This window comes from Pedobacter ginsengisoli (assembly GCF_002736205.1).
GTDB classification, from domain to species: Bacteria; Bacteroidota; Bacteroidia; order Sphingobacteriales; family Sphingobacteriaceae; genus Pedobacter; species Pedobacter ginsengisoli_A.
This window is the reverse complement of sequence record NZ_CP024091.1, coordinates 3,287,273-3,748,645: the sequence shown is the minus strand read 5'-3', so window position 1 is coordinate 3,748,645 and position 461,373 is coordinate 3,287,273. Positions and strand designations below refer to the sequence as shown.

Below are 461,373 nucleotides of genomic sequence, written 5' to 3'. Positions count from 1 at the left end.
AACCTCATGAGCCTTGTGTGCTGCTGCAATATAGGGCAGGATAGCCTTTTCCCGGTTATCATAGTAATTGTGGGCATAAGCTTCAGTGTAAAGTTCAATCCTGTCAGTTCCGCTTTCTGCCGCTGCCTCAACCATTTCTACCACAGGATCAACAAAAATTGATACCCTGATTCCTGCCGATTTAAATATAGAAACCATTTCTTTCAAGTAATCCTTATGTTTTATCGTATCCCATCCATGGTTAGACGTAATTTGACCTTCGGCATCAGGTACCAACGTTACCTGAGCAGGTTTGTTAGCTAAAACCAGATCAACAAATTTTTGTTCCCGGCAGTTACCCTCAATGTTAAATTCTGTAGCTATTCTTGCTTTCAAATCAAAAACATCCTGATATCTGATGTGTCTTTCATCAGGTCTTGGATGTACTGTAATCCCTTCCGATCCGAAGCGTTCGCAATCCAAAGCTACTTTAATAAGATCCGGATTGTTTCCTCCACGACTATTACGAAGTGTTGCTATTTTATTGATGTTTACTGAAAGTTTTGTCATGTTAGCCCAAAATATAAATATGCAAGTAAAGGTAAAAAATTTCTGTATTTTGCTATCAGTTATAATACTCGATATATGTCATTAAAACTGTTGATCTCATTTATAGCGTTGTGTTTTATTCAGCATATTGCTTATGCCCAGAAAGATACTGTTGCATTTAAAGGCTACCCTGTAATTGCACATTCGGATACACTCTTTCATGTAAAAAATAAACTCGGTTCATTGTCTGCATCCGAAAGGGCGCAAAGAATCTCAACCAAGGTCGAAGCCTTATCTGAGGATCTTCTTTTCGTGCCCGATTCTTTAGTTACGGTTGATGATTCTACTCTTGTGGCTATTGCCTATAAAGGTGATATTTTATTAAGCTTGTCAAAAGCCGATGCTGATTCCGTGAATATGAGTCGCGAAGTTATGGCTAAAGCTTATCAGGAAATCATTATAAATAACATTAACAGTTACAGAAAGGAAACCAATTTATCAGAGCTTTTAAAGCGGGCTGGGTTGGGACTGCTAATTATTCTTGTATTGGGTGTATGTATATATTTTTTCAATAAGTACTCTAATAAATTTAACAGTTGGCTCAGTTTCAAATTGCATAAAAGAATTGGGCATATTAAGATTAAGGATTATGAACTGATCGACAGAAAAAGGGAGCTTACATTAATCAGTAAATTCCTGAACCTGATTAAAATCTTTGTAATCCTTTTACTGGTTTACCTTACGCTTCCGGTAATCTTCAGGCTCTTCCCATGGACAAAATCCTGGAGCGATAGCCTAATTAGTTTTGTATTAAATCCATTAAAAAACATATTTAGCGCTTTAATTGACTTTTTCCCTAACCTGATTACTATTGCAGTAATTGTTGGTGTATTCCATTACGTAAAAAGGGCCATTAAATTTTTAGCCGATGAGATTGAAAACGAAAGGTTAAAAATTAACGGTTTCTATCCGGATTGGGCAAAACCTACATTTAATATTGTTAAGATTTTACTGAATGCTTTTACATTGGTAATGATATGGCCTTACATTCCTGGATCTGATCTGGCAATCTTTAAGGGAGTGTCTGTATTCCTAGGGATTCTTATTTCTTTTGGGTCTTCATCGGCAATTAGTAATGGTGTGGCAGGTATGGTAATTACGTACATGCGACCTTTTAAGATAGGGGATGTAGTGAAAATTGGGGATACAACCGGGGCTGTTCTGGAAAAATCATTATTGGTTACTCGTGTCAAAACGATCAAAAACGAGATTATTACTATTCCTAACAGTGCTATTTTAAACGGAAATACGGTTAATTATAGCAGCATGGCCGCTAACGAAGGACTGATTATTCATAGTACCCTTACCCTGGGTTACGATATTCCATGGACAAAAATTCATGAGCTGCTAATTAATTCCGCATTGGCAACCGAAGGTGTTATTAAGGATAGAACTCCTTTTGTATTGCAAACAAGTCTCGATGACTGGTACGTGTCTTATCAGTTGAATGCTTATATAAGCGACCCACGTATTATGGCTGTAATCTATTCAGAACTGCATAAGAATATCCATGAAGCATTTGACGCGGCAGGAGTTGAAATTATGTCGCCTCATTACCAGGCCATAAGAGATGGAAATGCAAGTACTGTTCAGGCTAAAGCTTAGGTATGCGAAACGTAGTAAGACTTTTTTGCCTCTTAATGGTGTTGGCTATTCCTTGTTCAGCCCAGGTTAACATTGAGGGTTATAACAAATATTTCGCAATTGCTAAGTACCACAATAAAGAATTACTGATACTTCGAAAGTTCAAAACCTCGGGTACTAATTCATATTTAGCAGTAAACCCGCGTGAACTAACAACATCAATAGTTCCTGCAGCAAGGCTTACTGTTAAAGAAATGGGATTTGAGCAAGCACTTAGCTATTTGAGTAATACCCCGTATGCTCAGGCAATATCTTCTGCAAAGCAATTATCCGGGAACTTACAGGATGCAGGAATTATACATGGTTTTCAAAAGGAAAAGGGAATAACCTTAACAATTGATCTGTGCCCTTCACATAAAGCTTTGGATAGGATGATCTTTACTTCACTCATTTCAGAATTTCAGAAAACGGAGAAACCGGTTCCGATCGCAATTTCAATTACCGGTCGATGGATGCTTACACATTCTAATGATCTAAATTGGCTTAAGGAGCTAGAGAAATCAAATGATATTGAGGTTACATGGATAAATCATTCCTATAATCACCATGTGAGTTCGAAAGCGCCGCTTAAAACTAACTTCCTGCTGGAGCCTGGAACAGATATGGATTTTGAAATACTGGGAACAGAATTGGCCATGTTACAGCATGGGTTGTTGCCATCTGCTTTCTTTCGTTTTCCGGGGCTTGTGTCAGACACTGAAGTTGTACAGCGCGTACTTTCTTATGGAATTATTCCTGTTGGCAGTGATGCATGGCTTGCAAAAGGTCAGCCAGCCAATGCCGGAAGCATAGTTTTAATTCATGGAAATGGAAACGAACCGGTAGGAGTTCAGGATTTTATCAGGCTACTTAAGAATAAGCAGCAAGACATTAATGGTAGGCAATGGATGATGTACGATTTAAGGGAAAGTGTTGAAGATGAGTTTCAACAGAAATAATCCGTGTATCTGCATACAAAAAAGAGGGAAATTGCTTATGCGATTTCCCTCTTTTTTGTATAATCTGTTGATTAGTATCTGTAAGTATCAGGTTTAAATGGACCTTCAACCGGAACACCAATATATTCTGCCTGATGAGCATCTAAAACATCAAGTTCAACACCAATTTTAGCCAGGTGTAAACGAGCTACTTTTTCATCTAAATGCTTAGGAAGCACATAAACTTTGTTCTCATACTGATCAGTATTGGTCCACAATTCTAATTGAGCCAAAGTCTGGTTAGTAAATGAATTAGACATTACAAAACTTGGGTGGCCAGTTGCACAGCCTAAGTTTACCAAACGACCTTCTGCCAATAGGATGATGTCTTTTCCGTCGATAGTATATTTGTCAACCTGAGGTTTGATCTCCACTTTAGTATCGCCATAGTTTTTGTTTAACCATGCAACATCAATTTCATTGTCGAAGTGACCAATGTTACAAACGATAGCTTTGTCTTTCATCACTTTGAAATGTTCAGCACGAACAATATCACAGTTACCTGTTGTAGTAACAATAATATCAGCTTCTTTAACAGCGGTAGCGAATTTCTTAACTTCATAACCTTCCATTGCCGCTTGTAAAGCACAGATCGGGTCAATTTCAGAAACGATTACACGTACACCTTGCGAGCTTAAAGATTCAGCAGAACCTTTACCAACATCACCGTAACCAGCAACAACAGCTACTTTACCAGCTAACATGATATCAGTAGCACGACGGATCGCATCTACTAATGATTCACGACAACCATATTTGTTATCAAATTTAGATTTGGTAACTGAATCGTTTACGTTAATTGCAGGTAAGTGCAATGTTCCGTTTTTCATACGCTCATATAAGCGGTGAACTCCGGTAGTAGTTTCTTCAGATAAACCTTTGATGTTAGCAATAAGTTCAGGGAATTTATCGAAAACCATATTGGTTAAATCGCCACCATCATCTAAGATCATATTTAGTGGTTGGCGCTCAGGACCGAAATGTAAAGTTTGCTCGATGCACCAGTCAAAGCTAGCCTCGTCTAAACCTTTCCAGGCATACACCTGAATGCCAGCAGCAGCAATAGCAGCAGCAGCATGATCCTGAGTTGAAAATATATTACAAGATGACCAGGTAACTTCAGCACCTAATGCAACTAATGTTTCAATTAAAACTGCAGTTTGGATGGTCATGTGAAGGCAGCCTGCAATGCGTGCGCCTTTTAATGGTTGAGAAGGACCAAATTCTTCGCGTAATGACATTAAACCTGGCATTTCTGCTTCTGCCAGTTCAATTTCTTTGCGGCCCCATTCTGCCAGTGAAATGTCCTTAACTTTGTAAGGAACGTAAGTTGTCTCTACTGATGACATATTGTTTTATTTAAGTGTATGATTTACAGTAGTTTACTAAGCGTGTGTTTTTTGTTTGCACACTAATTGCACACCTTTGATGAAACTCGCTGTTTTTCTGCTACAAAATTACGCATTAGTTTAGCTAAATTCAAAAGTGCGATTCATGCTGCGGTAAATTTCCTGTAGGTGTATCTTTCCGTATTACAGATTTAGCATTGATTAAATTCTTACAAGTTTCATTAATGGTTCAAAAGAATATAATGCTGGGCGTCTCCCTGATGCCTCTTGTTTAGTGATAATTAGTCCCCTGTCTAGTAGTTTTCTCGTAAATTTGGCAGCCGTTGGAGCCGGTATTCCGCTGTTAGAAGTAAATTTACTATTCCTGAAAACTGGATTTGTAAATATGTAATCTAAAGCATTTACACTCCATTTTGATGAGAGTATTTCTGAGAAAATCCCTTTCATTTCTTCATAAAGGCCTTGAATACTTTCGGCCACTTCTAGGTTTTTAATCGATTGATTTTCAACTGCCTTTAAAAAGAAGGCACACCACTCACTCCAATCCCCACTTTCTGATACATTTCTCATAGTATCTATGTATTGGTCCTTATTTTCTTCAAAATATCCACTTATGTAGAAATGGGGTTCGGATATGACCCCTGTAGACCATAAATATAAAGTAATTAACATTCTCCCAATTCTTCCATTCCCATCCTGAAAGGGATGTAATGCTTCAAATTCTAAATGCATTAAAGCAGTTTTTACTAAGATTGGATGATTGCTATTTTTTAAATAACTAAATAAAGTATCCAATCCGTCAGATAGTTTTTCTGGACTTATTGGAATAAATAATATGTTTTTTTTTAGTCTATCTGCTAAGTAGTTTTGCTCCGATTTGAATGCCCCTGGAGATTTATTGGCCCCTCTTCCAAAATAGAGCAGTTGTTGATGTACTTGTTTTATAAAGCTTGTTGATAATTCATACCCATCTTTCATGCCCTTTTGTGCATTTTTTAACGCTCTTTGATATAATATAGTCTCAAATACATCTGAACGATAGTTGTTAAGATTAGGTTCTTCACCTTCCTCTTCTGCTTCAAATTGTAATATTTCATCCATAGTACTTACAGTACCTTCCATCCTAGATGAAATTACAGCTTCTTGATTTCTTAGAGGACTTAATAAGATCTCACTATTGTGTAAATTCTTTAACATTTGATCGTACCTGGCTATAGCATCAGTAGCTTTTACAAGCTCATTGATAAATTTCCCATAATCCAAGTTTTCAGGAGGAAATTGATCATAGTGATACTTTGTTGCGGTGTCAAAATTTAAATTCATAGTAAAGATTCATGTATTAGTTGATCAAATGTAAGTAAAAAATGTAATACAAAGTTCTTTGTTTGTCTGTTTGTGTTGTTTTTTGATAGACAAATGGTTTTGTTGTTTATTTTTGATAGACAACTTGGTTTGTCTATCTGTTATTTGGATTGATGATAAACAAACGCTTTTGTTAGTCATGTTTGATAAACAAATAAGTTTGTATACCATTTTTCGAAAATTGTGATATACAAGTTTTGAAAAACCGTGTGGGTTGCTAGATTTAGGCCTAATTCAGCTATTGTCATCGCTGGCTCCTGACTCTAGCCATTCAATCAAATCAGATCGTCTGAAGAATAATTTTCCTTGTTTTTTAATATAATTGATCTGCCCCTTATGAACCATCACTCTCAAGGCGTTCTGTGTGGTGCTTAAGAATTCCGCAGCCATTTCTATCCTCAAGTAAGTCTCATGCTTGGATTCTGAATGCGACTCATCTCCATGGATTCTTTGCAACAAGTCCTCTATAACTTTAAGTCGATGATCTATGATTGAAAAAGGATTGTCCATTTGGCTCTGATTTATTGCAAGGTATTGTACTGTTGAGTAAATAACAATAGGTTGGACTTTACCCATATCATTTTGTAATGTTGTTTTCTAACTGCAAGATGTGTTTTCGTGTATCCAATATCTCGAAAATATTACACAGCCAATTATTGGTGGAAACGAGCCAATATCATCACAAAGTAAAGTATTCCAGTATGATTGAACATACTGGAACACAATAAAACTAGGCTGTAATTTTCCCGACAAAAACAAAAAGCTCGGAATCCTGTATGTTAATTAGTGTTAAAAATAGCCTTTAAATCTGATACAAAATCGTTTGTGTTCTGAAAATTAATATATTTAAGGACCAAATTGAAACCCGTATGCTAAAATCCGCTCTCAGCAGTTTAATACTCTGCATTCTCTTCTATGTCCATGCTATGGCCCAGGACAGTAAGATTGACAGTTCTAAAATGGTTACCCTACGTATAGATCCTTCTAGCGCACGTGGTTCAACTGTATCCCAATTTTTCGACGAAGTCAATTTCATTCCACTGGAAACTACTAAAGAGAGCCTTTTTGGTTCTATAAGTCAGCTTAAAATGACCAACGATAACTATTTCGTTTTTGACTGGGAAACTAAAGCTGTTTTAATATTTACTAAAACCGGAAAATATGTGGCTAAGGTTAATGCCAGTAAAATAGAAAAGGATCCTGATGTAAAAGACCCCCAGGCTTTTTATGGTTTTGACCTGAAAACGGAAGATGGCAAAACACTGATCCAGATTGAATCTGGAAAGAAATTGCATTATTTTGATTTGACAGGTAAACTGGTAAAAAAGGTTGTTGTAGATAAGGATGATAAATATGCCAATTATAAAAAATTTGGTGATGGTACTGTAATAGACCAGAATTACCTGGATAAAAAGGATAAGGATAGTACTTATTATCACCTTAGCTTAGTTAAGGATAACAAGAAAGTAGAAGCCTATTTTCCATATCGTTCCGGCGATTATAAAAACGACGATGGCTGGCATGGCGGCAGTATCTATGATTATGGTAACCCTGATGAGTTTCTTTATATAAAGAACTATCAGTACAATATTTATAAGTTAAGTTCAAAAGGTCTTTCGTTAGCCTATCAGATATTTTTTCCGGCCGCAAATTCTCTTCCTATGGATTATGGGACGAATCCGATATATAAGGGGAAACGATACGAGTATTTTGAGCGGAACCGCGATTTATTTTTTGAAATGGCAAACAGCTATTTGCACGGCGACAACTTGTATTTTCAGGTAAGAAACTGGAATTGGAGCCGGGACGAAAAGAAAGCTTTTATTTATAATTTAAAATCGACTGAGCTGACTTCTTTAGCAGATATTGAACCTGATTCTAGTTCTCAATTTCTGCCGATTACGGATTTAACATCTCAGTATGATTTTACAAATCATGGCTTCCATGTGGTAACGCCCGACTATTTTTACACAAGCTATTCTTCTTTAACGATGTTTACTTTTAAAGAACAGAATGATGAAAAAAATAGAAAGTACAATGCTGCACTTACCGAATATTTTAAAACCCAAAACAGAAAAAGTAATCCCGTAATTATTCAATTAAAACCAAAGAAAAACTAGCTCTCCATGTATAAAATTTACGCTCTCGTTGTGGTCATGATATTGGCTGTAACTGTTTTTAATGCAAAGGCGCAAACTGCAAATCCTGTGCCCGCGGGTGTGGCAAAAGGGCTTGTTAGAGATACAGTGCAAAATTATGTGCTCAAATCGGCCACAGTGTCTGTGTACAAAGCTGCAGACAGCACTTTGATAAGTTACCAGGTTACCAATAATTACGGTGAATTTAATTTTAAAACCCTCCCAATTAATGTTCCGTTAAGGGTTGATGTTAGTCATGTAGGCTATGCAACATTCAAAAAAAACTTTACCATACCTGCGGGTAAAAACATTGTAGATTTAGGGACCATAGTGGTAAACAGAAGGGATGTAATGCTTAAAGATGTAGAGATTTCTGTACCACCAATAAGTATGAATGGCGATACACTTGAGTTTAATGCTGCGGCTTTTAAACTGGATAGCAATGCAGTGGTTGAAGATTTGCTTAGAAAAATACCAAATGTTACCCTTTGGGGAGATGGGAAAATTACTGTGAACGGACGTGAGGTTAAAAATTTACTGGTAAATGGTAAATCATTTTTTGGTGGCGATATGAAAATAGCTACGCAAAATCTGGCAAAGAACTCAATTCAAAAAATACAAGTGTATAATACAGCCAGGGATCAGCAAAGTACGCGTGCAGATTCGACCTTGGAAATGAACATTAAACTGAAAAAGGGAAAAGACATTGGCTTTTTTGGTAAAATTGGTTTTGGGTATGGTACAGACAAGCGTTATGAGGCAGATGCGAGTATCAACATGTATTCGCCAAAAATGCAGTTAGCTTTGGTAGGGGCAATGAACAATATTAACAAAACTGCCTATAATACTGAAAGTTTGATGGCTAACAGTACATTTAAGGGCGGGGGAACCAACGTTGAGTATCAGCCCGATTTTAGAGCTACCGGGTTAAACCGGCCTCGTTCTGCTGGGGCAAATTTCGCTTATGATTTTATAGAGAAGCCCACGTATCAGAAAAAGAGCACGCTTAAAGCCAATTACTTTATACAGGACAGACGCAGCGATAATTTGACGGAAACCCAAACTACTACTTCAATAAACAGCACTGCTAAGAATATAGAGAATGGAAACAGCATCAGTTCCTCATCAAATACCAATCAGCGTTTCGATTCAAACTATGAACTGGCAAAAAGGGGCCATAGGTTAAATCTTTCGCAGGCTGTGAATTTCTTTAACGGAGAGAATGTTGATCAAACTTTCAGGACGGCCGGAACGCTTGAAAATGCACTTACAAGTACAAATAACTCGCTCAATACGAGTCATAACCAGAATGCTAACTATAATGTGAACGGGAGCTATTATTATTCTCCTTCATTTTATACAAACAAAACACGATTTACCGGGCTCAATATGGATTTTAAATTACAGGGATACGAAAACGAGGGGCAACGCGTAAATATTACTGAATTTAAGTCCTTTGTCAATTCTACACAGAACCAGAAATTTAACCGTAAATACGATACCAAAAGTAATGGTTCTAGTCAGGAGTTAAATTTAACTATTCCAAATGCACAAAGGCTACTTTTTACATCCAAAAATTTTTCAACCTTAAACTTTAAAATAACCAATAAGCTAAGCTTAAGAACAGACGATAACGACAATCATGTTCAGGATTTAGATACGGTAACCAACATTTACAGGGGGAATGCTTATTTAGGTAACCGTGTGAAAACAACTTTGCTTGAAGAAACACCAGGCATAGGTATTGAAAAATCCTTTCAGAAAAGCTTATCCAACAGGTACTACAAAACACTTACGATAAGGTTTCATCCAAAAATGATCATGATGTCGCAAGACAACCGTTCTGATCGCTCTTTTCAAAACATCAAACGTAGTTACCAGAAGTTTGTTCCGGACGCGGGCATAGACTATTATAACTATCAATACGGAGAATACTCCAGAAATTACAGCCTTAATTATTATACAACGTTAAGAATTCCAACCATACAGCAATTGGCTCCGTTAACCGATAGTACTAATTTGTATTACCTGCAAAGGGGTAATATTAACCTGAGGAAGTCTGTACAGCAGGAATTGGCTTTTAATTTTAGTCATAACGATCAGCGTAATAAAAATACCCTTAATTATTATTTCAGAGCAAGTGCAGGTATAGTAGATGATAATATTGTAGATAGCCTTTTAATAGATGAGCAGAACAGGCGAACGGTGTTTCTGGTAAATGCGGATGGGCATAAGTACCTGAACTTGTATGGTTATGTTAGAAAAGCTTATAAATTTAAGTCTTCAGAACTGCAGCTATATTTAAGTACAGATTTGAATACGAACAGGAACCCCGGATACACCAATAACGTGTTTACTTATTCAACCAATTTAAATACCAACTCCAATGCCAATGTTAATTATACCTACAAAAGCTATCTGGCTGTAGCGCTAAATCAGTCTATGTCTACCTATAAATCCAGACAGGAAGCTTTTAATACAGGGTATAATGGTAAAAACCTGGGTACAACCTTGAGCACCAGTTACAATGTAACCAAGAAATTTACCTTAAACAGTAACATCACCTTTAACAACAGCTCATCTTCAAATGCTAAGGATATTAACTTTACCATTTGGAATGCAAGTGCCGTATATCGTTTTCTTAAAGGCAATAATGCCGAGTTTAAGTTTTCGGCCCTCGATTTATTGCACCAGAACAGCAGTGTAATTAACTATGGAAGTGCTAACAGTTTTACTGTGGGCAGGCAAAATGTTTTGCAGCAGTATTTTATGACCACTTTGTCTTATTATCCACGACAATTTGGGAAAAAGGGAGGTAAAAAATGATGATGAATTAAAGCAAACCTTGCTGGTTAGCAATGCTTATCAGTTCAGCTACATTTTTAGCCTTTAGCTTTTGTAATATATTTTTTCGATGATTTTCTACTGTAAACTTGCTTAAAAAAAGGAGCTCGGCAATATGGGGTGTTGTGGTTCCATTGGCAATTAGTTTTAGAATTTCGGTTTCTCTTTGTGTGAGCTTGGCTACTCTGTTTTCTTTTAGTTGTGCTTGTATAAGAATGTCGTTAATGGCCTTGCTAAATGTGATCCTGCCATTCATGGCCTCATCAATACAAAACATAAGTTCATCTATAGAAGCATCTTTTAGCACATATCCACTTGCCCCATTTTCAAGCATTTTCATGATACCGCTTCTTTCCTGGTGATTACTAAAGGCCAGGACAATTGTTGTGGGAGAGATGTTTTTTATTTCTTTACATAAATCCATGCCATCAATACCTGGTAAAACAATGTCTAAAAGCACAATGTTAATGGGAGTGGTTTTTAAAAAGGAAATGAAATCCTGGCCATTGGTAAAACTGCCAATAAGGTTAAATTTTTCTTTCTTCATTAAAAGTTTAGTCAACCCCTCAATAACAATTGGATGGTCGTCTATAATGGCAAGGGTGGGTTTAGGAATTAACATGTAGTTCTATATTTATGGATGTACCTTGTTCGTTCTCTTTTGATAAAATTTCTATTGTTCCGTTTAAATGCTCAACTCTGCTTTTCATGTTTTTTAGTCCCATGCCTTGGTTTTTGATCGGCTTGTCAGCATTGAAACCCTTACCATCGTCGTCAATAGTAATGAAAAAAATATGCTCACTTTGTGTGCATTGTAAAAGGATATTTTTGGCATTGGCATGTTTAACAGCATTAGCAAGGGCTTCTTGTACAATGCGGTAAATGGTAATTTGCTCCTGAACAGGTGGTTCAGTCTGTATGTTTAGCCATTGAAACACAACATCCAGATTTTGAGTGCTTAATGTATCGCATAAATCACGTAATGCTGCCTCTAGACCCAGTTTTAAAAGCATTCCTGGTATCATATTGTGGGCTATACGTCGAAGTTCTGTTATCGCATTTTCCAGTTGAATAACTATGTTATCCAGTTCAACATCGGTATTGTTGTTTTTTTCCTGTGTATAGTGGGTTAAATTGACCTTAGCAGCGGATAGCATTCCGCCCAAACCATCGTGCAAGTCACGGGCTACGCGGTTTTGTTCATCCTCCTTGGTCTCCAGCATTACCTGGACCACGTCTATTTGCCGTTGTCTTTCTATATCTCTCAGCTGCTGTTGATGGTAAAGTTCTTTTTGTGCTGCCAGTTTCTTACTATTTCTGTAAAAGAACCAGCCCAAAATGATAATTACTAATAAAAATACACTAATGAGACCTAATAGCCAGTTTAGCAAAAGGTTTTGCTTGATTTTATTATTGGCATTTTCGTTTGCGGCATTCAGGGAAACAATTTTTTTCTCCTTTTCTACAGTTTTGTATTTTATTTCAAGGTTACTTATATCGGTTTTTAGTTTGCTTTCACTTAAACTATCTCCTAGGCTTTTGCTCTTTTTTAACCAGGCGTAGGCTTTTGCCATATTGCCTGTTGTATGGTAAAGGCTGGCCAACGCATCAAATGTTTTTAAACGATTTTGAGTTAAAGAGGTTGTCTCTTTTAGATTTACCAGCTCAATCAGAATTTTTTCTGCTTCAGGATAACGTTTTTGTTCAATAAGAATAGTGTGTTTATCAAAAGCGATTTCCTGTAGGGAATAATTATCATTGAGCTCTTTGGCCAGTTTAATTGCCTCATCGGCATGTTGTAATGCTTTTTGATGTTGTTTGGTAGCCACAAAATATGTTGTGGCACATTTGTAATAGTCGAGTTGAAATACTTCTATCCGATAATGAGAAACTATGTTTTTTGATCTGTCTAACAGTGTTTTGGCTAAATCCAGATATTTTTTAGTTTGCTTATAGTTCTCTAAGCCTGAGTAATTGTCTGCTGCAGTTAAGTACGCATTTACCAGTAAAAAATATTGACTACGGGGCGCGTTCTGAAAGTGTTCAATACCTTGATTTAGATAGGGGATTGCTTTTTTGTACTGCTTTATATTCATAAAAATGGTAGCTATTGAAATATATTCAGTACCCAGCCATATTTTGTCTTCTGCTTTTTTTGATAATGGAAGCACATGATTAATCAAAGCATCTAAGGCTCCTTTATGGTCATCCTGATGTTGCTGCACCAAAGCATAGTTATGCCAGGCTCCAGCCCTTTCCTGGTAGGCTTCTTTGGTCTTGAAAACAGAAAGCTCTTTATCAGCTTTTAAATAATTGATTTCACTTTTGGTATTGTCTATCCCTAAATAATAATTAGCCAAATAGGAATAGTACATGGCTTTCATGTAAGGATATTTATCGGCAAAAGCCTTGCCTTTTTCCAGATAAGCTTTTGCTTTAACGGTATCTTGTTCTCTCCAATAGTCAGCTAACAGGAAGTAATTACGGGATCTTATACTGTCGGATTCGGTTTTACTGATGAGTTGATTAAGGCTGTCGAGATACTTGTCTGGAGTAGAAAATTGTGCGCTGCTCCTGGTGGCGGTCAGCAAAAGAAGTAAAATAAAGCAATACGTTTTCATTGGTTGGTAGGATGTAGGGTGATTTTTATCTCCTGATAAGGTTAAGCATAATCTGCAGCTTATGGAAATAAAATATAGAATATAGCTGAAAACAGCTATCTGTAAATGACTGCTTGCAGTTATTGCCCTACCTGCTTTGTGGAGGTAACTTTGGACAAATAAGAAATACAACCTATGAAAATCAAAAAAAATGTAATGATGCTTGCCTGCGGTATAGCTGCCTTAACCATTTTATTTTCGTGTAAAAAGAAAGATGGTGGAGATGGCCCTTCAAGCGGAAAGAAAGCAAAAATCACTTTAACTCTTTCGAGTGACTTTAAAAAGGCGGAAAGTGATAAATTTGATGTAACGCTTGTTGCGTCGAAAACAAATGGGTCAACTGTAGATTGGAATGTTGATGGAGTTTTGGTAAAAGGCGCCTCGCTAAATCTGGGTACCGATAATTTTAACGGGGGAAAGACAATAGTGATAGAATCAGCTGATAGTTTCTATACTGGGGCTTTAATTATTGGCGGTTTTGAATTTGGAGCAACGCCTTTTACGGTTACCTACAAAGTTGAGGTTAATGGAAAAGTAATTGATCAAGGATCTGAAAGAATAGTAAAAGACAGAGATCCGATTTTTACAAAAACTATTCAATTGTAAGCAGATATTGTACGCTCAAAAAAGCCCGTATCATTGTACATGGTATGGGCTTTTTTATTCTAATGTGTTTACCACAAAGTAATTTAAAGGTAAAACTATAGTGGTCTTATGGCCAATACTTTGATGCTAGTTGCAGGTGCTGTACCTTTGTATACTTAAAGAAAGAAAATTTATAAAAATATTAAGTATATGTATCCAGAATATTTAGTTGAACCAATGCGTGCTGAACTTACAAACGTAGGTTTTGAAGAATTAAAAACTGCTGCGGAAGTTGATAGTGCTATAACAAGCGAAGGAACAGTGTTTGTAGTAGTGAACTCGGTATGTGGTTGTGCGGCTGCAAATGCGCGTCCGGCTGCAAAATTAGCTGCTGCTAACGAAAAACACCCTACAAAATTGGTAACGGTTTTTGCTGGTATGGAAAAAGAAGCGGTTGACAGAGCTAGAGGTTATATGTTGCCTTTCCCACCGTCATCACCTTCAATGGCTTTGTTTAAGGATGGTAAACTGGTTCACATGATTGAGCGTCATCAAATTGAAGGTCGCCCTGCACAAATGATTGCAGATAGCCTTATTGGTGCTTTTGATCAGTACTGCTAAGAATAATAAAATATAAAAAGAGGGCATTAGAATAATTCTGATGCCCTCTTTTTGCGTTTTGAAAGTTTAGTTTAAGGAGCAGCGAATATAAAAGTGCTTATTGAACGTGGAGGTAAAGTAGTGTCTGCTATTGGATAAGGGCGTATATTGTCATTTTGCTTTTCAGATGTTATATAATGCTTTTTAAGCTTTCCTTTAAGGAAGTCTTTAAATTCAAAGTCAACTTTTTTAGCTTCTTTGGTGTAGTTAATTACGTTTACAACTACGTTTTTCCCTTTTGGATCTTTAAATGCAGAAATCATTACCTGCTGGGCAATCTCCATGTCGCTTAACCCATCGTTTCTTTGTGTTTCTATCCGAACCATACCTGGGCGGATAAATAGACTGTAATGCCCCAATACCCATAGGTTTTTAGTTATGGTGTATCTGGTTTCAGGTTTGCTTGCTCTTTGCGGGTTTAATGCAATAAGGAAATAACGTGGGTTTAATGGACTTCCTGGCTCGTATGCATTCCAGAAATGCCAGGCAGAAGCATTTCCGACAGTAAAATCATGGTTAATTACCTTTGCAAGGAATAACGCATGGTCCATCTCGTTAGGCTTGCCTGCTATTTTATCTTTATAGCCATTGCCAAGCATTGAGTATTCTGATTGCCAATATTCCAGACCTTTGTATTTTTTTAAGGTATCTCTTAAAGATTTTCTGGTGTTTATAAGGGTCTCATCTCCATTTTCTGTAAAGTAACCATGGCCTTCAACAAACTTTGTACTATTGCTAAAATTGCCTATGTAAAAAGGGCTTTTTGGATTCCAGAAACTGTCTATCTGTCGTGATGTTCTTCCTTTGTCGGCATATAAGTAATCGAGCTGACCTGCCTCAGTAGTTAGTATTTTTGTGTTGAGCTTTTGCTTTGCCAAACTGGTGTTTAAAGACTTAATGGTTTTAAACATTTCTTCATTTGTCCAGGGGCTACCTTCCTGGTTAGATGCTTTTAGCCAATCCCATTGGGGCTCATTTATTGGGCTTATGTAGTTAAAATGGAGGTTCATTTTATCATAATGTTTTATTACTTCGGTAAGGAAATTTGCATAAGCATCATATTTGTCGGGCCTTAAGTTTGTGGAACCATCTTTATGTGATTTGTAACCGCGACCGTTTTTGTTAAATTGTACAGGGGGGCTATTTACAAACGCAATTAAATCCTTTACCCCATAATTTTTTGCTTGCTGCAACATCCAGGTGTATCCTTGCTGCTTGTTCCAGTTGTAAGTTCCATCAGGAGATAGAAAACACTCCACACGACGTGCGGGATCTGCAATTCCACTGCTGTCGCCTTGCTCTGCAGTTCCTCCGCCAATGTTAAATCGCCATGCAGATAGGCCGATGCCTTTGGGTCTGCCGTCTTTTCCTAATTCTTTACTAAATAACAATTCGGCAATATGCTGCTTTTCGGCTAATGGCCATTGCTTGCCAATTTCTTCTGTATACCAGCAACCAGATGCGCCAATGTTATGTATTTGCTGTACTGTTTTATTAAAGAGGAGTGTGAATTTAATTGGTTTCTGTTCCTGACAGAATGAAATTAAGGCACTTGTTAAAAGGAATAAACTGCAGGTTATTTTTCTGATAAATGTGCCGGGAAGGAGGGACTTAATTTTCATTGAAACGGTTTAATAAAGAACAGCTTAATATACGTATAACTCTATATATCATATTCTATATAATAGTTTTTAATATATTTATGTGTGATGAATAGACTAAAATTTACATTAGGCGTAAAAAAGATCGTTTTATTGTGTTGCCTGGCCGGCTCGTTTACCGGTGCTTACGCCCAGGATTTGACAGAAATAAAATTTACGGTAACCGAAGATAAAGAGTGGACAAATTTATTTGCCAGAAATAATGGGTGGTTTGGTGGTGATGGTATTTATACAATCCCATTAAATGGGGTAGAGGCGGGTAAACCGGAAGCTAAGAAGACACTCTTTATTTTTAGTGATAGTATGATCGGGAACATTAAAAATAATAAAATGGAACCCGGAGCTAAGATGATTCATAATAGCGTAGCGATATTAAAGGGCGGAAAACCTATAGCGGAAAACCTGACTTTTTATTGGAAAAAAGATGAGAAGGGTGGCGCGGAAACGATATTTATTCCAAAAACTCCATTAACTGGTCCTACGGATTATTATTGGCTTGGAGATGGTTTTGTAAATCAGGAACAGAATAATGCCATCTACATTTTTGGATATAGGGTTAAACAGGTTAGTGATGGGGCTTTTGGCTTCTCGGAAGTTGGCAATACTCTAATAAAAATTACGGAAAATGAAAAGCCTCCTTACAGTAATTTCGAACAAAAGGATACTCCATTTTATTTAAGCAGCAGTGAAACTGGAAAGGAAATGGGATCGTTTGGTGCGGGCATATTTGTAAATACAGCTAAGGCTGGTGCGCCCAATCCTGATGGCTATATTTACGTTTATGGTGTAAAAGGAATGGCTAAAAAAATGCTGGCAGCAAGGGTAAAGCCTAAAGAATTTGATGACTATGCTAAGTGGCGGTTCTGGGATGGTGCAACATGGAACACGGATATTAAGAAGGCCGAGGCCATAACAGATCAGGTTTCTAATGAGCTTAGCGTGTCGGTATTGCCAGATGGGAGATATGCTTTAATTTTTCAGCAGAGTGGGATGGGAAGGATGGTTGGTATGCGCTTAGGGAAAAGTCCTATTGGGCCTTTTGGGCCAATAATAAAATTGTGGGACACCTCTGATGCATTAAATAAGAAGAGTTATTTTTCATATAATGCCAAGGCCCATCCAAGTTTATCTGAAAAAGGAGAACTTTTAATCAGTTATAATGTTAATTCTTTTGATTTCTTTAAAGATCTTGAAACAGAGCCTCATTTATACAGGCCCAGATTCATTAAAATAAAATTTAACTAAAACTGAAAAGGAAATGTAAAAATGAGTGAAGCACCAGAAAAAAAGCCAATATTCTACGACCGATGGGCATTTAGATATTTAGCAGTAGCCTGTTTGGCCTTAATAGCTTGTGCAGTTGGGGCAATTTTTTATAATCATCATCCAAAACCTTTAAAAGAAAACAGATTTGCTAAAAGAGATATTCATGCGGGTAGCAGCAGAGCAACATTAACCTTGGCGAGTGGTAAAAAAATTAGCCTGGATGCAGCGCCCGATGGAATTCTGGGAGAGGAATCGGGATCTAGCATTGTGAGAACGGGAAGCGGACAAATTACTTATGCTGTGCATGAAAATGCGCTTGGTTCTGATACACTGGTAAATGTTGGTTTTAACAGTCTAGAAACTCCTTTGGGAGGCCAATATCAGGTTCGTTTGCCTGATGGCACTAAGGTTTGGTTAAATGCAGCATCTAAATTAACGTATCCGGCATCTTTTGCCAGAAATAAGGAACGTAAAGTGGAGCTGAGTGGTGAGGCCTATTTTGAAGTTGCGAAGATTACGCCCGTAAATGCGCCTTTTATAGTGATTTCAGGAAAACAAAGGGTTGAGGTTGAGGCGGCACGCTTTAATATATCTGGTTATCCTGATGATCAGGCGATAAAAACCACACTGCTTGAAGGGGTTGGTAAAATCAATTATAATCATATTATAAATGCTGGTGAACAATCTGTAAATAAAAAGGATAGTTTGGACATCGTTCCTGCAAATATTAAAGAAGCGGTTGCCTGGAAAAATGGCTTGTTTTTATTTGAAGATGCAACTTTGGAAACTATAATGAAAAGTATTGCAAGATGGTACGATGTTGAAATAGTTTATTCAGGTAAAAATGTAAGTAAGGAATTGTTTAGTCTGTCGGTTTCAAGGTTTGATAATGTTTCTGCGACTTTAAAGTCATTAGAGAATACGGGTTTTGTGAGGTTTAGGATTAAAGGGAAAAAAATAACCGTTCTTCTCTAAGTCTGGCATCTGTTGCGAAAAGCAACAGCACCAAGGCCTTTTCGAATAAGGTGATTTTTAAGTAAAGTAAGAATGTTAGCTTTGTTGCATTAACCCTTCCCCCCAATGCGGTTTACTTTAAATTCAGTGTCTGAGATGGGGCCTAGGAACCATTTGCAACCTTCAGCACAATTTGTTCCAGCCCATGAACAGATCACTTAATTTAAAAATCTTTATTAAGAAGCTTCTCCAACTCCCCAAAAGATACATTCATTCTTACACGGCCTTGTTTTGCATAGGCAATCTCGCCGGTTTCTTCTGAGACTATTACCGCGACGGCATCTGTAGTTTCGGAAACACCAATGCCGGCCCGGTGACGAAGACCAAACTGAGGTGGTAATTTATCATTATCCGTTAAAGGAAGGATACAGCTGGCACTTTTGATCTTGTTTTCGGCAATAACAACGGCTCCATCATGGAGTGGGCTGTATTTTTGGAAGATACTTTCAAGAAGGCGCTTTGATATTTTTGAATCTATTACCTCACAGCTATTGGCAAAAAGCTGATCGTCGTAAAACTTAACAAATACAATTAAAGCTCCTGTTCTGGATTTTTTCATGCTTTTGCAAGCATCGATAATGGGTTTTATCCTTACTAAATTGTCGCGCTCAATGTTTTTACTTCCAAACAGATAACCCCACCAGGCTTTGTTTTGCTGTAGAAATGTATTTTTCCCGATGAGTAACAAAAAACGCCTGATCTCTGGCTGGAAAATAATGATGAGGGCTATTATACCCACACTCATAAACTGGTTAATAATGGTGGATAGTAAATTCATCTTTAATGCATCTACAACCCAGTGTATTACCAATATGATTACCATACCTAACAATAGGTTTACCGCCAGGGTATTCTTAATCAGGTTATAGATGTAATAGATGATTAAAGCGACAAGAATAATGTCGACCGCATCTGTTACTGTTACTTTTAAGAAATCAAATTCTAAGCCTTTCATTATTGCCAAGTTATGGATTTTTATTGTTGCTGCGTCTTTTGAACTAAAGCAATACACTCTAATGCAGCTTTCACATCGTGAACACGCAAAATGCCTGCCCCTTTTAACAGGGCTATAGTATTCAATACCGATGTTCCGTTAAGTGCTTCTTGCGGGGTTAAGCCCAGGAATTTATAGATCATTGATTTTCTTGAAAAGCCTACAAGCAGGGGGAGCTCAAAGATATTAAAGTCCTGAAGCTGATTTAATAGCTGATAATTCTGATCTAAAGTTTTTGCAAACCCAAATCCGGGATCCAGTATGATATCTTTTACCCCCAGTTTCTGTAATTCTGCGAGTTTATGAGAAAAATAATCTGTAATGTCTAAGGTGAGATCTTTGTATTCTGTTTGTTGCTGCATGGTTTGAGGCGTTCCCTTCATATGCATCATAATGTATGGCACCTGAAGTGAAGCAACAGTTTCAAACATGGCTTCATCCATATCGCCCGATGCGATATCATTTATAATATGAGCACCTGCTTCTATACTTTCTTTCGCCACTCTGGCCCTAAATGTGTCTATAGAAATGATTACTTCAGGTAACTTTTTTGTGATAGCCTCTACAACCGGAACTATTCTTTTTAACTCTTCATCCGGACTTACTTCTGCTGCACCAGGACGAGAGGAATACGCCCCTATATCAATAAACTTAGCCCCATCTTTCAGAAATGCTTCCGCTTTTTGCAATGCATCGTCTAAAGAACCGGCCCTGCTGTTATTGTAAAAAGAGTCTGGGGTTAGATTAAGGATGCCCATTACACATGGAGCACTTATATCCGTCAGCTTGCCTTTGACGTTTAGTGTAGTCTTTCGGTTTAAAAATGTATCTTTAGCCATTGTTTGAATACAAACTTAGATAAAATCTTTAAATGATTTTACTCAATTAGAATACTGTATTAAAACGGATGTAAACTTATTATTTTAATCGTTTTGGCAACAAACACTTCACAAGAATTTGACTCGGTAATAGCGGTTTGCAAATCGCTTTTTTTAAAGAAAACAAACGACTATGGAACAGCATGGCGGATACTAAGGCCGGCTTCTATAACAGACCAGATTTTTATTAAAGCACAGCGAATCCGTACGCTGGAAGAAAAGAAGGTATCTAAAGTAGGAGAAGATGTGGTTTCTGAATATATAGGGATTATTAATTATTGTGCAATTGCAATGATGCAACTTGAACTGGGAGAAGATGATCCATATGAACTGGGTGTAGAAATGGTAGAGAAGCTTTTTGATGAGAAGGTAAATGGCACTAAAGAACTTATGTTTGCCAAAAATCACGACTATGGTGAGGCCTGGAGAGACATGCGAATCAGCTCTTTAACAGATCTGATTTTAATGAAAATATTAAGGGTAAAACAAATAGAAGACAACCTGGGGCAGACCCTTGCCTCTGAAGGAGTAAATGCAAATTATCAGGATATGTTAAATTATGCTGTTTTTGCTTTAATTAAGTTGGGCGTAAAATAGCAGGTAGACAATGAATAAAGCGGTACTAAACTTTTGCAGGATATTTGTTGGTATCCTCTTTATATTTTCAGGGTTAATAAAAGCAAACGATCCGCTTGGGTTTGGCTATAAACTACAGGAGTATTTCGAGGTATTTCATATGCCATTTCTTAGCGGTATGGCTACCGGAATTGCAATACTGCTTTGTGTGTTCGAAATTGTGCTGGGCGCCTTATTGCTTTTTGGTTTTTGGCGCAAGCAGGTAACCACCGGTTTATTGGTAGTTATTATTTTCTTCACATTTCTAACCTTTGTTTCGGCAGCATTTAAAGTAGTAACCTCATGTGGTTGTTTTGGCGATGCCATTCCATTAACGCCATGGCAATCGTTTTCTAAAGACCTTGTTTTACTGGTGATGATTGTTTTTTTATTCAGAAACCGCGACAAGATAAATCCTGTTACTAACCATGCCGGATGGCAAAGTGCTTTATTTGCTATTGTACTTACTTTTTCACTGATGTTTAGTCAGTTTACCTATAGCAGATTGCCAATATTAGATTTTCTGCCGTATAAGGTTGGCGCCAGCTTGCCTGAGCTGATGAAGATACCGGCAGGGGCAAAGCCTGATGAATACTTAATCATGTATAACATGAAGAATAAAGAAACAGGTGAAACAAAGGTGATGAGTGATAAAGATTATCTGAAAACAGAAATCTGGAAGGATGATAACTGGGAAATTATTGGAGATCCGGAAAGTAAACTGATTAAAAAAGGTTATGAACCTAAAATAAAAGACCTGCAAATAACCGATGCTTCGGGCACTGATTATACCAAAGAGCTGATAGAAAATCCTTATTACAATCTTGTAATTGTAGCCTACAATTTAAAAGATTCTAATGAGGAAGGTATGGCCAAAATAAATGCCATCGCATTAAATGCAACAGAGCAATTCAATATCAGGTCGGTATTGTTAACTTCCAGCTCAGCGCAGGATGCAGATGCTTACAGCAAAAGAATGAAACTGTTTAGCGAGATTTTTTATGCTGATGCTGTTCCTTTAAAAAGTATGGTTAGGGCAAACCCTGGTGTACTTTTGTTAAAAAACGGTGTTGTGGTAAATAAATGGCATTATAATAATGTCCCTTCTTTTGACGAACTTACTAAAATGTATTTTGCTAAATAATCATGTTGCAATACGCTTTTAAAAAATTCATTTATGGATTTGCCGTTATGGCGGGCGTAATTGTAGTGGTTTTTGTATTGTTTAACGTATTGCCCGGAGATCCGGCAAGGATGACCATGGGGCAGCGATCTGATGTGCAGTCATTAGAAGCTGTACGTAAAGAGTTTGGCCTGGATAGGTCCAAACCAGAACAATTCTTTCTTTATTTAAACGATCTTTCGCCAATAGGCTTGCATGATAATAATAAGGAAACCAAAGATAAGTACCGCTATATAAAGCTGTTTCCCCTTGGTGATGATGTGGTTGCCTTTAAATGGCCTTATTTGCGGCGCTCTTATCAAACTAAGCGTGATGTTACAACCATTCTTACTGAAACTGTTCCTAATACGTTTATTTTAGCTCTTACGGCTATGATATTTGCTACAATAATAGGCGTTTTTCTAGGTGTGTTATCTGCTGTGCACAAAGATAGCTGGATTGACAAGCTTGCCAATGCGTTTGCTATTTTGGGGATATCGGCCCCATCTTTTTTTGCAGGGATTATTATAGCCTGGCTTTTTGGCTTTGTACTTAGCGATTATACCGGATTAAATATGTCTGGCAGCTTGTATAGCTATGACCCATTTGAGGGAGAGGTGACCACCTGGAAAAATCTGTGGCTGCCAATGTTAACGCTTGGGTTAAGGCCTCTGGCTATTATTGTACAACTTACGCGCAGTGCGATGCTGGATGTTTTAGCGCAGGACTACATTAGAACCGCGCGGGCTAAGGGTTTGGGTAGAAACGCAATCATCTACAAGCATGCACTTAGAAATGCTTTAAATCCCGTTATTACTGCCATTTCGGGGTGGTTTGCTTCGTTACTGGCAGGTTCATTTTTTGTTGAATATATTTTTGGTTATAATGGTTTAGGACGCACAACTGTGAGTGCACTGGAAATGTCGGACTTTCCGGTGGTGATGGGTTCCATACTTTTTATTGCCTTTGTTTTTGTAGTAATTAATATTTTTGTAGATATATTATATGCCTTTGTTGATCCGAGGGTAAAATTGGCTTAAGAATGAAGATATTTCTGATTGGATTTATGGGATGCGGTAAAAGTACTTTCGGTAAAAAACTAGCCGTAAAGTTAGGTTATGATTTTATAGATCTTGACCATGTGCTGGAAAACGAAGTAGGTTCTAATATTGGAGATTACTTTGCAAGCCATGGAGAGGCTGCTTTTAGAGCTCTGGAAAGCAAAGTTCTTAAAGAATATAATTATCCTGAAAACTGTGTTGTTGCAACAGGTGGGGGTGCTCCATGTTATTTTGATAACATGGATTGGATGAATAACAACGGAACTACACTTTATATAGAAATGACTCCGATTGCCTTAGCTAAGAGATTAGAAAAAGGTAAAGAGAAGCGCCCTCTATTAAAAGATATGAATGAGGAGCAACTGATTGGCTTTATCGAGTCGAAACTGGCAGAGAGAAATCCATTCTATAAGCGTGCTGCTTTAAGTATTGAGGGAATAAACTTAACCCCTGACAAGGCTGTAGCTCAGTTATTTTAAATCTTCCAGATATTGATTGGTTTGTTTTTCTACTTCTAATACCGCATACTTAATTGTCGAGCCTATTCTTGTAGTTTCGGTTTTTACAGGGATTGAAGAAATGGTGGCCAAAGCATCTGTATAATATTTACCCCAGGTTGATATAATGTGCCCCTCTTGCGAAACGTTAGATGTTCCATTATTGATGGCTTGCTTGCTTAAGTCAAATTCTGTTTTTAATCTGATTAAAGCGGCAGTTTTTACTTCATTAATGGTAAATAAAGCTGTGCTCTCATCTGCAGTTGTAAGTAAATAGGCTGTAGTTAAAGCACTAATGCCAACATTTTTCATGGTTACAGCAGATACTTTATCGATCCTGTCGTTATCAGTATGGTAAAAAACATCTGTAAAATGCCACAGGAGTAAGCCGGGGATTTTACTTTTCAGGAAGGGTGTATGATCGCTGCCACCTTCAAAAGGGTTGTAATTGACTTTCCAGTTTGCATGTTTACCTTGGTCGGTACAGATTTTCATTACCAGATCATTGTAGTAATGAGGAAAAAGGTCTTTTTCTTTTACATCACCTGCGCCCCACTCCGAATGTTTATCGTTGCCTCTTGTCCAAATTGCTGAAGGATCCGGCATTTTTTCTATAAGAAAAGATCCTCCTGTTTTCTCTGTGTTTTCGCCAACCATATCCAAACTCATTCCCCACATAATTCCTTTGGCTCTTTCATTATTCTCTTTGATATATCTTTGGGTTGATACAATTTCGTCACCCCATAAAAATGTTAAGGTTCTTTGAGGGATAAGTTTTCCTGATTTTACCAATGAGGCCGAGAGTCTTGCCATTTCGGCTAATGTTCCTACGCCCGATGCGTTGTCATTTGCCCCTGGCTCCTGAACATGAGCGCTATATACAAAACGTTCATTTGGGTTGGTTTTCCCTTTTATGTTAGCAACTATGGTTAACTCTTCAGAAGCATAACTGTTGGTTTGTATGGTAACGTTAAGTTTAACGGGGCCTTTTGCTAAGGCCTTCTTTAAGCGTTCCTTAGCCTTAAATGAAAGGTTAATAGCCCAGCCATTATTGTCGGGATTATTAATTCCGGAGAATTGAATGGAAGTTTGATGTTTTTCAGGTTGAGTGTACGCAGGCATAGCATACCCTAACACTCCCAAAGCCCCGGCATTGATGGCTACGTTGAATAATCTGCCCGAGCCAATTTCAGAAAATACAATTTTACCTTTAACATCCTTATCTTCAATTGAGCTGATCTCGGTGGGATTTATGTAAATTACCTCGGCCATAATGCCATCGGGAGGGGTTGAAGCGGAGTTTATTGTAATCATATTACGATTTGTTTTAAACTCTAAAAGCGGTTCATGTTCCCCCTCAATACTTATTGCAGCATTAACCGGCTCCCACGTATTTTGTTTCATGGGACGTTTTTCGATGCGGTAGGTTAATAAGCCTTCCGCCTCGTCATTTTGTTCCTTTACAAATCCGGCTTCTTTTAGTAGGTTTTCTACATAATAAATGCTCTCGTTAAACCCTTTGTTGCCGGGCAAACGCCAATACTGCTCCACAAAAGCTGCGGTTTTGAGTGCATTCTTTTCGTTGAACCCTTTTCGTGTAAGGTCAAAATAGGTAAATGTAGGATCCTGCGCAAAACTATGCGAAGTGTATAATAGTAATGCGATAAGCAAGAGTCTTTTCATGCATATAAAATATGCCGAAAGATACGTTTATCTATTAATATCTTGTCTCTTTTTCATAGAGTGGTCTACCGAATAGGGACCAGATCCAACAACCCAAAATAAAACTAATAATAGCAATACAATAATGGAAAGCCACAATTCAGAATTCAGAGCTGAAAAACCATGTGCCAGGTTTACAAAAAAAACTGCGCACAGTAGTATTGGGATTTGTATAACGGATGCAAATCGGGTAAGGAGCCCAATAGCTATTAAAAGACCCCCAACTAAATGTACAAACCCTACAATGTGAACGGCCAAACTCGCCATCATTCCAGAAAAACCAAATACGTTATTCTGTAGTAACAGGTCCTGAAGCGCAGCACTGTTACTAACAATTGCAATGCCTTTGCTAAAAATGAGAATACCTAAAGCAATACGGATAATGTCTAACCATTTGGCATGATGTACATCACCCCAGCGCTCGATTTTTTGAATAACAGTCATGATAATGCCTCCTATTTTTATATTGGTCTATTAAAGCTAACTAATTCTAACTTAATAATCAATAGCAAAATATTAACAATCAATACCTTATAATGTTTTCCAGGAAAGGTCGGCGTGATTCTGTAAAATGGCTGAAAAAGCGGTTCTGCGAGGCAAATTTAAGTATGGATAACTGACCTTTGATAAGTAAAGCCCTTGGGGATGAGCAGGGGTAATTAAAGCGGGAGTCTGTTTTGTAAAAAGGTAATTCTCAAATTCGTCTACACTTAAAACTCCTCTTCCTATTTTTAACAACTGACCCATAATGATGCGGATCATTTTGCTTAGGAAGCGATTTGAAGAGATATGGAAGCGTAACTTGTCGCCCGAGGGGTCTATTGCCAGATTTGCTTCCATTACATTGCAAATAGTGTGTTCGTATTTGTCGGGGCTGGTACAAAAAGCTCTGTAATCTTTATACTTTGGAAGTACATCAACCGCTTGTTTCATTTGATCAAAATGAAGATCTTTTAGTAAATAAAACGAGCTTAGGCCATTAAGAAACGGATCTTTATAGGTGTGGATAAAGTAGTCGTAAGATCTAAGTACGGCGTCGAACCGTGCATGTTGTAAGCCATCCATTGCAATGATATCAAATATGGCAATATTGGCAGGTAAGAGCTTATTTAGCCTGAACAAGAGGTCGAAATCCCATTCATCTTCAACATCCATATGAAAAAAGAACTGACTGGCATGTACATGTGCATCTGTACGCCCGCAGCCTATAATAAAAACAGGGGTTTTTAGCACCTGTGTTAGTGCTTTTTCGAGTACCCCTTGCACGTTTAATACCCCGGGTTGCTTTTGCCAGCCGTTATAATGCAGGCCATTATAGCCTATATGGACAAAGTATCTCAATATCTTATTTTCTAGATCTTCTGCTTAATTCATCAACCGGCATAGCAAGCATTCTGCCTACCGGTTGTTTTCCTTTGTAAGTAATCACTTTAAGTGTAGTGGCATCCTTAGGGGGCGATAACTTTTCTGTATACTTAGGATAAAAACGATCGGGAAATGAATTGTCGAAGCTGTAATAAATATCAAGCCCTGGCACTTCTGTGCTCAATTCAATCATAAGTTGCTTATCTGCCGATCTGCTTACGCTAAATATAGGATCATAAACACTGGGAGCATATTTTGTTTCAGCTACGTCGAGCCTTTTAAAATGCTGTTCAACGCGGTTAAAGAAATTATTCCAGTTTTTCTTTTCAATAGGAGACCATACAGATTCTGCTATTGCCATACCTCTTGGCCAGGTCATGTACTCTGCCTGACGGATATTATAAACTTGTTCAGTCCATAGGTTTGCCTGCCCTCCTTTAATGTATTTTTTGTCGACACCAGCAGGGATTGGGTCAAACTCATAAGATTTACTTAATCTTAATGAAGCATATACCTTAGGTTCTGTAATGACATCAGCCTGCATATAATCAAGGTAGGCATACGTAGTAGGGCTCATCACCACTTCATGTTTCCTTTTGGCAGCCTCAATTCCGTATTTCATACCCCTCCAGCTCATTACTGAGGTGTTTTGTGGCATATCTCCGTCGAGAATCTCATCCCAACCCATAAATTTCTTCCCTTTTGATTCTACTATCTTTTGCACACGCTTTTCAAAATAACCCTGAACCTGATGCATGTTTTTTAAGCCTTCTTTTTTCATTAAAGCTTTAATACTGTCGCTCTTTTCCCAAAAATTAAACGGTGCTTCATCTCCCCCCATATGGATGTATTCGAAAGGGAACAATTGTGCAACCTGAGTAATTACAGTATCTAAAAAGCTGTAAACTTTTTCATTAGCCGGACACAGTGTATTATCTACCAAAGCAATAGGAGGGGCGCCTCTTGACCAGTCCATAATTCTTTCGCCGGAACGTACACGATAGTTCTCTGCACCAGGTGTGCATGACAGTTCAGGATAAGATGCAATTGCCGCTAAACTGTGCCCCGGAACATCTATTTCGGGCATTATATCTACAAACCTGTCCTTCGCATATTGGACCAGTTCTCTTATGTCATCCTGCGTGTAAAAGCCACCATAATTACGAGGCTCATCAGCAGCTGGAGGGAAGAAATTCCCGAACTCACCTATTTTTTTTACATTCCAGGCACCTATTTCAGTTAGTTTGGGTAAGCCCTTTATTTCAATTCTCCAACCCTCATCATCAGTCAGGTGTAAATGCAAGATGTTGTATTTGTAGCGTACCATTGCATCTATATACTGTTTTACTTCTGCTTTGGTGAAAAAGTGACGGGCAACATCAAACATCAAGCCTCTCCATCCAACCCGCGGATAATCTGTTATTTCTACACAAGGGGCCTTCCATTCTATATTTTCAACAGCCTCTTTACTCTCAATTTCTTTAGGAAATAGCTGAATAAGACTCTGGGCGCCATAAAATAAACCAGCTGGCTTGTTTGCTTTAATGGTAATATGATTAGGTGTTACCGTTAATTGGTATCCCTCTTTACCTAATGCTGAATTTGTTTTTTCATTTAAAATGAGGTTAATGGTTGAGCCTGCAGCCGGAGTGCTTACCTCAGCAACATAACTTCCGGTAGGAATAGAAAGCCTTTCCTGTAAAAAGGCAACCACCTGTTTTAGTTCTGGTGTTGCCGGAGCTTGTATTACTACATTTGAGGGAAGTATAAAATATCCTTCACTTTTTATAACAGATACGGGCTCTGGTATAATTGCAATATCAGGGGCATTGTTTACTATAGCAACGGTTTCTGTGGTTGCTTCGGTATTTGAAATGGCATACTGACCGAAGACAGGAATGCTTAAAAGACTTAAAAAGAGCAGGTAAAGGGTGTTTTTCATAATTGCCGCAATTTATCACTTTACTTAAGGGCATCCAAAACCCTGAATAATTTTTTACTGATTCCGGAACCGGAATAGTTGTTTATGTTTATTACAATAATATATTTATTATCGTTCTTATCGGTATAATATCCGGCATATGCCGAAACATCGTTAATGCTGCCGCTCTTAAGTTTCATACCGTTGTTTTCAGGTAAAGATTCATAATAAGCAGGAAACCAGCTTTCTTTTTGACTTTGAAACAGAACGCTTGCCATTGCAGCAGTGGTAACTCTGGTGCCTGGCGATAAACCGCTTCCATCCAGAATATTTAAAGCCCGGCTATCTATTCCTTTTGCTGACCAGTAATTAATTTCAGTAGCGGCACCGTTTTGTGTAGTAGCTTCTTTGCCCGACTTCCAGGCAATAGTTTTTAATAAATGCTCTCCATACAAGTTCACACTTTTTTTATTGAACCAGTATACTATTTCACTAAGGTTAGGGGAGCTTATTTTTGATAGTTTTTTGGTAACTACCGGCATAGGTTTTTGTTCAGCAGTCAATTGTCTGGCTGTTGTAGGAGTTTCTGTTGCGCTTATGCCTATGCGTTGTAAAGTATCCTGTAGCCTAAAGGCCGCATCAAAAGCAGGATCGGGGAGTGCTGCAGATACACCAGATTTTGAAATGCCAATAGCCCAGCTGCCTCTTAAATAGGCTGTATTGCCAAGTGGTGGTAAATAAGCGTAAACCTTGTCTCCGGTGCCTTCAGCACCTGCCTTTAGTTCATTTACAAACCTAATGTAGGGCATTTCGGGTACGGCTTTTAAAACAGTTACTGTTCTATCGGCTCTATTAGCCCTTAAGTGAAGGTCAAATTGATTTTCTCTCCAGCTAAGTGCAGAGGCTCCTGCACCATAATAATTGCCTATGTCTTGCCAAATCCATCCATCGGGGGTTGTCTGACTTCCCCATAAACCATCATCGCCTATAACTTTTCCGTCAATTTTTTTAATTCCAGTAGCTTTAATGGCGCTTACCCATTGGTTTAAAACAACGCCCTCTTTACTGCTTTCATATCGCCATGAACCCAGTGTTGGGTCTCCGCCGCCCACGATAATCAGGTTTCCTTTTAATGTGCCATCTGGACTGATTGTACCGCTATATGCCAGGGTTGTCTGATATTGAAAATCTTTACCAAGTAAGCCAAATGCAGTAGCAGAAGTAATTGTTTTTAATGTAGATGCTGTAGCTACACCTATATTTTCATTTCTACTGAAAATGGTTTGCCCGGTTTTGGCATCAAGTACACACAAAGATGTTAATGCGTATTTTGCCTGAGGATCTGCAAGGAAATTATTAAAGGCTCGTTCCAGTTTTTGCGCAGGAGTTTGCGCATAAACAAAACTTTGAGACAATAAAAGCAGTAAAAGGAAAAATTTCTTTAGCATAGGCATTTAAAAAAAAAGTGATGTAAAAATAGCAATCCAGCTATTTCTACATCACTAACGTTTTTTACGGATATTTTATATCAGTTCTTTTCTTACCAGGAACTCTGCAATCTGAACTGCGTTGGTAGCAGCACCTTTACGTAAGTTGTCGGCAACAATCCACATGTTTAGTGTGTTTGGTAACGACTCATCACGTCTGATCCTTCCTACAAATACTTCATCTTTTTCATGAGCATCTTTAGGCATAGGGTATTTAAGGTTCGCTGTATCATCAACAACAATAATTCCTTCAGTTTTAGTTAATAAATCTTTTATATCAGCAAGGTCAAAATCGTTTTCGAATTCTATGTTAACTGATTCAGAGTGACCACCCATAACCGGGATACGTACTGTAGTTGCAGTAACTTTGATACTGTCATCGCCCATGATCTTACGTGTTTCAAGAATCATTTTCATTTCTTCTTTAGTGTATCCGTTGTCTGTAAACACATCAATTTGAGGGATTACATTTAAATCGATAGGGTAAGCATAAGCCATTGGTCCATCAGTAATACCTTTACGCTCATTCATCAATTGCTCAACAGCTTTTACACCAGTACCGGTAACAGACTGGTAAGTAGAAACTACAACACGTTTAATTCTATATTTATCATGAAGTGGTTTTAAGGCCACTACCATTTGTATAGTTGAACAGTTAGGGTTTGCAATGATTTTATCATCAATAGACAGTTCATTAGCATTAACTTCAGGAACGATCAGTTTTTTTGAAGGATCCATACGCCATGCCGACGAATTATCGATTACTGTTGTACCGGCTTCTGCAAAAAGAGGAGCATAAGTTAATGAAGTACCACCACCTGCAGAAAACAATGCGATATCTGGTCTCATTGCAATTGCAGTTTCCATATTTACAACAGCATATTTCTTACCCTTGAATGAGATTTCCTTACCAACACTCTTTTCAGATGCTACAGGGATCAATTCAGTTAAGGGGAAGTTACGCTCTTCTAATACTTTTAACATTACGGTGCCTACCAGACCGGTGGCGCCAACTACTGCAATTTTCATTTTTTTCTAATTGTTTTTTACTTGTTTTTAATTAATTATTAAGGTTTTATGTTTAATAAGTTCCCAAAGATGGGAAATATTTCAGCATTAACTAAATGTTTCTGCAAAGCTTGGGACTTATAAGCAAAAAAGGGAAGTGATTTTTGTAAACCACTTCCCTTTTGTTGTTAAGATATCTCTTCTTAAACCAGTTCGCGATTTACGTAATCAAAGCTTTGCTTGATGCTTACAAAAGGATCCTTTGAAAAATTCTCTTGCTCAACAATTAAGTGTTTAAGGCCTGATTCTTTAGCGTGCTTATAAATGCTCTTAAAGTCTATTTTGCCACTTCCTATTTCTGTGTTAAGGGTATTGTCAGTCTTATCCATATCCTTTACATGCCACATTACAAAACGGCCAGGATGCTTGGCAAATAATGCAAGAGGATCATTTCCAGATCTTACAACCCAGTATAAATCCATTTCAAACTGAACATTTTTCTTATCTGTTTCCTGAAGCAGGATTTCGTAACCTGTAGTGTCCCCTTGTTTTTCAAATTCAAAGTTATGGTTATGATAACCTAGTTGTAAACCAGACTTGGCACATAATTCTGCAGCTTCATTTAACCTTGCTGCTACTTTTTTATAGCCATCTGCATCAGGTCTTAACGATGCATCGAGATACGGACAGGTTAGGTATTCCATATTACAAGTTAAAGCACCTTCAATTAAAGGCTTAACCTCATCCAGGTTACCACTTTTAATAAAGCCATCTAAGCCAAAGTGACCACTAGGAGCGTTTAATCCATTGGCATCAAGTAAGCTTTTAAATGCTTTGGCATCCAGACCCCAGAATCCTGCATCAGCAGTATAGCCATAGGTCTCAACTTGTTTATAACCGGCCTTTGCTACCTTCTCTATTACGCCTTTAACATCTTTAGGTAATAGTTCCCTTAAAGTCCAAAGTTGTAACCCCACTGGACGAGCAACAGCTGCTGGAGTGCTGCTACATGCAAAAGATGGCAATAACGCAGCTCCTGCCACGGCAATACCCGCCTGCTTAATAAAATTTCTTCTAGAATTCATAGTTTTTGAATTATACATCACAAATATTTACTGCTTGCTGCAATGATTTTATAGCATCCTTGCTTTTAGGAATAAATTCCTGAGCAAGATAACCTTTGAAACCGGTTGCTACGATAGCTCTAATAACTGCAGGGTAAAATAGTTCCTGAGATTCATCAATCTCATTTCTTCCTGGTACACCAGCAGTATGGTAATGTGAGATGTATTGATGATTATTTTTTATAGTACTGATTACATTTCCTTCATCTATCTGCATGTGGTAAATGTCGTAAAGCAATTTAAAGTTTTCAGAACCTAGCCTTTTGCATAGCTCAACACCCCATGGAGTATTGTCGCACTGATAATCTCCATGGTCAACTTTGCTATTAAGCAACTCCATAACCACTACTACATTATGTTTTTCAGCAATTGGAAGTATTTGCTTTAAGCCTTCCACACAGTTTTTCAATCCTGTCTCGTCGTCTTTGCCCCTGCGGTTTCCACTAAAGCATATCAATTGCTTATAGCCGGCTTCGGCAACTTTCGGAATCATTTCTGAATAGTTTTTAATCAGTGTTGCATGAAATTTAGGGTCATTCCAACCATCAGGTATGTTGATTTCTGCACCATTACACATTGAAGAGTACAGGCCATGTTTTTTTAAAGTTGCCCAATCATTAGGGCCAACAAGGTCTATAGCTTTAATGCCGATTTTCTTTGCCTCGATACATAGAGTATCAAGGTCTATGCCTCCAAAGCACCACCTACAAACTGAATGATTTACATTTCCTTTTAACATAGTTGACTTATATTGCTCAAGTGCAAAAGCGGGTAGAGCTGCCGAAACACCTAAAGCGGCGGTTCCGGCAACAATAGTTTTCAGTGCAGTTCTCCTGCTTGATTCTGATTCCATTTTTTTAAATATCTAAATTTTGATTTGGTTCAAATAGATTAATGGCCAATTACTTCATCTTCAATTTTCTTATTATCATTGAAAGTTAGTGCAAATAATAGAAAAACAACTAAAGCAATACCAGATGGGATAAGCCATACCATTTTCCAGTCGGCAGCCCCGTTGGCACCTTTGTAGGTGTCTGTAATCCATCCTGCAACTTCAAAGCCTATAAGCATACCCACACCATATGTAGCTAAGGTAATTAATCCCTGAGCAGCACTCTTATATCTTTCGCCCGCTTTTGAGTTGGTGTAGATCTGTCCTGATACAAAGAAGAAATCATAGCAAATACCATGTAATGCAATACCAATAAGGATCATAAAGCTAAGCTCACCTGCATTTCCGTAGGCAAATAATAAATATCTGACAGACCAGGCTAACATACCCACAAGAATTGTTTTCTTGAATCCGTATTTTTTGAAAAAGAATGGAATTAATAGTAGGAATAATGCTTCTGAAATCTGACCTATTGCCATTTTACCTGTAGGCCCTTCAACACCAATATTCGATAAGAAAGGATGGGCATTTTGGTAATAGAAAGCCAGAGGGATACAAATTAGAATAGCCGAAATAAAGAATATAGCAAAGTTTTTATCCTTTAATAATTTCAGCGCATCAAGACCTAAGATGTCGCCAACCTTTACTTTTTCGCCTGCAGCTACCTTTGGCGGCGTTTTAGGAAGTGTGAAACTAAATAAACCTAAGGCTAATGAAGCGATACCGGCCATAAGGAAAGTATTTTTCAATAAACCTTCAGAAAGTGCCTCTGCTGAATCCCAAACAAATACGTAGCTAATAATTAATCCGGCTGCAATCCAACCAATAGTTCCCCAGATCCTGATAGGAGAGAACTCTTTTTCCGGATCTTTCATTTGGTTAAAGGATACTGAATTTACTAAGGCAAGCGTTGGCATATAAAGGATCATATAGCCTAATACATATGGATAAAAGACAGATATATCTGCTGCATTGTACATCTGATACATTAGTGCGGCTCCAAGAAGGTGTAAAACGCCGAGAATTTTTTCTGCATTAAAAAATCTGTCTGCTATCAAACCAATAATGAAAGGAGCCACGATAGCTCCCCAGGATTGGGTTGAAAAAACAGCGGCAGTTTCTGAACCTGAAGCAGAAAGATTCTTGTCCAGAAAAGTACCTAAGGTAACAAACCATGAGCCCCAGATAAAAAATTCCAGGAACATCATGATTGATAATTTAACGCGGTTAGTCGTATTCATATTGGGGTTTTCGTTATTCTTTAAAAGTTAAATTACAGTTCTTTAATCACTATGTTACGGTACCAAACAGCATCTCCATGATCCTGAAGGGCTATTTTGCCTGATTTGAATGTTCCAAAACCTTCCCATCCGGCAAATTTGCTTTTTGAGACCATGTTTTTCCAATTCTCATCCCAAAGTGTAGTAGTTACTACTTTTACACCATTGAGTCTTAATTCAAGCGCTCCATTATTGCTGATTATTTCAGCTGTATTCCATTCTCCAACAGGTTTTACCGGTTCAGAGTTACTTTTTACAAGATCGTATAAATCCCCTGCTCTGTGCTTTGTTATCTTTCCATCCGGATGACCGTCGTTATCCAGAACTTGCATTTCTAAGCCTGTACTGTATGTAGCACCATATTTTTTAGGATCTTCATGTACGTAGAAAATAATACCACTATTCGCTTTAGGAGCTACTTTCCATTCCAGTTTTAAGTGGAAATTGCTGTATTCCTTATCAGTCACTAAATCACCTCCGCCATCATTTTGCCCGTTTGGATCAAAGTGAAGTGTTCCATCTTCTACTTTCCATTTACTACCGGCGGTTGTTTTTCCGTAACTGTGCCAGCCGGTAGTGGTTTTACCATCAAATAATTTGGTAAAACCCTTTGCTCCTTTTTGATTCTTTGTACTACTGCAGCTCATTATTGTTGCTAAGATCAGCGCAGAGAAAATGTATTTTTTCATTATATGGTTTAAAATTGTTCTTTATGTTTTATGCGCCCAAAGTCCAGCCTTTGCGATATTCACGTTTCACGAATTGGTTCACATCATCAAGGTTAGTAACCTTCATCAGGTCATTATCCCAAAGTAATTTGATGTTACGGCCAGGATAAGAGATTTTTCCTTCGCTGTTTTTACGTTGAACATCAACACCGCGTATTGCAAGATTTGCCATTAATAAGGCTTCTGTCAGTGGGCCTGCAATTTCAAAAGGAGAACTTACTTCCTGCTTACCGTAACCGGCAATAGCGGCTTCTACCCATTGTTTGTAGTGACCACCTGCACCACCTTGAACGCGGGCAAATTTTTGTGCTACTTTGATATCTTTGTTTCTGCTTAATGGAAGTAATTTCGGATTTGCGCTATAGGTTTCGGCCATCATTTTACCTTTTGTACCAATAAACAAGGTTCCGTTACCACCGTCTCCAAAGGTTTCGTTGGCTTGTAATTCTTCAGGTCTTTCAGGTTGAATACCACCGTCCATCCAGTGTACTGTAACATCACCCTTAGTTTTATTTGTTTTAGGAAATTTCAATGTTACATGGCTTGATGGGGGACAGCTATCAGGGAAATATCCTCTTTTAAATTCATCAACATATACAGAACCAACACTAGCCTGTACTTCGCTTGCATATTTTAAATTTAAAACGCTAAACGGAGCTTCAAGCAGGTGGCAGCCCATATCACCAAGTGCACCAGTTCCGTAATCCCACCAGCCACGCCAGTTAAACGGGACCAATTTATCTACATAATCCTTATATGGGGCAGTACCTAACCAAAGATCCCAATCAAGATCTGATGGTACCTGTGCTTTATTAGCTGACCATGGAATACCCTGAGGCCATACCGGACGATCTGTCCATGCATAAACCGTGTGTACGTCTCCAATCAATCCTGCATCATACCATTCTTTCATTTGTCTCGGGCCGTCATTAGATGCACCCTGATTTCCCATTTGAGTAACCACTTTATATTTCTTCGCAGCAGCTGTTAAAGTTCTTGCTTCATAAATATCGTGGGTTAAAGGTTTTTGCACATACACATGTTTGCCTAATTGCATTGCTGCAAGGGCAATAATGGCATGGTTATGATCTGGAGTAGAAACAGAAACAGCATCAAAATTTTTAGCTTCTTTATCCATCAATTCACGCCAGTCTCTATAATATTTAGCTTTTGGAAAGGCTTTAACACTGTTCGCAGCTCTTGAATCATGCACGTCGCATAAAAAGCCTATATCAGCTTTTCCGCTTTTTGCAAATTCCGCAATATCAGACTGGCCTTTACCGCCTGCACCTATCCCTGCAACAATTAATCTGTCGCTTGGAGCTAAGAATCCTTTTCCGCCTAAAACATGACGGGGAACTATCATAAATGCAGATGCAGCAATAGCTGATGTTTTTAGAAAACTACGTCTGTTTGTAGCATTCTGATCTTTTTTTGTTTCTTCCATGGTTATATTTGGTTAGGTAGGTTGAATTATTTTTTAAGTGATAAAATATATTTTACCATTTCTTTTGCATCGTCTTTACTTAATGTTGGGTGAGGAGTCATTGGAATTGCACCCCAAACGCCTTGTCCACCTGCAATGATCTTATCCGCAAGATGCTCAATGTTCTCATCAGTTGCAGGATATTTTCCAGCTACGTTTACGTAAGCGGGTCCAACAAGTTTTTGGGTTTTGCTGTGACATGCAAGGCAGTCAGCTTTAGCAATTAATGCTTCACCTTTCGATTTTTCAGCTGCTGCTGCCGGAGCAGCCGGAGTGGTTGCAGCTGGTGCAGGGGTCGTAGCCTTTGCAGCTGTGTCTGTCGTGGCAGGAGTAGTAGCGGCCTCTGTTGCAGGAGCCGATGTGGATGCCTTAGCTGAATCTGCTGCTTTATTTGCCGCAGCCCTTTCTTCCGGACTTGCGCATGAGGCCATAAAGATTGCTAAACAGCCTAAAACAAATAGTGTTCTTTTCATTGTTGTATTATTTATCTAAACCTAAAATTCTGTTATTGAAGTCGTCATTACCTCCTGAAGCAGCAAAATCATCGAATGCTTTAGTGGTTACTTTAATGATATTCTTTTTGATGAATTCAGCACCTTCTCTGGCGCCAACTTCGGCATCCTTAATGCAGCATTCCCATTCCATTACAGCCCAACCTTTGTAATCATACTGAGCAAGCTTACTGAATATGGTTTTGAAATCTACCTGCCCATCACCTGGCGAACGATACCTTCCGGCACGGTTTGCCCAGCTCTGATAGCCTCCAAATGTTCCTTGTTTTCCTGTAGCATTGAATTCAGAATCTTTAACATGGAATGCTTTTATGCGTTCATGGTAAAAATCTATGTACTGGATGTAATCAAGCTGCTGTAATACAAAGTGAGATGGATCATAAAGCAGACATGCACGAGGGTGGTTGTTCACCTTTTCAAGGAACATTTCGTAAGTGATGCCGTCAAAAAGATCTTCACCAGGGTGTATTTCGTAACAAACATCTACACCACAGTTATCAAACTCGTTTAATATAGGTGTCCACCTTTTTGCAAGTTCAGTAAAAGCTGCATCAACAAGTCCTTCCGGGCGTTGAGGCCACGGATGGAACATATGCCAAAGCAACGAACCGCTAAAAGTAGCATGTGCATTTAAGCCAAGATTCTGAGAGGCTTTTGCAGCATATTTTAATTGCTGCACTGCCCATTCAGTTCTTGCTTTAGGATTGTTTTTATATTGATCAGGAGCGAAGGCATCAAAAGCAAGGTCATATGCCGGATGTACAGCAACCAGCTGACCTTGTAAATGTGTCGACAATTCCGTGATTTCCAGACCATACGATCTAACCTTGCCGGTTAACTCATCAGCATATGTTTTGCTTTCTGCTGCTTTTTGAAGATCGATAAACCTTGCGTCAAGGGTAGGCATTTGGATACCTTTAAAGCCTAAGCCCGCCGCCCATTCACAAATAGCATCTAAAGAATTAAAAGGAGCCTCATCACCAATAAATTGAGCAAGGAAAACTCCGGGACCTTTAAGTGTTGTCATGATATTTTTTATATTTTAAAATCTGTCCATTTTTGATCAGATTGGCTTGAATCCACTACTGTGTCAATAAATGCCATACCTCTTACACCATCTTCAACCCTTGGGAAATCCAGCATGGCTTCTGTAGGAGTTGTACCATGGATTTTAGCCGAAACCGTAAGTGCAAAATTTCTATAAATGTTTGCAAAAGCTTCTAGGTAGCCTTCCGGATGTCCGCCTGGAACACGTAAGTTGTGTTTTGCAATATCTGAAAGATAAGCTTGCCCTGCGCGGTAAATCTGAGCTGGTTCATTAAGCCATTTTAAAGTTAACGTATTTGGCTCTTGCTGGTTCCACTCTAATCCGCCTTTTTCTCCATATACTCTAATTTTTAGTGCATTTTCTTCACCTGCAGCAACCTGAGATGCTGATAATACACCGCTTGCGCCATTGTCAAATTTCAAAAGTACGTTGCCGTCGTCATCAAGTGCCCTTCCCTGAACTACAACGTTCAGATCGGCACATAGCTTAGTGATTTTTAAGCCTGAAATATACTCTGCTAATTGCGCAGCGTGTGTTCCTATATCTCCCATACAACCGCTTTTTCCACTTTTGGTTGGGTCGGTGCGCCATGCGGCCTGGGCATTTCCTTCTCTTTCGGTAAGCGTGCTTAGCCATCCCTGAGGATACTCAACCATAATTTTTCTAATGGCACCAAGTTTTCCTTCTTTTACCATTTGTCTGGCTTGTTTTACCATTGGATAACCAGAGTAGGTATGCGTTAAGCATAGAATTAAGCCAGTCTCCTGTACTTTTTGCTGTAATAACTTAGCTTCTTCAAGAGATAAAGCAATTGGTTTTTCAATTACTACGTTAAACCCATGATCCAAGGCCATCATTGCAGGAGCAAAGTGGGCAAAATTTGGGGTAACAATAGTTACAAAGTCGATACGTTTGTCAGCAGGTAATTTGCTTTCTTTCTCAATCATTTCCTCAAAGTTCATATAAACCCTGTCTTCCGGAAGGAATAACATTTCACCAGATTCTCTGGCAATTTCGGGGTGTATACTCAATGCTCCGCAGCAAAACTCTACCTGGCCGTCAATGTTAGCGGCAATACGATGAACTGCACCGATAAACGCGTCTTTACCGCCGCCTACCATGCCCATTCTAATTTTTCTTGTCTTCATTAAATGTTACCTTTTTTTAATTCACTAACTGCAAAATCACAAGCTCTTGCTGTTAAAGCCATATATGTTAATGATGGGTTCTGGCATGCAGCTGAAGTCATGCAAGATCCATCTGTTACAAAAACATTTTTTACTTCATGCATCTGATTCCATTTATTTAATACCGAAGTTTTAGGGTCATGTCCCATACGGGCAGTTCCCATTTCATGTATCGCCATACCTGGTGCAGATCCGTTATCGTAAGTTTTAACGTCTTTAATTCCTGATGCCTCAAGCATTTCTGCAGCATCATTCATCATATCAACGCGCATTTTCTGCTCGTTATCTTTAAACTCACAATCAATAGCCAATACCGGCTGACCCCACTTGTCTTTCTTGCTTTTGTCAATGTAAACGCGGTTTTCGAAATATGGAAGAGATTCACCAAAGCCTCCCAATCCCATACTCCATGCACCCGGAGTGGTCATTTGATCTTTAAACTCGGCTCCAAATGCCATTTCAGCAACATCAGCATGCCAGTTACCTCTGCTTGCACCTCCTTGATAGCCAAAACCTCTTACATAGTCGCGTTTATCATTGCCCATGTTTCTGTATCTAGGGATGTAGATTCCATTTGCGCGGCGGCCATAAGTATATTTATCATCAAAACCCTCTGCTCTTCCAGATGCACCACAACGGAAGTGGTGATCCATCAGGTTATGGCCTAACTGACCACTGCCATTACCTAATCCATCAGGGAATTCAGCAGATGTAGAATTAAGCAACAAGAAAGTAGAACCTAAAGTAGATCCGTTTACAAAAACGATCTTTGCAAAATATTCTATAGTTTCTTTTGTTTCAGAATCGATTACTACAACACCTTTTGCCTTTTGGGTTTCCTTGTCATAGATGATGGTGTTTACCAATGAAAAAGGACGTAAAGTAAGGTTGTTTGTCGCCATAGCAGCAGGCAGGGTAGATGATTGGGTACTAAAATAAGCACCGAACGGACAGCCCCTGCTACAAAGGTTGCGGTATTGACAAGAGCCCCTTCCGCCATGAGGTACAGTTAAATTGGCTGTACGGCCAATGGTCATGATCCTCGATTTTTTCCACTTATCTTCAATGCGCTTTTTTACATCCTTCTCAACACAGTTCATCTCCATTGGAGGTAAGAAATGTCCGTCAGGCAATGCTGGCCATCCTTCTACTTGTCCACTGATACCTGCAAATTTCTCTACATAATCATACCATGGTGCAAGGTCTTTATATCTGATTGGCCAGTCTACGCCATGCCCATCTTTAAGGTTGTCTTCAAAGTTAAGATCACTGAAACGGTAGCTCTGTCTGCCCCACATCAATGATTTTCCACCTACGTGGAATCCACGGTACCAATCAAAACGTTTAATTTCTGTATACGGACAATCATGGTCATTTACCCAATAGCTCTCGTTAAATTCTGAGTATGGATAATCTCTCTTTTGTACCGGGTGCGCTTCTTTTTGTGCTTCTGTTATTCTTCCGCGATGCTCAAATTCCCATGGCTTTTTTGTCGCGGTAGTATAATCTTTTACGTGCTCAATGTTTCTTCCTCTTTCAAGTAATAAAACTTTTAAGCCTTTTTCTGTTAATTCCTTTGCTGCCCAGCCACCACTAATTCCAGATCCTACAACAATTGCATCATATGTATTGTTAGCTGTCGCTTTCGTATTTAAATTGCTCATTTTAATGCTATATAAGGTTTATGCCCAAACTTTTTGGCCAGGTTTTAAATCCACGCAGCCATCATAGCGGCCAGGGATATCAACGTAAGCCATTGCTTTAGTTGCTCCAATTTCAGAAGTGAAATAACCCAGTAAGGTTAAGTCTCTGATGATAGAGAAGAAACGTGGTTCTGTTTTCGGCTTGTCCTTTGGTAGGATCGATGCGAAACCAGCATTTTCGGTTTGAGATTTTGCCTTATCAGGATCACTGTTTTGTTTATCAAGCGCTTCCTGTTCAGCTTTGGTAGCAGTAATGGTCTCTTCTCTTAATTTGCTAAGCAGCTGCGTACGCTGTTCAGGAGAAATTTCAAGGAAAGATTTTTTAAATTCGTCTTTAGATTGGCCTTCAAGAGCATCCAGTCCTTTTACAAATGCCTTTTGAGCATCTTCAGGATAGCAGTCTTTTACCATTAAGGCAATAAATGGACCTACTCCGGCCGCCTTTGCACCTGGCGAACTGGTTGTAGGGATAATGATGTCAGCAACTTCGGTGATCAGCTTAAGCTGGTTATCATCAAATAAGTTACCACTGGTTTTTGTAGATGGTGAGTTACAACTGTCAAGAAATACTCCTATCGTAGTTGCAGATAAAGCTCCTCCCATTAGGAAGGCCATATTCCTCACTGCTTCTCGTCTGTCCATATTTGGCGGTTTAGGTGTTTTGGTGTATTCTAAGTGTGTTTTGTTTTGTAATATTAAGAAAAAATAAACAGTTAGTGTTCTAAATACACAATTAAAGTAAATATATAATGTTTTTGTTACTTATTAAAGGGTACTAGGAAAATTAACGAAAATCCATCTCATTGAGTATCCGAGATATTGCTTTTTGCCACGTAAAATGTTCGTTGTAATAAACATTTTTGAATAGGTTCGTTCATTTATTTATTTTTGTCAAAATCCAAAGCAGTTATGGTTGAGAAAATAGTAGTATTAGGTTCTAATGGCCAGATAGGCACAGAACTGGTAACAGCTTTACGAAAAGTATATGGGGAGTTAAATGTCGTTGCATGCGACATCCGCCGACCTGATTATGACATTAAAAACTCCGGGCCTTTTGAATTTGTAAACGTATTGGAAAAGGATACTTTAAATAGTATTTTTCAGAAGTATAAACCAACACAGGTGTATTTACTGGCAGCACTTTTATCGGCAACAGGAGAGCAAAATCCTAAACTTGCCTGGGACCTTAACATGAATGGCTTGCTTAATATTTTAGATCTGGCAATAACCTATCAAACTGCAAAAGTTTACTGGCCAAGTTCTATTGCCGTGTTCGGGCCAAACTCTCCGAAGGATAATACTCCTCAATATTGTGTGATGGATCCGAATACTGTTTATGGAATTAGTAAACTCGCCGGAGAACGCTGGTGCGAATACTACCATCAAAAATATAATTTAGATGTACGAAGCATACGCTACCCGGGCCTGATAAGCTGGAAGGCTGCACCAGGGGGTGGAACTACTGATTATGCGATTCATATTTTTCACGATGCCTTAAAAAAGGGAACTTATGCCTCGTTTTTAAATGCAGCAACGGAATTGCCGATGATGTATATGGATGATGCTATACGGGGAACAATAGAGCTAATGGATGCTGACGCCTCAAAAATTACTATCCGCTCCAGCTATAATTTTGCCGGAGTAAGTTTTACCCCTGAGATTTTGGCAGCCGAGATCAGAAAGCATATTCCGGAATTTACATTAACTTACACCGAAAATGATCCGCGACAAAACATTGCGGATAGCTGGCCGAGGTCAATTGACGATAGCTTTGCCATAGATGAATGGGCATGGAAACCTGAATATGACCTATCAAAGCTTACAATTGATATGATTAAAAATTTAAAAAAATGAGTATTTAGATTTTAAATACTAACTACTAAAATAACCACCAAATAGAATAAAATGGGAAGAGCATTTGAGTTCAGAAAAGAAAGAAAATTTAAACGTTGGGCCAAAATGGCCGTACAATTTACCAGGATTGGTAAAGAGATTGTAATGGCCGTTAAAGATGGCGGAGCAAGTCCTGATACTAACTCTCGTTTACGTACAGCTATACAAAATGCTAAGGCAGTAAACATGCCTAAGGATAGAGTTGATGCGGCTATTAAACGTGCTTCAAATAAAGATGAAAATGGATACGAAGAGTATGTTTATGAAGGATATGCACAGCATGGAGTTGCCGTTCTAATAGAAACCGCTACAGACAATACAAACAGAACCGTAGCTAACGTACGTAGCTATTTCAATAAAACAGGTGGTACTTTAGGTAAAACGGGTTCTCTTGATTTTATATTTAACCGCAAGTCGATATTCAGGTTCTTACCGGGAGAGAAGGACCTTGAAGAACTGGAGTTTGAATTGATCGATTCAGGATTGGAAGAACTATATCTTGAGGCTGATGAAGAAGGAAATGACATTGCAGTAGTTCAAACTGCCTTCGAAGATTTCGGTAAAATGCAAAAAGCGCTCGAAGATCAGGGGCTTGAAATGAAAAGTGCCAAATTAGAACGTATTTCACTTTCTACTACTACAGTAACTGAAGAACAAGCTGCAGATGTATTTAAACTTATAGATAAACTGGAAGAGGACGATGATGTTCAGGCTGTTTATCATAATATGGCAGAATAAATTCTGCCATATTAGAATCCATTATTTCTGATTAGAAAATAGCCATGGCAACAGTTCCGGCTCTGCAAAGGCAGAGTCCCAACTGTTGTGATTGGCTTCGGGATAAAGTGTTATTTTTGGAGTTTTATCCAATATTTTTAGTTGATCAGCTATAGATGTAGAAAGTACCACAGGCACTACATCATCTTTCTCTCCATGAAAAATCCATAGCGGAACCTTTTTATATTTTTGAACATTAGCAATGTTATCGCCCCCACAGATAGCAAAAGCAGCAGCAAATGTTTTACGTTTACGTCTCAACAGTTCATAAGTGCCCATTCCTCCCATGGATAAACCACCTATGTAAACTTTTTTCTTATCCACGAAAGGTTTGTCTAAAAAGTTATCAATCATACCTATCAAAGCATGCATAGATTTTGTGGGTTTGCCGCCAGTTTGGAAATTAAATTCTCGCTGCCCTTCTTGATTTGTCTTGAACTCAACATTTGCCCAGAAGCTATCTTCACTGCATTGCGGGAACACTATTATTGCAGGGAATTTTTTACGAACACTGTCTTTCAAAAATAACTTGCCACCATGAGTAAGTTGCTTCTCATTGTCGCTTCCTCTTTCTCCACTTCCATGTAAGAAAAAAAGTATTGGATATTTTTGAGTTGGATCAAAGTTTTCAGGAAACAGAATTCTATAATAAATGCTGTCTTTTCCTTCAATAAAATTCCCTGAATCATATTTCTTAAAGTCCTGAGCATTGCTATTTAATCCAAACAGCAAGATCGTCAAAGCGGTTAATTTAATCCTGTTCATCTTACTAAAATAAACAAAATTGTAATCTTTTTAAAACCAGAAGGTCATCATGAATTTATTTCATGATGACCTTCTGGTTACTGGATGGTTGATTAACTTAATATCCTATAACAATGTAAACTGATTAGTCTTAACGTCTCTTGAATTTGTACCAATGAATACTTTAAAATCTCCAGGCTCTGCTACATATTTCAGGTTTGAATTATAGAATTTTAAATCATCAACAGTAATCTTGAAATTAACAGTTTTGCTTTCTCCTGGTTTTAAATTAATCTTTTCAAAGTGTTTTAACTCTTTAACCGGCCGGGTAGAGCTGCCTACTAAATCTCTTATGTAAAGCTGAACTACTTCTTTTCCTTCTCGTGTTCCGGTATTCTTAACAATAACACTTGCATTGATAACTTCACCGGCCTTAAATTTATTTTTGTCAAGTTTTACATCGCTATAATCAAATGTGGTATAGCTTAGTCCATATCCAAAGGGATACAAAGGCTCATTACTTACATCAATGTAATTAGAACGGAATTTAGAAAACCATTTACCATCTTCTAATGGACGACCTGTATTTTTATGACTGTAATACAGCGGAATCTGACCAACGTTTTGTGGGAAAGTGGCTGTCAATTTTCCGGAAGGGTTTACATCGCCAAACACAACATCAGTAATAGCCTTAGCAGCTTCAGTACCACCAAACCAAACATTAAGTATTGCCGGTACATTCTCATTTTCCCAGTTTAAAACCAGTGGGCGCCCACTAAACAAAACTAAAACCACCGGCTTACCAGTTTTAAGTAAGGCCTGTAATAAGCGTTTTTGAACTGCCGGAATTTTCAGATCCGTACGACTTGAACTCTCGCCACTCATTTCTGAACTTTCTCCTAAAGCAGCAATAACCACATCGGCTTGTTTTGCAACATCTACGGCTTCTTTGATCACCTGTTGTTCCGGACGGTTGTCTCTTGGAATATCGCGGCCGAACATTGTAGCTCTTTTTTGATACTCTTCATTGGCCAATAAATTGGAGCCCAAGCTATGTAGAATTTTAACATCCGATCCTAATGTAGCTTTCATTCCTTCTAAAAGGGAAGCGGTATTTCCTAAATCGCTGTTTACACTCCATGTTCCTGGCATATTAGGACCCGTGTTAGCTAACGGGCCAATTAATGCAACTGTACCTGTTTTTTTAAGAGGTAATGTCTGTTTATCATTTTTTAACAATACGAACGATTGCGTTGCCGCTTCACGTGCAAATTGTAAATGTTCAGGTTTAAGTATTTCAGATTTTGCACGTTCTTCATTGCAATAACGATACGGATCTTCAAACAATCCAAGTTTATATTTGGCCTCTAACACAAGGCGGCATGCGTTATCAATTTGCTGGGTTTTAACTTTACCTTGTTGTACTGATTTTTTTAGTGTAGTTAAAAACCCTTCACCAACCATATCCATGTCAACACCGGCATTTAACGATAAGGCCGATACTGCTTGTAAATCGCCTAAGCCATGATCTATCAATTCATTTATGGCTGTATAATCAGTAACTACGAAACCTTTAAAACCCCATTGTTTACGTAACAGATCAGTCATTAACCATTTATTGGCAGTAGCCGGCACACCATTTATATCATTAAATGAGGTCATTACACTTCCAGCACCAGCATCAACAGCAGCTTTATAAGGAGGCAGGTATTCATTGTACATCCTATCCAAACTCATGTCTGTAGTATTGTAGTCCCTTCCGGCCTCAGCAGCACCATATAAGGCAAAGTGCTTAACACAAGCCATCATAGTATTGTATTTAGAAAGATCATCGCCCTGATAGCCCTTAATCATTGCTTTGGCAATTTGGCTGCCCAGATAAGTATCCTCTCCAGATCCTTCAGAGATTCTTCCCCAGCGCGGATCTCTTGAAATATCAACCATAGGAGAGAAGGTCCAGTTAAGCCCATCGGCAGTAGCCTCAACCGCAGCAATGCGAGCAGTTTTTTGTATAAGAGACATATCCCAGGTGCAGGATAAAGCCAATGGAATGGGGAAGGTAGTTTTATATCCATGAATCACATCCTGACCAAAAATGATAGGTATTTTAAGTCTGCTTTCATTTACAGCAATCTCTTGTGCCTTACGGATTTTTTGAGGTGTGGTAAAACTGAACATACCACCTACCTGTCCATTTTTTATTTTACTTTCAACATCCGTACTTACTACTGATCCTGTGGTCGCTTCGCCACCGGTTAGTAAATTAAGTTGCCCAATCTTTTCATCTAAAGTCATCTTAGATAGCAGATTGCTGATAAAAGCATTCATTTTTTGATCAGCTGCGGGAACTTTTTTTTTCTGCTGTGCAAAAGTGGCACTGCTGCAGAAAAATGTAAACAATAATAGTAAGTGAGATATTTTCATTTTAATGTGTTATTTTTTTAAGTAGGGTGTTATTTCCTTTATCCAGATGTCATATCCGGCCGGTTTCATGTGCAGCATATCTTCTACAAATAAGTCGGGTCTTGGCTCACCATTAGCATCCAGCATTTTGGAATTTACATCAATGAACCTTGCATTCTTTTGCTTACTGATGTATTCTTTTATCATGGTGTTTGCTTTGTTCACATTGTCTGCAAACTTCATTCTTGATGGGCTTAGCTTCATTGAAATGTACAGGATATTTGCTTTTGGCAAACCTTTACGGATGTTGTTAAAAAAGGTGGTAAACCGGCTAAAAGTTTCATCGGCACTGGTGCCTTCGGCAATATCATTTTCGCCACTATAAATCACTACCTGCTTAGGCTTATAGGCAAACACAAGCTCATTAATGTAGTCATTTGCCTGTTGCAATGTTGACCCGCCAAAACCACGATTAATAGCATGATAATCTTTATAAACAGTTTCAAGATCATTCCATCTTGTAAATGATGAACTCCCTACAAATACTACCTTTTTTTTGGGAGGCATTGATAAGCTGTCTTTGTGTTTAAATTTTTGAATATCGTTCCAAAAGGGCTTGCCAGACTGAGCGTATGAATTAACAGATAAACTTACAAGTAGAATAAAAAGAAGACGGAAATAAAAATTTTGTTTCATAATTTGATTTTTCTAGTTAACAGTGGCAACCTTTGTTTTTTGAGAAACCCCGCTCTCGTTGATTGCTTCAATGCTAAAATAGTAAGTTTTATTTTTGTCCATTCCTTTATACCAGTATTCATTTGCATTATATATCATGATACAGTTGTAAAGCTTATCAGGTTCGGTACCTATATAAATGTTGTAAGCATAAGCATCTTCAACAGGTGCCCATTTTAACCATGCACTTCGTTTGTCTTTCTCGGTTCTTAGTACAACAAAATCTTTAACACTTTTCGGAACAGCCTGATTGCCATTTCCAAATACCCTTAACCCGCTAATAGCAAATTTACCTGTAGGCATATGTATGTTTTCGAGTTTTATAAACCGCGCTTTAACAGGTTGTTCTAACTCAATATAATCATGAGGTACATCGGTTTTATTGGCGCTTTTATCTTTTAGGATTTTCCATTTAACGCCATCTGTAGAATACCACAGTTTGTATTGATGATAAATGTCTTGTCGTTTACCCAGAAACTCAGCATCCTGATCGGCATAATTAATTTGTACCGCATTTACTGTAGACAGGCCACCAAGATCAGTTTGAATCCACTCGCCCTTGTCGCCTGTTTTTGCACTCCAGTAAGTTTTAATGCTTTCATCAACAGCACTGTTGGCATAGAATGATCCAAGCGTTGATGATACTGTTACAGGCTTATTGTAGTTTAATAACATCCATCCCGTAAAACCGCTTTTTAAATGATCCTGCGCTGCAGTAGGTAAGTAATGAGGATAATCGCCGAAGGCAGCATCCATATACATCACATCGTCTTTATCAAAGCCTGCTGGCCAGATACCCAGGCGGCGTTCAAAGTTGTTTTTAACAGAGATTGCTATAGTAGAAACATGCCAGTAATTATTCCATTTATCCTGATAAGTAGCACCATGACCTGCACCACGGGCAAAGCCACCAGGTTTCCATGAAAAAGGAGTAGATTGATGTTCAAATGGCCCCAACGGGGTAGACCCAACAGCTACTCCATCTGCATAGCCGCTAAATTCAGTGCCTGGCGCACCATATTGAAGGTAATACTTACTATTGTGCTTGGTTACCCATGCCCCCTCCATAAAAGGATCTAAAAAAGTGTTGTCTAAATATTCTCCAAATCGTTGCCATCCAAATCGATCCGGATTTAACAGCAGTAATTCTTTACGTGTGCCAATTGGTTCAAAAGTTTTTCTGTTTAACTCAATGCCATATAACGGATAGCTATTACTGCTACCATTATACATGTATAGTTTGCCATCATCATCAACAAAATGAGCAGGATCCCATCCGCCAATTTCAAATTCATGAACCGCTTCTTTCCATTCATTGTTTTTAGGATCAGTACTCATCCATATTGGGAAGTTTTTAGAGTAGGTAGAACCAAAAACAAGCATGGTATCTCCTTGTACCCAAACAGATGGGGCGCATAGGTCATCATACACCTTATGCTCTGGTCTTAAAAAGTTTTTAGAAACGAACTTCCAGTTATACATGTCACTGCTCCACCAATACCCCCATTGGTTGGTCGAGAAAAGATAGTAGTCACCTTTATACGTTACAATAACAGGATCGGCAGTAGCCCTGTGTTTTCCTTGTTCAGAGAAATTTGGAATAGGAGTGTAGCCATAATCCAGATTAATCGGATTACAGTAGGTAAGCTGCTTTTTTTGAGCAAATGCACCTGTGCTTAAAAGAAGCATCAGGAACATTGTAATGTATTTTTGCTTCATCATAATCTACAAATTAGGACTGGTGAAACCTAAGGTTTTAAGACCTCGCTTAACATCAGGACTGCTCATGAATAATTTCCACAGTAAGCCGCTGCGGTAATTTTCAATCATCACAATGATTGGACCCTGATCTATAGCAAGGTGAGATTTTGCATACCAGTCTTTTTCATCGCTAAAGGCATCAACAAAGCCATATTCACTCCACAATTTATCGCCTTTATCAAAATAAAAATGTTTTAGCGCTTCCATTGAATATTCAGGAGTATAAGGAAAAGCAGATAAGGCGGCAGTTGGTGTAATTACCCCTAAATCTTCTGTTGGTGAGTGAGCTGCATAACCGCCCCAGCTATCACTGGCAGTTAAGCCCCAGCTATTGGCACCATAACCCTTATATTTTTTAGGGTTTTCTATACAGTAAGCCCTGTTAATAAGCGTATGATTTTTATTTTGTTCCCAGTAATCGGCATTATTATCTTTTAAACCACGAGGGTCTAAGCCCAGAAAAGAGTAATGTGAAAAGAATAAAGGACCGCCATAGTCAAAGCCTAACGGCAATGTAATACCATTAAATTTACGGCCGTTAAAGAAAGTATTGTTGTTTGCGTAACCATCGTCATAAACGCGTTTGCTAATGGGGAATTTTGGAGATGCGGCAGCCATCACATATGTGATTAAGCATTCGTTCCACCCTTTAATCTGATGGTTCATACTCCATCCGTTATTTGGGCTCCAGTGCCAGTAAAGAACATTTTGGTTTTGAGTAAACCAATTCCATTCAATACCTTCCCACATCCAGAGTATTTTATTTCTAATGTCGTTTTCGACAGGATTGTCTGCAGTATAATATTGACGGGCAGTTAATAAACCTTGAAACAGCAATGAAGTTTCAACAATATCTGCACCATCATCTTTAGGGCTAAAGCGAATTACTTTTCCAGTTTCGCCATTTAGCCAATGAGGAAAAGCACCATGAAACATATCTGCTTTCCATAAAAAGTCTACTATTTTTTTTGTGCGTTCAGCAGCTTGTTCACGTGTAATGAATTTGCGTTCAGCAGCTACTATCATAGCCATAACACCAAAGCCTGTACCACCTGTTGTAACTACTTCATCACCATAGTCAAATGATTTGTTACTACGTTCGCGTGCCATACCACTAACAGGATGCCCAAAATCCCAGAAATATCTGAAAGTTTGTTTTTGTACCAGATCAAGCAGCTGGTCATCAGTAAGGTTTTTTTTAATTGAGAGATCAGGCTTAATTCCTGCATCCGTCTTCTTGCTTTGAGCTAAAATCTTTGAAGTCGACGACAGGATGAAAAAAGAAAGGAGAATTGCAATTAGGTGTGTAGTTTTCATAATAAAGGGTTTCATTTGAGTGTTATGTCTTATATATTATTTTAAAGATTAGGCCCGGTAAAGCCTAAATCCTTCATTCCTGTTTTTACTTCCGGACAGCTCATAAATAGATCCCATAATAGCTTGCTCCTATAGTTTTCAATCATGATTATAATCGGACCCTGGTCTATTGCCAAAGTAGATTCGGCAAACCAGGTGTCGTGTAAAGAAAAAGCATCAGTAAAGCCATATTCTTTAAATATTTTATCGCCAAGTTTATAATAAAAGAACTTAAGAGCCTGCATAGACTCAACCGGGGTATAAGGAAATGAAGAAAGCGCAGCCGTTGGCGAAATCACACCATTATCATTCGTTGGTTCGTGTGCCAAGTATCCATTAATATCATCACTGGCAGTAAGCCCCCAGCAATCTTCTCCGTACCCGTAAAAATTCTTGGGGTTAGCTTTTGCATAGTTATAATGGATTAAGGCATGAGCCTTATTTTGTGTTTCATAATTGGCATAAGCATCACTAAGCCCTGTCGGATTTATACCAAGAAAAGAATAATGAGAAAAAAATAATGGGCCACCACTGGCCGGACCAAGAGGAAGCTGAACGCCATAATAGCTATTCCCATTTTTTAAATTGCCATTATTTGCCCAGCCGTTATCATAAACAGATTTTGGTATAGCATGTGTAGTAGAGGAGGCAGCCAGAACATAAGTAATTAAGGCCTCATTCCAGCCTCGTATAGGCATATTCATGTCCCAGTTATAATTAGGGCTCCAATGCCAGTATAAAGTGTTGCTGTTATCCTTCCTGTACCAGTCCCACTCAACTCCATTATAAATGCTATTGATGTCTGATCTTAAAGAAGATTCAGCCTGATCCGATCCGTTAAAATATTGTCGTGCAGTAAGTAATCCCTGTATTAAAAAAGATGTTTCAACAAGGTCACCGCCATTATCTTTAGTGCTAAAAGCAATTGCTTTTCCCGTATTTCCATCAATCCAATGAGCATATGCCCCATGGAAACGATCAGCAGTTTTTAGAAAGGCAACAATTTTTTGAATTCTTGAAAGACCCTCGGCTTTTGTAATAAAACCTCTGTGAACTCCGGTAATAATAGCCATTATCCCGAAGCCTGAACCACCTGAAGTAACTGTATTCCCAGATGTATTCCTTTCCCGTGCCATGCCACTGGCAGGGTGAGCGAAATCCCAAAAGTATTTAAATGTTTGTCTTTGAATTTTTGTCAATAATTCCTGATCCGAAATCTCGGGAAACTTGTTCGCAGGGTCAATAGTGGTTACAAGATTTATGGTGATTGGACTTAATAACTTATTGCCACTGGTTGATTTAAGATTTGTTTGAGCATCCAGGAAATACATTGTAATTGCCTGTAGGCTAGACGCAGGAGAAAGTACTATTGTTTTATCGTCATTTTCAAAGGCGACGTTAAGTGCCACCGAATTGTTTCCCTTATCTTTCATTACAATTCCATTTACAACAGAACTCTTATCAATTGCTGCCGAAAAGGAAAGTTTTATAGTAGGTTTCAGATTCACCGAATAATAGCTAAAGCCACTAAACAAATCATTTACTTTTAATTCGTTAAAGGTAAATGATCCGGTTGGTGGTTCAACTGGAGGGTCAACTGGGTTGCCTTGATCACTTTTTTTACAAGAAGATCCTGCCAAAATCAAAAGAAGTAAAACCAGATAGTATTTAGCCGTCATAATAAAATCGCAAGGTGATGAAAAAGCTTACCGGTGTTAGTTAGACCGGTAAACTTTCTGTTCTAAACTTAAAGTAATGCTTATCTGCCTTTTGTTTCAAGTTTATAAATAGCACCTACCTCTTTTGAAGTTAGTGCTTTATTAAATATGCGCAATTCATCAAGCACACCTGTGTATGGCAGCATCCATCCATCTGGAGCTCCCCAAGGCGCACCTAATTGCTGTTGGAATGCACCAATCACAAATTTTGATACATCAGGCATATTTAAATTCCCAAGCGGATTGCTTCCGTTTTTTCTATCAGTTATACTTGCCGGAAGTGTTAAAGCAGCTCCGTTTACGTACATTGCAAACTTTGATGTTCCAGCATCGTATGAGAAGGCAAGATGTGCCCATTTACCATAAATGCCGTTAACCCTAAGGTCGCCAGTCAATTCAGCCCACTGACCTGCATAGCCAACTTTGATCAGCATTTTATCTTCTGTGGTATTGTTCCCTTCAATCATAACAAACATATTTCCCCAGAAATCGCTTGTCCTTGGCAACATAAATACACATTGAGCACCACCATCATGTTTTTCGGTTTTTATCCAAAGCGTTGTTGTAAAGCTTTTCAAGTCTTTAAGGTTAGTGCCCGGCGTGGTTTCGTAGGCCACAAAGCCAGTTGAACTTCCTTTGTAGGCTTGTCCTTTAATACCTGCCGCGAATGAAGTATTTGTTGCTGTTCCTTCCAATCCACTTTTGTCTTCTTTCAAATCTCCTTCAAACCCCCAGTGAGCAACTAAACTTTCAGGAGCAACATCTTTTGAAAAAACGTAACCATCAATTGCTGGTTGTTGCGGAGCATAATCATTCTCCTTTTCCTGGCATGAAGATATAGCTACCGTTAATGCTAATCCAGTCAGCATTAGTTTTATATTGTTTTTTAATACTTTCATGATCTTATAGTTTAATTGTATCCTGGATTTTGGGTTAACACTCCGCCACTAAGGTCAATTTCATCAGATGGAACAGGCATAAGTTCGCTTCTGCCGGCTTTAAAACCTTTTGTTCCAAAAACTTCTACTCCTCGTCCCTGACGAATTACATCAAAGAAACGATCAAACTCCATTGCAAGTTCAACCTGTCTTTCATGCCATATTGCTGTTCTCAAAGCGGTTTTATCTGTTGTAGTTACAGCAGGCAAAATAGTGGTGCTACCTTGTCTTGCACGTTTTCTTACTTGTTCTAATGAAGATAATGCCTGAGTGGTATTACCTAACTCATTTGCTGCTTCTGCGTTCATTAACAGGATGTCAGCATAGCGCAATACGCGGATATTCTGATCAGCTCCTTCTGAGAATCCAGACTGCCAATAGGTTGATGGAACATATGATTTCTGATTATACATTCTTGGATTACCAGTTATGTCTGGAACTACATCACCCTGAGGGGTAGTTTCTCCGGCAAAAAGAATAGTTGCATCTCTTCTTGGGTCTCCCGGTTCAAAAGCATTAGCTAAGGCCTGGGTAGGTACATTGAAGCCCCATCCACCCCAGGAAACACCTTTAACACCTTGTATCTGGGAGTACTGACTTGTAGTTGCTCCCGCTATAGAAGGTATTTTTTGACTTTGAATTTCAAATACCGATTCTGAATTGTTTTCATTTGGTACTCTGAACAGCGCTTCATAGTTAGGGAAAAGGGCATAACCCATGGTCATTACCTCGTTAGTTAACGATAAAACCTGATCCCATTTTTTCTGATACATTGCTACTTTTGCATGTAAGCCTTTTGCAGCACCTTTGGTGGCACGGCCAACATCAGCTGGACCATATGTTTGTGGCAATACGGCTGCTGCTTCATCAAGATCTTTTTCAATAGCCGCCCAAATCTGTGCAGCAGGTGTGCGTGGCAGGTTATATTCACTTGGATCTTTTGGTACATTTAATCTTAATGGAACATCACCAAATGCGCGTACCAATCTGAAATAAGAATAAGCTCTAATGAATTTTGCTTCAGCTAAATATCTGTTTCTTAACGTGGCATCCATATTAATATTAGGGATGTTGTCTAAAACCTGATTAGCTAAATTGATGTTCTGAAACTGGCCTTTCCAAAAATCTTTAACCTGACCTTCGGTAGATGAAAGTGTGAAATCATCAAAAGCATTAAAAAATGTTGCATCTCCGGCTGTACTACCTTTCTCGGCCTCATCTGACCCCAGGCTTTCTACTCCCATAGGCGCAAAAGCAGTATTTTGCCAGGAGCGAAGATTCGCGTACATAGAGTTTACCCCTTTGGTTGCATCCTCAGGCGTTTTCCAGAATTCTTTAGCTTCCTGCTGACCTTGAGGGGGTACATCTAAGAAACTTTTTTTACATCCTTGAGTGGTTATTAATGCAGCAATTAGCAGTAAACCAAAGGACTTATGTATGTTGATTTTATTGTTAGTTATCATCGCTTTAAGTATTAAAATGAAACATTTAAACCAATTCTGTAAGTGGCTGAAAGTGGATAAATGCCATTGTCAATTCCAGATTCAATAGGACTAGTATTGGTGATCTCAGGAGTAAATCCTTTGTATTTGAAGAAATTAAAGGCGTTTTGTGCATCAGCAAAGATTCTTATCCTTTGCGCACCCCATTTGCTAAGCAATGCTTTATTTATGGTGTAGCCTAATTGAATATTTCTAATACGCAGGTAGCTGCCATTCTCTACATACCATGAATTTGGTTTGTAGTTGTCTCCACCTCCTATATTGGCCGAAGGATAGGTATTTGAAGTGCCTGCTCCATGCCATCTGTTATCATAGAAATCTTTACTGTAGTTTTCGGAACCAAATCTTAAGCCTTTGTTGGCATTATAAACCTGTACCCCTGCAACCCCCTGAAGATCTACTGCAAGATCAAAGTTTTTGTAGTTGAAAGCTGTATTTAAACCAAAAGTATATTTAGGGTTTGGATTACCTAAAACTACACGGTCTTTAGCATCAATTGCACCATCATTATTGGTATCAACATATCTGAAATCACCAGGTTTAGCACTTTTTTGTAAGGATGCAGCTACTTCCTCTGGTGTTTGGAAAATTCCCGCTACCTGAAGGCCAAAGAACTGTCCGATAGGCTGGCCTACAATTGTTCTGGTACTTAGCTGACCACCAGTTGAGGATGCACCACCTGAATATATAGGATTGGCTCCTGTAACTGTTTTAGTCACCTTGTTGTTGTTTATACTAAAGTTTCCGCTAACATTATATCCAAAACCACTTTCGCTTTTATCTCCATAACCAAGGGATAGCTCAAAACCTCTGTTGCGATAGGTGGCCTGATTACCAATAATTACCGCATCATCCAATCCAATTGATGTTAAAACAGGAATGCGGAAAATACCTTGCTCTGTTCTTTTTTCATAAAAGTCCAACTCAAAATTTAATTTATTGTCCAATGCAGTACCCTCTAATCCTATATCAGTACCGACACCTCTTTCCCAATAAGTAAGGGGAGGTACAATAGAAGTAATGTTTGCACCTGGCTGTGGTTGTCCACCTATAATTGCTGTAAATTTAGGGTCCTGATTGATTAACAATGTTGAAAGGTTTGCCGGAACACCTGCATTACCAACTTTACCCCAGCTGGCTTTTAATTTTAACGTATTGAAAGCCTGTTGGTCTTTCATGAAATCTTCCTGACTGATTACCCAACCAGCTCCTATAGCAGGGAAATAACCCCAACGCTGATCACCCGAGAATTTTGAAGATCCATCTGCACGAATTGATGCATTTAATAAGTATTTACCTTTAAAGGCATAGTTAACCCTACTAAAATAAGAAGTATAGGTAGCCAGAGCACCTTTATCTGTTATAGTCCTTGGATTAGCCGCATCAATTGGACCTAATGAAAGATAAAGATCTCCATCACTATTAAATGGTACATTTCTGGCGCTGGCACTTAATTCATAAAATTTCTGACGTTGAGCAGTTTGACCAGCCAATACAGTTAATTTATGGTCGCCAAATAACTTGTCAAATGTTAATGTATTCTCAACAATCCAGTTTCTGGTATCGCCACGTGTTATGTTTAATTGGCTAATATCATTTCTTTGGGCTACAGTAGCAACATAAACCTGGTTGTAACCTAATACCTCAGCTTGTCCAAACTCACCACCAAAACTTGTTTTAAATGTTAATTCAGGTAAAATTTTCACCTCAGCAAAAACATTTCCAGTCACTCTGTAATTTTTAGAGTTCTGTTTAAAGAAGTCTAATTGTGCGCGAGGGTTATTCGTAGCGTTGCCAATAGGGAAATCATTAGGATCTCCATAAGTCCCGTCTTGATAGAACTGTGGTACAACAGGAGCAGCAGTAAAGGCCTTGTAAATTATTCCGCCTGGCATATCTGCAGTGCTGTTTTGTTGAACTGCTGCATTATATCCAAGTTTAAGAAAGTTTGTAGCCTGATAGCTTCCATTGAACCTTGCCGAAAGACGCTCAAAATCATTGCGTTTCACAACACCTTCCTGTTTAAGGTATCCTAATGAAAAATTATAAGTAGCCTTCTCGGTTGAACCGCCAACAGTTACATTGTGGCTGGTTTGTAAGGCATCTCTGAATATCACATTGAACCAGTTTGTGCCTTCGCCAAATTGTGAAGGATCAGGAAACTGTGTTGTACCCGCCTGCTCATTAACAAGAGTTGCGTACTCACTTGCATTTGCCATATCAACCTGATTGGTTACTTTTTGGTAACCAACATAGCCATCATAACTGATATTGATATTCCCTTTACCTTGTTTAGTTGTAATTAATACAACTCCATTAGCTGCTCTTACCCCATAAATAGATTGACTTGATGCATCCTTAAGGATAGACATACTCTCAATATCATTAGGATTTAAAAAGCTGATTTCATCATACCAAACACCATCTACCACATAAAGAGGGTTTACACTACCATAAACAGAACCTACACCCCTGATTCTTATGGTTGGAGAGGCACCCGGCGAACCCGAGTTTGTAATTTGAACACCCGCTACTTTACCTTGTAGTGCGCTTAAGGCATTGGTAGATGCTTGTTTCGAAATTTCTTCCCCTTTAACGGTTGCTACCGATCCGGTAACGTCAATTTTTTTCTGTGTACCATAACCCACAACCACAACCTGTTCTAGTAGTTGTGATGTAGAGGTTAGTTCCACATTGATCACTGTTCTGTTGTTCACTTGCATCTCTGTCGGATTATATCCAACGTAAGAGAAAACAAGAGTCGCATTGGCCGGAGCACTTATTGCGTATTTTCCCGTTGCATCTGTTTGTGTAGCAATTTGTGTTCCCTTAACTAAAACGCTTACACCCGGAAGGGTGGTTTTATCTGCGCCATCACTTACTACACCGCGTATAGTAATATCCTGCGCAAACGCTGAATTAATAAAAAGAAAACATAAAAAAGTTAAAACAGAAAGTTTTGTAAAGATTCTTTTCATGCTGTTTAAAATTTAGTTGTTAGTTGTATAAATCTCCGTGAGTATTTGAGTTAAAACAAATAAAACACCTCTACATTAATACATCACTACAGAAATCTATACTTTCTCAAACAATCAAAATAGGGTTCTTGTTTCGTTAAAAACGCCATTCTATGCGTACATAACAAAATTATGGGCTACAACATGGAGCCAAAAGAATTGTATAAAATCAATCTTAAGAAAAGGGGGATGAGAGGTAATGATGTAGTGCTATAGCTCCATCAGAAACTCTACGAGGTTCTTGTCGTGGGGGACTTCAAGCTTTTTACGAAGCCTGTAACGACGTATTTCAACACCTCTTAAAGAAATGTTAAGTAATGATGCAAGTTCCTTGCTACTCATATTCATGTGCAGATAGGCACATAGTTTTAAATCATTGGGAACAAGATCCGGGTGATTGGCCTTAAGCTTTTTAAAGAAACTTTCATGGGCCTCATTAAAGCTGCTTTCAAATAAGTTCCAGTCACGCTCATCGTTCATGCCATCATCAATTACTTTCTGAATTTTTCTAAGCTGTTCTTCGGCCAAAGGCTTTCCACTTGAGTCTTTAATCTTCAGCATCTCTTGACTAAGTTTCTGAAGTAATTCATTTTTATATACCAAACTCATCGCTGAATTTGCCAGTTCCCTGTTCTTACCGGCCAGTTCGCCCTGCAGTTTCTCAGTTTGCAATTTAATGATCTGTCTTTCCGTAGCCTCAGCCTCTTTTTTAAGGAATTCTTCTTTCTCGGCCTGTAATTTATCAGAAATGGCCTGCTGATCTTTCTTTAACTTTCTTTCATAAAAGCGCTTAGAGGCAATAAGTAAAAGCACAATGCCTATAAGGTACAAAGCAAACGCCCAGTTACTGGCGTAAAAAGGAGGGAGGATGGTAAATTCAAACTCAGTATCCTTACTTACATTTTCATCGTTAATTTTTGCCCTTACAAGGAAAGTATACGTGCCGGCACTAAGGTTAGTGAAATCTTTTTGCGAGGCTGCGCTCCAATCAGACCATTGCTTTGAATAGCCCTTTAAAAAGAATTGAAACTTAATACTGCTTTGCCTGTAATAAGGCAGGGCAAATGATATTCTGATGTTATTTCTGCTAAAAGGTATTTCAATTTCCGAGTCAGTATTTCCTACCTCACTAATTGTGGAATAAGTATCCGTAATATCTTCTACTTTCCTAATTAAAACAGATGGTAAGGTTATCTTTTTACGCTTTAGTAAATCTATTTCATTATAAATAACAAATCCATCATCAACACTAATCAGGTAAATATGGTCGCTTATCTTGCTAATGTTCTCATAGTACTGAACCATTCGGCCATCTAAAGAACTGAACCGGTTAGAGTCTATTTCAATTTTTCCTGGCTGAGAGAAATTGATCAACGCCATTTTACCATGGTTAATAAACCAATATTTCTTTTCGTCAGCTTTAATGATCTTATTTGATTTAGCAAAAGAGCCAAGCTCCTTATTCAGGGTGGTGTACTTACTAAAGGCATTACTAATCTCATCGTAGGTTAAAAAACCTTCATTTGATGAGTAGATCAATCTGTTTTCAAATGTAAAAAGATTAATGCCATAAGTGCTTGGGAGTCCATTATGCTCATCGTAATACTTAACATTGGTAACTGTTTTAAAATCTGGACTTAGCACCAGTTTATATAAGCCTCTGTAAGCATGGCTCACCCAGATATCACCTTTTGAATCCTGTTCAACATATCTTGATGGCTCATCGAAGCCTTTGATTCTAGAGTCAAATTTCCATTCACCGGCAGGGTCTTTTTTAAACAATACCAATCCGTTATAAGTGCCTTGAATAAGGTAATTGTCATTTAATTTTTTTATTACCCAGCCCCCGCTTATACCGGTAACTTTTTCAATTGTGTTGCCGGTAACACTAAAGGTGCCATCGTTATGGCCGCAAAGAAGTTGCCCATCAATCATTCGCAAGTCCCAAACCTGACCCTGTGATTTTGGGATCAGTTTAAAATCAAAAGAACTGAATGAGTTGTCTTTACCACCTACCCATGGACTATAAAAAAGGCCCTGATTGGTTCCTAAATAAATAATATTCTTATAAATAATGCTTGAATATACGGTTCCAAAAAGGCCGGTTTTGTCAAAATAAAAGTAAAGCGGAGAGTTTAATTCTATACGGTCTATACCATTATCCAGCCCAGTCCATAAATTCTGGTCATCATCTGCATAAATACTAAGCACGGTATTATTCTGTAAACCGCTTGATTTATTGATTCGTTGTACAATGTTTCCATTCTCATCAATAATAATCAAGCCATTTAAAATTGTACCATAAGCATAATATTTGCCTAATACCTTAACCCCGTTATTTAACTGATAGGTTTGCAGAAAAGTGTTTGCAGGCGTGGCAAAAGGGGTGTATTTCTCTCCATCGTACAAAAACAAACCATCCTTGCTGGTGCCAATTAATAAACTGCCATTTTTATAAGGAAGAATAGAAAGTACACTTCCTGGCAGAGGTGCCCCAATGTTTTTAAGCTGTATAAGTTTATCGCCATTTAACTCGTACAAGCCTTTGCCCAGGGCCTCAATAATAAAACGCTTATCAACCTTATGCAGAAACAGAAAGAAGGCAGGGATTTTTACAACACTTATTTTATTGTTGCTGTATATATATATACTCGAAAAAGACTGAAAGATAACACGTTTGCCATCAACATGGATCTTCCAAATCTCATCGGTCATTTTAAGCCCTTTTGGAATGAGGTTGATTAGCGAGGTGTATTTTAAGCGTTTGTTGTCTATTTTCCAATATCCAAATTCACCAAAACTTCCGGTATAAATTATCCCATTATCATCTGCCGCAACCGACCGAACAATCTGGCGGTTTGGCATTTCGTACTGTTGCCAATATTTGCCATCGTAAGTTAAAAGGCCTTGTGTATTTCCGAAATACATAATGCCATTCTTGCCTTTGGCAATAGACCAATTTTGGTTACCGGAAAGGTAAAGCGATTTGGGATAATTTTGAATGTAAGGAACCCCAATGCTTTTGATATCATCCGCTAAACTTGTAACGGAGAAAAAACAAAAGATTAAAAATATAAAGTATTTGAGGGGTCTGTTGTTCATCAACAGCTAAGATAGTTGTTTACTTGAAACGTTTATCGGCTGTGGCACTTTTACATAATATCCTGTTCCATCATAAGTACGTTTACGAGGGTTGGTAGTACATGCAACCGAGCAGCATCCTTGCAGGGTTTCTCCACATTCATCACATTGTGTGAAATGCTCATTGCACTCAGGATTAGCGCAATTGATCATTTTTGGAGTAGTTTTGCCGCAATTTAAACATTTAGACACTACCGTTGGATTTACTGTATTTACATCTACAGCAATACGGTTATCAAAAACATAACATTTACCTTCAAAATCTTCGCCACCAACTTCTTTGCCGTATTTAATGATTCCACCATGCAACTGATAAACATCATTAAAACCATGATGTAATAGCAAAGCTGATGCTTTTTCGCATTTTATACCACCGGTGCAATAAGTAAGTACTTTCTTATCTTTATATTTAGCAAGCTCATTTATTTTATCGGGAAAATCTCTGAAATTCTCAATATCTAAAGTTACGGCATTTTTAAATTTTCCTAAATTATGCTCATAGTTTGAACGTACATCAAGAATTACAACATCTTCCTGATCAAGCATCTTATGGAAATCTGCAGGTTCCAGGTGCTTGCCTGTTTGCTTGTTCGGATCTATAATATTTGGATCTCTTAATCCTGAGTGTACAATCTCGGCTTTGTAGCGGCAATGCATTTTGATGAATGAAGGCTCTTCAACATCATCAATTTTGAAATCGGTTTTAGCAAAACGCTCATCAGCCTTTAGGGCTTTCATATATGCTTCGCAGGATTCTTTAGTTCCTGAAACGGTACCGTTTAAACCTTCATCGGCTACGATAATACGGCCAACGAGATTTAATGATTTGCAAAATGTAAGGTGATCAGCAGCAAATTGTTCTGCCTCGGCTATGTGACTATAGCAATAGTAAAGTAGTGTCTGGAATTTTTTCATAATTCATTGATACCGATGCAAACGGCGTTTAATGCGGTGCAAAGTTAAGAAATTAAGTGATGTTGTACAATAGATGGCTATATGCTAATGTATTGGCGGGATCTTGTCAGTGCTTTTCTAGGGCAATTAGCCCTACCAAGGCCCCATAAAGGCTCTATGAAAGTCCCCTCAACGCCCCCGCATCTAGAGTTTTATGTAACATTCTTGTAAACCTACCACCTTAGTTAGATTATTGTTAAGTTTGTATGCGTTAATTAGAAACACAAATAGAACTAACTTATTATTTTTATAAAAATGACTAACACTACGATGAGATCATTGTGGCTGACTACAAGTCTTCTACTTGGATCAACTGTTGGATTTGCACAAGACAACCTTGTAAATTCATTAAAAAACAACCAAAGCGAAAACAGCGCAACCAGTTTTAAATTTACACCTGTTATAAATACTGAAGCTACTTCTGTTAAAAATCAAAAATCGTCTGGTACTTGCTGGAGTTATAGCACTAACTCATTTTTAGAGTCGGAAATGATTAGAATGGGCAAAAAACCTGTAGATCTTGCGGATCTGTTTACTGCACGTAATGCATATGTTGAAAAAGGAATTAACTATGTGCGTATGCACGGTGCCTTAACATTAGGCGATGGTGGTGCTTGCCACGACGTAATTAATATGTTTGCTAAATATGGTGCTTTGCCTCAAGAAGTTTATAATGGTAATGATTACGGAGCTCCGGGATCATCTGACAGAATGAATAACCTTACAAAAGCTATTTTGGAAAAAGCAGTAAATGCTCCGGGTGGCAAGTTTGACCCTAACTGGAAAACCAAATACATTGCAACAATTGATTCTTGCATGGGTGCAGTTCCAGAAAAATTTACTTACGAAGGAAAAGAATACACTCCAAAAACTTTTGCTAAAGAAGTTGTAGGTATCAATCCTGAAGATTATGTTGAGCTTTCATCTTTCAATACTGCTCCTTATTATAAAAAAGCAGTTTTAATGGTGCCTGATAACTGGTCGTACGATCAGGTGTATAATGTACAAATGGATGATATCACCAAAATTATTGACAATGCATTAAAAGGTGGTTATAGTGTTGCATGGGCAACAGATGTTAGTGAAAAAGGCTTTAGCTGGAAAAATGGTGTTGCATACGTTCCGGAAAAGAATTTTGATGACATGTCTGACGATGAGAAAAAAACAATGTTCAATGGTCCAAAGGCTGAGAAAGAAATCACTGTTGATTTGCGTCAGGCGGCATTTGATGATTATCAAACTACCGATGATCACGGCATGCAGATCACTGGCTTAGCTAAAGATCAGAACGGTAAAGAATATTACATCGTTAAAAACTCATGGGGTGCTACAAACGATTATAATGGTTACTTATATGTAACTAAAAACTTTGTGAAATATAAAACCACTGCGTTTTTACTACACAAAAAAGGTATCCCTTCTGATATTCGTAAAAAGTTAAGTATATAACAGCAAAAAAACTTTGTTTAAAGGGCCTGCATCACAAACTATGATGCAGGCCTTTTTTATTTTACTCAAACTGTGATATTTCGATTCCAAGAACGAATAATTGTGTGGATTAAAAAAGTATAACTTTATTCAAAGCATATGTATTAAAATGAATACTCAGAAGGAGCAGTTTGTAACTGTAATTGAGCAGAACAAGGGTATAATTTACAAAATAGCCAATTCGTTTAACACAGATGAGGAGGATAGAAAAGATTTGGTGCAGGAAATTATATTTCAGCTATGGCGCTCGTTTCCTGGCTACAACAATAAAAGCAAATTTACTACATGGATGTATCGCGTTGCTTTAAATGTTGCGATTACATGGTACAGAAAGGAAAGAAAGAAAACGGCATTGATGAGCCCGATCTCAGAAAATGTAATTGAGGTATTAGAAGATGATGTGTCAATTGATAACGAGGGCAATTTAAAACTTCTGCAGCAGTTTATTAATGAGCTAAAAGAATTGGACAGGGCATTGATGCTGCTTTACTTGGAAGAAAAGACCCAGAAAGAAATGGCCGAGATTCTTGGGCTATCTGAAACAAACATCGGTACCAAAGTAAACAGGATTAAAGAAAAGTTAAAACAAAGATTTTTAAAGATTATTAACAATTAATAACCGGGAAACATGGAAGAACTGGATATAAAACAACTGTGGAATAGCTATGACGCAAAGTTGGAAAGATCATTGGCGATTAATTTAAAAGTTATAAAAGAATTGCAGACCCAAAAGGTTGCAAATAAGCTTGGTTCTTTTCGTAGAAATCAGGTGACGGGGGTAATTTTAGGTGTAATATGGATTGCCTTTTTAGTGTTTTTGCTGATCAATACCTTACACAATATTTTCTTTGTGATATCTATAGGCTTTATTATATTGTTTAATGTGTTTGCCACGGCAGCCTATATCAGGCACCTTGTAATGCTTGCTGAAGTAAATATTGAGGACAGTGTTACGGAATCTCAGAGAAAAATAACCGAAATCCAATCGTCGTTTACTAATGTTGGCAGAATATTGGTTTTACAAGCTCCGTTTTACTGTACCTTTTGGTACAATAGCGACCTTGTTGCAAATGCCGGTATGGGCTTTTGGCTAATACAGCTCGTGATTGTTTCGTTTTTTGTCTTTATATCAATATACCTATTTAAAAAGTTGACCTATAAAAACAGGCACATTAAGTGGGTTAAAGCTGCCTTGGAGAGCTTTGGTGGTAAAACGCTAACCAAAGCAATGGACTTCCTTAATGAAATAGAGGAATATAAAACCGAACAATCATAAAGCGTTAGAATCCATAGAATAGCCTAAAGCCATGATTTACCCTTTTGTTGCCGTCGTAAGCAAAACCATAAGTGGCTTTGAAAATCAATCTTTGTAAGCCAAAGTAAAACTCGGTGTAATTTCTTTTTATTGGCTGGCTCAGATAGCTAACCCCAATAAGCTCCTCGAGCTTTAACTTGCGCAGCAATGGAACTTTGTTTGTAAAAAGACCAGAGAAATTGTGTTCAAAATGAGCCTCAAGATACTGGCGATCCGTACTGAAAAGATAAAAGTCTAGAAATAAGAATTTTCTTAAGTTAGGTTGCCCAAGTAATGAGTTATTGCCTCTAAAATGTTTAGCCTCGGGGTAGTACACCGTATTGTTGTTGATGAATTTACCTGCTCCAATTACAAAGGACGAATAACCCCATAAACCTGCGCTAATGCGATTCTGCGAAACTTCTAATGATAAGAGGTCGTAATCTACATCGCTATTAAATAGTCCGTTTATACCTTTTTTATAGGTAAGGTTAATTATCGGATATTTAGATCCCTGGTAAAACTTGCCATCCGGGCGGGTTATGTATTTCTGGTCGATGGTGTAATTTAATGACGCCGTTATTGTTAATGATTTATATGTTGGAAACAAAGGTGTCTCCGTATCGGGTGTAAAAGGATTGTTTGACGTAAAAGTTTCGCCTTTTAGATCTTTGATTTTGAATGTTGTAGTATTTACAAGATTGGTATGGCGTGCATAATCGGCAGTAAGGGCTGCCTGTAATCCATTTGTTAGTTCTCTTGTAGTGCCAATGTTTGCAAACTCTTTTTTATAGAATTTGGAAAAGTTGGTTTCGAAAAATAAGGAGTTAATAGAGTTACCCAACAGGCTCATTGTGCCCAGATCATTCAGATCATAGATGCCTGAACCTGCGCTTATGCTAATGTTTGCTCGTTTTATTGGGTTGTAGTAATAATTTGCCGACAGGGTTCCGGTTAAAGTTTTATTAGAAAACCCGTACCTCAGCTCTGGGCGAACGCTGTAATAACGGCTATCCTGAAGGCGTTTTACATAGGTTACCCCGTATTTAAGAGCAAAACCTTCAACCGTATTGTAAAATATGGAACGGTATAGCGGGTCAAAACTGTAATACTTTTGGGCGTACCTGTTATTTATGGTGTACCCTGTTACCACTGCTTTTACAATTCCGAATTTGTTGTTTTCCCGCTCAAGTGAATCAAGATAACGTTTTGAAACTTTAAGTGCGGCTATACTGTCTTTTCTGACATAGTCACGGCTCTCTTCTTTTGTAAGTGGGATAGGCCTGTTATTAAGCCAAAACAGGGAATCTTTTTTATTCACCGCTTTGGTAATTTTCAGAATTTCTCCTGTAAAATAGTTTTTAGGGAAGTTTGGGTGAAGGTTGTAATTGCTGTAAATGCCAACATAGTAACCCTCGAACTTAAAACCAAGTACATTTCCATTAAACTGGAAATTGATGTTTGATGGCATGTAAGTATTCTCGGTTTTAATAAACTGCTGCGAGATATTTAAAGTGTCGAGCAGGTTAACCCCTGAGTTGCTGGTTAGGTATACATCGGCATTAACCAGATGCCATGTGTCGTCTGTTATATAGATGGTACCCCTAAAAACAGGATCGTGTTCCCTACGTGGAATGATCTGGATTTTATTAACTGTTTCTCCGTTTTCTGTAGATACACCAAGCAATTTGTAACGGTAATAGAGAAAGGCATTGTCGGAAATTGGAGATACAAAGCCCCTGGCACTCAGTTTATCTTCTAATAAGATGTTGTCGTAAAAATTTATGATCAGGTCTGATGCCTTATTGAAGCTAAAGGCATTGTTGCGGCCGGCAATTTTAGAAGATACCATTTCTTCGTGAATCTTATTTGGCCGTTCGTACGAAAATGTGGAAGTCGACTCTGATAGATACAAAATTCCTCTTCTGTTGGTATCCAGGTCAAGTGTTTTTTGAATGTCTCTTCCAAAGAATCGTTTTGGGGCACCTACAAGTTTTTGTACCCCTTTAATATATACATCTGCTTTATATGCCTTTACTTCGTTTAGATGAGACTTTCTTTTTTTTATGGCTTGCCTGATAATTTCGTAAGCCGGATCTTCAGCATTGCCATCTATTGTAACTCCGGCAAGAGTATAAGTTTCGGGTGTGATAACTACATCTTCTGTAAGGTTATCATTCATGGTGATTTCTTTTTCTAACGCTTTATAGCCAATAGCTTTATAGATAATGGTAAAAGAGCCTTTTTCTATATTTAGCGAATAAACACCATCAACATTGGCAGATGTTCCAATGGTTGTATTTTTTATGTAAACTGAGGCAAAAGGAACAGTTTGTCCTTCTGTATCTTTTATTGAACCACTAAGTTTAAGCTGCTGTGCTGATAGGCCAACAGTGCTTATTGAAAGAAATAGCGTTAAAAAAATATTCTTCATTAATTGGGTTTAAAGCTTAAATATCGGATTAGTTGTTAATACTAAACAGATTTTTTATGTTAAAGTTTGCAATGGCCCTCTAATTGCCTTACCAACACAAGATGATATTTTTATAACTTTGGTTGCACTAATTATTTTTAAATATGTACAAAACTTTAAAACCCGTTCTGGAACAAGAACTGGAGCAAATAGAAAAAGACGGTTTATTTAAACGTGAACGTATCATTGTAACCCCTCAGGGAGCTGATATTAAGATCAGCACTGGGCAAGAGGTGATTAACTTTTGTGCAAATAATTATTTGGGACTATCGTCTCATCCGGCTGTTATTGAAGCGGCAAAAAAAGCCATAGATAAACACGGTTACGGAATGTCGTCAGTACGCTTTATATGTGGTACCCAGGATATTCATAAAGAACTGGAGGCAAAGCTTTCTAAATTTTTAGGTACAGAGGATACAATTTTATATGCTGCTGCATTTGATGCTAACGGTGGTGTTTTTGAACCTCTGTTTAATGATCAGGATGCAATCATTTCTGATGAACTGAATCATGCTTCAATTATTGATGGTGTACGTTTGTGTAAGGCAAAGCGTTTCAGATATAAAAATGCTGATATGGCTGATCTTGAACAGCAATTAATTGCTGCTAAAGATGCCAGGCATCGTATTATTGTTACTGATGGTGCTTTTTCTATGGACGGAGTTGTTGCGCCATTAGATAAGATATGTGACCTGGCAGATAAATATGAGGCATTGGTAATGATAGATGAGTCGCATTGTACAGGCTTTATGGGGAAAACTGGACGTGGTACTCATGAGCATTTCAACGTGATGGATAGAATTGATATTATTACAGGTACTTTGGGTAAGGCACTTGGTGGTGCATCCGGAGGATTTACTTCCGGTAAGAAAGAAATTATTGATATGCTACGTCAAAGATCTCGTCCATATTTATTCTCCAATACACTTGCTCCTGCAATTACGGGCGCTTCTGTTGCGGTTTTAGATCTTTTAAGTGAAACAACTGATTTAAGAGATAAACTGGAAAGCAATACATCTTACTTCCGTACAAAAATGACTGAAGCTGGTTTTGATATTAAAGATGGCGTACACCCGATTGTTCCGGTTATGCTTTATGATGCTAAACTTGCCCAGGAATTTGCTGCAAAAATGCTTGAAGAAGGTATTTATGTAATTGGTTTCTATTATCCGGTGGTAGGACAAGGCAAGGCCAGAATTCGTGTGCAGTTGTCTGCAGCTCATGAGCAGCACCATTTAGATAAGGCTATTGCGGCATTTACTAAAGTTGGCAAGGCTTTAGGTGTAATATAAAAATAAGTGGCTGAGTCTATTTTCTTTATGGATTGATACTTCATGACGATTTTTGGACTCAGCCATTATAAATATATTGTATAAATAGCTGTATATTTGCGCCATGTTACAAGACAAGATAACACAGTATACCGCAGAAATAAATGCTTTCTCCACCGATAAAGCAGATGAATTAGAGCAATTCCGTATAAAATTCCTTGGTACTAAGGGAATTATCAAAGATATTTTTGATGAGTTTAAAGCCGTTTCACCAGAGGAAAAAAGAACTCTGGGGAAGGTTTTGAATGAATTTAAACAACTGGCAGAAACAAAATATCAGACACTTAAAGATCAGGGTGGGGTAGCAGAAGTTTCAACAGATGCCGGTATAGATTTAACCTTGCCCGGCGAAGGCTTTGAAGTTGGAGCCCGCCATCCTTTGGCATTGGTTAGAAGAGAAATTATAGAGATTTTTAATAAACTGGGTTTTATTGTAGCAGAAGGCCCGGAGATTGAGGATGACTGGCACAATTTCTCTGCCTTGAACTTTCCTGAAGAGCACCCGGCAAGAGATATGCAGGATACTTTCTTTATTAAAAAAGGAGGAGAAAAAGGGGACATCGCTTTGCGTACCCATACTTCATCTGTTCAGGTAAGGATGATGGAGGCTGGTAAGCCGCCATTCAGAGCAATTATGCCGGGTCGTGTGTATCGTAATGAGGCCATTTCGGCCAGGGCACATTGCTTTTTCCATCAGGTAGAAGGCTTGTATGTTGATGAGAATGTTTCATTTGCTGATTTAAAGCAAACCTTGTTCTATTTTGTTCAGGAACTTTATGGTGAAGGTACAAAAGTTCGTTTCCGCCCATCTTATTTCCCTTTTACAGAGCCATCAGCAGAAATGGATATTTCTTGTACAATCTGCAAAGGTGCAGGCTGTCAGATGTGTAAGTATAGTGGTTGGGTTGAGATTTTAGGTTGCGGTATGGTAGACCCTAATGTTTTGGAGAATTGCAGTATTGACAGTAAGAAATATAGTGGATTTGCATTTGGAATGGGTATTGAGCGCATTGCCAACCTAAAATTCGAAATTAAGGATCTGCGCTTGTTTTCTGAAAATGATGCCCGCTTTTTAAAGCAGTATAAAACATCATTAATATAATGATTAAAAAAATACTCGGAATATTTCTCTTGGTGATCACTTTTTGGGGATGTGGCAAAGAAAGTGAAATGATTCCGAATGTTTTTGTTGAATATAATATTACCGTTCAGGAATTTAAGATTAAGCAAAAGAACAATGTACTGCTGGTAGATAATCAGGGAGTTAAAGGCCTGATGATTGTAGCTATTGCTGGTGGGTATAGGGCTTTCGATAGGGCTAGTTCTGTAAATCCTCAGAATGGTGGATGTGCAGTTGTTCCGGATTCAACCGGAATTACAGCTACAGATCCTTGTACAGGAGCTAAATTTTTATTGTTAGATGGAACCCCTCAAAAGGCTCCGGCTGTACGCAATTTAAAATCTTATACTACGTCACTTCGTGGTGGCCTGACTATAAACGTAAGTAATTAATGGAACCAGAGAAAATAAAGGAAAGTATAATCAGGTCTGCAAAAGAACTATTCAGAAAGTACGGCTATCATAAAACAAGTGTTAATGAAATTGCCAGAAAAGCGAGAATAGCTAAAGCAACTATATACAAGTATTTTGAAAGTAAAGAGCAAATTCTGGATGCTATCCTGATGAATTATCTGGACCTGAACCTTCATGAAATTTTAAAAAATAAAGCTCAGTTTGCTGATGAGGAAGAACACCTTAAGGCGCTGGTAATGAAAACATGCAGGCTTACTTATACTGTTTGTAATGAATTTATAGGCTGGGATTTTGTTAGAGAAAATGCAAACTCTCAGGACTTTTTAAAACATCTATCTGATCAGTTAGAGTCCTTATTGCTTTCGGCTTATCTGGAACTTGATCATTTTAAGAATAACCCATCACGCAAAGAAGGCCTGGCATTTCTGTTAAAAGCAAGTAAAAGCATTGTTTTCTCTTTCGCATTTACATCCGTAAGCGACTCAGATGTACGTAAGAACTTTGTAAGTTTTCAGAAAGAACTTCTTCCATTCTTAGTTAAAGCGGCATTATAGTTTTCTTTACAAAACCTTAACGTATACCGTTTTGGTATCCGGTATAAAAACCTGTATATTTGATTTAATTGTCAATATATTATGAGTAAAGAGGTTTTGGAGATTTCTGTAATGGTTGATGAGAAGTTTGATATGAGCTTTAATCTGGTTGATGGCTTTTTTGGTTTAATCCTTAAAGTTTTTGGTAAGTAGAGTTTGATATTGAATTTTCTTTTCTCTGAAAGGTGTTTGATTACCTGATGGAGACGGGTATGTCTGAAATTTTATCTAATTTTGCGGCATAATGAGTAGAAATAGAAAAGCCGGAACAGTAACCATCATTCCTAATCTTAGTATTATTGATATTGCCGAAGAGGGCAAGGGGGTTGGTAAAGCAGATGAGTTAGTTGTTTTTGTTGATAAAGCCGTACCGGGCGATGTGGTTGATGTTCGCGTAGTAAAGAAAAAGAAAAATTTTGCTGAAGCAGTAATTGAAAACTTAAGCAAGGCTTCTGATTTAAGAGTTGATCCTTTTTGTGAGCACTTTGGTACTTGTGGTGGTTGTAAATGGCAGCACATGGGCTATGATGCTCAGTTGAAATTTAAACATAAAAATGTTGAGGCTGCTTTACAGCGCCTGGCAAAAATTGATACTTCTGCAATGGAGCCGATTTTAGGTTCTGCAAAAAATAAGTATTATCGCAATAAGCTTGAGTACACGTTTTCTAATAAGCGATGGTTGAACAAGCAGGATATGGCAGATAGACCGGAGGATTTAACAGGCCCAAATGAGGATTTGGAAATGAATGCCCTGGGTTTTCATGTGCCATTAAGGTTTGATAAGATTTTAGATATACAACATTGTTATTTACAGGCAGAGCCTTCTAATACTTTAAGAAATAGTGTTAGGGCATATGCTTTGGAAAATGGTCTGTCTTTTTATGATCTGCGTAATCATGAAGGTAATCTAAGGAACCTGATTATCCGTACTTCTTCGACAGGAGAGGTAATGGTGGTGGTTGTTTTTGCTTATGCAGAACAAGAGCAGGTAGATGGGTTGATGGAACATTTGAAATTAAACTTCCCTGAAATTACTTCATTACTTTATATCCTTAACCAGAAAAAGAATGATACTATTTTTGATCAGGATGTAATTACATACAATGGCCGAGATCATATTTTTGAGGAAATGGATGGCCTGAAGTTTAAAATTGGGGCAAAGTCTTTTTATCAGACCAATTCTGATCAGGCCCATGAATTATATAAAATAACTAAAGAGTTTGCAGGTTTTACCGGTAATGAGCTCGTTTATGATTTATATACTGGTGCAGGTACCATTGCTAATTTTGTTGCCAGAAGTGTAAAAGAGGTAGTGGGGATTGAGTATGTGCCAACGGCAATTGAAGATGCTAAGTTTAACTCTGACCTGAATAAAATAGAAAATACGATTTTCTATGCAGGTGATATGAAGGATATATTAACCAGAGAGTTTATTGCAAGTCATGGTAAACCTGATGTGGTGATTACAGATCCGCCAAGAGCTGGAATGCATGCAGATGTTGTGGAAAGGCTGCTTGAAATGGAAGCCGAAAAAATTGTTTATGTGAGTTGTAATGCAGCTACACAGGCAAGGGATTTGGCCCTGTTAAAAGAAAAATATGAGGTTGTTCGCATTAAACCTGTTGATATGTTTCCGCATACACAACATGTTGAAAATGTAGTGCTGCTTAAATTTGTAGGTAGTTCATTGAATGATACTTTAGAGAATAATTAAGATGGATATAGAAGAATTATTGCCGCAGGAACCAGAAGGAGGAAAGGCTGAAGAGAAAAAGCAAAGCCCTTTAGTAAGCCTTGAAAAGGATTTAGATTTATATGCCGACTCTATTAAAGAGGTTGCGGTAGAAATAATGGTTGAAGGAATTTCTGCTAATCCTATTTTTATAGCTCATCAGTATGTGGTGAATATTGGAGAGGTAATTTTAGATAGAAAAGAACTGAATACCGAATGGACTATACAGGCTTCTACTTTCGAAGAGTTTGTAGAGAAAGGCATAATTCAGCAGGATAAAAAAGCATTGTTCCTAAAGAGCTACAAAAAGCCGGAAGACTTTATGTGTGTTTTTGTTATTGTACCTGAAGGGGCTAATTTTATTTATTACCCTTATAAAAATAAAGGGTAATTATTCTTTTAAAAAAAGCAGATTTGCTACTCTGGTATGATTTAAAATAAGGCCATCAATTTGATGGCTTTTGTTTCTTCTGAAGTTGAATTCCATGCCTGTATCCGGAAGATAATAATAGTCCTTGTTGCCGGAAGCGCTTATTTGCTGTGTGCTGCCCATTATCTTCAGATTGAGTTCCCCTTTATTTGTTAATAATATTGTATAGTGAGCATCAATTTCACGGTTGTAAAAATTTCCGCAGTATTGGCTTAATGTATTAATGTCTTCTTTTTCAGGGTCAATTCTTTTTGCCAACGTAAGTTTTCCTTCCTGAGTGATTAACATTTTTTGGGAACGATTATCTTGGATGTGACTAAATTCAAAGGTGATGTCTTTTTGCCCTTTTATATAAAATAAAGAATCGTTAAGTGGTAAAATAGGATACCCCTGCTGGTTCCATTTTTGAAGAACAGTTAAGCTGTCTTTACTGCTGATATCAAAAACCATGTTTTGGCTTCCTTCTACCAGATAACTCCCTGCATAAGGTAAAGTACTTATATTGAGCTTAAATTCGCTAACCGCTTGTTCTTCAATGGGTTTTTCTGATTCTTGCTTTGCTAATGTTGATTTGGTATCGGGATAGAGATCATTGTAGATGCTCGTAAATATATTGTAGCCTGAGAAAGTACCATTGTTGCTCATGATAATAATACCGAGATCCTTTTTGGGGAAATAAGCCATGTAACTATGGTAACCTGGTAAATCGCCGCCATGAGAGATCAATTTTTGATTTTGATAGGTGGTGATTCTCACTCCGCCAGCATAGTTTATTGGTTTACCATCGTTGTTTACGGCCGGTGTTAGTATTTTTTCCCATACTTTATTACCCAAAACCTTGTGGTTTTTCATTTCGTTGAACCATTTGTCCCAATCTGTGATCTGGCTATAAACATTCGAATGACCTATTATTGAAGTCTGAGGATTGTATTTTACGTATTGATTATTATCAAAAATATATCCGTTGGCTTTATTTTGTACCTGGTGAGTACGTGAAAAACCTGTGTTGGTCATTTTTAGGGGTTTAAAAAGATGCGTATTAGCAAATTGGCTAAGATCCTGGCCGGTTACAATGGTTACAATTTTAGAAAGTAAAAAATAGCCTGAATTAGTATAGCTTTCCTGGTCGCCAGCCGGAAAGTTTAATGATGGCTGGCGCGAAAGTGCCGCGTAAGCCTGCTGATCGGTAGTTTTACCATTCTCCTCCATATCCTTAAGCCAGAGTAATGTAGTAAAATCTTTAATGCCACTTTGATGGTGAATAAGTTGAGCAATGGTAATGGTATCTGCGTAAGCAGGAAGATCTTTGAAATACGTGGAAAGATGGTCACTTGTTTTCAGTTTTCCTTGTTCTTCGAGCAAATAAATGCAGGCTGCAGTGAATTGTTTGGATACTGAGCACATATTAAAACGCGTTTCTGATGTGTTTTTACGTTTTGTAGTCAGATCTGCCAATCCTGCCCCATTAGCGTAAACGAGCTTTTCTTTTTGCACAATACCAACCGCCAGTCCTGGCATATTGCTCTTAGAAATATTAGCTAAAATGCTGTCAATCTTTTTTTTATGGATAAATTGACCATTAACAATATTTGCGAAAAAAAGTAAGGTAATGATTAAGGGCGCAGAGGAGTTCTTCATAAATGTGGCGTCTATATGATTATAGACGATAGAGCTGAAATAATGGTTGCAGGCAAAAATAAAAAATCCTGCCAAACATCCATTTGGCAGGATCAACTAAAAACTAAACTAAAATTTTATTATAATCGGTTGACATCTCCGCTTTTGCCAGAGTTGTTTTTTACAGATGCACTTCCTTTGTAGTTTATATCACTACCTCCACTGGCACTTGCTTCTAATGCCTTATTTACATGGATGTTTGCATCAGATCCACCGCTTGAACTTACTTTTGCATAATCAACTACAAAATTCAGGGCGTTAACATCGCTTCCGCCACTGGTAGATGCCTGCATATTTGTAGCACTTCCTTTTAAATCAATATCAGAGCCGCCACTTGCATGTATTTCAATATCTTTTGTAATTACTTCCATTTTTAGATCTGAGCCTCCGGAAGCACTTAGCGACAATCTATCTGTTTTGAGTGTATTTTCAGTATATACGTCACTACCTCCACTTGCTGATAAACCTTTAAGTGTTTTGTAATTGATGTAAACCTTTATACTTTGGTTTTTAAATAATCGGCCCCAGTTAACTCCGTCTTTATACCTGATTCTTAAAGTACTGTTTCCTTCTTTTTCGATAATAACATCTTTAATAAGGTCGGCATGAGCATTGATTCTAATGTTCTCTGAATTACTTTGGGTTAGGTATAGATCTATGCCACTTGAAACCGAAATTTCAGTAAAATTGGTAATAGAAATGTCTTTATTTTGCTGGGCTTTTAATGATATTGCAGATACAGAAAATACAAGGAGCGTTAACGCTAATTTGAGTATAGATGATGTTTTCATATCGGTTTTAGGTTGAGGGTTTATTGATTAGACGCAACAAAGGTGTAAACGTTGCAAGATTTGTAAACTTTTTTTAAACCCATATAAAAATATTTTTATCTAAGTTTGAATATGAGCCTTAAAATGGTTCTTTTTGTAGCATAAACAATGTGATACCAGATGGCAGAATCTCAATTACTTATTCTAGATAAAAAACAGATACAGCAAAAGATCAACAGAATTGCATACCAGATTCTGGAAGACAATTTAGACGAGAAGGAAATTGTGTTGGCCGGAATATGGGATAGGGGCTATAAATTAGCCTTGCGCCTGAAGAAGGTTTTGACAAAGATTTCTGGTCTGAAAATTACAATGCTTAGAATTGACCTTGACAGGCTGAATACTAAATTGGTTGCCAATACTGATTTAGATGAGTCGCACTGGAAAAATAAGGTGATTATAATTGTTGATGATGTGTTAAATAGTGGTAAAACACTTGCTTACGGACTTGGGGTTTTCCTGAATACGCCTCATAAAAAAATCCGCACTGTTGTACTGGTAGACAGGAGCCATAAAATTTTCCCTATTGCTACAGACTTTGTTGGACTTCAACTGGCTACTGTTTTAAAAGAACATGTTGATGTGGTTATGGATGTTGAGGGTGAGGAAGACAGGGTTTATTTAAGCTAACGGTTTGCATTTGAGGCTAATTTTTCTCATTTTAGGGGATGTACCAGTCCCAAAAAAGCCCTGTAATTTTTAAGTTCTTTTCCTGGTATGTTACATATATCATAAGGAAGGACTTTTCTTCGTACAATTTTAATACACTTCAAATTAAAGAAAATGAAGCTGTACTGTTATTGGCCAATCATTTTAGTTGGTGGGATGGCTTTTTGATGTTTTATTTAAATAAAAAGTTGTTTAAAAAGCAGTTTCATGTATTGGTTACAAAAGAAGATTATGAGAAATTATGGTTTTTAAAATATTTAGGGGCATTTGCTGCTGAAACAAAAGGGAAGGATGTGGTGCAAACATTAACATATGCCGGTGAATTACTGGATAACCCGGATAATTTGTTACTGATGTTTCCTCAGGGAAAGCTTTATACAAGTTATATTGGTAGTGTTACTTTTGAGAAAGGAGTGATGCAGGTTGTAAATGCCTCGAAGAAAAAATTTCAGACTATATTTTCGGCTAATCTTACAGATTATTTTGGACAACGAAAACCAGAGGCCAGAAGTTACCTGGCAGCCTGGGAAGCGGAAGAATATGTGAGCCTTCAGTTACTGAAAAGCGAGTATAATAAACATTATGGGTACGCAGTTAAAAGTCAGGTTAAGGCAGTATGATCACTTTTGTTTATGCTGTTCTTGTGTTTCTTGTGCTGCGGTTTTCTGTTACCCTGTTTAATTTCCTGTCCAATCCAAAACTGGGCTATTATGGAAAGCATTTTACAGATAAGGTTTCAATTATCATTTCCTTATCAGATGTAAATGATGACCCTACTTTATTAATTACTTCTATCAATGCTCAGGACTATGCTGATGTAGAAATTATTGTTAAAAGATATGAGGAAACGTTAGAGGTTGCTACAGCTAAGGCAATAGGGAGTTTTATTCTGTTTCTGGATGTAAATGCTCTGATTAGTAAGGGTTTGATAAATAATCTTATATGTAGAGCTAAGGTGTTTAATCTTGATCAGCTAAGCATAATTCCTACTCGCAGTTTTAACAGTTTTATTAGTCGTTTGGTTTATCCTTTAAGTGATTTCGTGCTGTTAAATCTTTTGCCATTAAGGTTGGTAAGGCTAACCAGGAAGCAAATATTTGCAGCTACCAATACCGGGTGCATGTTATTTAAAGCAAGCAGCTACATAAAGAACGAAGATGAGGGTAGTATTGGCCAACTTAAAGCCGAAGTTTTGTTGGCAAATAAGTTCATTTGTATTGATGAAAAGGTGAGTTTTGATAAGATCTCATCGCAGTTGCTGGTAAGTCTTGGTAACAACATTTTGGCTGTATTTATTTACCTGTTGCTGGTTATTGCAGGCCCTGTTGTTGTGTTGGCTAATTTTGAACCGGTATTTTTAGTTTTACCGGTTGGCCTGATTTTTTTAAGCAGGATAATGATATCATTCCTTACTGCACAAAACCCTTTTGTTAATGTTTTACTACACCCATTTCAAATGATAATGCTTTTGTTATTGTTATTAAAAGGGCTTTGGATTAAGGTATTGACATCAGTTAGACATAAGTTGTAAGGATATAAAACTCTTTTTGTGTAATTTTGTATATTATTAGTGTCAGAAAAGGATGAAATACGATTTAACCGTTACTATAGATAAAGCTTCGGGCTTTTGCTTTGGGGTAGTTTATGCTATTGATATGGCTGAAGATATTTTAGATCATGAGGACTACCTGTATTGTTTGGGCGACATTGTGCACAACGATGAGGAAGTTAAGCGATTAACTGATAAAGGTTTGAGGATAATAGACCATGAACAGTTACAGGAGTTAAGAAATGAGAAAGTTCTGATCAGAGCACATGGTGAAGCTCCATCAACCTATGAGCTTGCTTTGAAAAATCAACTAACACTTATTGATGCTTCTTGTCCGGTTGTTTTAAAATTGCAGAACAGGATTAAAAACTCACATGATGATGAGGAACAAATCTTGATTTTTGGTAAACACGGACATGCAGAGGTAGTGGGCCTACAGGGACAGACTGATGGAAAGGCAATCGTTTTTCAGGATCTGGCTGAATTGGATCAGGTAGATCTGCCTTCTAAATTCACTTTGTATAGTCAAACTACTAAGAGTACAGATAAATTTTATCAGATAAAAGATGAGCTTTTAAGCAGGGGATATGATGTGAAAGCAAATGATACGATTTGCAGACAGGTGTCGAATCGCTATACTGATCTGGAAAAATTTGTAGTAAACTATGACAAGATCATATTTGTTTCGGGTAAAAAATCATCGAATGGGAAGGTTTTGTATGATGTTTGCAAAAAGTACAATAACAACTCCTATTTCATTTCAAATATTGAGGAAATAGATTTCAGCTGGTTTTCTCCTAAAGATAAAGTTGGAATTTGCGGTGCTACCTCTACGCCTATGTGGCTTATGGAAGAGGTTAAAAGCTTTCTTCAGAATCATTAAAAAGTAATTATTGTTTTTACCGAAGATTATAAAAGTATAATAAGTTAATTTTGGGCCATATTATGGGAAAAAAGGGCGTTTTATTGGTGAATTTGGGAACTCCGGACAGTCCGGAAGTTAAAGATGTACGAAAGTATCTTGATCAGTTTTTGATGGATGAGCGTGTAATTGATATTAATGCTTTTAAGCGCACATTGTTGGTTAAAAGTATAATTGTCCCATTCCGTAGCCCTAAAACCTCAAAATTATATAAAGAAATCTGGGATGAAAACGGGTCGCCATTACTGTATTACAGTAAAATACAAGCAGCCTTAGTTCAGGAGAAATTGGGTGATGAATATCATGTGGAACTGGCAATGAGGTATCAGAATCCTTCCATCCAATCTGCTTTAGATAAAATGAAGGCTGGCCTGGTTGAAAGTATAAAAGTAATTCCTTTATTCCCTCAATACGCTTCTGCCAGTACAGGTTCCGTTATACAAAGTGTGATGGAAATTGTGAGCAAATGGACCACTATACCATCCGTCTCGTTTGTGAATTCTTTTCATGATAATGAATTGATGCTCGAGGTTTTTGCAGAAAATGCAAGAAAGTATCAGCCTGAGACTTATGATCATGTATTGTTTAGTTTTCATGGACTTCCTGAGCGTCAGCTTTTAAAGTGTGATCATACCGGTAATTATTGCCTGAAAAAAGACAATTGCTGTGATACTTTAAATGATACTAATAAATTCTGCTACTCTGCCCAAGGACATGATACAGCAAGATTGCTTGCAGAGAAGTTGAACGTTTCTAAAGAAAATTATACGGTTTGTTTCCAATCTCGTTTAGGTAAAGAGCCATGGGTGCAGCCATACACAACTGATGTGTTAAAGAAACTTGCAGCTGAAGGTAAAAAACGCCTGCTGGTATTTAGTCCTGCTTTTGTTGCAGATTGTTTAGAAACACTTTATGAAATTACAGTTGAATATCATGAAGAATTTAAAGCGTTAGGTGGTGAACACGTTCAGTTGGTTGAGAGCCTAAATGATCATCCGAAGTTTATTGATGCACTTGTAGAATTAGCGGTTAGCTAGAAGTTTTGTGCTATGTATTTAATGATCTGATCTGTGGATCCGGTTTTAGAATTTACATAGTTTTTTGCTTCAATTCCTGCTGTTTTATGCGTAGCAAATTTGTTAAATGCACTGGTTAATTCCTGCGCGCTATTAATGCTGATTGCGGCATTTATAGAGATCAGGTCTTTTGCTTCCTGAAATTTATCGTATTTAGGGCCAAAAATTACTGGTATCCCATATGCTGCGGCCTCAAGGGTATTGTGGATGCCTACACCAAAACCACCTCCTATATAAGCCATTTTACCATATTGATAAATAGACGATAGTAGACCAATGTTATCTATTATTAACGTTTGGGTATCTGATGGCTGATCTGTGAGTGCCGAATATTTAACAGCATTTGGAATAAGTTTTACAATCTCGTCAATATGACTTTTGTCTATTTCATGTGGCGCAATGATGAATTTCCAATCCGGATTGCTGTTAATAAGTTCCGCCAACAAACGCTCATCAGCTGGCCATGTACTTCCTGCTATAAGAGTATTCGTGTTGCCACAGAATTTTCTGATCGTTTCAAATTCCTTTGGTGATTCTGCATTCTCTGCAACGCGATCAAACCTGGTGTCGCCACTAATACTTACGTTCTGTAAGTTTATTTGACTCAGTAGCTGCTTACTTTCTTCGTTCTGGACAAAGAAGTGAGTGACAAAACTTAAAATTTTGCGGTTAAATGAGCCATACCATTTAAAAAAGATCTGGTTTGGCCTGAAAATGCCGGATATAATATAAAGTGGAATGCCGGATTTGTGAAGAGCCTCGAAATAATGATACCAATATTCGTATTTAGTAAATACCGCTATTTCAGGATTTATTGCAGCAATAAGTTGTTTGGCATTGCTGGGAGTGTCAAGTGGTAAATAAAATACCCCGTTGGCCAGGGCATAATTTTTCCGGATTTCATATCCCGATGGAGAGAAGAAAGTAATTACAATTTGCTTGTGCGGATAGGTGCTTTTAATCTTTTCTAATAAAGGCCTCCCTTGCTCAAATTCACCGAGCGAAGCAAAGTGAAACCAGATGCTAGACCGTACAGGGTCAACCTTTTCTTGTATTTTTTTGAAAATATTCTTCCTTCCTTGAACAAAAAGTTTAGCTTTATTATTGAACAGGGAGAATATTTTAATAATTAAACCATAAAGTTGAATCGCGCTATTATAAAGCAAAAGCATTTTGTGTTTATTTCTTATCTTAGCCGAAGATACTTCAATAAAATTAAAACCGAATTAATATATGAAAATAGCCGTAATAGGAACAGGGTACGTAGGTTTAGTTACCGGTACCTGCTTGGCAGAAACAGGTAACGATGTAATATGCGTAGATGTTAATGAAGCCAAAGTACTCAAAATGCAAAAAGGTGAAGTTCCTATTTATGAACCCGGACTAGACGTTCTATTTCACAGAAATATTGCTCAGGGAAGATTGGTTTTTACTACTGATCTTGCAGCCGGGATTAAGGATGCCCAAATTATTTTTATGGCTTTGCCAACGCCTCCAGGTGGCGATGGTGCAGCAGATTTGTCGTATATTTTAGGAGCAGCAAAAGATATTTCTAAGCTGGTTACTGAATATAAGGTGATTATTAATAAATCAACAGTTCCCGTTGGAACTGCTGATAAGGTTCAGGCAGTATTTAAAGCAAATACTTCAGTTGAAATTGATGTGGTTTCTAATCCTGAATTTTTACGCGAAGGTGTTGCGGTTGAAGATTTTATGAAACCTGATAGGGTGGTTATTGGTACAAGCAGCGAAAGAGCAAAGAAATTGCTTATGGAATTGTATGGTCCATATGTTAGACAGGGAAATCCGATATTATTTATGGATGAGCGCTCGTCTGAATTAACAAAATATGCTGCCAACTCATTTCTTGCTACCAAAATCACATTTATGAACGAAGTGGCTAACCTATGCGAAATTGTAGGAGCTGATGTTGATGCAGTTCGTAAAGGTATTGGTTCTGATGCCAGAATTGGTAAAAGATTCTTGTTCCCTGGTATTGGTTATGGCGGAAGTTGTTTCCCTAAAGATGTACAGGCATTAGCTAAAGCTGCAGATGAGCATAACTACGATTTTCAGATTCTGACAGCAGTAATGAAAGTGAATGAAAAACAGAAAATTGTTCTGGTTGATAAGCTTTTAAAATACTATAAAAATGATTTGAAAGGTAAGCATTTCGCGTTATGGGGCTTAGCTTTTAAACCTGAGACGGATGATATACGTGAGGCACCGGCATTATATATTATTGATGAGTTGGTAAAACATGGAGCAACAGTTACTGTATTTGATCCCGAAGGTATGGCCAACGTGAAAGCATTGGTTGGAGATAAAATCCAGTATGCAAGCAATCAGTATGAAGCCTTAGAAGGTGCTGATGCTTTATTGATCGCGACAGAATGGTCTGTTTTCAGAAATCCTGATTTTGAAAGAATGGAACAATCTTTAACTAATAAGGTTATTTTTGACGGGCGTAACTTATACGATCTGGAAAAGATGATTGAATTAGGTTATTACTATAACAGTGTAGGCCGTAAGCTTGTAGACTAATGGGACGGAAAAAAGTTTTAATTACCGGGGCAGCCGGTTTTTTAGGATCGCATTTGTGCGATAGATTTATAAAAGAAGGTTATTATGTTATAGGTATGGATAACCTGATAACAGGGGACCTTAAAAATATAGAGCATCTATTTGGGCTGGAAAGTTTCGAGTTTGCACACCATGATGTTTCGAAATTTGTTCATGTACCCGGTAAATTAGATTATATCTTGCATTTTGCTTCGCCTGCAAGCCCTATAGATTATTTGAAAATTCCTATTCAGACTTTAAAGGTTGGATCATTAGGGACACACAATTTATTGGGTTTAGCAAAAAATAAAAAAGCAAGAATGCTGATTGCTTCTACTTCTGAAGTATACGGCGATCCAAATGTAAACCCACAGCCTGAAGAATATTGGGGTAATGTAAACCCCGTTGGGCCAAGAGGTGTTTATGATGAAGCCAAACGTTTTCAGGAAGCAATGACAATGGCTTACCATACCTTTCATGGTGTTGAAACTCGCATTGTAAGAATTTTTAATACATACGGCCCTAGAATGCGATTAAATGACGGACGTGTTTTACCTGCTTTTATCGGTCAGGCATTGCGAGGCGAAGACCTAACTGTGTTTGGAGATGGTTCTCAAACCAGGTCGTTCTGTTATGTTGATGATTTGATAGAAGGTATTTACAGGTTATTGTTAAGTGATTACGCGATGCCGGTCAATATTGGAAACCCGGATGAGATTACCATTAAACAATTTGGTGAGGAGATTATTAAGCTAACAGGAACAAGTCAGAAACTTGTTTTAAGAGATTTACCTGTGGATGATCCAAAACAACGCCGCCCGGATATCACAAAAGCAAGAGAGATTTTAGGCTGGGAGCCAAAAGTTAGCCGTGAAGAAGGACTAAAAATTACTTACGAATATTTTAAATCGCTGCCTACCGAAGCTTTAATAAATAAAGAACATAAAGATTTTACAACATATAACCGTTAACAAGAATGTCTAAAATATTAGTAACTGGAGGAACCGGATTTATTGGTTCGCATACAGTAGTTGAATTACATAATGCAGGATATGAGGTGGTCATTATTGATGACCTCTCTAATTCCAACCCTAAAATACTTCAGCAAATTGAAGCAATAATAGGAATTAAGCCGGAATTTGTTGAGCTTGATTTATGTGATGAAGCAAAGGTGAATGAGTTTGTAGCGAAAAATACAGATATTGATGGGGTGATTCACTTTGCAGCTTTTAAAGCAGTTGGAGAATCTGTACAGAAGCCATTAAAGTATTATAGAAATAATTTTTATTCATTAATTAACCTGATTAATGCTTTTAATAGTTCAGTTAACCTGGTATTCTCGTCGTCGTGTACTGTTTACGGACAGCCAGACATATTGCCGGTAACAGAAGAAGCGCCTACAAAAAAAGCCGAGTCACCTTATGGTAATACTAAACAAATTGCTGAAGAAATTTTACAGGAAACCTGTGCAGTTACACCTTCTTTAAAGGTTACTTCGCTTCGTTATTTTAATCCGGTAGGTGCACACCATACTGCTTTAATTGGCGAGTTACCAATTGGTGTTCCTCAAAACCTTGTTCCTTTCATTACACAATCGGCCATCGGCAAACGTGGTCCTATTACAGTTTATGGTAATGATTATGATACCCCGGATGGAAGTGCAATAAGAGATTACATCCACGTGGTAGATTTAGCAAAAGCACACGTTGCTGCTATTAAGCGTTTGGAAAGTGGTAAAGCTGATTCAAATTACGAAGTGTTTAACTTAGGTACCGGAAAGGGATCATCTGTGTTACAAATTATTGATGCTTTTGAGCAATCAACCGGGCAAAAACTAGATTACACTATTGGTGCCAGAAGAGAAGGCGATATTGAAAAGGTTTGGGGTGATGTAACAAAATCTGCAAGAGATTTGAACTGGAAGGCAGAATTGGATATTGATGTAATGATGTCGTCGGCCTGGAACTGGGAAAAATACCTGAAAGACAACCCTTTTTAAAATGCTGTTAAGTGAGCATAAGGATCTTAAAGAGGAGATAAAGTCTCTTCCTGAAAAGGAAAAGGATAAATTATTGCTCAGACTAATTGCAAAGGATAAGGTTTTAACAGAGCATCTGCACTTTAAATTGCTTGAAGATGAGCATGATCTGGTGGAACGCCATGAAAAACTGATGGCGGCAATAGATGAAACAACGAAAGGACTTTTATCTGATAAAAAGCTTACTTCAAAAGATACGCTGTTGAAAATGCGCAAATTAAATGGAAGCATCAGCCACCATTTTAAGGTAACAAAAGATATTACCACAGAAATGGAGTTAAGAATTCATTTGTTAAACCAGATTCCAATAGATTTTAAAGAAAGCGTTTTTTCACCGCTGCATAAGTTTAACGAAAAGCTGTCTGTATATTTTGTTAAGTCGACAGTTTCAGTATTAAATAAGTACAATAAGCTTCATGAGGATCTGCAATTTGATTTAAAGGATTCGCTAAATGCCGTACTTAATAAAATATACCAAAATAAAACATCTGCGGTAGCACAAGAGCTTGCACTACCTAAAGAATTATAAGCTATGAAAAAAATATTAATTACCGGAGGAGCAGGATTTATTGGCTCTCATGTTGTAAGAAGATTTGTAAATAACTATCCTGATTACATGATTGTAAACCTTGATAAGTTAACCTACGCAGGTAATCTTGCAAACTTAACCGATATTGAAGACAAGCCTAATTACCGTTTTGTTAAAGCTGATATTACGGAAGCTTCTGTAATAAATGAGCTGTTTAACAAAGAAAACTTTGATGCTGTTATTCATTTAGCCGCAGAATCTCATGTTGACAGGTCAATAGCTGATCCAACAGCTTTTGTTATGACCAATGTTATTGGAACTGTTAATCTTTTAAATGCTGCCCGTGAATATTGGAAGGGAAGTTATGATAAGAAAAGATTTTATCATGTTTCAACAGATGAGGTGTATGGAGCGCTTGGTGAAACCGGTATGTTTACAGAGTCAACATCTTATGACCCTCATAGTCCTTATTCAGCTTCAAAAGCTGCTTCTGATCACTTTGTAAGGGCATATCATGATACTTATGGGTTAGATATAGTGGTGTCTAACTGCTCAAATAATTATGGCTCTCATCATTTTCCTGAGAAACTGATACCATTGGCAATCAATAACATTAAAAACGCACAGCCGGTACCTGTATATGGTAAAGGAGAAAATGTTCGTGACTGGTTATGGGTAGAGGACCATGCACGTGCAATTGATGTAATTTTTCATCAGGCTAAAACAGGTCAGACCTATAATATTGGTGGTCACAACGAGTGGAAGAACATAGATTTGATCCATTTACTATGTAAGATAATGGACAACAAACTTGGCAGGACAGAGGGAGAGTCGGCAAAGCTGATTACTTTTGTAACCGATAGGGCAGGTCACGACTTACGCTATGCTATTGACTCTACCAAGCTTCAAAATGAATTGAACTGGGTGCCTAGCTTGCAGTTTGAAGAAGGATTGGAAAAAACAGTAGAATGGTATTTAGAAAATGAGGGGTGGCTTTCGGATGTCACTTCTGGGAATTACCAGGCTTACTACGAAAATCAGTATGAGGGAAGATAGCTATCTTCCCTTTTTTTATTCATATCTTAATGCTTCTACCGGATCAAGTTTAGAAGCTTTTTTGGCTGGATAATAACCAGAAAGAATACCTACGCCAACACACAATACAAAACCTCCGATAATCCATTCCCATGGTATTATGAACGAGCCCCCATTGCAAATGAGATTAAGTTGCCTATGGCTATTCCCAGGAATATGCCAAATGCACCTCCTATAAGGCAAATAATAACCGCTTCGATTAAGAACTGTTTGCGAATTACAGCAGGGTTGGCCCCTATGGCCTTTCTAATTCCTATTTCTCTAGTCCTTTCTGTTACAGAAACAAGCATAATATTCATTAGACCAATAGACGCGCCAATTAAAGTAATGCCTCCAATGGCAATTCCTCCTAATACAACATATCTTAATTGTTCGAATAAAGTTTGGGCAAGTGAATCACTTTTTGTGATTTCAAAATTATTAGGTTCTGATACTTTTACCTTTCTTATTTTTCTCAGTTCCGAGGTAGCCTCACCAATGATGTTATCCATCTGGTCGTTACTCGGTACCATTACCGTTATGGTGTAAGATGGGTTTGAGTTGGTGTTAATTAATTTGGCTTTTAACAGAGGTACATAAACGGACCTGTCTCCACTAAAGCCCATACTTTGCCCTTTAGATTCAAGTACTCCAATAACCTTTAACCTGTTATTGCCAACGTTAATGATTTTATCTATCGGGCTCTGATTTTTGAAAAGCTTAGTTCTGATCTCATTACCTATGATGCAAACATTATTTCCTGATACTACTTCAGCCGGACTAAAATTACGCCCAAGGGAGAGGTTAAGACCTTGCGAATTCAATCCATTTTCATCTATACCCTGAATATTGATGTTGGGATTAGTTTTTTCTGCGTCGAACTTAGCTGTTGAACCACCTGTGGCAAATACACTGATGGCCACTGTCGCAGGCGTATTTAGTCGTTCTTTAAAGCTTACAGCATCTTCATATTTGATAGACCTGAACGGTTTAGGCCTTTGGCCTGAACCACCCACCCTTATACCGGATCCTCTGTTTCTTATAGTAAAGGCATTGGCTCCCATGCTGGAGAAAGCCTCAGTCATACTTTTTTTAACAGCATCAAGCGTTGTTAATATACCTACTAATGCAGATAAACCAATTGCGATGATCAATGCGGTAAGCATGGTACGCAACCTGTTGCTTTTAATTGATTGAAGGGCTAGTTTTACGTTTTCGGTATAGGTCATTTCAGATGAAATATATTCTTTTATGGGATAAAAATAAAAAGTCCCGCTGTTAAGACAACGAGACCATGTATAATGTTACAAAAGAATAGGAACTTAAACTGAGAAACTTGTTCCGCAACCGCAAGTGCTGCTTGCATTCGGGTTGCTGAAAGTAAAGCCTCTTGAGTTTAATCCATCCTGCCAGTCAACCTGCATCCCCATCAAATACATTTGATGAGCTTTATGCATGTAAACCTTAATGCCATCAATAATAAATTCCTGATCACCTTCTTTTTTCTGATCAAAACCCAGCACATAATTCATTCCAGAGCAGCCTCCACCTTCAACTCCTACGCGTAAGCCGAAGTCCTCAGAAATTTCTTGCTGATCTTTTAATTTAAAAAGCTCCTTTACAGCGCCCTCTGTAAAAGTTACCGGTGCAAATGCTGTATCAACTGTATTACTCATATTATTAAAAAATTAGGAAGTACAAATTTAGTTATTATTGTTTATAAAAGTAGTATAGTTTGCTCTGCTAGAGCCCTCTATCCCTTTATCTAAAAAATCAAATAGTGGGGGTAAATATAAATAAAATGTACATTTTTGCTGAGACTCTATACTAATTATTACTGTATTCAAACAAAGCTGAATGAACATACAAAACTTTTTAACGGAAGTTGCCATATTGGCCACAGGTGGTATTATAACTGTTGTGGCAGGATATTATCTTTTTATAAATGATCTTAGAAAGTATCTGGTATCAAAGTCTGTTGAAACAAAACCATCAGACCCTAAAAGAAACGAACAGTTACAAATTCTTCCGCTGCGGTTGCAGGCATATGAGCGACTAGTTGTTTTTGTGGACAGGATAAGCCCGTCAAACTTGTTGATCAGGGTGCATCAGCCTGGTATTTCTGTTGTCGACCTTCAATCGGTTTTACTTAATGAAATAAAATCAGAATATCAGCACAATATTGCCCAGCAGTTATATGTGAGTGCTTCGACCTGGGAAGTTGTTAGGAAACTTAAGGATGATACTTTAGCCATGATCAGTAATGCCGCCAGAGGATTGCCAACCGAAGCAGAAGGCGTAGATTTAAGCAGAAAGATACTGCAACATATGGCAGGTATTGCCGACAACCCTTATGATTTAACGCTAGATCTTATTAAAAAAGATATTCATTTGTTATTTTAACTATGAAAGAGAAAAGTTTTACCACCACTTCAGGTATCGAGATTAAAGAGTTATATACTACTGCGAAGCCGTTAAATGAGGCGCCAGGAGAATTTCCTTTTACCAGGGGGATCCAAAAAGATATGTATAGAGGTAGGTTATGGACCATGCGACAGTATGCAGGGTTCTCTACAGCCGAGGAGTCTAACCAGCGTTATCATTATTTACTTAAGCAGGGCACAATGGGCTTGTCGGTTGCATTTGACCTTCCTACCCAGATTGGATACGACTCAGATCATGATATGGCCGAAGGGGAGGTTGGTAAAGTTGGCGTTGCAATTGATTCATTAAAAGATATGGAAATACTGTTTGATGGAATAGAACTGCAAAAAATTACCACCTCTATGACGATTAATGCTACGGCTTCTATTTTATTGGCTATGTATATTGCACTGGCTAAAAAACAGGGAGCTGATATTAAGCAAATATCGGGTACCATACAGAACGATATTTTAAAGGAATATGCTGCCAGAGGAACTTATATCTATCCGCCAAAGCCTTCAATGAGGATTATCACTGATATTTTTGAGTATTGCAGTAAGGAAGTGCCTAAGTGGAATACAATTTCTATTTCGGGATATCACATCAGAGAGGCTGGATCAACAGCAGTTCAGGAGCTGGCCTTTACATTGGCAAATGGAAAAGCATACCTTAACGCTGCATTAGAGAAGGGATTGGATATTAATATTTTTGCCAAACGACTTTCGTTCTTTTTCAATTGTCACAATAATTTCTTTGAGGAGATAGCCAAGTTCAGGGCAGCAAGAAGAATGTGGGCAAAAATAACGAAGGAACTTGGGGCAACAGATGAGAAAGCCCAAATGCTTCGCTTTCATACACAAACAGGAGGATCTACATTAACAGCACAGCAGCCGCTTAATAATGTAATACGGGTTACAAATCAGGCCCTGGCTGCGGTGTTGGGAGGCACACAGTCTTTACACACAAACGGTTATGATGAGGCACTTTCTTTGCCTACAGAGGCAGCAGCAAAAATCGCGTTGCGCACACAACAAGTAATTGCTTTTGAAAGTGGGGTTACAGATACGGTTGACCCATTGGCAGGTTCATTTTTTGTGGAAACATTAACTGATGAAATTGAAGCAGCAGCGCAATCCTATATAGATAAAATAGATGCGATGGGCGGCTCAGTAAATGCAATAGAAAATGAGTATATTCAAAATGAAATTGCAGATGCAGCTTATCGCTATCAGGTAGAGGTTGAAGAGGCCAGCAGGATTATTGTTGGGGTAAATAAATTTGTACAGGAACAAGAAGGGATAACGGAAGTGTTTACTATAGATGAATCAATCCGTGCCATACAAACTGACAAGATAAATAAGCTAAAAGCCGAAAGAGATAACATTGCTGTTGAAAAAGCGTTGAATAACCTATTGGATGCTGCGAAAGGAACTGAGAATTTGATGCCGTACATTTTAACAGCGGTAGAGGCATATTCAACCCTTGGTGAAATAGCCAACACACTGCGTAATGTTTTTGGAGAATATTAAAAAGGATGTTAATAAATAGTTATTAACATAAAAAATTCAGGTTAAGAAGGGTAGGTTATTGCTACCTAAGCAGTTACCAAATAAATGAAAATTAAGTTTTTTTTGTTGATAATTTTTTGAATATTCGATCTCTCGAAACAGCAGTTTTTTATTGCTCGTATCGTTACTGTAAACCAACAAATTATAGAATAACAATGGAAAAAACTTGTACAGAAGTGTGGAAAAACTGTCTCCAAATCATAAAAGATAACATACCGACCCAAAGTTTCAAGACTTGGTTCGAACCGATATCAGCTTTGAAATTGGAAGGCAAAGTTTTAACCATACAAGTGCCTAGTTTGTTCTTCTATGAATGGTTGGAAGAACACTATGTAGGGCTGCTTCGTAAAACAGTTAAAAAGCAATTAGGAGATGAGGGAAGGTTAGAGTATAACATCGTTGTGGATAAATCTTCTAATACAGGATCGCCATATACCACTAACATGCCAAGTAATGGAAATGGGGCAGAGGCAAAGGTTCAATCAATGCCAATTCCTGTTTCTATAAACAAAGACATTAAGAATCCTTTTATTATTCCGGGTTTAAAGAAACTTAATGTTGATCCTCAATTGAATTCTAATTATACGTTTGAGAATTACATAGAAGGAGATTGCAACCGCTTAGCAAGATCAGCAGGTTATGCAGTAGCCGCAAAACCGGGAGGTACGTCCTTTAATCCATTAATGATTTATGGAGGAGTAGGATTAGGAAAAACACACCTTGCCCAGGCTATTGGTAATGAAATTAAACGTAACATGCCAGACAAACTGGTAATTTATGTTTCGTGTGAGAAATTCTGCCAGCAATTTGTAGATTCATTAAAGAACAATACGATCAATGATTTTGTGAATTTTTATCAGGCAATGGATGTTATCATTATGGATGACGTACATAATTTTGCAGGTAAGGAAAAAACACAGGATATATTCTTCCATATCTTTAATCATCTTCACCAATCAGGTAAACAGGTTATCTTGTCTTCAGATAAAGCGCCTAAAGACCTAGCAGGACTAGAAGAAAGATTGTTAAGCCGTTTTAAATGGGGGCTTTCTGCAGACTTGCAGATTCCTGATTTTGAAACAAGAATAGCAATTCTTAAAAAGAAAATGTATGCAGATGGGATTGAACTGCCATCTGAAGTAGTGGAATACGTAGCCCACAATATTGATAACAACGTAAGGGAACTAGAAGGTGCAATGGTTTCCCTGTTAGCACAATCAACATTGAATAAAAAAGACATCGATTTGGCATTAGCTAAGCAGATGTTGAAGAACTTTATTAAAAATACTTCCAAAGAGATCTCTATGGAATACATTCAGAAATTGGTATGTGAATATTTTGAAGTTCCTGTGGATATGGTTAAATCACAAACACGGAAACGTGAAATTGTTCAGGCCAGACAGATTTCTATGTACCTTTCCAAGAGTCATACCAAGTCATCATTAAAAACTATTGGAGCTTTCTTTGGAGGAAGAGACCATTCAACAGTAATTTATGCATGCCAGACTGTTGAAGATTTAATTGATACAGATAAGAAATTTAAGGGGTACGTACACGACATACAGAAGAAACTAAAAATGAGCTAAAACATTAAAGCTCAGTTATTAAGGCATAAAAAAAGGTTGCATCATATGTGCAACCTTTTTTATATTGCAGAATTTACTTTATAGCATCAAGCTTCATTAAGCCATAAAATAAAGCTGCCGAATGTAGGGCCTGTTCAATCTTATTGTCTTTCAGGATTTGTTTAGCCTCTTCTATAGTATATTCTTCTACACTAAGAATTTCATGTTCATCTAAATGCTGATCATGAGTTTTAACGCCTCCTTTTAATAAATAGGTGTAAGTAACATTTGTAGATGTTGCCGGATTAGGGTATAACGTAGCTATCAGCTCTGAACTTTTAAAAGAATAACCTGTTTCCTCTAGTAGTTCTCTTTTAATGGCCGTTTCAGGTAATTCATCACCATCAATAACACCGCCAGGAATCTCTAAAGAGATAATATCAGCCCCATGGCGATATTGGCGAACCAGAATTATTTTATTGTCTTCAGTTACTGCAATAGCATTAACCCAATTTGGATATTCAAGTACATAATAGTCGTCTTTTATAACTCCATTCTGTAAATCACAAGTATCCACACGTAACGTAGCCCACTTTTCCCTCACCAGATATCTGGATGAAAGTTTTTGCCATTTTTTTATTTCCATATTAGCTGTTAAGATATCGATTGACCATTTTTTGTCGGTCCAGATTAGTGATGTTTATGATGCGATGTTTTGTTTCCAGTAAGTGGTATATTAAATATAGCTTCTCGGCAAATGAATCATTCCTCGGATTAATAGCCGAAGGATCAAACTGAGAGTAAAGAAACTGGCTTAGCATTTCCAGTTTTTCAGCAGGGAATTCCTTTTCAGTTAACAGCACTTGAAATTCGGATGAATTAACGGAAAATAACTCTTGAGGGGTAATTCCAAAATTATTAACCAACGATTCTATAAGTAAATCATCTGCCTCAGCAAGCTTTCCTTCTAATTTTAAGCCCATAATTCGGGCTAAAACCTGGGCAAGTTTTTGAATTTCTGCTGTAATTAAGTCTCTTCTTAACATATTATTTACCAGCTACCACTACTACCACCGCCTCCAAAACTACCACCTCCAAAACCTCCGAAGCCACCGCCTCCGCCGCTGCCTCCACCCCAGCCGCCACCGCCAGAGCTTCTGCCACCGCCTAACAACATACTCCAGAAAAGAGCGTCAGCAGCCCCACGGCCACTTATAACCTGGCCACCGCCACCACTACCACCACCTCTTCGAAGAATAACGATAATGACAACAATGATAATGATGATTGCAAGCATACTGCCACCTCCACCGGCATCGCCTTTCTTTTTCGGATTTTCGTTCTTGTATTCGCCTTTCGTGTATTTTATAATCGCATCGGTTCCTGCCTCAAGTCCCTGATAATAATTACCGGCTTTAAAATTTGGTTTAATTTCATTTTCAATAATACGCTTGGCATAAATGTCAGGTAAAACACCCTCCAAACCATATCCTGTCTGGATAGAGATCTTCCTGTCGCCAAGAGCTACCACAATCATTATCCCGTTGTTTTTGCCAGAACTACCCACACCCCATTTTCGGCCAAGTTCAAGCGCATACTCGTTAATATCATAGTCGCCTACCGATTTCAATACTGCAATTGCAATTTGCGTAGAGCTTGAATCGTCAAAAGCTACCAGTTTTTGTTCCAGTTGCTGTAATTGTGCCGATGAAAGAGTTCCGGTATAATCATTTACCAGCTTGTTTGGTTTTGCCGGAAAATCCTGCGCAAACCCAATCATGGATGTTGTAAGTAAGAATAATGCTACGATTAATTTTTTCATAGCCTATATTGTTTTATTCTGATCCATAAAAATAATGTCATTTGGCAGTTCATTTATGTCGTCATTTTGCGAAGGGAAAAACGTTGCGAGTTTTTCTCCAGCTAAAATTACACCTGCTATTACGCCTTGGGCTAAATTGCCAGAGGCAAAATGAGCTCTCATTGCAACTTTAGTTGTTTCCCAGAAATCTGCCGGTACAACCTTATTAATTCCACTGTCGCCTACTATTGCAAACTTATGATCTACATAAGCAAGGTAAATCAACACACCGTTATGTCTTGAGGTTTTATCCATCCCAAGTTTTGAAAAGTAGGATGTTGCTTTTTCAAATGCATCGCCACTGCAATGTTTATCAATTGCAATTCTGATCTCGCCTGAAGTGGCTTTTTCAGCATCTGATATGGTTTGGGAAATTAGTTCTTGTTCTTGTTCTGTGAATGGCCCCATAATTGGATCGCTTTTATAGAGATAAGGGTAATGTATGTTTATTTCATTTAAACATACATTACCCTTAAATGTTGTTATGGTATATTAGAATTCTACTTTTGGTGCATTTTGTGCACCAGCATCAGCTTTAAAAGCTGCCTTTTGGCTAAATCCGAATATGCCTGCAGTAAGGTTGTTAGGGAATGATCTTACTTTTGTGTTATAAGTTTGTACCGACTCGTTAAAATCTTTACGTGCTACTGTGATGCGGTTTTCAGTACCTTCAAGCTGAGCCGATAATTCACTAAACTGTTGAGTAGCTTTAAGCTCAGGATAGTTCTCAGTTAAAACCATTAATTTACCTAATGCCTGAGATAACTGGCCTTGTGCAGCCTGATATTTTTGCATATTCTCTTCAGTTAATTTATCAGGATCGATGGTGATCTGGCTTGCTTTAGAACGTGCTTCAATAACCTGAGTTAATGTACCCTGTTCAAACTTCGCTGCACCTTTAACTGTGCTTACAAGGTTAGGGATCAAATCAGAACGGCGTTGATATTGTGTTTCAACCTGTGCCCATTTGGTTTTTACATCCTCATCTAGCTTAACAAGACCGTTGTAACCACAACCGCTTACTGCCACTAATAAGACTAAGATTCCTACAATTACTAAAACTACTTTTTTCATATTTTTCTGTTTTGTTTTTCAGTGTTAATTTACGCATTAGAACTCAATTTCTGTACCTTTGTTACAGTTCAGAAGAAAAACCTGACAACAATAACGCAAAAAGACATATAAATTACAAGAAACGTTATTTTCTAACAGTAGAAGAGGTAATCCTGCCTTCATAAATTACTGACATAATTACAATTCTTATACTGCCAAAAGGAGACTGTAATGAAAAAAGGTGGTTTGATTTTTTTACTTTTGTAGCAATTCGGGATAAAAACCCGACGATAATTATGCAAAAAGACATCGAAATAACACTGGCTCCAGAAGATATTGACAGTGTAACAGCCATTAAGAAAAATCTTTCAACAGCATTAAAAATAGACCTATCGCGAATTGGGGGCTATAAAATCCTTAAAAGATCTATTGACGCACGCTCCAGAAAAGTAATATATAGGTTGCAGGTAAGGGCGTTTATTGATGAAGCTCCATTGCCAGAGTCACTTGTTGTTAATTATAAAAATGTTAGCAAGGCACAGCATGTAATTATAGTTGGTGCCGGCCCAGCCGGATTATTTGCCGCACTTCAATGCATCGAAAATGGATTAAAGCCAATAGTACTTGAACGTGGCAAGGATGTGAAACAACGAAGAAGAGATTTAGCAGCAATAAATAAAGAAGGAATTGTAAATACCGAATCTAATTATTGTTATGGCGAAGGCGGTGCCGGAACGTATTCTGATGGAAAATTGTACACCCGATCTAATAAGCGGGGTGATATTAACAAAGTACTTCAAATCTTTGTTCAGCACGGCGCATCAGAAGATATTCTTGTTGATGCCCGTCCGCATATAGGTACAAATAAACTGCCTCATATAATTACTGCAATAAGAGAAACAATTTTAAATGCAGGAGGGGAGGTTCGTTTCGATCAAAAAGTAACCGATATTTTAATCGATTTTGGGAAAATAAAAGGGGTAGTGGTCAATGGAGAAGAGAAATTATTCTCAAATTCAGTTATTCTGGCCACCGGACATTCAGCGCGGGATATTTATGAATTGCTTAACGAAAGGAATATTCTTGTTGAAGCCAAGCCCTTTGCACTGGGGGTAAGAATAGAACACCCTCAATCCATTATAGATGCTGCGCAATACCATTGCGATATCAGGAGCGAATTTTTGCCGCCTGCTTATTACAGCCTGGTTGAACAAGTTGGAGCCAGAGGAGTATTCTCATTTTGCATGTGCCCCGGTGGAATTATTGCCCCCTGTGCCACTTATGCTAATGAAATAGTTGTTAATGGCTGGTCTCCATCGAAAAGAAATAATCCATTTGCAAATTCAGGAACAGTAGTTCAAATAACGCTTGATGATGTTAAAGGTGCTGATCCTTTAAGGATGATGCATTTTCAGGCCGAAATTGAGAAAACTGCTTTTAGGCTTGGAGGAGGAGATCTTGTTGCGCCTGCGCAAAGAATGGTTGATTTTGTAGAAGGCCGTGTTTCAGTTGATCTGCCAAAAAATTCTTATTTGCCCGGAACCCGAAGCGTAATGCTTAAAGATACGCTGCCTGATTTTGTAACATCAAGCTTGAAAAATGCTTTGCCAATGTTTGGAAAAAAAATGAGGGGATATTATACCAATGAGGCTATTTTAGTAGGCGTGGAAAGCAGAAGCTCATCGCCTGTGCGAATTCCACGGGATAAGGAGACCTTTCAGCACCCTCAGGTTGCAGGGCTATTTCCATGTGCCGAAGGTGCTGGTTATGCCGGGGGAATCGTGTCGGCTGCAATTGATGGTGTAAATTGCGCTAATGCAGCTTTAAAGTTTAGCTAAACACATTTACCTTTTATTTGTTGTTGTCGTATGATTGATTTCGCAAATGAGTTAAGAAAAGGATATAACGGTGATGCCTGGCATGGGAACAGCTTGTCGGCTATTATTTCATCGGTAAGTAAAGATCAAATATTTAAACGGCCCATCCCCAATGCACATACCATTGCTGAACTGGTATTGCACTTAACTTCGTGGACAGAAGAAGTGTTTTCGAGGCTGGAAGGTAATTTGGCTAAGGAACCTGAAAAGGGCGACTGGCCTATGGCTAAAGAAGAAACCATGCAGGAATGGGATGCCATTTTAAGTGATTTTCGTTTAGCTAATGAAAAACTGCTTAATCTTGCCATGGAAATGTCCGAAGATCAATGGAAGAAGCCCGTTAACCAGGTGTTGGGATCGAGAGTGAATTATTTTGAATTATTTAATGGTTTGGTGCAGCATCATGCTTATCATGCCGGACAAATCTCTTTATTATTAAAATTTTAGCTTGTGAAAAAAACATTAATTATAGGCGCCAGCCCTAATCCAGAAAGATATTCTTATAAAGCTGCACATATGCTTAAGTCAAAAGGCCACAGTATTATCAATGTTGGTATAAAAAAAGGAGCGGTGGCTGGCGAGGAGATTGAACAACCGGGACATGTGCATAATGACATTGATACAATTACACTATATATAGGACCCCATTTACAAAGTAGTTACTATAATTATATATTAGAAACAAAACCTAAACGAGTTATTTTTAATCCCGGTGCTGAAAATCAGGAACTGTGGGAACTGCTGTTGGCGAATAATATTGAACCAATAGAAGCCTGCACTTTAGTGTTATTAGCTACTGGCCAGTTTTAGTGTATAAAAAGACGACTTTGATCGACCCCTGATCATTTTTCAGGCCATTAAAGGTGTGATGTTGGTTGATGGGAAGCCGTTCGTGTGATAGGGCGAAACCTTAGCTATAGGATATAATATATACGCCGATGTTACCCGTGTTTTAAGCTGCTGTTATTTTTTCTTGTTGTTTTTAAGGGTGTTATGGATTGTTGGGGTAAAAAAGGGTTGTTTAAGTTTGGATAGTGGCTGGATTTTTCTACTTTTGCATCCCGCTTCGGAGGAAGGGCGGCATTGAGAGAGGGAAGGTATAGGAGAGAGAAAAAAGCTGCAGGAAATTTGAAAAAAGATTTGCGAAGAAGAAAAAGATTTCTACCTTTGCAGTCCCAAACAAAACGGGAGTTATCAAACGGAGTTTGTTAACGATAAAAAGAAGCTTGAAAAGCGTTAGTGGTTAAACAGCAAGCGGGGAACAATACGACCTTGCAGCCAACATAAGCCATTAGCGATTAGATATAAGAAAGGGGATCCGTGAGGTGACCCGCGAAGTTCATTAAAGAGATGTCATTTATCAACGTAGCGAGGTAAGAAAGTACGATTTCAAAGTACATGAAACCGTTGCTATTATTTTAGAGTCAGGTTCTGACAGACAATACAAAAACAAGAATACAGACTATTATTAACAAGTTAAGAATGGTCAGTGATTCAAACTATAACATTTTACAATGGAGAGTTTGATCCTGGCTCAGGATGAACGCTAGCGGCAGGCCTAATACATGCAAGTCGAACGATACCATCTGGCTTGCCAGATGGGAAAGTGGCGCACGGGTGCGTAACGCGTATGCAACCTACCTTAATCAGGGGGATAGCCCGAAGAAATTCGGATTAACACCGCATAAAAACACAGGATAGCATTATCTAATGTTCAAATATTTATAGGATTAAGATGGGCATGCGTGTCATTAGCTAGTTGGCGGGGTAACGGCCCACCAAGGCGACGATGACTAGGGGATCTGAGAGGATGACCCCCCACACTGGTACTGAGACACGGACCAGACTCCTACGGGAGGCAGCAGTAAGGAATATTGGTCAATGGAGGGAACTCTGAACCAGCCATGCCGCGTGCAGGAAGACGGCCCTCTGGGTTGTAAACTGCTTTTATTCGGGAATAAACCACATTACGTGTAATGTGCTGAATGTACCGAAGGAATAAGGATCGGCTAACTCCGTGCCAGCAGCCGCGGTAATACGGAGGATCCAAGCGTTATCCGGATTTATTGGGTTTAAAGGGTGCGTAGGCGGCTTATTAAGTCAGGGGTGAAAGACGGTGGCTCAACCATCGCAGTGCCCTTGATACTGATGAGCTTGAATGGACTAGAGGTAGGCGGAATGTGACAAGTAGCGGTGAAATGCATAGATATGTCACAGAACACCGATTGCGAAGGCAGCTTACTATGGTTTTATTGACGCTGAGGCACGAAAGCGTGGGGATCAAACAGGATTAGATACCCTGGTAGTCCACGCCCTAAACGATGAATACTCGCTGTTAGCGATATACAGTTAGCGGCTAAGCGAAAGCGTTAAGTATTCCACCTGGGGAGTACGCCCGCAAGGGTGAAACTCAAAGGAATTGACGGGGGCCCGCACAAGCGGAGGAGCATGTGGTTTAATTCGATGATACGCGAGGAACCTTACCCGGGCTTGAAAGTTAGTGAATGATCTAGAGATAGGTCAGTGAGCAATCACACGAAACTAGGTGCTGCATGGCTGTCGTCAGCTCGTGCCGTGAGGTGTTGGGTTAAGTCCCGCAACGAGCGCAACCCCTATGTTTAGTTGCCAGCACGTTAAGGTGGGGACTCTAAACAGACTGCCTGTGCAAACAGAGAGGAAGGAGGGGACGACGTCAAGTCATCATGGCCCTTACGTCCGGGGCTACACACGTGCTACAATGGATGGTACAGAGGGCAGCGAGCTGGCAACAGCAAGCGAATCTCAAAAAGCCATTCACAGTTCGGATAGAGGTCTGCAACTCGACCTCTTGAAGTTGGATTCGCTAGTAATCGCGTATCAGCAATGACGCGGTGAATACGTTCCCGGGCCTTGTACACACCGCCCGTCAAGCCATGGAAGTTGGGGGTACCTAAAGTATGTAACCGCAAGGAGCGTCCTAGGGTAAAACCGATAACTGGGGCTAAGTCGTAACAAGGTAGCCGTACCGGAAGGTGCGGCTGGAATACCTCCTTTCTGGAGTAGGCCAGACTACTCGCTACGTAAATGATATAATGACAGAAGATCTCAAAAAGAAAACCCATAGGATGAAGCATCGTTTAGTGCTCCATACTGCAGTATAGACATCAAGTCCCGTAGCTCAGTTTGGTTAGAGCACTACACTGATAATGTAGGGGTCAGCAGTTCAAATCTGCTCGGGACTACAAGATTAATCTTAAGGGGGATTAGCTCAGCTGGCTAGAGCGCCTGCCTTGCACGCAGGAGGTCAACGGTTCGACTCCGTTATTCTCCACCATCACCGTTACCTGTTATAAAAGGTAAGGAAATAGGATATCCTAAGGGGTATCCCGGGCTAGAAAAGTTCTTTGACATATTGGAAGAAGTTAAAAAAGAAGAGCAAACAACAATAGAGACGTTGTTTGACCTGAGGAATACCAAAAGCAAGCAATTGCATGAGGTATACTAAAGAGATAACGACAATCAAAAAAGCATTTCCATAGGCGCAAAAGGCTATGGAGAGAAGAAAGTAAATAAGAGCACACAGGGGATGCCTTGGCTCTCAGAGGCGATGAAGGACGTGATAAGCTGCGATAAGCACTGGGGATTAGCAAATATGACTTGATCCGGTGATTTCCGAATGGGGTAACCTGGCTGGTTGAAGACCAGTCGTAATATACGCAAACCTGCCGAACTGAAACATCTAAGTAAGCAGAGGAAGAGAAAATAATAATGATTTCCTGAGTAGTGGCGAGCGAAAGGGAAAGAGCCCAAACCAGCTATGTTACGGCATAACTGGGGTTGTAGGACTACGATGTGATTATAATGCGATGAAGTGGAACAGGATGGGAAGCCTGGCAATATAGAGTGAGAGCCTCGTACACGTAAGTACCATTAGTCTAGTAGTATCCTGAGTACCGCGAGGTCGGAGACGCCTTGTGGGAATCAGCCGGCACCATCCGGTAAGGCTAAATACTCCTGAGAGACCGATAGTGAACCAGTACCGTGAGGGAAAGGTGAAAAGAACCCCGAACAGGGGAGTGAAATAGAACCTGAAACTGTGTGCTTACAAGCGGTCGGAGCGTCCAGGTGGCGTGACGGCGTGCCTTTTGCATAATGAGCCTACGAGTTACTCTTCTCTGGCAAGGTTAAGTGTTTCAGACACGGATCCGAAGCGAAAGCGAGTCTGAATAGGGCGTATAGTCAGGGGAGGTAGACGCGAAACCTTGTGATCTACCCATGGACAGGTTGAAGGTGCGGTAACACGTACTGGAGGACCGAACCGATAAACGTTGAAAAGTTTCCGGATGATCTGTGGGTAGGGGTGAAAGGCTAATCAAACTGGGAAATAGCTCGTACTCCCCGAAATGTTTTTAGGAACAGCGTCGTGGTAGAGTTAAATAGAGGTAGAGCTACTGATTGGGTGCGGGGGAGTCAAATCCTACCAAATCCAGACAAACTCCGAATGCTATTTAATATACACGGCAGTGAGGCGCGGGGTGCTAAGGTCACGCGCCGAGAGGGAAAGAACCCAGACCATCAGCTAAGGTCCCCAAGTTACAGTTAAGTTGAACTAACGAGGTCCGATTGCATAGACAGCTAGGATGTTGGCTTGGAAGCAGCCATTCATTTAAAGAGTGCGTAACAGCTCACTAGTCGAGCGATCGGGCATGGATAATAAACGGGCATAAAATTGTACACCGAAGCTATGGGTAATATTAATATTACGGTAGGGGAGCATTCCAGCGGCAGCGAAGCTATGACGTAAGTTGTGGTGGAGCTTCTGGAAAAGCAAATGTAGGCATAAGTAACGATAAGGCGGGCGAGAAACCCGCCCACCGAAAGGATAAGGTTTCCTGATCAACGCTAATCGGATCAGGGTTAGTCGGGGCCTAAGGAGAACCCGAAAGGGAAATTCGATGGACAACGGGTTAATATTCCCGTACTTTTTATAACTGCGATGTGGGGACGGAGTAGTGACACTGCCGCGATCTGACGGAATAGATCGTTGAAGGCTGTAGGTATTGTACCGGTAGGCAAATCCGCCGGTGTAGCTGAAGGCTGATAGTACCGCAAACCTTCGGGGGCGTGGATAGTGCAGGTAATCAGACTTCCAAGAAAAACCGCTAAGCTTCAGGTTATAAAAACCCGTACCGCAAACCGACACAGGTATCCGGGAAGAGAATTCTAAGGTGCTCGAGTGAATCATGGCTAAGGAACTCGGCAAAATGGCCCTGTAACTTCGGGAGAAGGGGCGCTGGTAGCAATATCAGCCGCAGTGAAAAGGCCCAGGCGACTGTTTAACAAAAACACATGGCTTTGCAAAATCGAAAGATGAAGTATAAGGCCTGACACCTGCCCGGTGCTGGAAGGTTAAGAGGGGATGTCAGTCGTAAGGCGAAGCATTGAATCGAAGCCCCAGTAAACGGCGGCCGTAACTATAACGGTCCTAAGGTAGCGAAATTCCTTGTCGGGTAAGTTCCGACCTGCACGAATGGTGTAACGATCTGGGCGCTGTCTCAGCCATGAGCTCGGTGAAATTGTGGTCCCGGTGAAGACGCCGGGTACCCGCAACGGGACGGAAAGACCCCATGCACCTTCACTACAATTTAACATTGACATTGGATACAGGATGTGTAGGATAGGTGGGAGACTATGAAGCGGCGTCGCCAGGCGTCGTGGAGTCAACGTTGAAATACCACCCTTTCTGTATTCGGTGTCTAACTCCGCTGGTCGGAGGACATTGTTTGATGGGTAGTTTGACTGGGGTGGTCGCCTCCAAAAAGGTAACGGAGGCTTTCAAAGGTAAGCTCAATACGCTTGGTAACCGTATGAGGAGTGCAATAGCATAAGCTTGCTTGACTGTGAGACAAACAAGTCGATCAGGGTCGAAAGACGGATATAGTGATCCGGTGGTTCTGCATGGAAGGGCCATCGCTCAAAGGATAAAAGGTACGCTGGGGATAACAGGCTGATCTCCCCCAAGAGCTCATATCGACGGGGAGGTTTGGCACCTCGATGTCGGCTCGTCACATCCTGGGGCTGGAGAAGGTCCCAAGGGTTCGGCTGTTCGCCGATTAAAGTGGCACGCGAGCTGGGTTCAGAACGTCGCGAGACAGTTCGGTCCCTATCTGTTGTGGGCGTTGGAATTTTGAGTGGGGCTGACCTTAGTACGAGAGGACCGGGTTGGACTAGCCTCTAGTGAATCTGTTGTTCCGCCAGGGGCATTGCAGAGTAGCTACGCTGGGAATAGATAAGCGCTGAAAGCATCTAAGTGCGAAACTAGCCACGAGATGAGAATTCCATATAGGACCGTAGCAGACTACTACGTTGATAGGTTACAGATGTAAAGATGGTGACATCAAAGTCGAGTAATACTAATAATCCGAAGCTTTCAAGAGCAGTAAACTGTTGTTTGTTCTTCAAAACTTAACTTCTTTCAATAATATGTCATTTGTTAGATCAGAGCTGGTAGTTACCACTTATGATGTGAACAATTAAAAATATTTAGGTGCCTATATCGGTGGTGTCCACCTCTTCCCATTCCGAACAGAGAAGTTAAGCCCACCAGAGCCGATGGTACTGCGGTAACACGTGGGAGAGTAGGTCGGTGCCAAATCTTAAATCTAAAACCCTGTAATTTAACATTACAGGGTTTTATTTTAAATATAGAAAAGAACTTTATTAAAAGATATTAAAAATATTTAGGTGCCTATATCGGTGGTGTCTACCTCTTCCCATTCCGAACAGAGAAGTCAAGCCCACCAGAGCCGATGGTACTGCGGTAACACGTGGGAGAGTAGGTCGGTGCCAAATCTTAAAGCTAAAGCCTGTAGTTAATCACTATAGGCTTTTCTTGTTTGGAAGCATAGGAGTCTCAGTAAAAGTTTTTATTTCGGTCAGACCTCTTAAACTCATAAGCACAATCGAACAGGTAGGAAATTAAGTTAACTAAAATTATAAAAGTTAACACTGAATAAATTATGTTTTTCATTTTAGTCGGATCTTTCAAATCGTTTTAATTGGGATAAAGTAAAATTACAGAACAATGTTATTAGACCCTATTTCACAGCTTTTTGTATTGATACTCTATTGGTGTAAAAGAAAGAACTTATTTATTTCCTTCCAAAGAGCTGCTTGACCCTTGAATTTCAGTGAAATTTTAAAGGAGATGCACTATGAGATAGCTAAGATAATTACCGAAAATTAGCTTTTGAAAAAACACTAGTATTATTTATTTTATTTTTTCTTGTTGTTTTTAAGGGTGTTATGGATTATTGGGGTAAAAATGGGTGATTTAAGTTTGGATAGTGGCTGGATTTTTCTACTTTTGCATCCCGCTTCGGAGGAAGGGCAGCATTGAGAGAGGGAAGGTATAGGAGAGAGAAAAAAGCTGCAGGAAATTTGAAAAAAGATTTGCGAAGAAGAAAAAGATTTCTACCTTTGCAGTCCCAAACAAAACGGGAGTTATCAAACGGAGTTTGTTAACGATAAAAAGAAGCTTGAAAAGCGTTAGTGGTTAAACAGCAAGCGGGGAACAATACGACCTTGCAGCCAACATAAGCCATTAGCGATTAGATATAAGAAAGGGGATCCGTGAGGTGACCCGCGAAGTTCATTAAAGAGATGTCATTTATCAACGTAGCGAGGTAAGAAAGTACGATTTCAAAGTACATGAAACCGTTGCTATTATTTTAGAGTCAGGTTCTGACAGACAATACAAAAACAAGAATACAGACTATTATTAACAAGTTAAGAATGGTCAGTGATTCAAACTATAACATTTTACAATGGAGAGTTTGATCCTGGCTCAGGATGAACGCTAGCGGCAGGCCTAATACATGCAAGTCGAACGATACCATCTGGCTTGCCAGATGGGAAAGTGGCGCACGGGTGCGTAACGCGTATGCAACCTACCTTAATCAGGGGATAGCCCGAAGAAATTCGGATTAACACCGCATAAAAACACAGGATAGCATTATCTAATGTTCAAATATTTATAGGATTAAGATGGGCATGCGTGTCATTAGCTAGTTGGCGGGGTAACGGCCCACCAAGGCGACGATGACTAGGGGATCTGAGAGGATGACCCCCCACACTGGTACTGAGACACGGACCAGACTCCTACGGGAGGCAGCAGTAAGGAATATTGGTCAATGGAGGGAACTCTGAACCAGCCATGCCGCGTGCAGGAAGACGGCCCTCTGGGTTGTAAACTGCTTTTATTCGGGAATAAACCACATTACGTGTAATGTGCTGAATGTACCGAAGGAATAAGGATCGGCTAACTCCGTGCCAGCAGCCGCGGTAATACGGAGGATCCAAGCGTTATCCGGATTTATTGGGTTTAAAGGGTGCGTAGGCGGCTTATTAAGTCAGGGGTGAAAGACGGTGGCTCAACCATCGCAGTGCCCTTGATACTGATGAGCTTGAATGGACTAGAGGTAGGCGGAATGTGACAAGTAGCGGTGAAATGCATAGATATGTCACAGAACACCGATTGCGAAGGCAGCTTACTATGGTTTTATTGACGCTGAGGCACGAAAGCGTGGGGATCAAACAGGATTAGATACCCTGGTAGTCCACGCCCTAAACGATGAATACTCGCTGTTAGCGATATACAGTTAGCGGCTAAGCGAAAGCGTTAAGTATTCCACCTGGGGAGTACGCCCGCAAGGGTGAAACTCAAAGGAATTGACGGGGGCCCGCACAAGCGGAGGAGCATGTGGTTTAATTCGATGATACGCGAGGAACCTTACCCGGGCTTGAAAGTTAGTGAATGATCTAGAGATAGGTCAGTGAGCAATCACACGAAACTAGGTGCTGCATGGCTGTCGTCAGCTCGTGCCGTGAGGTGTTGGGTTAAGTCCCGCAACGAGCGCAACCCCTATGTTTAGTTGCCAGCACGTTAAGGTGGGGACTCTAAACAGACTGCCTGTGCAAACAGAGAGGAAGGAGGGGACGACGTCAAGTCATCATGGCCCTTACGTCCGGGGCTACACACGTGCTACAATGGATGGTACAGAGGGCAGCGAGCTGGCAACAGCAAGCGAATCTCAAAAAGCCATTCACAGTTCGGATAGAGGTCTGCAACTCGACCTCTTGAAGTTGGATTCGCTAGTAATCGCGTATCAGCAATGACGCGGTGAATACGTTCCCGGGCCTTGTACACACCGCCCGTCAAGCCATGGAAGTTGGGGGTACCTAAAGTATGTAACCGCAAGGAGCGTCCTAGGGTAAAACCGATAACTGGGGCTAAGTCGTAACAAGGTAGCCGTACCGGAAGGTGCGGCTGGAATACCTCCTTTCTGGAGTAGGCCAGACTACTCGCTACGTAAATGATATAATGACAGAAGATCTCAAAAAGAAAACCCATAGGATGAAGCATCGTTTAGTGCTCCATACTGCAGTATAGACATCAAGTCCCGTAGCTCAGTTTGGTTAGAGCACTACACTGATAATGTAGGGGTCAGCAGTTCAAATCTGCTCGGGACTACAAGATTAATCTTAAGGGGGATTAGCTCAGCTGGCTAGAGCGCCTGCCTTGCACGCAGGAGGTCAACGGTTCGACTCCGTTATTCTCCACCATCACCGTTACCTGTTATAAAAGGTAAGGAAATAGGATATCCTAAGGGGTATCCCGGGCTAGAAAAGTTCTTTGACATATTGGAAGAAGTTAAAAAAGAAGAGCAAACAACAATAGAGACGTTGTTTGACCTGAGGAATACCAAAAGCAAGCAATTGCATGAGGTATACTAAAGAGATAACGACAATCAAAAAAGCATTTCCATAGGCGCAAAAGGCTATGGAGAGAAGAAAGTAAATAAGAGCACACAGGGGATGCCTTGGCTCTCAGAGGCGATGAAGGACGTGATAAGCTGCGATAAGCACTGGGGATTAGCAAATATGACTTGATCCGGTGATTTCCGAATGGGGTAACCTGGCTGGTTGAAGACCAGTCGTAATATACGCAAACCTGCCGAACTGAAACATCTAAGTAAGCAGAGGAAGAGAAAATAATAATGATTTCCTGAGTAGTGGCGAGCGAAAGGGAAAGAGCCCAAACCAGCTATGTTACGGCATAACTGGGGTTGTAGGACTACGATGTGATTATAATGCGATGAAGTGGAACAGGATGGGAAGCCTGGCAATATAGAGTGAGAGCCTCGTACACGTAAGTACCATTAGTCTAGTAGTATCCTGAGTACCGCGAGGTCGGAGACGCCTTGTGGGAATCAGCCGGCACCATCCGGTAAGGCTAAATACTCCTGAGAGACCGATAGTGAACCAGTACCGTGAGGGAAAGGTGAAAAGAACCCCGAACAGGGGAGTGAAATAGAACCTGAAACTGTGTGCTTACAAGCGGTCGGAGCGTCCAGGTGGCGTGACGGCGTGCCTTTTGCATAATGAGCCTACGAGTTACTCTTCTCTGGCAAGGTTAAGTGTTTCAGACACGGATCCGAAGCGAAAGCGAGTCTGAATAGGGCGTATAGTCAGGGGAGGTAGACGCGAAACCTTGTGATCTACCCATGGACAGGTTGAAGGTGCGGTAACACGTACTGGAGGACCGAACCGATAAACGTTGAAAAGTTTCCGGATGATCTGTGGGTAGGGGTGAAAGGCTAATCAAACTGGGAAATAGCTCGTACTCCCCGAAATGTTTTTAGGAACAGCGTCGTGGTAGAGTTAAATAGAGGTAGAGCTACTGATTGGGTGCGGGGGAGTCAAATCCTACCAAATCCAGACAAACTCCGAATGCTATTTAATATACACGGCAGTGAGGCGCGGGGTGCTAAGGTCACGCGCCGAGAGGGAAAGAACCCAGACCATCAGCTAAGGTCCCCAAGTTACAGTTAAGTTGAACTAACGAGGTCCGATTGCATAGACAGCTAGGATGTTGGCTTGGAAGCAGCCATTCATTTAAAGAGTGCGTAACAGCTCACTAGTCGAGCGATCGGGCATGGATAATAAACGGGCATAAAATTGTACACCGAAGCTATGGGTAATATTAATATTACGGTAGGGGAGCATTCCAGCGGCAGCGAAGCTATGACGTAAGTTGTGGTGGAGCTTCTGGAAAAGCAAATGTAGGCATAAGTAACGATAAGGCGGGCGAGAAACCCGCCCACCGAAAGGATAAGGTTTCCTGATCAACGCTAATCGGATCAGGGTTAGTCGGGGCCTAAGGAGAACCCGAAAGGGAAATTCGATGGACAACGGGTTAATATTCCCGTACTTTTTATAACTGCGATGTGGGGACGGAGTAGTGACACTGCCGCGATCTGACGGAATAGATCGTTGAAGGCTGTAGGTATTGTACCGGTAGGCAAATCCGCCGGTGTAGCTGAAGGCTGATAGTACCGCAAACCTTCGGGGGCGTGGATAGTGCAGGTAATCAGACTTCCAAGAAAAACCGCTAAGCTTCAGGTTATAAAAACCCGTACCGCAAACCGACACAGGTATCCGGGAAGAGAATTCTAAGGTGCTCGAGTGAATCATGGCTAAGGAACTCGGCAAAATGGCCCTGTAACTTCGGGAGAAGGGGCGCTGGTAGCAATATCAGCCGCAGTGAAAAGGCCCAGGCGACTGTTTAACAAAAACACATGGCTTTGCAAAATCGAAAGATGAAGTATAAGGCCTGACACCTGCCCGGTGCTGGAAGGTTAAGAGGGGATGTCAGTCGTAAGGCGAAGCATTGAATCGAAGCCCCAGTAAACGGCGGCCGTAACTATAACGGTCCTAAGGTAGCGAAATTCCTTGTCGGGTAAGTTCCGACCTGCACGAATGGTGTAACGATCTGGGCGCTGTCTCAGCCATGAGCTCGGTGAAATTGTGGTCCCGGTGAAGACGCCGGGTACCCGCAACGGGACGGAAAGACCCCATGCACCTTCACTACAATTTAACATTGACATTGGATACAGGATGTGTAGGATAGGTGGGAGACTATGAAGCGGCGTCGCCAGGCGTCGTGGAGTCAACGTTGAAATACCACCCTTTCTGTATTCGGTGTCTAACTCCGCTGGTCGGAGGACATTGTTTGATGGGTAGTTTGACTGGGGTGGTCGCCTCCAAAAAGGTAACGGAGGCTTTCAAAGGTAAGCTCAATACGCTTGGTAACCGTATGAGGAGTGCAATAGCATAAGCTTGCTTGACTGTGAGACAAACAAGTCGATCAGGGTCGAAAGACGGATATAGTGATCCGGTGGTTCTGCATGGAAGGGCCATCGCTCAAAGGATAAAAGGTACGCTGGGGATAACAGGCTGATCTCCCCCAAGAGCTCATATCGACGGGGAGGTTTGGCACCTCGATGTCGGCTCGTCACATCCTGGGGCTGGAGAAGGTCCCAAGGGTTCGGCTGTTCGCCGATTAAAGTGGCACGCGAGCTGGGTTCAGAACGTCGCGAGACAGTTCGGTCCCTATCTGTTGTGGGCGTTGGAATTTTGAGTGGGGCTGACCTTAGTACGAGAGGACCGGGTTGGACTAGCCTCTAGTGAATCTGTTGTTCCGCCAGGGGCATTGCAGAGTAGCTACGCTGGGAATAGATAAGCGCTGAAAGCATCTAAGTGCGAAACTAGCCACGAGATGAGAATTCCATATAGGACCGTAGCAGACTACTACGTTGATAGGTTACAGATGTAAAGATGGTGACATCAAAGTCGAGTAATACTAATAATCCGAAGCTTTCAAGAGCAGTAAACTGTTGTTTGTTCTTCAAAACTTAACTTCTTTCAATAATATGTCATTTGTTAGATCAGAGCTGGTAGTTACCACTTATGATGTGAACAATTAAAAATATTTAGGTGCCTATATCGGTGGTGTCCACCTCTTCCCATTCCGAACAGAGAAGTTAAGCCCACCAGAGCCGATGGTACTGCGGTAACACGTGGGAGAGTAGGTCGGTGCCAAATCTTAAATCTAAAACCCTGTAATGATAAATTACAGGGTTTTTGGCGTTATAACCTTCCTGGTTAATTAAACTTGAGCTTTAACTGTGCATGATGTTTATAGTGATTTCTGAAATATCTTTCTAAAGCACACTATGTTAAAAAATGCTAAATCTTGTTCAGAGATACAATAAAACCGTATAATTGTATTTTACGTTAATTCTATAAAAGGCACTTTTGATGAAATTGAGATATATATTGCTTTTTGCATTTAGCTTTATCTTAAGCAACTCTGCGTTTTCGCAAAGTAAAGATGTGAAACTTCCTGCCAATTGGTATAATTTAGATTTAGTTGCAGATGGCTATTTTGGGATAAGTACGGAGAAAGTGTATAAGGAATTACTTAGTAATAAAAAGCCAAAACAAAATGTGATTGTTGCAGTAATTGACGGAGGAGTGGATATAAACCATGAGGATTTAAAAGATGTTCTGTGGACTAATAAAAAGGAGATTCCAGGTAACGGAATAGATGATGATGGTAATGGATATGTTGACGATATACATGGCTGGAATTTTATAGGATCTAAAAAAGGCGACCTGGCCTATGATAATCTGGAATTGGTACGGATACTTCGAGTATATGGCCCTAAGTATGTGTCAACCATTCGATCTACAGTATTAGATAGCACTCAAAAGGAAGAATACGCTTTATACCTTAAAGCTAATGCAGAATTTGGAAAAAAATATAACGAGGCTCACTATACATTCGGGATTGTGAGTATGATTAATAAGGTTCTTGATTCTGTAGCGTTTATTAATAATAAGAAGATACCATCATTAGAAGATATAGATAAGTATGTGGCAGACAATGAAGATGAGGAACAAGTAAAGAAAATTATAAGAGGTGGTTCTAAGGATAGTGGAGGTATCGACAAGTTCTATAAGGAAATGAAGGATGCTTATAAGCAATATGATGTAATGCTTAAATATAATCTGAATGTGAAATATGATCAGCGACAGGAGTTGGTTGGGGACGATTATTCAAATCCAAAAGAACGTTTATACGGAAATAATGATGTTGCAGGGCCTAATGCTGAGCATGGTTCGCATGTTTCAGGCATAATAGGCGCTAACAGGGCTAATTCAATAGGGATTAATGGAATAGCCAATAATGTTAGTATAATGGCAATCAGGGTGGTACCAGAAGGAGATGAGAGAGACAAGGATGTTGCCAATGGCATCAGATATGCTGTGGATAATGGTGCTAAAGTTATTAATATGAGCTTTGGTAAAGGATATAAATGGAATAAGGAAGTTGTAGATGAGGCGGTGAAATATGCAGAGGAAAAGGGCGTACTACTTGTTCATGCAGCTGGAAATGACAATGAAGATGTTGATGTTAAAGAGAATTATCCCAACAAGTATTTTGATGGGCCGGAAGCTGCCGCTTACAAAAAGTTGATTAAAAAGAAGGCATTGGCAGCAATTCCTTTTAAGATTGAACAAAATCAGAATCAAATGCAAAGTCAGGGCATGAGAAGAGGCCCGAATTCTCTTGTTATTAAAAAGCCAGAAATAGACACAGCTAAATTTAAATTGCCACATGCAAGTAACTGGATAGAAGTTGGAGCAAGTGCATATGCAAATGATGCAAATCTAAAAGCGTCTTTTTCAAATTATGGTAAATACAATGTGGACGTATTTGCTCCTGGTTTTATGATTAATTCAACGGTCCCGGGCTCTAAGTATGAAGAGTTTGATGGAACCAGTATGGCTGCTCCAGTTGTATCTGGGCTGTCAGCATTGATTTTGAGTTATTATCCAGATCTTAAACCTCATCAGGTTAGGGAAATAATAATGAAGTCTGTGTCTAAGGTTCAACAGAAAGTTAAGTATAAAAATGAAAGGGGTGAGACTGTTCGTGTGCCTTTTTCAGATCTATGTGTTAGTGGAGGTATAGTTAATGCTTATGAGGCCCTTAAACTTGCAGAGAGCTATCAATCAAAATAAATAACCATCTTCAATTTCGGAGTTATTTCTTTCAAATTGCAATAGCCATTTTTTCTTATCGATTCCGGCAGCATAGCCGGTCATTTTTCCATCACTGCCAATTACACGATGACAGGGTACTATAATTGCTAAACGGTTTCGGCCGTTTGTAGATGCAATTGCGCGAATTGCTTTTGGATTGTTCATCATTTCAGCTTGTTCTTTGTATGAGCATGTTTTTCCATAGGGAATTTGCTGAAGTGTTTTCCATACAGATTGTGAAAAATCATTACCAGGGGTATGTAATGGAACTGAGAAGGTTTTCAAGTTTCCAATGAAATATTCGGTTAACTCATTTTCCAATTGATCTAGATGTTCATTTCTTCCCACAACCATATCTGCATCAAGTAGTCTTTGTAATTCAATGAATTCTTCTTCTAACCTGATCCTGTTGGTGAATTCAAGCAAGCATACGCCCTCGGAGGTTGCTCCTGCTAACATAAGGCCTAAAGGAGTAGATAACTCTGTCATCTTTATTGTGGCCTTTTTATTGGAGCTAGAAGATGATTTTTCAAATATCCAAGGATATCTTTCGGCAAAGCCAGTATTGTCGGAGGAAAGCTTGTTATTCATAATTTATTGCCGAATTTAATTCTTTAATCAGGAGGATTCTACCCGATTCTTGCGCATATCTATAGTTCTTTAACGCTATGTAAATCTAATCATTATTTAATATTAGTAAATCTTGATGTTAACAATGTTAATATCAAAAAGATAGAGCATTTAGGGAGGAAAGAAGAAAGAATAAAAAAGAGGCCGTATCATTAATCAAACGATGATACGGCTTCCTTTTTTGTTTATTGTGAGATCCGTTCTGAGTATTTCCTTACTATACCTTTTTTCTTTGAATATTTCTTGATGCGTACAAAAACCAGCTCTCTTAAGCTGCTTTTTTCCTTATGTTTTGTGCAATTGCCAATAATCCCCATTCTATTTCTACTTTTTGCTTACCTCTGAGCATGAATCGGCGGAACCCGTGGTTCTGTTTGATATTGGCAAAAACAGGTTCTACATCATGACATCGTTTCTTTCTGTGACTGATGCCTCGCTCTGTATTGAGTAGCTGATGTGCTTTTTGCTTATGTCTTTGCAGATTTTCATTGATTTCTATCAAGCGGTCGTCTTTGGATTTGTGGCAAGCACCGTTTAGTGGGCAATTGTTGCAATTTTTGGCTTGATATCGCCTGACTTGCTGCTGGAATCCGCTTGTGGTACGTTTTTTAACTATTCCCACAAATTCCATGCTTTGTCCCATTGGACAGATGTAAGCATCTTTTTGTTCATGATAAAAAAGCTGATTTGCAGCAAAAGGATATTTTTGATTATAGTGTACATTTTGTTGTTTATCAAACATGTTAAACTTAACGAAAGACTCCACCTGTTTTTGCTCCAACAGGGCATAATTCTCTTCTGATCCATAACCGGCGTCAGCAGTAAGGGTCTTTGGGGGACGATTGAAACTATTTTCATGTTGCTCCAGGTGTGATTTTAAAGTTAAGGTGTCTGTAGGATTGGAGTGAATGGTGTAGTTGACAATAAACTGGTTTGAAGTGGATATCTGCACATTATAAGCGGGTTTGAGCTGTCCGTTACGCATATGATCTTCTTTCATTCTCATAAAAGTAGCATCCGGATCGCTCTTGCTGTAGCTATTGCGCTGGGCGAGTATTTCTTCCTGATGCTTATACTTGGCGATAGCTTCGGGATAGTTTTTAGTGAGGTAATGGAGCTTTGCTTTGGTCTTTTTATCAACCTGATCATTGTTAGCCAGTACTTCATTGAGTTTATCAACCGCTGCCTGGATGCTTTCCGGACTTACTATTTTGGCTGTAGGCGGTTCAGGTAATAAATCTTCTACCGTAGCCACACTCTGGGCGTAGTTCCAGATTTCATCCAACTGCTTTTGCATCTTCGCTTTATTGGTCTGAATGGATTTTTTCCAGACAAAAGTGTACTTGTTGGCATTGGCCTCAATTTTGGTTCCATCGGTATAAACTTCATCAATACTTAGTAGTCCTTCTTCGGCCAGATATTTAACCACTTCCTCAAATACACTGCGCAGGGCATGTTTTAAGCGGACACCCCGAAATCGGTTGATCGTATTGTGATCCGGTTTACTCATGCCGCTCAACCACATGAAAGGAACATTTTCCCGGCAAGCTATGGCCAGCTTTCTACTGGAATACGTATTGGTCACATAGCCGTAGACCAAAACTTTTAAAAGTAATATCGGATGATAATTGGACGCACCTCTGATGTGGTAAGCATTCAACAAAGGTTCTACATTGATCACATTAATAATCTTGTCGACAAGTCTTACAGTATGATCTGCTGGAATCAACTCATCGAAAGTAGGCGGAAACGCCATGAGCTGATGTTGATAATAGGGCTTAAAAACGGGTTTCTTATTGGCCATATTCACTACTGATTTATATCATAAATATATGAAAATCAATAAGTTAAACCAAATTTAATACTAAAAAAAACAACTTAAATTGTTAATAATCAAGACTATAGAAATACTGGTAAACGTAAAAGAGCCCGTATCACGATTTATGATACGGGCTCTTTTTTCCAGTAGCGGGGAGCAGGATCGAACTGCCGACCTCAGGGTTATGAATCCTGCGCTCTAACCATCTGAGCTACCCCGCCGGACTTTTATTCACTAAAAAATCGTTGTGATTTTCTAAAGAGTTGCAAATATAGAATAAATTACTTTTCTTTAGAAACAAATATTAAAAAAATAGTCTAATAATTCAGAATATAAGGGTTTAACGATGTCGGAAAAGAAAAAATTTACGTTAGAATATGAATTGAGGTCGTCTCCACGTATTTTATTTAGTTTTATTAGTGAGCCGAATGGACTGTCTCAGTGGTTTGCGGATGATGTGATTTTCAGAGATCAGGTATATACTTTCACATGGGACGATGAAATACAGAAAGCGAAGTTGCTTAGCGTAAAAGAAAATAAATCAGTAAAATTTAAATGGGTTGAGGATGAGCCTCACTGTTATTTTGAAATGGAAATTGTACAGGATGAATTGACAAATGATGTTGCTCTTTCAATAACTGATTTCGCTACTGATGAGACATTAGCTGAGCGAACTCTAATTTGGGATAATCAGATTAACTACCTGCACAGTGTAATTGGTGCCTAGTTTTTCAATAGCTTTGTATACATTTGTATATTGAAAAAGATTCATTTACTTCTACTCAAAGCATTCATAAGGCCCTTCTTCGTCACATTTTTTATTGTGATGTTTATTTTGCTAATGCTTTTTCTATTTAAATATGTTGATGATTTAATAGGAAAGGGATTTGAATGGTACATTATACTTGAGTTAATGTACTATGCTTCTGCGGCAAATGTGTCCATGGCTCTTCCATTGTCTATATTGTTATCATCAATAATGACTTTTGGAACACTGGGAGAGAATTATGAGCTGGTTGCTATTAAATCGGCCGGATTATCTTTGCAAAAGGCAATGAGGCCTCTTTTTGTGCTCATTATATTTATTGCCATAAGCTCGTTCATATTTTCAGATTATATGCTTCCTAAAGCCAACTTGAAATATGGCTCATTGCTGTGGGATATAACTAATAAAAAATTATCCTTCTTGATTAAAGAAGGTGTTTTTAATAATAGCATACCGGGCTATTCCATTAGGGTTGATAAAAAAGGAGATGATGGTGTTTCGTTGTACGATGTAATGATTTATGATCATACTAATAACAATGGAATGGCCAAGATTATCATTGCTAAAGAAGGTAAAATGTATAGCAGTGATAAGTTCCTTTATTTAAAGCTAAAAAATGGAGTTAGGTATGAAGAATCAAGTGGCCGTAATACTTATAACAATCCGAGGCAGGAGTTAACAAGAATGCGGTTTACTGAAACAGATCAGAAATTCGATATCTCCAGCTTTAAAATGGCCAGGACTGATGAACAGGATTTCAGAAACAATACCCAAATGTTGAATCTGAAAGGTCTGACAAAGAAAAGAGATTCCTTAACCAAAGAGTTGGATAGTGTAAATAAGTTTGCCTCAACCAGTGTAAATAGTTATTACAGACAAAATAATTATTCTAAAGGATACACGCATGTTAAAGTAGCCCCTAAAGTAATTAAAGGAGATATTCTAAAGATGGTTCCTGAAAAGGAAAGGTTGACTGTTATTACCAGTGCTCTGGATCTGGCAACATCAGTAAAACAAACGGCAGCTTCGCGAGTTACTGATTTTGAGGAGAGAACCAGAAGTATAATAAAGGTACAGTTGGAGTATCAGAGAAAGTTTACACTTGCAGTATCCTGCCTTTTGTTGTTCTTTATTGGTGCACCTTTAGGGGCTATTATAAGAAAAGGTGGATTGGGATTACCTGTTGTGATGGCTATTGTGTTTTTTCTTTTGTATCATATTATAGCTACAGTTTCTGAAAAATCCGCAACTACAGGATCGCTAAGACCTTTCTTTGGGATGTGGCTTGCGATATTTATTTTGTCTCCTTTGGGTGCTTTCCTTACTTATAAAGCAACGGTAGATTCAGCTTTATTTGATGTGGGATATTTTAAACAGTTATTTTTAAATCTGTTTAAAAAGAGAAAATCAAACGGCAACAATCAGTAATAGTTATATTGTTTAGAGGGGCAAGTAACTAATATTCATTACTTATTTATGATAGTTTATAGCATGGAATTGGTTTTGAAGATTGTAACTTTGCACAGTAAATTTTGATTATTGATATATTCAGAAAAATGGAAATCAAATTAGATACAATAGAAGATGCTATTGCGGAAATAAAGGCGGGTAAAGCTATTATTGTTGTAGACGACGAGGATAGAGAGAATGAAGGTGATTTCATTACTGCTGCAGCCAATGCTACTCCAGAAATGATAAATTTTATGGCTACCTATGGTAGAGGCTTAATTTGTGCTCCTTTAACAGAAGAAAGATGTGATGAATTAGGTTTGGACCTAATGGTGGGGAAAAATACGGCTGTTTACGAAACTAATTTTACTGTTTCTGTTGATTTAAGAGGGCATGGATGTACAACTGGTATTTCTGCATCCGATAGGTCAAAAACTATTAAAGCTTTGATTGATCCGAATATTGATCCGGATGAATTGGGAAGGCCAGGTCATATATTTCCACTACGATCTAAAGATGGGGGCGTGCTGAGACGTTCAGGACATACTGAAGCATCTGTAGATCTTGCAAGGCTTGCAGGTCTGGAGCCCGCAGGTGTATTGGTTGAGATTATGAAGGATGATGGAGAAATGGCAAGACTACCAGATCTTATTAAGATTGCAGCGCAACATCAGCTTAAAATAATCAGTATAAAAGATCTTATCTCATACAGGTTAAGCAAAGAAAGCCTGATAGAGCAGGAAGTAACTGTAAACCTACCTACTCAATGGGGTGATTTTAAAATGACGGCTTATACTCAGACCGATACTGGTGCCACACACCTTGCAATTAGTAAAGGAGAATGGACAATAGATGAACCTGTATTAACAAGGGTACATAGCTCTTGTGTTACTGGCGATATCTTTGGGTCATGCAGATGTGATTGTGGTCCTCAATTGCACAAAGCGATGGAAATGATTGATAAGGAAGGCAAAGGAGTAATCGTTTATATGAATCAGGAGGGAAGAGGTATAGGACTTGTTAATAAACTACGTTCATATAACCTGCAAGATGCTGGTTTAGATACTGTGGAAGCGAATATCAAATTGGGCTTTAAAGGAGATGAAAGAGATTATGGGGTTGGAGCTCAAATACTAAGGGCACAAGGAATTACCAAAATGAGATTGATGTCTAATAACCCTACTAAACGTGCGGGTTTAATTGGTTACGGTTTAGAGATTGTAGAAAATATTCCAATTGAAATAGAGAGTAATATTCATAATGAGCAATATCTTAAAACAAAACGTGATAAGATGGGGCATCAAATAATGAAAGGTTAAAAAAAAGTAGGTTATTTAATAACCTACTTTTTTTTGTTCTTTTTTTCTGATGGAACAGCCTCTTTGTTTACAGGCTGTTTATTCACCGGAGGTTGCTTTTTCTCTTCTTCAGCTTTCTTCTTTAACTTTTGATTGTAGGTACCTGATATTCTTTGAACAAACTCCCTAAAACTGTCAAACTGTTGGGTATAGATTAGACCAAAAGAAGTTACGTTGTTATTTTGGCTAACACCAGTGTTAAAAAATGTATTTTGTTGAGTAGGGGGTTTATTAGCAAGTTTACCTACTAAAGTTCCATCTTTTTTTATCAAGGCCAAAACCTCAACTTCTCCTCCAACGTTATTTCTTGTAAAGCCGATTGGCGATAAATCATTTGTACTCCGTTTATCAACGATTCCGGCATTTAAAACTACGCGATCATTAAAGAATCTGAAAGAAGCATTTGCTTCACTAAGTGAACGAATATTGATGTCCACAAAATCAAGATTAAGGGATGATAAAACATTGTTAAACTGATTAAATAGTAGTTCGGTAGCAGTACTTGCCACTCCCGATGTTAACTGCTTACCAAGAGCCTCTTTTCCGGTTCCTGGAGCAAAACTACGCCTTATAATCAAACTAAGTGCCTGGAGGTTTCTATTATTGTCATCATTAAAATAAGATTGCATTTCTTCTTTAATGGCCGGATTTGAAGGAAAGAATATATCAAGCTTAATATCTGGTTTTAATAATGAACCACTTAAGCCCATCTCTACTTCGGTAAGTACACGCTCAGAGGAATTACCTCCACCATCTCTATTCGCAGCAGTATAGAGATCGCTCAATCCTGCACGAAGAGAGTAAATTGCCTTTAAATTTATTTGAGCAGTTGTTGGATTTCCAGTCCACCTGATAGTGCCCCCTTGTCTGATATTAAATTTTTTATTTATAATTTCCTGGGCTGTGAAATCAAAGCTTCCTGATTCAATTATATAGTCACCCGACATCTCAAAATCTCCAAGGCTATTGATATTAAGAGCTAAGTTTTTAGAGTAGCCTTTACCGCTCAGGTTTCCTAAAGTAGTATAAATATTTGCAGTGCTATTTGCATCAACTTCAAGCTTCAGTCTCATTGTAAGCCCGTCAAAACTGGTTGCTTTCTTTACAACCTTGGTGGTGTCTTTGCTAACAAATGTTATAAAATCTTTATTTGATACGGTTTCGGAGCTATTAAGAGGAAGGTTAAAAACTGTCCCTTTTTCCGTTTTGGCATTGATATCTATAAATAGATTATTTGTTGGTCCTTTAAATTTAAAAGTGCCGGTTCCATAAGCCTTTCCAAAATATATAGGATTGTCTTTTTCCGTAGTATTTAAAGCCATGAAATCTTTGGCATCTATATCAATGTCTAAAGTCGGTGTATTGATGTTGTTAAGGTCAACAGTTCCATTCGCTATGGCTTCGTTATCGTCAACATCAAGTAGCTTCAAATCGTTAATTCTGATTACGCTATTTTCAACGTCCACCTGATCGTTTAGCTTATATCTTGTTTTTAGATAATTGACAGTTACCTCTGCATTATCAAACGAGACCTCCCCATTAATTGCAGGTTTTTCAAATGGACCGGTAACGGTTAAGTTCGATGATATATGACCTTTAAGGTTTGATACAAGATCGTTAACAAATGGTTCTAATACTGCTACTTCACTTTTATCTAGCTTTATTTTTACGTCTATTTCTTTCGTTTCAAGGTCAAGAGAGCCTACTGCTCTAAGCGTTTCTCTGTCTGCGGTAACTATATTCGTGAAGATGTTAGCTACATTATTTGCACGATCGTACGAAGAAGTATCTGTCAAATCACCAATATGGGTATTGTTAAAAGTTAGAGAATCAATTTTCAGATTATCTGAGATCTTAGGAGATTTAAGGATGTTATAGAGCTTAGTTTCGCCATTAACATTGCCAGCTAGTTGTACGCCAAATGCCTTTACAAATGGATTTATTGTTTTTAAGCTAAATTCTTTAAATCCAACAAGAAGTAAATCTTTTGGGTCATCAGAAAGCGTTCCATCTATGGTTAGCAGCTGGTTGCCATTACTTAAATCGAAATTGGTAATCTCTGTTTTTCCTTCATGAAAATTGATCCTTACTTTCTCCTGAATCTTCCAGTCCTCATTATTTACTTTCAGTTCAGAAGGGAGTATGCTTACTCTGGCGGTAGTGTCGTTTGCAAACTCAACCAATCCATTTAAATCCAGTTGATTTGCATCATCAGAATTGGCAAGTTTTAAGTTAAGAGCAAGACTGTCGTTTCTCAATATATTAGAGATGTTGACATTCTTAATGTACAAGCTATCATTTAAATCAACCCTGTCTGATGTTATAATGGCTTGTAATTGATTTACTGAAGTGTTTTCATCAACGATAATATTGTTTGCCGTAATGCCCTTGTATTTCAATTTTTTTACGAAACCATTTAATGTTGCAATGTTGTTCGAAGAATCAAAATTTCCAATAAAAACAGCATCATCATCAATTTGCAGACCGGGGGCCAGGAGTTCCGCAATGGGTTCAAATCTTTTAATTTTTAAATTAAACTGAAATATCTGGTCTCCGTAAGGGAGGATGGTGGTTTTAAGCGAGGGGATGTATTTCTTAGCTAGTGCTTTGTAGTATGAGGGGATTGTGTTTAGATTATACTGGCCTTTTAAACTGGCATCTAAAATATCCGAATGAATTGTAAGATCTCTATCTCTACCTATGCCAGAAGCTTTTAGTTCAACCGAATCAATGTTATAAATACCTTTAACATTATCCAATTTAATCTGTTGAATTAAAAGTTTACCCTGTATGTTATTGAGGTTAGTACCAGAAAAATTGGTGCTGAATGTAGCATCAATTTTTAAAGAATCTTTATATAGGTTTAATGTTTTTAGCTTGGCATTGCTTATTTGTGCCTTAAAATTAAATACCGGCAACTTAGGGTTTAGGTTTACACCGCCATCAAAAACGAGCTGAACATTTTTGTCATTAATTTTCAAACGCCCGTCGAAATATTTTTTATCGAAGGTTCCATCAATCTTAACATTTCTATACCTGTATTGATTAAAATCAATGTAATCTATATCTCCATTAAGTTTCTCAGAAAGGCTTTTTATTTCTGTACCTCTTCCCTCTACGTTCAGGGAAGCGGAAACTCTGCCCAGGTCATCCTCATTTAAAAGATTACCTAAATTAAAGTCGAAGGCTTTAACATTACCTTTATAAGAAGGTATTCCTTTCTTATCTATCTTCATGTTAACATCCGAAACCAACCTGCCTAGTTTAGTTTTGAACTCCCCATAGGCAATAAAGTCATTTTGAAATCCTGTAAATGAGCCATTAAAATTAATGTTGCCAAATTTGCCAACAACTTCCGGAATCACTTTAGTTTTTTTGCCTGTGGTACTTGTTAAAATCTCCTCAAGATCAGCTTTATTTGTTCCCGCCATCTCTATTTTAAGGTCCATGAATGTCTCTTTAAGGTTTGGCAATCCTTTTACAATAAAGTCTCCTTTAATGTATGTTGCTTTTCCGGCTTTAACAGATAGTTTTTTAGCCTTAAGATTATTTACCAGTCCGGTAACCCTTCCATCAACTTCAATCTCGAGATTCATTTGATCCAGTTCAGGTGCAAAATAGGCCACATCGCGCGAAGAAAGATAGCTGTTCTTGAAATCGGCTTTCATTCTCACCTTATTCACATAGTCCCTAAAGTCGCGGTACTTATTAAACCGCATCTGGAAGTAATCAGATAGCCTACTTTTGTTAGTAACCAGCATTAGATTTTTTAGCTCAATGCCATTGGTATCCACAGTAGTAAATGCAGTAAGGTTCTTTAAATAGAAACCACTTTTTTCTTTAAAGGTCAGGTTTTTAATATCTGCCTGAAGGATATGGTCTGTAGTATTTAATTTTTCAAAAATTCCATTAAAACTAGTCAGATAAACATCATCAAAGTTTACCCCTTTTATTACTGTATCGATCCTTAAGTTTTTATATTTAAAACTAATGTTGTTCAGAATTACCCTATCGAAAGATATTTTGTAAGGTTTCTTTTTAGTTTTAACCTTTGGGGGACCGGAATCAAAGTAGTCAATAATAAAATCAAGATTGGTAGATCTGTCTTTATAAGATTTTAAAAAGAAAGAACCATTATTAATTTGTACTGTATTGATGTCAACTATACGTTTTTTAAGCGAAAGCTGATTAATATCAACCAAAAATTTAGGCGTGTTAAGTATGGTATCTTTCTGCTGATCTAATACAATCAGGTTCTCTATAACAACATACTTAAATGGTTTTATATAGATACCCGTTAAGGAGATTGTCGTATTAAGCTCTTTAGATAAGTATGCTGCCGCTTTTTTAGCTACAAAAGTTTGAATGGGCTTAAATTGGATTGCAAAAAGAATGACACCGGCAAGTAATAATACCGATGCAACGACCCAAAGAAGTATTTTTAATAGTTTTTTAATAATTTTGTAGCTTAATAATAATAAACGTGTCTGTAATACTTGCTATAGAATCTTCCTGCGATGAAACCTCTGTTGCTATATGTAACAACGGCAAAATTACTGCCAATGTTATTGCAAACCAAACAATTCATCAAAATTATGGTGGTGTAATTCCTGAATTAGCTTCAAGGGTTCATCAGCAAAATATCGTCCCGGTAATACAACAAGCATTAAGTGATGCTAAAGTTAGTAAAAAGGAGTTAAACGCCGTTGCTTTTACTCAAGGCCCCGGATTATTAGGCTCACTTCTGGTAGGGGTTTCCTTTGCAAAGTCATTTGCGTTAGCGTTAGATCTGCCTCTGATATCAGTAAATCATATGCACGCTCATATATTGGCGCACTTTATTGATGATCCAAAACCTAGCTTTCCATTTATATGCTTAACGGTATCTGGTGGACATACTCAAATTGTTGTGGTGCGAAGCCATTTTGATATGGAGATAGTTGGTGAGACACTAGATGATGCCGCAGGTGAGGCATTTGATAAAACAGCTAAGATTTTAAATTTACCTTATCCCGGTGGGCCACTAATAGATAAGTATGCTGCCCTGGGAAATCCTTTGGCTTACAAGTTTGGCGAACCCCAAATTAAAGACCTCAATTATAGCTTCAGCGGGTTTAAAACCTCTATTTTGTATTTTATCAGGAATCAGGAGAAAGAGAATCCAAACTTTATTTCCGAGAACCTAAATGATATTTGCGCTTCCGTTCAACATAGTATAGTTTATATACTGTTAAATAAATTAAAGAAGGCTGCAAAGCAGTACGGAATTAAGGATATAGCTATTGCGGGGGGAGTATCTGCTAATAGTGGATTAAGGGCAGGATTAACTGCCATGGCAGAGGAACTAAACTGGAAGGTATTTATACCGGCATTTCAGTATTGCACAGATAATGCGGGTATGATTGCTATTGCTGGTTATTACAAGTATTTAAATAAGGATTTTGTGCAGCAAGATGTTGCACCTTTGTCCAGAATGGAATTTTAATATATAAAAGGTATAATTATGGGTGTAATGAGTTTTGTTTTCTTTGGTTTAATGCTTTTGCCATTAATCATCTTTTTAATATGGTTAATTAAGAAAGATAAAAATAGGAACTATATTGGTCTTGTTGTTTTGGTGATGATGACTATCATAGCAATTATTGCTATTGTTAAGATAGACACCCACTTTATGGAGAAGAATACTCCCGGAATGGCACCAGATAGTCAAGCTCCAAGCTATAAGTAAAAAAGCTTAAATAAAAAGAAGGGGGATTTTGTTCAAAATCCCCCTTCTTTTTATTTAATGAGTATAATTTAAGCGTTCTCTTCCAACTTTTCACCGGTAACTTCAGCTCTGATTTTTGCTTCAATTTCTTCAGATAATTCAGGGTTATCCAGTAATAACTGCTTAACCGCATCCCTACCCTGACCAAGTTTGGTTTCTCCATAAGAGAACCACGAGCCTGCTTTTTTGATGATGTTAAAGTCAACACCTAAATCAATAATTTCACCTGTTTTAGATATACCTTCACCAAACATAATGTCAAATTCAGCGATACGGAAAGGAGGGGCAACCTTGTTTTTAACAATTTTCACTTTAACCCTGTTACCTGCAACCTCGTCAGAATCTTTAATCTGAGAAGTTCTGCGAATATCTAAGCGTACAGATGCATAGAACTTTAAAGCATTACCGCCAGTGGTAGTTTCAGGATTACCAAACATTACACCAATCTTTTCGCGTAACTGGTTGATAAAAATGCAGCAGCATCCGGTTTTAGAGATGGTTCCTGTTAATTTACGCAAAGCCTGCGACATTAAACGAGCTTGAAGCCCCATTCTTGAATCTCCCATTTCACCTTCAATCTCAGCTTTAGGAACTAAAGCGGCAACGGAGTCGATCACAATTACATCAATAGCTCCTGATCTGATTAAATTATCAGCAATTTCTAAAGCCTGTTCACCATTATCTGGTTGTGAAATTAATAGGTTATCTACATCTACACCCAGTTTTTTTGCATAGCCTTTATCAAATGCGTGTTCGGCATCAACAATAGCTGCTAAACCACCTTTTTTTTGTGCTTCAGCAATAATATGAGTTGCTAAAGTTGTCTTACCTGAAGATTCAGGGCCATATATTTCAATAATTCTTCCTTTTGGTACTCCGCCAATGCCTAAGGCAATATCTAAACTAATAGAACCGGTTGAAATAGATTCTGTTGGTTCTACAGCATTGTCACCCAATTTCATAACGGTGCCTTTACCATATGATTTTTCTAACTTATCTAAAGTAAGTTGTAATGCTTTTAATTTGTCTGCGTTTGTGCTCATATTATTTAATTCTGCAAGAAAGTAATGACTTACATTTCTTAACGTAAAATGATTTTCTTTTTACTAATTATGTTAGCAAACATAACTATTATTTAATTTAAAATAGCAAATAAAATTATTATTTTTTTATTGAGGGTTCTGAATCACTAAATATTTTAGTTATTTTATTCGTGTTTTGATAATATTTGCAAAAACTTGTGATTTCGCAGATACTACACTTTGGAGATCTTGCCACACATATATACCTGCCATGCAATATCAGCCAATGGTGTGCAACATGTATTGTTTCTTCAGGCAAATTCTTAACTAAGTCTTTTTCTACAGTTAGTGGAGTTTTTCCGGTAGTTAATCCAATCCTGTTTGCAACCCTGAAAACGTGTGTATCAACCGCCATAGCGGGTGCATTATAGATAACAGAAGCTATAACATTTGCTGTTTTTCTTCCAACACCAGGCATTTTCTGTAAATCATTCACATCAGATGGGACTTCGTTATTAAAGTCGTTAAGCAGCATTTTAGCCATACCAACCAAATGTTTAGCCTTGTTATTCGGGTAGCTAACACTTCTGATATAATCGAAAACAATATCGGGTGTAACATCAGCCAAAGATCTGGCATCCGGAAAGCGCTTAAACAATGCAGGTGTTACCTGATTTATTCTTTTATCAGTACACTGAGCAGATAAGATTACTGCTATCAGTAATTGAAATGGATTGTTGTAGTGCAATTCTGTTTCGGCATCTGGTTGCTTTGCAGAAAAATGGGCCACAAAAAGCTTATATCTTTCTTTTTTGAGCATCTACAAACTTAGATATTTTTGCCTTTAATTTTCAATTTAATATATCTCAGAAATAGTAACTGGCTTAATTTCATTTTAACGACATTCATAGTTTTCAAAACGACAAAATGGATTGTTATTTCCTTTTTGGATATAATGAATTTCATTAAAGGAATAAAAAAAAAGCTGCTAAATTTTTAGCAGCTTTTTTTCGTTTCTTAAATTACTTGGCTCTGGAATAGGCTAAAATCTTCGAAATTGTTGTTTCAGAAGGGTTTTTAGCTAAGCTATCCAGTTGCGATTTAATGTTCTCATAGAACTGTAAATCCTGTGGTTCAACATCATTTGCAGGAATCATCTCCTGTTTTTTCTGTTCGTAATTTAGTTTGTTAACTGAAGTAGAGGTTTCCATCATAAGCAATAAACGTATATTAGTTTTACTAATTAACGCTATTGTTATTAATTTATTTTAACCCAAACAACAATTTTTTATATTTTCTTTTTTCTACTGATATCAGGATATTTCTTTCACCTTCATCATTTTCCGAAGATTGCTCAAAGCATACCTCATACGGCCTAATGCAGTGTTTATGCTTACATCGGTTAGGTCAGCTATTTCCTTAAAGCTAAGGTCAGCATAATGACGCATTATCAATACTTCTTTCTGATCGTCAGGTAATAAGTGAATCATGGCCCTTAAATCAAAATGGGTTTGTTCTCTTAAAATTCTATCTTCTGCACTTTCTTCATGAAACTGAAGCATATTAAATACATCGGTGCCATCGGCACTTGTAATAACTGGTCCTCGTTTTTCACGTCTAAAGTAATCTATCACAAGGTTATGTGCAATACGCATTACCCATGGTAAAAATTTACCTTCTTCGTTATAACGTCCAGATCTTAATGTGTTAATTACCTTAATAAAGGCATCTTGAAATATATCTTCTGCTAAATACTGGTCTTTAACCAATAAATAGATTGATGTATAAATTTTTGATTTGTGTCTTCTTAAAAGTTCTTCCAAAACGGCCTCATTGCCGGTAAGGTATAACTTAACCAAATCCTGATCACTATATTGTTGTAATTTCATAGGAGTATCCTAACTAAATTCCCTTGCTGTTAAATGCCAAAAAAATACTTAGTAGATGTTTGTTTCGATATTATTTCTCCTATTGGTTTTTATGATGGTGGTGTATGTTGTTCAGTTAATTAGTTTCAAAAGAAGCATTTTTTTATTAGAATTCAATAGAAAAAGTGTTAAAAAAAAATAAAAGTGGTCTCAGAGCCTTATTTTTGCATCCTCCCAAAAAAACAAATATTCGTTTTTTGAGGTATATTAGCAGTATTCTATCACGAAATCAATGAATAACGAAATCGACAAAGATCCACACAAAAATATTATCATAAAAGGTGCCAGAGTTCACAATCTTAAAAATATTGATGTAGCTATTCCAAAAAACAAACTGGTAGTTATTACCGGAATGTCAGGGTCAGGCAAGTCATCTTTGGCATTTGACACACTATATGCCGAAGGCCAGAGAAGATATGTAGAGAGCTTGTCTTCCTATGCCCGCCAATTTATGGGGAGGATGAACAAACCTGATGTTGATTACATAAAAGGAATAGCTCCGGCTATAGCAATTGAACAAAAGGTTATTACCTCAAACCCTCGCTCTACTGTTGGCACTTCAACTGAAATATATGATTATCTTAAACTTCTGTTCTCCAGAATAGGGAAAACATATTCTCCAATTTCCGGTAAAGTAGTAAAAAAAGATACCGTTACTACAGTTGTTGATTTTATATCTAACATGGATGATGAAAGTACCGTTACTATATTTTGTCCATTATTCCCGCACAATAACAGGTCTGTAAAGGAAGAGCTGGCTGTACTTTTACAAAAAGGTTTTCTAAGGGTTTCCTATCAGGATAAAATTCAGAAGATTGAAGCAATTCTGGAAGATGAAACATTCAAGGATTTCGAATTAAAAGATGAAAATACAATCAGGATTCTGATTGACCGTATTGTTGTTAATTCAGCTGATGAAACATTAAGCCGTATTGCTGATTCAGTTCAAACTGCTTTCTTTGAAGGAAAGGGCGACTGTTTTGTAGAGCATGAAGGGAAATTAACAAACTTCTGTGACCGTTTTGAACTTGATGGAATTCGTTTTGATGAGCCTACACCAAATTTCTTTAGTTTCAATAATCCATATGGCGCATGCAAAAGATGCGAGGGGTATGGAAACGTAATAGGTATTGATGAAGACCTTGTTATTCCTGATAAGAGTAAAAGTGTTTTTGATAATGCAATTGCGCCATGGAGGGGGGAAAAAATGAAGGAGTGGTTAAATAAACTGGTTAAAAGTGCCGCTAAATTCGACTTCCCAATTCACAGGCCATTCAATGAGCTAACTGAAAAAGAACAGAGGCTATTATGGACTGGTAATAAATACTTTGAAGGATTAGACGCTTTTTTTAAAGAACTTGAGGAGCAAACCTTTAAAATACAATATCGCGTAATGCTATCCAGATATCGGGGCAAGACGTCATGTCCTGATTGTAAGGGATCACGATTACGTAAGGATGCTTCGTATGTAAAGATCAATGATAAGTCGATTATTGACATCGTTCTGATGCCTTTATCAACCATACTTGATTTCTTTAATAATTTAAACCTGTCGGCTAACGACGAGAAAATAGCAAAACGTTTATTGGCCGAGGTTAGTAGCCGTGTACTCTATCTTAATAATGTTGGTTTGGGTTATTTAACACTTAACAGGTTGTCAAATACACTTTCCGGAGGCGAATCTCAGCGTATTAATCTGGCAACATCATTGGGTAGCAGCCTTGTGGGTTCAGTGTATGTGCTTGATGAGCCAAGTATCGGATTACATCCAAGAGATACAAATAAGCTAATAGAAGTATTGGAATCTCTTAGAAATGTAGGAAATACGGTACTGGTAGTGGAGCATGAAGAAGAAATGATGAAAGCTGCCGACTATATTATAGACATAGGCCCAGAGGCAGGCACTCACGGTGGTAATCTGGTATTTAGCGGTACCTATAAACAGATCATAAAAGATAAGAAAAGCTTAACAGGAAAATACCTTTCAGGTGAAGAGCAAATTGCTATTCCAGCAAAAAGAAGAGGATGGAAGGACCATATTTTAATTAAAGGAGCAAGAGAAAATAACCTTAAAAACATAGACGTAAAATTCCCTTTGGGTGTTTTTACGGTAGTGAGTGGCGTTTCCGGATCAGGAAAAACAAGTCTCATTAAAAAAATACTTTATCCTGCGCTTCAAAAGGCAATCGGAAATTACTCAGGTGAGCAGACAGGAGCATACGATGGCATCTATGGCAATTATGAATTGGTAAGTCAGGTTGAAATGGTCGATCAGAATCCTATTGGCCGCTCATCAAGATCAAATCCTGTAACCTATGTAAAGGCATGGGATGATGTAAGAGCCCTGTTTTCGGCGCTGCCTGCATCTAAAGCCTCAGGCTTAAAGCCCGCTGCATTCTCATTTAATGTTGAAGGTGGCCGTTGCGATGTTTGCCAGGGAGAGGGAGAGGTAAAAATAGAAATGCAGTTTATGGCCGATATTTATCTGCCATGCGAAACTTGCGGAGGTCGTAGATTTAAGCAACAGGTGCTTGATGTAACCTACCAGGATAAAAACGTTGCAGATATTTTGGATTTAACAATCGAAGAAGCAGTAGATTTCTTTAAAAACGAGCCCAAAATTTTGCATAAACTGCAACCCCTGGTAGATGTAGGTTTAGGATATGTACATTTGGGACAGTCATCCAATACCCTATCTGGCGGAGAGGCGCAGCGCATTAAACTTGCCTCATTCTTAATCAAAGGAAATAACGCCAATAAAACACTATTTATATTTGATGAGCCTACCACTGGATTGCATTTTCATGATATTAAAAAGCTTCTTATTGCCTTGAATACTTTAATAGAACAAGGAAATACAATTCTGGTAATAGAACACAATATGGACATGATAAAATCAGCAGATTGGGTTATAGATATTGGTCCGGAAGGGGGAGATAAAGGTGGTAATATTGTTTTTGAAGGCACGCCTGAACAGCTTTTGCCGGTAAAAGAGAGTTATACCGCTAAGTATTTAAAAGCACATTTGAAATAATTGTATCTTCGCGCATGCTTTTTTTAACACTCTTTCTCGGGATAGTTTTAAATATGGTTGGATACATCCCACCAGGTAATATTAATCTTACCGTAGTTCAAATAACAATAACAAGAGGGATTCGTCAGGCTTTATATTTTATTGGCGCATTTTCTCTTGTCGAAATGCTTTTCACTTTTGGTGTGATGCGTTTTGTGCAATGGTTGTCGAGCGAAATTCAGCTCGATAACATTATTGATGTTATCATGGTTTTTATGTTCGGAATATTAGGCGTAATTACCTGGAGGTCACGTAAAGAGATGCCAAAAGCCGATTATTCGAAAAAGGACAGTATAAAATATGGTTTGCTTTTAGGTGTTGTTAACCCAATGCAAATACCATATTGGCTATTCGTTGGAACATATTTAATATCGCACGAGTGGATAGATATTGGTTATCTTTCTTTGTCTGTTTTTAGTATAGGATCAGGAATTGGTGCCGGCCTGGCATTATATGGCTTTGCCCGCTTTGCCCAATATATACAGGAAAAGTTTGCACTGAGCAGTTATATAGTAAACAAAGGAATTGCCTTACTTTTCTTTGCTTTATCAGCCTATCATGTATGCAAAATAGTGTATATACACTTTATAAAATAGGTGCCCTACTTTTTTAAAAACTCAAGGTTCCAGATTTTTTCAGCCCTGCGGCCAATAAACCAAAATGAAGCCGCCAGTACACAAAAGAAAAGTGCTTTGTGCCAGCTATCCCAAAAGTATTCAAAATACCTTGTATACAAGTTGATAAACAGAAAGGTAATTCCAAACTCTCTTGCAATATCGTCTCTGTATTTCAACCCTATATAGATGCTTACGAGGCAAAATGCGGCAGATAATAAAGCCCAATAGAACAAGCTAATTTGCCTTACAGAATACCATTCTTCCAATGATCCAAAGTTTCCAAATACCGAAAGCAGCCAAAGGGAAACAAATAGATATACCATGCCGCAAACATAGTTTACCTGAAAAAACATTCCCATCTTTTTATTGTTTTTAATTATAAAAGAAAAGGCGGTAAGGCATAGCCCAAAAAGCACAAAGCGAAGCGGATAGTTCATTCCTACAAAATACCAGTTCCAGCGCGACAGATAACCCGTTTCAGTGCCAAACCAGGCACCTAGTGATATCAGAACAAATGCCCATATCAATCTTGATTTAAAAATATAAGCCAGTATGCCGTAAATAAAAACAGAGGCTAAAATAAGTAAAGAGAAGTGCGAATTACCATTATCTATGGCTTTACCCAGATAAGCAATGGCATTGGCAGTTAACATTACTGCAGTAAAAACCAAAGCTTCATTACTAAATACCAGGTGCGATTTGAGCTTTTTTCTTTTAAAACTGAAATAGTATAGCACAGCTGCACCGATGGCTGATAAGATACTAATCATCACATCCGAGGCGGTAAAAATCTGCTCCAGATAGTTTAAAATTTTATTGTCAATCAGCAGGGCACCTAACGAAATAACTCCGCAAGCCATCGCTATCCAAAAAGAATACTGAGCTAAACGTCGCCAGTCAAAACTTTTGGTTTCATAACTTCCACGTAATCTGTTAACATCATCCGGCGACAAAAGATTCTCCTCTTGCCAGTGATTTAGCATCTCATCTAAAAAGTCACTCTTTTCCTGATCAATTTTCATTAATGTACAAGGTACACTCTGTTATAGTAAAATCAAAATCAAGGCCTTACTTTAGCAAATCCGGAACCTTCTTGTTATTTCCTACAATCCAAACAATATCGCCGTTTTCGAATATAAGTGTCGAATCGGGATTTAGTATCCGGTTTCCATTTCTTTCAATTCCAACCACCAGACCCTGAGTCATTTCCCGAATCCCCGAATTGCGGATGGTTTGGCCGTACACTGGTGAGCTGCTATTAATCACTATTTTTTGAAGTGACATATCCTCTTTAGGGAAACTAGATTGCATGTTCTCGTCTATGCTTCCTTCAAAAAGTTCCTTTATAGCGGCCAGTTGATCATCAGTTCCAATAACCAGAACTTTATCATTAGGATATAAACGTTCATTTCTGCCAGGTGTTGGTATCATTATTTTTCCGCGTTGAATAAGCGCAATATTAACACCGTACTTTTCCCTCACTGATAAATCCACAAGGGTTTTTCCAACAAGTGTTGATTCTGGGGCAACCGAAAGCTCAACCAGGTGAGTATCCCATGGTAAAATTTCAGGCGGTGCATTTTGAGCCTCTCTGGCATTAAGGTTAAGTAAAAATCTACTTTCAAGTTTGTTGTAAAAGCCCTGTAGTCTTCTCGAAAAAATGAACATACAAGATACAATTAGTGCTATTGCAATAACAATTGAAATCCATGTACTATAGAACTGATAAATTAAAATACCAACAAAGAAAATGGCTAATCCAATACGTAGAACCTCAAGAGCAACAAGTGGTCCGCGAGTGTATTTTTTATTAAGCCATAAATGCGAATAGGCCTTTTTTTCAATTCTCCTTATAGCCAGTGCCCATAAAAAAGGCGTCATGATAAACAAGGTCATGATTAGGCTAATAACAATACCATTGTTGCCGTTAATCAGATTCTTTGTTATAAATGGCTGAAGATACCTAGATCCCAAAAATACGATGGCAATAAGAATAACCGAATGTATGATTAAGTTAAATGTGTACGATTTAAGTAATGTTTTCCAATCGCTTAATGTGGTTATACCTGCTGTACTTGAACTGTATCTGTTAATGCCTTCAACCCATTTTTTAGGAAGCCTGCGTTCAAGGAACATATAAAAAGGTTCCGAAAATTTAATAAGATAAGGGGTAGTAAAGGTGGTAATTGCTGATACTGCAACAGCTATAGGGTATAAAAAATCGCTGGTTACTTTAAGTGTTACCCCCAAAGTTGCAATGATAAACGAAAACTCGCCAATCTGTGCTAAGCTTAAACCTGTTTGTACCGATGTTTTTAAAGGTTGTCCTGAAACCAATGCGCCCAATCCGGAGCTTAAAAACTTGCCGAAAACGGTTGCCAAAGTAATTATTAAAATAGGCACAGCATAATCAATCAAAATGCTTGGATTAATTAACATACCGACCGATACAAAGAAGATAGCTGCAAATAGATCTTTAACAGATTTTGTTAAATGCTCTATTCTTTCTGCCTGCGTAGTTTCAGCCAGTATAGATCCCATAATAAATGCACCAAGGGCAGGAGAGAAGCCTACTTTAACGGCAAGTAATACCATAAGTAAACACAAAGCGATAGAAACCACAAGCATCGTTTCGTCATTCATTAATTTTTTAGTGGCCTTTAAAAAAGTAGGTACAAGAAATATGCCTCCAATAAACCACAAGACTAGGAAGAAACATAGTTTTAGGATAGACACCAACATCTCCGCACCGGCAAATTGCTGGCTAACTGCAAGCGTTGATAATAATACCAACAATAAAATGGCAACAAGATCTTCAACAATAAGCACTCCAAAAACCAGTCCGGCAAACTTTTTATGTTTTACGCCAAGTTCTTCAAAAGCCCTGATAATAATAGTAGTTGATGATACTGATAATATACCACCCAGAAATATACTATCCATTGTAGACCACCCCATTGCCAATCCGGCTACAAAGCCAATCAGCAACATAAATACTACTTCAACAATGGCCGTTATTGATGCAGACCCTCCAACTTTTACCAGCTTTTTAAAACTAAACTCGAGTCCTAAACTAAATAATAAGAAGATTACCCCGATCTCTGCCCAGATATGGATGCTTTCATTATCAGTAACAGTAGGAATAAATTTAATGTGTGGCCCAACAAGTAATCCTGCCAAAATGTAGCCAAGCACCAGAGGTTGTTTAATTCTTTTAAAAAGCAGTGTAGTTATACCTGCGGCAGCAAGTATTAAACCCAGATCAGTAATTAATACTGGTAAATGTATCATAGAAACGCATATTTTTTAATGTATAATTTATTGTTAAATAGGGTAGTATAAATTATAATTACCAAAAAACATGTTTTGGGTACAAAAAATTAAAAATATAAGAGTAACTGGAAAATGAAAAAGAATTATAATAGTTTGCAATTAATGGGCATAAAGCTATCTGGTTATCCTGTCGCTTAAAAAGAAGGAAAATTCCAAAATTAGTTTTCTTTAAAACTTGTTGTAAAGCAGGCAGGTCATCAAAAGAGGTTTTTTGGAGTGATGATTTGCTTTTTTTGCTAAAAACCAATGTTTTTTTAACATTAATACTCAATATCGTGTGTTTAGTTTTTTCCGCATCAATACCTTCCCCATTTACTATATGGAAAGAAAAAAGATGGATAAAAACTATTAGTATAAGAGTAAATAATGGCCTCATTGTCGTAAATATACGCAAAAAAAGGCTTTATTTAGAATAAAATGGGCTTTAAATGACGTTATGACGATTTCTTGAAATAAGCCAAGGTAGCTTCTTTGTCCTTTTGCAGTTGTTCTTTTAAAGCCTCAAGGCCGGTAAATTTAACATCGTGTCTTAGGAATTCCAGGAAGGTCATGGTAATTTCCTGACCATAAATTTCCTTGTTAAAATCAAAAATATTCACCTCAATATTTCTGGTCATTCCATTAATGGTAGGGCGCTGACCTATATAAGCCATCCCTTTAAATACCTCATTGTTCATTTCAACGGTTACAGCATAAATCCCATCCGAAGGGATAAGCTTGTAAGTTTCCTCAACAAAGATGTTTGCTGTAGGGAAACCAATTGTACGGCCTATTTTATCTCCTTTTATTACCCTGCCGTGTATCGAGAAATTGTAGCCAAGGTAATTGGCAGCAAGGGCAACATCACCATCCAATAATGCTGTACGGATTTTTGTTGAGCTTACAGCAACAGCATTGATATCCTGCTCAGGTATTTGTTCAATCTTATAATTAAAGTTTTTAGAAAAAGCTTCCAGATCCTGTAGGCCACCCTTTCTATCCTTACCAAAACGATGGTCATACCCAACAATCAGGTTTTTAATGCCAATTGTATCTACCAAAATATTCTGAATATATTCCGCAGGGGTAAGATTCGAGAAGTCGCGGGTAAAAGGAGTGATGATTAAATGATCTACACCGAGGCCTGCAAGTATTTTAGCCTTTTCATTAATTGTGTTTATCATTTTCAAATCCTGATTCTCAGGATCAATAATTAACCTTGGATGTGGGAAAAATGTCAATATTACACTCTCACCACCAGTTGATTTAGCAAGCTCGCAAAGGCGCTTAATAATTTTCTGATGGCCATAATGTACACCATCAAAGGTGCCTATGGTAGCAACTGCATTATTTAGCTTCTTAAATTCCGAAAAGTGATTATATATTTTCAAGGTAGTTTAAATTAATGTAAAGCCTGGCGTTTTACTACGCCGCCTTTTATGTCGGCTATTTGCTGCTGAATCACAAACGCATCCGGATCAATCTGTCTTATTGCCGTTTGGAGCTTGCTCATTTCAAGTTTGGTAACAACAGTATAAAGTATATCTATATCTTTTTTTTCTCCGTATCCGCCCTCGCCTTTATAAATTGTTACCCCCCGTTTCATTTGGTTGATAATGAATTTTTTAATCCGGTCATTTTTTTCAGAGATCACGGTAACACCGGTATATTGTTCAATACCATTAACAATATAGTCTACTGTGTTAGATGCGGATAAATAAGTTAATATGGCATACAATGCCTTATCAATTCCTAAAAATATTGCCGCAAAGGCAAAGATGATAATATTTAAAATCAGGATAATATTACCTACCGTTAGCGTACTTTTTTTACTGATGTATAGTGCAAGCACCTCTGTACCATCAATTACACAGCCACCACGCATGGCTAACCCAATTCCACCACCCAAAAATAATCCTCCAAAAAAGGCAATCAGTAAAGGGTCATGAGTAATTGGTTTAAAAGGAGCTATGATAAGTAAAATGGCAAGTAATGATATTGCAACTGATGTTTTGATGGCAAATACCTTCCCGATTTGTCTGTATCCGAGCGTAACAAAGGGGATATTGATAAGGATAATCAAATAAGAAAGATTAAGCTTTGTTATATTGCTTACTAACAGGGAAATACCCGTTACTCCGCCGTCAATAAAACCGCTTGGCAATAAGAAACTTTTTAAGCCAAAACAAGCCGAAACAATGCCGCATATTATAAGAAATATGTTTTTGGCAATATTAAGTTTCTTCGGTTTTGTATGGCCACGCATGACTACTGTTTCTTAAGCCTAATATAGTTAACTAAATCTGCTACCTCAAAAGCATTTTCAAGTAAAAAGTTTCCACTGCGTGTGCGGGTAAGTTTAGATAAGTATGCTCCGTTATTAAGCTGTTTACCAAAATCAGAAATCAGAGATCTGATATACGTTCCTTTACTGCAAATAATCCTGAAATCGATCTCAGGAAGTGCTATTCTGGTAATTTCAAATGCCGAAACAGTAACATTACGCAAACGCAGTTCTGTTTCTTCGCCTCTTCTCGCTTTCACGTAAAGGCGTTCTCCATTTACTTTAACAGCAGAATGTGCAGGCGGATATTGTTGTATATCGCCAACAAAAGGAGCTGTAGCACCATAAATGGCTTCTTCAGTTATTCCTTCTAATGAAAATTCCTGATCAACAACTGTTTCCAGATCAAAAGATGGGGTAGTGGCACCTAAAACCATAGTGCCTGTATACTCTTTTTCTTCGGCCTGGAAGGTGTCTATCTGTTTGGTGAGTTTGCCTGTGCAAATTATTAATAAACCTGTGGCAAGCGGATCTAAAGTTCCTGCATGACCAACTTTTAATTTCAAGGGCTTTAATGAGTTGCGGATTTTGCCTACAACATCAAAACTTGTCCATTTGTATGGCTTGTTGATGAGCAATAGCTCACCCTCAGCAAAATTAAAATCAGGAAATGTTTTTGTTACTGTTGCTTCTTCTTTACCCTCACTCATTACAATACATTCATTTCAACTCCTGAAAAGTATAACACAAGGAGTAACACACCTATAATAATCCTGTACCAGCCAAAAATTCTGAACCCATGCTTTGATAAGAACCCAATAAATGATTTGATTGCAATTATTGCTACTATAAATGCAATTACATTTCCAAAAAGCAATAATTTGATATTCTCTGCATTAAGCAATTCATATCCTTTCAGCAATTTATAGCCAGTAGCAGCACACATAGTAGGTACGGCAAGAAAAAAAGAAAACTCTGCTGCGGCATGTCTGGTTAACTTTTGCTGCATGCCACCAATTATTGTTGCCGCACTTCTACTTAATCCCGGAAATACAACAGCAAGTACCTGAAAGCATCCAATTTTAAAAGCGCTTAAATTACTGATCTCACTTTCGTTATGGATGGTGGGATTTTTAAAGAACTTGTCGATAAATAATAATACAATACCTCCAAGCAGCAATACCACTGCAATAAATATAGGGTTGCCTAAAGTATTGTCTATAAAGTCATTTAATAAAAAGCCAAAAAATAAAGCCGGTATAACGGCAATAATCAACTTAACGTAGAACTGCCATTTACTGAAGTCAAAAAACTTTTTCCAGTAAAGTACCACTACGGCTAAAATTGCACCAAGTTGAATGGCCACTTCAAAAAGCTTTACAAAATCATCTTTTCCAATTCCCATAAAAGAACTGGCAATAACCATATGGCCGGTTGATGAAACGGGTAAAAACTCTGTTAGCCCTTCTATTATAGCCAGAATAAGGGCCTGTAAATAATTCATGTATTGGTCTATTTTTTTAATACGGCATAAACTCCAAAACCAAAACCTGCTAATACCACCATTGGGGCAAGCAATGTTTTTCTGAAGTCGTATATATCTGTTGTGCCTATCATTAAAATAAAGCCAAATACAACAATAGCAATACTAATAAGCAATAATTGGTAGTTCTTTTTGGTAAAAACTAGTTCGCTTTTTGAATCCTGATGTACAGGAGTTGATTTTTTTTCTATCATTATCTGTAAAGATCGTAAATTTTTAAACGTAAATATCTGCTCACTGCAAACGAGGTGCTTATGGCGGTAATAAAAATACCTACCCCAACCAGACCAAGTAAAACAATACCAAATTCAGTATAATTTCTAAGGATTACAATTTCAGGAATTTCTCTTTGTGCATAGTACAATATGCCTAATAAAATCAGGATAGCTATAAATGCAGCAATTAATCCATGCAAAGCAGCCACCAAAATGAAAGGTCTGCGGATAAAACCTCTTGTAGCTCCCACTAGTTGCATACTTTTAATTAAAAACCGCTGAGAATAAATAGCAAGGCGTATGGTATTGTTAATCAACGCAACTGATATAATTAGTAAAATAGCAGCAAAGCCTAAAATGATCAATCCAATGGTGTTGATATTTTTATTTACCATATCAATTAACGAACTCTGGTATATAACCTCTTTAACCACAGGGTTTTTGGCAATGCTGGCTTTTAAAGTATCTATACTTTTATTGTTTGCATAATTAGCTTTTAAGTATACATCAACAGTTGATAGTAAGGGGTTGTACCCAAGAAAATTCACAAAATCTTCGCCAAGGTCATTGGTTAAGTTTCTGGCGGCCATCTCTTTATTTACATATTGGGTAGTTTTAACGGCCGGATTTACATTAAGCTCTTTTTGAAACTGTAAAACATCAGTTTCTTTGGCGCCCTCATCTACAATTATGTTTAACACGATATTTTCCTTTACGTAATTAGAAAGGTTTTTTGCATGTACCAATATTAAGCCCAACATACCCAGCATTAATAAAACCAATGCAATACTGAAGATTGTAGAAATATAAATGGTTTTTGTCTTCTTAGAAGCATCGCTCACTTCAAATTCTTCCATGTATTTATCTTTATGTTTTGCGAAAATAAAAAATATAAGCAACTAATTTAAATAATCTGGCTTTATACTTTAAATCATAAAGAAATTATAACGGGATTTATGTTTAAATAGTGTTAGCACCTGGCACAGAAACTGATTTAAGTAAGTTCACATTGAGGTAAGAACCGGTCCACGTTAAGCCCACATTTTTCTAAATAAAACGTGGACTCACTGTGGATCGATACAAAAGAGGCGTAAAATGTATTATATTTGGCTTGCGTTATGATTGATAAAAAATTCATTTATAAACTGGGTAAATGGTTGCTGATAATCATTTTACTTAGTTTCGTAGCAGGCACAATGTCGGCCTTATTTTTAACATCATTAGATCTGGCAACAAACTTTAGAACCGGGCACCCTTATATCCTGTATTTTTTGCCATTGGGCGGCTTAGCTATTGGTTTGGTTTACCATTATTTAGGTAAAAGTGTCGAACGAGGCAATAACCTGGTTTTTGATACCATTCATAATCCTAAAGATATTATTCCATTCAGGATGGCTCCATTAGTACTTATAGGTACTGTAGCTACGCATTTCTTTGGTGGTTCGGCAGGTAGGGAAGGTACTGCATTGCAGATGTCGGCCGCCGCTGCTGATCAGTTTCATAAAATTTTTCATTTAAGTAAGCAAGAGCGGATAGTTCTTCTTATTGCAGGTTTAAGCGCTGGTTTTGCTTCTGTTTTTGGGACACCAATTGCAGGTGCCATTTTTGGTATCGAGGTACTCTTATTGGGCAAAATCCCATACAAATCCATTTTGCCGGCAATAGCATCGGCTTTTTTGGCTGCTTATATTACTGAGCTATGGGGAGTTGGCCATACCCATTATAGCATAATCTCTGTGCCTCAGGTTTCTTTTAGGGGGATTGTTTACAGTGCAATTGCTGGTCTGTTTTTCAGTATTGCTGCTATAGTGTTTGTGAAATTGACCCACCAGCTGTCCATAATATTTAAAAAAATTAAATACGCTCCAATGCGCCCTTTTGTAGGTGGTATAGTGGTCGTAGCCATTGTTTTGCTGTTGGGTACCTATAAATATATAGGTTTAGGAATACCAACAATAGTCGAGTCATTTTTACAAAGTTCAAAACCTCAGGATTTTGCATTGAAAATACTCTTGACAGCAATTACCCTTGGTGCGGGCTTTAAAGGTGGAGAGGTTACACCTCTTTTTTTTATTGGGGCAACACTTGGTAGTGCACTTTCATTTTGGCTGCCTTTGCCTGTCGGGTTATTGGCCGGGATGGGTTTTGTAGCCGTTTTTGCCGGTGCGGCAAAAACTCCGGTTGCTTGTTGCGCAATGGCAATGGAACTGTTTGGGGTTTCGTGCGGAGTTTATGTTATTGTAGCCTGTGTATCTGCTTATCTTATTTCGGGTGCGCACAGCATCTATAATGCCTCCGAAAACAAATCTCCAAAGCACTTTTTATTTGGTAAATTTTCTCTTACTGATGTGCATCGTAAAAGACAATTAAAAACTTCTTAGCCAAACTTTTCTGTAAGCTCCTTAATTTCTTTATTTTCGCGGGATATAAAGGAATTAGCAGTAATGGATTACCAATTTAAAGAAATAGAACAGAAGTGGCAAAAGTTCTGGGCTCAAAATCAAACGTTTAAAGCAGAAAAAGATACAACAAAACCTAAGTTTTATGTTCTGGATATGTTCCCGTACCCATCTGGGGCTGGTTTACATGTGGGACATCCCCTTGGTTATATTGCGTCCGATATATTTTCAAGATATAAAAGATTAAAAGGATTTAACGTATTGCACCCGATGGGATACGATTCGTTTGGTTTGCCTGCTGAGCAGTATGCTATACAAACCGGCCAGCACCCGGCTTTAACAACCGAAACTAACATCAATACCTACAGAGAGCAATTGGATAAAATTGGTTTCTCGTTTGATTGGAGTAAAGAGGTACGTACCAGCGATCCGGAATATTATAAATGGACACAATGGATCTTTATGCAATTGTTTAATTCCTGGTATAACTTGGAAACTGACAGGGCTGAAGATATTACAACTTTAATTGAGAAATTTAATGCCTCGGGCAGTGCTGATGTAAAAGCGGTTTGTGATGAAGAGGTTAAATCTTTTTTGCCTAGCGATTGGGCTACCATGACCAGCGAAGAGAAGCAGGAAGAATTATTAAAATATCGCCTCACTTACTTAAGAGAAAGTACCGTAAACTGGTGCCCTGGATTGGGAACTGTGCTTGCTAATGATGAGGTGAAGGACGGGTATTCGGAACGTGGCGGATTTCCGGTTGAACAAAAGAAAATGATGCAATGGAGTATGCGTATATCTGCATATGCAGAGCGCTTATTGCAAGGCTTAAATACTATTGACTGGCCAGAGCCGGTTAAAGAAATGCAACGTAACTGGATTGGTAAAAGCGTTGGGGCAAGTGTTAAATTTGCTATAGAAAATGCACCGGAAGGTATTGCCAATTATATTGAAGTTTTTACTACAAGGGTAGACACTATTTTTGGTGTTTCTTATTTGGTTTTGGCGCCTGAGCATGAACTTGTTACGGCGTTAACTACATCAGAGCAACTAGATGATATTAATGCTTATATAGCTAAAACTAAAAAGAAATCGGAGCTGGACCGTATGGCCGATACAAAAACCGTATCAGGCGCGTTTACGGGGAGTTATGTTATTAATCCGGTAAGCGGAGAGCGTATTCAGCTATGGATTGCTGATTATGTACTTGCAGGTTATGGAACCGGTGCAGTAATGGGTGTGCCTAGTGGCGATCAGCGCGACTGGCTTTTTGCTACTCATTTTAATTTGCCTATTGTACAGATTCTTGATGCACAAAAAGATATTGAACATCAAGCTGATGCCACTAAAGAGGGTAAATACATTAATTCGGGCTTTATAAATGGTATGAATTATACCGAGGCTACTGGAACTTTAAATGCCTGGTTAGAAGAGAAAGAGGTTGGTAAAGCAAAGGTGAATTACCGTATGCGTGATGCAATTTTTGGCAGACAGCGCTATTGGGGTGAGCCTATTCCCGTTTACTTTAAAGATGGATTGCCATATTTAATTAAGGAAGAAGAATTGCCATTAATGCTTCCTGAGATTGATAAGTACCTGCCGACTGAAACTGGTGAGCCGCCTTTGGGGCGTGCTGAAGATTGGAGTTACGATGATCAGTACGAATATGAGTTGAGTACTATGCCGGGTTGGGCTGGCTCTAGCTGGTATTGGTATCGTTATATGGATGCCAGAAATGATTCGGACTTTGCATCTAAAGAAGCTATTGCTTACTGGAAGGATGTTGATTTATACATTGGTGGCGCTGAGCACGCAACAGGACATCTGTTGTATAGCCGTTTCTGGAATAAGTTCTTAAAAGATTTAGGGTATGTACAGGAAGAGGAACCTTTTAAGAAACTGATTAACCAGGGGATGATACAGGGTAGAAGTAACTTTGTATATCGCGTGGTTGATGAGGAAGGCCGTGGTACAAATACTTTGGTTTCGTACGGTTTGAGAAAGGATTACAAAACCTCTGCCTTGCATGTGGATGTAAACATTGTAGAAAACGAAATTCTGAATATTGAGAAGTTTAAAAAGTTCAGACCGGAGTTTGCCGAAGCAGAGTTTATTCTGGAAAATGGAAAGTACATCTGCGGAGTAGAGGTAGAGAAAATGTCTAAGTCTAAATTCAATGTGGTAAATCCTGATGATCTGATTGAGAATTACGGAGCTGACACGTTGAGGATGTACGAAATGTTCCTTGGTCCGCTTGAGCAAAGTAAGCCATGGAATACTAACGGTATAGAGGGCGTGTTTAAGTTTTTACGCAAATTCTGGCGTTTATTCCATAATGAAGCATGGCAGTTTAATGTTAGCGATTCTGTACCTACAAAGGCTGAATTGAAAGCTTTGCATAAGATTATTAAAAAGGTTCAGGACGATATTGACCGTTTCTCGTTCAATACTTCTGTATCGAGTTTTATGATTGCGGTTAATGAACTTACTGATTTAAAATGTAAAAACCGCCAGGTGCTTGAAGATCTGGTTGTTGTACTTGCTTCTTACGCACCACATATTTGCGAGGAGTTGTGGGCTTTATTAGGTCATGAGGAAGGAAGTTTATCTTATGCCAAATATCCTGAATTTAACCCTGCTTATATGGTTGAGGATGAGTTTAGCTATCCGATCTCGGTTAATGGTAAAACGCGGTTAAATATGAACCTTAGCCTTGCTTTAGAGCCTAAAGAGATTGAAGAAACTGTTTTGGCCGATGAACATGTTCAGAAATACCTTGAAGGTAAAGCACCTAAAAAGGTAATTGTTGTAAAAGGACGAATTGTAAATATTGTAATCTAAATTGAAATAAAGATACATGCAGGTTCGGCTATTAAGCCGGACCTTTTTTATGTTCTGTCTTTTAGTGGGTAGGCCAATTCTCTTTTGGCCTCATTAACTACAAAGCAGCTCTGTAATGATCCTACATTTTTAAGTTTTGCCAACTTCTCTACAATTAGCCTATTGTAGCCTGCCATATCACTCACCACAATTTTTAAAAGGAAATCAAAAGCTCCTGTAGTATGGTAGCATTCCAATACTTCTGAGAAACGAATTACTTCGTTTTGAAATGCGATAAGTGCTTCGCCACTGTGGTCGTTTAGTTGAACCTGAGTAAAGGATATCCAAAGTTCATCAAATTTATTGCGGTCAATAAGTGTTACACTCCCTGTAATGTAGCCCAAGTCTTTAAGACGACTTACGCGTTCAAACATAGTACTGCTGCCCTTATGCAATTTAAGGGCTAATTCTTTATTGGTAAGCCTTGCATCTTTTTGCAATAAGCGAAGAATTTCGAGATCCGTTTGATCTAATATGCTTGTATTCATATAACCACGAGCACTTTTATACGTTTTGGTGTGATGCAAATAAAGGACATTAGATGCAGATTAACAAATGGAAGGCAACAAAATTTGGGGAGTACTGGCAGTTTTTTTTAAGTGCAAAATTTAATTCTGACCATAAGGGCGGGTTATGAATAATTTCCGGATATAGCCGATGTCCGAGGTATTAACAAATCAACTTATGAACTTTAGGCCTTGCAACCGCAGGTTACAATGTGCTAAGCATGAGAGAAATCAAGATAGAAAAATCCTTTACTAAACGCGACCATGATTCCCTTAGGAGATATCTGAATGATATTGCCGGGTATCCGTTGTTAAGTGCGGAAGAGGAGGTTAAGCTGGCCCGTAAAATTCAGACGGGAGACCTTGCTGCCTTGCAAAGGCTTGTAACTTCAAACCTTCGATTTGTAGTTTCAGTTGCAAAAAAGTACGAAGGACAGGGTTTGCCTCTTGCAGATCTGATTTCGGAAGGAAATGCAGGATTGGTTAAGGCAGCGGAGCGCTTTGATGAAAGCCGGGGATTTAAGTTTATCTCATTTGCGGTATGGTGGATCAGACAGTCCATGATGATGGCAATTGGCACATATAAACGTATGATCAGGCTTCCGATGAATCAGGTTAATGATATACAGGATTTGTGGCGATCGGAAATGGAGATGGAGCAGAAATTGGAACGCTTACCTACAGACGAGGAGCTATCTGAGTATACCGGAATTGCACTTGATAAGCTAAAGGCCTATCAGTACAGTCCGGGGCATGCAGTTTCTTTGGATACAGGGGGTGATGATGAAGAGAAGCCTGGTCTGATGGTGTTTCTTGAAGATACTTCGATAGATGCGCCTGATACGGTACTCCAATCTCAGGATTTAAAGTACAGCCTTAGGGAATTGTTAAATCAGCTTCCAGACAGACAGCGCCGAATCATTCAACTCAGCTTCGGATTACAAGGTAATGAGGCAATGCACCTGGAAGACATTGCAGATCTTTTTGACTTGAGCAAAGAAAGTGTGCGGAAGATTAAATATCAGGCACTGCATAGCCTTGGTAAAGAGAAGGGGGCGAAACGCCTCAGACAATATTTGTAAATGAATATGAAACAGAAAGAATATATACTAATCATTGGAGCACTTGGACAAATTGGAAGAGAGCTAACTGATGAACTAAGGGAAAGATACGGAAAAGAAAATGTATTAGCGGCTGACATCAGACCTAAAGAAGATGTTTCTTTTGAGAAACATCCTTATATACAATTAAATGTAATGGATAAGGTGGGACTTGAAAATCTTATTGCTGAAAATAAATTTACTCAGATCTATCACCTGGCAGCTATGCTTTCGGCAAGTGGTGAGCGTAACCCTCAGGCAGCATGGGCATTAAACATGGAAAGCTTATTAAGTATTCTTGACTTATCTGTTAAGTATAAAGTTGAGAAAGTTTTTTGGCCTAGCAGTATAGCAATATTTGGTCCTGATTCAGTAAAACAGAACTGCCCTCAGCAAGGTGTTACGGAGCCGACTACAATTTACGGAATCAGTAAAGCAGCAGGAGAGTATTGGTGTAAATATTATTTTGAAAAACATGGCCTTGATGTACGCAGTGTGCGCTACCCAGGTCTTATTAGTTATACGGGAGCTCCCGGAGGTGGAACAACTGATTATGCTGTAGATATTTTTCATAGTGCGGTAAAAGGAGAAAAGTATACCTGCTTTTTAAAAAAAGATACGGCTTTGCCTATGATGTATATGCATGATGCAATACGTGCAACATTGGAGCTTATGGAAGCTCCTGCAGAATTTTTGTCTGTACGTACGGCTTATAACCTGAGTGCTTTGAGCTTTACTCCGAAAGAGATTTATGAAGAAATAGCTAAGGAAGTACCAGGATTTGAGATAGAATATGTTCCTGATTTCCGTCAGCAGATTGCAGATAGCTGGCCTCAAAGTATTGACGATAGTGTAGCAAGTAAGGATTGGGGATGGAAACCAGCATTTGATTTAGAAAAAATGGTGAAAGATATGCTTCAAAATATTGAAGTATATCCATAAGAAAAACAATTACTCGTAATTGGTAAATTTAGGTTCAAAAGCAGGCTGTATCCGGATGGAGCGTCTGCTTTTTTTATGATGTTTAAAATGTTAATTTGTTTATAACATTTTAACCCAATGTGAGAGAAGATTAGTTAAATTAGATAAAGAATAATTTATAACTGTTTTGATAAAAAAGTCCTGTGAGTGGGAGATCCGCGAAGGGCAGGCACAGCATAAGCAAAAGGTACAAAAGCCGGTCTTTTAAAGCCGGCTTTTGTGTTTATAAAAACTTTGGCGGGCAAATTGCAATAAGGTTTCTAAAAAAATGTTATTCGCTGACTGCTAACAATGCAAGAATCACTAGAAGAGAAAAGTTATCTTTTTCAAATGCTGCTTGACAACGTACCTGTTGTCATTTTTAAGACAAATAAGGATGGAGTATTTACCCGATCTGTTGGACTGGGATTAAAGGTGTTTGGAGTGAAAGATAATGAGTCTGTTGGGAAGAGTATTTTTGAATTATACCCTATTGCAGGCGAAATAATGCGAAGAGCATTGGCTGGTGAATCACTTAAGTTTGTTGCAGACGTTGAAATTCAAGGGAAAATGATTTTTCTTGATGTTACTTTATGCCCTGATCCTTCTGATGTAGGAGGGGTTATTGGTCTTCTTTTGGATATTACCAGACAAAATAATGTTGAGGAAAAACCGAGAAAGGCAAGTCCGGTTCTTGGCTCAAAAACCAATAAGCTAATGGGGATTAATGAGGAAACAACTTCCCTAAATGATGCTGTTGAAAAAGCCAAGCAACAGTTCTTATCTAACATGAGCCATGAGATAAGAACACCTATGAATGCAGTGATTGGAATTACCAATTTACTTTTACAGGAAAACCCAAAACCTGAACAGATAGAGAGTTTAAAGATTCTTAAGCTATCGGGCGAGAACTTACTTGAATTAATAAATGACGTTTTAGATTATAGTAAGCTTGAATCGGGAAAGATGTTGGTAGAGCCGATTGATTTTAGCTTAATAGATTTGGTAAACAATGTTAAGGAAACTCATCATCTCACAGCAAAGGAAAAGGGACTTGAATTCAAAATAAAAATAGATTCCGATTTGCCGGTTATGGTGGTGGGCGACCCTACAAGGTTAGCCCAGATATTGAATAACCTGGTAAGTAATGCCATAAAATTTACGAACAAAGGTTCGGTTATAATGGATTTGTCATTAAATAGAATGGTGGGTAATCTGGTTGATATAGATTTTGTGGTAACTGATACCGGAATAGGCATTGAAACTGATAAAAGGGATTATATTTTTGAGAGTTTTACCCAGGGAAGTGCAAATACAACCAAGGCTTTTGGTGGAACGGGCTTAGGCCTTGCTATAACAAAAAAAATAGTAGCACTACTTGGTGGTAACATTTCGGTTAAAAGTGTGGTTGGTATAGGCTCAACTTTTTTGTTTAACCTGCAATTTAAAAAGAGTAAGAAAAAGGCCGGCCATACTGTAGTGCCTGAAATTGTTGCGGATTTTTCGAGCCTTGCAGGATTTAGGATATTGCTGGTTGAGGACAATGAGATAAATGTAATTGTTGCCCGGAAATTTATGCAAAAATGGGGGCTGCATATTGATTGTGCCGCAAATGGTACAGAAGCTGTTGAAAAGGTAATTGAAAACCATTACGACCTTGTGTTGATGGATTTAGAGATGCCAAAAATGGATGGATATGAGGCAACCAAAGTAATAAGATCTATTGCTGATGATAAATTTAAGCAGCTGCCAATAATTGCTTTAACGGCTTCGTTATTAACGGAAATTAATAAGCAAATTTTAGAGGCGGGTATTGATGATTATGTTGCAAAGCCTTTTAGTCCGATAGAATTGCATTCAAAAATCAGGCAATACCTGCATATTAATTAAACTTTTTTCTGGTCTTTTATCAAATAAACAGATGGAATAGGTAGCTCATCCATTTCAGTTTTTGGACTGAATTATAATACCTTTGGCTTCAAAATAGGTTAACAGAGGGCTATTCCCAAATTCATTAAGCCAGATCACCTCGTCAATCACTGTTGTTCTGTTAAAATTACTGCTTATGATCTCATATAAACTCAATCCTACTCAATTTTTGTAATTTGCAGTATAAATTGGTTTCTAAAATGAAGGGTATAATATTAAAGGATTTTGGCGGTGTAGCTAACTTGGTTTATTCAGAACTGCCATTACCTGCCATAAGTGATGAAGAGGTGCTTATAAACGTAAAAGCAATTAGCATTAATCCGGTTGATGTTAAAACGCGGGCTGGCAAAGGGCGCGCTGCAAAGCTAAAGGACGAGCACCCTATTGTTCTTGGCTGGGATGTGGCCGGAGTTGTTAGCTCGTCTAAATCTGCCATGTTTAAAGAGGGGGATGAAGTATTTGGAATGATAAATTTCCCCGGGCATGGAAAAGCATATGCTGAATATGCTGCGGCCCCTGCAGGTCATGTTGCCTTAAAGCCAGCTAATATAACTTTTGAAGACGCTGCTGCTGCTACTTTAGCAGCCCTAACTGCTTGGCAGGCAATTATAGATCATGCAAAAGTGAAAAAGGGAGATAGGGTTTTAATTCATGCAGCTGCTGGTGGTGTTGGAAACTATGCTGTACAAATTGCAAAACATTTAGGCGCTTATGTAATAGGAACCTCATCGACCGGCAAAAAGGACTTTGTTTTAAGTTTAGGCGCCAATGAACATATAGACTATACAAGCCAATCTCTTGAAGAAGTTACCAGCAATATTGATTTTGTGCTTGACACAATTGGAGGTGAGACCATTAACAATTCTTTAATGGTAATGAAAAAGGGAGGCACAATTATTAGTATTCCATCAGGACAAAATGAAGCAGTTGCGGAAAAGGCTGAAGCTATGGGTATGATTGGTTATCCTATTCTGGTAAAATCTGATGGCACTGAGATGAAAGAAATTGCTGCTTTAATGGAAAGTGGAGCTATCAAATCTCATGTATCACAAGTGTTTGAGTTTGATGAGATGAAGGCTGCACACTTATCTCTTGAAACCGGAAAAACCCAGGGAAAGATTGTAGTAAGGGTTTAATAATCCGTTTTTTACTTTCGTATGAAATAATTTTACACTCATCAGGAGTGATTCAGCTACCTTTGTATAGGATATGAGCACGAAAAATATGGTGAAATATACGTTTTTGGCTGTTTTGACAGCTTTTTCTTTAATCTGCAATGCGCAGATTAATTTGCAACAAGGAAAATGGAAAGCAGCTTTGCATAGAACAGATGGAAAGGAAATTCCGTTTGAGCTGAAAATCCAAACGCAAGGCAAGACCACAATTTTTTACGTAGTAAATGATACGGAACAACTTAAAACAGAAATTTCAAAGATCTCTAAAGATTCTGTTTTAATTAAAATGCCCGTATTTGAATCTTCTTTTAGGGTTAAAATAATTAATAAGGATAGTATAAGTGGTGTATGGGTTAAGGGCGGATCTGTTAAAGATTTGGTTATGCCGTTTTCTGCAACATCAAAAGATAGCCGTTTCCCGAAAGGGTCTGCGGGCAATGCCTCTGTTAAGGGAAAATGGAAAATTGAGTTTACAAGAGCAGATCAGTCTGTACGGTTAGCAATTGGTGAGTTTACGCAAAATGGACAGAAAGTAGGTGGTTCTGTCCTAACTCCTTCTGGCGATTACCGTTACCTTGATGGCAGGATAATTGGCGATTCTTTAATGATCTCGACTTTTGACGGGATACATGCGCTTGTTTTCTCTGCAAAAATTAAAGGGGACACTATTAAAGGAACATTGTATAGCGGAGCAACATCATTAGAGAAATGGACTGCTGTAAAAGACCTGAATGTAAAACTGGAAGCCCCGGTTACTGCGCTTAAAGAAGGAGAAAGCGGTCGCCTTGATTTTAGTTTTAAAGATCTTGAAGGTAATGTGGTATCTATAAATGATCAAAGATTTAAAGATAAAGTTGTGGTTTTACAGTTAATGGGATCATGGTGCCCAAACTGTATGGATGAAATGGCTTTTTTAAGTGATTACTACCGTAAGAATAAAAACAGGGGAGTTGAGGTTATTGCTTTAGCTTATGAATTGAGTACTGATGAGGCAAGATCAAGAAAAAGCCTGCAAAAGTTTCAGCAACAATTTAAGGTTGAATACCCGATGCTAATTACTGGTGTTACAGCCGGAGATCCGGAAAAGACTCAGAAGACCTTACCTCAGTTAAATGCAATTAAGGTGTTCCCTACAAGTATTATTTTGGATAAAAAAGGGTTGGTAAATCATATTAATACTTCATTTTATGGCCCTGGAACCGGTGAATATTATGTGCAGTATAAAAAAGAATTTGAAGAGGTTATGAATTCTTTGCTGAGTAAATAGTATACATTGTTTTTTGACAAAATCACTTAACATTTTGACAAAAAATAATACTATTGATAATGTAAATCGCGCTTTCTTTGAAACTGATCATTATTCAATTTAATCAGATTATGGAGAAGAGACATTATTTTAACAAGATAAACCGAACTTTATCAATAGGGTTTGGATTGGTGATTTGTGTGTGCCTGTCAAATAGTAGTTATGCACAAATCTTTACTAATAAAAACTATGTTAAAATTAATCCGGGTGATACAGAACGGGATATTGTAAAAAAAGCTGCAAATGTTGTGCCTGCGGCCAGACAATTAAGATGGCAGCAATTGGAGTTAACTGCTTTTATCCACTTCGGTATAAATACATTTACCAATAAAGAATGGGGAGACGGATCAGAAGATCCAAAAATATTTAATCCCAAAGATCTGGATGCCAGACAATGGGTAAAGGTTTGCAAGGAAGCCGGTTTTAAGCAGATCATTTTAACTGCAAAACATCATGATGGCTTTTGTTTATGGCCAAGTAAATACACTGAGCATTCTGTGAAAAATAGCCCATGGAAAGAAGGCAAGGGCGATATTGTAAAGGAGACTGCCGAAGCATGTAAGGAGTTTGGTATTGGATTTGGCATTTATCTTTCGCCATGGGATCGCAATTCCAAGTACTTTGGTAGTATGGAATACAATAATTATTTCATTAACCAGCTTACCGAATTACTTACTAATTATGGACAGATTGATGAAGTATGGTTTGATGGGGCAAACGGGGAAGGACCTTCAGGTAAAAAGCAGGTTTATGAATATAACAGGTGGTATGAATTGATTCGTAAGTTACAACCTAAGGCTACTATTGCTGTTTCAGGGCCAGATGTAAGGTGGGTAGGTACGGAAAGTGGTTATGGCAGAGAGACTGAATGGAGTGTTGTGCCAGGCGATGAGCTTAAAAACGAAAAAATAGCTGAAAACTCGCAACAGAAAGTTGAATTTGCGCCAAGAGATATGATGGCAAATGATTTGGGTAGCAGGGCAAAAATTGCAAAAGCTCAAAGTTTGGTGTGGTATCCGGCAGAGATCGATGTTTCTATTCGTCCGGGGTGGTTTTATCATACCAGCGAAGACAAGGATGTTAAGTCTCCGGAAAAGCTAATGGATATCTATTATAGTTCTGTTGGAAGAAATGGCGTATTGCTATTGAACATCCCTCCGGATACCCGAGGCCTGATTAGTGATAGTGATATAAAATCTTTGCATGGCTTTAAGAAACAAAAAGATAAAGTGTTTGCTGAAAATTTATTGGTAGGTGCAGTAGTTAAAGGCAGCAGTGCAAAAAAAGCAGGTGTATTGTTTGATGGTAAAGATAATACAGCCTGGGCAACAAAGCCAGCCGATAGCACACTTGTTATTGATCTTAAACTGTCAAAACCGAAGCAATTTGATCTGTTGCTACTACAAGAGAACCTGAGAGTAGGACAGCGGGTAGAACAGTTTGTTTTAGAGTATAAGGATGGAAGTGAATGGAAAGAAGCCGTAAAAGGCACTACAATTGGCTACAAACGATTACTACGTTTTGCCCCTGTTACGGCTTCGGAAGTAAGATTAAGGGTTATTTCATCAAGGTTAAATCCGGCTATTGCCGAAATAGGCCTTTACAAGCAATAGGCCCTAAGGTTTATACAAGAGCTAATCTTAAAAAATGGTTTTCCAGATGATTGCGCATTGCATTTCTGAATAATTCTGGGGAACCATTTTCTAAAATATCAACCAACCCTTTATGAGATACGAATTTTCCGTAAGTGGTTGGTTTTTTTAGCATTCCACTGTTGTTTACGTAATCGAATATTGGAAGCAACATTTTCTGAAACTTTTTCATGGTTTGGTTTCCGGTGATTTCGTAAAGTTTTGAATGAAAGATAATCTCATGATCAATATCAAAAAGATAATCTTTAGCTACTTCAGGTTCATTGGCAACAATAGCTTTTAATTCTTTAATGTTTTCGGGTGTAATATTGCGGAATATAAAGTCGGCCATTCCAATTTCAAGGGTAAGTCTTATTTCAAAAATTTCTCGTAAAGTTTCCTCATCCAGAATATACGGATTCATACTTTTGCCAAGTATTGCAAAGATATCCGGGCTTGTAATTACGGTTCCCTTTTTCTTTTTAGTATCGATTAGGCCCATTAGCCTTAATCGCAATAACGCCTCCCTTACTACAGTTCTGCTTACCCCAAGAGATGTACAAAGCTCTAACTCTGTTGGGATACTGTCTCCAATTTTAAGTTGTTTTGCCTGAAGGAGCTCAACAAGTTTGGTTTCTACGCGGTCTACCAGAGAGCTTGTATCAATTTTTCTGATAGAATTGAGTACGTCCATTGTTTTGAGTTTAATTGTGGGTTGTGATAAGAGAGCAGATCAAATATAAATTTATTTGTTAAAATAATTAAGCTCAAATGATGAAAATTGTGCCTCTTCTGTAGAGTTTCCTTTGAAATTTAGGCCGCCTCGTGGACTTCTGTCCCATTGAGGAAGGAAATCTATTGAATATGCATTATCTCCTGCTGATAGTTCTTTCCAGGCTGTTGATTTTTGCCTCCAGTAAACATGACAAGTAAGGTCGGATTTTACAATCATCTTAAGTTGAAGCGGGGAATAGGAATTGTTGATGGTAGCTGTGTTAAGGATAGTTAATTTATTGTCCTTTATGGTCCAGAAGTGGACTTGATTGGCTTTTACTCCGATACCAGTAGCGGCGTTTGCATCACCATAAAGTACAAGGCCTTTTAATGCATTGTTGTTATTAACAACTGTTGTAAGCATTTCATAGTTTAAAAACTTTGGACGGAGGGTTAATGCAATGCCTGCGTTGTTTTCTTTTTTGATAGTGCCTGATAAATGCAGGAATCCTGTTTTTTGTATAACCTTAGGCGTTGAGTTTCTGAAGTCCCACTGCCAATCTACAGCTGGTGTTTTTGGAGTGAAGTTAGCTTTGAAATTATTGGCCGAGGGTTGGTTTGGTGCAGGTGAAAGTTCTTTAAATTCGGGCCATTCATTTTTTTTGGTCCAAATAAGTTCCGCAAGCATACCCTGGCGGCCAGAAAAAACATTGCTGGCTTTATTATAAGCATGGTAAATGTAATAAGGTTTGCCATCTGGGCTGTTTACAAAAGTGCCATGCCCGGAGCATTTCCACCATTCGTTTTCAAATAACAGTGGGTTTTTTGTATGGTTTTCATAAGGTCCCTGAAAGGTTTTGGCTCTGGCAACCCTAACATTATAGTCACATTTGCTGCCACAGCAATTTCCAACGGAATAGAACATGTAATAATAATCATCTTTTTTAAGAATGCTTTGTCCTTCAAGGCCAATTCCCTTGTCATCTTTCATCATTGTAAAAGAATCACCAATTAAAGATAAGCCGTTGTTCGATAGCTTACTGCCAAGTATTTCAATTGGTCGGCCGTCTAACCCATAAGCTTTCCATGTGATGTATAGCTGACCTTTGTCGTTAAATACAAATGCATCTATTGCTTCTTTGCCATGCTCAATAATAATTCCATGGTCTTTAAAATCTTTATCAGGATATTTTGAAGTAGCTACTCCAATGCAGGAAACACCATCTTTTTTGCGCCTGGCGGTGTAATATATAAAATAGGTTTTGTTGTGATAATAATATTCAGGTGCCCAGAAAGATGCATTTGCCCATTCCGGAGCTTGTTTAAATACGTACCCTGTTTGTTTCCATGTTTTTAAATTTGTGGATTTAAATATCGGAAAGTGTGGCGCCCATTCTGAAGAAGTACCTACAGAATAATATTCATTACCTTTTCTGATAATAGAGGGGTCTGCAAAATCTCCTGGAACAACGGCCTTTATTTCTTGTGCAAGTAAGGTTTGTGTAGTTGCTGTAAATTGGATAGCAACAATAAAAAGCAGGCATTTAAATAATAGTCTCATACCTGCAAGATAGAATTTTACTTCTGCTTTTTAGAGTTCGGTGGATTTAAAGTCATATAGTGATCGGAAAATGAAGTTTGGCTGAAATAGGCTTTAGCTTTGCAACCTACTTTTAAGTGATATGAAGAAATTATTGAATACCATACCATATTCTGTATTAGACCTTGCTACAGTAATTGAGGGTAAAACCCCTGCCGACACCTTTAAAAAAAGTTTAGATCTTGCCCGCCATGTTGAAGAATGGGGGTATAACCGTTATTGGCTGGCAGAGCATCATAATATGATTAGTGTTGCGAGTTCTGCTACGTCGGTTGTGATAGGGCACATAGCCGGAGGAACAAAAAAAATAAGAGTTGGTGCCGGAGGTATCATGTTACCAAATCATTCGCCATTAGTTATTGCGGAGCAGTTTGGAACCCTTGCATCTTTATTTCCTGATAGGATAGACCTGGGTTTAGGAAGGGCTCCTGGTACGGATCAGTTAACGGCTGCGGCCATTAGAGGTGAAAGGATTAATGCAGCCCAGGATTTTCCAGGAGATGTATTGAGATTGCAAGCTTATTTGTCGCCTGATAACCATAGGAGCAGTGTAAGAGCTATTCCTGGTGAGGGGCTTGATATTCCGATATGGATATTGGGTTCCAGTACTGATAGTGCCCGGTTGGCTGCTGCTTTGGGTTTACCTTATGCTTTTGCCAGCCATTTTGCCCCTGCTCAGTTCCTTACTGCAATAAATATATACCGACAAAACTTTAAGCCGTCTGAGTATTTGGAAGCTCCGTATGTTTTGGCGTGTGTAAATGTTGTGGCGGCCGACACTGATGAGGAAGCTAACAAACTTGCTACTTCTTTGTATCAACTATTTAGAGGGATTGTAACGGGTAAGCGCAGACTATTACAGCCTCCGGTGGATAGTATGGAGGGGATATGGACAGATTATGAGGAAGAGCAGGCAGGACAAATGCTGGCTTGTACTTTTACAGGAAGCAAGGAAACGATAAAAGAGGATTTGCAGCAATTTTTGGATCAAACACAGGTTGATGAGATTATGGCTACCTCCCATATTTTTGATCACGGAGCAAGGTTACGTTCTTATGAATTACTGGCTGAAGCCTTTGGCCGATAAAAAGGAGCAGTTCACCGTTTACTGTTTGCAAATAATCTGATTTCTGTTGATAGAAAGTGTAACAAAACCGATTTTGTGCAGACTAATTGAAGAAATAAAATTTTTATGAGAAGAATTATACTATTATTTGTGGGATTGGGAATGATGCTGAATGCTAATGCTCAGTTTTCTTTAGGTGGAGCACCACAAAAACCTAAAGTAACTGGACGTATTACAGCAGTAATTTTAGACTCGCTAACAAAAAAACCTATCGACTACGCAAGTGTATCATTAATAAAAGCTGCAGACAATAAATCTATAAACGGAGGGGTTACAGACGAGAAGGGTAAAGTTGTTTTGCAAAATATAGCACCAGATCAATACAAACTTTCGGTTGGATTTATGGGATATAAAACTAAATCAATATCCGTTAAGACTACTCCTGAAAAACCGGATTTAAACGCAGGAACAATCTATGTAAGCCCAACAGAAAGCAACCTTAAGGAAGTATCTATTGTAGGTGAAAAGGCATTAATTGAGAATAAGGTTGATAAATTGGTTTATAATGCTGAAGCTGACATTACCAATGCCGGAGGTGACGCTACTGATGTAATGCGTAAAGTGCCAATGCTTTCTGTTGATATAAATGGAAATGTGCAGTTGCGTGGAAGCTCAGTTCGTGTTTTGATAAACGGAAAACCATCAGGAACAATGGCCAATAGTGTTGCGGATGCTTTAAAAATGATTCCTGCTGAGCAGATTAAAAGTGTTGAAGTAATTACAAGCCCATCTGCAAAGTATGATGCTGAAGGTTCAGGTGGTATTATTAATATCATTACAAAGAAGAAAACTGCAGAAGGTGTTAGTGGAAGTTTAAATACATCGGCCGGAACACGTTCAAATAATGGTGCATTTAATTTAAATGCTAAAACAGGTCGTTTATCTTTAACAGGTAACCTGGGTGTTAATCATGCTTATCCGCAGAATTCGAAGGTGGTTGTGTTTAATAGTTCTGTTGTAGACGGAGTTACAAATACAGTTTCGCAGAATGGTTTTTCTAAATGGTCTAGAGTTGGCTACAACGGAAGTGGCGGAATGGACTATGACTTTAACAGTTATCATAACATTAGCTCAACAGTTAAGTTTAACAGATTCTCTAACGGAGGGCCTGGAAGCTCTGATATATTAACTAATAATGTCTTTTCTCAGAATATAAGAGATATGGATATGGGCTTCAATAACATGGACTGGAACGTTGATTATAGGAAAACGAGCAAAAAGGAAGGTGAAGAATTGAGTGTTTCAGCACAGCTTTCAAGAGGAAGAAATACCAGCGATTTTACAAACAGATTTGTAAGTGAGGGAGTGCCTGATTTTACCTTAATTGGCGGTAATACGGGTAAAAATAATGAGTACACTGTTCAGACAGATTACACTTATCCTTTTAGTAAAACAACTACTCTTGAGACCGGTTTAAAAGGTATTTTTAGAAATATTATAAGTGACTATGACCAGAATGCCCAGGATTTTGACTATGATCAGAATGTTGGCTCTGCTTATGGTGTACTTGGTTTTAAATTAACTAAAAAAATTACGGCAAAGGCTGGTTTAAGAGCTGAGTATACTAAGATTGATGGATTAGCAGGCAATATCCTCCCGTTTAAAAACGACTATTTTAACTTATTCCCGAGCTTAGTTTTATCACAGACTTTAAAAGGCATGACTACAGTAAAGGTGAGTTATAACCGAAGGATACAGAGACCAAGTTTATTCTATCTGAATCCTTTTAGAAATGAAAGTGACATTTATAACCCAATGCAGGGAAATCCGGAATTGTCACCTGAGTTAAGTGACAATATTGAACTTGGATACTCAACTTTTATTAAAGGATCAGTGATTAATGCTTCTGTGTTTTATCGCAATACAAAGAATGTTATTGAAAGCTTTATCAGGCCAATAGTAGAAGATGGTGTAAATAAAAACTTAACATCGTATACAAACGTTGGTACAAGTCAATCGTATGGTTTTAATGTGTTTGGATCATATAACCCTAAACCAAAATGGACTTTAATGGCCAATTTTGGAATGAATACCTACGATGTAAGTAACGCAAATAATAATATAAATACAGGAACTTTTGTTAATTATACTGCATTTGCAAGGTCAGCTTATGCTTTATCAGGTGGCTGGAGTACTGAACTTTGGGGAGTAGTTAATTCGCCAAGAAGAACGTTTCAGGGAAAAACTGATGCGATGTATTTTTACGGTGGTGCAGTGAAAAAAGAGATTCTTAATAAAAAGGCAACTATTGGTTTAAATGTACTGAATCCGTTTAGCAGGGATTTGAATATCAAAACCGTAAATAATACCGCAACATCAAGTCAGAATACTGATATTCATTATCCGTTGCGCTCATTCGGTTTAAACTTTAGCTACAACTTTGGTAAGCTTAAGTTTACCCAAAAGAAATCGATTAAAAACGATGACTTGAAAAAAGAAGAGCAAGGTGGAATGGGGGGCGGTGGAGTACAATAAATAGTATCCTTAACCACAAAGATTATATATTAAGAGGCCGTATCATTAATCAAAATCACAGTTCTTAAACAGAATTTAATTTTGAACACCCTCTAACAAGAATAAAAAGACAATAAAAAACGGCAAGTTTCTATTTGAAAATTGCCGTTTTTTATTGAAATGAAGACTGCTATGAAATATTATTTGGCAGCTTCGAAGCTAAATTGAATTATGATACAGGCTCTTAATTTTTTTTGACTGTTTTAAGGATCATCAGGTTTTGTGGATTCATGTTGTATCCGCTAATGTTATTTTGAGTCATAATTACTGATTGATCATAATAGATAGGTACAATATTAGCATAATCAATTACCATTTGATCCATTTTTTGGTACAGCAGATAGCGCCGTGCATTGTCGCTAACATAATAGCTTTCCTCAAATAATTTATCAAATTCGTTATTGTAGTAAGCGGTATAGTTTGGCCCATTCGGGACCTTGTTTTTGGAGTAAAACATGGCAAGATAATTTTCGCCATCAGGATAATCAGCTATCCAGGAACCCCTAAAAAAGTTCACTTCGTTTTTAGACATTAAGTCTCGTAAGCTTGCATTGGGGCTAACATCTACTTTTACTTTGATGCCAATGGCTGCAAGTTCACCCTGTATAAATTCAATAAGATCTTTATAAGTGGTGGAGGTGCTAAGGGTAACCTGAGGCATTCCTTTACCGTTTGGAAAACCGGCTTGAGCAAGCAGGTCTATTGCTTTTTCCGGATCGTAATGATAGCCTTTTACTGCAGTACTGTCAAACCCGGGCATTCCTTTAGGAATAAAGCCTGCCGTTGCCGGGATGCCGATACTGTTGCGTAAATACTTAATTAGTTTAGGTTTATCGATAGCGTAATTTATAGCCTGCCTCACCTTTTTGTATTTTAAAGGAGAATGTTTGGCTATTGCTATATTGGTATCTACCAGTATTCCTACATATTCTGTGCAAAGATAAGGGCCTTTTTGAAGCTTGAATTTACCCTTGTATTTTGCAGTCATTTTTCCGCTTTTTGTTAGGATGTCATCACGATAACTCCCGTCAACCTTGTCAAAAAAGTCGAGCTCCTTTTTAAGGAAATTCATGAATGCACTTTGCTTATCTGTAATAAATGTAACCTTTACCGCATCAAGATAAGGGAGTTTAGTATTGCCGACTTTTTCCCAGTAATTTTCATTTTTTAGTAATACCAAGATCTCATCTTCTTTCCAATACTTAAATTTAAAAGGGCCTGTTCCGATAGGGTGGCTCCGAAAATCTTTGCCATAGTGGTTTACAATTTCTTTTGGTACTACCGAACAATATTGAGTAGTAAGCAATTTCATAAATGCTGGGAACGGCTTTAAAAGCTTCACCTGAAAAGTACTATCGTTTATTGCTACAAAGTTGTTGATGTCTTTTACCTTATCGCTAAATATCCAGCCTCCAGATGAGGCAACTTTAGGGTCGATAAGCCGGTAAAAACTGTAAACAAAATCGGAAGCTACCGCTTTTCTGCCTATTCCATTAGGGAAAATGGGATCATTATGGAAATATACATCGTTGCGAAGATTAAAAGTATAGGTTAATTTATCAGAAGATATTTGCCAGTTTTTTGCAATGCAGGGTATTACATTAAGATCACTATCGATCTGTACTAATCCGTTAAATACCTGATTTATCATCCAAAGGGCATTTTGATTACGGGCAAAGGCCGGATCGAGAGAAGTTAAATTCTGATCAAGATTGATATTGAATACCTTTTTATCCTTATTGGAGGAAGATGTATTGCAAGAGAAGGCAATAAGTAGAAGCAGTGCGCAAAAAATATTTATTATAATACGATGCATCAGTTTAGGAATACTAATTTTGCACAAAGTAATAAATAAATCAATATGTCTTTTTTAAATGCGGTTATAAATAGGATTGAGGATGAACAAATGCGCGAAGATCTTCAGGAACGGATAGATATAATTCAGCATAAAATAAAGTTTATGGATAAGGTTGCAGTTGCTTTTGTGGATACCAGTAATAGGCTGAATGAGGATTTGAAGGAGCTGATTGCCGAAGCTGGTGGAGTTTTGCAGGATGATGTTAACACAGCCAGAGTTGTTATTTATTACGAGAAAAGTATCGGTATGTTGCAATTAATGGGCATTGTTCCTTCGCTGTTGAACAAAGATTGGCCATCGGTTGAGTATGATAGGGTATATCTTTGGGATGATGAGGCTGCAATTGCACATGAGGCTGGCACTGCTGTAGCTGCTTTGGAAGATTTAGCAGAGATGTTATACCCCGGATACTTTGTTTTTGGAAATGAAGGTAAAACTTGGATGAGCTTTAAAACGCAATAAATTTATTCATCTGCTGGTCAGTAAATTTGAGTGTGTCTTCTTTAAAGAAATCACCTTGTTCGTTTAATTCTGCTTTGATTGTGGCAATATGCAGTCTTAAAGGTAATACGTGTAAGTGCAGATAGCTACATACACCTCCAAAATGATCAACACCACGAATGTTTCCGTATTTGCCGGATGATACACCTACAAGGGCTGCTTTTTTATCGTAAAAGCTTTCCGGGAAGTTACAGGCATCAATAAAAACCTTTAGTACACCGGGAAAGCTGCCGTTATATTCAGGAATAATGAAAAGAAATTTAGTGGTTTTGGTTACCATTTCCTGAATAGGAGCAAATTCAGGACTCCGTTTTCCGTATAAGTCTGAGCTGATAAGCTGAGCTGGTAGATCTTCGAGGTTAAAGACGGTTGATTCTAAGCCTTTTGATGCCAATGTTTTCTGATAATATTTGGCGACTTTTAGTGTGTTACTATCGGGTCTGTTGGTTCCGGATATGATGGTTACCATGTATAAATTGTTAATAAGATGTTTAAAACACTTATGGCTTTAATACTAACTTTGCCATTTAGTTTGTATCTTAGCTATTCGTTAAAATATGCCTATATAAACACAAAAATAGCATTTTTTATAGATTTACGTCGAGTAAATACAAGCCGTTATAGAATAATTGTAATTATTAATAAGATAGATGAGTAAAATTATTGCATTGGCAAATCAGAAAGGTGGTGTAGGTAAAACTACTTCATCAATTAACTTAGCTGCAAGTTTAGCCGTACTAGAATACAGAACATTATTAGTAGATGCTGATCCACAAGCCAATTCTACCTCTGGTATTGGTTTTGATCCAAGAAGCATCAAGAATAGCATATACGAGTGTATCATTAATGATATTGATGCAGTAGATGCTATTCAGAAAACTGAAACACCTAATCTTGACTTGCTACCGGCACATATCGATTTGGTTGGGGCAGAAATTGAGATGATAAACCTGAATAACAGGGAATATAAAATGAAGGCTGTTCTTGAAAAAGTTAAGGATCAGTATGATTTTATTATTGTTGACTGCTCTCCATCTTTAGGTTTAATTACCATTAACGCGCTTACAGCTGCTGATTCAGTAATTATTCCGGTTCAGTGTGAGTATTTCGCTCTTGAAGGCTTGGGGAAACTTTTGAACACAATTAAAATTGTTCAAAACCGTTTAAATCCTGAATTGGAGATTGAAGGGATTTTGCTTACGATGTATGATGTACGTTTAAGGTTATCTAATCAGGTTGTGGAAGAGGTTAAAACCCATTTCCAGGATTTGGTTTTTGATACAATTATACAGCGTAATACTCGTTTAAGTGAGGCTCCAAGTTATGGTATATCTGTAATTATGCACGATGCAACTTGTAAGGGAGCAATTAACTACCTGAATCTTGCCCGTGAAATTGTTCATAAAAACGGAATGGTTAAAGAAGTACAGAATACAACTACAGCAATTATTTAAAAATATTTTTAATGACGTCTTTTCAGCGAAAAACAGGTTTAGGTAAAGGATTAAGTGCGCTTTTGGATGACTCAGATGCTGTAAATCCGCCAAAGAGTGGAGTTAACCATGTAAGTGAAACAAAGCAAGATGGTGGCGGTAGTAATAATAATATCGGGCATATCAATATTAATGATGTTGAAACTAATCCCTATCAGCCTCGTACTGAATTTGATCAGGTCGCTTTAAATGAACTTTCTGAGTCCATCAGGGTTCAAGGTTTAATACAGCCAATAACAGTAAGGAAACAAACAGGAGGTAAGTATCAGTTAATTTCAGGAGAAAGAAGACTAAGGGCGTCTAAACTAGCTGGCCTAACCGAAATCCCTGCATATATACGCACTGCCAATGATCAGCAAATGCTGGAAATGGCCCTTATTGAAAACATTCAGCGTGAAAACCTAAATGCAATTGAGATTGCGTTGAGTTTTCAGCAAATGATAGATGAGTGTAATCTGAAACAAGAACAATTGGGCGAAAGAATAGGTAAAAATCGTACTACGGTAACTAACTATCTTCGCTTATTAAAACTGCCGCCAGCAATACAAATCTCTATAAGAGATCAAAAAATTTCTATGGGGCATGCACGCGCACTTATAAATGTTGAACAAACAGAAAAGCAACTCTTTATTCATCAGGAAATTATTGATAAAGGATTGTCTGTGCGTAAGGTTGAAGAGCTTGTAAGAAGTATAAATAGCGTTCAGGTAAAGCCTAAATCAAATAAACAGCCAGTTGGTGTTTCCTTTGAGTATCAAAAACTACAGAGAGATTTAGCATCAAAGTTTGCCACAAAAGTGAAGTTAAAAGTTGGCGAAAATGGAAAAGGAGCTATAGAGATTCCGTTCATGTCTGAGGATGACCTGAGTCGTATTCTGGAATTATTAGATTGGTAATGTACAAAAGTCTGCTGCTATCGGTTTTATTTCTTTTTATTACGGTGGTAACTTATGCTCAGGAAACCCCTGTAGTGAAAAAGGATACGCTGATTATTAAACCAAAGCCGCTGGTGGAGCCTGTTAAAGCTCAAAAAGTAGATACACTCAAGAAACCTGCCTACGTAAATCTTGGTAAAATAGCAGGCAGAAGAGCAGCTCTTAGTTCACTGATGCTTCCCGGACTTGGGCAAATCAGAAATGGGGTTACTGTTTACAGGCTTGCAAAAGTTGCTGGTCTTTACACAGGTATAACACTATTAACTATTTCATTTATAGATAATAGTAAGAATTACAGACTCTTTTATAATGAAATTATTTATAGGCGAGCAAATGATGGAGAGAAAAGCCCTGCTTTTCCGTATAACAATATGGATGAGGCTGGGTTAATTACTGCAAAAGACCTTTTTAGAAGGAATAAAGAAGTAATTATTTTCTCGTACGTAGGTTTATATCTTCTAAATGTTGTTGAGGCATATATAGATGCCCGTCTAAAATATTTTAATGTAGACGATATAGGGATGAAGCTCTCTCCCGGCTTAATCAATACCAATAATATGTACGGTTTTAACAATGTAACTCCAGGTGTGAAGCTTACTATTAGACTATAGTATATTTTTTGCAAGTTTAAGCGGGTATTTGTGTGCTTTTAATACCTTTAGCAAAAAATTAAAAATATTAAGTGAAAAGGGACTTTTTAAGATGTTCCCTATAACCAGTAAAAGAATATAACCAATGAAAATAGCATTATTAGGCTACGGTAAAATGGGTCAGATTATTGAGCATTTTGCTTTAGAAAGAGGACATGAAGTAGTCTTGAAAATAAGTATTGATAATCTTGAAGATCTGACAACGGCTAACTTGCGAAAAGCTGATGTAGCTATTGATTTTAGTGCCCCTGATGCTGCAATAAATAATATTTATGCTTGCTTTGATGCCAATGTTCCTGTTGTTGTAGGTACTACGGGTTGGTATGGCCAGCTACAGGAAGTGAAAAACGAGTGCCTTACACGTAACAATGCACTCCTTTATGGATCAAACTTTAGTATTGGGGTTAATATTTTCTTTCATATGAATAAGGTGCTGGCTAGGTTAATGAACGACTTTCCGGCATACGAGGTTCAGGTAGAGGAAATTCATCATACCCAGAAACTGGATTCGCCTAGTGGTACAGCTATGACTATTGCTGAAGGTATCATCGAAAATGTTGAAAGAAAACACGAATGGGTAAATGAGTTGGTTGGAACCCAGTTCGATGATGTATTAAAGAAAGATCAATTACTAATTGAATCCCATAGAATTGAAAATATTCCTGGTACACATACAGTTGTGTATAGTTCTGAGGTTGATGAGATTGAATTTAAACATACTGCTCATAACCGTTCAGGATTTGCACTAGGGGCAGTTGTGGCTGCAGAATGGCTTGAAAAGAAACAAGGCTTTTATAATATAGCCGATATATTTAATTTTAAATAATAAGATATGAATTGGAAATTCTGGCAAAAGGAAAATAAAGACACTAAGCCAAAAAAGAAAAAATCCAAAAGCCGTGAATGGGTTGATGCCATTTTATTCGCAGTAATTGCAGCCACCATAATCAGAGTGTTTTTTATAGAAGCATATACAATACCTACAGGCTCTATGGAAAGATCGCTGCTGGTAGGTGATTTCTTGTTTGTTAGCAAAGTTAACTACGGCCCTCGTGTGCCAATGACTCCTGTTGCATTCCCTTTTGCTCATCATACTATGCCTGTAACTGGCACTAAGGCATATTGGGATGGTATACAATGGAAATATCGCAGGTTGCCTGGTTTGTCTGATATCAAAAGAAATGATGTAGTAGTATTTAACTACCCTCAAGGTGATACTGTTGCTTTAGAGGCTCAGGATGCTGATTATTATAAAATGGTGAGATCTGAAGGTTGGGAAGCAGTGAATAAACATTATACTATTGTTAGCAGACCGGTTGATAAAAGAGAAAATTATATTAAGAGATGTATTGGCATTGCGGGGGATACCGTTAGTATGAAAAATGGCCTTGTCTCTGTAAATGGTAAACCTGAAAAATTGAAAAATACAGGTAATTTTACTTATGAGGTAACCTTTAAGACTCCCAACGTAAACTTTGGTATTTTTCAGGAGATGGGATTTAGTATGAGAGAGGGAGATCCGGAAATTTCGCAATTAAGTGCTACCTCTTATTCATTTACTGGTTCCGAAATTATGATGGAAGATGTGAAGAAGCTTGACTTTGTGCAGTCTGTTAAAGAATTAACGCAGCCAGAGGGATATCAGGAAAGGGATATATTTCCCTTTGATCCAAAAAAGAACTGGAACGTAGATAATTTCGGACCAATTGTTATCCCTAAAAAGGGAATGACGGTACAACTTGATAGCGCATCAATGCCTTTTTATGAAAGGAGTATCAGAATTTACGAGGGTAACAAGTTGGAGAAATCTGGTAATGGTTGGCTTATCAATGGTAAGCCTGCAACCAGTTATACTTTTAAGATGGACTATTACTGGATGATGGGAGACAACAGGCATAATTCATTAGATTCCCGTTACTGGGGATTTGTTCCTGAAGATCACATTGTTGGAAAGGCATTATTTATATGGATGAGTTATGATACAAATGGGTCATTCTTTAGCAAAATAAGATGGAATAGGTTGTTGAAAGGAATCAATTAAATCCAAAAGAATTAATAAGTAAAACGATAAAAGACTGTATATTTAACCCATACAGTCTTTTATCGTTTTTTAGCCAGAAGAATCTTCTGTAATCATTAAAACCCCATTTATGAAGAAATTATTTGCCGTATTATTGCTCATTCCTTTGTTTATAGGGAGGTTGAATGCCCAGGATAACGGCGTACACCACCAATCAACCATATATGAATGGCCTAAAGATCCTTTGGTTAGTCAGAAATTAGATAAATGGCAGGATCAAAAATTTGGGATGATTATTCATTGGGGTTTGTATGCTGTGCCCGGTATTATTGAATCGTGGTCCATCTGCTCAGAAGATTGGATATCCAGGGATAGTACAAGTAACTACGAAGATTATAAAAAATGGTACTGGGGTTTAAGTAAAGATTTTAACCCGGTTAAATTTAATCCTGATCAATGGGCTAAAGCAGGTAAAGATGCAGGTATGCGTTACCTGGTATTTACCACTAAGCATCATGATGGGTTCAATATGTTTGATACTAAGGAGTCAGATTTTAAGATCTCTGCAGGGCCATTTAAAGACAATCCTAAAGCCGATGTGGCAAAATATGTGTTTGATGCCTTTCGCAAACAGGGCTTTATGATTGGAGCTTATTTTTCAAAACCAGATTGGCATTCTGAATATTATTGGTGGCCAAAATATGCAACTGCAGATAGAAACAATAATTATGATATCAGAAAAAATCCATGGAGATGGAGCATGTTTAAAAAACAAACATTTAATCAAATTAGTGAGTTGATGCATAACTATGGCTCAGTAGATATCCTTTGGTTAGATGGGGGATGGGTTAGACCGTTAGAAACAGTTAACGAAGAAGTACTTTCATGGGGAATGAGAATTCCTGAATGGAGTCAGGATATTGATATGCCTGCTATTGCCGATATGGCACGTAAAGCGCAGCCAGGTCTGTTAATGGTAGACAGAACTGTTCACGGACCTTACGAAAACTATCAAACACCAGAACAAAGCGTACCAAAACAACAACTGGCAAATCCATGGGAAAGCTGCATGACCTTAGGCGGTGCATGGGGCTTTGTTCCTAATGATCAATATAAGTCTGCCACTAAGGTAATTCACACCCTAATTGAGATTGTGGCAAAGGGGGGTAGTTTATTACTTGGAGTGGGGCCAAAAGCAGATGGAACTATTCCTCAGGATGCTATTGCAAGGTTGGAAGATATAGGTAAATGGCTAAACGTAAATGGGAAAGCTATTTATAATACCAGAATTACCAAAGATTATCATGATGGCGATACCTGGTTTACACAAAGTAAAGACGGAAAGACCAAGTATGCGTTAACCTGTCTTAAAGATAATACTCCTGAATATGTAGTGTGGAATGGAAACGTACCAGCTAAAGGAACAGCAATTCAACTAATTCAAACCGGTCAGAAACTTAAATGGGAGAATAAGGGAACAACTGTAAAAGTGTGGTTGCCCAAAAATATCCAGAAGGATCTTCCAGCATTGGCATTTTCTTTTAGGGGGGCTTTATAGCCCCTCTATTTCAAGTTTTTTAGCAAGTTCGTTCAGATCATTAACAACAACGTCAATCAACGGAATTCCGCTAATTCTGCGTTCTTGCTCATAAGCAAATTCCGGCTCTCCGGGAATAATTACCTTTTTGTCCGCGTCAACAGTTTTCGCACTTTTAAAACGTTCAATCCAATTGTCCAGATGGTCTTTAAAATCCTGGGCAGGCCTAAAACCATCAACTCTCATTGCACCAAGAAAATGCCCAATACCTTCTCCAACCGGATCAGTAGGGGGCTCTAAAAAAGCAACAAATGGAGGTACCCATGGCCCGTAATTTGCGCCAGACAATACAGCAGAAAAAATATCTACAGTAGCACTTAAACCATAACCCTTATGGCTGCCATGATCTTTGTCGCTACCTAGCGGTAGCAATGAACCACCTTCCTTTAATTGATGAGGATTTGTTGACGTATTACCGGTCGAATCCTGTACCCATCCTTCAGGGATAGGCTGATTAGCCCTCTGCGCAATTTCCAGTTTCCCATTAGCAGCTGCGGCTGTTGCCATATCAACTATAACGGGTGGGTATTTACCTGCCGGAAAAGCATAACACATTGGATTTGTCCCCAGTAAACGTTCACTGGAATAAGTTGGAGCAACAAGTGGGCTCGCATTTGTCATACTAATACCAATCATTTCCTGTTCAGCAGCCATTAACGAATGATAGCCGGCAATACCAAAGTGATTTGAATTTTTAACCGCAACCCATCCGCTACCATAAATACGTGCTTTTTCTATCGCTATTTTCATGGCAAAGGGTGCTACCACCAGTCCTAAACCACTATCGCCATCAACAGTGGCAGTTGTAGCTGTTTCGTGAACAATTTTTATTACAGGATTTGCATTTATCCGTTGCTTTTCCCATAGGCGAACGTAGCCGCTTAATCGTGCTACGCCATGCGAATCAATACCTCTCAAATCAGATTTTAATAGCACATCAGCCGCCAACTGCGCATCTGCCAACGGACATCCCATTTTTAAAAACACACGTTCTGTAAACTGGCGTAATTTGTTCTCTGTAAAAGTGTAAAAGGTCATTTGAATTAGGCAAAAAGAACTGTAAACTGATAATCTAAAGGTTTAAAATGGGTAATCAGCGAATCTATAAAATCATCACCATAAAGTACAATCATTGGTGCAATATTAAGTACCCTTTCCTGTAGCACGCCAGAAGGGAATAATTTTTCTTTAAGATTATCTATTTGAGAGAACGAAGTAACATGCTTTCGCTTTTCAGCCCTTAGCATTTTTTTCTCCAGGGTGAAGATAAGCTTTAGTGCTTTTGTCTTGGCAGCATCTGCCGATTGTGAAAGACTTTTGTCTATTTTATAAGCATTAAGCTTTATTTGATCAAAAATTGCGCTTATTGACCTCTCCTCATTATCAAGAGAGAATTGAAGATTAACATGCGATTTAACCCATTCATTTTTTAGTGTCTCAGTGTCACTAAATAAGTTTCTATGACTAATGCCCAATACTTCCATTCTGGCTTCACTTCTTTTGTCGATAAGCAAAGCAGAATTACGCAACATTAATACCGGGAAATCAATTTTATAATGGTCAAAATTTGCTTTTAATTGCAGCCAGTATGTCACCTCAGCCCCTCCACCAATATAAGCTATATTAGGTAGTATAACTTCTTGATAAACAGGACGCATTACCACATTGGGGCTAAACCTTTCTGGATAAGCATTTATCTCTTTTTGCAGCTCAGTTTTAGTAAAACCTATAGAAGAGTTCATCACCATGTAACTTCCGTTTTCTTCTATAATCCGTTCCCTTAGGCCATCAATCATATAAAAGAAATTGATTTCTCTGGGGTTAACCTGGGCTTTGTAACCCATAGTTTCCAGCTCGGAACTGGCTTTGCTGATTAATTTAAAGCTGTTCTCTTCAGTAATATCTTTATATATGATTTCGGCAAACTGGCTTTTAAGCGCATGGTCATCTGCATCCACACAAACCAAACCGTATTTGCCAAAAAGGGCATCAACCAATTCTCGGGTAGCATCACTTAACTTCCTATTACTGGTGTAAGCCTTGTCTACAGTTTTCGAAAATCCTATGCCATTTTCACTAATACCCAGGTATCCTTTATATGCAGCAAGCGCTTCTGCAATATCAGCAGTGTCAAGCCTTCCAGTGGCTCCGGCAGCATTTTTATTCCAGGTAATCATTTTATCCTCAACCTTAACATGGTTGATTTCTTCAAAATCATGATCTTCTGTTGCCATCCAGTATACAGGCACAAAATTATAGTCAGGAAATTGTTGTTTTAGATCACGCGCCAGGTTTATTGCAGTAACTATTTTGTAGATAAAATATAGGGGGCCTGTAAATATATTTAGCTGATGACCTGTGGTAATTGTAAAAGTCTTTTTATCCGCTAAGAGCTCAATGTTGGCCTTTACTAATGGCGAAACCTGAATCGATGAATATTGTTTTTGTAAGGTGCTAACCAGAATAGCTCTGTCGGCTTTAAAAGTACGATCAGCAATAGCTTTTTCAAAGCCGGAAAAATCCGGTTCATATTTATAAAATTGGCTTAACTTCCCATTTTTGGAAATGTAATCCAGCACAATGGAAGAGAAAGCATTAGTTTCCTGATAAGAGATGTATTTAGCTTGCATCGCTACGAATTTAAGCTAATAAACTATAAATCTAAATATGAAGCCTTTATTTTACAATTTGTCCATATAGATCAAAATCTTCGGCACGATCAATCTTAACATTTACAAAAGTTCCATTTGCCGCATAGCCGGTAGCTGCGTCAATTAAAACTTCATTGTCAACCTCTGGCGAGTCAAATTCAGTACGGCCAACAAAGAAGTCGCCTTCTTTTCTGTCAACCAAAACTTTATAGGTTTTGCCTATTTTATCTTGGTTTATATCAAAAGAAATTCCTTGTTGTAATTCCATAATTGCATCAACACGTGCTTGTTTTACCTCTTCAGGTACATCATCAATCAGACTATGTGCATGAGTTTTTTCTTCATGAGAGTAAGTAAAGCATCCTAATCTGTCGAAACGGGTTTCCTCAACCCAGCTAAGCATTTCTTCAAAATCCTGCTCAGTTTCTCCTGGGTATCCGCAAATCAAAGTAGTACGCATTGCGATACCCGGTACCTTATCTCTAATTTGATTAACAATATCTATAGTCTTTTGCTTGGTAATACCACGACGCATTGACTTCAGCATATTGTCTGTAATATGCTGCAATGGCATATCCAAATACTTGCAAATATTCTCACGCTCATTCATTGCATCCAGAATTTCCATCGGAAAGCCAGAAGGGTAGGCGTATTGCAGTCTGATCCATTCAATACCCCTTACATCAGATAGTCGGCGTAATAACTCATCAAGATTACGTTTTCCATAAATATCAAGACCATAATAAGTAAGGTCCTGAGCAATTAGTATAAGTTCTTTGGTACCGTTAGCGGCCAATATTTTAGCTTCATTTACCAGCTCTTCCATATCTCTGGATACGTGTTTGCCACGCATCAGCGGAATAGCGCAAAAAGAGCAAGGTCTGTTACAACCCTCTGCAATTTTAAAATAAGCGAAGTGTGACGGGGTGGTTAGCAAACGCTCGCCAATTAATTCATGCTTATAATTTGCACCTAAAGAGTGGAGCAGGTTATTTAAATCATTGGTGCCAAAATAAGCATCAACATTGGTAATTTCGGCTTCTAACTCAGGCTTATAGCGTTCCGAAAGGCATCCGGTTACAATTACTTTTGCCACTTTCCCTTCGTCCTTTAACTGGCTGTATTGCAATATGGTATCAATAGATTCTTGTTTTGCATTATCTATAAAACCACAGGTATTAATTACAACAATATCGTCTTTGCCAACCTGGTTAGATTCATGAATAACATCTAAACTATTTCCGCGCAATTGGCCCATTAAAACCTCAGAATCGTAAGTGTTTTTGGAACAGCCCAATGTGATTACGTTAATCTTTGGTTTTTTAACAGGGATTATTTTTGTGGAAGTTTTTGTATTCATGTTTTGTAAGTCAGTATTATCTTTTTATTTATTGTATGCTTGTTACTATTTAAACAAACTATCAACAAATGCTTTTTTATCAAATAATTGCAGGTCGTTCATGCTTTCGCCAACGCCTATATATTTTACCGGTATTTTAAACTGATCGGAAATTCCGATAACAACACCGCCTTTAGCAGTACCATCAAGTTTAGTTATGGCAAGAGCATTTACGTCAGTTGCTTCGGTAAACTGTTTGCACTGTTCAAAAGCATTTTGACCGGTAGATCCGTCAAGTACCAATAATATTTCATGAGGTGCGCCAGGGATTACCTTTTGCATCACATTTTTAATTTTGCCCAACTCATTCATTAAGCCAATTTTGTTGTGTAAACGACCAGCAGTATCTATAATCACAACATCTTCGCCATTGGCAACTGCCGATTGCAAAGTGTCAAAAGCTACAGATGCAGGATCAGAACCCATTGCCTGTGCAACAACACGTACACCAACACGCTCACCCCAAAGTTTAATTTGTTCAACCGCTGCGGCCCTGAAGGTATCGGCAGCACCTAAAACAACTTTAAGGTTTTCTGCTTTAAGTTTATGTGCCAGTTTGCCAATGGTTGTAGTTTTGCCCACACCATTTACTCCGACCACCATAATTACATATGGTTTATGGTTACCGTATTCAAAACTTCTGAAATCGTTGCTGTTATTTTCTGCAAGTAACAACTGAATTTCATCGCGCAGCAGATTATTTAGTTCAGAGGTAGAAAGGTATTTGTCTTTTGCTACACGTTTCTGTACTCGGTCTATAATTTTTAATGTTGTAGTTACACCAACATCAGAGGTTACCAAAACTTCTTCGAGGTTGTCCAGTACGTCATCATCAATAGTAGACTTACCGGCTACAGCTTTTGTGATTTTACTTAAAAAGCCCTCCTTAGTTTTCTCCAATCCCTTGTCAAGAGCTTCCTGCGCTTCAGGCGCAGTCTCTTTTTTCTTAAAAAAATCAAATAAACCCATAAGAATGTATAGAAAAACAAAAAAAGCCCTCCCAGAATAAAGGGACGGCTTTAATATTATAAAATATTAAAATTATTTTTTAGATGCAGAAATAGCATCTTGAACGTGATCGTTGTGAACAATAACTTCTTTGAAAGAATAAGCACCAGATTTTGGAGACTTAGTCATTGTAATAACTTTCGAATATTCTTTTCCTTTACCCGTTTTCAGGGTTGCAACTACCTTTTTTGCCATGATCTAAATAGATTGTATTTAGTTAAATACTAAATGTATTACTTAATTTCTTTGTGTACAGTTACTTTTCTCAACACTGGATTGAATTTTTTCAACTCTAATCTCTCAGTAGTGTTTTTACGGTTTTTAGTAGTGATATATCTAGAAGCACCAGGCATGCCGCTTGCTCTATGTTCTGTACACTCTAGAATAACTTGTACTCTGTTACCTTTTTTTGCCATTTTATTAATATTAAGGTTGATTTCGCATCAACCAATGTTTCTACAAATATCCTTTTTTCATGAAGCGGTTAATCGCTTCTGTAATACCAATTTTATTGATGGTTTTGATAGCTGAAGTAGATACTTTCAGTGTTATCCAACGATCCTCATCAGGAATATAAAATTTCTGAAGTTGTAAGTTGGGATAAAACTTACGCTTGGTTTTAACGTTTGAGTGAGAAACATTAAAACCTGTCATTGCCATTTTTCCGGTTAAATCACAAACTCTAGACATGCCTTTAAATATATTGTTAATTGTTCTTCGCTTATTTTTTTAAGAGTGTGCAAATATCAGTAAAATATTTGTAATCATCAAGTAAGAGCCAAAAATAATTTCAATTATTATTTAGCACCAGTAATTACTGTTAACATGAACACCTAACAAGTAGCCAGGAGTGGCCAAGTCCTCACATGGTTCACACCAAATACACAAACAGTTACGTGGCTGTTGCAGAACAATAAAACATTTCTAATTATTTCCAATTATTTTTTAGATTGGGTATATTAAAGCCATGCAAGGCAAAAAGGGTTATAATGAAAAGTTGTTTACTAATTTCCAATTATCAAACCATGTTCCCCAGGAGAACTTTTATCGTAGGCTTCTAGAAACAATTGATCTTAGTTTTCTATATAAAGACACTAAATTTCTATACGGAAATACATGAAACCCGTCTATTGATCCTGTATTTTTCTTTAAACTGATGCTAACAGGTTATCTAGAGAATATCACATCAGACCGGAAGCTGGTTGAGCATTGCGCTATGCGAATGGATATACTTTATTTTTTAGGATATGACATAGATCAGGAGCTACCTTGGCACTCCACCATTAGTCTCAGTAGACAATTATACCCCATCTCTTTATTTGAGACCCTGTTCAATAAGGTGTTTAGTCTATGTGTAGTGGCAGGGTTGGTGTCTGGGCATACTCAGGCAATAGACTCAGCACCAGTTAAAGCTAATGCATCAATGGAATCCCTGGCCTTAAAAGTTCCTATTGAATCAGTTGGAAGTTATCTTAAGAAAGCAGATTCAGAGAATAGTGAAGATAAAAGAAACAATAAACCGATTAAAGAGCAACATATCACTGCTCCAGAACATCAGTTAAAACCAGTGGAAAGGCAGCAGCAGAAAATACGCAATAGCGAAGTGAAACCTATGGGCGCTTCCAATAAACAGGCTCAACTAGTTAGTAATAAAACACACTATAACCCTCATGATCCCCACGCCCGTATTTCAGTTAAACCAGGTAAAGCAAGAAAGCTAAATTATCACTGCAGCATGGCTGTAGATACAGCACAGGGAATCATTAGCCATGTACAAGCTGATTTTGCGGATGGTCGTGATAGCCAATATTTACCTGGATTAACCAATAAGATACAGCACCGTCTGCAGAAAAATGAACTGATGTTAGAGAACCTGTTAGCAGACACGGGGTATTCTAATGGGTTTAACTATCATTTTTTAGCGCAAAGAAATATTACCGCATGGATACCTGTTTTTGGCAGGTACAAACCAGAAATAGAAGGATTCCCTTATGACAAAGAAAAGGATCAGTATACTTGTACAATGGGCAAATCAATACCTTTTAAGAGGTTTAATAAATCTCAAGACGGTAGTTTATTGAAGAATTACTGGTCAGCTCACAAGGACTGTAAAAACTGTCCTTTAAAGACTGACTGCATCCCAAATAGCAACTCGAAAAAAATCAACAGATCAGCCTATAGAGAAGAGTATCAAAGAGCATATAGTCAGCAGCATAGCAAAAGAGGTAAGCAAATGAAACGATTACCTCAAAGCACCGTGGAGCCAGTATTTGGAAGTCTTGTTCATTACTACGGCTTGAATAAAATTGGTGTAATAGGAAAACCCGGTGCACATAAAGTCATGTTGATGTCTGCAATAGCTTTCAATCTTAAGAAATACATGAAATTCAGAGTAAGGAAAGCCTCAGATAACCTCTTTAAGTATGTACAAAAAGCAAAGAGTCATCAATATAAACTAGATAATGCTCCAGATCAAGCATTTGTCATAAGCCTGAATTAATTAGCCTATAAACTACAATTCATCATATAAAACGAATATGCTCAAAATTATAAGACTTCTGAAACAGCCACGTACCTGTTTGTGTATTTGGCGTGAAGAAATACTAATCTTTTGAAGAACTGTTGCTAAAACCGTCTCATCCCAATAATATAGATCAATAAAATTGTTTTTATAAAGCGCAATTTTATCTAAGTTTGGGCTTTAGTTGTTGAAATAAACCAAATATGCAAATTAATTCATTTGAAGAATATCAAAGGAACTATCAGTTAAGTGTAGACCAGCCTGAAGAATTCTGGGCACGAATAGCGGATAATTTTCTTTGGAAAAAAAAGTGGGATAAAGTACTTTCCTGGAATTTCTCTGAACCTAATATTAAGTGGTTCGAAGGTGCCAAACTGAACATTACCGAAAACTGTCTTGATCGCCACCTGGCTGAAAACGGAGACAAACCAGCTATTATCTGGGAACCCAATGATCCGCAAAAAGATAGCATTACTTTAAGTTATAAAATACTGCACGAGCAGGTTTGCCGATTTGCCAATGTTTTGAAAAAGAACGGGGTAAAAAAAGGCGACAGGGTTTGTATTTATATGCCAATGGTACCGGAATTGGCGGTGGCAGTACTTGCATGTGCACGTATTGGAGCTGTACATTCGGTTGTATTTGGCGGTTTCTCTGCAAAATCTATTGCAGATCGTATTAATGATGCCCAATGCAGATTAGTAATTACGGCCGATGGTGCATTTAGAGGGAATAAACAAATTCAACTAAAAGAAGTAATTGACGATGCGCTTATAGGCTGCCCATCGGTTGAAAAAGTGATTGTTTTAACCCATACCAGAACTCCTGTTTCTATGTTAAAAGGACGTGATATCTGGTGGGAAGATGAAATAAAATTAGTAGACACCAATTGTCCGGCCGAAGAAATGGATGCCGAAGATTTGCTGTTTATATTATATACATCAGGCTCTACAGGTAAGCCAAAAGGTGTAGTGCATACCGTTGGTGGATACATGGTTTATGCTGGGTATACATTTTCCAATGTGTTTAATTATCAGCCTGATGAAGTGTTTTTCTGTACCGCAGATATTGGCTGGATAACAGGGCATTCTTACATTGTTTATGGCCCTCTTTCGCAAGGTGCAACAACTGTGATATTCGAGGGTATCCCAACATATCCTGATGCTTCAAGAATGTGGCAGGTAGTTGAAAAACATAAAGTAAATATTTTATATACTGCACCAACGGCAATCCGCTCTTTAATGAGTTTTGGATTACAGCCCATTGAAGGGGTTGACTTAACTTCGTTAAGGGTTTTAGGATCAGTGGGTGAACCTATAAATGAAGAAGCCTGGCATTGGTTTGATGAAAATATAGGCAAAAGTAAATGCCCTATTGTTGATACCTGGTGGCAAACTGAAACCGGTGGTATTATGATTTCGCCAATTGCTTTTGTAACGCCAACAAAGCCTAGTTTTGCCACGCTTCCATTGCCTGGTATACAGCCAGTTTTGGTTGATGAGCAGGGTAATGTGATTGAAGGTAATGATGTTAGCGGTAATTTATGTATTAAGTTCCCTTGGCCTGGCATGTTGCGCACAACTTACGGAGATCATGAACGTTGTAAGCAGACTTATTTTTCTACTTACGATAACATGTACTTTACAGGCGATGGCTGTTTAAGGGATGTAGATGGTTATTACAGAATTACCGGCAGGGTAGATGATGTAATTAATGTTTCTGGCCATAGAATCGGAACCGCAGAGGTTGAAAATGCAATTAATATGCATGCCGGGGTGGTAGAAAGTGCGGTAGTAGGATTTCCTCACGATGTAAAAGGACAAGGTATTTATGCTTTTGTAATTTTCCCTAATGCACATGGTGATGAGGATCTTACACGTAAAGATATTCTTCAGACCGTTACCCGTGTTATCGGAGCTATTGCTAAACCTGATAAAATACTTTTTGTTTCAGGGTTACCTAAAACAAGATCAGGCAAAATTATGCGTCGTATTTTAAGGAAAATTGCTGAGGGTGATACCACTAATTTGGGAGACATTACTACGCTTCTGGATCCTGCAGTGGTTGATGAAATTATAGAAAAAGCAAAAAAATAACAAACAATTGTTCCTTGAGCTTGTTCATGTAGTATCTATTTATTGTTAAACAAAATAAAGAGCTATTATGGATAAGTTAGAATTAAAAGGAAAATGGAATGAAATTAAGGGTAAAGTGAAACAGGCTTATGCTGACTTAACCGAGGATGATTTGAAGCATGAAGAAGGGAAAGATGACGAGTTGTTGGGTAAACTGCAGCAAAAAACAGGTAAAACCAGAGATGAACTGGTAACCTGGATTAAATCATTGTAAAAAACATGAATAAGAAAGAGCCTGTATCATAATTCAATTTAGCTTCGAAGCTGCCAAATAATATTTCATAGCAGTCTTCATTTCAATAAAAAACGGCAATTTTCAAATAGAAACTTGCTGTTTTTTATTGTCTTTTTATTCTTGTTAGAGGGTGTTCAGAATTAAATTCTGTTTAAGAACTGTGATTTTGATTAATGATACGGCCTCTTTTTTATTCATAAGGAATTTTAAGTTTTAGTACCCAAATATCTGTTCTAAAGTTAGTTTGGTTACTGTTCCAAACTTCTGCATATCCTCTAGTTTTACTTTTTTCTCTGAGGCTACAATGCAATAATTGTAAGGTTTATTGGCAACATTGTTTGTGTGAAAATCTTTGATATCTCCAAATGTTAAAGGTTTTAGACCATTATATTCATCAATTCTAGAATCATGATCAATTCCAAGTTTCTGATCAGCAAAGTAACTCTGTATTATATCATCCTTGGTAACACGGCTTGTTTCTAATGCATTTAATGCATTATATTTCGACGCTTCGAACGATTTATTGGCTTCAGGTAAAACATTAAGCAATTCATTCATTCCGGCCACGGCGTCATTCATTTTGTCGGCCTGGCTACCTACATAGGCTATCATAGCATAATTCTTATCCTTCTTGTCTGGCGAGGAGTAAACAGCAAACGTTGAATAAGCCAAAGCCTTAGATTCCCGGATAGTCTGGAAAACTATAGATCCCATACCCCCGCCAAAATAACTGTTAAATAGATTTATTTTGGCTGTTAGGTCCGGATTAAAGACTCCACCATTTCTTACCCAGCGGATCTCAGACTGAACCATATCGTAATCGGCAAAATAGACCTGATTGGTGGTGTTGTTGGTATAAGTGAATTTTTTAGCTGGCGGTTCAGGCGTAAACTCAGCAGGTAGTTTATGCAACTTACCTATGCTTTCTGTAAATGCCTCCAGCGTTTGCGGCCCATAATAAGTAATGGTGTGTTTAAAGTTGTTAATATTATGTAAGGTGCTGATTAACTGGTCAGATGTAATATTCTTTACCTCATCATTACTTAGGGTAGAATTAAACGGATTGGTAGACCCGTATTGTGCATAATTCATTAAACCGCCTAAAATTGCACTCTTATTAAGCTTGTTGTTCTCTCTTGATTTAAGGATACGGCTTTTAAGTTCAGCCAATGCCTGTTCATTAGGTTTGCAGTTGGCTAATATATGTTCAACAAGACTTACTGCTTTATCAAAGTTTTCTTCCAGGCCACTAATATTTATGGTAGTAACCTCATTGCCAACATTGATACTGTAGTTGCATGCTATATTGTAAAATTCCTTGCTTATCTGCTCTGCCGAGTATTTGTCGGTAGCTAAAAAAGCCAGGTATTGAGCAGCATATGGCTGTAACATGTTGTTTAATGCGCCCATTTCAAAACGATAAGATAAGCGGAAAATGCTGTTTTCTTTATTTTGAACTGTTATTACATCAGCAATGCCGACTTTTCCAAAATTTAAGTCCTTTTTATAATCCAAGAACTTAGGTGATATGGAGCTTGTTGGTGCGGCAAGGAGTTCTTTGGTGAATTCGGATGTTTCGGCAGCATTAGTGTTTACCGGTGTAATGGATGGTTTTTCTACTTTCGCAATGTTTTTGTCTTCACCTTTGTGTTTAAAGGCAATAACATAGTTGTTTATAAAAAATTGCTTTGCAAATGCAATGACCTGGCTTTTGGTAATTTTAGCCATCTCATCGGGATTACTTAAAGACTTATCCCATTTGGTTCCGCGATTTAAAATGAATTCGTTGGTTGCAGCATCAACGCGATAAGCATTATTATCAAATGCCTGCAGCAATCCTAGTTTACTATTTGCAACAGTCGCCTTGATCAGGCTTTCATCAAAATTACCTTTTTTTAAAATCTCAATTTGATCAAGTAAAAGTTTTTGCACTTCTGTTAAGGTTTGACCTTGTTTAGGCTGGGCCGACATATTGAAGACTCCGTAATCTTTCATCTGCTGATAGCTGGCACTTGAACGTAGTACTTTTTGCTGTTTATTTAAATTGATATCGAATAAACCCGCTTTTCCATTCGATAAAATACTTGATATTAAATCCAATAGCATGCTCTGTTTAGAGTTCTCGGCATATCCTCTGTAAGATATTTCTATGCTCTCGGCACTCGGGCCGTATATGTCAACTGTTTGAATTTTAGTTAATGGCTTTTCAGGAGCTGGATTGTAAAGTGTAACTGGCTTTGATTGCATAAAGGCAAAAGACTTGTCAACTTTTTTAATCATTTCATCGGGATTAAAATCGCCGGCCAATACTACTGCCATGTTATTTGGTACATAGTACTTGTTGTAGTACTTTCTGATCTCAACAAGAGATGGGTTTTTAAGGTGCTCTATTGTACCAATTGTTGTTTGCTGGCCATAGTTGTGTGTAGGGAATAACAGGGCCGACATTTTCTCATCCATTTTCCATGCATCATTATCGAGGCCACGGTTTTTCTCTTCATAAACGGCTTCGAGCTCTGTGTGGAAGATGCGGAAAACAGGATTGCGGAATCTTTCGGCCTGCAGGGCTAAAAACTTATCAGTCGCATTAGACGGAAAATCTTCATTGTATACTGTTTCTTCATACCAGGTATGAGCATTGCTAGACTGACCGCCTATTGCTTTGATCATTTTGTCGTATTCATTGGCAATAGAATAATTAGATGCCAGGCCGGATGTTTTGTCTATCTGTGCGTAAATCTCTTTTCGTTTGGTAGGATCTGTGGTTTTGTTGTACTGCTCGTATAATCCATCTATTTTATCAAGCAAAGGCTTTTCTTTTGCATAGTCCATAGTGCCGAATTTGTCGGTTCCTTTAAACAGCAAATGTTCCAGGTAATGCGCCAGGCCCGTGGCGGTGCGCGGATCGGTATTACTTCCGGCCCTTACGGCCATTCTAAATTCAATGGTAGGTTCTTTTACGTTTTGCGATAAAATAACGGTTAGCCCATTTTTTAAGGTGTAAAAACGTGACTTGGTTGGGTCGTTTGTTACGTATTTGTAAGTATATCCATCGCTGGTGGCTGTTTTCCATTGATAGCCAGATTGAGCCATAATCCCAGAACCTATTAAAAGGAAAAGGGATAGCGCTAACAGTTTCTTCTTCATATAATTAAATTTGCTTTTTTTATGAGTTATAAGGCCTAACATGTAAATTCCGTTGAGCTTTATAAAATTTAAGTTGTACATCAAATATATGCGGATTGTATATTAAGTCCTGAACTTTAGACCGAATTCTTGTACTTTTACTGCAACAAGTGCCATAAGCATATTATTTTTGCTCAAAAAGGTGATTTTGGCATGCCGGCAGGCTTTTGTTATCATCATAAAACAGATATATCTTAAATGAAAAAGCAACAATCCAGACCCAATATTTTAGTGGTAAATGACGACGGTATAACCGCCCCGGGAATTAAAAATTTGATTGAAGTTGTTCAGGAAATCGGAAATGTGGTTGTGGTAGCGCCAGACGGCCCCCAGTCGGGTATGGGCCATGCTATTACTATTGGCAAGCCATTACGTTTTGACCGGGTTGATTTGTACCCTGGTGTAGAGATGTACAAATGTTCGGGCACACCTGTTGATTGTGTAAAGCTTGCAGTAAATAAGATATTTAAAGGCAAAAAGCCTGATTTGTGTGTTTCTGGTGTTAACCATGGTTTAAATAATTCCATTAACGTAATCTATTCAGGAACCATGTCGGCCGCAGTTGAGGGAGCCATAGAGGGTATTCCTTCAATTGGTTTCTCTCTTGATGATTTTTCGCAAGAGGCAGATTTTGGCCATTGTAAAAAGTTTATTAAAGCCATTTCTTTACAGGTACTGGAACATGGTTTGCCTCCGGCAACATTGCTTAATGTTAATTTTCCGAAAGGCGATAATTTAAAAGGTATTAAAATTTGCAGACAGGCAAACGCTAAATGGGCTGAAGAATTTGATGAAAGAAAAGACCCGTATGAGCGTCCGTATTACTGGTTAACCGGAGTTTTTCAAAATAATGATAAAGGCGAAGATACCGATGTTTGGGCACTAGAGAATGATTTTGTTTCTGTGGTTCCAGTACAGTTTGATTTAACTGCTCATCATGCTATTCCTGTTTTAAATACCTGGACGTTTGATGTTTAATAACCTAAAGAATTCTGTGTTTATAGGTTTAGGTATTGGCGCATTTGTGCCGGGCGTATTGTTAACCGGTGTTTGGTACCTGATGCATAGGTTTACTTTTTTAGCTAAAGCAGATCTTTTGCTTATCGGTTGTATTGCTGTGAATGCAATATTGATGCACCATTTTTTTAAGCAGGATAAAGATAATGTAGGCAGAGGCATCATCAGCGCAACTTTTTTATGGGCGTTTGTCTTCTTTTTTTATAAAGTTACCAAATCATGAGATACTATTTAGTAGCCGGCGAAGCATCCGGAGATTTACACGGAGCCAATTTAATGAAGGCCTTAAAAATTCAGGATCCTGATGCTGAATTCAGATTCTATGGTGGCGATAAAATGAAGGCTGAGGGTGGTGTGCTTAAAAAACATTATGCTGAAATGGCATTTATGGGCTTTACCGAAGTTTTACTAAATCTAAGGACTATTCTGAAAAACATGAAGGCCTGCAAGGCTGATGTGTTAGCATATAATCCAGATGCACTGATCCTGATAGATTTCCCGGGCTTCAATTTAAAAATTGCCGAATTTGCAAAAGAGAACGGAATTTGTGTTTGCTATTATATTTCTCCGAAGGTTTGGGCATGGAATCAAAAAAGGGTTCTAAAAATTAAAAGAATAGTTGATAAGCTGTTTTGTATTTTACCATTTGAGGTAGATTTTTATAAAGGGTGGGGTATGGAGGTTGATTACGTGGGTAACCCTCTGCTGGATGCAATTGCCCAATTTGCTCCCGATGTTTCTTTTAAAAGGACTTATGGTTTAGATGATAAAATTATAGCCTTGCTTCCGGGTAGCAGAAAGCAAGAAATAGAGCGTTTGCTGCCCGACATGCTTAGTATAACAGCGCGTTTTCCTGATTATCAATTTGTGGTTGCTGCTGCTCCTAATTTTGACGAGGGTTACTACAAACAATTTATTTCAACTGAAAATGTAATTCTGGTTTTTGAGCGGACTTACGACTTACTGAATGTTGCTACAGCAGCAATTGTTGCATCTGGTACAGCAACGCTTGAAACGGCTTTATTTCATATCCCGCAAGTTGTGGTTTATCGTGGAGGTGCAATCTCTGTAGCTATTGCCAGAATGCTTGTCAAAATCAGATTTATCTCGTTGGTGAACCTAATTATGGATAGAAAGGTAGTAACGGAATTGATTCAGGAAGATTGCAATACCCGAAAAATTTCTGATGAACTTAATTTAATTTTAAGTGGAGATGGCAGACAAAAAATGCTTAGTGATTATCAGGAACTGTCTTCAAAAATGGGTAGTGCAGGTGCGTCAGACCGTACCGCTAAGCTCATAATTTCTTATCTGAAGGAGGGGTAGGAACTTCCTCTTTTTCAGTTTATTAAGCTTAATTTATTTTTTAAAAAATATTCTTTTGTAAATTATTTTCCTTATTATTGGTATAGATAAAACGTTTTTATAAAATATAGCTCCCATATATTATGATAAACAGAACCAATCATCCCGCATTAAATCTAAACCAATTATTTCTTCTTTTTATTGTAAGAAGAATAGGATTTTTCTTACACCCCATCATGTATGATCCGGTTCTTGTAAAAGCAGGCTAGTCATACTTTCCCTAAACTTCTTTTTTAAGCATTCCTTTTAAGGTCATGTGTGCTATTGTGCGCCTATGATTTTGCCTGGAACCGGGTTTTTTGTGCGCTTACTCTAACTAAATATAAACTAAAATTAAGCTAATGAAAATCAAACAAATTATCCTCGCAGGGATACCAATGCTCTGTTTAACAGGGTTCCAATCCTTAGCGCATTCCATTGATTACAAAAAGATCAGTTCCGGAATGGGCAGTGTCGCCTTCTTTCAGACACAAAAAATTATAGTAACAGGAACGGTTGTTGACGAAAACTCGCGGCCCATACCTGGTGTAGGGATCAAGTCTCTCAAAACAAACAAATCTGCTGTTACCAGTGCCAACGGTAAATTCAGTATTGAAGTTGAAAATGCAAATGAACAGCTTACATTCTCATATATCGGCTACGCTTCCCAAACCCGGGCCGCAGGATCTGGAACTTCGCCACTTACAATTAAGATGGTTCCGGCAGAAGGAGTAGAGCTGGAAGATGTTGTGGTAATTGGCTATGGTACCTCCAAAAAGTCTGATTTAACGGGTGCCGTAGGTACAGTGAAAGCTGAGCAACTACAGGAGCGTCCGGCATCGTCTTTAAACCAGGCATTAACCGGAAGAATATCCGGGGTCCAGGTTAATACGAACTCAGGGCGACCTGGAGGAAGGGCGAATGTTAGAATACGTGGTTTTAGCTCTATCAATTCGTCTAATAATCCGTTGTATGTTGTAGATGGTGTTCAGTTACCGATGGGAAATCAGGCCCAGGCAAGTCAGGCTATTGATTACATCAACCCTAATGACATCATATCGGTAGAGGTGCTGAAAGATGCTTCCTCTACAGCCATTTATGGTTCAAGAGGAGCAAATGGCGTTATTTTGGTTACAACCAAACGCGGAAAAACAGGTGAGAGTAAAATAGAGTATAATGTGGATTTTAGTGTGCCAACAGTAGGGCCTAACTTTCCGAAAGTATTGAATGCAAAGGAATTTCTTGCGGTTGAGGATCTGGCGTATAAAAATATGGAGAAATACGATCCGGCCGGATGGGCAGCAGGAAAATATGTCACCAGAAATCCTGCTCTGGCCAGAAAAGACCCAAGATTATTTGATAGTAGTGGCAATCCTTTTTTTGATACAAACTGGCTAGAAGAAGCTACTCAGCATAAATTGTCGCAAAACCATGAATTAGGTTTTAGCGGCGGTAATGAGCGTACTACCTACTCTTTCTCTGTAGGGCATAGGAATGATCAGGGACTTATCAAAACGTCGTTTCTGAAGCGATATTCGGGTAGGTTCAGTATAGATGATCAGGTAAAAACTTGGTTAAAGGTAGGCGGTACTTTAAGCTATACCAATCAGAACGAAAACCTTGTGGATCAAAGTGATCAGGTAGCACGTAGTATTGTTGAAGATTTCCCGTTCCTACCAGTACAATATAGCGACGGTAAATATGCCGACAACAGAGACTACCCAAATGCTGAGGGACGGTTTAATGTGGTACATAGGCTAAATGATACCAAGTTTTTACTAGGTACTCAAACAACGCTTGGAAGTTTGTATTCGAATATCAAATTTGTTGAAGGACTGGAAATGAAGACTATAATAGGCGCCAATATCATTTCACAGGAAAATAATGAATACAGCGGTCGTACATTAAATATTTCAGATCAGGGCTATGCGGCAGGGCGTACCAGAAAAGAGGCTTTCTGGTCTATAGAGAACTTTCTGACCTACAATAAGCGATTCAACGAAAACCATTCAATTACTGGTTTATTAGGTATTTCATGGCAGAAAAGTAATTTTAATAACATCAGCTCAGAAGTAAGGGGCTTTGCAACAGATTATTTTGAATTTAATAACCTGGGGGCAGGTAGTCTAAATCCACAGGTTGGCTCTAATAAATCAAGTCAGGCACTTAATTCGTATTTCGGAAGGATTAATTATAGCCTGAAGGATAAATACTTATTTACCGCTACGGGAAGGGCAGATGGTTCATCGAAATTTGGGAAAAATAATAAGTATGCCTTTTTCCCTTCTGCAGCAATAGCATGGAGAGTTTCTGAAGAAGACTTTTTAAAAGATAGTAAAGTAATATCTAATTTAAAACTCCGCACCAGTTTTGGTGTTACAGGTAACTCTGAAATACCTCCGTATTCTTCGCTATCACTGCTTAGTTCAAACTTTGGAGCGGTTATTAACGATGTAAGGGTAGTTGGAACAGGGATAAATAGACTTGCTAATTTAGATCTGCGTTGGGAAAAAACAACACAAAGTGATGTTGGTGTTGAACTGGGTATGTTTGGTGGCAAAATATCATTGGAGCTGGATCTTTATTACAGAAAAACTACTGATATGTTGCTGGATGCTCCTGTTCCGCGTACAAGTGGTTACGTTACCATTAGAAAAAATATTGGGTCAATGGAAAATAAGGGTATAGAGGCAGCCTTGAATACCACAAATTTTGATTCAGAGAACTTTACATGGAAAACCTCATTTAACATATCACTGAATAGAAATAAGATCCTTTCTCTGGCTACACCGGCAGATATATTCGGGATAGGTGGCCCTAATTTTACTAATCCAACTAACATTATCCGTGTTGGAGAGGCTGCTGGTTCTTTCTGGGGGCTTACCCGCTTGGGTGTTTGGTCTGAGGCAGAAAGGGCAGAGGCTGCCAAATTTGTGAGCTATAGAAATGGAAATACAATACTTCCGGGCGACATTAAGTATCTGGATGTAAATGGAGACCATGCTATAAATGATGCCGATAGGTCAATAATTGGTAATGGTAGTCCTGATGCATGGGGTGCATTATCTAATAATTTCCGCTATAAGAACCTGGACCTTACAGTTGAACTTCAGTATTCTGTTGGTGCCGATGTAATGGATATGACCACGCACTCTAGTGAAGACCGACAATCGCTAGCCAACAGTTACGCGACAGTACTAAATGCATGGACTCCTCAAAATCAAAATACGCAGATTGCTGAAATTCGTGATACGCGTGCAGGTTATGTAACTAATGTTGATACCCACTGGATCAAAGATGGTTCATTTATTCGTGGCAGGAATGTATTGCTTGGCTATACCTTCGCCAATTCAGTAGTGCAAAAAATGAGGTTAAACAGATTAAGGGTCTATGTATCTGCACAGAATCTTTTCCTTATCACCAGCAAAGAGTTGCAGGGTGATCCTGAAACTACACCTACAGGTGGATATGCAAATGATGGAAACAACGTGTTCTCGCAGGGAATGAACTGGCATAGTTATCCTCGACCAACAATTTTTATGCTGGGTTTAAATATTGGGCTATAATCTGTTTCATGAAAATAAAATTTATACTGATGAAAATTAACATAACAAAATATATTAGCAGAATATTCCTTGTTGGAGTATTGCTGTTTGGATCAGGCTGTTCAAAGTTTTTAGATGAACAGGATCCCTCAAATCTAACACCCGATAACTTTTATAAAATACCTGAACACGCAGAAGCTGCTATAGCTGCGGTCTATTCAAGTTCCAGATTTATGGGTGATGGCGCAGGAATTTTCTCCTCGAACTGGCAATTGCTAGAGGCGGTAACCGGAACGTCAACCACTGAAACAGCGCAAAATTCGGATCTTAATAACCTGTATGGATTGGTTTATGATTCAAACACAGGTCATGTAATTAATTACTGGAATGGAATATACAGGGTCATTGCCCAAGCCAATTTGGTTCTAGATAATGTGCCAGGTATTACCCCTATGGATGAAGCGCAAAAGAAACGCATTTTAGGTGAAGCAAGATTTTTGCGTGCCTGGGCATATTTTTATGCTGTAAGGTTGTGGGGTGATGTACCATTAATTACAAAATCACAAACATTAGAATCTGAAGATTTTTTCCCTAAAAGAGCTTCTGTAGAAAGTGTTTATGCTTTAATTGTAGAAGATTTGATAGCAGCTGAAAATGCAGGCTTACCATGGATGAATAAAAATGGAAGAGTTACGCTGGCGGCGGCAAAATCTGAACTTGCCATTGTGTATCTTACCATGGCCGGTCAGCCTTTGAATAAAGGAGCATCTCATTATAAATTGGCAGCAGATAAAGCTAATGAAGTGATCACTTATGCTAAAGCTAACCCTGCTTCTATAGACCTTTTTTCTACCTATGCTGACGTACATAAAGAAACATTAAAAAATGAAAAAGAACACATCTTTATGCTTCAGTACAACTCTGTAGTTGCTGGCAATCCGATGGACAATATGTACCCTAATTTTAAACCAGTTACTTTTAATGGAGCTTCTGGTACCGGAAGTACTGTACCAACGCTGGAGTTTTATAATTCATATGAAACCGGAGACCTTAGAGCTAAAGATAGAGAGGGATATTTTTATAGCAGCTATTTTACCAATGGAAACGGTGCTTTGTTTCAGTTGGGAGCTCCATATATTTTCAAGCATTTCAACACCATTGCCAACGGATCTTCTGGTGTAGCTGGTACCCGTAATAATAACCTCAATGTGCCGGTAATTAGGTATGCAGAGGTTTTACTAGTATATGCAGAAGCCCAAAATGAAGTAGGTGGCCCGACCTCTGATGCATATGACGCTTTCAAAAGAATAAGGGATCGCGCGCAATTGGTAACACCTGCTATGGGTACCTACAATCAATCTACATTCCGCGAAGCGATATGGAGAGAGCGGTGGCATGAGCTGTGTTATGAGCAAATTACCTGGTTTGACATGGTGCGGCTTAGAAAAGTGTTTAATGAAACTACTAAAGGTTTTGATAATTTTGTTGGGCATGTAAACCAAAGTTCAGATCAGCCTTTACAGAGTAAACATCTGCTTTTTCCTATTCCTAGGCCCGAAATGCAAAATAATCCTAATCTTACCCCTCAAAATCCTGGATATTAATAAGCGTTAATTCTTGTTGGTTAAGAAGGTAGAGCCTGCAGTCATATTTTATGTTTGCAGGCTCTTTTGTTTTTGTGATTTTTTTGCTACAAAGGGCGGATTTTTACCTGTTATGCAGCCGTTTTTTTTGCTTTAAATTTTTGTTGTAATTGCTTTGTTTTAAGTAGACTTAGCCTAAGTTTTACCCCCTTTTCTATTGCAATTTGTAACAATAATGTTTGCAAAAAAAACAAAAAAAAGATTTGGGTTTGAACAATTTTCTTTAATATTGGCGTTGATAAAACGTTTTACTTAAAATTACGTATACCAAATATTCATGAAAGACCAACGATTATTCTTAGCCGATACACTCTCAAAAAATACTGAGGTTATTCCTTTAGAAAAATATTTTCTTTTTATCAATAACCGATTCAGGGTATAATCTTAAGCCCTCTCTCAATTTAATCTAGTTTTCTCTCTTTTTAGGCTACTCCCAAAGTGTGGCCATCGACTCGTTTTGTCGTATGGTTCTGACGCTGGGAATGGTAATGGACATTTTATGCCCTTTTGCAATAGTATGAACTTGAAACATTTATTAACACTAACTACAATTTAAACTAAAAACACCCATGAACATTAAACTACTAATAGGTACGGGGTATGTCTACTCTGTTCTATGAGTTTTCGAAGCTACTCTGCTACAGAGGGCTATCTGGAAACAATTAATTTAAGCAGGGTCAGTTTATCTCAGCCAGATAGACAGGCCATTGCACGTAAAGTAATCATCACAGGGGTTGTCCTTGATGAAAAATCTCAGCCTATTCCAGGTGTTGGAATTAAAACCGCGTCAAATAAATCTACAGTAACAGATGCTAATGGTAAATTCAGCATCGAAGCTGAAAGTGAAGCTGAATTAATCACTTTCTCTTATTTAGGTTATGCAACACAAAGTAAAGCTGCTGGAAATGGCAGCACCCCGTTAACTATTAAAATGGCACTTGATGAAGGTGTGAACCTTGATGATGTTGTCGTTGTAGGAGTTGGTTACGGAACATTAAAGCAGAAAGAGGTTACTTCATCAGTAGCTCACGTTGGTAGAGAAGAGTTCAGACAAAGCGGTTCTAGAAATCCTTTAGACCTTATTCAGGGTAAAGTAGCTGGTTTGCAACTATCAAGACCAGGAGGATCTAATCCGAATAGTGGTGTTGCTGTCCAGTTAAGGGGAGCAGTAACTACGCAAGGGAATGCAAGTCCATTGTACGTAATCGATGGAATTCCGGGTGCAAATCCAGACTTATTACAGCAAGATGATATTGCTTCTGTTGACGTTCTAAAGGACGGATCTGGTGCAGCTATTTATGGAACAAGTGCAAATGCCGGTGTAATTATTATTACAACAAAAAAAGGAAAATCGGGAGCACCAACATTCGATTATTCAAGCTATTTTAGAAAAGAGTATCTTCAAAACAAACCTGATTTTCTTACTGCAGAAGAATTTAGACAAAAAATTGCTTCCGGAGAAATTAAACAAAAAGATTTTGGTAACAATACTGACTTTTTTGATGGGTTAATTAATCACAATAACTTTTCGCAAAATCATAATTTAGCCTTAACAGGAGGTACAGATAAAACATCGTATCGTGCTAGTGTAAATTACAGAAACCTTGAAGGTATTAGTCGCGAAAATGGTCGTGAAGAATATGGTCTTCGTTTAAATATCAATCAAAAAGGGCTTAATGATCGCTTAAGTGCACAAATTAACTTAGCAACAAACTTTAATAAAGCCAACTTACTTGGTGGGGGCGGCTGGGAAAGTGAATCTACTAAGAATCCAACACTTTCTAATTTTAATGCTGACGGAAGCTATAGGTTTGATTTGACAAGTACTAATGAGTATGCACGTTTAGCTCAGGAAACTTCTTACAGAAAACAGCAAACAAGTTCTGCTGATGGTAAAGTTGATTTGGAAATTATCAACGGCTTAAAAGCTTCAATTTTTGGATCAGTTCAAAGGAATAGCTATACAGACGGGCAATACAGGCTAAAAGCAAGTGAAGACTCGATGGAGAACACCAACTTTCCGGGTGGCGGATATGCTGCAAAAGGCAATGTCCTGGAACAAAAGTTCGCTGTTGAGCCAACTTTGCAATATGAAAATACCTTTGCTGAAAAACATAAAGTAACCGCTATTGCTGGTTATAGCTACAGGTATGACATTTTTGAAGGATCTAGTGCAAGTAACAGAGGATTTATTAACGACCTTTTTAGAGAAGATAATTTATCTGAAGGAAGTGCCCTTGGTGTTGGTAAAGCTAGCATGGATAGCTACAAAAATGACAACACACTTATCGCTTTTTTTGGAAGAGTAAACTATGTATTTAATAACAAATACATGGCACAGTTTATTTTGCGTCATGAAGGTTCTTCAAAATTTGGTAAAAATAACAGATGGGCTAATTTCCCCGCAGTATCTCTTGGATGGAATATGTCTCAGGAAAACTTCATGAAAGATGTTAAGTTTATCAATTATCTGAAATTGAGAGCTGGTTTTGGTGTAACGGGTAATGCTCCTCTTTCTAATAATATATCAAGAGTAACTCTTGGTGGTGGAGGTAAATATTTATTCCCTGATGGTAATTATTATGAAACCTACGGACCAAATAGCAATGCAAATCCAGATCTAAAATGGGAAACTAAAAGAGAATATAACATAGGTGTTGATTTTACTATGTTTGACAATAAATTAAGTGGATCCATCGATGCATTTAAGCGTGATACAAAAGATTTGTTAGATTCTTATACTTCTCCTCAACCACCATATGTTAGAGACAACATCTGGACTAACGTAGGAACCATATCGTCTAAAGGAATTGAGTTGGCATTGACTTATAAGGCGATTACCAACGAGGATTTCTCATGGAGTACAAGTGTAACTGCAAGTACTACAAGAAACATATTGGAGAGCTATTCAAATACAATTTACAAAAGAGAATTTTTTACAACAGGCCCAATTAATGGAGCAGGAGCCCTTGGTGATGCTTTTACCATTATGGCCGGTAAACAAATTGGTATTTTCTACGGTAAAAGATTTGCAGGATTTACACCTGAAGGAAAATGGTTGTTTTACAACAGAAATGGAGAAAAGGTTTTAAATGACCAGATCAATAACTCAAGAGATGATTTAAATGCAACTGATTTAGCTCCTCTGGGAAATGCCGTTCCTAAATACTATGCTTCATGGACTAATAACTTTAAGTATAAAAACTTTGACCTAACAGTATTTTTAAGAGGAAAGTTTGACTTTGATATTCTGAATACCACTGCGCTTAGCTATGCTAATAAAACCTGGAGCGGAAACCTTTTAAAAGAGACATTTACCAAGTATAATCAAATCAATGATACTTATATGTATTCTGATTATTATTTGGAAAGCGGAAGTTTTGTAAAGATTGATGAGATCACCCTTGGTTATAACTTCAAGCTTAATGTAAAAGGACTGAGAAACCTTAGAGTTTATGCAACTGGTCAGAACTTAGCAACCTTTACTAAATACTCTGGTAATGATCCTGATTTTGTTCTGGATAACGGTATAGGCCGTGAATTTGACGGAAAAGCATTAGGTATTGATACAAGAGGGCCATACCCAAGTACCCGTTCGTTCTTGTTCGGAATAAATGTTGGATTTTAATATATCAAAAAATGAAAAGTAAATCACTTATATATACTGTATTAGCAGGTGTGTTGTGCTTAACAAATGCATGTACAAAGCTTGATGAGAATGCTTATGATGTCATCATAGCCGATGATTTCTATAACAATAAAACAGAAGTTTTATCGGCCGTACTAAGGCCATATACACATGCAAATGCATGGGTTAGTCCTTCAGGACAAGATGGATGGTGGCGACTTGCTGAACTTTCAGGAGATCAGTTAGCATGGCCAACCAAGGGTCGTCATGGTGAAGATGGTGGTAAATGGAAAAGGTTACACTATCATACCTGGACAGTAGATGAAGATGGAATCAACAGAGCCTGGGTTTTAATGTACTGGGGTATGGGATTATGCAACAGCCCTATTGAAAATCTGGAAAGCCAAAGTATTACCAAAATGGGAATTACTGAAACAGAAAAACAATCTTATATAGCTGAGTTGAAATTGCTTAGGGCATTTCATTATTTGAAATTAATGGATCTGTTTGGTAACATACCTGTAGTTACAAAAATTGGTGAGCCTGCAAAACCAGAAACATTATCTAGAAAAGAAGTATTTGAATTTATCGAGCGTGAGATAAAAGAAAATATTGAGAAAGCGCCTAAGCTATCCAGAGCAATGATGGGAAGAATGTCGCAGGCTGGTGGATACGCAATGTTAACGGAGCTTTACTTAAATGCTGAAGCGTGGACAGGTACTCCGCGTTGGGATGATTGCATTGCAGCAGCTAATAAATTGATTAGTGGCGAGGCGGGAAGTCAGAATGGAACTATGGCTTTAGATCCTAATATTACGGATCAGTTTATGCCAACCAACGATCTTTCTAAAGAAGTAATTTTCTCTGTAGCTTACAATTATACTATAGCTAATTTTGAGCCTTCATGGCCTTCAGAATTTTATCACTTCAAACAGCAGGAAATTTACGGTGGTGGTCGTAATGGTAATGATGGTATTGTTGTTATTCCTGGAGTTTATACCACATTTAAAGATGCAGATTTGCGTAAAAAAGAATGGCTGCTTCAAGGTAAAATGGTGAAATTTTCAGACGGAAAGACACCTGTTTTGGCGTCGGAAGAATATAAAGATGAGCAATTGGAATTTGTTGACTATATCCGTAAAGCAAAATCAGGATCAACTGTTTCAACTATGAGTGAGGGCGAGGAAAATAGTGGTGTTCGTTTTAACAAATACAAACTAGGTAATCAGGTGGCAGGCCCGGGTGGCGTGCCAGCTATTAATGTGAATTACAACAATACCGACTGGAATATTTACCGTTTAACATGGATCTATTTTGCAAAAGCAGAAGCGATTATGCGTAAAAACGGTGGTGTTGCAAATGCTGAAGCTGTACAGTTAGTTAACGATAGTAAAAAACGTGCATTTACTGATGCAGAATGGGCTGCTAACGCATACACTACATCAACACTTACAATGGATGAGTTACTTGCTGAACGCGGACGTGAGTTTATCTTTGAAGGTTTTAGAAGAGATGACCTAATTCGTTTTGGTAAATTTGCTACAGGTTCTTGGTGGGATCATACACCTACCAATGCAAACAAGGCATTATATCCAATTCCTCAACAGCAACGTAATTTAAACGTAAATTTGAGTCAGAACCCAGGTTATAATTAAATAATAATTCCTTAGGATTTCCTAAGTATTAAGAACGGGCGATTGTTAAAAACAATTGCCCGTTCTGTTTTAAAAGTTATTTTATTTTCCTATTATTGGGATACTAAATCGTTTTAAACCAAATATAAACCCCTTATATAGGTAATAAGGGATAACCACACACAAATGAAACTAAAAACTATTTTAATCGCATTTGTATTGCTCCTAAATGTTGCTTATGCGCAACAAACCGATCTGGTGCAATATGTAAATACCCTACAGGGTACCAATTCCAAGCATGAACTTACCAGAGGGAACACGTATCCTACAACAGCATTACCTTTTGGCATGCATACATGGACCCCACAAACAGGAAACAATGGAGATGGCTGGAAATACCAATATTTTAAGAAAACCATCCGTGGTTTTCAGCAAGCTCATCAGTGCAGTTCATGGACAAATGACTATTGTGTGTTTTCTTTAATGCCGGTTACAGGTAAACTAGCGGTAAATGAAAATGATCGCCAAACAGCTTTTGATCATAAGAATGAAATAGCAAAACCTAATTACTACAAGGTAAAACTTGATAATAACATTGTAACAGAAATAGCCCCTACAGAAAGAGGGGCACATCTGCGCTTTACCTTTCCAAAAAATGGTAAAAGCTATCTGGTATTGGATGGCTACACAGGCTTAAGTGAGGTAAAGATCTATCCTAAAGAAAAGAAGATCACAGGGTATGTTCATAACGGCCGGATAAGAGAGGACCTTAACAGTTATTTCGAAATCATTTTTGATAAGCCATTTGTAAACTATGGTACCTGGGATAATACCAATAACACAATATCAGAGGGTGCTTTAACAGCTCAAGGTAAGGGGAAAGGTGCTTATATCGAGTTTAAACAAGGTGAAATAGTGCAGGCGAAAACAGCATCATCCTACATCAGTGCAGACCAGGCAAGCCTAACTTTAAAAAATGAATTGGGTAAGTTTAAAACCCTTGATCAAACAAAAGCAGCTGCTGCAAAAATATGGAATGATCATCTTGGTAAAATTCTGGTAGAAGGTGGGGCTGAAGAAGATAAAGCTACATTCTATTCATGCTATTTCAGAGCAAGCTTGTTCTCAAGACAATTCTTTGAATATGACAAAGATGGTAAACCGTATTATTTTAGTCCATATGATGGTAAAATACACCAGGGATACATGTTTACCGATACAGGTTTCTGGGATACTTTCCGTGCACAGTTTCCATTAAATACCATTATGCAACCCACAATGCATGGCCGCTATATGCAGGCAATGCTGGATGCCCAGGAGCAATGTGGGTGGCTTCCGTCTTGGTCATTCCCCGGAGAGGGTGGAAGTATGATTGGTAATCATGCCATTTCTTTATTCGCCGATGCCTGGGCAAAAGGAATCAGAACATTTAATCCGGAGCAGGCATTAAAAGCATATCTTCATGAGGCAACAAATAAAGGCCCGTGGGGGCCAGCTAATGGCCGTCATGGTTGGAAAGAATACTATGAGCTAGGTTATGTTCCTTATCCGGAATATAGAGAGGCAACTGCAAAAACATTAGAATATGCGTATGATGATTTTTGTGGATATAACCTGGCAAAAATGACCAGTAACGATTTCTATGCTGATGTATTTAGCAGGCAAATGTATAATTATAAAAATGTTTATGATCCGGCAACCCGTTTTATGCGCGGTAAACAAAAGGATGGTAAATGGGTCCCTGATTTTGACCCTATTGAATGGGGAGGGCCTTTTACAGAAGGTAATGCATGGCATTATCAGTGGTCGGTATTTCAAGACGTTCAAGGGTTAATTAACCTTATGAAAGGGGAGAAGAACTTTACTGCCAAATTGGATTCGGTATTTACCGAACCAAACAAAGTTAAGGTGGGAACTTATGGTGGCTTGATTCACGAAATGACTGAGATGGTGATGGCCAACCTTGGTCAGTATGCACATGGCAATCAGCCAATACAGCATATGATTTATCTATACAATTATGCTGGAGAACCATGGAAAGCTCAATTCCATGCACGTGATGTAATGTATAAACTTTATAACGCTACCGAAGACGGATATCCTGGTGATGAAGATCAGGGGCAAACCTCTTCCTGGTATGTACTAAGTGCTATGGGTTTTTATAGCGTTTGTCCGGGTACAGATCAATATGTTATTGGCAGTCCTATGTTTAAAAAGATTACGATCACTCTTGAAAATGGTAAGAAATTTATAATAGAAGGAAACAACAATAACAAAGAAAACTTTTACATTAGTGTAGCAACACTGAATGGGAAAGCGTACACCAAAAACTATATCACACATAGTGACATTACCAATGGAGGTGTATTGAAATTTGAAATGACTAATAAACCTAATTTGCAAAGAGGCCTTTCTGCTGATGATAAGCCTTTTTCTTTATCAAAATAAAACAATGAAACGAAGAATCTTTTTACAAAACACAGGGCTACTGGCAGCCGGCCTTATGGTAGACAAAGTATCATTTGCTGCGGCACCTGATTTTCCTGTTGTCAGAGTACCTGAATCAAAAAGACACTTTCAAAGTAAAGCTGTAGAAAGTGCAATAGCCGAATTCAAAAAGAATGTTAAAAACAAGGAATTAGGATGGCTGTTTGAAAACTGTTTCCCTAATACCCTAGATACTACTGTAACTTATACAGAACAAAATGGCAAGCCAGATACTTATGTGATCACAGGTGATATTGATGCGATGTGGCTGCGAGACAGTACTGCACAGGTAACACCATATTTATCTCTTGTAAAGGATGATAGAAAACTGCACGACATGATTGCAGGTGTAATTAATCATCAGATAAAGTGTATCCATAAGGATCCGTATGCCAACGCATTTTATGGTGATGAAACTAAAGAGGGAGAGTGGAAAACCGATATTACAGACATGAAGCCTGGTATTCATGAGCGTAAGTGGGAAATCGATTCCTTATGTTATCCAATCCGGTTAAGTTATCAGTATTGGACCTTAACAAAAGATACTGCTCCATTTGATACTACCTGGAGAGATGCAATTGCCTTAATTGTTAAAACTTTTAAGGAGCAGCAAAGAAAGAATGGTCAGGGACCATATCATTTTCAGCGTAAAACATCATGGGCTACTGATGGTGTGCCGCTAAGTGGATACGGATACCCTGTAAAACCGGTTGGGTTAATCTGTTCTTCTTTCCGCCCAAGTGACGATGCAACGATTTATAATTTTCTGATACCATCAAACTTCTTTGCGGTGATCAGTTTAAAACAAGCGGCGCAAATTTTAAAGGCTGTAAACAAGGATACTGCTCTGGCAAATGAATGCTTGGCTTTGGCAACCGAAGTTGAAAATGCCTTACAGAAATATGCTGTTGTAACACATCCTCAGTTTGGTAAAGTCTATGCATTTGAGGTAAACGGCTACGGCAGTTTTAATATTATGGACGATGCTAACGTACCAAGTTTACTGGCCCTTCCTTATTTAGGGGCAGTAAAGCATAATGATCCGGTATATATTAATACACGTAAACTAATTCTATCATTGGAAAATCCTTTCTATTTTGAAGGCAAGGCCGGAAAAGGGATTGGCAGTCCACATACAGGATTAGATAAGATCTGGCCAATTAGTGTGGTAATGCGAGGATTAACAAGTAATAATGATGCAGAGATTAAACAATGTTTGCAAACATTACAAAATTGTCATGGGGGTACAGGATTTATGCACGAATCCTTTAATAAAAATGATGCTAAGGACTTTACCAGATCCTGGTTTGCGTGGTCAAACACAATTTTTGGGGAATTACTTTGGAAAATTTACAAAGAAAAACCACACCTTTTGGTATAGGAACTAAAATAGTTAAATATAAAAGGCACCCTATTGATTTAATAGGGTGCCTTTTATATTTAAAGCAATGCAATATTCAGATTAAGCAAAATCGCAATTTTCAACAACCAATGTTGCCGCACCTAAAAGTTCTGATTCAGAGGCAAGGCCCGAGACTTTAATTTCTGTATGTTCCGCCAATCTGGGGATACAAAATTCGTTGATTGCCTGTTGTATTGGTGCCATTAAAAATTTACCTGCTGCAGCTCCTCTTCCGCCTAAAACTATAAGCTCCGGATTCATAATATGTATTAATGTGGCAATTCCTTTTCCTATTAAAAATGCGGCATCAGACAAGATTGAGATGGCTAAAGGATCTCCAGCCCTTGCCGCGTCCAGAAAATGATCTCCGTGTAATCTCGATTCATCTTTAAATAAATTCTCCATGCTTGAGCTTACCCCTTCTGCCATTTCAGATTTGGCCCTTTCAACCAGAACTAATAATGAGGTATCTACTTCCAAACATCCTCTTTTACCGCATGAGCATAATTTGTTACTTTGAGCTAAAGGGATATGACTAAATTCACCAGCATACCCATTATGCCCTTTAAATAAGCTGCCGTTAATGATCATTCCAAGGCCAATTCCCCAGCCAATATTTATAACCATAATATCATTAAAACCTCTTCCAATCCCAAATTTCAGTTCTGCGAAAGCAATTAAGCTGGAGTCATTTTCAATAAATACAGGTAAACCAATAGATTTCTTTAAATAGTCTCTTAAGCCTTTTTCTTCCGGAGATTTAAGAAAGGTATAATTAACCCCTTGTTCTGCATTCACAAAACCCGGCATCCCTATACCAATACCCAGGAACTGATCAGATGAAATTCCTGAAAGTTTTATATTGGATCTGATGAATTGAATTAATTTGGTCAAAGCATCAGCATCCTCCGCTAAACTAAGGGAGAGGGTATAAGTTATATTTTGAGGTCTGTTTAACAAATCATAAATAACCATTCGGGTTACTAACTGATCCATAGCCACAGCAATGATATACATTTGTTTTTGGGGGTTCAATGAAAAAGTGAGGGGTCTTCGGCCGCCACTTGAAGGGGCAAGGCCGTGTTCAAGAACATAACCATCTTTTACCAAATCATTAACAGCATTGGTAATTAATGGTAAGCTTTTATTACTTAGAGAACTCAATTCAGTTAAAGTGAGCATTTTGCCATAGTAGAGCTGTTTGATCACTTCTTTTCTTAAGATGTGGTACTTTCTAATTGTTGCGGTCATGATGTATGTTTTCCATAGGCTGGTATAGCCAAGAATATGCCAGTTAAAATATTAATGTGCATAAGACTAAGGATAGCCGTTTAATTTACTATTGGGTTATTATTGTTCACAAGTGAACAAGCATTGTGCAATTTTGAACAGCTCAATCGTTCCGGCACTTTGCGTTGTCTAAAATAATGAAAATTATTATATTTACCCACCTCTTTAAATTTGCACATTAACAGGGTCAATTTATTATACAAATCCCCTTTGCAAGACAAATTTTTTGTATATCATTAAAACTGGTATCTTTGGAGTCTTATTAGCGCCTAATAGTGAACGATTTATCTGCATTTAATTGGTCTCTCAAACGAACCCTAGCTAACGTCTCTGATCCTATTGAAAGAGCCAAGGTAACTGTGTTTTTCATCGTTTTCCTGTTAAATTTTCCAAAAATTGGACTGTCAGTTACCGATCATTTAATCAGCCATAGCTATAATAAGCTTATCGACGATTCAGTTTCACTCCTAATTACACTGTTAGTACTTAAACTGTTGCTCTACAGGCCAGAAACTGTAAAAGCATTAATACATATTGCCTTAATAGCAATCACCATTTTTATTATAAGAGACTTACTTTTTCATACTGTAAGCATCCCCATCATGCAAGATATTTTTATGGCCATGACCTTTAGTTTCTACGGGCTGGGCAGACGATGGGGTATTGCTTATTGTTCAATTTTTACAATAGGAATGTGCTTTGCACTTACTCATCGTGGAAATGATATTATGGTTCTTAGTAGCCAATATGACAATCATACAATTTCAATATTCGTAATTGGGATCAACTTTGTTGCTATAGCAGCATCTCATTATTATTTTTATAGTGTTTTGTATGGAACTCTTAATGAGAAAAGGGTACTTAATGAGGAACTTCAGCTTACTGTTAAATCTAAAACAGATTTTCTCTCTACAATGTCTCACGAATTAAGGACTCCCTTGAATTCGGTGATAGGAATGTCAAATGTTTTATTAAGCGATAATCCCAATAAAGAGCAAAAGGAAAATCTTGATGTGCTTAAATTCTCAGCCGAGAGTTTGCTGTCGTTGATAAATAATATTTTAGATTTCAATAAAATAGATTCAGGAAAAATAGAACTGGAGTCTATTCCTTTTGATATCTCTACTTTGATAAAAAATGCTTGTGCAGGCTTTGGTGCCAAGGCGGGAGAAAAGAGGCTAAATTATCATGTTCAAATAGATAAGCAGATTGGAAAACAGCAAGTAATTGGCGACCCAACACGACTTGTCCAGATTATTTTTAACCTGGTTAGCAATGCCATTAAATTTACCCAAAAAGGAATGGTGGAAGTGCGCGCAATTATCAGGAGAAAAAACCAGGATGGTATTGTAATAAGGTTTTCAGTTAAAGATACAGGAATAGGTATCAGTCCGGAAAAGCAAAAAATTATATTTGAACCTTTTTTGCAGGCTTCAAAAAGTATTACGAGGAATTTTGGTGGTACAGGATTAGGCCTTTCCATTGTAAAACACTTGTTAGAGCAGATGGGAAGTAAAATAGTTATAGATAGTGAGGTAGGTAAGGGAACAAGATTTTATTTTGATATTAAATATGCAACCGCTGAACTTGAGGTTCATTTAGCAGATACAACAGAGGAGAAAGAAGTGGATATTGATCAGCTAAAAATCCTTCTGGCCGAAGACAATGCAATGAATATATTGTTCATGAAAAAACTCTTATCGACCTGGAATACCCAGGTTGAAATTGCCGAAAATGGAGAAGAGGCTGTAAGATTGGCTACTGAAAATGATTTTAATGTAATATTAATGGATTTGAACATGCCAGTAATGGATGGATATGCTGCAACTAAGATGATCAGAAAAATTGCCGATCCAAACAAGTCAAATGTTCATATTATCGCGCTTACGGCTTCGGCATCTGATGAGGTAAGGGAAAAAATAGAGGAGTGTAAAATGGACGATTATCTGAGTAAGCCCTTTCAACCAGATGAATTAAGAGGGAAATTACAGATTGTTCAGGAGCGCATTACAAAGTTCGATACTTTTTAATTTATTACATTTTACTTTCCACAGTTTTTATCATCTTTTCGAGAAGCTTAAATATTCCTGTAAGGGTGCTCTCTGTAGCAGAATTGGCCATAATAATATAAGCAACATTTTTATCCTTGTTAATTAAGGTATAACAGTAAAAAGTACCTGCAGAACCAGCATGTTCAGATGAATGCTTATCTGGCATATTTACATTAAGCCATCCTATTGAATAATCTTTTAATCCATAATGCAGGTAATTATAAGTTTCAGCTTTTAAGAAATTGCTTTTACCTCTTAACCCCGATAGGTTTAGCTGAACAAATTTAATGTAATCTTTTAATGGCATACTTATGTCGCCGGCAGGTTCAATCAAATTTAAATTGTAATCTGTATGAGAAGATAGAGGCGTTAATTTGTTATTTTCAATCCAATGTCCCCAGGGCTGATTTATGTCCGTTCTGTTTGGCCAACCTAGCTTATATCGTAAATGAAGTTTTTTTGAAAGTACCTCATCAAGTAGTCTTTCCCATGTTTTTCCACTGGCTTTTTCAAGCATAGCTGCGGCAACACTGTATCCGGCATTCGAGTAATTATAGGTTTCATTGTTTTTTTCAAGTGCATCATTGCTGATCAGATATTTTACAAACAACTTGCGTTGCTCGTCCTTAGTGCCGGCAAATTTAGGTAAGGATTGAAACTCAGCACCACTGGTATAGGGCTTAACATGTGCTCTGTGCGACAAAAGATCGAGAAGTGTAATTTCATAAAAAGCAGGGTTGGCGTCTTTTTTCCATTCCGGAAATAAGGCGAAAAACTTTGTGTTCCAGGTAATCTTTTTGCTCTCAACCAGGTAACCTGCGATAAAACCGGTTATTGCCTTTGTGTTAGAGCCCAGATGAAAGTAATCATCAGCCTTGGCTTTTGTTTGATCATTTTGAACGTTGGATTGCCTAAAGCCAATTACATTTTTTATCAATACGCTATCGGCAGTAAGGGCAGCATAACTTAATTCAGGTATTTCATTTTTAACCCTTATACTATCTGCAAAATGAGTCAACTCCTGACCCTTTACAGAAGAGAACAGAAACGCGAGAATAAAGATCCCTAATATTTGCTTCATTATAATTCACTTACACCACCTGAGCCTATCACGGTTTTTTCGATAGTAGGATTTCCAGTGTAATAAACTTTACCAGATCCACTTATAAATGCTTTAATCGTACCGTCAGTTTTGATACTTACAGTGCCAGATCCACTAATTCTTGTTGATAATCTGTTGGTTGTTAGCGCTTTTCCATTTAAATTTCCTGATCCGCTAATCGTAACCTGAACAACGTCTGTCTTACCACTTATGTTTAGATCACCAGAACCACTGATAACTCCGGTTAATTTGTCTGCAGTAATATTTGCTTTTATACTTCCAGAACCACTAAGAGTAGTTGTAAATTCGCCACTGGTTAATGCACCAGATACTATTATGCTCCCATTGCCACTCATTGTTAGGCTGGTAATGTCTTTTGCCGTTACGTATGCAGTAATGGTTTTACCTTCATACTTTTTTGCCCAGCTTGTCCAGCTTGTTTTTGGGCGAATTACTAGTATGTTGCCCTTAACTTCACTTACTAAAGTAGAAATAGCCTCTGCATCACCCTCAAACTTTAAGCTTTCAGTATTACCCATTTTAATAACAACATTAATTGGGCCTCCCGCAGCAACACCGGTGAAGTTTTTTACATTTCTGTCATCAGAAGATGGGGTATAGATTTTAGCAAATGAGGCTGTGGCACCAACAGCATTTTTAGAAATTGCATTAAAGCCTACCATACATAACATGGAGGCAAACAAAAATGTCTTTTTCATTTTTTAAATTTTATATGCTTAAATAAACGAATTAATATTTAAAAGCGTGTGTATAAAGCAAGCTGAATTGCATGGTTCATAGTAGAGTTATTTAAACCTTTAGAAGTTTGGTTTAGATAACCAGCCTCAATATCTAGTTTTTTACTTAATCTATATCCCACAGCGCCATAAGCCCTATTTTGGTCAAATACATGGCCATTTAGATCGTCTTTATTCTGCAGGTTTAAAAATACCTCATTTTGTAATGCCACAAACGGGCCTTTATCAAAGTTCTCTTGCCCTTTTTTTAACGGAAGAATAAATCTTAAGAAATATCTGAAACGTTGAGAGAACAGATCATTTTTTCCATATCTTTCAATAAATCGTTGTTCTGTTCTAAATCTGTGGCTGGTAAGTATTGTGCTGATTTTGTGTTTGTAGATGTATTGCTGCCATATCCTGTGTTCAGTTAATCTATTGTCACTAACACCCGTTAACTGGGTAAAGGTTTCATTTAATAAGTAGCCTAATGTTACTTCATTTTTGTTGTTAATGTAGTAGGTAACTCCAGGCCTGAACATGAAATTCCTTAGCTGTTCCCAGTTGTTGGCACTTCTCAGCTGAACATCCAGATGTGCACCCCACTTATCATTGAACTTGGTTGTATTCATTAAAAATAACCAGCCACTGTTTTGTTGTATGGTCTGGGCTATGCCTGTAGAGCAAAAGAAACATAACGTAGTTAGCAAGAATAAGGATAGACGCATAAAATTAGTGTTCAAATTGTGTGTGTCGCTAAAATATGAACAATATTTTAAAGATCAGTGCTTTTGCCCTGGTAATAATAGAATCCCTAAAGAATATCAACCTGGCTGCGGACAATTGAATTTATCTTTATTTCAATATTTAATTTGTAGGGTTTCTAAATTTAATTACTTTTGCCCCACTCGGGTGATTTTGTAATTACCGTTAGCCAAGGGGGGATTAGCTCAGCTGGCTAGAGCGCTTGCCTGGCAGGCAAGAGGTCAGCGGTTCGACTCCGCTATTCTCCACCCATTAAAAGCCTTTCAGTTAATTCTGAGAGGCATTTTTGTTGTTCTCGGCTTCTAGTTAGATGACTTTTCTGAAGGCCTCACTCAAGGTTCCATCATAAACCAGGAAACTGCCGCTGTAGAAACGGGCCCACCTATTCCGTTTGCAACCTTCGATGAATTAAAGCAAGAGCTAAATACAACGTATCGAACAAGATATGCAGAGTTTGAAAACACATTGAATCACTACTTCCGACAGTTGTATCATATATTCAAATATGTACACCTATCACCTTTGATAACTGATGACAGAAGAAGCTTTTATACAAGTTTGATAAGAGCTCAACTCTCGCAGAATGAACTATATGCAATAGTTTATAACTCATTGATTCCGGGTTATGGTAGTCCAAAGTTTCTGTTCCTGATCAAGCAATATGATGTCGTTAAGAACTTCAATCCAGGCAACATCCCTGATCCAATAATATGGAGGTTCTTCAATGCTGAAAAGGAAAGCGTTTCCGATCCCTTCTTGGCTGGCCATTAGGTAGCGCCTGTTATCTCCTTTCCAATCCATCCCCCTTCACAAAAAGGGGTGCTTAAGCCGTGAATGGGTAGGATTGGTCATCTATTTATAAGGTATACATTCTGTAGTGACTATCTACTAACTGCACTGCGAGCATTCGTGCTATCAGTAAGTCTGTGGGTTTTGAACAAAGCAAGACACAGGAAGAGCGGTATTCGCAGCAGACTAAGCTTGGCCATAAAATAACGCCAGATGACGTTCGCTTGATAAGCTTTTACAAGCACATCTTCACTTCACTTGCCCCAACACACACAGCTAGGATGCTTCGCAATCCTGGCTTAATCTGCCCATATGCAATCTGTCATCATTTTTGGCTATCAGCAAGCGACGCAGCTCATGAACCACTCCTTATATCTTTGATAGCAACTCCTAAAGTTTCGTCACTAACAAATCTATTCGCGGTTCTCAGTGAGGCTCACCTGCGGGTCGTTCAGTCTGCGCAACTGTCACACCATTTGATCATCCTAAGCACATCCCTACTTTCAAATGCTTTGCCAGTTCCTAGTGTCAAGACATAGTCAACTGCCACGCTTAGCGCTCTTCCAGTTGACACCTTCACTCCATTCGCAGTTACGGTGAGCATATATTGAGTTTTTCAACTATATTAGTTATAATATATGAATGGATTAATTAATGCACTAAAGGCGATAGTCGCTTTAATTCTTATTGGGACAGGATGGTATTCCTTAGGTTATGGCTTTACTTCAACCAATGGAGATGGCAATTTCTTTTTTATCGGTGGGTTTATACTTGGAGGGTTAGGGGTTACTATTCTCATTCATCTAATAGCTTATGCGAAGTACTGAAGTTGTATATTAGCTACTCCACAAAGGTAAGCTTATCGTCTCAACATTGAGGACGGTGATACTTGCTCGTTTTTATATTAAATCTTATAACGGTATCTTTATTAGCAGTCAACAGAAAATGACTACAGAACCTTATAATGAACCGATGAAGTTACTATTGTTCACAGTATACATTGTTCTTGGCTGCAATCAATCATTCTGCCAAAGTATTTTAACTAACAAATACGCCGAAGTTGATATTGATTCGCTCTTGAAGACTTCGGTGGTTCTTCCGAATGCAGGATATTCTATAACAAATATTGAGTTCACAGCGAGATATGGCATGGAGGCCCGAGAGATTTTAGGCCCGTATAGGGATCGATTTTTACAGTTTCAAGACCAACATCCTGAGTTGGGGTGGGAGTATACTGATGCATGTGCTGCATTTAAATTTAGAGATACCGCTATCTTTATGCCTCTCGCGGGTGGCCATGATGGCAGGTTGCTTAGATTAGTGGATTCATGGGGGGATAAATATGGACCGAAAGTAAAAGTCCGAGCCCAGATGTTAATAGGTAAATATCTAAGGTACGGTGTGAAGCGCGATTTTCTGATTAAAGATGTAATAGTAATTGAAGATAAAAAATAACTGATAGATGCATTATAAGGTGGGTAAGCTGTTGTTCCTGTCTGTTTAAAAGGTAAATCTTTCGAGTAGCAAGGTGTGTTTTAACCTTGTAAGACATAAAGGTTGGACTAGCAACAACAAACTCCCCGAACCACATCCACCCAATTGCAACCCCCTCAGCAAATAGCTATATCAACATTTTCCCGCCTTACTTTCATCCATATCAATAAGTACTGGTCAAGAACCGAAGCAAAACGCATTTTGGTTTAATTCATCTGCTCAAAGTGTAAAACCTACAGTTTATAAATAGGGGGTATAAACCCAGATTATAGAAAAAGTGTAGGTAGCTCAATATCCAAAATCTAGCCTTATCGCTTAATAAGAGAAACAGTAACAAAATGTGGATATGAAAGAATGAAACGTTACTTTAGGGTGTCAATTGTAAATTAAATGAAGAAGATAAACGCTGTATTACCTGAATGGATAGCCACACATGCATCGTTAGGTGATCACGTTGCCTTAGATAATGAGATTGAGTATGCACCAAATGAAATACTTTGGTACTATCTAACTTTGTTATGCCCTTTGATATTTGAGAGGTATGCTATAGTCTTTCACCCATTCTGGATTAAGACTGAAAAGTGTCTATCTCAGGATAGTCTTCAACAGAATGAGAAGCAGTTCGATTACAAAGCAATCACTTGGCCTAACTTTTTTAAGTTGTATGGAGAACATTTTGATTTACAGAGTGCAATCGAAGCGCAGGAACGTATCAGGTTACTGCTGTTGAAGGATCAACAGTGGCCATCGAATATTTCTTTTCCAGCTGATGGTGATTTGGAAAATACACAAGTACAGAGAATTAGAGATGTAATTCTTAATCTGTATGGCGATATAGAGGTAAACTATTATTATTGTCTTTTAAAGACCTCCGACTGGTTTGGTAATGAGATTATCTATCGCGGGAGATTGTCAGAACTTGAAGTGCTTTGGAATCGAGATGATATCCTAGATAATCCTACTGCGATTTACCCAGACACAAAAGAATGGTGCATTGTTACTAATTACGATGCAGAATTCACTTACATTGGTGGATCACAAGAGCTACTTGGGAAGTTAGCTTCCTTAGAAGGGTGTGATGTTTATCAGATTGAACCAAAATCAAGTAACTAGTAAAAGCACTGGCAGCATTTAATATCCATAATCTAAACCTTCGCGATATAAGTACAATTAGGTAAAAACTGTGGATATAGAGTTAGCAGGTGTATTAATCATTACACAAAGTTAAGGCTTGTCACCACAATACGCTTAAAGGAACTACGGCATAAACGCTCACATAGCACCACACAGTCCATTTATTCCGTTCCTCCTTTGCTTAATTGCGTTGAAAGCTTGGTTGAGTACCATAATTAATACTAAACATTTAAGCGGTCGATTTACTATATTGTAACAATTAACAGATTTATAAACCCCGTTAGGTACCGTGCACTTATTCGTGCACATTGAAATAAAGGCAGGAAAAGAGGCTTTGGAAGCTCAGCTGGGCGTTTAGCTCGCTTTGCTGGCAGGCAAGAGGTCAGCGGTTCGACTCCGCTATTCTCCACCGAATTAAAATAGCCTTCAAATCAACGTTTGAGGGCTATTTTTTTGGGTAAAAAGATAATATTTATCTTTTTTTAGGACGATTTTAGGACTGAGATTTTAGTGTTAAGCCATCTGATTGTTTAGATCAAGCCAAAAGTTATGGGTTTAGCTATTAATTATAAAATTGGGATAACCTATTAAGGAAAATGTGGAGTTCTTGTTGTGAAAATTATACTTCTCCTATTTCAACGCGGTAATAAGGTCCCATTTTAGAATGCGTGTCATTCTCAATCGTGAAGATGCCAGTCTCTCGATCAAAGCTGAACTTAATATAGCCAGTTTGGAACTCCACATAACATTCTTCTGCGTTAAGCCATTCTTCTTCTATAAGTGTCAACTTTGCAAATGGATGATTATGGAAAGTATTGATTTATGAAAGTAGATTTCAAATATCTGCTTGTATGATTATCCATCTCTGGAACTGAGGCATTACACTTTACATCATATTTTCAAATTCGTACAGTATTATAAAATAAATAGGGAGTAGTGATTGATGAATAATGTTACGAATGCACCTATTTCAAAATACCTATTTCATCAAGAATGCTGTTTGTAATTTCAGTACGGGCATTATTAAAATCTGGATTTTTCTCTGTCGATTGGATGCAATTTGAAAAATAAAAAATATTGTCTTTAGTAGTAACATAACCTACATACCACCCAATGTATTTACCATCTTGCTTGCCGGAACCAGTTTTTGCACGTACTACGTAATTTGATTTATTCTCAACGATCATAATATCTTTTAAAATATCCATCGATGATTTAGAAAATGGGAGTTTGCTACCCTGCAACTTTCTTAGAAACTCGATTTGTTGATTTGGTGATATCCTAAGGCCTCCAGATAACCAGAATGCATCAATACCTCCACTTATATCACAGTTTCCATAACGAGCCTTTTTTATCAAATTTCTCATTCGTGTTTCTCCGACTCTTCTCGCCAATTCCTGATAGAACCAAACAGTTGAATTTTTAAAAGCATCTCTCATATTCGTATCATGGTTCCAAACGGAATTTTGACGTTCTTTACCATCCCATTTGATCACTACATTTTCATCATTAATAACTTTGCTATCTAGTGAAATTAATGTATTGCAAATCTTGAATGTGGATGCAGGAGTAAACGCCTGAGAAGTTTGTTCCTTATTATAATAAGTGTACTCAGCCTCTTTCTGATTATAAATTACAAATGAACCCTGTACGTTAAATTTATCATAGTACTTTTTGAAATCGTTCCTTATTACATCCTTTGGCAGGATATTAAAGGAACTACTAGATATGAGAATTAATAAGAGTATTAAGATTGATAGCCGCTTTTTTTGCATAAGTGGGATAGGATGGGAAAATAGATGATTAATAGAATCTAAGGTAAAACAATTATTAATTATTACTTTTTGCAGCTCCTATTTCGGAATTGCTCTCATTGATACCAGTTCGTAAGTACTACTGTCGACGTCGAATTTATATTGGTAATTGGTTGGATTTGCACTTGATAAGTGTATGTCAAATTCAAATAGGTCGCCATCCTTTTTTAAAAACTCGGCATCACCAATCTTAAAATCGCTTTTATAGATAGGGTATTTTTTGCCTATTACAGCAGTCGTGCTCACAGTTATTTCGTTTTTATAATTCATAATTGTAAAGATAATGATTTCTTCATTAGACTTCAGATGACTTAAATTGAATGATTTTCAAACACTCAGCTAATTTTTAAACCGCTCTCCACAACAATTGGTCTATGATTAAGGAGATGATAAGTGATGGTGTTATTATCAAAGGTGAAAATACATTAAAGTTAAATTTAGCCATGAAAGATACTCTAGATAAGTTTGAAGCTTTTTTGGAAGAGAGTGGCGAATTTAAGCGGCTTGAGCTTAAACAACAATTTGAAAGCCATGGCGATTTTGAAGAAGACGCCTTACCAGGAGACTAAGATTTCAGAGGAAAATGTTTTACCTCTCTATTATGGTCTTCCTAATCAATATTCCCTTCTTCTTCGTTCCATTTCCTATACATTTAATTCCCTGTAGCGAAGGGATATTGTTCCACCAGAAATCATCAATATGAGGGTTTAATTGTACTGTAATCTTTGCAAAATTGGTCGTTCATTATTTTTGATTGTTCATGATTCATGAACAATAGTATTTTTTGAACAAGATATTACAGGCTTTGATAAGCCGCCATTTTTTAAGAACAAGTCCCGTTCTGTTCCCAGCATGGGAATACCTCAAAATTTCAACCTCAATCTTTGATGGAAATAATAATTGCCATGAGAGAAGGATCAAAACCTGGGAGAGAAGCCGCTGTATATAAGCTGACTTATATACAGCAGGTACCAAAGAAAAAAATGATTTCCCAGCGTAAGAAAATCCGGCAACTGCTCAGATCTATGCTGCCGATGGGGAAGGAAGAGCGTCAATATCAAGAAGAGCGGAGGCTATTTCATAAACAGTCAAAGGCTCAGTAAACAGAACATTATGAAGAAGACGATGAACAGGCTTTTTGAATGGAAGAAAGAGGTTATTTCGGTCTCGCCTGAGCCCAGCAAAGAAACAAAATGGTCGTGACAGTATTTAATTATAGGTTATTCCAACTCCTTTATCATTATCTTAAATATTAATCTATTGCAGATGAACTGATGAGTGGGAGCTTCAATAAAATTTATTCATGCCGACACAAAAGAAGAAGACAGCCCATTTTAATAGACTTTCTGAAAGTGGACAGGTAAAAAAGCCAATGAATATGACATTGTGGCGTTCTTATTATGCTGTTTGATAACTAATCCCAAATCCGTAAACTTTTTCGGGCCAAAATTGTCGCCGGTCTGTAGCAGGATCGGACCGGGATGCTGGCCAAATAATGTAACGGTGTTTATGAATTGCTCGGTTTCTTTTTCCGCATGCTTAGCCTGGGGATTATTCCATATGGCCAGGTTCCGCAAAAGAGGTGGCCAGGTCCAGTTCTTAACTCCAGCTGTCAGACATGCTAACCCCGGATCTCCCTGCGCATAAACAGATAGTAGGAAAGCGCAAAGCAAGCTGCGGTTGCTCCTATGAGACCACTTACCTGAGGCCACACGATCATTAAGCTTTCTCTGAATGGCAAAGGCGCAGGTATTGCCCCGGCCATTTGCTCCATGGTCATCGGACCAAGACTTCGAACGGATGGCATCAGCATGGTTGTGCTTGCCTCTGTATAAAGCTGGTTGGGTGCGATTCGCAACAGATCGAGGATAAACTCGTTGTAACGCAGGATTTGGTCCTGACTCAAAAAACTGGGATCAGGCAGAATGGACCTGATTGCAAGATTGACAATAATCTGGTAAAATACTGTAAAAAATAGCCATATACCTATAGCGGTAAGTGCTGAAGTAGCCGCTTGCCTGAACTTAATGGATAGTACGATAGACAAACTCAGCCAAAAGCCTACATAGATAACGCTGATCACCACGAAGCCTAGTATCCTTAACAGTTCCTGTGGCTCCATCCTTACCCCTGTCAGGATCAGACCTCCTCCTGTCATCAACAAAGTTAATACGAAGAATAAGGTGCCTACCATGATCATGGCACTTACAAACTTGGCCAGCAAGAGGTTGTCCCTATAAATGGGCTGTGCCATAATTCTTGTAAGCGTTCCGTTGTTCTGCTCTACATTGATGGCATCGAACCCCAGACTGATACCTAATAAGGGGCCAAGAAAACTCAGGAACACATGGAAGGGCGGCGTGGAATTATCAGTGGTAGTTAATAACTTAAGGTATAGAAAAGTGTGATCCGGATCATTGGTATTGCTTATGGCTGAGCGGATATTACCTAAGGACACGTACATTGAACTAATAAACGTTAGTATGATCAACCCGATCAGCACAATAAAGCGCCAGCTTCGGATATGATCTGCCATTTCCTTGTGAAGGACTACACCAAAGGGATTGGATTTCCGGATTCCTTTTGCGGTCTTATATATATTAATTTGACTGTTCATGGTTTTCAATTAATGTCTTCAAAATATTTTTGATAGATGTCATCCAGGCCATAGTCTTTTTGATGTACCCCAAGGATGTCGTATCCGTTTTCAACAAAAAAGCGGACCAGTGCCGGTGTAATGTTCTGTTTACATTCAAACACTATCGTTTCTTTATCTATTGTAATCTGTTTAATGGCTTCCCATTGCTCCAGTTCCTGTTGCAGCGACCAGGGCTGAGGAATAGCATGTGCTGACTTTATAGATACAACATGTCCCATGTGGCCAAACAAATCGGCCGATAAGGTTTCTATATTGCTCTGGGCCAATAATTTGCCTTTTACAAAGATCCCTACCCGATCGCATACTTGCTGAACGTGATGTAAATGATGTGAAGAAAGCAGAACGGTCAATTCCTGCTCTTTGCTTAAACGCTTTATAAGTGTCAGAAACTCTTGTACGCCGCCTGGATCAATTCCCAGGGTTGGTTCATCAAGAATGATCACATCTGGTTGCTTAATTAATACTTCGGCCAGGCCGAGGCGTTGTTTCATACCTCGGGAGAAAGTTGATGTTTTCTTGGTCATCACCGAAGAAAGCCCAACAATCTCCATCAGCTCTGATGTTCGTATTCTGATTTCATTTTCGGAGAGGCCATTTAACCTTGCGATGTACTTTAGGTTTTCCAGCGCTGTCATGTTATCATAAAAGCCTAAACTATCGGGCATGTAACCTACTTTTCTTTTTACAGCAATGGGGTTACTTGTTGCGTTATAGCCACAAACAAATGCAGTACCATTGGTTGGATCAGTAAGCCCCAGCATCATGAGTATAGTTGTGGTTTTACCTGCTCCGTTAGGCCCCAGTAGTCCAAAGATCTCTCCTTTACTGATATTGAGGCTCAGATCATCTACGGCTCTTTGAGGGCCATAACATTTGGTTAGGCCCTTCAGTTGTATTATAGGATCCTTCATTTCTTCTATCTTCTGCCATACTTGCGGATCAGATAATATACCAGTGAAATGGCTAAAAGGATAACCAAAATACCGATCCATCCAGAGAGTAATGAAGTTGTAACAACCATCCTGAAGGCTGCCTGGGCGTTGCTATTACTATTTGTTGCGGTAAAGGTAGCAGCATAGTCTCCTGCGATGGTCTTGTCCGGAACTTTAAGCTTTGCAGTTACATTTACACTTTTTCCCGGCTCCACTTGTTTAAGTTTGGCAGGTTCAAAGGAGGCTTCCCAATTGGTTGGCAATTGTGAGGTGAGTTCAACATCATTCAATGGCAGTGTACCCGAGTTCTTTACCTCCAGAAGGATTTCCTTATGACTGCCGGAGGTAAGCTCTTCGCTCAGCTTCCCGGTTGGTGTAGTTAAGGTTATTCCATAGGACCCTTTTACAACTGCCTCCAGATTTAGGGACAGGGTATCCTCATTTGCAACTGCCTTTACAGGTATTTTGTACTTGCCAGGTGTGGTGCTTGCTGTGGCATTGATCTCTATAGATACATCCCGGGATGTACCAGGGTCAATATTTAAAGAGGCCACCTGGTTACCATCTACCTTGTAACTGATCATCCAGCCGATCGGCAAACTCGTTTTGAACTCGTAAAGGGCCTGCTTTGCAGATCCATTACGTAAGGTCGTATTGTAACGAAATGTCTCGTTCGTTGCGGCTTCGATATTGATCAGCCTTGCCGTAAAAGCGGATTTGCCGTCGATAGTTGCAACCTGACCCTGGGCATGCAATCCCGGGTGTAATCCAAAAAGGAATAGAAAAAACAATAAAGATTTGCACCTTCCATGAAGGTGGGTAAGTGAGAAATTTACTAACATGATCTAAACACTAGAATTTATAATAATAGCCTAAAAAAATGTCGGTTCAATAGTTTGTCTGTGGGAGCAAATCAAAAAAACAAAATAAAATTTTCAAACTGATTTAACATTTTTTAACAAAAGATGATACCAGCTATATATAATAATGGCTATTTCCAGATGCGGGCCAGGTGTTTATGAACTTTCGAATGAAGAACTTCCAATCATCTTAAAGTGTATTTCACTTTTTAAATTTAAGTAAGTGTTTCCCTCTTGATTTAGCAATAAATCTTAGTTTTTGATTAATTATTTAGATATAAACGATCATGTAATTAAAATTTTTAAAAAGTTTGCATTTCTTTTATTTTATTTATACTTTTATGTAAACTAAACTAAAGATGTCGGCAATAATTAAAAAAGGGCAGCAATTAAGAGCTGACATTATCAAGCAGCTTTATTACAAAAAGAAGTCATCACTCATTGATTTAAGTAAACGCACTAAAAAAAGCTTGCCTTTAATAACATCTGCTGTAAATGCTTTAGTGGGAGAGGGATTAATTATCGAACAGGGATTGGCGCCATCAACAGGAGGTCGCCGACCCTTAATTTTTTTATTAAACCCCAATTATAAACGGTACATAATAGCTGTAGCTATGGATCAATTAACTACTCAGTTAACAATATATGATTTGTCGAATCATCAGGTTTTGCCGACCCAGGTGATTGACTTGGATATGACTATGAGTAAAAGTGCCGATACTTTGATCGCATTTATTGATGATTGTATAAAGAAGTCGGCAATTGATAAGGAATATTTTTTGGGTATTGGTATTGGGATGCCCGGTTTTATCAATGCAGAAAAAGGTATGAACTATTCCTTTATGCAGGTCGATAAAGATATAAGTCTACAAGCTTATCTCTCTAAAAAGATAGGTTTACCTGTTTATATAGATAACGATTCAAGTTTAATAGCCCTGGCTGAATTAAATTTTGGAGAAGCAAGAAATTTAAAAGATGTACTCGTGGTCAATATTGGCTGGGGTACAGGCTTAGGGATGATTATTAATGGTAAATTATACCGAGGCAGCAGCGGCTATGCTGGCGAATTTAGTCATATACCGCTTTCTAATTCAAATACATTGTGCTCTTGTGGTAAACGGGGGTGTCTTGAAGTTGAAACATCTCTTCTGATAATGGTACAAAAAGCAGAAGCAGCGGTAAAAAATGGGGAGGAAACTAGCTTAAGAACTCTTTTTAAAGATAAAAGTAAAAGCCATGCAGATCATTTCCTAAATGCAGTAATAAAACAAGATCCTCTGGCTATATCTATTTTAGCTGATGCCGCATTTCAGATTGGTAAAGGTTTGGCCACTTTAATCCATATTTTAAATCCTGAGCGAATTGTATTAAGTGGGCGAGGTGCCAAAGCAGGTAAAATGCTTCTTCCTGCAATTCAGCAAGCGCTTAATGAATTTTGTATACCCCGAATAGCTGAGCAAACAGAAATAATGTTCTCTACTTTAAGTAATGAGGCAGAGTTGTTAGCTGCGGCTAGTTTAATGATAGAAAATAGTCTGTTCGATTAAGAAAATAACCAACTAATGAAAATGTTTAACCAAAATCCATTGTATATGTAGAAATAAAAGACGATTAATTAACTGTCCCTAATTATCCTAAACTAATGTTATACTAAACAAATTAAAATTATGAAAAAAATGTACTTAAAGTGTTTTAGTCTGCTGTTGTTATGTTTTTTAACAATTACAGCTTTTGCACAAAAGAATATTACTGGTACGGTAAAAGACGCGTCTGGTAATCCCATTCCTGGGGTAAGTGTTCTCGAAAAGGGAACTCAAAATGGAACATCAACCAATGCCGAAGGTAAGTTTACGCTTACGGTAAAAGAGGGCGCTAGATTGGTTATTAAATCTATCGGTTTAGTTACTCAGGAAGTTGCGGCTTCATCTGGTCAATCGATTGTAATGGTTGATGATACTGAATCACTTTCTGAGGTTATTGTTACCGGCTTTGGTGTTAAAAAAGAGGTGAAAAGATTAAGCTACTCAGCAACTGCTGTAAGTGGTAATGAATTATCACAAGCAAATAACGCTAACGTGGTAAATTCATTACAAGGTAAAGTAGCGGGTGTGATGATTAATCAAGGCGCCAGTGGTCCTACCTCTTCTTCTAGAATCAGAATAAGGGGAAATTCATCTCTAAGTTCAAATACACAGCCTTTAATTGTTTATGATGGAATATTGATGGAGCCAGGTACTTCCGGAGCAGATTCATGGGGTGATGCTGCGGATTTTGGTAACATCATGAAAAACATTAACTCTGATGATATAGAGAGTATCAGTGTTTTAAAAGGAGCTGCTGCATCGGCTTTGTATGGTTCTAAAGCTGCCGGTGGAGTATTGTTAATTACTTCTAAAAAGGGTAAAACTACCAAAGGTCTGGGTGTAACTGTATCTCAAACTAGCTCTTTTGATAAAGCATATAGATTTGTAGATCTTCAGAATCAATATGGAGGTGGAATTTCACCTGTATTTGCTAAAGATGCAAATGGGGTTGATGTTGTTGATCAATCAGCAGGTTACTATGTAGGTGGTTATTCTTTCGGACCTAAGTTAGATGGTAGAATGGTAAAAGATTTAGATGGAGTAATGAGACCTTGGGTAGCCAATAATCCATTAGACTATTTTAATACCGGTAAGTTTATCAATACAAACGTATCGGTTGAAGGTGCTAACGAAAACACAACTTATCGTTTAGCTTATACTAACTTAGATAACTCAAGTGTTCAACCTGGAAATAGTTTAAAAAGAGATGCGTTTGCACTTAGGGTAACCAAGGAGATTTCAAAATCAATTTCCATTGATGCGAGTGTAAACTACACAATGTCTAATTCATTGAATCCGGCAAGACAAGGAAGTGCTAATAATCCTTTGTTCGCATTTACATACTATAAACCTAGAAACGTTGATTTAAACACTTATATAAATAACAATATCAATCCGGTAAGCGGTGGTGCATTGGGTTCTACTGATAGAAATCGTTATGACCCATATGGAATCGGATCATTTGCTTATGGACTTCAAAATGATAACAGAACCGAAAAGGAAAATAATCTATTAGCAAATATTGATGTAAATATTAAAATCCTTCCTTGGCTTTCGGCTTTGGTAAGAACAAATACCAACTTTTACAACATTGCCTACGAAAGAAAAAATAGAGGAGCTGGTATTGCCTTTGCCGGAGGTGATTACGAAATATCTCAAAATACCAATAAATCATATCGTGTTCAAGGATTGTTAAATGCAACCAAAGAACTTTCAGGTGATTTTGAATTAAATGCTTCATTAGGAGCTGAAACTTATCAGAAAAACCTTGGTAGCTCTGCATTTTATAACAGATCAAATACCAATGGCGGGCTTAAAATCCCTGATGTTTATTCCATCTCAAATTCCATTAACCCAGCATCAACAACTGCTTATCCAAATTTAGGTGAGCGTACAGATGCCGTTTATTTATATGGAGACATTACCTGGAAAAACATGTTAACCTTAAATTTCACTGGAAGAAATGACTGGTCATCAGCACTTACTTACAGAGACGGCCACGGTAACTATTCATACTTTTATCCAAGTGTAGGTTTGTCATGGATATTTACTGAATTACCAGTATTCCAAAATAACTCAATATTATCTTTTGGTAAGTTAAGAGGATCATATTCTTATACAGGATTGTCAGCAAGACCACAACTAACTAATACTGACGGTTACTACAGATTACAAGATGGTACTTTTAGTAATGCTAACGGTGGTAACCAATCGGTTTATGGCTTTAGTGATAATATTCTTAGAAATAACAACTTAAAAAATGAGTTAACTAAGGAGTTCGAAATTGGTACCAATTTAGGATTCTTCAAAAACCGTTTAAATTTTGATGTTGCTTACTATAAGAAAAATTCTTACAATCAAATTTTGAGTTTCTCTTTACCACAGGAATCAGGAGTTAGTTCGCAATCTCTAAATGCGGGTAACATCCAAAATCAAGGTATTGAGGTATTGGTAACCGGTAAGCCAATCGAATCAAGAGATTTTAATTGGAATGCATCAGTTACTTTTACACGTAACAGAAACAAAATATTAGAATTAGCACCTGGTGTTCAAAATTATGACTTGGATCTAGCTTTTGGTAACGATATTACTTCTGTTGCCAGAGTAGGTGAGCAATATGGATCGTTAATTACAGGTTATGGCTATTCATATTATCAAAAGAAAGATGCTAGCGGTAATCCAATTGCCAGCCCAAGTAACGGTAAAAAAGTACTGGGTAACACAGGTTATGGAACCACTGGTGGGTATTATACTTTTGTTAGATCGCAGGATTATGATGGTACCAGAAAAAATTTAGGAACCATGATGGAAAACTATCTTGCCAGTACAAGACAAGATCTTACTTATAAAAACTTTTCTTTAGGTTTTCAAATTGATGCAAAAATCGGAGGTTTAATGGCTTCTGGAACTCATCAATATGGATCAGCTAATGGTTCATTCTCAAATTCACTATTTGGTAGAGATGAAGCTTCAGGGGGGTAAGTTATACTGATGCAAATGGTGTAGTACAACATGATGGTATCATTCCTGACGGAGTTTTAAACGATGGACTAAAAGCGAATGGAGTAGATTTAGGTGGAATGACCTATGCAGATGCAGTTAAACAAGGTTTATTAAAACCAATACCTGCGTATGCGTATTACGAAAACTTAAGTCAATGGTCTAGTGGTATCAGAGAATATTCTGTATTTGAAAATTCTTGGGTAGCACTTCGCGAAGTAACTGTAGGCTACTCAGTACCAAGTAAATATTTAAGTAAATTAAAAATAAATACTTTGAGTCTAAATTTAACAGGTAGAAATATAGCCTATCTATATAAAACAGCTAAGGATGGTGTAAATCCTGAAAGCATTTTTAGCAATAGAGCAGGTGCTTTTGCTGAGTATGGCGGTTTTCCTTTGGTTAGAAGCTTAGGTTTCAACATCAGAGCGTCGTTTTAATTATTTAAATAATACAGATATGAAAATTATAAATAAAGCAAAATATTTTTTCCTGATGGGTTCAACCTTGCTTGCAATGAGCGGTTGTAAAAAGGAAAGCTTTGTAAAGGCAAATTTAAACCCTAATACACTATACGAAGTTAAGCCCGAAGATCAGTTTCTTAGAGCTGCAGTAGGGTCTCAGGATGATTTTGAGTACTTTGCAGATGTGTATCGTGCAGCAAACCTTTGGATGCAATACAGCACGCTAGCCACAGGAAACGGACTGAATTTTAATAATGTCGGTTCACAATTTAATACGCGTTATGGTAAAATATTTTATGGCAGATTAGGCCCGGCTTTAGCCGATGGTATAAAAAACATAGAATCAATGCCTGATGCTGATAAAAATGCAAGGGTACATATGAAAGCAATTTCACAAATACTCTTATCATATTATGCATTTTACGTGAGTGATATCAACGGAAGTATCCCATATACTCAAGCTTTTCAAGCAAGGTATGGTGGCACTACAACCCCAGTTTATGATACTCAGCAACAAGTATTTGCAAAAGTAGATGAAGAACTAAAAGCAGCTGTAACTACTTTGAAAACAGCAACTGCAGGCCAGATCAGTCTTGGTGGAAACGATCCATATTTCAATGGTGATGCTACAAGTTGGGCCAAAGCTGCAAACGCATTACGTTTGAAAATAGCTATTCGTTTAATGAAAGTTGATCCAGCCAAAATGAAATCAATTGCAACAGATGTACTAGCAGATCCAGTACAAATGGCAAACGCAAATGATTCATGGATGCTTAAGGTAGGACCATCATATGCTGACGCAGGCGGAAACTTTAACCCTGGAAATTTTGCAGCAGGTAAACCTGTGTTAGATTTTTTGGTTGCAAAAGGAGATCCTAGATTAGCTATATATTATCGTCCAAATGCAGCAGGAAATTATGTGGGAAGTTTTACCAGTCCAGACGAAGCAAAATTACCAGCAAATGCACCATTATATGCTACTTTAGATAATTTATCTCAGTTGCAACACAGGTTGTTTACACCTAACTATAATGAAAATGATGGCCAGGGTGCCGGTAAAGGTAAAGGATTTTACCCAGTACTTACTTACGCTGAGTATTGCTTTATACGTGCTGATCTTGCAGCCCGCGGTGTGACTACCGATGTTGCCGAAACATGGTATAAAAATGGTGTTTATGGATCTATTCAATTTTACAGCGATAGAGCGGTGGATGCGAATGTAACAGGTTTTACAGCTGTAACTACTGCTGCAATCGATACCTACTATAACAAAGCTGGAGTTAAATTTGATGCGGCAAAAGCTACTGATCAAATCGCTTGTCAGGCTTATTTAGATTTCTTCAGACAACCATTAGAAGCTTGGGCTTGGTGGAAAAGAACTGGTTTCCCTAATACTACAACAGTTTTAGCATGGTCTGAATTAAAGGCTAATGGAACACCACTAACTTTAGCACGTAGAGCAGGTATAGACTTGTTAAATACCACTAACTTAAACTACGCAAATCAGCAAACTGCAATTGCAGAAATGGCTAAAAATCCAGATTTTGGAAGCGGTCCAAATGATGCTTTTGGTCGTGTTTGGTGGGATAAAAAATAATTGTTATATTAAAAAGCCCTTAATAAAACTATTAAGGGCTTTTTTTAATCAAAAGCCATGAAGTTATTTATTGTTCGATTAAGTTTTTTGCTCTCCATAGCCATTTTTCCGGTTTTTATAAAAGCTCAGGAAAAGATGATATCTCCTGCAAAAATAAAGTCGATTAAATTAATTGATTTGAATGGTAAAGCAGGCCAGATTAATTTAAGTACACCAGTAGTCTTTGTGTTTTTAAGTCCAGAATGTCCTTTATGCAAAAATTATCTACCTGGTTTGGTAAAACTTCAAAATGCTAATAAAGGCATCAGTTTTTATGGCATAATTCCCGGCGCCAGTTATTCATTAAAGGAAATAAACGAGCTTAAAAATGAATATGGCATCAACTTCAATCTATTAACAGACAGAGGTAAACAATTATCAAAATATTTAGGGGCAACTACTACGCCTGAAGTTTTTTTAATCAATAAAATGGGGGCAATAACCTATAACGGCCTAATTGATAACTGGGCTTCATCGCTCGGACAAAAGCGGTTGGTGATTACCGAAAAATATCTGGAGCAAGCCATAAAGGACTTGTCAGATGGTAAACAAACATTTAAAAAAACTATTCCTGTTGGATGCCTAATTAACGATATATAATGTGTTCAAGATCTTTAATGCTATCAAAAATTTTCACCATTGCAATTGGCGTATTCATTTGTACAAATAATGTAAATGCCCAAAAAATAACTTATTATAAAGATGTTGCACCCATTATTCAAAATAAGTGTCAGTCCTGCCATAGGCCCGGAGAGTCAGCTCCATTTTCTTTATTAACCTACGAAGATGTTGCAAAAAGAGCCTCTTTTATTAAAAAGGTAACACAATCGGGTTATATGCCACCTTGGAAACCGGATAACCATTACAGATTATTTAAGAATGACAGATCATTAACGAATGAAGAAAAACTTACTATAGCCAAATGGGTTGACGACAAAATGCCTATGGGCAATATGAGTAAAGCACCAAAAGAAGGTGTTAAAACTTATATTGAAGGCACTCAGTATTCCAGGAAACCTGATCTTGTTTTGCAAACAATTAAACCATTTAAAGTTATTGGCGATAATAAAGAACGGTTTATTGTTTTTAAAATCCCTTTTGATATTGGCACTGAAAATAATGTAGAAGCAATGGAGTTCTTTTCATCCAATAAAAAAGTAATACATCACGCCAACTTTGCAATTCACCCTGTAGCAGATGATATTGATATTAAACAGGGTGCCGATTATTTAAATTTAACGGAAGATGACAGGACCAAATACTCACAGTATTTTCCGTTTAAAAAAACAATGACCTATTACGGAGGATGGATACCGGGAACATCTTATGAATCTTATCCCAATAATTTTGGATGGGTTATGCCTAAACGGGGCGTTATATTATTAACCGTACATTTTGCCCCGGTTTCCAAAGATGAAGACATTGTTTCTGGAGTAAATTTCTTTTTCAAAAAAACACCAATTGAACGAAAAGTAGAAGTAATTAGCTTAGGCTCTGCAGGCGTAGGCGAAAGCTCTATCGAACCATATTTTTTCATTCCTGCTGATTCAGTAAGAAAGTTTGAATTAAAAATTACCACGCCTCAAGATCAATCCTTATTATACATCTGGCCACATATGCATTACCTGGGTAAGATATTTAAATCATATGCAGTAACACCAGAAAAAGATACTATACAGCTCGTTTCAATCCCATCCTGGGATTTTAGATGGCAAGAAATTTATCAGTTTAAGAGTTTAGTGAAAATCCCCAAAGGCTCTGTGTTAACAATAGAGGGTACTTACGATAATACAAAGAGTAACCCCAACAATCCCAGTAATCCACCCCGAAATGTTTATTCGGCCAATGATATGAAATCTACCGATGAGATGATGACTATGTTGCTTGTGTTTTTGCCCTATAAAGAAAACGACGAAAAGATAGAATTGAAGTAAAGGCTTATCGCTTCCAACAAATTAGATATTAGCTTGATTTAATTAAAAGTACCATGAAAATAAGGATATGGCTATCAGCACTTTTTTTCTCAGCGCTAGCTGCGGTTGGCAACAAAGCTAATGGGCAACAGTCTTTATTTACTTTATTGCCTGCAAAAGAAACAAATATCAGTTTTGTAAATAAAGTAATTGAAACGGATTCGTTACATGTTATGAACTATGAGTATTTGTATAACGGATCCGGGGTTGGAGTAGCTGATTTTAATGGTGATGGTTTACCCGACATATTTTTTTCAGCAAATTCTGGAGATTATAAATTATACCTTAATAAGGGTAATTTGAAGTTTGAAGATATTACCAATAAAGCAGGTGTAAGAGGGAATGGTACATGGGCAACAGGGGTAAGTATTGCCGATGTAAACGGAGATGGTTTGCCGGATATATATGTTTGTCATTCCGGGAAATTTCGTGATGATAAACTCAAAAATGAACTGTTTATAAATCAGGGAATAAAAGGCGGCATACCTGTTTTTAAAAACATGGCCGAAGCTTATGGTCTTGATGCAGTAGGAACTCAATCTACGCAGGCAGTTTTTTTTGATTACGACAATGATGGCGATTTAGACATGTTCTTACTAAATCATTCTAATCAAACTTATAAACCGTTCTTAAATACCAAAAAGGTACGATCTACCCCAAATATGAAATATGGGAACCGTTTATTTAGAAATGATTCAAAAAATAATCAACCACATTTTGTTGATGTAACCTTAACCTCGGGCATTGTAAACAATGCTTTAAATTTTGGACTAAGCGTAGCTGTAAGCGATTTGAATAATGACGGCTGGCCTGATATTTATACTTCAAGTGATTACACCGAACAAGATTGCCTTTACATTAATAACAAAAACGGGACTTTTTCTGAAAGTATCAGGAAATCAATAAAGCACATCTCAAAATATTCAATGGGTTCAGACATTGCCGACTATAACAATGACGGTAGACCTGATATCATTACCCTGGATATGCTGCCAGAGAATAACCGCAGACAAAAACTGCTTAAAGGCCCTGATGAATATGATCAATATCATCTATTACTTGACAGTGGCTATTATAACCAGCAAATGAGAAATATGTTACATTTAAATGAAGGTGTAGCAGCCGATGGTAGCCTTCGTTTTAGTGAAATAGGTCAGTTGGCAGGTGTCTCTAATACTGATTGGAGTTGGGCTTCTCTATTTGCTGATTTTGATAATGATGGCTGGAAAGATTTATTTATATCTAATGGCTATTTAAGAGATTTTACTGATATGGATTTCTTAAAGTATACCGTTGCCAATGCACAAAAAGAATCACTTAAACAGGGAAATTTAAACTTTCAAACATTTGATCTGGTAAAAAAAATGCCCTCAAATAAAATCTCTAATTATATTTTTTCCAACAATCATGATTTAACTTTTACCAACAAAACAGCAGAGTGGGGCGTTTCTGAGCCTTCCGTTTCAAATGGTGCCGCCTATGCCGATTTAGATAACGACGGTGATCTGGACTTAATTGTTTGCAACATAAATTCACCTGTAATGGTGTATAGGAATAATTCAGAATTGCTAAAATCGAACTATTTAAAAGTTAATCTTATCGGCACCGGGTTAAACACCGCAGCTATAGGTGCTAAAATTTATGTTAAAACAAACGATAATCTGCAGTTTCAGGAAAAGTATGTAGTACGTGGTTATCAATCCAGTGTAAGTCAAACAAATTGTTTTGGTTTGGGTAAAAACACTAAAATAGATTATGTTAAAGTAATTTGGCCAGATGGTAAAGAGAGTCTTGTTGAAAATGTACAATCGAACCAGACATTAACAATTAATCAGAAAGAGGCAGGAACCAAAAAAGAAAATACCATTAAAACAAAACCTCTATTTGTAGATAATACGTTAGAATCGGGGTTAAAGTTTAAACATAACGAAAATGATTTTATAGACTTTAAAGTCGAAACGCTTTTACCTTATCAGCTATCAAAATTCGGCCCGGCGTCAGCTACTGCCGATATTAACAAAGATGGAATAGACGACATTTTTATAGGAGGGGCAATTGGGCAGGCGGGTCAATTATTCTTAGGTAATAAAGAAGGAACCTATAGTCTCTCATCAAGTCAGCCTTGGGATGAGGACAAAGCCAGTGAAGATGTGAATGCAGTTTTCTTTGATGCAAATGGCGATGGGGCCCCAGATTTATGGGTAGTAAGCGGTGGGAACGAATACGATGAGAATTCACCTGAATATCAGGATCGATTATATCTAAATGATGGGAAAGGCATTTTTCATAAAGCCAAAGATGCATTGCCAAAAATGTGGGGTAGCAAACAGGCCATTAGTGTTGCCGACTTTGATAAAGATGGCGATTTAGATGTTTTTGTTGGCGGAATGAGTAAGCCCGGCTCTTTCCCGTTATGCAGTAAAAGTTATTTGTTGCGTAATGAATCTAAGGGAGGAGAAGTAAAGTTTATCGATGTTACCAACCAACTTTCTCCTGATTTAGAGAACGCTGGTATGGTTGTTTCAGCTTGTTGGCAGGATTTAAATAAAGATGGCTATCCGGAATTGTTAATAGGGGGAGATTGGATGCCTCTAAAAAAATTCAGTAATGACAAAGGAGTTTTAAGATATGACAAAGACTCTGGTTTAGAAAATTCAGACGGCATGTGGAGTAAAATTGTGCCTATGGATGTGAATAATGATGGGGCAATTGATTTTGTAGCAGGTAACTGTGGTTTAAATAATCAATTTAAAGTGAGTGGTAAGCAACCAATGACCATTTTTGCTTCAGATTTTAATAATGATGGCGTGTTAGATCCAATTATGTGTTATTACATTCAGGGAGAAAACTATCCAATGGCATCCAGAGATGAACTGCTTGATCAGATGGTTCAATTAAAAAAGCGATTTTTAAATTACAGCTCCTACTCTGATATAACAATAGATAAGCTGTATACGCCAGAGCAGTTGAGCAAAAGTCAGCAATTTTACTGTAAAGAGCTCGAAACATCAATTTTATTAAATGATGGAACCGGAAAATTTACCATTAAAAAACTTCCAATCGAAGCGCAATTTTCAAGAGCATGGGGCATCGTTATAGATGATTTCAATAAGGACGGAAAAGAGGATATCCTTTTATCCGGAAATTTTTATCCCTATCGGGTTCAGCTTGGTCAGGTAGATGCCAGTTTAGGTTTACTTTTAATTGGAGATGGCAAAGGCAATTTTAAACCAGTTGCTCCATACGATTCGGGATTATATATTGATGGCGACGTTAGAAATATGATTGAGATTAAAGGAGATACCAAAAAAATTATTGTTGTTAAAAATAATGATAACGTTCAGCTTTTAAAGGCTGCCAATTAAAACGAACATCATGAAACTATATTTGTTTTTATTTATTTTCTGCATTTCCACCTGCGCCAATGCACAATGGCGCAAGAACGAAAATGATGCATTTCCTTTGCATAGATCGCAGAAAGCACTTTCAGATATTATTGTAAGCGATATATTTTCTCCGCCAGTTGCGAGCAGAATATTTGTTTATGCAAATATTGCCGCATACGAAATTCAGGTAAAGAATAATAACCAGTTTCAATCCTTAAAAGGACAATTGAATGGCTTTAATGGAATTCCAAATGCCGACAAAAAACAAATTAGCTATTCAGTAGCAGCTACCTACGCATATTGGCAGGTTGCAAAACGGCTTGTATTTGCCGATCAGGTAGCTTTAGATAGTTTAAACAGTATCCTCTCGTGGTATAAAATAAAAGGATATCCTGATACCTTAATTCAAAACTCAATTTTATATGGTAAAAAGGTGTCAGATTCTGTTTTAAAATGGGTAGATCAGGATCAGTATAAAGAAACACGTAAATTACGACGTTATACCATTGTCAAAGCAGAGGGTAATTGGGCACCAACTCCCCCCGGTTATATGGCAGCTGTTGAGCCCTATTGGAATAAAATAAGGCCATTGTGTATGAAAACTGCAGATCAATTTAAACCCTCACCGCCTCCCACTTATAATAAGGATAAGAAGAGTGAGTTTTACATGGATGCAAATGAGGTTTATCTGATCGGTAAAAACCTAAGTAAGGAACAATTGGATGTTGCTAAATTTTGGGATTGTAATCCTTTCTTTTTGAATGTAAATGGGCATATGAATTATGCTACAAAAAAAATATCACCCGGTGCACATTGGATTTCTATTGCTGGTATTGCCTGCAAAATGAAAAACTTTAATTATGCTCAAAGTTGCTTTGCATATACATCCACCTGCATTGCGCTATTTGATGCATTTATTAGTTGCTGGGACGAAAAATACAGGAGCAATTATATCCGGCCAGAAACATTCATAAACTCTAATATGGATGAAAATTGGCAACCAATTTTGCAAACACCTCCATTCCCGGAATACCCTAGCGGACATAGTGTTGCATCAACATCTGCTGCCTATGTTTTAACTAAAATATTTGGAGACAATTTTAAGTTTCAAGACGATACAGAGGTCGATTTTGGACTGCCAATAAGAGGTTTCACTTCCTTTGATCAGGCCGCTAAAGAAGCAGCCATTAGTAGGCTTTATGGAGGTATCCATTATAGACCGGCTATTGAAAATGGCCAAATTCAAGGAAGAAGTATTGGTGAATATCAAATGGAAAATGTTAAAATGAAAAAATCCATGTAGCCGAGTTCTTCTTCCTTCATCGTTGATAGTATCATATGATACTATCAACGATAATCAGATTTTATAATTTTCATATTGAGTTGGTGTTGTTTCTAATTATCAAGGTAGCAACATATGGGAGTGTTGATCCAGGTTATTAACCTGCTGTTAACAACCTGGACTTTTGAAAAGTAAAAATGAGTCAAGTAGAATATCCCTTAAGATCTTTTTACTTGGTGTAGGGAAAATTCCTGGATACTTTCCTCATCATTCGATCAATAAGTTCGTCACTGGAACTAAACACGCCATCATTCATGCTTTTAAAAAATCTCCAAATAAGATCGCCATTGCTGCCCTCGTTAATAGTCATTGTTAGTGCGCCAGAGCCGGTTTTGCTGCCCAGTCCGCCAAACAACACGGTAGTAACAATTGCGCCAGCCTCAGATCTCGACTGCTCGTTTTCATATTTTCCAGAGATTACGGCATCAACCCCAAGCGCTTTTGCAATTTCATCTTTTGTCAATAGGTCCAGGGAATCTGTTAAGCCCTTTTTCTTAAGCAGGATGTTCGTTTTTTCAACATCCTGAAATTCTACTGTGTAGTTTTGGGCTTTGCGAAGCAGAAAAGTATACATGCTCGATTGGATGGAGGCTGCCATCGTTTTTTCTTTCTGCTTGTTTGCGTCTAAGTCGAAATTTTTCGGCTGTTTTTTGTAGGATAGGGTAACTTGAAAAGGCAAAATCGCCACTAACTTGTGGCTTTTTACTACATCTTTTAGTTTTGGGCTCTCAAATACTTGTTTGGCATTTTCATACTGTGCCATAACAAACAGATTAGAACAAAGGAGAGTTAATAAGATAAGCGTTTTTTTCATTTTTTGATATCGTTAAATTTACTGCAATGATAGTTAATTTAGGAGTTAGTATATGAAATATTTTTTACTAAATATTTTAAAAATTGGGGGTCAGGTTTCAGTAGTTATTTATGAGATTAAAGTGTATATTGTTGATGGTTAAATTCTTACGTAATGTTGTTGCTGAATTTCTACCTGAGGATATTTTTGATAACACTGTTTACCTCTTTTAACTGCTCCATGGTGTTCTCCCAGCAATCTACCATGGAAATAACAGGAAAGGTAATTGATGCTCAGAGTAATCAGCCGCTTTCTGGGGCGACGGTATATCTTGACCATACCACTAAAGCTACGATTAGTTCTGATAGTGGAAGCTTTGTGCTAAAAAATATTCCATCAGGAAATTATAAGTTAATTGTATCCTATATTGGCTATAATTCAGCGTTTGCTGACTTGAGCGAAAATAATATACCCAATTTAATTGTTGAGCTTACTCCTGGAGTGAAATTACTTGATGAAGTGGCGATAACAGCAAATCCAAATTGGCAGGAATATTTTCTGCTTTTTAAAATGTTTTTCTTGGGAAAAGGGGGGCAGTACTGCACAATCAAAAATCCTAAAACACTGTCTTTTGATCATAATGACACTTCCTATGTTTTAACTGCACAAGCGGGAAAGCCCCTAATTATTGAAAATCAGGCGTTGGGGTATAGGATATATTATGAGTTAAATTCTTTTGTTCACTATGCCGGCCGAACCTCGTATTCTGGTTATACCCGTTTTGAGGAAATGACCGCTGCAAATAGCAAGGAACAAAAGAAATGGAAATCCAACAGAGAGAAAGCATATTTAGGTTCTTCAGTACATTTTATGCGCTCGCTGGTAAATAAAACCTCAAAAGAAGAAGGGTTTGTGATGAAAAAACTAGTCAAAGCTAATTTACGAAAATCAGAGGAAAACGAGTTCAAATCAACTGATACCATAGTCACTATGCAATGGAATGGAAGAAATTATTTTGCCAAAGATACAACGGTTCTCTCAGGAGCAGGCAGTTTAATAAGTAGAAGTAAAGTGGGATATGATTTGCTTTATCCTGAAGAGTTGCCGTATGATAGTGTTGTGACCGCTAATCTCAATGGCAACTACAAACTTTCTTTCAACAATTCCCTATTTGTTATTTACAAGAAGAAAAAAAATGTAACATCTATTTTAACAATGTTAACTCCTGAAACTTTTGTGGATACTCATGGAAACTTGGCAAACCCGCAAGCCGTACTACATGAGGGTTACTGGGCTACTTTACGTATTGCTGATCAATTACCCTTTGATTATTTGCCAGATAAGGATTGATTAGATAAATGACTTTATGTTTTAGATTACCAGTTAGGAACTGTAGGATTGAAAATCACAGAATGTGATATCCAATAAAGTGAAAATGAATTTATGCAAGGCAAATAACAATAGAAATGAATTTTAAGAAGAATAAAGTAAATTGCTGATAGTTATAACGGAGTAAATTTAAAATGTATAACTCTTTATGAAATCAGATCTTGAAGAATTAATTGAGGCTTATGAATTGGAGAAGGCTGAACTTGAAAAACAGATTTCCAGTTATATTGAAGATGAAGACTACATTTATGCTCATTACCACGGTAAGGCATTAAGAAAAATTAATGGCACACTCGATATTCTTAAAAGCATACAAAATCCATTTTACAGGAGTATCTCGGATGAGCAACGCAAAGCCAAGAACATGAAAAGGATGATGGTTAGTGAAGAGTACAAAAAGTATTTTGATCGATTAGGAACGGATTTTTTTGCAGATCAGCTTCGTGAAGGAGAAAATAAAATCAATGAATGGCAGCGAGCTGTTGTAAGTCAAAAATACGATAGTCAGGAGATTGATAATGCAATGTTTGACTTGGTTAAAGGGGTACTGAGTGGTTTCAAACTGTATTTTAAATCCAAGCCAGATACCTTTGCTAAATTTATATTGAAAGGCAGCACCATTGAAATTACCTTACTGTTCGATGCTGATCCCGAATACTATTGCAATTACCAAAGCATTTTTTGGAATGTTAAAGGGATTAGCGCTCTGGGGTTCATTCTTGAAAATGAGCAATGGGTATACCACTATCATTTTGATCAGTTCAAAGATGCATTGGAGATCAAAACCCTGCTTGCCCGTTTAATTTATGATGTGTTCAATTACGACCACAGATTTGATTCAGCAAGAATAATATACGATTAGTCTATTAATTTTATCCTGAACATCTATAAAATTAGTTCCATTTCGCCAATTTTCCTTTATCGTTAATAGTGCTCAGAAGATTATGGAATGGTTTGGGGGTTGATTATTTGATTTTATCCAGTTAATTTTTTAAAGCCTCTTGTGCTTTAATCCTTACTTCGGCTTCATTGAAACTGATCAAGTTAACATTAATAAAATCGTTGCGGTCATATAAATAATCCAGTGAGTAATCCCTAACGTCAAGAAAAAGCGCATCTAAGACTTGTGCAATTTTCTCATCAAATATTCTTGAATTCCAATACTCATCGCCTGCTTTAATTTGCATAAATTGGGTTTCAAACTCAGAGACTTCAATTTTTGCAGTACACAATAGAGAGAGCAGATATATATACTTCTGCAAGTGTATTTTTGTCTAATAACTTTATATCGGTTACCATAAAATATGTGCTAGCTATTTATGTCTTTTATAATCAAGTAGTTCTTGTTGCCTCTTTGTTCTACTGCTAATGCACAATAAGGAAATTCCATATGGAGGTTTTGCTGCATAATGGTATAAAAAGCATCTATTTGCTGTTGGGGTACAAATAGTTTATAGCACCTCATCTCCTGTAGTTTTTTAGGTTCCGCTACATCAATAATAACCTGCATAGAACCAATTGTGTTCCTGCGCCATATGCTATGGAAAAAAGCTGCTGAACGGTATAATTACGAACTACAATTGTCTTGCCTCTATTGGCTATTTCCTTTTTAATCCTGAAACCAGGTTTGCAGCTAGTTTTAAAACCGGTGAAACCATATTGATATAACTGTAATTGATTTTGTGCTGATGATTTTTCTTTGAGTTGCGCATAACTAAAGTTTAAACAAATGGTAGCCATTACAAATTTTAGTTTAGTTGTTTTCATGCGGGTAATATTTTTTAGTCTTTTAGTATTGAGTAATTAGTACTTAGATTTTTATTAGTCTACAAGGCAATTTTTACATGCCATTTATACAATTCGCAATTGTATAAGCAATGCATAATAATTGGGTAACGATTGGTTAAACATTGTATAAACCCCCAGGTTTCTTACAAAAATTTCTAAATTATGCTCAACCTGGTGGGCAAAGAATTAGCGCGCAAAGAATTGTTATAAGTACTTCCATAGTTAATGATCAGGGCAGATATTATATGGAATCTGGTAAGGGGGATAGTAAAATATAAAACCTCTTTAGCACAAAAAGCGTGGAACCCCACTTACCGATTCAGAGGTCCTAGGAGACCACACAACGAATAAGCTGCGTGAGCACTTTTCACTTATTCTCTCGTTGCGATTGAAATTTCCTAGGTTTCTGAATCGAGATTCTAAAGTGTTAAATGCCTCAAATATTTTGAAGATTTGGCAAAAACATAATATTTAGCTTTTACATATCTTTTTTGTTTCATCAAATATACTAAGGCGCTGTTCAAGGAACAATAGTTTCTATAAAATTAATTTTAATAATTAATTTTAAAATTTTGAGCAAAAAATCAAGATTTTGGAGGTAAAATTATTTGAAACGTACTCAAGCCAAGGAAATATGCTAAACCACAAAAAAAAACTATCTTGAGTTAGTTTTAAAACGATTAACCAAATAACCGCATAACGCTCTCATGAAGAATATCTTATTGCTGTTCCTTTTGTTTTTTTGTACAACTTTAGTATCCAATGCCCAAAACAATGCTTCTATTAAAGGCACAATCATTGACTCGGCCACTAGCTCTCCGCTAGGTTATTCAACAGTAGCAGTGGTTAATGCGCGCGACACATCACTTGTGTCATATACGGTAACAAAAGATGATGGAACATTTCAACTGTTGCGCCTGCCAACAACAAGGTCATTAAAACTAATTGTTTCCTATGTAGGATACGAATCATACAGGCAAGTGATAGCCTTAAAGACTGGGATGCTTGATCTTGGAACCCTTAAATTGACAGGTAAAAGCCTTGGGGAAATTGTGATAACAGGAGAACAGTCGCCGGTAGTAATGAAGAAGGATACCATAGAGTTCAATGCTGAGGCATTTAAAACACGCCCAAATGCTTTAGTAGAAGAATTGTTAAGACTGCTTCCTGGAGTTCAGATAAATGAGAATGGTGAGGTATTGGTTAACGGAAAGGGCACCAGCAGAATACTAATTGATGGTAAGGAATTTTTTGGTACCAACCAGCTCATTGCTTTAAGAAATTTAGACGCCGAGATGATCGATAAGATTCAGGTTTATCTGGACCGGGAAAACGATCCTGACCGTAAAATAAATGAGACCAATTTGCAAAACGTGATCAACCTGAAACTAAAAAGTGCCGTTAAAAAAAGTACCCTTGGCAAGTTTATGGGTGGAATTGGTTCCAGAGAGCGATATGAAGCAAGCGGTATTGTAAGCAGTTTTCGGGATACATTACAGTTTAGCTTGATGGGAGCGGCAAATAACCTTAATAGCACAGGGTTTAGTTATAATGACCTTCAGAGTATGGGTGGGTTCAACCGATCTGGCAGTGATCAGGTAGATTATGGCAACTTTGGGGGCGCCAATCTGGTGGGCTAGTTAACGTGAAATCCGGCGGAATCAACATCAATAATGATTATGGTAAAAAGTTGAAACTTAACCTTGCCTATTTTTACGGGAATACGATCACCAACAATGAAACTAAGAACTTAAATGAGCAGTCTATTACCAATACCATTATTACCTCCTTTAGAACAGATCAGGCCAGGCGCAATGCCACTACGCATTCATTGGGTGGTCTGGTAGAGTGGAAGCCCGATACTACTGAAAGTATACGGTACCGTCCGGCATTAACCTTTTCTCCTGAACGCTATAGGTATTCCAGTTTTTTGAAACAATCGAATACCCAGCTTCCGGAGTTGAGTGAAACTGATGGGCGCAACCGAAGCAGAACGGGCAACAATGCCTTTTCGCACAATTTGACCTATTACAAGAGATTTAAGAAGGGAAGGTCACTTACCATTAATAACCAGTTAAATTTAAATAACGGTAATACCGAGACTTATAATTACAACCAGCTTACCTCTTTTTCTTCGGAGCTCGAATCGTCACTGTTCGACCGCTACATTAAAAATGGCAGCAAAACTACAGGAGGTGGGTTATCTATCCTGTATAACCTTCCACTAAGCAAAAGACTGACTGCTGAGTTATTTTCTAACAGCCGATATTATTATTGGGCCGAGCCGCTTTCTACCTTTGATGTAAATAGTACTTCAGGAAATTATGATCAATTCCGGGCAGAGCAAAGCAATGATTTTGAACGCACTGGTTTCTTTCAAAATCTTAAGCCGCTGCTCAATTACCAGATCAGTGCTAATCTAAGGGTAAGGGTTGCAATCGACCTTGAAATTCAGAATGTCAATAACAAATTCAATACTTCAGCTAACGACATCAGGCAACGTTTTACTGTTTGGTTTCCATCATTGGCAATAGATTACAGTGGGTTTTCAATGAGCTATTTCGAGTCGATTGATGTCCCAACTATTTACAATATGCAACCCCTTTCTCGCGAATTATCCGCACAATACACGTTTATAGGTAATCCGAAATTAATAGCAAGCAGACAGCGGTTTTTAAGGGCAAATTATTACCAATACATAACCTCACGGTTGCTCAGCATCAGTGGTTATGCCAATTCGACATTCTCTGATAATAATTTTGTTCAAAAGGCAGTTATTGACGATAAAGGTTTTACAGCTGCAACTGTAGTAAATAAGGATGGCGGACAATGGATAAATGGGGGTGGTTCAATAGGTAAACAATTCAAAAAATCTAAGGCGTGGCAGATAGGTCTGCGAACAGGTTTTTTTGGTAGTTACAATAGCCGAATCGTTTTTTTAAATAATGATGAAGCCAGGCAACGCATTCGTGCGTTTGGAGTAACCCAGGATTTTACACTTAATTACAAATCCGTTGCGATGGTTAATTTCAATTACATGTATCAAAGGTCATTGGTCGATTACCTAAACCAGGATTTCAATTCAGTTATAAACTATTCCCACCGTCTAGGCGGTTCCAGTTCCCTTAGGCTTCCTAATCGGATTGTAATTGATGCAAAATATTCTTTCATATATAACCCTCAAATTGCGCAAGGCTTCCCCAGAAGCTCTCATATTGTCGATTTGGCCGTGTCTTTACTTACACATAAAAAGGATCGGGGGCAATTGAAACTATCGGTTTACGATCTGTTGAACCAAAATATTTCTGTAACCAGATATGGGTATTTAAACGCCTTGATCACAAACGAACAGCTCATTCTTAAAAGGTATGTCATGCTAAATTATCAGTACCGGTTTAATATCCTTAAGAGAAAGAATTAAGCCTAAATTTTTTCTCTCTGTAATAATTTACATAACACCTAAAGAGATTAGCAAAGAGCCTTGTAAGTAATATATTTTATTCAATAGATTAAAGAATATAGGTTTAGAAAGTTACTTTTGGATATACCATCCAAATAACAGCTTTTGGAGAACAAATATGTCTAAATCAAATCCTATTTCAATTGTACTAAAATCTATAAAAAATAAAACGCTTTGGGCAGATTTAACAGGCAGCCCCAAATTGTTTTCATTAGAAAGCAGGGTTTTTCACTCCATTTGTATAGGGCTATTTGTTCTTGATCTTGTATACATTCCTTACAATTTGTATGCTCGCTTATATGTTGGCTCCTTTTCTGCTCTTATATTAGGAGTACTATTTTTTTATCAATATTACTTATCACGCTATAAAGCCAAACCCCACAGCGCAACCATATTTGCTTTAACAGGATTAATTATTTTTGGCGTTAATTATTTTACCAACTCAGGCATTCTTGGTTCTACAGATTTAATATGGCCTGCGTATTTACTGCTTGTACTGGCAATTTCTCCATATCATCAGCATCTTAAATGGTTAATTATTTATGTGGTGGCATTCTTACTCATTCATTTAATCGAGTTTTACTACCCCTCATTAGTGCAGTATCCTTTTAAAATGGGGAAAGGACAGTTTATAGATCGAACTACCGCATTTCCAATCCCAGTTTTTGTTGTTTATATCATCATCAGGTTCATTAGAAAAAGTTACGATACCGAACGGCAAGCAGCTCTTGACAAAACAATTGCGGTTGAAGCAAGTAAGGAGCAGATTTTAATCCAAAAGGACCAGCTGGAAAAGACCAATAGCGAAAAGAATAAACTGATGTCGATTATTTCTCACGACTTGCGTTCGCCATTAATCAGTATTCAAAGCTATTTAGAACTACTTAACCAAAATCAAGTTGATGATACCGACCGTCCGATGTTAGAAAAATCGTTGATGCAATCTACCAACAGTGCTGTACAAATGTTATCCAATTTTTTGCATTGGTCAAAATCTCAAATGAACGGTGTTAGTGCAAATCTGGTGTTGGTAAATTTGAATTCCGTGTTGCAAAGCACCCTTGAAATGGAAAGCATAAATGCAGCTAAAAAGCATATTGTTTTAAATGTGAACATTCCCAGTCAGTTAATGGTTTTTGTAGATGTAGATATGCTACAACTGGTTGTGCGCAATTTAGTTAGCAACGCAATAAAGTTTACCCCAGCAAGAGGGAAAATTGAAGTAAGTGCAGCGCAATTAACCAATGAATGTAAGATTACGATCAGCGATAATGGAAAGGGTATTTCACCAGAAAAACAGCAAGAAATATTCTCAGTTAAGGCCGAACCTACTTATGGCACCAATAACGAAAAAGGTGTTGGCTTAGGGCTCGTGTTGTGTAAAGAATTTATTGAATACCAGGGTGGAAGAATAGATTTCGAGAGCAATTTAAATACCGGTTCAAGCTTTTTTGTATTCGTGCAGCTCATTCCAAAATCTGCAATAATTGAGAGTAAGTAAATAGTTATAGATGAAGAACAAATTTTATATGTCAATGGTCATAATAATGATGATGCTAGTTAATTCATCATGCGGACAGAGCATTAATTCGAACAATGTAGCCAAAGCTCAGACTCTGGTCAATCAAGCGGGAGCCCTAATGATGAGTGCTTCAGCCGGAGAAGAGGAAAAGGTTACATTGAATAAAGCAGTAGATTTATTAAAGAAATCAATTGAGCTAAATGATACTGTAAATGTAGCAGCGCAATCATTAATTATCTGCTACATTAGGTTAAAGGAACCTCAAAAAGCCATCGATATTTGTACTCAATGGCTTAAAAAGTTTCCAAAAGACGAAAATGCAAGACTCCAAAGAGGGATGTTGTATTATAGCTCAAAGGAATTTACCCTAGCTGATAGTGATTTTGATATCATTAAAGCCTATCTCGCCAAACAAAACCCAACTTTCAGCAGTAACTTAGCTCCTGCTGAAATAAATAAAATTATAAATTTATCCTTTCTTAATGTGGTTGTAGGTAATCAGGAACATGCCATTTACTTAATTGATCATTTAAAAACTGCTTTGCCAAAAAATACTATAGTTGACCGTGCATATTTAGATATGCAGAAAACAACTCGTGATGATGTGATAAGGAAATTTACAGGTTTTTAAGTTCCCAATACCCTTTAAAACTATTTCATACTTTATAATTCAAGCGATTAAAAAAATCCTTATATTGGGTTTACTTGTTAATAATTTGATTATCAATTAATTAAATTACACTACGCTCGATATGATAAAAAACGCTCATTTATTATCTCTGCTCACTATTGTTACGCTTTTTGCATCATTTACATCTGGGGCTATAGCTCAGATCGATCAGCAGGAAAAAGTATATATTCATACGAATAAGCCCAATTATAACCTTGGTGATACACTTTGGTTTAAAGCATATGTAACAAAGGGATCAAGAAATATTTTATCTACCCTAAGCGGTTCAGTATATGTGGATCTGATTACTGAAAAGGATTCAATATATAGATCAGTCAGGCTTCCGGTGGTAGAAGGGACGGCTAGTGGTGATTTGATATTAGGCGACGACTGCCAGGCAGGCATTTACAGAATTAGAGCCTACACACAATGGATGAGGAACAAAGCGGCCGATTATTTTTTTGATAAAAGCTTTACTGTTAGTAATACATACCTGGGCGAAGCTAAGGTATCCTCCTCTACCAGATATGAAAAAATCAATGGTAAAACTCATATCACAACTAAAATTAACTACCTGGATTCCGATGGTGCACCTATTTCGGGCAAAGTTGTAAGATATAAGTTGATTTCAGAATACAACACTATAACCAATAAATCCATTAAAACAGATGAACAAGGTGATGCAGAAATTTTACTGGTAAGCGATGAACATATTTTAGCAAAAAAAGCATATATCGAAACCAATTTAAGGCTTGGTACAAATAATCAAATCACTAAAATCATATCCTTAAATGTGGAACATGCAGATACAGATGTTCAGTTTTTTCCTGAAGGAGGAAACTTAATTAATGGCATCACTTCAAGAATTGGATTTAAGGCAATAGGTATTAATGGAGCTGGTGTCAAAATAAGTGGGAAAATAATAGATGATGCAGGAAAAGTGGTAGCTAGTTTTTCAAGTACCTATGCCGGAATGGGTAGTTTTGAATTGCAACCACAGTCAGGTAAAGTTTATAAGGCTGTGGTAGTATTTTCCGACAAATCCGAACGAGCAATTAATTTTCCCGTTGCTGCAAACAATAGCTTTGTACTCTCTGTAGCTCAACCTAAAGATGATTTTGTTGCAGTTACTGTAAAAGCTCCTCCTTCCGGTAATCCCCCGCCATCAGAATTAAAGTTATTAGTTCAATCAGGCGGAGAGCTGATTCTTTCCTCTCCCATAACTGCTGATCAGTTAAATTCAGAGATAAAAATAAAGCGAGATCTATTCCCGGCAGGGATTGCTACCGTTACACTTTACGAAAAAACAGACTCGCCGCTAAGTGAAAGGGTCTTTTTTATTAAAAAAACAGATTCCATAAAGCTTCAAATTACCTCCGATAAACCTATTTATAAGAACAGATCGCTGGTGCAAATGGATGTAACCCCACTAAATGCTGCCGGTAAATTGGTAAAAGGTAGTTTTTCTGTCTCAGTAGTAAGTGAATCCGTTGTGCCCGACCAGGGCGATAAAGAAAGTACTATCCTTTCCAATCTATTACTTTCTTCCGATTTGAAGGGCTACATTGAAAATCCTAATTACTATTTCAGCACTAATGGAAGCGAAATTGACAGGCAATTGGATAACTTAATGCTAACTCAGGGCTACAGGAAGTTTGTATTAAATGATTTCTATCAGCCATTACCTCCAAAATATGCTGCGGAGAGGGTTGGTATAGATGTAACGGGTACAGTAAAAACACTCGGAAATAAGCCTGTTGCAGGCTCCAGGGTTACCCTGATTGCATTAAACTCCGGTATTATGGAAGATACCCGTACCGACCAAAATGGAAAATTTAAGGTAAAAGGAATGATGATTAACGAAGGGGTTAAGTTTAATGTTCGGGCCCGAAGCCTAAAAGGTGGCAACAGGGTAGAAGTTTCTATTGATCAACCGGTTCTCCCCGAAATTGGAATCAGCAGAAACGGACCTGATTTAAATGACCATCAAAACCAAATCAGCCAGATTCAAATTGACCCTTTAGCTTTTAAAGCAGACCGCTCTACGCGATTGAAGGAAATTATTATCCGGGCAAAAAAACTAGAGAGCATAAAATATACGTCTCAAGGGCCAAACCAAATTCCTGAAGGACATGCAGATCAGACCTTCATATTAACCAATCCTGAAAGTTGTCCTAACCTTGGAATTTGTTTGCAGGGGAAACTTCATGGTGTGGTATTTATGCAACTGGAAAATAAAAACGTTATGAATTTTCCTCATTGCAAACAGCTCGACCTTACTAATAATATACAAGGACTAGTAGCAATGGATGTTTATCTAGACGGCCGCAAAATAATAGATACCGTACAAATGGCAGCGATTTTCGATGGCAACGAAATTGATCCCTCAAACATTGGTAAAATTGAGGTTGTCAGAACAAATCTTGCTTTAATCAATAGCTTAGTCAAAGACCCTAAAAAAGGTAACAAATCGGCTTTGTTAATTATTACTAAACGGCATGATAAAAGAGAACAGGTATATACGCCTAATATCGCCAAATTTATCCCACAGGGATTTAGCAGATCACGCGAGTTTTATTCACCTAAATATGAGGTGGTAACCAACAAACAGAAATCCGATTTCAGATCTGCCATATATTGGAACCCGGAGCTTAGTGCCAATAAAGATGAGTCCCTAAAATTCAATTTTTATACTTCAGATGCGAAAGGTAATTACCGCATGACTGTAGAAGGTATAGATGAAGATGGAAATCTTGGCAGGCAGGTATTTAAATTTAAAGTTGAATAATTCAGCATATGAAAGTAGGATTTGTTTTAAGTCTGTTGTTCATCATTCCATCTTTCTTATATGGCCAGTATCCTGTTTTTGGTGATGAAAAAAGACCAAAAGGAAATATCAGCTCATTTATAGAAAGTTGTTACGATACCTCTCAGGGAATGAGCGTATTGGTAAGTAAAAATAAATTCAATTACAACCAAAATGGAGTATTAATAGAAAGAATAGTTTACGATACTATTGACAGTACTAAGGTATACCAAAAGGTGTCTTACATTTATGAAGATGCTGAACTTTTTGAGGAGGTAGGAGAGACTTACAAAATAAGGTATGCCTACGACGATAATGGAAAGAAGCTAGCCGAGAAATATACTTCGGCAAATATAAATTATCTTAAACGGTACGATTATAATACCAATGGACAGGTGGTAAAATTGGTTAGTTATAGTCCTAAAGGCAAATTGCTGTATTCGGAATCATTTAAATACGATGATCAGAAAGCATTGTTAAAATTTGCCCATACTGTACCAGATTCTTCTGATAAAAGCTTTCTGGCAATTTATACCCCGGATGCTAAAGGGAAGCGTATAAGTGAGCGGGTGTACGCAGCCACCGATTACATACTTTATACAAGTAAATTCAAATACGACTCCCAAGATCAGTTAATTGAGGAGATGCGTTACAACTATAGCGGTACTTATATCTTTAAAAAGACATTTAAATATGTTTATGATAAAGTAGGCAACTGGACCTCCCTGATCCACAAAAATAAAACGAGTTCTTACCTTACCATCAGGCAAATTCAGTATAATTAGTTTGCTCAACTGCAAAAAGAGTATATCATAAATCTAAATCATGCTGTTTTTCTGACCTTTATATGGCTTTTCTCTATTGAAAGCATCCCGATAATCCCAAATAAAAAAGCCCCAGATTTCTCTGAGGCTTATTAAAAAAATAGCTGATAATTATTTCCAGCCACCACCAAGCTCCTGATAGATATTGGTAACTGCATTGAGCTGGTTCTTTTTTGTTTCTATAAGTTCCAGTTTAGATTCTAAAGCATCTCTCTGAGTCATTAACACTTCCAGATAATCTGCTCTTGCCGATTTAAATAAATCGTTAGAGATATCAATAGATTTGTTTAATGCATCTACCTGATCAGATTTTAAGTGATAACTTTTTTCCAGGTTATCTATGTTCGATAATTGAGTGGAAACTTCTAAGTATCCATTTAAAATGGTTCGCTCATAGTTATACATAGCCTGAAGCTGACGCAGGTTTGCATTTTTAAATTCTGCCTTAATTCCGTTTCTATTAATTAGCGGACCAGCAAGATCTCCTGCAAGGGAGTATAGCATAGATTCAGGTGATTTTACCAGGTATGATGGGTTAAATGCCTGAAAACCGAATGCCGCAGAAATATCCAGCGAAGGATAGAATTCTGCTTTGGCCACTTTTACATCCAATTTTGCAGCAGCAAGTTCCAGTTCAGCCTGTTTAATATCAGGCCTGTTTGCCAACAGCTGCGATGGGATACCTGTGCGGACTGTTGCAGGTAGCAGATTTAAAAAGTTGCCCTTGTCTCTTGGAATTTCCTGAGGGAAACGGCCTAATAAGAAATTGATTTTATTCTCGCTTTCTTTGATCTTTTGGGCAATATCAAACTCCATACTTTGCGAATTCAGCACTTCAGCTTTAAATTTCTGAACAGCTAGCTCGGTTACTCTTGTTGCTTGTTTTTGGATTTTTACAATTTCGAGGGCATCTTTTTGAAGCTGGATATTTTGTTTAACAATTTCCAGCTGATTATCTAACGCCAATAGTTCGTAGTAAGAGTTGGCTACCTCGGCAATTAAATTGGTAAGCACAAAATTTTTACCTTCTACGGTTGATAAATATCTGCTGATGGCGGCTTTCTTTGAGTTACGCAGTTTCTTCCAGATGTCTACTTCCCAGTTTGCATATACTGCTGCGGTATAATCCATCAGCGGATCCGGGGTTTCTTTTCCGGGAGCAATTTCTGTTGAAGCATCACCGGCACCCTGACTGGTGTATCTTCCTACCTTTTCAACTCCCAGGCCAAGCTTTGCACCTACGGTAGGTAAAAGGGCTCCTTGCTTGAACTTGATGTCGTTCTTGGCTATTTCAACTTCCTGTAACGTTATCATCAACTCCTGATTGCGCTTAAGGGCAGTATCAATCAGGTTTACCAGGTTTGGGTCTTTAAAAAAACCTTTCCACTCCAAAGCGGCCATATTGGTAGTGTCGGTGCCGTTGCTGTACGATTCAGGGACTGATTTGTTTTCAGCAGGCTGAACGAATGTAGGGACTTTACAGCTTGCAATGGCCAGACCAATACCCAGCAGGCCAATGGATTTATATATCTTGTGCTTATACATTATGATCAATTTCTTCTGTTAACGGATTTTCGTTTTCATTTTTAACAAGAATGTGCTTTTCTGATATTTTGCCGAATATGTAGTATAATCCAGGGATAATAAGTACCCCGAAAATAGTTCCAAATAACATACCTCCGGCAGCAGCTGTACCTATGGTTCTGTTGCCAATTTTACCCGGTCCATTGGCCATAACCAATGGGATTAATCCGGCAATAAATGCAAAGGAGGTCATTAAAATAGGGCGGAACCTTACTTTAGATCCTTCAAGAGCTGCTTTTAGGACAGTGGCACCTTCGCGGTGTTTCTGAGCGGCAAACTCTACAATAAGCACGGCATTTTTACCAAGTAGTCCTATTAGCATTACCATAGCTACCTGGGCATAAATGTTGTTTTCCAGACCTAGTAGTTTTAATAACAGGAATGCGCCAAAAATACCGGCAGGTAATGAAAGGATTACCGTTAGCGGGAGTATAAAGCTTTCGTACTGGGCGGCAAGGATCAGATATACGAATCCAAGACAGATCAGGAAGATATAAATGGCTTCGTTTCCGCGCGATACCTCGTCTTTAGAAATACCGGCCCAGTCTATCCCAAAGCCTCTTGGCAGGGTTTTTTGAGCCACCTCATTAATGGCATTAATTGCCGCACCGCTACTGTAACCAGGTGCAGAGGAACCGCTGATCTCTGACGCATTGTACATGTTGTGCCGTGTGATTTCGGATAAGCCATATACTTTTTCCATCTTCATAAAGGCCGAGAATGGAACCATCTCATCATGGTCGTTTTTTACATACAGTTTCAGGATGTCTTCTGGCAATGCCCTGTATTCGGGTAAAGCCTGTACCATAACCTTATACTGGCGGTCGTACTTAATGAAATTGGTTTCGTAATTACTTCCTACCAAGGTAGAAAGTGTGTTCATTGCGTTTTCAATAGTGATGCCTTTTTGCTGGGCAATGTCATTGTCAACACGTAGCATGTATTGCGGGAAACTGGCACTGTAAAATGTAAATACCGACGACAGTTCCGGACGTTTGCTTAGTTCTTTTACAAAGTCCTTGCTCACGGTTTCCATTTTTTTGAAATCGCCTGAACCGGCTTTATCCAGCAAACGTAACTCGAAACCACCGGCTGCTCCATATCCCGGAACTGCGGGAGGCTGGAAGAATTCGATAGTGGCACCCTGGATGTCCTTAGATTTTTCTTCCAGATCTGTCATGATCTCCTGAACAGAATGTTTCCGCTCTTCCCAGCTTTTTAGGTTAATCAAACATGTTCCGGAGTTAGAACCGGTTCCTTCGGTAAGGATCTCGTAACCAGCTAAAGAAGAAACCGACTGTACTCCGTCAATTTTCTCGGCAATTTTCTGGAGTCTTTCTGCTACCTCGTTGGTTCTTTCTAAAGATGAGCCAGGAGGGGTTTGGATAATTGCATAAAACATTCCCTGATCTTCGTTCGGAATAAATCCTGAAGGCAGGGTGTTATTAATAAAATAAGTGCCTGCGCAAAAAGCGATCAGCATCATAAAGGTAACCATCCTACGGTTCACTATAGCACCAAGTATTTTTTGGTACTTGTCTGATAGCTTGTTGAACCCATTATTAAATCCACCCAAAAACTTGTCGACTACGGTTTGCTTTTTAGGCTTTCCATGGTTGTTTTTTAAAATCATGGCACAAAGGGCAGGGGTAAGGGTTAATGCCACTATACCCGATAATATGATTGCGGTAGCCATGGTGATGGAAAACTGCCGGTAAAATATACCGACGGGTCCGGACATAAATGCTACTGGAATAAATACAGCTGCCATTAAAAAGGTGATGGCTATAATTGCCCCGCTGATTTCGTGGATGGCTTTTTTTGTGGCTTTAAGTGGCGAGAGGTGTTCCTCTTCCATCTTGGTATGCACGGCCTCAATTACCACAATGGCATCATCTACAACTACCCCAATGGCCAGTACAAGGGCAAACAGGGTAATTAAGTTCAGGGTGATTCCAAAGAACTGCATAAACACAAATGTTCCGATCAGTGATACGGGTACTGCGATAGCAGGGATGAGGGTTGAGCGCCAATCGCCAAGGAACAGGAATACAACCAGCCCCACTAGTATAAAGGCTTCTACCAAGGTGTGTATTACCTTGTCGATAGAGGCATCAAGGAATTTTGAAACGTCGTAACTGATCTCATAGTCCATTCCTTTAGGAAAGGAGCTCTTTTTGATCTCATCCATTTTGGCCTTAATATCTTTAATAACCTGGCTTGCATTACTTCCGTACGACTGTTTTACTGTAATTGCTGCCGATGGTTTGCCATTCAGGTTTGAATAGATATCGTACATTGAACTTCCGAACTCTATGTTTGCGATATCTTTGAGTCGGAGGATTTCACCATTTTGACTGGATTTTATAATGATATTCTCATATCCCTCTTTAGTGGTAAATCGGCCCGGATATTTCAATACATACTCAAATGTTTGTGATCTTTTACCGGAGCTTTCTCCTGTTTTTCCGGGCGAGGCTTCGAGACTTTGTTGATTCAATGCTTCCAGTACTTCATCAGCAGAGATTTTGTGGGCTAGCATACGGTCTGGTTTCAGCCAGATCCGCATTGCATATTCACGGTTTCCGAGGATGTCTGCAACACCAACACCATCAACCCTTTTTAATTCCGACAGTACGTTAATGTCTGCGAAATTGAACAGGAACTTTTGATCCATTTTAGGATCGCTACTGAAGAGGTTGATGTACATGAGCATGTTAGATTCCTCACGGGTAATCTTTACACCTTCGCGCACAACTAGTGGCGGAAGCTTATTTACAACTGAAGCTACCCTGTTCTGGATATTTACAGAAGCCTGATTGGGGTCTGTACCCAGGTTAAACACCACTTGTATACTGGCCTCGCCATCGTTACCTGCATCAGATGCCATGTATTTCATTCCCGGTACACCATTAATGGCTCTTTCTAGCGGAATGATTACCGATTTTATCATTAGCTCACCGTTTGCTCCCGGATATTCTGCGGTGATATTCACCTTTGGGGGAGAAATGGAAGGGAATTGTGTTACCGGTAAATGGGTCATGGCCAAAACACCAAGGAACACAATGATGAGCGATATTACTATCGAGAGGACCGGCCTCTGTATAAATTTATTAAACATCAATTTTCTTGTTTAAGGAGTGAACCACTATTCTGCTTTTAATCTTAAATGAGAAATGACTTCTGCAGGTGAGGTGTACTCAGCTTTGATTTTGTCATCATCTTTTACCTTCTGAACACCTTCAAGCAGGATTTTATCATTTTCTGAAAGATTATTACCCACTACGTACAGGTCTGGCATTTCGCCGGTTATGGTAATGTTTCTTGATTTTACCACGCCGTTCTTATCCACAACAAAAACATAGGTTTTGTCCTGGATTTCGTAAGTTGCCTTTTGTGGGATAACGAGTGCATTTTTAAGTGGAACAAGCATTCGTATTTTACCGGTTTCGCCATTTTTAAGTAGGCGGTCGGGGTTAGGGAATTTTGCACGGAAAGCTATACTGCCGGTTTCATTGTTAAATTCACTTTCAATGGTCTCTACTGTGCCTTTGTATTTTAACAGTTCGTTGTTTGCTAAAAGCAAACTCACTTTATTGTCTGCACGGCCTTTTATGTTTGTTTGATAATCGAGGTACTCAGGTTCTGAAACGTTAAAGTAGGCAAACATCTGGCTATTGTCTGACAGGCTGGTTAGCAGTTGTCCTTCGTCGATAAGACTACCTTGTTTAGATGGGATACGGTCTATCGTGCCATCAAATGGTGCCCTTATCTCTGTTGCTGCAAGGTGGAACTTTGCCATTGAGGTTTCGGCTTTTGCCTGGTCTAGCTTTGCCTGGGCCATTGCCAGTTCATTTTTTGAAACTACATTTTTATCAGACAGGGTTTTGGTATTTTGTACTTCAAGCTCTGCGGCCTTGGCTTCGGCCTGTGCCTTTAGCAATTCTGCCTCATATACTTTGGGCATGATTTTGAATAAAAGTTGGCCCGCTTTTACAGATTGGCCCTCATCTACATAAATGGTTTGTAGATAGCCTTTTTCGAGCGCACGGATTTCTATATTTCTTATTGATTTTACCTGCGAAACATATTCTTTGGTAAACGAGGTGTCGATTTTTAAAGGGGTTGTTACCGCATATTTACTGGTTTCTTCCTTTTCTTCTTTTTTTTCAGATGTACAGCTGGTATGGCACAATATGGCACATAAGCCCATGAACATTGCAATTCTCTTCATTTGGTGTTAATTGTTTGTTAAATGATTTGGGAGTCAGGAAATCAGATATTTCCTGGAATGAGAAAAAGCATCAGTTACCCGGTTAAAAACCAGCATGATTATGTACAAAGAAATACACAGATGATTATTTATATGCCTGATAACTGAAGCATATATTTTATCATATTTTTAAAACTCTTTGCAGAATGTACTTGTAAGAGGAAATATAGGATAAATGCTTGCAAAAGGGCAAGCGGTTTTTTGGGCGATAGTTTGAATAGATTAAAATTGATGCATAGGTAAGTGCCATTACATATTTGGCAGGCACTACTGATTTTCTTACAGATACCTGGTCATCATCTTCATCTTCAACGCTGATAAATTCTTCTTTTTTTTCGCCTGGAATGCTGTTCCTAAGATTTACCTGCTTCGATTTTTCAAATTTCTGAATGGTTGAAGAACTGATTTTGCTGTGATGAGTTTCTGAATAAACAGAATGTGATCCTCCCAAAAGAAGGAAGAACAGGGATAGGAAGAACACAACAACCGCTTTCATATTCGGCCACAAAAATAATACTAGCCACGAAAGTTAATGTAGCCTGAATCTCTTTTGTCTGTCAGATTTTTGTCAATAATTCTTGCCCTTTTCAAGTCAGCTATGATTTTTAGCACTTCAAAAATCAAAACCCACCATTCAATAATTGCAATATGTAACCAATATTTTTTCGAGTTAAATTGGTATGATAAATAGCGCAGTTATGATTAACACGAATTTGTACTACACCCAAACCGAGGCATGCAGTATTTTGAGAATCTCTCTTAAAAAATTTAAAAGTATTGTTAAAAATAATAGACTTCCTGTTTACAGAAGTGATGAAACCTCAAATACTTATGTGAAAAAAACAGATTTTCTTAATGCTATACTGAGTGGCAAGTAGGCTTCCTCAAAGTACCTGAAATACATTTTTTTTATTTTTGTCGCGCAAACGTTTGTTCTGATCTGTTCGATTCCGAACTATTTACAGTAAAAAAGTGCCTTTTTTACCCATTTAAACTAATTTTTTAGTTGTAAATTAAACAATTGGTTAATTTTTAATTCTATTTTGAGAATTTGAGCCTCTCCTGGTCAATTAAACTTTCTGGGGTCAATATCGTATTGAAATAGGATAGGATTTGGGCAATTTATTAAGATTTTCTGTATACAGCTTACTCTTGCCTCAATGCAAACTCAACCGATTGCGTAAAGTTGGTTACTATATGTGCGCACCCTACTTTCTACATTAGAGCCGTAAAAAAACTAACATCTAAGTCTTCCCTCATTGATTGCAATTGCAATAACTAACTAAATACTAAACTAAAAACAAATTATGATTGATCATTACTTAAAACGGCAGCTAAGGCCGTTCGCTAAAACACTGGTATTAGTAAAACTTTGTTTTTTAATATTGGTTGCAGCATCTATCAGTGCTTCTGCAGCAAGCACATCTGTAAATTACAAGCGTGCTGATATTAATGTTAAAGGTACAGTTAAGGACAGCCACGGTCAGCCCATTCCTGGTGTTTCTGTACAAGTGAAAAATTTAACTAACCGCGGAACTTCTACAAATGCAGATGGAGCTTATGCTTTATCAGTACCAGAAAACAGCGTGTTGGTTTTTAGAGCAATTGGTTTTAAAACTAAAGAAGTTACCGTAACTAAAGCAGGTACAATTGACGTTGCCCTTGATGATGATTCAAGTGAGTTGAACGAGGTTGTTGTTGTGGCTTACGGTACTCAGAAAAGAACAAGCTTAACGGGCGCTATTGCTACTGTAACTCCTAAGCAATTAAAAGACAGGCCGGTAACTTCTATTCAGAATGCATTACAAGGTGTTTCACCTGGTTTAACTATTTTACAACGCCCTGGCGATTTAAGCAGAGATGCATCAGCTTCTACTGCGGTAAGCATCAGGGGAAGGGGTAGTTTGGTTTCTTCAGGAAGCAATCCGATGTATGTTATTGATGGTATCCCTGCTTCGGCACAGGAATTTGCTACTTTAAATCCAAACGACATTTCAAGTATGTCAGTTTTAAAGGATGCATCTTCGGCAGCGCTATATGGATCAAGGGCTGCAAATGGTGTTATCATGGTAACTACCAAACGTGGTAACGGTGATAGAACTACTGTAGAGCTTAATGCAAATTACGGATGGCAATCGCCAACCAAAATTGCCAAATATGTTGGTTCAGTTGATTATGCTACATTATATAACGAGGCTTTAACAAATGCTGGTGGCGCCCCGCTTTTTACTGCTGAACAGATTGGATGGTATAAAGATGGTTCAAAACCAGATCTTTATCCAAATACTGATTGGTATGATAAAGTTCTTCGCAAAACTGCGCCATTGAGCGACATCAATTTGAATATCAATGCGCCAGGTAAAATTACGAACAGTTATTTGGGTGTATCTTACTTAAGTCAGGAATCTCTTATTCCTAACAAAGATCAGGATCGTTTTGTTGCTAAGTTAAATACTGAAAGTACTATTGTACCTGAAATTTTAAAGGTTGGAACTAACTTCTCTTTCATTAACCAAAACTTTGACCGTAAAGGTAACATGAGCTGGACGGAGCTTAACAGATCTCTTCCAACTTCAGTATTCCGTCAGAGCAATGGCGATTGGGGTTCTATCGATAATGGTAAAGTTAACGCACAAACTGCCGGACGTAACCAGTCTCGTATAATTGAAGAAGGTGGCCAGGCATGGGATCGTGATAATTATTTCCAAACTTCAGCTAATGCTACTTTAACTCCATTAAAAGGGTTATCAATAAATGGATTGGTTTCCTTAAAATATACAAATGGTAACTCATGGTCATTTAACAATACCCTTGATCCTATTAACGACTTTTTAACCGGAAAGCCAATCACTTCAACACAGAAAGTGCTGAATGACATGCTTGAATACTGGCGTAAAAGAAGGGAGCTTTTAACACAGGTAACAACTGATTATGAGCGTACTTTTGGTAAACATTATGGTAAAATAACGGTAGGTGCATCGCAAGAAAGCAATGCTTACAGAACAGCTTTTGTTGGTCGTAAAAATTTCCCTAACAATGATATGACTACTGTAGTATCTGGCTCTTCAAATCCGGAAGATATCAATTCAGATACTGATGGTCAGGCAAACAGAAGTAATCAGCAAGATTGGTCTATGCGTTCTGTATTCGGACGTTTTAACTATGCTTTTAACGACAAGTATCTTGTTGAAATTAATACACGTATAGATTATTCATCTCGTTTCCGTAAAGATGTTCGTCAGGCTGTATTCCCATCTTTTTCTGCAGGATGGAATGTTAGTAAAGAAGACTTTATGAAAGATGTGAGATGGATCAATAATTTAAAACTACGTGGTTCATGGGGTTCATTGGGTAACCAGGATGTGGTATCAATCGGAAACTATTTTGATCTTTTAAATACCGGTTATCAATATAGCTTTGAAGAGGCTCCTCAAGGTGGTGTATGGTCGCAAAAAATTGCTAACCCATTGGCAACCTGGGAAAAAGTATACATGACTGATTTAGGTATTGACTTAAGTATGTTCAATGGTAAATTAGACATTACTACCGATTACTATATTAAAAATACCAAGGATCTTTTGATGAGAGTTCCGGCGCTTGCAACTATTGGCGTAAACACTAGTACTACTGATGCTGTAAATAGCGGACTTCCTTTATCGAATGGAGCGGCTACTCAAAACAAAGGATTTGAGCTTGCTATTACTCACAATAATAAAATTGGTGACGATTTTACATTCAGTATTGGCGGTAACTTATCAATTATTAAGAGTACCATTACTAAACTAGGAGATGGCAGAGAGACATTTGATGGCCGATTTATACAAAAAGTTGGTGAATCAATTGGTTCTTTCTATGGTTATGAATCAGAAGGCCTTTTTGTTGATGCCGCTGATGTAACAAATCATGCTTTCCAGACGGCTACTACTAAGCCGGGAGATATTAAGTACAGAGACTTAAATGGCGATAAGAAAATCGATGCTTCTGACCGTAAGATAATTGGTAACAATGTTCCATGGTTAAACTATGGTTTTAATTTAAATGCTTCATACAAAGGTTTCGACTTTAGTGTGCTTACTTATGGCGTTGCAAAGGTTAAAACTTATTTATCTGAAGAGGCTTCGTATCCATTCTTTAACGGTGCTAATGCAAAAGAGCAATGGTTAAACAGATGGACAACTGCTAACCCAGATCCAAATGCTGATTTCCCACGCATTTTAACTACTGCTGCGGGTGCACATAATTATAACCCTACTTCATCATTCTGGTTGTTCAGCGGAGCTTATTTTAGAGTAAGAGGTATCACTTTGGGTTATACTATTCCGCAAGATGTGACTAAGAGAATTGGTTTGGCAAAACTAAGAGTTTTTGGAACTGCTAATAACCCATTCACTTTTATGGCTGATAAACGCCTTGCAGATTACGATCCTGAGTCTGATTCAGGACGTGGTGGTTACCCGGGTATTAAAACCTGGTCAATTGGTTTAAGTGCAGGTTTCTAATAAATAATTCTAATATCATGAAAAAAATAACATCAATATATATACTTTCAGGTTTCTTAGCGCTAGGCTCTGTTACCTCTTGTAAAAAAGACTTCTTGGAAAGGCCACCTTTGGATCAGCTATCGGAAGCAACTTTCTGGAAAAACCCTAATGATGTCTATCAGGCGGTTATGGCTGTTTATAACCAGTTACCCGGAGATGGAATAATCTACGAAGATGGTGCAACAGATAATGCTCATGCACAGTATCCATGGGAAAGTTCGGCTACCGATGTTTCGGCCGGAACGCTTACCAGTACTACTGATGCTGGCTGGAGTTTTATCGATATCCGCCGTGCGAATTACTTTCTTGCAAATGCAGATAAAGTAACCTCATTGGATAATGCTTTGTTGGAAAGGTATAAAGCTGAGGTAAGGTTTTTGAGGGCGATGTTTTATTACAGATTGACCAATAAATTTGGAGATGTTCCTTTGTTTACTAAAGTTTTGGCTTTAGGCGAAGAGAATATTCCAAGAACTCCAAAAGCTGAGGTACTAAAGTTTGTTACTGATGAGCTTGAGGCAGTTTCTAAAATTTTACCTCAAACTTATGCCGGAGGTAAACCCAATGAAAAAGGAAGAATCACTAAAGGTGCGGCTCTTGCACTAAAAGCAAGGGTTCATTTAAATGAAAGCCAGTGGCAGCAGGCTGTAGATGCTTCAAGTCAGGTAATGACTTTGGGCTACAGTTTATTTAAAGTTGATGCTGAATCTGCGCTTGATGCTAAAGATGATTACAGCAAATGGGTAACTTTTGCTAATGCTAATGATGAGAAAAAATTCCGTCTTGGACTTCGCAGCTACGAAGCACTTTTCCATAAAGTAAATGAAGGGAATGCTGAGGTAATTTTAGATCGTCAGCAAATTGATCAGAAAGATGCGAACTACCTTAATACTTACTTACTGCCAGGTACTATTGGTGGTTGGAGTTCGGTAACACCAACTCAGGAATTGGTAAATAGCTATGGCAGTTATAAAACAGGTGATGCTGTTACACCAACAGATCCTGCACAGCGTGCTGCATGGTATAACGCTAAAGATCCGGCATTTGCTAATGAATATAAAAACCGCGATCCACGTTTTTATGCAACGATCTTGTTTGAAAACTCACCATGGAATGCAGTTGAAGATGATTATAAATTCAACTGGGTTCAGGGAGCTTCTAACATGTCATTAACCGGATATAATTTCCGTAAAATGGTTGATCCTTCAATCTATCGCCTACAGGTAGACAACCATGCCAACATCATTCTTATCCGTTATGCAGAGGTTTTATTAACTTATGCAGAGGCTAAAAATGAAGTTAGTGGTCCGGATGCTACAATTTATGATGCTCTTGATGCGGTAAGAACGCGTTCAGGAATGCCTGTTGTTGACAGAGCCAAATATGCTGATCAGGCTTCTCTTAGAACATTAATTCGTAATGAACGTAGAGTAGAACTTGCTTTAGAAGGTCAACGTTATATGGATATCCGTCGTTGGAAAATTGCCCCTCAGATAATGAAAACTATAAATAACATTAAAAATACTCAAGCTCAGGAAAGAATCTGGAATGACAGATTTTACCTGATGCCAGTTCCACAGAAAGAGATTGATCTTTCGAAAGGAGTATTAAGTCAAAATACAGGATATAACTAACAATTAGTATTTTCTGAAACTGTTAAAAACGAGTGCCCATATTGTGGGCACTCGTTTTTTTTTGACCACTTAAGGGGAGCAGTATAGTACAGGTTGCTGATTATTAAAATAATGAATAGTATTGGTACATTAACTGGTAGTTTTTTATAAAGACTATTAACACAACCAAATGAAACCGTTTATGAATTCTAATGTCAGATCTTTTAAGGGTACTGTATGGCGGCATTTTGTCTGCTTTATTTTACCGGTATTAATTGCCATAATTTCGGCCTGTTCCAGTACAAATAAAAACCTTGCTTTTACTAAAGTAGAGAGTGGGTTTATAGTACCTCCAGATTCCATTCAGACCAGTGTGTATTGGTATTGGATTTCGGACAATATCTCGAAACAAGGGGTTATAAATGATCTAAAAGCGATGAAAGCAGTAGGTATAAACCGTGCTTTTATTGGGAATATCGGTTTAACCGGAGAAGTGCCTTATGGTAAGGTAAAGTTGTTTTCTGATGAGTGGTGGGATATTACCCATACAGCCCTAAAAACAGCTACAGAACTGGGTATAGAAATAGGAATGTTTAATAGCCCGGGATGGAGCCAGTCTGGTGGCCCCTGGGTTAAACCTGAACAGGCAATGCGTTACCTGGCATCGTCGGAAACTGTGTTTAAGGGGCCGGCAAAGATTTCGCAAAAACTTAACAAACCGGAGGGGAGTTTTCAGGATGTTAAGCTATTGGCATTTAAAGCTCCTAAAGGGTATGGAAATAGTATAGCTGATTTAAAACCGGTTGTTACCTCTGCTCCATCTGTAAGCAGCATTGCAAATATTCTTGATAAGAATCTGCAGACTGAGGCAGTATTACCTGCGGGGAACTCTGTAATTACTATTACTGCTAAAGAAAATTATACTGCGCGAAGTTTAACTATCTATCCATCAAAAAAGAACATGAGTATGGATGTGAAAATGGAGGCGCTGGAAAATGGTAATTATCGTGAGATAAAACAGTTTAGAGTAGACCGCAGTAATAATGCGTTGAATGTGGGGTTTGCACAGTTTGCTCCGGTTATTGTTTCGTTTGATGTGGTAACCTCTAATACTTTCAGGTTAACAATTACCAACTCATCGCCCGATGCGGGTATTGCGGAGTTAGAAATTTCTTCGGTGCCTAAGGTTGAACGTTTTATTGAAAAAACATTAGCCAAGATGCACCCAACACCCCTTCCTTATTGGAATGAATACCAATGGGCTCAGCAAAAGGAAGTAGGGGATAAAGCTTTGCTTATAGACGAAAGTTCTATTAAAGACATCAGCTCGCATTTATCGGCTGATGGTACACTTACCTGGGATGTGCCTGAGGGGGATTGGGTTGTAATGCGTACAGGGATGGTGCCAACCGGTGTGCAAAACAGTCCTGCATCGCCAGAAGGAACCGGACTGGAAATTGATAAAATGAACCATGAGCATGTATTAAAACACTTTGATGCATTTATGGGCGAAATTCAAAGACGTATTCCTGCTGAGGACCGCAAAACATGGAAGGTTGCAGTTCAGGATAGTTATGAGATGGGTGGTCAGAATTGGACAGATGATTTTATTGCCAAATTTAAAAAGCGTTATGGATATGACCCTATGCCACTTATGCCTGTTATGTATGGGCATGTGGTAGGAAGCCAGGATAAATCAGATCGTTTCTTATGGGATTTGAGAAGATTTGTGGCAGACAATGTAGCTTATGAATATGTTGGTGGATTGCGGGATGTGAGTCATAAACATGGGTTAAACATATGGCTCGAAAATTATGGCCATTGGGGTTTCCCGGGAGAATTTCTTCAATATGGAGGTCAATCTGATGAGGTTGCAGGCGAATTCTGGAGTGAAGGTGAACTGGGCAATATAGAGAACAGGGCAGCTTCTTCAGCAGCACATATTTATGGTAAAACAAAAGTTTCAGCAGAGTCTTTTACTGCAGCAGGAAATACTTTTGGACGTTACCCGGCAATGATGAAGCAACGAGGTGACAGATTCTTTACTGAAGGGATTAATAATACACTACTGCATGTTTATATTCAGCAGCCATATGAAGATAGAAAGCCAGGCGTTAATGCCTGGTTTGGTAATGAGTTTAACCGGTTTAATACCTGGTTTTACGATATGGATATGTTTATCCACTACCTTAAACGCTGTAATTTTATGTTGCAACAGGGTAAATATGTTGCAGATGTAGCCTATTTTATTGGAGAGGATGCTCCCAAAATGACCGGTGTGCAAGATCCCAAACTCCCGTCTGGTTATTCGTTTGATTACATTAATGCTGAAGTGATCATTAACCGTTTGACTGTTAAAGATGGCAAATTTGTACTTCCTGATGGAATGTCGTATCGTGTATTGGTACTGCCTGCTCTTGAAACCATGAGACCGGAATTGCTGGAAAAAATAGCGGGTTTGGTAAAAGAAGGTGGGGTTATTTTGGGGCCAAAACCAAAACGCTCGCCTAGTTTGGAAAACTACGCAACTGCCGATGGCAATGTGAAAAAAACTGCCAATGAGCTTTGGGGAAAAATTGATGGCGAAACCATTAAAACAAATGAATACGGTAAAGGGTTGGTAATGACTGGTTTTGATTTGCAGGAAGCCTTGGATAAAATTGGGGTAATACCTGATTTTAAAACCGTAGGTAATGATTTGGCATTATATATTCATAGAAAGACCAATGATGGTGAGATTTACTTTGTGTCTAATCAGAGTGATAAGCCGATAAGCATTAATCCGGCTTTTAGGGTGAGCGGAAAAGCACCGGAATTATGGAATGCGATAACCGGGAAAATGCGCGATCTTCCGGAGTATAGTTCAACGTCAAATACAACATCTGTTCCTTTAAAACTAGATGCATTTGAAAGTGCTTTTGTAATTTTCAGTAAGGATAAACAGGGTAACGCCCCAGCTGAGAAAATGGTTAATTTTCCGACGCCGGTTGATGTTATTAAATTAAATGATCCGTGGACTGTGAAATTTGATAAAGAAGCGAGAGGACCAGAGGAACCTGTGGTATTTAAAACTTTAACAGATTGGTCGAAACATCCTGATACCAGAATAGCCCATTATTCGGGATCTGCCGTATACAATACTTCTGTTGAGCTTAAAAAACCCCTTGCAGGGCAGCGCATCTACCTAAATCTGGGTGCAGTTACGGCATTGGCAAAAGTAAAGGTTAATGGTAAAGATGTGGGTGGTGTATGGACCCCGCCTTACAAAGTAGACATTACTGATGCAGTAATGGCGGGCGAAAATAAGCTCGAAATTAAAGTGGTTAACACCTGGGTAAACCGACTGATAGGTGATTTAAAATTGCCAGAGGATCAACGTAAAACCTGGACTTATATTAACCCTTACAAAGCTGATAGCCCACTTCATCCTTCTGGATTAACGGGGCCGGTGTCTATTGAAATAAACCCTTACTAATCCTACGTTATGAATTTATTCTCTTACCATAAACTGTTTTCTTTGGCAATAGTAATTTCTGTTGCCTCTGTATTCCAGGCATGCAGTATTAAAAAGAAAATTACTCAGGATTATGATGTAGCTGCATTTTATTGGCCTGCTTATCATTATGAGCCTAGGGCTGAGTTTTTGTTTCCTGAGAAAAAGGGGGAATGGGAGATTATTTATAAAGCGCAACCTAAAGAAAAGGGACATGCCCAGCCAAAGGTTCCATTGTGGGGGTATCTGGACGAGGCAAATCCGAAGGATATGGACAAAAAGATTACGGCTGCAGTTGATCATGGTGTGAACACATTTATTTTTGATTGGTACTGGTATGAAGGAAAGCCTTTTCTGGAAGATTGTATAAACGAAGGGTTTTTAAAAGCCAATAAAGGCCGAATGAAGTTTTACCTGATGTGGGCAAATCATGATGCTACCACTTATTGGGAACGTAAGAATCCAAAAAAAGATTCGGTGATATGGAAAGGGAGTGTAGACCGGACGCAATTTAATATTGTGGTAGACCGTGTTATAGATAAGTATTTTAAAGATCCTGCATATTATAAGATTGACGGTGCTCCGGTATTTTGCATCTATGAACTTCATACGCTGATTGCAGGTTTGGGTGGGGCTGCACAAACTAAAGAGGCCCTGGATTATTTCAGGAAAAAAACAATTGATGCCGGATTTCCTGGGTTGCATTTACAGGGAATTCTTTGGCAGGCTTTGCCATCGAGTATTGCGGGTGTACCGGGAGAAAAAATTGAGACTCAGAATAAAGTTATGGAGTATTTTGGTTTTAACAGTTTAACTAATTATTGCTGGGCACATTTACAAAATCCTGATGGTGATTATGAGAAATGGGCGGATTTATCGACCAATATGTGGCAAGGATTCAGTAATGATTTTACCATCCCTTATTTTCCTAATCTGACGATAAGCTGGGATGCGAACCCGAGATTTCCATATAAAACTGGTTATATTAATAATCCCGCTCCGGAGAAATTTGCAAAGTATGTTGAAAAAGCAAAAGCATTTGTCGATGAGCATCCAAAACAACGTAAATTGATTACGGTTAATGCCTGGAATGAGTGGTCGGAAGGAAGTTATCTTGAACCTGATACACTGCATAAAATGGGTTATCTGGATGTGTTAAAAAAAGCATTTGTAAAGAAATGAACTATCAATAAGTAATGTTTTTAAAAGGGTTCTTTTTTATGGTGTTGGGTTGCATTAGCTTTTGTGAGGCTAAGGCACAGGTAAATGGTGCCGATACCTGGGTAGCAAAGGATGGACTTGGCCGCATTATAGATCCTGCTAATTATAAAACTACGCGTAAAGACAGGTATGTAGGTATTTTCTATTTTGTATGGCAGGGAGCTCATGGTTATGATGAGCATAGAGGTGCTGCTGCTGATGGTGGAGTGATGCCTAAAACATTGGCTGATACTGTTAGTCCGTATGACATTACCAAGCTGTTAAAAGCTAATCCAACTGATCCAAAATATGGACCTATTCATGCTTTTCACCATTGGGGTGAGCCTTATTTTGGCTATTATCTTGCTGATGATGAGTGGGTGATTCGCAAACATGCGCAAATGTTGTCTGATGCCGGTATTGATGTAATTATTCTGGATGTTACCAATGCTGCAATTTACCTGCCTCAGGTTACAAAGATTGCAAATACCTATCTTAAAATGCGTGCCGAAGGATTAACCACACCTTCTATTTCTTTTATTGTAAATAGTGTTCCAAAGCAAACGGTTAATAATCTTTATGAACAGATTTATAAAAAAGGGTTGTTTAGTAAACTTTGGTTTTTGTGGAAGGGAAAGCCTTTACTGTTATGCCCGCCTGAGGCAATTACATCAGAAATTGATGATTTCTTTACTACCCGGCAATCCTGGGCCTGGAGCAAAGATCAGGAGTGGTTTGCAGATGGGAAAGACAAATGGCCCTGGCTTGATCATTACCCTCAATCTTATGGCTGGCACGATTCAAAAGATAAAGCTGAACAGGTAACTGTTTCAATTGCACAGCACCCGATGACTAATATTGGCAGAAGCTTTCATAATGGAAAAGAACCGGAAATATTTTCGACTGAAAAAGGACTTTATTTTGAGGAACAATGGAAAAGAGCACTTGAGATAGATCCCGAATTTGTGTTTGTAACGGGTTGGAATGAATGGGTGGCTATGCGTTTTAATGATGGAGCATCAAAAACCTTTTTGGGAAAGGCCATCAATAAAGGAGAAACCTATTTTGTAGATCTTTATAATGCTGAGTTTAGCAGAGATGCCGAACCTGAAAACGGAGTGACTAAAGACAATTATTACTATCAACTGGCGGATTATGTAAGAAAGTTTAAAGGCACTGCTAAACTACCCGTTTACAAAACCAACAAATCTGTAAGTATTGATGGAAAATTTGACGATTGGAAATCAATTGGGGCGGTTTATAAAGATGATAGCGGAGATACTTTTCACCGCAAACATCCGGGCTGGGGCAGAATAAATGAATATGTAAACAACACTGGTCGTAATGATATTTTAGAATCGAGAATTACTTCGGACGAGCGAAATGTATACTTCTATGTAAAAACAAAAGCGCCACTAACAGCATGGAATTCTGTAGATTGGATGCATTTGTTTATTGGTGTAAAGGGCTCTGTTAATGAAGGCTGGCAAGGCTTTCAGTATGTAGTAAATCAGAAGGTTTTAAGTAGGAGTACCACTACTTTACGTAACCTTAAGACAGATGGTGGCCTGGGTAAATCGACCATCGTAAAATACAGAACAAACAAAAATGAACTGGAACTGATTGTTGCTAAAACCCAATTGGGTATAAATGGAAATAAATTTACGCTGGACTTTAAATGGTCAGATAATTCACCTGTTGATGGAAATGCCATGCATTGGCTTGATATGGGTGATGCTGCTCCAAATGCACGATTTGTCTACAGGTTTATTAAGGAATAACCTGTACTGGACAGTACAGGTTGCCATTGTACTGTATTTGTGGTATTTTAAAAAACCAAATGTTAACCAATGAGACGAACTAAAAATATACTTATTTTATTGTTGTTCCTGTATTTACCTTGGGCTGTTTTTGCCTCCAGAATAGTTGATGTAAGCAGTTCTGTTGTCCCCGGAAATGCAAGGTGTGAATACCTTATTAACCCAAAGGGCCTGGATGAATTACAACCTCGCTTAAGTTGGACGCTTAGGGCTGCGGATAGTTCGGCATTTGGGCAAAAACAAACAGGATACAGGATTTTAGTTGCATCAACCGAAAGTGGATTGAAACTTAATAGAGGTGATGTTTGGGATTCTGGTTGGGTAAATTCATCAGAAATGCAGCAGATTAGCTATAAAGGCAAGCCATTGGTGTCTGATAAAATTTACTTCTGGAAAGTTTCTGTTAAAGACCAAAAGGGTAAAGTTTCTGGATGGAGTAAAACAGCTCACTGGACAACAGGTTTGCTTAAACCAACTGACTGGAAGGCGAAATGGATTGGCACGGATCAGATTTTTGATCCCGCACAGCAAGATTGTAACATCTCTGATCCTTGGTTGCGAAAAACCTTTACACTGAAAGCAAAACCCGCAAAGGCAAATATATTTGTAGCCTCTGTAGGTTTCCACGAAGTATATGTAAACGGCAAAAAAATAGGTAATGATGTTATGGCACCCAGTGTAACTGACCATACTAAAAGGGCACGTTACGTGGCTTATGATATTGCATCTGAACTTAAAGCTGGTAAAAATGTAATAGCCATATGGCTGGGGACTTCGTGGTCTATTTTTGGACCTTACATTGTAAAAGACCGGCCCAATACCCCAATTGTAATTGCACAGGCTTCGATTTATGCGAATAAAAACAGCATAACATTATCAAAACCTGAACTGGTTATTGTTACTGATGAAACCTGGAAAACACATGAAAGTCCTAATAAATTATTGGGCGTATGGGACTCAAACAGAATGGGTGGAGAGATTTGGGATGCAAATAAAGAGGTTTTAAACTGGAACACTACAGCTTGTGATGAAACGACATGGGATAAGGCGGTATCTTATCAGCCTAAGCTAATCCTCTCTGCTCAAAAGATAGAGCCTAACCGGGCTTTTGATGAAATAAAACCAATTGGAATTGTTGAAAGAAATGATGGTTCATACAGGGTTGATATGGGGGTTAATTTTGCCGGGTGGACTGAAATTAAGGTGAAGGGCAACCAGGGTGATACCATCAAATTTCTATTTTCGGAAAGAGAGCAGAATGATATAACTTTTAGTAATCATAGTGCTTTCATTATTGGAAAAACAGGACAGGGTACGTTTCATAACAGGTTTAACTATAGCTCTGGCAGGTGGATTACTATTAAGGGTTTAAAAAGTAAGCCTTCATTGGCTGATATTCGTGGTTGGCTGATACGTACCAATTATAAGGAGGCTACTACTTTTGAATGTTCAGATCCGTTGCAAAACTGGATGTACGACCGGATAAAATGGACTTTTCAAAATCTTTCAATAGGTGGGTATATTGTAGACTGCCCTCAGCGTGAAAGGTTAGGGTATGGTGGCGATGCACATGCAACCTGCGAAACAGGGATGTTCAATTATCATATGGCCGCATTTTATACCAAATGGATGGAAGATTGGAGAGATGTGCAGGGAACAGAATCTATTGTGGGAAATATGTACGACCAAAACTTTGCCCGCAAAAGCATAATGAGTGGCCGTATTATGAATAATGGCGTTTTGCCACATACAGCACCTACTTATATGGGTGGTGGTGGCCCTGCATGGGGAGGCATAGCTGTTTCTTTACCATGGTTTATTTATCAGCATGAAGGCGATACCAGAATACTGGATAAGAATTTTGAACTGATTAAAGGATGGCTTTCTTTTCTAGATCTTAATACTAAAGATGATATGCTGGTTCGCTTTGGTGGTTCGTGGGATTTTTTGGGTGACTGGTTATGGCCGGGAGCTACGGCTGAAGGGATGAACAACGATAAACCACAAACGGTTTTTTTAAATAATTGCTATAGGATATTTAACCTGCGCACGGCTGCTAAAATTGCCCGTGTGCTACATAAAAATAAAGAAGCAAAACAATGGGAAAAACAGGCTGAAGTATCTAGCGCGGCAATTCATGCCAAGTTTTACAATACGGATGATCATAGTTATTCTGATAAATCGATGTCTAATCTGGCAGCTGCCCTATTAGGTGAGGTAATGCCTGAGAACCTGAAACCAGTAATAATGAAACGACTGGAAAATGAAATTCTGGTTGTTCATAAAGGACATATCAATGTTGGAATTACAGGAGGGGCAATGCTTTTTAAAGTATTAAGAGATGCTGGTCGAGATGACCTTATTTATGCAATGACTTCGAAAACCGATTATCCAAGCTGGGGCTACATGAAAGCTAATGGTGCTACCACTATATGGGAAATGTGGGAAAAGGATCTGCCAGGGCATTCACTGTTGCATAGTTCATACCTGTATCCCGGTGCATGGTATATTGATGGAGTGGCAGGTATAAAACGTGATTCGCAGGCACCCGGATTTCAGCGTTTCATTGTTCGCCCTCCGCTATTAACTGCTACTCAAATGGAATGGGCCAAAGCAAATATGGAATCGCCCGCAGGCTTAATTAAAACGGCGTGGAAGCGAACAGCTGATGGACTTGCCATGAACATAAGTGTGCCACCAAACTGCAGCGCTATACTTCAGTTAAGGGAAGATGAGGCTGATATAACTGACAAATCAAAATACATTAAGGATTTAGGGGTTAAAGATGGATTCAGATCTTTTGAGCTTGCATCAGGAAACCATGTAATTAAAACAAAGAAAATCTAAGCAAATCATTATAAATTAAAGCATGCTACAAAAATTTTTATATCCATTTTTTGCCATTTGTTTAATAGTTGTTACCATACAGGCACAGCCAGGTAAAAAATTAAGCAGTTCTGCTAAGGCGGATAATATTAGCCCTTTAACCAGGCAATACATTTCTCCTGTAAAGATTTTATGGAAAGAGGGACAAGTTCGCAACATAGAACAATTGTTGAAGCCGGGAATTAGTCAGGCCGATCTGGCTAACCGTAACATGGCGATTCTGAAAAACGATGGTTCTGGAAAAAAAGCGTCTATATTGCTGGATTTTGGTAAAGAACTGCAAGGTGGGCTGGAGATTGTAACCGGCATGTGGGGACCAAAAAATATTCCTCTTAAAATAAGGGTACGCTATGGTGAATCAGCTAGTGAAGCAATGTCAGACGTTGGTGGTCCGAAGGGGGCAACAAATGATCATGCAATCAGAGATTTTACCACATTGGCTCCATGGTTGGGAAGAATCCAATTGGCTGAAAGCGGATTTCGCTTTGTGCGCATAGATCTTGAAGAGGAAAATGCTGAATTGCAACTGAAAGAGGTGCGTGCAATTTTTACCTATCGTGATATTCCTTATATAGGCTCTTTTAACAGCAGTGATGAACGTTTAAATAAAATATGGGAGACAGGTGCTTATACTGTGCATCTGAATATGCAGGAATACCTCTGGGATGGAATTAAGCGTGATAGACTGGTGTGGGTTGGAGATCTTCACCCTGAAATTTCAACTGTTAATTCTGTGTTTGGATATAATGAAGTGGTCCCTAAAAGTTTAGATTTATCAAGAGAAACGACTCCTTTACCAGGCTGGATGAATGGGATAAGCACTTATTCTATGTGGTGGATTATTCTTCACTATGATTGGTATATGCACAACGGGGATTTAAACTACCTGAAGCAACAGAAGGAATATTTGGGTGGATTGGTTAAGCAAATAGTAGCAAAGGTTGGCGATGACAATAAAGAAAAACTGGATGGAACACGCTTTCTGGATTGGCCATCAAGTGAAAATCCTAAAGGAATTCATGCTGGTTTGCAAGCAATGACAGTTTGGTCATTATCTACCGCATCTAAAATAAGTAAGCTTGTGGGCGATAGGGAAACGGCTGATTTATGCGACAAAACGGTGGCCAGAATGCGTAAATATATACCTGACCCTAATGGTTCAAAGCAGGCGGCCGCTTTGCTTGCCATTACTGGTTTAATGCCGGCAGGGGAAGCCAATAAGAATGTACTTTCTGTAGGTGGCGCAGCAAATTTCTCTACTTTTTATGGTTACTATATGCTTGAAGCGAAAGCCAAAGCGGGTGATCATCAGGGTGCTATTGATGTAATCCGCCAGTACTGGGGGGCAATGCTTGATTTAGGGGCTACAACTTTCTGGGAAGATTTTAATATGGAATGGATAACAAATGCATCGCGTATTGATGAGCTAGTGCCAGAAGGTAAAAAGGATGTACACGGTGATTACGGTGCATATTGTTATGTAGGTTTTAGACATAGCTTATGCCATGGCTGGGCTTCGGGACCTACAGCATGGTTAACTGAACATGTTTTAGGGGTGAAAGTTGTAGAAGCGGGTTGTAAAACAATTAAAATAGAACCTCATTTGGGCGATTTAAAGTTTGTAGAGGGAACATACCCAACACCGTTTGGTGTTTTAAAAATTAAGCACACTAAACTGCCAAATGGTAAGATTAAAACAGATATAAATGCGCCAAAGGGGGTAAAGATAATTTAGTTAAATTGATCCTCACCCTGAGTTAATCTCAGGGTGAGGAAATGTTACTGCTTACAGGATATAAAACAATTGTGTTTTTATCAATAAATCGCTATTCTGTTTTTCATCTTGCCGGTGACTTTCTTTAAGCATTTGTTTTACATCACGCTCAATGTTGTTACAAATTGTTGTTGTTGGCGTATCTGTAGGTTTATTCTCGAAAGGATCCTGAAGATGAATGGCCATTTTTTCTATCAGAAAAAATGAACAAGAGATCGCAATTACTAAAGGTACTTCTACAATACCAAAAAATTCTATCAGGCCAAATGGCAACAGCATAATAAAAAGGAGCAATGAGAAATGGATATAAACACTATATGTAGCAGGGAAAATGGTGTTCTTAATTCTTTCGCAACCTCCCATATGATTAGAAAAACGCGTTAAGGTTTTATCTATTTCTACTTGCTGATAGGTGTTTATCCATTCCAGTTTGTGTGCATTTCTGAGGTCAAATCCTTGCAGTTCCAGCAGTGCCAGAGGAATATTGTTGCAGGTTTTAATGTAGCGGTAGTCTTCTTCCGAAAGTAGTTTTTCTAAGCCCGGTAAAATATCCTGACGCCTTAAATGCCTGCCAAGGGCATAGCACCAGGCCACTTGTCTTTTTGCCATATTTTCGCAAAATGCTTTTCCTTCGGCTGGTCCGTAAGGGGTGTCTACAAAGGTTAATAACTGACGAGTTAAGCTCCTGGTGTCATTTACAATTGCACCCCAGATTGTTCTTGCTTCCCACCAGCGATCGTATGCCTGGTTAGATTTAAAGGCAAGCAAGAGAGAAATTACCGTTCCCAATATAGTGGGAACGGCAATAGGTATAGAAATCCTGGTAAAATGAAAGGTGTTGTAAACTACTGCTATTAAAATAGCATAGGCACTTACAAGTATGATCTCTTTACGGATCTTACCGGCTATATAGCTAAGAGGAATATTTTCTTTTAATAGCATATGATTGATCTTTAGGTGAAATAATACTGTTAAGCTTCGGCTAACAATGTTTCAGGTTCAAGGATGATCTTTCTTTTGGGAAGTTCTTTAACCGGTTGGTTTTCATTGATATGCATTACTGGGGTTCCTGAGCGCTGAATCAGTAGTGCAGGATCAATACTGCTATTGTTTAGTTTATCAGTTGAGCAATGGGCTGGGGCAAGGATTTGAGTGACTCCGGCGTTTTCAAGATAATTGCGAAACATGCCTACTGTACTTCCGTAAAAAAACTCTATTTTAATGGCTTTGATTTGAGGGTAAGTTTGTTTCATGAGCTCGCACTGATCATAAAACTGCTGACTAACATATTTGTATTCCTTGTTCCTTCTGGAAAGCATTAAAAGATCGCCCATTCTGTCGGAAAGCTTAAACATATGGATAAAGATGAAGTTCAGTTCCTGTTCAGGTAGTTGTTTGCATAGCGATGGGATGCAGTTTACTGAGTTGCAATTAAAATCGGTTGAGATAAGTATTGTTTGCATAACTAAATAATTAAAGGTTAATGTTATACTGCAATACTAGGCCTCAATCATTAAAATGGGATAAGAGGTAAATTAGAATTTGATTAGAAAAATGTATTTATCTAATTAATTAAGTTGTTGATTTATAGTTGTTTGTTTTTGGTTTTGATAGTGGCTGTTTATACTTATTAGAATAGGATTAGAAGTTAGGGTTTAATTTCTCGGCTCTTTCGCAAACGGGCAGTAAAATTTTGATCTAGGCACCTACTTTTTCCTGAGAACGAATGGCTATAAAATCTTTGTATAGCCTAATAATATTTTATGAGGGATCTTCTTTCAAGATATAGCCCATTCCAAATACGGTGTGGATTAATTTTTGCCCCGTGCCACTATCTATCTTTTTTCTGAGGTAGTTTACATATACATCGACTACGTTGGTGCCCATATTAAAGTCGATATCCCATACATTTTCGAGGATTTGTATGCGTGAAAGTATTTTATTGGCATTCTTTACAAAGTACTCGAGCAGGCGATATTCTGTTGCTGTGAGGTTAATGGGTTTGTTATTCCTTTTTGCAGTTTTGGAACTGAAATCCAGTTCAAGGTCGCCAATATGGATGCTGTTTTCTTCTTGCCCCTGTGTGCCCCTTCTTCTAACGAGCGAACGTATGCGGGCCTCGAGTTCAGCAAATTTGAATGGCTTAACCAGGTAATCATCAGCTCCGCTATCTAATCCAGTTACTATATTTTCTGTACTTCCCAGCGCAGTAAGCATCAGGATGCTCACTGTTTTATTTACTTTACGTACTTCACGGCAAATTTGTATTCCGTTTATGCCAGGCAGCATGATATCAAGAATAATCAGGTCAAACTGGTGCTTTAATGCCATTTCTAATCCTGTAGTCCCATCTGCTGCAACACTTACCTGCATATTAGCTTCCGTTAATCCTCTGACCATTACAGAAATTAAACCAGGTTCATCTTCAATCAATAATATCTTCATGTACTTTGTGCTGTGAAAAGGTCGAAAAATATAACATTAAGATCAATAAACAGTTTATTGGTACAAAATGTTACATTAAAACTATTTTTTATTAAATAATGTTAGCTTTGATTTGAAGTCTGAAAACGAAAGACCTGAAAAATCAATTATTATTTAAATGAAGAAAGTAATTCTATTAATTTTTGCATTGTTTGTTACAACAACTGCGTTCTCACAAGGTGTGCTGAATTTGTTAGGTCGCTCACAAGACTTTTTCAAGCTCTTGGAAGAACAAAAATATACCGAAGCTTATGGATTTATGGATAGTACCTTTAAGGCTAAAGTTCCTGAGGAGGATCTAAAAAAAATATGGACACAAATTTCAGAGAAATTAGGTAAGATTGAAACACTTGATGTGGTAAGCAGTAAAACTCAGGGACAATATTTTGTGGTTACCTTGGAGGGGAAATTTACAAATGATGAACAGAATTTTCTTTTGGCCTTTAATAAGGCGGAAAAGATAGTTGGATTTTTTCTTCAGCCAAAGTCTACAGCACCTACTTATACACTCCCGGCATATGCTGATACAACTTTGTATAAGGAAACTGAAATAAATGTTAAAACTCCCGGGCATAGTTTGGTTGGCATGTTAACTGTGCCGAAAAAACTTAGCAGCTACCCGGTTGTTGTTTTGGTTCATGGATCAGGCCCGGCTGATATGGATGAGACTGTTGGCCCAAATAAACCACTTAAGGATATTGCTGTAGGTTTGGCATCAAAAGGAATAGCTACAATACGCTATGTAAAAAGAACGATGATTTATGCAGGCGAATTTGGAAAGGCTTTTACTGTTAAAGAAGAGGTGATGGATGATGCACTTGCAGCAATTGCGCTTGCAAGAACGTTACCTGAGGTGAATAAGAAACAGATTTATGTGCTAGGACACAGCCTTGGAGGTATGATTGCCCCCAGAATTGCTACTTTGGCTCCGGATTTGAATGGGATTATTATGCTTGCTGCCCCTGCAAGGAAGTTTACAGATCTTTTGGTTGAACAAAATAAATATATGTTTAGCTTATCAAAAGATACTAGTGAAGCTGGGAAGAAAACGCTTGATACCGTTATCAAAGAGCTGGATGTAACCAGGATAACTAAGCTTGGTAACATGAAGCCTGATTCGGTGTTGTTAGGTTTACCAGCTTCTTACTGGATTGATATCAATGTAAACGATCAGGTTGTTGGGGCAAAGAAATTGGCAAAGCAACGTATTTTTGTTGGCCAGGGAGGGAATGATTTCCAGGTTTCGACTACCGATTATAATTTATGGAATACTGCAATAGGTAAGAAAAAAGGATCTATGGCTAAGCTGTATCCTGAACTTAATCATCTTTTAAGTCCGCAAACAGAAAAAGGAACGATGGCACAATACAATATACCTGTAAGTGTATCTGATGTGTTGATTACAGATATTTCTACATGGATAAAGGCTAAACCGTAGTTATTTTTTTACTAATAAGTAACAATTATATAGTGGTTTGTCATATATGGCAAAATTGTTGCTAGGATATGCCAAAACCCATATAAATATAAGATCCGTTATGACAAAGAGAATACACGTATTAGAAGATGATGAAGATATAAGGTACATTATTGAAGTTCTGCTTAAAGATGAAGGGTACGAACTACAACTTTCGTCTACTTTTAAAGAGCTAAAAAGTAAATTGAATGACAGCGTTCCGGATCTTTTTATTTTAGATGTAATGATACCTGATGGTAATGGAACAGATATTTGTGATGATTTAAAAAATGATCCATTTACCAAACACATTCCAATCATAGTGATGTCTGCAGATGACCAGAACAAACAAAAAAGCTTAGACGCGGGCGCAAATGATTACATAAGTAAGCCATTTGACATAGATTATATTGTAAAGCGCATTAATTTGCAGCTGACAAAATAGTATATAAGTCTTGATAAATAGGAGAAGAGGGCACTCGCCCTCTTTTTTATTTTGTAATATCCCGAGATGTAATTAACTTCAACGAATAGCATTTAAAAGTTAGAGTTTTGGAAGACAGCATTAAAGGGCTTGTACCTCATGTACTAAGTTTTATTATAAATGAGCTTTGCAAGAATGGCTTTATGATCGCTTTTGAAAAAGATCTCTCGGATTTAAAAGGCCTGATTGAGCCTGATTCAATTTCGCCGGATGATTTTGAATTGCTGGATTCAGTTGATGATGATGTGGTAAGAATTCTGCTAAGTTCTGTTGATAAGGTAATAAAATGTTCTAAAACTTATCTGCTGATAAATAACCTTGATGAGTTAGAGGTGATGGAAAATGAAGAGTATAATTTGCTCGCTTCTGATAATTACTATGCTTATATTATTGATTGGGAGAGTAAAAGCTATAAGGACCTGCTCTATAATTTAAATGCTGTTTATTTTTCTATTTCGCAATTGCTGTACCATACCAGCTGTCAGATTAAACTTAATGAAGTTGAAATACCAGAGGAGATGTATGATGAGTTCCTGGATAAGTATTCTGATTTGCTTAGGGGAAGGCTTAATCCTGCTGATAAAAATATTTCTCTGCTGTATGATCTGATAATTGACTTAAATGTTGATCTGTCTGATATTGATAGCTTCATTGAATAGTCCTTGCAAGCCGTTTTTTGATTTTTTTTGCCTCTGTTAATGAAAGCTAAGGCAGTTTTAAGTAAGTTTGGGGTTTAAAATATACCACTTATAAAATGTCAGATCAGAAAAAAGAAATATTTGAAGGCGTTGCACAACGTTTAAAGATTGAAGGTTTTAATGTTGTTAACCGTGATGAGACCCGCCCTTGGGGAGGTTTTTTTGTAATTGATGAAGAACAGGCACAGCAATTTGCAAACGTTTATTTTGAAGGTTTAAATGTTGATGACCTTAAAATCTCGGGTAAATTGAGCCCAAAAATATTAATTGTTGCTCCAAACACACGTTTATCATGGCAATATCATCACCGTCGTGCCGAAATATGGAGAGTAGTTAACGGCACTGTAGGTGTAATTACAAGTGATACTGATGACCAAGGTGAGGTAAAACAACTAACTCCCGGACAAAGCATTAAATTAAAACAAGGTGAAAGACATCGTTTAATTGGATTAGACGATTGGGGAATAGTTTCAGAAATCTGGCAGCATACAGACCCGGCAAGTCCATCAGATGAGAGCGATATTGTTAGGGTTCAGGATGACTTTGGAAGATAGTATGATAATTTTAATATTTTTTCTTGCACATTGGTTTTTGTCTCTTTTTTCTCAAACTTTCTTTTTACATCGTTACGCCTCGCATAAGATGTTTAAAATGAATGGTTTTTGGGAGAAGTTCTTTTATGTAATTACCTTTTTGTCTCAGGGTTCTTCGTTTTTAAATCCAAGGGCATATGCGATTTTACATCGTATGCATCATGCTTTTAGTGATACGGAAAAGGACCCTCATTCTCCACATTTTGTAAAAGATGTATGGGGTATGATGATTCAGACAAAAAATATTTATCTGAATTATTCAAAATATAACCATGAGCCTGAGGAGCAGTTTCGTGATAACTATCCTGCATGGCCACTTATTGATAAGATAGGGGACTCATGGATTACACGCATGGTGTTTATTAGCTTTTACGTTTGGTTCTACGTAACTTTTGCTACTGCATGGTGGATGTTTTTATTGTTGCCTATTCACTTTTTGATGGGGCCACTTCATGGCGCTATTGTAAACTGGTGCGGACATAAATATGGTTATTCTAATCATGACAATAATGATCATAGCAAAAACTCTTTGCCATTCGATTTTCTGATGCTAGGAGAGTTATTCCAGAATAATCATCATAAAAGGCCTAATAGCCCAAATTTTGCAACGAAGTGGTTTGAGTTTGATCCAACTTATCCGATTATGAAGGTGATGCACTGGATGAGGATTATTAAGTTAAGAAAGTCAAATTAAGAGGGGGCAAATTCAGTCACTGAATTTGTAGTAAAGGTACGAAAAGCAGTAGTGTTTTATAGACTGCAGGGAGATGGGGGTTGAGTTTACTGATTGAGATTGTAAGTTAAAAGAAGTATGAGACATTAGATAATGCCAATAGATAATCCAAATCAATCCATATAGCTACTGAAATATTTGCTTTAGCTAACAATACAAGAAATATAAATTGCAAAAAAGGGTAGGATTTTCATTCGAAGATCCTACCCTTTTTTATTTTTCCTACAAATTCAGTGTCTGGAATAGGGCTTGTCGTTCTTTTGTGCTTCTTCAGCGCAAATTAATGCAGCCCGAAAACAGATACTTAATTTGACTTCTTTTTGTTGTTATTTCCCCAGCGCCTGTTCCCGCCACCCGGTTTTCTTTTAGCACCGCTTAGGTTTGGCTGACGCTCTGTTTTTTCAGCACGTTGCCCTCTTGATGGTTTAGCTTTTCCTTTTGATTTAGCTGCGGCTGCACCTGACATTAGGCTTTGCCAGCTCATCGCATAAGGATGATCTTCTGTTACAGGTATTTTTAAGCCAATTAATTTCTCGATATCATCCAGGAATTCTTTTTCCTCTGAATCACAGAATGAAAGTGCAGTACCGCTTAAGCCTGCACGACCAGTACGGCCAATTCTATGAACATAAGTTTCGGGGATATTTGGCAGTTCGTAATTAATAACATGCATTAGTTCATCAACATCAATGCCACGTGCTGCAATATCAGTAGCAACCAATATACGTGTGGTTTTTGCTTTGAAATTGGTTAAGGCACGTTGTCTGGCATTTTGCGATTTATTGCCATGAATGGCTTCTGCTTTAACACCAACCTTGATGAGATCTTTTACAATACGATCGGCACCATGTTTTGTTCGGGCAAATACCAATGCTGTTTGAATGGTTTTATCTTTTAATATGTGATGCAATAAGTTCTTCTTATCGGATTTCTCTACATAAAAGATCTCTTGCTGTATTTTTTCTGCTGTTGAAGAAACAGGGGTAACTTCAACTTTAACAGGATTTGTAAGGATAGTGTCGGCTAAAGTCTGTATCTCTTTTGGCATTGTAGCCGAAAAAAACAGCGTTTGCCTTTTGGCCGGCAGTTTAGCAATCACTTTTTTTACATCATGGATGAAACCCATATCGAGCATCCTGTCTGCCTCATCAAGAACAAATATCTCAATGTCACGCAGGCTGATGAAGCCCTGGTTCATGAGATCAAGTAATCTTCCTGGAGTAGCAACAAGAATATCGATGCCTCTGTGTAGTGCATCTGTTTGTGCTTTTTGTCCTACACCACCAAATATTACCAGCTGTTTTAAAGGGAGGTTTTTTCCGTAGGCTTTAAAGCTCTCTTCAATTTGTATAGCAAGTTCACGAGTTGGTGTTAATACCAATGCTTTTATAGCTTTGTGTATTTTGGTATTGGTGTGAGGTTTGCTAAGTAGCTGTAACATTGGGATGGCAAATGCGGCAGTTTTTCCTGTACCTGTTTGTGCACACCCTAACAGATCTTTGTTTTGAAGTATGGATGGAATGGATTGTTCTTGTATTGGGGTTGGTTGCGTATAACCTTCTGTTTGGAGCGCTTTTAAAATTGGCTCAATCAGGTTTAATTCTTCGAATAACAATATATTTGTATTTTAATTTATAATAGGAGATGAAAGAATATCAGCTCAGGGCAAAGGTACATATAAACTTTGGGCTTTTATTCATATCGTTGTTTAAGGTATTTAGCTATAAACCAGAAGTTTTGTTTTCTTTAAAGCGACTAAAGAATAGGAAGGCGAGCAAACAAAGTACAAAGCCTACAGCCCCATTTAAGCGTAATCCGTAGTCATTTCCGGGGTCTTTACCATATACGGTTAACATGGCGAATATGGCTATTCCCATAGTTTGCCCTAGTTTTACAAAAAGATATTTAACGGCAAAAAACATTCCTTCATGGTTTTCTCCTGTTTCCTGTGTATCGTTTTGGGCAATATCGGCAAGAATAGCATTTGGTAAAATGCCTAATGATGCCAAAGGGAAAGAAGCGAAAATTACCAATATATACATTTGCATGGCTGAAGAAAAGGGGAGCTTACCTAAAAAATAGATGGTAACAAATATTAAGCTGAGTATGGCAAATGCAACAAGAACCAATGGCTTTTTACCAAATTTTTTAGCCCCATAATTAATAAAAGGGTAAAAAAGGAGAGATAGAATTACCATTGTTCCCATAAACTTACCTCCATCGGAATCTGGCAGGCCCAACAATACTGTAACGAAGAAAAGGAGACCACTAGATATAATGCTTAATGCAATGTAATAAGTGAAATCGGATATGAGATAATATTTGAAGTTGGTATTTCTGAATGCGTTTTTAAGCGCCGGTATAAGTTCAATATGGGTTGGTTTGGCATCTGTATATTCCCTTTCGTCTATAAACATTACAGGTAAGGTCATTACCAGACCCGAGAATATGCTAAGGCAAAAGATGGTGTATTGCAGCGCCTCAGCTCTGTCTGTAATTTTAAAAACATCCTGTATCAGATCGGCGTAATTGTTGCACATGGCTCCAATGATCATTCCTAAAACGAAACCTACCTGTTGGAAGGTGGAAAGTTTAACTTTCTGATCGGCATTGTGTGTTAGTTCAGCAAGCAAGGCATTGTAAGGAATAATATATGTGGTAACAGAGATGAAAAAACAGGCAAGTACTATGGTAAGCCACCAGGCATTGGTAATGCTTTCGCCCTTAACCATAGGGTAGAAGACAAGCGAACAAGATATTACTGCAGGAATTATTGCGTATTTCATAATGGGGATTCGCCTGCCCTTTGGATTGTTACTGGCATCACTTAAAGAGGCAATAAATGGATCGTATATTGCATCAAAGAGTCTGCCTGATGCAGCAATAAGAGATAAGATATTAAATGCCCCAAATACCAGTAACTGAGGGACCAGTGGGCTGAGTCCGGAATTATTAGGAGGCAGGTAAAAATATGGCAGCATAACAATAATAATGTTAGTCATGATGCTCCAGCCCATCATTCCTGCTGCATAGGCAATTTCTTTTTTAAAGGGTAATTCTTTTATCGGCATCTTATGTAGTGGGTGATTGAGCTTGTTAATTCTGGTTGTTATTTACTGTTTATATTAGTTTTTTGGTGGTAAAATCGGTTTATGAAATATATAATGATAAAGCATGCAAATATTAGTAAACCATTTATCGCGGCTTGTGGGTCATCAGCATAAATGCTGACAGCCACAAATAAGTAAGCAGCAATAAAAATTATTGGCATTAAAGGGTAGAGGCTCATGCTGTAAATGTTTTTTTTATCGAGATGAGCCGTTCGCTTTCTTAAAAAAAAGATAGTAGCTGCAGAGGTAGCCATGCCAATACAATCTAGAAATATGGTATAGTTAAGAATCTTATCGAAAGTTTGAGCGTAAAACAAAGTAATTATGGAGATAGTGGTAAATACAGTTAAGCTCACAAACATGACATCCGATTTTTTACTTTTTTTGGTAAAGACGGCAGGTAATGCTTTTTCTTCGCCCATGGCGAACATAGCCCTGGGGTTGCTTAATAAGTTTACATTTACATAGCCTAAAACAGAAAGGTAAATTAAGCAGGATAAAACTGTAAAGCCTATTGGCCCAAAGATTTTTCCTGCAAGTATTGCTGCAATACTTTCGGCTGTTTTTAATTGCTCAAAGCCTATAACGCTTACATAAACGTAATTTATAGCTATGTAAAGAATAAAAATGATAGCTAAACCAGTAATAATTGAGCGTGGAATGACTTTTCCCGGAGATTTTGTTTCGCCTCCGAAGTTGATGGTTTGCTGGTATCCGCCAAAGGTAAAAGAGATGCCTATTAAGCAAATACCAAGAGCCTTGCCATAATCAAAAAGGGTTGGGGCAGCTCCGCTTGATGTGGTAAAGACAGAAGTGGTATCGGTTGTTTCAGATCCCACAAATACAGCACCGATTAAGGTAAGCACCATTCCAATTTTTATTAACGACAGTATGTTTTGTGTTTTAGAACTAACCTTTAAACCAAGTAAATTGATAAAATAGAAGAGACTTATGGAAATGGCCGCAATAGCTATTCTTGAAAATTCTGTTTGCATTTCGAGAGGTAAAATGACCTTGCCAAAGTACTCTGCTCCAATAATTGAAACGCCAGCAACGGAAGCTGCATTTGAAACTACTATAATACAGTTGATGGCAAAGGCAATGGAAGGATGGTAAAATGCTGAGAATATTTTATAGTAGCCTCCGGTTACCGGAAAACGAGACCCGATTTCGGCATAAGTTAGAGCTCCACAAAGGGCAATTAGTCCGCCAATAATCCAGGCCAAAAAAAATAATTCTGGTATTTGTGCTCCTGCCGCCACATTAACAGGGGTACGGAAGATGCCCATCCCTATTACCAGACTTACAACGATCATTGATAAGTCGAGCATAGAGAGCTGTTTTACAGGGCGCATATAAATCTGGATTTAATTTGTTTGAATATACATGAAAATGTGCATTTGTTGAAACTTTGTGGTTGATTACCCAGCTTATTCGAGTAAATTTACTGCATTATAGTATTTTTGCATTATTACTCATTATACCATGGCTGAACCAAATTATAACGAAGATAGTATACGCTCCCTTGACTGGAAAGAACACATTAGGTTACGCCCTGGTATGTATATTGGTAAGTTAGGTGATGGATCTGCACAAGATGATGGCATTTATGTTTTACTTAAAGAGATTGTAGATAACTCAATTGATGAGTTTGTAATGGGATCTGGTAGAACTATTGAAATTACTGTATCTGAACATAAGGTTAATGTGAGAGATTATGGAAGGGGGATTCCGCTAGGTAAAGTAATAGATTGCGTATCTAAAATAAATACCGGTGGTAAATATGACAGTAATGCCTTTCAGAAATCCGTTGGACTAAATGGTGTAGGTACCAAGGCGGTAAATGCTCTTTCTACAAATTTTGTGGTTCAATCGTACCGTGATGGGAAAACGAAAAAAGTAGAGTTCTCTAAAGGCGAGATTGTTATAGAAAATGACGTTATTGAAACTACTCAGCGAAATGGTACTGCAATTACCTTTTATCCGGATGATACAATTTTTAGAAATTATCACTACATCCCGGACTTTGTTGAGAGTATGATTTGGAACTATGTGTTCCTGAATACTGGCCTTACTGTTAATTTTAATAATCAAAAATATTTCTCAGAAAGAGGTTTGTATGACTTGCTTTCTAAGTTTAATAAGGCAGAGGAGTTGCGTTATCCTATCATTCACTTAAAAGGAAATGATATTGAAATTGCTATGACCCACGGACAACAATATGGTGAGGATTATCACTCTTTTGTTAATGGTCAGCATACTACTCAGGGTGGTACACACCAGGCAGCATTTCGCGAAGCTGTGGTAAAAACAATCAGAGAGTTCTATAAAAAAGAATACGATGCCTCGGATATCAGGGCATCTATTATAGCTGCTATTTCTGTTAGGGTACAGGAACCTGTTTTTGAGTCGCAGACTAAAACTAAGCTAGGATCGCAGAATATGGGCCCTGAAGGTCCTTCGGTAAGAACGTTTATTAACGATTTTGTTAAAAAAGAGCTTGATGATTATTTGCATAAGCACCCGGATGTTTCTGATGCCTTACTGAAAAGAATATTGCAATCTGAAAGAGAGCGTAAAGATATTGCAGGTATTAAAAAGTTAGCAAATGACAGGGCTAAAAAAGCGTCTCTACACAATAAAAAACTAAGAGATTGTAAAATTCACTTTAATAGTAATCATGATAAAAGATATGAAACCACGTTGTTTATTACTGAGGGTGACTCGGCTTCAGGTTCTATCACTAAATCAAGAGATGTAGATTGCCAGGCAGTTTTTAGTCTTAAAGGCAAGCCTTTAAATTGTTATGAGCTTACTAAAAAAGTGGTGTATGAAAACGAAGAGTTCAACCTGTTGCAACATGCGCTGAATATTGAAGATGGATTAGAAGGATTGCATTATAACAATATTGTAATTGCTACTGATGCCGATGTTGATGGTATGCACATCAGGCTGTTAATGATGACATTTTTCCTCCAATTTTTCCCTGATCTTGTTCGTGCAGGTCATGTTTATATCTTGCAAACACCGTTGTTTAGGGTTCGTAATAAGAAAGAAACCATTTATTGCTATAGTGATGATGAAAGAAAACGTGCAATAGAAAAACTTGGTAATAAACCAGAAATTACCCGATTTAAGGGTTTAGGTGAAATCTCGCCCGATGAATTCGGATTATTTATAGGTAAGGATATCAGGTTAGATCCTGTGATTCTAAAAGATCAGACGATTAAAAATCTTTTGGAATATTATATGGGTAAAAATACTCCAGACAGGCAACAACACATTATTAGAAACCTTAGGGTAGAAAAAGATGCAGTAGAAGAATCAGAAACTGAAGAAGTAATTATTACAGATAATACTGAAGATAATACTGAAGATAATACTTTAGATGTAGCTTAAGATTTATGAAAGTATCGGTTATGTGAAAATTTTGATTTATTATTGTATTCCAATCAGATCCCTCTTGATGTAATTGTTTGATAATTCTGCGGTTTTTAATTGCAGTATAAAAAGATGATATGTCGTTTAACGCTAAGAGAAGAGATCCGTTTCGTTACTTTGTAGTAGCTTTTTTGATACTTGCACTATTTGTTTATGCTTTTCAGTTATACCTAAGGAACAGCAAAATTAGTGAACTAAAGAGCGATATTACGAAATTGACCATGGTTCAAAAAAGCTATTCAGAGGTAGATAGCTGCATTTATATTCTTTATCAGGCAGAAAATAACTCGCGAATGTACGCGGTAACTGCAGATAAGTATTACCTCAATCAATTCTCAGATGGCATCCGCCGGATCTCATTGCTTTTGAACGACCTGCATGGTTTTGTAGAGGACAATCCTGAAAGTGAGGATATAAAAGGACTTGTGAATCAGAAAAAACTAAAGACTGAGAGCTATTTAAGACTCAGGCAGTTAACAGATAGTTTATTTGCGGGTTTTTCTAAACTTGGCTTGGAAGAAAGACGCGCTAAAGCAAAAATTGATCTGGGTTCAATAAAGAAAAAGTTTAAAACAGTAACAACTGTTGATACCATTAAACAAGCCGTTAAGCCACGTAAAAAGTTCTTTGGCAGACTTGCTGATGCAATTTCTAATAAAGGAAATAAGGACAGTGCAGTTACAATTGTTAAAACCAAGAGGAACGAAGGCGTTGCAGAGGAAGTTACAAATTTCAATAATAAATTGTTAGATGAAGTAGAATCCTATTACAGGAAGCTTTATGCCAATAATAATCAAATTAAAAGTAACGAAAAGGCAATTTTATTATTGAACAATAAGCTGATCAATGATATCATTACCGTATTAAAGGAGTTTAAGCAAAATGATATTGAATATGTTGCTAAACGAAGAGTTTCGCTGGGAGGAGAACTTGAAGGAGAGCTTAAGAAATTAAGTGGTATGGAAGTGATTGATGCAATATTGTTGGTGTGTTTAGTAGCCATTATTTTGTATAACCTATACAAGCTTTACAAGAATGAGAGTCAGTTGATTATTATGAGCGGTATGGCATCGCAGGATTCGCACTCTAAAAGTCGTTTTCTTGCTAATATGAGCCATGAAATAAGAACCCCGTTAAATTCGGTAGTTGGCTTTTCTGAACAGCTTGGTAAAAGTAATTTGAATGAGGAACAGCGGGAGCAAGTAAATGCTATCAGAAACTCATCGGAAATGCTGCTCGAACTGGTTAATGAGATTCTCGATTTTTCTAAGTACGATGTAGGCAAAATAAATATTGAAGCAGAACCTTTTTCTCCGGAACTGGAGATTGATGAAGTGTTTCATAGCATGAATGTTCTGGCAGAAAATAAAGGGTTAAGATTAGAGAAGAAAATAACCATCGATAAAAAAATCTATTTAATTGGCGACCGGTTGCGCTTGAAGCAGGTTATTATGAACCTTTTAACCAACGCTATTAAGTTTACAAAAAAAGGGAAGGTCATGCTTAGGATTCAGCTTGTTGTTGAAGGGAAAAAGCAGGCCGTATTAAAAGTACAGGTAGAGGATACGGGTATTGGTATGGCAAAAGAAGACCTTGACTTAATATTTCTTGAATTCTCACAGATCTATTCTTCAGCTGCAACGCAGCTTCAGGGTACAGGTCTGGGACTGGCAATTTGTAAAAAGATAGTAGAGCTGCAGGGTGGTAAAATAAATGTTAGTAGTGTGCTAGGTAAGGGCTCTGTATTTAGCTTTGAAATACCTTATCTTATTTCGGAGTTTGCAGAGGAACAAGTTGTTGTAAGTGCTTCATCGGCAGTAGAAAAGCTTAAAGGAAAAAGGGTTCTCCTGGTAGATGATAATAAAATGAATATTTTATTGGTTCAGACCATATTGAAAAGGTGGAATATGGAATATGATTCTGCTTATGATGGGAAGCAGGCTCTTGAACTATACAGAAAAATGGATTATGATATTGTGCTTACCGATATACAAATGCCGGTAATGGGTGGGGTAGAGCTTACGCATGAGATCAGGTATAATGGGGATTTTGCAAAGTCCGGAATCCCAATTTTAGGAATAACAGCTCACGTGATGCAGGAAAACAGGGAAGCTTATTTGAAGGCAGGAATGAATGATCTGGTATTAAAACCGTTTCTAGAGCAGGAGTTAATGGACCAGATGCTTAAGTATATTTAAAACTTATCATTCTATCTTTGTGTCTTCTGGGTGTTGAGGGGCAGGACGCTTACCTTTTTTTCTACTACAACAATTTTAGTATGTACCGCGTATTTACTTGGGGCTATACCTTTATCGTATCTTTCTGCATAGGCCTGTGTAAATTCTGCTCCAAAATAAAGTATAATAGAGGTGTAATAGATCCACAACAGAATCACAATTATAGAGCTTGCAGCGCCAAATGCAGATGCCGGATTACCTTTTTCTATGTAGATCCCGATTACGTATTTACCTAAACTAAAAAGCAGTGCCGTAAATAAGGCGCCTACAATAGCCGGCTTCCATTTTAAATCAACATCAGGCAATACTTTAAAAATGATGGCAAAAATGCAGGTTACAACAGCTAGCGTTAGGGCATTGGTAACAATGAGCATAAAAAGCTCTGATACCTTTTCGACTCCAATTTTAGATGTAAGCCCAACCAGCTTGTCACCTATGCCAACTACAATACTATTTATAACAAGGGATACAAGTAAAAGAAATCCGAGAGAAGCGATGAGTGAAAAGGAGAGTAGCCTGTTCGTTATTAGCTTTTTCCATCCCTTTTTTGGAACGGCTTTAACCTTCCAGATTAAATTAATACTATCCTGAATTTCTATAAACATTGCTGTAGCACCAATAATAAGTGTAGCAATACCTATAATTAGCCCTAAAGTACTTTTGCCTGAAACGTTTGATTTTTTTACAAATAATTTGAGTTGGGTAGTGGCTTCGGGGCCAACCAAATCCTGTATTTCAGAGAAGAGTTCTTCTCTTGGATCCATTTTATATTCTTTAACCGTTCCATCATCATATGTTTCAATTGTATGTTTGATATCTCCACCTAAAAATAAACTGGCTGCGGCAATGATAATAATGATAAGAGGGGTAAGAGAAAAGATAGTATAATAGGCAAGGGCAGCGCTTAGCTTCATAACCCTGTCTTCCATAAAGCCCTTTCCGGCGGCTATAAATAAATGTGCTGTTGCTTTAACAAAATGAATAGCTTTTTTTAAAAATGTCATAATCAATATTAAAAAGGATACCCGATTCCTATGTTATAGATTAAATTTTCTTTACGCCAGGCGCTGCTTCCAAAATTAACCTGATCAATTACCCAACGATTGCCAGGTTCTAGATAAGGTTTTCTGATAGGGAAGGCAACGTCTAAGCGGATTACAAAGATCGATGCATCTACCCGCAGACCTGCACCAGTGCCGACGGCAATTTCATCCAGGGCATCTTTAAAATTGAATCCTGATCCTGGTCTCAATGGATCTTCTTTTCTTAACCAAACGTTACCTGCATCTGCAAATAATGCTCCATACAGAATACTGAACAATTTAAAGCGAAATTCTGTGTTAATCATTGCTTTTATATCTCCACTTTGGTCGGTATAGCTTATTGTTTGGTTAAGCTGTCTATAAGATCCAGGGCCTAGTGACCTGGCAGCAAATGCTCTGATATCGTTACTACCTCCTGCAAAGAATTGGCGTACAAAAGGAATGGATGTATTGTTCCCATAACCATATCCATACCCAAGATTTAAACGACTTGCCCAAGTGAGGTTCTTTGTAATTTTATAATAATCTCTAAAATCTGTTTCAACGCGTATAAATTGATTAATGGGGATGCCCAATACCGTTTTTTTACCTTCATTGTTTTTGCCGGCAAATAAGCCCCATACATTTCCACCGGTTTCGAGGGTTCCATTGAAATAGATATTGTTTCTTCTGAAATCTTCCATCTGATTGGTAAATGTGAAGCTATAATTGCTTCCTATAATAAACTGACGTTCCAGATTCTTTTCTAAGCCTGGATTTGCACTGAACAAGCTGTCCCTCCTTACTGTGTCGTTTGTTACATTAGAGGTTACGTAGTTTATTGATATGGGATTAAAGTTATGCTCTTTGTATAAATTCTCTTTCCAGTTATATCCAAACTCTCCTTTAAAAGAGTTCAGAGCATATAAAGATCCTCTGTTTAGTGATTGATATGACAGTGATGCAATTGTTTTAGGGATAAATGCATTGGTACTATTGAAATCAAAGAAAGGAAGTATAAATCTTGGAAAAGTGAGTTTCGCTTCAGTGGTAAACGAATAAGAATTTAGCCCTTTAGCCTGTCCGCTAACCTGAGTTTCAAAACCTCCGCTCACACTTACATCCAATTGCTCTCCGCCTCTAAAAAGGTTGCGGGTAGTTTGTGTTAGCTTAGCTTCTGATCCAACAAAGTTGTTGGATTTGCTTGTGCCGGTAAGCGAGAATGAAAGAGAGTTTTTCTTTAACGGAGTAAGGAAAATGTTAAGGTTTAGCTTATTGTTCCTAAAACTGTCTACAGGTAGAAACTCTGCTTTAACATTCTGAAAAACTCCTATGTTAACCATTCTATTTAATGATTGGTTATGGTCTCTTCTATTGTACAGTTCGTCTTTTTTAAAGAAAACCAAACGATCAAATAACCCCGATTTGTAAGTATGTCTTGGATCATAAATATTGAAATCTTTGTATACTTCGGGAGTTGAATTTTTAATTGCACTATCTCTTCTTAAAGAATAATTGGGGTAGATATTGATTTTATCAATGGTAAAGGGTTTAAGGCCTGCATCAGGAGCTATATCTTTTACTTTTATCCTGATGTCTACCAAATGTTTCCCTACCGTACTGTCTACCTGGACTAACAAATAATCAGGACTAAAATAAAAATATCCTTGTTCCTTTAAATCGTTATCTATCCTTATTCGCTCATTTTTATAAGTTTCAAGGTCATAGTTGTTACCTACTTTTAATAACGTTTTGTCTTTATTCTGATTAATGATATTTGCAATACTTGTACTGTCTTTCGGGAATTCAACGCTATTAATTTTGTATCTCGCACCAGTTACTACAGTGTAAAGTGCTTTGCCTTTTTTGCCATTAACTACAGTATCTCCATTTACATCAGATTGAAGATATCCCTGGCTAATCAAATAGCTTTTAAGCACCGCGTTGTTATAAGGGATTTTGACTTCGCTTAATAACACAGGAGGTTCACCCACCTTTGTACGCAACCAGTGTTTTAACCCCTTTGGTTTTTTTGGCTCTCCGGCCAGGTTATACATAGCAAGTTTAAATTTTATTCCTAAAATTGATTTATTAGGATTAGGTCGTGTTTTAGCAAGCAAAATGCCCTTAACCTCTTTCTGATTATCAATTTTTTCTGTGGAATCAGGGTTGATGTTTATCTCGGCACCAGTGTATAACACCTCGCCTGGTTTAAGGTTTTTGGTACTGCTACAGGCGCCAAAAAACAAACACAGAAGGATAAATAAGCCGGATCTAATTTGTAGTTTCATTTCTGCGCCTCTCTTCATTTCTAAATCTTTTCTTTTTAGAGAAATTCTGGAAAACCTCTCTGAATTTATTGTAGTCAACCACCAGAGCAAAACCCAGCCCTGTTTCAATGATCTGTCCTTCAATTACGCCTTCATTCTGATTGCGCCTGTAAGCCCTTAATCTGTATCTTCCATCGGCTGAAAGCAGGTATTCGACATTAACATTTCCTGCGATATTGGTTGAGCTTTGACCTTGCTGCTGAGGTCCTTCCAATCCAAAAGAACTACCCACGGTAACAATTAAGCGATCGTTTAACAGTTTTTTAGATAAACCAATTTCCAGGTCTGTTTTTTGAGACTTGCTGCCTGAGGCTGAATAATCTTCGGATGAATTTAAACCAAAGTTTATGTCTACACCCTTTATCAAATCAGATGCAAGGTTATTTAGTTGCTCTGTTAGTAGTTTACTCACGCTTGAGCGAGCAATGGAGGAAACACTAGTTCCGCCAGCCAGACTTTGGAATGGATTGTCTGCAATAAACCTGTTGAGTGCTAATAGTGCAAATACCTGCTTGTTCAGCTCACTTTCGTTTGTATTCACGTTTTGCAATTTAGCATACACCGTTCCATTAATTGCACCCCGTTCATTCTCTGGTAAATCCAATTTGAATTTAATGTTCGGTTTTAACAATTCACCTGTCATCATCAAGTACACCTGGAAAGGGAGTTTGGTTTTTGCTTCGTATATTGTTGGGTCGCCCAACAAATCGATTGGAGCAGTATTTACTTCATATAATGCCGTTAAATTTACATTTGCTGATGTAGGATCACCGGTCCAAACAATACTGCTGCCTTGTTGCAACTTAAAATCTTTCTTTACAGGTCCTACAGTAAGGTTGTAACTACCATCAGACACCTGATACCTTCCTGTTAAACTGGTTTTTCCACTCGGATCCATAGTTGCTGTTAAAGAAGCTTCTCCTCTAACTTTTAATGCATCACCATTAGAAGGATCTACTACTACATTCAATTCAGCATCCGGATCAATATTAATAGTGGCACTCAAATTAAGTCCTTTTATAGGAGATTTGCTTACGGAGTCGCTTACGTTTAATGCCTTTTTGCCATTAAAAGGAGGTGCGCTGAAATCTGTAAATTGCACTATGCCTTCCTGATCAATTACCGAAGGATCATCTGGAGGCATAGCAAAGAAGAACTTGGTTTTATCTTCAACTTTAACATTCATGTCCACGTCAGGTTGATTAAGATCGCCACGAACCTTAATAGTACTTGTTACATAAACAGTGCCGTATATCATATCATTGTCAGCAGCGGTAGAGTTTATTAGCCTAAAATTGTTTGTCCTCATATCCATGTTAAACCGGAAATCTTTATAGTCGGTTGTAAGGATACTGCCAGTAATTACCGCTTTTTGATTTAGAGAGTCAATAATGGTAAATCTGTTAAAATTTATCCCTTTATCAGTAAAACTGATAGATTCATTAGGCATTCTAAAATAGGAATTCACGTAAGTTGCCGTAAATGCGGCCTGATTAAATTTGATGTCGCCTAAAACTTTAGGTGCATCAAGTGGACCTTTAATTGATAATTCTCCAGATATGGTGCCAGATCCATTCTTTATCTGACCCATTGAAGCACTCTGTATCGCTTTTAGATCAATCTTATCAATATTTAAGGTAAGGTCAAGTGCGCTTTGTGGCGAAGTATAGTAAAATCCGTTAGCTCGTAACTCGTGCACACCTGACAGAGCTATATTAGTTTCATATGCATTTTCAGTATTGTTATTTACAGAAACACGCAAAGTTCCAAACTCATCTTTTAAATATCTTAGCCTATCTATGGTTAGGTTTGCCTCAAATTTTGGTGTGTCTAAGAGTTCTTTTGCATCAACGGTGCCGTTTATAGTACCCCCCAGCAATGAGCTGTCTGTTTCTGCAAACTTAGTAAGCGTTTCTATTCTGAAATCCTTAAACTCAACTTTTAAAGGAGAGTTGGCCACTGTATCGGTACTATTAATTCCTAAAAGCTGATTGCCCTTGCTCAGGTTAAACTGATTGGCTATAATACCTGACTGACCAAACTGAATGTAATTTTGAGGTGCTATAGCCCACTTTTCATAGTTAAGCAAAAGTTTTTGAGGGTCTAAGCTGAATTGATAGTCTTTATTGATTGATTTAAAAATACCACCCAAAATGTACTTGTCTTTCCGCTTACTATCTCGTAAATAGATATTCAGGCCAAGGTTGTTATTCATTGCCTCACCGCTAATTTCACTGTTGAACAAATTGGCTGCAGAGCTCTGGAAACTTTTTATTTGCAGTTTGTAATTGAGTTTCTGATCCGTGTTATTTACATTGAGCCTGGTGCTGTCAATTCTATAACCTTCATAAACTACCTGAGGGAAAGAAGCGTTCATAAGTAAACTATCTTTTTGAGTATCAATTAGTCCATTCATTCTGGAGGGAGCAAAAGTGGTTAGCTCAGGTACGAAATTCTGAAGTATTTTAGGATTGTAGAAGTTTACGTAAAATCTAAACCGTTGATCAGGTATTTTAGTAACCTCGCCAAATTGATAGTATTTGTTGATCTGATTAATTACAGCACCTCCGATATTGGTAAGTTGATACTTGCCATCTATTTTGGCTCGCATAAACTCAGATCGAAGTGTAAGCATATTGTGTGTTTCACTTGCTTCAGAATGTACAATAATGGTATCTACATTAAAACGTTGTCCGTCTTTGACCACCTGCAAGCTATTTATAAAGATATCGCCGTTTAAATAATCAGGATCGGCAGTTTTTATATCGGCATTAATTGCACCGGCTAACTTAAATTCGCCTGGACTAAAGTTTAGTTTCTGCAAATCAACTTGCTTTAAATCCAAGTCTGCTTTAACAGCAGGATATTTACCTGCAATATTTACCAGTGTTGTTAGATTAAAATTTAAATTGGTATCGGCCATATTGCCTTTCAAATTCAATTTTTGTTGCTTAAAATTGCCGGTTAAAAATAGATCCTTATAGGTGTATTTATTGTAGTATGCACTGATTAGCTGTGCTTTAAATTGTGCCGAAGCAGTTTTGGGATCAAGCCCGGTTCCTTTCACACTTGCTTTGGCGGTAATTTTGCCTAACTGAGCCTGCTGTTTGAGTAATCTGCCTACATTAAAGTTATTCAGGTTTACATTTGCAATGTAACTCTCTTTTCCTTTAGGACCTTTCATACTAGCTAATAACTTAGCTGAACCCATGTCGGTATTGATGTTAAAACCGGTGTTGAAATTGGTCATTGAGCCTGTAAATTTTCCATTTGCAACAATCGCATTAGGTAGTTCAATATTGGTTGGCAAGGTTTTTTTGGGGATAACTACCAAAAGATCTTTTTTAGTCATCGAAAACCTTTTGATATTCATATCAAAATAGGCCTTGTTCATGTCAGGCAACCCTTTTATTCTACCGCTAACATCGATGCTGGTACTTTTTAGCCCTGTGATTTGTAGCCTTGGAATGATAAGATTATTCATGTAGCCACTTACATTGGCATTAATTTTTATCTTTTCATTTCTGTAGTTCTCTGGAACTGCATCGCTAAAGTAAACTGCATCCTTTAAGCCAATAGTAGTGTTTTTAACTACAATTGAGAGTTTTACTTTTTCCGGATGTTTTGTCAGGTCATCCAGTGAGGAGTAGTTTAATTCAGTCACATTTTCTATTGATGTGTTTGGTGTTTTCAATAAGAAATTATTCACCTTAATTGCTTTATCGGAATACACAACATCGCCTCTTAGTTTAGATAATTGAAAACCGCTTTTTTCCTTAAAAAAACCTTCCCTTACGTTTATTTTTATACCTGTGCTACTATAAGAAAGGGCATCGGCAAGTAAGGTAAGATCCGTAAATTTTAAATGGTTGAAATCCATTCCCTTGCTTGGTTTAGCCGCAAGGTTATCAAACTGAACACTGTTTTCAGTTAAACTTATATTGTTAACGAGTAAAGACAAGGGTGAAGATTTCTCTGCAGTATCCACTTTCGTATCTTTAACTGGTTTAGCTGGCTTTAATGCGAACAGGATATTTGATTTATTCAGTTTTGCATCATTTATCTTATAGTTTCCATTTTTAACATCAGCCAAAAGCTTGCTTAATGATAGGTCATTAACATTTACATTGGCCTTATTTGTTGCCGAACTAAAGTTTATCCTGGTATCATTTAATTTAGCATCTTCAATTTTATAATTGCTGCTTGTAAGGTCAATAAACAACTGGGTTAATGCCAGTTTATTTAAATCGACATCTGCTTTCATACCAGAAATCCGATCGTCGAAACCGATTTTTATATTGTTAAAAGCAAAATCCTGAATCTCTACAAGTGGCAGTTTTCCTGATTCCGCTTTTGCTGTATCTAAGCTGTTCTCTAAATGAGCCTGTAATTGTGTAAGCGGTTTTTGCTGCAGGTATTTTAAGCCAGTGTTTTTTAAGGCCAGAGATTTAATCACATAATGTTGATTATCCAAGTCGAAATCTTTAATATCTGCCGCAAATTCACCGAGGTTTAATTTTACATCATTACCGGCAACATCATCCCGATAAGCGATACCTATGTCTTTAAATGACACCTTATCGATAGAGAATTTGAGGGTAGATGTAGTGTCATTTGCAACTTCTTCTTCCGGTTTTTTCTGTTCAGACATAAATGCATCAACAAGAAAAGAGAAATTGAATGCTGTATCAGGGTTTACACGAGAGACATTAGCTCTTATTTTTTGAAGTGAAATGTTATTAATCTCTACTTTGTTGCTTAGGAGTTTAAATAAGCTAATGTCGACAGCAAGCTTTTGCGCATAGAGAAGGGTATCCCCCTTTCTATCTTCAATATAGAATTTATTAAGTACTACATCCTTTGGAAGTGCAATTTTTATGCTTTCCAGACTGACCTCCGTTTTGGTTTTGTCTTTTAGGTAGTTTATCGCTTTGTCCTTTACAAAATTCTGTACTGCCGGAATATTTAGAGAAAGTGCAATAAGGACAACTAACAGAATGATACTGGCGATTACCCAAAGGATGATTTTAAGACTTTTACGAATATATATATTCAATTGAAATGCGTTTAATAGGGTTTTAAAACTATGGTTTCCGTACTAAAACCATGCCACCAGCGTCAAAATTAGGCTTCTTACTTATATCTACAATCTAAATAATTAAATTGTTTAAATCAAGGGATAAAATTGTTGTTAATCTATTGTTATAAAATTACGTATGTTTAAATATGGATCAGAAAAAATTTGTTGTTAGTTATCAAACTTTCAAGTCCTTAAATGAGCTTAGTGCGTCAGATCAGGAGTTATGTTTACAGGCCGAGGAGGCATTAAAATCTTCATATTCACCATATTCAAATTTTAAGGTAGGTGCTGCATTAAAGTTAAGCAATGAGCAAATTGTTACCGGCAGCAACCAGGAAAATGTGGCTTACCCTTCGGGACTTTGTGCCGAGCGTGTTGCTCTGTTTACTGTTGGGGCTACCTATCCGGAAGCTGCTGTTCAAGCCATGGCAATTACTGCAAAAAGCAGTAACTTTGTAATTCAAAAACCTGTTACTTCTTGTGGTGCATGTTTACAGGTAATGGCTGAATTTGAGCAGAAACAAAAGCAGGAGATTGAAGTGCTTTTTTACTGTATGGGAGGTGAAATAATAAAAGTAAAGGGGATTAAAAACTTATTGCCTTTTGTGTTTGTTGAAGAACGATTGGAGAGATAAAACAGCAATTCATTAAATAATGCTGAAAAATTATGAAAACCTAGCCCATTAAGCTGAAAAGATAGGTTATTAACTAAGAACTGTTAAAAACTTCTGTTCTTAATATTTCATTCCAACCCTTATATTTACAAAATCCAATCCTTTTTTGATGAGCGACGAAATAGAAAACAACATAAACGAAGAAAGTAAACATACTGTAATCCCTATCAATGGGCTTTATGAAAACTGGTTCCTCGATTATGCATCTTACGTAATTCTTGATCGCGCGGTTCCACACATCAATGATGGTTTAAAGCCGGTTCAGCGACGCATTATGCACTCTTTAAAAGAGATGGATGACGGGCGCTTTAATAAAGCCGCTAACGTTATTGGGAATACCATGAAATATCACCCACACGGTGATGCTTCTATTGGTGATGCGATGGTACAAATAGGGCAAAAGGAATTGCTGATAGATTGCCAGGGAAACTGGGGTGATCCGGTAACCGGGGATAGTGCTGCAGCAGCCCGTTACATTGAAGCACGTTTGTCTAAATTCGCAAACGAAGTAGTGTTTAATCCTGATACTACAGCCTGGCAATTGAGTTATGATGGTCGTAATAATGAACCGATTACATTGCCGGTTAAATTTCCGTTGCTTTTAGCTCAGGGAGCAGAGGGTATTGCAGTAGGTTTGGCTACGAAGGTTATGCCGCATAATTTTCTGGAACTTATTGATGCATCTATTGAATCATTAAAAGGAAACAGACCAAATATTCTTCCTGATTTCTTTACCGGCGGTATGGCCGATTTCTCTGCATATAACGAAGGTATGCGTGGAGGTAAAATCAGGGTGAGAGCAAAAATCACAGAAAAGGATAAGAAAACACTTGTAATAACTGAAATACCATACAGTACAACAACGGGTTCTGTAATAGATAGTGTATTGTCTGCTAATGATAAGGGCAAGATCAAGATTAAAAAAATTGAAGACAATACGGCACAAAATGTGGAGATTGTCATCCATCTTGCGCCTGGTATCTCACCTGATGTAACCATTGATGCTTTATATGCTTTTACTTCATGCGAAGTTTCAATTTCTCCAAATACTTGTGTTATTAAGGATGATAAACCTCAGTTTTTGAGTGTCAACGACATTCTTATTGAGAATAGCCAAAATACCAAGAATCTATTAAAGCAAGAGCTGGAAATTAAGTTGCATGAATTGCAGGAAAGAATATTCTTTAGCTCATTACTAAAGATATTTATTCAGGAGGGCATGTATAAGAATGCTGACTATGAGAATTCTGGTAATTTTGAAACAGTTGTTGAGGTATTGAATCTTTTGTTTGAGCCATTTAAACCCAGTCTGTACAGAGAGATACTTCCAGAAGACTTCAAAAAGCTTATTGATAAACCGATGAGTAGTATTACCCGCTTTGATGTTAAAAAGGCGGATGATCTGATGAAAGCTTTGACAGATGAGATCAAAGTTGTAAAAAATCACCTTAGGCATTTAACTGATTACACTATTGCCTGGTTCCAGAAACTTAGAGATAAGTATGGTAAGGGTAAAGAACGTAAAACGGAAATCCGCCTATTTGATAGGGTAGAGGCATCTAAAGTTGCTTTGGCAAACGTGAAACTATATCTGAACCGTGAAGATGGTTTTGTTGGTACTGGTTTACGTAAGGATGAATTTGTAGCTGATTGTTCTGATATTGATGAAATCATCGTATTCAGAGAAGATGGTAAATGCATTATCACTAAAGTAGCTGATAAAACCTTTGTTGGTAAAGGAATTCTTCATGCTCAGGTCTTTAAAAAAGGAGATGAGCGGACCATTTACAATATGATTTATAAAGATGGGGCAAGCGGGGTTTCATACATTAAGCGATTTGCAGTAGTAGGAGTGACCCGTGATAAGGAGTATGATCTAACCAAGGGAAGTAAGGGCTCTAAAGTATTATATTTTACGGCAAACCTTAATGGCGAAGCAGAAATAGTTACTGTACAATTAAAGCCACATACCAAGCTTAAAAAGCTTCAGTTTGATCTGGATTTTGCTGAAATAGCCATTAAAGGGCGGGGATCACAAGGGAATATTGTATCTAAATATCCCGTCAAAAAGATTCTTTTAAAAACAAAAGGAGTATCAACACTTTCTGGTCTTAAAATCTGGTATGATGATTTACTTAGAAGGCTTAATGTTGATGGGCGAGGTAAATACCTTGGCGAATTTGATGGCGACGATAAAATATTGCAGGTCCATAAAGAAGGATGGTACGAACTGAGTACTTTTGAATTGAGCAATCACTTTGATGCTGATCTGATCCTAATTCAGAAGTTTGATCCTGAAAAACCATTTACTGTTGTACAATACGAAGGGAAAGCTAAAAATTACTTCATCAAGAGATTTGTATTTGAATCAATTGCAGTGGGGAAAAAGGGTAGCCTGATTAGTGAAGAGAACGGTTCAAAATTCCTTTACCTGACCAGTAATCCTGAAGCGGTATTAACGGTTGATGTACTTAAAGGCAAAACACAAATTCCTGAAACTTTGGAAATTCTGTTGGCAGAGTTTATTGATGTAAAGGGAATAAAAGCCAATGGAAACAGGCTTACCCAGCATGAGGTAAAGAACCTGAGCATTTCTAATAATGAAGAACCCGAATTAGTTTTAGAAAGCAAGAATACTGCATCAGACACGTCTTCGAATGAAGTACTATCCGATGAAGATACTATTGTTGAGACAACGGAAGAAGCAATAATTGACGGGCGAGAAGAAGACCTCATAGAAACGGAAGAAAGCAGAATTGAAGAACAGGAGGTAGCCCCTTTTACAAAGGAGGAAGTAATAAAGGAAGTTGAAGAAACCCCTGTTCAGGAAGTAATTGAAGAAAAGCCCAAAAAGACCTGGGGAAAACCTAAAGCACCAGAAAAAGAGCTAAAGGAAAAAGGCCCAGCTAAAGATGAGGCTAAACCAAAGCCAGAGGTTAATGAAGGCCAGGAGGTGAAAAAAGAGGCCCCGGCAAAAGAAATTAAGTTTGAGATCACTAATCCTAATGATATAGAAATTGACGATAAGGGACAGTTAGGCCTATTTTAAGTCTAACATCCTGATCTTCGTGGTTTTTATCATTAAATTTTTGTCATATTCTGTTTAATTATTCTTGGATTTTGAATCAGATAAATATATTTGTCGCATTGCATATCGAGATTAAAGGATAGATACTATTTAGTTTATGTTTAGAAGATTAACGGGCATTCTTATTTTACTTTCATTTTTGCTGGTAAAGCACGTCTCGTTATTTATGGTAATCGATCATAAGCAAACTGTATCAATCCACCATACCGATCAGGACTCTGAAAATTCAGAGGAAGAAAAAGAGCTGAAAAACCTTGAACTTACAGACGATGTTTTTATTCATCAGCCAACAGTTGATCTGGTACATGTATTAACCTCAAAAAGGATTAATAATATCTTTGCATCGCGTACGGTTACATCAGTTATTGCACTACCATACCCCCCTCCAGAAATCTGATTGTAAAATACATTACAATCAAAATTCAAATTTCACACAATAATTTTATTTTATGAGATATCCTTTAGTATCAAAAGGTGCTGTATTAGGCATTTTATTTAGCGCAGCTGCATTGTCAGTAAATGCACAAAAAATTGAAGAACAAGAATTAAAAGTTAACGTAGATAAAATTTCTAATTCTACTGAACACTTAAAAAACCTGCAACCTGTTACATTTAAATACGATGTACAAAAGTATAAGCATCTTAAATTGCCAGCTGGTGAACAATACGGCTTCCTGGCAAGCAGTGTCCAATCAGAATATCCGGCTATGGTTTATGAGGCTACAAAAATGTATGATCAGGGCAAGAACAACTCAAAAGTTGCCAGATATAGTGAGGTACAATCAGAGAATCTGATTCCTGTACTTGTAGCCGCAATTAAAGAGCAGCAAGCAGAAATTGAGCTGCTTAAAAAGGAAATAGACCTCTTGAAAAAGAAGTCTAAATAGATAGTTTTTTGTTTTAGTATCTTTGAAAAAGCCATCGCGAGATGGCTTTTTAATTAATTCTGTTTTTTAGATTGCTGCATCGGGTTTGTTGCAGGCATCTGCTGTTCCTTAAACAATTCAAACCTGGTAGGCTGGCTTTTTCTTGGCCAGGAATTATTACTTTCATCTATATCAGCAGTTTCTCTGTTAGGATCTAATTGTACTGAAATGACCTCTTTATCCTTAACAAAAACTTTGGTTACCTTATTTTCATTCTTTCTCCATACATAGGCAGGAATTCTATCAGTTTGTTTACTGCCGTCTTTAAATGTCCATTCTATAATCAGGGGCATTACTAAACCGCCCAGATTAGAAAACTCAAGCTCATAAAAGTTCTTTTTACTTTCATAGATTTTCTTTTCTTCATCACCTAAGGAATTATAGTAGTTTTGAAATTGCTCATCCGCAGTTTTACTTACCTCAAAGCGATCAAATTTATTATAAAAATCCAGCAGGCTTGTGTCTTGCTCTATCGCAAATTTTACGCCCTCATCTTTATTGCGTTCCCTGCTCAGATACTTATTGTCTTTGTCATATGCTTTCTTGCTTTCAGTATTTTCAACTGCTTGTTTCATGCTATTCATGCGATAATAGCGTACATCGTTCAATGAAATATCAACAGGATCAGTACCAAAGAACCAACCTCTCCAGAACCAGTCGAGATCTACTGCCGAAGCATCTTCCATTGTTCTGAACAAATCGGCAGGGGTAGGATGTTTAAATGCCCATCGTTTTGCATACGCTTTAAAAGCATAATCAAAAAGCTGCCTGCCCATTATAGTTTCTCTTAGAATATTCAGTGCTGTAGCCGGTTTTGCGTAGGCATTAGGCCCAAAATTTACAATATTCTCTGAATTAGTCATTATAGGCTCTAGCTGATCCTTCGGCATTTTCATGTAATCTACAATCTTGTGAGCCGGACCTCTTTGCGAAGGATAATTATTGTCCCATTCCTGCTCTGCCATAAACTGGCAAAAAGTATTTAAACCCTCATCCATCCAGGTCCATTGCCTTTCATCAGAGTTTACAATCATTGGAAAGAAATTATGGCCAACCTCATGCATAATCACACTGATTACGCCATATTTAAGCGATTCGGTATAGGACCCATCTTTTTCTGCACGGCCATGATTAAAGCAAATCATAGGATATTCCATTGCATTTGAGGCCTCAACGGATATTGCCACCGGATAGGGATAAGGAATGGTATGTTTAGAATACGATTTTAAAGTATGAGCCACAACTTTGGTCGAATACCTACTGTATATTGGATAAGCCTCCGGGCCATAGTACGACATGGCCATAGTTTTTTTACCATCAATGTAGGTAGCCATAGCATCCCAAACCAGCCTTCTTGAAGATACCCAGGCAAAATCCCTTACATTTTGCGCTACATAAGTCCAGGTCTTTTTTGCAGTGCTCTTTTTTGCCGAGGCCGATTTAGCTTCATTAAGATTTATAATTTCCAACGGGGCTTTTGCTGTTTGTGCTTCATTCCATCTCTTTAGATTTGTTGCACTTAAAACTTGCGGATAATTCTGGCATTCACCTGTTGCGCCAACCACATGGTCAGCAGGAACAGTCATATTTACCTTGTAATTCCCAAAAACCAGAGCAAACTCTCCTCTGCCTTCAAATTGTTTATTCTGCCATCCCTGGAAATCAGAGTACACAGCCATGCGTGGAAACCATTGTGTAATGGTAAACAGATAATTGTCGTCCTGAGGGAAATATTCATAACCACCTCTTCCGTGAACAATCTTACGGTCAGAGATGTTGTAATTCCAACTTATTTTTAACTTATACTTTTCCTTAGGTTTAAGTACTACCGGCAGATCAATCCGTAGCATAGTATTATTAATTACATAAGGAAGAGGGCTGCCTTTCTCATCAGTAATTTTAATGATCTTAACACCCAAATCATCATTCCGCCCAATAATATCGGAGAAGTCATCTAATGTCATTTTCTCTTTTATTTTGCTGGTTTGGGTAAGCTTATTATCGCTTGTGGCTTTGTTTTGATTCTCATCAAGCTGTACCCATAAATAACTTAAAGGATCAGGCGAATTGTTATAATAAGTAATCGTTTCAGCTCCATTCAATCTAAGGTTTTTCTCATCCAGTTCAGCATTGATCTCGTAATCTGCCCTTTGTTGCCAATAGGCAGGTCCAGGTGCGCCGGATGCAGAACGATAATAATTTGGATCGGTAATCATAGTTCCAAGCTGTTCGAATTTATTACCATGGTTGGAACCCGGATTGTTTAATGATTGTGCGTATATACCAACATTAAAAATCAATGAGGCGGCTAACAGTAACAGTTTTTTCATTTTGTTAATTAAGGATTGCAGGGAGCCGTTCGGCAGCCATTACAAATGATATCCCAAATATAGCCGATGAGAGGAAGAAAGTCCAGTCCCATTTCTTAATTTTTACAATCATTATAAGGATAAAGGAAAGTATAAGCACACCAAAAACGATCAGTAGTTGCCCAAATTCCAGGCCCAGGTTAAATGCAAGTAATTCTATTACAATACTGGTGCTTTTACCAAGCAGACTTTTTAAGTAATTAGAGAAGCCCATACCATGTATTAATCCAAAAGCAAGTGCCAATGTGTATTTTAGTTGTATTGCTTTTGGCTTGGGCTTTTTATTAAAGATATTAGACAATGAGGTTACCATAATTGTAACCGGAATTAAAAATTCTATTAGTGCTGTATTTACGTGCACCACATTTAATACACTTAGGGCTAAAGTAATGCTATGGCCAACGGTAAATGCGGTAACCAGAATTAAAACTCTTTTCCAGTCGGAGATGGTATATATACCACAAAGAGCAAGTAAGAAAAGTATATGATCGTAGCCTTTCCAATCTAAAATGTGGTGCCAGCCAAGATCAAAATAAAGATTGAAATCTTGCATTATAGTTTAAAGTTGTAATTTTGAATACAGAATAGCAAGAAATATTCTATTTAATACTTATCTATACAAAATGTTACAACTTATTTTATTTTTTTGGTTAAATATATTTCATCCGTTTTACGTTAGCGTAACTGAGATAAATCATAGCCAAAAAACAAAGACTGTTCAGGTAAGTGTTCGTATATTTTTTGATGATTTTGAAAATGCCCTTGATAAACAGTATAAAACTACCATAAACATTTTGAAACCTAAGGATCGTAAGCAAGTGGATATGCTGATTTCCGATTACATTAAAAGTCATCTGGAAATTAAGGCCAATACCAAATTACTTACTTTAGAATATCTTGGTTATCAGATTGAAGAAGATGCAGCATGGTGTTACTTTGAAAGTGAAAAAGTAGAAAGCATAGAGAAACTGGATATTCAAAACAACATACTCTTTGAGCAACGCGATTCACAAATCAATATGATTCATGCAACCGTAAAAGGAAAACGTAAAAGTACGAAACTTGAAAATCCGGAAAGTAAAGTGTCGTTTTCTTACTAGTCTAAAACAAAAAAAGAGGACATTAAATGTCCTCTTTTAGTTAAATCTTTATGCTGTTTTACTGATATTGAATGTAAACAGGAACAGGTTTTAATTTCATTAATTCCTCTGGAGTCATTAAGCGCTTAGGCTCTTTTTTCAAATCATTTTTATAGAACAATTTGAAGCCGGTAAACTGAACAGGCTCAGAGAATATGAAGTGGCGGTATGTACCTTTTTTAAGTTCTGGCTCGCCCCAACCATCCATGTGCATTACAATTTGAACTTCTGGGTGAAGTTTTATGTTTTGGGAGTTGGTAACCATCTTTTTGGTAAAGCGGTGAACTACAAATACTTTTGGAGGCAGATTGTATTTTTTTACCATGTTAGTTAGATACTGAGAAACATAGTTGATATCGGCAGCATCATAAGTTCCGATTTTCTTGCCTGGAAGTGAACCATCTTTCATAGAAAATTCAGGGTCTATACCTAAATGTACAAAAGGTAACTGAAGGTATTTTTCTATATGAGGCAATTCAGCTTTAATGTTACTAAGAGCAACCTGTAAATCTAAAAAAACTATAGTATTAGGGCGCATTTTAGCAATGCTTAATACAGAGTCAATCTGTGAGTTGGCCATACGGTTAATGTATTTACCATCTTTGCCAGGTGTACCACTTGCTACTGCAGCAATGTAATGTAATCCTTGCTGTACCGGAGTGCTAGGGTCAACTTTCTCCCAATGTTTCACTTCGGCATCTAACCTTTTCCACATTTCTTTTGGAGCATATTCGCCAAGAGCTCCCATTTTTTTAGAATGTAAGTTTCCATAATAAACAACAATACGTTTAAATGGTAATATAGCGCCTGCAAGTGGGTAGGGTTGTTTTTTTACCGGCCATTTACCAGTTGTATCACCATTGGCTAATTTTGCCATAATTGCATCATACTTTGCAGTGTCAATCGGTCCCCGCAAATCTTCTTTCGTTTCGGTTGCTGTCGAATCGCCAGGAGCGTTTTTTGTTTGGCCATTGGCCTTTTTAACGTCCGAGGTGCAGCTTGTAAATACACCAACTGAAGCCATTCCGACTAAAAGCATCCCTGCTAGATGAGGTAATTTCATTTTTTATACTTGTTTTTTATGGTAATGTAAAACTTTACAAGTATACCACTCTCCTGATTAATAAAAAAGCTGGTTATCAGGGTTAATTAAAATATTTCTATTTATTATTTGTAATTAATCTAAATAAGTTCTTATACTTGCGATGTTATTTAAAATTATTCTAAATAGATCGTTTAATGAGAATTGGTTTACTATTAATGGTGATGATTTTAGTTGGCTCGACAATACAGGCACAGGATAAAAGTGCAGGTAAAGAGTTGAAAGCTGACACAGCCGTTAATGGGTTAAAGGAAGTTGTGGTTACGGGTGAATATCAACCTCAGTCGTTAAGGAATTCTGTGTACAGAACGCGTATTATAAATTCAGAACGTATCCGCCTGCGTGCAGCTACCAATATTCAACAAGTATTAAATACTGAGTTAGGTTTCAGGTTTTCTAACGATATGACCCTTGGAACCAGTGATGTAATGTTAATGGGAATGTCGGGCAGAAATGTTAAAATCTTATTAGATGGTGTACCAATGATAGACCGGACAGACACCAGAGAAAGCTTAAACCAAATAGACATCAATTCTATTGATAGGATAGAAATAGTAGAAGGCCCACTTTCAGTTTCTTATGGAACTGATGCGCTGGCCGGTGTAATCAATATCATTACAAAAAGAGCTATTAAAGAAACAATAAGCCTCAATGCGAGGGTGCAGGAGGAAACTGTGGGAGATGAATATTCGCCATTCAGCAAAAAAGGTGCTCACTTACAAAATGTTGGGGCCAGCTGGCAAAGCAAAGGCTGGAGCATTCTTGCCGGGGTAACACATAATGATTTTAATGGTTTTAAAAGTGCCCCTCCTTTAGCGACTTCGGCAGAGATTGCCGCTGATATAAACAGGTGGAAACCAAAAGAACAATGGTTGGGGAATGGCCGTCTGGGCTACAATGGTGATAAATTTAATGTATGGTACCGAATAGATTATGCTGATGAAACTATTTTGAGCAAAGGTGGCTATAACCCAAACATTTTTAAATCGGTTAATCAGAAATATATCACGAATAGATATACCCAGCAATTACAGGGTGATTATAAATTAACAGATAAATTACAGCTTAGTGGAATACTGGCCTATTCAAATCTAAAGCGTGCTACCCAAAGCGTTTTGCATGATTATTCTACGGGGAAAGAAGAGCTTTCTGGCGGTGTGGGTGAACAGGATATATCTAAATTCCAATCAACATCTATTCGTGCAACTGCGCAATATAGGTTATCAGATCAGTTGTCTTTTCAACCAGGTGTAGAGATTAATCTAGATGGTTCAAGTGGAGCAAGAATTAAAGGAAATCCTTCCATTAATGATTACGCTTTTTTTATATCATCTGAATGGAAAGTTACAAATGCCATAACTATAAGGCCAGGTGCCCGCTTTATTAAGAACTCGGTTTATGATGCGCCCCCTATAATTCCTTCTCTTAATACAAAATTCAGGTTAAACAAAGATTTTGATTTGCGTTTTGGCTATGCTAATGGTTTCCGCTCGCCTGCGTTACGCGAATTATATTATGATTTTTTTGATGCCAGCCACTCTATTTTAGGAAATAAAAATCTTAAAGCAGAACAATCTCATAGTTTCACCGGATCGCTTACTTTTACAAAATCCGATAATGAAAATACAGACTTCCGTTCAGCTATAAGTGGTTTTTATAACACTTTTAGAAACAGAATAGATTTTGGACTGTCTGCCAGTGACCCTACAATTACTACCCTTATAAACATTTCCCGATATAAAACGACCGGCGGAACTTTTGAAAATACCCTGATAATTAATGGTTTGCAGATTTCGCTAGGGCTTTCTTATATCGGCATTAACAATCGGTTTGTGGCCGATGCTCCAAAACCTGGTGAGTCTGATGAATTTGCATGGACACCCGAAGTTAACAGCAATATTACTTATGCCTTTTCTAAAATAGGGACAACTATAAATCTGGCCTATAAGTTTTCAGGAAGACGACCTTTTTATCAGTTAAATAATAACAATGGAACGGAGCAGGTTTCACTTGAAAGAACCGGTTCTTATAGTAATGCAGATCTGATGATCAATAAAAAGATACTTAAATCGCTTAATCTGAATGCCGGGGTTAAAAATTTGTTTGGCGTAACTACCATTAGCAGTACATCAGTTGCAACTGGTGCGGCACATTCAACAGGTGGACCTGTACCCTTAAATTATGGGCGCTCATATGTATTAGGGTTAAGTTTTAATTGGGATAGGAATTAGATTATTAATTATAACAAGTATAAAATCATGAATAAAATTACAAAACTCATTGCCCTATTATGTTTTACTATAAGTTTTGCTTCTTGCAGTAAAGATGATGACCCTATAGTCGAGGTTCCAGTGTCTGAGGGAACAACGCTTACCCTAAATGGAATAGCCGGAGCTGAAGCAGGCAGTAGTGCTGCGAATAGCGTTTATGTAGATTTAAGTGGAGCTCAGCAAGTAGCAGTGCTTCGTAATAGCTGGACATTAGGGTTCTATTCTGGTAATGATTTTAAAGTAATTTTGAATGGGACATCCGGTGCATCGGCGAAAAAAATAAATAAGACAGACTTAAATGCAGTAACTGAAGCAGACTTTAATCTTTCAGACTTAACAATAGCTTTAGGTGAAACAGGAGCTAAGGGAGAAATGGAATTTAAGAAGTTTGATGATCCAAGAGAGGTTAGTATTTTGAATAAGACAGCAATTGAAACCATTTCGGCAACCGATTCAGAAAACAAAGTATATCTGGTTAGTCCGGTTGGTGGTAGCCACACCGCGGTAATAAGTGCAGAGACTGTTTATAAAGTAAGGGTTTTGCGTAAGGCAAACGGATATACTTTACAATATGCTAAGCTTAAGGAGACTACTTTTAAATCTGTTGATATTGTTAAAGATGCAAATTCTAATTATAGCTTTTTCTCTCTTAGTGATGGGAAAACAGTAAATGTTGAGCCTGTAAAAACCAACTGGGATTTAGTTTGGACCTGGACCATGTATTATGGAACAAATGAGGATGGTATTTTTCCTTATGGTTTTTCTGATATAGTGTTCACGAATAGTCTTAATGGTGTTCAGGTAGCTCAAATTAAAACTTCGGTAGTAAGTTATGCGAATTTTTCTGAGTCAAACCTTAGCGCTTCAACATTTAGTTCAAACAGAGATGTAATTGGGGATAAGTGGAGAAATACTACCGGTACTGCTATAGGTGTAAAAACCGATTCATTTTATCTTATTAAAGATGGTGCCGGTAACATATACAAATTGAAATTTAATAGTTTTCATGCGAGTGATGGCGGGGTTCGTGGTAAGCCAGTGGTTGAATATAAGCTAGTTAAAAAAGGATAAAAGTTTGGTTTAGTTTGGTTAGATAAGGATGCTTTCGGCCCCCCGAAAGCTCCTCTTTTTAAACATTGATTATGAAAAAAATAATAATGCTTGCAGTAGCTGTAGCCATGTTTAGTGCATGTAGAAACACTACCGAAAATAACACAGGCAACCAATTGCCGGATAGTGTGAAAATCGTTTCTTTGAATGGGACTATAAGTGAAATAGTTGCCGGATTGGGCCTGGAGAAAAATATAGTAGGAACGGATATAACAAGCAGTTATCCAGAAAGCCTGAAAAGCAGACCTAAGGTTGGTCATAATAGTAAGATTAATGTTGAAGGTGTCTTGTCGCTTCAACCTAATATAGTTGTTGCAATGGATAAAGAAGTATCTCCACAACTTGCGGCGCAGTTTAAAACTGCTGGTATTAAACTGCTTTTGTTTAAACAAGAGTTTTCTGTAGATGGAACTATAAATTTAATTCGTTCAGTTGGTGATAGTTTATTGAAGCAAGCCACAGCAGATTCCTTAATTAAAGTATTCGATGCCGAAGTAGCATCCGCTCAAAAACAAATAACCCATAAAAAAGCTAAAGTTTTATTTATTTATGCCCGTGGCACCGGAACAATGATGGTTGGTGGTTTAGGTACACAGGTTGATAAAGTAATTGAACTAGCCGGAGCACAAAATGCAGTTACAGGATTTTCTGAGTACAAACCCTTAACCTCCGAAGCACTTGTTAAAGCCAATCCGGATGTGATTTTGTTGTTTGATGATGGTTTGCAAAGTTTGGGCGGTACACAAGGTTTGCAAACTGTTCAAGGAATCTCGCAAACAAATGCGGGCAAAAACAAGAAGTTTATCACAATGGACGGAACCTTGTTAACAGGTTTCGGCTTGCGCTTGGGTAAGGCAATATCTGAGTTGTCTGGTAAAATTAACGAAGCGGTAAAATAGAACACAAGGGTGATCAAAAAAACAGGATATATTGTTGTGTTGCTTTCGGTAATTCTGATTGTAATAATGGTTTTTTCTTCTTGCATTGGTGCTGTAGATATCAGTTTCTCGGAACTGTTATCTATCATAAGTTACCATACAAGGCTGTCCGACCATCAGGGTTTTACTTCGCAACAGGCTTCTGTTTTTTTTAACCTTCGTTTGCCAAGAGTATTATTAGGTAGTCTTATTGGAGCTGCATTGGGTGTTTCGGGTGCTGTTATTCAGGGCCTGTTTCGTAATCCGCTTGCCGAGCCTGGTTTAATAGGAATATCGTCTGGTGCTACATTATTTGCTGTAATTATGATTGTGCTCGAAATCAATATTTTTAAGAATCTTACAGGTACGTTAAATTTTTACGCTTTATCGATTGCAGCATTTATTGGTGCCGGTGTTACAACAATGATGGTTTATCGCATTGCGATGAAGAACGGTAAAACCGTTATTACAACTTTATTACTTGCAGGATTAGCAATAAATGCATTGGCAAATTCATTTATTGGATTAATGACTTACCTTGCAACCGATGCACAATTGAGAAACATTACTTTTTGGAACCTTGGAAGTTTAGGGGGTGCCAGCTGGCAAACAGTAAGTGCATTGCTACCATTTGTTTTAATCCCTATTATCATACTTCCGTTCTTTGCCAAATCTTTAAATGCATTGGTACTTGGAGAATCTCAGGCATTGCATATGGGTATAAATGTTAAAGTAGTTAAACGGATGATCATTATCCTTGCCACTATGGCCGTAGGTGCTTCTGTAGCCATGGCAGGAATTATCGGATTTATAGGGCTAATTATTCCGCATATAATAAGGATGACATTTACTGCAGATCATAGAATTGTAATTCCAGGCTCTGCATTATTGGGTGGCGCTTTATTAACTGGGGCGGATCTGATTGCAAGGACTATAGTTGCACCTGCAGAACTTCCTATAGGGATATTAACTGCAATGATTGGTGTGCCTGTGTTTATATATATTATTATTTCTGAGAAAAATAAAAACAACCTGTAGATGATCCGAGTAGAAGAACTGACATATAAAGTAGGAAATAGAAAGCTGGTTGATGGTTTGAGTTTTGAAGCTCATTCAGGCGAAATGCTTGCTGTTTTGGGTGCTAATGGAGCTGGTAAAAGTACTTTGATGAAATTGCTTTGCAGAGAAATAAGACCATCAGCAGGTAAAGTTTTTATTAAAGGAAAAGAGTTGATGAATTATAGGCTCGAAGATCTCGCAAAGGCAAGAGCTGTGCTTTCCCAGCACAATACCCTTTCTGTTTCTTTTGTTGTTGATGAACTGGTGATGATGGGACGCTATCCTCATTTTGATCAGAAACCTGCTTCTAATGATTTTGGAGTAGTAAGAAGAGTGATGCAGGATACAGGAATAAGTCATTTGTCGGGCCGCGATTATAACACGCTTTCAGGTGGAGAGCAGCAAAGAGTCCAGTTGGCCAGGGTTATTGCTCAGGTTTATGATAACCCAAATGCTTGCCTATTATTAGATGAGCCCACAAACGGTTTGGATATTCAGTTTCAACAACAGATTATGGTACTGGCGCGTAAACTGGCCGACAAAGGATATTGTGTCATCTGCATATTGCATGATATCAATTATGCATCGCGCTTTGCAGATAGAATATTGATGCTGAAAAATGGAAAAAAGGTTGCAGAAGGGATGCCCGTAGAAGTGATCAATTGCGACAATATTCACGAGACTTTTAGTATCAAAGTAAAGCTTATGGCCTGCGAAGATTACAATTGTCCGCTTGTTATACCAGCAACAAGTGTTAGCTAAAAGAGATAATTACAAAGTGAATTAAAAATAGAACGAATTAATAAAATAGGATAAAATGGAAAAGATTTTAGATTTAAAAAGCCAATGGGAAGCATTTAAAATAGAAAACCCAAAAGTCCGTATCAGAGATGCAGCAAAGCAACTTGGTGCCAGCGAAGCGGAGTTAATTGCAACAACTGTAAATTCAACGGCTATCCGTTTGCAGGATCAGTTCCAGGAAATCTTAAAAGATGTTGAAAGTTTAGGGTATGTAATGGCTTTGACGCGTAACGACTTTTGTGTTCATGAACGGAAAGGAATCTATAAAAAAGTTTCTTTTAAAGGCATGATGGGATTGGCTGTAAATCCTGATATCGATTTGAGATTGTTTATGAGTGCATGGAAATCGGCATTTGCGGTTAATGAGAATGACCGTAAAAGTCTGCAGTTTTTTGGTAAAGATGGTGAGGCTATACATAAGATCTATTTAACAGACAAGAGTGAGACGGATGCCTATAGTGCATTGGTTAAAAAATATACTGCAGAAGATCAGACTGCTGAACTAGAAATAGTTACAGAGAAAACAGTTGTAGAAGAAAAGCCAGATCTGGAAGTTGATGTAGAAGCATTTAAAAAGGAATGGTTGGCATTAAAGGATACGCACGATTTTCATGGTTTACTAAGAGGTTATGGACTAAGTCGTACACAGGGTTTGCGTTTGGCACCAGAAGGCCATGCCGTACAAATTACAACCGATTCTTTAAAAGCAATTTTAACCAAAGCCTCAGAAACAGACCTTGAAATAATGGTCTTTACCTCAAACCCTGGTTGCATTCAGATTCATACAGGTCTTGTAAAGAAGCTTCTTCAAACGGGTCCGTGGTTTAATGTTTTGGATACAGAATTTAACATGCACCTTAGAGAAGATGGCATTGCAAATATATGGCTGGTTAAAAAGCCAACAGATGACGGTATTGTAACCAGCATAGAGGTATTTGATAAAGATGGAAACATCATTGTTCAGTTTTTTGGAAAACGTAAACCTGGTATTCCAGAAAATGAGAATTGGAGAGTGATAGCAAATGAATTAGCTGTAATTGCGTAACAGCGAAAGAAACTTAAGCAGTAAGGTGTTACTGGGTTTAAGTGTGTTTGAAGGCGCTGGTTTAGGTCCCAGCGCCTTATTTATATTGTTTATTTAAAAGTATTGAACTTGCCGAATACTCCCAAAGGCAATTTAATGCCCGAGGTTGCCTGCAAATACAATTCTCCAGTTTCAAGATTTTTAACCTGAGGAAATGAAGTTTTAATTAGATTCTCTACGATAACGGAAGAAAAACCTAATGAGTAAGTATTTAAGATCAGGAAATGTTCTTCTTCATCAAGCAATTGTACAACATCCTGCATCATTTCCTGAATATGGTCTTCCAGTTTCCATTTTTCGCCATTCGGGCCATGACCAAAGGCCGGAGGATCTAGTATTATCCCATTATATTTTTTACCGCGTTTAAGTTCTCTTTTTACAAACTTTAAGGCATCTTCAACCACCCAGCGTACATCTTTAAGTTTAGAAAGCTCTTGGTTTTCGTTTGCCCAATTTACTACTTGTTTAATGGAGTCCACATGGGTTGTGTCTGCTCCGGCAGCCTTAGCAATTAAAGAAGCGGCTCCTGTATATGCAAATAAGTTTAATACTTTAGGGCTTCGGGTTTTAAATTTCTTTATTGACGAAGAGATGTAATCCCAATTCACTGCTTGTTCAGGAAATACACCCACATGCTTAAATGAGGTTAATCCTAAGCGAAGATTAATGCTTACATCATCGTTTTTGTACTCAACATTCCATCGGTCCGGTAAGTGTGCGGCACTCTTAATCCATTCTCCAGAAGTTGCAGAACGACCTTTAAATCGGATGTTAATTTGTTTTTTCCATTCTTGTTCGGACAAGGTTTTTTTCCATACGGCTTGCGGCTCAGGTCTGGATAATACCAGATTGCCAAAACGTTCTAATTTTTCAAAATCACCACAATCAATCAGCTCATAATCTTTCCAATGCGTGGGTGTTAGCAGGCTTATCATAATAATATATTAAAACTTTCCTTTTGCAGCCTTCATAAATCGGCTTGCAAAAACGAAATCATTTAGTTCTTGAATGTCAGTATGGGCAATCTCTTTGTTAGATCCTTCCCAGAATTTCTTGCCCTCGTGCAAGAAAAGAATATAGTCCCCAATACCCATAACAGAGTTCATGTCATGGGTAACTACTATGGTTGTTGTATTGTATTCTTCAGTAAGTTCTTTAATCAATTCATCAATTACAATCGAAGTTTTTGGATCAAGGCCTGAGTTGGGCTCATCCACAAACAAATACTTCGGGTTCATGGCAATAGCGCGGGCAATACCCACACGTTTTTTCATACCACCAGAAAGTTCAGCGGGGAAAAGTTTATTTTTTCCTTCAAGATTTACCCGCTCCAGACAAAAATTTACGCGTTCCAGCTTTTCTTTTCGGTCCTGATCTGTAAACATATTTAAGGGAAACATAATGTTCTCTTCAACAGTCATCGAATCAAATAATGCCGATCCCTGGAATAGCATCCCTATTTCCTTTCTAATCTCTATCTTTTCTTCGAAATTCATCGAAGTAAACTCACGCCCATCGTATTCCACACTTCCTTGTTCAGGATGATGCAAGCCGATCATACATTTAAGTAAAGTAGTTTTACCGGAGCCCGAGCCTCCAATGATCAGGTTAGTTACACCAGCTTCAAACTTACCGGAAATTCCCTGTAGTACTTTGTTGCTGCCAAACGATTTGTGTATGTCCTTAATCTCAATCATAATAATAACTGGGTTACAATGTAATCACATGCCAATATAGTTATACAGCTAACAACCACAGCTCTGGTACTTGCCTGGGCAACTTCAAGGGCGCCACCTTTCACATAAAAACCTTCGTACGCAGGAACAGATGTTATGATAAAACCAAATACAAAAGCCTTTACAAGTGCAACGGTAATAGTGTATGGATTGAAATCGGTAGTGATACCCTGGATGTATTCGGCAGGAGAAACCGCTCCAGATAAAGTTCCGCCAATGTATCCGCCGGTAATGCTTAAAAACATAGACATAATTACCAATAGAGGAACCATGGTAATACCTGCAATAATTTTAGGAAGTATCAGATAACCGGGAGAGTTAATGCCCATGATCTCTAATGCATCAATCTGCTCACTAACGCGCATTGTCCCAATTTCAGATGAAATAGCAGATCCGATTTTACCGGCCAGAACAATTGCAGTAATGGTAGGACTAAGCTCAAGAATACTGGAGTCCCTATTTACAGAGCCAATAATGGTTTTAGGAATGAAGTCGCTAACTAGCTGGAAAGCAATTTGTAGTGTCATTACCGCTCCTATAAAAGTAGAAATGATAGCAATAAGCCCAAGAGAGCCTACACCTACAAAATCCATTTGTTTAAAGATGGCCTTCAAGTATATTTTAAACTTTTCGGGCTTTCTAAATACCGCTTTCAATAAAAGTAGGTACCTGCCAAAATTGGTGAAATTCATTCAATGAAAAATTAGCTATAGTATTTATGCAATATTATTACAAAGAAACAATAAAAAGTTGAAATCGTTGTAATCCCTTTTTCTAACTGATCTTTGGCTATTAATGTTTTGCCATGCGGTGCTTTTTTGTATTATTGTGCTAAATAACATGTTTAAACAATGAATGCAATTATTACTGGAGCTACTAAAGGAATTGGAAAGGCCATTGCAATAAAACTGGCTGGTAATGGATACAATTTAGCAGTATGTTCAAGAAGTAAAACCGAGTTGGAGCGTTTTACCGAAGAGCTAAAATATACTGGAGTTAAGATATTTACCTACCAAGCCGATTGCAGCATTAAAGAAGAGGTATATGCATTTTGCAATGCTGCAAAAAATGAAATGACTGAAGTTGATGTTTTAGTGAATAATGCAGGTATGTTTTTGCAGGGTTCTATTGTTGATGAGGCTGATGATCAGCTTGAAAAGCAAATAAATCTGAACCTGAATGCAGCTTATTACATGTCAAAGTTTTTTGGTAAAATGATGCGTACAAAGCAATCAGGCCATATTTTTAATATATGTTCAATTGCCAGTAAACAAAATGCAGAAAATGCTGGTAGCTATAGTGTAACTAAAACGGCATTGCTCAGTCTTAATAATGTATTTAGGGAGGAATTATCAAAATACAACGTTAAGGTAACAGCTGTATTGCCAGGTTCTACACTAACATCGTCATGGGAGGGAACAGAAATCCCAGCTGATCGTTTTGTACAACCAGAAGATATTGCTAACACCATATACACCATTTTAAACTTAAGCAGTGGGGTAAATGTTGATGAGATAACTATAAAGCCGATACAGTTTTAAAATATAGGAGGAAATATATTATGGACAAGAGATTATTTAGAAATGAGCATGAGAAAGTAATTGCAGGTGTGTCATCTGGAATTGCAGAGTACATGGAGGTGGATGTGACGATAATAAGATTATTGTTCGTACTCTCAACCATCTTTTTAGTTGGAACAGGGATTTTGGTGTATATCATTATGTGGATTGTGGTGCCCGTTAATAACGATCCGGCAAAAAGATTTTCAAGATTTAATGAGTTCTATCAAGGGCCTCAAAATAACCCTTTTAACTCGCCAAATGCGTTCTCGCAACCACATCAAAGCCCCGAAACACCAAATCCATCTCCATCGCAGGGATGGACTTCATCAACGGTAAATGAGGGGGGCTTTACAACACAGGCCAAACAACCTGAGTTTAAACCCTATCAGAAAAGTGATACTGGCAGAACCGTAGGGGGGTTGTTTTTATTGGTAATAGGTTTGTATTTTCTGATGAACGAATTTAACATTATACCTTTCTGGTTTAGCATTGGTAAGTTGTGGCCCCTTGTATTTGTTGCAATTGGAGTAAGTTTTATTCTTAAATCTAAAAGAAAAGATGCCTGGGAAGAGTGGAAAAAACAAAATCCAACATCTACAGATGCACCGGCTAACCCAAGTACAGGCGAAGGAAGTGTAGAAGATAATACAGACGATAGATTCACCAAAAAAGATATATAAGATGAAACTGGATAGAATAATGTGGGGTATAGTACTGCTTTTTATAGGTGGGGTACTCCTTTTAGAAAACTTTCATATAATTGATTTTTACTGGCGCAATGTTTGGCGTTTCTGGCCAATATTTTTAATTATTGCGGGTGTAAATATCCTTTTTAACAGAAGTAAGTCACAGATAGGTGGAATGGTATCCATCGCGATCCTTGTTGTTACCTTGGGCGTTTTGTTTTATAAAGGTCAACAGGCACCTGAAGGCAGATCATGGTCGAACTCACATATTGAAGAAGATATTGATTTTGACAATACAAATTCTGAACATTTGAGCTTTTCGCATCCTTTTACGGATACTGGTTCTGTTAAAACTATTTTAAATATTTCTGGAGGAGGTACATCTTTCGATCTGAAAGGCCCTACCGATAGTTTAATTACTGCAGATGTGCAGAAAAGAGGTGGAACCTTTTCATTGCAAACAGAAAAAACTGATAGCATAACTACAGTAAACTTTAAAATGAAAGGCAAATCAAAATGGAATATGAGTGACGGTGGAAATGATGTTGACATGAGGTTAAACATTAACCCCATCTGGGAAATGCATATGAACATGGGGGCAGGAGAAGTGAACTTTGATCTTTCACAATACAAAGTACGCTCTTTTAACTTTGATGGTGGTGCTGCGGCCTTAGACATTAAATTTGGCGATTTGCTACCTATTACAGATGTTGCTGTAAAAACCGGCGTTGCTGACGTTAAAATTAAGATTCCGACAAATTCAGGATGCAGGATTAAAACTAAAACAGGGCTGTCATCAAAAGATTTTACAGGATTTACTAAATTGGAGGATGGCACTTACGAAACTCCAAACTATAAATCATCAACAAAAAAGATATTTATCAATTTAGATGGAGGATTGAGTAGCTTTGAAGTAAATCGTTATTAATCGATTTGCCGTGCTAAAATCACGGTAAGCTAACTCTTAGAATGGAAAGTAAGAACGAAATTGAATATACCGTTGTAATAAACGGAAAGCCAGAAGGGCCATATCAATTAGAACAATTAAAATCACTAAATATCCTCCCTGGAACATTCATTAGGAAACCGGGTATGGATGATTATAAAGAAGCTCACGAGTTGTTGGAACTGCGTGAGCTTCTTGGTTTTACCTATCAAAAAACAGCCCCTCAATATTTTGCCTCGTTCGATCAGCGTTTGTTGGCTTCCGTTATAGATTATTTTTTCTTAACACTGGCTTATGTGTTGCTTGTGTTATTTAGCTTCATCTTTGTTGAAGAAAAAACTCAGCGGATTGCAGTTTCAGTGGCGGGTTTGCCACTCATTTCTATTGCTAAATTTATCTATAGCAGTATTGCCGAAGCATCCGATAAACAAGCTACACTTGGTAAGCGATTGCTTAATATTAAAGTTACAGATCTGGGAGGAAACAGGATTAGTTTAAATAATGCTTATGGTCGTAATGCAGCTAAAGTCCTATCTGTAGCCCCATTCTTTTTGGGTTACCTGTATAGCTTTCTCAATAAAAAGCAACAGTGTTTTCACGATTTGATGGCCAATACATTGGTTATAAAAGACCGGCTGATCTGACATTACAGTTATAAACATAATCTTTATCTTTGTGTCATATTAGTAAGTCATGGAAAAAGTATTTGATCAGAGCGCGTTACAAAAAGAGTTAAAAGGCGGGTATTGTAACAGTTTAACCCAATATTCAAGGTTTCTAACCAGAGAGGTTAGTATCGGGGATATTCCAATGGGAGGGTTAAATCCAATCCGTATCCAATCTATGACTACCACCGACACCATGGATACTATAGGTACGGTTGAGCAAACCATTAGAATGGTAAACTCAGGTTGTGAATACGTTCGTATTACCGCTCCAAGCATGAAGGAGGCAGATAACCTTGCTAATATTAAAAAAGAATTAAGATTTAGAGGTTATAATGTGCCATTGGTTGCTGATATTCACTTTACGCCCAATGCTGCTGAAGCTGCTGCGCGTATTGTAGAAAAAGTAAGGGTAAACCCCGGTAATTATGCCGATAAGAAACGTTTCGAAAATATTGAATATACACAGCAAGCCTATCAGGCCGAACTGGAACGTATTTATAAGAAATTTACACCACTGGTAAAGATCTGTAAAGAATACGGAACTGCAATGCGCATTGGTACCAACCATGGGTCGTTGTCAGATCGTATCATGAGCCATTACGGCGATACTCCAAGGGGTATGGTGGAATCGGCAATGGAGTTTATCCGTATGTGCGAAGATCAGAATTATTATAATCTGGTTATTTCAATGAAGGCCAGTAATACACAGATCATGGTTCAGGCATACCGCTTATTGGTAGAGACCATGGTAAAAGAAGGTATGAACTATCCTTTGCACCTTGGGGTAACTGAGGCAGGCGATGGAGAAGATGGTCGGATTAAATCGGCCGTAGGTATTGGAACATTACTTGAAGATGGATTAGGCGATACCATTAGGGTATCTTTAACTGAGGACCCTGAATTTGAAGCTCCAGTTGCAAAAGCATTGGCTTTAAGATATGAAACCAGGGCACTCATCAATAAAGAAAATTCAATTACCGGAAAACCAGAAAGCATTATCGTAAGGGATCTTCCTTACAATCCTTACGAATACAACCGTAGGCATACACAATCTGTACAGCATATCGGCGATCACCATCATCCTGTAGTAATCATTGACGCATCTAAAGAAAATTTAAAAGATCCTTACTTTTTAAGTGCAGTTGGCTATAAGTATAGTGCTGGGTTGGATAAATATAATATGGCCGATCAGGCTGCTGATATGGTTTATCTTGGTGATGCATTGCCTTCATTCTCTTTTCCAGGTAATTTAAAGCAGGTTTATAACCATCAGACCTGGTTAAATTTAAAAGACAAGAACAATTGCCACCCCTTATTTTCATTTGAAGAATACATTGCTGCTGATGTTAAGGACGGGTACTTAAATCTTGTAAAAATAAAAGCAGAAGAGGGGCTAAGTAAAGACCTTTCTAAACTGCAAGCCAATGTTATTGTTGTATTGGAAACTACTGCTGCACATGGTATGGCTATGCAAAGAGAGTTTTTTGTATCCCTGATGAAGCATAATTTGCAAATACCGGTTATTGTAAAAAGAGAATACTCTGGTATTAATGCCGATGATCTGATGCTGTATGCAGCTACTGATATGGGGGCTTTGTTTACTGACGGGCTTGGCGATGGCATATGGATAAGTGCTGATGAAACCATTGGGCTATCATTAATTAATGCAACAAGTTTTGGTATTTTACAGGCAACCCGTACGCGAATTTCTAAAACGGAATATATTTCCTGCCCAAGTTGCGGACGAACACTTTTTGATCTTCAGGAAACCACCCAGCTTATCCGCTCACGTACAGACCACCTTAAAGGAATTAAAATTGGTATTATGGGCTGTATAGTAAATGGGCCTGGTGAGATGGCTGATGCCGACTATGGTTACGTAGGAACCGGCCCAGATAAAATAACACTTTATCGTGGTAAAGAGGTAGTAAAGAAAAACGTAAATGCGGCTCGTGCCCTTGACGATCTGATTGAACTGATTAGAGAAGATGGGAATTGGATAGAGGTAAATCAAAGCTAAAAGATACTTTATCTCCATGCAGGTCAATGTTCAATTTACTGTCGTTAGCTTTAATATATTCTCTGATTAGTGTAAGGCCTAAACCTATACCTTTTTCGTTTTCAGTTCCATAGGTTGCACCTCCGGTTTTTGGATTTCTAATGTCTTCAAGGTCAAACTGCTCTGGATTATTGATCGTATTCCATACGCAAATTTCTACCGTATCAACCTGCTTTTTTAAAGTGATTCCAATGTCGTTACCCGAAGGTGTAAACTTAATTGCATTGTCAATCAGATTCCTTAGAATAAGTTGTACATGATCTTCATCAGCATAAGCTGAAAAAGATTCTGATAAGTTTATATTTGTCAATATCCCCTTCTTGTGGATCAGCGGCAGATAAACCAAAAGTAATTTTTCGATAAAAGGTTTAAGCTCAAATGTGGTGGGTACACTATTTACCACTTCCATTTGTCGCCTTGCCCAATACAACAGGTTATTTAGAGAGCTGTTAATTGTTTCAATATGCTTTTGATTTTCTGTTAGCAGTATTTTATAATCTTCCAGAGTTAGCATGTCCATATCTTTAAGGGCAAAAATTCCTGTCAAACTATTAAAAGGGCTTCTAAGGTCGTGAGCAATGATAGAGAATAGCTTGTTTTTTACTGAATTCGAAATTTCCAGTTCTGATATTGTTTCGCTGAGCTTCAATGTCCGCTCCTTAACAAGATTTTCTAAATGCAGATTTTGATCACTCACTAACATCAAATTTTCATCACGTGTTTGTTGCTCCCGTTTAAATACCGCGTTGTAACGATACCCCATTGCAAATGATAGCAAAAGCAATTCAATTGCCGATCCTATTGGTAAGAGGTCGAAGGTGTAATCAGTAAAAGGAAATAGCTTTGCAAGGGTTAAAATAACGGCCAGGATGGCAAGGGCTATAAAAGTCCATGCAAGTATATAATAGCCTGCAGGAGTGTGTCCTGCCCTGTAAGCAGCAAATCCTGAAATCCATAAAGTGACAACAGAAATCGACATTAATAGTTGGGTATAGTTAGCCGCTATTCCCTTATACCCTAGAATGCTGACAATAAATAAGCCGACGCATAAGAAAATAAGTGCCAGATAAATTTTTAAGAACTTTGGTGCAGTTATACGAAGGTTGAGAAAACGACGGCAGAATAAAATTCCAAAAACAACTGTTACAGCCAGGAAAGCATGTGGGTAGATATTGATGATGTCTCTTATTTTAGGGCTAAGGAGATAAGCGTAACCTCTTAAATACAAAGAAACATATATAAATAGCCCCGGTACATACAAGCAGTAATACAGGTATAATTTATCCCTCATGTTCATGTATAAGAAAATGTTATACACAAATAAAGAAAGCAGAACACCCATAAAAACAATTTCCAGATAGTCTCTGAGGGTAGGGCCAGAAACTAAAGTATCTGAAGTAGCCATTTTTAAAGGTAGTGGCAGATAATTGTCTGTTTTAACCCTTAAAAAAATATGCTGAACACCAGTTTGATGAGCGTTTTGAGGTAAACTGAAAGTATAACGATTTTCTGATTTTACCAGAATACTTGAAGATTTCAGTGCCCCAGATTTGTAATGAATCCATGTTCCGTCAGCACGATCAGCATAGCAATCAATATATTCAATATTTGGCATGTCTGCAATTAAATAAGCCTTGCCAGAGCTTTGATTAACATAGCTTATTTTAATCCAAAATGCAGATTTTGTATTTCCCAGATTTAATATGCTTGATTCGCCGGGTTTAAATTTTCCGGCTTTTTCCAGTAATTTAACTTTGTCAATCGTTAATAATGCCGTCTTGTCTTCAATATAAGTTACTTGTTTGCCTAGGTTGCTATAAGGAGTTTTGTCGTTGAGGTAAATAACCTGAGCTATAGCCTGGATCTTAGCAAAAAGTATAACGGCAATTAAAATCAGCAAGCGGCGCATATAAGAGAGTGGTTAAAATAATAAGTTTTTGGTCGTTTTTAATAGCTAAATGTAAGTCAACATTTTTGTTTATAGTGTGTTAAGTCTGTAAAACTTATGTTTTTTTATGGGTAAAATCCGTAAATTGGGTTTAAAACGATTTTAATTATGGATACACGTCGCGACTTTTTACAAAAACTTGGAATTTCTTCGTTGGTTTTACCTTTTATGCCGCTTTCAGGATTGGCAACTACAAAAACTGAAAAGTTGTATGATGGTCCGGTTTTGCGAGTGGCAATTATGGGCCTTGGCGGTTATGGTACCCGTGTTGCCGAAGCAATGAAATCTTGTGTTAAAGCGAAACTGGTAGGTGTAATTAGTGGTACGCCTTCAAAAATTAAAGACTGGCAGGCCAAGTATAGCATTCCAGAAAAGAACTGCTATAACTACGAGAACTTTGATGAGATAAAGAACAACCCTGATATTGATGCAATTTATGTAATTACACCTAATGCACTTCATTATGATCAGGTTATTCGTGTTGCTAAAGCAGGTAAGCATGTCATTTGTGAAAAACCAATGGCTGTTAATGCTAAAGAAGGACAAGAAATGATTGATGCCTGTAAAAAGGCAAATGTGAAGTTGCTGGTTGGTTATAGGATGCATTTCGAGCCTAAAACTCTTGAAGTGATCCGCCTGAGAAATGCCGGTGAATTTGGAAAGATCATGTTTTTTCAAGGGCAGTGTGGCTTTAAAATTGGCGATCCAGCACAATGGCGGCTGAATAAAAAGCTTGCAGGCGGGGGCGCAATGATGGATATTGGTATTTACGCCATAAATGGCTCCAGATATATGGTTGGCGAAGAGCCTGTTTGGGTAACCGCACAGGAAACCAAAACAAATCCCCAAATATTTAAAGAGGGGGTTGATGAAACAATTCAATTTCAGATGGGCTTTCCCAGTGGAGCAGTGGCCTCATATCTTTCATCGTATAACATAAATTATTTGGATAGATTTTACCTGGTTGGAGAGAAGGGGTTTGCCGAAATGCAGCCTTCTACAGGCTATGGGCCTATAAAAGGGCGTACACATAAAGGTGAATTGACGCAGCCTCATATTACACATCAAACCGTACAGATGGAGGAAATGGCGGGAATTATTTTAGAAGGTAAAGAGCCAATAGTACCTGTTAATGGAGAAGAGGCACTGAAAGATCTAAAAATTATAGATGCCATCTATCTTGCTGCCAAAACAGGTAAAAAGATACCATTAAAGTTATAGACTCTTTTTAAAGCGTTTATTCCATGATTTTTGAAAGTGCCAGATGCTGAAGAAGTATTATGGTTTTCCCATCCTTAATTTCGCCAGTTGCAATCATTTGCATCGCGGTATGAAATGAGAGTTCCAGTACTTCTATGTCCTCATCTTCTACACCACCCCCTGTTTCGGTTTTCATGTCAGAGGTATATTCTGCAATAAAGAAATATAGTTTCTCGGTAACCGAGCCAGGACTCATATAAACCTCAAATACTTTTTTTACTGAGGAGAGTACATAGTCGGTTTCTTCTTCAGTTTCTCTACGAATGGCTTCCTCAGGGCTGTTTTCGTTCAGTAAACCAGCGCAAGTTTCAATAAGCATGCCGGTAATATTTCCATTAACATATGTCGGAAATCGAAACTGTTTGATAAGGATAACCGTCTGAAGTGTCTGGTTGTACAGAAGGATAGTGGCGCCGTTTCCCCGATCATAAGTTTCCCGGCTCAGCATTTCCTGTATTCCTTTTTTAGACAAGAAGTTGAATGTGGTTTTCTTCAGAACATACCAGTAATCCGATAAGATTTCCTCTTTGGTGATGCTTATGGTGTTATTATTTTAGTAAACTATTTAGTGTTTGGAAAAGCGGTTTGCAATGCTTGCGCTTCAGCTCCAGTAAGTTTTGAAACACTACCATGTCTTGCATCATCAGGCATGGACACATCTTTCTCCAGACGCCAATTAAAAAGATCTGCTGAAGAGGATATACCGTATTTATCTACCATGGGATAGTCGTAAAGTAGCAACCATCCCTTTTTTAGTGGATCTTTCATTACACTGGGACCTTCGGTAATGGTTGGTGCAATCTGTCCTCGGTTCAATGCGCCTTCAAAATTTTTATACGGACCTTCGATGTGCTTGGCAGTAGCCACCCTGATTCCTCTTCGTTCTCCGGTTTTTACGCCAAATTCTTCCTCTTTATGAAATAGATAATATACGCCAGTATTTTTAATTAATGTTCCATCAATTACAGAATATGGGGGCGCAAACATCACTTTTGCGGGACTGAAATTTTTCCAGTCAGTTGTTTTGGAATACCATAGTCGGCTTTCTTTCCACCCAGCGTCCTTGAAGGTAGAGGACCAAAAAATAGTATATTCTTTGGTCGCTTCATCGTAGAAGAATTCCGGAGCCCATATGTTTTTTACAAGCCCGCCAGATTCATCTTTAACATCTTTCATGAGGTATAGGTATTTATTAAAGGTCCAGTTTATCAGGTCTTTAGATGTTGCGTAAGTTGCGCTGGGGCCCAGGTGTTTCTCTGGGCCTCCTCCTGTTGCGATCAGTCTCCAAAGACCATCTGCCCCCCTGTGAATAAACTGATCTCTCATGAACTGATTCCAAATGGGCTTATTGTCATTTAAAGCTTTCCAGTGGCGTCCGTCAGTAGATAAAGCAATGTGAAGTTGAGCAACCAGCATTGGATTTGCAAGGGGTACTTCAATGGTCTCTCCTTTAGCGTTGATTTCAATCCTTGTTGGGTAACGTTGGCGGAAGTAGGTCAGCATCCACACGCTATCACTTTTGGTGACGCTGTTGACCGGTTTAAGTTCAGACTGTGCACTTCCGATCTGAGTTGAAGTAAGCAGTATGGTCATTAAAAAAAATAACTTATTCATCATGAGATTTACTTAGGGGAATTAAATATACAACATTAAAAAACTCTGAACAGACCCGAGGGCAATGCATGAGGCCATTTTCTGGTGAATAGTAAGGAGCAATCTTCCCTGGGTTGCAGCACTCAATAAATTTAACTATCTGGCCCCCGTGAAATAGATTTTTTGCTTTTAGAGGAAGAAAGGGCGGATCATTCGGTAAGGAGTTCACGTGGATGGTGTGTCTACTTTTTAATAAGTATTGGAGAAATCACTTTGTTTTACTAAAAATATTAGTAATTTTAATGTATTAAATTTTACTGATTTATGAAGGGTATATCTATAACACCGGAATTTCGGACCATATCTCCATCGGAACTACAAAAGCGGTGGCGGAAATCATCTACAGGGCTACCAAAGGATATTAAGAAAGTCCCTGTCTATTTTATTTGGGTGCCTAAAAAAACTAAGTAATTAAATGAAGTACTAATACCGTTGTTTTTCTAATTCTACTCTCAGTTCGTCCTTTAAGTTCTTTGCTTTTTCTATCCATTCTGGCGCTTTTTCTTTAACGTCATCAACTATTGAACGGCCATTGATGTCTTTTTTAGTAACATATTTCACTATGCCATATATTGCAGCGCCTATTATTGCAGTTTTAAATAATCCCATTTTTTTAAAATATTAGAGTTCTTTATTTATTAACAACCATAAGCTAAAATGGTTTGAAAATGCTGCTTTAAGGAAGATAACTGTGCAGCATTCCAGTTTCGAGGCCTCTCAATTCAGCTAGCCCCTTTAATCGGCCAATAATTGAATAGCCGGGATAATGCTTTTTATTTAGATCGTCTAACATTTGGTGACCATGGTCGGGTCGCATAGGAATTGATCTGTTTAGGTGCTGTTGAAGCACAACAATTTCTTTAACAACTTCAGGCATATTTGCATCTCCTTCCAAATGATTGGCTTCGTAGAAATTTCCTTCTTTGTCTCTTTGGGTACTACGCAGGTGAAGAAAGAAAATATTGTTGCCGAATCTTTTTATCATCCCCTGCAGATCATTGTCTGCCCGTGCACCAAAAGAGCCTGTGCAAAAGCATATGCCATTGTTGGCAGAGGGAACTTCATTAAGCATATCTCTGACATCGGCTTCAGTACTCATGATTCTTGGAAGTCCTAAAATAGAATAAGGGGGGTCGTCTGGATGAATGGCTAATTGCAATCCTGTTTGTTCTGCAATTGGTGTAATTTCTTTAAGGAATTCATAAAGGTTTTCCTTTAGTTTCTTATTGTCAATGTTTTTATAAGTTTCTAATGCAGTTAAAATCTCTCCCGGAGTAAATGGTTCATCTGTACCGGGGAGGCTAAGTAATGCATTTTTATATAAGGTTTCTTTTTCCTGTGTGTTCATTGTCAGGAACCTTTGTTCTGCCTTTTCGATCTCTTCCGGTTGATAATCATTTTTTGCGTTTGGTCTTTTTAACAGGAAAAGATCAAAAGCAATAAAAGCAGATTTTTCGAAGTAAAGCGCTTTGCTGCCATCACTTAGTTGGTATGAAACGTTGGTACGCATCCAATCTAAGATGGGCATGAAATTGTAGGTGATCACTCTTAGGCCGCAGGCAGCAACATTTTTCATGCTGGCCATATAGTTTTCTATATAGGCTTTATAATTGCCGCTTCTTTTTTTGATATCCTCGTGAACAGGGAGGCTTTCGATAACTGTCCATGTTAATCCTGCTTCCAATATTTCTGTTTTTCTCTTTTCTATTTCATTTATAGTCCAGATTTCACCAACCGGGATGTGGTGTAATGCAGTAACTACGCCTGTAGCACCACTTTGTCTGATGTATTGCAGACTAACCGGATCGTTAGGGCCGAACCATCTTAAGGTTTGTTCCATTTTAATCATATCAGCTTAGATTTTTGTTTAAAATCCGATTGAATTTCCACCGTCAACAGGTATGGTAGTGCCTGTTATGAATTTAGCGGCATCAGATGCAAGGAAATAAGCAGCATCTCCAATATCAGAAGGTAGACCTAATTTTCCCATAGGGGTACGCGAAAGCACTTTGTTTTTCCGTTCTGGATCATTATTTAGTGCCTTGGCCGACATATCAGTAGCGATAAAGCCTGGGGCAATACAGTTTACACGGATGCCTTCCGGAGAAAGCTCAACGGCCATTGCTTTTGTCATTCCCTCAATCCCTGATTTAGCAGCGGTATAAGCAATTACTTTAGGAATGCCATATCGAGATGCCATAGAGCTGATATTTATAATACAGCCTTCTTTTTGGCTAACCATAATTTTAGATACCTCACGGGTCAATGAAAAAACTGATAACAAATTTGTGTGAATAACTTCGTGAAATTCCTGGTCAGTTACCTCTATAAGAGGTTTTTTTGCATTTATACCTGCATTATTAACCAGAATATCAATTCTTCCGAACTTTAAGTTGATGTCTGAGACTAATTTAGGGATGTCGCCTAATTTATTTAAATCAAAAGGAATTATTGTGGTAAGATCACCAAATTGCTTGCGTGCATTTGCCAGTCTTTGTTCGTTTCTTCCAATCAGTATAGTGAAAATGTTGTTCTTTATAAACTTTTCAGCTATGGCAAAGCCTAGTCCCGATGCACCGCCGGTTACGATTGCAATTTTTCTTTCTTGCTCATCTTTCATGGATATTGTTGGTTTGAGATTTAGAGGTAATAAAATTAAACTAATGTAGTCAAAAAACTTATAATTATGCAACCGGTTGCATAATTATTTTATGAAGAATTTTTTTTATTATTTAATCTTTTTTGATGAATCCCGTGCAATAAGTTCCGATCGTAAAATAATTGAATTGGTTGAATTTATGCTTTGTTGTCCGTTTAAGTGTGATATTAATTTGTGTGCAGCAATTTCTCCCATTTCAAACCCCGGGTAATTAATGGTAGAGAGGGCTGGTCTGATAACTCTGGAGATCGGGTCGTTGTTAAAGCCGATAAAAGCGATGTCTTCTGGTATTTTAATCCCTTCGTTTATAAGGCTTGCCATGCAATTTACAGCGCAGTTGTCGTTGTCAACAAAAACGCCGTCTGGTAATGATTTCATTTTCAGTATGTTTCTTGCTGAATCTATTCCTGCCTGTTCATCCAGTGCGGTGATGAAGGTGTTTTCTGGCTTTACCTTTAGTCTGGCTTCCCTAAGTGCAGATTCATATCCTTTCTGACGGTCGGCGTAAACATTTCTTGCAAGGTTTCCTGTAATGTGGATTATGTTTTTGCATCCTTGCTCTATTAAATGTTGTGTAGCCAGGTAGCCTGATTTGTGATTATCAATCACAATGCTGGTGCATTGAGGGTGATCAAGCGCCCGGTCGAAAAATAGAAGAGGGATGCCTTTCTCTATTAATATATCAAATTGCGAAACCCCTACGGTGTCGTATGCGACTGATACCATTAATCCATCAACCCGATTGTTGAACATTGTTTTTACATTTACAGCTTCTTTTTCTGCTGACTCAAGTGATTGACTTATAATGAGATTGTAGCTCGCTTCGTTGGCAACCTTTTCCATTCCCGCCAGTACTGCTGACATGAAACTGCTGTTCATTTTCGGGATGATTACTCCTATCGTATTGGTCCGTTTGCTTCTGAGATTGCTTGCAAAAGTATTAAAGCGATACCCCATCTCTGTAGCAGTATCGTTAATTCTCTTCTTTGTTTTTTTGCTGATGGCAGGGTGATCTTTTAATCCGCGGCTAACTGTAGTTGCAGAAAGATTTAGTTTTTCAGCGATATCATATATGGTTACTTCTTTTTTCTGTTGCATTATTTGGTTTCTTTTTGGCGTTAAATGGATTAGTTTATGTATTTTAATGAAATCGGATGCGTTGAATTCATATTATTTAGATCATTTTAAATAAATTTTTAATCGTTTTTTGGTTTTAGCTATATATAAATGTTACCGCTGTATCCCTTGTTAATGCTTGTTTTGCATTTATTTTAGCTTTTAAGTAAGCTCTCTTTTAATTTTTCAATGATAGACAAATTTAAAAACATTTGTGCTATCGGTTGCATTTTTGAATTTTATTCCTAACTTTAATTTACTAACCTAATATAAACTAAACTATATGACAACCAAACTTAAACGAGATACCTCCTGAATTTAGAATGCACACAGTGCTATTAAAATTATTCATTTCTTAATAAATAATAATACAATTATGTTTCTAAATTTACAAGACGGCAATATTTTGCGCGTTCGCAGACTCCTGCGTCCTATTTTAACCATAATCATGTGTTTCCCATTCGTTTCACATGCTGTAATTAATAACGGTTCACGGCTCCCTATGGGCCTGAAAATAAAGCAGGGAACAACTAATAAGCTTGAAAGTATAGTTGATAAAACCATCACCGGAAGGGTAATGGACGAGAAAAACTTACCCTTAGCAGGCGTTAGCGTACTTGTAAAAGGTTCTAAAAACGGAACTCTTACAAATGCTGAGGGCCGATACATTCTTAAGGGTGTTCCTGATAATGCCATATTGGTTTTTAGCTCGCTTGGTTATAACACAAAAGAAGTTCCCGCAACAAATAATTCTATTAATGTGGTATTAATAGAATCGGCAAATGATCTGAGTGAATTGGTGGTGGTAGGTTATGGTACCAGATCAAAAAAGGATTTAACCGGAGCTATATCGCAGGTTAAGGCTACTCAGCTTGAAAATCAGCACCCAAACAGTGTACAGGACCTTTTGAGAGGTAATGTTCCGGGGTTAAATGTTGCTTTTTCTGCTTCACCAAAAGGGGGTAGCAATTCTGATCTTCAGGTAAGGGGAAGATCATCTTTAACAGCAGGAACAACACCTTTACTGGTATTAGATGGTGTAATTTATCCAGGTCAGTTAAGCGACATCAATCCAAATGATATTGAAACAATTGATGTATTAAAAGATGCAAGTTCGGCTGCGGTTTACGGAGCCAAAGCGGCTAGTGGGGTGGTAATCGTAACCACAAAAAAGGGCAGATCAGATAAGCCTGTTATTACGGTTAATACTACTATTGGTAAAGCATCCCGTGAAGTTAGTGAGCACGTTTACGATGCTAATGGCTTTGTAAATTGGCGTACAGATGTATTGAAAAGTATCAATGCAGCAACCATTGGCAGTCAGCCTTATCGCTTTAATGATCCTCGTGCTTTGCCATCGGATGTTTCACTGGCCCAATGGTTTGCTTACGACAATACTCCTGCAACTTCAGATCCGGTTGATACCTGGCTAACCAGGTTAAAGATGTTTCCCGTAGAAATAGCTAATTATAAGGCAGGTAAAAGTACCAATTGGGAAGATCTGATCTATAGAAATGGATTCAGACAGGACCATACCATTGGCATTTCCGGTAAAAAGGAAGAAGTAAATTACTATTTGTCTTTAGGCTATACCAATAATAATGGATTAACAGTTGGCGATCAATACAAAAATGCCCGTGCCCGCCTTAATCTGGAAGGCAAGGCAGCTAGCTTTGCTACTGTAGGCGTTAACTTCCAATATGCAAGTCGTGATGAAAGTGCTGTTCCAATAGACTTTGGTCAGGTTAGAAACGCTTCACCTTTAGGTGAAATGTATGCCGCTGACGGTGTAACCTTAAGGCCTAGCCCGAATGATGACTTAGGGAATAACAGAAATCCATTTATGGATAATGTTTATCGTGAGCGTTTACTGAAATACAACACTATTTTTTCAACAATTTATTTAAAAGGAGACTTACCTTTTGGCTTTTCTTACTCTGTAAATGTTACGCCAAGTTATGATCAGACCAGAGAATTTAACCATTATTCTGCATTGCATGTTGATTATGTTGCGAGAAAAGGTTTTGCTAACCGTATAGAGACAACTCGTTTTAACTGGCAAATCGACAATGTGTTAAAATGGAATAAAACATTTGATAAAATACACCAGTTTGATGTGACCTTTTTATTAAACGCCGAAAAACTAAAGCAAACCTCAGGTAAGGTAGAAAATGAAGGCTTCGATCCAAATGATATTCTAGGATATCACAATATAGGCTCTGGTGTAAAACCGATTGTTAGCAGTACCGATATGGTAACCACAGGCGACGCTTTAATGGGCAGATTAAACTATACGCTTAAAAGTAAGTATATGTTAACCGCTACAATTCGCAGAGATGGTTACTCTGCTTTCGGGCAAAGAAATCCACGTGCTACTTTCCCTTCCGTAGCTTTGGGATGGGTATTTAGCGATGAGGGTTTTATGAAATCTGTTAGTTGGTTAAATTATGCAAAACTGCGTTTATCTTATGGTTCTGTGGGTAACAGAGACATAGATGGATACCTTGCGTTGTCTAATCTTAATACCGGTAAGTATCTGTATGTAAATAGTGCAGGTATACTGGTGCCTGTTTCGCAGCTGTATGTGGATAGAATGACTAATAAAGATCTAAGATGGGAGAGTACTGCCTCGTTTAACGGAGGTCTTGATTTTTCTATTTTTAATAACCGTATAGACGGATCTGTTGATGTGTATAAAAAGAACACAACAGATTTGCTGCTTTTACGCGCATTGCCAAATGTAACAGGGTTTTTCAATGTGGCATCAAATCTTGGAAATGTAACCAATACAGGCTTTGAAGTATCCCTGAACAGCAACAACATTAAGAATGAGAATTTTAGGTGGAGAACCTCGGTGAATTTTGCTTTAAACAGGAACAAAATTGAGCACTTGTTTGGTGAGGTTAACCAGCTGGATGACAAGGGGAATGTAATTGGTAAAATTGAAAGAGATGACCCCGGAAATGGATGGTTCCTTGGAAAAGATATCAACGCTATATGGGATCTTAAGGTTCTTGGGGTATGGCAGCAAAATGAAGTTGCTGAGGCTGCAAAATATGGTGTGAAACCCGGCGATTTTAAAGTACAGGATGTAAACGGTGATTATAAATTTACAGATGCGGATAAGCAATTCCTGGGATCAAGATCTCCTAAATTCACCGCCTCAATGAGGAACGAATTTACATTCCTTAAAAACTTTGACTTCTCGTTCTCTATGTACTCTTACTGGGGAGCAATGACTGATTATAATGAAGCTAAAAATAACAGCGGATTTCAGGACAGACAAAATTCTTACAAGCTGCCTTACTGGACACCAGAGAATCCGATTAACGACTATGCACGATTATACTCAAGTAACGGCAGTGCTAATTATAGCGTGTACCGCAAAACATCATTCATCAGGTTAGATAATGTTTCTTTAGCATACACCTTACCTAAAACACTTGTTCAGAAAGGTAAGCTTAATAATGTCCGGATTTTTACCACAGTTCAGAATGCCGCCATCTATGCACCTGATTGGGAATACTGGGATCCTCAGAATAAGAACCCTACACCCAGATACGTAACGTTAGGCTTAAATGTAACCCTATAGTGTAAATCCAATTAACAACTAAGACGATGAAAAATATATATAAAATATCATTTGCCTGCTTAGCCTCAGCGATGCTGTTCAGTGTAGGTTGTAAGAAAAGTTTTTTAGAGCCGGAACCCCTTTCTATTTATACACCTGAAAACGCTTATATTGATGCAGCGGGTCTTCGGGCAGCGTTGGTAGCCTGCGCCAGAAATTTAAGGAATGAATATTATGGTGATGGTGCGCCATGGATAACTGAACAGATATTTTCGGAGGTAGCGGTGGAAGGAACGACCGATAAATCCGGTCCGGCGCAGGATTTAAATTTACTGATTACTCCTGATGCCAACCTCAATTCGGTAGATTTTAACAAGATCGGTTATTATTGGGATGAGGGATACAAGGGTATTAAGTATGCAAATACAGTAATTACCCGGATAGATAATGCTAAATATAAAGATGAGGCAGAACGCAATGCCATCCTTGGGTCAGCTTATTTTCACCGCGCATTTCGTTATTACAGATTGGTAAATCAGTTTGGTGATGTACCATTGGTTTTAAATGAAATCTCGACCCCCAAAGTTGATTTTTATACCACCAAAAGAGAGGTAATTCTTCAAAAGATGAAGGAAGATCTGGAGTTTGCCGCAAAATGGGTGACAGATAATGTGAATAAAGGTGAGGTAACAAAAGGAGCCATTAACCACTTGCTTACAAAGGTTAACTTAAGCCTTGGGAAATTCGATGATGCCATAGCATCTGCCAATGCAGTGATAAACGGAAGTCCTTATTCGTTAATGACTGCCCGCTTTGGCGCAACAAAATCAGACGCTACCAAGAATCTGGTATGGGATCTTCACAGGCCTGAGAATAAATCATTAAACGAAAATAAGGAGGGTCTATTTATGATTATAGACAGGCAGGTTGACGGCGGATATGATGGTGGAATGAAAATTATGCGCCAAACTGTACCGCTTTGGGGCTCCAATATCAATACGCCAAATGGGAAAAGAGGAACCAATGATGGGATTAATCTGGAGATTACACAATCGAACCTTTATGGAAGAGGAATAGGCCGCTGTCGTGGAACTTCTTACAGTACACAGGCAATCTGGGATGATCCAAATGATCTGAGACACATTAAGGGAAACTGGATGAACATGGAAGATCTTGTTTATAATGATCCGGCTTTGAAAACCAGTGATCCGGAATATTACAACAAGCCCGTAAGGCTGCGTAATGCTGCAGGAGGACTTTTAGTTACCGATACGATAAGAAGTTATTTTGGCTGGCCACAATATAAATTGTTTGTCCCTGATTTTGAAAATGCACCAATGCAGGGTGGCCATACCGACTGGTACGTATTTAGAATTGCCGAAACTTATCTTCTGCGCGCAGAGGCTTATTACTGGAAAGATGATTTGGCAAATGCGGCGGCTGACATCAATAAAATAAGGGCCCGGGCCAATGCAGCACCGTATACTCCGGATAAGATAAATATTGGAACCATCCTGGATGAAAGAGCCCGCGAGCTTTATTACGAAGAACCAAGAAAAACAGAGCTTACCCGCATTGCTTATATTTTTGCACTTACAGGAAAAACTGCGTATAATGGTAAAGCTTATAACCTGACTAATTTTTCGGAGAACAATTTCTTTTACGACAGGGTTAAAGAAAAGAATGTTTTCTATAAAAATGGAGTTAGAACAAACCATGGCGATCAGTATACAATGAGCCCGTACCATGTATTATGGCCTGTGCCTCAGGCAGGAATAAGAGCAAACGTTTTGGGGCATATTAACCAAAATAAAGGATATTCAGGCGCTGAAAGTAATATTCCGCCACTTGATAAAATTGAATAGAATCTAATGATAAACATAGAAAAGAGAATTTTAGTTAGGTTTGGTTGTTTTATTGTTTTTTCAGCAATGCTAACACCTTTACATGCCCAGAGAATTGCCACCCTTGAGGTCGATCTAAAGAAAAGAACTCCAGAAAAAGAGATTCATGTTCAGGTAGATCTGGATGCGATTACTACTTTGCCTGATAGTGTTATCAGTTTAGTAGCAATACAAGGCAATAAAAAAACTCCTGTAGCTTACCAGATTGAAAATAAAGGGAAGCGGATTTTACATTGGCTGGCAAAGCCTGCTGCTGTACCCGTTGTCTTTGCTTTGGAAAAGGGAAAGCCACTTAAGTCTGCAGATCACATTAAGGCTATCCGCGAAGATGGAGCGTTGACAATAAGTAACGGCAATAAAAATTTACTCCGGTACAATTACAAAACAGTGTATCCTCCAAAGGGAATAGATACGGCTTTTAAAAGAAGTGGGTTTATACATCCTTTATGGTCCCCTCACGGACAAGAATTAACAAGGATACAAGCTCCTGATCATTACCATCATTATGGGTTATGGAACCCCTGGACCCATGTGGTGTTTGAAGGTGATACGGTAGACTTCTGGAACCTTAAAGACCGAAAGGGCACTGTAAGGTTTGTTGATTTTGTTTCGGTAAATGCGGGCCCTGTGTATGCAGAGTATCAGACACTGCACGATCATGTTGTTTTTAAAAAAGATGGAACAGAAAAAGTAGCACTTAACGAGTTGCAATCGGTAAGGATTTTTCAGCCTCAAAAAAATGAGGATTACTATATTGCAGATATCACCATTCAGCTGAACTGTGCTAGCGATGAGCCTGTATTGCTTAAGGAGTATCGTTATGGTGGTTTGGGCTGGCGTGCCACAGAAAAGTGGAGTAAAGAAAATAGCGAAACCCTGACATCCGAGGGAAAAACAAGAAAAGATGCAGATGGTACAAAAGCACGCTGGGTTATTTTGCAGGGAAAGATAGATGATGATTATGCAGGTGCTGTAATGATGTCTTATCCTACCAATTACAATTACCCGGAGCCATTAAGGATCTGGCCTGAAAATATGAACGGAAGAGGAGATGTTTATGCTAATTTCTCGCCAACAAAAGATAAAGACTGGTTATTGGAAAAAGGGAAAACCTATACACTTAAATACAGGTTCCTGGTATATAATGGCCATACATCCAAAGAACGTGCTGAGGCGGCATGGGGTGATTTTACCAGTCCGCCCGCAATTAAAATAAAATTAAACCCACTTAATTCAAACAAATGAACGTATCAATTTTAAGATTTAAATTCAAAGCCACTATCCTGCTTTCTGCCCTATGGATATTATGTATTCCATTTGCAATGGCTGTAGAAAAAGCCACTATTCTAAAAAAAGTAAAAGTGCTGGTGTACACCAAAAATGGGAAAGGCTTTGTGCACGACAATATTCCTTACGCAGTAAAATGTATTCAGAAATTAGGTAAAGAAAATGGATTTGACACCGATGTGTCTGATGATCCGGCTGTTTTTACAGAGGCAAATTTAAAGCAGTATACCTTATTGATTTTTCCAAGTACTAATAATGATGTTTTTGATACAGACCAGCAGCGGTTAGTATTTAGAAGATATATAGAGGCTGGTGGTGGTTTTGTTGGTTTGCACTCTGTAACCGGTACCGAACGAAACTGGCAGTGGTTTAAACAAATGCTGGGTGGTACCTTTGCCTGGCATGCCAGAAATCAAAAGTTTAATGTAAAAGTAATTGATCCTTCGCATCCTTCTGTTGCTGGTTTGCCAAAGGTTTGGGAAAGGAAAGACGAATGCTATTTTGCTAAAGAACTTTATCCAGGCATTAAAGTGATCATGGCACATGACTTTACTTCATTAGATTCATCCAACCCTGCAGACGCAGCGAAAATCAAAGAATATTCGGTCCCATTTTCAGAGTTATATCCTGCGGTGTGGTATCAGCAGTTTGACGGGGGAAATATCTGGATTACTGCCCTTGGTCATGATAAAGAAAACTATGAAGATCCTGTTTTTATCAAGCATATCCTGCAGGGCATAAACTATGTTGCAGGTCAGTTTAAAAAATTAGATTATACCAAAGCATACGCAGATTCCAGAAATACGCCGGTGCGTTACTAACCAAATATTAACAAAAAAACCTAAATCATATGATGAACGAAAATGAAAAACATCCATATAGTAGAAGAGATTTTATGAAAACTGCCGTGAAAAGTGCTGTTGTTACCTCTGTGGCTATGACTGGCTTCCCAACTATAGTTCCTGCTTCTGTGTTTGGTAAAAATGCACCAAGTAATAAAATTAATATAGGACAGATAGGCTGCGGCCGGATTGCCCGCACGCATGACCTGGCTGAAACATTTAAATATGATAAGGCCCGTATTGTTGCAATAGCAGATCTGGATGGCAATAGGTTAAAGAGCGGAAAGCAGCTTGTAGAAGGTTGGTATACCAAGAAAACCGGCAATGCTAATTATATAGATATTAAAACTTATGATGATTATCATGATCTGTTAGCCAATAAGGATATTGATGCAGTTATGATAAGCACTCCAGATCATTGGCATGCCCAGCCTGCAATTGAGGCTGCCCTTGCCGGTAAACACATCTATCTTCAAAAACCAACTTCATTAACAATTGAAGAGGGTAGAATGATGAGCGATATGGTGAGGAAATCGGGGGTTACCTTTCAGTTAGGTAGTCAACAGCGTTCCGTTAATCCATGGCCTCAGTTTAAGAGAGCATGTGAGCTGGTAAGAAATGGCCGAATAGGCAAACTTCAAAGTGTACAAATTGGTTTGCCCGCTGATCCTTCTGGTGGAATAGCTACAGAAATGCCAATTCCTGCAAACTTTAATTATGATATGTGGCTTGGCTCAACACCGTATATTTATTATACTCAGGATCGTGTTCATTCACAAACAGATCCCGAATCCAGGGGCGGGTGGTTAAGATTAGAGCAGTTTGGTGCCGGAATGATTACCGGCTGGGGGGTACATCATATTGATATTGCCCATTGGGGAATGAATACTGAGCATACAGGCCCAATTGAAATTGAGGCCCACGCAGAGTTTCCTAAAGAAGGTTTGTGGAATGTGCATGGCGATTATGAAGTTCATGCAAAGTATGCAAATGGAGTAAACATGGTTATGAATAGTAAAAATCCTAATGGTGTAAGGTTTGAAGGTAGTAATGGATGGATCTTTGTTTCGAGAGGAAATGTAGGAGTCACAAGTACAGACCCTGGATCAGGAGGGAAAGAGAATAAGGCATTTTATGCAAGTGATCCGGCGATCCTTACCTCGAAAATAGAGGCAAATGAGATTCATTTGTACGAAAGTCCTGAGCAACATGGTAACTGGCTGGATTGTATTGAAAGTGGAAAGCCAACTATTAGCCCGGCCGAAGTTGCGCATCGTTCTTGTAGTGCTTGTTTGGTTGCTCATGCTGCAATGAAATCTCCAAAAAAGCTATATTGGGATCCTAAAAAAGAAGTTTTTAAAGATAATGTGGAAGCCAATAAATTATTGTCGAGGCCACAGCGTTATCCTTATGGTACCAACTATATTCTTGGTAAAAAGAGTTAAACTATGAAAAGTAAACTAATAATGATCCCATTAATTGTATTGGCAGGATGCAGCCAGCCTAAGAAACAGGAAGATAATGCTGTGAAGCTGATTACGCTTGATCCAGGACATTTCCATGCTGCATTGGTTCAAAAATCAATGTATGAAGGTGTTGATTCTACGGTGCATGTATATGCACCGAAGGGAAATGACGTGGAGTTACACCTGTCAAAAATTGAAGCATATAATAAACGTGCAGATGATCCAACCACGTGGGATGAAAAGGTTTATCTGGGTGATGACTATCTTGAAAAAATGATTGCCGAAAAGAAAGGCAACGTTGTTGTTTTGGCAGGGAACAACCAGAAAAAAACAAATTACATAAAAAGATCGGTTGAAGCCGGGCTGAACGTTCTGGCTGATAAGCCAATGGCTATTGACGGAGCTAGTTTTGAAGTTTTGAAAAATGCATTTAAAACGGCAGCAGAAAAGCAGCTGTTGTTGTATGATATTATGACAGAACGTTATGAGATCACCACCATGTTGCAAAGAGAATTTTCAATGATCCCCGAAGTTTTCGGTATGCTTGAAAAGGGTACACCTGATAACCCTGCGGTTACTAAAGAAAGTGTTCATTATTTTTATAAGTATGTTTCGGGAAGTGTCCTGGTAAGACCTGCATGGTTTATGGATGTGGCCCAGGAAGGGGAGGGGATTGTAGATGTAACTACACATTTGGTTGATTTGGTGCAATGGGAATGTTTTCCGGATCAGACTATTGACTACAAAACAGATATTCAATTGGTTTCGGCTAAAAGATCGGCTACTGACCTGACTCTTAGTCAATTTAATACCGTCACCAAATCTACAGTATTTCCAGATTATCTTAAAAAGGATGTGGTGAACGACAGTATTCTTAAAGTGTATTCAAATGGAGAGATCAATTATAAACTGCGTGGTGTACATGCTAAAGTTTCTGTAAAGTGGAATTATAAAGCGCCTGAAGGTACTGGCGATACGCACTATTCTATTATGCGCGGTACAAAGGCTAATCTTATTATAAAACAGGGAGCCGAGCAGAAGTTTAAACCTGAACTGTATATTGAGGCTGTCAATTCAAAGGATGCTACTTTTGAGGCGACTCTAAATGAGCAGGTTAAAAATTTGCAGGGTAAGTTTCCGGGCATTTCCCTTACAAAAACAAAAACAGGATGGTGGGTTAATATTCCAGATAAATACAAAGAAGGGCACGAAGCACATTTTGCCCGTGTAACCGAAAAGTTTTTGAGTTACCTGAAAAATAAAGACATACCATCCTGGGAAGTACCCAATATGATTGCAAAATATTACACAATAACTGCAGCACTGGATCTTGCCAGAAAGAAATAGTTATCATTCATTTTCTATCTTGCAATGTTAAATTGTAATTATGGATTATGTTTTAGGAATAGATATCGGTACGGGGAGTGTAAAAGCAGTTGCTGTAGATACTAAATGCAAATCATTCGGTGCTTTTCAGCATCATTATTCTTTTACCTCGCCACATCCCGGTTATCATGAACAGAATCCGGAAGAGATTTGGGATGCTTTTAAGAAAAGCATGGATGGGATGATTGCTGAGATTGGCAATATGCCAAAAGCAATATCCCTTAGCAGTGCCATGCACAGCCTGATGCCGGTTGATGAAAATGGTAAAGCGCTGGCTCCTATGATTACCTGGGCCGATAACAGAAGTGCTGAAATTGCCAAAAGATTAAGGAATTCTGAAATTGGCTTATCTATTTACAAAGCAACAGGCACACCGTTGCATGCCATGTCGCCTTTATGCAAGATCATTTGGCTAAAGGAGAATAACCCGGATTTGTTTAGCCAAACGCACAAGTTCATTTCAATAAAAGAATACATTTGGTATAAACTTTTCAAAGAATTTAAGATAGATTACTCTATTGCCTCTTGTACGGGTTTGTTTAACATCACTCAGCTAAGCTGGCATAAAGATTCACTGAATATTACAGGGATTGATCCTAAAATGCTTTCTGAACCTGTACAAACAGATTATACTAAATTTCTTAATACTGGTATTCCTGTGGTAATAGGTGCAAGTGATGGTTGTATGGCCAATCTGGGAAGTGGCGGTATTAAGCCAGGCATTGCAGTAATGACCATAGGCACAAGCGGTGCAGTACGCATAGCCAGCGATAAGCCTCTGCCGAACGAAAAGGCGATGACATTTAGCTATATTCTGGATAAGGATACTTTTATTTGCGGTGGGCCAATAAACAATGGTGGCATTGCCTTACAATGGTGGATAAAAAATAACATTAAGCATGAGCTTGGAGAAGCAGACTATGAGCAGCTTTTTGGAGAAATTGCAAGCATAGCTGCAGGAAGTAAGGGCTTGCTTTTTTTACCTTACCTGACCGGAGATCGTGCTCCGATATGGGATAGTGAAAGTTGTGGTGTGTTCTTTGGTGTAAAGCTTGAGCATGAAAAAGCCCATTTTTCCAGAGCGGTGCTGGAAGGAATCTGCTATTCAATGTACGATGTTCTTGATGCCATGCAGGAAAATGCTGAAGCTATCAAACAGATCAATATCAGCGGAGGTATTGTAAAATCAGAAACCTGGATGCAGATGATGGCTGATATTACCGGAAAAGATCTTGTGATTACGCAAACTGAAGATGCTTCGGCGGTTGGGGCATCCCTGTTGGCAATGAAAGCCCTTGGTTTGATTACAGATTACGCTGATTTATCCATTAAAGAGCCAAAAATGGTTAAAACAAACCCCAAAAACGGAGATGTTTATTTGAGGAATTTTATGATCTTTAAAACGCTTTATTCTGCCTTAAAGAATACCATGCACGAATTTTATAAAATGAATCTTTAATGTTTGCAAGAAAAAACATAATTGTATTAATCTTCTTTCTGATTTCGTTTATTGGCTATGCTCAACAAGGGCAGATTCAATTTTCGGCTATAAATCTATCTAATGGACTTTCTCATAATCAAGTTAATACAGTTTTTAAAGACAGCAAAGGTTTTATATGGATTGGTACCCTTTCCGGATTAAATCGTTTTGATGGACAGCAGATTAAGATTTTTAAGCACGATCCACGAGACACCAAGTCATTAAGCGATGATTTTATTGCCAATATCTTTGAACTGCCTGATAATAAACTCTATCTGGATACTAAGAATGGCGCCAATATCTATAATGCCGAAACCCAAAGTTTTATAAGGGATGTAAAACCTTACCTGAAAACTTTAAACATCTCTGCTAAAAAGATCATAGAGGTAATAAAAGACAATGCAGACGGTTTTTGGTTTAATGCCGGGGCCGAAGGCATTTTTAAATATGATACTGTTAGTAAAAAAAGTATTCACTTAAAACCAAATGCAAAGATAGGTTCTGAGCTTTCTGGTTCCCCGGTTTCAGCACTATATAAAGCACCCAATGGGGATATTTGGGTTATTCATACAGATAAAACCATTGAACTGCTTAATAGTTCTACGGGAAAGGTTCAAAAGCGTATTTCTGTATTTAAACATGACGATACTGCAGCTTCTCAGAACTTTAAATTGTTTGTAGACAATGCATCTGACCTTTGGGTCTATACTTTAAACAGCCAGCGAGGGATAGATTTTTATGAAACGAAAACAGGAAAAATCAGATTTATAGACAAGGTGCCAAATGGGCTCAATAATAACCTGATCAGCAGTATTATTCAGGATGATAAAGGATTAATTTGGATAGGTACGGATCATGGTGGCGTAAACCTGCTGGACAAAAGAAATTTTAGTGTCAGGTATCTTGTTAATAAAGAAGACGACATTAAAAGTATTGGTCAAAATGCCATTGTTACCTTATATAAAGATCGTTCTGGTATAATATGGGTAGGTACTTTTAAAAAAGGTGTTAGTTTTTATCATGAAAAGATCCTAAAATTCCCACTCTACAAGCATCAGAATGGAAACCCACACGGGCTTACCTATGATGACGTAAACCGTTTTGTAGAAGATGAACACGGTAATATCTGGATTGGCACTAATGGGGGTGGGCTATTTTATTTTAATAGAAAAACCGGACAATTTAAAAGGTATGTGCATGAGTCCGGAAACCAAAACAGTTTGAGCAACGATATTATTGTAGCGCTGTTTATAGATCATCAAAAAAAACTATGGGTGGGTACTTATTTTGGCGGATTAAGCAGTTTTGATGGTGCGAAGTTTACCAATTATAAACATAATGATCAGGATGTAACCAGCCTTGCCGACGATCGGGTATGGGATATTCTTGAAGACAGAAGGGGAAACTTATGGGTTGCAACCTTAGGTGGAGGATTGGATAAATTTGATAGAGCTAAAGGCGTTTTTATCCATAAAAAATTAGGAGATAAGAATGGCATAATTTCGAATTCGCTCTCCTGTTTAATAGAGGATAACAAGGGCAGTATCTGGATAGGCAGTGCAGATGGTGTTGATGAAATGACAACAGATGGCAGGTTTATTCATTATAAAAGCAAACCGGGTGATAAAAAGTTATTGACTAATAACGTTGTTTATGGCATAATGGAGGATAGCTATGGTTTTATATGGATTTCTACAAGAGATGGATTAAGCAGGTTAAATCCTGAATCCGGACAGTTCCGTAATTTCGATAGTAAAGATGGGCTTACCGAAATGACCACCTTAAAAGTGGTTGAGGATAACGACAAAAACCTTTGGGTAAGTACCGCGAATGGTTTGTTCGAGATCATTGTTAAAAAGATAGATAAAAACAAATTCTCTTACACTTTTCGTAAGTACGATGAGCAGGATGGTTTACAGGGCAATGCATTTAATGCCAATGCGGGGTATAAGACCAGATCAGGAGAATTGTTGTTTGGAGGGGCAAATGGCTTTAATCTTTTTAAACCGGCTGACATTAGAAATGATAATGCTAAACCTGTTATAGTACTTACCGATCTGCAGATTTCTAACAGGAGCATTGGCATAAATGATCAGGTAAACGGGAGGGTGTTATTAAATAAGTCGATCATTTTTACAAAAGATTTAAAGCTGAACCATAGTCAGAATGGATTTGCATTGGAGTTTGCAGCTCTGAATTTCTTTAATCCTCAAAAAATAAAATATCGGTATAAACTGGAAGGGTTTGATCAGCACTGGCAGGAACTCCAGGGGAATAACCGATTGGCCACCTATACCAATATTGATCCGGGTGATTATACTTTTAAGGTGGTTTCCACTGATGCTTCGGGGAACTGGATTAATAACGAAACTAGCCTTAACATTACCATTATGCCTCCTTTCTGGAGAACGACACTTGCTTATATCATTTACGTGTTGCTAATTGGGGGTACCTTGCTTTTTATCAGGCATAGGGGTATTCAACGGATAAAGAAAGAGTTTTTAATAGAACAGGAGCGGCAACAGGCAAAACGGATGCATGATCTGGATCTGCTTAAGATAAAGTTTCTTACCAATGTAAGTCATGAATTCAGAACTCCGTTATCATTAATTATTACCCCTCTTGAGAAACTGATTAAACAGGCTCAGGACGCAGAAAGGCCGCAACTTCAAATGATTCATCGGAACGGGCGCCGCCTGTTGAATCTGGTAAATCAATTGTTGGATTTCAGGAGAATGGAGGTGCACGAATTAAAATTGCACCCTAAAACCGGGGACATTATTGCTTTTATTCAGGAACTGTCATTTTCTTTTAGTGATATAGCTGACAGAAAGAACATCAGTTTTAGTTTTCAGACTGATAGGAAAGGTCTGATTACCTTTTTTGATCATGATAAAATTGAAAGAATATTATTTAATCTGCTTTCAAATGCCTTTAAGTTCACGCCACAAGGAGGCAAGGTAAAAGTAAGTTTGCTCACTACCGTTAATGAACAGAAACAAACTGAACTGATTCTTAAAGTGTCTGATACCGGCATTGGTATCCCTGAGGATAACAAGGCAAGGATATTCGAAAGGTTTTTTCAAAACGATGTTCCTGACTCTATTGTTAATCAGGGAAGTGGGATAGGGTTGTCGATTACCCGGGAGTTTGTACGCCTGCATGGAGGTCACATTACGGTTGACAGTATTGTGAATGAAGGGACTGAGTTTACAGTTAGTCTGGTATTTCCTAAAGCAGATATAGAAACTTCTGCTCCGGAACCTAAGCTTGATCTGCTAATTACTGCAGGAGTAAGAGAAGATGAGGTAAACGATCCCAAATTTGTATGGAAAAGTAAAAAGCCTGTGCTGATGCTGGTGGAAGATAACGAGGATTTTAGGTTTTATTTAAAGGATAACTTAAAAGAATACTACCAGATAGCCGAGGCTGCCAATGGCAAAGAGGGTTGGCAAAAAATACTTTCCGTACATCCTGATTTGATTGTTAGCGATGTGAGTATGCCTGAAATGAATGGCATTGATCTGTGCCGGAAAATTAAAGCAGATAAACGCACCGCTCATTTGCCTGTTATTTTACTTACAGCGTTGACCACTGAAGATGAACAGCTGACAGGTTTGGAAACCGGTGCCAGTGACTACATGACCAAGCCTTTCAACTTTGAGATTCTTTTGTCGAAAATAAGGAACCTGTTACAGCAGCAGGCACTTTCAAAAAAGACCTATCAAAAACAGGTTGAGTTTAAACCATTAGAATCAGAAATTGAATCTGTTGATGATAAGTTCATCAGACAGTTGTCTTTTCATATAGAAAAACATTTGGCAGACTCTGCGTATACTGTTGACCAGTTAAGTGCAGATATGAATATGAGCAGGGTAGGTTTATATAAAAAAGTGCTTCCGCTTACCGGTAAATCTCCTGTAGAATATATACGCTCTTACAGGTTGCTAAAATCTAAACCTTTGCTGCTAAAATCTCAAATGACCATTGCCGAGGTAGCATATGAAGTAGGCTTCAGTAATCCTAAACATTTCAGTAAATATTTTAAGCAGGAATTCAATATGCTGCCATCAGCCTATGCTTTAACAAAACCCGATCAAGAGCCGGTTTAACATTCATATTGGGCCATTTGTTAACATATGAATACCTAATTGTTATCATTTGAATGCCCTCCCGTTTTTTGCTTGCGTATACCTTTAGAAATAAATAAACCAGGTATAAACAGTATTTATTTCTATGCAAAAAATTAGGGTGAGCTCCGTGATGTTTATAGGTAGTATGTTACTATATATAAATGTAAGCGGGCAAGTAAAAGATAATGCGCAAACAAACTCAGGGATTGAAATTCCCATTCAACATTCTGCCTCAGGAATTAAAAAAATAAAGCTTCAACCATTATCCGATAAGATTATTCATGTTACTGCAATTGCAACTGAAAAGTTTCCCGATGACAAAAGTTTAATGGCTGTTAAACTTTCAGATGATGCTGTTAAATTTACAACAACCAAATCACCGGATCAGGTGACCTTAAGTACTTCATCATTAAAAGTTGATGTGTCTACAAAAACCGGTTTAATCACCTATCGTGATTCCAGTGGTAAAGTGCTGCTTGCCCAAACAAAAAATGAAGGCCTTTCACTTATTCCTAAGGTATTTAGCGGAGAACCATCTTATCAGGTTTCGCAGTTGTTTGATGCACAGGAAAATGAAGCGTATTATGGTTTGGGACAGCACCAGCAAGGCCTGGTAAATTATAATGGGCGCAGGGTAGATCTTGTACAGTATAATACAGAAATAGGGGTTCCCTTTTTTGTTTCTAATAAGGGTTATGGACTACTTTGGGATAATTACTCCATCACCCGTGCGGGCGATATCAGAGATTATCAGCCTTTAACTGCACTGAAATTATTTTCTAAAGAAGGTGATGAAGGATGGCTTACAGCTACTTATACCTCAAAAACTGACCCCGACAAGGTACTGCTTAAACAACCAATATCTGAACTATCCATAAACTGGTTAACAGATCAGCATAAGTTTCCTTCGACCGTAAAGATGCAGGATGCAGTGGTGCATTATGAGGGTGCTGTAGCAAGTGAACTGGAAGGACTCTACCAGCTCCAGTTAAAATACGCCGGTTATATTAAAGTTTGGTTTGATGACAAACTTGTTGCCGATTTTTGGCGTCAGGCATGGAATTCAGGATCGGCAATATTAGATCTGGAATTAAAAAAGAACAAGAAGACTAAAATTAAGATTGAATGGATACCAGATGGTGCAGAATCTTACCTGGGACTAACCTGTTTGCCTCCTTTGCCAAAATCGTTAATGAATACCTTTGCGCTAAGTTCTGAATCTGGCAACGCTGTTAATTACTATTTTATTCAGGGTGCAAATGCCGATCAGGTAATCAGTGGTTACCGCACGGTAACAGGTAAGGCCGTTTTAATGCCAAAATGGGCAATGGGCTTTTGGCAAAGCAGGGAACGCTACAAAACGCAGGATGAGATTTTATCAACTGTAAAAACATTCCGCGACAAAAAAATCCCGCTTGATAATATTGTATTGGATTGGTCATACTGGAAGCAACCGGAATGGGGTAGCCAGCAATTTGATCCCGAGCGTTTTGCTGATCCTGATGGGATGATCAAATCTCTTCATAAACAAAATGTGAATCTGATGATATCAGTTTGGCCTAAGTTCAATAAAGGCTTTGATATTTATGATAAGCTAAACGAGCAAAATTTCCTTTATAAAAGAAATATTGCAGATGGTCGTGTAGACTGGATAGGCAAAGGATATTCAAACACATTCTATGATGCTTTTAATCCTAAAGCAAGAACAGCCTTTTGGGAGTTGATGAACAAAAGGTTATATAGTAAAGGTATAGATGCCTGGTGGATGGATGCGACGGAGCCAGACATGCATTCGAATTTACCGGTAGAGATTAGAAAGGACCTGATGAACCCGACCTATGAAGGATCATCTACAACTTACTTTAATGCATTTCCATTGGTTAATGCTAAAGGCGTTTACGAAGGACAGCGTAAAGTGAATAACGAAAACAGGGTGTTTATTTTAACACGGTCTGCATATGCTGGCTTGCAAAGATATGCCGCTGTGGCCTGGAGTGGTGATATCGCTTCGAGATGGGAAGATATGAAAACCCAGATCGGTGCAGGTGTAAACTTTTCACTTTCGGGCATGCCTTACTGGACTATGGATATTGGCGGTTTTTCTGTCGAAAAACGTTATGAAAACCCAAATAAAGAAGACCTTGAAGAGTGGAGGGAACTGAATGCCCGTTGGTACCAGTTTGGCGCTTTCGTGCCATTGTTCAGGGTACACGGACAGTTTCCTTTCAGAGAGATCTATAACATCGCACCAGAAGGTCATCCTGCTTATAAAAGTATGCTGTACTATAATAAACTGCGATACAGGTTGATGCCATACATTTATTCAATTGCCGGAAATACCTATCATCACGATTATACCATGATGCGTGGTTTAATGATGGACTTCCCTCAGGATCTAAAAGCTTTTAACTTGTCTGACGCCTTCCTTTTTGGACCTTCACTGTTAATTAATCCTGTTTATAAATATAAAGAGCGGAACAGGGAAGTGTACCTGCCATCAGGGCAAGGATGGTATGACCTTTATACAGGCAAGTATTTTAATGGCGGGCAAACCATTAAAGCTGATGCACCATATGAAAAGATGCCTGTGTATGTAAAAGAAGGGTCTATTGTGCCTACAGGGCCTGAATTACAATACACTTCAGAAAAACCAGCTGATCCAATAACACTGTTTGTGTATACCGGTAAAAATGCTTCATTCTCTCTTTATGAAGATGAGGGTACCAATTACAATTATGAGAAAGGCGCTTTTGCTACCATAGATTTCAATTACGACGAAAATACCAAAACGCTTACCGTAGGTAGTCGCAAAGGAAGTTTTAAGGGAATGCAGGATTCCAGAACGTTTAAGATCGTGGTCATTACTCCCAAATCAGCAAGGGCATTAGACTTTAACCAAAAGGTAAACCAAAGTTTTACTTACAGTGGTAAAGCCGTCACAATAAAACTGTAACCAAAATATAAACCAATATAAAATGAATCAATTATTTACTAAATCTTTATGAACGGCATGAAAAAGAATTCTATGATTAAAAGAGAACATATTTTTCTGCTGATGTTTCTTTCACTGCTTTTTTTTAGCGAATCTCTATTTGCACAGCAGCGTCAGATCAGTGGAAAAGTAACTGCAGCGGATGGGCAGCCTATACCGGGAGCAGTAGTTAAAGTAAAAGGAAAAACCGGGGGAACAGGAACCACCAACGAGGGGGCATACACCATTAATGCTCAAACCGGAGATATATTACAGGTTAGCTCTATTGGTTTTGTAGCCAAAGAAGTAACAGTTGGGCAAAGTAACTCCATCAACATTAGTCTGGACGAAGATAATCAGGGCCTCAACGAAGTTGTGGTAGTGGGTTACGGTGTTCAGCAAAAGAAACTGGTAACCGGTGCCACGGTTCAGGTTAAGGGAGAAACGCTGCAAAAGCAAAGTACCACTAACGCCTTGCAAGGCCTACAGGGTCAAACTCCCGGCGTGCAAATTGCCTCAACCTCTGGTCAGCCCGGCGAAAATATTAAAGTTACCATCAGGGGATTGGGTACCATCGGTAATTCAGGCCCACTGTATGTTGTAGATGGGGTACTTACAGGCGACATCACTTATTTAAACTCGTCGGATATTGAGTCAATCGATATTTTAAAGGATGCGGCATCTGCCGCTATTTATGGCTCTCAGGCAGCCAATGGGGTAGTGTTGGTGACCACAAGGCAGGGTAAGCGCGGACAGGCGGGGCAAATTACTTTTGATGCCTATGCAGGGGTACAAAATGTTGCAAAAAAAATTGACTTGCTTAATGCTTCGGAGTATGCAGCCATTATGAGCGAGGCTGCTGTAAATGGAGGCAAACAACCGCTTTTTACTAACGATGAAATAAAAGCTTTTGGTAAAGGGACAAACTGGATGGACCAGATGTTTGTAGACAATGCGCTTACGCAAAATTACGCCCTTGGTGCATCTGGCGCATCTGAAGCTTCAGTTTATTCATTAGGTTTATCTTATACAGGACAGGAAGGTGTTGTAGGAGGCAAAGGCTTATCTAACTATCAGCGTTATAGCTTCCGAATTAATTCTGAGCATAATTTTTACAAAGAGATCATCAAAATTGGACAGCACCTTACCTATACAGATATTAAAAATAATGGAATAGGGGTTGGTAATCAATATAACAACTCATTTCGTGGGGCTTTTAGTGCCAGTCCATTTTTGAAGATGTATGATGAGAATGGGAATTTCTTCGACAACAGTAAGTCTACCTGGAATAATGGTGAGGCAAACCCGTATGCAACTATGGTGTATACCAATCAGAACAGAAGAAACAGCCAGCGTTTGCTTGGTGATATTTACATGGTAATTGAACCGATTAAGAATCTGAAATTTAAAACCAGCTTAGGCATGGATTACAGTGCAGGAGAAAGTCGTTCTTTTACCCCAATCTACAATCTTTCTATCTATACTTACAGTATTACTACCAAGGCCAGTCAGTCTATGAATAAAGGCAAATCTCTGATCTGGGACAATTTGCTGAGCTATAAGTTTACTTTAAATAACGACCATACCTTCGAAGCAATGGTGGGTAGCTCTGCTTATCGTGCAGACGGCTCTAATATTTTTGGAACAAATACCAACCTGATTTATGAAAGTCTTGATTATGCCTGGCTGAGCAATGCAACAGGTAAAAACATCGCAGGCATTACTATTGGAGGTGCGCCTTATGATCCAGATCGCAGGTTATCTTATTTCGGCAGGTTAAATTATAATTACAAAGAAAAATACTTATTGAATGCCACTTTCAGAGCAGATGGTTCTTCACGTTTTGGACCGGAAAACCGTTGGGGATATTTCCCTTCTGTTTCTGCAGGCTGGGTAGTAACCAACGAAAGTTTTATGCAAGGGCAAAAAGAATGGTTAGACTTTCTTAAGGTACGTGCCAGTTGGGGCCAGGTTGGAAGTCAAAACATAGATGCCTTTCAATATCTGGCACCAATTAAGTTAAATAATACCAACTATATTTTTGGCCCCGATGAAGGGGTGCTTACTCCGGGTGGTTATCAAAGTAGAATTGCTAACCCTGCTGTGAAATGGGAGACATCAGAACAAACCAATATTGGGTTTGATGCTAATTTTTTACAAGGCAAGTTTGCTGTGAACTTTGATTGGTATAATAAAACTACTAAAGACTGGTTAATAGCAGTGCCAATTCTTGCCACAGCAGGGGCCGATGCTCCTTTTATTAATGGTGGTAATGTGAAAAATACTGGTATAGAATTAGCCCTTAATTATAGAAACAAGGTGGGCGAATTTAATTATTCTGTTGGTGTAAATGGTGCTTACAATAAAAATAAGGTTGGTAGCATTCCTACATCAGATGGTATAATTCACGGGGCATCCAACCAATTATATAGTAATGCACTTGAGTTTTATAGGGCAGAGAACGGCTTCCCAATTGGTTATTTCTGGGGATTAAAAACAGCAGGTATATTCCAGAATGAAGCTGAAGTACAAAATTACAGATCTGCCGGCGGTAAGCAAATACAGCCAACTGCCGCTCCCGGAGATGTTAAATTTGTTGATGTAAACGGAGATGGAGTTATAGATAACCTGGATAGAGGCATGATTGGTAATCCTAACCCGGATTATACGTTTGGTATCACGCTTTCGGGTGATTATAAAGGCTTCGATTTTTCTATTGTAGCTTCAGGAGTAGCCGGGAACGATATCGTGCAATCATACAGAGATCAATCTAGTCAGTATGGTAACTATACTGCCAGAATACTCGACAGGTGGCATGGCGAGGGATCATCTAACACCATTCCCCGTGTAACCGACGACAACCGGAATTGGACAACTTTCTCTGATCTGTATATCCAGAAAGGAGATTTTTTAAGGATCAGTAACATCACTTTGGGTTATGATCTGGGTAAGTTATTTAAAAAGAGTTACCTGAAACAAGTAAGGTTATATGCTGCGGCATTAAACGTTTACACCTTTACAAAATACGATGGAATGGATCCGGAGATAGGTTATGGTACTGAAGGATTTGCATCTGGTATAGATGTAGGTTATTATCCCAGACCAAGAACATTCATGATAGGAGCCAATCTTAAGTTTTAACTACAAGATCATAAAAATATGAAAGCAATAAAAATATATGCTGTTGCGCTTGGCCTTTTATCTTTAGGCGCCTGCAAAAAAGGTTTTTTGGATACTCAACAAGTTACCTCAGTAAATGACCAGAATTTTTACAAAACACCAAAAGATGCATTTACTGCATTGGTTGGTTGTTACGATGGACTACAGATTGTATGGTCTGAAGGCGTTGCTTTGCCAGTCGCGGCCGAGGTAATGTCTGATAATACTTTTGGGGGTGTTGGAAATTCTGATGGTTTTGGTTATCAGATGATTGATGAATTTGATAAGACACGTTCACCTTCAGATCAGAACGTATACAATAGTAACTGGATTTTATATTATAAGGCCCTGTACCGTTGCAATATGCTAATAGGTAAAATGGATCAGATTGAATGGGGTAGCGATACTCAGTTAAGAAAAACATATGAATCAGAGGCTCGCTATTTACGCGCCTACCTGCTGTTTGATATGGTTAGACTTTGGGGTAATATTCCTTTATTAACAGCTCCATCTACGGAGAATATACCACAGAGTAATCCGGATGAAGTTTATAAAGTAATTGCTGCTGATCTGAAATTTGCTGCTGAAAATTTACCGGATGTTGCTTATCCGGCCCAGGCTGTGGCAAATCATGGCAGGGTTACCAAATATGCTGCCGAAGCACTATTGGGGAGGGTGTTCTTGTTCTATACGGGTTATTATGCAAAAGCTGATCTGGTTGGTGTTGTCACAAAGGCCGAAGCCCTGGCACATCTTGAAAACGTAATTACAAAAGGTGGATATAGTTTAATTGAAAACTTTGCGAACCTATGGCCGGCAGCATCACAAGCCTCCTATGCGGGTGAGGATAATAAGGAGACCATTTTTGCAATAAAATATACTTATACAAGTGATTATGATGGAAATACCGATGGTAACCACTGGATGGTAATGACCGGTATGCGTGAACAGTCAATTTTTCCGTATGGAAACGGATGGGGAGCTGAAACTGTGAATCCAAAGTTATGGAATGCGTATCTGCCTTCTGATACCAGAAGAGTTGGCTCTATCATCTCAATTGTAGACGAGAACCTTGCCTTTACAAATCAACCTAAGCAAAGGGAATATACAGGTTATTATGTAAAAAAATATAGTCCGATGATTGGTGAAGATGGTAAGCCTTTGCCCGAAGCAAACGGTAATACCAGCTTCCAGATTGGTCAGTTCCAGGATTATGTATCTATCCGTTATGCTGATGTGTTGCTTATGGCAGCAGAACTGGGAAGTGGAAATGCCCAAACCTATTTTGATGCGGTTAGGCAGCGCGCATATAAGACTGCATTTACACCATTGGCGGTAAGCCAGGCTAATATCATTAGAGAACGCCGACTGGAATTTGCTTTTGAAGGAATACGCTATTACGATTTACTTCGTCAGGGAATAGATAAAGCGGCTCAGGAAATTGCCGAAACTACAACAGTATTAAATGGCGGTGTTAGTACAGAGAAAAGAATATCTGCTGCAAATATAATTGCTACAAAGGGCTTACAGCAAATACCGTATACCCAGATCAGTCTTTCTAACGGAACTTTAAAACAAAATGCAGGTTGGTAACAAATCATCTATTTAAATCATAGAAAAAATGAAACGATATATAAAAATACTTGCAATGCTGATGCTGCCTTTGCTCTTCAGCGCATGCAAAAAAGATGATCACAGCATTGGCAGAACGGTCGATAAATCAGAAATTCAATATTCTGTAACCCAGGATTTGCAAGCCGATGCCGGTGGAAATACCGTAATTCTTAAAAATGCCACACCCGGAACTTTATCCATGTGGGATTACGGAACAGGAACTTCCAGAAGGATGATAGACACAGTTAAATTTGCCTTTAAAGGAGATTATGTGATTAAGTTTTCTGTACTCAGCGGAGGATTAGAAGTGAAGCTGGATTCTGTAGTCGTAAAAGTTACACAAGACAATTTGAATTACGTGAACGACCCACTTTGGATAGCGCTTTCTGGCGGTGTGGGTAATGAGAAAGAATGGGTATTGGATACAGAAGGTGTTTATTTTGGAGGACCTTTCGCATTTTACGGAACAAATATTGGTTGGCTTAAAGAGGGCGGTCCGTGGGGTTCCAATACCACAGGATGCTATGGTGGTGATTGCTGGAACTGGGGGCCGGGACTTAACGATATTTATCCAAATATGATGGCCAGAGGCGATTATGGAGTAATGACATTTGGACTGAAAGGAACAGCGTCTTTTAAAGCAGTTAAACCTATGGAAAATGGAATTACCCAGAATGGAACTTACTATTTAAATGTTGCTACGAAAATGTTGACCATCAATAACGCGTCAATTCTTAGAGGTTACAAACCAGCAAAAAATGGAATTACAGGAATAAGTAACTGGACCACCTATAAGATCATTTCTCTTGATGAAAATAGCCTTCAACTTGGTGTAATTAGAGATAAGGATGTTGATGGCGAAGGACCGGCTATGCTTTCTTACAATTTTATATCAAAGAGTTTTGCTTCTTCACAATAAGCGAAAGTAACGGCGTTTGGTTTGGTGCAACCTAATAATGCTCAAGAGGATGAATGGTTTCATTCCATTATATCCTTTAATTAAATTCGCTCAGGCTTCATTTTGATTCAGGTGGAGCTTGAGTGTTTTTATTAATGTTATTTTTCTTACCTTGGAGGTAAAAACTCAATTTTATGAAAAAGCTATTTGTATTAACATTAATTGCTGGTTTGTTTGTTTCACTAACCAGTTCTGCTCAGGAGGATAAAAGCAAAAGAGCTAGTCCACCGGCTACAACGAAAGGAACCCTTGCATCTGGAGCTGCAATAACAATTGACTACAGTCAGCCTTCGGTTAAAGGCCGTAAAATAGGTGGCGAAATCGCACCTTATGGAAAAGTATGGCGTACAGGAGCAAATGAAGCGACTGTATTTGAAACCAGTAAAGATGTAAAAGTAGAAGGCAAAGCCCTTGCTGCAGGTAAATATGGCTTGTATACCATTCCAGGAGAAAAAGAATGGACAATTATCTTTAACAAAACCTGGAAACAATGGGGTACTGATTATACTGAGGCAGACGATGCACTTCGTGTAGCGGTAAAACCTGGCAAAGCTGCTTCTGCAACCGAAAAAATGACTTTTAAGATTGATAAATCTGGTAAGGTTAACCTTTTATGGGGTAATGTTGTAGTGCCGTTTACTGTTAAATAGCAGATAAAGTAATTTAAATTAACAACGGGGGATTATCAATATTGATAATCCCCCGTTGTTTTTGTAAGCTTAGCTAATAAATACCAATGTCTTTTCTACTACCTGTTGCAAATGCTCAGGTAGGCTTGTTGATGTATATGGGTGCGATGCACCATAAACATGATTGGCTCCCTCAATCTTTTGTATTCTTGCTTTAAGCTGTTTTTGTGCCAGCTGCTGTGCAACACTAAAGTTCACATTTACATCATCGTCGCCATGAAGAATTAGCCAGGGGATGTGTATCTTTTTTGCAGCGTTAAGAATATTTAGTTCTTCTTTATGCTTATTAAAATCTTCCAATAATGTGCTGTTTAATGGCATTTTTTCTTTGGTTCGCGCATTTTCTACATAAATTTTTCCTGTTTCAGTCCATTCTTCTTCCTGCTCTTTTTTCCATAAACTTGAAAAATCTGATATAGACGACCATGTAATCAGTTTGTCGATTCTTGCATCATTAGCGGCTTTTATAATGGATAGCCCGCCACCTCTGCTATGCCCGATCAGGTAAATGAGTGACGATGGATAAGTGTTTGTAACATAATTAACAACCTGGTCTACATCAAAAAGTTCTTTGCTAAATGTATTATCAGCAAAGGCTTCCATGTCGGTTACGTCACTAAAATTTTGTTCAGTTACTCCACTATGGCTAAGGTTAAACTTAACATAACGGTAGCCATTTTTAGCAAACCACTCCGCAACCAGGTTATGAGTGCCCCAATCTTTAAAGCCTTTAAAGCCGTGAACAAATATTATGGTGTTAATGTTTGTATTTTTATCGTCATAAGTAGTATCACCAAATATGGTTTTTCCATTTGCTCCTTTTATTGTAAATTGCCCCTTTTGTATCATATATGACTGCATTTATGGTGTTTAGCCAATATAACAATTTTTATATTGGGATGTTTAAATGATTCTTTTAATTTAAAATCTTTCTAAATAACTCTTAATTACAGCATAATGACAGTGGAACAAGGGCGTCTTATTACTTTTGTTTCGCTAAAAATAAACAGGATAATAGATTTTGGAATATTTAAAGATCATTGCTTTTACGCATAAACAGATTGACCTCAAATCTTTAGGTAAATTGGTGATATGTGAGCAGACGCTGGACGACAGGTTGAGAAACATTCAATCTGTGTTAGGAGTTAAAGAAATATTCTATGTAGGAACGTGCAATCGTGTTGAGTTTGTATTCACTTCTGCAGAAAAAGTTGACAGAGATTTTATTAGTCGTTTTCTTACCGTGCTGGATATGGGGCTGCCCGATCAATATATGGAACAGTTTATAAAAAATGTTTCTGTGTATGAAAAAGGGGAGGCATTTAATCACCTGCTACGCACATCTTGTTCTCTGGAAAGTCTGGTTGTAGGCGAAAAAGAAATCCTTGCCCAGATTCGTAAAGCTTATGAAGCTTGCAGGGTGGCAGGATTTACCGGTGATTATATGCGTATGATTATGAACCGGGTGGTAAAAACAGCAAAAGAGGTTTACACGCATACCAATATCTCCAAAAATCCTGTATCCATAGTATCTCTTGCTTATCGTAAGCTTCGTGATCTAAAAATGTGTGGGAATGTGAAGTTACTCATCATCGGGGCCGGAGAAACCAATAAAAATATAGCTCAGTACCTTAAAAAACATAAATACTCTAATTTTTCTGTATTTAACAGAACCTTAGAAGCCGCAGAAACGCTTGCCAAAGATTTAAATGGTACAGCTTATCCACTTTCAGAACTAGAAAATTACGATCAGGGATTTGATGTAATTATTACCTGCACTGGTGCTACAGAGCCTATTATTACTGAAGCCATTTATAAAAAACTATTAAATGGGGATACTGGTAAAAAGGTAATTGTAGATCTTGCCATTCCTAACGACACTGCTCCTGAAGTGGTGAAAAACTTCCCAATACATTTCATAGAGGTTGAATCTTTAAAAGAGGTTGCCCGTAAAAATATACAAGAACGCTATGATGAGCTGGTTAATGCAGAACACATCATCGAAGAGAACATCAAGGATTTTGAATTGGTATTACGCCAGCGCGAAATTGAGATAGCCATGAGTGGCGTTCCTCAAAAAATCAAAGAAATTAAGCATACTGCTATCAATGGTATCTTTGCCGAAGAGATCAATAACCTGGATGAAAACTCCAGATTGGTACTGGAACGTGTGGTGGATTATATGGAAAAAAAATACATTAGCGTACCAATGGTTATGGCAAAGGAGATATTGGTAAAGAATAGCTAGATTTGCCAAAAAAATAGCATCAACGTGAAAAGACTTACTATCGGTACAAGAGGCAGCGACCTGGCTTTATGGCAAGCCAACTTCATTAAAGATAAACTTGCAGGGATTGGCGTTGAGGCAGATTTGAAAATCATCAAAACGCAAGGCGACAAGATTTTAAACTTACGATTAGATAAACTGGAAGGTAAAGGTTTTTTTACCAAAGAACTGGAAGAAGAACTTTTAGGTGGAACCATCGATATAGCAGTACACTCTCATAAAGATTTGCCTACAGTGCATCCGGCAGGACTAACTATTGCTGCGGTTACTGAACGGGAAGATCCGGCAGAACTCCTTTTAATATTAAAAGACTGTGTAGACATTACTCAAAAATTGTCGCTTAAAACAGGCGCAATGGTAGGAACTTCGTCTAACAGACGCAAAGCGCAGATATTGGCATTGCGTCCTGATTTAAATATTGAAGACTTAAGAGGTAACGTGCCTACAAGGATCCAAAAACTCAGAGATGAAGATTATGACGCAATTCTCCTGGCTAAAGCCGGTGTGAATCGTTTAAATATTGATCTGTCAGAATTCCACGTAGAAGTAGTAGATACAACTGAACTGGTTCCTGCACCTGCACAAGGAGCTTTAGCTATTCAGATCAGAGAAAACGATAGTGAATTATTTGACCTGCTTCAAAAAATACACGATCCATCAACTGCCGAGGAAATTGCTATTGAGCGTAAAGTGTTGAACTTGTTTGAAGGCGGTTGTCACATGCCTTTAGGTTGTTACTGCAAAAAGGAGGATGGCTTATATGAGGTTTGGACCTCTAAAGCAGAAACTGACGAAGATTTTCCTGATCGTTTGTTTTACAGAGTGGAAAGCCTTGATGGTTTAGCCGAAAAGATTGTAAGTCGATTTGCTCCGGATAGGAAATTCCCATCAAGAGTATTTATTTCCCGAGAAGTTGGAGAACATAATTATTTTAGAAAAGCTTTAACAAAACACGATATAGAAATTGAAGCGAGATCGCTGATCCGTACTTTTCCTATTGTAACCGTACTTGATCAATATCATTTCAGAAGAGTAGACTGGATCTTTTTTAGCAGCAGAAACGCAGTAGATTATTTCTTTAATCTAAAACCTGTATTGCCTAAGCACGTTAAATTCGGTGTTGCCGGCAGAGGTTCTGAAGATTCATTAAGAAAAGCTGGTTATTTGGCCGATTATGTTGGAGAGGGTGGTGATATTGAGGAGGTAGCAGAGCTTTTTGCTAAAGAAGTAGCAGGGAAAACTGTGCTGTTCCCAAGAGCACAGGATTCGCTATTAAGTATTCAGAAAGCTTTAACTGAAGATACAAAAGTAATAGACTTACCTATTTATGAAACTGTATTTGAGGACAACATAGATCAGACTTATGCCGATGTGCTGATTTTTACCAGCCCATCAAATGTTGACGCTTATTTTGTAGAGAATTTATTAGATCCAGGGCAAAAGGTTATTGCTATTGGTAACTCTACGGCGAAGAAATTTGATGAAATGGGTATAAAATATACATTACCCTACTCACCAGATGAGATCGGTTTGGCTGAAGCTGTGTTTGGGATTGAGATAAAGTAGTAGGTGGTATTTAGTAGTTAGATAACAATGCCTAAATACTAACATCTAACTACTAAATACTTAATAAAAAAGAAAAATATGTTACACCGCCCACGTAGATTGAGGAAAAACCCGGTTGTTAGGGAAATGGTAGCTGAAACAAGGCTATCTAAAGATATGTTCATTTATCCGTACTTTGTTGTGCCGGGTAAAAATGTTATTCATCCTTTAGGTGCAATGCCCGGTATCAGTCATTTCTCTGAAGATACATTGGTTAAAGATGTTGAAAAGGGACTTAAATTAGGTGTAAACAAAATCATGCTGTTTGGTGTTGGAGATGAGAAAAGTGAGGATGCACATTCTGCATATCATGACCATTCTTTAGTGCCTTCGGCTGTTCGTTTACTTAAGAAAAATTTTGGCAACGACCTATATATTGTTACAGATGTTTGCGTTTGTTCATATACTACACACGGACATTGTGGTATATTAGAAAACGACTATGTGCAAAATGATGCAACTGTTGAAGTGATTGCCAAAATGGGACTTACTCATGCACAAGCAGGTGCCGATATGCTAGCTCCTTCGGATATGATGGATGGTAGAGTTGGTGCAATGCGAAGTGTACTCGATGGGGCAGGCTTTGTAAATACGGCAATCATGTCGCACGCTACAAAATTTGCGTCGGCATATTATGGCCCATTTAGAGAGGCCGCTGATTGTGCTCCGAATAAAGGAGACAGAAAAGCCTATCAAATGGATTTTAGGAATGGTAATGAAGCGCTAAGAGAAGCATTACTTGACGAAAGTGAGGGAGCGGATGTATTAATGGTTAAGCCTGCCTTGGCCTACCTTGATGTAATGCACAATTTAAAACAGCATACAGATTTGCCTATAGCATGCTACAACGTATCAGGAGAGTATTCTATGATAAAAGCAGCTGCAGAAAAAGGCTGGATAGATGAACAAAAAGTAGTGATGGAGACCATGCATGCATTTGCACGCGCAGGAGCAAGCATTATAACAACTTACCACATAAGAGATATTGTAGAAAAGAATTGGATGTAATATGTTAGAATCTTTAAAAAAAATATTTTCGGGAAATGAAGGTGATATGCCTGTAAATACAGGAGGTAAACCCGATATTTCCAGAGAGAAATCAGCAGAATTGTATGAGAAGGCTAAAAACTATTTCCCGGGCGGTGTAAATTCCCCGGTTAGGGCTTTTAAATCAGTTTACGGAACACCATTATTTATTCAAAAAGGTGATGGATGCTATGTATGGGATGCTGATGGAAATCAATTTATAGATTTTTGCGCAAGCTGGGGTCCATTAATTCTAGGGCATAATAATGCTAAAGTTCGCGAAAAGGTTACAGAAGTAATGCAAAACGGAATGAGCTTCGGCGCTCCTACAGCATTAGAAAATGAACTTGCAGAACTGATCATTAAGAACAATAAATTTGTAGAAAAGATACGTTTTACCAGTTCCGGTACTGAAGCAGTAATGTCTGCAATCAGGTTAGCACGTGGATATACTGGTCGTGATAAAATCATCAAATTTGAAGGTTGTTATCATGGACATAGCGATTCGTTATTGGTAAAAGCAGGTTCAGGTCTGGTTACCTTTGGCGAAACTTCTTCGGCGGGTGTTCCAAAATCATTTGCTCAGGAAACCATTGTAATTCCTTTGAATGATACCGAAGCTTTGACAAAGGCATTTGAACAATTTAAAGATGAAGTAGCTGCAGTTATTATCGAGGGTATTCCTGCTAACAATGGGTTATTAATGCAAGACCCTGAATATATTCAGTTTTTACAGAATATCTGTAAAGAGCATAAAGCGCTTTTAATATTTGATGAGGTAATCACCGGATTCAGATTGGGATTTGAAGGTGCTGCCGGACATTATGGCGTAAAACCTGACATAGTTACCTATGGTAAAATAATAGGTGGAGGTTTGCCTGTTGGAATGTATGGTGCATCAGCCGAAATCATGTCTCATATTTCTCCTGATGGAGGGGTTTATCAGGCAGGTACATTATCCGGAAATCCGGTAGCCATGGCTGCGGGTATTGCTCAGTTAACCGAGTTATTGCGCTCGGGTTTTTATAAAGACCTAAACAATAAAGCTTCTGAGTTTGCTGAGAGTATACAGCGTTTTGCTACCGCAAGGAACTATAAGTTAAAAGTATTCTATGTAGGTTCTATTTTCTGGTTGGCTTTTACCGATAAAGGTAAAATTCAAACTGCAGAAGATATTGATCCGGCAAGTATGGAGAAATTTAAAATAATGCACAGAGAGTTGTTAAATAGAGGTATTTACCTTGGACCATCAGGTTATGAGGTAGGTTTCATTTCTGCTGCGCATACTAAGATAGAGCTTGAAAAAGCAAAGAGAGCAATATTTGATAGTCTTGATGTTGTTTTCAGGAATAAGTAAAATTTGGGTATATTTATAGTATAAACTGCTAACTGTCTTGAAGAAATCAATCGTTATATTTTATTTCCTGCTATTGTACTCTTTAGTGCAATTAATTTCGTGGGGCACGCTTGTAGTAAAGCTACAACCGTCCAGAATGGCGATGGTAATGGGCGAGGGATCTGTATTTCTTTTCTTGTTGTGTATTGGAGCGTATTTTTTACATCAGTCTATTAAAAAGGAAGAAAGATTAAGAGAGCAGCAACAGAACTTTTTACTCTCGGTAACACATGAGCTAAAATCGCCTTTAGCGGCTATAAAATTATCCATACAAACCATTGTTAAGCGTGATCTGGATAGAGCCAGGCAAACTTCTTTACTGAATAATTCATTAAAGGATATTGAACGCTTAGATGATCTTGTTGAAAACATGTTATTGGCTACCAAGATCGAAAACAGGTCTTATTCGTTCCCTAAAGAAGAATTTGACTTGTCTGAAATGGTTACAAGAATCACTGATAGGTTACAGATCCATTCATGTGGTTGTGAGCAGCTAATAAATCCTAAAATACAACCAGGTGTTAAAGTAGTGGGTGATCAGTTTGCACTGTCCTCAGTAGTTACTAACCTGGTCGAAAATGCAGTTAAATATTCTGGACCTTGTGCAGAGGTTGGTGTGGAATTGACAAAGAAAGATGGGCATCCTTTTTTAAGGGTAACTGACAAAGGGCCAGGTATACCTGACGCTGAAAAGATGCTTATTTTTGACAAATTCTATCGTGTTGGTGATGAGAATGTCAGAAAATCAAAAGGAACGGGTTTAGGCCTGTTTATTGTTAAGGAAGTTCTACAAAGCCATGACGCTGATATCAGCGTTAAAGATAACGCACCACAAGGTGCAATTTTTGAAATAACATTTAGTTGATTATGCAACAGAAATTAAGAATATTACTGGTTGAGGATGAAGACCACTTATTAGATGCGATAAAATTAAACCTTGAACTTGAAGGTTATAAAGTTCATGCGGTAAAAGATGGTAAAACGGCTTTAAAGGTTTTTAAAGAAGAACGTTTTAACCTGATTATTCTGGATGTGATGCTACCTGAAATGGACGGTTTCCAGGTTTGTGAAACAATTCGTTTAGAAAATACTGAAGTTCCTATTCTTTTCCTCACAGCTAAAAATACTAGCGAAGACCGTGTTATGGGGCTAAAAAAAGGTGCCGATGATTACCTGGTTAAACCATTTAATCTGGAAGAACTGATTTTAAGAGTTGGCATTTTGGTAAAACGCAGTATGAAAGCTGACGATTTGAAAGAAATTAACTCTTATAAAATCGGAGATAAAACCATCTATTTTAACTCTTTTGAATTAAAACAAGATGATGGTGTTATTGTTCCTTTAACAAAAAAAGAGACCATGCTTTTAAAATTACTGATTGAGCGTAAAAACGAAGCAGTATCGCGCGAGCAGATTTTAGAAACGGTTTGGAACTACGATGTTTATCCATCAACACGTACTATCGATAACTTTATATTAACCTTCCGTAAGTATTTTGAACCTGATCAAAAAAATCCGGTGTATTTTCATTCTATCAGAGGTGTTGGCTATAAATTTACTGATATTCATTAATGTATAATACCAAAGGCAGGTATGCACTGATGGCAATTTTTGTTATTGCCGCTTTAGCATGCCTTTTTTATGAGCAGTATCAGCTTGCCGCATTGGCAGGCCTTTTCTTTGCCTTTGTACTGTGGAGCCATTTTAAGCATAGTTCTGTGCTACTTGCCTCTAAGTATTTTAAAAATGGCGAGTATGAAAAAGCAGAGCGCATATTGGCAGAAGTACCAAATCCGGATAGACTGGCAAGAAACCGAAGAGGCTATTACGAGTTTATGCGTGCAAACATTGCCTTAAAGAAAGAAGACTATGATGTTGCGGAACATCATTTTCAGATTGCAAGTCGTTTCCCGCTTGGTGGAAAGAATGATAAAGCTTTTGTATTGATCCATCTTGCCAATCTTGCGCTTAGAAAGAAAGATGGTGAGCGGAGCAGGGCCTATATTGCGAAAGCAAAAGAACTGGCCAGTACCCCAAAAGCAAAGGAAATAATTAACAAGATTGAGATAGAAGCGAACAACTTATAAAACAAAATAAATTTACATGAACACGTTATTTTTAGATGCAGCATTTTCAAAGCAAACAGAACGCCCACCAGTTTGGATGATGCGTCAGGCTGGCCGTTTTATGCCTGAATACTGGGAGATCAAAAACAAATACTCCTTCCTTGAAATGTGCAAAACACCTGAAATTGCTGCTGATGTAACTATGTTGCCGGTTGATTTACTGGGTATCGATGCAGCTATTTTGTTTTCTGATATTTTAGTAACTGGAGAAGCAATGGGCGGAGACTTAAGCTTTACCCAGGGTGTAGGACCAAAATTTGCAAATCCTGTACGTACTTTAAAAGATGTGGATGCACTTGAGATTGATGTGTTAGATCGCCTACAGTATGTAGCTGATGCAATTAAGGTAATACAACAACGTTTAAACGGAAGCATTCCTCTAATTGGTTTTGCAGGTGCTCCTTTTACAGTTATGAGCTACCTTGTTGAGGGTGGTTCATCAAAAGACTTTAAAACAACCAAGCTGCTGATTCACAATCGACCTGAGGTTGCACACAAACTACTGGCTAAAATTGCAAAAGTTACTGCCGATTATCTGAACCTTCAGATTGCTGCAGGCGTTAATGCTATTCAAATATTTGACAGCTGGGCACAGGCTTTATCATGGAATGATTACCAGGAGTTTTCTCACCGCTATATTCAGGAAATCATAGCTAATCTGAACAGAAAAGACATCCCTGTAATTTCTTTTTGTAAAGGAAGTTCTGTATTTGCACCTATAATGGCTGAGGCTAAGCCAGATGTAGTTTCGGTAGACTGGAACGCTGACCTGTTAAATATCAAAAAAAGCCTGCCAGCAGGTATTGCAGTTCAGGGTAACCTGGATCCACATATTTTATATGCTGATAAAACCGTTATTAAAAGAGAAATTCTTCGCTTATTTGAGCGTATGCGTGGTGAGAATGGATTTATCTTTAATCTTGGTCATGGCATTATGCCGGATATTCCATTCGATAATGTAAAATATGCCATTGAGGTAATCAAAGACTTTAAATACTAATATAAAAATGGAGAAATACTATTTATACATTCTGTCTGTTCACATCATCTTTGTTGTAAGCTGGATGGCGGGGTTGTTTTATAGTGTACGTCTGTTTATTTATCATACTGAAGCCGAAGACAAGCCTGAAATTGAACGTAACATCCTCCAGAAGGAATACGAACGGATAGAGGCCAAACTTTGGAATATCATTACTACACCTGCAATGGTACTAACCGTACTTGCAGGTGTAGGAATGGTTTGCATACATCCTTTTTTATTACAAATGCCCTGGTTTCATGTAAAACTTGGGTTTGTAGCAGCGCTGCTTATCTATCATTTTATTTGCCAGAATATAATGAAGCAGTTGAAACACGGAAAATGCAAAATAAGTTCGTTTAACCTTAGGTTATGGAACGAGGTAGCAACAATCCTTCTTGTAGCCATTGTATTCACAGTGGTGCTAAAAAGTGCGGTGAACTGGATTTATGGCCTTGTTGGGCTCATCATATTTTCCGTAGTGATTATGCTTGGCGTAAAATGGTACAAACATTACCGTAAAAAGCACAATTGCTAACCCCCTTTATTTTTTTTTATTACTGCGTGCAACCTTTTCTATAGTTGCTTCATCTACTATATACCAAACACACAAATGAAATTGACGCAATATAGTATAAATGAATTATTAGAAGGATGCAAAGCAGGCAACCGGAAGATGCAGGAGGCCCTGTACAGGCAAACTGCACCTAAGATGCTGGTAGTTTGTATGCGTTATGCAAAAGATACGATGGAGGCCGAAGACGTATTGCAAATGGGATATATTAAGGTTTTTCAGAAAATAAATGAATATAGGGGCGATGGGGCTTTTGAAGGCTGGATTAGAAAAGTGATGGTAAATACGGCTATTGAAAGTTATCGTAAAAATTTAAGGTCAATGAATGTTGTTCCAATAGAAGATGCATATGATCAGCCATCAACAGGTTTTGATTTTAGCAGATTAGGGATGCAGGATTTATTAAAAGTGATCCAAAAGCTGGCCGATGGTTATAGAGTGGTATTTAACATGTACATTATAGAAGGGTATTCTCATAAAGAAATTGCTGAAACATTGGGCATCTCTGAAGGAGCAAGCAAATCGCAATTGTCCAGAGCAAGAGCGATATTAAAAGAAGAAATAATAAAAATGGAGGGCATAAATTATGCAACGCATGCAGGATAAAGAGTTTGATCAGTTGTTCAAAGATAGATTTGAAGCGGCCGAAATACAACCCTCAGCAAATTTGTGGAACAGTATTTCAGAAGAGCTGTCGGTAAAACCTAAACGTAGCTTACCTGTTTATTGGATGGCGGCAGCAGTAGCAGTAATTGCCATAACAGTAGCCTTATTAATGCCAAAAACAGAAAAGATGAGGTTGCAGGCTCCAATTGCAAGTATAGAGACTACTCCCGATACAGCAGTTGTTACACTTAAAACTTCGGGACAATTAAACTATGTTAGTACACCAGCAACAGAAAAGGTTCAAAGCACACCTTTAATTATAGCACCACGTATAAAACTAAGCAAAAGAGAAAAAGAATTGGCAGCCTTGCAACCAAACGCAACAACCGATCGTCCTGTTATTAAGCAACCGGAAGTTGTTAAAGAGTTAGTGAAAGCTGAGCCAAAAGAGGAAATGCCGAAACAGGAAGTGATGATGGCAAAAGCAGATGTCACTACCGATAATGCAGATACCTCTATTGAAACTGAACATCAGGATAACAAAGGAATTAGAAATATGGGAGACCTGGTGAATTTTGTAGTAAACAAAGTAGATAAGAGAGAAAAGAAATTTATACAGTTTGATACCGATGATGATAATTCATCTTTAGTATCCATAAATATAGGTTTCATAAAATTTAATAAGAAGTCAGATAAATAGTATCAGGAAACACACACAAACCATACATAAAATGAAACGTCTAATATTAGCAGCACTTATTGTAAGCGGACTTACCGGTGCTATAGCTCAAAATGTAAATGCCCAGCAGGATACCACTGTTACCAAAGAACGTAAAATGAAAAAGTTCGATATGGACCTTGGTGTTGGTATCAGCATTGGTAAAAAAGATTCTACCGGAAAAACCAATATGTCAAAGGGGCGTTTTATAGGGGGAATAACCATCACCAGAGTAGACCTTGGGTTTTCAAGATTAATAGATAACGGAAGTTTTACTTTATCTCCTGAAAATGACTTTTTAGATTACAGAGGCGGAAAAACAAGTACATTTTCTTTTGATATCATTCAGTTTGGCTATCGGTTTAATTCAAACTTTAAGATTTACCTGGCTGGTGGATTCGACTGGACTCACATCAGGTTAAATAAAGATATAACCATGCAAAAAAATGCAAATGAGCTTTCTTATGTTCAGGAAGATATCCATTTCTCTAAAAACCGTTTTTCAAGCAGCTATGTGCACATACCTTTTAACTTTGAATTGCGTACTAAAGAAAATGACCATGGTAACCGTTTTTACTTTGTATTCGGACCAGAAGTTGGTTTCCTTTTAAATGGAAAAGTAAAACAGATCAGTAACGAAAGAGGAAAAGTAAAAGTTAGTGATGATTATAACTTCCAGTCTTTCCGTTACGGAGGTACAGTTAGGTTGGGTTATGGTGCTTTTGGTGTATTTGCTAAGTACTACGCTAGCGATATGTTTTCTACAACAGCCCAGAAAGGATTAAAAAACATGTCATTCGGTGTAACGCTTGGCTTAAATTAAAACACACACAACACACAAATAAAACCAATCCCGCAGTACTTTACTGCGGGATTTTTTTGTTTAATGGCCAGTACTTTTTTTGTAAGTTTGAAATGTGGAAGAACAGATCATTAGCGTAAAGAACCTTACCAAACAATATCAGACTGAACAGGCTTCTGGTGTCAGAAATATTAGTTTTGATATTAAAAAGGGCAATATAGTAGCCATTATTGGAGAAAGCGGAAGCGGAAAATCGACATTGCTGAAATGTATTTATGGCTTACTAAAGGTAGATAGCGGTGAAGTGCTTTTTTATGGGAAAAGGATACTTGGACCAGATGAGCAGCTCATACCCGGCCATAAACAAATGAAAATGGTTACACAGGATTTTTCCCTTAATATCTACGCCAAGGTATATGATAACATCGCTTCCATGCTGTCTAACACAAATGTGCAGTCCAAACATGCTAAAACAATGGATATGATGGAGCATTTGCACATCATGCACCTTAAAGACAAGAAAATTACCGAATTAAGTGGCGGTGAACAACAACGCGTTGCCATAGCCAAAGCCTTAGTAAGTGATACTTCGGTTTTATTGTTGGATGAACCTTTTAGTCAGGTAGATGCATTGTTGAAAAATCAACTCCGTGCCGATATTAAACGAATTGCTGCTGATACAGGTGTTACGGTGATCATGGTTTCTCACGATCCCGCGGATGGTTTATTCTTGTCAGATGAATTGCTGATTCTTAAAGGTGGAGAGCTTTTACAGAAAGGGAAACCATCACATATATATCATCACCCTGATCATATTTATACCGCTCAAATACTAGGTAATGCTGTAGTCCTAAACACAGAGGATGCTTTAAAACTGGGTATTAATGCAAACAAAGCACATGTAGTTTTTTATCCGGAATGGGTTGAACTAAAAAGCTCATGGAACAGCAGGCGCTTTGAAGTTAAAGATGTTTACTACAAAGGTTTTTATGAAGAGTTACTGCTCGAAAGAAACGGAGTTAAAATAAGAGCAATCCAACTGAACAGGGGAGAGCATAAAAAGAATGATCATGTTCAGGCAAACATTAGTCATTTTTTAGAATATAACACCTAAAGCCAAAGGCTATGAAGTTAATTAGCAGTTTATTGTTCCTTGCTTTTATTCTTCGTATAAATTTTGTAAACGCTCAGACTTCTCCATTAGCTATAAATGGAGTTGTTGACCTGACCTCTTACCATCCTCAAAAAGATGCCCCATTAAAGCTGTCGGGCGAATGGCTTTTTGCCTGGAAGAAGCTTGCTACTGAAACAGAACTGAAAGCAAGGGGTAAATACACCAATGTCCCTGGAAATTGGACTGCATACAATTCAGATGCTAATTTCTTTGATAATGATTTTGGTTATGCAACTTATGGTCTTACTATTTCGTTACCAAAATCAACAGAAAACTGGGCGCTTTTACTACCTCCGCTTCCCTCAGCATACAAGCTGTTTGTTGATGGGAAACTTGTTGGTTCCATGGGGAAAGTAGACACCAGCGCTAATATGATACCCAAAAGCGTTTCTAATGTGGTATATTTTACCCCAAAATCAGATAAAGTCTTTCTGCTGCTTCAACTATCAAATTATCATTTTTCATCAAGCGGCATGTGGTCGTCAATAACCATTGGCAATCCAAAGCAGGTAACAGATTTAAGTAATAAATCTTTTATTGCCGATGCCTTTCTGGTAGGAAGTTTATTAATCATGGGGCTTTATCACCTTGCAATATTTGCCATGCGACGAAAGGAAAAGGCCGCTTTATTTTTCGCCATTTTGTGTCTGGCACTGGCATTAAGGGCATGCTTTTCTATGACGCCACTGCTGTTTTACATGATGCCGGAATTTAGCTATTCATTGGCGCTTAAAATTCTATATACCCTTTTTCCAATCTGTTTGCTGGGTTTTGTTTACTTCTTAACTTCTACGGAACTTGTGCGTTTCTCAGTCCTAATGAAACGCATGTTTCTGGTAGTGGCCATCACCTATACAGGCCTGGTATGGCTCAGCTCAAATCCCATATATGGTAATCTGTTAATTGTTGTAATCATCATGGCAGCAGGTATGGGTTGTTTTACAGTTTACTTCCTTATCAGGCATTTTAGAAATAATCCTTTAGATAATGGTTTGCTCTTAGCAGGTATTTTAGCTTGTTTTATTGGCCTGCTTAATGATTCATTATATGAGGCTGAGCTCATCAATACAGGCTTTTTGTTGCCATTTGCCTTTTTGATTCTATTGCTGCTTCAGGCAATTGTTCTGGCACTTCGTTTTACCGGGGCACTTACCCAATCCGAGCGTTTAGCTACAGAACTGGCCAAGTCAAATATTGCCTACGAACAAATGGTGCTTGGCCGTCGCGAAGCGGAAGAGCAGATTGAGATTGAATCCTTAAAGTCTAAGTTTTTTTCAAACATTACACATGAGTTTAAAACCCCATTATCACTTATAACCGCTCCTACTGAATATCTCCTCAGGCTTAGTAACGATGGCAAAGAGAAGAATTTACTGAACACTATTTATAGGAATGCAAGCCACCTGCTTAGGCTTATTAACCAGATGATGGATTTATCCAAATCTCAGGCTGGTAAGCTAACCAAAACAGAAATGTTGGGTAATATTAAAGAGTTTAGCTATGAAATATTGTTTTCATTTCAGCCACTTGCCGACGGGAAACAAATAACATTAAAATTTATTGAAGAGGATATACCCGATAACTATTGCTTATTTGATGGAGATAAGCTGGAAAAAATACTAAATAACCTTTTGTCGAATGCCATTAAATTTACGCAAGAGGGGGGTGGTATTCTGTTAAAAGTAAGTTTTAAGCAATTAGATCAGCAAAGCTGCTTTCAATTTATCTTGTCAGATAACGGCATAGGTATGTCTGCTGAAATGTTAACCAATTTATTTAAACCTTTTTATCAAGCTTCTGGAACATCTTTCCTAAATCCAAATGGAACCGGACTTGGGCTGGCCTATACCAAAGAGTTGGTTACTTTACTAAATGGAACTATTCAGGCAGAAAGTAAACTCAGCATAGGCTCTTCATTTACCGTTACACTTCCGGTTCAACTGATAGAGGAATTGGCATCTTCTCTGTCTGATAACTCGGAAGCCAACACTGCACTGACCATTTCTGAAGATGGCCTGCCAAATAACTTGCCTAATCTATTGGTTATTGATGATCACTCTGGCCTTGCAGAATATATAGCCAATTTTTTTAGGGAGTATTATGAGGTAAATACTTGTAACGATGGTGAACAAGCCTGGAACATCATTCAGCAGGATCTGCCCGATATAGTTATATCAGATATTATGTTGCCTGGCAAAGACGGATATGAAATAGCCTCCCTAATACGCAATTCTCCGTTAACAAGCCATATTGGAATTATCTTGCTTTCAGCAAAATCAACTATAGGCAGCAGGTTAAAAGGCCTGGACATGGGGGCAAATGATTTTTTAACTAAACCTTTCCTGCTTTCTGAACTAAAATTTAGGGTCGACAACCAGATTAAATATCAGCAAACACTTCAGGAATACTATCACAAACATGTATTCGCTACAAATGATTTTAAGTCTGATGAAGCTACCCACCCTTTTCTGGTTAAACTCTACGAAATTCTAGATCAATTTCTTGATCATTCTGATTTTTCTATAGCCGATCTGGCCGATAAATTAGCTATGAGTTCAAGAACATTAAATCGCAAATTAAACAGCCTTACAAAAATGGCTTCCAGCGAATTGATTAGGAACTATCGCTTAAAAAAGGCAGCAACTTTTCTATCTACAGGTTCCTCTGTTTCCGAGGCCGCCTATATGTCTGGCTTCGAAAGTGTGTCTTATTTCGGCCAATGTTTTAAAGAACAATACCACACCACACCTTCAGAATTTATTAAGCAAACGCGAACTATAAATTATTAGGTTTTTATACCCTGTCCGTTTATTGATAAAGAATGTCCGAATATTGAGGCTACAAGTGCTCTGCATGCAAAAAATGTCCAATATAATTGAATCATTGTCCATTATCTGATAGCTGTTTTTTCATCTTCTCCACAACTTTGGTATACAGCAAATGAGCTTTTGAAATAGCATAACAGCTATATAAACAGAAGCTTTATTAATTAACCATTTAATTTTTAAAATCATGCCAGTAGAAACATTAGCGGCTCATAACAGCCTAACAATCGAAAAACCAAAAACAGTAACAGTAGCTCCGGGACCACATTCCCTGAATAGAAGAACTGACCTCCACGCCTCTTTTGTAAGACCTGGAGGTGGAGGTGGTGGAGTGGATTTCAGCATAACCAATGGCTACTATATTTTTGGAAATGGTGGTCGTACAATTCCTGCCGGAACTACCAGTATAGTTATAAGTAACCACGGTGTTGAAACTGTGAAGATATCGTGGGTATAAAATAATCAAGTATTTATAGTAGAATTTAAAAAATTAACATTATGGCTAGATCAGTTAAAATGACAGTAAATAACAACACTGGTAAGGTGTTGAAATTAAGACCCCAGGAACCGGTTCACGGAAAATTTACTTCGGGTCCACCAGCTACTATTGAGGCTTCGGGAAGCTGGACTTGTACAACCAGAACAGGTGGTTCATATGGCCCTGAGGGAACAGTAACATATGAAACTGACGGTGGAAACACCACCGTTGAATTTTACTATAACCATCCTGTTGGCAGTGGCGCCAGCTCGTATCGTGTCAGCGCTAATCCTTCTGATTCAATGGGATATGAAATTAAAGGCAGTTTTAAGGGTCATGATCAGAATATCACGTTTGAGTTATATCCAATATCATAGTGTCAAAAAATAGGATTATGCAACATTTAGAAAATGGAGATCTGAGGGAGCATGTATTGGATACATCAACCTGGATGGATTACTTGGATGGCAGCACTAAGCTAAGCGGAATTGTAATGCCTGGAAGTCATGATGCAGGCATGTCTCAAACAGATCACTGTGGCGCAGGGGCGCAACTAAATCGCGGAATAATCCAAACACAAACATTAAATATACAGCAGCAATTGGAAGCCGGTTCCCGATATTTTGATCTTAGAGTAGATTATGACTATGGGGAACTGGTTACCTATCACCGAACTGGTGATGCCGGAGGTAATGGTCAATCGTTGGCTGCTGTTTTGGATCAATCTCTTAAATTTATTCAATCGCATCAATCGGAAACTTTTATCCTGAAATTTTCACATATCCGAACCAATCGAAATAAAGAAAGGGATATAAAAGACAGGATTGATGAGTTTTTAGCTGATATCAAATACAGGGCTTATCTGTTCACACAATCTAAAAGCGACGTCAATTTAGCAAAGATAGCCTTAAACGATTGCAGAGGAAAAATTATTCTGGTGTTTGATTATCCAGAACATATCAGTGCCCGGGCAGCCCGGTTCCGATACCATGATGGATTTAGCAGAGATAGTTCAGGAGCAGAACTTGTTGGTTATGGTGGGCCCAATATCACTGTGTGTGATTCCTATTCCAATACCACTTCACTGGAAAAAATGAAGCATGATCAGTTAAAAAAATTAGATGCATACGGAGGCCTGGATAAGGATTATTTCTTTCTGCTATCCTGGACGCTGACACCAAACATCGACACTTTTTTTAAGGGTTCTGTAAAGGAGTTGGCAGAAGTAGCAAATCTTGCTTTGGAAGAAGTACTGAAGGAGCGCATAAGCGAGCCTCATAAACCGAAACCCAACATCGTTTACATAGACTGCCTCAATGCTAAAACGACCCAAAGTATTATTCAGTGTAATTTTTAAATAACTTATTTAAACAATGTATTATGAGCAATTCTGAAAGAAATAACCCCTTGTATGGGGTAACAATTGGGGCAACAATATATGCCCTTACGGGAGAATTTAATTCTAGTGTGGTGAGGAATCCCATTAGCTTAATGATTACCCAGGAAGAATCCCAAAAATATATGTCTGGCGAAAGTAGCTACGTATTTTCTGAACAAATGAATCAGGGATCATTTGGAATGTCTGGCGCTTATGGAGTTTCGGGGGTAAGCCTGCTTAAATCTTCCTTGTCAGCGTATGTTGGGAAATCGTCGGCGGCCAGCAGTAAATCAGTAGAGGTAAATTACAATGCCATTTCCGTTGGCGGAGTAGAATACATCAATTTTGAGCAGCTTACCGCAAGTGATCTTATTGTCAGCTTGAACAAGGCTTGCCAGCAAAGTATAATGTCAGTTTTGGACGCCTACAATGCGGTAATGGCCGAAGTTTCAAAATCAGGTTTGGATTTGCTGAATGTGTTGCAAAATAATGATGCTCAAAGTAACTCATTAAAAAAGCTGATAAAATTATGGATAAACGCTTCAGAACAATTTACGCATGATTTTGGTAACGGCATGGTAGTTGGGGTTGCCTGGGGAGCATTTGGAGGTGTAAAAATGGTAATGACTTCTGAGAGTGAGTCAAAGTCGTGGAAGTATGGCGGTCAGGCAGATTTTTCGTATGCCAACACTTTTGCCTCCATTGCCGTAAAGGCTACTTACGATGGCAGCCAATCCAGCGGAGAAGCAAAGGTGAAGGTAAATTGCACCAGCTATTTGAGCGGTTCTGTGCTTGCTCAGCAGGTTGATGATTGGTTCAGCCAGGTGTCTAACAAAACATTTGCTGATCTGGCCGAGGTTAATGTGCTAGATAAAGCGCCGAATATGGATATTACCCATGGGGCACCAACCATACCTGAATTTGTACCGCCAGAGCCTGGATATGACATTGTCGAAAAAGTGGATGAAATAAAAAATCTGGAGGACTTGGATGCAATGGCAAAAGCATCTGCTTACGAGAAGACAAAAAAAATAGACCCGACACTTACTTTTGACGAATTTCTAAATAATGCAGATAAGCCTGCTGATAAGACAAAACTCGATGAGTTTAAGCAGAAAATAATTAATAACGAGGTGGATACCTTAAGTTCTTTTGCTAATCATCAAAAAAATAAAGCGAAAAAGATAAAAGCACAGGCGTTTAATGATGACCTTAAAATAGAAAAAGAGATAGATACTAAAGGATTTGTTCCGCTGGGAGTATGGATCAGCAACTGGCCTGACCTTTTTCCATGGATGGCCCAGGGTTATTACAATAGTATAGATGCCATTGATGGAGAAGATACTGTGAAAGCAAGGGTGATGTTGCAAGATTACCAAACTTTGAGCAGGATGTATTATATAGCACATGCTTCTGGAATCACTGAATTTAAAAGAAAAGATCTCTCTCTGCCAAAAGTAACTTCTTTGAGTATCGCCGAGGCTTTTGCCAATGCTGCAGGAAAGATGCAGGATGTTTCGAGAGGCCTTGGTGGAATGACAGTCGAAGAAATTTACGAAAGTTTGGGTGAGGCGCCTAAGCATATTTATGCGCTTTGGAATGAAGTGACTTTTCTTAGAAATTGTGAATTAGGACTGGGCTTAATAAAGGATGACAAAACCATAGGCACACCTTTACAAAATAGCGATAAAAATAATGATGATACTCGCCAAGCCTATTCGCTAACTACTTGTAATTTTAACGGAAAAAATTTCACTTCCTTCAGCCGTTCTTATAAAGTGCTGCCTTTATTAACACCAGATGGGGATATTTGGGCTTTTGGTCCGGAACAGGGTGGCTTAAGTTCCATTTATGATAAGGAAATAGTCTTTTCTAAACCTGGAAGAGCTAAGTATTTGGTTTTTAAGTATAACAAGAAAGATAAAGTCCTTTCTGAAAGTGATAATGGTATAAAATTGTATCCAATCCCCTTTGGGGCGGCACAGAATGTTGCATGGAAAGGAATGTCTCTTAGTACCAATGTAGGCTCTATTAGTAGTTTAAATCAGAGTTTAAAATCTTTAAGTGATCAGTTGGGCAAGCTCAATGCCTGGTCTTTTAGTAGCGCCAATTGGAACAAAAATTGGAATGGTAAAGATGTTTACAGGCAACGGAATATTAAAAAGCAGTATGTAGGTCTTATTGAGGAGATCAAGAATGTACTCTAATGACTGAATGGAATATTAAGACCATAAGCGAATAAGCACTATTGTTGTTTTACGTTTGGTAAAACAACAATAGCTTTAAACTTTAATTACGTACCCGATTTATATTGGTGGATTAAAGAAACGTTCGTTTCCAAATTGAGCACGTTTACGCAGGCGAACTGTTCCTTCATCAGAAAAGTCTTTAGGTGCGTAAGCATTAATTGGATATTTGGTTCCTAGTAGGCCCATTTCCATGAATGTATGAGCCAAAAGTTCACTGCAGAAAAAAGCATCGGTAGAAGCGGGCAGGCCACGGTAGCGGCCTTCAAAAAAGCGATAAGCCATTTCTTCATCGCTTGGAAATCCTGCCTGATTAACAGTTGATATCAACCCTTGTAAAGCAGGCCGAATGTCTGTTTCGGGTGTTAAATGTAAGGGTTTAAATGCAAATTTTACATCTTCAAAATCCTTAGCCGTTCTGCTTAGCCGTTCTTCTAAATCAACTAACATTGGGCCTGGTTTTGCCTGCCCTGTAATAACGTCGGGTAAATTAGTTAAAGAATTTGCTTCCCAAAGAAGTAATTCAGGAGCTTTACCGGCAAGTCCGATATCTTTGGCTCTTACAATCATGCCAACATGAGAAAATGGCGACCATTGAACAGCCTCAATAGCAATACTGAACTCATAACGGCCATGAACTAATAGAACGTCGCCTGTTTGAAAATCATCTTTTATTTCCTGATAAGGCAGGTACCAATTATTATCTAAAAGTACATACATGATTTTTTTTATTCAAAATTGTGAAAAAGTAAGACATTTATCGAAAAATGTATAATTTGTAATAAACTAATTTAGCTAAATTAATAATCATCTACGACTATGGAAATAGGTAGCGAAAAACTTCATCACATCATTGAAGGAGCGGCATTATTAGGAAGCGGAGGTGGTGGTAATAAGGCTGCGGCGCTTGCTTTGCTTAAATATATAGTAGAAACAGCACCTTCAGGAAAAGTGCAATTGATGAGTGTCTTTGATCATTCTTTTGATTCTTCTGCAATGGGGTGTGTGATTGCAGATATAGGGGCAAATGCGGCTCAGGAGGAAAAACAGTTTGATGCGATTTCCAAAGCATTTGATGAGTTATCGTTACAAATAAAGCGAAGCGTTGGAGCACCTTTGACTTTTGTTGTACCCATAGAAACCGGTCCGGAGAATTGTATAGTTCCATTTGTAGTAGCAGCACGATATGGTGTGCCGGTGTTGGATATGGATGGTGCCGGTAGGGCAGTACCTGTTTTATCACTGGCAACATTTAGCGAAATACCACCCTCGCCTGCTGCAATTGCAAATGATCAGGGAGATTTTATTTTGTTACAAATTGATCATGTAGCTAAGCTTGACAGTATGCTACGTCCGATAACGGGATCAGCACTATTTGGAAATTCCGGAAGTTTGGCTTTGTGGCCGTCTAAAATTGATCAATTGTTAGCGTGTGGTATCAAAAATTCAATAAGCCGTGCTATGGCCTGCGGCGCGTTAATGGATAGTCTCAAGAAAGGACTTCGGATGGATCCTGCTTGTTTAAGCCTTGTAAATGAAACTAAAGCCTGTTTGCTAGCACAAGGCAGGGTGCAGAGTATACAAAATAAAGAAGAAGGCGCATTCGATTATTCACAGGTAATAATTAGTGATTCACTATCAGATAGCACAATAAGTGTGTTAGCTCAAAATGAAAATCTTATGCTGTACAATTCCAATCAGCAGGGGCCAATGTTAACAGCTCCAGCAGGAATAACCTATCTTAAATATGATGGCAGTACGCTAACGAATGCGGAGGTTAAAGAAGGCGACGAGGTATTTGTTTTGGCTATTGATGCGCCCGAAGCATTCAAGCAATCCAAACGCTTGCTTCAGTTTAAAGAACAATTGCAGGAGTTTGCCTATTTCGGCCAGTTGAATTATCAGCTACCGGCAGAGGAGAGACTAGGCGATTTATTGATTCGCTTAATGGTGCACAAAGTTTCTTAGACTTTACTCGGATTCATAATTCCTCAATTGTTGATTTTCTTTTAATCTAAAATACATTAGCTTAAAGACAATGTGATTATCTGTAGCTGGTTTGCTTTGCGGAATTGCTTCATTTTTAAAAGGTACTATGGTCACAAAATAATCGCCAAGTTTTCCTGAAATCTTATTGCGGGAGTGTAGCATCGGATCTTTTTTACTGCACAGTTCCGTAAATTGAAGTGTTTTGCCTGTCTTCTTGGAAAAAAAAGCATTTCTAGGATCTGCTTTTGATTTAAAGTTATACCTAAAAGAAACCCAGTTGTCGGTAACAAATAAGGAGTTATTGTCGTACATCACTTCAGCGGATTCCATTTTCTTCCAGTAATCAAAATGATCTTTTGCGGGTTTTGCCGAATTAATTTCGAATCCAATCTGATTTTTAGAAGGTACTTCAATTTGAAATACAGGTTTAACCTCATCAATGTTTACTGTATAAATCTTGTTGTCGAGTAAAGGATAGTAATAGACAGTATCTTTATAATTATCAAACTGATGGGAGAAACCCAGGTCAAGTTCTTTTATCAGTGGTGGGAAGAAAAGCTCCTGAGAATGGTAAGTGAGCATTCCATCTCTTTCTTTATAAAGTCTAAGTCTTCTTAAATTCTTATTGTTGTTTAGGATTTCGCTCACATACATATCTTTGGTTTTTGCAAATGTTAAACCGAAGTAACGTGATCCAACGATATCCAGAATGCCAGCAGACTTTCCGTTAAGGTCATACCTGAAAATTTTGTTAAGGCTGAGGTCCAATAATTCTATGCGATGCTGATATTCATCATAAATTATATTGGTTAAATTGGCGTAATCACCGGGCTGATCACCTAAATGATTTATTTTGATTTTAGGCTTGCCTTCCTTGTCAAAAAGAAATACCGTACTTTGGGATCGGTCCGCAATAATGATTAAACTATCGGTGACAAAGAAGTTAGAAATGTGTTTAATTGAGAAATCTTTTTCAGCTTTCAGGCTTACATAATAGATACTGTCAGCAATGTCTTCAATGTAGGCCTTTTGGTCATCCACTGGGTTAATCTTTATTTTGGTGATCGGAAAATTGAATTCTTCTTTCTTTTTTTCTTGGGAACATGAAATAAATAGAATGAATAGCAGAAAAAGTAAAAAATGCTTCATTGACATGTCGTGATTTGAATGGAAATGGAATAATCCGCCACCCGTTGATCGTGGCGGATTATAAAAGTTAATATGGAATACTAGGTATAATGTTGGTTACATCATGGTAGTTATTATGAGGTCTGTATGGGTTATACCCTACACCACATTGGGTTCCTGAATTGCTTGGGAAGAATTCATAATAGCCATAGTCATAGCCGTACCAACCCTCTACAACTTTGTAATAATCATCATTTTGCCAGACCCAGGTGCCGGTTCTGTAAGAGGTATTGCCTGTGGTTCCACAATACATGGTGCCATTGGCATCCGTCCATGCAGCATTCGCTGCACCTGGGTTATTCGCTACATCATAATCAAATATTGCATATTGGAGGTTACAAACCAGGGTGAGCACGATGGCTAAAACTCCTACTATTTTAAGTGTTTTTTTCATGATTTTTAATTTTAATGAATTACTAATTAGGTTATTTTTCGGTTTCGATTGTATTTGATATGACCCCCTGAGGGGTCACCAGTGTTGCAGCAAAAACAATTCAACCCTGATTAAAGGAGGAATAAGGATGAAGAAATCTATGTTAATAAAAGTTAGTTTCATTTGATGACCTTGTGCTTTTGGAATTCATTTCGTTTTTTTAACAGTTCTTTCAGCTCTCGCTTCAATAGCTCGCTATCGTGCCAAACCTTGCTACGTTGGTGGGCATAAGTCCCTATCGAAAGTAGATATAAGAAGCTGAGGACTATGGTTAGGTTTTTGTATTTAGCATGGTTTAATGCTCTATCAATAAAGTAGGCCATCAGAAAAAAAATCCCCACAGCGGCAATGTATACATACCTGTCGGCGACAATGGCGAATCTGGAAATGGGAATGATGTGTAGGCAAACTCCTAGATGAATAATAAAAAAGCTGATTCCAAAAAAGACCCAATGTTTTTTCCAGAAGCTCCAAAACGATAAACAGATGATTAGTAACATAACCGGATACATCCAAAACCGAACGGGCACCTCCCGACCGATAGCATTCGGGAAAACATACAGATAACTTAATTTAACAGGAATGAGACACTTGACAAGGTATTCGGTAACCGAATAGCTGGCAAATATAATGTTCTGATAAAAGGGGTAGTGCGGAGCTTCTGACAGCAATCCTGCTTTATCTGCGCTTTGGGAAAGCAATGTAATGTATCCAAAGAAGAAAGCCAATACAAATAGGGGTAATTTCTCGAGCCATAAGCGTTTGTCTCTAAAATTTCTTTTTAACGCATAGTCAATTAACAATAGGCAGACCGGGAGTGTCACGGCCTGTTCCTTACCTGCAAAAGACAAAATGAAAAACACCACCATCAATAAGTAATGTTTTATTCTTGGAGCAGTAATGTAATTTAAATAAAAATGAATAGCGCTTAGGTAAAAGAAGCTATAGATAAGAATTTTAGATGCAGATAGCCAGGCTACTGATTCTACTAGAAAGGGATGCAGCGCCATAATCGTAGCGGTGAGTAATGCAATTCGTTGTACAGATGTTATTTTGAAGCTTTTAGTAAGATTTAATAGCCTTTTGATAAAAAAATAAACCAAGATCACATTGCTGATGTGTATCACAAGCCCAAAGAGGTGAAACCAGAAGGGATTGTATCCAAATGCAGAGTAAAGTAAAGTATAAGACAATTGGTTGGCAGGTGCATATTGTCCATTGTAAAACTCAGTCAGTATCGCCAGTAGGTTGTCAGATGTTAAGCCATCTTCTGTATAAGCATTAATGACTACCCACTGGTCATCCCAATGCATTTGGAATTTATGCCAGATCACTGGGAAATAAACTAGTATGCTAATAAAAATTAGAAAAATAATCGTTAAGATGGTTTTATTGGTGTAAATAAAACCTTTTAGCATAGAAAGTGTTTTTGATCGAAGGGGAGCGTTAATATTCTTGTTCATTTTAATGAAGGGGGATGAGAATGTTTAATGAAATGAAACAGTGGGGCTGTGTGCCTGAAATGTTAAGCCATATGTCGGGACCTCTTCCAGATTTCTCCGGAGCTCAGGCTGGTCATGGATGTTGGGGAAATTCTCAGATGATCCTTCAGCAGGATCAAGATTTTTTTATGTATGAGCGCGTTGAGATACTCAAGTCTTTTAAAGTAATATTTAGGCATAATGGGATGATTTAAGCCGGTAAATATCTTCTAAAGTTCTAGAAGTGGTTTATTATTTGGTAGTTAATTCTAATATAGAAAATAAAGTTGAAACCTCGTTGGCACCTTGACACTTGTTCAGCGTAATTTTTTTGATACAAAAAAGCCAGCGCTTGATCAGTGCTGGCTTAAGAATATCATTGATTTTTAATCTTTATTCTGAAACTATTCCAGTAGTTTATGGTTGGAAGTTCGAAGGAATGATGATGACTTTTGCTGTAAGAGCCTTTGTAGGAGCGATAGGCGTTCTGTCTTGTTCATCAGGACTTTGAATATTGATCCTAATTTCTCCCTGCTTAAATTCAAAACTGTACGCGTCACGATTATACACGAAAGGTATTTGTCTTTGCACATTGCTATTACCGGGATCTGTCAGGTAAATTAAAACACCTTCATCATCCATAGTTACGCCATCTATTTCATTAATATCCAATATAGTGGTATAAGTAAAGCCATCTGCACTCAAAGTCCAGGAGTTTGGTTGAATTGTATAAATGAAAGTCCTGTTAGGCGTTTCATTGATGATAGTGTCTTTTTTGCACGACACCAGGCCTAGCGTGGTGGTACATAGGATTAAAAATAATAGCTTTTTCATGTGATTTGTGTGTTTTAAAATTAGTTAAGCAAATTTATTGCCACAAAAATCGGAGCATTGTATTTGCTTATTCTGTAATTAAAATGTTATGCAGAATATTGTTATTTACTATAAAGTTAAACCAAATATTCGAACAGTGTTTTGTCGTTGTTAAGTTCTATAATTTCAAACTTAAATTCTTTCATTCTTTGCACTAAAGCATTATAATCTGTGCGGTCAGTTAATTCAATACCAACTAAAGCAGGGCCATTTTCTTTATTGGTCTTTTTAATGAATTCGAAACGGGTAATGTCATCATGGGGGCCAAGTACATTATTTACAAAAAGCTTAAGTGCTCCTGGTCTTTGCGGAAAACGAACAATAAAGTAATGTTTAAGCCCTTCATAAAGTAAAGATTTCTCTTTAATTTCCTGCATGCGCTCGATGTCGTTATTACCACCGCTTATTACGCAAACTACGGTTTTTCCTTTTATTTTATCCTTACAAGCATCAAGAACTGCAACAGATAATGCCCCGGCAGGTTCTACTACAATTGCATCTTCGTTGTAAAGTTTTAATATGGTGGTACAAATTTTTCCTTCGGCAACCAGCAGCATACTTTCCAGCACTTTGGTGCAAAGGTCGTACGTTAAATTTCCTACGCGTTTTACTGAAGCACCATCAACAAAACGGTTTATTTCAGGTAAGGTTATCGGGCCACCATGTTCAAATGCTTTTAACATAGAAGGGGCACCCTCTGGCTCAACGCCTATTAGCTGTATAGCAGGATTTTCATTTTTTAAATAGCTTCCAACACCGGCGGCAAGTCCACCACCACCAATTGGCATCACAACTACTTCAACACCCGGCAAATCTTCCAGTATTTCTACACCCACGGTACCCTGGCCTTCAATAATGCTATAATTATCAAAAGGGGGTATAAAAGTCATATTGTGCTCCTTGGTATATGCCAGGGCTTCCATAAGGCAGTCGTCAAAGGTGTCGCCAACTAAAACAAGTTCTACGCTGCCATTGCCAAACATTTCTGTTTGTTTTACCTTTTGTCTTGGAGTAATTTCAGGCATAAAAATTACGCCTTTTGTGCCTAGTTTATCACAAGAAAAGGCGACTCCCTGCGCGTGATTACCTGCACTTGCACAAACAACTCCTCTGCTCAATTCTTCTGGGGTTAACTGGCTGATCATATTGTAAGCACCACGCAGTTTGTACGATCTTACAATTTGGAGGTCTTCACGTTTCAGGTATATTTCAGCTTCGTATTTTTCAGATAATTTGGAATTGTATATAAGTGGCGTATGTTTTACAACATCCGCTAATCGCTGTGATGCAGCCTTTGAGTCTAATTTAACAGGATTGTCTGTCATGTTGTGAAATATATAAGAGGCATTCTTGAAATTTGATCTTGCTTTTTTTAAGCGGTTATTCTGTAAACGTCGTCATCCTGAATTTATTTCAGGAGCCCGTTTTAGAATGCGATGTACGGGATTCTGAAATAAATTCAGGATGACGAGAGTTTTAACGAATTGATAATAAAAATTCGTTAGCTATTATATGTTTTTAGCCAACCAATCACCAACTTCGCTTGTTTTGTATGCTTTGTTTTTACCTGCAAGATCTTCTGTAACAATTCCTTCTGCAAGAGATTTGTTTACTACTGATCTGATCACTTCTGCTTCTTCTTTTAATCCGAATGCATCTTCAAACATCATTGCAGCTGATAATACAGTTGCCAATGGATTAGCAATATCTTTACCTGCAGCCTGAGGGTAAGAACCATGAATTGGCTCAAATAAAGAAGTGTGAACTCCAATTGATGAAGATGGCATTAAGCCCATTGAACCAGAAATTACAGAAGCTTCGTCGGTTAAAATATCACCAAATAAGTTCTCTGTTATTAAAACATCGTATGAACTTGGCCATTGTACTAAACGCATAGCAACTGCATCAACAAATTCATAGCTTACTGTAACCTCAGGGAAATCTTTTTCCATATCCTGTACGGTTTCTCTCCACAAACGTGATGTTTCCAATACGTTGGCTTTATCAACACAGCAAAGTTTTTTGCCACGTGCCATTGCCATTTCAAAGCCTAATTTAGCCAGGCGCTGAACTTCTTCTCTGGTATAAGTACAAGTATCGAAAGCAGTATTGCCATCATCTTTTCTACCTCTTTCGCCAAAATAGATACCCCCTGTTAATTCACGAAGGATAATAAGGTCTGTACCTTCTATACGCTCTCTTTTTAACGGAGAATTGTCAATTAAAGATGGGAAAGTAAATGTTGGGCGTACGTTTGCAAATAAACCCAGTTTTTTACGCATTTTTAGCAGTCCTTGTTCCGGACGAACGGTAGCTTTAGGATCATTATCGAAACGTGGATGACCAATAGCCCCAAATAAAACGGCATCGGCTGCCATACAGATATCGTGTGTTTCATCAGGGTAAGGTTCGCCAACGGCATCAATTGCAGCTGCACCGGTTAGGGCAGAGGTCCATACAATTTCGTGATTAAATTTTTGTGCTACGGCATTTGATACTTTAACTGCCTGATCAATTACCTCAGGTCCAATTCCGTCTCCCGCTAAAAGAGCGATATTAAGTTTCATATAGTTTAATTTTTGTTTTTAACTGCAAATGTAAATGTTATATAGTTGGTTCGTCATCCTGAATTTATTTCAGGATGACGAACACTTTAAAAAAGCGATCACTTTAAAAAAAGACCGCTTTATAGCAAATACTTAAATAATGTTCAACATTTTTTGGGTAGCCTTTATAGCACACACAGTCTGGTCTGAATCCAGACCTCTTGTTATGAATACTTTTTGGGCGGTTTCCCAGGTAATGATTGTTTCGCATAAAGCATCCGAGTTACTACCCGGAGCGATCCTTACGGCATAGTCAATCAGTTTTGGTAAACTTCTTTCCTTTTTGCCATAAACCTTAATTAATGCATTCATAAAGGCATCGAACTGGCCATCGCCTTGTGCATTTTCTTCGAACTTTTCTCCTTCAATTACTACAGAGATGGTGGCCGATGGGCGTAAACCCATTGCGTTGGTTAATACGTAAGATTCTACACTAACCTTTTCTTCATAAAGGCTGCTGTCTAATACGTCTGAAATAATGTAAGGAAGATCTTCTTTGGTTACGGTTTCTTTTTTGTCGCCTAATTCAATAACCCTTTGGGTAACTTTCTTCAGGTCGGCATCGTTTAGTTTTAGGCCTAATTCCTGCAGGTTTTTTTCAATATTGGCTTTGCCGGAAGTTTTTCCTAGTGCATAACTGCGTTTTCTGCCGAAACGTTCAGGTAGTAGATCGTTAAAGTAAAGGTTGTTTTTGTTGTCTCCATCAGCATGAATACCGGCTGTTTGGGTAAACACATTATCACCTACAATTGGTTTGTTTGAAGGGATTCTGACTCCCGAAAATGTTTCGACAAGCTTGCTGACTTTATAAATTGAAGATTCTTTAAGCTTTACTTCAACTTCGGGTGCAAAGTCATTAATTACTGCAATAGCACTGGCCATCGCGGCATTTCCTGCTCTTTCCCCCATTCCGTTTACTGTTAAATGCAAGCCATTTATCCCTGCTTTTACAGACTCTAAAACATTTGCGGTACCAAGGTCATAATCGTTATGAGCATGGAAATCGAAATGAGTATCCGGATATTTTGATTTAAGTTCAGTAATATATTTGAAGGTTTCGCCCGGAGTTAAAATTCCGAGTGTATCCGGTAATAATATCCTTTTTATGGGTTGGGTAGTTAGAAAATCTAAATACTGAAGTACGTATTCAGGTGAGTTACGCATACCGTTACTCCAATCTTCTAAATAAACATTGGTTGCAATATTGTTGGCAATTGCCAGGTCAATAACATGCTTTATTTCTGCAAAATGTTGTTCAGGTGTTTTTTTAAGCTGATGCGTTAAGTGATTTAAGGAACCTTTGGTTAGCAGGTTCTGAACTTTAACACCTGCTTTTAACATCCATTCAATAGAAACACCGTTATCTACGAAAGACAGTACTTCTATACGATCTGCATATCCGTTTGCTTCTGCCCAGTTTAAAACCGCTTTTACTGCCTGAAACTCTCCATCAGATACACGAGCAGAAGCAATTTCAGCCCTGTCAACATGGAGTTCTTCCAATAATAACTGGGCTATGGTTAACTTTTCTGAAATGGAAAAAGACACGCCCGATGTTTGTTCTCCATCGCGGAGCGTAGTATCCATTATCTCTATTTTCCTTCTTTCCATGAACTGGGATCTTGCTTTTAAAGTGTTCCATTTTAAAATGGAACACTTTCTATTATATATTTAAAGAGGGAGTTGCAATGCAAACTCCTGTATTTCTGGTTTTATGCTTTGCAGGTAATCGATGTCATCAAAACCGTTGAGCATGTTGTCTTTTTTATACGCGCTGATTTCGAATTTTTCTTTTTCGCCTGTTGCTAGAAGTGTAATGGTTTGTTCTGGTAAGTTTACTTCCAGTTCTGTATTAGGATCTGCAAAAATTGCAGCAAAGATCTTTTCAGAAAACTCTGCACTTACCTGTACCGGCAGTACGCCAATGTTAAGGCAGTTGTTTCTGAAGATATCAGCAAAAAAGCTGGATACCACACATCTGAATCCGTAATCGTAAACTGCCCAGGCAGCATGCTCTCTTGAAGAACCTGAGCCAAAGTTTTTACCACCCACAAGTATTTTTCCGCTGTAAACAGGGTTGTTTAATACAAAGTCTTTTTTTGGTGTATTATCTGGGTTGTATCTCCAGTCGCGGAAAAGGTTGTCGCCAAACCCAACGCGTTCTGTAGCTTTTAAAAAGCGGGCAGGAATTAACTGATCTGTATCCACGTTTTCAATTGGAAGTGGAACTGCAGTGCTTTTTAGTATGTCAAATTTATCGTAGGCCATTTTAATTTTTTAAGTGTGTTTTTAGACAAGTTCGTTAACGCTCTCAATGAATGTTCTAGGGTCTGTAACTACGCCGGTAACAGCAGCAGCAGCAGCAACAAGCGGACTGGCTAGCATAGTTCTTGAACCAGGACCTTGTCTTCCTTCAAAGTTTCTGTTCGAGGTACTTACAGCATATTTTCCTGCAGGTATTTTGTCATCGTTCATTGCTAAACATGCAGAGCATCCTGGTTGGCGTAATTCGAAGCCAGCTTCTGTTAAAATATCCAGTAAACCTTCTTCTTTGATCTGAGCTTCAACAATATGAGAACCCGGAACCAACCAAACGGTAACGTTATCAGCTTTATGTCTGCCTTTAACAATAGAAGTAAATGCTCTGAAATCTTCGATACGGCCGTTGGTACAGCTACCCACAAAAACGAAATCTATTTTTTTACCAATCATAGAATCTCCTTCAGAGAAGCCCATGTAACCTAATGATTTAGTATAGGTTGCTGCGCCACCTTCTGCATGGGCGGCATCAGGGATTTCGTGAGAAATTCCCATTCCCATTCCCGGATTTGTTCCGTAGGTGATCATTGGTTCAATTGAAGCGCCATCGAAAGTTAATTCTTTATCGAAAACTGCATCCGGATCAGTTTTTAGCGTTTTGTAATAGGCTAATGCTTTGTCCCATGCTTCACCTTTAGGGCTAAATTCGCGACCTTTTACGTAATTGATAGTGGTCTCGTCTGGAGCGATCATACCGCCACGGGCACCCATTTCAATACTTAGGTTACAAACAGTCATACGGCCTTCCATGGTCATGTTTTCGAAAACATCGCCTGCATACTCCACAAAGTATCCGGTTGCACCAGAAGTTGAAAGCTGAGAGATGATAAACAATGCAACGTCTTTAGGGGTAACACCAACACCTAATTTTCCATTAACATTGATGCGCATCTTTTTTGGTTTTGGCTGCATAATGCACTGAGTAGAAAGTACCATTTCTACTTCGGAAGTACCAATACCAAATGCAATAGCACCAAAAGCACCGTGAGTAGAGGTATGCGAATCGCCGCAAACTATAGTAGCACCTGGTTGTGTAATGCCATACTCCGGACCAACAACGTGTACAATACCATTTTTTTGGTGGCCTAAGCCCCAGTGGCTGATGCCATATTCATTAGAGTTAGACTCTAATGCTTTTAACTGGTTTGCAGAAAGAGGATCTGCAACCGGTAAATGCTGGTTAATTGTAGGCGTGTTATGATCTGCCGTAGCAAATGTACGCTCAGGATATAAAACTTTTATTCCTCTGCTTTTTAAACCTAAAAAGGCCACAGGACTTGTTACTTCGTGGATAAGGTGGCGATCAATAAATAGCACATCTGGGCCACCTTCAATTTTACGTACCACGTGAGTGTCCCACACCTTATCAAATAATGTTTTGCTCATTTTTTTCTTTTTTTATTATGAATCTTCTTATGAAATTGAGGTTAAGCTAATTGCTGCTTACCCATTAATAACAAAAGATCATCATCATTGATATCTAATTTACTATCTGCCACTGTAAGGAAACGCAGATAGGCTTCTCCTAATTCTTCTTTATTTAAAGTAAAACCTAAACGCTCTAAATGGAATTTTAAAGCATGGCGGCCACTGCGTGCGGTAAGTACAATACTTGCATCTGGGAAACCAACATCTTCAGGGCGAATAATTTCGTAGTTTTCGCGGTTTTTTAAGAAACCATCCTGGTGGATACCTGAGCTATGTGCAAAAGCATTGCTACCAACAATTGCTTTGTTTGGCTGTACCGGCATACGCATTTGCGAACTAACCATACGGCTTAGCTCATAAAAGTTTTTAGTATTGATATTGGTATGCAAGCCTAATGTTTGGTGTGTTTTTAAAATCATTACTACCTCTTCAATAGAGGTATTACCTGCGCGCTCACCAATGCCATTAATTGTGCCTTCAATTTGACGGGCACCGTTTTGTAATCCTGCAATTGAATTTGCTGTAGCTAAACCTAAATCATTATGGCAATGTACAGATATGATGGCATTGTCAATATTTTTTACGTTCTCTTTAAGGAACTTGATTTTGCGTCCGTATTGATCAGGTAAGCAATAACCATTTGTATCTGGTATGTTTACTACAGTAGCACCGGCAGCAATAACGGCTTCTACCATTTGGGCAAGAAAACGTTCATCGGCACGACCTGCATCTTCTGCATAGAATTCAATATCTTCTACAAATTGCTTGGCATATTTAACAGCTTCAACTGCACGTGCCAGAATATCTTCTCTTGTGCTGTTGAATTTATGTTTGATGTGCATATCGGACGAGCCAATACCTGTATGGATCCGTGGACGTTTTGCAAATTTTAATGCAGCTACTGCAGAATCTATATCGCCTTTATTTGCACGTGTAAGCGCACAGATGATAGGCTCAGATACGGCTTTAGAGAGCTCTACTACACTTTGGAAATCACCCGGGCTTGAAATGGGGAACCCTGCTTCAATAATGTCCACACCGAGGGTTTCCAATTCTTTGGCGATTTCTATTTTCTCTGGGGTTGTTAACTGGCAACCCGGGACTTGTTCACCATCACGCAACGTGGTGTCAAACACATAAACTCTATTTGGATCGTGTAACATACTTTTAGTTTTTAGTTAGTATAGGTTTTTTGTGCAATATTTCTACGGAATTAACCTCACCGTTTTCTAATAAAATTCTTTTTTCGATACAGCCAGGTATCTGCGATTCAAAATGACCAACGTAAATTAATGTTGTGCCATTTTTACATAATTCATCAACCAATTTGTTAAAATGCAGCGTTTGCTGCTGATCTAATCCCTGACATGGTTCATCCAATATCAACAACTCCGGATTCTTTACAATGGTACGGGCTAATAGTGCCAGCCTTTGTTTACCAAGAGGAAGTTCGTTCATCAAGGTATTTTTATAATCGTCTAAGCCGAAATAATGGATCAATTCGTCAGTTTGTGCTTTTTTTGAATATCCCGGATCGCAGAATAGGCCTGAGCTATCGTAAAAGCCAGAAACAATACTTTGCCAAACAGTTGCTGAAGGATCAAAATACCAGTGTAATTCTGGTGATATTAATCCAATTCGTTCTTTAATTTCCCAGATACTTTCTCCGCTACCTCTTTTGTTTCCAAACAAATGGAAATCATTGGCGTAAGCCTGAGGATGATCTCCACAGATTAAACTTAACAGGGTTGATTTTCCGGAACCATTATGACCATGCAATACCCATTTTTCTCCGGCTTTAACTTCCCAGTTGATATTTTTTAACACCTGTTTTTCGCCATAACTGATATTTACATTGATCATTCTGATGATTTCTTCGGACGATGTGTTGACAACTGTTTCATTCAGAAATGATGGAACAGGTTTATGGTGTGTTTCCGTATCATTCCATGTACGCTCATCAGCCGAAATTTCGACAAGTTTGCCTTGTTCAATTTTGGCAATGCGGTTGATGCAGCCAGGCAGCTCGGTTTCGTTGCTAATTAAGATCAATTGTGTTCCTTCATCAGAAATTTCCTGAAGTAGGGTGTTTAAGTTTTTACGGGAAAGTACATCGAGACCGTTGTAAGGCAAATCGAGGATTAACAATTGAGGCTTTAACCATAACGCTTTAACCAACTGTAGTTTTTTATGTTCTCCGCTGGATAACTGTATAAGTGTAGCCGTTTTTAATTTTGAAAATCCTAAGGCATTTAAAACTTTATCTGCTTCATTAAATGAAAGAGAATGTTTTTTGCCAAAGCTTTCCAATTCAGCTTTTACCGTGGCTGTGGTTTCTGTTGATTGTTTATTGTAACGCTGCTGATAGTAGAAATTAGATTGACCTTCTAAGTCTTTAAATTGAAACCAATTGGCTACATAATAAACTATAGCAGGTAAGCTGCTTTGTTGATTAAAGTTGATTTCAATATTGCTGTAGCTATGGCCTATACCGGCCATAGCTTTAGCTAATGTTGTTTTGCCACTTCCGCTTGCGCCGCACAATAACCAATTCTCACTACGATTTATAGTCCAGTTCAAATCCTTTAACACAGGTTTGTGCTGATACTTTAAATTTAGTTTTGTGATATGGACGACGGGCTGTGACATTTATTATTTATGCTGTTTTTATAGATTTCATCGCAGTCATTGCTTTTCTTAATCTAGCGCCTACTACTTCAACTTCATGACTGCGAAGTGCTTCATTAATTGCAATTAATGTTCTGTTATCAACTGAACCATCTTTACCTTCGTTAAAGTTTTTACCTACCAGGTCAGTATCTACTTTAGTCATGAAATCAGCTAGTAAAGGTTTACAAGCATAATCAAACAGGTAGCAACCGTACTCGGCAGTGTCAGAGATAACACGGTTCATTTCGAATAATTTTTTACGTGCAATGGTGTTTGCAATAAGTGGAGTTTCGTGTAATGACTCATAGTAAGCAGATTCTGGTTTAATACCAGCTTGTACCATTGTTTCGAAAGCCAATTCAACACCAGCTCTAACAAAAGCAACCATTAAAGTATAGTTGTCAAAATATTCTTGCTCACCTATTTTTACATCACCTGCAGGAGTTTTTTCGAAAGCAGTTTCTCCTGTAGCTGCACGCCATGCTAATAAGTTTTTATCGCCGGCAGCCCAGTCTTCCATCATTGTGCGGCTAAATTCGCCACTCATGATGTCATCCTGATGTTTTTGGAATAGCGGACGCATAATGTCTTTCAATTCTTCTGAGATTTCAAAAGCTTTGATTTTAGCTACGTTGCTTAATCTGTCCATCATGCCCGAAACACCACCATGTTTTAATGCTTCAGTAATTACTTCAACACCGTATTGAACAAGTTTAGAAGCGTAACCAGCATCAATTCCTTTTTCAACCATTTTATCAAATGAAAGAATTGAACCGGTTTGTAATAAACCACAAAGAATAGTTTGCTCGCCCATTAAATCTGATTTCACTTCGGCAACAAAAGATGATTTTAATACACCAGCTCTATGGCCGCCAGTTCCAACGCAGTAAGCTTTAGCTTGTGCTAAGCCTTTTCCTTCAGGATCGTTCTCAGGGTGTACCGCAATAAGGGTAGGTACGCCAAAACCTCTTACATATTCTGCTCTTACCTCACTTCCAGGGCATTTTGGAGCTACCATGATTACGGTAATATCTTTACGGATCTGCATTCCTTCTTCCACAATGTTAAAACCGTGCGAGTACAATAAAGTAGCACCTTGTTTCATTAATGGCATAATTGCAGTTACAACTGCAGTATGTTGTTTATCAGGAGTAAGGTTAATAACTACATCGGCTGTAGGGATTAATTCTTCGTAAGTGCCAACAGTAAAGTTGTTTTCTGTGGCATTTTTCCATGAATCTCTTTTGCCTTCAATAGCTTCTTTTCTTAATGTATAGGCAACATTTAAACCACTATCTCTTAAATTTAAACCTTGGTTAAGGCCTTGTGCTCCACAACCTACAATTACCAGTTTTTTTCCTTTTAGTGCATTTACGCCATCAAGAAATTCTGAACTGTCCATGAAATCGCAAACACCCAATTGGTTTAATTTTTCTCTAAGAGGTAATGTGTTAAAATAATTTGACATCGTTTTATCGGTTTTTTTGTTGTTAAGATTCTTATTTACTTTTTGTTTAATGCTTTTTTAATTGATGACGCACATCCGTAATGAAAGGCATCATGTATTGGAAAAAACTGAATTGCTTCGGCCGTGCTGTTTAATTCAACTCCATAACTGGTGATAAAACCATGGTAATTTACGAAAACATTATTGCTTAGGTCTGTAGCAAGCTCATCTATTGTGTTGAGCATCAATTCTTTTAAATTGTTTATTTCTTCAGCTGTGATGAACTTTTCAGGTTTTGTTCCTTTTTGATAAGACAAAATATATTGAGGATCTATTGAAGGGGTAAGCCCCGCAAGTTTGTAGCAAAGTAATTGCTGGCTAACTATTATATGCCCGAAATTCCAGATCATATTGTTGTTAAAACCTGCTGGCACCTCATTTAATTCTTCAACTGTTGAGGTTTCAATCAACTGTATGAAGTTTTTTCTGGTCTGTCTTATGGTATTAAAAAGATAGTTTTCCATTTTATTGTTCTTATTCACTTTGCAGTGAATTACATGCTAAATACATTCTTTTCCTGATCTAAGAATTCGTTTTCTATCACATCCTCGCCAGGTTCTCTGCGCTCAAATTCTCTTAGCTTACGGTTAAAACCTTCGCTGTCTTTAATAATTGCGACCCTGGCGCTTCTTACAAATTCTATTAATCCGTGTGGTTGTAAAACCTCAATCAGTTTATCAGTTTCTTCTCTGTGACCGGTAGTTTCAAAAACAGTATAATCTTTACGGATCACAACTGCTCTTGCTCCATTTTCGCGAAGTAAACGCTCTACAGATACTTTCTCTGCAATAGTGTCTGTAGGTACTTTATATAATGCCATTTCCTGCCAGATGATATCTTCGTTTGTATTATAATATACTTTTAATACTTCTACCTGTTTTTCTATCTGACGGGCTAATTTACGAACAACCTCTTCAGTTTCATGAATCAAAATATTGAAACGGTGAATGTGTTCAATTTCTGAAGGCGAGGTGTTTAAACTTTCAATATTAATTTTTCTTCTGGAGAAGATGATGGCTATACGGTTAAGTATGCCTATTCTATTTTCGGTATAAGCAGTAATCGTAAATTCCTGTTTTCCGTTTATTTCTATGTCGTTGGAATTGCTCATGATCTTTAATTATTTAAGTCTGATTTCACTTACGCTACTACCTTGTGGAACCATTGGAAACACATTATTTTCTTTTGCTACCATTACCTCCAAAAGGTATGAACCTTTGTGGTTCAACATTTCTTGTAGTGCTGCAACAAGGTCTTCGCGCTCTGAAACTTTTTTACCTGCGATGTAGTAAGAATCAGCAAGTTTTACAAAGTCAGGACTGGTAATGTCAACAAAAGAATAACGCTTTTCGTGAAACAATTGCTGCCACTGACGAACCATACCTAAGAATCTGTTATTCAGAATCATGATTTTAACATCGATACCGCTTTGCATAATGGTACCTAATTCCTGACAAGTCATCTGGAAACCACCATCGCCAATAATGGCAACTACTGTACGCTCCGGGGCACCAAATTTAGCCCCAATTGCAGCTGGTAAACCAAAGCCCATTGTGCCTAAACCACCGCTGGTAATATTGCTTCTGGTTTGGTTAAACTTGGCATAACGGCAGGCAACCATTTGATGCTGGCCAACATCGGTAACAATAACAGCATCACCTTTGGTTAGGTCATTTAATTTATTGATAACCTCGCCCATGGTAAGCTCACCACTTTCTGGGTTTAGTTCTTTTTGTATTACTGTTTCTTGTTCAGTTTCATCAAAAGCCCTGAATTCTTCTACCCATTCGCTATGTGACTTCTGATCAACCAAAGCAGTTAACAATGGTAAAGTCTCTTTACAATCGCCCCAAACAGGTACATCAGCCTTTACGTTTTTATCGATTTCAGCAGGGTCAATATCCAAATGAATAACTTTTGCCTGTTTTGCATATTTATCTAAGCGACCCGTAACCCTGTCGTCGAAACGCATACCGATTGCGATTAAAACATCGCAGGCATTGGTTTGTACGTTGGGGCCATAGTTTCCGTGCATACCTAGCATACCAACATTTAATGGGTGGTCTGTAGGAATTGCACCTGCACCTAATATGGTCCATGCTGCCGGAATACCGCTTTTTTCTACAAAAGCCTTAAATTCTTGCTCAGCAGTACCTAATAATACACCTTGCCCGAATAGGATGAAAGGTTTTTTTGCACCATTAATTAACGCAGCAGCCTGCTCGATATACTCTTTTCTAATTAGTGGTTTCGGGCGGTAGCTACGGATATGTTCGCAAGGAGTATATCCTTCGTATTCGAACATCTGTAACTGCGCATTTTTAGTAATGTCTATTAAAACCGGTCCTGGTCTTCCACTGCGTGCAATGTAAAAAGCTTTTGCTAGTACACTAGGGATTTCATTGGCATCGGTCACCTGATAGTTCCATTTTGTTACCGGAGTAGTGATGTTAATTACATCGGTTTCCTGGAAGGCATCTGTTCCTAAAAATTGTGCAAATACCTGACCGGTAATGCAAACCATAGGAGTGCTGTCTATCTGGGCATCGGCTAAACCGGTAACAAGGTTTGTTGCGCCGGGGCCGCTGGTTGCAAAAACAACGCCTACTTTACCCGAAGTACGTGCGTAACCCTGACCAGCATGCGTGCCGCCTTGTTCATGACGCACTAGAATATGTTGTAATTTATCTTTGTAATCGTATAATGCATCATAAATAGGCATGATGGCTCCGCCTGGGTAACCAAAAATAGTATCGGTACCCTCAGCTATTAATCCTTCCAATAAAGCTACAGAACCTGAAACGGTAGTTGTTTTTTTTGGCTCTGTTAAGGTTGTTGTTTCCTCGTGTGCTGTATCCATTGTTGTATATTTAGGTATAGGGGTTTCTAATTAATTAATCGTTGTAAGCATCAGTAACACAGCCTTCGCTTGCATTGCTTACTTGTTTAAGGTATTTATAGAGTACTCCTTTGGTGACGGGCGGTGGTAGTTGTTTCCAAACCGCACGGCGGGTAGCCAGTTGTTCATCAGTTAAATGAACATCTATTGAGTTGTTTACTGCATCGATAGTAATGATATCGTCGTCATGAACCAAGGCGATGTTTCCGCCATCCCATGCTTCAGGAGTGATGTGGCCTACTACAAAACCGTGAGTACCACCAGAAAAACGACCATCTGTAATTAAAGCAACAGTTTTGCCCAGGCCTGCACCTATAATAACAGAGGTAGGTTTTAGCATTTCGGGCATACCAGGTGCTCCTTTAGGACCTACCTGTCTGATTACTACTACGTCTCCGCTTTTTACTTTTCCGCTTTGGATTCCAGCAATCAGTTTTTGTTCTCCGTCAAATACACGGGCAGGGCCTACAAATTTTTCGCCTTCTTTACCGCTGATTTTAGCTACAGCACCTTTAGTGGCAAGGTTGCCGTAAAGCATTTGTAAGTGTCCTGTTTCTTTAATCGGTTCAGTTACAGGGAATATGATTTTTTGTTTGTCGAAATCAAGATCTACTGCATCAGCAACGTTCTCTGCTAAGGTTTTGCCGGTAACGGTAATGCAATCGCCATGAACTAAGCCAACTTTTATTAAATATTTTAATACTGCAGGTACACCACCAATTTCATGTAAATCTTCCATCAGATAAGTTCCGCTTGGTTTTAAATCGCCAAGTACAGGAGTGCTGTCGCTGATTTTTTGGAAGTCGCTAAGTTGTAAGTTTAAGCCTACAGATTTAGCCATTGCAATTAAGTGCAATACTGCATTTGTAGAACCACCTAAAACCATAACGGTTACTATAGCATTATGGAAAGATCTTTCAGTCATGATATCTGAAGGAAGGATATTTTTTTCTAACAGAATTCTGATGGCTTTACCAGCTTCCAGGCATTCATTTCTTTTTTCTTCACTTAATGCAGGGTAGGATGAGCTATAAGGTAAACTCATACCTAATGCTTCGATAGCAGATGCCATAGTATTAGCTGTATACATACCGCCACATGCACCTGCACCGGGGCAAGCATTTTTGATTACGCCCTGAAAATCTTCTTCTTCTAAGTTGCCAGCTAATTTTTGTCCTAGTGCCTCGAAAGCTGAAACGATATTCAATGCTTTTCCTTTATAGTTTCCGGAGTGGATACTTCCACCATAAACCATAATAGCAGGGCGATTTAAACGACCCATTGCCATGATAGATCCCGGCATATTTTTATCGCAACCAGGTATAGTGATTAACCCATCGTAGTATTGTCCACCACAAATGGTTTCAATTGAATCGGCAATAACATCTCTTGATACTAAAGAGTAACGCATTCCCTCTGTTCCGTTTGACATACCATCACTAACACCAATAGTGCTGAATGTTAAACCGACCATGTCATTTTTCCATACACCATCTTTAACGATTTTGGCTAAATCATTTAAATGCATGTTGCAGGTGTTTCCATCATAACCCATGCTGGCAATACCAACCTGAGCTTTATCCATATCTGCTTTAGTTAAACCAATTCCGTACAACATTGCCTGTGCAGCTGGTTGTGTTGGGTCTTGTGTGAAAGTTTTACTGTAGCGATTGATTTCTGGTGTTTGTGACATATTATATGGTTAGGTCTTTTTTGTTATTTATTATAATAGTTATATGATTACTTCGTAATTCTGTTTTTCTAATACTAAAGATCTATAGGTACGTTGTATTGTTGCACCTACAGTCTCCGTCCATTTTAATGGGAATGTATATTCATCAATAGATGCAATTCCTGCAATTTCAGTAGCTGTGCCACAGAAAAAAGCACTGTCTGCATGTTTCAGGTCTTTTACCGATAGGTGTTTTTCTATGATTTCTATATCTAAAATATGACATAGTTCTATTACCGTTGCGCGGGTAATACCCGGTAAAATGTTTCCAAGAGGAGGGGTGTATAGTTTGCCGTTTTTTTCGATAAAGATATTGGCTCCCGGAGCTTCGGCAACATTGCCATACATATCAAGTAACAATGCTTCATCAAATCCTTTACTTTTGGCCTCTGTAGTGGCGAGTATTGAGTTAACATAGTTGCCGCTTACCTTAGCCTCGATTGGTGTTGATTTTGGATTCGGACGCTCAAAACTTGATACAGATACTTTAAGCAACTTATGCCCAAGATAGGCTTCCCATTCCCAGGCACAGATCATAATTGAGGCTTCTTTTGCCGCAATCAATGACATGGCAGGAGGACAGTATACTAATGGACGAACGTATGCGTCTTTTAAGTTGTTGATTTCCAGTAGTCTGTATGTTTGTTTTATTAATTTATTTATGTCCCAGGTAAATGGAATATGAACTAATTCAGCAGAGCGTTTTAACCTTTCGAAATGCTCTCTGGCTTTAAAAATACGGGTTCCATTATGTGTGGAATAAGCCCTGATTCCTTCAAAAACTGCATAGCCGTAATGTAACGACTGACCATACAAATCGGCATTTGTATCGGCCGATTTTTCGAACCGCCCATTTAGGTAAAGTATGGTATTTGAATTAAAGTATTGCATTTTTTTGTCAGGTATGTTTTGTATTTTAGATGTTTCATTAAAAAAGCGCCACTTTTGGTGGCGCTTAGTATATTTTAAGTATTAAATATTTCTTTACAGCGCCTTATTCTTCTGAATAATCAGAAGGAGAATTAGGTTAACAATTACAGTAAATAAGACGTTGACTGAAAGGTTCATATCGTTGTTTAATTTCTTGTTGTTTTATAGAATCCAATTTACCGCTTGGTAGTTAAACTATCAATAGGTGAATGAAAATAAATGAAAAAAAATATAATTCTTTATTTTTGTTGTATTGCAGAATATAATTCTAATTTATTATGCAAATTCATATCTTAACGTGGTGACTGCTATACCAAATATGAAATCGGTATTCGGTATAGGTGTTATGCTAGCATTATAAATTTGTGTATTTTCTTCTTAAAATGTGGAAAACTCTAAAAAAGTTGATTGAAATATTGGTTTTTTTTGAGGGTATTTTTCATAAAGCGATGATTATTCTGAGCACTTAGGATGAGGCACTAGTAAGAGTTCCTTTCTCTTGAGGGATACTGAAATAAGTTCAGGGAGGACGAGAATACAAAATAAATAAAAAGCCCTTTGAAATTTTCAAAGGGCTTTTAGAATATTGTATAATTAAATATTAGGCAACCCCTTCGGCTAACACAATAATTTTATTTTTTAAAGCTTCAACAACGCCACCTTTAATAGTAAAGGTTTGATCGCCGGTTTTGCATTTAATAATTACAGGTCCATCTTCTAAAGTTGAAATAATAGGTGCATGGTCATGTAGTATCTGAAAAGATCCCATGGTACCAGGAACAGTAACAGCTGTTACATCACCTTCAAAAACTTTCTTATCTGGGGTTAATATTTCTAAAGTCATTTTGTTAGTAGTTAGTATTTAGTAGTTAGTAGCTAGACTATTTCTACTCAAATAAATTAATGAAATTAGTACTTAGTTTAGAGATATGATCTATATACTAAGTACTAACTACTATGTACTAATTAGATTCTGCTAATAGTTTTTTACCTTTTTCAATAGCCTCTTCGATGCTTCCAACTAAGTTAAATGCAGCTTCAGGATATTCATCAACTTCACCATCCATGATCATGTTAAATCCTTTGATAGTGTCTTTAATGTCAACCAATACACCTTTTAAGCCTGTAAATTGCTCAGCAACGTGGAATGGCTGAGACAAGAAACGCTGAACACGACGTGCGCGAGATACAACTAATTTATCTTCTTCAGATAACTCGTCCATACCAAGGATTGCAATGATATCTTGTAATTCTTTGTAACGTTGTAATGTTTCTTTAACGCGTTGAGCTGTGTTGTAGTGCTCATCACCTAAAACAGCTGGAGATAAGATACGTGAAGTAGAATCCAACGGATCCACAGCAGGGTAGATACCTAACTCAGCAATTTTACGAGATAATACTGTTGTCGCATCTAAGTGGGCGAATGTTGTAGCCGGAGCAGGGTCAGTTAAATCGTCGGCAGGTACGTATACAGCCTGTACAGAAGTAATTGAACCACGTTTAGTTGAAGTAATACGCTCTTGCATTAAACCCATCTCAGTAGCAAGGGTTGGTTGGTAACCTACAGCTGAAGGCATACGGCCTAATAGTGCAGATACCTCAGAACCAGCCTGAGTGAAACGGAAGATGTTATCAACGAAGAAAAGGATGTCTTTTCCAGCGCCTTCGCCATCACCATCACGGAAATATTCAGCAACTGTTAATCCTGATAATGCTACACGAGCACGTGCACCAGGAGGCTCGTTCATTTGACCGAAAACCAATGTTGCTTTTGATTCTTTTAATTTTTCAGTATCAACTTTACTTAAATCCCATCCACCTTTTTCCATTGAATGAAGGAAGTCTTCGCCATAATTGATTACGCCAGATTCGATAAACTCACGTAAAAGGTCATTACCTTCACGAGTACGCTCACCAACACCAGCAAATACAGATAGACCAGCATAAGCTTTTGCGATGTTGTTTACCAACTCCATGATCAATACTGTTTTACCTACCCCAGCACCACCGAACAAACCGATTTTACCACCTTTTGCATAAGGCTCTAATAAGTCGATTACTTTAATACCTGTAAAAAGTACTTCAGTTTCAGTTGATAATTCATCAAACTTAGGAGGAGCATTGTGGATTGGTCTGCCACCAGTTTTGCTAACTGAATTGATACCATCAATAGCCTCACCAACCACATTGAATAAACGACCTTTAATTTGATCGCCAACTGGCATTTGAATAGGAGAACCAGTATCTAATGCTTTCATTCCACGAACCAAACCATCGGTTGAGTCCATTGCAATTGCACGTACGCGGTCTTCACCAAGATGTTGTTGAACTTCTAAAACGACTTTCTGTCCGTTTTCTTTTTCAATCTCTAATGCAGAGAAAATTTGAGGTAAATGAGCATCGTCAGCAAAACTCACGTCAACTACCGGTCCTATAATCTGCGCTATTTTTCCAATGTTAGGCATATATTGTTTTGGGTAAAATTATAAATATCAATTTGTTAAAGGCTGTTTTATGGGCCTACAATTCGGTTTGCAAAGTTAAAATTTTTATACAAGAAATACATATATAAATAAAAAGTTTTTCCACAGTTTTTTAATCAATATTTTAGCGAGTATTATTGAGGCTTTAATTATGCCTTTTAAAGCGTTAAATAGTGATTTTTTGCTGCTTTAGCAGCTGTTGAAAATTGTAAATAAACATTAATGAAAACCATATTAGTTACAGGAAGTAACGGCCTACTGGGTCAGAAAATAACAGAGCGTTTATCTGTTACTAAGCAATTTAAGTTAATTGCAACATCAAAAGGAGCTAATCGTTTTCCTGTTAAGGATGGATATACGTACGCTGAAATGGATATTCTGAATCGAGAGAATGTAATGGAAGTTGTTGGGCGTTATAAGCCTGATGCTATTATTCATACGGCGGCTATGACTAATGTGGATACCTGTGAAGATCAGAAGGAGCTTGCTTATCAATTAAATGTGGAATCGGTAAAAACACTGATCTCTGTTTGCGAAGCTCATGATATTCAGTTAGTGCATTTATCAACCGACTTTATTTTTGATGGAGCAAAAGGGCCATATGCTGAAGATGCGGAGCCGAATCCATTAAGTTACTATGGACATACAAAATTAGAGGCAGAGCGTGTTGTTGAAGTTTCTAATTGCAGGTGGACAATTTTACGTACTATATTAGTATATGGTATAGTAAGTGATATGAGCAGAAGCAATATTGTGTTGTGGGCAAAAGGTGCTTTAGAAAAAGGTTCGCCAATAAAGGTGGTTAACGATCAGTGGCGGATGCCAACGCTTGCAGAGGATTTGGCGGATTGTTGTTTGCTCGCAGTTGAAAAGGATGCTAAGGGTATATATAATGCTTCTGGAAAAGACATGATGAGTATTTCTGAACTGGTGGCAAGAGTAGCCGATTATTGGAAGCTCAATAAAAGTGTAATTAATGAAATAAGCGCAGAGGCACTTAACCAAACAGCAAAACGACCTGTAAGGACCGGTTTTATTTTGGATAAAACAATCCATGATCTAGGTTATAAGCCACATAGTTTTGATGAAGGATTGGCAATTGTAGACCAGCAACTAAAGACACAGGGGTAGAGGGGTCAGCCGTTTCTCATCTTTTGGTGTTTGATTTGAAAGCAGAGAAGCACAAATTTATATTTGAACTATAAACTTAATTATATGACATTACAAGTTGGCGATAGCGCCCCGGATTTTAAATTATTCAGTTCTGAGTTGAAAGAAGTATCACTTTCAGATTATCAAGGAAAAAAAGTTGTAGTACATTTTTTTCCTATGGCATTTACAGGTGTTTGCACTGCGCAGTTGTGTACAATGAGAGATAGCTTTGGTTATTATGAAGGAATGAATGCATCAGTTGTCGGTATTTCTGTTGATTCTCCATTTACCCTGGCTAAATTCAAAGAAGATCAAGCTTATCAGTTTCCATTACTTTCTGACTTTAACAAAGAAATCTCTCAATCTTATGGTGCATTTTATGAAGATTTCGTGTTTAATTTAAAGGGAGTGTCAAAAAGAGGAGCCTTTGTTATTGATGAAAATGGAAAAATTATCCATGCAGAAGTTTTAGAAGATGCACGTGATATGCCTGATTTTGATGCAATTAAGAAAGCAATAGAAGTTTAGTGCTATTCTGCAGGAGTAATGCTTTGAATAATTTTGTAAAAAATATTGCTATTTTGAATTCGAAGCATTACTTTTGCAGTCCGTTAACGAAACGGATTTATAATAAAAGACGCATTTGTAGCTCAACTGGATAGAGCATCTCACTACGGATGAGAAGGTTTGGGGTTCGAATCCCTACAAGTGCACGAATCCTCTTTACAGAACGTAGAGAGGGTTTTTTGTTTTTACTCAATCTGAAATGTCGCTCTATTGTGTGAAAAAGCGCGATTCATGGTTCGATATCCGAAAAGGTTATGTTTGCCGAATTCAAACCGATTGTATCCCCACGGAATTTTTTTCTTTCCATGGAGCATGCCAAAAACTTTATTTTTAGTATTTTTGTATATATCATAATGGCATATTACTATGGAGCTCATTTTAAAATCGAATAACGAAGAAAGTTTAGCAAAAATTATTGCTTTAGCTAAGAAGTTAAACGTTGTGATTGAAAAGAAGAATGCTGATTTTAATAAGACTACTAGGATTAATCTGAAAAACCGTATTCTGAATTTCAAAGCCACAGGGTCTTCTTCTTTTGGTGATGCAGCGGAATGGGAGCAACACCAACGTTCAGATCGTGAGTTACCTTTTTCATAGGAATGGCTTTTCTTTTAGATAGTAATGTAATTATTTATTCTTATTCAAGCGAGTACGAATATTTAAGGGAGTTAATTATCAATGAATCCTGTACAGTGTCAGAAATTTCCAGAGTTGAAGTCCTCGGTTATCATGGGTTGAAGAAGGAGGAAGAGAAGTATTTTAAGGATATTTTTGAATACGCACCCGTAATTCTTCCTGACCAGGATATTTTTGATAGAGCTATTGAAATCCGGAAGAAGTATAATTTGAAGCTAGGTGATAGCTTAATTGCTGCTACAGCATCAGTACATGGGCTTGAGATTTACACCCGGAATTTAAGCGACTTCGAAAGAGTTAGGGGATTAAAATGTGTTAATCCGATTCGTTAAGCTGTCAATTTTAATTGAATAGAATGATCATTTGTGCTAACGTGAAATAAGTTGGATAATTTTTCGATCATACAGAATATCTCATTATATAAGTCTTTGTTCAAAGGGCGTGAAGATGTTTATGCGATTCATTGGTCAAAGGGAAATAAGAGTGGTTACATGCCTGCTAAGTTATATGATCCCTACTTCAACAAGATTTACAAGAAGAGCACAACGCCAGCTGGTTCGGAAACAATAAATTATCTTCCCCTGACTGATGATCAGATTCAGAGACATCTTGAAGGTAGACAGTTAATAGGATTATATCCACTTTTACAAGATAATACATCTTGGCTGATTGCCGCGGATTTTGATAAAAATAGTTGGCTGGAAGACTGCAGAAGTTTCATTGCCATCTGTGCAAGCTATAATATCCCTGTTTATCTGGAACGTTCGCGTAGTGGCAAAGGTGGGCATGTTTGGATATTTTTTACCCAACCATATCCGGCTTTTAAGAGCAGAATAATTGTACTTACTTTATTAGAGAGAGTAGGGATAGTCTCTATTTTTGACAAAAATTCTAGTTTTGACAGGCTTTTTCCCAATCAGGATAAACATTCCGGCAAAGGTTTTGGGAACTTGATAGCCTTGCCTTTGTATAAACCTGTATTTGAATTTGGTAGCAGTTGCTTCATTGTGCCTGAAACAGCTATCCCTTACGCAGATCAATGGGAGTTTCTACGTAACATTAGCCGGATTTCTACAAATGATTTAGACCAGATATTTCTTTCACTGACCAACTCCAAAAGTGAAAGTGCAGTTGATTTTGGAAAGCTTGTAATTAAGTTGTCAAACACTATTGAAATCAATCGAAATGGAATGAGTATTGCCTTGACGTCTTATCTAAAAGATGAACTTAATTTTTTCAATGCAGACTTTATCATTAAAAAGAATAGCGGCAGGAGTACGTTTGGAACAAAGAGATATTTTAAATTTATTGAGGAGGTAAATGAATACGCTATTATTCCAAAGGGTTTTATTAGGAAGTTATTAGTTTATTGCATTAAAAATAATATTCAATACCAGCTAGACGATAATAGGAAGTTACTTACTCCTGCAAGTTTTTCATTTCATGCTTCTTTACGAGAATATCAGTTACCTGCGGTAGAGGCTGCATCTAAAAAGGATATAGGTATAATAGTTGCACCACCTGGTTCTGGGAAAACTGTTGTTGGTCTTAAAATCATTGCTGATAAACAACAGCCTGCATTAATTGTCGTTCATCGCAATCAATTGGCAGACCAATGGGCAGAAAGAATTGAAGCATTTCTAGGAATCTCAAAGCAAGATATTGGAAGGATAGGACAAGGCAAAACAAAAATAGGGAAACAGGTTACAATTGCAATGATACAAAGCTTAGGCAAAGAATTACAAAAGCCTGATGCAGATAAACTGGTTCGAAGTTTCGGAATTATTATTGTTGATGAATGTCACCATATTGCAGCGGAAACGTTTAAAAATGCGGTATCACTTTTCCATTCTTACTATTTGTACGGTCTTACTGCTACACCCTTTCGGAAAAACAGTGATGATAGACTGATCTCAGTACATCTCGGAGAAGTAATTTCAGAAATGAAATCCAGCGACAAGGGAGTGCCCGAACAACCCGAGATTATCATAAGAAATACAGCTTTAAACGTAGCATACAATGCGAAAACAGATCGCTTTGAAACACTATCAAATATACTTATTCATGATTCTGAAAGAAATAAGCTGATTTTAAAGGATGTAACTTTTCAATTGAGTACAGGAAAGCGAGTTGTTATACTTACCGAGAGAAAAGAGCATATTGAAACCCTAGAGCAATATTTAAAACAATCTTTTGAGACAATTACATTAAGTGGCGACGATTCGGAATCCAGCCGTAACACTAAATGGAAGATATTGAAGTCCGGTAACTACCAGATACTTATTACAACTGGACAATTTTTTGGAGAAGGATCCGACCTTCATAATGCCCAATGTTTATTTTTAGTCTATCCATTTTCTTTCGAAGGCAAACTGATTCAATATATTGGTCGTGTACAGCGTTCTGAATTAACTCCTGTGATTTATGACTACAGGGACATTAAGATTGATTATTTAAATTCGATGTTTCTTAAAAGGAACGTTTACTACAAAAAATTGATACGACATAGGACATTATTTGACGATGTTATCGAAGCTGATGAAAAGGTAGAGCCCGTAGGTGATGTAGTAAGTCCCTTTAAAGATCAAATCATTGAACGGAATATTAAACTTGCCATTGAATCACTTGATTTTATATATGGTGGGGTAGTCTTTAGTGAATTTATAAAGGAGATAGGACAAGAGGTTTCATTTGGTATTGAGAATCTCCATATGCGCCCGGAATTCGATGTCTTGAAGTTGTACTTTGAGAAATTTTTGAATTCCAAAACGATTATAGTATCAATCTGTATAGTAATAGAGAAAGGCATTGTAGTAGGCAAATCAGCAACATGCGAGGACATTAAAAAACTGGATCGTGAAGTTGTAGACAGCGTACGCTTTCGTTTTGCTGAAAAGAACTTATTTAAGAAAGGTAATTTTTTAGGTAAGAATATTGAACTGTCACAGCTTAGTGTCAGCGATGCTAGTCAGACATTATATGAATCTGGCGAAGAATTATTAAACGATGTGTTGAATAGAGGGAATTATCGGCATAAAATACAGCTAAGATATTTATCAGATCTACATTTAGGAAATGTATTGAAAATAAGGTTTGTGTTAAGTCCGTTTGCTTTTGTCTTTCTTCTAGCTGGAAAGGAGCAATATCATATCGTCATGGAGACACTGGATACGGATGAAGCTACTTATATATGGCATACGTCAAAAGAAATTTTGGAGCTCAAAAATACGCTTCACAGTATTGATAAGGATCTTAATCAAATTCGAAACGAAGGGAGATCTACATTTTTACACTCAGCGCCGGTAAATTTCAGTCGAGTATTGCATGATTACTCTGACGAACGAAAAGGATTTGTGATCTGGAAAGATGATTTGGAGCAGCATTTGAATTAACCAAAATATTTTATCATCACTAGGGGATGAATGTCCATAGTAGTGATGAATCAATAACTGCTCATCTTTAGTAGGGATGATTTTGAAGTTTCATCACTAGCAAAATCACCCCATTAAGACAAAAAATGAATTTTTATAGATTAGTCACTCTTGTATTTTGTAAAACCATTTTCTGCCCATATTTGCGTTAAAGGCTTATCTCTCCTTTCCTGGTTGGTGTAACACCGTTTATAACGAAGCTTGAAATCTCTACTAAGGGGCTCACTGTGGAATAGTGTGTCCAAGTTTGCAATTTTCTTCAAATCATCCAAAAATTGGTTCGAGAATAGTCCAGTAAAGTGCACTTGAAGGGGGAATTGAAAAATTCTCCCTTTTTTTTGTGTGCCGGGCATGGCAATCAGCTCTAGGGTGCAAGTCCCGAACACACTTTGCAGTAGGAAGTGTTAGCCAATAGCAAGGGTGTCGCAGGCGACTGCGAATCCGAAGGAAGCTGGCGGCAAATATGGGGACTTACGAACAGGAACTGTATATAAGGCGAGGTGATATGGGTGATGTTGCAAGACAAACAAAAGCCCTATACTGCACAGAATATCACTACGTAGATACAGAGGTCACATCCATAGAAAGCGGGTTGCCTTACCCCGGGAGATCTCCCTATAATCTGTCGAGAGCAAGTGCGATTGCTGTAGAAGAAACAATGGACAGTATCGTAATGCCCATCTGGTACAGGGAGAAGTCAGCCGAGGTCATAATACCTATATTTTTTTAGGGAAGGACTGAATGTTGGGATGGCAAAGGAAACAGAAAGTTTATGGCAGAGTGATTACAGCGGAACCACTTTAGAGAACTGCTTACATGATGGTAGGACGGAATCCGAGAGTAGACTGTAAGAGGAGCTGAGCCGAGCCGTGCAACCAATGTGCACAATGCCTGGGAAAGAGTTTTTTTTTAGTAGTATGCTTGAAGAAATATTAGACATCCGAAATGTACAAAGCGCCTTTAGGCAGGTAACCGCCAATAAGGGAGCTGGTGGTATTGATGGTATGCAGACCGATGAACTTCGGGACTACCTGAATATCAACTGGCAGACATTACGGTCTGATATTTTGAACGGCAGTTACCGCCCGAGTGCGGTAAGAAAGGTAGAGATACCCAAGTCTGGTGGGGGAGCAAGGATGCTTGGCATCCCAACGGTCATTGATCGGTTGATTCAACAGTCTATTTCCCAATGGCTGAGTCCGAAATATGAGGGCGACTTTTCTTTCAGTAGTTATGGTTTCCGTCCAAAGCGCAAGGCTCATCAGGCAGTGCTCAAGGCACAGGAATACCTTAATGCTGGTTACACATGGATTGTGGAGCTTGATCTGGACAAATTCTTTGATCGGGTAAACCATGACAAACTCATGTGCCTGCTATCAGGAAAGATAAAAGATAAGCGTACATTAAAGCTTATCCGTTTATATCTGAGCAGTGGTATGATGGAGAACGGGCTTGTTTCCCCAAGAAAAGAGGGCACACCACAGGGCAGTCCACTTAGTCCGCTTTTATCCAATATTGTTCTTCATGAACTGGATGCTAAGCTCGAAGAGCGGGGTCACAAGTTCGTACGATACGCTGATGATTGCAGTATATATGTTCACAGCAGAAAATCGGCAGATAGGGTGATGGATAACATTACCAGCTATCTGGAAGGAGGTCTAAAGCTGAAAGTGAACCGTGAAAAGAGTAAGGTGAGCAGACCATCACAGAGTACCCTGCTGGGCTTCTCGTTCTACAAGACGGGCAAAGATTGGAAAATGAGGATTGCAACCAAGTCTGTTAAGATTATAAAACAGAAACTCCTTGGACATACTAAACGCAATGATCCAATTACTATCATCGAACGGATCAGAAAGCTTGATATGACCATTAGGGGTTGGGTCAACTATTTTTCCATTGCAGGGGCTAAGCATGTGATGATAAGGCTGGATGAAATGACACGGGTCAGACTGCGGATGATCATCTGGAAACAGTGGAAGAATGCAGGATGCCGAAGCCGAAACCTGATCAAACTGGGGGTTGGAAAGCAGAAGGCATTCGAATGGTCTAATAGTAGGAAGTCCTATTGTCGACTGGCACGTAGTCCAATCCTTCAGGGTAATCTGAGTATTGAGTATTTCGCAAAGCTGAAGTACATTGGATTTGCCAACTACTACTATTGGAAAACTGAACACCAAACGAAGTTATTCTAACAAACCGCCGTATGCCGAACGGCACGTACGTGTGGTGTGAGAGGACAGATAGGGAAATAATCCCTATCTTCCTACTCGATTCTACAATAAGCACTCCCAATTCTTTCATTTTCAGTACGTTGTGTGATAGCGCTTCCATCATTGTGGGTGTTCGATAAATACCCTTTTCGTAGTAGAGATTTGAGTCGAACACCAGATCGAGGAATTCCCGCTTCTCCAAAGTGTTTGATTTACGATAAATATATTTAACATCGCCTGCCAGTTCTAATCTTCTATCCAAGATCGTGAATGCCTCATTGTCAGTTTTCTCCAATCTCATGACGGCAAATTCCAAAGAGTCAATTTTATCTTTATAAGTTGAAAACCATCTTTTGTATGTGTCGGAATCAATCTCGTTTTTGATGTACTTATCCTCGACAGAGTAAAGCAATTCTTTCTCTTTGCTGAGTTCACCCTTTTTCTCCACTAATCGAATTCTATTGATCTCCAGCTCCTTTTCTATTTCATTTTTCGTGTTGTTCTTGATCTTCGCAACTTTCGCTGAGGATAAACTCATTAAATCAAGGATCTTATCAAACTGATCATGTGCTTTATTAGCGCTGATATTGTTATGGCCAGAAAATCTGCACTTGTAGTAGTAAAAGTATTTACCTGATTTGCCACGTGACGGAGCGCCTGTAAGAAGGTTTCCGCAATGGCATTTCAATATGCCTCTTAGCGGAAGTGAATCATCAATAATCGTTCGGGCTTTAACTACTCGTTTGAATTTGCTCTGAATCATCTTCCATGTGATCAGATCAATGATGGGTTCATGAATTCCGGGAAACAGACCACCGGGGTGATCCTTAAAAGCTTCGGTTTTGAGTAGTCCTGCATATACCGGATTTGTCAGAATGCGCTCTACGATCATATTCCCTTTTCGGCTAAGCCCCATAATTTCAGCTTTTTGTTTGATCAGGTACATGGGTATATTCTTTAAATATGCTTCATAAATGAACCGAACTACCTTTGCTTCATCTTCATTGATGATCAGTCTCCGGTCTCTTGGTTCACCTATTTTTGTGTAACCGTAGGGGGTAATTCGAAAAACGTATTTTCCTTCTTTAGTTTTCTTGGAATATAAACCTGCTCTTATTTTTATACTACGGTTGATATTGTCCTCTTCGGCAAGTAATAGTTGGAGCCCTGCTCTGAAAAAGCTTCCTGGGGTATTGTAATCAAATTCAATACCTTCTGATACACTAATAATTTGAATGCCATATTGCGATTGAAGCTTTTTGACCATACTCATGGCCTCACCAGCATCCCGACTGAAACGATCCATCTGATCTACAAGCAGGTAATCCACATTTTTATGATAAAGACTGATGAATTCCTGGAGCTTTATGAAATCCGGTCGGTCGAATGTTCTAGCACTTCTTCCCCGATCTATAAATGTGTCTATCAAATTGATCTTATGGAACTCTATGTATTGATCAGTAACCATCCGTTGGCGTTCAATCGAATTCTCACTTTGCTTCTTATCACTAAATCTTAAATATCTAATTGCTCTCTTTTCCATATAGCTCGTCTAACGTCGATTTAACCAAAACTTTAACCACTAAATTTACCAGTTTTTCCTCTTTTTCTTCCTCGGATTGGCCGAAAACATCATCGATATTATCGATGCTTTTCGGGGTGTCTAATTGATTTTTTGAAACCACACCACTCTTTTTTTTTGTCTCAGTTGACTGAGTTATGCGTTTTTTGGCTTGTATTTTTCCAATAGGTTTTGGGTTGATTTTAATGGACTTTCGATTTGTTCTGGCAGCAGTTCCGGAAGCCCTTCTTTGAGCTACTTTTTTTATCATCTCCATCTGTCTAAATTTTAAGCTTCAATGTTAGTGCTTTCGAAATTTAGGCTGTCCAATGTTGGAATGATATGCTATGAAGTGGTTTGCATTTCTTGCTAAGCCAGTTATCTATTCCATTAATCCTGCACCAATTTAGCCGGGGGCTTTCGGAGCGCAAAAATTGTTCGGCATAAATCCACCGGCCTTACCCCGCCCGGCCATTTATTCCGCAGCATTTTTTGCTTGCTCAGCCCCCGGCTGGCGGCGCGCACAATTAATCAAATTTTCAATCGTTAAAATTTAAAATGATGAAAGCGCAATGCCAAAACCCACTGTTCAACGTTGCAGAGATCAAAGTTTCCTATCAGCCTAAATATAAAGCTTGTGAACGGCCTAAAATCTCCCAGTCTAAAGACGCATATGATGTGCTAATTAATAACTGGGATCAGGATAAGCTTCAACTATGTGAACAGTTTTATGTATTGTTTATGAAACAAGACAAGTTAATTGATGTATTTCTTACAGTCATTTCCAGGGAACAGCGCGTAGAGTTCTCCCACATCAGCCTATTTTTAGCAATCTATCACCAGTGGCAGAAGAACCATTGGATAGAAGCCATTCCTATTACCAGAAGAAAGTTAATGGCCTCATCAAAAATTAGATCTACGGCCACTTATCACAAATGTATTAGAGAATTGGTTGAACTAAATATTATCAGGTATTTGCCTTCCTATCACCCAAAGGGAAGCCGGATATATTTCAATACTGGGATTTTGGATTGACCAATTCTCAAAAATCCCTCTTCTCGTGCTTTTACTCGATTTTATCAAATAACATTATTAATTAAGGGGATTCCTCGCTTTTGAAAAATTGACTCAACTAGAATCTTCTTAAAAGTTGTTTAACAACATACTATAAACGAACGTTGGATCATCCATATTTAGCCTACACCAAAAAGTAGGGAAGAACCCATATGACCGAAACTCCCAGCTTTGGGCAAATATTGAGAAGTAATTCCTTTATAAAATTTTAGATTTTCTTTTCCATCTTATAATTTACAAGAATATATCCTTTTAAATGGTTTAGTTGCTCCCTTAAGGTTAAAAATCCCTGTTTCTCAAAGAAAGGTTTTGCTGTTTTACTGACATCTGCTATTATATTTTTCAAAGAAAGTCTAATAGCCTGTTCCTCTAAGGTGTTATAAAGCGTAAAAGCAATTCCTCTGCGCTGGTAATCTTTGTGAATATAAAATACATCTAGATACCCTTCATGTGATAAGCTTGCGAACCCAACGATTTTCTCTCCTAACTCAGCAATCAGGAAATATTGATTTTTAATCCGGTCTTTCCATCGTTCAAGATTCTGTCCAAGAGATGCCCAGGTTTCAAGTTCATTTTGATTGTATTCACCAGTACAAACTGTCAGAACAGTTTCAGTATAAAGTTGTGTAATTGACGCAATGTCCGCAGTTATTGCTGTTCTCAGTTTTATTTTTTCCTTGAAAGCCATACGCTATTTCATATTTTGAGATATAATTGAGATATGGGGCCTGCTGCCATGTTTCTGGCAACAGATTTTTCAATCCACATAGCTCATGTACTCCAATATCTTCTCTTTAAGACGGTGTGCCAAATAAGGGCATGCTTCCCGCAGCTCTTCATAGATCAGGTTGGATTCCCGAAGATAATGCAATTTTCTATGATTGTCCCAATAGAATGGCGGAGCGAACAGATTACATATGCGGTCCGCCATTTTTACCGCCCAGATCTCTTTGGGTTGCTGCTTAATGCGTTGCAGGCTATCCAACATCTGATCCATTCTATTTTCAAGGGCCTTATCCTTGGTCAACGCGGCCACACCCGACGCTACTACCAGGCCATAAGTTTCCTTGATCTGGGCAAGCGTGAAGTTAGTATCTTCGATTGTATCATGTAACAGCCCACATTTGATCATCAGGTCCTTATCCAGTTCGGGAGATGATTTTACTGCATAGAGTAGTTCAAACACCACACTGCCTATATGGCTGATATATTCCATCTGTTCATCCCTGTCTCGACCTCCGTATTTTTGACCGTCGTGGAGTTTGGCTACAAGTTCCCATAATTGTTGAAGGTCATCTATTTCCATTATATTGACTATTGTAAATAATAACTGTACCTGTAGGTTCTGGTCATCATTATTTAAGACACTGGGACTAAGAATGCGTATAATAGAAAAACCGACTGCAGGCTTCAGTCGGTTTATAATCCTTATGTTGGCAATTTACTCCTTTACATCCAGGGTAAGACAATTTTTGCAGAAATCGGTCGAGGGACTGAAATCAACAAGTACACTATTGTTATAACTGCCGGTATCGGACAGCCTGATTTTCATCGTTTTCTGTCCCTGCCCCGCAGGCGCATACACTGCAGAAATCAGATAGCGGCCAATCGGCACCTCTAATTTTTGACTGTTGGGCACCTTCATAGTGATGGTGCTTCCGTTACTGCCATCGATTAATGCTCCTTGGGGTACCATGGTAAGGGTTACATTAGTGAAATCATAAAATGCACCAGGTTCTGACGCTACAGTCACCTGGCCGCCATAAATTCCCGTTGACCTGCCCACCTGTGGGCCAGTGAGTTTCCAGATGAAGTTCCTTACCGCTCCATCAGCGGGAAAAAAATCATCGGTAGATTCTGGGTGTAGGTCCATCGTATATCGCTTGCCATTATAATCTTTTTGGATGGAAGCATAGGCATAGAAGGCGTCACTGTCCAGTCCCGCAAGTTTTTTGCTGTAAGTTCCTTCAGCACCAGTGGTAGCCACGGTGTTTTCATTGTACCAGATTACACTGGAAATAATGATCCTGGCACCGGACACCGGTCGTCCATCGGAAGTCAGCACTTTCCCCTTCACCATATCGGTAGCAGGTTTGTTCATATCTCCACCCTTGTCTTTTTTACAGGCTAACATTAGTAAAGAAAGCGCAACTAACAAGTTCATCGTGTTTATTTTCATCTTATTCTTTTATTTTTTGTTGTTAATGATGGCCGCAATATCTCTGAAAGAAATAATTAAATTATGCCATGGCGATAGACAGTTTAATTTTCCAGTCGGACAACACCAATTGAACGGTAATAAGCAGAGCTTAAGATAGAAGGTTGACCGACGATATGTTTTGGTCGTTTGTCGATGCTAAGCCGTTTTCTATCCCTTTATTGTGGGCAACCTACCAGACAACCTTTAGTTGTCAAAGAGACGACCCTAAAAGTTGCTGGATATATTTGATAAAGGATTTCGGAGTGGAGGCTGATAACAAGACAGGGATTGCAAGTGCTCAGGACAGGAGGATGGGGTATATCAAATCTTCATAATCTGACAAGCAGGGCCGTCTCATTATGAAACGGCCTCCTTTCTTTATGGCCCAGGCAATCTAACGAAGAGAAATAAAGATATCGACCTCTGCATTACTGGGATCGGTGCTTCTATGGTCATAGACCTCAAAGTCTGCCGAAAACAATCTTTCCAAGGGCGACTGCCAGATTTCCTTCCATTTGTTATAAACCAGTCCATCGTTCAAGTTACCCTTCAATGGATACTGTTGGTACTGGCCATCTTCAATCGTCAGTCCAGTCATTCCCTCGGGAATTTCCTCGAGGTTGTCGACCCTGCAGCCCAGGATAGTCGTGTAGGGGAGGGTATGGTCTTTCTCGTAATCGGTGTAGATACAATAAAGGGTATCATCATGCCTGTTGGGGATTTTTGCAAGGACGCCATCACCAAAGAACTGGCTCCATAATGCCGGAATATCTTTCTCGGCCCTGCCGCCCTCGTTGCTGGTGCGTACGGCCAGGCCAATTATATGGAAACTTTGTATCTGTATTTTCATATCTGTATTTATTCTGCGAATCGTAAAATCAAAAATTTCAGCTCTATGGCAGCCACAAAAATGCGTCCCATCACTTTGGACATTGCTCCACTGAAGGACCAAACTTATGCAAAGTATCTGCAGTAGAATTGCGTTCACATGATCGATGCATCTTATCTTTTCTTGAACCTGAATTTAGCGTAGAATTTTTCGGCCTTCCCGTAACAGTATGGTGTGCTCCGAATTTTCTGTTTAAGGTCGCCCTTCAGCGCTCCGGTGATCAGCCCATTTTTTTCCTCGAGCAGTACGATGACCCCTGAGGTATGCTGCTCTCCGGCAGGCACACACTCGGTATATGCACTAGAATAATAGTCACTGTTACCATCCGAATAGAAAAAGGATGCGCGTACATTATCTCCAAAAGGTTTGGTCCCTAAGCTTTGGTCGGGTATTTCGAAGTGAAGCCTACTTCCTGAATGACCTCGAAAGTTTGCATAGGTCGATGAGCTTCCGCTATAGACCTCAACCCCGGCATTCCCATCTATTCTACCGGATTGCCCCTCTATTGAAGTGTAACTGTATTCCTCGGAGAGCAATGTTATCCGCGTTCTCGCAGTGTGTTCCTTCTCTATTTCGTCCAATGGATGTAATACTACTTCTATACTATGACTGGTCATTCTTTCAGGGTAGGTACTAGGGGCCTTATAGGTAGCTGATGTGCGATCACTACCAATAGTAAGGGTGCCACGGTCTTCAGTGCTGGTCCCCAACATCCTCCATTCCTTGACTTTGCTCCCATCAAATTTGACTACTCTACCTAAAAGGTCATCAAGGTCAGCATGCTCTTCAATGATTGGCATGAAAGATAGCTGCAGCTCTGTACTTTCGCTTTTTTCCAGATCACTGTGACCGTCGACTACTACTACCGATAACCTGGAAACGACAACCCAATCGCTAAAGTGTCGGATTTTAGCGGTCACCGTATAATTGTTCCTATTCACAACAGGGTTCTTCACCACCCGCCAATATCCTTTCTTGTCCTGATAGGTAAGGCTCACAAGTGATTGTACCATGTTGCTGGCATCATCATAGGGCAGACTGATCTCAACATCTTTTTTGAACTGTACATCTTCGGGCAAAAGACGGTATACAGGACTTGCTGCGCCATTAGGAAGGGTATTGTTTACTTGCTGTACACTGAAGTTTACATCTCTATCCACAGCTCCGGCTGGAACAGTGAGTTTAAAAGTAGTGTTAGGGATGGTCAATTCCCCACCATTAGGTCCGATGGTCTTGGCTGTGACCTCGCCTATCGGCTCTCCATGTTCCACACGAATGGCACCCGGTATGGTAGGTTCGTCGGGCGCATCCGGCTGATCGCCATTTTTTTTCTTGCAGGCTTGAAGTGCGGTGCATGCTATCAACAACATGCAGATCAATTTTTTCTTTGTCATCATATTATGTTTTATTATCATCATCATCATCATCGTCAGGGGTTAGGCTACACTAATCTGGTCCCGAATAACCTCGTCAGCTAGCGCACTCTTCAGACACTGATCCCCGCAAAGTTCAATTGTACGCGGAAGTTTATCCTGAAAAGTCGACAGAAGACCTTCTTCAAGTGATAAAAGGATTGGTTCGATAGATAGAATTACCAACTTAGAGTTATACTCTTAGTTAGCGGTTTTAATTTTGAGTTTCGGAACGGCTGATAGGTTGTTCATCTACCTGTATGCGCAGTTTATCTACTTTATTGGTTTTTCCTGGCGAAATCCAGTAGGTTCAAAGAAAAAAAGTACTATGAACAAAATGAGTTATTTTCTAATGTGTCTGCTGCTGGCGGTCTCTTCATGTAAGAAGGGGAGTGCACCAAAGGTTCCACTTGAGGGTAATGAGGCGGTACTGCCTGACTTTTCCTGGGCCGGCAGTTCGATCGCTCCTGCAGAGATCACTTTCACTAACCTAACCAAAAACGCTACTTCCCACCAATGGGACTTTAACAACGGTACTACATCCAGCAAAGAGCAACCAGGCAAGGTTACCTTCGTAACACCGGGAGCTTATACCGTTACCCTTAAGGCCGCTAATAAAAGCCACAACGTGTTCACTTCTCGGGTATTACTGATTACAACAGACGACAATCCGATCGCCTCTTTTAGCTATGGCTTTAAGAACAAGATTTCTTATGCCCCTGCAACGGTGCAGTTTGTCAACGAATCGGCCAACGCTACCAGTTATGAATGGGATATCAACGGGCGAAAGGATAATGTGAAATCGCCCATCGACTATATATTTTCTACTGCGGGCACCTACAAGGCCAAACTGGTGGCCATCAATAGTAGTAAGCGTTCGGCTGTTTTTGAGCAGGATATTATTATAGAGGCCAATCCCAATCCTGTCGCCAAGTTTGCCGTAGGCAAGACTCCTGGTGGCTACTTTGTCGGCCAGGAGATCTACCTGATCAACCAATCAACCAATAGTGACAGCTATCTTTGGAATTTTGGCATCGGTGGTCCTGCCGATACCAGTATAGAGCATGCCGTCGTAAAATTTGCCAAGGCCGGTAAGCATACGATCAGGCTGGTTAGCAAAAAGGGCAACTTGACGTCGAAGCCCTACACCATCACCATTCTGGTCAAGGATATTTAGTCCAGCAGAAAGTATTTCGCTGGTCAAAATCAGGTGGTCGTCCGGTTTCCCATTTTCCATGCGATTTGAGGAGCAAATGGGCTCACCATCCGATAAAGAACTTCAGCGATATCATCTCCTACGAATATTACCAAAAAGGACAGAACTTACCGTTCAGTAGGTTGTTGGGAATATTTCCCTCGTGGGCGATGTGATAAGTTAGCGGGGCATGGCCAAATCTCCCATAAAACAAAAAGTGCCCGACGACTAGTCGAAGGCACTTTAGTTTTAAAAATGAAATAATAAGCTATTATTTTTCTTTTTCGGCCACCAGGTCGATGATTACTTCTACATCCTTTTCGATCAGGTCTCCATTTGGTGCTGGTGTTACCACGGCAAAGTTCATTCCCCATTTTGACCTGTCGAACGTAAAGGTCGATTTGATCGTGATCTTGTCGTCTCCAATGGTCATCTTAGCCGGAATATTCAATGGAAAGGATGATCCTAGCAATTTCATGCTGCCATAGATCTTGTAGTTGTTGCCCGCTGCGTCCGGTGTGGGAAGCTTTTCGGTGCTGACTACCGTATAGGATACCGTTGGATGCATTGCCAGATTGAAGAAGTCGGAAGTCTTTAGGTGATTGATCAGTTCGATTTTTGCTTCAGCAGGTAGGTTATTAGTCACGGCAATAGAGGCCACTGAAATATTAACCTCACCGCCGATCACCTTTTCGTCGGCTACATAGAAACCGCCTCCTGAGGCGCTAATCGTACCCTCATTGGAAGGTCCGCCAACGACAGTGCCTTTCCATTTTACCGTAGAACCCGCCTCCAGTTTATAAGGTTTGTAGTTCACTTCTACCTTGTCGTCCTTACAGGCAATGAACATCAATGCGCACAATAGTGGCGCTAGTAATTTTACTTTTTTCATTTTTTTTGTTTATTAATTATTGCTATTGAACCTGAACTTTTTCTTTCAGGGAATGCTTAACAAAGTTCCCGCAAAGGCCGTTTATATGGAATGCTCAGCGATTGATTGCAGTTTTTAGTAGATAGAAGACAGCAAAAGATAGTCTAATGAACTTTTGCCCGATTGGTTCTCTATCTGACCACAAGTAAGATATGGATGTTGATCCGGTGGTAATAGTCCTAATAAGCCGTTGTAAAGATGATCCTTGGCGGATTTTTAATGTCCTGTAAAAGTTGAGTTTATGCAGCGGATTGCTACAGATTCCCATCAGTTGCACTCAATGCCAGTAATGGATGACTCGGGTTACTTCTTTTTCTTTTGGATGGCAGCAGGCTGGGAAACAGCTCGATATGTAGGATCACAGCGAACATGTCCTCTTGATCATGCACCGAAAATATATGTGATTCGGGATAGATTAGTGCCAGGCGTTTCTTCACATTTTCTAATCCGATCTTTCCAAAATGTGAACGATTTCCCTGGTGCTGTTCCAATGGCTTGCTGTTGGAGACCTTCAATTTAATGGAGGAGGGTTCCACTTCGATGACGATATTGATCCAGGCCTCCTCGATCATCTCGCTTGCACCATGCTTAAAGGCGTTTTCTATTAGTGGTATCATTAATAGAGGAGCAATCTGCTGTCCATGGATATCACCTTTGATATTGAGGTTCAGGTCCAGACGGTCTCCATAGCGCAGTTGTTCCAGCCCAATGTAATGACGGATAATCTCGATATCTTTTTTCAGCGGCACATAGTCGGTATTGCATTCATAAAGCATGTATCGGAGGATCTGCGAAAGGTCCAATACTACACCTGGCGAGGCCGGAGAATTATTGAGCGTGAGTGAGTATAGGTTATTGAGCGTATTGAACAAAAAATGGGGGTGGATCTGTGCCCGGAGAAAATTTAGCTCGGAGTTCAGGGCCATTTGTTTCCGGTCATACCACATACCGATAAACTTGATCAGCAGGCCTCCAAAAACAATGGCATTAGTCTGCTCAAGGGCATGTACCATATACTGTCCATTGAAAAACTGCTGGGGAATGCTGCCTTCTATTTTTTTCCATTTGAACGTTGGATTCAAAGGCTTCATCTGACCGAAAAGATAGGGGTCCGCAAAAAATATCTCTATCAGCCGGTAGCAGCAGGTGAAAAAGATGCACACTAAGATAAAGGAAACCGCAAGGGCAGCAAATTCCCTTCTGTAGAGAAATTTGGGAATGATGATAGCGCTCACCGTATAATAATATCCGATATGTACCGGCAGCAACATGAGTACCAGTTTAAGTGCCAACCAGTAGCTGGGGAGCCCAACGGCGAACAGAAAAGTAAGTATTGTTGTACAGATGCCCCAAAAGAGCAGATGCCGAAGTAGTTTGCTATGACGAGACCATATTTTATTAAGCATGATGAGATGATACGGACTGGGTTAAAATGCCGACTTCTTCCGAGAGTAAAGATAAGGAACTGTTTGGTTTTTGGGAAACTCTCAGGTCTTAATTCTTGTTTTGGAGACAGAAAACACAGATATGTAGATGGACGACATAATAGGGTGTTTTAAAAATTTTAAGCCAAATTGGCGTAAAAACGAAAAGATACGTTGAAATTATTTGAGTTATTAAGGGGTAATTACAAATCTGCTATAAACTTTAAGAATTTCAGTTTATTGTCGACAAAGACCTTGAGTCTGTCTACGGAATTTGATTAAATTTTAAGCGAAGAGGAATTTTGGCTATTCAAATTCACTTTCTTATGCAAAGACAATTTTTTCCAAACTTACTGCTGTCCATAATTTTGGTATTACTCTGCAGTATGACTGTAACGGCACAGGGTGGGAAACCGACCCCGGAGCAGATCAAACAGGCTCTAGAAGCTGCAAAAAAACTTAAAGCCCGGGGCTTAAAAGGAGATGACCCTGAAGCAATGGCTGAAGAGGCCAAGAAAATCCTTAAGCCGATGATGAAAACTGTAATGAGCATTCCAAGACAGACAATAGCAATAAAAACCGTTCAGAAGATAGTGCTCACGCCCATCCAACGGAAAAAGTTAAAAGGCGAGGAATTGAAGAAATATATTCAGCGGTTAAATACTGATTTATTTACAAAGATGAGTAGCAATAGCAGAAAACTTCTACAGGACATCCTTTCCGATACGAAAGTAAGCCTGAATTTGTTCGACCTCGGAATGTCAGCTTATCTTAACGGCGCACTACAGGAAGGCGCATTTCTTGCAGGTACTGCGCTGATCGGCGATATTGGGGATGATTTAAACATCAACAGCTACACAGCTATGCTCATAAATGCGAATGCACCTGCCGAGGCAATGCCAATTTGTAAGGGCTTGGTTTCTCGATATCCTGAACATGCACTAATATTGAATAACCTGGCACAGGCCTTTATGGGAATAGGAGAGCAGGACAGTGCTATGGTCTACTTGCGGAAGTGCCTTAAGCAGCAACCTGGGCATCCTCAGGCAAATAATTCTGCTGCTCAAATTTTTAAACAACAAGGACAGAAAGAGAAAGCACTTGAATTTGCAAAGAAATCCGTTGAGGCTGGTCTTAATGACGGTGCAATGGAGATCATAGATGAACTCGATAAATCCCGCACAGCCTATGATTTTTTCGCTAAACCAAAAGATTTGCCTGACTATTTCGATTTGTATAAGATTAAAAAACCCATGCACCAGAAGCGTGTTGAAGATGAGCAGCTGGTTAAGGGTGAGCGTGCAGCATTTAGAACTGAAATTGACCGTATGAGAGGTGTTCTTTCTGAAATTATAAACCGTGAACAAGAGTTGGGCAATAAGCAGCTCAATAACAGGATTCAGAATCTGCAGAAACGTTTATCCGCAGGGGAGCAAATAACCGTTAATGTTGGTAATCCCTGGTTTGAAAAAGCCGCAAAAATATTTACAAATAAGTACATTCAACAGGATGTTTTGTTAGCTATGATGAAAGAGGAAGAGGCTTTTAATAGCCGGATTAACGATCTGGAAAAGGATTACGATATTAACGAAACGAAAATTTATCAGGATTATGCACAGAAGAAAGCTCAGTACAAATGCGACGGAGAAGGTTCAAGTTCCGGTTGTGTAAATATTGAGAGACTGACTAAAGAGGAATGTAAGGCTATAAACGGACTTAGAGACAGGTTTTTGGTGGCTTGCGCCACTGCTGCTGAAGCTTACGATGAGAAACAATTACATTGGGCTGCTGAACGTTTTTTTTTTCAATCGAAATGGGGATATCTGGTGGGAGCAAACGAACACCTTGCTAACGTCAACTATTATAAATACGCAGATGAATATCTGAAAAACATCAGTAAGATAATGACGAACTACAGATCTAAGGGACCCGCTTGTTCTTCACTTGAGCAGCAATTTAAAACAATGAGTTTCGCGGATATAATGGCGCCTCGATGTCCGGTAAATCTTACTGTTGAACTTGGCTTACTCAATATCAAGGCCAATTGTAAAGAAACCACGACAACAATTAAGGGGCCGGCGGAAACCTGGGCTGGAAAATGGAGGCTTCAGCAGAAAGAAAATTACGCTTTGGGGCAAAGTACATTCGCAGTAATTTATGTGATCAAAGAAGTTAAGAAAGAGTTGGTGAAACCACTCGAAAATGCGATTCGCATTAAAGCAGGTGTGAAAGCTGAGCTCACTGTTCAGGGGTTTATTACTTCTTCTAAAAATAACACCTGGGACGGAGGAGGAAAACTAATGGTTTCAGCATCGGGATGGGCTTTTGATACCATTTCCGGTGTTGGTGAGAATATTGAAGGCAGTGGTGAAGTTTCTTGGTCATACCAAGCTGGCTGGAATGGAGCGGTAAAGGGCTTAAATGGCATTTTCTCGACATCATCTCAGTCTCTGCCTGATTATTAAAAAGTTGCCCAATATCTATTGTAGAACGAAGCACCTTTAGGTCTACTTAATAATTAGTCTGTTGAGCACATTATGCTAAAAAAATACTTTTGAAAAGGACATATTACCACATTTGGAATCTTATCAAGACTAGCTGGATGTTGGATAGTGATGATGTATTGGCTTTACAGAGTTGCTACCTTTCGGGTTGCATAATTATCTTTCTAGGTGACAAAATATGTCGTTGGTCGATTCTGTTCAAATCGACAATCAAAGACATATAAATTTGCTGCGCACTGAAAATTCAGAGGCTTAATTTTAATTCACAGATTTATATGCGAAGTAAACTCATTGGTCTGGTTGTAGGGCTGTGCAGCCTTATAGCAATTCAAGGCTTTTCCCAATCACCATCTAGATTGAACTATAATATCAAATTCTCCATGCAAGGTTATAACTTGCCCCTAAAACAATTGATGGACAATTTCAAAAATCCGGGCATTGCGCTTGGAATAGCCTACGGTTATGATGTTGGCCATTCTACCTCACAGAGTCTAAATATCGGCTGGCTTAACCATGCTGAGCATGGCAATGCTATTTATCTATCCACTCAATTTCATTACCGACCATCAATAGGAAAGATCAAGCCTGGAATAGGTTTGGGAGTTGGCAGGATTATATATTTCAATAACTCCAATCCTCTATACGACATGGTTGGAGCGAGGTGGGAAAAAAGTAGGTCACAATCAGAAGGAAGGTGGATTGCCCCATTGACTGCAGACGTAGGTTATCAGCTGGATTTAGGTAAATACTATCAGGTGACGCCTTTTATTGGGTATGAGATCATTCCGACCATCAAGTACAACAATGCCTTTCCAGTCCTTCCAAGTTCGCTGCTAACCGTAGGATCCAGATTTAACCTTTTTAAAAAATAATAGTTATGAAAAATCAATTCGTCCTGATAATTCTGCTTGCGAGCCTATTAATGGGCTGCTCCAAAGATATCTTCGAACAGCCCATAAAAGATAAAAAATTTCCCCAGGCCTATAAGACAGATCATACGCTGGGCCTAAAGATCAATTCGATTATTCATGAATATTCGAAAAAGGGATTGCCGGGACTATCGGTAGCAGTTTCAAACGTCGAGGGTGTTTGGGAAGGTGCAGCTGGCTATGCTCGAATCGAGGATAACCAACCTTTGACCCACGGATTCGTGCATGCTGGCGGCAGCGTGACCAAAATATATACCGCAACAGCGATAATGATGCTATTTGAGCAGCAAAAGGTCCAATTGGACAAAAGTATCGATAATTATTTACCTGTGCATGTAACTGCCAGAATAAAAGGGGCGGCTCATATCACTGTCCGAATGTTATTGAGCCACAGATCTGGCATTCCCGATTATATAGAGGACGACAGCTTCAGGTTGCATTGGTTCAATGATCTTTCACAGCGATGGGATCTGGAGGGAATCTTAAAATTTGTCAATCGGAAGACTTATCTTCATCCAGATGCTGCCTATCATTATTCAAATACAAATTATGTGCTACTCTCGCTAATCGTTGAACATGTGGGCCAGCAGGAGGAGTGGAAATGGTTGGTCGAACATCTTTTTAATCCTCAGGGATTAAAGTATACCTTTTATAGAAACGGGAAGGATTTTCTTGACGGTTTTGCCATGCCCAACTACTATATGGACCGCTTCGGAGATGGTCGCCTTCAGAATGTTTCTGTGCCGACAAAGGTTGAAATATATAGCGAATACGGCGATGGTGGGTTGGTCGCTACAAGTTTGGATTTTGTAAAATTTATGCAGGCGCTCTCCAAGCATAAAATTGTTAGTCCGCAGACTCTGGGACTGATGTCAACCCCGACCAGAGAATCAGAATACGGATTGGGCCTTGACGTCTTTGGCTACGGTAATAAGCACCAGTTCGGTCATCAAGGTGCGGTGTTCGGTGGAAGTTCTTTACTTCTATATTTCAAAGAGCAGCAGACAGTCCTATTTATTGCTGCAAACTGTGATGCAACGCTGGTCGGGGGTAAAACTTTACACTTATACCATGAGATGAAAAACAAGATCTGTGAGCTAATCGCTGCTTCTTAAGTAGGTCTTTAGTAAAACAGGCCCCAATTCAAAGTCTGGGTTTGTTTAATCTTTGAATTTTGAGTCGGCTATGATTTTCTTTAATTTTTAGCTGGACGGCGAAGACTTGATGCGATTAAAAGCAATTTAAAGGGTTTGAGTGCCATTTATCAGCGTATCTCACTGCCTGAGTATTCACATATACTACCTTACAGCATTTAGCAAGTGAAATGTGTTTTTTGTCTTGTTACTGATGCTGTCTGTATATTTTTGTTGACGTCTAAAGGTTAAAGTCCAAATTTTACTGAAACTAATATAAAATGGAACATCAAAAAACATTTCTGGCTCTTAACCGCGAAGATAAGTTTAGGTTTCTTTATTTGTCAGTAAAAGAAAATGAGCATTTTATTTTAACCTGGATAGAAGAAAATTACAGTGGAGATTTGAACATAAAAGAAGAATCTGATGAAAGTGTTCGAAATGCATTTGATTTTTTGGAGAAACTTATCAGGCCGGGCATTCGAACGGAGCTTATCCTGGACAAAGAGTTAATGCTTAATGGTATGGCTGATGATCTGTTGGTATTTACCTTAGAAGTCCGCGAAATGACGCAATCAAAAGGATATAAGAGGGCAAGCATGGCACTTACAGCTATTGAAGCGCTTTATACCTGCATTATCGATTGTTTTTTTTCTCCAGTAGAATACGATGAAGATGCCTGCTCGTTTCATGTTATACTAATGAGTGCACTTGGCAATTACCTTCATGCTGATTTCAAGGAGATTAATCCTGAGGCAATCTATAAAATGTCATGGGCTGATTTGGATAGGCCAGATAAAGAATATCAATCACTAAAGACGGTAGTGACAGAATTTATGGATTCTTTATTTAGACGTATATAGCGTCTTTATGGAGGCTATCTTCGAAGTAATAAATTGTTTTTCTAAAATGCATATTCCTACTAATAACATTCATAATGAAATCAACCTACCATACAGATAGATTAATTATAAAAGTGTTGCAAATGAACGATGCGGCTTTTATCAAGCAACTGACAAACACGAGTGATTGGGTAACCTTTATAGGCGAACGGCATATTCATACTCTTGAAACTGCCCGGGAGTATATCAGGAAAATAGCTGAAAATCCGTTAGCCGTATACTGGACAGTTCATAATAAGCAAACCATGGTCAGGATAGGAATAGTTACTTTTTTGAAAAGAGATTATCTTCCTCACTGGGATATTGGCTTTGCATTTCTTCCTGACTATCAGCGAAGTGGGTTTGCATATGAAGCCGCATCTGTAATTTTACAGGACTTATTGGCTTCCGACCTTCATAAATCGATCTCAGCAACGACCCTTGACAGCAATGTCAGATCGATTAGGTTGCTGCAAAAACTGGGTATGATTTGTACAGGGAAATTAGATAACAATTTACTGTTTTCTACAACAATATCTATTATATAACAACTAATCAATGCTCGTAGGGTGCCTTGAAGAATTGGATATTGAAGAAACATATCATGTCCATTCGTCCCGCAAAGAAAAGCTTTTGTCTACATTAATGTGTCTTTTATCGATCAATGGTGTAGAACAGCTAGCGTCTGCTGAAATTTGTTTTTTTAAACAACTCATTATGAAAATATTAAAAGTACTTGGCATAACCCTTGTCTTTGTTATTCTGTTAGGCCTTACATCTGGTTTATATTTAAATTTTGCTCTTCCAAATGTCGGTGTTGCACCTGAACTTAAAGTGAAGAAAACCACGCAGACAGTTGAGCGGGGTAGGTACCTTGCGAACCATGTGACAGTATGTATGGATTGCCATAGTACTCGTGACTGGAATGCTTTTGGTGGCCCTATAGTACCGGGCAGTGAAGGACGTGGAGGAGAGCATTTTGATAAAAAAGCAGGGTTTCCAGGCAATATCTACTCAACGAACCTTACTCCATACAAACTCTCCTCCTGGACTGATGGCGAGATTTATCGTGCCATCACCTCGGGTGTCGGCAAAGATGGGCATGCCCTTTTTCCTGTAATGGGCTATCAGCGCTTTGGAAAGATGAGTAAAGACGACGTATTCAGTATTATAGCTTATTTAAGAACACTTAAACCTATTAAGAATGACACGCCGGCGCCTGACCTGGATTTTCCGGTTAATCTCTTAAATAAGCTCGGTCCAAAGCAGCCGGAACACTCAGATATGCCAGCATTGTCCGATACAGTTCATTATGGAGGCTACCTAGTTAATGCTGCAGGATGCGTAGACTGCCATAGCAAGCAAGAAAAAGGTGTGATAGTAGCAGGCAGCGAATTTGGAGGTGGAATGGAATTTATACTGCCGGCAGGTGTGATACGGGCACCTAATATTACAATGGATAAAGCTACCGGAATAGGAAACTGGACCAAGGATATGTTTGTTCGCAGGTTCAAAACACATACCAATTCTGAATCCAAACCAGCAAAACTATCGGCAGGGCAATTAAATTCTCCTATGCCATGGACAATGTACGGCGGCATGACCGAGATTGACCTGGGCGCTATTTTTGCCTACTTAAAAACATTAAAAAACCAAAATAATAAAGTAACTGTCATATCCTATGCTAAATAAGAAGAAAAAAATTCTTGGTTTGGCCGGCTGCCTTACATCTCTAATATTTGTTTTAGTAACCGGGAAATTAAACGCACAAGCTACTTCGGTGAACGTGGAAACCATTCAAAAACGCTACAAAGGGAAGTGGCTGAAATCTATAACCTATATCAAGCAAATACGTCGCGACCAATATGGAAGGAGTCAGGAAGGAAAAGAATATCATGCAGATCTTTATCCTGGACTTCATAGAATTGATAATGGTGATCCTGGCGATGGTAATGCCAGCATCATAAAAGGTGATTCGCTTTTTCTGTTCAAAGCATACCAAAGTTCCGGAAGATTTGTGAATAACCGTTACCCGGATGAATACATATTGGGCGATATATACTATGATGCTATTGATGATGTTAAAAAGTACCTAATAAGCAATGGCGTAGATATAAACAAATCATGTTTTGGGATGTGGGAGGGAAAAAAGATTTACGTGCTCGGCGCCACAAACACAGAAGGTAAATCTGGTGTACAAATATGGTACGATTTACAAGGACTTTACCCTGTAAGATTCATAGATTTCATTGGCAGAAGAGTACGCGATACCAGGTACAAAATAAAAACCTATGGGCTGGTCTGGTTTCCAGTAGCTGCTCAACAATTTATAAGCGGAAAACATGTTGAGGATGCGACTTATTCAAACGTTACTATAAATGCATCAATAAACGCAGATATTTTCGATATCCAAAAGTTCGGGACATCACATTGGTATAAACAACCCTAGGTGTTTGAAAGAACAAAATCGCCATAGTGATTTTAGATGGTGACCTGTAATATCTGCTTCTTTCGATCAATGTGGAGAGACTTGTCTGGGATTGATTAATTCTCGAAGAAAATATCAATTGATTAACCTTAATCTTTTCCGGCATTCTGCCTTATAGTTACGGCCTATGGGCAGCTCTTTGCCCAGAATCTCGATCGCATAAGCGTGATAACTCTCCACCTTATCAATTGCTACAATAAATGAGCGGTGAATTCGCACAAATTTCTCTTCAGGAAGCAATTCCTCAATGACACTGATTTTCTGCTTGCTGACCAGTGCCTTATCTTTTAAAACAACCTTGATGTAATCTTTGAGACTTTCTATCCAGAATATTTCAATAACATTAATTTTAACCATTTTTCGTTCAACTCTTAAATATAGGAAGTTGTCGCCTTTTGGTTCTGGCACCTGTTGCTCTATACTTACTCTGTGATGGTTGACTTTATAAGCCTCAAAAACCTTGTCTATAGCCTTAAGAAATCTATCAAATGGGATGGGCTTTAATAGATAGTCAACGGCGTTCAAATCAAAACCTTCAAGGGCATAGTCCTGGTAAGCCGTGGTAAAAATAATCTTAGGTGGATTCTTGAGTGACCTAACAAGGTTAGTGCCTAAAAGACCCGGCATCTTTACATCTAAAAATATAAGATCTATCCTGGTTTTTTGCAGAATCTGAAATGCCTGTATCGCGGTATTACATTTTGCTACAAGATCAATTTCTGTAAAGTCTTCAACATATTTTTCAATTACCTCAATGGCGTGTGGTTCATCATCTACTATTAATGTCTTTATCTTCATGATACTTTATTTAGTTATTTGTGGTGGTTGGGTTCAGTTTTTGTCAGTTTAGGAAAAGATTGTTTTTTCAGATTGATCTCCATAAACGCAACATGCATTTTTTCTTCAACATAAATGTTAAAAATATAGGAACTTGAATATATCAGTTCAAGCCACTTCAATACCAAAGACAAGCCGATTATAAAGCTTGGAAGGCCGATAATAAATAGGGGAGTAAGAAATGCGGTACAACTTATCCAAAAAAGCAGGTGCGGAATAACCTGCTTGCGTAAATGCCAAACTTTTTTATAAACCATTGACAAATATAATTTTAACTTTTTTCAATACTCGTTTGTATATGGAATGCTATTATCGATTAATAACCAAAAGCGCTGCTTTTAGTTGAAATTCAAAAGCCCTTTTTTACTGTTGCATTCATTATCCTATAAAGATAATCATAGGAAGTTATTTCTATACTGAGTTGCATATAATCACCCTTTGATGTCGATAAACAACTGATGTTTGTCGACGAATAACCGATAAGGCGATCAGATCAATTGTGTTTTATCTATAATAGGGGCTTTCTATGGTGTTTTCTAACGTGGCGTCTATCAAATACAGTCAATGTAGACTAAAATGTCTATAAGCAGATGAAATTCAGTTTTTGAATGCTTAAAGGCCCACATGGTATATTAGCTGTTTTCCGACCCCTGTTTCGTGTTAGTCAGCAGATAAATATTTTAACTTATTTGCTTGTTTCCGTTCTTTGATTCCTAACTAATTCCTTAGAAAATGTTTAAAAAATTATTTTTAGTAGTGCTTGTGATTCAGGCAATGACCCTGAGTGCCCGCAGTCAGGGATTTCTCAAACGACTGGGCGAAAAAGCGGCAAATGCAGGTAGTGATCTGTTGATTAAGAAAAGCACGCAGAAAGCTGAGAAAGCGATTGATGGGAACGGTTCTACAAAGGCAAAAAAAGATGCTGCGCAGGATGGGACAAAAGGAGAGAAAGCTTCAGAGAGTTCCAAGTCAGGAAAATTGGCTGCCTCTTATACCAAATTTGATTTTATACCAGGTGAGAAAACGTTGCTTTATGATAATTTCGAGCAGGATGTCATTGGTGAGTTTCCGCTGAAATGGTTTACAACTGGATCTGCCGAGATCGTAAAATTAGACGGTCAACAGGGTAAATGGCTTCAATTTAATTCTGGACAATTCCTATCGCCTACAATTAAATTACCAGAGAATTTCACCGTGGAATTCGATGTTTTTCTTAATCTTTCGTTAAATTCTTCAGCAGTTTTTCCTGGCTTTCAGTTTGAGGTTTTCGATCGCGGAGATAGGGCCAAAAGGTTGGATGTTTATAATTATGCGCTGAAAAATATTCTTTATTTCTCTACGTCCTTTAGTCGTGAAAAAGCGACCGTTTCTCTTGATTCCAGGGAAAATGCCAAGCAGAAATTAAAATCAGACAAAATATTCCTGACAGGGTTTCAGAGTAACTATGGCTCAGTAATTCATGTGGCAATTGCTATACAAAAGGAGCGCCTAAGACTTTGGTACAACGCTGATAAGGTGCTTGATGTACCAACTGCAGTGGCAACAGCAGCCAATTTTAATCAATTACTTTTCAGCGGAGCCAAAACGAAAGAGGGCTATCCCGCCTTTTACTTAAGCAACCTGCGTATCGGCGCCGGTCAGCCGGATACAAGGTCTAAATTATTAGAACAGGGGCGCTTTGTAACAAATGGTATTTTATTCGATACAAATTCTGATAAAATCAAACCTGAATCGTTTGGTCTTATTAAAGAAATTGCCGCTGCAATTAAAGAATCGTCAGGTATTAAAATTAAAATTGTTGGACATACTGATAATGAGGGATCAGAAGAGACAAACCTGGCGCTTTCCAAAAAACGCGCTGCATCTGTAAAAAAAGTATTGACAGAGGAATTTGGTATAGATGACGGCCAGATTGTTACAGATGGAAAAGGCGCAAGCGAACCTGTTGGTAGCAATTCAACCGCATCAGGAAAAGCGGAAAACAGAAGGGTAGAGTTCGTTAAAATCTAATGAGTGGTTTTGGTTGTGGCCCGGAAATAGATATTTTTCAGTCCGGTGATAATATTTAGTTTATGCCGATTGCACATCGTGAAAAGCCGTCTTCTTTTTTTATTTACCAGGGTTGAGTATTTCAGTATCGGCATGATCGCTAACCGTAATAGACATAGCATGTTCTTCATAAAGCAGGATCAGTTCAGCTAAAGTTTGGCCCACTTTTTCCTGGAATTCAAGGAAAGTGTTCATGATGTTGCGAATTATCGAGGTGTAAAATGCACATTGGATTTCTACGGTTCCATCCCTATCATTATAATTTTCAAGTAGCTCCTGGAACTTTGCTTTTTCCTCGTCCGAAATGTCCGTCAGGAAATCCATAGGAAGCTCTACATCATAGTTTTTAAAAGTCACTCCTTGATGAATAATCATGTTACGAACTTCATATACCCATTCGAATACCTTAAAATAACTGTCGTTGAGCATATCTTTTTCTTTTGTTGACAGTACTTTGTGCTTGTATAGCAGTTTGAGAAATATTTTGGAGATCTCTTTCAGCCTAAAAAACTCGCCGAAAAAAGCCTGAAATAGAAATTCGCTCCTAATCACTGGATCGCCACCCAAGGAATTTCTGTCGGCTCTAATCTCGGAGAAGTCACCTACTATAATGTTGATGCCCTTTATCGATCTGTTCAAGTCTCCAATCCATAAAAGAAAGTTTGCTCTTATCTTACCTGAGAAACTCTCGTTAAAAAAGTTCGCTATTTCTTCTTCAGTAAATTTGGTTTCAAGTGATAAACTTTTTTGGTGAATTTCTTTCGCAAACTTTAGGAATCCCTCTCCAAGTTTCTCAGGTGGTTGAATGTATCGAAGCGTCATAAATGGTTTTTAATATCTGAGGATGTAAGTTATGGCTTTTACCGTAAATATTCAAAATACGTGCTGGATGCCATTTAAAGCGGGTTCTATTCTACTCCCCACATCATTATAAAGTTTGGTATTTTAAGGGGTAAACTCGGCTAAAAACATCTACCAAAAATTCAAAGAATCTGTTGTTTTCTGGTTGGCTGTTGTATTGTAAAGGGACTCTAAATACTCAAAAATCCCTCTTCTCGTGCTTGTATTCGATTTTATCAAATAACATTATCAAGGGGATAAGTTGTTCGATAATGCCCCCTACAAGTGCACCTCACCGGAGTAAAAATTTTCTAAAGATTTTACTCCGGTTTTTTTATGCCCTAACTTCCTGTTAATGTGAAAGATAAGTTGGGCCGCTTCATTAATTTCAGGGGTTCGATGTTTTTCGCCGTCAAAAACCCATTTTTCAGGATAGATCGAACCCACAATTGCCCTTTTTATATCAGAATCCGCTGTTGCGTAGAATTCAGGCAGGTTTTTAAGGTTATTTACTGCTAAATCGGCCAAACCCTCAATATCAAGATCCTCATCAACTCGCTGACTTAACTCTTTCAGCTCTGCTTCAAGCCTGATAATGGCATTTTCGCACTCTTTTCTGATTTGCTGATATTCGTCGCTAGAGATGGATTTATTTATCAGTAGTTCTAAAGCTCTTGCTTTCCTGCTATTCTGTTCTGAAATCTGATCAATTTTTTGATTTTGGTTCGATAAGGATCTTCCACCATTTTCTATATAGGAATCACAAATAACAGCCTTGAAAAGTTCAGCCATACCGGGTTTAGGAACAAATTGTTTCAGGTTACGCTCAAAAAGCGTGTTTACTTTATCTGCCTGAAACCTTATTCCGCAACTGGATTACAATGGTAATACGGGTAATACGCTTTATGCCTTCCTCTGGAGGCACTACCTGTCATGATGTGGCCGCATTTTGGACAGATCAGAAATCCCCGTAGTGCTAATGAACGCGGCGATACTGCTTTGGTTCCTTTCTTTTCAAACTTTCGCCTTCTCAACTCTAGTACTTCCTGTACCTTATAAAAGAGAACTTCGGAAATTAAGGGGGCATGTTGTCCATCAGCAAGGTAAGCTTCTTCATCTTTAAATTCTGGGATCGGTATTTTACCGATATATCCAGGATTGGTGATGTGCTTCCAGAAAGTGGTACGGCTGCATCTTAATCCCCTTTCCTTGGACTTCATCCACACATGGTCTATGGCCAGCATACCTTCTGCAATCTGCTCAAAAGCCCATCTCATGTGGCTGGCTTGTGGTTCGTCGATGGCGATATATTTTTTACCATTCTCAGTGATCTTATTTTTATAACCTGTTGGAGGTAGCCCCATCCAGCGACCTTCTTTCTTGGCTCTGCGCATCCCGTAGGTTACGTTTAACGCTCTTCTGTCATTCTCTACTTCTGGCATAGATAGATAAACGGCCAGAATGGTCTTACTTTCCGGTACAGCCAAGTCTAAGGGCTGTTCTATTGCAATGGGCTCAATTTGGTAATCTACAGTAAGGATACGGATCATCTGATAAGCATCAGCTGTATTCCGGCTGAACCTGTCCCATTTGGTAAACATAACATAATCAAAATCTTTTCCTTTTGATTTTCTCATTTCAGCCATTAATTTCGTCCATTCAGGACGGTTGAAGGTCTTGGCAGAATAATCTTCAAAAATGATTTTGCCGACATCGATGTCATTTTTCGCACAATGAATTTGTAACCGCTCGGCCTGATCCCTTTGGGAAAAGCCTTTGTCCGCCTGTTCATCAGTACTTACCCTAATGTATAAACACGCTTTTTTCATTTAATTTCTCCTTTCATTTCAGTTTTAAAATTAGTTTCTACTTGTACAGGTTACGAGGAGTCTTTTTCTCTAGGGGTTTTTTACCGGAATCCCCATTAATGGCCTGTACAGCAGATAATTTAGCGAATTTGTAAAGGAAGTCCAAAATAAGTTTTGCACGTTCCAGACTGACTTCTGTACCATGTTGATTCAATAGTCTGGCGGCATTTATTGCCGTTATACTTCGCCTGCTCGTCTGGATGAAATTTTTCATAAGCCCGAAATTCCGGCCATCGAAAATTGAAACTACTCTAGTAGAGATAAATAAACTTTTTAAAACCCACCGAAAAAAAAGATTTATCTCTACTAGTGATAAACAGAATTTTGCCTAAATGTCCAACTAAAGACTTTTCCCATTTGAATTTATTGTGAATCGTAAGTCACGTTGTTTAAAAAAACGATGATACCTTAACAATATGAAAAGAATAATGTTACTTTTATATTTCAGTAATGCAACTAAATTGCGTATGAGATGCCTTAATAAAAATAAACAAATAGTATATTATGACAGAATTTTGGGAGAACAGTTTTAGGGATAGACAAGAAATGTGGGGCTGGGAACCTGCTGATTCGGCTATATCAACCTTAGAATTATTTAGAAAGCATGAATTAACTAACATCCTCATTCCGGGATATGGTTATGGGAGAAACGCAAAAGTTTTTACCGATGATGGATTCAAGATAACAGGGATTGAGATTTCCGAAAGTGCGATTGATATCTCAAAAAAACACTTTGGAGATCAAATAAAAGTGTATCATGGAAGTGTTGGTTCAATGCCTTTTGACCAAGAATTTTATGATGGTATTTTCTGTTATGCTTTAATCCATTTGTTAAACGCTGAAGAAAGAGCAAAATTGATTGAAGATTGTTATAACCAGCTTAAGCCTGGTGGTTATATGATTTTTGTATCTATTGCAAAAACAGATTTTAGGTATGGCAAGGGAATAGAGATCGGTCAGGATACCTTCTCATCATTTCCCGGCGTCAATTTATTCTTTTACGACTCGGATTCCATCAAATCGGCATTTGGGGGCTATGACTTGATCGATGCTGAAATAACAAATGAACCATTGGAGGATTTGGGTGGTAAACCCTTACAACGATTTTGGTATATTGTATGCCAAAAGAAAAACTAATAGTTATTTTGCTCGGCAATCTAATCTGTTTTTTGATTTTAGTCCGCTAAGAATCTTCCACCCTTTTCTATGTAGGAATCTCAAAATATGGTTTTGAATAGTTCGGTCTTGCCTTATTTTGGAACAAATTGGTTTAGATTGGGATTGGAAGTTATTCAAAAAGGGATCACTAGGTTATGTGTAACGTGACCGTTTTTCGCTTAAAAATTATATTGTTGCTATAATTATTTATCTCTACTAGTGATAAACTGATTTTGTACCTTTTCTGCATATTCCGATGAAAGTGGTTCTCCGTCACTTTTGGTGAATTATGCTGATTTTGCAAGTACCATTTTCCTTAGCAGCTGAAACCCTGCCTTGCCGTACATCTTTCTTTTAATTGTTTTAATACGATTGACCTGCCCTTCAACCTGCCCATTACTTATATTGGTTATCACTGCGTTATTTACTGCATCATAGTCTTTTAAAAGGTTTTTTGCAAAATTGTTCAAACCGCAATCAGATTCAAACACCTCTTCAATCCAGGTTTTCAGCGTGCCATCCTTTTTAGTCTTAAATAGGTTTTTAAAGCCTTTAACTAACTTTTCCATTTTCTTCATTTGTGGGTATTTTTCAAATAGAAGCTTTAGAAAATCTTTGTCATCAGCTCTTTTTAGTTCGCAGGGCTCCATGTATAGCATAAGTGATAATCTGGTGGGAGACCAAGTTTTTACCAGTATTGGACCTGTGGATTTCGGTCTAAGAGCTGGTTGCGTATTCTTAAGCTCATTCATTTTATTGCAAAACTGGGTGTACTTCCCATTAAAACCCATCTCAACAATCGTTTTATGCAATTCCCGGTAAGTTTTTACTCTATTTTCTTCCTGCATCAAAAAATCAATAAAGGCGTCCAGATTAGTCGTGGTATGTGCCTGTCTTTTAACCAGCTGTTCCATCATCGTGTATTTTCTCACGGTTGTACGGGTTAATTTTACAGTCTTGGCAATCTGTCTTATACTGTTACCCTTACTATAAAGATCTTTGACTTTTTCGAACTTGTGTAGCTTGTCAATACTGATATTGGCAGTTGTTAAAGTATCTTCTGTAATCTGTAGCATATTTTGAACTGCTGATTCGGTCTCAATGGCCTTAGCAGGCTGATTTTTCGGCTGATTATGCTGATTATAAAGTGTAAATGCCTCCCTGAGTTCTTTTCCCTTCGATTGAAATATCCTTTTAGTCGCATCCCCGAGATTCATAAGCAGGTGAAAGCGGTCTGCAACCTGACTGGCATCAGGCGCTCCTGTCTTTATACCTAATGCATATGGGCCGTATCTATCTCTTGAAACCGTTTTTATCTCGGGATGTTGTTTCAGCCATTCGGATAAAGTAGCCGACTCCCGGTCCGGCAACAGATCTACAACTTCTTTTTTCGCTAAATCAACGATGACCGTTCCGTAAGTTTTTCCTTTTTTAAATGCCCAGTCATCTACGCCAATAACGCCTGATGTTAGTTTTTTAGGTTGGATATCCAAACGCTTTACCACTCTTAATATTGTGGACGGGCTTACAGGCACACCGGCGTACCGGCTAATAGCTGCTCCTGTATTCCCGCCAAGCTCAAGGGCCATTCTGGTGAGAAGATCATTCGATCGGATCATCCTTCTGTAGTATGGTTTGATTTCACAATCAAACCGTTCGGTAAAGACTTTCCTGGGGCATTCAGGGTTATCACAGAAATATTTTCTAGCTTTAAGTTGAACTTTTGACAAATGGCCGGAAATAGGTAAATCCAAAAGAGTCCTGGAATACCGACTATGAATTTTACTGCTCTTTTTATTACAAACAGGGCAGATTGAACAGGTTTGACATACAGAGGTATCAATATATAGTATTCCTGGTTCCGAATGGATTGAGTCAGCTCGAAGCTGCACATTTGTAGGAAGTATAAATTGCGATATCATAATAAAAAGTATATTATAAAATTACACATACTTACACTTATATTTGTTGGTCTTAAAAAAAGCCACCGTGGGAAAATCAGTATTGAAGATTCAGCGTGCAGAAGCTGATGAAATAAAGAAAATCTTAAACAGGAATGAAGCTTACACAGTTGGAGCAAGGCTTAATATTGTTTACCTGGTTGCATTGGGACATTCCAGCAGAAAGCTGTCTGAACTTCATAATATAAGTTTTAAACAGATAACCAACTGGGTGCATCGTTTTGAGAATGAAGGCATAGAAGGACTAAAGGACAAGAAAGGAAGAGGACGGCATAGCGCATTGTCGAATGAACAGCTTGAAAGAATAAAAACAGTTGTTCTAAAACAGATCCCCTCAGACTATGGGCTTGAATCAAACAGGTGGACTGGACCAACCTTGGTCAAATGGATTAAACAGGAATACGGTTTAGCGTATCAGAAAGCACAGGTATACAACTTGCTAGAAAAAGTTGGCGTAACCTTTAAAAAGAAGCAGGGGTTAACAAATAACGTGTAGTTTTTTAATATACTTTCACCAAAAGTGACGGAGAACCACTTTCACCGGAATACGCACTCTTACTGCTCCATTTCTTTGGCCATCGCCAGTCTTACCGTTTCTTGCCATGCTTTTAAAAATTAGGTTGTACAATTCCCTTTGCCAATGGCATTGAACGCAGGGCGTTAATTACACCTCACATTGCAAGGTGTTTTCATAAAGCACGTAGAGGGTATATTCTGGTGGCGAAACAAGGGAAAAAATAATTTGAGGAATGAAAACTATTTATACCTTTGCGGCGTTATACAAAATATAACCTTGGTTGCTATCCAGCAACCCGATGCTATGTAAGGTTAGGCCTGCATCGATCCGCTAAAATTTTTGCAGGCTTTACCAAAAGACCTCTCACAATTAATCAGCCAATAGTTATATGTCAGTTAGACAGATGTAATGCTAATATTTTTGGCTTCATCTTTGATGTTACGCTATGAATGTTAGCTTTTTTGCCAATTAAATTAATTTCTGTGAAGAATTGGGAAATCTCTTCCATTATAACACTCAGCAAAAATCGTAATGAAAAACTTATCAACAGACAAATAATAAATATTTAGTAAGTTAAACTGTCATAGTTTGACTAAAAATCATACATATTGTCAGATAGTGTTTTACTTACACTAAATGAAATAATGTTTGTATATCTCGCAGTAAAGCAAATTTTTTGCCTTCAAAACTCTCTTCTGTGCGTTTTTATTTCAAATCATTTGTCCAATTTTTTCTTTTTTGTTTGGTGACAATTATCTACCAGCTTTCAAAGCTGGTAGGCGAATTAATTTGTGTTTATTTTAATTTATCGATTTAATTCTCAATTCGCGATTTGCGAATTGAGAATTAAATTTTTATATTTACAGTATGAAAGCACATAACGGTATGAGACCGCATGACATTGTGGTGCTATTGAAGATCATTGCCTTTCAAGGTAATCACTGGTTAAGTAAAGATTTGTCTGCAACTTTGTTTATTAGTCCTTCAGAGATTAGTGAATCGTTAAACAGATCTATGATTGCAGGGCTACTTAGCCCGGATAAGAAGAAGGTGATGAAAAATGCGATGCTGAAGTTTATAGAGAATGGATTGCGTTTTGTTTTTCCGGCAGAACTTGGTGCGATTGAAAGAGGGATGCCAACAGGGCATAGTGCTCCTGTACTTAAGGAGTTCTTTTCTTCATCGGAAGATTATGTCTGGCCGTTTCCATCGGGTAAATCCAAAGGGCAATCGATTAATCCGCTATATGCCAATCAGGCACGTGCGGCTGAACTTGATCGGCATTTGTATGATATGCTTGCTCTTGTCGATGCCATCAGAATTGGTAAGGTTAGGGAATGTGAGAAGGCAGTCGAATTGTTGAAAATGTATTTTAACGGAATTTATGCATGAAAATTTAACCCGCATCAAAGCGGTTAGTAAAGTCCTGGATGGACTTAAGCAAGAGTATGTGTTTGTCGGTGGGGCTACGGTTTCGCTTTATGCTACTGATCCTGAACTGGCTGAAGAGGTGAGGCCGACGGATGATGTGGATGTGATTGTGGAACTCGCCAGTTATGGAGGTTATGCTGAGATAGATGAGAAGTTGCGCGAGCTGGGCTTTGCGAACGATGTGGAATCCGGAGTAATCTGCCGATACAGGTTACAGGGGATTGTTGTGGATGTGATGCCAACAGAACCTAAGGTAATTGGTTTTAGTAATATTTGGTACCCTGATGGTTTTGCCAACGCGGTAACAAAGGCTTTAGATGCGGAAACATCTGTACGCATATTTTCTATGCCTTATTTTGTAGCTTCTAAATGGGAGGCTTTTAAAGGTCGGGGTAAGGGTGACTACAGGACAAGCAAGGATTTTGAAGACCTGGTTTATGTTTGGGAAAATGCGGATGACTTTGCTGAACAGATTATTGTTGCTCCAGCGGACGTAAAAGACTATCTTAAAAGTGAATTATCTACGATAATGAATTCTGACGATTTCTCAGAAGGTCTTTATGCACATCTATCTGGCGGGTATGGTGGTAAAGATGCGAATTATATACTCATCAAATTACAGCAGGCTTTTGAAATCTATTAATAGAACCTTCTAAAGCGGCTAAGCAGACAGTTGAATCAGCTCATGTTTAAAGCTCTGCCTGATTTGGAAAATGTCCCGGAAATAGCGATTTCGGATTTGAATAGCTGAACAAAACTATAGATGATGCAAGTATACTACACATTGTTGTGGTGAATTAGTTTGCTATATTAGTGGTTTAAATTAGCGTCTATGTTCATATTTTTAGGTATCGTTTTATTAATCATTATAATTGTTGCTTCAAGTAAAAAGAAGCAGCCTTCTGCTCTTCCAGAGATTCGATTTCGTCCAGCATCTAAACCCTACATACAACCAACAAAAATCAATCCGGTGGCGATTAACATGGTTACTAAGCATTTTGGAGGGGAATGGCTGCAGTTCCTGGCCGCAAAAGGCGATAGGGTAGCTGTTAGTGATCAGAGAATTCGTGAAATGGTAGCTATTGGGTATTCTCAGATGAAAACTAAAGCTCTTGAACATTTGCTGATTTCCTTCATTCATATTACTACTGATAATACACCTGGTACAATCGGGGTCAACGTCAAGAGCGATAATTATGCTGCCCTTCACGAGGCAATTTATGGGTTGATCAAAACAAACCGATTTAATCAGGTTTCCATTCTATCGACATTAAATTTTTTATCTGAAACGGCCTATGCTTGTATATTTCGCAGATAGTGGTTCTTCGTCACTTTTGGTGAAAGTATATTAAATAATTACACTTTTGTAACTAAGCCAGCTTTTTTTTCAAAAGTGATCCCTACCTTTTCTAGAAGATTGTATACCTGTGCTTTTTGATACTCTAACCCGTATTCTGTTTTAATCCACTGTGCCAGTAGCGGTCCTGTCCATTTTTCTGAGAGGAAGCCATAATTGGCGGGGCTTTCATTTAGAACCAGTTCCTTTATCCGGTTCAGTTGTCCATCTGACATAGCGCTTCGCCTTCCCCGGCCTTTTTTGTCCTTTAGCCCCTCGACGCCATCTTCTTCAAATCGATGTACCCAATTCGTAATCTGCTTGAAGCTGATATTATGAAGTTCAGACAACTTCCTGCTTGAATGACCTAAAGCTACCAGATACACAAGATATAACCTTACGCCTACTGTGTAAGCGTCATTTGTATTTAATAGCTTCTTTATCTCTCCAGCTTCCAATCGCTGCACCTTTAATACAGATTTACCCACGATACTTTTCTTTTAATGAATACAAACATAAGAATAATATATGTGTAATTTTATAATATACTATTGTATTATGATACCACAATTTATCCTTCCTTCTAATTTACAGCTAAAAGCTGAAACAATCTATTCTGAGCCAGGAGTACTTTATATTCACACTGCTGTTTGTCAAAAATATTCAGCTTGTCCAATTTGTGGCAAAAGAAGCAAAAGAATCCATAGCAGGTATTCCAGAACCCTTTTAGACCTGCCGATTTCGGGACACATGGCAAAAGTTAAGCTCAAAGCCAGGAAATACTTTTGTGATAATGCGGTATGCCCCAGAAAAGTATTTACTGAACGCTTCGATTATGAAATCAGGCCTTACTACAGAAGAATGGTTCGGTCAAATGACCTTCTGATGCGGATGGCACTTGAGTTGGGAGGAAATACAGGTGCGGCAATCAGTCGCTATGTTGGAGTGCCCGTCAGCCCAACCACTATATTGCGGGTTATCAAAGGTGTAGATGACTGGGCGTTCAAAAAAGGGAAGACGTACGGAACTGTTATTGTCGATCTGGAAAGAAAAGAAGTATTAGACCTGCTGCCTGACCGCGAGTCGGGCACTCTTGCCGAATGGCTCAGGAAGCATCCGGAAATAACAACCGTTTCCAGAGATAGGTACGGGCCATACGCCTTAGGGGTAAAAACTGGTGCACCTCATGCTAGCCAGGTAGCAGACCGCTTTCATCTACTTATGAACCTTGGAGAAGCAACCAAAAGGATCTTTCAATCAAAGGGAAAAGAACTGAGGGAAGTATTTACCCTTTATAATGATCCAAAAAGGGGTATATCTAGTCGTGTTGAGATTGAACAGCCCGCTCCAAGTAGACTAGAGACCGCAGAGCCGAACATTTCAACCGCAAATATTGGTGTTGCCAGACAGCACAAATTCGATAAGGTTAAAGAGCTGCACAGCACTGGAATTACATTAAGGCAAATTGCCAGAATTACAAAGCTGGCGCGTGGTACAGTAAGGAAATATGTATTAATGGAGCAGCTGGAAAAAAGGCAATCCAGAAGTTCAACCAATCTGGAAGCTTTCATTAACTTTCTATTGCAGGAAGAGAACAGAGGTAAAACATACCGCGAACTGCATAAATCAATTGTACAGATGGGTTTTAACGGGAAGTATACGCAGTTTTGCTGCAAGATGAACGAAGTTTATAGCATGCAGGCCTTTATTAGAACCAAACCGGAAGCTCCAATAGTGGTAAAAACCTGGTCGCCTACCAGACTATCGCTAATGCTCTATATGGAACCAGAAGATCTGCAGGGTAATGAAGACAGGGATTTCTTGAAACTACTATTCGAAACGCTACCACAGATAAAACAACTGGAGCAACTGGTAAAGGGGTTTAAGCAATTGTTCGCTGCCAAGGAAGATGGGCTACTAAAAAATTGGATTGAAGAGGCAGTAAAGTCTGAGTGCGGATTGAAGAACTTTGCCAAAAATCTACTAAAGGACTACGAGGCAGTAAATAATGCAGTCATTACAAATATAAGCAATGGGCAAGTTGAGGGCCAGGTAAACCGGATCAAAAATATAAAAAGGAAAATGTATGGCAGGGCGGGTTTTCAGTTGCTGAGAAATATGGTTCTCGCAAAGTCAGCATAATTCACCAGAAGTGACGAAGAACCACTTTCATCAGAATATACAACTTGGGCCAAAACAGCAATAATTATCTTCCTCTGATATCAGCGTGATAAACATTTTTATTACCCTATCTAACACTAACTAGTTTTTTTAAAGTTTTATATAAAATTTCTCCGCTGATATTTGTTGCTAAAATTTTTCCATTTGGATCGATCAAAAAACTACTAGGAATCGCTTTAACATGATATTTACGAGCAACCACATTGCTGAAGCCGTCCAAGGTCGATAAATTCATCCAATCCATTTTTTCATTTTTTATTGCATCCAGCCATTTCTGCCGCGAGGATTTGTCATCTAAGGAAACACTAATTATCTCAAAATTGTCTGAAGCCAACAGCTGCTTCGCTTTTATCAGTTTGGGGATTTCTAATCTACATGGTATGCACCATGTTGCCCAGAAATCAATTAACACATATTTACCTTTGAAACTTGATAAGTTAATTACATTATTGGAAGTATCTGTTTGCTCAAAATCTGGTGCAGTACCTCCTACAAAGAGACTGTCTATTTTATATTTCAAATCCTTCCCCCAACTGTTACTCCTTACATTATTAGCAAGCTTGTTGTAGATGCTTGTTAGTTGATTATCAGGAATTATATCCAGTAATTGATGTAAAACATAGGTGTTAATGAGTGATTGGGGTTTCTTTGATATCCAACGCAACCCATCATCAACTTTACTCTGTTGATATTTTTCTTTTGTAACTGAAATTTTAGCTAAGATTTCAGCGCGTGCAATGGTGTCTATACTTTTGTGCAAAACAAAATCGTCGTAAGCCTTAAGTGCTTTGCTGTATTGTTTTCGGCTTACACTATCCCTTCCATTTAAAAAGTCATTATAATCTTTCCCAACCCTATTGTTACTTAAAACAGCGTCAACGATAGAGCCATTTGGGATTTTCATTTCGAATTTCCCCGTGTCACAAAAGAAATATCTTCTTTTTTTAAACAATTCGAAGTAATAAAGCTCTGCTCCATCTTGGTTTGTTGAAAAAGAAAAGTGTCCATTATTGATTGTAACTTTTATTTTTTTCGAAGAAGGTTCAATAAACTTTGGCTGATCTCTGTAAATTGTTAACTCTGTACCATCTTTAAGGCCAGTAGTATTACCATAGATTTCCAACTTTCCCTGAGAAAATACCAAGTTCGATAATGTACTCAAACAAATAATTACAAATATTTTCTTCATAATATTTAAGTTAATTAAAATTGTTGTCCGCTAAAGAATTAGCGGACAACAATTTTAACTCGCTGCTTGATAAAATAGGAATTACTTTTGTGAAAGGGAAAGGTTTTACTGAAGAATAAACGTGTAATTATTATTTGTATTTTCACCAAAATTGACGAAGAACCACGTTCCGCGAAAGAGGTGGCCACATACGGAATAATCCCCACGCAAAAGTAACAACATCATCAACTTTCCGTGCTGTGAGGTTTATTTAGTATTGTTAATTCACTCATTTGGAATCTTGAAACTGCTGCGGAAGGAGGTGATCTCCTAGTCCTATAAATATGGATACGTCATTTTGCGTTTCACCTCTGAAAGTGCCAGAAAACTTTGCACATTCCCTACATAGGGCAGAATGGTGATTTTTTCCTTTAAAAAAGTATTGTAATGTGCCATGCTTGGCATAACTACTTTGAGCATAAAATCATAATGTCCTGTTAAATGGTAACATTCCATGACCTCCGGATACTCTACCATCTTTGCCATGAACAGGGACATTGTGGATTCCAAATGATTGGTTAGGTTAATATGCGGGAAGGCAATGAAAGTTCCACCTAATTTTTGGAGATCCAGTAATGCGACTGTGGCACTGATATAACCTTCAGCTTTTAGACGTTTTATTCTTTCATTTATTGGGTTGATTGATTTACCCAATTTTTCCGCGAGTTCTTTATAGGGCATTTTGCCATCTTCCTGCAATAGGCGCAGAATGCCAATATCAGTTTGATCAGGTTTGAAAGGTTCCATAAATCATTAAGTTAGTCGGTTTCGGATTGGATATTTTTTAAGACCCCATCCTGAACCAAATGTATACAAACCAGAGGTTTGATGGGATGTTTGAGAAAAAAAGTTAAAATGGATACCAATATTGAACCCTTAGTGTACAGAATACAAATGATGAGGTTAGGAAGTAAACAGAATATTATTCTCACGATCTAGCTACGATCTCAGAGGACGAAATTTTATAATGTGTAAATCTGTTCTGATGGTAAAATTTACCAAAGTTAAATCAAATAACGCAACAAAAAGCTAAACCTCAGAACTTTACCTGCGATAACTAACTAGCTTTTTTCATAAATGAACGAAAATAAAAAACATAATTTTGGTGCCGGGCCATGTATCCTGCCTGAGTCGGTATTGTGTCAGGCGGCGAATGCGGTAATAGACTGGAATGATATGGGGTTGTCGATTCTGGAAGTGTCTCATCGCTCCCCGGAGTTTGAGAGTGTTGTATTAAAAACCCAGCTTCTGGTGAGGGAGCTCCTGCACATTCCTGACAGTTATGCTGTTTTGTTTCTGCAAGGGGGGGCAAGTACACAGTTCAGTATGATTCCTATGAACTTTCTAAAAGGGAAATCAGTTGCAGCTTATCTGGATACAGGATATTTTGCACAGAAAGCAATTCAAGAGGCAAAGCATTTTGGAACACCGGTGATAGTGGGTTCATCCAGAGACAAACAATACAACTATATTCCTGATTATTATGACGTGCCGTCTGAAGCTGCCTATCTGCACATTACTTCAAACAACACTATTGAAGGTACAGAGCAATTTGAATTTCCTACGCAGGGTATACCTATGATCTGTGACATGTCTTCAGACATTTTTTCCCGGATGGTTGATGTACGGAAGTTTGATCTGATCTATGCAGGAGCACAGAAAAATATGGGGCCGGCAGGTATGACAATGGTCATTATTAAAAATGAACTCATAGATACCATTACTCATGAAATCCCCGCTATGTCTGATTACCGGGTTCTTGAGGCAAATAATAGTCTTTATAATACGCCACCAGTATTTGCAATTTATACCGCTATGTTGAACCTGATCTGGCTTAAGGACCAGGGAGGGATCCTTGGGATTGAGCAAAAGAATATAAAAAAAGCCATGCTGCTCTACAAGGAAATTGATGAAAATCCCCTTTTCTATGGATTGGCTCAGCCGGCACACCGTTCGCGAATGAATGTGACTTTTAAAATGTACGATGAGTCCCTTGAGAAGGTATTTTTAACATTCGCTACAGAAAGGAATATCGTTGGTATACAAGGGTATAGAACAGTAGGTGGTTTCAGAGCCTCACTATACAATGCGCTGCCGATAGAGAGTGTTCAGGTGTTGGTTACAGTGATGAGAGACTTTGCAGCTGAGCTAGGGCTACATGCTCCGCTTAACGATTTACAGGGCGCAGTAGGATTAGCTAGACAGGCAACATCATGAGAGATATCAGGATAGAACAAGCCTTCATGAAAAGGGATGAAGTTTCGCTAAACAGGTATTTAAGTGAGGTAAGCCGTATTCAGCTGCTCAAACCAGAAGAAGAAGGACAGCTGGCAAAAAGAATTAAGGAAGGTGATGAGGCGGCTGTACAAAAACTGGTCAGTGCAAACCTTAGGTTTGTGATTTCAGTCGCAAAAAAGTATCAGGGCCAAGGATTACCCCTTAGTGACCTGATCAATGAGGGCAATATCGGGTTATTGAATGCCGCCCGAAGATTCGATGAGACCAAGGGCTTTAAGTTTATTTCCTATGCAGTATGGTGGATCAGGCAAGCAATTATGATGGCAATGTCAGAACAGATCAGAATAATCCGGGTTCCAATGAATCAGATACTGGCAGTACAAAAAATCAGAAGTTGTCAACTGGCTTTAGCTCAGGATTTAGAAAGGGAGCCAAGTTTAGCTGAAATTGCCGAATTGTCTGAAATCAAAGAAATCGCTGTGCTGAATCATCTTGGCTGGAATTTCATCACCAAGTCATTGGATGAAAAGCTCAATGAGGATAGCGAACAGGAATTTAGTGCCTACTTGGAAGATCCTAACGCTACAGCCTCAGACGAAGAAATGATCAGACTATCTATGCAGGCCGATATTGATCACCTCCTCGGGGTACTCACAAAAAGAGAGAAGATAATTATCAAAGGACTTTATGGTCTTGGTGGCCAGAGGTTAATGAGCATTGAGGAAGTGGCCGAACAAAACGATATCAGCCGGGAAAGAGTAAGACAAATCAAGGCCGCTTCAATTGTCAAACTTAAAAAATATGCGCCAAAAAGACTCACAGAACATTTTCAAAAATAACCAAAGTAAAAACTAAAGAGTCATGAAGATTAAACCCTTTGCCGCCCTGGAGCCACAAGGAAGCCCTTACAACGAGACAATGACGAATTTCCCCGAGTGTAATCTGATACGAGCGCTTTTGGAGCCAAAGACAGACAGCGTTTACCTACGTGAAGCCTGCAATGCAAACCTAAACATGCTACTTGAACAGGGTTATTATAGGAAAACTGAAACGGAAGCGATTTATATATATGAGAAAAAGTCTGGAAATTTAACTCAGCAGGCGATCTGGACACTTACAAGCTTGGAAGATTTCAAACAGGGAAATATTGTCAGCCATGAGCAAACCATCTCTGGACACGAATCAAAGTTGCAAATTTATCGTGGGGAAACTGGTATAGAAGGAAGTCCGGTAATCCTGACATACCGAACCCATTCCGAACTCAGTTCACTAATTGAAAGTTTAAAAGGTTTAATTCTCTGTATCCATTTAAAAGAGGGCGGAAATGATCATAGGGTATGGAAGGTGAGGGAGCAACCAACACTCACCAAATTTAAGGAAGTTTTCCAGAAGATAGAGCGGGTGTATATTGCAGACGGCCACCACAGATTAGCAGCAGCTTCAAAAGGCAATTTCAACCAGCCTCAGTGGATTACTACCATGTACATTTCCTCTTGCCAGTTGAGCTGTAAAGAATTTCATCGAATGGTCACTTCACGCAAAAAGATTTGTCCTGATAAGCTATTTAGTAAGTTAAAAAAATATTTTTGTGTATCTACAATTCAAAATAATGTAGCGTATAAACCAAAGGAGCAAGGCCAGTTTGGCATGTTATACAATGATACCTGGCATCAGTTGAATTTGAAGCCGGAATTTGTCCAAAAAAGAATTGTGACAGATGTTGAAATATTGCAATCCCTGATACTGGAACCTATTTTCGGAATAACGAATCCAAAAGATGATCACCGCATACATTACTATCCTTCTGACTACTGGGAAGAGATGCTAGCCGAATCCAGATTAAATCGAAATGCAGTAATATTTACCCTGCATCCCATGACCCCGGATGAACTGATTACTCAGGCAGAGCAGCAAGTCAACCTGCCACCTAAGAGTACTTATGTTGAGCCTAAGATACCATATGGTCTACTCCTATATCAGAATAAGGCTGCAATGAGAACGCGTACAGAAAATGCATAATTTAATCAGCACCGCTGCCATAAGGGACATTTTTGCCATTATGCTGCTTATGGTAGTTGTGGTGTTGATCTATAGAGACAAAATAAAAAATGCAAAAAAGAAAAAAGATAATGAAGATTCAGGTTGGGTATGAAAAAATCCGTAGATCGATTTCCAGTCAAATTGGGGATTATTCTATATGTGGCCACCTCCTCTTCAGAACCTGGCCTCATATTACCACCCACAATATTTGAAATGCACATTCAAAGTAGGTATAATCGAGTTGGAAATGAGTAATAAGCCAAATTTAAACGGGTATAGCGAAATGAAAACTGCAATCTTTTACGGTTAGCCCTGTTATTGAAAGCAGAATATGAGGTTAATCCCATACGGGAAACACAATCAATTCCATTTTCTGACATGGGATGCCATTTTTAGGATTGTTTACTGCAAAGTAATAGGGTAGAAATTAGCCAGTGAACAGCACGGTTCAAATCGTAGGTAGCATTCGGCATTATCTATAATTTGGCAAAACTTACATATTGCACAAATCTTGGCAGTGTAGATTGATTTCTGCCTGCGGAATGGGGTATAGTATTTTGCCAGAGAATCAGATCGCCCCTTTGGCCACTTACAGGGCTTGATGTTTCTGTAGCTAGCATATATTCCTGTGCTTTTTCTAACGAAGCAAAAGGCTTTATCCAGTCCTTGAAACGTAAGTGGAATCCGGGTACTACCATTAATGGCCCTCGCTCTTGTGGTACTTCATCCAGATATACCAATCCCTGAATATGAAACCCAATGGGAGCCTCGAAATTAATGTCCCAATGTAAACTCCCATTTCTTAATTTCCACTCATCGGTTTCCGGAGGATTAAATCCTACCTTTTCTGTCGTTGGAATTAGCTGGTCAGTCTGATAGAGTTCAGCAAATATTTCTTTAATACGAGGGTGGTATCTGACTTTCTCCATCTGTTCATTCTGGTAGAGCTGTACCATGATGCCTTGTAAATCCGGATGTTTTTGATACCAGGTTTGCGGTTGATCAATTTCGATGTTCAAATGTTCACATATTTGCTGCCTCACCTGATTACATATGGAGCTTTCAACGGCCCCGGGAATCCTAATGTAACCAAATGTTTCCCAGAATTGTAATTGCTCCTCGCTAAGCGTTTTAGGGTAAACCGGAGCTTTACTACTTTTTGTTTGCTGATCCGTACTCCAGCTATTGAATCTTAAAGTTGCCTGTTCCACGAAAGCATTCCCTTTCAAATCAGTTATCCATTGCCTGAAATGCTCAACATCTCTACATTCCATATACATAAATGAGAGTGTTTCAAATTTCCCTAATCCATAAAAGTTCATCCATACAGTTTCTGTATTTTCAAACCCGGGAGGTAAATTTATCTCATTTCCCAGTTTTTTATTTTTATGCATTTCATAAAATAGAGAGATAAATTCTTCGTGATGATTCATTTACTTGCAACTAGGTATATGGTTTTCTGATGCGGTTAGTTCTTTGAGATGCCTGTAAGCTCTACTGAGATGCTCGTAGGTAAATTTTGAATCTGGAGGAATATCCTCTTTAAAGGGTTCATTTGGAGATTTACTATGGAAGGTCAAGCGGGTTTTGAGCTTTGCCTCATCCTTAATCATTATACCTGTTATATTAGAATATAAAAAAATCATTCGCCTCACCCCATCCCCATAGTCTGCAAAAAAATTTAAAGGATGGCCATCCTGATGTGCGTTAATTATACGCAGATAATACTGCTCGATGACATCAGCGGTATAACGGTTAAAATCTCCAAAATATGCTTTGGTGAGGTCAATTCCAAGTAAGGCTTTATTTATTATTCCGGGTACACTGTGTATGCCCCTGCGTTTTTCCTGTGAAGCAAGTACCTGTTCAGGCGTTCTGAATATAAATATAAAAGGGGTAACTGGGAACCAGTTGCGGAGCTGTGTATAGAAATGGAGGTGCCAGCTATCCAGTTTAATTGTGTAACTAGATTCCTTAAAATTCCTTTGTTGCCCCATCATGTTCAAGGCGGCTTTAAACCATTTTTCCTGTTGCTCTGGTATCATGTTCGGGTCTTTCTCATTGGCCCTTAGTATTTCATCGAGAAGGGGCGCTTCAGAAATAACAATATTTTCTTCATCTTCACAAAAAGCTTGCGTGAGCAGTGTTGATCCGCAACGTGACACATGAAAGATAAACGCTGTTGGGTTAAGATGTGGGATTCCCTGGGCGGCTGCTATTAAAAAATCCGGATCACTTAAGCTGCTCAGTACTGATCGTTCCCTGTTACGCCATTTACTGATCTGAATGGTCTGGTCAAAAAAAGGCTCAGTTATGCTTCGGTTTTGAAGATCTATCCAGGATAGTACCCATTGACCTTCGGGATCATAAGTGAGAGAATAGGGGATCCAGTTTGTTAATGGATGCGGATACATAGACTTAAATTTTTTTACTTCTAAGCCTTGCAATGATAGCGTCTGCAGTAGGCGTGTTCATCAATGTTAATTGAGCAATCATTTTTGTAATGGTATCTTCATCATATTTATTTCCATCCTGGTCACTGGCAACAGGATAGCCGTGTTGCTCAAATAATTGGTCAGTCCATTCATTCTTTAATGCATCGATGATTAGGTGAACCCTTGTTGTTTTCCCTTCGTTTATGATCTCATGAGTTTTGCTAAAATCCATATACCAGCATTCGCCTTCTTGTAATTGTAGTTGTTGGTCCTCTATTGTAAAGTAAACTCCTGGATTGCTGGTTATTGGAATGTGAATTCTGAATGCCCCATCTTTATAGGCACACCCGTTATCCCTGTGTGGCTTAATGTGACTTCCTGGGCTAAGTGCCAAAAGGCGGACATTTTCTTTTTCGCATTGCCATGAATCCAGAATTTCTTTGATATAAGGGGTATTGTCCAGTAAAGGGGTATCTAAATGAGTAGAAAGATTTGGGTGAGCGTAAATATCTGTCGCGGATCCACTTGCAGATCGTAGTGATATGCTTTTCCAGGTTCCATCAAAATCCCTGGTGTTAAAATGTAGTGGCCACTCTTGTTCCAGGCAAGACTGGAGTTCTTGCTGCAGCTTCTGAACATCATAATTCAGTGCAAATTTAATATAAGTTGGACGCATCAGAAAATCTACTGTTTATTTGCCCAGATTTAATCTGAGATTAATTTCAAAGCTGCCATTGACATATGAACTGAGTGCAGAAGTTTGGGTGGTATAACTTCCACTGATCAAGTATTTCTTTCTAAAGTCCATTCCGAGTCCGAATGTGGCAGTTTTAGTACTGTGATAAAGACCCATCAGGAATACCTGTTGGTTTGCAATTTGCAGTTGCGCTCCGGCATCAATGATATTGTCGAATCCCTTTACCCCACGATAGGCTACTATGGGCTCTATATCCATACCTTCAGCACCTTGTATGAGCTGAAATTTGTAACTGGCTGCCCCATAAAAAGTAGTGACGTCATCAAGTTTAATGACATCTTTTTTAAAAACACTTTTCATGTTTGGAACAGAAGCCTGCAGTGTTAATCTTTCGGAGGTGTAGGCAATTCCAAAATCTCCATCAATATAAGCCTTTCTGTTGTTGTAAAGGCCTATTGCCGGATCATTAGGGTTTCCCTGGAGATCACTCTCATCCAGGCGTTGATTCATGAAGCCAAGCGATATTCCAAAATGTAAGCGATCTTCTCCGGAGTTCAGTTGTAAGTGATAAGCATAACTGCCCGTTATCCGGGTTTGTTTTAGCAAACCGGCACTTTCATTATATGCATTTAGCCCAAGTCCAACTTTCTCAAACCCATAGTCAGCTGTAATACTTTGTGTAAGGGGGGATCCAGGAACATTAGTCCACAGCTTACGGTAAGCTGCATTTAGTTTAAGTCCCTCAGTTGCCCCCGCCAGGGAGGGGTTCATCAGATAGCGGTTGTTAAAATACTGTGCCCCGAGTGGATTTATCTGTGCATGGCTATTGCTACCAGTGAAGATCACCAGTAACAATGCTAAAAATTTATATGCTGTTTTCATTTTCATGCTGTTCTTATTTATTGCTTTCAATATGAATTACAAATTATTTTCCTTTAATGATGGTTATGAATCCTTTAAAGGTTCGTTTGTTTTTGCCGAAATCAATGATATAGTAATAGGTTCCATCTCCCAGCGCCTCACCGTTGTAGGTTCCTTCCCAGCTATTGTCGTATCCTTTTTTGCTATAGAGTAACCTTCCTGATTTATCAAAGATCTTAACCTCATTATTAGGGTAAAAGTCGATGTTGTCCACGACCCATAGATCATTATAGCCATCTCTGTTAGGAGTTAAAATATTAGTGGCTTTAATTTTAAGCATGTCATCTAAAACTTTTACTGTAAATGCTCCGCTCTGAGTGCATCCATTAGCATTGGTTATGGTAACAGTGTAGGTAGTCGTTTCTCTCGGTCTTACGGTTAAGGTTGCGGTATGCTGTCCGCTGAGAATACTGCCGTTTGCAGCCCACGAATAAGAATTTCCTCCTGTTGCCGTTAGTAATATAGTCTCTCCTTTACTAACTTCAGTACTGTTTCCAATTATATTTCCTTTGTCAGCACTTATGTTAACAACTGGTAAAGGATTTACAGTCAGTACAAAGGTTCTGGAATAGGTATCCACGCCGCCATTCGTTGTTCCGCCATTGTCTTTTACCGTAATGGTAATGGTTGCAGTGCCTATTGCGCCATTTTTAATACGGTAATTAATGTTTTCGTTTGCTCCCGTGCCTGTTGCAGCAATACTTTGAAATAGATTCGGATTACTGCTTGTTATTGTTAGCGTGGTTTTTTGAGCTGTTTCAGGACCAGCACTAATTCCAGTCAAAGGAATATTTTGGACTGAAGTTGTATAGCAAACAGACTGATCCTCTATGGCCGAAAGCGTTGGGGTTTCATTCACATCGCTGATAGAAATGTTAATCTGCTTTTCTAACCATTGCCCGAACTGTGTTGTCGAACGAACCCTGATCGTATAGTTGGCCTTTGTTTCAAAATCAAATGTAGCACTTGATTTTAATTGATTTCCGATAATGGTAAAAGCATCGTTGTTTGTGTCGCCTTGGCCATTAACTAAAGAATAGGTGTAAACAGCAGAAGGATTTTCTGAAGTCGAGCTTAATGTTCCAGCTTTTGTTCCAACAGGACGATTTTCAAATAGTGGTACAGCGGCCAAAAGTATATCTGTAGGTTTACCTGGAACAACTTTCAACGTACCTTTTACATAATTGAAATTGTAATTTGTGGCGATACCTCCACTTACTATGATATCGTAATTTCCAGATGCGGATCCTGTATTGGCGATGGTGGTTGCTGTAGGAGGGGTGGTTAGATTATTAATTCCTTCTCCGTTAATGAATCCAGAATAAGTTACAGTTAATGGAGGGTTTATGGTTCCCTGGAATTTGATCTGATCCTCAGCAGTTACCATAAGCGCTCTAGGGGTAATGTCTCCTGTTGTTGAGGCTGTGGTTGTACTTAAACTGTAGTTGTCTTTATCGGCCCCATCAAGTACAAAAGTATTTGCTGTAATGGTTTTACCGGTTCCTTTGGTATTGGTATCATAGCTTGCCATTCCACTTACAGTTACCGCATCTGTACCCAGTACACCTGTTAGGGTATAGTTGGCCGGAAGCAGGGTTGCCGTGGTATTACCGTCATATACTTTGCTGATTAATGGTGTAGCATTCAGGGCTAAAGTAAGCGGTGCAGCCGTGATGTCACCGGTAGTAGTTGCAGTAGTTGTGCTCAGACTGTAGTTGTCTTTATCGGCCCCATCAAGTACAAAAGTATTTGCCGTAATGGTTTTACCGGTTCCTTTGGTGTTGGTATCGTAGCTTGCCGTTCCCGAAACGGTTACTGCATCTGTTCCTATTAAGCCTGTTAAGGTGTAGTTGGCCGGAAGCAGGGTTGCAGTTGTATTGCCGTTATATACTTTGCTGATTAATGGCGTAGCATTCAGGGCTAAAGTAAGCGGTGCAGCAGTGATGTCACCGGTAGTTGTTGCAGTAGCTGTGCTCAGGCTGTAGTTGTCTTTATCGGCCCCATCAAGTACAAAAGTATTTGCTGTAATGGTTTTGCCGGTTCCTTTGGTATTGGTATCATAACTAGCCGTTCCACTTACAGTTACTGCATCTGTTCCTATTAAGCCTGTTAAGGTGTAGTTGGCTGGAAGCAGGGTTGCAGTGGTATTGCCGTCATATACTTTGCTGATTAATGGCGTAGCATTCAGGGCTAAAGTAAGCGGTGCAGCGGTGATGTCACCGGTAGTTGTTGCAGTAGCTGTGCTCAGGCTGTAGTTGTCTTTATCGGCACCATTAAGTACAAAGGTACCCGCAGTAATGGTTTTACCAGTTCCTTTGGTCTCGGTATCGTAACTAGCCGTTCCCGAAACGGTTACTGCATTTGTTCCTATTAAGCCTGTTAAGGTGTAGTTGGCCGGAAGCAGGGTTGCAGTGGTATTACCGTCATATACTTTGCTGATTAATGGCGTAGCATTCAGGGCTAAAGTAAGCGGTGCAGCAGTGATGTCACCGGTAGTCGTTGCAGTAGCTGTGCTCAGACTGTAATTGTCTTTATCAGCACCATCAAGTACAAAAGTATTTGCTGTAATGGTTTTGCCGGTTCCTTTGGTCTCGGTATCATAACTAGCCATTCCACTTACAGTTACCGCATCTGTACCCAGTACACCTGTTAGGGTATAGTTGGCCGGAAGCAGGGTTGCAGTTGTATTGCCGTCATATACTTTGCTGATTGATGGTGTAGCATTCAGGGCTAAAGTAAGCGGTGCAGCAGTGATGTCACCGGTAGTCGTTGCAGTAGCAGTGCCCAGACTGTAGTTGTCTTTATCAGCACCATCAAGTACAAAGGTACCCGCAGTAATGGTTTTGCCGGTTCCTTTGGTATTGGTATCATAGCTTGCCATTCCACTTACAGTTACCGCATCTGTACCCAGTATACCTGTTAAGGTGTAGTTGGCCGGAAGCAGGGTTGCAGTTGTATTGCCGTCATATACTTTGCTGATTAATGGCGTAGCATTCAGGGCTAAAGTAAGCGGTGCAGCCGTGATGTCACCGGTAGTTGTTGCAGTAGCTGTGCTCAGGCTGTAGTTGTCTTTATCGGCACCATTAAGTACAAAGGTACCCGCAGTAATGGTTTTGCCGGTTCCTGTGGTGTTGGTATCGTAGCTTGCCGTTCCTGAAACGGTTACTGCATCTGTTCCTATTAAGCCTGTTAAGGTGTAGTTGGCCGGAAGCAGGGTTGCAGTGGTATTGCCGTCATACACTTTGCTGATTGATGGTGTAGCATTCAGGGCTAAAGTAAGCGGTGCAGCGGTAATGTCACCGGTAGTAGTTGCAGTAGTTGTGCTCAGACTGTAATTGTCTTTATCGGCCCCATCAAGTACAAAGGTATTTGCCGTAATGGTTTTACCGGTTCCTTTGGTATTGGTATCGTAACTAGCCGTTCCACTTACAGTTACTGCATCTGTACCCAGTACCCCTGTTAGGGTATAGTTGGCCGGAAGCAGGGTTGCAGTGGTATTGCCGTCATATACTTTGCTGATTAATGGTGTAGCATTCAATGCCAAAGTAAGCGGTGCAGCAGTGATCTCACCTGTAGTTGTTGCAGTAGTTGTGCTCAGACTGTAATTGTCTTTATCAGCACCATCAAGTACAAAGGTACCCGCAGTAATGGTTTTGCCGGTTCCTTTGGTATTGGTATCGTAACTAGCCGTTCCACTTACAGTTACCGCATCTGTACCCAGCACACCTGTTAGGATGTAGTTTGCTGGAACCAAAGTAGCGGTTGTATTGCCGTCATATACTTTGTTGATTAATGGCGTAGCATTCAGGGCTAAAGTAAGCGGTGCAGCCGTGATGTCACCGGTAGTTGTTGCAGTAGCTGTGCTCAGACTGTAGTTGTCTTTATCGGCACCATCAAGTACAAAGGTATTTGCTGTAATGGTTTTGCCGGTTCCTTTGGTATTGGTATCATAGCTTGCCATTCCACTTACAGTTACCGCATCTGTACCCAGTACACCTGTTAAGGTGTAGTTGGCCGGAAGCAGGGTTGCAGTGGTATTGCCGTCATACACTTTGCTGATTGATGGTGTAGCATTGAGGGCTAAAGTAAGCGGTGCAGCAGTGATGTCACCGGTAGTCGTTGCAGTAGTTGTGCTCAGGCTGTAGTTGTCTTTATCGGCCCCATCAAGTACAAAAGTATTTGCTGTAATGGTTTTACCGGTTCCTGTGGTGTTGGTATCGTAACTAGCCGTTCCCGAAACGGTTACTGCATCTGTTCCTATTAAGCCTGTTAAGGTGTAGTTGGCTGGAAGCAGGGTTGCAGTTGTATTGCCGTCATATACTTTGCTGATTAATGGCGTAGCATTCAGGGCTAAAGTAAGCGGTGCAGCAGTGATGTCACCGGTAGTCGTTGCAGTAGCAGTGCCCAGACTGTAGTTGTCTTTATCAGCACCATCAAGTACAAAGGTACCCGCAGTAATGGTTTTGCCGGTTCCTTTGGTATTGGTATCATAGCTTGCCATTCCACTTACAGTTACCGCATCTGTACCCAGTATACCTGTTAGGGTATAGTTGGCTGGAAGCAGGGTTGCAGTTGTATTGCCGTCATATACTTTGCTGATTGATGGTGTAGCATTCAGGGCTAAAGTAAGCGGTGCAGCCGTGATGTCACCGGTAGTCGTTGCAGTAGTTGTGCTCAGACTGTAATTGTCTTTATCGGCACCATCAAGTACAAAGGTATTTGCTGTAATGGTTTTACCGGTTCCTTTGGTGTTGGTATCGTAGCTTGCCGTTCCTGAAACGGTTACCGCATCTGTACCCAGTACACCTGTTAGGGTATAGTTGGCCGGAAGCAGGGTTGCAGTTGTATTGCCGTCATAGACTTTGCTGATTAATGGCGTAGCATTCAGAGCTAAAGTAAGCGGTGCAGTAGTGATGTCACCGGTAGTCGTTGCAGTAGTTGTGCTCAGACTGTAGTTGTCTTTATCGGCACCATCAAGTACAAAAGTATTTGCCGTAATGGTTTTGCCGGTTCCTTTAACATCCGTGTCGTAACTAGCCGTTCCACTTACAGTTACTGCATCTGTTCCTATTAAGCCTGTTAAGGTGTAGTTGGCTGGAAGCAGGGTTGCAGTGGTATTGCCGTCATATACTTTGCTGATTAATGGCGTAGCATTCAGGGCTAAAGTAAGCGGTGCAGCAGTGATGTCACCGGTAGTTGTTGCAGTAGCTGTGCTCAGGCTGTAGTTGTCTTTATCGGCCCCATCAAGTACAAAGGTACCCGCAGTAATGGTTTTACCGGTTCCTTTGGTCTCGGTATCATAGCTAGCCGTTCCCGAAACGGTTACTGCATCTGTTCCTATTAAGCCTGTTAAGGTGTAGTTGGCCGGAAGCAGGGTTGCAGTGGTATTACTGTCATATACTTTGCTGATTAATGGCGTAGCATTCAGGGCTAAAGTAAGCGGTGCAGCAGTGATGTCACCGGTAGTCGTTGCAGTAGCTGTGCCCAGACTGTAATTGTCTTTATCAGCACCATCAAGTACAAAAGTATTTGCTGTAATGGTTTTGCCGGTTCCTTTGGTATTGGTATCGTAACTAGCCGTTCCTGAAACGGTTACTGCATCTGTACCCAGTACACCTGTTAGGGTATAGTTGGCCGGAAGCAGGGTTGCCGTGGTATTACCGTCATATACTTTGCTGATTGATGGTGTAGCATTCAGGGCTAAAGTAAGCGGTGCAGCCGTGATGTCACCGGTAGTCGTTGCAGTAGCAGTGCCCAGACTGTAGTTGTCTTTATCAGCACCATCAAGTACAAAGGTACCCGCAGTAATGGTTTTGCCGGTTCCTTTGGTATTGGTATCATAGCTTGCCATTCCACTTACAGTTACCGCATCTGTACCCAGTATACCTGTTAGGGTATAGTTGGCTGGAAGCAGGGTTGCAGTGGTATTGCCGTCATAGACTTTGCTGATTGATGGTGTAGCATTCAGGGCTAAAGTAAGCGGTGCAGCCGTGATGTCACCGGTAGTCGTTGCAGTAGCTGTGCTCAGACTGTAATTGTCTTTATCGGCACCATCAAGTACAAAGGTATTTGCCGTAATGGTTTTGCCGGTTCCTTTAACATCCGTGTCGTAACTAGCCGTTCCACTTACAGTTACTGCATCTGTTCCTATTAAGCCTGTTAAGGTGTAGTTGGCTGGAAGCAGGGTTGCAGTGGTATTGCCGTCATATACTTTGCTGATTAATGGTGTAGCATTGAGGGCTAAAGTAAGCGGTGCAGCCGTGATGTCACCGGTAGTTGTTGCAGTAGCTGTGCTCAGGCTGTAGTTGTCTTTATCAGCACCATCAAGTACAAAGGTACCCGCCGTAATGGTTTTGCCGGTTCCTTTGGTGTTGGTATCGTAACTAGCCGTTCCTGAAACGGTTACTGCATCTGTTCCTATTAAGCCTGTTAAGGTGTAGTTTGCTGGAACCAAAGTAGCGGTTGTATTGCCGTCATATACTTTGCTGATTGATGGTGTGGCATTCAGGGCTAGAGTAAGCGGTGCAGCAGTGATGTCACCGGTAGTAGTTGCAGTAGTTGTGCTCAGACTGTAATTGTCTTTATCAGCTCCATCAAGTACAAAAGTATTTGCCGTAATGGTTTTGCCGGTTCCTTTAACATCCGTGTCGTAACTAGCCGTTCCACTTACAGTTACTGCATCTGTTCCTATTAAGCCTGTTAAGGTGTAGTTGGCCGGAAGCAGGGTTGCAGTGGTATTGCCGTCATATACTTTGCTGATTAATGGCATAGCATTCAGGGCTAAAGTAAGCGGTGCAGCAGTGATGTCACCGGTAGTTGTTGCAGTAGCTGTGCTCAGGCTGTAGTTGTCTTTATCGGCACCATCAAGTACAAAGGTACCCGCAGTAATGGTTTTACCAGTTCCTTTGGTCTCGGTATCATAGCTAGCCGTTCCCGAAACGGTTACTGCATCTGTTCCTATTAAGCCTGTTAAGGTGTAGTTGGCCGGAAGCAGGGTTGCAGTGGTATTACCGTCATATACTTTGCTGATTAATGGTGTAGCATTCAGGGCTAAAGTAAGCGGTGCAGCGGTGATGTCACCGGTAGTTGTTGCAGTAGCTGTGCTCAGGCTGTAGTTGTCTTTATCGGCCCCATCAAGTACAAAGGTACCCGCAGTAATGGTTTTACCGGTTCCTTTGGTGTTGGTATCGTAACTAGCCGTTCCTGAAACGGTTACTGCATCTGTTCCTATTAAGCCTGTTAAGGTGTAGTTGGCCGGAAGCAGGGTTGCAGTTGTATTGCCGTCATATACTTTGCTGATTAATGGCGTAGCATTCAGGGCTAAAGTAAGCGGTGCAGCGGTGATGTCACCGGTAGTTGTTGCAGTAGCTGTGCTCAGGCTGTAGTTGTCTTTATCGGCACCATTAAGTACAAAGGTACCCGCAGTAATGGTTTTGCCGGTTCCTGTGGTGTTGGTATCGTAACTAGCCGTTCCCGAAACGGTTACTGCATCTGTTCCTATTAAGCCTGTTAAGGTGTAGTTGGCCGGAAGCAGGGTTGCAGTGGTATTGCCGTCATACACTTTGCTGATTGATGGTGTAGCATTCAGGGCTAAAGTAAGCGGTGCAGCGGTAATGTCACCGGTAGTAGTTGCAGTAGTTGTGCTCAGACTGTAATTGTCTTTATCGGCCCCATCAAGTACAAAAGTATTTGCCGTAATGGTTTTACCGGTTCCTTTGGTATTGGTATCATAACTAGCCGTTCCACTTACAGTTACTGCATCTGTACCCAGTACCCCTGTTAAGGTGTAGTTGGCTGGAAGCAGGGTTGCAGTGGTATTGCCGTCATATACTTTGCTGATTAATGGCGTAGCATTCAGGGCTAAAGTAAGCGGTGCAGCGGTGATGTCACCGGTAGTTGTTGCAGTAGTTGTGCTCAGACTGTAATTGTCTTTATCAGCACCATCAAGTACAAAGGTACCCGCAGTAATGGTTTTGCCGGTTCCTTTGGTATTGGTATCATAGCTTGCCATTCCACTTACAGTTACCGCATCTGTACCCAGTATACCTGTTAAGGTGTAGTTGGCCGGAAGCAGGGTTGCAGTTGTATTGCCGTCATATACTTTGTTGATTAATGGTGTAGCATTGAGGGCTAAAGTAAGCGGTGCAGCCGTGATGTCACCGGTAGTTGTTGCAGTAGCTGTGCTCAGGCTGTAGTTGTCTTTATCGGCACCATCAAGTACAAAGGTATTTGCTGTAATGGTTTTACCGGTTCCTTTGGTATTGGTATCGTAGCTTGCCGTTCCACTTACAGTTACTGCATCTGTTCCTATTAAGCCTGTTAAGGTGTAGTTGGCCGGAAGCAGGGTTGCAGTGGTATTGCCGTCATACACTTTGCTGATTGATGGTGTAGCATTGAGGGCTAAAGTAAGCGGTGCAGCAGTGATGTCACCGGTAGTCGTTGCAGTAGTTGTGCTCAGACTGTAATTGTCTTTATCAGCACCATCAAGTACAAAAGTATTTGCTGTAATGGTTTTGCCGGTTCCTTTGGTATTGGTATCATAGCTTGCCATTCCACTTACAGTTACCGCATCTGTACCCAGCACACCTGTTAAAGTGTAGTTGGCCGGAACCAGGGTTGCAGTTGTATTGCCGTCATATACTTTGCTGATTAATGGTGTAGCATTCAATGCCAAAGTAAGCGGTGCAGCAGTGATCTCACCTGTAGTTGTTGCAGTAGTTGTGCTCAGACTGTAATTGTCTTTATCAGCACCATCAAGTACAAAGGTACCCGCAGTAATGGTTTTGCCGGTTCCTTTGGTATTGGTATCGTAGCTTGCCGTTCCCGAAACGGTTACTGCATCTGTTCCTATTAAGCCTGTTAAGGTGTAGTTGGCTGGAAGCAGGGTTGCCGTGGTATTGCCGTCATAAGCTTTAGTGATGCTAGGAGTGGCGCTGAGGACTAAAGTAATATTTTTCTTGTCAACAGTAATTGTTTTCTCAACCATTGGTGCAGGGTTATAACTTGTATTTCCTGCTTGAGTAGCCGTAATGTTCGTGCTTCCGGCACCGATAATCGTTACTGTATTACCGACTACTGTGGCTACTGTTGGGGCACTGGAAGTGTAGGTTACTGGTAAGTCTGCACTACTATTTAGAGGCAAGGTAAAGGTTCCGTCCCCATAAGTTTTTGTATAATCGGTTAAAGTAATCGATTGGTCAATTGTTCCAACTATAATTGAGTAACTCTGTGTACCGGTATTTGGAGTGCTGCAGTTGTCTGTAGCCTTAATCACGAAGTTGAATTGACCACCCATACTTGGAGTTCCTGAAATTTCTCCAGTAGCCGTATTGAGTGTTAATCCATCCGGGAGTGCTCCGCTTTCTAGTGAAAAAGTAAAGGTTCCGTTTCCACCTGAAGTTACCTGAACAGTCGTAGTATAAGCGATATTTGGAGTTGCCTGAGGTAGAGGACCAGGATTGAATGTTATCACTGGATTGACCAAGGTAAAATTCACTATATCTGAAGTGGTACCATTAACTCCACTAACTTTTACACGGTATTTTTTTGTGCTTAAGCCTGTGATGTTACTTATGCTGAGTGTTGCTGTAGTTACCCCGCTGTAAATTCCCGAAGCTACAATTGGAGTGAAAGTAGTGCCGTCATCGCTTACTTCCCATTGATAAGAACATACTTCGCTGGCAGTAATACTAAAGGATGTTGCAGAGCCCGGACACAGGTTAGTACGGTTAACTGGTTGGGCAGTAATGTGGATTCCTGTAACAACAATTGGTGTTGCTGCAGAAAATAATGGATTGTAATGATAGCCATCACTTCTGATTTCCCATTTACTAGGATCATTGATTTTAGTAAGCAGCTCAGAAGGGAGACCTGTTGCATTGCCAATGTCTTCCCTTTTATATCTTGCAACAGGCGCAGCATTAACAAATGGATCACCTGGATCTGCAAAAGAAATTGCCAGTTTCTGTGCTCCGGAATTTAAAGCCGATGGTAGAACCGATTTATCTGCACCAAAAGCAGTTGGTGATAAGCTTGCTTCCCACTGGGATACAACTGGTTTATTGATGCTCATGCCTGCCAAAAAATTAGGAGTGGCAATAGAGTTAGTAAATGCGAATAGCTGATCTCCCGAAAATTCAGCGAGACTCATTTGCTCTTGTGGACTGACCGCTCCTGAACTGGTGTTGTAAGATGATTGTGCTACCGTGATTGTACCACGTGTATTATCGTTGATGTCCTTTGCCACAAGAGTATATTTACAATAAACAATGATTTCTGTTCCGGCAGGATAGGCCACATCAGCCGTCCATTTCAAGACAGCATCCGAAGGTGCATTGCTTGCAGTTTGAAAGCTACTTCCTGTCCAGCCCAGATCCGTAAAAAAAATTTCCTGACCTGCAGGAATATCTTTTAATAATAGAAAGGAAAAGGAATCGTCTGTAGAAGTCCCGTCTGTACCGTCATCAAGCTGATTGTAACCGGTAAAAACTAAGTCTCCAGCACCTAATGTACATTGAGCGTAGGAGAAAAAGTTAATACAAAATACCATGGATAGAGTAAGTGCTATCCTTAGTAGAAAGGTGCCTGTTGAAGTTTTCATTGAGCGATTTTTTGTAAAATATATTGTAAACTATTTTAGGAGCAGAGGTATGTATTTAGCCATTGCGATGAAGGGCCTTGTATTTCAAAGTTGATCAGTTCATTGAAAGATTCTTCAACTACTTCCAATGATAAACGATGAAGGCTCGAGGAATCATTGTTTAATTTACTATGGAGGTAATGTACTGGAGAGATATAGTGCTGGGAATAAGCATGCATGCGTATTTCTCCTTTGGCTCCCTGAAGCAATTGAAGATCCTGATGTTTGCTGATTACCTTTGCATCGATCAGTTTTCCTTCCGAAATCTTAAGAATTGTTTTAAGGATTAGTCCGGTATCCCAGCCTAAGACACCAAATGAATCCGGTTCTCTACCAGTGTCATTTTTAAAACTATTACAATAAGCTATATTTTCTTCATTGTCCAGTTCTTTAAACCAGGTAGTATATCCACAAACTTCGATATTTTCCGTTGGGTTTAAGTTTTCTTCGGTTTGTGATTCCTCCAATAAAACGGGGCCGGCATAAAGTTTTAATTTTCTGTTGCCTATTTGCTCCCGGAGCTGATGGTAAAACTCAGGTACTAGCTCTCCGCTTAATATGCCCAGTAATGCCTCAGTTTTTTGCTCTGTTTTGAGAAAGGAAATAAGAGAACTGGTATTGAATTCTTCTTTTTTCTGGTGGCCAACAAAATTAAATAGGATTTGACCGGATTGACTCATAAAAGAAGCTGAAATTGCATGACTGATAGAATAGCCGCCATCATAAAAGGAATTTACAACTACAGCAGTCTGGTTTTCTTTTGCTGCCTTTTTGCCAGTAAGCCAGCAATTGGAGACATTGTTTAAGCTGTGGTGAATCACATTCGGCTGGGCGGCCCAGGACGACGGATATTTAGCGCCATGGTTTACAACGATCATCAGCTTGTTAAGTGAATTGATCAGAGGAAATAGGCATTCTACTACCGGGTAATCGGCAAAGATCACGATCAAATCTACTCGATGCTCCAGTATTAAGCGTTCGGTTTCCTGTTGAATTAAAACGGGGTCTGTTCCAAAACCTATATAAGCTGGAATACAGTCGATATCATTTGTGAGCTGGTGAAATTTAAGAAAAATGCTAAGTCCATCCATGAAATTGTAAGATATCAGAGGATGAGTACTCGACCTGGGTAATAGAATACCTGTTTTCATGATCGCTTTGGAGAATGTTAATGATTAATTGCTAGAAGGGTAAATTCCTTCTAGGGCTATAATAAAGTTAATAGCGCAATACGGTTGCATATTGTCGTGTGGTAAATTACTTCCTGCCGGTCCAACAGTCCCTGCACTTTCTAATGGAGCCATTTTATCGGGTGGAGTATCTCGTCCAAAAAACTTTTTTAATGGGGCCTGGGCGATAAAGTTGTTGTCAGGAGAAGCAGAATTTCCCGCTGAATCACCACGCGTCTTAAAGCTGACTTCGCTAGTGAGTATGCTATGGTTGTGAGCAGGAAGCTGTTGAGTGGTAAGGGTAACGCTCTCTACACCTCCTGATTGTCCTAAAATAAATGTCTTGCCGAGTGTGGTGCCAACATGAATAGGTACACGACCAGCAAGATTGGGAAGGGCAAAGGTATTTATTCCGTCTCCACCGTATGTTGTGCCAAGTAGTGTATATAGCGCATCGTTTTGAGAGATTGCTAAAAGTTGACCGTTGCAAAAAGCCCAACCCCGGGGGGCAAAATTTCCTGCAAACATTGTTATTTCCCCTAAAAATGGTTCTTCCATGATGTAATATTTAAAGTGAAAACTTAATTTCTGGCAGGAAATATCCCCTGCATTGCAATTACAAAAGTCACAACCAGATAAGGTTGCAAATTGTTGTGCGGTTGGTTTCCTCCGGTAGGTTGGGTTTGGCTGCTAAAGTTTGTTGTTAAAGGGCTCATAAATCCCGTGCCAGCCTGGTCTGAATACAATGGCGTGCTGGTGGTGGTTCCTGGCAAAGCGCCTATAGGATTTGCTGTCGCTGCTGCCCCACCGGTTCCGATTGCTGCTTGTACACCGTGATTGTGGCTAGGCATCTCCGTAGAGATCAATGTTACAGATGGCGAGCCCCCAGTTTCTCCAAGGTCATGATTGTTGCCCGGCATTATCGGGCAGCGACCCATAAGATTTGGCAGTGCAAAGGTAGATTGTCCGTTTCCACCATAAGTGGTGCCGAGGATAGAAAACAAGGCAGTATTTTGTTGGATAGGAAGGAGTTGTCCGTTACATACAGCAGTGCCACGCATTGCGAAATTGCCGGCGAACATAAAAATTCCGCCTATAAATGGATCGGTCATAGTTGATTTTATTAATTACGTGATGGGAATACTCCGACTAAGGCAATGACAAAGTTCAAAGCGAGGTAAGGCTGCATGTTTTCATGTGGCTGATTGCCTCCGCTATTGGCTATGCTGGCTGAAACAGTTCCCATAGTCGTATCAGCAATTGCGGTAAACCGTTTTGTCTCTACGGAATTGCTTGCAAAATAATTGTTGACAGGGGATGTTTTATTAGCTGTTGTACCTGTTTTTGCCTTAATGTTACCGTTACTAACTTGATGGAGGTGGGCAGGTATTTGCTGGGTAGTTAAAACGCTAGTGAATTCGCCTGCAACCTGTCCCAGGGAAAAATCTGTACCTGTATGGAAAGGAGCTCTTCCCCTAAAATCCGGAAGGGCAAAGGTGGTTACACCATTCCCGCCATAAGTGGTTCCCAAAATGGAAAAAAGTGCCTGATTTTGTTGAAGCGATAAAAGCTGTCCATTGCAAAATGCCCAACCTCTTGGGCTAAAATTAAAAGCGACGATAGAGATTTCGCCCAGGTATTGGTTAACTCCCATAATGAGAAACAATTTAGATAATTGGAATAAAGTTATTGTTAAATGTTCACACTTTTAAATAAATTTTAAAATAAATGCAATATGCCTTGTTTTTTTGCGTTGTAATGTTTTTTTTTGTGTCAGTCATACTCTAAATTGACGTTTAATGGAATCAAAACGCAGATTTTTTTTAAAAAGCGCATCTGTTTTGGCTGGTGCAGCTGTCTTTGGGAAACCCCTAACCACATTGGCTAATGTAAGTAAAACGATTAATGGTTTCTCAAGAAGAAATGAGCTTATTGTTTATCATACAGCAAATCTTAATGGATATATTGAGTCTGGTAAGGGACAGCAGGGAGGTTTAAATGAAATCAATAAACTTATTCAGGACCAGGAAGCTTTTGGTCTTATCATAGATGCGGGAAACTTTATCGGTAAAGCTGATGATATGAAAGTTATCAGTAAGATGAATAAGATGGGTTACCATGCTGCTACAATAGGAGTAGCTGAATTACGGAATGGAGAAGAGGGACTGGCTACATTCCTGCCTTTTATGAATTTTCCCCTGGTAAATTGTAATTATAGCTTCAGTAATCCTGTTTTATCTTCTCGGGTGAAAACTTCTACGATTATTTATTCCGGGAATTTAAAAATTGGAATCACAGGATTGGGTGCAAAAACGGGAACTGATGGCGTTCGTTTTCAAAATCCCTACCTGGCATTAAATAGGACTGCTGAGTTATTAAAAGTTAATGAGCGTTGTGATCTTGTAATCTGTCTTTCTAATTTGGATGCTGAGGATAAAACCTATAACAATATAGAATTAGCTAATAAATCTGTGTATGTTGACTTTATCATAGGAAAGAATAGCACCAAGGTTATGAGGGGAGCTATGATTTGCAGGAACTCAAGAAAAGAAGAGGTAATGCTGACTCAAGTAGGTTATGATGGGCTGATAGTTGGGAAAACGAGCTTTATGATGAATGGTTTAAAAGAAAAGAATGGGTTTGCTCATCAATATCTTGCTGCTGGCATGCCATTACAAAATAACCCAAAGTATGCTAACCAAATCTTAAATAGGATGGTTAACAGTACAGTTTAAGCAGGTTTACTAATTTTACTGTTAGAACCAGCTGGATAGGAATAATTATTATTGACTTTCGGCAATTTAATCGTTTTTTATGGATTGGTTTGGCCACCTGCCTCGAAATGTGATGGGAATGTTTGTTCACTCCTGAATTTACATGCCATTTTGTTCGAACCCGAAAGTTGCTGATACTTTTCATCTCTCTGTGTACTCCAATTCAGAAGAGAGGATAGATGCGTTGGAATACGCATTTGCTTATCCTAAGATGATGCCTTCATATCAATCGTTAATTGAAAGTTACCAAAAGCTGTTAACTTAGGAAAGGGGTATTGCGCATAATTTCGGTTATTATTGCAGATTTTTAGATGATGAGATTTTACGAGTCTATTGTTTGAACCCCTTTTTTCGTTAAGTCGATTAGCTGTATTTTCGTTTGGATAGATTTTACATCAATGACACATGAACTCCTGTTAGCTGGAATTGCCAAATATATATACTTGAGTGAGTAGGAGCGAAACCTTTTTTATCCTATGTACAAACGTTGCACGGTTGTTCTGTGAATTGTACACTTTTGATATGGGATAAGAAAAAATTCAGCACAATCAACTGAACTTTGGTATTATCGAACTTCGTATTAATAATAAATTTTTAATAAACATAAAAAACAAAAATGAAATACACTTTTCTCCTGTTAGCCTTAATGTTATTATTTTAACTGCAAGGCTCAAAAACAACTTGAGTTCTCTAAGGTGATGGCCTGGAATACATTGCACGGCGCAAATGACAATAAGGATGGAAAAGCACATGCATACAAAAAAATCAACCTTTTACTGTTAATTTTCTATTCATTATGTTTGTACATATGGAGTTGTTTATGTTCTTTTATCGTTTTCGGTATTCGTTTTTAATTATTTAAAAATTTTTTGTGCTTGTATGTTTGTACATGTTGATTTTTTTGTTAATCTTGGCTAGCTATTACATTGATGAATCTTTTAAAACTTAAAATTAATAGAAACCTGAAATGAAGCTTACCCTTTTCTTTTTAACATTCACATTCTTTTTTTTTAATTCTATGGCCCAAAAGCCCACAGGTACTTTTAAAGTCATGGCCTGGAATATATTGCATGGTGCAAATGACAGCAAGGATGGAAAAGCTCATGCCATACAGATTATAAGAGGAATAAATCCGGATGTAATATTGATGGTAGAAACTTATGGTTCCGGTAAAATAATAGCCGATTCCTTAGGCTACAATTTTCATTTAATTGCTCCGGAAGGTACTGACTTAGATGATAAGAATGTTAATCTGTCAATTATATCAAGATATCCTTTTGGGGAAAGAATCGATACCAATTTTCCTTTTTATCTGGGTGGACGAGAAATTATAATCCAAAACCAAAGAATAAGATTTTTCTCAAATTGGTTTCATTATTTGCCATGGGAAAACGAGCCTGAAAAATTAGGTAAAAATGCAGAAGAACTTCTGGTTTGGGAAAGATCCGGAGCTAAGTACGAAATGATACAAAAGGTATTGCCTTATATAAAAAAATATGCTGCAGAAACTGACTCTGTACCTATGATTCTTGGCGGAGATCTGAATACTCCTTCTCATCTGGATTGGACTGCTAAAACCGGGAAAATACACAATAATCTGGTGGTTCCCTGGTACTCAACAAAAGTATTGGCAGATATAGGACTGATAGATACTTATAGAACCTTGAATCCAAATTCCCTTACCCATCCTGGTATTACCTGGCATACTAAAGGTGAAAATGATGATCATCGGATAGACTATATATTTTACAAAAGTCCGAAGTTAAAAGCTGTAAAATCTGAGTCTTATAAGGTGTTTTTTGAGGAGACAATAAAATTGAATGGCAAAGAAATTTTGTATCCTTCTGATCATGGCTTTGTTGTAACAACATTTAAAATAAAATGAAGAAAATAGGATTACTTTTAATAATATACTTATTTTCTCTATCTACTTACAGTCAGAAAAAAACAGTTTGGAAAATAGGGGAAGAAGATAATAGTGCGGCGGAATTTGCATTGGCCCCTTCCGGAAAAGGTAGTTTTCTAGCCGATTTTGGTGGTGAAAATACAGTGTTTTCAATCGGCTATTCTAACCCTCAGAAGCATTGGCCTTATGTGTTGCCTGGTCCACTAGATAGTTGGGCTGGGGGCGGATATTGGTCGGGATTTTATCCGCGTCATTTCCCAAGAATAGTATTTAATTTAAAGAACCAGATTTCAAAAAGTATTGCTAAACTCATTATTGATTTTGCTGATGTTAATGCAAAGAAACCAACGGTATTGCGAGTAGAAATAAACGGACACCTCCAGGAATTAACTATAGCTGCCGGAAATGGAAAAGCATTAGATGGTAACTATTCTGCCGGCAAAAAAATAGCTGTATCGGTCGAAGTGCCCGGGAATTGGCTCAAAAAAGGACTAAACATCATTCAGATGGGTATGGTGTCAGGATCATGGGCTATTTTTGATGACATTCGAATGGAAGGAAATCAGGATTTACAAATTCAAGCTGCTTCGTCTTCTTTAATTCTTTCTGCGAAAGCTGCACCATTTGAATTGAAAAAGGATAATAAACGGATTCAGCCTTTGTTGATCGATATTATACAAATGGATAAAGAAGAATCCATCAATGTTTCAGTTGGTGGTTTACCTCCTGTTACAAAAATTATAGAAAAGGGACATGCAGTTATAGAAATACCTATGCCGGCAGTAGCGCAAAATAAACAAGCATTTAATTCAGTTGTTACGATAAAAAAAGGAAATAAAATTATATATACTGGTAATGTTACCCGTTCTAAACAAAGCCTCCAAACTTATGTAGATTATGTCGATTTGCTTATGGGGACCGGCAACTCCCGCTGGATGTTTAAGCCCGGGCCTTCATTGCCACTTAGCATGGTTCAAATAGCACCGGACAATCAGGATGAAACTTGGAAAGCAGGATACGAGTATACGGTAGACAACATTATGGGTTTCAGTCATTTCTCTGACTGGACGATGTGTGGTTTGTTAACGATGCCTACAAGTGGTAAGTTGCAAGTAAATCCGGGTACAGAAAGAGATCCTGATGGTGGTTATCGTTCAAGAATTGATAAAAAATCAGAATCTGCTTTGATTGGAAAATATAGTGTGTTTATGACAGATACCCGTATCAAAGCTGAGATCACTGCAACAAGACGGGCATCTCTTCAGCGTTATACTTTTCCCGCATTGGATTCAGCAAGGGTATTGGTTGATTTATTTACGCCCAATGAGTATCCGCATAATCTGAAAGAGGCGAAAATCACAAAGGTCACCAGTACCGAAATAGAAGGCTTTGCTACTTATTACAATGCATTTACAGGCTATTCATTAGAGCAATTATACACCGTTCACTTTGTGATGCAGTTTAGTAAACCATTTCAATCCATGGGCGGATGGGTTAACAGCGAGATGAAGCCTGTTACAGGATATATTGGAGGATGGAATCGCACACATGAGTTTGAATCAAAGCCGGTCATAAGGCATAATATTACTGCAATACAAGGGAAAGGGGACTTGGGAGTATTCTTGAATTTTAAGACTAAGCAAGGGGAAGCAGTAGAAGTCCGAACGGGAGTCTCATTGGTTGATTTGAATGGAGCGAGAAACAATCTTCAAAAAGAAATGATAGCACCTTTTGGCTGGGATTTTGAAAAAGTAGTTCAAAATGCGCGTAAGATATGGAATGAATATTTGGGCCGGGTTCAGATAGAGACAGAAGACCATCTGCAAAAAGTGAAATTTTACACTAATTTATATCGTGCAATTGCAGCTAAAGCAATTTGGAGTGATGCTGATGGCAGATACGTGGATGAAGAAGAGCAGATTCGTCAGCTTAACAATAAAGAAGACTGTATTGTGAGTGGAGAGTACTGGAATACCTTTTGGAATAATCAGCAGTTGTTCAATTTGGTTGCTCCTGAGATCTCCTCAAAATGGGCGCGGTCTGGTATTGAGCTTTATAAGAATAGCGGTTGGTTTAATACGGATCCTGCAGGTGTAGAGCAAACCGGCGTGATGGTGGCCATGCACGGTGTCTCGCAGATACAGGGAGCCTGGCAAAGTGGTATCAGAGACTTCGATCTCCAAACTGCTTATTCTGGCTTCAAGAAAATGCTGACTACTGCTCCCCAAAAATATCCGGGTGGCGGTACTGTGGGAGTTGAGGATATTGAGCCTTATATGAAGTACGGATACATTCCATTGGGTATGGGCTCTGTATCTAATACAATGGAGTATGCTTATGATGATTGGTGCTTGGCACAAATGGCCTTAGTACTGAATAAAAAAGAAGATTATACTTACTTTAATAAGCGTTCGGAAAACTGGAGAAATATCTTTGATAAAGAATCTGGCTTCGCACGGCCAAAGGATAAGCAAGGAAATTGGCTAAAACCATTTGACCCTTATCATACTCCTGGTTTTGTAGAGGGGAACTCCTTTAACTATACCTGGTTTGTGCCGCATAATCCCGATGGACTGATTTTTCAAATGGGTAAGGAACGATTTGCTGATCGATTAAATGAGGCAATGGAGAAATCAGCGGTAGCTAATTTTAATGCTTCTGGAGATGATTTTTCTTCGTTTCCTGTTAATCATGGTAATGAGCCGGCCATGGAAGTTGCTTATCTGTTTAATTGGGCCGGCAAGCCCTGGCTGACCCAAAAATGGACACGTGCCATACAGGAACAATATTATGGAACTACACCATATGATGCCTATCCGGGTGATGAGGATCTTGGTCAGATGAGTAGTTGGTTTATCATGAGTACTATTGGCTTTTTTCAAATGGATGGAGGCTGTTCGGTAAACCCCGTTTATGAAATTGGTAGTCCACGGTATCCACGTACCACAATCCTATTTAATAATAAATATAAAAGAGGAGTGAAATTTATAATCGAAGCGAACCATGCCTCAAAAGAAAATAAATACATTCAATCTGCAAAGTTAAATGGAAAGACAATTCAGGATTTCAAGATTTTGCAAAGTGAAGTTTTCAAGGGAGGAATACTCGAGTTGGAAATGAGTAATAAGCCAAATTTAAAGTGGGGTATAGTGAATAAATAATTTACCTAAATTAGTGTTATGAAAAAAAATAGCTGGTATAACCTTACTAAAGGTAACACTTACGCAACAATTTGGTATGTTTCCTTTATAATCATGATTATAGAAATTATCTTTTTCAGTTAGCTTGTAGTAGCCAAATGTGATTCTTTCCCCACTTTTGGATTGTAAGCATGATATAAAGACTAATGCCTCGTTAGAGATTCATGAATGTTGTAAATCTGATTTCTCTCACAATGATACATTGAAAGCCATACCTCATGAGTATAAAACTTAACTAAAATATCAGATATTCCCGTTCCATTTTATCACGGTCAAAATTAGGGACGGATTCATTATATCCCATTATAAAGAAATCATGTATATGAATCTCCTTGTTTTAGGCATAACCTGTATAATGACTACATGTTTCAGCGCGTTATCCTCACCGTCAGCAGATGTTAGATCTGCATACAAAATTGAAACAGATACTGCAAATTGATTCATTCTGGATTGACTACCCATGCAAGCCAGCAAAACACTAAAGGTTGAAATTAAGAAAACAGAGATAGGTTATATGTTCATCAGAAAAGGACAACTTTATTTTATAAGTTCTGCTCTACATTATGCAGTTTAGTGATCTTTAAATACCAACTGGCTAAAATGATAGAGATCATTCTTCCATACCTTGAAATCATGTCCCCCCGGTTCTTTCAGAAAAATATGAGGAATTTTGTTTTCCTTCAGATAGTCGACCGTACGGGAGGTAATTGGCATCAGATTGTCTTCTGTGCCACAAGAGATCCATAATAATTTTAGTTGTTTATGTGTTGTTGTTGGGTTTGGGATGAGTTCTGTTGGTTGTTTAGTATTGGGAGCAGAAGAAAAACCACCTATCCAGGCAAAAATGTTCAAATTACCCAGACCGAAGTTCAATGACTGACCGCCACCCATAGATAGCCCCGCAATTGCGCGGTGCTCACGGTCTTTATAAGTAGAATAATGTTGTTGAACATATGGTATCAGATCTTTTATCAGGTCATCTTCAAAATGTGCAAATGCCTGCACCTTATCTGGCGCCATGATGTTGCCCGTGGCCCGGTCATTCGCCATAGCTCTTCCATTGGGTAAAACAATGATCATCGGTTCAGCTTTTTTGTTCGCGTAAAGATTATCCATAATGACTTCAGGACGGCCATTGCGCAGCCATTCAAATTCATCACCTCCAATCCCGTGTAAGAGATATAATACAGGATATTTTTTCGTTTTCAAATACCCTGGTGGGGTGTAAATGAGCGCAGTTCTGGTCTTTCCTACGGTTTTCGACTCATAATGGATGGTGTCTATTTTACCGTGTTCGAGTCCTACCTGAGGTCGGTCGAAACCGTCGGGAGCAGGGCCAGGCTGGTACTGAGCGTTTGTTGTCAGGCAGGCCAGTAGTAAAACAAAAAATAGAATGAAGGTTCTGTGTGTCATGTGAGGTAATTAATAATTGGTTGATTAAAATTTGACTACGTTCCAATAGGCTTTTTTTGGTTTAAGTTGTGTGTCGAATAAAAGCGGGTAGTTTTTACGACCGCGTACAGGGAAATTGTCCAGCCAGCTGTACTTATCGGATAGGTTCCAAAATGTCACCCCGCTTATGCATTTTTTATAGTTCCTGAAAACTTTAAAAATCATCGAGTACTGTTCCGCTTGCTGCTGCTCACGCTCTGGGGTTAATATGGAAACAGGAGCTATAACAGTTTTATCCTGTAGATTTCCATCCGCATATATAGAAACGTCAAGTTCGGTAATCTGGATCTTCAGTCCAAGCGATGCAAACAGTTTAAGGGTGCTTTCAAGTCGTTCTTGTGAGGGGTCTTTGAACGTCCAATGCGCTTGTAGGCCTATTGCGTGTACTGGGACACCCTTATTCCGCATCTTTTTTAGTAGTTTATAAATGCGCTGCCTCTTATCAGGGTTTTCGGTATTGTAATCATTATAAAACAAAATGGCTTTTGGATCTGCTTCATGCGCATATTGGAAGGCTTTATAAATAAAATCTTCACCACAGATCTGATACCAAAGCGAATTGCGTAGTAGCTGGTCAGGTTCATCTGATACTGCTTCATTTACAACATCCCAAGCATATATCTGACCTTTATATCTTCCCACAACCGCATAAATATGATCTTTTAGCCTTTGAAGCAAGACTTCCTTACTAACCTGTTTTCCAAATTCGTCGTAGAATATCCATTTAGGCGTCTGGTTATGCCAACACAGGTTATGCCCGCGAACTTTTAGATTATGTTTTTGTGCGAATGCCACAATTGCATCAGCGTCTTTCCAGAAAAACAAGTCCTCTTTAGGATGGATGGGGCCCATTTTCATAGCATTCTCGGCTGTGAGGCTGTTGAAATGAGTTAAAATGAAATTCTGCTGAGCAGAATCTGCTAGTTGTTTGGCAGTAACAGCCACGCCCATTGGAAAGTAATCCCGATAATAATCCTTTAAGCCTCTTTGATCTCCAGAGGTTTGTGCAAAAACATAAATTGGTAATAACAAAACTGCTATGGCAAAAAGGGTATGAGTAATTGCTTTATAAAGTAAATTCATAACTGATCAATGATGGTACAATATAGTAATTAAGACAATCGATTGCATAATATTTTGTTAGATACTTGATTGAAAACCCAGTCCATTGTTATTTTGTGTAGTATTTAAATATTAACCTGATTATTACCGATAATCCAGATGGAATAAAAATAATTCTTGAATGATAAACAGTTCAAGATATTTAATATATTTGTTAGGCAATCGATTGTTTTATTGCCCAATGACCAAATAACCTTTAAAGTATGACCATTTGCAAACGAGTTATATGCTGTGTCGCATTTTTTACATGCTATGCTACTTATACTTGGGGCCAAGCCTCCAATCCGTATATCCTGAACGCAGGAAGTAAGCCTTATTTATTACGAAGCTACCTTATGTTTGAAGGAAAGAAACGTACTCACGTAATTTCCGTAGGTACTCCAGAGAAAGTGAATTATTCTTATGATCTGAAACAGGGGGCGTTATTACAGATCTGGCGCGGAGAGTTTTTAGACGTTACTGAAATGTGGAAGGATAGGGGAGAGCCTCAGCTGGCAAAGCCTTTAGGCTCTGTGCTGCCTCTTACAGCAACACCGGCTATTGCAGCACTGGCAGATAAGAATACAGAATGGCCCGATTCTATTGCCTTTGATGATTTACAA

Annotated in this window: 353 protein-coding genes, 7 tRNA genes, 7 rRNA genes and 2 pseudogenes (2 of these 369 only partly in view); 205 read left to right on the top strand and 164 right to left on the bottom strand. The window is 38.4% G+C overall.

Going from position 1 to position 461,373, the window contains the following annotated elements:
- On the bottom strand, positions 1-549 hold the 5' portion of the coding sequence (locus tag CPT03_RS15445) for a pyridoxine 5'-phosphate synthase (protein ID WP_099439675.1). Its footprint begins 171 nt before the window's first position; the window shows 549 of its 720 coding nt (coding positions 1-549); it begins with the start codon at positions 547-549; the stop codon falls past the left edge of the window.
- 75 nt (positions 550-624) lie between these two features.
- Between CPT03_RS15445 and CPT03_RS15440 the strand changes: the two genes are divergently transcribed.
- Both CPT03_RS15440 and CPT03_RS15435 read left to right on the top strand, forming a co-directional pair.
- Complete coding sequence (locus tag CPT03_RS15440; protein ID WP_099439674.1) at positions 625-2,193, top strand: mechanosensitive ion channel family protein; 1,569 nt, start codon at positions 625-627, stop codon at positions 2,191-2,193.
- A gap of 2 nt (positions 2,194-2,195) precedes the next feature.
- Complete coding sequence (locus CPT03_RS15435; RefSeq protein ID WP_157766465.1) at positions 2,196-3,170, top strand: polysaccharide deacetylase family protein; 975 nt, start codon at positions 2,196-2,198, stop codon at positions 3,168-3,170.
- A 71-nt stretch (positions 3,171-3,241) separates the two neighbouring features.
- On the opposite strand, the gene ahcY is transcribed toward CPT03_RS15435, so the two are convergent.
- From ahcY to CPT03_RS15420, 3 genes are all read right to left on the bottom strand, one after another.
- Positions 3,242-4,558 (bottom strand): adenosylhomocysteinase, encoded by a 1,317-nt coding sequence (ahcY, locus tag CPT03_RS15430; protein ID WP_099439672.1) that lies wholly within the window; start codon positions 4,556-4,558, stop codon positions 3,242-3,244.
- A 201-nt stretch (positions 4,559-4,759) separates the two neighbouring features.
- Positions 4,760-5,881: a Fic family protein gene (locus tag CPT03_RS15425; protein ID WP_099439671.1), complete on the bottom strand. Its 1,122-nt coding sequence runs from the start codon at positions 5,879-5,881 to the stop codon at positions 4,760-4,762.
- 273 nt (positions 5,882-6,154) lie between these two features.
- A complete protein-coding gene (locus CPT03_RS15420) occupies positions 6,155-6,430 on the bottom strand; it encodes a helix-turn-helix domain-containing protein (protein ID WP_157766464.1) in 276 nt (91 codons plus the stop codon).
- A 359-nt stretch (positions 6,431-6,789) separates the two neighbouring features.
- On the opposite strand from CPT03_RS15420, the gene CPT03_RS15415 reads away from it, so the two are divergent.
- Positions 6,790-8,040 (top strand): 6-bladed beta-propeller, encoded by a 1,251-nt coding sequence (locus CPT03_RS15415; protein ID WP_099439669.1) that lies wholly within the window; start codon positions 6,790-6,792, stop codon positions 8,038-8,040.
- Positions 8,041-8,046: 6 nt separating this feature from the next.
- Entirely contained in the window at positions 8,047-10,884 is a 2,838-nt protein-coding gene (locus CPT03_RS15410; protein ID WP_157766463.1) for an outer membrane beta-barrel protein, read from the top strand.
- A 7-nt stretch (positions 10,885-10,891) separates the two neighbouring features.
- On the opposite strand, the gene CPT03_RS15405 is transcribed toward CPT03_RS15410, so the two are convergent.
- Both CPT03_RS15405 and CPT03_RS15400 read right to left on the bottom strand, forming a co-directional pair.
- Positions 10,892-11,524, bottom strand: a complete 633-nt coding sequence (locus CPT03_RS15405; protein ID WP_099439667.1) for a response regulator — start codon at positions 11,522-11,524, stop codon at positions 10,892-10,894.
- The gene (locus tag CPT03_RS15400) at positions 11,511-13,523 is read right to left on the bottom strand and encodes a sensor histidine kinase (protein WP_099439666.1); all 2,013 of its coding nucleotides are present in this window, start codon (positions 13,521-13,523) and stop codon (positions 11,511-11,513) included. Before CPT03_RS15400 ends, CPT03_RS15405 begins: the two co-directional genes overlap by 14 nt.
- Before the next feature lie 174 nt (positions 13,524-13,697).
- Here CPT03_RS15400 and CPT03_RS15395 point away from each other — a divergent pair, with 174 nt between their 5' ends.
- Together CPT03_RS15395 and CPT03_RS15390 are read left to right on the top strand one after the other, a co-directional pair.
- Positions 13,698-14,168 (top strand): hypothetical protein, encoded by a 471-nt coding sequence (locus CPT03_RS15395; RefSeq protein WP_099439665.1) that lies wholly within the window; start codon positions 13,698-13,700, stop codon positions 14,166-14,168.
- Positions 14,169-14,357: 189 nt separating this feature from the next.
- A complete protein-coding gene (locus CPT03_RS15390) occupies positions 14,358-14,768 on the top strand; it encodes a BrxA/BrxB family bacilliredoxin (protein ID WP_099439664.1) in 411 nt (136 codons plus the stop codon).
- A 71-nt stretch (positions 14,769-14,839) separates the two neighbouring features.
- On the opposite strand, the gene CPT03_RS15385 is transcribed toward CPT03_RS15390, so the two are convergent.
- Positions 14,840-16,429, bottom strand: coding sequence for a glycoside hydrolase (locus CPT03_RS15385; RefSeq protein WP_099439663.1), 1,590 nt, complete (start codon positions 16,427-16,429; stop codon positions 14,840-14,842).
- A gap of 87 nt (positions 16,430-16,516) precedes the next feature.
- Between CPT03_RS15385 and CPT03_RS15380 the strand changes: the two genes are divergently transcribed.
- Complete coding sequence (locus CPT03_RS15380) at positions 16,517-17,713, top strand: DUF4185 domain-containing protein (RefSeq protein ID WP_099439662.1); 1,197 nt, start codon at positions 16,517-16,519, stop codon at positions 17,711-17,713.
- Between the two features lie 21 nt (positions 17,714-17,734).
- The gene (locus CPT03_RS15375) at positions 17,735-18,709 is read left to right on the top strand and encodes a FecR family protein (RefSeq protein WP_099439661.1); all 975 of its coding nucleotides are present in this window, start codon (positions 17,735-17,737) and stop codon (positions 18,707-18,709) included.
- A gap of 202 nt (positions 18,710-18,911) precedes the next feature.
- On the opposite strand, the gene cdaA is transcribed toward CPT03_RS15375, so the two are convergent.
- Both cdaA and folP read right to left on the bottom strand, forming a co-directional pair.
- The gene (cdaA, locus tag CPT03_RS15370) at positions 18,912-19,703 is read right to left on the bottom strand and encodes a diadenylate cyclase CdaA (protein ID WP_099439660.1); all 792 of its coding nucleotides are present in this window, start codon (positions 19,701-19,703) and stop codon (positions 18,912-18,914) included.
- A 20-nt stretch (positions 19,704-19,723) separates the two neighbouring features.
- On the bottom strand, positions 19,724-20,581 hold the full coding sequence (gene folP, locus CPT03_RS15365) for a dihydropteroate synthase (RefSeq protein ID WP_099439659.1): 858 nt from the start codon (positions 20,579-20,581) through the stop codon (positions 19,724-19,726).
- Positions 20,582-20,674: 93 nt separating this feature from the next.
- Between folP and CPT03_RS15360 the strand changes: the two genes are divergently transcribed.
- Genes CPT03_RS15360 through CPT03_RS15345 form a run of 4 tightly spaced genes read left to right on the top strand, consistent with a single transcriptional unit; the run spans position 20,675 to position 23,937 of the window.
- On the top strand, positions 20,675-21,217 hold the full coding sequence (locus CPT03_RS15360; protein ID WP_099439658.1) for a DUF1599 domain-containing protein: 543 nt from the start codon (positions 20,675-20,677) through the stop codon (positions 21,215-21,217).
- Between the two features lie 10 nt (positions 21,218-21,227).
- The gene (locus CPT03_RS15355; RefSeq protein ID WP_099439657.1) at positions 21,228-22,379 is read left to right on the top strand and encodes a BT_3928 family protein; all 1,152 of its coding nucleotides are present in this window, start codon (positions 21,228-21,230) and stop codon (positions 22,377-22,379) included.
- A gap of 2 nt (positions 22,380-22,381) precedes the next feature.
- Entirely contained in the window at positions 22,382-23,437 is a 1,056-nt protein-coding gene (locus CPT03_RS15350) for an ABC transporter permease (protein WP_099439656.1), read from the top strand.
- A gap of 2 nt (positions 23,438-23,439) precedes the next feature.
- A complete protein-coding gene (locus CPT03_RS15345) occupies positions 23,440-23,937 on the top strand; it encodes a shikimate kinase (protein ID WP_099439655.1) in 498 nt (165 codons plus the stop codon).
- On the opposite strand, the gene CPT03_RS15340 is transcribed toward CPT03_RS15345, so the two are convergent.
- The 16 genes from CPT03_RS15340 to CPT03_RS15265 form a co-directional block, all read right to left on the bottom strand.
- Entirely contained in the window at positions 23,929-25,638 is a 1,710-nt protein-coding gene (locus CPT03_RS15340) for a M28 family peptidase (protein WP_099439654.1), read from the bottom strand. The genes CPT03_RS15345 and CPT03_RS15340 overlap by 9 nt on opposite strands.
- Before the next feature lie 27 nt (positions 25,639-25,665).
- A complete protein-coding gene (locus CPT03_RS15335) occupies positions 25,666-26,121 on the bottom strand; it encodes a DoxX family protein (RefSeq protein ID WP_099439653.1) in 456 nt (151 codons plus the stop codon).
- Positions 26,122-26,208: 87 nt separating this feature from the next.
- Positions 26,209-27,018 carry a tRNA pseudouridine synthase A gene (locus tag CPT03_RS15330; protein WP_099439652.1) on the bottom strand — a complete coding sequence of 270 codons (810 nt, stop codon included), beginning with the start codon at positions 27,016-27,018 and terminating at the stop codon, positions 26,209-26,211.
- 4 nt (positions 27,019-27,022) lie between these two features.
- Positions 27,023-28,984 (bottom strand): beta-N-acetylhexosaminidase, encoded by a 1,962-nt coding sequence (locus tag CPT03_RS15325; protein ID WP_099439651.1) that lies wholly within the window; start codon positions 28,982-28,984, stop codon positions 27,023-27,025.
- A 20-nt stretch (positions 28,985-29,004) separates the two neighbouring features.
- Positions 29,005-30,411 (bottom strand): D-alanyl-D-alanine carboxypeptidase/D-alanyl-D-alanine-endopeptidase, encoded by a 1,407-nt coding sequence (gene dacB / locus CPT03_RS15320; RefSeq protein WP_099441141.1) that lies wholly within the window; start codon positions 30,409-30,411, stop codon positions 29,005-29,007.
- 75 nt (positions 30,412-30,486) lie between these two features.
- Positions 30,487-31,479, bottom strand: coding sequence for an aspartate-semialdehyde dehydrogenase (locus CPT03_RS15315; protein ID WP_099439650.1), 993 nt, complete (start codon positions 31,477-31,479; stop codon positions 30,487-30,489).
- Positions 31,480-31,661: 182 nt separating this feature from the next.
- A complete protein-coding gene (locus CPT03_RS15310) occupies positions 31,662-32,543 on the bottom strand; it encodes a sugar phosphate isomerase/epimerase family protein (RefSeq protein ID WP_099441140.1) in 882 nt (293 codons plus the stop codon).
- 10 nt (positions 32,544-32,553) lie between these two features.
- Positions 32,554-33,435: a hydroxypyruvate isomerase family protein gene (locus CPT03_RS15305; protein ID WP_099439649.1), complete on the bottom strand. Its 882-nt coding sequence runs from the start codon at positions 33,433-33,435 to the stop codon at positions 32,554-32,556.
- Between the two features lie 38 nt (positions 33,436-33,473).
- On the bottom strand, positions 33,474-34,715 hold the full coding sequence (locus CPT03_RS15300) for a nucleoside permease (protein ID WP_099439648.1): 1,242 nt from the start codon (positions 34,713-34,715) through the stop codon (positions 33,474-33,476).
- Between the two features lie 32 nt (positions 34,716-34,747).
- Positions 34,748-35,443: a DUF1080 domain-containing protein gene (locus tag CPT03_RS15295; RefSeq protein ID WP_099439647.1), complete on the bottom strand. Its 696-nt coding sequence runs from the start codon at positions 35,441-35,443 to the stop codon at positions 34,748-34,750.
- Between the two features lie 28 nt (positions 35,444-35,471).
- Positions 35,472-36,929 carry a Gfo/Idh/MocA family protein gene (locus tag CPT03_RS15290; protein WP_099439646.1) on the bottom strand — a complete coding sequence of 486 codons (1,458 nt, stop codon included), beginning with the start codon at positions 36,927-36,929 and terminating at the stop codon, positions 35,472-35,474.
- Between the two features lie 26 nt (positions 36,930-36,955).
- Positions 36,956-37,441 (bottom strand): c-type cytochrome, encoded by a 486-nt coding sequence (locus tag CPT03_RS15285; protein WP_099439645.1) that lies wholly within the window; start codon positions 37,439-37,441, stop codon positions 36,956-36,958.
- Between the two features lie 7 nt (positions 37,442-37,448).
- Positions 37,449-38,507: a sugar phosphate isomerase/epimerase family protein gene (locus tag CPT03_RS15280; RefSeq protein WP_099439644.1), complete on the bottom strand. Its 1,059-nt coding sequence runs from the start codon at positions 38,505-38,507 to the stop codon at positions 37,449-37,451.
- 8 nt (positions 38,508-38,515) lie between these two features.
- Complete coding sequence (locus CPT03_RS15275; RefSeq protein WP_099439643.1) at positions 38,516-39,676, bottom strand: Gfo/Idh/MocA family protein; 1,161 nt, start codon at positions 39,674-39,676, stop codon at positions 38,516-38,518.
- A complete protein-coding gene (locus CPT03_RS15270) occupies positions 39,676-41,379 on the bottom strand; it encodes a GMC oxidoreductase (RefSeq protein ID WP_099439642.1) in 1,704 nt (567 codons plus the stop codon). The genes CPT03_RS15275 and CPT03_RS15270 overlap by 1 nt, the downstream gene beginning before the upstream one ends.
- A gap of 18 nt (positions 41,380-41,397) precedes the next feature.
- Positions 41,398-42,060 carry a gluconate 2-dehydrogenase subunit 3 family protein gene (locus tag CPT03_RS15265; RefSeq protein WP_099439641.1) on the bottom strand — a complete coding sequence of 221 codons (663 nt, stop codon included), beginning with the start codon at positions 42,058-42,060 and terminating at the stop codon, positions 41,398-41,400.
- Positions 42,061-42,327: 267 nt separating this feature from the next.
- On the opposite strand from CPT03_RS15265, the gene CPT03_RS15260 reads away from it, so the two are divergent.
- Together CPT03_RS15260 and CPT03_RS15255 are read left to right on the top strand one after the other, a co-directional pair.
- A complete protein-coding gene (locus CPT03_RS15260) occupies positions 42,328-43,272 on the top strand; it encodes an NAD-dependent epimerase/dehydratase family protein (RefSeq protein ID WP_099439640.1) in 945 nt (314 codons plus the stop codon).
- A gap of 51 nt (positions 43,273-43,323) precedes the next feature.
- Positions 43,324-44,049, top strand: a complete 726-nt coding sequence (locus CPT03_RS15255) for a YebC/PmpR family DNA-binding transcriptional regulator (protein WP_099439639.1) — start codon at positions 43,324-43,326, stop codon at positions 44,047-44,049.
- 21 nt (positions 44,050-44,070) lie between these two features.
- Here CPT03_RS15255 and CPT03_RS15250 read toward each other — a convergent pair whose 3' ends face one another.
- The 11 genes from CPT03_RS15250 to CPT03_RS15200 form a co-directional block, all read right to left on the bottom strand.
- On the bottom strand, positions 44,071-44,853 hold the full coding sequence (locus tag CPT03_RS15250; RefSeq protein WP_099439638.1) for a prolyl oligopeptidase family serine peptidase: 783 nt from the start codon (positions 44,851-44,853) through the stop codon (positions 44,071-44,073).
- A gap of 105 nt (positions 44,854-44,958) precedes the next feature.
- Positions 44,959-47,256: a beta-glucosidase BglX gene (gene bglX / locus CPT03_RS15245; protein WP_099439637.1), complete on the bottom strand. Its 2,298-nt coding sequence runs from the start codon at positions 47,254-47,256 to the stop codon at positions 44,959-44,961.
- A 9-nt stretch (positions 47,257-47,265) separates the two neighbouring features.
- Entirely contained in the window at positions 47,266-47,931 is a 666-nt protein-coding gene (locus CPT03_RS15240) for a GDSL-type esterase/lipase family protein (protein WP_099439636.1), read from the bottom strand.
- A gap of 12 nt (positions 47,932-47,943) precedes the next feature.
- On the bottom strand, positions 47,944-49,692 hold the full coding sequence (locus tag CPT03_RS15235) for a family 43 glycosylhydrolase (RefSeq protein ID WP_216641555.1): 1,749 nt from the start codon (positions 49,690-49,692) through the stop codon (positions 47,944-47,946).
- Positions 49,693-49,695: 3 nt separating this feature from the next.
- Positions 49,696-51,048 (bottom strand): glucoamylase family protein, encoded by a 1,353-nt coding sequence (locus CPT03_RS15230; protein WP_099441138.1) that lies wholly within the window; start codon positions 51,046-51,048, stop codon positions 49,696-49,698.
- A 41-nt stretch (positions 51,049-51,089) separates the two neighbouring features.
- Entirely contained in the window at positions 51,090-52,766 is a 1,677-nt protein-coding gene (locus CPT03_RS15225) for a glucoamylase family protein (RefSeq protein ID WP_099439635.1), read from the bottom strand.
- Between the two features lie 80 nt (positions 52,767-52,846).
- Entirely contained in the window at positions 52,847-53,704 is an 858-nt protein-coding gene (locus CPT03_RS15220) for a LamG domain-containing protein (protein WP_099439634.1), read from the bottom strand.
- 11 nt (positions 53,705-53,715) lie between these two features.
- The gene (locus CPT03_RS15215) at positions 53,716-55,206 is read right to left on the bottom strand and encodes a RagB/SusD family nutrient uptake outer membrane protein (RefSeq protein WP_099439633.1); all 1,491 of its coding nucleotides are present in this window, start codon (positions 55,204-55,206) and stop codon (positions 53,716-53,718) included.
- Between the two features lie 11 nt (positions 55,207-55,217).
- Positions 55,218-58,223, bottom strand: a complete 3,006-nt coding sequence (locus tag CPT03_RS15210; protein ID WP_099439632.1) for a SusC/RagA family TonB-linked outer membrane protein — start codon at positions 58,221-58,223, stop codon at positions 55,218-55,220.
- Positions 58,224-58,472: 249 nt separating this feature from the next.
- On the bottom strand, positions 58,473-61,364 hold the full coding sequence (locus CPT03_RS15205) for a triple tyrosine motif-containing protein (protein ID WP_099439631.1): 2,892 nt from the start codon (positions 61,362-61,364) through the stop codon (positions 58,473-58,475).
- A gap of 6 nt (positions 61,365-61,370) precedes the next feature.
- Entirely contained in the window at positions 61,371-62,318 is a 948-nt protein-coding gene (locus CPT03_RS15200; protein ID WP_099439630.1) for a rhodanese-related sulfurtransferase, read from the bottom strand.
- 309 nt (positions 62,319-62,627) lie between these two features.
- Between CPT03_RS15200 and CPT03_RS15195 the strand changes: the two genes are divergently transcribed.
- From CPT03_RS15195 to CPT03_RS15185, 3 genes are all read left to right on the top strand, one after another.
- Entirely contained in the window at positions 62,628-63,806 is a 1,179-nt protein-coding gene (locus CPT03_RS15195) for an aminopeptidase C (protein WP_245869858.1), read from the top strand.
- A gap of 148 nt (positions 63,807-63,954) precedes the next feature.
- Positions 63,955-64,461, top strand: a complete 507-nt coding sequence (locus CPT03_RS15190) for an RNA polymerase sigma factor (RefSeq protein ID WP_099439628.1) — start codon at positions 63,955-63,957, stop codon at positions 64,459-64,461.
- A 12-nt stretch (positions 64,462-64,473) separates the two neighbouring features.
- The gene (locus tag CPT03_RS15185) at positions 64,474-65,121 is read left to right on the top strand and encodes a hypothetical protein (protein WP_099439627.1); all 648 of its coding nucleotides are present in this window, start codon (positions 64,474-64,476) and stop codon (positions 65,119-65,121) included.
- A 4-nt stretch (positions 65,122-65,125) separates the two neighbouring features.
- Here the strand turns inward: CPT03_RS15185 and CPT03_RS15180 are convergent, their stop codons facing one another.
- A complete protein-coding gene (locus CPT03_RS15180) occupies positions 65,126-67,573 on the bottom strand; it encodes a DUF5686 and carboxypeptidase regulatory-like domain-containing protein (RefSeq protein WP_099439626.1) in 2,448 nt (815 codons plus the stop codon).
- Positions 67,574-67,716: 143 nt separating this feature from the next.
- On the opposite strand from CPT03_RS15180, the gene kbl reads away from it, so the two are divergent.
- The 7 genes from kbl (at position 67,717) to CPT03_RS15145 (ending at position 73,192) form a co-directional block, all read left to right on the top strand.
- The gene (gene kbl / locus CPT03_RS15175; RefSeq protein WP_099439625.1) at positions 67,717-68,904 is read left to right on the top strand and encodes a glycine C-acetyltransferase; all 1,188 of its coding nucleotides are present in this window, start codon (positions 67,717-67,719) and stop codon (positions 68,902-68,904) included.
- Between the two features lie 103 nt (positions 68,905-69,007).
- The gene (gene pheS, locus CPT03_RS15170; RefSeq protein ID WP_099439624.1) at positions 69,008-70,045 is read left to right on the top strand and encodes a phenylalanine--tRNA ligase subunit alpha; all 1,038 of its coding nucleotides are present in this window, start codon (positions 69,008-69,010) and stop codon (positions 70,043-70,045) included.
- The gene (locus CPT03_RS15165; protein ID WP_099439623.1) at positions 70,045-70,455 is read left to right on the top strand and encodes a hypothetical protein; all 411 of its coding nucleotides are present in this window, start codon (positions 70,045-70,047) and stop codon (positions 70,453-70,455) included. Before pheS ends, CPT03_RS15165 begins: the two co-directional genes overlap by 1 nt.
- Positions 70,455-71,030, top strand: a complete 576-nt coding sequence (locus CPT03_RS15160) for a TetR/AcrR family transcriptional regulator (protein WP_048903726.1) — start codon at positions 70,455-70,457, stop codon at positions 71,028-71,030. The genes CPT03_RS15165 and CPT03_RS15160 overlap by 1 nt, the downstream gene beginning before the upstream one ends.
- A gap of 81 nt (positions 71,031-71,111) precedes the next feature.
- The gene (locus CPT03_RS15155; protein WP_099439622.1) at positions 71,112-71,222 is read left to right on the top strand and encodes a phenylalanyl-tRNA synthetase subunit alpha; all 111 of its coding nucleotides are present in this window, start codon (positions 71,112-71,114) and stop codon (positions 71,220-71,222) included.
- Positions 71,223-71,313: 91 nt separating this feature from the next.
- On the top strand, positions 71,314-72,783 hold the full coding sequence (rlmD, locus tag CPT03_RS15150; RefSeq protein WP_099439621.1) for a 23S rRNA (uracil(1939)-C(5))-methyltransferase RlmD: 1,470 nt from the start codon (positions 71,314-71,316) through the stop codon (positions 72,781-72,783).
- Position 72,784: 1 nt separating this feature from the next.
- Positions 72,785-73,192, top strand: a complete 408-nt coding sequence (locus CPT03_RS15145; protein WP_099439620.1) for a hypothetical protein — start codon at positions 72,785-72,787, stop codon at positions 73,190-73,192.
- Here the strand turns inward: CPT03_RS15145 and CPT03_RS15140 are convergent, their stop codons facing one another.
- Positions 73,193-74,869 carry a serine hydrolase domain-containing protein gene (locus CPT03_RS15140; protein ID WP_099439619.1) on the bottom strand — a complete coding sequence of 559 codons (1,677 nt, stop codon included), beginning with the start codon at positions 74,867-74,869 and terminating at the stop codon, positions 73,193-73,195.
- A gap of 119 nt (positions 74,870-74,988) precedes the next feature.
- Entirely contained in the window at positions 74,989-75,699 is a 711-nt protein-coding gene (locus CPT03_RS15135) for a head GIN domain-containing protein (protein ID WP_099439618.1), read from the bottom strand.
- Positions 75,700-75,858: 159 nt separating this feature from the next.
- On the opposite strand from CPT03_RS15135, the gene CPT03_RS15130 reads away from it, so the two are divergent.
- From CPT03_RS15130 to hemH, 5 genes are all read left to right on the top strand, one after another.
- The gene (locus tag CPT03_RS15130; protein WP_099439617.1) at positions 75,859-76,368 is read left to right on the top strand and encodes a phosphoribosyltransferase family protein; all 510 of its coding nucleotides are present in this window, start codon (positions 75,859-75,861) and stop codon (positions 76,366-76,368) included.
- 38 nt (positions 76,369-76,406) lie between these two features.
- Positions 76,407-77,027 (top strand): 1-acyl-sn-glycerol-3-phosphate acyltransferase, encoded by a 621-nt coding sequence (locus CPT03_RS15125; RefSeq protein ID WP_099439616.1) that lies wholly within the window; start codon positions 76,407-76,409, stop codon positions 77,025-77,027.
- Positions 77,024-77,938, top strand: coding sequence for a hypothetical protein (locus CPT03_RS15120; RefSeq protein WP_099439615.1), 915 nt, complete (start codon positions 77,024-77,026; stop codon positions 77,936-77,938). Before CPT03_RS15125 ends, CPT03_RS15120 begins: the two co-directional genes overlap by 4 nt.
- 52 nt (positions 77,939-77,990) lie before the next feature.
- A complete protein-coding gene (locus CPT03_RS15115) occupies positions 77,991-78,839 on the top strand; it encodes a 4-hydroxy-3-methylbut-2-enyl diphosphate reductase (RefSeq protein ID WP_099439614.1) in 849 nt (282 codons plus the stop codon).
- A 62-nt stretch (positions 78,840-78,901) separates the two neighbouring features.
- Positions 78,902-79,915 carry a ferrochelatase gene (gene hemH / locus CPT03_RS15110; RefSeq protein WP_099439613.1) on the top strand — a complete coding sequence of 338 codons (1,014 nt, stop codon included), beginning with the start codon at positions 78,902-78,904 and terminating at the stop codon, positions 79,913-79,915.
- On the opposite strand, the gene CPT03_RS15105 is transcribed toward hemH, so the two are convergent.
- Positions 79,912-81,126 carry a 3-deoxy-D-manno-octulosonic acid transferase gene (locus tag CPT03_RS15105; RefSeq protein WP_099439612.1) on the bottom strand — a complete coding sequence of 405 codons (1,215 nt, stop codon included), beginning with the start codon at positions 81,124-81,126 and terminating at the stop codon, positions 79,912-79,914. The two genes, hemH and CPT03_RS15105, sit on opposite strands and share 4 nt — an antisense overlap.
- Before the next feature lie 61 nt (positions 81,127-81,187).
- Here CPT03_RS15105 and CPT03_RS15100 point away from each other — a divergent pair, with 61 nt between their 5' ends.
- From CPT03_RS15100 to rfbB, 5 genes are read left to right on the top strand one after another with little or no spacing between them, the layout of a single operon-like run.
- Positions 81,188-82,498, top strand: a complete 1,311-nt coding sequence (locus CPT03_RS15100) for a UDP-glucose dehydrogenase family protein (protein WP_099439611.1) — start codon at positions 81,188-81,190, stop codon at positions 82,496-82,498.
- Positions 82,498-83,487, top strand: coding sequence for a UDP-glucuronic acid decarboxylase family protein (locus tag CPT03_RS15095; protein ID WP_099439610.1), 990 nt, complete (start codon positions 82,498-82,500; stop codon positions 83,485-83,487). Before CPT03_RS15100 ends, CPT03_RS15095 begins: the two co-directional genes overlap by 1 nt.
- Before the next feature lie 5 nt (positions 83,488-83,492).
- Positions 83,493-84,515, top strand: coding sequence for a UDP-glucose 4-epimerase GalE (galE, locus tag CPT03_RS15090; RefSeq protein WP_099439609.1), 1,023 nt, complete (start codon positions 83,493-83,495; stop codon positions 84,513-84,515).
- A gap of 1 nt (position 84,516) precedes the next feature.
- On the top strand, positions 84,517-85,083 hold the full coding sequence (locus CPT03_RS15085) for a hypothetical protein (RefSeq protein ID WP_099439608.1): 567 nt from the start codon (positions 84,517-84,519) through the stop codon (positions 85,081-85,083).
- Positions 85,084-85,086: 3 nt separating this feature from the next.
- On the top strand, positions 85,087-86,139 hold the full coding sequence (rfbB, locus tag CPT03_RS15080) for a dTDP-glucose 4,6-dehydratase (RefSeq protein ID WP_099439607.1): 1,053 nt from the start codon (positions 85,087-85,089) through the stop codon (positions 86,137-86,139).
- A 15-nt stretch (positions 86,140-86,154) separates the two neighbouring features.
- Here rfbB and CPT03_RS15075 read toward each other — a convergent pair.
- Positions 86,155-87,386: pseudogene (locus CPT03_RS15075) on the bottom strand (ABC transporter permease).
- A 93-nt stretch (positions 87,387-87,479) separates the two neighbouring features.
- Complete coding sequence (locus tag CPT03_RS15070) at positions 87,480-87,833, bottom strand: HesB/IscA family protein (protein ID WP_099439606.1); 354 nt, start codon at positions 87,831-87,833, stop codon at positions 87,480-87,482.
- A gap of 181 nt (positions 87,834-88,014) precedes the next feature.
- Between CPT03_RS15070 and CPT03_RS15065 the strand changes: the two genes are divergently transcribed.
- The 3 genes from CPT03_RS15065 to dnaA all read left to right on the top strand — a co-directional run bounded on the left by CPT03_RS15065 (position 88,015) and on the right by dnaA (position 91,735).
- Positions 88,015-88,560, top strand: coding sequence for a hypothetical protein (locus CPT03_RS15065; protein WP_099439605.1), 546 nt, complete (start codon positions 88,015-88,017; stop codon positions 88,558-88,560).
- A gap of 2 nt (positions 88,561-88,562) precedes the next feature.
- A complete protein-coding gene (locus CPT03_RS15060) occupies positions 88,563-90,110 on the top strand; it encodes a methylmalonyl-CoA mutase (protein WP_099439604.1) in 1,548 nt (515 codons plus the stop codon).
- A gap of 194 nt (positions 90,111-90,304) precedes the next feature.
- The gene (gene dnaA / locus CPT03_RS15055; RefSeq protein WP_099439603.1) at positions 90,305-91,735 is read left to right on the top strand and encodes a chromosomal replication initiator protein DnaA; all 1,431 of its coding nucleotides are present in this window, start codon (positions 90,305-90,307) and stop codon (positions 91,733-91,735) included.
- 73 nt (positions 91,736-91,808) lie between these two features.
- Here the strand turns inward: dnaA and CPT03_RS15050 are convergent, their stop codons facing one another.
- From CPT03_RS15050 to CPT03_RS15030, 5 genes are all read right to left on the bottom strand, one after another.
- Positions 91,809-92,360, bottom strand: a complete 552-nt coding sequence (locus CPT03_RS15050) for an NUDIX hydrolase (RefSeq protein WP_172954191.1) — start codon at positions 92,358-92,360, stop codon at positions 91,809-91,811.
- A gap of 1 nt (position 92,361) precedes the next feature.
- The gene (locus CPT03_RS15045; protein ID WP_099439602.1) at positions 92,362-92,760 is read right to left on the bottom strand and encodes a hypothetical protein; all 399 of its coding nucleotides are present in this window, start codon (positions 92,758-92,760) and stop codon (positions 92,362-92,364) included.
- 5 nt (positions 92,761-92,765) lie between these two features.
- On the bottom strand, positions 92,766-93,536 hold the full coding sequence (locus CPT03_RS15040; protein WP_099439601.1) for a TPM domain-containing protein: 771 nt from the start codon (positions 93,534-93,536) through the stop codon (positions 92,766-92,768).
- A 3-nt stretch (positions 93,537-93,539) separates the two neighbouring features.
- Complete coding sequence (locus CPT03_RS15035; RefSeq protein ID WP_099439600.1) at positions 93,540-93,983, bottom strand: TPM domain-containing protein; 444 nt, start codon at positions 93,981-93,983, stop codon at positions 93,540-93,542.
- Positions 93,984-94,067: 84 nt separating this feature from the next.
- The gene (locus CPT03_RS15030) at positions 94,068-94,649 is read right to left on the bottom strand and encodes a LemA family protein (protein WP_099439599.1); all 582 of its coding nucleotides are present in this window, start codon (positions 94,647-94,649) and stop codon (positions 94,068-94,070) included.
- Positions 94,650-94,924: 275 nt separating this feature from the next.
- On the opposite strand from CPT03_RS15030, the gene CPT03_RS15025 reads away from it, so the two are divergent.
- The 15 genes from CPT03_RS15025 (at position 94,925) to CPT03_RS14955 (ending at position 111,415) form a co-directional block, all read left to right on the top strand.
- Positions 94,925-96,466 (top strand): NAD(P)/FAD-dependent oxidoreductase, encoded by a 1,542-nt coding sequence (locus CPT03_RS15025; RefSeq protein ID WP_099439598.1) that lies wholly within the window; start codon positions 94,925-94,927, stop codon positions 96,464-96,466.
- A 30-nt stretch (positions 96,467-96,496) separates the two neighbouring features.
- The gene (locus CPT03_RS15020; RefSeq protein ID WP_099439597.1) at positions 96,497-96,952 is read left to right on the top strand and encodes a DinB family protein; all 456 of its coding nucleotides are present in this window, start codon (positions 96,497-96,499) and stop codon (positions 96,950-96,952) included.
- A 3-nt stretch (positions 96,953-96,955) separates the two neighbouring features.
- Positions 96,956-97,315, top strand: coding sequence for a CoA-binding protein (locus tag CPT03_RS15015; protein WP_099439596.1), 360 nt, complete (start codon positions 96,956-96,958; stop codon positions 97,313-97,315).
- Positions 97,316-98,016: 701 nt separating this feature from the next.
- Positions 98,017-99,538, top strand: a 16S ribosomal RNA gene (locus CPT03_RS15010).
- 113 nt (positions 99,539-99,651) lie between these two features.
- Positions 99,652-99,726, top strand: a tRNA-Ile gene (locus tag CPT03_RS15005).
- Between the two features lie 15 nt (positions 99,727-99,741).
- Positions 99,742-99,818: transfer RNA gene (locus tag CPT03_RS15000), tRNA-Ala, on the top strand.
- Positions 99,819-100,043: 225 nt separating this feature from the next.
- A 23S ribosomal RNA gene (locus CPT03_RS14995) occupies positions 100,044-102,920 on the top strand.
- A 107-nt stretch (positions 102,921-103,027) separates the two neighbouring features.
- Positions 103,028-103,139, top strand: a 5S ribosomal RNA gene (gene rrf, locus CPT03_RS14990).
- A gap of 85 nt (positions 103,140-103,224) precedes the next feature.
- Positions 103,225-103,336 (top strand): 5S ribosomal RNA (gene rrf / locus CPT03_RS14985).
- Between the two features lie 971 nt (positions 103,337-104,307).
- Positions 104,308-105,828: ribosomal RNA gene (locus CPT03_RS14980) — 16S ribosomal RNA — on the top strand.
- A gap of 113 nt (positions 105,829-105,941) precedes the next feature.
- A tRNA-Ile gene (locus tag CPT03_RS14975) sits at positions 105,942-106,016 on the top strand.
- A gap of 15 nt (positions 106,017-106,031) precedes the next feature.
- Positions 106,032-106,108, top strand: a tRNA-Ala gene (locus tag CPT03_RS14970).
- A 225-nt stretch (positions 106,109-106,333) separates the two neighbouring features.
- Positions 106,334-109,210: ribosomal RNA gene (locus CPT03_RS14965) — 23S ribosomal RNA — on the top strand.
- 107 nt (positions 109,211-109,317) lie between these two features.
- Positions 109,318-109,429 (top strand): 5S ribosomal RNA (rrf, locus tag CPT03_RS14960).
- Together the 16S, 23S and 5S rRNA genes with 4 tRNA genes alongside form the textbook arrangement of a ribosomal RNA operon.
- 216 nt (positions 109,430-109,645) lie before the next feature.
- Positions 109,646-111,415 (top strand): S8 family peptidase, encoded by a 1,770-nt coding sequence (locus CPT03_RS14955; protein WP_099439595.1) that lies wholly within the window; start codon positions 109,646-109,648, stop codon positions 111,413-111,415.
- On the opposite strand, the gene CPT03_RS14950 is transcribed toward CPT03_RS14955, so the two are convergent.
- The 3 genes from CPT03_RS14950 to CPT03_RS14940 all read right to left on the bottom strand — a co-directional run bounded on the left by CPT03_RS14950 (position 111,407) and on the right by CPT03_RS14940 (position 114,106).
- On the bottom strand, positions 111,407-112,027 hold the full coding sequence (locus tag CPT03_RS14950; RefSeq protein WP_099439594.1) for a methylated-DNA--[protein]-cysteine S-methyltransferase: 621 nt from the start codon (positions 112,025-112,027) through the stop codon (positions 111,407-111,409). The two genes, CPT03_RS14955 and CPT03_RS14950, sit on opposite strands and share 9 nt — an antisense overlap.
- 307 nt (positions 112,028-112,334) lie before the next feature.
- Complete coding sequence (locus CPT03_RS14945) at positions 112,335-113,870, bottom strand: IS1182 family transposase (RefSeq protein WP_099437072.1); 1,536 nt, start codon at positions 113,868-113,870, stop codon at positions 112,335-112,337.
- A 162-nt stretch (positions 113,871-114,032) separates the two neighbouring features.
- Positions 114,033-114,106: transfer RNA gene (locus CPT03_RS14940), tRNA-Met, on the bottom strand.
- Positions 114,107-114,231: 125 nt separating this feature from the next.
- Here CPT03_RS14940 and CPT03_RS14935 point away from each other — a divergent pair.
- The 3 genes from CPT03_RS14935 (at position 114,232) to CPT03_RS14925 (ending at position 117,419) form a co-directional block, all read left to right on the top strand.
- Positions 114,232-114,612, top strand: a complete 381-nt coding sequence (locus CPT03_RS14935; RefSeq protein ID WP_068892831.1) for an START-like domain-containing protein — start codon at positions 114,232-114,234, stop codon at positions 114,610-114,612.
- A gap of 30 nt (positions 114,613-114,642) precedes the next feature.
- Entirely contained in the window at positions 114,643-116,079 is a 1,437-nt protein-coding gene (locus tag CPT03_RS14930) for an LptF/LptG family permease (protein WP_099439593.1), read from the top strand.
- Positions 116,080-116,207: 128 nt separating this feature from the next.
- Entirely contained in the window at positions 116,208-117,419 is a 1,212-nt protein-coding gene (locus CPT03_RS14925) for a bifunctional 3,4-dihydroxy-2-butanone-4-phosphate synthase/GTP cyclohydrolase II (RefSeq protein WP_099439592.1), read from the top strand.
- A gap of 23 nt (positions 117,420-117,442) precedes the next feature.
- Here CPT03_RS14925 and CPT03_RS14920 read toward each other — a convergent pair whose 3' ends face one another.
- On the bottom strand, positions 117,443-121,660 hold the full coding sequence (locus CPT03_RS14920) for a translocation/assembly module TamB domain-containing protein (protein ID WP_245869857.1): 4,218 nt from the start codon (positions 121,658-121,660) through the stop codon (positions 117,443-117,445).
- Between the two features lie 281 nt (positions 121,661-121,941).
- Here CPT03_RS14920 and tsaD point away from each other — a divergent pair, with 281 nt between their 5' ends.
- Positions 121,942-122,943 carry a tRNA (adenosine(37)-N6)-threonylcarbamoyltransferase complex transferase subunit TsaD gene (gene tsaD / locus CPT03_RS14915; protein WP_099439590.1) on the top strand — a complete coding sequence of 334 codons (1,002 nt, stop codon included), beginning with the start codon at positions 121,942-121,944 and terminating at the stop codon, positions 122,941-122,943.
- Between the two features lie 18 nt (positions 122,944-122,961).
- Entirely contained in the window at positions 122,962-123,186 is a 225-nt protein-coding gene (locus tag CPT03_RS14910) for a hypothetical protein (RefSeq protein WP_099439589.1), read from the top strand.
- Positions 123,187-123,254: 68 nt separating this feature from the next.
- Here the strand turns inward: CPT03_RS14910 and recA are convergent, their stop codons facing one another.
- The 4 genes from recA to CPT03_RS14890 all read right to left on the bottom strand — a co-directional run bounded on the left by recA (position 123,255) and on the right by CPT03_RS14890 (position 126,136).
- Complete coding sequence (gene recA / locus CPT03_RS14905) at positions 123,255-124,268, bottom strand: recombinase RecA (protein WP_099439588.1); 1,014 nt, start codon at positions 124,266-124,268, stop codon at positions 123,255-123,257.
- A 118-nt stretch (positions 124,269-124,386) separates the two neighbouring features.
- Positions 124,387-125,067, bottom strand: a complete 681-nt coding sequence (nth, locus tag CPT03_RS14900; protein WP_099439587.1) for an endonuclease III — start codon at positions 125,065-125,067, stop codon at positions 124,387-124,389.
- Between the two features lie 202 nt (positions 125,068-125,269).
- Positions 125,270-125,461, bottom strand: a complete 192-nt coding sequence (locus CPT03_RS14895; RefSeq protein ID WP_157766462.1) for a hypothetical protein — start codon at positions 125,459-125,461, stop codon at positions 125,270-125,272.
- A 99-nt stretch (positions 125,462-125,560) separates the two neighbouring features.
- Positions 125,561-126,136, bottom strand: coding sequence for an RNA polymerase sigma factor (locus tag CPT03_RS14890; protein ID WP_099439585.1), 576 nt, complete (start codon positions 126,134-126,136; stop codon positions 125,561-125,563).
- Positions 126,137-126,407: 271 nt separating this feature from the next.
- Between CPT03_RS14890 and uvrA the strand changes: the two genes are divergently transcribed.
- Positions 126,408-129,209 (top strand): excinuclease ABC subunit UvrA, encoded by a 2,802-nt coding sequence (gene uvrA / locus CPT03_RS14885; RefSeq protein WP_099439584.1) that lies wholly within the window; start codon positions 126,408-126,410, stop codon positions 129,207-129,209.
- A gap of 53 nt (positions 129,210-129,262) precedes the next feature.
- Complete coding sequence (locus CPT03_RS14880; protein WP_245869856.1) at positions 129,263-129,844, top strand: LysE family transporter; 582 nt, start codon at positions 129,263-129,265, stop codon at positions 129,842-129,844.
- 5 nt (positions 129,845-129,849) lie between these two features.
- Here CPT03_RS14880 and CPT03_RS14875 read toward each other — a convergent pair whose 3' ends face one another.
- The 8 genes from CPT03_RS14875 to CPT03_RS14835 form a co-directional block, all read right to left on the bottom strand.
- Complete coding sequence (locus CPT03_RS14875) at positions 129,850-130,887, bottom strand: DUF2157 domain-containing protein (RefSeq protein ID WP_099439582.1); 1,038 nt, start codon at positions 130,885-130,887, stop codon at positions 129,850-129,852.
- A gap of 46 nt (positions 130,888-130,933) precedes the next feature.
- Complete coding sequence (locus CPT03_RS14870; protein WP_099439581.1) at positions 130,934-133,156, bottom strand: cation:proton antiporter; 2,223 nt, start codon at positions 133,154-133,156, stop codon at positions 130,934-130,936.
- 476 nt (positions 133,157-133,632) lie between these two features.
- A complete protein-coding gene (locus CPT03_RS14860; RefSeq protein WP_099439579.1) occupies positions 133,633-134,568 on the bottom strand; it encodes a bifunctional riboflavin kinase/FAD synthetase in 936 nt (311 codons plus the stop codon).
- An 11-nt stretch (positions 134,569-134,579) separates the two neighbouring features.
- The gene (locus CPT03_RS14855) at positions 134,580-135,443 is read right to left on the bottom strand and encodes a YitT family protein (RefSeq protein ID WP_099439578.1); all 864 of its coding nucleotides are present in this window, start codon (positions 135,441-135,443) and stop codon (positions 134,580-134,582) included.
- Between the two features lie 2 nt (positions 135,444-135,445).
- Positions 135,446-136,171: a tRNA pseudouridine(55) synthase TruB gene (gene truB, locus CPT03_RS14850; protein ID WP_099439577.1), complete on the bottom strand. Its 726-nt coding sequence runs from the start codon at positions 136,169-136,171 to the stop codon at positions 135,446-135,448.
- Complete coding sequence (locus tag CPT03_RS14845; RefSeq protein ID WP_099439576.1) at positions 136,171-136,965, bottom strand: undecaprenyl-diphosphate phosphatase; 795 nt, start codon at positions 136,963-136,965, stop codon at positions 136,171-136,173. The genes truB and CPT03_RS14845 overlap by 1 nt, the downstream gene beginning before the upstream one ends.
- Before the next feature lie 8 nt (positions 136,966-136,973).
- Positions 136,974-137,198, bottom strand: coding sequence for a DUF3098 domain-containing protein (locus CPT03_RS14840; RefSeq protein WP_099439575.1), 225 nt, complete (start codon positions 137,196-137,198; stop codon positions 136,974-136,976).
- Positions 137,198-138,076, bottom strand: coding sequence for a cell division protein FtsX (locus tag CPT03_RS14835; RefSeq protein ID WP_099439574.1), 879 nt, complete (start codon positions 138,074-138,076; stop codon positions 137,198-137,200). The genes CPT03_RS14840 and CPT03_RS14835 overlap by 1 nt, the downstream gene beginning before the upstream one ends.
- 261 nt (positions 138,077-138,337) lie before the next feature.
- On the opposite strand from CPT03_RS14835, the gene CPT03_RS14830 reads away from it, so the two are divergent.
- Positions 138,338-139,600 carry a chloride channel protein gene (locus tag CPT03_RS14830; RefSeq protein WP_099439573.1) on the top strand — a complete coding sequence of 421 codons (1,263 nt, stop codon included), beginning with the start codon at positions 138,338-138,340 and terminating at the stop codon, positions 139,598-139,600.
- Between the two features lie 63 nt (positions 139,601-139,663).
- Complete coding sequence (leuS, locus tag CPT03_RS14825; protein ID WP_099439572.1) at positions 139,664-142,462, top strand: leucine--tRNA ligase; 2,799 nt, start codon at positions 139,664-139,666, stop codon at positions 142,460-142,462.
- Positions 142,463-142,509: 47 nt separating this feature from the next.
- Here leuS and CPT03_RS14820 read toward each other — a convergent pair whose 3' ends face one another.
- Positions 142,510-142,989 (bottom strand): Lrp/AsnC family transcriptional regulator, encoded by a 480-nt coding sequence (locus tag CPT03_RS14820; RefSeq protein ID WP_099439571.1) that lies wholly within the window; start codon positions 142,987-142,989, stop codon positions 142,510-142,512.
- A 239-nt stretch (positions 142,990-143,228) separates the two neighbouring features.
- Between CPT03_RS14820 and CPT03_RS14815 the strand changes: the two genes are divergently transcribed.
- From CPT03_RS14815 to CPT03_RS14790, 6 genes are all read left to right on the top strand, one after another.
- Entirely contained in the window at positions 143,229-144,089 is an 861-nt protein-coding gene (locus tag CPT03_RS14815) for an RNA polymerase sigma factor RpoD/SigA (protein WP_099439570.1), read from the top strand.
- A gap of 6 nt (positions 144,090-144,095) precedes the next feature.
- Positions 144,096-145,049 carry an NAD-dependent epimerase/dehydratase family protein gene (locus CPT03_RS14810; protein WP_099441136.1) on the top strand — a complete coding sequence of 318 codons (954 nt, stop codon included), beginning with the start codon at positions 144,096-144,098 and terminating at the stop codon, positions 145,047-145,049.
- Between the two features lie 330 nt (positions 145,050-145,379).
- Positions 145,380-146,957 (top strand): response regulator, encoded by a 1,578-nt coding sequence (locus CPT03_RS14805; protein ID WP_099439569.1) that lies wholly within the window; start codon positions 145,380-145,382, stop codon positions 146,955-146,957.
- A gap of 239 nt (positions 146,958-147,196) precedes the next feature.
- Positions 147,197-148,132, top strand: coding sequence for an NADP-dependent oxidoreductase (locus CPT03_RS14800; protein ID WP_099439568.1), 936 nt, complete (start codon positions 147,197-147,199; stop codon positions 148,130-148,132).
- 73 nt (positions 148,133-148,205) lie between these two features.
- Positions 148,206-149,438 (top strand): peroxiredoxin family protein, encoded by a 1,233-nt coding sequence (locus tag CPT03_RS14795; protein ID WP_099439567.1) that lies wholly within the window; start codon positions 148,206-148,208, stop codon positions 149,436-149,438.
- A gap of 77 nt (positions 149,439-149,515) precedes the next feature.
- Positions 149,516-151,090 (top strand): alpha-L-fucosidase, encoded by a 1,575-nt coding sequence (locus CPT03_RS14790; protein WP_245869855.1) that lies wholly within the window; start codon positions 149,516-149,518, stop codon positions 151,088-151,090.
- Between the two features lie 10 nt (positions 151,091-151,100).
- Here CPT03_RS14790 and CPT03_RS14785 read toward each other — a convergent pair whose 3' ends face one another.
- Together CPT03_RS14785 and CPT03_RS14780 are read right to left on the bottom strand one after the other, a co-directional pair.
- Positions 151,101-151,802, bottom strand: a complete 702-nt coding sequence (locus CPT03_RS14785; RefSeq protein WP_099439565.1) for a FadR/GntR family transcriptional regulator — start codon at positions 151,800-151,802, stop codon at positions 151,101-151,103.
- Between the two features lie 51 nt (positions 151,803-151,853).
- On the bottom strand, positions 151,854-153,383 hold the full coding sequence (locus CPT03_RS14780; RefSeq protein WP_099439564.1) for a glycoside hydrolase family 43 protein: 1,530 nt from the start codon (positions 153,381-153,383) through the stop codon (positions 151,854-151,856).
- Between the two features lie 121 nt (positions 153,384-153,504).
- Here CPT03_RS14780 and CPT03_RS14775 point away from each other — a divergent pair, with 121 nt between their 5' ends.
- Positions 153,505-154,509 (top strand): LLM class flavin-dependent oxidoreductase, encoded by a 1,005-nt coding sequence (locus CPT03_RS14775; RefSeq protein ID WP_099439563.1) that lies wholly within the window; start codon positions 153,505-153,507, stop codon positions 154,507-154,509.
- Between the two features lie 105 nt (positions 154,510-154,614).
- Positions 154,615-157,023: a TonB-dependent receptor domain-containing protein gene (locus CPT03_RS14770; protein WP_099439562.1), complete on the top strand. Its 2,409-nt coding sequence runs from the start codon at positions 154,615-154,617 to the stop codon at positions 157,021-157,023.
- A gap of 223 nt (positions 157,024-157,246) precedes the next feature.
- On the opposite strand, the gene CPT03_RS14765 is transcribed toward CPT03_RS14770, so the two are convergent.
- Complete coding sequence (locus tag CPT03_RS14765) at positions 157,247-158,878, bottom strand: ABC transporter substrate-binding protein (protein ID WP_099439561.1); 1,632 nt, start codon at positions 158,876-158,878, stop codon at positions 157,247-157,249.
- Positions 158,879-158,923: 45 nt separating this feature from the next.
- Between CPT03_RS14765 and CPT03_RS14760 the strand changes: the two genes are divergently transcribed.
- The gene (locus CPT03_RS14760) at positions 158,924-159,382 is read left to right on the top strand and encodes a hypothetical protein (RefSeq protein WP_099439560.1); all 459 of its coding nucleotides are present in this window, start codon (positions 158,924-158,926) and stop codon (positions 159,380-159,382) included.
- Here CPT03_RS14760 and CPT03_RS14755 read toward each other — a convergent pair.
- Positions 159,369-159,890, bottom strand: coding sequence for an NADPH-dependent FMN reductase (locus tag CPT03_RS14755; RefSeq protein WP_099439559.1), 522 nt, complete (start codon positions 159,888-159,890; stop codon positions 159,369-159,371). The genes CPT03_RS14760 and CPT03_RS14755 overlap by 14 nt on opposite strands.
- A gap of 181 nt (positions 159,891-160,071) precedes the next feature.
- Between CPT03_RS14755 and CPT03_RS14750 the strand changes: the two genes are divergently transcribed.
- From CPT03_RS14750 to CPT03_RS14725, 6 genes are all read left to right on the top strand, one after another.
- Entirely contained in the window at positions 160,072-160,875 is an 804-nt protein-coding gene (locus tag CPT03_RS14750; RefSeq protein ID WP_099439558.1) for a ParA family protein, read from the top strand.
- A gap of 11 nt (positions 160,876-160,886) precedes the next feature.
- The gene (locus tag CPT03_RS14745; RefSeq protein ID WP_099439557.1) at positions 160,887-161,810 is read left to right on the top strand and encodes a ParB/RepB/Spo0J family partition protein; all 924 of its coding nucleotides are present in this window, start codon (positions 160,887-160,889) and stop codon (positions 161,808-161,810) included.
- Complete coding sequence (locus CPT03_RS14740; RefSeq protein ID WP_099439556.1) at positions 161,810-162,460, top strand: DUF5683 domain-containing protein; 651 nt, start codon at positions 161,810-161,812, stop codon at positions 162,458-162,460. Before CPT03_RS14745 ends, CPT03_RS14740 begins: the two co-directional genes overlap by 1 nt.
- A gap of 124 nt (positions 162,461-162,584) precedes the next feature.
- Positions 162,585-163,325: a 4-hydroxy-tetrahydrodipicolinate reductase gene (dapB, locus tag CPT03_RS14735; protein ID WP_099439555.1), complete on the top strand. Its 741-nt coding sequence runs from the start codon at positions 162,585-162,587 to the stop codon at positions 163,323-163,325.
- Positions 163,326-163,331: 6 nt separating this feature from the next.
- Positions 163,332-164,540, top strand: a complete 1,209-nt coding sequence (gene lepB / locus CPT03_RS14730; RefSeq protein WP_099439554.1) for a signal peptidase I — start codon at positions 163,332-163,334, stop codon at positions 164,538-164,540.
- Positions 164,541-164,649: 109 nt separating this feature from the next.
- Positions 164,650-166,077 carry an alpha-L-fucosidase gene (locus CPT03_RS14725; protein WP_099439553.1) on the top strand — a complete coding sequence of 476 codons (1,428 nt, stop codon included), beginning with the start codon at positions 164,650-164,652 and terminating at the stop codon, positions 166,075-166,077.
- Here the strand turns inward: CPT03_RS14725 and CPT03_RS14720 are convergent.
- From CPT03_RS14720 to rpmB, 7 genes are all read right to left on the bottom strand, one after another.
- On the bottom strand, positions 166,072-167,154 hold the full coding sequence (locus CPT03_RS14720; protein ID WP_099439552.1) for an Ldh family oxidoreductase: 1,083 nt from the start codon (positions 167,152-167,154) through the stop codon (positions 166,072-166,074). The genes CPT03_RS14725 and CPT03_RS14720 overlap by 6 nt on opposite strands.
- Before the next feature lie 5 nt (positions 167,155-167,159).
- Complete coding sequence (bshC, locus tag CPT03_RS14715; RefSeq protein WP_099439551.1) at positions 167,160-168,746, bottom strand: bacillithiol biosynthesis cysteine-adding enzyme BshC; 1,587 nt, start codon at positions 168,744-168,746, stop codon at positions 167,160-167,162.
- A 46-nt stretch (positions 168,747-168,792) separates the two neighbouring features.
- On the bottom strand, positions 168,793-170,127 hold the full coding sequence (rimO, locus tag CPT03_RS14710) for a 30S ribosomal protein S12 methylthiotransferase RimO (RefSeq protein ID WP_099439550.1): 1,335 nt from the start codon (positions 170,125-170,127) through the stop codon (positions 168,793-168,795).
- A 45-nt stretch (positions 170,128-170,172) separates the two neighbouring features.
- Positions 170,173-171,135: a signal recognition particle-docking protein FtsY gene (gene ftsY, locus CPT03_RS14705; RefSeq protein ID WP_099439549.1), complete on the bottom strand. Its 963-nt coding sequence runs from the start codon at positions 171,133-171,135 to the stop codon at positions 170,173-170,175.
- A gap of 72 nt (positions 171,136-171,207) precedes the next feature.
- Positions 171,208-171,369 carry a DUF4295 domain-containing protein gene (locus CPT03_RS14700; protein WP_069378912.1) on the bottom strand — a complete coding sequence of 54 codons (162 nt, stop codon included), beginning with the start codon at positions 171,367-171,369 and terminating at the stop codon, positions 171,208-171,210.
- 38 nt (positions 171,370-171,407) lie between these two features.
- Positions 171,408-171,590 carry a 50S ribosomal protein L33 gene (rpmG, locus tag CPT03_RS14695; protein WP_048903767.1) on the bottom strand — a complete coding sequence of 61 codons (183 nt, stop codon included), beginning with the start codon at positions 171,588-171,590 and terminating at the stop codon, positions 171,408-171,410.
- A 40-nt stretch (positions 171,591-171,630) separates the two neighbouring features.
- Positions 171,631-171,864 carry a 50S ribosomal protein L28 gene (gene rpmB / locus CPT03_RS14690; protein WP_039866682.1) on the bottom strand — a complete coding sequence of 78 codons (234 nt, stop codon included), beginning with the start codon at positions 171,862-171,864 and terminating at the stop codon, positions 171,631-171,633.
- A 466-nt stretch (positions 171,865-172,330) separates the two neighbouring features.
- Here rpmB and CPT03_RS14685 point away from each other — a divergent pair, with 466 nt between their 5' ends.
- The 3 genes from CPT03_RS14685 to CPT03_RS14675 all read left to right on the top strand — a co-directional run bounded on the left by CPT03_RS14685 (position 172,331) and on the right by CPT03_RS14675 (position 176,044).
- Positions 172,331-173,674, top strand: coding sequence for a transposase (locus tag CPT03_RS14685; protein ID WP_216641554.1), 1,344 nt, complete (start codon positions 172,331-172,333; stop codon positions 173,672-173,674).
- 224 nt (positions 173,675-173,898) lie between these two features.
- Entirely contained in the window at positions 173,899-175,791 is a 1,893-nt protein-coding gene (gene acs, locus CPT03_RS14680) for an acetate--CoA ligase (RefSeq protein WP_099439548.1), read from the top strand.
- A gap of 67 nt (positions 175,792-175,858) precedes the next feature.
- The gene (locus CPT03_RS14675; RefSeq protein ID WP_048903769.1) at positions 175,859-176,044 is read left to right on the top strand and encodes a CsbD family protein; all 186 of its coding nucleotides are present in this window, start codon (positions 175,859-175,861) and stop codon (positions 176,042-176,044) included.
- Between the two features lie 234 nt (positions 176,045-176,278).
- Here CPT03_RS14675 and CPT03_RS14670 read toward each other — a convergent pair whose 3' ends face one another.
- The gene (locus tag CPT03_RS14670; protein WP_099441135.1) at positions 176,279-179,212 is read right to left on the bottom strand and encodes a M16 family metallopeptidase; all 2,934 of its coding nucleotides are present in this window, start codon (positions 179,210-179,212) and stop codon (positions 176,279-176,281) included.
- Positions 179,213-179,449: 237 nt separating this feature from the next.
- On the opposite strand from CPT03_RS14670, the gene surE reads away from it, so the two are divergent.
- The 9 genes from surE (at position 179,450) to CPT03_RS14625 (ending at position 195,930) form a co-directional block, all read left to right on the top strand.
- Positions 179,450-180,229 carry a 5'/3'-nucleotidase SurE gene (gene surE / locus CPT03_RS14665; RefSeq protein WP_099439547.1) on the top strand — a complete coding sequence of 260 codons (780 nt, stop codon included), beginning with the start codon at positions 179,450-179,452 and terminating at the stop codon, positions 180,227-180,229.
- On the top strand, positions 180,222-180,491 hold the full coding sequence (locus tag CPT03_RS14660; protein WP_099439546.1) for a stationary phase survival protein SurE: 270 nt from the start codon (positions 180,222-180,224) through the stop codon (positions 180,489-180,491). The genes surE and CPT03_RS14660 overlap by 8 nt, the downstream gene beginning before the upstream one ends.
- On the top strand, positions 180,488-181,594 hold the full coding sequence (gene lpxB, locus CPT03_RS14655) for a lipid-A-disaccharide synthase (RefSeq protein ID WP_099439545.1): 1,107 nt from the start codon (positions 180,488-180,490) through the stop codon (positions 181,592-181,594). The genes CPT03_RS14660 and lpxB overlap by 4 nt, the downstream gene beginning before the upstream one ends.
- A gap of 380 nt (positions 181,595-181,974) precedes the next feature.
- Positions 181,975-185,178 carry a SusC/RagA family TonB-linked outer membrane protein gene (locus CPT03_RS14650; RefSeq protein WP_099439544.1) on the top strand — a complete coding sequence of 1,068 codons (3,204 nt, stop codon included), beginning with the start codon at positions 181,975-181,977 and terminating at the stop codon, positions 185,176-185,178.
- A 29-nt stretch (positions 185,179-185,207) separates the two neighbouring features.
- Positions 185,208-186,761, top strand: coding sequence for a RagB/SusD family nutrient uptake outer membrane protein (locus CPT03_RS14645; protein WP_099441134.1), 1,554 nt, complete (start codon positions 185,208-185,210; stop codon positions 186,759-186,761).
- Between the two features lie 655 nt (positions 186,762-187,416).
- Positions 187,417-190,428: a SusC/RagA family TonB-linked outer membrane protein gene (locus CPT03_RS14640; RefSeq protein ID WP_099439543.1), complete on the top strand. Its 3,012-nt coding sequence runs from the start codon at positions 187,417-187,419 to the stop codon at positions 190,426-190,428.
- Between the two features lie 11 nt (positions 190,429-190,439).
- Positions 190,440-192,083, top strand: a complete 1,644-nt coding sequence (locus tag CPT03_RS14635) for a RagB/SusD family nutrient uptake outer membrane protein (protein ID WP_099439542.1) — start codon at positions 190,440-190,442, stop codon at positions 192,081-192,083.
- Positions 192,084-192,248: 165 nt separating this feature from the next.
- Positions 192,249-194,510: a GH92 family glycosyl hydrolase gene (locus tag CPT03_RS14630; RefSeq protein WP_099439541.1), complete on the top strand. Its 2,262-nt coding sequence runs from the start codon at positions 192,249-192,251 to the stop codon at positions 194,508-194,510.
- A gap of 4 nt (positions 194,511-194,514) precedes the next feature.
- On the top strand, positions 194,515-195,930 hold the full coding sequence (locus CPT03_RS14625) for a glycoside hydrolase family 125 protein (protein WP_099441133.1): 1,416 nt from the start codon (positions 194,515-194,517) through the stop codon (positions 195,928-195,930).
- An 81-nt stretch (positions 195,931-196,011) separates the two neighbouring features.
- On the opposite strand, the gene CPT03_RS14620 is transcribed toward CPT03_RS14625, so the two are convergent.
- Positions 196,012-197,202: an ROK family protein gene (locus tag CPT03_RS14620; protein WP_245869854.1), complete on the bottom strand. Its 1,191-nt coding sequence runs from the start codon at positions 197,200-197,202 to the stop codon at positions 196,012-196,014.
- A gap of 314 nt (positions 197,203-197,516) precedes the next feature.
- Here CPT03_RS14620 and CPT03_RS14615 point away from each other — a divergent pair, with 314 nt between their 5' ends.
- Positions 197,517-199,271, top strand: a complete 1,755-nt coding sequence (locus CPT03_RS14615) for an ATP-binding protein (protein ID WP_099439540.1) — start codon at positions 197,517-197,519, stop codon at positions 199,269-199,271.
- 4 nt (positions 199,272-199,275) lie between these two features.
- Here the strand turns inward: CPT03_RS14615 and CPT03_RS14610 are convergent, their stop codons facing one another.
- The 3 genes from CPT03_RS14610 to CPT03_RS14600 are packed head-to-tail and all read right to left on the bottom strand — an operon-like array spanning position 199,276 to position 201,859.
- Positions 199,276-200,373, bottom strand: coding sequence for a serine hydrolase domain-containing protein (locus CPT03_RS14610; RefSeq protein WP_099439539.1), 1,098 nt, complete (start codon positions 200,371-200,373; stop codon positions 199,276-199,278).
- Positions 200,373-201,113: a head GIN domain-containing protein gene (locus CPT03_RS14605; RefSeq protein WP_245869853.1), complete on the bottom strand. Its 741-nt coding sequence runs from the start codon at positions 201,111-201,113 to the stop codon at positions 200,373-200,375. The genes CPT03_RS14610 and CPT03_RS14605 overlap by 1 nt, the downstream gene beginning before the upstream one ends.
- Positions 201,114-201,151: 38 nt before the next feature.
- Positions 201,152-201,859, bottom strand: coding sequence for a DUF2490 domain-containing protein (locus CPT03_RS14600; RefSeq protein ID WP_099439538.1), 708 nt, complete (start codon positions 201,857-201,859; stop codon positions 201,152-201,154).
- A gap of 211 nt (positions 201,860-202,070) precedes the next feature.
- Here CPT03_RS14600 and CPT03_RS14595 point away from each other — a divergent pair.
- The 5 genes from CPT03_RS14595 (at position 202,071) to CPT03_RS14575 (ending at position 205,292) form a co-directional block, all read left to right on the top strand.
- Positions 202,071-202,144 (top strand) — tRNA-Ala (locus CPT03_RS14595).
- Positions 202,145-202,361: 217 nt separating this feature from the next.
- A complete protein-coding gene (locus tag CPT03_RS23390; RefSeq protein WP_410522614.1) occupies positions 202,362-202,667 on the top strand; it encodes a putative phage abortive infection protein in 306 nt (101 codons plus the stop codon).
- Positions 202,668-203,323: 656 nt separating this feature from the next.
- On the top strand, positions 203,324-203,512 hold the full coding sequence (locus CPT03_RS14585; RefSeq protein WP_099439536.1) for a hypothetical protein: 189 nt from the start codon (positions 203,324-203,326) through the stop codon (positions 203,510-203,512).
- A gap of 118 nt (positions 203,513-203,630) precedes the next feature.
- Entirely contained in the window at positions 203,631-204,140 is a 510-nt protein-coding gene (locus tag CPT03_RS14580; protein ID WP_099439535.1) for a hypothetical protein, read from the top strand.
- Positions 204,141-204,569: 429 nt separating this feature from the next.
- The gene (locus tag CPT03_RS14575) at positions 204,570-205,292 is read left to right on the top strand and encodes a hypothetical protein (RefSeq protein WP_099439534.1); all 723 of its coding nucleotides are present in this window, start codon (positions 204,570-204,572) and stop codon (positions 205,290-205,292) included.
- Between the two features lie 986 nt (positions 205,293-206,278).
- Here the strand turns inward: CPT03_RS14575 and blaOXA are convergent.
- Positions 206,279-207,088, bottom strand: coding sequence for a class D beta-lactamase (gene blaOXA, locus CPT03_RS14570; RefSeq protein ID WP_099439533.1), 810 nt, complete (start codon positions 207,086-207,088; stop codon positions 206,279-206,281).
- A 78-nt stretch (positions 207,089-207,166) separates the two neighbouring features.
- Positions 207,167-207,397: a hypothetical protein gene (locus CPT03_RS14565; RefSeq protein WP_099439532.1), complete on the bottom strand. Its 231-nt coding sequence runs from the start codon at positions 207,395-207,397 to the stop codon at positions 207,167-207,169.
- Between the two features lie 104 nt (positions 207,398-207,501).
- Here CPT03_RS14565 and CPT03_RS14560 point away from each other — a divergent pair, with 104 nt between their 5' ends.
- A complete protein-coding gene (locus CPT03_RS14560; RefSeq protein WP_099439531.1) occupies positions 207,502-207,696 on the top strand; it encodes a hypothetical protein in 195 nt (64 codons plus the stop codon).
- 318 nt (positions 207,697-208,014) lie between these two features.
- Complete coding sequence (locus CPT03_RS14555) at positions 208,015-208,230, top strand: hypothetical protein (RefSeq protein ID WP_157766460.1); 216 nt, start codon at positions 208,015-208,017, stop codon at positions 208,228-208,230.
- 518 nt (positions 208,231-208,748) lie between these two features.
- On the opposite strand, the gene CPT03_RS14550 is transcribed toward CPT03_RS14555, so the two are convergent.
- The 3 genes from CPT03_RS14550 to CPT03_RS14540 all read right to left on the bottom strand — a co-directional run bounded on the left by CPT03_RS14550 (position 208,749) and on the right by CPT03_RS14540 (position 211,560).
- Positions 208,749-209,618: an ABC transporter permease subunit gene (locus CPT03_RS14550; protein ID WP_245869851.1), complete on the bottom strand. Its 870-nt coding sequence runs from the start codon at positions 209,616-209,618 to the stop codon at positions 208,749-208,751.
- A gap of 131 nt (positions 209,619-209,749) precedes the next feature.
- Positions 209,750-210,697: an ABC transporter ATP-binding protein gene (locus tag CPT03_RS14545; protein ID WP_099439528.1), complete on the bottom strand. Its 948-nt coding sequence runs from the start codon at positions 210,695-210,697 to the stop codon at positions 209,750-209,752.
- A 5-nt stretch (positions 210,698-210,702) separates the two neighbouring features.
- Positions 210,703-211,560, bottom strand: coding sequence for an NEW3 domain-containing protein (locus CPT03_RS14540; protein ID WP_099439527.1), 858 nt, complete (start codon positions 211,558-211,560; stop codon positions 210,703-210,705).
- 377 nt (positions 211,561-211,937) lie between these two features.
- On the opposite strand from CPT03_RS14540, the gene CPT03_RS14535 reads away from it, so the two are divergent.
- The 8 genes from CPT03_RS14535 (at position 211,938) to CPT03_RS14505 (ending at position 224,923) form a co-directional block, all read left to right on the top strand.
- The gene (locus CPT03_RS14535) at positions 211,938-213,125 is read left to right on the top strand and encodes an ROK family protein (protein ID WP_099439526.1); all 1,188 of its coding nucleotides are present in this window, start codon (positions 211,938-211,940) and stop codon (positions 213,123-213,125) included.
- Between the two features lie 120 nt (positions 213,126-213,245).
- A complete protein-coding gene (locus CPT03_RS14530; RefSeq protein ID WP_216641553.1) occupies positions 213,246-216,143 on the top strand; it encodes a SusC/RagA family TonB-linked outer membrane protein in 2,898 nt (965 codons plus the stop codon).
- Between the two features lie 98 nt (positions 216,144-216,241).
- Positions 216,242-216,601 carry a hypothetical protein gene (locus CPT03_RS22985; RefSeq protein WP_216641552.1) on the top strand — a complete coding sequence of 120 codons (360 nt, stop codon included), beginning with the start codon at positions 216,242-216,244 and terminating at the stop codon, positions 216,599-216,601.
- A 19-nt stretch (positions 216,602-216,620) separates the two neighbouring features.
- Positions 216,621-218,222, top strand: coding sequence for a SusD/RagB family nutrient-binding outer membrane lipoprotein (locus tag CPT03_RS14525; RefSeq protein ID WP_099439525.1), 1,602 nt, complete (start codon positions 216,621-216,623; stop codon positions 218,220-218,222).
- A gap of 57 nt (positions 218,223-218,279) precedes the next feature.
- Positions 218,280-218,861: a redoxin domain-containing protein gene (locus tag CPT03_RS14520; protein ID WP_099439524.1), complete on the top strand. Its 582-nt coding sequence runs from the start codon at positions 218,280-218,282 to the stop codon at positions 218,859-218,861.
- Positions 218,862-218,878: 17 nt separating this feature from the next.
- A complete protein-coding gene (locus tag CPT03_RS14515; protein ID WP_099439523.1) occupies positions 218,879-220,195 on the top strand; it encodes a calcium-binding protein in 1,317 nt (438 codons plus the stop codon).
- Between the two features lie 53 nt (positions 220,196-220,248).
- Positions 220,249-223,599, top strand: coding sequence for a VCBS repeat-containing protein (locus CPT03_RS14510; RefSeq protein WP_099439522.1), 3,351 nt, complete (start codon positions 220,249-220,251; stop codon positions 223,597-223,599).
- A gap of 10 nt (positions 223,600-223,609) precedes the next feature.
- Positions 223,610-224,923 carry a vanadium-dependent haloperoxidase gene (locus tag CPT03_RS14505; protein ID WP_099439521.1) on the top strand — a complete coding sequence of 438 codons (1,314 nt, stop codon included), beginning with the start codon at positions 223,610-223,612 and terminating at the stop codon, positions 224,921-224,923.
- Between the two features lie 208 nt (positions 224,924-225,131).
- On the opposite strand, the gene CPT03_RS14500 is transcribed toward CPT03_RS14505, so the two are convergent.
- Positions 225,132-225,725: a hypothetical protein gene (locus CPT03_RS14500; protein WP_245869850.1), complete on the bottom strand. Its 594-nt coding sequence runs from the start codon at positions 225,723-225,725 to the stop codon at positions 225,132-225,134.
- A gap of 294 nt (positions 225,726-226,019) precedes the next feature.
- Here CPT03_RS14500 and CPT03_RS14495 point away from each other — a divergent pair, with 294 nt between their 5' ends.
- Both CPT03_RS14495 and CPT03_RS14490 read left to right on the top strand, forming a co-directional pair.
- A complete protein-coding gene (locus CPT03_RS14495; protein WP_157766459.1) occupies positions 226,020-227,105 on the top strand; it encodes a carboxypeptidase-like regulatory domain-containing protein in 1,086 nt (361 codons plus the stop codon).
- Positions 227,106-227,292: 187 nt separating this feature from the next.
- Positions 227,293-228,006 carry a hypothetical protein gene (locus CPT03_RS14490; protein WP_099439518.1) on the top strand — a complete coding sequence of 238 codons (714 nt, stop codon included), beginning with the start codon at positions 227,293-227,295 and terminating at the stop codon, positions 228,004-228,006.
- A gap of 121 nt (positions 228,007-228,127) precedes the next feature.
- Here the strand turns inward: CPT03_RS14490 and CPT03_RS14485 are convergent, their stop codons facing one another.
- Both CPT03_RS14485 and CPT03_RS14475 read right to left on the bottom strand, forming a co-directional pair.
- Positions 228,128-228,406, bottom strand: a complete 279-nt coding sequence (locus CPT03_RS14485) for a colicin immunity domain-containing protein (RefSeq protein ID WP_157766458.1) — start codon at positions 228,404-228,406, stop codon at positions 228,128-228,130.
- A gap of 226 nt (positions 228,407-228,632) precedes the next feature.
- Positions 228,633-228,911, bottom strand: coding sequence for a hypothetical protein (locus tag CPT03_RS14475; RefSeq protein WP_099439515.1), 279 nt, complete (start codon positions 228,909-228,911; stop codon positions 228,633-228,635).
- Positions 228,912-229,639: 728 nt separating this feature from the next.
- Here CPT03_RS14475 and CPT03_RS14470 point away from each other — a divergent pair.
- From CPT03_RS14470 to CPT03_RS14445, 6 genes are all read left to right on the top strand, one after another.
- The gene (locus CPT03_RS14470; RefSeq protein ID WP_099439514.1) at positions 229,640-230,572 is read left to right on the top strand and encodes a carboxypeptidase regulatory-like domain-containing protein; all 933 of its coding nucleotides are present in this window, start codon (positions 229,640-229,642) and stop codon (positions 230,570-230,572) included.
- A gap of 5 nt (positions 230,573-230,577) precedes the next feature.
- Positions 230,578-232,353, top strand: a complete 1,776-nt coding sequence (locus tag CPT03_RS14465) for a hypothetical protein (RefSeq protein WP_099439513.1) — start codon at positions 230,578-230,580, stop codon at positions 232,351-232,353.
- 157 nt (positions 232,354-232,510) lie between these two features.
- The gene (locus CPT03_RS14460; protein ID WP_099439512.1) at positions 232,511-233,893 is read left to right on the top strand and encodes a sensor histidine kinase; all 1,383 of its coding nucleotides are present in this window, start codon (positions 232,511-232,513) and stop codon (positions 233,891-233,893) included.
- Between the two features lie 10 nt (positions 233,894-233,903).
- Entirely contained in the window at positions 233,904-234,545 is a 642-nt protein-coding gene (locus tag CPT03_RS14455) for a tetratricopeptide repeat protein (RefSeq protein ID WP_157766457.1), read from the top strand.
- Positions 234,546-234,666: 121 nt separating this feature from the next.
- Entirely contained in the window at positions 234,667-237,372 is a 2,706-nt protein-coding gene (locus CPT03_RS14450; protein WP_099439510.1) for a carboxypeptidase-like regulatory domain-containing protein, read from the top strand.
- 8 nt (positions 237,373-237,380) lie between these two features.
- Positions 237,381-238,175: a hypothetical protein gene (locus tag CPT03_RS14445; protein WP_099439509.1), complete on the top strand. Its 795-nt coding sequence runs from the start codon at positions 237,381-237,383 to the stop codon at positions 238,173-238,175.
- 150 nt (positions 238,176-238,325) lie between these two features.
- On the opposite strand, the gene CPT03_RS14440 is transcribed toward CPT03_RS14445, so the two are convergent.
- The 4 genes from CPT03_RS14440 to CPT03_RS14425 form a co-directional block, all read right to left on the bottom strand.
- Positions 238,326-239,759, bottom strand: coding sequence for a TolC family protein (locus CPT03_RS14440; protein ID WP_099439508.1), 1,434 nt, complete (start codon positions 239,757-239,759; stop codon positions 238,326-238,328).
- Positions 239,752-242,919, bottom strand: a complete 3,168-nt coding sequence (locus CPT03_RS14435; RefSeq protein WP_099439507.1) for an efflux RND transporter permease subunit — start codon at positions 242,917-242,919, stop codon at positions 239,752-239,754. The genes CPT03_RS14440 and CPT03_RS14435 overlap by 8 nt, the downstream gene beginning before the upstream one ends.
- A 27-nt stretch (positions 242,920-242,946) precedes the next feature.
- Positions 242,947-244,032: an efflux RND transporter periplasmic adaptor subunit gene (locus CPT03_RS14430; RefSeq protein ID WP_099439506.1), complete on the bottom strand. Its 1,086-nt coding sequence runs from the start codon at positions 244,030-244,032 to the stop codon at positions 242,947-242,949.
- A 160-nt stretch (positions 244,033-244,192) separates the two neighbouring features.
- On the bottom strand, positions 244,193-244,567 hold the full coding sequence (locus CPT03_RS14425; RefSeq protein WP_099439505.1) for a hypothetical protein: 375 nt from the start codon (positions 244,565-244,567) through the stop codon (positions 244,193-244,195).
- A gap of 811 nt (positions 244,568-245,378) precedes the next feature.
- Here CPT03_RS14425 and CPT03_RS14415 point away from each other — a divergent pair.
- The 7 genes from CPT03_RS14415 (at position 245,379) to CPT03_RS14385 (ending at position 261,359) form a co-directional block, all read left to right on the top strand.
- Positions 245,379-248,570, top strand: coding sequence for a SusC/RagA family TonB-linked outer membrane protein (locus tag CPT03_RS14415; protein ID WP_099439503.1), 3,192 nt, complete (start codon positions 245,379-245,381; stop codon positions 248,568-248,570).
- Positions 248,571-248,587: 17 nt separating this feature from the next.
- On the top strand, positions 248,588-250,246 hold the full coding sequence (locus tag CPT03_RS14410) for a RagB/SusD family nutrient uptake outer membrane protein (protein ID WP_099439502.1): 1,659 nt from the start codon (positions 248,588-248,590) through the stop codon (positions 250,244-250,246).
- 181 nt (positions 250,247-250,427) lie between these two features.
- On the top strand, positions 250,428-253,700 hold the full coding sequence (locus CPT03_RS14405) for a glycosyl hydrolase (protein WP_099441130.1): 3,273 nt from the start codon (positions 250,428-250,430) through the stop codon (positions 253,698-253,700).
- Positions 253,701-253,709: 9 nt separating this feature from the next.
- Complete coding sequence (locus CPT03_RS14400; RefSeq protein ID WP_099439501.1) at positions 253,710-254,900, top strand: glycoside hydrolase family 99-like domain-containing protein; 1,191 nt, start codon at positions 253,710-253,712, stop codon at positions 254,898-254,900.
- 14 nt (positions 254,901-254,914) lie between these two features.
- Complete coding sequence (locus CPT03_RS14395; protein WP_099439500.1) at positions 254,915-256,699, top strand: hypothetical protein; 1,785 nt, start codon at positions 254,915-254,917, stop codon at positions 256,697-256,699.
- A gap of 69 nt (positions 256,700-256,768) precedes the next feature.
- Positions 256,769-259,585 carry a family 78 glycoside hydrolase catalytic domain gene (locus tag CPT03_RS14390; protein WP_099439499.1) on the top strand — a complete coding sequence of 939 codons (2,817 nt, stop codon included), beginning with the start codon at positions 256,769-256,771 and terminating at the stop codon, positions 259,583-259,585.
- Positions 259,586-259,607: 22 nt separating this feature from the next.
- Positions 259,608-261,359 (top strand): family 78 glycoside hydrolase catalytic domain, encoded by a 1,752-nt coding sequence (locus tag CPT03_RS14385; protein ID WP_099439498.1) that lies wholly within the window; start codon positions 259,608-259,610, stop codon positions 261,357-261,359.
- Between the two features lie 51 nt (positions 261,360-261,410).
- On the opposite strand, the gene CPT03_RS14380 is transcribed toward CPT03_RS14385, so the two are convergent.
- The 3 genes from CPT03_RS14380 to CPT03_RS14370 form a co-directional block, all read right to left on the bottom strand.
- Complete coding sequence (locus tag CPT03_RS14380; protein WP_099439497.1) at positions 261,411-262,340, bottom strand: bestrophin family protein; 930 nt, start codon at positions 262,338-262,340, stop codon at positions 261,411-261,413.
- A gap of 29 nt (positions 262,341-262,369) precedes the next feature.
- Positions 262,370-262,861 carry a hypothetical protein gene (locus CPT03_RS14375; protein ID WP_099439496.1) on the bottom strand — a complete coding sequence of 164 codons (492 nt, stop codon included), beginning with the start codon at positions 262,859-262,861 and terminating at the stop codon, positions 262,370-262,372.
- 298 nt (positions 262,862-263,159) lie between these two features.
- Entirely contained in the window at positions 263,160-263,843 is a 684-nt protein-coding gene (locus CPT03_RS14370; RefSeq protein WP_099439495.1) for a response regulator transcription factor, read from the bottom strand.
- Between the two features lie 157 nt (positions 263,844-264,000).
- Here CPT03_RS14370 and CPT03_RS14365 point away from each other — a divergent pair, with 157 nt between their 5' ends.
- The 5 genes from CPT03_RS14365 (at position 264,001) to CPT03_RS14345 (ending at position 267,807) form a co-directional block, all read left to right on the top strand.
- Positions 264,001-265,320, top strand: coding sequence for a DUF3887 domain-containing protein (locus CPT03_RS14365; protein ID WP_099439494.1), 1,320 nt, complete (start codon positions 264,001-264,003; stop codon positions 265,318-265,320).
- 100 nt (positions 265,321-265,420) lie between these two features.
- Complete coding sequence (locus CPT03_RS14360; RefSeq protein WP_099441129.1) at positions 265,421-265,783, top strand: response regulator transcription factor; 363 nt, start codon at positions 265,421-265,423, stop codon at positions 265,781-265,783.
- A 107-nt stretch (positions 265,784-265,890) separates the two neighbouring features.
- Entirely contained in the window at positions 265,891-266,481 is a 591-nt protein-coding gene (locus tag CPT03_RS14355) for a hypothetical protein (RefSeq protein ID WP_157766456.1), read from the top strand.
- A 95-nt stretch (positions 266,482-266,576) separates the two neighbouring features.
- Positions 266,577-267,074: a phosphoheptose isomerase gene (locus CPT03_RS14350; RefSeq protein WP_099439492.1), complete on the top strand. Its 498-nt coding sequence runs from the start codon at positions 266,577-266,579 to the stop codon at positions 267,072-267,074.
- Position 267,075: 1 nt separating this feature from the next.
- The gene (locus CPT03_RS14345) at positions 267,076-267,807 is read left to right on the top strand and encodes an acyl-CoA desaturase (protein WP_099439491.1); all 732 of its coding nucleotides are present in this window, start codon (positions 267,076-267,078) and stop codon (positions 267,805-267,807) included.
- Positions 267,808-268,150: 343 nt separating this feature from the next.
- Here the strand turns inward: CPT03_RS14345 and CPT03_RS14340 are convergent, their stop codons facing one another.
- From CPT03_RS14340 to CPT03_RS14330, 3 genes are all read right to left on the bottom strand, one after another.
- Positions 268,151-269,461 (bottom strand): DEAD/DEAH box helicase, encoded by a 1,311-nt coding sequence (locus CPT03_RS14340; RefSeq protein ID WP_099439490.1) that lies wholly within the window; start codon positions 269,459-269,461, stop codon positions 268,151-268,153.
- A 106-nt stretch (positions 269,462-269,567) separates the two neighbouring features.
- Complete coding sequence (locus CPT03_RS14335; RefSeq protein WP_099439489.1) at positions 269,568-270,917, bottom strand: MFS transporter; 1,350 nt, start codon at positions 270,915-270,917, stop codon at positions 269,568-269,570.
- Between the two features lie 38 nt (positions 270,918-270,955).
- Entirely contained in the window at positions 270,956-272,287 is a 1,332-nt protein-coding gene (locus tag CPT03_RS14330; protein WP_245869849.1) for an APC family permease, read from the bottom strand.
- Between the two features lie 154 nt (positions 272,288-272,441).
- Here CPT03_RS14330 and CPT03_RS14325 point away from each other — a divergent pair, with 154 nt between their 5' ends.
- Positions 272,442-274,355 (top strand): DNA topoisomerase IV subunit B, encoded by a 1,914-nt coding sequence (locus tag CPT03_RS14325; RefSeq protein WP_099439487.1) that lies wholly within the window; start codon positions 272,442-272,444, stop codon positions 274,353-274,355.
- Positions 274,356-274,474: 119 nt separating this feature from the next.
- Positions 274,475-276,595, top strand: a complete 2,121-nt coding sequence (locus CPT03_RS14320) for an ATP-binding protein (protein WP_099439486.1) — start codon at positions 274,475-274,477, stop codon at positions 276,593-276,595.
- 11 nt (positions 276,596-276,606) lie between these two features.
- On the opposite strand, the gene CPT03_RS14315 is transcribed toward CPT03_RS14320, so the two are convergent.
- From CPT03_RS14315 to CPT03_RS14305, 3 genes are read right to left on the bottom strand one after another with little or no spacing between them, the layout of a single operon-like run.
- The gene (locus CPT03_RS14315; RefSeq protein ID WP_245869848.1) at positions 276,607-277,638 is read right to left on the bottom strand and encodes a YihY/virulence factor BrkB family protein; all 1,032 of its coding nucleotides are present in this window, start codon (positions 277,636-277,638) and stop codon (positions 276,607-276,609) included.
- Between the two features lie 8 nt (positions 277,639-277,646).
- On the bottom strand, positions 277,647-279,965 hold the full coding sequence (locus tag CPT03_RS14310) for a BamA/TamA family outer membrane protein (RefSeq protein ID WP_245869847.1): 2,319 nt from the start codon (positions 279,963-279,965) through the stop codon (positions 277,647-277,649).
- On the bottom strand, positions 279,931-285,042 hold the full coding sequence (locus CPT03_RS14305; RefSeq protein ID WP_099439484.1) for a translocation/assembly module TamB domain-containing protein: 5,112 nt from the start codon (positions 285,040-285,042) through the stop codon (positions 279,931-279,933). The genes CPT03_RS14310 and CPT03_RS14305 overlap by 35 nt, the downstream gene beginning before the upstream one ends.
- A gap of 170 nt (positions 285,043-285,212) precedes the next feature.
- Between CPT03_RS14305 and CPT03_RS14300 the strand changes: the two genes are divergently transcribed.
- From CPT03_RS14300 to CPT03_RS14285, 4 genes are all read left to right on the top strand, one after another.
- Complete coding sequence (locus tag CPT03_RS14300; RefSeq protein ID WP_099439483.1) at positions 285,213-285,701, top strand: cytidine deaminase; 489 nt, start codon at positions 285,213-285,215, stop codon at positions 285,699-285,701.
- Between the two features lie 148 nt (positions 285,702-285,849).
- Positions 285,850-288,789, top strand: coding sequence for a DNA gyrase/topoisomerase IV subunit A (locus CPT03_RS14295; RefSeq protein ID WP_099439482.1), 2,940 nt, complete (start codon positions 285,850-285,852; stop codon positions 288,787-288,789).
- A gap of 136 nt (positions 288,790-288,925) precedes the next feature.
- Positions 288,926-289,225: a hypothetical protein gene (locus tag CPT03_RS14290; RefSeq protein ID WP_157766455.1), complete on the top strand. Its 300-nt coding sequence runs from the start codon at positions 288,926-288,928 to the stop codon at positions 289,223-289,225.
- Between the two features lie 52 nt (positions 289,226-289,277).
- Positions 289,278-289,715 (top strand): tail fiber domain-containing protein, encoded by a 438-nt coding sequence (locus tag CPT03_RS14285; RefSeq protein ID WP_099439480.1) that lies wholly within the window; start codon positions 289,278-289,280, stop codon positions 289,713-289,715.
- Positions 289,716-289,768: 53 nt separating this feature from the next.
- On the opposite strand, the gene CPT03_RS14280 is transcribed toward CPT03_RS14285, so the two are convergent.
- Together CPT03_RS14280 and CPT03_RS14275 are read right to left on the bottom strand one after the other, a co-directional pair.
- Positions 289,769-292,084, bottom strand: coding sequence for a M1 family metallopeptidase (locus tag CPT03_RS14280; RefSeq protein WP_099439479.1), 2,316 nt, complete (start codon positions 292,082-292,084; stop codon positions 289,769-289,771).
- 4 nt (positions 292,085-292,088) lie between these two features.
- A complete protein-coding gene (locus CPT03_RS14275) occupies positions 292,089-292,676 on the bottom strand; it encodes a HupE/UreJ family protein (protein WP_099439478.1) in 588 nt (195 codons plus the stop codon).
- Between the two features lie 70 nt (positions 292,677-292,746).
- Between CPT03_RS14275 and CPT03_RS14270 the strand changes: the two genes are divergently transcribed.
- Complete coding sequence (locus CPT03_RS14270; protein ID WP_099439477.1) at positions 292,747-293,223, top strand: DUF6702 family protein; 477 nt, start codon at positions 292,747-292,749, stop codon at positions 293,221-293,223.
- 58 nt (positions 293,224-293,281) lie between these two features.
- On the opposite strand, the gene CPT03_RS14265 is transcribed toward CPT03_RS14270, so the two are convergent.
- Positions 293,282-294,325, bottom strand: a complete 1,044-nt coding sequence (locus CPT03_RS14265) for a hypothetical protein (RefSeq protein ID WP_099439476.1) — start codon at positions 294,323-294,325, stop codon at positions 293,282-293,284.
- 176 nt (positions 294,326-294,501) lie between these two features.
- On the opposite strand from CPT03_RS14265, the gene CPT03_RS14260 reads away from it, so the two are divergent.
- The 6 genes from CPT03_RS14260 (at position 294,502) to CPT03_RS14235 (ending at position 301,566) form a co-directional block, all read left to right on the top strand.
- Entirely contained in the window at positions 294,502-296,595 is a 2,094-nt protein-coding gene (locus tag CPT03_RS14260) for a TonB-dependent receptor plug domain-containing protein (protein WP_099439475.1), read from the top strand.
- A gap of 27 nt (positions 296,596-296,622) precedes the next feature.
- Positions 296,623-297,705 (top strand): HmuY family protein, encoded by a 1,083-nt coding sequence (locus tag CPT03_RS14255; protein WP_099439474.1) that lies wholly within the window; start codon positions 296,623-296,625, stop codon positions 297,703-297,705.
- Positions 297,706-297,776: 71 nt separating this feature from the next.
- Positions 297,777-298,643: a hemin ABC transporter substrate-binding protein gene (locus CPT03_RS14250; RefSeq protein ID WP_099439473.1), complete on the top strand. Its 867-nt coding sequence runs from the start codon at positions 297,777-297,779 to the stop codon at positions 298,641-298,643.
- A gap of 9 nt (positions 298,644-298,652) precedes the next feature.
- The gene (locus tag CPT03_RS14245; RefSeq protein ID WP_245869846.1) at positions 298,653-299,699 is read left to right on the top strand and encodes a FecCD family ABC transporter permease; all 1,047 of its coding nucleotides are present in this window, start codon (positions 298,653-298,655) and stop codon (positions 299,697-299,699) included.
- The gene (locus CPT03_RS14240) at positions 299,700-300,482 is read left to right on the top strand and encodes a heme ABC transporter ATP-binding protein (RefSeq protein WP_099439472.1); all 783 of its coding nucleotides are present in this window, start codon (positions 299,700-299,702) and stop codon (positions 300,480-300,482) included.
- A gap of 55 nt (positions 300,483-300,537) precedes the next feature.
- The gene (locus CPT03_RS14235) at positions 300,538-301,566 is read left to right on the top strand and encodes a hemin-degrading factor (protein ID WP_099439471.1); all 1,029 of its coding nucleotides are present in this window, start codon (positions 300,538-300,540) and stop codon (positions 301,564-301,566) included.
- Between the two features lie 89 nt (positions 301,567-301,655).
- Here the strand turns inward: CPT03_RS14235 and CPT03_RS14230 are convergent, their stop codons facing one another.
- From CPT03_RS14230 to CPT03_RS14220, 3 genes are read right to left on the bottom strand one after another with little or no spacing between them, the layout of a single operon-like run.
- Positions 301,656-302,540 (bottom strand): class I SAM-dependent methyltransferase, encoded by an 885-nt coding sequence (locus tag CPT03_RS14230; protein ID WP_099439470.1) that lies wholly within the window; start codon positions 302,538-302,540, stop codon positions 301,656-301,658.
- A 9-nt stretch (positions 302,541-302,549) separates the two neighbouring features.
- Complete coding sequence (locus CPT03_RS14225) at positions 302,550-303,302, bottom strand: ABC transporter ATP-binding protein (RefSeq protein WP_099439469.1); 753 nt, start codon at positions 303,300-303,302, stop codon at positions 302,550-302,552.
- Positions 303,299-304,033 carry an MlaE family ABC transporter permease gene (locus CPT03_RS14220; RefSeq protein ID WP_099439468.1) on the bottom strand — a complete coding sequence of 245 codons (735 nt, stop codon included), beginning with the start codon at positions 304,031-304,033 and terminating at the stop codon, positions 303,299-303,301. The genes CPT03_RS14225 and CPT03_RS14220 overlap by 4 nt, the downstream gene beginning before the upstream one ends.
- A 159-nt stretch (positions 304,034-304,192) precedes the next feature.
- Between CPT03_RS14220 and CPT03_RS14215 the strand changes: the two genes are divergently transcribed.
- From CPT03_RS14215 to ispG, 5 genes are read left to right on the top strand one after another with little or no spacing between them, the layout of a single operon-like run.
- Entirely contained in the window at positions 304,193-304,882 is a 690-nt protein-coding gene (locus tag CPT03_RS14215; protein ID WP_099439467.1) for an SDR family oxidoreductase, read from the top strand.
- A gap of 20 nt (positions 304,883-304,902) precedes the next feature.
- The gene (locus CPT03_RS14210; protein ID WP_099439466.1) at positions 304,903-305,583 is read left to right on the top strand and encodes a PspC domain-containing protein; all 681 of its coding nucleotides are present in this window, start codon (positions 304,903-304,905) and stop codon (positions 305,581-305,583) included.
- A 1-nt stretch (position 305,584) separates the two neighbouring features.
- Positions 305,585-306,517: a LiaF transmembrane domain-containing protein gene (locus CPT03_RS14205; RefSeq protein WP_099439465.1), complete on the top strand. Its 933-nt coding sequence runs from the start codon at positions 305,585-305,587 to the stop codon at positions 306,515-306,517.
- Positions 306,518-306,558: 41 nt separating this feature from the next.
- Positions 306,559-307,179 (top strand): RDD family protein, encoded by a 621-nt coding sequence (locus tag CPT03_RS14200; RefSeq protein ID WP_099439464.1) that lies wholly within the window; start codon positions 306,559-306,561, stop codon positions 307,177-307,179.
- Positions 307,180-307,228: 49 nt separating this feature from the next.
- Positions 307,229-309,223, top strand: coding sequence for a (E)-4-hydroxy-3-methylbut-2-enyl-diphosphate synthase (ispG, locus tag CPT03_RS14195; protein ID WP_099439463.1), 1,995 nt, complete (start codon positions 307,229-307,231; stop codon positions 309,221-309,223).
- On the opposite strand, the gene CPT03_RS14190 is transcribed toward ispG, so the two are convergent.
- Positions 309,183-311,171, bottom strand: coding sequence for a sensor histidine kinase (locus tag CPT03_RS14190; RefSeq protein ID WP_099439462.1), 1,989 nt, complete (start codon positions 311,169-311,171; stop codon positions 309,183-309,185). The genes ispG and CPT03_RS14190 overlap by 41 nt on opposite strands.
- A 147-nt stretch (positions 311,172-311,318) precedes the next feature.
- Here CPT03_RS14190 and CPT03_RS14185 point away from each other — a divergent pair, with 147 nt between their 5' ends.
- Entirely contained in the window at positions 311,319-312,431 is a 1,113-nt protein-coding gene (locus tag CPT03_RS14185) for a Gfo/Idh/MocA family protein (RefSeq protein ID WP_099439461.1), read from the top strand.
- Positions 312,432-312,447: 16 nt separating this feature from the next.
- Here the strand turns inward: CPT03_RS14185 and CPT03_RS14180 are convergent, their stop codons facing one another.
- From CPT03_RS14180 to CPT03_RS14155, 6 genes are all read right to left on the bottom strand, one after another.
- Complete coding sequence (locus CPT03_RS14180; protein ID WP_245870038.1) at positions 312,448-312,966, bottom strand: NUDIX domain-containing protein; 519 nt, start codon at positions 312,964-312,966, stop codon at positions 312,448-312,450.
- Positions 312,967-313,031: 65 nt separating this feature from the next.
- Positions 313,032-314,087, bottom strand: coding sequence for a glycoside hydrolase family 43 protein (locus CPT03_RS14175; RefSeq protein WP_245869845.1), 1,056 nt, complete (start codon positions 314,085-314,087; stop codon positions 313,032-313,034).
- A gap of 459 nt (positions 314,088-314,546) precedes the next feature.
- Positions 314,547-314,732, bottom strand: a complete 186-nt coding sequence (locus CPT03_RS14170; protein WP_099439459.1) for a hypothetical protein — start codon at positions 314,730-314,732, stop codon at positions 314,547-314,549.
- A gap of 67 nt (positions 314,733-314,799) precedes the next feature.
- Entirely contained in the window at positions 314,800-315,963 is a 1,164-nt protein-coding gene (uxuA, locus tag CPT03_RS14165; RefSeq protein WP_317044299.1) for a mannonate dehydratase, read from the bottom strand.
- 27 nt (positions 315,964-315,990) lie between these two features.
- Positions 315,991-316,743, bottom strand: a complete 753-nt coding sequence (locus CPT03_RS14160) for an SDR family NAD(P)-dependent oxidoreductase (protein WP_099439457.1) — start codon at positions 316,741-316,743, stop codon at positions 315,991-315,993.
- Positions 316,744-316,851: 108 nt separating this feature from the next.
- Positions 316,852-317,880, bottom strand: a complete 1,029-nt coding sequence (locus CPT03_RS14155) for a LacI family DNA-binding transcriptional regulator (RefSeq protein ID WP_099439456.1) — start codon at positions 317,878-317,880, stop codon at positions 316,852-316,854.
- Between the two features lie 520 nt (positions 317,881-318,400).
- On the opposite strand from CPT03_RS14155, the gene CPT03_RS14150 reads away from it, so the two are divergent.
- From CPT03_RS14150 to CPT03_RS14090, 13 genes are all read left to right on the top strand, one after another.
- Complete coding sequence (locus CPT03_RS14150) at positions 318,401-321,490, top strand: SusC/RagA family TonB-linked outer membrane protein (RefSeq protein WP_099439455.1); 3,090 nt, start codon at positions 318,401-318,403, stop codon at positions 321,488-321,490.
- Between the two features lie 26 nt (positions 321,491-321,516).
- The gene (locus CPT03_RS14145; protein ID WP_099439454.1) at positions 321,517-323,334 is read left to right on the top strand and encodes a RagB/SusD family nutrient uptake outer membrane protein; all 1,818 of its coding nucleotides are present in this window, start codon (positions 321,517-321,519) and stop codon (positions 323,332-323,334) included.
- 6 nt (positions 323,335-323,340) lie between these two features.
- Entirely contained in the window at positions 323,341-324,618 is a 1,278-nt protein-coding gene (locus CPT03_RS14140) for a PmoA family protein (protein WP_099439453.1), read from the top strand.
- Positions 324,615-325,481 (top strand): ThuA domain-containing protein, encoded by an 867-nt coding sequence (locus tag CPT03_RS14135; RefSeq protein WP_245869844.1) that lies wholly within the window; start codon positions 324,615-324,617, stop codon positions 325,479-325,481. The genes CPT03_RS14140 and CPT03_RS14135 overlap by 4 nt, the downstream gene beginning before the upstream one ends.
- Before the next feature lie 29 nt (positions 325,482-325,510).
- Complete coding sequence (locus CPT03_RS14130) at positions 325,511-326,947, top strand: Gfo/Idh/MocA family protein (protein WP_245869843.1); 1,437 nt, start codon at positions 325,511-325,513, stop codon at positions 326,945-326,947.
- Between the two features lie 3 nt (positions 326,948-326,950).
- Complete coding sequence (locus tag CPT03_RS14125; protein WP_099439451.1) at positions 326,951-328,315, top strand: putative oxidoreductase C-terminal domain-containing protein; 1,365 nt, start codon at positions 326,951-326,953, stop codon at positions 328,313-328,315.
- 40 nt (positions 328,316-328,355) lie between these two features.
- A complete protein-coding gene (locus CPT03_RS14120) occupies positions 328,356-329,813 on the top strand; it encodes a gluconokinase (protein ID WP_099439450.1) in 1,458 nt (485 codons plus the stop codon).
- Positions 329,813-333,946: a two-component regulator propeller domain-containing protein gene (locus tag CPT03_RS14115; RefSeq protein ID WP_099439449.1), complete on the top strand. Its 4,134-nt coding sequence runs from the start codon at positions 329,813-329,815 to the stop codon at positions 333,944-333,946. The genes CPT03_RS14120 and CPT03_RS14115 overlap by 1 nt, the downstream gene beginning before the upstream one ends.
- Positions 333,947-334,070: 124 nt before the next feature.
- Positions 334,071-336,920 (top strand): glycoside hydrolase family 31 protein, encoded by a 2,850-nt coding sequence (locus tag CPT03_RS14110; protein WP_099439448.1) that lies wholly within the window; start codon positions 334,071-334,073, stop codon positions 336,918-336,920.
- A gap of 57 nt (positions 336,921-336,977) precedes the next feature.
- Positions 336,978-340,079 (top strand): SusC/RagA family TonB-linked outer membrane protein, encoded by a 3,102-nt coding sequence (locus tag CPT03_RS14105; RefSeq protein ID WP_099441125.1) that lies wholly within the window; start codon positions 336,978-336,980, stop codon positions 340,077-340,079.
- 18 nt (positions 340,080-340,097) lie between these two features.
- Positions 340,098-341,690: a RagB/SusD family nutrient uptake outer membrane protein gene (locus CPT03_RS14100; RefSeq protein WP_099439447.1), complete on the top strand. Its 1,593-nt coding sequence runs from the start codon at positions 340,098-340,100 to the stop codon at positions 341,688-341,690.
- A gap of 28 nt (positions 341,691-341,718) precedes the next feature.
- Positions 341,719-342,630: a hypothetical protein gene (locus tag CPT03_RS14095; protein WP_099439446.1), complete on the top strand. Its 912-nt coding sequence runs from the start codon at positions 341,719-341,721 to the stop codon at positions 342,628-342,630.
- 173 nt (positions 342,631-342,803) lie between these two features.
- Complete coding sequence (locus CPT03_RS14090; RefSeq protein WP_099439445.1) at positions 342,804-343,319, top strand: DUF2911 domain-containing protein; 516 nt, start codon at positions 342,804-342,806, stop codon at positions 343,317-343,319.
- 69 nt (positions 343,320-343,388) lie between these two features.
- On the opposite strand, the gene CPT03_RS14085 is transcribed toward CPT03_RS14090, so the two are convergent.
- Positions 343,389-344,219 carry an alpha/beta hydrolase family protein gene (locus tag CPT03_RS14085; RefSeq protein ID WP_245869842.1) on the bottom strand — a complete coding sequence of 277 codons (831 nt, stop codon included), beginning with the start codon at positions 344,217-344,219 and terminating at the stop codon, positions 343,389-343,391.
- Positions 344,220-344,379: 160 nt separating this feature from the next.
- Here CPT03_RS14085 and hemA point away from each other — a divergent pair, with 160 nt between their 5' ends.
- The 18 genes from hemA (at position 344,380) to CPT03_RS13995 (ending at position 363,578) form a co-directional block, all read left to right on the top strand.
- A complete protein-coding gene (hemA, locus tag CPT03_RS14080) occupies positions 344,380-345,606 on the top strand; it encodes a glutamyl-tRNA reductase (protein ID WP_099439443.1) in 1,227 nt (408 codons plus the stop codon).
- Positions 345,607-345,630: 24 nt separating this feature from the next.
- Entirely contained in the window at positions 345,631-347,211 is a 1,581-nt protein-coding gene (hemC, locus tag CPT03_RS14075; RefSeq protein ID WP_172954189.1) for a hydroxymethylbilane synthase, read from the top strand.
- Between the two features lie 78 nt (positions 347,212-347,289).
- Positions 347,290-348,258, top strand: coding sequence for a porphobilinogen synthase (hemB, locus tag CPT03_RS14070; RefSeq protein WP_099439441.1), 969 nt, complete (start codon positions 347,290-347,292; stop codon positions 348,256-348,258).
- A 1-nt stretch (position 348,259) separates the two neighbouring features.
- The gene (hemL, locus tag CPT03_RS14065; protein ID WP_172954188.1) at positions 348,260-349,633 is read left to right on the top strand and encodes a glutamate-1-semialdehyde 2,1-aminomutase; all 1,374 of its coding nucleotides are present in this window, start codon (positions 348,260-348,262) and stop codon (positions 349,631-349,633) included.
- A 37-nt stretch (positions 349,634-349,670) separates the two neighbouring features.
- Positions 349,671-350,537 carry a sensor histidine kinase gene (locus CPT03_RS14060; RefSeq protein WP_099439440.1) on the top strand — a complete coding sequence of 289 codons (867 nt, stop codon included), beginning with the start codon at positions 349,671-349,673 and terminating at the stop codon, positions 350,535-350,537.
- Between the two features lie 2 nt (positions 350,538-350,539).
- Positions 350,540-351,244 carry a response regulator transcription factor gene (locus tag CPT03_RS14055; RefSeq protein ID WP_015809248.1) on the top strand — a complete coding sequence of 235 codons (705 nt, stop codon included), beginning with the start codon at positions 350,540-350,542 and terminating at the stop codon, positions 351,242-351,244.
- Positions 351,244-351,759 carry a hypothetical protein gene (locus CPT03_RS14050; protein WP_099439439.1) on the top strand — a complete coding sequence of 172 codons (516 nt, stop codon included), beginning with the start codon at positions 351,244-351,246 and terminating at the stop codon, positions 351,757-351,759. Before CPT03_RS14055 ends, CPT03_RS14050 begins: the two co-directional genes overlap by 1 nt.
- 16 nt (positions 351,760-351,775) lie before the next feature.
- Positions 351,776-352,798, top strand: coding sequence for a uroporphyrinogen decarboxylase (gene hemE / locus CPT03_RS14045; RefSeq protein WP_099439438.1), 1,023 nt, complete (start codon positions 351,776-351,778; stop codon positions 352,796-352,798).
- Positions 352,799-352,805: 7 nt separating this feature from the next.
- Positions 352,806-353,354, top strand: coding sequence for a protoporphyrinogen oxidase HemJ (gene hemJ / locus CPT03_RS14040; protein ID WP_099439437.1), 549 nt, complete (start codon positions 352,806-352,808; stop codon positions 353,352-353,354).
- 75 nt (positions 353,355-353,429) lie between these two features.
- Entirely contained in the window at positions 353,430-353,996 is a 567-nt protein-coding gene (locus tag CPT03_RS14035; RefSeq protein WP_099439436.1) for an RNA polymerase sigma factor, read from the top strand.
- A complete protein-coding gene (locus CPT03_RS14030) occupies positions 353,977-354,696 on the top strand; it encodes a hypothetical protein (protein WP_172954187.1) in 720 nt (239 codons plus the stop codon). Before CPT03_RS14035 ends, CPT03_RS14030 begins: the two co-directional genes overlap by 20 nt.
- A 31-nt stretch (positions 354,697-354,727) precedes the next feature.
- Positions 354,728-355,537, top strand: coding sequence for an outer membrane beta-barrel protein (locus tag CPT03_RS14025; protein WP_099439434.1), 810 nt, complete (start codon positions 354,728-354,730; stop codon positions 355,535-355,537).
- A 94-nt stretch (positions 355,538-355,631) separates the two neighbouring features.
- Positions 355,632-356,630: an ABC transporter ATP-binding protein gene (locus tag CPT03_RS14020; RefSeq protein WP_099439433.1), complete on the top strand. Its 999-nt coding sequence runs from the start codon at positions 355,632-355,634 to the stop codon at positions 356,628-356,630.
- 11 nt (positions 356,631-356,641) lie between these two features.
- A complete protein-coding gene (locus CPT03_RS14015) occupies positions 356,642-359,479 on the top strand; it encodes a response regulator (protein ID WP_099439432.1) in 2,838 nt (945 codons plus the stop codon).
- Positions 359,480-359,702: 223 nt separating this feature from the next.
- Entirely contained in the window at positions 359,703-359,972 is a 270-nt protein-coding gene (locus CPT03_RS14010; RefSeq protein ID WP_099439431.1) for a hypothetical protein, read from the top strand.
- Positions 359,973-360,013: 41 nt separating this feature from the next.
- Positions 360,014-360,370 carry a hypothetical protein gene (locus CPT03_RS14005; protein WP_099439430.1) on the top strand — a complete coding sequence of 119 codons (357 nt, stop codon included), beginning with the start codon at positions 360,014-360,016 and terminating at the stop codon, positions 360,368-360,370.
- A 17-nt stretch (positions 360,371-360,387) separates the two neighbouring features.
- Complete coding sequence (locus CPT03_RS14000) at positions 360,388-361,350, top strand: hypothetical protein (protein ID WP_157766454.1); 963 nt, start codon at positions 360,388-360,390, stop codon at positions 361,348-361,350.
- 23 nt (positions 361,351-361,373) lie between these two features.
- On the top strand, positions 361,374-363,578 hold the full coding sequence (locus tag CPT03_RS13995) for a hypothetical protein (RefSeq protein ID WP_099439428.1): 2,205 nt from the start codon (positions 361,374-361,376) through the stop codon (positions 363,576-363,578).
- Between the two features lie 99 nt (positions 363,579-363,677).
- Here CPT03_RS13995 and CPT03_RS13990 read toward each other — a convergent pair whose 3' ends face one another.
- A complete protein-coding gene (locus CPT03_RS13990) occupies positions 363,678-364,337 on the bottom strand; it encodes a hypothetical protein (RefSeq protein ID WP_099439427.1) in 660 nt (219 codons plus the stop codon).
- 99 nt (positions 364,338-364,436) lie between these two features.
- Between CPT03_RS13990 and CPT03_RS13985 the strand changes: the two genes are divergently transcribed.
- Entirely contained in the window at positions 364,437-365,585 is a 1,149-nt protein-coding gene (locus CPT03_RS13985; protein WP_099439426.1) for a DUF917 family protein, read from the top strand.
- A 3-nt stretch (positions 365,586-365,588) separates the two neighbouring features.
- Here CPT03_RS13985 and CPT03_RS13980 read toward each other — a convergent pair whose 3' ends face one another.
- The 19 genes from CPT03_RS13980 to atpD all read right to left on the bottom strand — a co-directional run bounded on the left by CPT03_RS13980 (position 365,589) and on the right by atpD (position 388,137).
- On the bottom strand, positions 365,589-366,755 hold the full coding sequence (locus CPT03_RS13980) for a 6-bladed beta-propeller (protein ID WP_157766453.1): 1,167 nt from the start codon (positions 366,753-366,755) through the stop codon (positions 365,589-365,591).
- A gap of 67 nt (positions 366,756-366,822) precedes the next feature.
- Positions 366,823-367,188: a hypothetical protein gene (locus CPT03_RS13975; RefSeq protein WP_099439424.1), complete on the bottom strand. Its 366-nt coding sequence runs from the start codon at positions 367,186-367,188 to the stop codon at positions 366,823-366,825.
- A gap of 158 nt (positions 367,189-367,346) precedes the next feature.
- Positions 367,347-368,690, bottom strand: a complete 1,344-nt coding sequence (locus CPT03_RS13970; protein ID WP_099439423.1) for a glycosyltransferase family 39 protein — start codon at positions 368,688-368,690, stop codon at positions 367,347-367,349.
- Positions 368,691-369,125: 435 nt separating this feature from the next.
- Complete coding sequence (locus CPT03_RS13960) at positions 369,126-369,542, bottom strand: hypothetical protein (protein WP_099439421.1); 417 nt, start codon at positions 369,540-369,542, stop codon at positions 369,126-369,128.
- A gap of 116 nt (positions 369,543-369,658) precedes the next feature.
- Positions 369,659-370,906: a threonine ammonia-lyase IlvA gene (ilvA, locus tag CPT03_RS13955; protein ID WP_099439420.1), complete on the bottom strand. Its 1,248-nt coding sequence runs from the start codon at positions 370,904-370,906 to the stop codon at positions 369,659-369,661.
- Between the two features lie 183 nt (positions 370,907-371,089).
- Positions 371,090-372,148, bottom strand: a complete 1,059-nt coding sequence (gene leuB / locus CPT03_RS13950; RefSeq protein ID WP_099439419.1) for a 3-isopropylmalate dehydrogenase — start codon at positions 372,146-372,148, stop codon at positions 371,090-371,092.
- Between the two features lie 132 nt (positions 372,149-372,280).
- Complete coding sequence (locus CPT03_RS13945) at positions 372,281-373,798, bottom strand: alpha-isopropylmalate synthase regulatory domain-containing protein (RefSeq protein ID WP_099439418.1); 1,518 nt, start codon at positions 373,796-373,798, stop codon at positions 372,281-372,283.
- Positions 373,799-373,858: 60 nt separating this feature from the next.
- Entirely contained in the window at positions 373,859-374,455 is a 597-nt protein-coding gene (leuD, locus tag CPT03_RS13940) for a 3-isopropylmalate dehydratase small subunit (protein WP_099439417.1), read from the bottom strand.
- Positions 374,456-374,476: 21 nt separating this feature from the next.
- Entirely contained in the window at positions 374,477-375,892 is a 1,416-nt protein-coding gene (gene leuC, locus CPT03_RS13935) for a 3-isopropylmalate dehydratase large subunit (protein ID WP_099439416.1), read from the bottom strand.
- 41 nt (positions 375,893-375,933) lie between these two features.
- Entirely contained in the window at positions 375,934-377,097 is a 1,164-nt protein-coding gene (locus tag CPT03_RS13930) for a 2-isopropylmalate synthase (protein WP_099439415.1), read from the bottom strand.
- A gap of 4 nt (positions 377,098-377,101) precedes the next feature.
- Complete coding sequence (locus CPT03_RS13925; protein ID WP_099439414.1) at positions 377,102-378,583, bottom strand: ATP-binding cassette domain-containing protein; 1,482 nt, start codon at positions 378,581-378,583, stop codon at positions 377,102-377,104.
- 7 nt (positions 378,584-378,590) lie between these two features.
- The gene (ilvC, locus tag CPT03_RS13920; RefSeq protein WP_099439413.1) at positions 378,591-380,072 is read right to left on the bottom strand and encodes a ketol-acid reductoisomerase; all 1,482 of its coding nucleotides are present in this window, start codon (positions 380,070-380,072) and stop codon (positions 378,591-378,593) included.
- Positions 380,073-380,107: 35 nt separating this feature from the next.
- On the bottom strand, positions 380,108-380,575 hold the full coding sequence (locus CPT03_RS13915) for a DinB family protein (RefSeq protein ID WP_099439412.1): 468 nt from the start codon (positions 380,573-380,575) through the stop codon (positions 380,108-380,110).
- 29 nt (positions 380,576-380,604) lie between these two features.
- Positions 380,605-381,222: an acetolactate synthase small subunit gene (ilvN, locus tag CPT03_RS13910; protein WP_099439411.1), complete on the bottom strand. Its 618-nt coding sequence runs from the start codon at positions 381,220-381,222 to the stop codon at positions 380,605-380,607.
- Positions 381,223-381,231: 9 nt separating this feature from the next.
- Positions 381,232-382,971, bottom strand: a complete 1,740-nt coding sequence (gene ilvB, locus CPT03_RS13905; protein ID WP_099439410.1) for a biosynthetic-type acetolactate synthase large subunit — start codon at positions 382,969-382,971, stop codon at positions 381,232-381,234.
- Positions 382,972-383,005: 34 nt separating this feature from the next.
- A complete protein-coding gene (gene ilvD, locus CPT03_RS13900; protein ID WP_099439409.1) occupies positions 383,006-384,703 on the bottom strand; it encodes a dihydroxy-acid dehydratase in 1,698 nt (565 codons plus the stop codon).
- 39 nt (positions 384,704-384,742) lie between these two features.
- The gene (locus CPT03_RS13895) at positions 384,743-385,633 is read right to left on the bottom strand and encodes a branched-chain amino acid transaminase (protein ID WP_099439408.1); all 891 of its coding nucleotides are present in this window, start codon (positions 385,631-385,633) and stop codon (positions 384,743-384,745) included.
- A gap of 640 nt (positions 385,634-386,273) precedes the next feature.
- On the bottom strand, positions 386,274-386,516 hold the full coding sequence (gene atpC / locus CPT03_RS13890; protein ID WP_099439407.1) for an ATP synthase F1 subunit epsilon: 243 nt from the start codon (positions 386,514-386,516) through the stop codon (positions 386,274-386,276).
- A 118-nt stretch (positions 386,517-386,634) separates the two neighbouring features.
- Complete coding sequence (gene atpD, locus CPT03_RS13885) at positions 386,635-388,137, bottom strand: F0F1 ATP synthase subunit beta (protein ID WP_099439406.1); 1,503 nt, start codon at positions 388,135-388,137, stop codon at positions 386,635-386,637.
- A 240-nt stretch (positions 388,138-388,377) separates the two neighbouring features.
- On the opposite strand from atpD, the gene CPT03_RS13880 reads away from it, so the two are divergent.
- From CPT03_RS13880 to ltrA, 7 genes and pseudogenes are all read left to right on the top strand, one after another.
- Positions 388,378-389,286, top strand: coding sequence for an SDR family oxidoreductase (locus CPT03_RS13880; protein WP_099439405.1), 909 nt, complete (start codon positions 388,378-388,380; stop codon positions 389,284-389,286).
- A gap of 84 nt (positions 389,287-389,370) precedes the next feature.
- Positions 389,371-389,835: a redoxin domain-containing protein gene (locus tag CPT03_RS13875; RefSeq protein ID WP_099439404.1), complete on the top strand. Its 465-nt coding sequence runs from the start codon at positions 389,371-389,373 to the stop codon at positions 389,833-389,835.
- A 111-nt stretch (positions 389,836-389,946) separates the two neighbouring features.
- Positions 389,947-390,020: transfer RNA gene (locus CPT03_RS13870), tRNA-Arg, on the top strand.
- A gap of 220 nt (positions 390,021-390,240) precedes the next feature.
- Entirely contained in the window at positions 390,241-390,471 is a 231-nt protein-coding gene (locus CPT03_RS13860; protein ID WP_099439402.1) for a hypothetical protein, read from the top strand.
- Between the two features lie 2 nt (positions 390,472-390,473).
- The gene (locus CPT03_RS13855) at positions 390,474-390,842 is read left to right on the top strand and encodes a type II toxin-antitoxin system VapC family toxin (protein WP_099439401.1); all 369 of its coding nucleotides are present in this window, start codon (positions 390,474-390,476) and stop codon (positions 390,840-390,842) included.
- A 51-nt stretch (positions 390,843-390,893) separates the two neighbouring features.
- Complete coding sequence (locus tag CPT03_RS13850) at positions 390,894-393,902, top strand: DEAD/DEAH box helicase (RefSeq protein WP_245869841.1); 3,009 nt, start codon at positions 390,894-390,896, stop codon at positions 393,900-393,902.
- Between the two features lie 917 nt (positions 393,903-394,819).
- Positions 394,820-395,887, top strand: a pseudogene (gene ltrA, locus CPT03_RS23145) (group II intron reverse transcriptase/maturase); the annotation flags it as partial.
- A gap of 100 nt (positions 395,888-395,987) precedes the next feature.
- On the opposite strand, the gene CPT03_RS23295 reads toward ltrA, so the two are convergent.
- Both CPT03_RS23295 and CPT03_RS13830 read right to left on the bottom strand, forming a co-directional pair.
- The gene (locus CPT03_RS23295; RefSeq protein WP_099439399.1) at positions 395,988-397,694 is read right to left on the bottom strand and encodes a recombinase family protein; all 1,707 of its coding nucleotides are present in this window, start codon (positions 397,692-397,694) and stop codon (positions 395,988-395,990) included.
- Positions 397,675-397,989 (bottom strand): hypothetical protein, encoded by a 315-nt coding sequence (locus CPT03_RS13830; RefSeq protein WP_099439398.1) that lies wholly within the window; start codon positions 397,987-397,989, stop codon positions 397,675-397,677. Before CPT03_RS13830 ends, CPT03_RS23295 begins: the two co-directional genes overlap by 20 nt.
- 281 nt (positions 397,990-398,270) lie before the next feature.
- Here CPT03_RS13830 and CPT03_RS23135 point away from each other — a divergent pair, with 281 nt between their 5' ends.
- A complete protein-coding gene (locus CPT03_RS23135; RefSeq protein WP_245869840.1) occupies positions 398,271-398,747 on the top strand; it encodes a hypothetical protein in 477 nt (158 codons plus the stop codon).
- 247 nt (positions 398,748-398,994) lie between these two features.
- Here the strand turns inward: CPT03_RS23135 and CPT03_RS13820 are convergent, their stop codons facing one another.
- The 5 genes from CPT03_RS13820 to CPT03_RS13800 all read right to left on the bottom strand — a co-directional run bounded on the left by CPT03_RS13820 (position 398,995) and on the right by CPT03_RS13800 (position 403,272).
- Positions 398,995-399,474, bottom strand: a complete 480-nt coding sequence (locus CPT03_RS13820; RefSeq protein WP_099439397.1) for a GNAT family N-acetyltransferase — start codon at positions 399,472-399,474, stop codon at positions 398,995-398,997.
- 69 nt (positions 399,475-399,543) lie between these two features.
- Complete coding sequence (locus CPT03_RS13815) at positions 399,544-400,092, bottom strand: hypothetical protein (protein ID WP_216641551.1); 549 nt, start codon at positions 400,090-400,092, stop codon at positions 399,544-399,546.
- A 135-nt stretch (positions 400,093-400,227) separates the two neighbouring features.
- Positions 400,228-400,950 (bottom strand): carboxypeptidase-like regulatory domain-containing protein, encoded by a 723-nt coding sequence (locus CPT03_RS13810; RefSeq protein WP_157766452.1) that lies wholly within the window; start codon positions 400,948-400,950, stop codon positions 400,228-400,230.
- Positions 400,951-401,380: 430 nt separating this feature from the next.
- Positions 401,381-401,836, bottom strand: coding sequence for a GyrI-like domain-containing protein (locus CPT03_RS13805; RefSeq protein ID WP_099441121.1), 456 nt, complete (start codon positions 401,834-401,836; stop codon positions 401,381-401,383).
- A 152-nt stretch (positions 401,837-401,988) separates the two neighbouring features.
- Entirely contained in the window at positions 401,989-403,272 is a 1,284-nt protein-coding gene (locus CPT03_RS13800) for a hypothetical protein (RefSeq protein ID WP_157766451.1), read from the bottom strand.
- Between the two features lie 235 nt (positions 403,273-403,507).
- Here CPT03_RS13800 and CPT03_RS13795 point away from each other — a divergent pair, with 235 nt between their 5' ends.
- On the top strand, positions 403,508-404,464 hold the full coding sequence (locus CPT03_RS13795; RefSeq protein WP_157766450.1) for a PKD domain-containing protein: 957 nt from the start codon (positions 403,508-403,510) through the stop codon (positions 404,462-404,464).
- A gap of 289 nt (positions 404,465-404,753) precedes the next feature.
- Here CPT03_RS13795 and CPT03_RS13790 read toward each other — a convergent pair whose 3' ends face one another.
- Together CPT03_RS13790 and CPT03_RS13785 are read right to left on the bottom strand one after the other, a co-directional pair.
- Entirely contained in the window at positions 404,754-405,374 is a 621-nt protein-coding gene (locus tag CPT03_RS13790) for a YceI family protein (protein WP_099439392.1), read from the bottom strand.
- A 293-nt stretch (positions 405,375-405,667) separates the two neighbouring features.
- Entirely contained in the window at positions 405,668-406,684 is a 1,017-nt protein-coding gene (locus tag CPT03_RS13785; protein ID WP_157766449.1) for a sensor histidine kinase, read from the bottom strand.
- A 479-nt stretch (positions 406,685-407,163) separates the two neighbouring features.
- On the opposite strand from CPT03_RS13785, the gene CPT03_RS13780 reads away from it, so the two are divergent.
- The 7 genes from CPT03_RS13780 to CPT03_RS13750 all read left to right on the top strand — a co-directional run bounded on the left by CPT03_RS13780 (position 407,164) and on the right by CPT03_RS13750 (position 414,733).
- On the top strand, positions 407,164-409,302 hold the full coding sequence (locus CPT03_RS13780; RefSeq protein ID WP_157766448.1) for a tetratricopeptide repeat protein: 2,139 nt from the start codon (positions 407,164-407,166) through the stop codon (positions 409,300-409,302).
- 452 nt (positions 409,303-409,754) lie between these two features.
- A complete protein-coding gene (locus tag CPT03_RS13775; RefSeq protein WP_157766447.1) occupies positions 409,755-410,213 on the top strand; it encodes a hypothetical protein in 459 nt (152 codons plus the stop codon).
- 5 nt (positions 410,214-410,218) lie between these two features.
- Entirely contained in the window at positions 410,219-411,385 is a 1,167-nt protein-coding gene (locus CPT03_RS13770) for a serine hydrolase domain-containing protein (RefSeq protein WP_099439388.1), read from the top strand.
- A gap of 299 nt (positions 411,386-411,684) precedes the next feature.
- Positions 411,685-412,266 (top strand): hypothetical protein, encoded by a 582-nt coding sequence (locus tag CPT03_RS13765; protein WP_099439387.1) that lies wholly within the window; start codon positions 411,685-411,687, stop codon positions 412,264-412,266.
- A gap of 74 nt (positions 412,267-412,340) precedes the next feature.
- Entirely contained in the window at positions 412,341-412,832 is a 492-nt protein-coding gene (locus CPT03_RS13760) for a GNAT family N-acetyltransferase (RefSeq protein ID WP_099439386.1), read from the top strand.
- Between the two features lie 169 nt (positions 412,833-413,001).
- Positions 413,002-413,976: a c-type cytochrome gene (locus CPT03_RS13755; protein ID WP_172954185.1), complete on the top strand. Its 975-nt coding sequence runs from the start codon at positions 413,002-413,004 to the stop codon at positions 413,974-413,976.
- The gene (locus CPT03_RS13750; protein ID WP_099439385.1) at positions 413,966-414,733 is read left to right on the top strand and encodes a hypothetical protein; all 768 of its coding nucleotides are present in this window, start codon (positions 413,966-413,968) and stop codon (positions 414,731-414,733) included. The genes CPT03_RS13755 and CPT03_RS13750 overlap by 11 nt, the downstream gene beginning before the upstream one ends.
- Positions 414,734-414,847: 114 nt before the next feature.
- Here the strand turns inward: CPT03_RS13750 and CPT03_RS13745 are convergent, their stop codons facing one another.
- Positions 414,848-415,570: a LytR/AlgR family response regulator transcription factor gene (locus tag CPT03_RS13745; RefSeq protein WP_099439384.1), complete on the bottom strand. Its 723-nt coding sequence runs from the start codon at positions 415,568-415,570 to the stop codon at positions 414,848-414,850.
- 771 nt (positions 415,571-416,341) lie between these two features.
- Here CPT03_RS13745 and CPT03_RS13735 point away from each other — a divergent pair.
- Positions 416,342-417,619 carry an OmpA family protein gene (locus tag CPT03_RS13735; protein WP_099439382.1) on the top strand — a complete coding sequence of 426 codons (1,278 nt, stop codon included), beginning with the start codon at positions 416,342-416,344 and terminating at the stop codon, positions 417,617-417,619.
- A 99-nt stretch (positions 417,620-417,718) separates the two neighbouring features.
- Here the strand turns inward: CPT03_RS13735 and CPT03_RS13730 are convergent, their stop codons facing one another.
- From CPT03_RS13730 to CPT03_RS13715, 4 genes are all read right to left on the bottom strand, one after another.
- A complete protein-coding gene (locus tag CPT03_RS13730) occupies positions 417,719-418,480 on the bottom strand; it encodes a hypothetical protein (protein ID WP_099439381.1) in 762 nt (253 codons plus the stop codon).
- A 297-nt stretch (positions 418,481-418,777) separates the two neighbouring features.
- A complete protein-coding gene (locus CPT03_RS13725) occupies positions 418,778-419,290 on the bottom strand; it encodes a hypothetical protein (RefSeq protein WP_099439380.1) in 513 nt (170 codons plus the stop codon).
- A 68-nt stretch (positions 419,291-419,358) separates the two neighbouring features.
- On the bottom strand, positions 419,359-420,327 hold the full coding sequence (locus CPT03_RS13720; RefSeq protein ID WP_099439379.1) for a recombinase family protein: 969 nt from the start codon (positions 420,325-420,327) through the stop codon (positions 419,359-419,361).
- Positions 420,328-420,364: 37 nt separating this feature from the next.
- Positions 420,365-420,580, bottom strand: a complete 216-nt coding sequence (locus CPT03_RS13715) for a hypothetical protein (protein WP_099439378.1) — start codon at positions 420,578-420,580, stop codon at positions 420,365-420,367.
- A 290-nt stretch (positions 420,581-420,870) separates the two neighbouring features.
- Here CPT03_RS13715 and CPT03_RS13710 point away from each other — a divergent pair, with 290 nt between their 5' ends.
- Positions 420,871-421,503, top strand: coding sequence for a class I SAM-dependent methyltransferase (locus CPT03_RS13710; RefSeq protein WP_099439377.1), 633 nt, complete (start codon positions 420,871-420,873; stop codon positions 421,501-421,503).
- Between the two features lie 308 nt (positions 421,504-421,811).
- Here CPT03_RS13710 and CPT03_RS13705 read toward each other — a convergent pair whose 3' ends face one another.
- On the bottom strand, positions 421,812-423,446 hold the full coding sequence (locus tag CPT03_RS13705) for an ISL3 family transposase (RefSeq protein ID WP_099439376.1): 1,635 nt from the start codon (positions 423,444-423,446) through the stop codon (positions 421,812-421,814).
- 67 nt (positions 423,447-423,513) lie between these two features.
- On the opposite strand from CPT03_RS13705, the gene CPT03_RS13700 reads away from it, so the two are divergent.
- The 4 genes from CPT03_RS13700 (at position 423,514) to CPT03_RS13685 (ending at position 426,751) form a co-directional block, all read left to right on the top strand.
- The gene (locus CPT03_RS13700; RefSeq protein ID WP_157766446.1) at positions 423,514-423,981 is read left to right on the top strand and encodes a helix-turn-helix domain-containing protein; all 468 of its coding nucleotides are present in this window, start codon (positions 423,514-423,516) and stop codon (positions 423,979-423,981) included.
- Positions 423,982-424,869: 888 nt separating this feature from the next.
- Positions 424,870-425,394: a hypothetical protein gene (locus tag CPT03_RS13695; RefSeq protein ID WP_048903954.1), complete on the top strand. Its 525-nt coding sequence runs from the start codon at positions 424,870-424,872 to the stop codon at positions 425,392-425,394.
- On the top strand, positions 425,387-426,076 hold the full coding sequence (locus CPT03_RS13690; RefSeq protein ID WP_048903955.1) for a nucleotidyl transferase AbiEii/AbiGii toxin family protein: 690 nt from the start codon (positions 425,387-425,389) through the stop codon (positions 426,074-426,076). Before CPT03_RS13695 ends, CPT03_RS13690 begins: the two co-directional genes overlap by 8 nt.
- 189 nt (positions 426,077-426,265) lie before the next feature.
- A complete protein-coding gene (locus CPT03_RS13685; RefSeq protein WP_099439374.1) occupies positions 426,266-426,751 on the top strand; it encodes a hypothetical protein in 486 nt (161 codons plus the stop codon).
- Between the two features lie 38 nt (positions 426,752-426,789).
- On the opposite strand, the gene CPT03_RS13680 is transcribed toward CPT03_RS13685, so the two are convergent.
- The gene (locus CPT03_RS13680; protein ID WP_157766445.1) at positions 426,790-427,257 is read right to left on the bottom strand and encodes a helix-turn-helix domain-containing protein; all 468 of its coding nucleotides are present in this window, start codon (positions 427,255-427,257) and stop codon (positions 426,790-426,792) included.
- 70 nt (positions 427,258-427,327) lie between these two features.
- On the opposite strand from CPT03_RS13680, the gene CPT03_RS13675 reads away from it, so the two are divergent.
- Positions 427,328-428,911: an ISL3 family transposase gene (locus CPT03_RS13675; protein ID WP_157766444.1), complete on the top strand. Its 1,584-nt coding sequence runs from the start codon at positions 427,328-427,330 to the stop codon at positions 428,909-428,911.
- Between the two features lie 106 nt (positions 428,912-429,017).
- On the opposite strand, the gene CPT03_RS13670 is transcribed toward CPT03_RS13675, so the two are convergent.
- Together CPT03_RS13670 and CPT03_RS13665 are read right to left on the bottom strand one after the other, a co-directional pair.
- The gene (locus CPT03_RS13670; protein WP_099439371.1) at positions 429,018-430,139 is read right to left on the bottom strand and encodes a TlpA disulfide reductase family protein; all 1,122 of its coding nucleotides are present in this window, start codon (positions 430,137-430,139) and stop codon (positions 429,018-429,020) included.
- Positions 430,140-430,454: 315 nt separating this feature from the next.
- Positions 430,455-430,925: an Lrp/AsnC family transcriptional regulator gene (locus tag CPT03_RS13665; RefSeq protein WP_099439370.1), complete on the bottom strand. Its 471-nt coding sequence runs from the start codon at positions 430,923-430,925 to the stop codon at positions 430,455-430,457.
- A gap of 330 nt (positions 430,926-431,255) precedes the next feature.
- On the opposite strand from CPT03_RS13665, the gene serC reads away from it, so the two are divergent.
- Genes serC through CPT03_RS13650 form a run of 3 tightly spaced genes read left to right on the top strand, consistent with a single transcriptional unit; the run spans position 431,256 to position 434,435 of the window.
- On the top strand, positions 431,256-432,395 hold the full coding sequence (serC, locus tag CPT03_RS13660) for a 3-phosphoserine/phosphohydroxythreonine transaminase (RefSeq protein ID WP_099439369.1): 1,140 nt from the start codon (positions 431,256-431,258) through the stop codon (positions 432,393-432,395).
- Complete coding sequence (locus tag CPT03_RS13655; RefSeq protein WP_099439368.1) at positions 432,392-433,255, top strand: RNA polymerase sigma factor RpoD/SigA; 864 nt, start codon at positions 432,392-432,394, stop codon at positions 433,253-433,255. The genes serC and CPT03_RS13655 overlap by 4 nt, the downstream gene beginning before the upstream one ends.
- Before the next feature lie 22 nt (positions 433,256-433,277).
- Positions 433,278-434,435: a DUF1015 family protein gene (locus CPT03_RS13650; RefSeq protein WP_099439367.1), complete on the top strand. Its 1,158-nt coding sequence runs from the start codon at positions 433,278-433,280 to the stop codon at positions 434,433-434,435.
- A 497-nt stretch (positions 434,436-434,932) separates the two neighbouring features.
- Here the strand turns inward: CPT03_RS13650 and CPT03_RS13645 are convergent, their stop codons facing one another.
- The 9 genes from CPT03_RS13645 to CPT03_RS13605 are packed head-to-tail and all read right to left on the bottom strand — an operon-like array spanning position 434,933 to position 451,971.
- The gene (locus CPT03_RS13645) at positions 434,933-435,889 is read right to left on the bottom strand and encodes a phytanoyl-CoA dioxygenase family protein (RefSeq protein ID WP_099439366.1); all 957 of its coding nucleotides are present in this window, start codon (positions 435,887-435,889) and stop codon (positions 434,933-434,935) included.
- Positions 435,890-436,870, bottom strand: a complete 981-nt coding sequence (locus tag CPT03_RS13640; protein WP_157766443.1) for a hypothetical protein — start codon at positions 436,868-436,870, stop codon at positions 435,890-435,892.
- A gap of 4 nt (positions 436,871-436,874) precedes the next feature.
- Positions 436,875-437,567 (bottom strand): aspartyl/asparaginyl beta-hydroxylase domain-containing protein, encoded by a 693-nt coding sequence (locus CPT03_RS13635; protein ID WP_099439364.1) that lies wholly within the window; start codon positions 437,565-437,567, stop codon positions 436,875-436,877.
- Between the two features lie 15 nt (positions 437,568-437,582).
- Entirely contained in the window at positions 437,583-438,476 is an 894-nt protein-coding gene (locus CPT03_RS13630; protein WP_245869839.1) for a PorP/SprF family type IX secretion system membrane protein, read from the bottom strand.
- Between the two features lie 37 nt (positions 438,477-438,513).
- On the bottom strand, positions 438,514-449,109 hold the full coding sequence (locus CPT03_RS13625; RefSeq protein ID WP_099439363.1) for a YDG domain-containing protein: 10,596 nt from the start codon (positions 449,107-449,109) through the stop codon (positions 438,514-438,516).
- 35 nt (positions 449,110-449,144) lie between these two features.
- Positions 449,145-450,299, bottom strand: a complete 1,155-nt coding sequence (locus CPT03_RS13620) for an ABC transporter substrate-binding protein (RefSeq protein WP_099439362.1) — start codon at positions 450,297-450,299, stop codon at positions 449,145-449,147.
- Positions 450,300-450,323: 24 nt separating this feature from the next.
- The gene (locus CPT03_RS13615; protein WP_099439361.1) at positions 450,324-450,875 is read right to left on the bottom strand and encodes a phage tail protein; all 552 of its coding nucleotides are present in this window, start codon (positions 450,873-450,875) and stop codon (positions 450,324-450,326) included.
- A 23-nt stretch (positions 450,876-450,898) separates the two neighbouring features.
- Positions 450,899-451,429 (bottom strand): phage tail protein, encoded by a 531-nt coding sequence (locus CPT03_RS13610; protein ID WP_099439360.1) that lies wholly within the window; start codon positions 451,427-451,429, stop codon positions 450,899-450,901.
- A gap of 11 nt (positions 451,430-451,440) precedes the next feature.
- Positions 451,441-451,971: a phage tail protein gene (locus CPT03_RS13605; protein WP_099439359.1), complete on the bottom strand. Its 531-nt coding sequence runs from the start codon at positions 451,969-451,971 to the stop codon at positions 451,441-451,443.
- Positions 451,972-452,116: 145 nt separating this feature from the next.
- Here CPT03_RS13605 and CPT03_RS13600 point away from each other — a divergent pair, with 145 nt between their 5' ends.
- The 3 genes from CPT03_RS13600 (at position 452,117) to CPT03_RS13590 (ending at position 458,158) form a co-directional block, all read left to right on the top strand.
- Complete coding sequence (locus CPT03_RS13600) at positions 452,117-453,052, top strand: hypothetical protein (protein WP_099439358.1); 936 nt, start codon at positions 452,117-452,119, stop codon at positions 453,050-453,052.
- 1,057 nt (positions 453,053-454,109) lie between these two features.
- A complete protein-coding gene (locus tag CPT03_RS13595) occupies positions 454,110-454,976 on the top strand; it encodes an endonuclease/exonuclease/phosphatase family protein (RefSeq protein ID WP_157766442.1) in 867 nt (288 codons plus the stop codon).
- Positions 454,973-458,158 (top strand): GH92 family glycosyl hydrolase, encoded by a 3,186-nt coding sequence (locus tag CPT03_RS13590; RefSeq protein WP_099439356.1) that lies wholly within the window; start codon positions 454,973-454,975, stop codon positions 458,156-458,158. Before CPT03_RS13595 ends, CPT03_RS13590 begins: the two co-directional genes overlap by 4 nt.
- A 609-nt stretch (positions 458,159-458,767) precedes the next feature.
- Here CPT03_RS13590 and CPT03_RS13585 read toward each other — a convergent pair.
- Positions 458,768-459,610 carry an alpha/beta hydrolase gene (locus CPT03_RS13585; protein ID WP_099439355.1) on the bottom strand — a complete coding sequence of 281 codons (843 nt, stop codon included), beginning with the start codon at positions 459,608-459,610 and terminating at the stop codon, positions 458,768-458,770.
- Between the two features lie 24 nt (positions 459,611-459,634).
- The gene (locus tag CPT03_RS13580) at positions 459,635-460,732 is read right to left on the bottom strand and encodes an endo-1,4-beta-xylanase (RefSeq protein WP_099439354.1); all 1,098 of its coding nucleotides are present in this window, start codon (positions 460,730-460,732) and stop codon (positions 459,635-459,637) included.
- 374 nt (positions 460,733-461,106) lie between these two features.
- On the opposite strand from CPT03_RS13580, the gene CPT03_RS13575 reads away from it, so the two are divergent.
- Positions 461,107-461,373, top strand: partial view of a hypothetical protein gene (locus CPT03_RS13575; protein WP_099439353.1) — the 5' end (the start) only. It continues 339 nt past the right edge of the window; 267 of the gene's 606 nt are visible here — the first part of the coding sequence; the start codon lies at positions 461,107-461,109; the stop codon falls past the right edge of the window.

Bases quoted from the DNA above. Each gene is read 5' to 3' on its own strand.
- CPT03_RS15310 (WP_099441140.1), bottom strand. From the start codon at position 32,543: ATGAATTCTAGAAGAAATTTTATTAAGCAGGCGGGTATTGCCGTGGCA.
- CPT03_RS14785 (WP_099439565.1), bottom strand. From the start codon at position 151,802: ATGGACGTACTCAATTCTATCAGAAAAATTGATACAAGCTCTCTGGTA.
- ilvA (WP_099439420.1), bottom strand. From the start codon at position 370,906: ATGACAGACAATCCTGTTAAATTAGACTCAAAGGCTGCATCACAGCGA.
- CPT03_RS13815 (WP_216641551.1), bottom strand. From the start codon at position 400,092: ATGGAAATAGATGACCTTCAACAATTATGGGAACTTGTAGCCAAACTC.
- CPT03_RS14345 (WP_099439491.1), top strand. From the start codon at position 267,076: ATGATAATTTTAATATTTTTTCTTGCACATTGGTTTTTGTCTCTTTTT.
- hemB (WP_099439441.1), top strand. From the start codon at position 347,290: ATGTTACACCGCCCACGTAGATTGAGGAAAAACCCGGTTGTTAGGGAA.
- CPT03_RS15215 (WP_099439633.1), bottom strand. From the start codon at position 55,206: ATGATAACTAACAATAAAATCAACATACATAAGTCCTTTGGTTTACTG.
- CPT03_RS15220 (WP_099439634.1), bottom strand. From the start codon at position 53,704: ATGAAAGTATTAAAAAACAATATAAAACTAATGCTGACTGGATTAGCA.
- CPT03_RS14000 (WP_157766454.1), top strand. From the start codon at position 360,388: ATGCAACATTTAGAAAATGGAGATCTGAGGGAGCATGTATTGGATACA.
- CPT03_RS14160 (WP_099439457.1), bottom strand. From the start codon at position 316,743: ATGAAAGATGAGCAAGAAAGAAAAATTGCAATCGTAACCGGCGGTGCA.
- CPT03_RS14265 (WP_099439476.1), bottom strand. From the start codon at position 294,325: ATGAAATTACCTCATCTAGCAGGGATGCTTTTAGTCGGAATGGCTTCA.
- CPT03_RS14185 (WP_099439461.1), top strand. From the start codon at position 311,319: ATGGATACACGTCGCGACTTTTTACAAAAACTTGGAATTTCTTCGTTG.
- CPT03_RS15165 (WP_099439623.1), top strand. From the start codon at position 70,045: ATGATTAAAAAAATACTCGGAATATTTCTCTTGGTGATCACTTTTTGG.
- CPT03_RS15410 (WP_157766463.1), top strand. From the start codon at position 8,047: ATGTATAAAATTTACGCTCTCGTTGTGGTCATGATATTGGCTGTAACT.
- ilvD (WP_099439409.1), bottom strand. From the start codon at position 384,703: ATGTCACAAACACCAGAAATCAATCGCTACAGTAAAACTTTCACACAA.
- CPT03_RS14175 (WP_245869845.1), bottom strand. From the start codon at position 314,087: ATGATGAATAAGTTATTTTTTTTAATGACCATACTGCTTACTTCAACT.
- rpmB (WP_039866682.1), bottom strand. From the start codon at position 171,864: ATGTCTAGAGTTTGTGATTTAACCGGAAAAATGGCAATGACAGGTTTT.
- CPT03_RS15345 (WP_099439655.1), top strand. From the start codon at position 23,440: ATGAAGATATTTCTGATTGGATTTATGGGATGCGGTAAAAGTACTTTC.
- CPT03_RS14275 (WP_099439478.1), bottom strand. From the start codon at position 292,676: ATGCAAGATTTCAATCTTTATTTTGATCTTGGCTGGCACCACATTTTA.
- CPT03_RS14540 (WP_099439527.1), bottom strand. From the start codon at position 211,560: ATGTTAGTAAATTTCTCACTTACCCACCTTCATGGAAGGTGCAAATCT.
- CPT03_RS14370 (WP_099439495.1), bottom strand. From the start codon at position 263,843: ATGAAGATATTATTGATTGAAGATGAACCTGGTTTAATTTCTGTAATG.
- surE (WP_099439547.1), top strand. From the start codon at position 179,450: ATGAAAAAGCAACAATCCAGACCCAATATTTTAGTGGTAAATGACGAC.
- CPT03_RS14585 (WP_099439536.1), top strand. From the start codon at position 203,324: ATGAATGGATTAATTAATGCACTAAAGGCGATAGTCGCTTTAATTCTT.
- CPT03_RS13580 (WP_099439354.1), bottom strand. From the start codon at position 460,732: ATGAATTTACTTTATAAAGCAATTACTCATACCCTTTTTGCCATAGCA.
- CPT03_RS15255 (WP_099439639.1), top strand. From the start codon at position 43,324: ATGGGAAGAGCATTTGAGTTCAGAAAAGAAAGAAAATTTAAACGTTGG.
- hemJ (WP_099439437.1), top strand. From the start codon at position 352,806: ATGGAGAAATACTATTTATACATTCTGTCTGTTCACATCATCTTTGTT.
- CPT03_RS15065 (WP_099439605.1), top strand. From the start codon at position 88,015: ATGAACATACAAAACTTTTTAACGGAAGTTGCCATATTGGCCACAGGT.
- atpC (WP_099439407.1), bottom strand. From the start codon at position 386,516: ATGACTTTAGAAATATTAACCCCAGATAAGAAAGTTTTTGAAGGTGAT.
- CPT03_RS14545 (WP_099439528.1), bottom strand. From the start codon at position 210,697: ATGAAGGATCCTATAATACAACTGAAGGGCCTAACCAAATGTTATGGC.
- CPT03_RS14685 (WP_216641554.1), top strand. From the start codon at position 172,331: ATGCTAACAGGTTATCTAGAGAATATCACATCAGACCGGAAGCTGGTT.
- uvrA (WP_099439584.1), top strand. From the start codon at position 126,408: ATGAATAACGAAATCGACAAAGATCCACACAAAAATATTATCATAAAA.
- bglX (WP_099439637.1), bottom strand. From the start codon at position 47,256: ATGAAAATATCTCACTTACTATTATTGTTTACATTTTTCTGCAGCAGT.
- CPT03_RS13810 (WP_157766452.1), bottom strand. From the start codon at position 400,950: ATGAACTTGTTAGTTGCGCTTTCTTTACTAATGTTAGCCTGTAAAAAA.
- CPT03_RS14125 (WP_099439451.1), top strand. From the start codon at position 326,951: ATGAAAAGTAAACTAATAATGATCCCATTAATTGTATTGGCAGGATGC.
- CPT03_RS14050 (WP_099439439.1), top strand. From the start codon at position 351,244: ATGTATAATACCAAAGGCAGGTATGCACTGATGGCAATTTTTGTTATT.
- CPT03_RS13590 (WP_099439356.1), top strand. From the start codon at position 454,973: ATGAAGAAAATAGGATTACTTTTAATAATATACTTATTTTCTCTATCT.
- CPT03_RS14780 (WP_099439564.1), bottom strand. From the start codon at position 153,383: ATGAGACTATTATTTAAATGCCTGCTTTTTATTGTTGCTATCCAATTT.
- bshC (WP_099439551.1), bottom strand. From the start codon at position 168,746: ATGCAAGCTAAATACATCTCTTATCAGGAAACTAATGCTTTCTCTTCC.
- blaOXA (WP_099439533.1), bottom strand. From the start codon at position 207,088: ATGCAAAAAAAGCGGCTATCAATCTTAATACTCTTATTAATTCTCATA.
- CPT03_RS14815 (WP_099439570.1), top strand. From the start codon at position 143,229: ATGAGAGAAATCAAGATAGAAAAATCCTTTACTAAACGCGACCATGAT.
- CPT03_RS15225 (WP_099439635.1), bottom strand. From the start codon at position 52,766: ATGACGGCTAAATACTATCTGGTTTTACTTCTTTTGATTTTGGCAGGA.
- CPT03_RS13655 (WP_099439368.1), top strand. From the start codon at position 432,392: ATGAGAGATATCAGGATAGAACAAGCCTTCATGAAAAGGGATGAAGTT.
- CPT03_RS13725 (WP_099439380.1), bottom strand. From the start codon at position 419,290: ATGGCTGAACTTTTCAAGGCTGTTATTTGTGATTCCTATATAGAAAAT.
- CPT03_RS14140 (WP_099439453.1), top strand. From the start codon at position 323,341: ATGATAAACATAGAAAAGAGAATTTTAGTTAGGTTTGGTTGTTTTATT.
- CPT03_RS13790 (WP_099439392.1), bottom strand. From the start codon at position 405,374: ATGAAAAAAGTAAAATTACTAGCGCCACTATTGTGCGCATTGATGTTC.
- CPT03_RS14415 (WP_099439503.1), top strand. From the start codon at position 245,379: ATGATTGATCATTACTTAAAACGGCAGCTAAGGCCGTTCGCTAAAACA.
- CPT03_RS14295 (WP_099439482.1), top strand. From the start codon at position 285,850: ATGAGCGACGAAATAGAAAACAACATAAACGAAGAAAGTAAACATACT.
- CPT03_RS14210 (WP_099439466.1), top strand. From the start codon at position 304,903: ATGGACAAGAGATTATTTAGAAATGAGCATGAGAAAGTAATTGCAGGT.
- CPT03_RS15160 (WP_048903726.1), top strand. From the start codon at position 70,455: ATGGAACCAGAGAAAATAAAGGAAAGTATAATCAGGTCTGCAAAAGAA.
- CPT03_RS14820 (WP_099439571.1), bottom strand. From the start codon at position 142,989: ATGAATACAAGCATATTAGATCAAACGGATCTCGAAATTCTTCGCTTA.
- CPT03_RS14910 (WP_099439589.1), top strand. From the start codon at position 122,962: ATGGGTGTAATGAGTTTTGTTTTCTTTGGTTTAATGCTTTTGCCATTA.
- CPT03_RS14145 (WP_099439454.1), top strand. From the start codon at position 321,517: ATGAAAAATATATATAAAATATCATTTGCCTGCTTAGCCTCAGCGATG.
- CPT03_RS15400 (WP_099439666.1), bottom strand. From the start codon at position 13,523: ATGAAAACGTATTGCTTTATTTTACTTCTTTTGCTGACCGCCACCAGG.
- CPT03_RS14475 (WP_099439515.1), bottom strand. From the start codon at position 228,911: ATGAAAACAACTAAACTAAAATTTGTAATGGCTACCATTTGTTTAAAC.
- CPT03_RS14890 (WP_099439585.1), bottom strand. From the start codon at position 126,136: ATGAAATTACAACAATATAGTGATCAGGATTTGGTTAAGTTATACCTT.
- CPT03_RS14260 (WP_099439475.1), top strand. From the start codon at position 294,502: ATGAGAATTGGTTTACTATTAATGGTGATGATTTTAGTTGGCTCGACA.
- CPT03_RS13695 (WP_048903954.1), top strand. From the start codon at position 424,870: ATGAAAGCACATAACGGTATGAGACCGCATGACATTGTGGTGCTATTG.
- CPT03_RS14130 (WP_245869843.1), top strand. From the start codon at position 325,511: ATGATGAACGAAAATGAAAAACATCCATATAGTAGAAGAGATTTTATG.
- CPT03_RS15135 (WP_099439618.1), bottom strand. From the start codon at position 75,699: ATGAAAACATCATCTATACTCAAATTAGCGTTAACGCTCCTTGTATTT.
- CPT03_RS13705 (WP_099439376.1), bottom strand. From the start codon at position 423,446: ATGATATCGCAATTTATACTTCCTACAAATGTGCAGCTTCGAGCTGAC.
- CPT03_RS15095 (WP_099439610.1), top strand. From the start codon at position 82,498: ATGGGACGGAAAAAAGTTTTAATTACCGGGGCAGCCGGTTTTTTAGGA.
- CPT03_RS14700 (WP_069378912.1), bottom strand. From the start codon at position 171,369: ATGGCAAAAAAGGTAGTTGCAACCCTGAAAACGGGTAAAGGAAAAGAA.
- CPT03_RS15190 (WP_099439628.1), top strand. From the start codon at position 63,955: ATGAATACTCAGAAGGAGCAGTTTGTAACTGTAATTGAGCAGAACAAG.
- CPT03_RS13995 (WP_099439428.1), top strand. From the start codon at position 361,374: ATGAGCAATTCTGAAAGAAATAACCCCTTGTATGGGGTAACAATTGGG.
- CPT03_RS15115 (WP_099439614.1), top strand. From the start codon at position 77,991: ATGAAATACGATTTAACCGTTACTATAGATAAAGCTTCGGGCTTTTGC.
- leuS (WP_099439572.1), top strand. From the start codon at position 139,664: ATGGATTACCAATTTAAAGAAATAGAACAGAAGTGGCAAAAGTTCTGG.
- CPT03_RS14800 (WP_099439568.1), top strand. From the start codon at position 147,197: ATGAAGGGTATAATATTAAAGGATTTTGGCGGTGTAGCTAACTTGGTT.
- galE (WP_099439609.1), top strand. From the start codon at position 83,493: ATGTCTAAAATATTAGTAACTGGAGGAACCGGATTTATTGGTTCGCAT.
- CPT03_RS13895 (WP_099439408.1), bottom strand. From the start codon at position 385,633: ATGCAATACTTTAATTCAAATACCATACTTTACCTAAATGGGCGGTTC.
- CPT03_RS15340 (WP_099439654.1), bottom strand. From the start codon at position 25,638: ATGAAAAGACTCTTGCTTATCGCATTACTATTATACACTTCGCATAGT.
- CPT03_RS13915 (WP_099439412.1), bottom strand. From the start codon at position 380,575: ATGGAAAACTATCTTTTTAATACCATAAGACAGACCAGAAAAAACTTC.
- CPT03_RS14435 (WP_099439507.1), bottom strand. From the start codon at position 242,919: ATGTTTAATAAATTTATACAGAGGCCGGTCCTCTCGATAGTAATATCG.
- CPT03_RS14720 (WP_099439552.1), bottom strand. From the start codon at position 167,154: ATGACCTTTTACACTTTTACAGAGAACAAATTACGCCAGTTTACAGAA.
- CPT03_RS14770 (WP_099439562.1), top strand. From the start codon at position 154,615: ATGAGAAGAATTATACTATTATTTGTGGGATTGGGAATGATGCTGAAT.
- CPT03_RS14270 (WP_099439477.1), top strand. From the start codon at position 292,747: ATGTTACAACTTATTTTATTTTTTTGGTTAAATATATTTCATCCGTTT.
- atpD (WP_099439406.1), bottom strand. From the start codon at position 388,137: ATGCCTAACATTGGAAAAATAGCGCAGATTATAGGACCGGTAGTTGAC.
- truB (WP_099439577.1), bottom strand. From the start codon at position 136,171: ATGAGTGAGGGTAAAGAAGAAGCAACAGTAACAAAAACATTTCCTGAT.
- CPT03_RS22985 (WP_216641552.1), top strand. From the start codon at position 216,242: ATGACCTATGCAGATGCAGTTAAACAAGGTTTATTAAAACCAATACCT.
- CPT03_RS13600 (WP_099439358.1), top strand. From the start codon at position 452,117: ATGGAATCAAAACGCAGATTTTTTTTAAAAAGCGCATCTGTTTTGGCT.
- CPT03_RS14090 (WP_099439445.1), top strand. From the start codon at position 342,804: ATGAAAAAGCTATTTGTATTAACATTAATTGCTGGTTTGTTTGTTTCA.
- CPT03_RS14200 (WP_099439464.1), top strand. From the start codon at position 306,559: ATGGAAAGTAAGAACGAAATTGAATATACCGTTGTAATAAACGGAAAG.
- rlmD (WP_099439621.1), top strand. From the start codon at position 71,314: ATGAGTAGAAATAGAAAAGCCGGAACAGTAACCATCATTCCTAATCTT.
- CPT03_RS14100 (WP_099439447.1), top strand. From the start codon at position 340,098: ATGAAAGCAATAAAAATATATGCTGTTGCGCTTGGCCTTTTATCTTTA.
- CPT03_RS14375 (WP_099439496.1), bottom strand. From the start codon at position 262,861: ATGCAAACAATACTTATCTCAACCGATTTTAATTGCAACTCAGTAAAC.
- recA (WP_099439588.1), bottom strand. From the start codon at position 124,268: ATGAGCACAAACGCAGACAAATTAAAAGCATTACAACTTACTTTAGAT.
- CPT03_RS15440 (WP_099439674.1), top strand. From the start codon at position 625: ATGTCATTAAAACTGTTGATCTCATTTATAGCGTTGTGTTTTATTCAG.
- CPT03_RS13775 (WP_157766447.1), top strand. From the start codon at position 409,755: ATGGACAATTTCAAAAATCCGGGCATTGCGCTTGGAATAGCCTACGGT.
- hemL (WP_172954188.1), top strand. From the start codon at position 348,260: ATGTTAGAATCTTTAAAAAAAATATTTTCGGGAAATGAAGGTGATATG.
- CPT03_RS15390 (WP_099439664.1), top strand. From the start codon at position 14,358: ATGTATCCAGAATATTTAGTTGAACCAATGCGTGCTGAACTTACAAAC.
- CPT03_RS15260 (WP_099439640.1), top strand. From the start codon at position 42,328: ATGGTTGAGAAAATAGTAGTATTAGGTTCTAATGGCCAGATAGGCACA.
- CPT03_RS15395 (WP_099439665.1), top strand. From the start codon at position 13,698: ATGAAAATCAAAAAAAATGTAATGATGCTTGCCTGCGGTATAGCTGCC.
- CPT03_RS13875 (WP_099439404.1), top strand. From the start codon at position 389,371: ATGACATTACAAGTTGGCGATAGCGCCCCGGATTTTAAATTATTCAGT.
- CPT03_RS14520 (WP_099439524.1), top strand. From the start codon at position 218,280: ATGAAGTTATTTATTGTTCGATTAAGTTTTTTGCTCTCCATAGCCATT.
- CPT03_RS15185 (WP_099439627.1), top strand. From the start codon at position 64,474: ATGGAAGAACTGGATATAAAACAACTGTGGAATAGCTATGACGCAAAG.
- CPT03_RS14470 (WP_099439514.1), top strand. From the start codon at position 229,640: ATGAAGAATATCTTATTGCTGTTCCTTTTGTTTTTTTGTACAACTTTA.
- CPT03_RS14605 (WP_245869853.1), bottom strand. From the start codon at position 201,113: ATGAAAAAGACATTTTTGTTTGCCTCCATGTTATGTATGGTAGGCTTT.
- CPT03_RS14385 (WP_099439498.1), top strand. From the start codon at position 259,608: ATGCTACAAAAATTTTTATATCCATTTTTTGCCATTTGTTTAATAGTT.
- CPT03_RS14325 (WP_099439487.1), top strand. From the start codon at position 272,442: ATGGCTGAACCAAATTATAACGAAGATAGTATACGCTCCCTTGACTGG.
- CPT03_RS14300 (WP_099439483.1), top strand. From the start codon at position 285,213: ATGGATCAGAAAAAATTTGTTGTTAGTTATCAAACTTTCAAGTCCTTA.
- CPT03_RS14830 (WP_099439573.1), top strand. From the start codon at position 138,338: ATGATTGATAAAAAATTCATTTATAAACTGGGTAAATGGTTGCTGATA.
- CPT03_RS14445 (WP_099439509.1), top strand. From the start codon at position 237,381: ATGAAAGTAGGATTTGTTTTAAGTCTGTTGTTCATCATTCCATCTTTC.
- CPT03_RS14010 (WP_099439431.1), top strand. From the start codon at position 359,703: ATGCCAGTAGAAACATTAGCGGCTCATAACAGCCTAACAATCGAAAAA.
- CPT03_RS14760 (WP_099439560.1), top strand. From the start codon at position 158,924: ATGTCTTTTTTAAATGCGGTTATAAATAGGATTGAGGATGAACAAATG.
- CPT03_RS14500 (WP_245869850.1), bottom strand. From the start codon at position 225,725: ATGGCACAGTATGAAAATGCCAAACAAGTATTTGAGAGCCCAAAACTA.
- CPT03_RS15085 (WP_099439608.1), top strand. From the start codon at position 84,517: ATGCTGTTAAGTGAGCATAAGGATCTTAAAGAGGAGATAAAGTCTCTT.
- CPT03_RS15240 (WP_099439636.1), bottom strand. From the start codon at position 47,931: ATGAAACAAAATTTTTATTTCCGTCTTCTTTTTATTCTACTTGTAAGT.
- CPT03_RS13880 (WP_099439405.1), top strand. From the start codon at position 388,378: ATGAAAACCATATTAGTTACAGGAAGTAACGGCCTACTGGGTCAGAAA.
- CPT03_RS13670 (WP_099439371.1), bottom strand. From the start codon at position 430,139: ATGAAGAAAATATTTGTAATTATTTGTTTGAGTACATTATCGAACTTG.
- CPT03_RS15230 (WP_099441138.1), bottom strand. From the start codon at position 51,048: ATGAAAACTACACACCTAATTGCAATTCTCCTTTCTTTTTTCATCCTG.
- CPT03_RS14135 (WP_245869844.1), top strand. From the start codon at position 324,615: ATGAACGTATCAATTTTAAGATTTAAATTCAAAGCCACTATCCTGCTT.
- CPT03_RS14190 (WP_099439462.1), bottom strand. From the start codon at position 311,171: ATGCGCCGCTTGCTGATTTTAATTGCCGTTATACTTTTTGCTAAGATC.
- CPT03_RS14495 (WP_157766459.1), top strand. From the start codon at position 226,020: ATGGAAATAACAGGAAAGGTAATTGATGCTCAGAGTAATCAGCCGCTT.
- CPT03_RS14515 (WP_099439523.1), top strand. From the start codon at position 218,879: ATGCTATCAAAAATTTTCACCATTGCAATTGGCGTATTCATTTGTACA.
- CPT03_RS14945 (WP_099437072.1), bottom strand. From the start codon at position 113,870: ATGGCCAATAAGAAACCCGTTTTTAAGCCCTATTATCAACATCAGCTC.
- CPT03_RS14535 (WP_099439526.1), top strand. From the start codon at position 211,938: ATGTCGGCAATAATTAAAAAAGGGCAGCAATTAAGAGCTGACATTATC.
- dnaA (WP_099439603.1), top strand. From the start codon at position 90,305: ATGGAAAAAACTTGTACAGAAGTGTGGAAAAACTGTCTCCAAATCATA.
- CPT03_RS14625 (WP_099441133.1), top strand. From the start codon at position 194,515: ATGAAACGAAGAATCTTTTTACAAAACACAGGGCTACTGGCAGCCGGC.
- cdaA (WP_099439660.1), bottom strand. From the start codon at position 19,703: ATGAAAGGCTTAGAATTTGATTTCTTAAAAGTAACAGTAACAGATGCG.
- CPT03_RS14525 (WP_099439525.1), top strand. From the start codon at position 216,621: ATGAAAATTATAAATAAAGCAAAATATTTTTTCCTGATGGGTTCAACC.
- CPT03_RS14220 (WP_099439468.1), bottom strand. From the start codon at position 304,033: ATGAATTTCACCAATTTTGGCAGGTACCTACTTTTATTGAAAGCGGTA.
- CPT03_RS14950 (WP_099439594.1), bottom strand. From the start codon at position 112,027: ATGAATAACAAGCTTTCCTCCGACAATACTGGCTTTGCCGAAAGATAT.
- CPT03_RS15195 (WP_245869858.1), top strand. From the start codon at position 62,628: ATGAGATCATTGTGGCTGACTACAAGTCTTCTACTTGGATCAACTGTT.
- CPT03_RS13785 (WP_157766449.1), bottom strand. From the start codon at position 406,684: ATGTTGCTGCCGGTACATATCGGATATTATTATACGGTGAGCGCTATC.
- CPT03_RS15295 (WP_099439647.1), bottom strand. From the start codon at position 35,443: ATGAAAAAATACATTTTCTCTGCGCTGATCTTAGCAACAATAATGAGC.
- CPT03_RS15415 (WP_099439669.1), top strand. From the start codon at position 6,790: ATGCTAAAATCCGCTCTCAGCAGTTTAATACTCTGCATTCTCTTCTAT.
- CPT03_RS14450 (WP_099439510.1), top strand. From the start codon at position 234,667: ATGATAAAAAACGCTCATTTATTATCTCTGCTCACTATTGTTACGCTT.
- CPT03_RS15155 (WP_099439622.1), top strand. From the start codon at position 71,112: ATGAGTAAAGAGGTTTTGGAGATTTCTGTAATGGTTGATGAGAAGTTT.
- CPT03_RS14620 (WP_245869854.1), bottom strand. From the start codon at position 197,202: ATGACCGCAACAATTAGAAAGTACCACATCTTAAGAAAAGAAGTGATC.
- rimO (WP_099439550.1), bottom strand. From the start codon at position 170,127: ATGAATACAAAAACTTCCACAAAAATAATCCCTGTTAAAAAACCAAAG.
- CPT03_RS15180 (WP_099439626.1), bottom strand. From the start codon at position 67,573: ATGAAGAATATTTTTTTAACGCTATTTCTTTCAATAAGCACTGTTGGC.
- CPT03_RS15290 (WP_099439646.1), bottom strand. From the start codon at position 36,929: ATGGAAGAAACAAAAAAAGATCAGAATGCTACAAACAGACGTAGTTTT.
- CPT03_RS14845 (WP_099439576.1), bottom strand. From the start codon at position 136,965: ATGAATTATTTACAGGCCCTTATTCTGGCTATAATAGAAGGGCTAACA.
- CPT03_RS14955 (WP_099439595.1), top strand. From the start codon at position 109,646: ATGAAATTGAGATATATATTGCTTTTTGCATTTAGCTTTATCTTAAGC.
- CPT03_RS14285 (WP_099439480.1), top strand. From the start codon at position 289,278: ATGAGATATCCTTTAGTATCAAAAGGTGCTGTATTAGGCATTTTATTT.
- CPT03_RS15350 (WP_099439656.1), top strand. From the start codon at position 22,382: ATGTTGCAATACGCTTTTAAAAAATTCATTTATGGATTTGCCGTTATG.
- CPT03_RS23135 (WP_245869840.1), top strand. From the start codon at position 398,271: ATGATGAAAGCGCAATGCCAAAACCCACTGTTCAACGTTGCAGAGATC.
- acs (WP_099439548.1), top strand. From the start codon at position 173,899: ATGCAAATTAATTCATTTGAAGAATATCAAAGGAACTATCAGTTAAGT.
- CPT03_RS13735 (WP_099439382.1), top strand. From the start codon at position 416,342: ATGTTTAAAAAATTATTTTTAGTAGTGCTTGTGATTCAGGCAATGACC.
- CPT03_RS15285 (WP_099439645.1), bottom strand. From the start codon at position 37,441: ATGAAAAGAACACTATTTGTTTTAGGCTGTTTAGCAATCTTTATGGCC.
- CPT03_RS15275 (WP_099439643.1), bottom strand. From the start codon at position 39,676: ATGAAGACAAGAAAAATTAGAATGGGCATGGTAGGCGGCGGTAAAGAC.
- CPT03_RS14255 (WP_099439474.1), top strand. From the start codon at position 296,623: ATGAATAAAATTACAAAACTCATTGCCCTATTATGTTTTACTATAAGT.
- CPT03_RS15105 (WP_099439612.1), bottom strand. From the start codon at position 81,126: ATGCTTTTGCTTTATAATAGCGCGATTCAACTTTATGGTTTAATTATT.
- CPT03_RS15305 (WP_099439649.1), bottom strand. From the start codon at position 33,435: ATGGAATCAGAATCAAGCAGGAGAACTGCACTGAAAACTATTGTTGCC.
- CPT03_RS14215 (WP_099439467.1), top strand. From the start codon at position 304,193: ATGAATGCAATTATTACTGGAGCTACTAAAGGAATTGGAAAGGCCATT.
- serC (WP_099439369.1), top strand. From the start codon at position 431,256: ATGAACGAAAATAAAAAACATAATTTTGGTGCCGGGCCATGTATCCTG.
- CPT03_RS14640 (WP_099439543.1), top strand. From the start codon at position 187,417: ATGAGTTTTCGAAGCTACTCTGCTACAGAGGGCTATCTGGAAACAATT.
- CPT03_RS14110 (WP_099439448.1), top strand. From the start codon at position 334,071: ATGCAAAAAATTAGGGTGAGCTCCGTGATGTTTATAGGTAGTATGTTA.
- leuD (WP_099439417.1), bottom strand. From the start codon at position 374,455: ATGGCCTACGATAAATTTGACATACTAAAAAGCACTGCAGTTCCACTT.
- CPT03_RS13755 (WP_172954185.1), top strand. From the start codon at position 413,002: ATGAAAATATTAAAAGTACTTGGCATAACCCTTGTCTTTGTTATTCTG.
- CPT03_RS13960 (WP_099439421.1), bottom strand. From the start codon at position 369,542: ATGAAAAAGCTATTATTTTTAATCCTATGTACCACCACGCTAGGCCTG.
- CPT03_RS15405 (WP_099439667.1), bottom strand. From the start codon at position 11,524: ATGTTAATTCCTAAACCCACCCTTGCCATTATAGACGACCATCCAATT.
- lepB (WP_099439554.1), top strand. From the start codon at position 163,332: ATGAATTGGAAATTCTGGCAAAAGGAAAATAAAGACACTAAGCCAAAA.
- CPT03_RS14935 (WP_068892831.1), top strand. From the start codon at position 114,232: ATGTCGGAAAAGAAAAAATTTACGTTAGAATATGAATTGAGGTCGTCT.
- CPT03_RS14410 (WP_099439502.1), top strand. From the start codon at position 248,588: ATGAAAAAAATAACATCAATATATATACTTTCAGGTTTCTTAGCGCTA.
- CPT03_RS15435 (WP_157766465.1), top strand. From the start codon at position 2,196: ATGCGAAACGTAGTAAGACTTTTTTGCCTCTTAATGGTGTTGGCTATT.
- CPT03_RS14855 (WP_099439578.1), bottom strand. From the start codon at position 135,443: ATGCGTGGCCATACAAAACCGAAGAAACTTAATATTGCCAAAAACATA.
- CPT03_RS13765 (WP_099439387.1), top strand. From the start codon at position 411,685: ATGGAACATCAAAAAACATTTCTGGCTCTTAACCGCGAAGATAAGTTT.
- CPT03_RS15355 (WP_099439657.1), top strand. From the start codon at position 21,228: ATGAATAAAGCGGTACTAAACTTTTGCAGGATATTTGTTGGTATCCTC.
- CPT03_RS15020 (WP_099439597.1), top strand. From the start codon at position 96,497: ATGATTGATTTCGCAAATGAGTTAAGAAAAGGATATAACGGTGATGCC.
- CPT03_RS14765 (WP_099439561.1), bottom strand. From the start codon at position 158,878: ATGCATCGTATTATAATAAATATTTTTTGCGCACTGCTTCTACTTATT.
- CPT03_RS14330 (WP_245869849.1), bottom strand. From the start codon at position 272,287: ATGCTCGACTTATCAATGATCGTTGTAAGTCTGGTAATAGGGATGGGC.
- CPT03_RS13605 (WP_099439359.1), bottom strand. From the start codon at position 451,971: ATGGGAGTTAACCAATACCTGGGCGAAATCTCTATCGTCGCTTTTAAT.
- CPT03_RS14835 (WP_099439574.1), bottom strand. From the start codon at position 138,076: ATGGAAGAATTTGAAGTGAGCGATGCTTCTAAGAAGACAAAAACCATT.
- CPT03_RS15140 (WP_099439619.1), bottom strand. From the start codon at position 74,869: ATGAAGAACTCCTCTGCGCCCTTAATCATTACCTTACTTTTTTTCGCA.
- leuC (WP_099439416.1), bottom strand. From the start codon at position 375,892: ATGAGCAAAACATTATTTGATAAGGTGTGGGACACTCACGTGGTACGT.
- CPT03_RS15045 (WP_099439602.1), bottom strand. From the start codon at position 92,760: ATGTTAAGAAGAGACTTAATTACAGCAGAAATTCAAAAACTTGCCCAG.
- CPT03_RS14025 (WP_099439434.1), top strand. From the start codon at position 354,728: ATGAAACGTCTAATATTAGCAGCACTTATTGTAAGCGGACTTACCGGT.
- CPT03_RS14600 (WP_099439538.1), bottom strand. From the start codon at position 201,859: ATGCGTCTATCCTTATTCTTGCTAACTACGTTATGTTTCTTTTGCTCT.
- CPT03_RS15315 (WP_099439650.1), bottom strand. From the start codon at position 31,479: ATGAAAATTGCAGTAGTTGGCGCCACCGGTCTGGTAGGCACCGTAATG.
- lpxB (WP_099439545.1), top strand. From the start codon at position 180,488: ATGAGATACTATTTAGTAGCCGGCGAAGCATCCGGAGATTTACACGGA.
- CPT03_RS14755 (WP_099439559.1), bottom strand. From the start codon at position 159,890: ATGGTAACCATCATATCCGGAACCAACAGACCCGATAGTAACACACTA.
- CPT03_RS13980 (WP_157766453.1), bottom strand. From the start codon at position 366,755: ATGAAGCATTTTTTACTTTTTCTGCTATTCATTCTATTTATTTCATGT.
- CPT03_RS13645 (WP_099439366.1), bottom strand. From the start codon at position 435,889: ATGAATCATCACGAAGAATTTATCTCTCTATTTTATGAAATGCATAAA.
- CPT03_RS13650 (WP_099439367.1), top strand. From the start codon at position 433,278: ATGAAGATTAAACCCTTTGCCGCCCTGGAGCCACAAGGAAGCCCTTAC.
- CPT03_RS14430 (WP_099439506.1), bottom strand. From the start codon at position 244,032: ATGAAGAGAATTGCAATGTTCATGGGCTTATGTGCCATATTGTGCCAT.
- CPT03_RS14580 (WP_099439535.1), top strand. From the start codon at position 203,631: ATGACTACAGAACCTTATAATGAACCGATGAAGTTACTATTGTTCACA.
- CPT03_RS14645 (WP_099441134.1), top strand. From the start codon at position 185,208: ATGAAAATTAACATAACAAAATATATTAGCAGAATATTCCTTGTTGGA.
- CPT03_RS13975 (WP_099439424.1), bottom strand. From the start codon at position 367,188: ATGAAAAAAACACTTAAAATAGTAGGAGTTTTAGCCATCGTGCTCACC.
- CPT03_RS13820 (WP_099439397.1), bottom strand. From the start codon at position 399,474: ATGGCTTTCAAGGAAAAAATAAAACTGAGAACAGCAATAACTGCGGAC.
- CPT03_RS14805 (WP_099439569.1), top strand. From the start codon at position 145,380: ATGCAAGAATCACTAGAAGAGAAAAGTTATCTTTTTCAAATGCTGCTT.
- CPT03_RS15145 (WP_099439620.1), top strand. From the start codon at position 72,785: ATGGATATAGAAGAATTATTGCCGCAGGAACCAGAAGGAGGAAAGGCT.
- CPT03_RS15250 (WP_099439638.1), bottom strand. From the start codon at position 44,853: ATGAACAGGATTAAATTAACCGCTTTGACGATCTTGCTGTTTGGATTA.
- CPT03_RS13805 (WP_099441121.1), bottom strand. From the start codon at position 401,836: ATGAAAATACAGATACAAAGTTTCCATATAATTGGCCTGGCCGTACGC.
- CPT03_RS14565 (WP_099439532.1), bottom strand. From the start codon at position 207,397: ATGAATTATAAAAACGAAATAACTGTGAGCACGACTGCTGTAATAGGC.
- ispG (WP_099439463.1), top strand. From the start codon at position 307,229: ATGGAAAAAGTATTTGATCAGAGCGCGTTACAAAAAGAGTTAAAAGGC.
- CPT03_RS14880 (WP_245869856.1), top strand. From the start codon at position 129,263: ATGGTTGGATACATCCCACCAGGTAATATTAATCTTACCGTAGTTCAA.
- CPT03_RS15130 (WP_099439617.1), top strand. From the start codon at position 75,859: ATGGCAGAATCTCAATTACTTATTCTAGATAAAAAACAGATACAGCAA.
- CPT03_RS14660 (WP_099439546.1), top strand. From the start codon at position 180,222: ATGTTTAATAACCTAAAGAATTCTGTGTTTATAGGTTTAGGTATTGGC.
- ilvB (WP_099439410.1), bottom strand. From the start codon at position 382,971: ATGGATACAGCACACGAGGAAACAACAACCTTAACAGAGCCAAAAAAA.
- CPT03_RS13800 (WP_157766451.1), bottom strand. From the start codon at position 403,272: ATGATGACAAAGAAAAAATTGATCTGCATGTTGTTGATAGCATGCACC.
- CPT03_RS14205 (WP_099439465.1), top strand. From the start codon at position 305,585: ATGAAACTGGATAGAATAATGTGGGGTATAGTACTGCTTTTTATAGGT.
- CPT03_RS14740 (WP_099439556.1), top strand. From the start codon at position 161,810: ATGTACAAAAGTCTGCTGCTATCGGTTTTATTTCTTTTTATTACGGTG.
- CPT03_RS14055 (WP_015809248.1), top strand. From the start codon at position 350,540: ATGCAACAGAAATTAAGAATATTACTGGTTGAGGATGAAGACCACTTA.
- CPT03_RS14630 (WP_099439541.1), top strand. From the start codon at position 192,249: ATGAAACTAAAAACTATTTTAATCGCATTTGTATTGCTCCTAAATGTT.
- hemE (WP_099439438.1), top strand. From the start codon at position 351,776: ATGAACACGTTATTTTTAGATGCAGCATTTTCAAAGCAAACAGAACGC.
- CPT03_RS15060 (WP_099439604.1), top strand. From the start codon at position 88,563: ATGAAAGAGAAAAGTTTTACCACCACTTCAGGTATCGAGATTAAAGAG.
- dacB (WP_099441141.1), bottom strand. From the start codon at position 30,411: ATGCTAAAGAAATTTTTCCTTTTACTGCTTTTATTGTCTCAAAGTTTT.
- CPT03_RS14095 (WP_099439446.1), top strand. From the start codon at position 341,719: ATGAAACGATATATAAAAATACTTGCAATGCTGATGCTGCCTTTGCTC.
- ilvN (WP_099439411.1), bottom strand. From the start codon at position 381,222: ATGAGCAATTCCAACGACATAGAAATAAACGGAAAACAGGAATTTACG.
- ilvC (WP_099439413.1), bottom strand. From the start codon at position 380,072: ATGTCAAATTATTTTAACACATTACCTCTTAGAGAAAAATTAAACCAA.
- CPT03_RS13970 (WP_099439423.1), bottom strand. From the start codon at position 368,690: ATGAACAAGAATATTAACGCTCCCCTTCGATCAAAAACACTTTCTATG.
- CPT03_RS13745 (WP_099439384.1), bottom strand. From the start codon at position 415,570: ATGAAGATAAAGACATTAATAGTAGATGATGAACCACACGCCATTGAG.
- CPT03_RS14635 (WP_099439542.1), top strand. From the start codon at position 190,440: ATGAAAAGTAAATCACTTATATATACTGTATTAGCAGGTGTGTTGTGC.
- CPT03_RS14400 (WP_099439501.1), top strand. From the start codon at position 253,710: ATGAATTTATTCTCTTACCATAAACTGTTTTCTTTGGCAATAGTAATT.
- CPT03_RS15070 (WP_099439606.1), bottom strand. From the start codon at position 87,833: ATGAGTAATACAGTTGATACAGCATTTGCACCGGTAACTTTTACAGAG.
- CPT03_RS15025 (WP_099439598.1), top strand. From the start codon at position 94,925: ATGCAAAAAGACATCGAAATAACACTGGCTCCAGAAGATATTGACAGT.
- CPT03_RS13715 (WP_099439378.1), bottom strand. From the start codon at position 420,580: ATGAAAAATTTCATCCAGACGAGCAGGCGAAGTATAACGGCAATAAAT.
- CPT03_RS14115 (WP_099439449.1), top strand. From the start codon at position 329,813: ATGTTTGCAAGAAAAAACATAATTGTATTAATCTTCTTTCTGATTTCG.
- CPT03_RS14560 (WP_099439531.1), top strand. From the start codon at position 207,502: ATGATTAAGGAGATGATAAGTGATGGTGTTATTATCAAAGGTGAAAAT.
- CPT03_RS14035 (WP_099439436.1), top strand. From the start codon at position 353,430: ATGAAATTGACGCAATATAGTATAAATGAATTATTAGAAGGATGCAAA.
- CPT03_RS13945 (WP_099439418.1), bottom strand. From the start codon at position 373,798: ATGGAAAGAAGGAAAATAGAGATAATGGATACTACGCTCCGCGATGGA.
- rfbB (WP_099439607.1), top strand. From the start codon at position 85,087: ATGAAAAAAATATTAATTACCGGAGGAGCAGGATTTATTGGCTCTCAT.
- CPT03_RS14280 (WP_099439479.1), bottom strand. From the start codon at position 292,084: ATGAAAAAACTGTTACTGTTAGCCGCCTCATTGATTTTTAATGTTGGT.
- rpmG (WP_048903767.1), bottom strand. From the start codon at position 171,590: ATGGCAAAAAAAGGTAACAGAGTACAAGTTATTCTAGAGTGTACAGAA.
- folP (WP_099439659.1), bottom strand. From the start codon at position 20,581: ATGGCTAAAGATACATTTTTAAACCGAAAGACTACACTAAACGTCAAA.
- CPT03_RS15120 (WP_099439615.1), top strand. From the start codon at position 77,024: ATGATCACTTTTGTTTATGCTGTTCTTGTGTTTCTTGTGCTGCGGTTT.
- CPT03_RS14390 (WP_099439499.1), top strand. From the start codon at position 256,769: ATGAGACGAACTAAAAATATACTTATTTTATTGTTGTTCCTGTATTTA.
- CPT03_RS15210 (WP_099439632.1), bottom strand. From the start codon at position 58,223: ATGAAAAGAATCTTTACAAAACTTTCTGTTTTAACTTTTTTATGTTTT.
- CPT03_RS14170 (WP_099439459.1), bottom strand. From the start codon at position 314,732: ATGGGATTATTTAAAACTGCAATAATAGGCGCTGCAATATATGGCATA.
- CPT03_RS15420 (WP_157766464.1), bottom strand. From the start codon at position 6,430: ATGGACAATCCTTTTTCAATCATAGATCATCGACTTAAAGTTATAGAG.
- ftsY (WP_099439549.1), bottom strand. From the start codon at position 171,135: ATGGGTTTATTTGATTTTTTTAAGAAAAAAGAGACTGCGCCTGAAGCG.
- CPT03_RS14610 (WP_099439539.1), bottom strand. From the start codon at position 200,373: ATGAAGCAAATATTAGGGATCTTTATTCTCGCGTTTCTGTTCTCTTCT.
- CPT03_RS13830 (WP_099439398.1), bottom strand. From the start codon at position 397,989: ATGGAGATGATAAAAAAAGTAGCTCAAAGAAGGGCTTCCGGAACTGCT.
- CPT03_RS14150 (WP_099439455.1), top strand. From the start codon at position 318,401: ATGGGCCTGAAAATAAAGCAGGGAACAACTAATAAGCTTGAAAGTATA.
- CPT03_RS14490 (WP_099439518.1), top strand. From the start codon at position 227,293: ATGAAATCAGATCTTGAAGAATTAATTGAGGCTTATGAATTGGAGAAG.
- CPT03_RS14795 (WP_099439567.1), top strand. From the start codon at position 148,206: ATGAGCACGAAAAATATGGTGAAATATACGTTTTTGGCTGTTTTGACA.
- CPT03_RS14925 (WP_099439592.1), top strand. From the start codon at position 116,208: ATGGAAATCAAATTAGATACAATAGAAGATGCTATTGCGGAAATAAAG.
- CPT03_RS14810 (WP_099441136.1), top strand. From the start codon at position 144,096: ATGAAACAGAAAGAATATATACTAATCATTGGAGCACTTGGACAAATT.
- CPT03_RS14335 (WP_099439489.1), bottom strand. From the start codon at position 270,917: ATGCCGATAAAAGAATTACCCTTTAAAAAAGAAATTGCCTATGCAGCA.
- CPT03_RS15265 (WP_099439641.1), bottom strand. From the start codon at position 42,060: ATGGACAGACGAGAAGCAGTGAGGAATATGGCCTTCCTAATGGGAGGA.
- uxuA (WP_317044299.1), bottom strand. From the start codon at position 315,963: ATGGAACAAACCTTAAGATGGTTCGGCCCTAACGATCCGGTTAGTCTG.
- CPT03_RS15035 (WP_099439600.1), bottom strand. From the start codon at position 93,983: ATGGGGCCATTCACAGAACAAGAACAAGAACTAATTTCCCAAACCATA.
- CPT03_RS13620 (WP_099439362.1), bottom strand. From the start codon at position 450,299: ATGAAAACAGGTATTCTATTACCCAGGTCGAGTACTCATCCTCTGATA.
- dapB (WP_099439555.1), top strand. From the start codon at position 162,585: ATGAAAATAGCATTATTAGGCTACGGTAAAATGGGTCAGATTATTGAG.
- CPT03_RS13770 (WP_099439388.1), top strand. From the start codon at position 410,219: ATGAAAAATCAATTCGTCCTGATAATTCTGCTTGCGAGCCTATTAATG.
- CPT03_RS15325 (WP_099439651.1), bottom strand. From the start codon at position 28,984: ATGAAAAACACCCTTTACCTGCTCTTTTTAAGTCTTTTAAGCATTCCT.
- CPT03_RS15050 (WP_172954191.1), bottom strand. From the start codon at position 92,360: ATGGAAATAAAAAAATGGCAAAAACTTTCATCCAGATATCTGGTGAGG.
- CPT03_RS14105 (WP_099441125.1), top strand. From the start codon at position 336,978: ATGAAAAAGAATTCTATGATTAAAAGAGAACATATTTTTCTGCTGATG.
- CPT03_RS23295 (WP_099439399.1), bottom strand. From the start codon at position 397,694: ATGGAAAAGAGAGCAATTAGATATTTAAGATTTAGTGATAAGAAGCAA.
- CPT03_RS15200 (WP_099439630.1), bottom strand. From the start codon at position 62,318: ATGAAAAAATTCCAGACACTACTTTACTATTGCTATAGTCACATAGCC.
- CPT03_RS14405 (WP_099441130.1), top strand. From the start codon at position 250,428: ATGAATTCTAATGTCAGATCTTTTAAGGGTACTGTATGGCGGCATTTT.
- CPT03_RS13925 (WP_099439414.1), bottom strand. From the start codon at position 378,583: ATGTCACAGCCCGTCGTCCATATCACAAAACTAAATTTAAAGTATCAG.
- CPT03_RS13640 (WP_157766443.1), bottom strand. From the start codon at position 436,870: ATGTATCCGCATCCATTAACAAACTGGATCCCCTATTCTCTCACTTAT.
- CPT03_RS14775 (WP_099439563.1), top strand. From the start codon at position 153,505: ATGAAGAAATTATTGAATACCATACCATATTCTGTATTAGACCTTGCT.
- CPT03_RS15030 (WP_099439599.1), bottom strand. From the start codon at position 94,649: ATGAAAAAAGTAGTTTTAGTAATTGTAGGAATCTTAGTCTTATTAGTG.
- CPT03_RS13615 (WP_099439361.1), bottom strand. From the start codon at position 450,875: ATGGAAGAACCATTTTTAGGGGAAATAACAATGTTTGCAGGAAATTTT.
- kbl (WP_099439625.1), top strand. From the start codon at position 67,717: ATGTACAAAACTTTAAAACCCGTTCTGGAACAAGAACTGGAGCAAATA.
- CPT03_RS13985 (WP_099439426.1), top strand. From the start codon at position 364,437: ATGGAAATAGGTAGCGAAAAACTTCATCACATCATTGAAGGAGCGGCA.
- CPT03_RS13930 (WP_099439415.1), bottom strand. From the start codon at position 377,097: ATGTTACACGATCCAAATAGAGTTTATGTGTTTGACACCACGTTGCGT.
- CPT03_RS13720 (WP_099439379.1), bottom strand. From the start codon at position 420,327: ATGAAAAAAGCGTGTTTATACATTAGGGTAAGTACTGATGAACAGGCG.
- CPT03_RS14360 (WP_099441129.1), top strand. From the start codon at position 265,421: ATGACAAAGAGAATACACGTATTAGAAGATGATGAAGATATAAGGTAC.
- CPT03_RS13625 (WP_099439363.1), bottom strand. From the start codon at position 449,109: ATGAAAACTTCAACAGGCACCTTTCTACTAAGGATAGCACTTACTCTA.
- CPT03_RS13750 (WP_099439385.1), top strand. From the start codon at position 413,966: ATGCTAAATAAGAAGAAAAAAATTCTTGGTTTGGCCGGCTGCCTTACA.
- CPT03_RS14650 (WP_099439544.1), top strand. From the start codon at position 181,975: ATGAAAATCAAACAAATTATCCTCGCAGGGATACCAATGCTCTGTTTA.
- CPT03_RS14230 (WP_099439470.1), bottom strand. From the start codon at position 302,540: ATGATAAGCCTGCTAACACCCACGCATTGGAAAGATTATGAGCTGATT.
- CPT03_RS14395 (WP_099439500.1), top strand. From the start codon at position 254,915: ATGTTTTTAAAAGGGTTCTTTTTTATGGTGTTGGGTTGCATTAGCTTT.
- CPT03_RS14350 (WP_099439492.1), top strand. From the start codon at position 266,577: ATGTCAGATCAGAAAAAAGAAATATTTGAAGGCGTTGCACAACGTTTA.
- CPT03_RS14840 (WP_099439575.1), bottom strand. From the start codon at position 137,198: ATGATAGAAAAAAAATCAACTCCTGTACATCAGGATTCAAAAAGCGAA.
- CPT03_RS15100 (WP_099439611.1), top strand. From the start codon at position 81,188: ATGAAAATAGCCGTAATAGGAACAGGGTACGTAGGTTTAGTTACCGGT.
- CPT03_RS14895 (WP_157766462.1), bottom strand. From the start codon at position 125,461: ATGATGGAAACCTCTACTTCAGTTAACAAACTAAATTACGAACAGAAA.
- pheS (WP_099439624.1), top strand. From the start codon at position 69,008: ATGTTACAAGACAAGATAACACAGTATACCGCAGAAATAAATGCTTTC.
- nth (WP_099439587.1), bottom strand. From the start codon at position 125,067: ATGCTCAAAAAAGAAAGATATAAGCTTTTTGTGGCCCATTTTTCTGCA.
- CPT03_RS15425 (WP_099439671.1), bottom strand. From the start codon at position 5,881: ATGAATTTAAATTTTGACACCGCAACAAAGTATCACTATGATCAATTT.
- CPT03_RS14120 (WP_099439450.1), top strand. From the start codon at position 328,356: ATGGATTATGTTTTAGGAATAGATATCGGTACGGGGAGTGTAAAAGCA.
- CPT03_RS14505 (WP_099439521.1), top strand. From the start codon at position 223,610: ATGAAACTATATTTGTTTTTATTTATTTTCTGCATTTCCACCTGCGCC.
- CPT03_RS14320 (WP_099439486.1), top strand. From the start codon at position 274,475: ATGTCGTTTAACGCTAAGAGAAGAGATCCGTTTCGTTACTTTGTAGTA.
- hemH (WP_099439613.1), top strand. From the start codon at position 78,902: ATGGGAAAAAAGGGCGTTTTATTGGTGAATTTGGGAACTCCGGACAGT.
- CPT03_RS13990 (WP_099439427.1), bottom strand. From the start codon at position 364,337: ATGTATGTACTTTTAGATAATAATTGGTACCTGCCTTATCAGGAAATA.
- CPT03_RS13690 (WP_048903955.1), top strand. From the start codon at position 425,387: ATGCATGAAAATTTAACCCGCATCAAAGCGGTTAGTAAAGTCCTGGAT.
- CPT03_RS14460 (WP_099439512.1), top strand. From the start codon at position 232,511: ATGTCTAAATCAAATCCTATTTCAATTGTACTAAAATCTATAAAAAAT.
- CPT03_RS13855 (WP_099439401.1), top strand. From the start codon at position 390,474: ATGGCTTTTCTTTTAGATAGTAATGTAATTATTTATTCTTATTCAAGC.
- CPT03_RS15125 (WP_099439616.1), top strand. From the start codon at position 76,407: ATGTACCAGTCCCAAAAAAGCCCTGTAATTTTTAAGTTCTTTTCCTGG.
- CPT03_RS14365 (WP_099439494.1), top strand. From the start codon at position 264,001: ATGAAGAAAGTAATTCTATTAATTTTTGCATTGTTTGTTACAACAACT.
- CPT03_RS14440 (WP_099439508.1), bottom strand. From the start codon at position 239,759: ATGTATAAGCACAAGATATATAAATCCATTGGCCTGCTGGGTATTGGT.
- CPT03_RS14015 (WP_099439432.1), top strand. From the start codon at position 356,642: ATGAAGTTAATTAGCAGTTTATTGTTCCTTGCTTTTATTCTTCGTATA.
- CPT03_RS14085 (WP_245869842.1), bottom strand. From the start codon at position 344,219: ATGCAGTCATATATGATACAAAAGGGGCAATTTACAATAAAAGGAGCA.
- CPT03_RS14555 (WP_157766460.1), top strand. From the start codon at position 208,015: ATGGAAATAATAATTGCCATGAGAGAAGGATCAAAACCTGGGAGAGAA.
- CPT03_RS13780 (WP_157766448.1), top strand. From the start codon at position 407,164: ATGCAAAGACAATTTTTTCCAAACTTACTGCTGTCCATAATTTTGGTA.
- CPT03_RS15335 (WP_099439653.1), bottom strand. From the start codon at position 26,121: ATGACTGTTATTCAAAAAATCGAGCGCTGGGGTGATGTACATCATGCC.
- CPT03_RS14380 (WP_099439497.1), bottom strand. From the start codon at position 262,340: ATGCTATTAAAAGAAAATATTCCTCTTAGCTATATAGCCGGTAAGATC.
- CPT03_RS14240 (WP_099439472.1), top strand. From the start codon at position 299,700: ATGATCCGAGTAGAAGAACTGACATATAAAGTAGGAAATAGAAAGCTG.
- CPT03_RS14670 (WP_099441135.1), bottom strand. From the start codon at position 179,212: ATGAAGAAGAAACTGTTAGCGCTATCCCTTTTCCTTTTAATAGGTTCT.
- CPT03_RS13635 (WP_099439364.1), bottom strand. From the start codon at position 437,567: ATGCGTCCAACTTATATTAAATTTGCACTGAATTATGATGTTCAGAAG.
- CPT03_RS14425 (WP_099439505.1), bottom strand. From the start codon at position 244,567: ATGAAAGCGGTTGTTGTGTTCTTCCTATCCCTGTTCTTCCTTCTTTTG.
- CPT03_RS13760 (WP_099439386.1), top strand. From the start codon at position 412,341: ATGAAATCAACCTACCATACAGATAGATTAATTATAAAAGTGTTGCAA.
- CPT03_RS14155 (WP_099439456.1), bottom strand. From the start codon at position 317,880: ATGCAACAGAAAAAAGAAGTAACCATATATGATATCGCTGAAAAACTA.
- CPT03_RS14310 (WP_245869847.1), bottom strand. From the start codon at position 279,965: ATGAAGAGAGGCGCAGAAATGAAACTACAAATTAGATCCGGCTTATTT.
- CPT03_RS14315 (WP_245869848.1), bottom strand. From the start codon at position 277,638: ATGACATTTTTAAAAAAAGCTATTCATTTTGTTAAAGCAACAGCACAT.
- CPT03_RS14250 (WP_099439473.1), top strand. From the start codon at position 297,777: ATGAAAAAAATAATAATGCTTGCAGTAGCTGTAGCCATGTTTAGTGCA.
- CPT03_RS14675 (WP_048903769.1), top strand. From the start codon at position 175,859: ATGGATAAGTTAGAATTAAAAGGAAAATGGAATGAAATTAAGGGTAAA.
- CPT03_RS13860 (WP_099439402.1), top strand. From the start codon at position 390,241: ATGGAGCTCATTTTAAAATCGAATAACGAAGAAAGTTTAGCAAAAATT.
- CPT03_RS14290 (WP_157766455.1), top strand. From the start codon at position 288,926: ATGTTTAGAAGATTAACGGGCATTCTTATTTTACTTTCATTTTTGCTG.
- CPT03_RS15385 (WP_099439663.1), bottom strand. From the start codon at position 16,429: ATGAAAATTAAGTCCCTCCTTCCCGGCACATTTATCAGAAAAATAACC.
- leuB (WP_099439419.1), bottom strand. From the start codon at position 372,148: ATGAAACTTAATATCGCTCTTTTAGCGGGAGACGGAATTGGACCTGAG.
- CPT03_RS14030 (WP_172954187.1), top strand. From the start codon at position 353,977: ATGCAACGCATGCAGGATAAAGAGTTTGATCAGTTGTTCAAAGATAGA.
- CPT03_RS13710 (WP_099439377.1), top strand. From the start codon at position 420,871: ATGACAGAATTTTGGGAGAACAGTTTTAGGGATAGACAAGAAATGTGG.
- CPT03_RS14005 (WP_099439430.1), top strand. From the start codon at position 360,014: ATGGCTAGATCAGTTAAAATGACAGTAAATAACAACACTGGTAAGGTG.
- CPT03_RS13730 (WP_099439381.1), bottom strand. From the start codon at position 418,480: ATGACGCTTCGATACATTCAACCACCTGAGAAACTTGGAGAGGGATTC.
- CPT03_RS13585 (WP_099439355.1), bottom strand. From the start codon at position 459,610: ATGACACACAGAACCTTCATTCTATTTTTTGTTTTACTACTGGCCTGC.
- CPT03_RS13675 (WP_157766444.1), top strand. From the start codon at position 427,328: ATGATACCACAATTTATCCTTCCTTCTAATTTACAGCTAAAAGCTGAA.
- CPT03_RS13685 (WP_099439374.1), top strand. From the start codon at position 426,266: ATGTTCATATTTTTAGGTATCGTTTTATTAATCATTATAATTGTTGCT.
- CPT03_RS15375 (WP_099439661.1), top strand. From the start codon at position 17,735: ATGAGTGAAGCACCAGAAAAAAAGCCAATATTCTACGACCGATGGGCA.
- CPT03_RS14530 (WP_216641553.1), top strand. From the start codon at position 213,246: ATGAAAAAAATGTACTTAAAGTGTTTTAGTCTGCTGTTGTTATGTTTT.
- CPT03_RS14875 (WP_099439582.1), bottom strand. From the start codon at position 130,887: ATGAAAATTGATCAGGAAAAGAGTGACTTTTTAGATGAGATGCTAAAT.
- ahcY (WP_099439672.1), bottom strand. From the start codon at position 4,558: ATGTCATCAGTAGAGACAACTTACGTTCCTTACAAAGTTAAGGACATT.
- CPT03_RS15280 (WP_099439644.1), bottom strand. From the start codon at position 38,507: ATGACAACACTTAAAGGTCCCGGAGTTTTCCTTGCTCAATTTATTGGT.
- CPT03_RS15205 (WP_099439631.1), bottom strand. From the start codon at position 61,364: ATGAACAACAGACCCCTCAAATACTTTATATTTTTAATCTTTTGTTTT.
- CPT03_RS14750 (WP_099439558.1), top strand. From the start codon at position 160,072: ATGAGTAAAATTATTGCATTGGCAAATCAGAAAGGTGGTGTAGGTAAA.
- CPT03_RS13630 (WP_245869839.1), bottom strand. From the start codon at position 438,476: ATGAAAATGAAAACAGCATATAAATTTTTAGCATTGTTACTGGTGATC.
- CPT03_RS13665 (WP_099439370.1), bottom strand. From the start codon at position 430,925: ATGGAACCTTTCAAACCTGATCAAACTGATATTGGCATTCTGCGCCTA.
- CPT03_RS14510 (WP_099439522.1), top strand. From the start codon at position 220,249: ATGAAAATAAGGATATGGCTATCAGCACTTTTTTTCTCAGCGCTAGCT.
- CPT03_RS14725 (WP_099439553.1), top strand. From the start codon at position 164,650: ATGAAGAAATTATTTGCCGTATTATTGCTCATTCCTTTGTTTATAGGG.
- CPT03_RS14225 (WP_099439469.1), bottom strand. From the start codon at position 303,302: ATGATTGAGATTAAGGACATACACAAATCGTTTGGCAGCAACAAAGTA.
- CPT03_RS14235 (WP_099439471.1), top strand. From the start codon at position 300,538: ATGGAAAAGATTTTAGATTTAAAAAGCCAATGGGAAGCATTTAAAATA.
- CPT03_RS15380 (WP_099439662.1), top strand. From the start codon at position 16,517: ATGAATAGACTAAAATTTACATTAGGCGTAAAAAAGATCGTTTTATTG.
- CPT03_RS15270 (WP_099439642.1), bottom strand. From the start codon at position 41,379: ATGAGCAATTTAAATACGAAAGCGACAGCTAACAATACATATGATGCA.
- CPT03_RS14575 (WP_099439534.1), top strand. From the start codon at position 204,570: ATGAAGAAGATAAACGCTGTATTACCTGAATGGATAGCCACACATGCA.
- CPT03_RS15300 (WP_099439648.1), bottom strand. From the start codon at position 34,715: ATGAATACGACTAACCGCGTTAAATTATCAATCATGATGTTCCTGGAA.
- CPT03_RS13610 (WP_099439360.1), bottom strand. From the start codon at position 451,429: ATGACCGATCCATTTATAGGCGGAATTTTTATGTTCGCCGGCAATTTC.
- CPT03_RS13595 (WP_157766442.1), top strand. From the start codon at position 454,110: ATGGCCCAAAAGCCCACAGGTACTTTTAAAGTCATGGCCTGGAATATA.
- CPT03_RS14870 (WP_099439581.1), bottom strand. From the start codon at position 133,156: ATGATACATTTACCAGTATTAATTACTGATCTGGGTTTAATACTTGCT.
- CPT03_RS14745 (WP_099439557.1), top strand. From the start codon at position 160,887: ATGACGTCTTTTCAGCGAAAAACAGGTTTAGGTAAAGGATTAAGTGCG.
- CPT03_RS14455 (WP_157766457.1), top strand. From the start codon at position 233,904: ATGAAGAACAAATTTTATATGTCAATGGTCATAATAATGATGATGCTA.
- CPT03_RS15235 (WP_216641555.1), bottom strand. From the start codon at position 49,692: ATGATGAAGCAAAAATACATTACAATGTTCCTGATGCTTCTTTTAAGC.
- CPT03_RS15040 (WP_099439601.1), bottom strand. From the start codon at position 93,536: ATGAAAAAATTAATCGTAGCATTATTCTTACTTACAACATCCATGATT.